Source organism: Lactobacillus iners, from assembly GCF_011058775.1.
GTDB lineage: Bacteria > Bacillota > Bacilli > Lactobacillales > Lactobacillaceae > Lactobacillus > Lactobacillus iners.
In genome coordinates this window covers 634,386-1,095,758 of record NZ_CP049230.1, presented here as the reverse complement: position 1 = coordinate 1,095,758, position 461,373 = coordinate 634,386, and the positions used below count along the sequence as shown (strand labels likewise).

Sequence of the window (461,373 nt, the reverse complement as noted above, 5' to 3'; positions counted from 1 at the left end):
CCATTAGCTGAAAAATATTTCCTTAAACCAGGTGAAAATATTCACGATAAGTTAGATTCATTACCTTTAGGCAAGGCATTTAAGAAGGGATTCTTAGCTGATTCTATTGCCCAAATTTATAAATTATATCGTGTTCAAAGAACATCCGATTATTTGGACGATTTGAAAGAATTAGGTTATACCGTATGTACTACTTCAGGGTTAACTATTGGTGTTGAAGATATTCCTACTTTGAAAGATAAAGATGATATTGTACGTGAAAATCGTCAAAAAGTTGACGTCATTTCTAAACAATACCGTCGTGGTTTAATTACTGATGAAGAACGTCATGATCGTGTAATCAGTATTTGGAATAATTGTAAAGACACCATTCAAAATGAACTTGCTGGATTGTTTGATCCACGCAATCCTATTTCTGTCATGTCAGACTCTGGAGCTCGTGGTAATATTTCTAACTTTACTCAGTTAGCTGGTATGCGTGGTTTGATGGCCGCACCTAACGGTGGTATGATGGAAATTCCTGTTACTTCTAACTTCCGTGAAGGATTGACAGTGTTGGAAATGTTCATGTCAACTCACGGAGCTCGTAAAGGAATGACTGATACTGCTCTTAAGACTGCCAACTCTGGTTATTTAACTCGTCGTTTGGTTGATGTAGCCCAAGATGTTATCATCAGAGAAGAAGATTGTAATACTGATCGTGGCATTACTGTTTCTGCAATTACTGAGGGTGACGAAATGATCGAACCATTGTTTGATCGTTTGGTAGGTAGATATACTTCTAAGAGTGTAATTGATCCTACAACTGGTGAAACAATTTGCCCAGCTAATGTAATGATGGACGAAGATATGGCCCAAAAGATAGTTGATGCTGGTGTAACTTCAGTTACTATTCGTTCTGTATTTACGTGCAACACACAACATGGTGTTTGTCAAAAATGTTATGGTATGAACTTAGCTACAGGTGAAGATGTTGAAGTAGGTGAAGCCGTAGGTACTGTTGCTGCTCAATCTATTGGTGAGCCAGGAACTCAGTTGACTATGCGTAACTTCCACAACGGTGGTGTTGCCGGTGCTAACGATATTACTCAAGGTTTACCTCGTGTACAAGAGCTATTTGAAGCACGTAATCCTAAGGGACGTGCGACAATCTCAGAAGTAACTGGTGAAGTTACAAGTATTGAAGAAGATCCTGCTGAACATACACGTGAGATTACTGTTAAGGGTCAAACTGATACTAGAACTTACTCTGTACCATATACTGCATCAGTAGCGGTAGCTGAAGGAGATCAAGTAGAACGTGGACAAAAATTAACTTTAGGTTCTATTGATCCAAAGGAATTAATCCGTGTTCGTGATGCTTTAACTACAGAGAAATATATCTTGAGTGAAATTCAAAAAGCTTATAGAATGCAGGGTGTTGAGATTGCAGATAAGCACGTGGAAGTAATGGCTCGTCAAATGTTGCAAAAGGTTCGCATTTTGGATCCAGGTGAAACTGATATTTTACCTGGTGAATTGATGGATATCGGTGAATTTAAGGCACGTAATAAAGATGTTATTATTTCTGGTGGTATTCCTGCTACAGCTCAAAGTGTAATGCTTGGAATTACTAAGGCCGCTTTGGAAACTAATAGTTTCTTGTCTGCAGCTTCATTCCAGGAAACGACACGTGTGCTTACAGATGCTTCAATTAGAGGTAAATCTGATCCACTTCTTGGACTTAAAGAAAATGTTATTATTGGTAAGATTGTACCAGCAGGTACTGGTATGCCAATTTATCGTAAAATGGAACCTAAGGCAGATATTCCTGCAGAAAATCTGCCTGAAAAAGAAAATGAATCTGATTCCAAAGAAAAATCAGTTTATGCTCAAGCACAATCTACAGGTAGTGAAAATTAATAATTACTAATCAAAACAACATAAGTCTAATTAATTGACTTATGTTGTTTTTTGATATTGTATTTAATATTGGTTAAGCTAAAATTTAATTAGTATATTGAGTAAATGGATAGGTAAATTAAATGTCAAAAATAGCAATTTATATTAGTGGTGGTATTGCAGCATATAAATCGATTTTAGTTTTAAGAGAGCTGCAGAAACAAGGCCATGAAGTTAGAGTAGGGATGACAGCTAATGCCCAAAAATTCGTAGGTGTTCAAACTTTTGCTGCTTTAACGCATACTACTGTTTTAACAGATTTATGGGATAATGATCATCAAACTGAGATTGGACATTTAGAATTAGCTCAATGGTGCGATTTGGCGTTGGTTGTTCCTGCTACGGCTAATATAATTGCTAAATTAGCCAATGGCATAGCAGATGATGCAGTGACAACTGCTTTGATAGCAACAGATAAACCAATTATAGTAGTTCCAGCTATGAATAATAAAATGTGGCATAATGCTGCATTGCAACGTAATATTAAGCAATTAATTGACGATGGAATGCAGGTTATGACGCCAGAAACTGGATATTTGGCTGAGGGATACCAAGCTCAAGGTCGCTTGCCAGAACCAGACAAAATAGTACAATTTGTTAATGCTAATTTGCACTGCGATAGTTCTTTAGTCGGAAAAAAGGTAGTTATTACTGCTGGAGCAACCCTTGAAAAAATTGATCCAGTTCGCTATATTTCTAATTTTTCTAGTGGGAAAATGGGTTGGGCAATGGTTCAAGCCTTTTTGCAAAGAGGAGCTGATGTTACATTGATTTATGGCAAAGTTAGTGTGAATATTGTGCCATTTGTCAGATTAACAACTATTCATGTAGCAAGTGCTCAAGAAATGTTAACAGTGGCGGAGCATGAGTTTAGTGATGCTGATATTTTAGTAATGACTGCAGCCGTTGCTGATTTTAGACCTAAAAATTATTGCCCACAAAAAATCAAAAAAGTTACTGGCAATGATTCTTATCAATTAGAGTTGGTAAAAAATCCAGATATTTTATATACACTGGCTCAAAGCAAAAATGAAAAGCAAGTCGTGGTAGGCTTTGCAGCAGAAACTAACAATTTATTAGCCAATGCTCACACTAAATTAAGTAAAAAAGGAGCAGATATGATAATTGCTAATGATGTTAGTCAGGATGTGTTTGGATCAGATCTGAATGAAGTAACAATTATTACTAAAGATGCTCCAGATGTAAAATTACCACGGATGAATAAACAAAAGATTGCAGAAGCTATTGTCAACCATATTATTAAATTAATTCTTAAATAGGGCTATAAAAGACAAGAGCGTGTAAGAAAAGACACGTTCTTTTTTAGTTCATCTATGTTATAGTAAAAGGAGATATTTTGGGATATTTGGCACAACTCTTGAGCGATTTGATCCTCATTGAAAGAAAGAAGGATAGTTTATATGATTAAATTGATAGCAACTGATATGGATGGAACATGGTTAAGAGAAGATAAAACATATGATGAAGCAATGTTTGTTCGAATCTTTGATTTGATGCAGGAGCAAAATATTAAATTTGTCGTCGCAAGTGGAAATCAACATGCTAATTTGTTAACTAGGTTTCCTAATCATGTGGATAAGATTTATTTTGTCGCAGAAAATGGAGCAATGATTGCACAAGGAAAGCAAATTTTGCGTATTGTTGATATCCCAGATGATATTTATCATTTAATGCTTAATATTGTAGATGAAATGTCTTATCCTAGCATTGTTTCGGGAGTTACTGGAGCTTATATTTTGAAAAAATCCGGTCAGGAATTTTATTTGGAAAATTATAAGTACTACAAAAATCTTAAGCAAATTGATGATTATGAAGAAGTTGACGATCGTATTTTCAAGGTAAGTATTGTTGTACCACCAGAGTTAATGCCTACAATTATCAAAGATTTACGTTATCGCTATCCTGAAATTGGTTTTGTTGCAGGGTCGGCCAATACAATTGATATGTCAACACCTGGTATGAATAAGGCTGTGGGCTTGAAATATTTATCATATAAGCTAGGTATCAAATCTTCAGAAATGGTTGCGTTTGGTGATAGTGGTAATGATGTAGGGATGTTAGAGTATGTAGGACATAGCTTTGCTATGGGAACAGCTTTACCAGAAGCAAAAAAAGCTGCTAAGCATATTATTGGTTCATGTGATGAATCAGCAGTTCAATATAAAATACTTGATTTGTTAACCAGATAGATGGATGAGGAAATAGAGGTAAATGTGTACAATTTTACAAGTCAATAATTTGATGATGAAATTTGAGGATCGACTTATTTTTGATCGAGTTAGTTTTACATTGCAAAAAGGCTCAACAACTGCCTTACTAGGTTCAAATGGTACTGGTAAAACTACTTTAATTAAAATTTTGATGGGGATGTTACATGCAACTAGTGGTGATTTTCAATATAGTTCCAAAATTAAGGTTGCTTATGTACCTCAATTTCGTAATTTGGATGCTGATTATCCCTTATCAATTAAGGCTTTTGTGGAATTAAATATGCCACTTTTTAAATCAAAAAAAGATAAAGCAGAAATCAATCGCATACTGGCAGAAACACATTTATCTCAGATTCAGCATCTACGCATGGGAGCTGCATCTGGTGGTCAACGTCAGCGAGCATATTTAGCTCAAGCATTATTAGATCGACCAGATTTAATTATTCTAGATGAAGCTACCGCTAGTTTGGATCCAACTGCTAAAGAAGAATTGATGTTGTTGATCAAGCATTTGAATGAAAAACATCAAATGACAGTATTATTTACCACCCATGATATTATGTTAGCTAAAAAATATATGCATGAATATTTGATTTTTCATAATAAAACCCTAATTCATGGGCAAATGAAAGATTTTGCCGAAGAGGAGATATAAATAATGTTAAGTTACGATTTTATGCAATATGCTTATTTAGCTAGTAGCTTTATTGCGATAACTTGTGCTGTTGTCGGTGTTTATGTTGTTGCACGTGGCTTTAGTTTTTTAGCACATACATTATCAGAAATTGGCTTTGCCGGAGCAGCTTTTGCAGTTTTTTTAGGAATTAATCCTTTATGGGGAATGTTACTTTTTACTTTGTTAGGTTCGCTTTGTGTCGGTGAATTATCACTGCGTAGTGAACAAAAAGAGTCAGCAATATCAGCAATATCAGCATTATTTATTGGCCTAGGCGTTTTATTTTTAGCTATTTCACACGCTAATAGTCGTTATGCTACTGACATTTTGTTTGGCTCAATTATTGGAGTAGATTTATCTGGTGTAATTCAGTTAGTGCTCCTTTCATTGGTTGTGATTTTAGTTATTTTATGTATTATGTCGCCACTAAATTATGATTCATTTGATCATATTGGAGCTATTAGTCATCATTTAAATACAGCCCTAGTAGGTGCTATTTTTTTGATGGCTTTGGGGATGTCTGTTGCTATTGGTTCACAAGTTGTAGGCTCATTGTTGGTGTTTATTTTATTAACACTGCCAGCATCGACAGCTAGATATTTGGGTAAAACTATTTTTAGCATGCTAGCTTGGGCGGTAGCTATTGCTCTTATTGGCGTTTGGTTAGGGTTAGCTTTAGGCTATTATACTAACTGGCCTGTTACTTTCTTTATTTCGATGATTGAAGTTTTGATCTATCTGTTAGTTTATATTGGTAAGTTAATCAAAAAATAAAAGATCATTTATTAGGCTATAATGCTTAATGATGATCTTTTATTTTGCAAAAATATGTTTATTTAAATAAGGTGTGTAGAGTAATGATAGCTGCAGCTTTGGCAGCAATTAGTAATGAGTTTTCATTAACATAAAAGTCAGGACTGTGATGTGGGTGATTCGTTTGATCTGCTGCCATACAACCAACATAGAAAAATAGTCCTGGGATGTTTTGAGAAAAGTATGAGAAGTCTTCAGAAGGATCTTGTGGACCAGGATCCATTACAGTAGATACTTCAGGTAGCTTGGCTTTAGTTAAAGCAGTTATTGCTTCATTAGCCAATTGCTCATTATTGATTAAAACAGGATAGTTATCATCATAGTTGATACTTGCTTTAATATTAAAACTGGTTTGTAAGCCATTAACTAATTGAAAAATTTGACTTTTAACTAATTTTCTCGTGCTTTCCTTCATAATGCGGACATCACCTTTTAAGGTAACATTTTCTTTAATAGCATTAAATGAACCTACACCTTCAAAAGAGCCAATGGTAACACTAGCTGTATCAAAAGGATTAATTCTTCTGGAAACTATTGTTTGTAACATAGTAACTAAATAAGCACCAGCAACGATTGCATCGTTAGACAGATGTGGCATAGAAGCATGTCCACCTTTTCCTATTAATTTGATTTCAAAACTAGCTCGTCCAGTTTGAGTTTCTCCCTTGTGGATACCAATCATGCTGGTCGGCATTGATGACATTAAATGTAAGCCGATTATTTGATCAATACCATCTAAAACACCATCCTTGAGCATCGAAATTGCTCCACCCGGTGATATTTCTTCAGCTGGTTGATGAATAATTCTGATTTTACCACGCAATTTATCTTTTATTTGCCATAAGTTCTTAGCTAAAACCATCAAGTATGCAGTATGACCGTCATGACCACAAGCATGCATCACTCCGGGGTGTTTAGATTTAAAAGAAAGATTGTTGTTTTCTTGTACAGCTAAGGCATCGAAGTCAGCTCTCAACGCTAAATGAGGTCCCGCAGTATTACTATCTATATCGATGTAAAAACCATATCCATCACCGCAATCGTGAATTGGACATCCTAATTGCTGATAGTATTTTTTAATATATGTTGCGGTTTCTTTTTCGTGGAAAGATATCTCGGGGTATTCATGTAAATGTCGTCGGATGCGAATTATTTCTGTTTCATCTTCTTTAAGTTTATTTAGTAATTCCTCTTGTAAATTCATTAGATTCCTACTTTCATAAATTAACTATCATTTAAAATCATAGCACTAATTAAACAAATGATGTTTGCCAGTGACTTGGAATTATGGAAATAAAAAAGCATCGTTAACGATGCTTAAAAATTATGTAGTTTTTTACGATATTCAGCTAGCATATGCTTTTTTTCTTCTTTTTCTTTTTCAATAATACTATATTTGCTGGCTGGTACACGATTGATATAGAACTTATGGCGTGTTCCTAAAATCAAAGGTACACGTTCAATCACTGTATCTGAATAATCTAAGCCAAACCATGATGCTGGATTGGATGATAAATTTTGTAACCAAACACGAGCTTTTATAATATTCTTTTCGTAATTAGTTAATTGAGTTTGCGGACTAACTACATCTTGCACAATAACAAATGAAAAATCACCGACATCTCGACCAGGGGTTGTAGTGTATTCTTGTGGCTGAGCTTCAATTGTCTGGTCGGCAATTAGATCATGAACAATTTGTCGCAAATAGATGTTAACACGCTGTTGTTGCTTAAATCCTAAATATAATTGCACATTGATGACATTTTTTGTACCAAAGGTATTAACTGAGTATTCATTGGTAAAAGGCTCATCTGTAACATTTACAGTAACGAACCAATAAGCTTTAGCACGCTTAGGTCTTTTGTCTAAGATGGAATAGATTACTTCACGTTTAATGAATTTATTGTATTTTACTTTTGCCATGTAAACTAAGTTAGTAGCATATGTAGGATAATCTTCGTCATGACTTAAACGTGTCAACATATCAATATATTGATCTAATCGGACATAAGAATTACGATTTTCTCTAAGATCCCTTACCTTATTACCGTAGTACCAAATATACATTACACCTAAAATTAAGCCAGCAATTAAAACGGTGACATAACCACCATGAACAAATTTGACTAAACTTGAAATTAAAAAGGCCGTTTCAATGAGTGTAAAGATGACTACAAATAGTAAACGAGTAAAAATTGAATGGTTAGATTGCCCCAAATATTCAAACAATAATAGTGTAGTCATTAACATAGTTGCTGTAATAGCTAGACCATAAGCAGCCTCCATATGTTCAGATGTCTTAAAAAAGAAGACAATTGATAAGGTAGCAATTGCGAGCATTTTATTAACAGATGGGATATAGATTTGACCTTGTTGTTTAGAAGGAAAAATAATATTCATGCGTGGAATGAATTTTAATTGGATGGCTTCAGAAACTAAGGTAAATGAACCAGTAATTAATGCTTGGGATGCAATAATAGCTGCTAAAGTAGCTAAGATGATAGCATAAATTCTCAATTGCTCTGGAACGATTGCAAAAAAGGGATTTAAATCGCCAATAGCATGATAATTAGGATTATGCAAAATCCAGACACCTTGACCTAAATAGTTAAGAGATAAGCAAACAAAAACATAAGGCCAAGAACCAATGATATTTGCTTTACCAACGTGACCTACATCTGAATATAGGGCTTCAGCACCAGTTGTAGCAAGAAAAATACTTCCTAAAATAAAGAAACCAACTTTATTTGCAGGACTGAACATAATTTTAATAGCATAAATTGGATTAAGTGCTTCTAAAATCGACATATCACCAATCATGTTACAAAAACCTACAACACCTAAAAAGGTAAACCAGATGAGCATTACGGGACCGAAGGCTTTACCAATAACATCAGTTCCCATTCTTTGAATCAAAAAAAGCAATAAAAGGATAATAATGGTAATAAAAATTACTGATTTTTGATCAGGAACAAAGATATGTTGTCCTAGTTTCATACCTTTGAGACCTTCAATAGATGTGGTAACAGTCACTGCTGGAGTTAAAGCTCCATCAGCCAATAAAGCAGCACCACCAATTAAAGCAGGCATAACCAACCATTTAGCCCTTTTGCGTACTAAAGCATATAAAGCAAAAATTCCACCTTCGCCGTGGTTTGTCGCTTGTAAGGCTATTAATACATATTTAATAGTAGTTAATAATGTAACCGTCCATAGAATTAATGAAATACTTCCGATAATCAATTCACGATTAATATTAACTAAGCCACCATTAGCATTAATGATTGATTTCATAACATATAGCGGACTAGTACCGATATCGCCATAAACTATACCAATAGTTATCAATAATCCTGCAATTGAGAGGCGATTTTTTAACTTGTCATTCATGAAAAATAACTCCTAATTGATCCTTATATAGGAAAATTAATACGAAAAAAAGAATGCTATAGCATTCTTTTTATTACTACATTCTCATATATTTTGCAAAAACATGCAAGCCTTAAGAAAGAGTTTGTGAGATGTTATTGCGACGTTCACTGTACCAATCATTCCACTCGTCAAATGTACGAACACTTTCTACAGCTAGACCAGTTTTTGCTTTAATATTTGCTAGAATATTTTCAAAATTTTGTGCATGAATATTCAAAACATGTTTAATCAAATTACGACGACCAAATGCTTCATTGGCAAGAATATATGTATTGATTTCAATAATATCATGATTACCATCAAAAGCTGCCATGATTTCTAAATCAGCTTGTTCAAATTTGGCAATATAAAAGTTTGCGAAAACATTTAAATAATCAGGATATTCCTTATATTCAGTTGCTGGCATTTCTACACGATTGGGTTCTGGTACAACTACTTCAAATTGATCTTCAGTAGTTTCTTCAGTAGTTTCTTCAGTAGTTTCTTCGGTTTCGGTATTCTTTAAGTCTTCAGTCAAAGTTAAGAGCTCCTTCTTATTTGTTATATCTGTACAAAAATTCAATACTATATTACATGTAAAATAGTATAAAATCAATCTTTTTATGAATTATCTGAATTTTTGCGACAAATTATCATTCTCAAACGTTAGTAATAGTGTAAGTCAAAAAAACACCGGTGAAAAACTTACATTATATTTAATAAGGATGGTATGAAGATGAAAACAAAAACAGTGTCACAAAAAGTAGAATATATATTTATTAATCCTAAGTATGATGAGGGAGAAAAAGTATTTACTTTTAAAAATTTAAAGCCCGATGCAGATTATGCAAGTGTGGTAAATGTAGGTAAAGCAATAGCTAAATTACATAAAGGCGATAGCTTTAAAAATGCTACATTAATTCAAAGCAATGAGATTATTGCTGAATAAAATCAGAATTAGTACACAATAAGGAGAGATAAACAATGACAAAAACAAGCAAAACATTAAAATTAATTTTTAAAAATGATCATCATAAGGTATCTACTTTGAGTTTGCCATATGCTAGTGCTAACTTGACAGAAGCTGAAGTTAAAGAGGTGATGGATACTATTGCAAAAGAAAATATTTTTGCTAAAGAAGGGGTTGGGCTATATACTGAACCGCAAGCAGCTCAATATGTTGAGCGAACGATTAATCCAATTTTCACTACTGCTAAATCAAAGCATCCAATTGCTCCAGCAATTAATTAAAATTTTAAACAACTAATGATCAATAGTTAAAATAATCTAACAAAACACAGTCTATTAACAGGGATAATTTCTGGATAATAGGCTGTGTTTTAAGTTAATGTTACAATTATGTTATTGAACAGATGTTCGGTTGAAATGGAAAAATTTAGTACTTAAAATAAAAATTGGTACGTAATATTAAAGGAGAAGGATATGAATAGATCAACTATAACGAGTGCTGTCACGGCAATTCTAATTGCTGGTGCTGGGATATCTGTAGATAATATCTTAAATACAAATAGCCAGACTCATCAAGTAGTCGATGCTACCACTCAACAGGAATTTTTAAATAAAGCTATACCTGCTGCTACTAAAGCTTCGTCTAAGTACGGAACATATACTTCAGTGATGCTTGCACAAGCTATTCTTGAATCTAATTGGGGTAATTCTCAGTTGGCACAAGAACCAAATAATAATTTGTTTGGCATCAAGGGTTCATATCAAGGAAATTCTGTATCTTTTTCGACTTCTGAGTTTAGTGATGATAATGGTTACTATACAGTTGATGCTAATTTTAGAAAGTATCCGACTTATCATGAGTCGTTTGATGACAATGGTAATTTACTTCGCAATGGCTTAAATGGATATTATTCAGATACTTGGATTGAAAATGCACAATCTAGTTCAGATGCTACAAATGGTTTGCAAGGCAAGTATGCTACTGCTCCTAATTATGCTCAGAGTTTGGATAAAATTATTAGTCAATATAATTTGACAAAATATGATCCGAAAATTACAGACGTTAACGAAAGAAAAGTCATACAAAAAACTTGTTCTGTGTCTTCAGCACCTGTTGAATCTAGTGTAGGTAAATTAGTTAAGACTTTGCATAGAGGCGACGTAGTAGATGTCACTAAGTATATTGCTTATGGCAATGGTGTTAAATATGCTTTGACTAATTATGGTTGGATTGATGCAATTGCGATAGTTCCTATTGTGAGTCAAGCCCCAGTTGCTAGGATGAGTGACGCTAGCGTCGTTAATAAAATTGTCAAAATCAATTATATTCCTAAATATGGGATTGCTGTTTGGCAAAAACCAGCTCATCACGTAGTTGGTAAGTATTTAGCACATGGTACTAGTTGGCGTGTTGATCGCCAGATTAGTATTAATAATCATTTATGGTATCGTGTAGGAACTAATCAATGGATAGATAGCCAATATACTATTGTAACTTATGATAGTAAAAAAGTAGCTGAACCTAAAACTCAAGCACCAGCTAGTCCAGTTAGCTCAACTGGTCGAAATGAAGTAGCTGCACATGGGATAGTTACAGTTAGTTGTGGTAATTATCAAAAATTAGCAGTTGTTAATGCTCCAGCCGGTAAGTTAACTGGTAAAAAATTAGCTAATAACACTCGCTGGCGTTTCTTTAAGATTGCTAAAGCTGATGGACATTTTTGGTATAATTTAGGCGGTAACCAGTGGGTTATAGCCGATTACGTTTATGAAAAATAAGGAGGAATTTGATGCATATTTCTAAGTCAGAATGGTTGGGAGTTGCAGTTTGTTTTGGAGCATTAGCTTCTATGCCTAATACGGTTGTCAAAAATTCACCTGTAGCTATGACTACAGTAAAAGCTGATACTAGTTATGTTGAAAATAAAAGCTATGGAGTCGATGTTTCTAGTTTCCAAAGCACTGATATGTCTAACTATGCTCAAAATGGTGCTAAATATGCTTTTGTTAAAACAACTGAGGGTACATGGTATACTAATCCAAAGGCTAGTGGTCAGGTATCTAGTGCTTTAGCTAATAATATGATGACTATGTCATATCATTTTGCAGTATTTGGAAATGATGCACAAAAAGCTAGTGCTGAAGCAAATTATGCTGTTAAGGCTAGTCGCAATGTTGGTGTTCCTGCTGGTTCATATGTCGTTTGTGATTGGGAAGCTGGAGACGGTAATAATATTAATGGACCAGTTGAAGCAAATACTGATGCAATTTTATCTTTCATGGATACAGTAAATGCTAATGGTTATAAGCCAATGCTTTATTCTGGTGCATATTTAATGAGAAATAAGATTGATACTGCTCGTGTAGTAGCTAAATATCCTAATTCATTGTGGGTCGCATCATATGCAACAATGGGTAGGATTGATGAACCTGATTTTGATTATTTTCCTTCCATGGATGGAGTAGCAATTTGGCAATTTACACACAATTGGCGTGGTCTTCATGTTGATGGAAATATTAATGTCTTACCATTATCAAAAGGTGGCGTTTCACAAGCACCAAGTAGTGTACCAGCTACACCTTCAGTTGACATTAATCAAGTGATAGCTAGTGCTAGTCAAAATGTTGCACAAAAAGAGCAAGCAGCTATTACATCAACTACAACTGATACAAATCAAGATGTACCATTTACTGCTGTAGGACGTGTTAACTATGTTCCTGGTTATGGCATCATGCTTTGGGGTCAGCCAGGTTATAAAAATGCTTTGAATCGCTATTTACCACATGGATCAAGATGGAAGATTTTCAAAAAACGTTATATAAATGGTAGCGTATATTACAATCTTGGTGGCAGCCAGTGGGTTGACGGTAAGTATATTATCATTGAATAATTCATCTAAAATAAAAAGCAGTTTTGAAGAACTGCTTTTTTTGCACAAAAAAAACATCGAATAAATTCGATGTTTAAGGCTTAGAAAAAAGATAATATTAGATATCAGAAAAGTTACATAAGTATATTTTTAAAGCGTTTTTAAAATAGCGTACCTTAAGTCTCTTTAAATCACCTTATAGGATAATAATATATCCATTTAACCTCTAATGTCAATTAAAAATCACAATTAAAATTAATGCTTTAGAAATGCTTATAAAATCTAACGATAGAGATGCTTAAAACAATTAGAGAACAGAAAATAGCAAAATAAGCTAAACAGTCAACGCTAAAAATCTGATTAGCCTGCCACAGACTAAGGTGCTTATTGATGGCGAATTGATTAGCCCAGTGATGTATTAATAAAGGAGTTAATATTAAAAATATGCTTGCGGCAATCGCTCCAGCTAACGAATACCGATAGACGTAAGGTTCCTTAAAAAAATGAGTCAAGATACAAAAGGCAGAGATCAATATTAGCAAAAACGACCAAATCATAATCTTAAGTCCAACAGGGTCTTGCATAAATTGAGAACTATTAATGGCATAACGATATGTACTCCACAAGTTACCACCCATTAAACGATTCAAAAAACTAAATAAATTGGATCCTTGATTAAAATAATAATTGTTTGACTGATTAGCAATTCCTTGAAACATAGTCAAAGCATCATTAGCTCCAGCAGATTGAAAATTAATGACAACGACATGTTGCAAGTAAGTTAAAAGAAAAATAATTATAGTAGCTATCATTTGAACAACTCTTAATGCATAGTGAGTGCGAGGATCATCAATATCTAACAGAAAATGCCAATTATCTCTAAAATGTAGATTCTCTCTAATTATACTCTCTCTATTTTGCTTCATAATTATAATTACCTCCATATCTAGTGTAACGACTATAATGAACTATTGGACAAACAAGCAACAATGATACAGATTATGTAGACACAAATGGATATTTGTCAAGTTACAATATTACAAAAAGATTACAACTTTAATCACAAAAAAGCAGTTAATAGCTTACTACTGTAAGTGTTTATATCAAAATATATTATTTAAAAAAATAAAAAAAACATTGAAATCAAATAAGTATGATATATAATATAAATATGTAGTACGTACGAATAGCGTACTTAAGAAAAATGATTTAATTCATGGAGGATTAGATATGAAAAAGGAAAAGTTAAACAAATTTTCTATTAGAAAATTATCAGTTGGTGCTGCATCCGTATTAGTTGGTGTTGCACTTGCTGGTGGTGCAACTACAGCATTTGCTGATGGTACATCCGCTAACACACAAGCAGCTGCAGTTAAGACTGAAAAGTCAGCTGTTGTTGTATTTAAAACAGCTGATAACAAGCTTGTGGGCTACACTGTAGTAAAAGGTTTACCTACTGAAGCAAATGTTAAATCTGATGTACCTGATGGTTACAATTTGGTAACTCCAGTTAAGTATAATTCAGTAGGTACAGCTGACAAACCTGAATACGAAGTAGCTGTTGTTGAAAAGTCATTAGTTGAAAAAGTTGCAGCAGAAAGAACTAAGAGAGCTGGACTTTCATACGAAGACATTACTAAGAAACATGATGCTAAGGTAAAATTTGATGCAGCACATGCAGCAGTACAACATGCTAAAGATGCATTGGATGCAGCTAATGATGCAATGGCAGAAAAAGATACTGCTGTTGAAGTTTCAAAAGCACAATTAGCATTATACAAGGAACTTCTTGCTAAGAACCCTAAGGCTAATGTTGGTGATAAGGTTGCTACAGCACAAGCTGAATACGTAAAAGCTGTATCAGCTCAACTTGCACAATCATTTGCAACTGCTAAAGCTAAGGCAGAATTTGTTGCAGCTGTAAGAAAAGAAGCTGAAGCAAAAGTTGCTTATGAAAAACTTGGTGGTCAATTAGCTGATCTTTCTGCTTACAACACTTTGGAAGTAATTGCTGGTAAGATGGACGTAGTTAAAGCACAAGCTGCTACAGCAAAGAAAGCAGTTGAAGATGCAAAAACAGCTTTATTTAAAGCTAAGCTTGAAGCAGCTGAAAAGACAGATCCTGTAGAACTTATTGTTGCTAAGTTTGCTCTTGAAGATGCTACTAGTGCATTAAACAATGCATTAGCAACTTACAACGCATATGTTGCAAGATTAAACACTTTAAAGACTTACTTTGATGAAGTACATAAGACAGCTCTTGTATCAACCAAAGCTGTAACACCTAGTGCTGCAGAAACTCCTGTAGCAGAAGCTGCAGAAGTAGCATTCTCAGGTGTTGCTAAGACATTTGTTAAAGGTCATCCAAACTACGCTGTAGCTATGATGGACGCAAATGGTGTATACACTGGCAAATTCTTAAAGCAAGGTTCTAGCTTCAAGGTATTTGGCAAGAAGACTATTAAAGGTCGTGTATGCTACAGATTAGGTACTCAATCACAATGGGTTCCTGCAGAATTCTTAGTATTTTAATGAATAAGATTAAAAAAGCAGATAAGTTATCTGCTTTTTTTCATTATCATTTTTTTTTTTAATATTTTGCCGGATAATATTCGATTTTTTGTTGTAATCGTTAACAGATGATACTATAATAATTTTAGTTAAAACAAAATAAATTTTTACATATGTAAATTTATGGAGGATTATAATTATGAAAAGAGAAAGATTAGATAAGTTTTCAATCAGAAAGTTAACTTGTGGGAGCAGCTTCAGTATTGATTGGTGTAGCATTTGGTGCTACAACTGTTAGTGCAGCACCAACTGTACCACAAGCTCCTGCAACAGGTCAACAAGCTGCAGAAGTTACTGAACTTAAGGACGTTAAGTTCACTTTCAAGATGGGTGATAAGTCAGCTACTACTGAGCCAGTAACAGTTTATGTTACTAAAGATGGTCACTACGGTTTTGAAAATGACGCTGCTAAGTGTAAATCTACTGCAGCTCAGATTGTTTCAGCTTTCTTGGATAAAGTAACTGACAATGATATTAAAAATGCCGAAGGTATAGCTTATCCAGAAAAGATTAACGCTGGTGAGAACACTGTTGAGGTAGCTGCTAAACCTGCTTCTAACAAAGTAGAACATAGTGATGCTGATTTGCAAAAAGAAGCAGAAAAAAAGGCTGATGAACTTACGAACAGTCCTGCTTTTTTCAAGGCTGAGTTAAAAGATGCAGAACATGACTTGCAAGTAGCTAAAGATACAGTTGCACAAGCAGAGCAAGAAGGCAGCTTGTCACAAGAAGAAATGGCTAAACTTCAAGATGACGTTGCAAAGGCAGAAGCAAAGGTCAACGAACTTAAGAACAGTTCTGCTTTTGTTGAAGTTCAGTTAAAAGATGCAGAGCATGAATTGGAAGTAGCTAAAGATGCAGTTGCACAAGCAGAGCAAGAAGGTGGCTTGTCACAAGAAGAAATGGGTAAGCTTCAAGATGAAGTTGCAAAGGCAGAAGCTAAGGTTAATGAATTGAAAGCAAAGGTAACACCAGAACCAAAACCAGAGCCAAAACCGGAAGAAACAACTTACCACTTCCAATACGATGACAAGAAGGGTACCAGCATTAGACAGGATTACGCAGCAGCAAGTCAGGATGCAGCAGAAATGCACTTCACAGAATATGCTATTGCTAATGGACTCGACCTTGATTATCAATACCTTAGCTACGATGCAGCTAGCCATACATTTGTATACAAGGACTTCGAATCAAAGAAGGGTGAACCAGAAGTACAACCAGAGTTGCCAGTAGCACCAATGCCAAAGACTGTTTACCACTTCCAATACGATGATAAGAAGGGTACAAGCATTAGACAAGATTTCGCAGCAGTAAATAAAGAAATCGCAGAAATGCACTTCAAAGAATATGCTACTGAAAGTGGACTTGTATTAGATGATGCACACTTTGCATACAATGAAGCTAACCAGACATTTGTATACAAGGACTTCGAGTCTGAGAAGGGTGAACCAGAAGTATTGCCAGTACCAGCAGCTGATGTACTTGCAGAAGCTAAGAATGTAGCACATGCAGAATTTACTAAGGCTGGAATTACAGGTAAGATCTTCCACGATGCAATTGATGCAGCTAAGACCGTAGAAGGACTTCAAGCATATGTTGCAGAAACATTGAAAGCACACAAGACTGTAGAACCAGTAACTCCAACTCCAGCTCCAGTAGTTTCAGGCGAAACAGGAATTGGCTACCTCAATTTAGATATGCTTTCTGATGGCTTTACAGGCACTTTATACGTTCCTGTAGTTGGTAAGGACGTTAACTGCAAAGTAAGATTACTTGATGATGCAGGTAAGTACACTAATGACTATGTAGTTACAGATACAACTGTTAAAGCATTAGCAAGCAAGGTTGTTAATGGTGTAACATTCTACAAAGTTGCTGAAAACAGATGGATTCCTGCTAAGTTTGCAGAAGTACTTTCTGATAAGGAAGTAGCATTTAAGGGTGTTGCTAAGACATTCGTTAAGGGTCATGCAAACTACGCTGTAGCTATGTTGGACGCAAATGGTAAATACACTGGTAAATTCTTGAAGCAAGGTTCTAGCTTTAAGGTATTTGCTAAGAAAGTTATCAACGGTCATTTATGCTACAGATTAGGTACTCAAGCACAATGGGTTCCTGCACGTTTCTTAGTATTCTAATCTAAGTGTTTAGTTTAAAAGAACAGGTATTGTTACCTGTTCTTTTTTTGTGCATATTATTTGCTTTTTTTCGTGAACCATGTTAAATTTTTAATTGGCTAAAATTTTTAAAACTTGAGAGGAGAATATTTTTGAAGAAACGACAGCTCAAAACAAAACTGCCGTATAAGGAAAAGACTTATCAATGGTCTAAGGAGATTATTAGGGAGAAGTTGCACTTTGCATCTGGTTCAGAATTGTTACAGTATGTGGTTCATATGGATAATTATGCTGTTAGTGCAATGATGATGGCAATGTATGATTTTGATAAGGATCCGCTGGAAGGTAAGTATAAGGCGGTAATCTTTGATCAAAATCATGGTATTGTCTTGTCTACTAGAAATACTCGTCAGATTATTGGTGATTTTTTGAATAATGAAATATTTGAGTATCAGCTTGGTCTAGCGGTACAAAAGAAAATTGCTAGATCGATGAATTTGAATAGGTATCATGCGTTGTCATTTAATAAGTTCGCATTTTTTTCGTTAAAGGGTTTTACTAATGGGAAAACTAGTTGGTTGAATCTGAGTGCGTTGACTGAATTTTCGTTGCATAGACGTGATGCTCGCTTTACTTCTGTTGAGGTTAATGGTAGTCGACATATCTTTTGTTTTGATAAGGTGGTTGCTAATCTCGATAAGGTGTTGTCTGAAGCAATTACACATAATTTAGTAGTTAAACGTGGTCTTTTAGCCTATGAATCTAAGTTGATGGGAAGACCCGTGGTCAACGGACGTGAGAAAAAATCGCTGTTGAATGATTCGCAATATTTTGCTTATGAAATTATGCCAAAGTGTGATGCTAATTACCTTGTTTCAATGTCTAAGGGTATTTGGCATGATATATTCTTGTTATTTGGTAAACGTCTATTCAAACTTTTAGAAATTAATTGGAATTACGAAGATTATAAGGAAGCTTATAAACATAATAATCGTATTAACTATCTTCGCTAAATAAAAAGCAGTGCCTATGATGTGCACTGCTTTTGCTTAATTATGGTATTCACGAATTAGTAAATGCTTGTTTTTGGCTTTTTTGATTAGATCGTTTACTCGGTCTGGAGTATGGTCAAGTTCGATGTCTATAGCTGTGCCAAAGTTGAAGTTAATTAATAATTCTACTAAATTTAGATAGGCATCCTCACTGCATAGTTCAGTTTTTCCGCCTAATTTTTGACTGCGAAAAGTCGTTAAAATCTGTAGCTGGGGAGCTTGTTGATGGATTTGCTGGTTGAGAGCTAATAAGCGGTCAATTTCAGTGGCGTGTTCATAGTAGTCGATTCGCCATTCCATCATTTGTGATAGGTTATTACATTTTAGAGCTTGTGCGATAATTTCTGGCTCAGTTGTTTTTTGATTAATGATGACTTTTCTTTTTTCTAGATTATTAAAGATGATCTCTTCGTAATTTTGCATAATGATTCCTCTTTATTCTAAGTACTAATTTGATTATAGCTAAAATTTCGCTTAATTAAAATTAGTCTTGTAGTTTTTCTCGGAGACGAAGTCGTAAGGCGGCTTTGTTTCGGTGTAATGTGCTACGTGAGATGTTGTATTGTTTGCTAATTTCAGAGATTGTTTTATTGTTGATCCAGTGTTGGATGAAAATTAAACGTTCTGTGGGTGACATGCTTTTGATTTCATCTTCTAATAATAAAAAGTTATCATGCTGGGGTATGATAAAGTTGATTTGTGGATGATCTGCAATATTTTGCTGCTCATTGTATTTCTTGTGTTTTCTTAATTGGTCAATAATTCGCCATTTAATTTTGGTAAAGGCTATTTTATCTTTATCTTTTTCTGCTAGTTGAACTGTATCTAATGCTTCTAAACATTCTGCATATAAGATAATACCTTCATTGAGTAAATCTTCATAATTGTGATATTGACGCTGAACGCCGATAGTTTTTAAAACGCCAGCAACTAATTTTTTATTGTTCCATGCTTTGATAAAATTTTGTGACTTGATCATTTGAATGACTTCTTTCTTTTGATATGGTCACAAGCGCTTGTGTAAGAAAAGCTTAACATGGAGCATCATCTGATGACGAAACATACTAAGTTTTGACACTATAAATCTTATGATTTTCTTTAACTATTTCTTTATAGTATCACAAAAACTTCACATTTTAATGATATAATAGATATATGTTGTTGAGTAATGATTTTATGTCTGAGGAGTGATTGAATGATAAAATTATATATTTCCCCAAGTTGTACTTCATGTCGTAAAGCTAAGGCGTGGTTAACAAAACATAATCTTGCTTTTGATGAACGGAATATTTTAATACAACCACTAACCAAAAAAGAAATTTTAAATATTTTACGTTTAACGGAAGATGGTACTGAAGAAATTATCTCAACTAGATCAAAAATATTTAAAAAGTTAAATGTTAATTTAGATCAGTTGTCGATTGATCAGTTGCTTGATCTAGTTGTTAAGCATCCAAGTTTATTAAAGCGGCCAATTATTATGGATAATCGAAGACTGCAAGTTGGGTATAATGTAGAAGATATCAGAAGATTTTTGCCCCGTAGTGTTCGAAAAATGGAATTAATTCGTGCTAATGCAATTATTAGCTTATGAAATTTGTAAAATACACTTAATTTTTGAGATTTAATTACTAACTTTGTTTTATAATATAAAAAGTAACTACAAAAAATAGAGGTGAAAAATTTGAAAATTAATCGAATCAATGAGAATGTAATTCGGGTCGAAATTAGTAATGATGAAATTGCTGAACATGGATTAAGTGTGTTGGACTTTATTAAGAGAACGGATAAGGTTCGTGATTTTTTGATGGGTATTGCTAAAGAAGTATATGGCAAAAATGATGATAATGATGAAGAAAAGCATGAGGAAGACTTAGTTAGCTTTGAAGTGATGCCTAGTTCTGCAGGATTGGCTATTAGGATTGTGCGCTCGCCTTTGAGTCGTGATCTGGATGAAGATAATTCTGCAGATGACGAATCATCATTTGTAGAAGATGATGACGAAGAAGAAAGTGAAGAGGATAGTCATTCTGGTTGCTATTATCGCAAATATCATCCTGAAGAATTCGAAGATGAAAATGATGAAGACGAAGAAGAAGATGAAGATGATTCTACTGGTATGTTAGAAGATTTTCATCGAATTTATAGTTTTGCGGATTTTGATGATTTAGTTGCTTTTATGGATGTTGTGCATGTTGCTGATCTGGCATCATCATTGTATTTCTTTGAAGGTAAATACTATTTACAGATGGAATTTATTGATGATCTAACATTATCCGAACCTCAACAAATCTGGGCTCTGGCTAATGAGTTTGGAACTCGTCTTGAAGCCAAGGGTTTTAGAGCTCGTCTTGTTAATGAAAAATTTGCTATGGTTAAGCATTATGGTATTTGTATTTACCGCCGAGATGCTATTAGTCAATTTAAAGAAAACTTTTTTGCTAAATAAAAAGTCTGTTGATAAATTTTTAAAACAAAATTTATTAGCAGGCTTTTTTTGCGTATATAACAAATGGAGGTTTGTTTATGTACGCTGCATTAGTCAATGAAAAATTAGTTACTGCTTATGAAGAATATAGCTTGTTGCCAAATTATCAGCAATTGAATACCAAAATTTATAGGTGTCCTCGTTGTAAAAAAAGAGTCATTTTAATTGTCTCACAAAGCAAAGCCCCATTTTTTAAACATTATAATGTCTCTCAAGGTAAAGGCGAGAAAGAAGAGCATGCACTAAGTAAGCAAATGCTATGTACCGCCTTGGTGGGTGCTGGATATCATGCTAAAATGGAGGTTAATTTGGCGTATCGTCAATTGCGAGCCGATATTTTGATGCAAAATAGCATTAGTTTTGAAATTCAATGTTCACCGATTAGTGATATAGAATTCGATCATCGTCATAATTTATACGAAAAAATAGGTATTAAAGATGTTTGGGTGGTTGGACGTCGTCATTTTTTACATCAGCAATTGCGAGAATCACAGAAGAAATTTTTACGTTTTAATCAACAATGGGGTTGGTATTATTTAGAAATTAATCCCTACGAAGCGGATATATCTTTAAAGTATAATATCTTACTTAGCCCCATTTCACGTAAACTCAAATATCAAATAAAGAAATTTTCGCTTGATGACCTTGGAATAAAGCAATTTTTTAATTTTGTGCCTTATTTAAAACGATATTCCTTACCTGATGTGCAGTTTCAAAGGCAATATTTACATAAAAAAATTCAACAAAAAACAGGATATGGTCTGCAGGTAGCTCAATTATTATATGAAAATAGAAAAAGCGTAGAAGATATACCAGTTGAGATCTTAACGCAATATTATTTACCTAAGCAAAGTTGTCCATTAGTGCAATACCTACAAAAAATATCTGAAGATATAGAAACTAAGTAATATTTTTTAAAACATGTAAACTAAGTGCTATTTTTTTATTTTGTTGCGGTTGCGGCTTTTGAAACATTTTTTTGAGACAATTAATTTCCAATTTGCCTTCAAATAAATAACCAGCTTCATCTTTAGCATAATTGTAAATAATTATAGTTGGTGTTACTTTAATATTGAATGTATTAATTAATTTTAAATCTTCATCAATAGACATATTGACATATTCAGATTGTCGCATCTCCTTGAAAGTTTTAGCTGAAAGATCAAAATTATTAATTAATTGTAAGACTAGTTCTTCAGAATATTTGCATTTTTGGATATTAACCATTTCTTGCAAATTAAGCACAAATTGTTTGGCAAGCTTATTGCCTTTGAGTAATTTGATCGAATGAAAATCTTTAATGGCATTAAAAGTATCGCCTGAAAATTGATTAAAAAGGTTAAGATCATAATTTCCCTTATTATTTTTAAGGGCATCGATAATACTTGGCATACTTGCCATGGGAATGAGATGATAATTAAATTTTTTGTTATATTGTTGCATAGTATGAAAAGCAATTTTTTCGCATTCGTGGCAGGTACCACCAATCGGGTTAACAAAAAAGAAGAGTTCAAACATTTTAGTTCCTCCAACATGCTAATCTTACTTTATCAAAAAAGTTGGCAAATGCAAAATTATTAAACTATTTTTTGTGCAAATATGCTCTTTTGATTTTACTTTGGTTTATTTGATCGTCGTCATAAGTTAAATTGAATTGCTCTTTTAGTTGGTCCAAAACTTTTTGGATGGTAGCAGGATCAGGATTTTCAATTTCCATTTCATAGTCAGAATAACCATCTGGATAGCAAGTTTTGTCTAAAGTTAGTTCACAATGATAAGGACCATCTAATAAAGTTCTATTAGTTTGGCTCCAAGTTTGTGGCTTTAATGTTGAGATCAATGTAGCATTATAATTTTGTTGAAAATAGTTAGCAATTTGTCCTGTAGTCATAATTTGTTGTGCTTGATTAACTAAATATTTAGCCTCAGCAAGGGTGAGGTCATCGTTGATTTCGATTACTTCTTGAAAATTATTTTGCTTTTTATGACTAGGATTAACTTTTAAAGTTTGTTCTGCATGATCATGGTAAAGGCGGATGCGTAGACTGATAGCATCTTTTTTTAGTGTTTGTTGTTGATTATCAAAATAATAATTACTTTGCTCAAATTGGGCTTTTTTGGTAAAAGATGTAATTATTTGTTGATAAAGCTTTTGGCTCAGTAATATTTTTGATTCTATTTCAATATTTTTTGACATTATTTTATTCCTCCTGATTTAAACCTTGTACCTCTCTATGGTAGAATAATTTTGTTTGAAACGGAAAGGAAATTTTGATGCAAGATTGGGATTTGTTTTTATGGCCATATCGTGAAGCTGTTTCAGAATTAAAAATCAAGTTGCGAGCTTTGCGTGAAAGCTATTTAATTAAAGTAGAACATTCGCCGATTGAATTTGTGGTAGGTAGGGTAAAGACGGTTGATTCTATTAAGGAAAAAATGGAACGCCGAGTAATTCCTTCTGATGTAATTGAAACAGACATGCAAGATATTGCAGGCATACGGATTATGTGTCAATTTGTTGATGACATTTATCAAGTAGTAGAGCTGCTTCACAACAGACATGATATGCATGTCATTGAGGAAAGAGATTATATTCAGAATGCTAAGCCGTCAGGATATCGTTCTTATCATATGGTGATTGAGTATACTCTATTTTTACCAGATGGACCTAAGAATGTAATAGCTGAAATTCAGATTAGAACTTTAGCTATGAATTTTTGGGCGACTGTTGAACATACTTTGAACTATAAATATCAAGGTAAATATCCAGACGACGTGTCTAAACGGCTGAAGTCAGCAGCCGAGGCGGCATATCAGTTGGATGAAGAAATGTCATCAATTAAAGATGAAGTTAGAGAAGCACAAAGAATTTTTACACAGACAAAAGGGAAAGAACAATGATGAAAGTAGCAATTGTTGGTAATGAACAAGTTAAAACGCAGGCAGTAGTTAAGAGTTTAAAGCGACTTTTATCTCAAAAACAAATAGATATAGATGTTGAAAATCCAGATGTTGTTTTGACAGTTGGTGGGGATGGTACCTTAATTTCTGCTTTTCATAAGTATGAGAATTTGTTGGATCAAGTGAGATTTATTGGAATACATACAGGTCACTTAGGTTTTTATACCGATTGGCGTAATTTTGAAATCGATAAATTAGTAGAAAATTTGGCAGATAAGCAACCATCTACAGCTTCATATCCCTTACTTGAATTATTGATTACAGATAAGGATCATCATAAAGAAAAATTATTGGCAATTAATGAAGCTACGATAAAGCGATTGTCTAAGACCTTGAAAGCTGATGTTTATATTCGAGATCAATTCTTTGAAAGTTTTAAAGGTGATGGCTTATGTGTTTCTACTCCTACTGGATCGACTGCTTATAGTAAATCATTGGGTGGTGCTGTCATTCATCCTCGTTTAAAAGCTTTACAAATGACGGAGATTGCTTCAATTAATAATCGGGTATTTAGAACATTATCTTCACCGATTGTGATTTCACCTGATGAATGGATTACTATTAAACCCGAAATTAATGATGATGATCCATGCGTTATCACTGTAGATGGCAATAAGTATAATCATTCGCACATTGAAAAGATAGAATATCGTATTTCTCAGCATGTAATTCGTTTTGATAAATTTCAGCATACACATTTTTGGAATAGGGTTGAAGATGCCTTCATTGGACATGAGCATGACTAAAAATGCGGATTTTTACAAACTCGTTTATCGTGAAAAGCGGCCACAAAAAGTAGCCGATTTTTTGTTGACTAAAGGATTTTCTAAACGATCTTTAATTAATTGTCGGCATCGTGGCGGTAATGTATTGGTCAATCATCGCAGAAGATATAATAATTATTTATTACATGATGGAGATGAAGTGATTTTTATTTTGGGAAAGGAAAAACCCAATGCGACACTGAAATTCTCTAATTTGCCGATTGCGATTGTTCAAGAAACAGCGAATTATTTGATAGTTAATAAAGAAGCTGATTTGTTAACTATTCCTTCCAAAAATGAGGATAATGATTCAGTGGTTGGGCGTTTATTACATTATCTAAATCCAGATGCTCTGCTTAAAATTAAGCCGCATATTATTACTCGCTTGGATCGAGATACTTCTGGCTTAGTTTTAGTAGGTAAAAATGCAGTTGCACATGCACGTTTTAATGTTAGTGATAAGCAACGAACAATCAAAAAATATCATGCTATTGTTCATGGCAATTTTTCGCCGAGTCAATTACAAGGAGTTATTGATGCTCCAATTGGCAAAAAAGATGATCCAATTAAAAGATACATCATGGAGGGCGGCAAAGATTCAGTTACTAAATATCGGGTAATTAAACAAGTTGCAGGTGCTAGTTTAGTCGAATTGCAATTATTTACGGGGAGGACACATCAAATAAGGGTTCATATGCAATATTTAGGGCATCCATTATTTGGTGATCACTTGTATGGTGTGGAGGATGATTTCCCTAGACAGGCTTTGCATTGCTTTTTATTAGCCTTTGATGATCCTTTGGAACATAAACGAATTGAAGTTCAGATTGCTGATCCAGCTGATATGTTGCAGTTGTGGCAAAAATTAAGCAAATAAAAATACTATTTCTTTAAAGTAGAAATAGTATTTTTTTACTTAAATTAAGTGGCTAAGACCAGCTAAAATAACAATAATTCCTAAAGCAATGCGGTACCAACCAAAAGATTTAAAATTGTGATTCTTAATAAATTTCAATAATAACTTGATTGATGCATAAGCAACTAAAAATGATACTAACATACCAACTAACAAAATGATTAGTTGATCACCGTGAAAGCTATGACCTTTGGCAAAGAATTTAACTAATTTTAGTAAAGATGCTCCGAACATAGTTGGAATTGCTAAGAAAAAGGAAAATTCAGTCGAAACATACCGAGATGCTCCTAACAATAAAGCACCTAAAATTGTTGCTCCAGAACGAGATGTCCCTGGAATTAGTGATAAAACTTGAAAACAACCAATTAATATAGCCATTTGATAGCTTAAACTGCCTAATTTGGTGATATTTGCTTGATTATGCTGACAGTAATATTCTAATAAAATGAATAAAATACCATATACAATTAATGTGCTAGCAATTACTGGCCAAGTAGACATATGTGCTTCTAACCAATCATTTAGTGGTAAACCAATTACAGCCGCAGGGATGACTGCCACGACTACTTTAAACCATAGATTCCAAGTTTCTTTTCGTTTTTGTTTATTTTTATTTTTGGAAAAAGGATTTAGTTTATCAAAATAAATTAAGATAACACTTAAGATGGCTCCTAATTGAATTACCACCATAAACATATTTATAAAAGAAGAGGGTTGGTTGAGTTTTACTAAATAATCTGCCAAATAAAGGTGACCTGTAGAAGAAATAGGTAAAAATTCTGTAATTCCTTCAATTATTCCTAAAATAATAGCTTTAACAATATCGATTAACATAATATCTCCTAGTCCAAAATTATAACTCGTGTAGGTTCAGGCACATAAAAATCTTTTTGAATGGGAACTAGTGTGCCTAATTTTTGGTTACGCTTGTATAGTGTAGCATTATTTGAGTTTTGGTTGGCAACAATTAGTAAATTTTGTTGACTATTAAAATTGAAATCACGTGGAAAAGCTCCATAGACGGGAATTCGCTGGATTAAATCTAAGTGATGATTTGCTAGAATTCGATAAACCGCAATTGAATCATGCCCACGATTAGTAACATAAAGGAATTTATCGTCATTACTAATTCGGATCGCCGCTGCCCCATTATGCTCGCTGTATGATTCTGGAATAGTTTTGACACTGTCAATTTCAGCAAAATTCCAATTAGTTTCATCAATTTGAATTACATTAACTTTACTTGATAATTCGCCCACTACATACATATAGTGCCCATCAACTGAAAATCGCACATGACGTGTGCCAAAGCCAGCTTCCATTTGATAATTGGCTACATGCTTTAATTGATTTCCATCAAAGGTGTAAAAGTCTAAGCGATCCAAACCTAAATCGCAAGAAACAAGATTTCCCTGAGGAGTTTGATTAAAAAAGTGAGGATGAGCAGCATCTTGCTCTTTTAATTTGCCATGACCAGTATGTTGACAGGAGCTAATAAATTGTAGATGTCCTTGTTCGTCATATTGGAAGATAGACAAGGTACCTAGATGATAATTAGCAGTGTAGATGAGTTTTTTATTTTTGCTTAAAGCAAGATAGCACGGTGCAGCACCTGGATGATAAAATGCATCTATTTGGACATAATTTTGACCAATTAAGCGATAACTAGCAATACCAGCTTGGTTATCATTTTGCGAAATAGTAAATAATAAAGATCCGTCCGTTTGAAAATAAGTTGGTCTTTGCAACTGAATAATATTTTTTAAATTAGTGATAGATGGATTAGGGTTTTGCTGATCTAAAAATGCTTCATACAAACCCTGTGAAGCATGATCGGTATAACCACCAAATAAAACTTTCATAATATGCCCCTTACTTATAAAATTATAATTTCAATTATATCACAAAAATTTTTATCTATTTTTTACGCTTTAACGTTAATAATTAACTATTTTCGCTAGTATCATGTTAAAATTTAGTGTTAAGGGGTGATATATATGAAATGGATGGCAACAATTCAAAAAATAGGTGTCGAAGCAATTTCTAAAAATGAAAATATGGTTATTCTATTTAATGAAACTGCCAATGAAAAATTGAGTAGAGTAGCTGTAATTCAAAAATTTGATAAAGAAACTCCAGTAAGTAGTTTTATTTGTAAAAAAGATGATACTGTGACGATTGATGGCGAAACATATTTAGTTTTGCACGTAGGTCGCATGGTAGCTGATAATATGCACGCAATTGGTCATTGTGTATTATTTTTTGTAGATAAATTACCAGAAAAAACATTGCATAATGCAATTTATTTGCAAAAAGATGATGAAGAACCAATGCCACAATTTAAACAAGGTGATTGGATATCATATGAGCATCGTTAGGGAGTACTTATGGAGTTGAAGAATAAAAAAGATAATGCAAAAAGTATTTTTAATAGCTGGATTGTGAATAATCGATTTAGCATTTTTTTGCTGAATACCTTATTGCTTTTTTTGACTATTTTTATCTTTAATAAGATTGCTTTTTTATTGACTCCTGTGTTGACTTTTGTAAATGCTATTATGCCTGCAGTTATTTTAGCAGGAGTGCAATATTATTTGATGAATCCGATTGTTGATTGTTTGGAACAAAAATATCGTATTCCACGCATAGTGACAATTTTAGCCTTATTTATAGTTGTTTTAATAATTTTAATTTTGATTATCAATACTTTATTGCCAGTTATTGAAGCTCAGACAAAATCATTAATCGATCATTGGCCTTCATATTGGGATAGCGGGCAAGAGGCTTTGCGTCATCTGTTACATGATCCACGTTTAGATGGGATTCGTAGTGATTTAAATGATGCAGTATCAAATGCCCAAAGTATTTTATTTAATACAGGAAAGGCGAGCTTTAATCTATTTTTAGAGAATCTATTTGGAGCTGTCAATGTCATTTCAATGTTAATTGTAACTTTATTAACAGCACCATTTATTTTGTTTTTTATGTTGAAGGATGGCAAAAAAATCAATCCATATTTAACTAGTTTTATGCCACCACGCTTGCAAAATGTTTTTTCTAAGTTATTGCATGATATGAATATAGCTGTTTCATCATATGTGCGAGGGCAATTGATTGTTGCTTTTTGGGTTGGAGTAATGTTTGCTGTCGGCTATACTACAATTGGCTTAAAATATGGTTTAACTTTAGCTATTTTAGCAGCATGCCTTAATTTGATTCCTTACTTTGGTACACTAATTTCATTGATTCCAGCAATCATTATTGGAATATTAGACTCTCCTGTCATGTTATTAAAAATTTTTGTAGTATTCTTTATTGAGCAATTGATCGAAGGTAGATTTATTTCTCCACTTGTAATGGGCAGTAAAATGAAAATGAACCCTGTAACCACTATTTTGCTATTGATAGGTGCTAATTCTGTAGCTGGCTTATTAGGCGTCATTTTTGCCATTCCAATTTATGCTGGAATCAAAATTATTGTTGTGCAGGTGTTTGATTATTATCGTAAAAATTCAAGCTTATATAAATAAATACATCAAATAATATCAGTGCAATGGTTAATATTAAAGAGTAAAATATAGATTGAATATAACGTGGTACTGTGTACTGCGTTTTTTAAGGGAGAAGAAAATGACAAATCATGTAGTCTTATACGAGCCGTTGATGCCGGCTAACACTGGTAATATAGCTAGAACGTGTGCTGGTACGGATACGGTTTTAGATTTAATTGAGCCATTAGGATTTAGCTTAGATGATAAGCATATGAAACGAGCAGGTTTGGATTATTGGGATAAGGTTAAAATTAATAAACATGATAGTTTAGAAGATTTTTTAGCTACATTACAATCTAATGATGAGATGTATTTGATATCTAAATTTTCAAGTAAATCTTATACCGATGTTGAATATACAGATCCAACCAAAAATTATTATTTTGTTTTTGGTAAAGAAACTACGGGCTTACCTAAGACATTTATGCGTGAATATTATGAAAGAAATTTACGCATACCAATGTCTGATCATATTCGTGCTTTTAATTTAGCCAATTCTGTAGCTATTGTATTATTTGAAGCATTGAGACAACAAGGATTTCCTCATTTAGAAAAGTCACATCATTATCCAAAAGATAAATTGAAAGATTAGGGTATATATTATGAAATTTAAAAAGATGACACCAGTAACTACAGAGCATTTTCACTTTGATGTTAATGAAGAAGAAAAAGTAAAAAATGAAGTTAATGTTTCTTTGCGTCAGGTTTATCATCAACCTGAGGGACAAGAAGCTGATGAAGGAAAAGATGGCAAGTATTTTCAACTTGCAGTTATTTTTGATGTAGCACCTGCTCCAGGTGAGTTTAGTGTTTCAGGTTTGATTACGCAAATTGTTCAATTTGTAGACTATTTTGGTGATGGTACCGATTTGAATCCAGCTGATTACCAATTAGTAAGTCGACCTTTAGTTGAAGAAATCGAAACCTTAATTTATCAATTAACGCAAGTTATTTTTGATGAGCCACTTAATATTACTTTTAAATCTAATTTTGATCAGTTAAAACGTTAATAGGAAGGTTTTTTAATGCCTAGAAAAAATACATCTATTTCTAAAGTTAAAAAGGAGAAGCTCGAGTGGGTGATTACAGGCTTAATTTTGGCAGTACTTGTGCTTTTTTCTTGTGCTGATTTTGGTTTATTAGGTAATCAAGCCACCAATTTAGTGCGTCTTTTTTTTGGTGACGCTCATTATTTAGCTAGTGCTATTATTGGCGTTTGTGCATTGGTGATGATTATTTATAACCAACCACCGCACTTAGGTCAGAAAAGAACTTGGGGATTAATTATTTTCACGATCGCTTTAACGGCTTGGTGTAGTTCTCTCTTATTTCAGAAATTAATGCTGCAGCATGATTATATGAGCATTTTTTTAACACGGATTGGACAAGAATTTCTACATGGTAGGGATTCCATTAGTGTTGGTGGCGGCTTAATTGGTACTTTATTTTGTCAAATCTTTAATTATCTATTTGGCAGTTATGGTAGTAAATTTATTGAAGGTCTATTAATTGTTACTGGACTGTTGATGTTTTTTGATGTTAAATTTCGAACAATTGTCCAAAAATTTCAAACCTTGTCTAAGTTCTTTATTGCCAAAAATAAAGATGCAGGTATCTTATTAAAAGATAAATATACCGATTTAATTGAAAATTATCATGACCAACATAAAGAGAAACAAGATTTTCCGAATATAGGCGATTTAGATGCTCCTAAAAATGAGCAGTTACCTGAGTCAGCCCCTGTAGATGTAGTTGTCGATAAGGCAAATGATTTGAGCAATGATAATGAAATATCGGAGTTAGCTCACGATTTAGTTAAAAAAGATGATAAAAATTCGCTAGGAAGATTAGATTATGTCTATCCATCATTAGATTTGCTGGATGCAGTGCCAAATACTGATCAATCGTCAGATAGTAAATTAATCAAGCAAAATACTCTGACTTTAGAAAATACATTTAGTAGTTTTGGCGTTAGTGTCATTGTAAAAAAGGCTGTGTTAGGACCTACAGTTACTCGTTATGAAGTTCAACCAGCTGTAGGAGTTAAAGTTAGTCGGATTGTTAATTTAACTGATGATTTGGCTTTGGCTTTGGCAGCAAAAGATATTAGAATTGAAGCTCCAATTCCTGGTAAGCCTTTTATTGGTATTGAAGTGCCAAATAAAATTGCTTCGACAGTTTCTTTTCGGGAAGTTATGCAAAAGCAAGAAAATAAAGCTAAACAGGAAGTTTTGTCAGTTCCTTTGGGCAAGAATGTTACAGGTCAGATAGTGTCTGCGGATTTGCGTAAGATGCCACATTTATTAATAGCTGGAGCTACTGGATCAGGTAAATCTGTTGCTATCAATACTATTATCACAGGTATTTTGATGAAAGCTCATCCAGATGATGTCAAATTGATTTTAATTGACCCTAAAATGGTGGAACTGTCAGTTTATAGTGGTATACCACATTTATTGATCCCAGTTGTGACTGATGCCAAATTAGCAACTAGTGCTTTACGCAAGGCAGTTAGGGAGATGGAACGTCGTTATCAATTATTTGCTGCTGGTGGAGTGCGAAATATTGGTGAATATAATGAGAAAGTAACATTAAACAATCAAAATAAAGCTAATTCAGTAATGGAATTATTGCCTTATATTGTTGTTATTGTTGATGAGTTGAGCGACCTTATGATGGTTGCTGGTCGAGAAGTAGAAGATTCTATAGTTCGTTTAGCTCAAATGGCTAGGGCAGCAGGAATACATATGATTTTGGCAACACAAAGACCGAGTGTTGATGTTATTACAGGATTAATCAAAGCTAATGTTCCTTCCCGTATTTCATTTGCAGTTTCCAGTGGGATAGATTCGCGCACTATTTTGGATCAAGTCGGTGCAGAAAAATTATTAGGGCGTGGAGATATGCTTTATTTGCCAATAGGTGCTTCAAAACCTGAACGAATTCAGGGAGCTTACATTAATGTAGATGAAGTTGAACGAGTGGTTGATTGGGTTAAAAAGCAACAAGCTACTGAATATGATCAAAAAATGATACCATCTGATAGCGAAGATGCCGAAAATGATAATTCTGAGCAAGATGATACTGATGACGAGTTTTATCAACAGGCTGTAGATCTAGTAAGGCAACAACAAACAGCTAGTGTTTCGTTATTGCAACGACGCTTTAGGATTGGATATAATCGTGCAGCTAGAATAGTAGACGCAATGGAAAAAAATGGCATAGTAGGTCCATCTACTGGTGCAAAACCCCGAGAGGTTTTATTACCACCATTAAAAGATGAGGAGTAAAGACTTGGGTAATGTAGTAATTGAGCAGAATAATAAATTTAAAACGGGATGTATTGGATGCTTTTTTAGATTGGATTTAACACCCAAAAATATTACAATTTCTACCTTGTTAGCAGAAGTACAAAGTTTATTATCTGAAAAATATAATACCATTAATCGCCAATCTAAAAGGCTATCTTCATTATATGATGCATCTTTGCAAATCTTTCCGGAGATTAATGGCAATAGCATCGTAATGAGCTATATGTTGAATTTCATTGAACCACGTGAAATTTTAGACCCTGAGTATGATTATGCTAAGATCATGGAAACATTTTTTTCTATTGTTCATCGACCTTTGATTGATGAAAAAGTAGTCAATTTGGCTAAAAGTACTTTGCATAGTAACATACGTGATTTTTTTGAGTTGCCAGAAAATCGTGCTTTGCATCAATTTATGAAATTATGGTTCAAAAATCAGCCAAATTATCAATATGTTAATGTAGTTAATCGAGATATTTTAGATCAATTGTCTTTAGAAGATATACAAGATTTTGTCAAAATTTTGTTTAAGAGTCCGCTGATGATTTATGGACAAGTTGCAGACACGAATTTATTCAATAAAATCGGACATAGCTATTTTAATATTTTTAAGTCTAAGGCTGATTTTGTTAATCCGCAGCTGGTTGTTGATCGAGATATTGATACTTTCGATGAAAGTAGTGATGCTCAGTATGAACAAGCACAAGTTTTAATGGGTTATTTTTATAATCATATTCAATCAATGCCCCGTCCATGGATTGGTCCCTTAATTATGAGTTATTATTTGGCTAATACTGAGAGTTCGATTTTATTTAAAAAAGTACGTGAGCAGTTAGGTGCTACATATGGTGTAGATGCATTTAATGATGAAAATCATTCATTACTTTTAATTAGAACGGGTGTTAACAAAAATCAGGTAAAGCAAGTTAAGGAAATCATCCAAGGATGTTTATCTGATTTAGTGTGCGGGTTAGTAGATCAAGAAGCTTTTGACCATAGTAAGCAATTGTTGATTAATAATTTTAATAGTTATGGTGATATTCAAGAAAGTATGATGATTAAAGCTGTAACTGAGAATCTGATTGGTTCTTTTTCAACTATTCCTAATATGATCAAGTTAATTAAAGATTATACAGTTAACGATCTGATAAATTTAGCTAAAACGATGCAATTGAATGGAAGTTATTGTTTGTTATGATGGAAGAAAACTTAATTAGTAAAACTTATGATAGTGGCTTTGTTGCAAATATTATTTTAAAGCCTGGTTTTGCCAGTAAGTTTATGGGAATTGTTGTTGATTTTGGTGGCAGTGATCCACAAGAAATTAGTGGTGGTGCTCACTTTTTGGAGCATAAGCTTTTTGCTAAAAAATACGGTGATATAGCGTTGAAGTTTGAACGTTTAGGAGCAGATTCTAATGCTTATACTGGCTTTAACGAGACCATGTATTATGCAGAATTTGCCAATCATTGGCCCCAAATTTTGCCACTTCTTTTTGAACTAGTAGGTGAGCCATATTTTACAGTGGATAATATTGATCAAGAAAGAAAGATTATTTGTCAAGAATTGGCTACAGCTAAAGATGATCCTGAATGGTATTTGATTCATAATCTAATGTCAAACATGTTTCCGCAAACTATGTTTACTCATGATATAGTCGGTTCTGAAGAGGATTTAGCTAAAATTGATATTTCCTTTTTAAATAAAATTTATAAAAAATATTATTGCTCAAATAATATGAGATTTGTTGCTTGCGGTGATTTTTCGCCATCGCAAGTGCAAAAAATATTCACTTTAGTTAATAAAATGCAAAAACAATATATTAATTGTGCACCGAAACCTAAAATAGCTGTGCAAACAATTGATTCAATGGCAACCGATGAACAGATTACAAATACCAAGTCAAAAAATATTCATGTAGGCGTGGCTATTAAGTTGCCTGATTTGAATAAATTTACTAGTAATGCTTTATTAGCAACAGATGTTTTAGAAATGTTAATTGATGCACATTTTAATAGTAATAATATCTGGTTGAGTAATATGCAATTACAAAATATTATTAATGATCAACCGGATGTTGATATTTATAATACTCGTGAAGGCAGCTTTGTAATTATAACGGCTATTAGTCGATATCCACAAAAATTAGTATCAGCAATCAAACATGAGTTGTTTAGAGGACATATGTCCGCAGAATTAATTGAATTAAATAAAAAGGAATTTTTAGCAAATTATTTAAGACTAACTGATGATCTTAATTCATATGCACAGCAGATGGCAGGGACACTTTTGCATGGTAGGTCACTAGCACAAATAATTGAAGAAGTTGTGCAAATGAATAATAGTGATATGGTAAGTCTTTATCAAGATATTTTAGCGAAAAGTAGTATATATAGTTGTATTATGTCAAATAGATAATAGAATGTATATTAGATAGGTAATACGGATATATTTGTAGTAAATCTTGTTTGTTTACTATACGTTTTGGTATACTTTTCAGTGAATGATAATGGAATGAGGGTTAATATGTCAGACATAGGTGATAAATTAAAAAATGCTAGAAAAGCAAATGGAATGACAATAGAAGACATTGAAAAAATTACAAAGATTCAGCGACGATATCTGTATGCTATTGAAGAAAATCAATTTGATCAGTTGCCTGGTGATTTTTATGTAAGAGCCTTTATTAAACAATATGCTCAGGTAGTAGGTCTTAATGGCAAAGAATTGCTTGATGAGTATCATAAAGAAGTTCCTGAAGCCACTCCTGAAAAATATGTGGAAAATTCTATTGATAATAAGAGTCAAGAAGTAAGAAAAACCACTAACAATAAAAAAGGTCTTTGGAAGCAATATATTCCGATTGCGGCTGCTATAATAGCCTTTTTTGTTACTGTTTGTCTTATTTATTTAATTTATGCACATTTCATCAGTAATACTAACCAAAAATCAATAAACCAAGTAGATAATGTGACTGTTAAGTCATCAAACGAAGAATCTCAAAAAAAGAAGAAACAGCGTGTAAAACACAAGAAAAAAGCTACTTCTGATATTAAATTAGAAAAGCTTAGTGATACTCTCTATAAAGTTAAAAAAATGGGTAATAAGAGAACTTTAGTTGTTAAAACTGGTTCAACGGCTGTTTTTGCTAGAATCTTTATTGATGGCCGATCTGTATGGCACGGTGTTTTGAATGCTGATGATGCACATCAAGTTAAAATTCCACATAATGTTGGTAATGTTACTGTATTTTTCGCAAATACCAGTTCAGCTGAATTAATTATTGGTGGTAAAAAGCTTAATATTACGAATAAAACCATGCCTAATGCTGCTCGAACAATTACATTTTTATTTGCACATAAAAATGCAGTAAAAACTAATGAAAAGAATCTTGTCAACAATAAAGAGAATGAGACTAAACAAGCAGAACAAAATAAAACTAATAATCAAACGGATACAAAGAATGAAAATATAAATAAGCAGGAGAACAAAAACACAACTCCTCAAAATAAACAACCTGTACAACATAGTCAACAAAATGAAACAAATAAACAAAATCAACAAAGAGATCAAGGGCAAGCTGCCGGAGGAAATAGTAGATAAAAATGAATTTACCAAATAAATTAACAACTTTACGAATTTTTATGATACCAGTTTTTATTTTGTTATTAATTTTTCAATGGCCAGCAGGATTCTTGTTATTAGGTTCAACTAAGATCTTTTGGTGTAATCTTGTAGCTGCTATAGTTTTTGCTTTAGCTTCATTTACAGATTATCTTGATGGACATATTGCTAGAAAGCGTGGTTTGGTAACTAATTTTGGCAAATTTGCTGATCCTTTAGCAGACAAAATGTTAACCATGACTGCTTTTGTATTTTTAATAACTTTGAATAATAGTCAACATACTTATGCACCTGCGTGGGTAGTTGCCATTATCGTTTGTCGTGAATTGGCAGTGACCGGATTACGCTTACTTTTAGCTGAAAATAAAGGTCAGGTTTTAGCCGCTAAAATGCCTGGCAAAATAAAAACTACAACGCAAATGTTAGCTATTATTTTCCTTTTGTTAAGTGATATTTACTATATTGGAACTATTTTCCTATATATCTGTTTAGTCTTTACTATTTATTCAGGATATGATTATTTCAAAAATAGTTGGCATATTTTTAAAGGATCAATGTAAATTTTGCATTTTTTTGCGTAATATAATTTAGAAAACAAGATTAAGCAACTAATAGTGCTTAGTCTTGCTTTTTTTAAAATAAAAAAAGTATAATTAATTTGTTAAGTTCAAGGAGGATAAAATTGGCTAAAGATGAAAAAAAAGCTGCTCTTGAATTAGCCTTGAAAAAAATTGAAAAAAATTTTGGTAAAGGTGCAGTAATGCGAATGGGTGAAAAGGTCGATACTAAAATATCAACTATTTCTACTGGTTCGATTGCTCTTGATACTGCACTGGGAGTAGGAGGCTATCCTCGAGGCAGAATTATTGAAGTTTATGGACCGGAAAGTTCCGGAAAAACTACAGTTGCTTTACATGCAGTAGCTGAAGTTCAAAAAAATGGAGGAACTGCAGCATATATTGATGCAGAAAATGCTATGGATCCTGCCTATGCAGAAGCATTAGGCGTTGATATTGATTCATTGATTTTATCACAGCCTAATACTGGTGAAGAAGGATTACAGATTGCTGATACTTTAATTTCTAGTGGAGCGATCGACATTCTGGTGGTAGATTCTGTTGCTGCATTAGTTCCACGAGCAGAAATTGAAGGTGAGATGGGCGATGCACACGTTGGATTACAAGCCCGCTTAATGAGTCAAGCCTTAAGAAAATTATCTGGCAATATTTCTAAGACTAAAACGATTGCTATTTTCATTAATCAAATACGTGAAAAAGTCGGTGTTATGTTTGGTAACCCTGAAACTACACCAGGTGGTCGTGCTCTTAAGTTTTACTCTACTATTAGGTTGGAAGTAAGAAAATCAGAACAAATTAAACAAGGTAGCGATCCTATAGGAAGTCGTGTAAAAATTAAAGTTGTCAAAAATAAGGTTGCACCTCCATTTAAGGTTGCTACAGTAGATATTATGTATGGTATTGGTATTTCTAAGAGTGGAGAGCTTTTAGATATGGCGGTTGATAAAGATATCGTCAATAAATCTGGGGCATGGTATTCTTATGGCGATGATCGTATCGGTCAAGGTCGAGAAAACGCTAAACAATATTTGGAGGAACATCCTGATATTTTCCGGGAAATAAATGATAAAGTACGACAGGCCTATGGTATTGACAATAAAGAATCTGATGAAGATTCGAGTGAAGATACCGAGCAAGAATAGTTACTATGTTTATTGACAATAATCTGCCTTACTCTTATTATTAATATGTGTGAATAATTTATATAGAAAAAGGGCGATAGTGTATGCAAAATAATTATTTGAGTTTTGTCGCTATCGTTATTTTTTCAATCCTGATTAGTGGAGTGGCAGGCTATTGTTATCGTAAGCATAAATGGGAACAGGCTGCTGAAAATGCAAAAAATGATGCTAAGCATATCATAGAAAACGCAAGATTGGACATTCAGTCAGCTAGAGAAAAACTACTAACTGAAAAACAAACATTGCAGGAAATGAAAAAGCATGTTGCAGATCTAAAAAAAGAGAAAATTCTTGAAGCACAGGAAGAAATTCATAGATATCGTGAAAAAGTTGAAAATGAACTTAACCAACGACGTAAAGAAGTTTCCAGACAAGAGAATAGATTGCTGCAACGAGAAGATGCAATTGACCGTAAAGATGGTATGCTTGATCAAAAAGATTGTCAGCTCACACAAAGGGAAAATCAAGTTAAAGAGTTACAAGCTGAACTTTCTGAAAAACACCAATTAGCTGATGCGTTGATACATCAACGTGAAGAAAAATTATATGAAGTATCTAGATTGTCAGTTGAAGATGCTAAGAAGATTATTTTGTCAGAGTTGTCGGATAAATTAGTTGCCGAGCGTGCTGCATTAGTAAAAGAGAGTAATGAGCAGGCTCAAGCAAAAGCGGAACATTACGCAACTAAGTTGATTGTAGAAGCTATTCAGAGTAGTGCAGCAGATACTGTTTCGGAAAATACTGTTTCAGTTGTTAATTTACCAAATGATGATATGAAAGGCCGCATAATTGGTCGTGAGGGTAGGAATATTCGGTCATTTGAAGCTATGACTGGTATTGATTTGATTATTGATGATACACCTGATGTTGTAGTTTTAAGTGGTTTTGATCCTATTCGCCGTGAAATTGCTAAGAGAGCCCTAGAAAATTTAATAAAAGATGGTCGTATACATCCGGCGAGAATTGAAGAAACCGTAGATCGTGCTCGTAAGGAAGTTAACGATGATATTTATGAAGCTGGTGAAGGTGCCTTAATGGAATTAGGTATTCATAAGATGCATCCTGAGTTAGTTAAAATTTTGGGTCGCCTAAAATATCGTACATCATATGGACAAAATGTGTTGTCGCATTCAATTGAAGTAGGCAAATTGACAGGTGTAATGGCATCAGAACTTGGTTTAGATGAAAAAATAGCGGTACGTGCAGGATTATTACATGATATAGGAAAATCAATCGATCATGAAATTGAGGGGTCACACGTTGAAATCGGTGTAGAACTAGCACGTAAATATCATGAATCTGAAATAGTAGTTAATGCTATTGCAGCACACCATGGTGATGTGCCAAAAATGTCATTTATTGCAGAGTTAGTCGTAGCTGCAGATACAATATCTTCAGCTAGACCAGGTGCTAGAAGTGAATCGCTAGAAAATTATATTCGCCGATTGGAGCAGTTAGAAAAAATATCTAAGGGTTATCCTGGCGTAAAACAAGCGTATGCTATTCAAGCGGGTCGTGAGATTAGAATTATGGTTGAACCAGATAAAGTTTCTGATGATCAAATTGTGTTGTTAGCACGAGATATTAAAAATCAAATTGAAAATGAAATGGAATATCCAGGTAATATTAGAGTTACTGTTATTCGTGAAAAGCGAGCTGTGGATATAGCAAGATAAAGGTGAACCAATGTTGGCTCACTTTTTTGTTACTATTGTCTTTATTTAATCCTATTTGTATAATTGATTCAGATGTTTAAGAAAGTAGCGAATTATGTTTCAAATTATTATAAAAATTTTTTCTTTGGTGATTATATCAGTTTTAATTACACCTTTTATTCGAAAGCTAGCTTTTGTATTAGGTGCGGTAGATAATCCGAATGCAAGAAGAGTTAATAAAAAACCAATGCCCACTATCGGTGGATTAGGAATTTTTGTTTCTTTTAATATAGGTGAATTTGTTTTATTGCGTAGTCAATTTCCAACGCATGAATTATTTTCAATTCTTTTAGCATCGTCAGTTATTCTTTTAACTGGATTAATTGATGATATCTTGGAATTAAAGCCGAAACAAAAAATGCTGGGAATTTTTATCGCAGCATTGATCATATACTTTTTGGCAGGAATTAGAGTTAATGAAATATCGTTGCCTTTTATGTCACCAATTAATTTAAGTTGGTGGAGTTTACCAATTACGGTATTTTGGATTTTAGCCTTGACTAATGCTGTGAATTTGATTGATGGCTTAGATGGCTTAGCTACCGGTGTATCAATGATTTCATTAAGTACAATGGGTATTGTAGGTTTCTTTTTCTTACATGGTTGGCAAAATTATGTACCTTTAATGTGTATTATGTTAGCTACATGCTTATTGGGCTTTTTACCTTATAATTTTCATCCTGCTAAAATCTTTTTAGGAGATACTGGAGCTTTATATATCGGCTTTATGATTTCTATATTGTCATTAAAAGGACTGAAAAATGTTACTTTTATTTCGCTATTAGTACCAATTATTATTCTGGGCGTCCCATTAACTGATACCATTTTTGCGATGATTAGAAGAAAATTGAATAAAAAGCCGATTACCGTTGCTGATAAACATCATTTACATCATCAATTGATGAGAATGGGGTTAAGTCACCGTCAAACAGTATTAGCTATTTATGGTATATCATTGTTATTTTCATTCATATCTCTTGTTTTTATATCATCACCGGCATGGGGTATTTGGCCACTGATGATAGGCTTATTATTTGCTTTAGAACTATTTGTAGAGACTATTGGCCTACTAGGAGATAAATTTAAGCCGTTATTACATTTTATTCAAAATTATATCAATAAAATGCATCGATCAGATCCGCAAGTTGGTATCTCGCATTTTTCTACTAAGAAAGATGAACATAAGAATTAATTTTTAAAAAAACGCATCTTTGATTTTTTAGATCAGGGATGCGTTTTTATTGATTATGGTAGTCAAAATCTGTTAATAAAATTTCATTATACAGGTCTTGTCCGATTGAAAATGCAACATGTTTAGCCAAGATATTATTAATATCTTGCTCAAACTTATCGATGTCTGATGAATCTAATAATACAGTTAGATTAATATCTGTTGTATATTCTTGTTTAAAAATTGAAATATGATTTTGCTTTAAAAAATATAGTATCTTATCTAAATGCTTATATTGGATTGAAAAAGATATTTTTTTTTGCAAAATACATTTAATAACACCAATATTTTCAGCTGCTTGTGTTACAGAGTTAGAATATGCTCTTATTAATCCTCCAGCTCCTAATTTGATGCCACCAAAATATCTTGTAACAACTGCAGTTATATTGTTTAAATTCATCAATTGCAACGCCTTTAATTCAGGAATGCCTGCAGTACCAGATGGTTCGCCATTGTCACATGCTTTAACACATGTATTGTCAAAACCAATAGTGTATGCATATGTGTTGTGAGTAGCATCTTTGTAGAGATTAGTTATTTTTTTAACAAAAATTTCTGCTTCTTCAACCGTATTAGTGCGTGCCATGGAGCAAATAAAGCGGCTTTTTTTAATTACTAGTTCGTGTGTACCATTTTCTTTTATTGTTAAATATTTTTCAGGTTTTTCAGTCAAAATAGACTCCTTTCTGCGTATTAAAAGTAGAGGTGTTAATATTGTTGAATAAACTTGCAGGTCGTCAATGGATCAATAATCAAGATAACGATATCATAAATTCAAAAGTAAAAAAAGTTCCAGCCATTATTGACAATATTTGCCAGCGTTGTGGTCAAGTAGTCATTTATCGACTGCCAACTGGACATAAATATTGTCATAGTTGCATTGGTTTAGGTAGAGTGAGTGAAAATGATTTTTTATGTAGAATGTCTCGTGTTGGGGATGCAGTCAAAAACGAAAATCATTTATTAACTTGGAAAGGTGATTTAACTGATCGGCAAGCAAAGGTATCCGCTGATTTATTGCATGCTTTGCAAAATAATCAGGATCATTTGGTGCATGCAGTTACTGGTGCAGGAAAAACTGAGATGCTTTTTAAAGCTGTAGAATATTTTTTGCAGCAGGGAAAATATGTAGCACTGGCGACACCTAGACTTGATGTCGTTAATGAATTATATCCTCGTATGTGTCGAGCATTTGCCAATACTAAAATTGGAAAATATCATGGAAAAATGGCACAAGATCCCGATAACGAACCATTTATTATTTGTACTACTCACCAACTTTTAAAATATTATCAGGCTTTTGATTTGATAATTATTGATGAAGTTGATGCTTTTCCATATGTCAATAATCCTATGTTATATTATGGTGCGAAAAATGCTATTAAGCCAACAGGGCAAACTTTTTATTTGACTGCTACACCTTCTAAAGATATGTTAACTAAAGTTAAAAATGGAGAGATGGGATATTCATTATTGCAACAAAGATTTCATGGTGGCTTGTTAGCTGTACCTGAAGAATATTTGTTTTGGCGTAAATATATTAGTGGCGAATCTCTACATCCTTTTTTAATAAAAGTACTGAATGAAATTATTAATAGTGGTAAGCCTTTATTAGTATTTGTACCTAGAATTGCTGAATTGGGACTTTATCAGACAATCTTGCAAAAAAAATACTCGCAATTAGTGATTGCTAGCGTACATTCAAGTGACAAAAATCGACAACAAAAAGTTGAACAATTTAGAAACAGAGAAATATCTATTTTATTAACTACGACTATTTTAGAACGAGGAGTTACGTTTCCAGGAGTACAAGTTATAGTCATAGCAGCAGATGATGCTATATACACGACAGCAGGATTAGTCCAAATTGCTGGAAGGGTGGGACGTGCAGCAACTGATCAGGTGGGTCGGGTTATTTTTTGTTATCACCATTATACTAAGGCTTTAAAAGAGGCAAAGAAACAGATTGTGGAGATGAATCATGCAACTATGTCTTTTATGTAATCAACCTTTCACAGATGAGGTAGACTTAAAAACAATTTTTTTACCTGTAAGTTATGTGGCTAAAATTATTTGCGTGAACTGTTATAAAAAATTTAAAAAAATCACTCATCCAGCATGCATAAATTGTAATTCTTACAAAAACAAACTTAATCAAGAGCAATTGTGTAATGATTGCTTAGCTTGGAAAGTTAGATATAATGGTGACTTAGTTTTTAACCGCTCGATTTATCAATATAATGACGCTTTTCATGATTTAATGGTAGCTTATAAAAGATATGGACATTATGTTTTATTTAATGTTTTAGCTGAATTAATTAAAAATCAGTTGCCACTTGCGGATAGATATATCCCAATCCCTAGTTCACCAGAACATTTACAACAGCGAGGATATGATACGATTATTTCTATCTATGAACCATTATGCAATTTGAGTCCCGTTTTAATCAAAAAAGCGGGTGGTGAAGCACAGGGTGAAAAAAATAAAAATGAAAGATTAGCAACTGATAATTTATTTAGCTTAAAAGCAAATGTTAAATTATCTGGTCAGATAGTATTGCTTGATGATATATATACTACGGGAAGAACGATTTATCATGCATGGGAGATTATCAAAAAAGCCTTCCCTGATTGCAACGTAAGTAGTTTTACAATCGCTCGTTAATTATATATAAAACCGCTTCCAAATATGCTATAATTATAGTATAAAGAAAACGTCAAAGACGTCGAAGGGAGAGAATCTTTATGTTAAAATACAACGTTCGTGGTGAAAATATTGAAGTAACAGATGCTTTGAAGTCTTATGTTGAAAAGCGACTTGAAAAGTTAGAGAAATACTTTGAAATAGAATCTGACGTAATTGCACACGTTAATTTAAAGGTATATTCAGAAAAGTCTTCCAAGGTTGAAGTAACAATTCCTTTGCCATATTTAGTATTACGTGCTGAAGATACGACTGATGATATGTATAAGAGTATTGACTTTGTGTCAGAAAAGTTGGAACGTCAAATCAGAAAATACAAGACGAGAATTAATCGCAAGAGTCGTGAACGTGGAATGAGAGACTTTTTCTATGACACAGATGTTGTTTCAGGTGCTACTGAGGAAAAGGCAGTTAGCGGATTTGATATTGTGCGTAACAAGCATTTGAATTTGAAACCCATGGATGCTGAAGAAGCAATTTTGCAAATGAATATGTTAGGTCATAATTTCTTTATTTTTGAAGATGCTGATACTAATGGTACAAGTATTGTATATAGAAGAAATGACGGACGTTACGGCTTGATTGAAACTAATGAATAATCTAATTGAGGTTAGAAGTTATATATAAATCCCTTTTTAAAGTGTTTAACTTTTTAGAGGGATTTTTGCTGTTATTTATATTTTTAATTTTATAAAAATAATGTTAAAATAGGTTAGTATATTTAAAATTGTGCACAAATTTTAACGTTAAGGATCGATTTAATGACTAATATTCTTAAAAAACTTTATGATAATGACAAAAGAGATTTGAAAAAATTTGAAAAGATAGCCAATAAGGTTGAAAAATTAGCAGATCATTTTGCTAATATGACTGACGAGCAGTTACAACATATGACTGTTGAGTTCCGTGACCGTTTGGCAAAAGGTGAGTCTTTGGATGATATATTGCCCGAAGCTTTTGCTACTGCTAGAGAAGGTGCAAAACGTGTTTTAGGTTTGTATCCTTTTCATGTGCAAGTAATAGGTGGTATCTCATTACACTATGGTAACATTTCAGAAATGATGACTGGTGAAGGTAAAACTTTAACAGCTACGATGCCAGTTTATTTGAATGCATTAACAGGGCAAGGTGTTCATGTTGTTACTGTTAACGAATACCTTTCTGCTCGTGATGAAAGTGAAATGGGTCAATTGTATAAATGGTTAGGCTTAACAGTTGGATTGAACCTTAATTCGATGTCATCTGATGAAAAACGTGAAGCATACAGTTGTGACGTAACATATTCAACTAATTCGGAATTAGGCTTTGACTATTTACGTGATAACATGGTTGTTTACAAAGAACAGATGGTTCAGCGTCCTTTAAATTACGCTATCATTGATGAGGTCGATTCAATTTTAATTGATGAAGCTAGAACACCTTTAATCATTTCTGGACAAGCTGAGCAAGCTAATAACGAGTATATCCGTGCCGATCGCTTTGTTAAAACTTTAGTTGAAGACAAAAGTGATGACAATATGGACGACAATGAGGATCATGGTGATTATAAAATTGACTGGCCAACTAAAACAATTAGCTTAACTAATCAAGGTATTAGCAAAGCGTGTGAACATTTCGGCTTGAATAATTTGTATGATATTGATAATCAAGTGTTAGTGCACCATCTTGATCAAGCATTACGTGCAAATTATATTATGTTGAATAACATTGATTATGTCGTTCAAAATGGCGAAGTTTTGATTGTTGATTCCTTTACAGGTCGTGTTATGGAAGGTCGTCGTTACTCTGACGGCTTGCATCAAGCTATTGAAGCTAAAGAAGGTGTGAAGATTCAAGAAGAATCTAAAACTCAGGCAACAATCACTTATCAGAATTTCTTTAGAATGTATAAGAAATTGTCAGGTATGACAGGTACAGCCAAAACAGAAGAAGAAGAGTTTCGTGAAATATATAATATGCAAGTTATTACGATTCCAACTAATCGTCCTAAGGCACGTAAAGATTTACCCGATATTTTATACCCAACCTTGGATTCGAAATTTGAAGCTGTAGTAGAAGATATTCAAACACGTCACGCTAAAGGTCAACCTGTATTAGTGGGTACGGTAGCTATTGAAAGTTCAGAACGTTTAAGTAAGATGCTAGACCAAGCTGGAATAGCTCATGCTGTTTTGAATGCTAAGAATCACGCTAAGGAAGCAGAAATTATTATGAATGCTGGTCAGCGTGGTGCAGTTACTATTGCAACTAACATGGCAGGTCGTGGTACTGATATTAAATTAGGGCCTGGTGTTAAAGAATTAGGTGGATTAGCTGTTATCGGAACTGAACGTCACGAATCAAGACGTATTGATAATCAGTTACGTGGACGATCAGGACGTCAAGGTGATCCAGGTACAACAAGATTCTACTTGTCATTGGAAGATGATTTGATGAAACGTTTTGGCTCAGAACGTGTTAAGGCCTTTTTGGATCGCATTGCTGGTAGTGATGATGAAAAGGTAATCGAAAGTAGAATGATTACACGACAAGTGGAGTCTGCTCAAAAACGTGTTGAGGGTAATAACTATGATACTCGTAAGCAAACTTTGCAGTATGATGATGTTATGAGAACGCAACGTGAGATCATTTACGGTGAAAGAATGCAAGTTATTACTGAAGAACATTCCTTAAAAGAAGTGTTAATTCCTATGATGCAAAGAACGATTGCACATCAAATTGATTTGTACACTCAAGGATCTAAGAATCAGTGGCGAACAGATCAAATTCGTGACTTTATTGCTTCCAGTTTGGCTAGTGAAGAAGATGCAAAGAAGATCAATTTAAAGAATATAACTGTTGACGAATTAAAAGAACAATTATATGAAATGGTTGATGACAATTATGCAGAAAAAGAAAGACAACTAGTTGATCCAGAACAAATGTTGGAATTTGAAAAAGTTGTCATTTTGCGTGTTGTTGATGATCGTTGGACGGATCATATTGATGCGATGGATCAATTACGTCAATCTATCAGTTTAAGAGGATATGGTCAATTAAATCCTTTAGTTGAGTATCAAGAAGCTGGGTATCGTATGTTTGAAGAAATGATTAGTAATATCGAATATGATGCTACTAGATTATTTATGAAAGCACGTATAGTACCAAATATGAGTCGATAAAAAAGGGAGGGTTGACCTCCTTTTTTTGAAAGGAGTTTAATATGGAAATAAGTGAGATCCAAGCATTACTAGCAAATTTTGAAAAACAATTGTCACATTTTAGGAGGTCTCTTTGACTTCGATAATTTAAAAGAAAGTATCGCAATCAATGAGCAAAAAATGGCGGATGATACCTTTTGGAATGATCAGACGAATGCCCAAAAAATAATTGAAGCGACCAATTATATGCGTGAAAAAGTTGATAAATATCAAACCTTAAGTTCTGCTTTAGCTGATGCGAAGACGGCTGTTGAACTATATAATATGGAGCCGGAAAATGATATGCTAATGGAGATAACAGCAGAAGTTGAAAAATTGAAGAATGAATTTAATAACTATGAGCTGCATCTATTATTGTCGGGAAAATATGATGATCATAATGCCTTGCTAGAAATTCATTCTGGTGCTGGTGGTACAGAAGCTATGGATTGGGCTAATATGTTATTTAGGATGTATCAACGTTGGTGTGATAGTCATAATTTAACCTTTGAAGTAGATGATTTCCAGGTAGGTGACGAAGCAGGCTTAAAAAGTGTTAGTGTTAGAGTACAAGGTAATAATGCATTTGGCTTGTTAAAATCAGAAAATGGCGTGCATCGTTTGGTTAGAATCTCTCCATTTGATTCTGCTAAGAGAAGACATACGTCGTTTGCTTCAGTTGAAGTTATTCCTGAAATTGATAAGAGTATAAATATTGAAATAAATCCGGATGACTTACGAATCGATGTTTATCGATCTAGTGGTGCAGGTGGACAGCATATTAATAAAACATCTAGTGCTGTTCGAATTACGCACTTACCTACTGGTATTGTTACTTCTTCACAAGCTCAGCGTTCGCAATTCCAAAATCGTGAGACAGCAATGGATATGTTACGAGCAAAATTATTTAAACTTGAGGAAGACAAAAAGCGTAAGCAAACTGAGGCTTTAAAGGGTAATCAAAAGGAAATAAATTTTGGCTCTCAAATTAGATCATATGTATTTCATCCATATAATATGGTTAAAGACCATAGAACTGATTATGAAACTAGTGATACTATAGGAGTGATGAATGGTAATCTTGATCCATTTATTTATGCTTATTTGCAGTGGATGCTAAGTCAAGAAAATCCAGAGTAGAATTTGTGGTGATAATATGAAATTTAAATATTTTGTCATAGCAATATTAGCTTTTATAATTTTGAATTTGATATTGCTTTTAAATATAATTTATAAATTATTAACATTTCTTTTTCCAATTTTCTTTATAATCGATATACTTATTATTGTTTTTGGTGCTCTTTCGATTTATATTGCAATTCATAAGGCTAAAAAAAAGTATAGTAGTTATATCAAAAAATTTTATTATAATGATAATTGCAAGCAAGCATCAACATCTCATCGTAAAGAGGCTAGAAATGTTACTATTGATGATGTAGATAAAGAGGACTAATTTATGAGTGATATGGTTAAAATTAGTGAATTGTTGCATGATAATCCCACTTTGACAGTTAAACAGGGTGAAGATTATTTGGAACATAGGGTTGTGTCTGTATCTGATATTTCAAGACCTGGCTTGGAATTAACAGGTTATTTTGATTTCTATCCTAAAGAAAGAATTCAATTATTAGGTAAAACAGAAATTTCGTATAGTACACATTTAGATCATGATTTGAGAACCAATGTTTTTAGACGAATGGCCACTGATATTACGCCTTGTTTTGTGATTTCACGTGGATTACCTATTCCATCAGAATTGTTGGAAGCTGCAGAGCAGGCAAAAGTTCCAGTTTTAACTAGTAATATGCCTACAACTCAGTTGACTAGTGTCTTAATGCAGTACTTGGATGAACATTTAGCACCTAGAAAAAGTATACATGGTGTTTTAGTGGAAATTTATGGTATGGGTGTGTTGATTATGGGCAATTCAGGTGTAGGTAAGTCAGAAACTGCACTTGATTTAATCAAGCGAGGTCATCGTTTGATTGCTGATGATCGAGTTGATGTTTATCAAAAAGACGATAAAACGGTTGTAGGTGAGGCTCCAGCGATTTTGAAGCATTTGATGGAAATAAGAGGGATTGGTATTATTGATATCATGAGTCTCTTTGGTGCTGGAGCTGTTAAAGAAAAGTCTGAAATTCAATTAGTAATTAATTTACAAAATTGGGATCCTAAAGAAAATTATGATCGTTTGGGTATTGCAGAAAAGTATATCAACATCTTTGATGTTGCAGTTCCTCAATTAACTGTTCCAGTTAAAGTTGGACGTAATTTAGCAATTATTATTGAAGTAGCTGCCATGAACTTTAGAGCAAAAAAGATGGGATATGATGCTAGTGAAAAATTTGAAAGAAATTTGTCAGCTTTAATTGCTGATAATTCTCAGAAATAGAAAAAGGATTAAAGATGAACTTGATAATAAATCCAGTAGCTTTTAGATTAGGATCGATGTCAATTAAATGGTATGGAATATTAATGGCATCAGGAATTGTAATAGCATTATTGATGGCAATAGTTGAAGGAAAGAAGAGGCAGATAATGCCCGAAGATTTTTCCGATTTTCTATTGTGGGGAGTACCAATAGGCTTTGTAGGTGCAAGGCTTTACTATGTTATTTTTAAATGGGACTATTTTGCTCAAAATCCAGGGCAAATATTTGCTATTTGGAATGGTGGAATTGCTATTTATGGCGGGTTATTAACGGGCTTAGTTGTGTTAATTTTATTTTGTAATTCTAGATTTTTACCTCCCTTGTTGATGCTAGATATTATTATTCCAGGCGTTATGGCTGCTCAAATAATTGCTCGTTGGGGTAATTTTATTAATCAAGAAGCACATGGTGCGTGTGTTAGTTTATCCTTTTTACAAAGCTTGCATTTACCAGATTTTATAATTAAGCAAATGTATATAGCAGGTCATTATTATCAGCCAACATACTTATATGAATCGTTTTTCAATTTAATTGGACTAATTATTATTTTGGTCTTACGACATAAAAAGGGTTTGTATAAACGAGGAGAAGTATTTTTTAGTTATTTGATATGGTATTCTGTAGTTCGTTTCTTTGTGGAAGGGATGCGAACAGATAGTTTATATTTAATGAATACCATTAGAATTTCGCAATTAGTAAGTGTTATTTTGTTTATTGTAGCAATTGTGTTATTAATTTATCGTCGCAAATATAAGCATGTCAAGTGGTATTTAGATGGTAGTGGATTAAAATATCCGTATGAGCGTTAATATTATTTTGGATTAATAGATAGAAAGTTGATAGAAATGACAAAAATTAGTGTATTAGGAAATGGTTCGTGGGGCTCTGTATTGGGCTCAATGTTAGCAGATAATGGAAATGATGTTATTTTATTTGGTAATATTGCTGCAGTTAATCAAGAAATCAATGAAAAGCATACTAATGAGCATTATATGAAAAATTGGTCTTTAAATGAGAGTGTTAAAGCAACGGATGATTTAGAGCTAGCTTTAAAAGATGCTGAAATTGTGTTATTTGTGTTACCAACCAAAGCAGTCAGGATAGTTGCTAAAAATGTTCGCAAAGTTTTAGATAAATTAGGCACTAAACCTTTGTTAGTTACTGCTACCAAAGGAATAGAACCAGGTAGCAAAAAATTGATTTCTGAAATTCTAACTGAAGAAATTTATCCTAATGATTTAGATAAAATTGTGGCTATCAGTGGACCTAGCCATGCCGAAAATGTTGCTCAAAAAGATTTAACAGCTATTGCTTGTGCATCAACTGATATTAAAAATGCCGAATTAGTTCAAAAATTATTTTCCAATAATTACGTCAGATTTTATACAAATCCAGATTTAATTGGTGTAGAAGTTGCAGGAGCAGTAAAAAATGTTATTGCGATTGCTGCAGGTATATTAGTTGGTAAAAAATTTGGTGATGATGCTAAGGCTGCCTTAATGACACGTGGATTAGCCGAAATTACTCGTTTAGGTGTTAAATGTTTCGGTGCCGATCGACTTACTTTTAGTGGCTTAGCTGGTATTGGTGATTTAATTGTTACTTGTACTTCTTCCAATTCAAGAAATTGGCGTTGTGGTAAGCAATTAGGTGAAGGTAAACCATTACAAGAAATTTTAGATAATATGGGACAAGTTGTTGAAGGTGCGACTACTGTAAAAGCCGTTCATGAATTATGTGAAGCTAATGATGTTGATATGCCAATTAGCGAGGCTATTTATCGTGTTCTTTATGAAAATTCAGATGTTGATCTAGAAATCAAAAAAATGATGGGACGTAGTCCAAAACCTGAAATCAGATTGTAAAATTTTAGGAGTATGAAAATTGATAAAAAAATATGATGTTATCATAATTGGAGCTGGACCTGGTGGCTTGACAGCCGCATTATATGCTTCCCGAGCTAATTTGTCAGTAGCTATAGTTGATAAAGGATTGTATGGCGGTCAAATGAATAATACAGGTGCCATTGATAATTATCCTGGCTTTGCTGATATTACTGGACCGCAATTAAGTGAAAAAATGTATCAAAGTGCAATGAAATTTGGTGCGGAGTATTTCTATGCTGATGTGCAACAAATAATCGTTGAGCAACAGATGAAAAAGGTTATTACAGAAAAAGATGAGTTTCATGCTCCAGCAGTTTTAATTGCTACAGGTGCTGTACATAAACATCTCAACATTCCTGGTGAAGACACATATCAAGGAAGAGGTGTGTCATATTGTGCTGTATGTGATGCTGCTTTTTTCCGAAATGAAGAAATTGCTGTTATTGGTGGCGGAGATTCTGCTATTGAAGAGGGGCTATATTTAGCTCAAACTGCTAAAAAAGTTACAATTATACATCGTCGTAATGAACTGCGTGCTCAACCAGTTCTACAAAAGATGGCATTTGCTAATGATAAGATTGATTTTATCTGGAATGCAAATACGGAAGAAATTTTGGGTGATGGTAGTAGAGTTACGGCAGTGAAGTACTATGATAAAAATGCTGAAGAACAGAAGATTTTAAATGTTTCAGGCGTATTTATTTATGTTGGTGTACAAGCTAATAGTATGGCTTTTAGTAATTTAGGGATTTGTGATGAACACGGTTGGATAATTACTGATGATCATATGCAAACTAAAGTAGAAGGTATATTTGCTTTAGGTGATGTACGTCAAAAGGATTTAAGGCAAATTGCTACAGCAGTTGGTGAAGGCAGTATTGCAGGACAAGCTGCTTATCATTATTTACAAACTTTAAAAAATTAAATCGGAGGATAAACATATGGGGGCAAAGGACAGACTAGCTCAATGGTTAGGAAATGAACGCTTAAATTCAGATATGCGTTCAGAACTAATGGAATTAAAAAAAAATTCAGCTTGGGTTGAAGATGCCTTTGGTCAAGATATTAATTTTGGTACGGCAGGGATGCGTGGATTGCTAGAGCCTGGTACTAATCGCATTAACCTTTATACTGTAGGTCGTGTGACGGAAGGCTTAGCTAAACTAATAGAGGAGAATGGTTCTACTGCTATCAAACGTGGGGTTGTTATAGCATATGATTCACGTTATTATTCACGTGAATTTGCAACACATGCTGCACAGATTTTAGGTAATCATGGTATTACAGTCTATTTATTTGACAATTTGCGTCCTACACCGGAATTGTCTTTTGCAGTACGCTATCTTAAGACTTTTGCAGGTATTAATATTACAGCATCACATAATGCTAAACAATATAATGGTTATAAAGTTTATGGCGAAGATGGTGCACAGATGTCACCTGATAATGCAGATCGATTATTTGCTTTTGCTCAAAAAGTTACCGATATTTTTTCTGTTACTTGTGCATCTGTTAGCACATTAAGACAAAAAAATATCTTACATATGATAGGTGAAGATGTTGATCAAGCATACCTTAAAGAACTTGCAACCGTAAATCTTAATTCTTGTTTAATTAATAAAAATGCTGATCAAATCAAAATCATATATACACCAATTCATGGTGCTGGTAAGGTTTTGTACGATCGGGCATTTAGACAAGCTGGATTTAAAAATATAATCCCTGTAGTTTCACAATCAATCATTGATCCTGAGTTCCCTACAACAATTAAGCCAAATCCTGAATTTAAGCAATGCTTTGATGAAGGTATTAAGTTAGCTAATGATCTGAAAGCAGATTTGATTATAGCTACAGATCCTGATGCTGATAGAATGGGAGCTTGTGTCCGTACTTCAGATGGAAGTTTTCAAGTCTTAACTGGTAATCAAATTGCAACTTTATTTATTAATTATTTGCTAGTTAATCTTAAAGCAGCTGGTAAATTATCATCTGATTACGAATTAATTACGTCAATTGTTTCTAGTGCCTTACCTTTTAAGATTGCTCAGGATTATGGTATTAAAACTAAGCATGTTTTAACTGGATTTAAGTTCATTGGTGAAGAAATAGATCGAATGAGTACACAGAATGACGGTCATTTCTTGATGGGATTTGAAGAAAGTTATGGTTACTTATTTAAACCCTTTACTCGTGATAAAGATGCGATGCAAGGTGCTTTGATGTTGGCTGAAGTTGCTTGTTATTATGCTTCACATAACAAAACTATTTTTGATGGATTACAAGAAATTTGGAACAAATATGGCTTTGCTTATGAAGTAACTAGTGCACTAGAAATGCCAGGTCTTGGTGGTCAAGAAAAAATGAAGTTGTTGATGGATAAATTGCGAAAAGATCCGATTAAAGAAATAATGGGACAACATGTTACACAGACACAAGATTTCTTATTACAGACAGAGTCTATTAATGGTCAAATGAGTAAATTGGAAGGCTTTACTCAGTCTAATGTTTTGAAATATTTCTTAGAAGATAATACTTGGCTGGCCTTAAGACCATCAGGTACTGAACCCGTAGTAAAAGTTTATGTCGGAGTTAACAAGGATAATTTTTCTAATGCTAAACAGGCAGCAGAAGATTATACAGCAGCTATTGAACATATTTTATTCAAATAATAGAATATATACTTTAAAGTTGGACTTAGGTCCGACTTTTTTTACAGAGGTATTTTAATGATTCGGAAACAAAAAAATAAAAGATTTGAATTAGTATCTAAATTTCAACCAGCGGGAGATCAGAAACAAGCTATTGATCAATTATGTGATAATTTCAAAAAAGGAGTTAAGGAACAAATATTGCATGGAGCCACTGGTACTGGTAAGACTTTTACTATGGCTAATCTTATTGCTAAATTAAATAAACCAACATTAGTTATTTCACATAATAAGACTTTAGTTGGTCAATTATATGGTGAATTTAAACAATTTTTTCCTAATAATGCTGTTGAATATTTTGTTTCTTATTATGATTATTATCAACCAGAAGCGTATGTTCCCAGTTCAGATACATATATTGAAAAAGATTCCGCAATTAATGATGAAATTGATCAATTAAGGCATGCTACGACTTCTGCATTAATGCAAAGAAAAGATGTGATTGTTGTTGCTTCAGTTTCGTGTATTTTTGGGTTAGGTGATCCTAGAGAATATGCTAAAAGTGTCATTTCTTTGTCGGTAGGTGAAGAGTATGAACGAGATCTGCTATTACGAGATTTAGTGAATATTCAGTATGATCGAAATGATTTAGATTTACAACGTGGACATTTTAGAGTACATGGAGATATTGTAGAAATTTTTCCAGCTGGCAATTCAAATAAAGTGTATCGTGTTGAATACTTTGGAGATGAGATTGATCAGATCGTGGAAGCAAATTCTCTGACTGGTGAAATATTAGGAAAATGTGAGCAGATCTCTCTATTTCCAGCTACGCATTTTATGACAGATAGTGAACAAATGAAGCGAGCTATTAATGACATCAAAAAAGAATTATCATTGCAGGTTAAAGCTTTTGACGATAAAGGAAAGTTGTTAGAAGCACAAAGAATAAAGCAACGCACTAATTATGATATTGAAATGATGCAAGAAGTTGGTTATACCAATGGCATTGAAAATTATTCTCGCCATATGGATAATCGCAAAGCAGGTGAACCACCTTATACTTTATTAGATTTCTTTCCAGATGATTTTTTAATTTTAATTGATGAATCACATGCTACAATGCCTGAATTACAAGCTATGTATAATGGTGATCGTAGGCGAAAACAGACTTTAATTGATTATGGCTTTCGCTTGCCTTCCGCTTTGGATAATCGCCCATTAAAATTATTAGAGTTTGAAAAACATGTGCATCAAATTGTTTATGTTTCTGCTACTCCAGGTGATTATGAATTATCCCGTACTGATAAAGTAGTAGAACAAATCATTAGGCCAACTGGATTATTAGATCCTATAGTTGAAGTTCGACCTATTAATGGTCAAATTGATGATTTGATTGCTGAAATCAACATCCGGATCAGACGAAAAGAACGGGTTTTTGTGACTACATTGACCAAAAAAATGTCGGAAGATTTAACTGATTATTTAAAAGAATTGGGTATCAAAGTCCAATATTTGCATTCAGAAATTAAAACTTTGGAACGGATGAAAATAATTCGTGACTTACGTTTAGGCAAGTTTGATGTTTTAGTGGGCATTAATTTGCTAAGAGAAGGCATAGATGTACCGGAAGTATCATTAGTTGCGATTTTAGATGCTGATAAGGAAGGCTTTTTACGTTCTACTAGACCTCTTATTCAGATGATGGGTAGAGCTGCTCGCAATGAAAATGGTAAAGTGATTATGTATGCCGATCATATAACAGATTCGATGCAAGCTGCTATTGATGTAACAGAGCGTCGTCGTCATATTCAAATGCTCTTTAATCAGAAACACCATATTATTCCTAAAACAATTGTTAAGCCAATACGTGATATTATTTCATATACAAAGGATGTCAATCAAAAAGATAAGCATATAAATGATTTTTCTGATTTGAATTTTGATGAATTAAGTGCAAAACAAAAAGAACAAATGATTATTAATTTGACTGAACAGATGAAAATAGCTGCTCAAAAGTTGGATTTTGAGACTGCGGCAACATTAAGGGATGCGATTATTGATTTGAAAAAGTGATCGATTTAAGAAAGAGAAGACTAGTTGATGAAAAATGATGTAATTGTTATGCATGGGGTACGTGAGCATAATTTAAAGAATATTGATTTAACTATCCCTAAAAACAAACTCGTAGTAGTTACAGGATTATCAGGTTCTGGTAAGAGTTCTCTAGCATTTGATACTCTATATACAGAAGGACGTAGACGTTATGTTGAATCTTTATCAAGTTATGCACGTCAATTTTTAGGTCAAATGGATAAAGCAGACGTTGATAGTATAGAAGGATTAACGCCAGCTATTTCGATTGATCAAAAGACTAGGTCTCATAATCCTCGTTCTACTGTAGGTACAGTTACTGAGATCAATGATTATTTGCGTTTGCTGTGGGCTCGTGTTGGTAAACCAATTTGCCCACATGATGGCACCTTGATAGAGAGTCAAAGCGTTGATCAGATTATTAAACAGATTGTGGCTTTAGCTCCTAAAACTAGGATTCAGATTTTAGCTCCAATTATTCGACAGAAAAAAGGTGAGCATAAAGAGGTTTTCAAACGGATTCAAAGATTGGGATATGTTCGCATTATAGTTGATGGTGTCTTACACGACATTAATGATGAGCTACTTTTGGATAAAAACAAACAGCATTCAATATCTGTAGTTGTGGATCGTTTAATAATTAAAGAACAAATCAAGTCCAGATTGACAGATTCTGTGGAAACCGCTCTGCGTCTTACAGATGGCTATTTGAATGTAGATATTGTAGGCGACAAGTTGATGAAGTTTTCAGAATATTATGCCTGCCCATCTTGTGGATTTACAGTTGGTGAGCTTGAACCTAGATTATTTTCATTTAATGCACCATTTGGTGCTTGCAGTGAATGTGACGGATTAGGGATGAAACTAGCTGTCGATCCAGATTTGGTAATACCTGATCCAGAAAAGTCCTTAAATCAGGGAGCAATTGTTCCTTGGTGTAATTCTAAATATTATACAGATATGTTATTACAGGTAGCGGCGACTTTTAAAATTCCTATGGATCGACCATTTAAAAAATTAACTGAGCGACAAAAAAGAATTATTTTATATGGTGATGATAAAGTAATTAAATTTCATTTGGCGGGAGATTTTGGCGTTAATGATGTTGAACAAGCCTTTGAAGGTGTATTGAATAATGTTGATAGACGTTATCATCATCCTATTTCTAAATTTATGCAGGATGTAATGTCTAAATATATGACTGAATTAAAATGTACTAAATGTCAAGGACGACGTCTGAATGAGATTGCTTTATCAGTTAAAATTAATGGCTATGATTTGGCTACAGTTTCTGATTTGGCAATTACGGATGAATTAGCTTTTTTTGAAAGTATAGCGTTATCTGAGCATGATATGATGATTGCTAAGCCGATTCTTAAAGAAGTAAAAGCTCGACTTACATTTTTAATTGATGTTGGTTTAGGATATTTAACTCTTTCTCGTTCTGCTGGCACTTTATCAGGTGGTGAATCACAGCGAATAAGATTAGCTACACAAATAGGTTCTAACTTATCTGGAGTTATGTATATATTGGATGAACCTTCAATTGGTTTACATCAACGTGATAATGCCCGTTTGATTAAGACTATGAAAAAAATGCGTGATTTAGGTAATTCTTTAATCGTGGTTGAACATGATTCTGAAACCATGCAACAAGCTGATTATTTAATTGATATTGGACCTGGTGCAGGTATATATGGTGGAAAAGTAGTTGCAGCAGGTACACCTCAAGAAGTCATGGCTAATCCTGATTCATTAACTGGTCAATATTTATCTGGCAAGAAAAAAATCGCTATACCTGATCATAGGAGAATCCTAAATCATGGTGTTATTAAATTAATTGATGTGAGTGAAAATAACTTAAAACATATTGATGTGCAAATTCCTTTAGGTGGCTTAGTTTTGGTTACTGGTGTATCAGGTTCTGGTAAATCGACGCTAGTTAATTTGGTATTAAAGCGGGCTATCTTACAAAAATTAGGGTTGATGACTAAAAAACCAGGTAAGTATAAAAAAATGTTGGGTTGGGATCAAATTGAAAAAGTAATTGATGTTGATCAAAGTCCCATCGGTCGTACACCTCGTAGTAACCCAGCTACTTATACTGGTGTTTTTGATGATATTAGAGCTTTATTTGCCCAAACAAATGCAGCTAAAATGCGTGGATACACGAAAGCACGTTTTTCATTCAATATCAAAGGCGGTCGTTGTGAGGCTTGTCATGGTGACGGAATTATTAAGATAGAAATGAACTTTTTGCCTGATGTGTATGTCCCATGTGAAATTTGCCATGGAACCCGTTACAATTCTGAAACTTTGGAAGTTAAATATCATGAAAAAAATATAGCCGATGTGTTAAAGATGACCATATCTGAAGCTAATGAATTTTTTGCGAATATTCCTAAAATCCAAAGAAAGTTACAAACTATTATGGATGTAGGTTTAGGCTATATTCAATTAGGTCAACCTGCGACTACGCTTTCAGGAGGGGAAGCTCAAAGAATGAAGTTAGCTTCAGAATTACAAAAGACCTCTACTGGTAAAAATCTTTATATATTAGATGAGCCAACGACCGGATTACATGTAGATGATATTAAGCATTTAGTTCTTGTATTACAAAGATTAGTTGATGAAGGCAATAGCGTATTAATCATTGAACATAATTTAGATGTGATTAAATGTGCAGATTGGATTATTGATCTAGGACCTGAAGGCGGAGCAGCTGGTGGTGAAATTGTTGCTCAAGGAACACCTGAAGATGTTGCAAAGGTTGAAAAAAGTTATACGGGACAATATCTTAAACCAATATTGAATCAAAATTTATGATAAATGTTCTATGATATAATTTATATCATCAGGAGGAAGGAATGTTAGGGTATGAATGTGCGAAAGAAACAATTATTAATTGTTACAGGAATGAGCGGTGCAGGTAAAACTGTCACTGTTAAATCTTTAGAAGATTTGGGCTATTTCGTAGTAGATAACTTACCGCCAGAATTATTGAGTAGCTTTTGGGAGTTAATTAATTCTTCAAATGATTTTGATAAAGTAGCGGTAGTAATCGATTTGCGTGTTAAGAGTTTTTACAAAGATTTAGTGGTTGAAATTAATTCGTTAGAAGATAATAGTAAAGCACATGCAACCATTCTATTTTTGGATGCATCTGATGATGTTTTAGTTTCTAGATATAAGGAAACTCGTAGATTGCCACCTTTAGCTCAATCTGGTCGCTTATTAGATGGCATAAAAAAAGAACGTGAGGCTTTAGAGAGTATCAAAAATCTGTCTAATTATATTATTGATACCTCTAAATTAACAGCTAAGGACTTGAAAGAACAATTAGTCAAAAAATTTAGTGATGATCAAACACACGTTTTTTCGATTGAAGTGATGAGCTTTGGCTTTAAATATGGTATTCCCATCGATGCTGATATTGTTATTGATGTAAGATTTCTTCCTAATCCATTCTATATCCCGCAATTAAAACCTTTTACTGGTCTTGATCGGAAGGTTTTTGATTATGTAATGGAGAAAGAACAAACACAGATTTTTTATCATAAATTCTTAGATATGTTATTTACTGCTATTCCAGGATATATTGAAGAGGGAAAGGAAAAATTAACGATTGCTGTAGGCTGTACAGGTGGTCAACACCGTAGCGTTTCAATCGCTATTCAACTAGCTAAGGATTTATCCAAAAAGTATCCAGTTGATATATCACATCGTGAAATTAGTCGTTATATTAGAAAATAGTTAGGTATAAAAATGTCTTTTGGCGAAAATAAAATAGTTAAGGTTATTAAAGCTCGACGTCCTAAAATTGTTGTGATTGGTGGCGGAACGGGATTACCTGTAATTTTAAGTGCGTTAAAGCAACAAAATGCTGAAATCACCGCTATTGTTACTGTAGCGGATGATGGTGGCTCTTCTGGCGTAATTAGAGATTATATCAATGTTGTTCCACCAGGTGATATTAGAAATGTTTTAGTTGCTTTATCTGATATATCTCAGGAAGAAAAGGAAATTTTTCAATATCGTTTCAGTAGTGATGATTCTTTTTTTGCTGGTCATGCAATTGGTAATTTGATTATTGCAGCATTAAGTGAGATGCAAGGAAATATATTTGATGCAGTGCAATCACTATCTAGAATGATGCATGTTGACGGTAGAATTTTTCCTGCTTCCAACGAACCCTTAACTTTAAATGCTGAATTTATGGACGGAACGACTGAAAAGGGTGAAACTGAAATCACTTCACAGCACAAAAAGATTAAACGTGTCTGGGTTACGGGAGCTAAAAATAATGCTCGACCTGAGGCAGTTTTACCAGTGTTAGCAGCCATTATGCAAGCTGATGCGGTTGTTTTAGGGCCGGGAAGTTTGTTTACATCAATTTTGCCAAATTTGATGATTGATGATTTAGGTGAGGCTATTAGACAAACCAAGGCTGAGGTAATTTATATCTGCAACATTATGACGCAACGAGGCGAAACTGATAATATGACCTCGGCTGAGCATGTAGCTATTATTAATCGTCACTTAGGTGGTAATTATATAGATACTGCTTTAGTTAATAGTGCTGCAATTGATATGACAAAGTTCAATCCCGCAGATTATGATGAATATTTACGACCAGTTGAAAATGACTTCAAAGGCTTAAGAAAGCAGAATTGTCGAGTAATTACAGCTGATTTTATTAATCAACATAGTGGATTAGTTTTTCATGATGGTAAAAAAATTGCCACGGAAATATTAAATTTAGCCCTAGAAGCTTATGCAAGAAGAAAACAGGAGAAATGATGGGATCTTATGCTAGTGAAGTAAAGAAAGAATTAACGGGGTTGTCTGTGCATCCAGAGCATGCAAAGGCAGAATTGTCTGCTTTTTTGCGAATGAATGGTGTCTTAAATTTAAATCAACATCATTTAAGTTTAAATATTGTAACTGAAAACCCGGCTATTGCTAGAAGAATTTTCTCATTAATTAAAATAGCTTATGGGATTGAACCAGCATTGATAGTTTCTAAAAAAATGAAATTGAAGAAAAATTATCAATATTTAGTAAGATTGCAAAATAATGTTAAATTTGTGTTGCACGATTTAGATATTATTGATGAATCATTTGGTGTTTTAACAGGTATTCCTTCCAAAATTCAAAAATCTGAACAACTAGCTATGTCATATTTGCGTGGTGCATTTTTAGCAGCTGGTAGCATTAATAATCCGGAAACAAGTCGCTATCATCTGGAAATTTATTCACTATATCAACTTCATAATGATGATTTAATGAATTTGATGAATAAATATTTTTACCTTAATGCCAAGCAAACTAAACGCCGCAGTGGTTATATTGTATATTTAAAAGAAGCTGAAAAGATAGGAGATTTTTTGCATATTATAGGTGCAGTTAATGCAATGTTAGCTTTTGAAGATTTACGTATTATGCGTGATATGCGAAATTCTGTTAATCGTTTGGTTAATTGTGATACTGCTAATATGAAAAAAACAGCTTCTGCTGCAGCTAAGCAGGTTGAAGAAATTAAATTGATTGATAAGAAGATTGGCTTAGATAAACTACCAGAGAAATTGGCTATTTTAGCGAAGTTTAGATTGCAAAATCCAGAACTAACCTTAAAAGAGGTAGCAGATAAAGTTCCTGATGGTCCGATATCCAAATCAGGTATTAATCATCGATTTCAAAAAATCAAAAAAATAGCACAAAATTTAGGGGAAAAACATGAATGATGAATTTCATAACGTATTATCTGCCGACATACAACTGAATAAAGAGGACTATTTAAAATATGATTTGGAAAAAATCAACGATCGGGCATTAGCTGTTCGTGATATTTTAAAATCTGGCGGTATTTCAAAAAATAATCAGAAGATGCAACAGAATCTAATTTTAGCCTATTGTGTTCTAGCAAAATTGGGAATTACGTCGTATTCTATTAGAAAATTGTCGGCAGAAGAAATGAGCGTTTTTCAAATGGCTACTTATAAAGCTGTCACTGCTGCTAGTGCTTTAACCGGATATATTTCACTATTGCATCCGATGGTTTCCGTTAATTATGCAACTCTAGCTACCGATGCTAATTTACGACTAGGAATCGGTTGGTGGTTTTTTGATCCGATCTTAGACAATGTTGAGCGTGGGACCTTATTATTACATGAGGTTATGCATACGGTTTTAGGTCATTATGAGTTGAAAAATTTAGATATGCAACTAGTTAATACAGCTGGGGATGCAATTATTAATCAGGAAATTGAATTTGGTGATCATGAAGTTATGCACTTACCGCAAAATGAAGATAAATCTGATTTTATAGTTTTTCCTCGAACAATTATTACTCAAAAGTATCCCAAAGGTATGCCAAATAACCAATCTTTTGAAACTTATTATCATGCATTAGAAGAAGAAAGAAAAAAAACGCCAGTTCCAGATCAAAGTAGTGATATTTGTAATTCTATGTCTAGTCAAGAAGAATCTGAATTTGATAAACAAAATGTTGAAAAAGCTGGCGAGATAGAAAAAGAATTAGCACGAAACGAAGCATTGCATAAGGCACTTGATCAGGAAAATAAAACGGTTGGTCGTAATGGTTCTGCTTTTAATTCATTTATTTTAAAAGCTTTGCGACCAGCCAAAATTTCTTGGCAAAAATGTTTAAAGAATATTATAGCTAAACATTGCAATACTGTGATCGAAGGTAATATGGATTATTCATATCGCCGTCCATCTAGAAGAAATTTTAGTAATATTTTTATTAGACCCGGCACTATATCTTATTTACCGAAGATTTTAATTGGTTGTGATTCTTCAGGATCAATGGATGAGGTTGATTATCGTCGATTGATGTCGGAAATCAAAGAAATATGTAAGACTGTTCAACATGAAAAAATTAGTTTTGTTACTATTGATACTAAAATAACGACTAAACAAGTTGTCCATAAAGTACAAGATATAGTATTAGGAGCTGGCGGAGGTACATGTATGGAAAAATTTTATGAGTATATTCATCAGCTAAAAGCCAGTGAAAAACCAGATTTATCAATTTTATGTACAGATGGATACCTTGGTGGCGTTAAAGAATGGACATTATTGTTAAATAGTATTGACAAAAATATTATTAATATAATTTTGATTACTGATAGGCAAGGTTATGATTCATTTATCAACTTATATGGTTGTAATACGCCTGTTAAAAATACTACTATTATATCAATATATTAATCGGAGGAATATGAGATGCTTAACAAGAAATTTTATCCTTATATTGCCCAAGGTGCTAATGCTAAGCAAATGTTTAATATTATGCAAGCTTGTATCAGAGCTGGTGTACCTTTTGGTCTTGTTGGAAATCCAGGTGTAGGTAAAACTGCTACCATAGAGGCAATGGCCAAAACGTTAGGTCGTGACTTAATAAACTTGTCTTTGTCTACGATGCTACCTGAAGACATCGCAGGATTACCATTTCCTACCAAAATCAATATTGGAAGTGATAAAAATGAACAGATGGTAGATGCTGCTTGTTATGCAATGCCAGTGTGGCAGCAGAGATTATTGCATAATTCGAATGCTATTTTATTTTTAGATGAGTTTTCTACAGCTATTCCGACTACTCAACATGCTTTTTTGCAATTAGTTCAAAATAGACGACTTCCAGGATCAGATTTACCATTTTCTAAAAATGTAGCGATTATTATTGCAATGAATCCAGCAGACCAAGCAGGGGGCTCATCGTTAGATCTGCCAATTGCTAATCGTTTTGCGTGGTTTACTTTTAATCCAGATTTTAATGATTGGGCTACTGGATTTAAACAAAGATGGCAGTCTGAAGAGTTAATGTCAGTTCCAAGTTTTTGCACTGATGAAAAAATCTTAATGGCACGCAATAAAAAAATTCGTTCTACGATTATCGACTATTTAGATTCTGAAAAAGGTGCACACCAGGTAACGATTGTACCGTCCGGTATGGAAAATCCCATAAGCAGTGTCGTTAGAAGAGATGATCCAGCTGAAATGGAAGTTTTTCGCTTAGCCTTTCCGTCAGCACGTTCGTGGGATAATTTAGCTGAGATTATGACTTATATTGATGAAAAAGATTTTGGAACCATTCAAGTAGTGATTAATGGAACAATAGGTTCTAATCAAGGTATAGCTTTTTATAAATATTATGTTGATAATTTGAAGAGATTAAATATTGATGCGATTTTAAAGGATCCAGAAAGTGTTGATTGGAAACATATTAGTATTGATGAATCGGCTGGTATTTTTCGGGCATTGATAGAAGAGGCAGCTAATGGTAGGTTAGATCAGGTATTAGAAGTATTCATTAGTATTAAAATTGTTGGAGCTGAGAATTTATTATCTGGTAATCGTCTGCAAGATATTTATAAGGCTGAATATTTGAATAAATTACCACTAGCTACTAGAAAAAAAGTCAAGCAGCGATATCTTGAATATTTTGGTGATTTTTTAACTAAAATTGCTAATAATAATAGCGGTAACTAGCAAAATCTTCATGATTGACATTTCATTTAGATGTGTCAGATATTTATATCGAAAAAAGCATATTTCGTTTAATGCGAAATATGCTTTTTATCTTGCTTTTAATTATTCTTATTAACTAAAATTTCGTCAATCAAGCCATAGTCTTTGGCTTCTTGAGCTGTTAAGTACTTATCACGTTCAGTATCAGCTTGAATCTTTTCAAGTGGTTGACCAGTAGTTTCGTGCAAAATACTATTGATCTTTTCACGACTCTTAAGAATTTCATTAGCGGCAATTTGAATATCGGTTTGTTGACCTTGGGCACCACCTAAAGGCTGGTGAATCAAAACAGTAGAGTTTGGTAAAGCAAAACGTTTACCTTTAGTGCCTGCTGTCAATAAGATTGAAGCCATGGATGCAGCCATACCAATAGCAATAGTTGATACATCTGATTTAATGAAATTCATTGTATCCATAATAGCTAGACCTGATGTAATTACGCCACCAGGTGAATTTATATATAATGAAATATCTTTAGTATTGTCTTGAGCGTCCAAAAATAGCAATTGGGCAATGATTGAATTGGCCATCGTGTCATTTATTTCACCACTCAACATAATAACTCTGTCTTTTAATAGTCTTGAATAAATATCGTAAGCACGTTCGCCACGTGCGGTTTGTTCAATAACTGTAGGTACGAGCATAATCTACCTCCTTTATAAAATTAGCAGTCATATATATACGCTGCTAATTAAAACACAATTATGCCTGTAGGTCAAATTTTTGTCTCTATTTTACCTTAAATTATCAGATAAAATAAGTCATACAATATTTTTTTACTTACAAACTAATAGATTAAGAGAGTTAATTAATTTTAAGATAAAAAAAGCACTAGCTTCGTCACTAATGCAATTAATATGCACTCCCCGGGAGTCGAACCCGGATTTTAAGAACCGGAATCTTAAGTGATATCCATTACACTAAGAGTGCCTCAACAAACCTATTCTAACAAACAATTTTTAAAGTATAAATAAAAAAATAAAAAATATGTAGTTTACTTGAATAAAAAAATACTAATTGGTATACTATAGGTGTCGAAAAGAGAAATGTCGGGGTATTATTGTGAATAATTGATGTTTCTCTAATATTTTTAATGTTATTGGGTCGCTAAACGTCACTGAATGGGACAAACTGTGACCCACACAAAGGGAGCAAGCATGGACTCGGATTTAACCTTGTTACAAAGCTTAGTTCCTGATGTTTTTAAAATAATTCGACAGCGTTTTCTTGTCTTAGAACAGATATCGTTGTTAGCCCCAGTGGGACGAAGAGTTGTTGCAAAAAAATTGGGATTGAGTGAGAGAAATATTCGAACAGAAACTGATTATTTGAAACAACTACACTTAATTGAGATTAACAGTTCTGGTATGGTTCTGACAGAAAAAGGCGAGATAACTTTAAAAGAGTTGGCACCGCTGATTGATAGGATATTTAATGCTAGTAAGACTGAATTACAGCTTGCTAGCAAGCTGGGAATTGATCGGGTGATTATTGTTCCTGGTAATGCAGATTTGCAAGATCGCGTTTGGGCTTTGATGGGTGAACAACTTAGTGCAGCTTTAGACTTGCTTTTACCTTTAGGTAAGGATATTATAACAGTGTCTGGTGGTAAAACAGTTGCTAATGTTACTAAACATCTAAGCAAGCGGTTAAGTAGATATCGTGATATTTTATTTGTACCAGGAAGGGGAGCTTTGGGCGATGATGTGGAACTACAAAGTAACACAATTGCTCAGGCTGTAGCTTCAAAAGTTGGTGGTCGATTTTCAGGTTTGTATTTACCAGAAAATCTTCCTAGTGAAGCTATCAATGCTTTGATGCAAGACCCCATGATTTCTAATACTTTCACTAGTATTTACAATAGTGATGCGGTGATTCATGGTATAGGATTAGCGGATAATATGGCACGTAAGCGTGGTTTTGATGCGTTTACCCGTTCCAAATTAATGGATAAAGGTGCCGTGGCCGAATGTTTCGGGTATTTCTTCGACCATAATGGTCATTTAGTTGATCGTGTGCCACGAGTTGGTTTTCAACTTGAAGTTTTAGATAAAATACCCCATGTTTTTGCTTTAGCAGCTGGTGAATTGAAAGCTCCAGCAATTATTGCATACATGCATCATGCTCCCAAGCAAACGTGGTTAATAACCGATGAGGGAGCCTCAAATAAGGTTTTAAGGGAGAATTGAGTTCTCGTTTAAAATAAATTGTTACTACATAGTTTCCTAAGGAGGAATAACCAATTATGACAGTTAAAATTGGTATTAACGGTTTCGGCCGTATTGGTCGTTTAGCATTTCGTCGTATTATGGAATTAGGCGAAAAGTCAAAGGATATTGAAGTTGTTGCAATCAACGACTTAACTACTCCAGCACTTTTAGCTCACTTACTTAAGTATGACTCAACTCATGGTACTTTTAACCACGAAGTTTCAGCAACTGAAGACAGCATTGTTGTTGATGGTAAGAAATACCGTGTTTATGCAGAACCACAAGCACAAAACATTCCATGGGTTAAAAACGATGGTGTTGACTTTGTTCTTGAATGTACTGGTTTCTACACAAGCAAGGCTAAATCAGAAGCTCACCTTAAGGCTGGTGCAAAGAGAGTTTTAATTTCTGCACCTGCAGGTAGCGATCTTAAGACTGTTGTTTACGGTGTAAACGAAGGTACTTTAACTGCTGATGACAAGATTGTTTCAGCAGGTTCATGTACTACTAACTCATTAGCACCAATGGTTAATGCTTTGAACAAAGAATTCGGCATTGAAGTTGGTACTATGACTACTATCCACGCATTTACTTCAACTCAAATGATCTTAGACGGACCAGTTCGTGGCGGTAACTTCCGTGCTGCACGTACTGCTTCCGCTAACATCATTCCACATTCAACAGGTGCTGCAAAGGCTATTGGTCTTGTAATTCCTGACTTGAACGGTAAGTTGAATGGTCATGCACAACGTGTACCAGTTGTAGATGGTTCCGTAACTGAATTAGTTTCAATCTTGAGCAAAGAAGTTACTGCAGATGAAATTAACGAAGCTATGAAGAAATATGAAACTCCTTCATTTGCTTACAACGATGACGAAATCGTTTCAAGCGATGTTTTAGGTATGACTGCTGGTTCAATTTTTGACCCAACTCAAACTATGGTAACCACTGCAGGTGACAAGCAATTAGTTAAGACTGTTGCTTGGTACGACAATGAATACAGTTTCACTTGCCAAATGGTTCGTACTTTGTTGAAATTTGCTACTCTTTAATCAATAGTTAATACTGATTTTTGTAGTGAAGAAGGCGGAGGGAGATTCTCCTTCCGCCTTTTTTCAGGGAAGTAAGTATCTTACTTTGTTATGGAGGTTTAATATTAAATGGCTAAATTAATTGTTTCAGATCTTAAAGATCTTGAAGGTAAAAAAGTTTTAGTTCGTGTTGACTTCAACGTACCAATTAAAAATGGTGTTATTAGCGATGATAATCGTATTGTTGCTGCATTACCAACTATCAAGTACATTATCGAACACGGTGGAAAAGCTATCTTATTAAGTCACTTGGGTCGTGTAAAGAGTGATGCTGATAAAAAAGAATTAACTTTAAAACCTGTTGCAGAGCGTTTGAGTGAATTATTAGAAAAGCCTGTAACTTTTGTACCTGAAAATGAGGGTAAAGAAGTTGAAGATGCTGTAGCAGCTATGAAGAATGGCGAAGTTATAGTTCTTGAAAACACAAGATTCCAAGATATTGATAATGATTTTGGTAAACGTGAATCTAAAAATGATCCAACTCTTGGTGAGTACTGGGCAAGCTTAGGTGATGTTTATGTTAATGATGCATTTGGTACAGCACATAGAAGCCATGCATCTAATACTGGTATTGCTACTGCAATGAAAGCTGCTGGTAAATTAGCAGCAGCTGGTTACTTGATGGAAAAAGAAATTAAATTCTTAGGTAACGCAGTTTCTAACCCTGTACATCCATTTGTAACTATCTTAGGTGGTGCAAAAGTTTCTGATAAGATTGGTGTTATTACTAACTTAATTCCTAAGTCTGATCACATCTTAATTGGTGGTGGTATGGCTTACACCTTCTTAGCAGCACAAGGACACAAGATTGGTAAATCATTGTTTGAAGAAGATAAAGTTGAATTAGCAAAAGAGCTTTTGGCTAAAGCAGGTGACAAGATTGTATTGCCTGTAGACCATGTTGCTGCAACTGAATTTTCAAATGATGCAACTCATGAAGTTGTTGATATTGATATTCCTGATAATGAAATGGGTCTTGATATCGGTCCTAAGACTGTTGAAAAATTCAAAGAAATCTTAAAAGATGCTAAGACTGTAGTTTGGAACGGACCTATGGGCTGTTTTGAAATGCCAAACTACGCAGAAGGTACTTTAGAAGTTGGTCGTGCTTTAGCAAACTTAACTGACGCTATTACTATTATCGGTGGTGGTGACTCTACTGCTGCTGCTAAGCAATTAGGCATTGCACCTAAGATTACCCACATTTCTACTGGTGGTGGTGCATCACTTAATTACTTAGAAGGTAAAGAATTACCTGGTATTGCATGTATTTCAGATAAGTAAGAAAGGATCTAATTTTTATGCGTACACCAATTATTGCGGGTAACTGGAAATTACATATGAATCCAGAACAAACAACTGAATTTGTTAATGCTGTAAAGAATCATTTACCTGAATCATCAAAAGTAGAAGCAGTTATTGCAGCACCAGCATTGGATGTTGATGCTTTAAGAAAAGCAGCTGCAGGTAGCAATTTACATACTAGTGCAGAAAATTGTTACTTTGAAGCAGAAGGTGCTTTTACTGGTGAGAATTCTCCATTAGTATTAAAGGAAATGGGTATCAATTATTGTATTATTGGTCACTCTGAAAGAAGAGGCTATTTCCACGAAACTGATGAAGATATCAATAAAAAAGCTAAGGCTTTATTAGAGCACGGTGTTACACCAATTATTTGTTGTGGTGAATCATTAGAGACTCGTGAAGCTAACAAGCAAGAAGAATGGGTTGTTTCCCAAATTAAAGCTGCCTTGGAAGGCTTAACTGCTGAACAAGTAAGTTCATTAGTTATTGCATATGAGCCTATTTGGGCAATTGGTACTGGTAAGACAGCTTCATCCGATCAAGCAGAAGAAATGTGTAAGACAATTCGCGAAACTGTTAAAGATTTGTATGATGAAGCAACTAGTGACAACATCCGTATTCAATATGGTGGATCTGTAAAGCCTGCTAATGTTAAAGAATTAATGGCTAAACCTAATATTGATGGTGGTTTAGTAGGTGGTGCCTCATTAGATCCTGAATCATTTTTAGCTTTGGTAAATTACCAAGATTAATTTCAAGATAACAATTTATTTTAAAAACATATATATAAAGGAGAAATTCCATGTCTGTAATTACTGATATTCACGCACGCGAAGTTTTAGATTCCCGTGGTAACCCAACTATTGAAGCTGAAGTTTATACTGAAGTCGGTGGCTTCGGTCGTGCAATTGTTCCATCAGGTGCATCAACTGGTGAACATGAGGCTGTTGAATTACGTGATGGTGATAAATCACGTTTTAATGGTACTGGTGTTTTAACTGCTGTTGAAAATGTAAATGGTGAAATTGCAAAGGCAATTATTGGCTTAGATGTAACTGATCAACGTTTAATTGATCAAACTATGATTGATTTAGATGGTACTCCTAACAAAGGACGCTTAGGTGCTAATGCAATCTTGGCCGTATCATTAGCAAGTGCACGTGCTGCAGCTGATGAATTAGGCTTGCCATTATATGAATACTTAGGTGGTCCTAATGCACATGTTTTACCAACACCAATGATGAATGTTATTAATGGTGGTAAGCATGCTGATAATAATGTTGATATTCAAGAATTTATGATTATGCCAGTTGGTGCAAAATCATTGCATGAAGCTGTACGTATGGGTGCAGAAACTTTCCATACTTTGAAGAAAATCTTAAAAGAGCGTGGTGAGTTTACAGGTGTTGGTGATGAAGGTGGTTTTGCACCAAACCTTAAGAATAATGAGGAACCATTTGAAATTTTAGTTGAAGCTATTCAACGTGCAGGCTATAAGCCAGGCGAAGATATTGCTATCGCATTTGATGCAGCAGCTTCTGAATTTTATAATAAAGAAACTAAGAAATATGTTACTGTAGCAGATGGTCGTGAATACACAGCTGAAGAATGGACTTCATTAATTGAAGATTTAGTTGACAAATATCCTGTTATTTCCCTTGAAGACCCACTAGATGAAAATGATTGGGAAGGTTGGAAGACATTTACTGATCGTTTGAGTGGTAAAGTTCAAATCGTTGGTGATGATTTATTCGTAACTAATACTAACTACTTGAAGAAGGGTATTCAAAAGGGAGTAGCTAATTCTATTTTAATTAAAGTTAACCAAATTGGTACTTTAACTGAAACTTTTGAAGCTATCGAAATGGCTAAAGAAGCTGGATATACTGCTATCGTTTCCCACCGTTCAGGTGAAACCGAAGATACTACAATTGCAGACTTGGTTGTAGCAACTAATGCAGGTCAAATTAAGACAGGTTCTATGTCTAGAACTGACCGTATTGCTAAGTACAACCAATTAATGAGAATTGAAGAAGCTTTAGGTTCTACAGCTGAATATAAAGGTATCCACAGTTTTTACAACTTACATAAACAATTCTAATTGATGTTAATTGTTATTAAAAAGACTTCTAATTGAAGTCTTTTTCTTTAGCATTTGTTTATTTTTTATGGTAAAATTAGTTCAGTGATTAATTTTTTTAGGCAATGGAGGCAACGCTTTGTATAACTTAGTCATGACGTTAATCATCATCGTTAGTTTTTTAATTATTATAGCAACGTTGATGCAGCCACAAAAGCAACAAGATGCCTTAAATGCACTATCTGGTGGTGCCGTATTTAGTGGACAAACTAAGAAACGTGGCTTTGAGGCATTAATGGAAAAGATAACAGGCGTATTGCTTGTGATATTCTTTGTTTTAGCCATAATTTTGGTTAAATTATCTTCAAAGTAATTTAAGGCTTCCGATTAATCGGAGCTTTTTTATTTATCCCATAATATAGAAAAAATGAGGTGTATTAATAGTGCCACAAGATGAACGTGTATTAGCAAGTATTTATGAAGTATTTAGACACAATTCACAAAAATCTTATACGATAGATAAATTGGATCGAGAATTGCATAATAAATTACATTATAAATTTACAGAATTGGTTAGAGGAGTAACCTTCTTAGAACATGAAAAGAAAATTATTACTGATGGTTTAGGAAAATATCAACTTAATCGATTAGATACCATTGTTGAAGGAACATTTAGAGCTAATGATAAGGGCTTTGGATTCATTAGATACGATGAAGTGGCTGATGATATCTTTGTAGATAAAACTAATACTTCATTTGCAATTGATGGTGATACTGTTAAAGCTAAAATTATTGCAGATGCTAACCCATGGAATGGTAAAGGACCTGAAGGACAAGTTGTTGAAATTATTGAGCGTGGTTTTGAAAATTTAGTTGGTGAATTTATTCCTTTTTCTGATCAACAGGTAGCGACAACGAATTATCTGGGATATGTAATAAGTGAAAATAAAAAACTAAAAAAATATAAAATATATATTTTGAAGGATGGGTTAACGCCCCAATTAGGTGATATTGTCCAAGTATCATTAAAAACTTATCCATCTGAAGAGTCTCCAGAGGATATGACAGCTGTAGTAATTAAGGTTATTGGAAATAAAAATGATCCAGGCGTTGATATAATGGCTATTGTTGCAGATCATGATGTTAAAACGGAATGGTCTGATGAAGCCTTAGAACAAGCCAACCAGATACCTGATCATGTAACAGCTGCAGATAAGGCAGGAAGAGATGATATTACTCAACAAGCTGCAGTAACTATTGATGGCGATGATTCAAAAGACTTTGATGATGCAGTAGTTTTATGGAAGCTTGACAATGGTAATTATCATTTAGGTGTCCACATTGCTGATGTGGCACATTATGTTACTGAAGGTTCACCATTAGATATTGAGGCATTTACTAGAGGAAATAGTACATATTTAGTTGATCGTGTCATTCCTATGTTACCTTTTAGATTATCTAATGGTATATGTTCGTTAAATGAAGGTGTTGAACGTTTAGTTTTATCATGTGATATGGAAATTACTCCTACTGGTGAACGAGTAAATTACAGTATTCATCCATCAGTGATGAAATCACATGGGCGATTAACATATAGTAAAGTAAATCGTGCTTTAGCTGGTGATCATTTAGATGAACTTGAAGAAAAATATCGTACTTTGCGTCCAATGCTGGTCGAAATGGCTAAGTTGCATGATATTTTATATCAAAAGAGACACAAACGTGGAGCTATTGATTTTGAAGAACCTGAAGCAAAAATTATTGTTGATAAAATGGGCAAGCCGATTGATATCGTTTTACACGAACGAGGCACTGCTGAAAAGATGGTAGAGTCCTTTATGTTATTGGCGAATGAAACTGTTGCAGAGGAATATTTTAGACGTCATGTTCCATTTTTATATCGAGTTCATGAAACACCAGACGAAGAAAAAATGAAAACATTTTTTGAGTTTGTGAGTGCATTTGGCTTAAATGTAAAAGCTGATCCGCATGACGTCAAACCTAGCGATTTGCAACAGATTGTAACCAAAACTGCAGGTACTACCGAAGAAGCGGTTGTTCAAATGATGATGTTACGTAGTTTAAGACAAGCTCATTATTCTGCAGAGCCTTTAGGTCACTTTGGCTTAGCTGCACAATATTATACTCATTTTACTTCACCAATTAGACGTTATTCAGATTTGATAGTGCATCGGATGATTCATGAATATGGAGTTGGCAAACCTGCTACAGAATTACAAAAGCATTTTCAAGGTAAGTTGGATGAAATTGCAGAGCAAACATCAGTGCAAGAACGTCGCTCCATAGATACGGAACGTAGTGTCAATGATTTGAAGATGACAGAATATATGGCTAACCAAGTAGGTGAACATTTTGATGCTATCATTTCTTCTGTAACTAGTTTTGGTATGTTTATTCAATTACCTAATACAGTGGAAGGCTTGATTCATATTTCCAATTTAACGGATGATTTCTATCGCTTTGATGAAAAATCGCTAACTTTAACTGGTCGTGGTAAGCATCATCAATTTAAAGTGGGGATGCCAATTAAAGTAAAATTGATTAATGCAGATGTTGCCCAGCATCAGATTGATTTTGAAATTTATGATCCTAATACACCTAAAATTAAAAATAACGACCATAATCAAACCAAAACACCTTATCGCCAGCGTACATCGCAAAATAATCGACCATATCGTAAACGTAATAGGCAGAGATAACTATGAAGAAAAAGGAAAATGATGCATTAGCTACTAATAAAAAAGCTAGTTATGATTATTTTATTAAGGAAACTTTTGAAGCAGGAATTGCTTTGACAGGAACAGAAATCAAATCGGTTCGTGCCAGAAGGATTAATCTTAAAGATGGATATGTGCAGACTTATCGTGGTTCTGCTTTTTTAGAAAATGTGCATATTAGTGAATATAAACAAGGGAATATTTATAATCATGATCCCTTAAGAAGTAGAAGATTGTTGTTACACAAAAAAGAGATAAATCATTTGCAAATTATTCAAGCACAACAAGGTATGACTATTATTCCTTTAAAAGTTTATCTGAAACATGGTTATGCTAAGGTCTTAATAGGTGTTGGTCAGGGTAAAAAGCAATATGATAAAAGAGAGACAATTAAACGTCGTGATCAAGATCGTGAGTTAAAAAGCAAATATAAGATTAGATAAAAGATTAGTACACACTAATCTTTTTTTGTGAGCAAATTGTTTAACAAACATATAGGGGTACTGTATAATAAAAAATGTTGTTATTAACAATTAGATGGGGGACTTTTAATTGAATAAGAAAAATTTGAAGATTCAAAAAATGGTTGTATTAGCCATGTTAATTGCGTTATATATTATCTTTAGTAGATTATTATCACTTAATATTGGTGGTAGTCATAAAATATCATTTACATTTATATGTATTGCCCTTATGGGATGCTTATATTCACCTTATGTTACTGCTATCAGTTGTGCTGGAGCTGATTTTATTGGATGTATGTTATTTCCTAAGTTAACTTATTTCCCCGGTTTTACTTTAACGGCATTTTTAGTTGGATTAGTATTCGGAATAGTATTTTCAAATAAAGTTAACTTCGTGCGGATATTAATAGCTACAGGTTTAACGTGTTTGATTCAATTTTTTGTTAATAGTTTTTGGTTAAAAATTATTTGTCATGTACCTTATTCAGTTATGCTGATTAGTCGAATTCCGCAAGAGTGTATTATGGCAGTAGTTATGGTTATTTTGTTATCTGCTCTATTTAAATTGGATATTATCCAAAGAAAGATTAAAATGTGGCACGAACAGTAGATCAATAAGTTATCGATTATCAAGATTAGTTGAAAAACAATCTTGATAATTTTTTTTTGCAAAAAAATATTGACTAACAAAAAGTAAGTTGCTAATATATTTTTAGTTACAAAAAGTTATTACGAATAGTAATTACTAAAAACAAGTTATTACAGGAGAGTTATATGAAAAAACATTTATTCTTATTTTTTACTTTTTTAGCAATCTTTTGTGGATGTTTGACAGGTTGTAGTAAGCAACAAAGTTCTAACAATAAAAAAGTTATTTATACTACTTTCTTTCCAGTTACAGATTTAACTAAGCGAATTGTTGGTAACAAAATGGAAGTTAAGACAATTATCAAAGGTAATGAAGAACCACATTCTTTTGAATTAAAAACTAACGATATGAAAGATATTGCTAAGGCAGATTTAATCATCTATAACGGTGCAGGTATGGAAAACTTTATTCCAGCATTAAAGGATACAGTCAAAAAGAAAAATAAATTTTTGGATTTGTCACAAGGACTAAAATTACTAGAAGCTGGTAAGGGGATAGTAAAAGCTCATGATCGAGTTAATCCGCATACTTGGCTCAGTGTTAAAAATGCTTACGAACAATTAGATACAATTTATCGTAAAGTTGCTTCGATGGATCCAAATAATGAAGCATATTACAAGAAAAATTTGAAAAAAGCACAGTCTGAATTTAAATCTTTGGATAATCAATTTGAAAAAACTGTGGCCAAATTTAAAGGAAAAGATAAATATTTTGTTACATCACATGCTGCTTTTAATTATTTAGCACGTGATTATGGCTTTAAACAAGTTGCTGTTACAGGTATTTCACCTGATGAAGAGCCATCTGCTAAACAATTGAAAAAAATTGCAGATTTCGTTAAAAAACATCATATCAAAACCATCTTTTTTGAAGGTAAAGCTACACCTAAAGTCGCTAAAACCTTAGCTAAAAACACTCATACTAAGACGGACACGATATATACTATGGAAAATCTTACAGATGATGAAGCTGCAATGGGATATTTGAAATTGATGGAATTAAACATGAAAGCGTTGATGAGATCATTTAATGAATAAAGTACTTGATATCGAAAATTTAACTTTCGCTTATGAAGAAAAAAAGATATTAGAAAATTTTTCATGTAGTATTGAACAGGGAAATTTTGTTGCAATTGTTGGTGAAAATGGTGCTGGCAAAAGTACACTTTTAAATTTGATTTTACATAATTTAAAGCCTCTTTCAGGAAAAATCAAAATTTTTGGTGATGATATTGATCAGAAAAATCACTATCAGGATATAGCTTATGTATCGCAAAGTTCAGTTCAAAATTATCGTAATTTTCCAACTACGGTCATAGAAGTTATCTATAATCATCTAAAATTCTTAAAAGTAAAAGAGCCACCTGAAAAATATTTGGACTTAGTTGGCTTAACAGAGCATCAAAACAAGGTATTGTCAGAATTATCAGGGGGACAATTACAAAGAGTTGCATTAGCTGCAGCTATGATAAAAAATGCTTCGCTGATTTTATTGGATGAACCTACTACAGGTATTGACAAGAAATTTTCTAGAGAGTTTTTTGGCTTTTTACAAGAAATTGCTTCTAGCGGTAAGACTATCGTGATAGTAACTCATGCATTAGATGATGCAATTGATTTTATTGATTATGCAATTGAAATTAGAAACGCTAGTGGGCATATTTTGTCACGTAGTGATTTGCAACAATTAGTGGTGAAATGATGTTAGAAATATTTGATTATGAATTTATGCGTCGTGCTTGTATTGTAGGAATGTTTTTGGCAATTATTTTGCCAACAATGGGGTTACCAATTCTATTAAAACGGCTTTCGATGATTGGTGATACATTGGCACATTCATCCTTAGCTGGTGTAGCTATTGGCTTATGTTTTGGATTTGATCCATTACTAGCTTCGATTGCAGCTTGTATTGTTGCTGGATTAGGTATTGAACTGATTCGTAATAAGTTGAAGGCATATCAAGAGATTTCAACAGTTATTATTTTAGCTGCCTCAATTGGATTAGCTGGTGTTTTTATGAGTTTTATTAATAATGCTAATTCAATTAGTGCCTATTTGTTTGGATCAATTGTAACAATCAGTGATTCTGAATTTTATTTAGTCATTGCAGTATCACTTTTTGTAATAGTATGTTCATATCTTTTATACAATACTTTATATTTGTGTGTATTTGATCCTAAAGCTGCCCCTATTTTAGGTATTAATGTTAAATTTATTAATTTTATGGTGACATTTTTAAGTGCAGTAGCAATATCAATTTCTGCTAAAACAATTGGATCATTAATTGTTTCGTCACTGCTTGTTATTCCAGTAGTCAGTGCTATGCAAATTGCTAGAACCTATAAAAAAACATTGCTTTTATCCATTTTATTGTCGGTGGCTTTCGTTTATACAGGATTATTTATATCGTATTTCTTTAATTTAAAGCCCGGTTCAGTAATTGTTTTGATATCGGTTATCTGGTTGATTTTAACAATGATAATAAAGAAAAATTAGGAGTTTGTAATGAATAAAAAAAATAAAAAAAGTCTTGCCAAATTAGGTGTAATTTTAATTTCAGCAACAATATTATCAGCTTGTGGTAATAATCAGGGTGCTAACAAGGCTACGAAAAATATTAATCATTCGTTTGTAACTAAAAAGACTACATATCAAAAAGATAAGACTACTAAAGTTTTAGTAGATTCAGACTCATTTAAAAAGAGTGATATTGTCAAAATTATTAAACATGGTGATCATTGGCATGTCTTTACAGCTGATGGCAAGGAACATATCACATATACAGATCCAAATAAGATGAGTGACTCGACTAGTTTGGAATTGGTTAATGTTGTTACTTTGGCACAACTTAAGAATAAAAAAGTTGTTGCTATTAAGATTCATGGTAATCACTGGCATGTTTTCACAGCTGATGGCAATGAGTATTTAACTTACCAGAATCCAAGCTCGATGTTTCCTCATATTAAGGTTACTAAATATACAGGGCATCATGGATCACGTGGTACAGCGTCAATCACTAAGGCCTTAGCTAAAGATCGTGTTGTTAAAATTTTGCAACACGGTGATCATTTCCATATTTATACTGCAAGTGGTAAGGAATTTATCAGTTATTCAGATCCACGTGGTATGTATCCACATGCAGTCTTTGGTCAATATGTTGGTACACATGGTCAGCATGCAACTCAAAAAGTCACATCTAAACAGCAATTACATCTAGTATCAGTTTTAGGTAAAAAAGTAGCAGATAAGAATCGCATAGTTAAGATTTTACAACACGGTGATCATTATCATATTTATGATGCAGAAGGTAATGAGTCAATTACATATTCAGATCCACGTGCTTTATATCCAAACGCAGTTTTTGGTCAATATGTTGGAACACATGCTGATCATCAACAAGCACAAAATATTGAACAATTACAATTTGTAAATGTTTTAGGGCAAAAAACAGTAGATAAGAATCGCATAGTTAAGATTTTACAACATGGTGATCATTATCATGTTTATGATGCAGAAGGTAATGAGTCAATCACATATTCAGACCCACGTGCTCTATATCCAGATGCAGTTTTTGGTCAATATGTTGGCACACATGCTGATCATCATTTTGAAAATAATGAACATTCAACACACATTGAAAATAATGAACCTTCAACGCACATTGAAGATAAGCATGATGATAATAAAGATGCCATTGCTAACTTAAAAATCGTTCCTGTTTTAGGTCAAAAAGGGAAGATTGATAGATATGATATTATTAAAATTTTACAACATGAAGATCATTATCATATCTACGATTCGCAGGGTAATGAAGGAATTACTTATACCAATCCACGTGCTTTATATCCAAATGCTAAATTTGGTCAATATGTTGGCACTCACAGTCAGCATAATACTAATGTTGAAATTGATTGGCCAGAAGGTATTGATAAGATAGTTGATCATGGTGATCATTGGCATTTGTATAAAAATGGTCAAGAAATTACTGTAGTGCATGAAAATCCAAAATCGCACTATCCAAATGCTGAATATATTGATGAACGTCCTAAAGATTATTCAAATATTACTGTTGAAAATAATGAGATTTTTACATATGATGAGGTAAAACCTGAAGTTAAAGATGGGTTGCGTGAATTTTTAAAGAAAAAAGATATGCGTGGTATCGTGGATATGGAAGGATTTGGTGATTTAACCAATGAAACACGACCAGTTTATGGCTCTGAAACAGATGAAAATGGCCAACCGATTAAAAAAGACATTTTCTACTTCTGCCATAATGGTGATCATTATCATGCTTTAACCATCAAACAAATTATACAGGCTGCTAAAGCTGGTGAATATGGATCATTTACTGCTCGAGATATTGTAGCTGCAATGAAATGGTCTATTGAAAATAAAGAGAAATTAGTTACCTTTACTGTAAGTAAAAATATTGATGCAGTTAAAAATTATTTGAAACAATATTATCACATTGATGATGAAAACGATATTTCAAGTTTTGGTAATCAGATTGGTATATATGGTATTAAGGCTGACGGTAATCCTGTTTACTTTAATGTAGATGATGATTTTACAGTTGAAAATGGTCAAATAAAATCAATTAAACCTTTACCAGCTAGAGAAGAAAAGACTGATCAAAAATCAGAAGCTGATCCTCAAAAAGAACTTTCAGTTGAAAATGTTAATCCAACTGCTTTAACGAAAGTAACTTTAGATTCTGTCAAAGCATTTTTAATTGAGAAGTATCCAAACAGTGAGGTTTCAGCTATATCTGGTGTATTGTATGTATCAAAAGGTGAAGATGAGGCTCCAATTAAGTTCAAATTGACTGATTTTGCAATCAAAGATAATAAAATTGTCGAGAAAAAATAAAATACTTTCAAAAAAGGTTGACCCAAATTTATTTTATGAGTATAATCAATATCAACTTATTAATTTTATGAAACATACCGAAAAGCAGAGTAAGTTAGTGGATAATTTTAGAGAGCTTCCGTTGTGGTGAAAGGAAGTATTTGAAGCTGACCGAATATGTGCTTGGAATGGTGATAGCGATAGTTAGCTGTCAACGGGTTTGCACACGTTATTAGTGCAAGGTATTTCCGAAAATAATATTTTTGGAGAAACTTGTAGAGATCAAATCTGTGAAGATTTGATGAACCAAAAGGTGGTATCGCGATAAGTCGTCCTTTATCTTTCGATAAAGGACGACTTTTTTGTTTATAAAAATAATTAAGTTGAAAAAATTAGAAGAGGAAGGTAATCCTTATGAAAAACCAAAGAAATATAATTGTAACTGTTGTAGCTGTATTGTTGATAATTGTGGGGTTCTTTACACTAAATCGTAAAGGAAACTCAAGTGAAAAGAATGTCACAATCGGTGTAGTAAGTCAATCCAAACAAGATGAAGCCATTTGGAAAATTATTAGAAAAGATATTAAAGATAAGTATGGTATTAATGTTAAAATCAAAAACTTTACTGACTATACTCAACCAAATAAAGCTCTACAAAATGGAGATATTGATTTAAATGCCTTCCAACACCAGGCATTCCTTGATGCTTGGAATAAGGCAAATAAGGGAACAATTGTTTCTATAGGTAAAACTTTTATAGCTCCAATTAGATTATATTCAAATAAATATAAGAGTATAAAGAAGTTACCTAAGGGTGCAACAATTTCTTTACCTAATGATGCTACTAATGAATCACGTGCATTATTTGTATTGAAAAATGCTGGTTTGATCACTTTTAAAAAGAATTGTTCAAAATTAGCAACTATCAAAGATATTGCAACTAATAAAAAGCAATTTAAGTTAAAAGAAATAGGTGCAGAGCAAACTGCTAGAACATTAAGTGATGTGGATGCAGCTTTTGTTAATAATAATTATGCAATTGCTTCAGGTTTAAAGACAAATTCAGCAATATATACAGAACCTGTTAATAAAGATTCTAAACAATGGATAAATATTATTTGCTCAACTAGAAAGAACAAGAACAATCCACTATTTAAGAAAATTATTAAAGTTTACCAAACTAATAAAGTTAAGCAGCTTTACAAAAAATATTATGGTAATACACAAATTCCTGCATGGGATATTAAGTTATAATTGTTATTAGCTAGAAAACTGTTAAATCATAATCAGCTAATCTAATGTTAAAAGCACAAGATAACGGATTACGTGAAAGTATTCCGTTTTTTATTGGAGGAGTGACAGTTATGGATGAAAAAGGCAAATTACAAGTTTTATGTGATTTAATTAAGATTAACTCTGCTAATGGCAATGAAATTGAGGTGGCAGAATATTTATCAAAATTGTTATCACAACATGGGTTAACAGCCAAAATCGATGCTTTTGGTAATAAACGTGCCAATTTACTAGTAGAAGTAGGACAAGGTGAAAAAATTTTAGGACTAACAGGTCATATGGATACAGTGTCATTGGGTGATCTTACTAAATGGAATACTAACCCGCTAGAGCCTACTATTATCGGTAATAAATTATATGGTCGTGGTGCTAGTGATATGAAAAGTGGGTTAGCTGCACAAGCGATTGCATTAATTGAATTATCTAATTCAGGGGAATTGCCACAAGGTCGTATTCGCTGGATTGTTACTGCTGGTGAAGAAAATGGAACTCCTGGTGCTAATAGATTTGAAGAACAAGGGATAGCTGATGATTTAGCTGCGTTAATTGTTGGTGAATCTACAGATGGAGATATTATTTTTGCACATTCTGGTAGCTTAAGTTATCGTATCAGCAGTGTTGGATTGTCTGTCCATTCGTCAATGCCCGAAAAAGGTAAGAATGCGTTTGATGCTTTAGTAGAATTTTATCGCAGAGAAAAGAATTTATTCGATGATGCACCTTTTGATGAATATTTAGGTTCAGTTAAACATAGTATTACTGTGATGCATGGGGGAGATCAGGTTAATACAATTCCAGATCATGCTGAATTATTAGGTAATGTTAGACCAACTACTGCATTTGGTAATGATAATGTTATTAAAAAACTAAAACAATTAGTGGACAAAGTTAATATCGATTTGGATGCTAAATTACAATTTGAATTAATTTATTCATATTTGCCAATAGAAACTGATCCTCAAAGTAATTTTATTAAGGATGCAATCGAAATATCACAACAATCTTACCAGCAATTTTATCCACAACATCGAAAGGTTAATAAAGATGTTTTTAATGGAGCAACTGATGCTAGTGTTTTCATCAAAAAACATCACAATTTACCAGTATTTATTTATGGACCAGATACATGGCAAGTAGCTCATAAAATTAACGAATATACAACGATACCAAGTTTTTATGCAACAATAGATGCATATAAAAAAATTATTAAACATTTTTTTGCATAAATTGATAAAAAATATATAAAAAGTGCTTGACAAATAATTAGGCTGAAATTAGAATTAAAATCATAAATTAATAAATCAAATGCAATGATAAAGAAGAGTAGATTATATTTGTGCTTAAGCGAGTCTCGATTTGGTGTGAGGAGATAGTGCAAATATTGTTGAAAATCACTTTTGAGCACATGTTGACTGAAGACATGCTGGGTACACCCATTATAGTGGAAGCGTATCGCAATATTATTTGCTGTACGTGATAAAAGGTTTTACATAGATGTGTGTAGACAAATCTAGGGTGGTACCGTGCTTTAATTTGCGCCCCTTAATCGATATTGATTGATCGATTGAGGGGCGTTTTTCATTGGTTTGATATTTTTATTTTTTTGGAGGAATAATATGAAACCTTATAATTCTAGAAAGTTATCATTAAAGGAATATCTGGTTGTTAGCTCGCTACTATTTGGATTATTTTTTGGAGCTGGCAACTTAATTTTCCCATTACATTTGGGTCAATTAGCTGGTGGAAAATGGATTGTGGCTACGATTGGTTTTTTGATTACTGGTGTTTTATTGCCTTTATTATCAGTTTTGGCTATTTCAGTGACAAAATCTGAAGGTGTTTTTGATGTAGGTAAGCCTTTAGGAGTAGGTTTTGCTTTGGTATTTATGGTTTTGATTCATGCTACGATCGGTCCATTGTTTGGTACTCCCCGTACAGCTACTGTATCTTTTACAGTAGGTGTAGAACCTTTTGTAGGCTCAAATAATCATACATTAGCATTATTTATCTTTTCAGTCGTCTTCTTTTTATTGGCTTTTGGTTTCTCATATCATGAAAACCATATCTTAGATAATGTAGGTAAAGTTTTAAATCCCTTATTTTTGTCATTACTATTTATTATGTTTTTAGTTGCCTTTTTATGTCCTTTAGGCAATCCAATGACAGCAGCTGTAACTAAAGATTATGTTAATGCATCATTGATCAATGGTTTTTTGCAAGGCTATAACACTATGGATGCATTAGCTGGTTTAGCTTTTGGTGTTACTGTAGTGACAGCTGTTCGTCAAATGGGTCAAAGAAAAGAAAGTGATGTTTCAAAAGTAGTTGCTAAATCAGGTTTTGTAGGTATGGCTGCTGTTGCATTTATTTACTTACTATTGATTGTAGCTGGTGCCATGTCATTAGGTCATTTTAAACTATCAGGTGATGGTGGTGTAGCTTTTACACAAATTGTTAATTACTATGGTGGTGCTTTTGGACAAGCAGTTTTGGCAGTATTAATTACTGTAACATGTTTAACAACAGCAGTTGGGTTAGTAGCTGCTTTTGCTCAAGATTTTCACAAGCATTTCCCAGCAGTTAGTTATCATACTTGGTTAGCATTAACTACTTTTGCATCTTTTGTGGTTGCTAATTTTGGATTAGAGCAAATTATAGCATGGTCAACACCAATGTTGATGTTCTTATACCCATTATCGATGGTTTTGATTTTATTATCAGTTTGTTCACCTTTATTTAAACGTAATAGTTATGTATATTTCTTTGTAGTTTTATTTACTGTTGTTCCTGCTTTAGGTGATATGGTGGTAGCCTTTCCAGCAGTAGTTAGCCATAGTGCATTTGGTCTTGCTGTAGCTAAATATCGAGAAATGTTGCCATTAGCAGAATTTGGATTATCATGGGTAGTTCCAGCATTAGTTGGACTAGTGATAGGTCTTGCAATGTATGTATATAAAGACAAGAAGATGTCTACGCAAACTGTAGAATAAAGATTGAAAATGCTTTCAAAAAAAGTGTTGACAATGTTAGTTGAAAACGTTATCATATATTATGAAAGTTAAATTTCATAGCATTGAAACGATAGATATTGCAAAAAATCCGTTGAGCTTAGTTGCTTGACGGATTTTTTGTTTTAAATAATAAATAAAATATTCAAACTCATCTTTTTTTAAAAAACATTAATATTATATAATATAATTGTGATAGCATAGCTTATATTATTACTATCGGTTAGAATTTGATAATTATTTATAAAATAGAGGTATTAAAATGAATGGAAATGGTATTGTAATCATTTTATTATGTTTAGCAGCAATCATTGTACTATTAACAGAAATACTGAATATTTTGATTAAGCAATTTCCAGATAATTCAGTATGTAAGAAAATATGGTGTACTAGTTCTTATGGTGAAATTTTATTTGCCATTATTGCGATGATTTATGTTTTTGTATCTTATGATACTAATATAAAATTTTCGATAATATTTTTTGTATTATCACTGTTACTTTTGAAAGGATTACATGGACTTAAACAATACTACAGTAAAAAGTAAAATTTAATAATTAAGCTAAAAAAATAACACTTCCTAACTAGAATTAGGAGGTGTTTTTTATCGCATATTTTTTTAATACCAGCCATGGTTAATCCAAAATTGTTTGGCGTTAACCCATGAACCATATCTACCATAAACATAATTATTAGCTACAAGTTCTTGATTTCTTGGAGAAAAGTCGCCATGAAGATAAGCTGCTAAAAGCTGATATTTACCAATACATTGACCATTTCTTGCAGTATAGCTACCACGTGATTCTCGCCATGCGATCCAATTTTTTGCTTCAGTTTCAGCATCATTAGCTGCTTGAGATACACTGCTTTCATCAACTGTATATTTAGCCATAATCCATTGGTTATTACCTAAGTCATACCAAGTATTACCTTCAGCATCTTTAGCAGTTTTAATAACAACCCATCTTGAATTGTTTGCTAAGTACTGACCAGTAACATGTCCATTATCATAATTATCCCAAACAGCAATGCCATAATTAGGAACGTAGTTGATTCTAATTATTTGTTTTGTTGCTGCTTGAGCTGAATTGTCTTTATTGAATGAATTAAAAGTAAAGATTGATATTAAAATCAAGCATGAAATCATAAATGTTTTTAAAAAATGTTTTTTACTTAACATGAAACCATCCTTTTTAATAAACTTATTGTTACTGTATATGTTACCCTACGTATGTTTCAATAAAGTTACAAATATAAGTCGATATTGTTATATTTGGATAATCTTTACTAAAAATTAAAAAAATTGCTAAAAGCTATATTGATGCTATTTAACAACTGATTATTAAGAATTAGTAAATACAAATCTTGATATACATGTTTATAATTACTTACAGATAAAGACGAAGAGGTAATGTGAATGAAAGAAATCTATATTATAGATGCTAAAAGGACACCTTTTGGTAAATTTCGTGGATTTTTTAGTGATCAAAATCCAATTGATATGGCAAGTCAATTGTTATCAAAAATGCTGAGTAAAAATAAACTGCCTAAAAAACAAATTGAGGCCGTTTATATTGGCAATGTATGTTCTACTGGATTAGGACAGAATCCTGCTAGACAGGTTGCACTACATTGTGGTCTCAGTCAAGAAACAATTTCTACTACAATCAATGATGTTTGTGGTTCTAGTCTTAAGGCAATGCGATTAGCTCAGGCTCAAATGCAAATAGGTGATTTTGATATGGTAGCTGTTGGTGGTGTTGAAAATATGACGCAAGCACCTTTTTTTGTAGAATCGCAATTCAAGGATCATTCGCAAGATCATTTGCAATGGACCTTGATGCATGATTGTTTAAATGACGCATTTTCGCATCAAGCAATGGGCATAACTGCTGAAATGGTAGCTCAAGCTCATAAGATTAGTCGGGATGCAATGGATCAATATGCTTATGAGTCACACCAAAAAGCGATCAAAGCAATTAAAAATGATTGGTTCGCTCAAGAAATTATTCCTTTTAAAAAAGAAAATGAGACTTTAGTTAATGATGAAAACGTCCGTTTTGATACATCATTAGAAAAATTAGCTAAATTGCGGCCAGTTTTTATGGAAAATGGTACGGTTACTGCTGGAAATTCCTCTCCTTTGAGTGACGGAGCTAGCTTTTTGATTTTAGCTACTGGTGACAAGGTTAAAGAATTAAAATTAAAGCCTATCGCTAAATTAGGTCAGTTTATTGAAATTGGTTGTGATCCTAACTATATGGGATATGGACCATATTATGCTATTAGAAAATTGCTAAACAAAACTAATACTACTATAGATGATTATGATGTTATTGAAATAAATGAAGCTTTCGCTGCTCAAATTGTGGCAGTAGCTAGAGATTTAAAAATACCTAATAATAAATTAAATATTGCAGGTGGGGCCATTAGTTTAGGGCATCCATTAGGAGCAACAGGTACGCGATTAGTTGCTACAGCAATTAACAATTTACATCAAGTGTCGGGGCATAATGCTTTAGTTTCATTATGTATTGGTGGCGGTCAAGCGATCGCATGTAATATTGAATGTGTGACAAAATGAAATTTTATGAATTAAGTGCGATGCAACGTCGTCAATATTATCTTAAGAAGGGAATCAATTTTGTTGATATAGATGCTACTGAATTAGATAGATTAGATCAATTAAGTGAAAATGTAGTTTCTAAAATTACCTTACCATTAGGACTTGTTCAAGAATTGATAGTTAATGAGCAAACCTATTGTGTTCCCATGTGTACCGAAGAACCATCAGTGGTTGCTGCTGCTAATCATGGTGCCAAATTTTTCAATTTGGCTGGTGGAACTAAGTGCATATGTCAACGCCAGGGAATTTATGGACAGATTATTTGCGAAATTAATTCTCAATTTAATTTAGTGATGTTGCAAAATAAATTGCCAAATATAATTGAAGCGGTTAATCAAAAGTTTGATAGCTTAATTAAACATGGTGGAGGCTTACGCAAGATAGAGACTTTTGTTAAAGAAGATATGCTCTATTTACGCACTTTGGTTGATCCAGCAGATGCTATGGGAGCTAATAAAACTAACCTTATTTTGGAAGATATCAGTCAAAGATTGCAGAAAATGACTGGTGTATCTGAATTGATTTGTGCTATTTTATCTAATTATCCTAGTCAATTTGTTCAAGCAAAAGTAGAAATTCCCCTACAATTAGTGGGTACGCATTTAGCAACTAAAATAGCTAAGCTGAGCCGAATTGGTCAAGTTGATCCTTATCGGGCAGTAACCAACAATAAGGGAATTATGAATGGTGTGGATGCTGTTTTATTAGCTAGTGGTAATGATTATCGAGCTGTAGAAGCAGCTTGTGGGGTGCAAGCTAGCATTGATGGACATTATACAAGTTTAAGTAAATGGCAAATAGAAGAAAATAAGTTGATTGGTTGTTTGACATTGCCATTAGCTATTGGTGTTGTTGGTGGTTCAATATCTGCTAGAAAAGATGTACAACAATCATTTTCTTTATTAGGTAAAGTTAACGCACAACAATTAGCAAATATAATTGCCAGCATCGGATTAGCAAATAATTTTGCAGCACTATATGCAATTACTAGTCGAGGAATTAATGCTGGACATATGAAATTGCAGGCTAGAAATATAGTTGCTCAATTAGAAGCAGACCATAATCAAAAAAAGCAGGTTTTAAATCACATGATTGCTAATCAAAAGTTTACATTAACAGATGCCAAACAAATTTTGGAGTTAATTAGAAAGCAGGATAATTGATGAAAATTGGTATAGATAAGATCGGATTTTATACGCCTAATAAATATGTAGATATGGTAGATTTAGCTATGGCTCGTAATGTTGATCCTAATAAATATCTGAAAGGTATTGGTCAAGAAAAGATGTCGGTAGCAGATATTAGTCAAGATGCTGTATCTATGGCTATAAACGCAACTAAGCAATATTTGCCGAAAATTGATATTGATAAGGTAGGGTTACTAATAGTAGGTACAGAAAGTAGTGTTGATGAATCTAAATCGGCATCTTTATTTGTTAAATCGGCCTTAAAATTAAAGGCATCAGTGAGAACCTTTGAAATTAAAGAGGCATGTTTTGGCTTAACTGCAGCTATTTTCACCGCTTATGATTATATTAGTACCCATGCTGATAAAACAGCTATAGTAATAGGTAGTGATATTGCAAGATATGGCTTAAATACAGCTGGTGAAGTGACACAAGGTGCAGGTAGTATCAGTTTGTTAATCAAAAAAGATCCAGCTATGTTATCTATTAATCCGCAAACGAGTGCATATAGTAAAGATATTAATGATTTTTGGCGACCAACAGGAAGTGCAACGGCTTTAGTTGATGGTAAATATTCAACTCAAGTTTATTTGGATTTTTTTGAATATACCTTAAAAAATTATCAAAAACAAAATCATGTCGATATTAGCAATTTTAAGGCATTATTATACCATCTACCTTTTACTAAAATGGGTTTAAAAGCCAATAATTTAGCTATTGCTAATCTTGCTGAGAGGGATGCAAAGAAGTTAACCAATGAATTTAAAAATAGTATCGAACTAAGTAAGCAAGTCGGTAATATTTATACAGGTTCACTATATCTTGGGTTATTAAGTTTATTAGTCCATGCTGAATTGAAATTGAATGACTTGATTGGTTTATTTTCCTACGGCTCGGGTGCTATGGCAGAATTTTTCACTTTCAATATTGAAGCTGGCTATCGTAATGAAATAATAGATCCTTACTTGATACTTAATAGAAGGAAAAGGTTGACAGTAGCTGAATATGAAAAAATTTTTACTGAATCCCTTCAAGCACCAATAGATGGTCAATCATTAGTGAGTGATGAGCAAGCAGGGATGTGGTATTTTGCTGGTACTAAAAATCATATTAGGCAATATTGTGAGAAAAATCGTTGACATTTTTTGAAAGTTATATATAATAGTCTATGTCAGTTGTAATTGACGTAGATTATTGGGTTATAGCCAAGTGGTAAGGCAACGGTTTTTGGTGCCGTCATGCGCTGGTTCGAATCCAGCTAACCCAACCTGTTAAAGAGTAGGTATTAATCCTACTCTTTTTTGTTTTTCTTATATATATCTGCTGCACTGATTTGTTATAATTATTTTTATATTTATATTTTAGTAAGAAGGTTTGTTTATGAGAAAAGTAGGAATTATCGGGTTAGGTCACGTAGGTGCTACAGTAGCTTATACTTTATTTACGCATGGTGTCGTAGATACAATGGTTTTGATTGATGCAAATGAAGGAAAAGCAGTTGCAGAATATAATGATTTAAGAGATACATTAGCTCGTAATGATTATCATGTTAATGTCTATATGCAAGATTGGAGTCAATTAGCTGATGCTGATATAATCATCACATCATTTGGTAAAATTTCTGCAGTTATCGAAAATGGTGACCGTTTTGGCGAGTTTGGAATAAATAGCAAGAATGCCAAAGAAATAGGTGAAAAAATTAAAGCGACAGGTTTTAAGGGAATCATTATTAATATTTCTAATCCGTGTGATGCTATTACTACTTTATTACAAGAAACAATAGGATTACCCCACAACAAAATATTTGGAACTGGTACTTTTTTAGATACAGCTAGAATGCAACGAATTGTTGCTGAGGAATTAGGACAAGATCCGAGAAATGTACAAGGCTTTGTTTTAGGGGAACATGGCTCATCACAATTTTCTGCTTGGTCAACTGTTAGTGTTAATGGCAAATCTGTATTAGAGATATTCGATGATCAAAAATTAGCTCAAATGAGTGCTCAATCAAATAAAAATTCATTTATTGTTGCTCGTGGTAAAGGATATACTAGCTATGCAATTGCTACTTGTGCTGTAAAATTAGTTTTAGCAATCTTTAGTGATGCACATCTTTTTGCACCTGTATCTGTTTATTTAGAAGAGTTTGGAACATATATTGGATATCCAGCAATAGTTGGCAAAAATGGAATTGAGCGTGTTATTAAATTGGAATTACCAGACAAAGAATATGCTCAGTTGGCAAAATCTGCAGATATTATTAAGGAACACATAGATCAAATCAAATAATTTTTAAGACGATAGATATTTCTATCGTTTTTTATATAAAAAATTAGCTAAAATATCCAAAAATGCTTGCAATTTAGTATATTTTTGATTATCATAATTAAGTAACGTTTTGGAGGAGTAGCGAAGTGGCTAAACGCGCCGGTCTGTAAAACCGTTCTCTCTGAGTTCAGTGGTTCGAATCCACTCTCCTCCATTGTTATTGGGTTATAGCCAAGTGGTAAGGCAACGGTTTTTGGTGCCGTCATGCGCTGGTTCGAATCCAGCTAACCCAATTGTTCGTTAGAACACCCAACCCTTAATGGAGAGAGGTCATCCTTGGATGACCTCTCTTTATTCTATATAATCAATAATATGGTGCTACTATGGGCTTTAGGTTAAAATTACATTTAAGAGGTACTATATAATGCAAGAACCTGTTTATATTAAAATACATAATCAACTAAAGAAAGACATCGAAAATAAAAAATATGCAGTTGGTGCAAGGATTCCAGCTGAGCGAAAATTAGCTTTAGAATTTAATGTTTCACGTATGACTTTGAGACAGGCTATTAAAACATTAGAAGATGAGGGCATTTTAGAGCGTCGTTTAGGCAGTGGGACATATGTTGCTAGTCAAAAGGTAAAAGAAAAGATGATGGGCATAATGTCATTCACAGATATTACCAAATTGAATCATCAGACGGCTTCTACTCGGTTGATTTCCTATCGTGTCACTCAACCATCATTGACTGAAAGAGAAAAGTTAAATTTAAATTCTATGGATGAAGTTTTACGAATGGAACGTGTAAGATCTGCTGATAATATTCCAATTTGCTATGAAGTAGCGACAATTCCATATACTTTAGTCAAAAATTTTTCTAAAGCAGAGTTATCTGCCGGATTGTATCAGACTTTAATTGAAAAAGGTGGCTATCAAATAGGTAAGGTAGTAGAACATATTGGTGCTACTATTGCTACTGAGATGGATGCTCGACTTTTATCAGTCAATAAGGGTGAGGCATTGGTTACTCGGCGTCAAGTTACTTTTTTACAAAATAAAATGCCTTTTGAATACGTTCGAGCTTTCTATGTGGCAGATAGATTTGAATTTACTTTTGAAAAATGATATGAACAGAAAATTTAGAATATATGATTAATTTCATAATTATTTTGACCATAATAAAAGCCCCAAAATTTTGGAGCTTTTATCTTATAGTTGAATAGCTTAGCTAATTTCTACATTATTCATTTTATCTTTTGCATTTAGTTTGATTGATACAATGAAACTAATACATTCAATTACTAAAAGTACAAATAGTGAATATTTAACGTTAGTTAAACCAGAAATAGTTGTCAAGAACATAGTCATTGCTGGGGCAGTAGCCATGATGATTGTATTGAGTAAGCCCATACTTGAAGCTAAGATTGTTTGGTCGATAGTAGTGACTAACCATTGTTGCATTTTAAGTGAAGCAGTACTTGCGATTGCAGCTAATAATAAGTAAAATGGCAAGATTGCATAAATATTAGTTAAAAATGCTGCAATAGTAGTAGCAATGCTTAAAACAATAGCGATCATAACCATAATAAAAACTGATTGCTTTTTGAATAATTGTGGTCCAAAAGCACTTCCCAAGATTGATCCCACACTTATTACTACTCCGATTACCGCAAGAGTAAAACTATAATTAGAGATTAACATAGTGGAACGATGTCCAGCCATAATTATAGGTAATAGTGACCCCATTGCAGATAATGCACCATTAAGTAGTGCAATGACTAAAACGGTCGATAATAAACCAGACGCCTTTTTTATTTGTATATATGAAGATTTCATTGTTGCAAAAAAATTCTGATCATTTACTTCGGTTGGTGCAAGCGGTGTATTTTCCTTGGTATGACGAAGTCCAACACTCAAATATAAAAGTCCAGCAGCTAAAAATGTAAATGCATTAATAAAAGCTAAATTTGAATAAGATAAGAAGAGCAGTAATCCTGATCCTACAAATTGGGCAGTAGTACTAAAAACCTCATCCAGACCATTTGTAAATCCTTCAGCTTCGGCAAATTTTTCTTTATCAACTAGTTCTACAATTATTGGAGCACACAATCCTGCTGAATAAGTACCAACTATATCAGAAATAAAGTTAATAACGATTATAATCAGTACTAGATTCCATTGTGAAATATGAGTAATAAATAAAAATCCTACTAAGCCGTAAAGGAAAAATCTAATGATAGCCATCCAAAAAATATTTTTTAATTTATTGCGTGTTTTATCAGCTAAATATCCACCAAATATATCTAATAATCTTGGTATTGATTCTGAGATAGCAATTAACGATAAAGCTAAAGAATAGTTTTTCAATTTACTTGCATAGGTCAAAAATGCTAAATAAAAAAGAATATCACCAGCAGTAGATAAAAAACTAGCAATAGAAAATCTTCTATAATATTTATTTTTTAAAAACACGTCCATAATTTTTAAACCTCTTTTTATAAATTTAATGTTGACTTTATTTTAGCAAAAAATTAGAATGAGTTTTAAAAATAGTCGTATTTGAATTTTAGTAGAGGCTATATTTATGACAATTGGTGAATTATTAAAAAAATATCGTGTTAGTCAAGGAAAAAAACAGGCCGAATTTACGAAGCGTGGTTTAATTGTTAGTCAATCTTACTATTCAAAGGTCGAAAAAAATATTAATCGAATTACAGCAGATAGTTTAATTGAATTGCTTAATTATAATAATATTCCATTATGGAAATTTTTTAGTCAACTAAATTCGACTGATGAGCTTAAATATCAGCAGATAAAGGATTTTAATAATACAATGGTTGAAGCTTATTATGAAAATAATATTGAGGAGGTTAAGCATTTAAAACCTTTATTAGAAGCTAGTAATTTGTCAATAAAAGATAAAGAAGAAGAGCAGCTTATTATAGATGCATGGAATAGAAGCTATGAAACCTTCTAGTGAAGCTCCAAACTTAAAATTAAGAAACAAGATCAAAGAAAAAATATTTAATATATACGATTTCGATGATACAAATGTGGCATTATTTTGTGATTTTATGCAATTCTATGAACTTGATAGCAATATACTGATTTCTAAGAAAATTATAGAGAGGTATATTAATACAAAAAATACTAAAATGCAAGTAGTTTTGTTGGCCATAATAACAAATATATTAAATTTTGCACTTAATGACAATAAATACCAAAGTATAGATTATTTTATGGAAAATGGAGAAAAAATAAAAAATAAACCAGAATTATTATTTTATAAGTCAGCCTTCTGTTTCTTTGAAAATATAATTTTTTATCTCCGTACAAATGATATTAAGTATTACGAAAAATGTATAAAAATTAAAGATTTTTTAGTAGGTGTTGGTATAACAGAATATGGTAAATTGCTCAATAAATTTCTTGTTAAATATAAATAGTTTGTATAAAAAAATGTTTTCTTTGAATTATCTTAGTACTTTTAACGAATATATTTAATTGATTCTATTAGCATTATAAATAAGCATGATAATTTTTATTTTTTATAATATTAATGTCATATGATTAAACCGTTAAGATGTTAAACACAGAGGCTTTAAGATTGAAAATGGATGACGATAGTGGAATTAAGGTACCAGTTTAGATAAATTACAAGTTTAATATTGATTTTTGTCCATAACAAAAGCCCCAAAATTTTGGAGCTTTTATCTTATAGTTTATTTTTTTAATTATGTAGGTCATGTTTAATTTTAGTTGTAGAAATCCCTGGTGTGCGAGGTAAATAAACTACATTACAATATTCCTTGAGAAAATCGAATTTACCTTTCCAATCATCACCCATTACAAAGGTATCAATGTTATATTTTTGAACATCAGTAATCTTTTGGTTCCAGTCATTTTCTGGGATTACTTCATCAACATATTTGATAGCTTCAAGAATATATTTTCTTTCATTATAGCTGTTATATGCTTCTTTATGTTTTTTAAATTCATTAAATTCATCTGTAGATAAGGCGACGATTAAATAATCGCCCAATTCTTTCGCTCTTTTTAGTAAGCGAACATGACCATAATGTAAGAGGTCAAATGTACCATATGTGATTACTTTTTTCATAAAATATCTCCTTATATGTTATATTTTAGCAAAAAAAGCAGGTTATACATTAAATTTTTACTTTTTTTAACAACTTAAGATAGTTAGTTTTGTTAAAATAGATAGCAGTTGATAAGTATAACTGGCTGGAGGTATTCATGAAAGCATATTTATTTAGGATATATTTTAAATTGATGATGTTCTTATTGAAATTTGTTGGCACTGATAATAATTTATATGTTATTTTGAATGAAGCAGGTCGTTCTGGCTCCAATGGATTTATATTTTATAGATATTTAAGGAAATATCATCCAGAAGTAGATGTTGTTTTAGTAGAACCTTGGCCTTCAGCTCATCTTGCTTTCAAAACATGGTTAAAAATTGGTCGAGCTAAGCATATTTTTACAACACATCAACCATTTAAAATTAAATCTAAGCAAGTTCTATCTTGTTTTTGGCATGGTATACCTTTGAAAAAGATGGCTTTGATGTCTAATAATACATCATATAAAAGTGATTGTCGGAACATTAAAAGTTGGCAAAAGGCTGATTATATTAGTTCAAGTTCTTCTTTATATGAAACCTTGATGACTTCTTGTATATCAGTTAAAGCTTCGAAATATGTTAGAACTGGCTTTCCTAGAATTGATGCTTTATATAATCCTGAGGTTACAAAAGCTGACGTATTAAAGCAATATTTTAATGTGACGGATGTTACTGCCAAGATCGGTGTTTATATGCCTACTTTTCGATATGAATTGGAAGATGATTCAATTATGGATAAAATTAGTCGAGGTAATTTTTTTGCCTTTGATTATTTTGACTTGTCTAAATTAGAACAGGTATTGCAAAAGAAAAATAAGTACTTAATTGTAAAATTGCATCCATATGAGATGAAAAAAATAGATGAAAAATGTAAGAATTATGATCATATTTATTTTTTGAAAGATATCGATTTATTTAAATTCAATTATGATATGTATGATTTACTAGGAAATACTGATTTTTTGATTACCGATTTCTCTTCAGTTTATTTTGACTATTTGCATTTGGATAAGCCAATCTATTTTGTAACTAATTTTTTGAAAGAGTATGAGAAAACTAGGGGGTTGTTGATGGGACCTTATGCCGATATTGTTCCTGGTGCCAAAATTAATACTTTTGTAGAATTGTTAGATATTTTAGAAAATGATACTGATACTTTTGCTGCTGCAAGACATCAATGGTTAAATATGACTTATGAGATAGACTTTCAACAAAATTGTAAGAGATGCTTTGATGCATTGAAGTAAAAAGGTGGATATTTGTGAAAAAAACTTTACTTAATATTTTATATAATGCAATTTATCAAATATTTTTAGTGTTAATCCCTTTAATTACAGTACCTTATCTTTCTAGAACTCTTGGCCCAGGTAGTTATGGAATTTATAGTAATGTTAATAATGTTATCCAATTTCTGATGGTCTTTTGTTCATTATCAATTTCATACATTGGAATGCGTACGATTTCAAAAATTAGAGCTCATAGTAATAAAGAAGAACTGACTGAGGCTTTTTGGGGCTTATGGTATTTTCAGGCTTTGGCCAGTTCAGTGATGATAATACTATTTATTATTTTCTTGCTTTTTATTCATATCAAATATTGGAATTATTTCTTTATTATGTTGCCTTTCTTAATTTCCGCTCAATTGGATATATCCTGGTTTTTTCAAGGATTAGCAGAATTTGGTAAAGTTGTTTTAAGAAATACGTGTGTTAAGCTATTATCAATTGCTTTGATATTGTTATTAGTTAAAAATCCTCAAGATTTAGATAAATATATGCTGATTATGTCAGTTTCTACTTTGTTGGGATCGTGTGTATTTTGGCTTAATATTAAGCAATATGTTGCTAAGCCAGTTAAGCATTTTTATAAATTTCAGCAGACTATTAAAGCAATTATCATTTTATTGATTCCGCAGATAGCTACTCAAATTTATACAGCATTGGATAAACCTTTATTAGGGATGTTTCAAAGTTCAACACAAGTTTCTTTCTATGATAATTCTCAAAAAATTTCTAAGATTATTTTAGGCATTATTACCAGTATTACTATTGTCATGATGCCGAAAATGGCAGCTGAAATAAAAGAAAAGCAAAGAGTGATGTTAAGAAAATCATTAGAGGCTACTGTTATGTTAGGACTTATTTTTGCAGTAGTAGTGATGATTAACACCAAAGAATTTGTTCCTTTCTTTTTCGGCGATAAGTATTTGGCAATGACTGATTTAATGTTTTGGTTTACATTGACTGTAGTGATTATCCCTTTAGGTGGTGTTTTTGCCAATCAATTTGCTTTAGCTAATGGCAAAGACAAAGAGTATGCAATTCCAGTAATTATTGGAGCTGTTATTGAGTGTATTGCGGCCTCAATTTTAGACATAGCATATGGAGCTTGTGGAGCACTGATTGCGATTTTATTTACCGAAACTATTGTGTGTGTGTTACGTATTTGGATTGTTAGAAAGGATTATGAATTTAAATATGTCTTTCAAGATATTCCTAAATACTTTTTGGCAGCAATAATTACTTTTGCTTGTGGCATGTTAATGCCCAGTTTGACTCACTCCGCATTTATTAATATGGCATATAAATCTATTCTAGTAATGCTGATATATGGGGTGATTTTGGCATTGTTACATTTAGAATTGAATCAAGATATTGTCACTGTTATCAAAAAAATAATTAAGAGGTAAAAAATGAAAAAAGTTAATGTCTTAGGCGTTGAATTTGATAATTTAACTTTGCTAGAATTCAAAAAAGTTTTTTTGCAACGTATTAAGGATCAAAAGTCTACTTTAATTGTGACTGCTAATCCTGAGATTGTGATGCAGGCTAATAATGATGCTGCTTTTATGAATTTAATCAAAAATGATGCTGATTTTATTACTGCAGATGGTATAGGTATTGTTTTAGCAGGAAAAATTCAACATACACCCGTAAAAGAACGAGTTACTGGCTATGATATGTTTGTTTGGTTTTTGAAGATTGCTAATGAGCAGAAAAAACGGGTATATTTAATTGGTGCTAAAGCGGAAATTGCTAGCTTAGTTGATGCAAAATTAAGAAAAGAATATCCTGATTTGCAAATAGCTAAGGTTGAAGATGGCTATTTTAAAGAAGATTTAGAAACAGTTGCTAAGCGAATTAAGGCAGCAAAACCTGATATGGTTTTTGCTGCTTTAGGTTGTCCGCGTCAAGAACAGTTATTAGCGATTTTGAAAAAACAAGGTGTTCCTGCTATTATGATGGGAGTTGGCGGTAGCTTTGATGTATTTAGTGGTAAGGTTCGTCGTGCTCCTAAATTTTTCCAAAAAATACATCTGGAATGGTTTTATAGGCTGGCAACTAATCCAGCGAGGATTGGTAGAATGCAGGCTTTGCCAAAGTTTATTGTAAATGTATATCGACATCGAAAAAATTAAAAGATTAGATGAGATACAAAGAAAGCTGATATTTAATGAAAGTTTTACATATTAATGCTGGTCTAGAAAATGGCGGTGGATTATACCATATTATTAATTTGTTATCTGCTGCTCAAATGAGGAATAAAGATTATGAACTATTAACTCTAGCAGAAGGTCCAGTTAAAGCAGCAGCCGAAGAAGCAAAAATTAAAGTGACAAGTCTAGAGTCCAATAGTCGTTATGATATTAAAGTATTTCGCCGTTTAATCGATTATATTAATCAGAATAATTTTGATATTGTTCATACGCATGGCCCCAGAGCTAATTTGTTTTTATATTTAATCCATAAAAAAATTAAAGCCAAATGGGTAGTTACTGTTCATTCTGATCCTTTACTTGATTTTGCTAACAATGGTTTAATTGGAAAAATTTTTACTAAGTTGAATATTTGGGCCTTGCGTCATGCTGACCGCATCTTTGCTATTACGCAAAGATTTGCTGATTTATTAACTGATCAAGTGAAAATCGATCCTAAAAAAATAATAGTTATTTACAATGGCATTTTCTTTAAAAATCAGATTCCAGTTAAGTTAACGCATGATAAATTTAATATTATTAATGTTGCTCGCTGCGAAAAAATTAAGGGACAAGATTTATTATTAAAGGCTTTGCATGCTGCTGATGACCAGCGATTAATGTTGCATATTGCTGGTGATGGCAGTCAATTGCCGCGTTTAAAAGAATTAGCTAAAGAATTAAAGTTAGAAGATCAAGTTATTTTTCATGGCTTTTTAAGTCATACTGAACTAACAAAACTTTATCAAAAAATGGATTTAGCTGTTTTAAGTTCATATTCTGAAAGTTTTCCATTGGTATTATTAGAAGCTGGGGATAATGAATTACCACTTTTAAGTACAACGGTTGGTGATATCAAAAAATTGATTCCTGATGATGAATATGGTTTCATTGTCAATATAGGAGATGAAGTAGCTTTGTCTGATCAATTAGTCAATATTTCTAAATTATCTAAGAAACAATTGCAAATGATTGCTAAAAAGGAAAAGAAATATTTAGCAAATACTTTTTCAATCTATAATCAGCTAGCTGAGATTGACCAGGGATATCAATTGTTAATGAAATAAATTAGTAATTGTTTTATTATAAATTAGGCAATTAAAGATTACGCTAAAGTTGAGGTAAAATAATGATTCCAAAAATAATTCATTATGTATGGGTCGGAGGAAATCCAAAACCCAAAAATATTCAAAAATGTATGAAAACTTGGTCAAAACATTTAAAAGATTATCAAATTATTGAATGGAACGAATCTAATTTTGATATTCATGAAAATAAATATGTTGAGCAAGCATATAAGGCAAAAAAATGGGCCTTTGTGTCTGACTATATTAGGGCCAAAGCAATTTATGAAATGGGTGGCATTTATTTAGACACTGATGTCTTAGTATTAGATGATTTACATGAATTATTAGATAATCGTGCCTTTGTTGGATTTGAAAATATAGATAATCCATTTACAGCTGTTTTTGGTGCAGAACCTAAACATCCTTTAATTAAAGATATGCTTGATTATTATGATGATCGTAATTTCGAATTTGATGCTAGTGATCAATTAAAGGGCGTAAATACAGTATCTGTTTCTGATATTTTGAAAAAAGTATATGGTGCTAAGCCTAATAATCTTGAACAAACTATCAAAGATGGTGTTCATGTTTATTCAGATGGAATTTTATGTAATCCTTCCGGTCAATCAAAAACAATCCATGTATTTACTGGTACATGGATGGAGGGGAAAAAATCACTTAAGCGAAAAATTATTACAATGTTAAAAGTTAATATCAAAACTAAGTTTCAAGCTAAAGTTTATGCTAAGTTGTTTCGTTAATTTGAATATAATTGTTAAATATTGCACTACTAGTGTATGGGGGAAAGTAAATGTTTAATCCAGAATTAGATCGAGATGATTCACTAATATTACATACAGATTTATATGAAATTAATATGATGTATACATATTTTAAAAAGGGTATTAGTGAACGCAAAGCCGTTTTTGAAGTATATTTTAGAAAAGAGCCTTTTGGTAATGGTTATGCTTTATTTGCTGGATTAAGTCATATGATTGATTATATTAAAAAAATACATTTTGCCGAGAGTGATTTGCAATATTTGAAAGAAAATGAAAATTATGATGACGATTTTATTTCATATTTGCGTAATTTGAAAATTAATTTAACAGTTAGGTCTGCCCAAGAGGGTGAATTAGTTTTTGCTAATGAGCCGATTGTACAAGTAGAAGGTCCTTTAGCTCAATGTCAATTAGTGGAAACTGCAATTTTGAATATTATTAACTTTCAAACTTTGATTGCTACGAAGGCAGCTAGAGTAAAGATTGCAGTTGGCGATCAAGCTATAATGGAATTTGGCTCTAGGCGTGCTCAAGAAACAGATGCTGCAATTTGGGGAACACGAGCTGCATATATTGGTGGTTTTGATGCAACGAGTAATGTTAGAGCGGGAAAATTATTTGGTATTCCTATTTCTGGCACACATGCTCATTCATTAGTTCAAGCATTTGGTAATGAATATGACGCCTTTATGGCATATGCTCAAACGCATAAAGATTGCGTCTTTTTGGTCGATACTTATGATACATTGCGTAGTGGCGTGCCAACTGCTATTAAAGTAGCAGATGAAATGGGTGATAAGATTAATTTCTTAGGTGTGCGGATTGATTCTGGTGATATGGCCTATATTTCTAAAAAGATCCGTAAACAACTTGATGATGCTGGATATCCTAACGCTAAAATTTTTGCTTCTAATGATTTGGATGAAAAGACCATTTTGAACTTAAAAATGCAAGGTGCAAAAATAGATGTTTGGGGTGTGGGTACCAAATTAATTACAGCTTATGATCAGCCTGCTTTAGGTGGTGTATATAAGTTAGTTTCGATTGAACATAGTGATGGCAAAATGTATGATACATTGAAGATATCTTCTAATGCAGAAAAAGTTTCAACTCCAGGTAAGAAACAGGTCTGGCGTATATCAGCTAATTCTGAAAAGAAAAATGAAGGTGATTGGATTTCATGTTGGAATGAGGATCCTCGTAAGTTAGACGCTCTTTATATGTTTCATCCACAATATACTTATATTAATAAGGTAGTGACAAATTATACTGCCTATCCAATTTTGAAAGATATTTTTGTTGATGGTAAACAAGTTTATGTAGAGCCTTCATTGCAGGAAATTAAAAAGTTTGCAATGACTAATTTGGATGGATTATGGGACGAATACAAACGTAGCTTGAATCCACAAGAGTATCCAGTTGATTTATCGCAAGCTTTATATGATCATAAGATGCATTTGATTAGCAAAATTAGAACTCAGATAATAAAAAGGGAATGTGAAGACTAATAATGAGAGATTTACAAAAAAAGATTATTGCGTATGAACAAGTTGCTCCAAAAATCGATGCTAAAAAAGAAATTAGACGTTCAATTAATTTCTTAAAAGAATATTTACTCAAAAATACAGGATTGAAAACTTATGTTTTAGGTATATCAGGCGGTCAAGATTCAACTTTAACAGGTAAGTTAGCTCAAATGGCTATCAGTGAATTAAGAGCAGAAACTGGTGATAATGAGTATCAATTTATTGCTGTAAGATTACCTTATGGTGTCCAAAAAGATGCAAGTGATGCTGCTGATGCCGTTGCATTTCAACATGCTGATCAGGATTTGATAGTTAATATTAAATCTGCGGTAGATGCAACAGTTAAAAGTCTAGAAGAATCTGGCATTGAAATTAGTGATTTTAATAAAGGCAATATCAAAGCTCGTCAAAGAATGATTGTACAATATGCTATTGCTGGTGCCAATAAAGGTGCCGTTATCGGAACAGATCATGCTGCTGAGAATATTTCTGGATTTTTCACTAAATATGGTGATGGAGCGTCTGATATTTTACCTATTTTTAGATTAAATAAACGTCAAGGAAAAGCTCTGTTACAAGAATTGAATTGCCCAAAGCATTTATATCAAAAAGCACCTACTGCCGACTTAGAAGAGAAACGACCAGCTTTGCCTGATGAGCAGGCATTAGGAGTCAGCTATGATAAGATAGATGATTATCTTGAAGGTAAAGAGTTAGCTAAAGTTGATGCTGAGCGGATTGAGTATTTGTGGACAAGAAGCGAACATAAGCGACATTTGCCGATTACGATTTTTGATGATTTTTATAAAAAAAATAATTAAAATGAGCCGTCTTACTTGCCAACATTAAGATTTATTTAATATAATATAATCTAGTAAGGGAGTAACGGCAAGCAATTGCGGTAAGTTCAACACCCGAGAATGATAATTCTCTGGACTTATCTTAATAAGTGAGACTTATGTTTTATTTGACATAAGTCTTTTTTTTATCAATTGGAGGAAAAATTGTGCAACAAGAAATTTATCAACAAAAATCTGAAGATGTCATTAAACAACTTAAAACATCTATAAATACGGGATTAAGTTTACAACAGGTATCAGATAGACTTAAGACGGATGGCTTGAATGAGCTTGTAGGTAAGCAAAAACGTGGATTATTCTTGCGATTTATTGACCAATTTAAAGATTTTATGATTATAGTCCTGATTGTAGCTGCCATTTTATCAGGAGTAGTTGCAAATGAATGGACAGATGCGGCTATTATTATGTTTGTCGTTTTACTTAATGCGGTTTTGGGAATTATTCAAGAAGCTAGAAGTGAGGCAGCTATAGAAGCATTGAAGCAAATGTCGACGCCAAATGCTCATGTTCGTCGTGATGGTCAAGTTGTTGAGATTCCTAGTACACAACTGGTTAAGGGTGATATTGTATTACTTGAAGCTGGGGATGTTGTACCAGCAGATTTGCGGTTAGTTTTAGCTAAAAATCTTAAGATTGAAGAAGCTGCTCTCACTGGTGAATCTGTTCCAGTAGAAAAGAAGAGTAAAGTGATTGAAGCCACTGATGTTGCTTTAGGAGATCGAATCAATATGGCATACTCTAACACCAATGTTACTTATGGTCGCGGTGAAGGGGTAGTTGTTGCTACAGCGATGGATACTGAAGTAGGTAAGATTGCAACAATGTTAAATAATGCTGATGAAACTGATACTCCATTAAAAGCCAACTTGAATCAATTAGGTAAAACTTTAACTTTAATGATTTTAGGAATATGTGCATTTGTATGTGTGGTTGGTATTTTTACTAAACAAGGAACGATGCCTTTTGACAAGCTGGCTATAGAAATGTTTTTAGTAGCTGTTTCTTTAGCAGTAGCTGCTATTCCAGAAGGGTTGCCAGCAATTGTTACTATCATTTTAGCTTTAGGTACTCAAAATATGGCTAAACATAAGGCGATTGTGCGAAAATTACCTGCTGTCGAAACTTTAGGAGCAACAGATATTATTGCTTCTGATAAAACAGGTACTTTGACTCAGAATAAAATGACTGTTGAAAAAGTATTTTATAATGATACATATCATTGTGACAAATTAGAAGATAAAGATAATCTTGCCATTAAAATAATGACCCTAGCTAATGATACTAAAATAATCGATAATAATTCATTGCTAGGTGATCCTACTGAAACAGCTCTTATTCAATATGCTTTGGATTCTAAATGGAATGTTGTTGACTATTTAGCAAATAATAAGCGTGTTCAAGAAGTACCATTTGATTCGGATAGAAAATTGATGTCAACTGTTCATCAACAAGCAGATGGTAAATATTTTGTAGCAGTGAAGGGTGCTCCAGATGAGTTATTAAAGCGAGCAGTTTCACTATGGCATGATGATAAAATAGTTGATCTTGATGCATCAGCAAAAGCTAAAATTTTAGCTGCTAATAATGACATGGCCAAAAATGCGTTGCGTGTTTTAGGTTTAGCTTATAAAGTTGTTGATGATAAGTTCACTGAAGTTAATTCAGCGACAGTTGAACAGAACTTAATTTTTGTTGGTTTAGTCGGTATGATTGATCCAGAACGACCAGAAGCTAAAGCTGCAGTTGCTAAAGCAAAATCTGCTGGCATTAGGACTATAATGATTACTGGGGATCATCAAGTAACTGCTGCTGCAATTGCTAAACGTTTGGGAATTATTGGCGAAGATGATACTAATTGTGTCATTACTGGTGCAGAACTAGACAAGATATCAGATACAGATTTTGTTAAATGTGTAGCTAATTATAAAGTTTATGCACGTGTATCACCTGAACATAAAGTAAGAATTGTAAAAGCTTGGCAGAAAAATGGTAAAATTGTTGCCATGACAGGTGATGGAGTAAATGATGCACCGAGTTTGAAACAAGCTGATATTGGTATTGGTATGGGTATTACTGGTACAGAAGTATCTAAGGGAGCTAGCGATATGGTGCTTGCTGATGATAATTTTGCTACCATTGTTGAAGCAGTGCGACAAGGGCGGAAAATTTTTTCTAATATCCAAAAAGCAATTTTATATCTGATGAGTTGTAATGTTGGTGAAGTTTTAACTGTCTTTATGATGACGATGTTAGGTTGGGAAATTTTAGCTCCCGTTCAATTATTGTGGATTAATTTAGTCACAGATACATTGCCAGCGGTAGCTTTAGGTGTAGATCCAGTTGAAAGAGACATTATGAAACGGAAACCACGTGGTAAAAAATCTAACTTTTTATCGGCAGTGGGAATATCAATTGTTTATCAAGGTATTTTAGAAGGAATATTGGTTTTAGGTGTTTATCAAATTGGCTTACATATTGGACCACATATTGATAACTATAAGTTGTTACATGGTGATGCTCTAACTATGGCATTTTTAACTTTGGGATTAATTCAGTTATTCCATGCTTTTAATTCTAAATTTATTACAAAGTCGATTTTCTGCAAAGATACTTTAAAGAATAAATGGTTTAATTTGGCGATTATAGTTTCCGCAATTATTATGTCTGCAGTAGAAATTCCAGGTTTAACATCTTTATTTAAGGTTACAGAATTGAATATAGCACAATGGCTCGTTGTGTTAACTGCAGGTATTTTAATGATTGCGATTGTAGAAATTGTTAAATTATTTCAACGGAATGCTGAAAAATAAATATTGATTATAAAAACATATTTCATAACAAAGTTATTGAAGTATGTTTTTTTGTTATAATTTTTTGAATTGTAGATCGCTTGTTTTTTTTATGAAAAACGTGTAATCTATGAACAAATAATATTTTGAAAAGGAGAAATAAAAGGATGTCAAGCTGGGAAACTAAATTTGCAAAAAAAGGATTAACTTTTGATGATGTATTATTAATACCTGCTGAAAGTCATGTTTTGCCAAACGAAGTGGATTTAAGTGTTAAGTTGGCTGATAATATTAAGTTGAATTTACCATTTATTTCTGCTGGTATGGATACAGTGACTGAAAGCTCAATGGCAATTGCTATGGCCCTTCAAGGTGGTATGGGTGTTATTCATAAAAATATGTCTATTGTAGCACAAGCAGGTGAAGTAGCAACTGTAAAAGGTGTTATGCTTTCAGGTAATTTTACTAGAGCAGCAGTTGATGAGGAAAATAAATTACTAGTTGCAGCAGCAGTAGGAGTGACGTCCGATACTTTTCAAAGAGCACAGGCATTGCTGGAAGCAGGAGCTAATGCTATTGTTATTGATACTGCTCATGGTCATTCAGCTGGTGTTTTACGCAAAATAAAGGAAATACGTGAGCATTTTCCTAAGGCAACATTAATTGCTGGTAATGTTGCTACAGCAGAAGGCACCAAGGCTTTATTTGATAGTGGCGTTGATATTGTTAAAGTGGGTATTGGACCTGGTTCAATTTGTACTACTAGAATTATTGCCGGGGTTGGTGTACCACAAATTACTGCTATCTATGATGCAGCTAGTGTAGCACGTGAATATGGTAAGACGATAATTGCCGATGGTGGTATCAAATATTCAGGTGATATTGTTAAAGCAATTGCAGCTGGCGGTAATGCAGTTATGTTAGGTAGTATGTTTGCTGGAACTACTGAAACACCTGGTCAAATTATTACAGATGGTGATAAAAAATACAAAGTATATCGTGGCATGGGATCGATTGGAGCAATGGCTCAATCACATGGTTCATCAGATCGTTATTTCCAAGGCGGTGTGAATGAAGCTAACAAATTAGTTCCTGAAGGAATTGAAGCACGTGTTGAGTACAAAGGTGATGTTAGTGATACCATTTTCCAGTTAATCGGTGGCTTAAGATCAGGTATGGGTTATGTAGGAGCACGTAATATTGACGAATTAATTAATAAGGCACAGTTTGTGCAAATGACTAATTCTGGGTTAAGAGAATCACATCCACATGATGTGCAAATAACTAAGGCTGCTCCTAATTATAAATAATTCGATATTTTTAAATACTTAAATAATATACCTTGTAAAACTGAATAAAATTAGGTATACTATTTAGGTACGCGGGCGTGGCGGAATGGCAGACGCGCAAGACTAAGGATCTTGTGATCGCTTTTAGATCGTGGAAGTTCGAGTCTTCTCGCCCGCATATGATTAAGAAAGCAATTCATGACTTTCTTTTTTTTTACTCGGAGATAGATGTATAATGGCTAACAAAAAAATAAATACAATAGCTATATTTAGTGTATTTGTAGCTATTGTAATGTTACAAACTTTTATTCCATGTTTAGGATATATTAGATTTTTTCCTGCTTTGCCAGCAATTACGACATTACCTTTAACAGTAACTGTTTTTGGAATATTAATGGGACCAAAAATGGGTGGCTTTTTGGGGTTCTTTTGGGGAGCCTTGAGCTTGTTTAGAGCTTATACTCAGCCTGCAGATTTAGTTTCAATTATGTTATTTCAAAATGCAGTGATTGCCATTATCCCTAGATTTTTAGCAGGTGTGGTTCCTGGACTTATCGGAAAATTGTGGCAACAACGTCATTCGACTAGAAATTATTTGATCAGTGTCGTCGCTGGAGTGGCGTCAACTTTAACAAATACTTTAATGGTTATTTTATTTACGAGTATTTTTTATAATCATTCTTCTAAGTTAATGTCGTGCTTAGGTTATGCAGATACATCCAAATCTTTGATTATCGTTTTATTGATTGCTTTGAGTTTTAATAGTGCATGTGAGGCAATTTTTACCGGTATTTTGACACCGCTAATTGTAGTTCCTTTAAAAAAAGTATTATCTAAGAGGCTATAATTATGAAAAAGAAATACTGCAAAAATCAATTGGATTTTATGTTGATAAAAGTTTTGCTCATATTATTGACATTTATTTTGTGTTTACTAATCTCTAGACATATACATCATCAGGTGCAACCACCAATTAATAATGATATTGATTTGATTCAAAAAAAAGCTTTTATTAAAAAAATGGTTCCCCTTGCTCAGGCAGAGTATCAAAAATATCCTATTTTTCCTAGTGTTACAATCGCTCAAGCTTGCTTAGAGAGTGATTATGGGCGTAGCAGTTTATCTAAGAAGTACAATAATTTATTTGGAATGAAGGGTACAGATCCTAATAGGACAAAGTTGATGGAAACAAAGGAGTTTGTAAATAACAAGTGGATTGTTATCAAAGCTCGCTTTTGTGTTTTCAATTCAATGGAAGAATGTGTAAAAAAGCATACACTTTTGTTAGTTAATGGGACGACGTGGAATCCTAGACAATATCAACATGTGTTAAATAGCACGACTTATATACAACAAGCTGAGTCATTACAAAAAGATGGATATGCGACAGATCCTTCGTATAGTAAATCGCTATTAAAAATTATTGACGAATTTAAATTGTATCAATATGATTATCGATAAATTCGAACCCGCTTTTAGATACTTGTAATTAATCTTAAAGCGAGTTTTTTGTTATAATAAATAAAGCTTATTATTAATATTATTTAGTTTGGAGTATGTTCATGAACGAAGAATCTATGTTAGCTGGGCTAAATCCTGAGCAACAACAAGCAGTAAAATGCACTCAAGGACCACTCTTAGTAGTGGCAGGTGCTGGCAGTGGCAAAACCTCTGTTTTAACCAGAAGAATCGCTTACCTGATTAGAGAAAAAGGTGTTGCTCCATGGAATATTTTGGCTATTACTTTTACCAATAAAGCTGCTAGCGAGATGAGAGAAAGAGTAAAACAATTACTAGATAGTGATGCAGATAGTATCTGGATGTCGACTTTCCATGCATTATGTGTCCGCATTTTGCGTAGATATGCCGAAAAAATCGGTTATGCTAATAATTTCTCTATTGCTGATACGGCAGAACAACTAACTTTAATTAAGCGAATTTTGAAGGAACTTAATATTGACAGTAAGAAATTTGATCCTAAGAGTCTTGTAAATGCAATTTCTAATGCCAAAAATGATTTGCTAGATCCTGAGGAATATGCCAAACAGGTTTCAAATGAATATGAAAAGAAAATTGCAATAGTTTATCGAGAGTATCAAAAGAATTTACAACATGATTGCATCATGGATTTTGATGATTTGATTATGCAAACATTGGTGTTATTTAAATCAGAACCAGAAGTTTTACATTATTATCAAAATAAATTTTGGTATATTTTAGTTGATGAATATCAAGATACAAATCAAGCTCAATATGAATTATGTCATTTGCTAGCACAGCAACATAAAAATATTTGTGTAGTAGGGGATGCAGATCAGTCCATTTATGGCTGGCGTGGAGCTAATATGCAAAATATTTTGAATTTTGAACAAGATTACCGCAATGATAATTGTAATACTATTAAGTTAGAGCAAAATTATCGTTCTACTGGACATATTTTAAATGCTGCGAATGCTGTTATCAAAAATAATAAAAATCGTAAACCTAAAAAATTATGGACCAATAGTGGTGAAGGTTCCAAGGTAAATTATTATCGGGCAAGTACAGGTAATGATGAAGCAATTTTTATTATTGGAAAAATTAATAAAGAGATTAAAGAAAATGGCTATAAATATAGTGATTTTGCAATTTTATATAGAACTAATGCACAATCTCGTAATATAGAAGAAGCTTTTGTTAAATCGAATATTCCTTATAAAATTGTAGGTGGACATAAGTTCTATGATCGTAAAGAAATCAAGGATATTATGGCTTATTTGCGATTGGTTGCTAATCCAGCAGACTACATGAGTTTACATAGAATCATTAATGCACCTAGACGTGGCATAGGTCCGACAACAATTAGTAAGTTTGAAGAATTTATGTTTAGTAATAACTATACTGCCTTAGAAGCTTTACAGAGCTTAGAGTTAGCCCCGATTAGTGGTAAATTATTCAATATTATGAAAGATTTTGGCAGAAAATTAGAAGAAATGATTATTTTTGCTAAAAATAATACTGTTACAGAATTGACTAATAAAATTTTGAATGATTTTTGTTATATTGATGCGTTAAAAGCAGAACACACTATTGAAGCTGATACCAGGTTAGAAAACTTAGATGAATTTTTAACTGTAACTAAGCAATTTGATGATAATTATGAGGCAAACGAAGACGGTGCTAAAGCAGTTGATGACTTTTTAGCTGAAGTTTCGCTTTTAAGTGATCAAGATGATTTACAAGAAAATATCGATCAAGTAGCTTTAATGACTTTGCATGCGGCTAAAGGACTAGAATTTCCTGTTGTTTTTTTGGTAGGAATGGAAGAAGGAATTTTTCCACTTGCACGTGCTCAATCTGATAATAGTGAATTGGAAGAAGAAAGAAGACTAGCGTATGTAGGCATTACACGTGCTAAAAAGCAATTGTATTTGACAAATGCTATTCATAGAATGTTATATGGTCATTATCAAAATAATAATGCGTCACGTTTTATTTCTGAAATAAATGATATCGATTTAGCGGATATTAGTCCTATTGCAGATAATAGTTTTAGTTCTTTTGCTAATAAAAATACTAACTCACATAGTGTTCAACATGAGAAACCAGTAATAGCCAAAAAGGCAGCTGGAGCTATTGGTGCAGATAAAAAGACTTGGTCAGTGGGAGATCAAGTGGAACATAAGGCGTGGGGCATAGGTGTTGTCACTAAAGTTAATGGTAGCGGTGAAGATATGGAGTTGGATATAGCCTTTGCTAACTTAGGTGTTAAGCGTCTTTTGGCAGCTTTTGCACCTATTAAGAAGGTATGATTAAAGGAGCAAAATGAGTGAATTATCGTTAGCACAAGCTAAATTAGAAGTACTTAAATTACGCAAACAATTAGATAGTTGGGCATATGCATATTATGTCCAAGATGCACCAGTAGTAGAAGATAATATTTATGATCAGGTTTATCAACAGTTATTAGAGTTGGAACAAAAGTATCCTGTTTTGATAGATCCTGATTCTATTACACAGCGAGTTGGTGGAAATACTAAATCAGATTTAGCTAAAGTCGTTCATGAGCAACCAATGCTTTCTATGGGGGATGTTTTTTCTAAAGATGAGTTACTCGAATTCGATCAAAGGATCCAAAAAATGGTTGGTCATGTAGTTGACTATAATGTAGAATTGAAAATTGATGGACTATCTTTAAGTTTAGAATATAAAGCAGGCAAGCTTGTGCGGGCTTCTACTCGAGGAAATGGGCATATCGGTGAGGATGTTACTGCTAATGCTATGCATATTGAAGATATTCCTAAGTTTTTGCCACAGAAAATAGATATTGAGGTTCGTGGCGAATGCTATATGGATAAAGCTACTTTTGCCAAATTAAATTTTGAGCGAGATGATCAAGGTTTAGCTATTTTTGCTAATCCACGTAATGCTGCTGCTGGATCGTTGCGCCAATTGGATGCTAATGTAACTAAGAAGCGACAACTAAGTACTTTTATATATACATGGGTTAATCCACCAGAGACGATTACTAGTCAGCACCAAGCAATTTTGACCATGGCTGAATTGGGTTTTCATACTAATACCACTGGATGTAAGCTATCTTCAATTAATGAGGTTTTTGATTTTATCGATAAATATACTAATCAGCGAAGTGAATTGACTTATGGTATTGATGGTATCGTTTTAAAGGTAGATGATTTAGCATTACAAGCCAAATTAGGAAATACAGTAAAAATACCAAGATGGGAGATTGCCTATAAATTTCCACCAGAAGAGCAAGAAACTGTTGTACAAAATATTGTATGGACAGTAGGTCGTACAGGAGTAGTAACGCCCACCGCTGTGATGGATCCAGTTAATTTAGCTGGTACGGTCGTAAGTCGAGCTGTATTACATAATCCTGATTTACTAAGGCAAAAGGATATACGATTAGGTGATACTGTTTTATTACATAAAGCTGGTGATATTATTCCTGAGATTTCACAAGTTGTTTTAAATAAAAGACCGCAAGCTAGTCTACCATATGAGATACCGAAAATATGTCCATCTTGCAACCAGAATTTAGTTCATTTAAAAGATGAAGTTGCTTTACGTTGTATCAATCCTATGTGTCCTGCTCAAGTTGAAGAAGGGATTACACATTTTGCATCAAGACAGGCAATGAATATTGTGGGTTTAGGTCCTAAAATTGTACGTCAATTAATAGCATTGCATTTAGTTAATGATATTGCAGATTTATATTTTCTTTCTGCCGCTCAATTGGCTAAGTTAGATCATTTTAAAGATAAATCTATTCAAAATTTATTAAATGCGATTGAAAATAGTAAACAAAATTCGGTAGAATTATTACTTTTTGGCTTAGGTATCGATCATGTTGGAGCTAAAGCTGCACGATTAATAGCTCAAAAATTTCATGATTTGAATACAATCAGAGAGTGTTCTATTGCAGACTTGATGCAAATTGATACTATTGGGCAGACTATTGCTGAATCGATGGTTAAATATTTTGAACAGCAATCGGTTAAGGCACTGATGGATCAACTGCAAATTGCTGGAGTTAATTTTAAATATTTAGGAGCAAGTGACACCCAATCGATTGAAGATAACTTCTTCAAGGGAAAAAATGTGGTATTAACTGGTAAACTAGCTCATTATTCAAGAGCTGATTTAACTAAAAAACTAACAATGTTAGGTGCTAAAGTTATGAGTTCAGTTTCTAAGAATACTGATTATTTAATATATGGGGATGCTGCAGGTTCTAAGAAAACTAGGGCACAGCAGTTAGAGATTCCAATGTTAACAGAAGATGAAGTTATAGCTAAATTAAATAGTCAAAAGGAGTAGTCAAATTGAAGAAACTTTTAATGGGGTTATTAATCTTTGCTTTTGCTATAAACTTAACAGCTTGTGGCAATTTGAAAAATTCTAACCTGGCAAATAATGCTGCTAATACCAATGGTAAGCAGAAGACTTATCAAACTACTGTCACCGATAAAAATGGTTACAATGTTTTGTTAAAAGATGGGCAATACTTGATTAGTCCAACCAATGGTATTACTGCAAGTAATAATGATAATAATGTTGATAATCGTAGTCTTGAAGTAGGCTTGTTAAATATTTCTCATGATTTATTTTCAACTGATAAATATGTCTTTCAAGAAGGACAAGTTTTAACACCAAGGCAAGTTAATATTTGGTTGTCTAGATATAGCAAGCACAATAAGCAAGGACTTAATTATAAGAAAAGTAAGAAATACAGTCCGATTATTTTAAATCAAATTTTTGAGCAAGATTTTTTGGTTAAGTCTGGTTCATCGTATAAGTTAGGTGGGATCAGCTTAGGATTAGCTTTAAATTCAGTGGATTATTATACTAAAGTTAAAGATGGTCCTGAATATCATGTTAATATTAAGAAAAATCAACAACTAGCTTATGGTAAAAAAGTAGCATATACGTTAATAAAACGTTTGCGTAAAATATCTGCTCTTAAACATATTCCAATTTTGATTGGACTTTTTCAAAAAACTGGACGTGATTCTTTAATCGGTGGAAATTATTTGGCATATAGCATTGTTGATACAAATAGTAGTAAAATAAATGAATGGAAGTCAGTTGATTATAGTAGCCAAGTGTTGCCGACTATTGGTGATACCAAACCAATTAATTCAACTGATGCTGCTTCATTTAGTGATTTTAAAGCTGCTATTCAGGGATATTTTCCTAATATTAGTGGTGTAATTGCCAAGGTTCATTACCAAAATAAGCACTTAAAACAGATGAATATTTCTATTACGACACAATTTTATGGTTATGCTCAAATTGAAAGTTTTTCAAGATTAACTTTATCTGTTGCTAAGAAATATTTACCTAATAATGTGCCAATTGAGATACGTATTGAATCCGTTAATAATTTACAGGCGACTATCACTAAAAATGATGCTGATGATAGTTATTATGTTCATGTTTTTAGTGGTGAATAGGAGGTAAAAGGTGAAGATTACAAAAGATGAAATAATTCATGTTGCTAAATTGTCTAGATTAGAATTTAATGCTAAAGAAATTGATAAATTCACAGAGCAAATGGGTGAAATAATCAATATGGCTAACCAGTTAGGCGAAGTAAATACTGATGGTGTAGAAGAAACAGTTCAGGTTGTTGACCGTGATACTGTATTTAGAGCAGATGAGCCTGAACATTGGCAAAGCAAAGCTGAATTGATGAAGAATGTGCCTGATAAAGTTGATGGCTTTATTAAAGTACCGGTTATTATTGATAAGGATGATAATGCCTAATGAATTATTTAAATGAAACAATCGAATCATTAAACAAAAAGTTAAAGAATAAAGAAATAACTGCTGAGCAGTTAACACAAGATACTCTAGCAAAGATTAAAGAGCTTGAACCTAAACTTAATGCTATGATTACTGTGATCGATGATGCTAAACCTGCTGAAAATTTAGATTTTAGTAATGAATTAGCTGGGATTCCAATTGCAGTGAAAGATAATATTATCACTAATAATGTCAAAACCACTGCTGCTAGTCATATTTTGTATAATTATATGCCAGTTTATGATGCTACTGTAGTATCTAAATTAAAAGCAGCTAAAATGACAATTATAGGAAAAACTAATATGGATGAATTTGCTATGGGATCATCTAGTGAAAATTCATATTTTGGAGCACCAAAGAATCCATGGGATTTGACTAAAGTTACAGGTGGATCATCAGGTGGTTCAGCTGCAGCTGTAGCTGGTGGTGAAGTAATTGCTGCTTTAGGTACTGATACAGGTGGATCTATTAGACAACCAGCCGCATTTAATGGCATATTTGGTATCAAACCTACCTATGGACGTGTATCTCGCTGGGGATTAATTGCTTTTGGTTCATCTTTAGATCAAATTGGTGTTATGACGAAGCGAGTACAAGATTCTGCTAAGATTTTGAATGTATTATCTGGTGCAGATGATCATGATGCAACTGTTTCTGAACGTGAAGTACCCGATTTTACTAAGGCATTAAATCAAGATGTTAAAGGATTAAGAGTTGCTGTACCTGAAGAATATTTTGGTGAAGGAATTAGCGAAAAAGTTAAAGCATTAATTAAAGAACAAATTAAAGTTCTGGAAGATCATGGTGCTATTATTAACAAAGTTAGCTTGCCACATACTAAATATGTAATTCCAGATTATTATATTATTGCATCTAGTGAAGCTTCATCGAACTTACAACGATTTGATGGTATTAGATATGGTTATCGTTCTAAAGATGCTAAGAACTTATTAGACGTATATGTTAAATCTCGAAGTGAAGGATTTGGTGATGAAGTAAAACGCCGTATTATGTTAGGATCATTTGCTTTATCAGCTGGTTCATATGACCGTTTCTTCAGACAAGCTGCTAAAGTTAGAACATTAATTTGTCGTGACTTCGAAAAAATATTTGAAGAAAATGATGTTATTGTAGGTCCTACAACACCAACGCCAGCATTTGGACTTAATAGTAAAACTAAGTATCCATTAGAAATGTATGCTAATGATATTTTGACTATTGCAGCTAATTTAGCTGGTGTACCTGCAGCTAGTGTACCTGCCGGTTTAGTTGATGGGATGCCAGTAGGATTGCAGATTATGGCTAAACGTTTTGATGAGGAAAGTATTTTCAGAGTAGCTGATTTTATTGAGCGTAGTAATAAGTTTTATGAAAAGAAACCGACGGGATTGGAGGACTAATTAATGAATTTTAAATCGACTATCGGATTGGAAGTCCACTTCGAATTAAAGACTAAAAGTAAAATCTTTTCTCCATCACCGGTTACTTATGGTGCAGAAGTTAATACTGCTACTAATGTAATTGATTGGGGAATGCCTGGTGTTTTGCCAATGGTTAACAAGGAAGTATATCGCTTAGGATTGATGGTTGCATTGGCAACAAATTCACAAATTTCACCAGTTACCCATTTTGATCGTAAAAACTATTATTATCCTGATAATCCTAAGGCTTACCAAATTACTCAATTTTTCCAACCCTTAGCTCGCAATGGTTATATTGAGGTTGAAGTTAATGGAAAAAAGAAACGAATTGGTATTCATGAAATGCATATCGAAGAAGATGCAGGTAAAAACACGCACGGAACCAATGGTTATTCATATGTTGACTTGAACCGTCAGGGTGTTGCTTTGCTTGAAGTTGTGTCTGAACCTGATATGGAAACACCAGAAGAAGCTTATGCTTATCTTGAAAAATTACGTCAAATTGTTCAGTTTACTGGTGCATCTGATGTTAAGATGGAAGAAGGCTCCATGCGTGTTGATACCAATATTTCTATTCGACCTGCTGGTCAAAAGGAATTAGGTACGAAAGTGGAAATGAAAAATTTAAATTCTTTCCAACATGTTCGTCAGTCTTTAGCTTATGAAGAAAAACGCCAAGCTGCTGTATTACTTTCTGGCGGTCAAGTTCAACTTTCAACGCGTCGTTTTGATGAATCTACAGGTAAGACCGTATTAGAGCGTGTTAAGGAAGGGGATGCAGATTATCGCTACTTCCCAGAACCTGATATTGCACCATATCATATTAAACAAAGTTGGATTGATGAAATTAAAGCCTCATTGCCTGAGTCACCATTTGATCGTCGTAAACGTTATGTTAATGAATATGGCATTAAAGAATATGACGCAGATGTTATTTTACAGACTAAAGAGTCTAGTGATTTTTATGATGCAACTGTTAAAGCTGGTGCCGATGCAACATTGGCAGCTAATTGGCTGAATACACAAGTTAATGGATATCTGAATGAAAAGCAAGTTGATCTTGATGAAGTTAAATTAACGCCAGAGCATTTAGCTCAAATCATTAAGATGATTCAAGATGGTACTATTTCATCTAAGATTGCTAAGAAGGTATTTCAAGAAAGTATTGAACATGGTACTGAACCAAAGAAATATGTTGCTGACAAAGGAATGATTCAATTATCAGATTTATCTGTTTTAGCTCCATTAGTTGCTAAAATTGTAGATAATAATCCTCAATCAGTAGAAGATTTTAAAAATGGTAAAGATCGTGCAATTGGTTTCTTAGTTGGTCAAATTATGAAAGAAACTCATGGTAAGGCTAACCCTAAAGTTGTTAATGAATTAATTAATAAAGAATTACAAAGTCGCTAATTGAGAAAGGACAAGGAAAATGACAAAGAGAGCACGTTTGATTTACAATCCTGTATCTGGTCATGAACAAAATATTAGAAATGTTGCTAGTATTTTAGATATTTTAGAACAAGCTGGATATGAAGCTAGTGCTTTTAGAACCACAGCTGAACCTTTTTCTGCTCAAAAAGAAGCTAATCGAGTTGGTAAAGATGGTTTTGAGTTGATTGTTGGTGCTGGTGGTGATGGTACTATTAATGAAATTGTAAATGGGATTGCTCCTTTAGATCATCGACCTCAGATGGCTGTTATTCCGTCAGGTACTACGAATGACTTTGCCCGTGCATTAAAAATACCACGTGATGATTTGGTAGCTGCTGCTAGGTTAGTTTTGCAAGGAAAGACCAGAAAAATGGATATTGGCAAAGCTGGCGACAAATATTTTATGAATATAGCTGCCAGTGGATCGTTAACTGAATTGACGTATGGTGTTCCTTCTGAATGGAAATCTATTCTAGGTTATACTGCATATTTATTAAAGGGAGCAGAGATGTTTCCAAAAATCAGTAATAATAAGATGAGATTAACTTATGATAAGGGAGTATACGAAGGCGATTTGTCAATGTTCTTTTTAGGGATGACTAATTCGATTGGTGGCTGGGAACAAGTAATGCCTGATGCTCAATTATCGGATGGGTTGTTTCAATTAATTGTTGTGAAAACATCTAACCCGATTGATATTCTACGATTAATGGCGATGGCAATTAATGGTAACCATGTAAAGGATCCTAACATTATTTATACGAAGACTAGATCTTTGAAAGTAGAGTTATTAGATAATTCGCACTCCAAGAAAAAGATAGCTGTTAATTTAGATGGTGATATTGGTGGATATTTACCGATGAGTTTTACCAATTTACAGCAACATATTGAGTTTTTTGTTGGTTAATATTAATACAAAAGAAAAATAGATAGTTTAATCTATCTATTTTTTATATATAATAATAGTATGGTATATCAAAAAAAGTAGGGGGGTGTTGATAATATTCAATAAAAATAATTTAAACATAAAAATTAAGCATTTTAAATTTGGTTATATTGCAGTTGGCATTGTAGTTGTCTTTGCGATGGCAATGGCTAGTTGTGTTTTTGCTAGGAAAAATAGCAAGCATAGTTCTACATTACGTACATCGAAAGTATCCTTGCAAAAGAAAATATCTAGACCCTATCCAGATCCGACTGATTTAGTTAAGGAAGGAGAATGGAAAAAATCTAGTGAGAAAAAAGCATATCCTAATCTAAAAAAAGTTAAGAAATTAGTTATACGTGTTTCCATTAAGGGAAATAGAGTTTATTTACTTGATAATAATAAAGTTATCTATACTATGTTAGCTAGTTGTGGTAAGTATAAAAATGGCAAATCATTAACACCTCTTGGCAAATATCAGATTATTGGTGGTAGGGGAGATAAATTTTTTAATTCTAAGCTTAATGAAGGTGCTCTAAATTGGGTTAGTTGGACGGAAAATTGTGTATATTTATTTCATTCTGTTCCAATATGTAAGAATCAGAAAATAAATAAATCTGAAGCTGCAAAATTAGGCAAGCAGCCAGCTTCTAATGGTTGTATACGTCTTAGTTTGCCAGATTCTAAATGGCTTATGGATAATGTACCTACGGGTACACCTGTTGTTATTAAAATGCATTAAAAAAGAACTACATGTCGTGAACATGTAGTTCTTTTTTTCGCTATTAACGGCGATTGTCGCTAAAACCAAAAATCTGTAAAAATTGGATAAATAAATTAATAAAATCTAGATACAAAGTCAATGCACCGATTATAGCTAAGCTTGTAGTAGCAATTTCGTCATGATTTTGAATGAAGATATTCTTCATTTTTTGAGCATCCCATGCAGTCAAAATTGTAAAGATAACAACTGCAATATAAGAAAAGATGTAGGTTACCATAGGATTACGCAAAAACATATTGATAATAGTAGCTACGATTAAACCGATTAAGGCAGCTGATGCGTAAGATCCTAAATTACTTAAATCTTTCTTTGTTGTCGTGCCGATGAAAGCCATCGTGATAAATACAGCACTACTTGATAAAAAAGCGGCAGTGATGCTTGTTTGAGTGAATGCTAAACAGATAATAGAGAAAGTTAATCCATAAACCATCGCTGTAAGCATTAATAACACAAATGATAAAATAGGATTTTTACTAAAACTAGTTCCAATGATCAAGGCAAATGGTAATATCAATAGTACAAAAGATAGTGCATGATTTTGGCTTAAAGCGTTGAAAAATTGGTTAGCGAAAAAGTGTAAAACTGTATATGCAGTCGCAGCTGAAACTAAAATTGCTAGGGCTACGATACTATACATTTTAGTTAGAAAACGATTCAAAGCAACATTATCAACAATGCTACGACGTGTTTGAAAAATATTTTCAAAATTATTCATTATTTCCTCCCATATAATAATTAAATACTATAGATTTAACTAATATTATAACTTATATTTTATACTAAACCAAAATTATTGCATTATACCATGTATTCTTTTTAATCCAATACCGCTAATTCCAGAAATGATGGAAAAAATAGGTGAAAATAGACTGAAAAATGTAAATGGTAAAAAGGTTAAAACTGGTACGCCTAAGGTTGAAGCTGCAAAAGCACCAGCTACTCCCCAAGGAATTAAATAGTTGATAACACTCCCGCCGTCTTCTAGAACACGACTGAGTGCTAATGATGATAAGCATAATTTAGTGTATGCGGACTTATATGCCCTTCCTGGTAAAATAACAGACAAATATTGTTCGCCAACTAATAAATTAATGCCAATGCCTGATAAGATTGTAGCAATGATTAAGCTACCAGGCGTTTTTAATTTAGCAACTAGAGGACTCATTGCACTTTGTACAATGTTAAATTTCATTAATAATCCACCTAGTGATAAGGTTGAAATAATTAAAGCGACTGTTTCCATCATGCTAGCAATTCCTCCACGACTTAAAAGGGCATTGAATGCTGCATCGTTGGTTTTAGCCACATAACCATTAACAATAATTTTATTCAGTGAAGCTATTGATTGGTGTGGATTTTGGATAAAAATTATAATAATAGAGATGGTAATATTTAAAAATAAAGTTGGAATAGCTGGTATTTTTTTCCATGCACAAAGTACCATAAAAATAATTGGAATGATGGTCCACCATGAAATCATAAAATGACTTTTTAAAATATGTGATAAAGTTTCAATTCTAGTTGCATTCATTGCACCACCATGACCTAAAATGGTAAATAATAATAATGAGCAGAAGAAAGCTGGTAAGGTAGACCATAACATATTTTTAATATGTGCAAATAACTCACTTTCTGCGACAGCCGATGCTAAATTAGTCGAATCAGATAGTGGCGACATTTTATCGCCAAAAACCGCTCCCGAAATGATAGCTCCAGCTACTAATCCAGGATTAGCTTTCATCGAAATGCCGATACCAAATAAGGCAATACCTATAGTTGAAATGGTTGTAAAACCTGATCCGATAGCTACGCCGATAATTGTACAGACTAGAAAGACGGATGGTATAAAATAGTTACCATTTAGTAAGTGAAAACCTAAATACATAATGGATGGAATAATGCCACTTTTAATCCATAGGCTGATTAGAGCTCCAATTAGGATAAAAATAAAGATAGGGATAATTGCGACACCAATACCTTCTTTGATACCATCTTGAATTGACTGCCAACTGCAACCATGAAAAAATTTGATCCAAAAAATAAATAGGCAAATAGTAAACAATACTGGAACTTCTGGTGCTATTCCCAATTTAATTACTGAGGTTCCTAGAATGAATAATAAAGCAAGTAAAATACAGATTGCTTCATTGAATGTAACTTTGTGTTTCATAAAATGCTCCAAATAAAAAAACCGTTGATATATAAATCAACGGGACGATATGATAACCGTGGTACCACCCATATTAATGCTACGCAATACTCATATCAGGTGATAACGGCACTGAATATGGCCGAATAAATCATGTTTTACATGTCCGCTGTAATTCGAAAATTTTGCCTGACCGATTTGCACCTACCATCGGCTCTCTTGCTCTTAACAAAATTTCTACTAAAACGAATTTTCTGAAAACATGATAGCAATATTAAAATGCAATGTCAATAAAAATTGAATAAGTTTCAAATATACACAAATTGCGGCTTTTTTTGTATCATATAGTAATGAATAACTGGTGTGAGGTTTAAAAATGGAAAAGAATCAAATTGTTGAATTAGAAATAACAGACTTATCTTATGAAGCAATGGGCGTAGCTCACTATGAAGGATTAACAATTTTTGTGAATAATGCTTTACCTGGTGAAATTGTGCAGGCAAAAATATTGAAAATTAAGAAAAATTTTGCTTTTGCCAAAGTTGAAAAGTTCTTACAAAAAAGTTCCGATCGGATGGACGTGCCTCTGCGTCAATGGGTGCAAACTGGTTTAGCTGCTTTAGCTCATATGAAATATGAAAGACAATTAGAATTTAAAAAACAGCAGGTAGTGAATTTGTTAGAAAAAGTCCATCTTAATAAAAAAGTTAATGACTGTTTAGCTAGTCCAGAATCAATAGCATACCGAAATAAGGCCCAAGTTCCCGTTAGAATGGTTAATGGTCAATTAGAAGTTGGTTTCTTTAGAAAACATTCGCATGACTTAGTACCAATGACTGATTTTTTAACAACTGACAAAAAAATAGATGCAGCCGTGGTAGCTGTTAGAGATATTTTGCGAAGATTTAATGTTCCCGCATATGATGAAATTAAACACAATGGTGAGGTTAGGTATTTAGAAATCAGAAGAAGCAAAGCTAATGGGCAATTAATGATTGTTTTAGTTTGCTTGCATAAATCTTTTAAAAATCTTGATGCCGTAGTCCAAGCTATCAAATCATTAGACGATGTTGCCTGTGTTATTTTAAATCATAATCCACATAAGACGAATGTGATTTTAGGTGAAAAAGAATATATTTTAGCAGGTAATGGAGAAATAGTTGATAAAATTGGTGATTTATCATTTAAGATTTCATCACAAAGTTTTTTCCAAATAAATTCGTTGCAGACACCACGTTTATATAATTTGGCTATTCAAAAAGCCCAACTGACAGCTGATGATGTAGTAATCGATGCTTATTCTGGTATTGGTACAATTGGTTTATCAGTTGCTAAGCATGTAAAAAAAGTGTTAGGTGTTGAAATTGTAAGGGATGCAGTGAAAGATGCCAAAAAAAATGCCATTTTAAATGGCATCAATAATGCAGAATATTTTGAGGGAAAAGCAGAAGAATTAATGCCACAGTGGGCTAATGAAGGCTTAAAAACTGATGTAATTTTTGTTGATCCACCACGCAAGGGACTTACAGATACTTTTATTAAGGCAGCAGTAGCAACTAGTCCTAAAAAAATTGTCTATATTTCGTGTAATCCAGCTACTATGATTAGAGATTTGCAGATTTTTCAAACAGCAGGTTATGATTTTGATTGCATTGATCCAGTTGATATGTTTCCGCAAACGCCACATGTGGAGAGTGTTGTGTTGATGTCAAGAAAATAACTAGTAAAGGGAAGGAGGGACTGTATGATTACCGAACGATTAAAGATAAGAAAATTTACCAACAATGATCTGAGGGACCTATACAGTCTACTTTCAGATGAAGATGTCATGGAATTTATAGAAGCTCCGTTTTAATGGGAAAAAACAGCGAATTTTCTAAATAGTGTCGCATTGATTGATTCTCCTTTAATCTATGCGGTAGAAGATTTTAATCAGAAGTTTATCGGATATGTAATATTTCATGAGTATGACAAAGACTCCTTCGAACTTGGTTGGATACTAAATAAGGGAGACTGGGGGAAAGGATATGCCAATGAATTAACAAAAGCCTTTATAAAGATTAGTTCAAAGATAGGGAAAAACTTGATTATTGAGTGTGACCCAACCCAAGAAATCTCCAAACGAATTGCGATGAAATATGATTTTGAATTTCTTGGAGAAAGTGATGGTTGCAGTGTATTCAAAAGAAAGCTGATTAATAAGATTTGAAAAGGTGACAAAGTGAGAAATTGAAAGAATACACGACTTTAGGTTACTGAATAAATTCTAGTTAAATACCGAAAACATACCACTCAATTAGCTGCTTAAATAAAATTCCAACTTTTTGGGTTCACATTAATAGTGAAAAATAAGAAAATAGCTTAACATTATGCATGAACTATACGGCTTGAAATAGAAAAGTAAATTTCCAGTTTGAAATGGGTATAATTAAATATATTTTTATGTATAAAAACAAACGGAAAACAAACAAATTGCGTTTAGTAGTACATTTGTTTCCTCATATATAATTTAAGCAATGAATATTAGTAAAAAAATATCTTTATATGGAGACTATATATGAAGGAAGTAATCAATTAGAATATAAAGAAATAAATTGTGGTATAGAAAAAATTTACGAATAAAATGAGAAATACGTAGTAATAGCAGGTGTAGGAAGGAATGGTTTTATTGTATCAGTGTATACAGGAGGTTCAATATAGTGAAAAGATTAAAAATAATGATAGATTTTATATCAGCTCCATTATGGAAAGATACTTTTGAAACACAAAAAAAGAATTAGTAACAGTAATCGAAGTAATAGATAATGATGAATACCTACAAAAATTAAACGAAGAAATTCAAGATTTATATTCGTCTATTACAAAAAATTATAATAATGAACCAGTTTATTTTGTTGAAAAAAAAGACTTGATAAAGAAAAAATGTTAGATTTACTTGAAAGACTTATAAATAGACAAAATGAAATTAATGATGGTAGTTTTGTGATTGATTACAGATAAACATAAAGAATAATGAATCCATAAAAAATATATGGGATTAGAGTTGGCACATTGGATAGTGGAGGCGGAGTGATGGTTTCACTCTATTTTTTGGATATAGCAAATATAGAAGAGATTATAGAAACGTTATATTAGAAACTGGCAGAAACATATTATAAGGAGGAAGTATTGGGCATGAAGTATAGTGAAGTAGGTTTTAGAGCTTTTTATCATAATTTTGTTGCTGTTCCAATTAAGGATAATCTGAAGGAGGTAGTAGAAGATTTTCCTGGAGCAGATAAAGCAAATTACATTTTAACATATGGATATATTGATCATACAGAAGGATTAACACTTGAAGTGTTGGCTACTTCGGTTAAGCATGATGAAAGTTTTATTTTTGGAGTTGGAAATACAGAAAAATCATCAAAGATTAGAATTGGATCTTTTATGAATGATGAATGTTTTTATTTTGATGATAAAGACGAAAAAATGTATAAAAGTTATGCAGACAAGATAGAAATGTTAGAGATCTATAATGCGGGAGATGAAGTAGAAGAATCTCGCAATATGCATTTCTTAGATGAATCAAGAAACCCGGAATATCCTGATGATGTATTGGTATATCTATTGAAAGATGGAAATAATCCGGAAGGATGCTGGGTACGGATTGAAGGTTTAGCAGAAGATCATATTTTCGGAACTTTGCTTAATGAACCTGAGCAGGATTTTGGTTGTCACGAAGGTGATAAGATTCCATTTTACGTGAAACATAATGATTATAAAGACATATCACTATGGTCTAATATGAATCAAAGTTCAATAATCACTGCTGAAGACTTAGAAGATGGAACGATGCTGGAAGCTGCCATCCACACTTTTAACGAAGAGCGTACTACGGAGCACTTGATGGATATCATGGCGATCTTACGAGATAGCTATGTGTGGGTTCCATGCAATGCTGTAATGAGCGATGAAGATCAATCAAGATTGACTGCTAAGGATTTAAAGATTGGTGAAGAATTTACTACTCATGATCAAATAAGGATGGTTCCTGATATATTACAAAGTGGCGATGAATTTTTCTTTCCTGTATTTTCTAATATAGAAGCAATGGGTGAGTATGGAAATGGGTTCTCCAAAGTGCAGAAACATTTCTTAGAAGCACTTGTGCTTGCAAAGAATAATGAAAAAGATCTGGCAGGTATAGTTATAAATGCTTTTTCGGAGCCGTATATACTAGATAAAGAATTATGGAATTTATTCGATAAGATTTAATCTCGAATTCAAATATAATGTTATGAAGATAATTATAGAATTATATTAAGTTATTGGTACTCATGGATGTATTAAACGAAAAGCAGATCAACACTATTTTAATCAAGGATTATAAGAACTTATTAAACGATTAAAACATAACAAAGTCTTAGTTCATGGTACAAATGGGTTTTTAGTTTCAGCTTATCCAATATGGACTAAGTACTATGACGAAATAAAAAACAAACTGATGACAGGAATAGAAACAGTTGATAATGATGAAGAATTATGGACACTTAATGATGGAATACAAGACTTGTATTCTTCATTTTTTAAATAGACTACAAAGAGGAGCCTGTGTATTTTGATAAAGAAGAAAAATTAAATAAAGTTAAAATGTTAGGCTTAATTAAAAAATTAATTGTCAGAATAGAACGAATCAATATTTTGAGTTTAAAATCTCCATAGAGGGTATATAAATTTATTAAATAGTTACGATATCCCTCTATTAGGGACATAATCTATTAATACTATATATTGCCAAAAGACAAATAGAAGGCTACGAAATAGACTTTATTTGTAAAAAAATGAGGAGATAATTTATATTCGGGTAAGTTTGAGCTTGATGGATGAAAAGACTAGAGAGAGTGAATTTAGACCTCCTAAAATGAAAAAAGATAACTATCCTAAGATTATATTAAGTTTAGATACTCTTGATTTTTCAAAATCAGGTTTTAAGCATATTAATGCAGAACAATTTTTAAATGGTAAAGTAGATTTATAAGGTACCGATACTAAGAGTCACATACTATTATTATTAAAAGTTTCAATGGATTTTTTCCATTATGTCTACTATAGGTACGTTTGAAGCCCTAACCCTGATTTCACGAGATTAACATAGTTAATTGATGTGAAATAGTGGTAGGTGATGAAAAGCTTTCATAAGAGATATGGCCTGTGAAGCATCGACTGGCAAGAAAGTGACTGCTGAGACTGTAGTATTGATGTCAAGAAAATAAGTATCTACAAGGAGGAAAAATGATAAAGAAAATAGGAATTGTTAGTTTATCTAGTGGTGTTTTGGGGGAAAGTTTTGTTGAGCATGAAATAAAAATAGGATTAGACAGATTAAATAAGCTAGGAGTAGAGATAGAGTTTTTACCTAATTCTCTGAAAGGCATTGATTTTTTAAAAAATCATCCAGAAGCTAGGGCAGATGATTTGCTACTTGCTTTTGAAGATGACACTATTGATATGATTTTATGTGCTATTGGTGGAGAAGATACTTATAGATCAGCACCTTATTTGTTCGAAGGCGATAGATTAAAAAATATTGTCAAACAAAAACTTTTTTTAGGCTTTTCTGACTCAACAATAAATCACTTTATGCTAAATAAACTTGGCATAAAAACATTTTATGGTCAGGCTTTCTTGACAGATGTATGCGAACTATCTGATAACATGTTAGCTTATACAGAAAAATACTTTTTAGAACTTGTAAAAACAGGGAAAATAAAAGAGATACACCCTAGTGAAGTTTGGTATGAGGAAAGGGAAGATTATAGCGAGAAAGCTGTAGGAATAGAAATGAAAAGTCATACTAATACCGGTTTTGAGCTTTTAAGAGGAAATCCTATATTTAGTGGGAAAATTTTAGGCGGATGCATAGAATCAATATATGATATGTTCGATAATTCTTTATTTGAAGATACAGTAGAAATTTGTAGTAAATATGATTTATTTCCAAACCTTGAGGAATGGGAGAATAAAATTTTACTTATAGAAACAAGCCAAGAAAAAATAAAACCAGATTTATATAGGAAAATGATACTTGCTCTAAAAGACTACGGAATATTTGATAAATTATCAGGAATACTAGTAGGGAAACCTCAAAATGAAATCTATTATGAGGAGTATAAATCTATTTTATTAGAAGAAATTACCAATAAAGATTTACCTATTGTTTATAATATAAATATTGGACACTCAACTCCAAGATGTATAATTCCTTTTGGGGCAGAAGCAGAAGTAAATGTAAGTAGACAAACTATATCCTTTAATTATTAAACAAAATTGAGCTAAGACATGAGCTGTTTTTTCCTACTTTAGAATTATTTAGTAAATTATAAGATGCTTATTGATTAACCTATTCCCACATACGAGGATTTTGAGAAATATTAAAATTTATCCATACTGAACTACTCAAGCCACGTTGAGAGTGTCGTATTGATGTCAAGGGCTTAATAGGTGGGTGCAAATTTGCCTTTGTGTAGCAGTGGTTTGCGAGGGCTATCGTTAAAAGATTTAGTATACGGCGGCTGTAAGATAGCTCGGCGTGTTTTTTGAGCACAGTTTGGCTGTATTGGGAAGATATCAACGCTCTATGGTTGAGTGCACAGGATGTTAACGTTAAAAGGTGCACACTTTGCCCCCCCACCCTGTGAAGTGGGAAAATATAGCTCAAAAGGTAAAATGAAACCCGATTATTAGGATGTGCACGAGGAGGTGCTTAAGGAATGGATAATAAGAAGTTTGTCGCAGATACGAAAAAGGATTAATTAGAGTCTAATAGAACTTTAGATATGTATGCAGAGGGTATAAAAGAAATTTTGAGCTCTTTTTATTATAATATTTATTAGTAATACTACATTGGAAAGTAAATATCCGGACTGAAATCCGATTATATATTTGTATCCACTGGAGAAAGATAAAATTCATATTTAATGAAATTGACAATCAGGCCTTATGGAGGGTTTTATGGCTGAGATTTGGGATGCGTATGATAAAGAATTTAATAAATTAAAGAATATTACATTAGTGAGAGGAGAACCAATTCCTGACGGCATGTATCATTTGGTGGGCGAAGTAATTGTTAAACATATAGATGGGACTTACCTTATTATGCAAAGAGATTTTGAAAAGAAATTCGGTGGAATGTGGGAGTTGACAGCAGGTGGTTCTGCATTGCAATATGAAACACCATTAGAATGTGCAGTAAGAGAATTAAAAGAAGAAACAGGTATTGAAGCTTCAAAAATTATGGAGATCGGAAGATTTGTGCAGGATGTTTATCACTCTCTTTATGTTGAATATCTATGCGTAACCGATTGTAAGAAAAATGCAATTGCTCTTCAAAAAGGAGAAACGGTTAATTATAAGTGGGTAGATAAAAAGAGCCTTTTGGAAATGAGCCAAGACGAGTTAGTATCATCAAGGGCAATCAAACTTATTAAAACAGTAGATATATAAATTCAAGTTTGGCTGTTTGAGGGAAGATATCAACGCTCTAGGGTCGAGTGCACAGGATGTTAACGTTAAAAAGTGCACCCACTTTGCCCCCCACCCTGTGAAGTGGGAAAATAAGGTTTAGGCTAATTATCATGGAGAAGAAATCTAAGTTTCGTTAGTCTAATAATAAGGAGAGATGGCTCTGGATAAGATAGATGAGCTAAATAAAGATGTTATAGTCATCCATCCTCAGCGTGTGATTAAGGATTATGCGGTTGGGGTTTATGCTCGTGTGAGCACAAATCGTAAAGAGCAGTTGGATAGTCTTGCTGTTCAGGTGTCTGGTCTTACTCGTCTTGCTGCTGCTCACATGACTTGGTTTGTTGCTGATGTTTTTCTTGATGTTGCTTCCGCTAAGGTTGGATCTTCAAGAAACGAGTTTAATTGGATGATTGATGAGTGTGAGAAAGGTAATCTTGATATTATTCTTACGAAAAGTGTGAGCCGTTTTGGTCGTGATACGAAAGAAGGATTAGAGGTTATTAGAAAGATTCGATCATGTGGTACAAGGATTATCTTTATAAGGCATTAAGACTAACTAGTTATTTTTTTATTAAATAAAACAAAAAAATCTTGATTGAAGAATTCTATATTAATATTATTGAATTTATTCTTGAAAAAATCTAATAAATTTATATGTCAAAACAAAAGTTTTTGATGTTTTTATGTTAAAAAGTAGAATAAGTTTGGAAAATGGAATATAAATAAATATGCCAACAGTTAAATTTAAGTGGAACTAGTTTGCGGAATCATATCAATTATTTAAAGATGCGTATGCTAATATGTTGCTAAATGAATCAATAGAACTAATGAAATAAAATATATAAATGATATATAAAATGTTATATAGAGAACTATTTAAATCTCATATGATAAAATGGTTATGTGAAACAGCCAAAACAACTTTTTGGCAAAGTTTATATACTTATTGATTTAAATTAGAGAATTAAACTCGAGGAATGTATAACTATAATAAGGAAAGGATGGGGTGTTATATAATATGAACACTGTGTTTTCAGAATTAAAAAAGATGAATTTTGAAATATGGCTTCCTATATTGATATCTTTGGTAACTCTTATATATACAATTTTAAACAATAATAAACTCAATAAGAGAACAAAAAAATGAAGAATTGAATAAATTAAATGAAAAGTGGAAAAAAGATTTTGAAATTTATAAAGAAGAAAAAAGACAAGAAGATATGCTAAATAATAAATTATTAACAGAAATAAGTACTAGAGCTTCAATTGTTCCATATTTTAATATAGTTTTAGATGATAATAGAATAAAAAAGAGAAGAAGAATTTTTGATTTTAGAGGTTGGTCTTATTAATATAGGTAAAGAAAGTGCAACGAATATACAATTGGATCCAGTATTTCCTGATAAAAAATTAGAAGGTTATTTTATAAGTTGTGCATATTCCGAGAAAAAATATCATATCTATGAATATTTAAGTCAATATTATGCTATAGCAAGAGAAGAAGTTACTTTTAGGATTAGATTAGATTTACCTAAGGGCGAAAGAATAAATGATTTTTTAAAGTTTAGAATTAAATATTATGATTTAATAGGAAATACTTATAAGCAAGAATTCAGATTTGGATTTTATATGTTGAACGATTCTTGGGGATATAACTTAGATAATAGCTCATATAGGCCTATTACAAATTAAAATAAATAGAAGAGAATTTTAGAAATCAAATTTAGGCGATAGAAAGTGAAAAGTGATGTGACCCCAAAAAGTTAGACTTTTTGGGGTCACATCAAAATGAAGAAGATTTTAAAACTTGTGTCAATTTTGTTGTTGGTAATGGATATCATTATTGTCTGTGGATAAAATATTTAGGTGTACATTTGTTAAAGAATATTATAATTAATAGAATTTTAATTAGTTAAATTTTTTAGAATTATATAACTACTATATTTGAAATATTGGATAAATTTACTTATCTTTTTCTATCATTTATACTATAAACAAAATGTAGTTTAATTTTTGTAAAAAATTCAAATTATTGAGAAGGAATGATTTATGCGAGCAAGTATGTTTGTTATTGATAAAACTGGAGATTATGTTGTTATAATTAAAAGATATAAAGACGGAAGAGAATATTATGTTGTTCCTGGCGGGAAGGTAGTAGTTGGAGAGAGTGTTCAACATGCTGCAATTAGAGAAATTTCTGAGGAATTAGATTTAAATATTAATGAATCAGACATAATTGGGTCACTAAATGGTGATGATAATGTGTTTTTCTTGGCAAAAACTGGTTATAAGCAAGGTGGGCTTAGTATTCATGGTGAAGAGAAGTCAAGAAGTAATCTAGATAATGTATATCAACCTATATGGATTAGAATTAGTGAAATTTCTAGATTGGAAATTTTTCCAAAGTTTGATAAGAATAGATTCTCAAAGATAGTTGGAGATAAGTGTAATGAATAGTGTGATCTTTTGCTTTGAAGGTGCTAACGATGTCGGGAAGAGTACACTATTAAAGAAATTATCAAATAATTCTTTGTGCCAAAATTTTGAATTAGGTACGACAGAAAAACTACAGGATTATGAGTGGTGGTTTCACAATAGTAGTCCATATGAGCTTATTGATGAAATAATAGGATTAGTAACTAAGAGAGAAAGAAATTTGCAGTTTTTGTGAGAGTACGGTTTGTTTGGTAGATAAAGGCTATATGACATTGTTTTCTAGATTAAAAGCGACCTTTCTTTTGAGCGGCATTGTCCCGAACGAATTATCAAAATATATGGTTATGAAACTAAAAACTTTAATAGACAGGTAAAAAACAATATTGAAAAGTTTGAAGGCGAAGATTTTATGTTTCAACTGACCGCGAATGAGTTTGAAAACTTGAGGTGCAAAAATTTCACCTCAAGTTGGGGTGGCTCAAGGTACCTACCAAATGCCTTTACAGAACAAGGTATTTACATGATTATGACGGTATTAAGAGGTGAACTTGCGATTAGGCAAAGCAGAGCCTTAATTAGAACATTTAAGCAGATGAAAGACTTTATTATTGAGAATCAAGATTTTATCGGTTCAAAAGAATTAGTGCAAATTGCTATTAAAACCAACAAAAACACAACTGATATAGCAAAAATAAATGATAAAATCAGCACATTAGCAACAAAAGAAGATTTGAAAAAGGCGATTTGATTCATATCTTTGGCTATTTTAAGAAGCGTGACAAAGAGGGAAATACTTACAAAAGATAAAAAATAAAGGAGTAAACTATGGAACATAATTGCGGATTTATTAACGATAAAAAAGCATTTAGATATAGAGCAGCAGCTATCATAGTCGAAGAGGGTTGTGTGCTATTTGCAAGAAATGATAAGGACGACTATTACTACTCAGTTGGCGGAGCGGTTCACATGGGCGAGACATCAGAAGAAGCCGTAAAGAGAGAAGTATTTGAAGAGACAGGTATTAATTACGAGGTCGATCACCTTGCTGTCATACACGAGCACTTCTTCATCGGCAGCTCTGGCTTAAAAGGAGTAGACTTCCATGAGCTTACATTCTACTACATGATGAAGCCCATGGGCAAAAGAGATTTTACGAGCCAAAGCACTACAGAGTCAGGTGCTAAAGAGACAATGCATTGGTTACCTATAGATGAGCTTGATAAGTGCAAGGCTTACCCGACATTTATGAAAGAATATCTTAAATCGGAGCATAGAGGTGTAGAGCATATAGTTACAGATGAAAGAGATTAAGTAAGCCTACCATTATGGCAAGGGATCGTTACATAAACATATTTCATTAAAATTGACAAATAACCACCAATAGTATACTATAGCAACTAACAGTACCCGACACGCCTCTTAACAATGCGGACCAAGTCGGGTCTTTTGTTTATAAGAATCTTAATAACTATGCGATAAATTCAGGTATTTTAGGAGAAAAGGAATATATGGATATTTGGGATACAATGTATGAAAAGGCGAAGCCGCAATTTCATCCGGAGGAAGCTTCTCCATTCGTTTACGCACATCATGTTGTATGTGCAATAGAAGCTGAAAACGGAGAAATTTTCACTGGGTTCTGCATTGAGAGCTGCAGTGGGGTTCTTAATTTGTGTGCAGAACGCGTGGCCGCTCTTAATATGTATGTTAATAGCGGACAGACGAAGGTGAAGCACTTTATCGCATTCCGCGACAAGGCACCTTATGGCATGGGAAGCGGTATGCCTTGTGGAGCGTGTAGAGAGTTCTTTTATCAATTGAATGAAGAAAATGAAAAAATGGAGATTATGGAGGACTTTGAACAGCGGAAGACTGTCACGTTGAAGGAGCTCATGCCAAATTGGTGGGGCAAAGATAGATATGCTGAAACGAAAGCAAAATGACCGTCCTGCTTGTATAGACAGATCAAGTCTCCCACACTGCCATCCTGGTTTCATATTTAGTCCCTATGGGCTTGAGATGATAGGAGCGACTGTGATAGCGTTTATTGAATTAATAAATTATAAGATTAAGGCAGTGTAGGCAAATTTAAATTTCTGGAGGAGAAAATGGTGGATGAATTAAGAAAAGAAATTGCAATTCAGCAGAAAAAAGGGTTACCATTTATCATGGCATCGGTGATTATATGGCTTCTGATAGTACTTGTGTCAATTTTAGATATCAATATTAATATGAAAAATTTATTGGTATTTTGCTGTTCATGCCCATTATTACCGCTGGCTTGGCTCATTGGTAAACTTATAAAGGTGGATATCTTTTCAAAACAAAATCCACTTGGACAATTAGGCTTCATTTTCACCTTAAATCAAATGATTTATTTATTAATCGTTATGTGGGTGTTTAGTGCGGTTCCGGAAAAGATGATTATGGTATACGCTATGGTGTTTGGAGCACATTTATTTCCCTATTCATGGTTGTATCAATCAAAGGGATATACAGTTGCAGCAATTTCCATTCCAATGATTTCCTTGATTTTAGGATGTGCATTAAACGGCACAACGGTTGCTGTTGCGGCATGTATTATTGAGATAGTATTTGCTTGTGTATTACATATGGAATTAAAGAAAATGGGAGATGACTACAACAAATCCCAGTTTGTAGAGCTTAGCAAGGATCAAGTTTCTATGAAATAGAAATCTAAATATAAATACGTTATGTGTAAATAATTAAGGCGGTAGTAATACCGTCTTTTTTGATGCCTAAAAAGGTTTCAGAATTCAAGGCTAAAGTTTCATTGTATTCAACACGTAATGAAACTATATACGAAAACTGCCAACGAGATTGATGAGCTTAAAGGTAAGAAACAGCAGCTTCTTATAGAAAAAGCAGGTCAAGAAGATGATAAAATACGAATCAGATAAATGGAAGATTTTCTTAAAAAGTGAGCGTCACGATATTAGTGAATATTACGAGAAGCTGGTAAGAAAGTACATCAAGAAAATAAAAGTTTACGAGGACAGATTCAGCATAACTTTTAAAGCAGAGATTAGTGTGAATATTGAAAGGGCATCGTAAAAGCCAAAAGAATGTGAGAATTTTAAATATTACAAAATACAGACTAGGGGGAATCCTCTCTAGGCTGTTTTTATGCTAAAAAATTAAGCTATTAAGCCAATCTTAAACTATTTAACGATAGCTTTTTCTATCGTTAAAAAGTGCACCCACTATCCATTCTGTACACTCAAAATTTAGACAGACTTCCCAATAGATTACTTATCAGTAAATTCAAATAAATCTTCCACTTTTACTTTGAAAATTTTTGCGATATCCATGACCAGTTTCAAAGACGGGTTATATCTACCATTTTCTAGATGAACAATAGTTTCTCTTCTGACATTAACCATTTCAGCCAGCTCTAACGTTGGTATAAATTCATTTTGTAAATCCAACTTCAAAATATGTCCGTTATGGAAATAATTCTAAATAGGGAGAGACGTAAGTTTATGGAAATAAAGCGTGATTACTATCTAGACAAATTAATAAAAAAATAGTATATTTATTAAAATTATTACAGTAATCAGAGCGAATGGGAGATCTTGTCTGCTTAATAATTTGTTTTATGATCATTTGATGTAGAGTCGTGTTAACGAAAAGGAGGTTAGTAGTGTTATGAGGAATAAAACTATTTTTTGTAAAACCATTTTTCAAAGTTGTCTTGTTATGCTTCTGCTGTTAGGTTCTCTCTTTTCTCTTGCTGGGTGCACTGACGATGAGGAAAAAGCAAAGCTTGCGTCGTATCATTGGGAAACGGTAGCAGTGTCTCGTGAAGAGTTTCGTATACCAGAAAACTATATGAATAAGGATGAATTGTATCTCTTCGTTTCACGAGATATTCTTGATTCTCATCAAGATTTGTCTAAAGTCACTCTTGGAGATAAGCATATCAAATTAGTTAACTCATCGTTCAATTTATCTGGTCCAGGGCTTAAAGCTTTATTTTTAGTTGGAAAATTTGATTTAAAAGACAAGCCAGGCTCTGCTGTTCTAAAAGTACCAGGGTTTAAGAAAAAAGGTAATGTTGCTATAGGATATAAGAAATAGCAATATTTTGCACTTGATGTTAGTGCAAAAGTTGAAAGTGTATATATCAGTCGAAAAATCCCATTTGTGCAATTGTGTTACAATATGCGACACAATAATTTATTATATGGGTATTGAGGTTGATTGATATGGCAGTTACTAAAAATGCGAATGCGGATGTGAATGTGAGAATACAATAAAATATTAAGCAGCAAGCGGAGCAGATTTTGGAAACTATTGGAATTCCTAGGGCTACTGCTATTGACATTTTTTATCGTCAAATCATTCTTAAAAAGGGTATTCCGTTTTAGCTTACTATTCCGAAGTAGCTTCCAGTGCAAGATGATATGGATGAGAAAAAGTTTAATGCGTTGATGGTTAAAGGTTATGATCAGGCGGCTCAAAGTGATGTTTATCCGATAGATGATGTTTTTAAAGAGCTTGACCGCTGATGAGCAGTCGTGGTGGTGAGCTTGTTTTAGAAGAATACGCGTAAAAAATTATTACATTTACTTTTGTGTTGATGAGAATAAAAGAGAAGTTCAAATACTTGCTGTTATTTACGCGATAAGAGATCAGGCTATGCAACTGGAACAATTGTAATGTAACGCACTGTCAAGCGAGTCCTACACCTTTTAACGATAGCCCCTCCTATCGTTAAAAGTTTTTTCGCTATCCATAGTGTGCACTCGAAAAAGGACTGACGTATTAGGAGTTCTCTCAATCCATTTAGAATCAATTTGTTTGTTGTCAAGAAAATAAAATAATAGACTATAAGACTTTTGAAAACAATGGCTTTATTTAGATGAATAATGTTGGTCTATCTAATTTTATATATTTTCAATCTTCACAGTTTGCGTGGATATCTATCAGCATATTTGACAAAATCATATAATTTAAGTAAATTTTACAAGTAATATTTCAAGGAAAGGTGGGAAAATTGTGAAGTTATTTCTTAAAATGTCTCCATTGGCAACTGCCGAGGCACAATGTGTGTGCAGTCAATTTTGATTGGCTATAAACATTAAACATTTTGAAAGGAGAAATAATGGAAACAATAGTATCCGCTTTATTAGTTTTTTTTTCTACATCCATTGACTACTTTGTTGTTTTGACTATTTTATTCGCTAGTCAAGGAAAGAAAGGTTTGAAATCAATTTATGTAGGGCAGTATTTAGGTACAGGACTGCTTGTACTGGCTAGTCTTATTGCCGCTTACTTTTTAAATTTTATTCCACAAGATTGGATTATCGGACTCCTTGGTCTAATTCCGCTAGGTCTTGGTATAAGAGCAATTTTTGTGGATGAAGATATTGATGAAGAAGATATCGAGGGGAAAATTACCGGAGATGGATCAAAAATCTTAGCATTTACAAGTTTAACAGTAGCAATGGGTGGAGATAATTTAGGAATTTATATCCCCTATTTTACAGGAAAGAGTTTGATTGAGATTAGTATAAGTTTAGTAATATTTGCCTTAGGGATTTTGATTCTATGCAAATTATCTCAAAATCTCTCCTCAATTTCTGCTATCGGAGAGACTGTGGAAAAGTACGAAAAAGTAATTGTACCTGTCGTGTTTATTGGACTAGGTCTCTATATATTGATTGAAAATGGAACTATTAATTATTTCATAGGTCAAGTCCTAAAAGTGGTGTAAATTCATTTTCTTCCCTTTATCCGATATTTTTACGTTCAGGCTCAAACGAGAAAATAAGCAGAGCTTCTCCACCATTATGGTGCTTGATCGTGCTATCTGATGCAGTAATGCGAACATAAAAATCGTATATGACAGTCGAGAAATCTCATCCGTACAGATGTATTACAATATGCAACATGCGTATGGAGGTTGATGGATATGGCAGTTACTAAAACAGCGAATGTGAATGTAAGAATACAAGAAAATATTAAGCAGCAAGCGGAGCAGATTTTGGAAACTATTGGAATTCCTAGGGCTACTGCTATTGACATGTTTTATCGTCAAATCATTCTTAATAAGGGTATTCCGTTTTCGCTTACTATTCCAAAGTCGCTTTTAGCACAAGATGATATGAATGAGAAAACGTTTAATGCGTTGATGGCTAAAGGCTATGATCAGGCGGCTCAAAGTGATGTTTATCCGATAGATGATGTTTTTAAAGAGCTTGACTGCTGATGGGCAGCCATGGGGTGAGCTTGGTTTTAGAAGAATACGCGTAAAAAAATTATTACGTTTACTTTTGTGTTGATGAGAATAAAAGAGAAGTCCAAATACTTGCGGTTATTTACGCGATAAGAGATCAGGCTACGCAACTGGAACAATTGTAATGTAACGCACTATCAAGCGAGTCCTAAACCTTTTAACGATAGCCCCTCCTATCGTTAAAAGGTTTTTCGTTATCCATAGTGTGCACTCAAAAAAGTGTAGATATACTTGGAGTTCTCTCAATCTACGTTGAGACGATAGTATTGATGTCAAAAGTGGATTAGCAGCTTTTGTTGCACGCTTGTATTTTGTACGCTCTCTGTTAGTTTTGTATACATTTCTTTTGAAACAGCTATTTTCACATAATTATGTGCACATGTGCGAAGAAAATGCCATGTTACGATTCGTAACGCTTGTATTCTCGTTCGTTTCTTTTCTATTCATATGTTGTTCGTTAGCATGTAATTATGCAGTGCAATTATTAATTGCATTACGAGCAAAAAAATAATCGTTAAGAACGAAAACTCATAGACAATGAAGGGAGTTATACGATGTTGTTAGGAGAAAAGATCAGAAATGCACGTGTGGAAGCGGGTTTAACTCAGGAAGAACTTGCTGAAATGATTATGGTTTCGCGTGCTGCGGTAGCGAAGTGGGAAGGTGGTCGCGGTCTGCCGGATGTTGCAAATTTGAAGGTGATTGCGGATGCACTAGGTGTTACTGTCGACTATTTGTTGGATAAAGACAATGCTATTGATTTGTCAATCATTAAGAAGCCTATTGATGTAGCGAAGTATGGTCTTAATGCAAAATTGGGTGTTCGTAAGAAAATCAAGATAAAGGAACAAATTATTCGCGATGAATATGCAGACGCTGAAATTATTATGCTCACAGTGACGAAGTTTATTCCAAATTCGTCTGAAAAGTTTATGGATAATTTTATCGGGTGGATTACTACTTTGTTCAGTGATATTCCTTTGTTTGATACCTTTGCATTCGGTAAAGCTGTAGAGAGTATTGGCAGTGCACAGTATTACTTGGTGAATAAAAAAGAAAAGCAATTTTTTGTGTTGATAACGGATGAGTATATTATTAGCAGAATGATGCGAGTAAAGTTCACTGATAAGAAGATGTGTGTTGGGGATAAGGAATCTACTCAAGTTGGTAAGTTGCGTGATAAGTAAGAACCAGTAGTTGGTTCGGAATTGGTCAGAAGAATGTGTTTTTCAGTTTTGATTTTCGCATTCTCCTGATTTTTATTTTCCGCGTTTTGTACATGCTTTTAGTGTTTTGGCATGACAGTTGATCATAAGAAATGAAATTCGATTTTTGCACACATATAAAAGCATATTCTTTGCATCTAGCTAGTTTACTGAAATTATTTGACCTATGCGTCAAAAAAGTTCATTGGCACCAAGTCATGATTTTGACCATATTGTCGAATTTTCATTATTTGTTGTTGATAATATTTTTGATGTTTCTGCCTGCATAAAAGATACGAACAACCGTCACGCTACATTTATCTTCATCTACGAGGTAAAAAGCTGTGTAGTTATCTATGGGAACCCTGCGTATTCCCATAGAATGCCACGGCTCCCACTCTACAAGCGGATGGTGCATAGGCATAGTGTTAAGAGAGCGGATAGTTTTTCTAATGCGACTCACCTGTTTTTCGGCTGTTTTAGGAACTTGCAAAGTAAAACGGATATACTCGTATAATTCGCTGAGATCAAGGAACGCTTGCGGAGAATAGATGATGTTATAAGTTGTACTCATGCACCATATTCCTTTGCAAAGAACAGATCTACTTCATCTGCACTATAAGATTTGCCAGATCTTAGAGAGTCTAAGCCTTTCTGCAATTCCTTATCCAACTCATCACGAGTGATACTGCCTAAAGCAATAGGTTTATTTACTGGCAGGCGAAGTTCAAAGGGCATGCCTTTTTGTAAAACGATTTGACTATAAAGCATTTGAATCGCAGAAGACGGTGTTATGCCAAGCTGGTTCAAAATGCTTTCAGCATTTTCTTTAAGTGTGGTGTCGATTCGTGCATATACAACATTGGTATTTGCCATGATATTCACACTCCTTTCTGTCTGTATTTTACAAATTATAGCAAGCAATTGCAAGCTAGCGAAAGCAATATATTCATTTCAGTGAGATAATCTACGTCGAGACTGTAGTATTGATGTCAAGGGCTGATTAGCCGGGTGCAGATGTGTCCTTGTGCAGCAGGGATAGGGCTATTATAAAAGTGTTGATAGCGATGAGTGAGCTTTTACTTATAACTCTCTTTTTTGAAACAATCAATTTTACAGCATAATACTAAATCAATCGGCAAGAGAGTCTAATTTATTCAATCATATGAATTAAAGATTATTAAATGGCTTTAGTTGACCAAAATTGTATGTATTGTAATGACAACGTGTTGAATATAAACTAATATTTGAGTATGATAAAATAAAAGGGAGGTACCGTATATGGCTACTACGAATTTAAATATCAGAACAGATAAGTAAATTAAAGAACAAGCTGATAAGATTTTTTCAGAACTAGGGCTTAATATGACGACAGCAATTAACATTTTTTTGCGAACAACTATTCGTGAGAACGGGATTCCTTTTTCTCTTAAATTAGAGGCTCCGAATGATACAACGATTGCTGCTATTGAGGAAGGAAGACGGATTGCGTCTGATCCTAGTGTAAAGGGTTATCGAAATATGGAAGATCTTAAGGCGGCTCTTGATTTAGGAAATTAAGAATGAAGTTCTTGTTTTGATGTTATATAGGCTGGGTTCTCGCGGTTTTTGAGCGTGTTTTGGCTGTTTGAGGGAACATGTCAACGCTCTAGGGTCGAGTTCACAGGATGTTAACGTTAAAAAGTGTACCCACTTTGCACCCAGGGTGGTAAATGATAATTTAGGGAGGCGTTTTATGTCAGCAATTAAAATTCAAAACCTCACTTTCTCATATTATGGATATGTAAAACCGATATTTGAAAATGTATCGTTTTCCTTTGATACAAACTGGAAAACGGGATTGATAGGAAGAAATGGAATTGGTAAATCAACTCTATTTAAGTTACTGTTAAATCAAGAGACTTATCAAGGTAAAATAAGCAAGGATGTTGAATTTATTAAATTTCCACCAAATATAAGCGATACTTCAAAATTAGGGATTGATTTATATAAAGAACTAATATCAGATGATGAAGAATGGAAGTTATTTAGAGAACTTAATTTGCTAAATGTAGATGAGAACCTTGTTTATAGGGAATTTAAAACTCTTTCTAAAGGGGAACAAACAAAAATCCTTTTAGCTATTTTGTTTACAAAAGAAGATGGTTTTTTACTTATTGATGAACCAACAAACCATTTAGATATGAACGGAAGAAAAATTTTAAGTGAATATCTGAAAAGTAAAAAAGGTTTTTTGCTCATTTCTCATGATAGAAATTTTTTAGATGGATGTATCAATCATGTTATTTCTATTAACAGGAATTCTATTGATGTCCAATCGGGAAATTTTACATCATGGTATGAAAATAAATTGATGAAAGACAAATTTGAAATCAGTAAAAATGAGAAATTAAGAAAAGATATTAAACGCTTAAAAGAAGCTGCAAGACAAAGTAAAATTTGGTCTGATAAGATTGAGAATACTAAAAATGGTGTAAAAGTATCAGGGATAAAACCAGACAAAGGGCGTATAGGTCATCAGTCAGCCAAGATGATGAAGAAGTCCAAGAATTTAGAACATAGACAAAATAAGGCAATAGAAGAAAAGCAGAGTTTACTGAAAGATATCGAAATAAAGGAAAGTCTATTACTGCATCCGCTACATCATCACAAAAATCCCCTAATATCGGTTAGCGAGTTATCAGCACACTATGGAGAAAGACAGATCCTAAGTAATTTGAGCTTTGAGATAGAGCAAGGCGATATAGTGGCTATTAGTGGAAGAAATGGTAGTGGAAAATCAACCTTGATTAAAATTCTATTAGGTATAAATCACGAGTATACAGGTGAGATAAAATTAGCAAGTAATTTAAAAATATCGTATATTCCTCAGGATACATCTAATTTATCAGGTAGCCTAAATGAATATATTCACAGTCAAGATGTTGATGAAACATTATGTAAAACAATTCTAAGAAAATTAGATTTTGCAAGAGAATTATTTGAAATGGATATGATAGATTATAGTGATGGACAAAAAAAGAAAGTTTTAATTGCCCTAAGTTTGTCGAAACCAGCCCATTTATTTATTTGGGATGAGCCGTTGAATTATATAGATGTAATATCAAGAATACAGATTGAGGAAATTATAAAAGAAGCAAAGCCTACACTCATATTTGTGGAACACGATAAACGATTTGTAGAAGATATAGCTAATAAAACAATACAATTATAATTAAAATACAAAAAAAGCGTATATGACAGTCGAGGAATCCTATTCATGTAAATTGTGTTGCAATATGCGATATAGTATTTTATGATATGGGCATGGAGGTTAATTGATATGGCAGTTACTAAAAGTGCGAATGTGAATGTGAGAATACAAGAAAATATTAAGCAGCAGGCGGAGCAGATTTTGGAAACAATTGGAATTTCTAGGGCTACGGCTATTGACATGTTTTATCGTCAAATCATTCTTAATAACGGCATTCCGTTTTCGCTTACTATTCCCAAGTCGCTTCCAGTGCAAGATGATATGGATGAGAAAACGTTTAACGCGTTGATGGCTAAAGGCTATGATCAGGCGGTTTGCGGTGATAGTTATCCGATAGATGATGTTTTTGAAGAGCTTGAACGAGGTCTTTAATGGATGAGTATAAGATAAAAGTCACTCGTCAGGCGAAAGAGCATCTTGCGATTGTTCGAGAATATATTGCCACTGAGTTAAAAGAGCCGATAGTGGCTAAAAGAATGCTCGAGCTGTTGAAGGAGGGAATGACGTCTTTACAGACGATGCCTTATCGTGTGAAAGCAATTGATGAGCAACCGTGGAGAAATCTTGGTTTTAGAAAAATACGCGTAAAAAATTATTATATTTACTTTTTGGTTGATGAGAGTAGAAAAGAAGTTCAAATACTCGCGGTTATTTATGCGAGAAGAGACCAGGTTAAGCAACTGGAACAATTGTAATGTAACTTGCTGTCAAGCGAGTCTTAAACCTTTTAACGATAGCTTTTCCTATTGTTAAAAAGTGTAGATATACTATACTCAATCCACGTCGAGACTGTAGTGTTGGTACAAAAGATATAAATTTAGAAATCCTGCATTTTAAGTAGTTTTATAAATATTGTGTCTTTGAAAAAGATGAAGAAGGATACACCAAAAAGATTCCAAAAAAATACATGGATGTAAGAGTAGTTCTGCAACTGGTATGAGGAACTACAAAATTGGTATAACTAATACTCTAAAGATTATATAATAACGACAAACAGATTTTTTATATACTATTCGACTCTGCATACTATTTTAAAGGAAATGAAGAAAATGAATAAAATCAAGAAAATTTTTTTTAGCATCTTTTCAATTGTTATTATTTTAGTAATTTTAGTTTTTAGTCTTAGGATATATAATGACTATAAGTATAAAGATATCAATGTTTTAAATTTTCCTAAATATTATAAGGATGTTACTAATATAAGTCTATATCCTACAGATATTGATGGAGTTGATGTAACTTATGTAGATGAGGGTAGAATGCAAGGCTTTAGATTTGTACCCAAGAAAAAATCACATAAGGGACTTGTTATTTGTTATGGAGGTTCTGAAGGAAGTCCAAATTTTGAAAGTGCTAAAAGATTAGCTGAAGAAGGCTATGAAACCTTTGCTCTATTTATGTTTGGTATGAAAAATCAAGAACCGACTTTGACAAAAATTCCCTTAGAACAATTTGAAGACGTTATCAATTATATAAATAAAAATATAAAAGACAATAAACCGATAAGTGTTTTGGGAGCGTCAAAAGGGGCAGAATATGCACTTAATTTGGCTTGCAAATATCCTGAAATAGATAATCTGATTTTAATATCGCCTTCGTCTTATAATTTTGCTGGTCTAGATTTTAAAGATTATGGTTCATCATGGACATATAAAGGAAAGCAACTTCCATATATAGATACAAAAAAATCATCATTTAGCTCATTTCTAAAAAATATTATTGTTCCAACTATAATTAAAAGTCCTATTAGTTATAAAGAAACTTATAAAAGTGCAATAGAACAAGACCCTTCAAGCCAAGAAAAACTAATACCGGTCAAAAATGTTAAGGCAAATATATTAATGATAGTAGGCGAAGATGATTTGATGTGGGATAGCTTTGCCATGGCACAAAAAATAAAAGAGAAAAACCCTAATGCAAAGATTTATTCTTATAAAGGAGCAGGGCATATATTTGCAGGCAATGGTGTTTTAAATCTAGGAAGAATTAGAATTGCAACAGGTGGAACAATTGAAGGCAATGAAAAAGCAAGAAGTGAATCAAGAAAAACTATTGCTACTTTCTTAAAAGAAAATCATAAATAGATAATTACTTGTGTGTTCAAAAATGATAAAAATATAGTATTAAAGAAGTGGAATTAATCTACTTCTTTTTTATTTAAAAATATGCTGTACAATATCATTTTTCGTCTTTTCATAAATTGAATACGGACAGTAGATGGATGACATTTGAATGAAGATACCAAAATCTTTCATAAATTCTTTTTTACTTAGTTATAATCCATTGCCAAATTTAGAGTCTATATTGAAATTTAGAGTCTATATTGTAGGATGTATTTTTATAATTACTATATTAATCACCAGAACTTTCTTTTTTTGATAAAGATTTTAGAGAATTGAGATATTATAAAAGCGTTTAACAGGCCAGCATTTGCAATTATTGCTGATAATGTAGTGGTTGCTAGAATTGATAAGGATAGATCAGCCCATCTATATAACTTAACAATCTATGTCAGAACAGGAATTAAAGATAGTCAAGATTCTAAAAACTATTCTATACAAAGCTTAAAATGCCCCCAGCTAATCAGCCCTTGAATCATCTCACGTGCTACGAAGCATCATCAGAAAATGATTGGACGAACGAGTAGGTATGGAAGAAAGGCAACCAAGTTTGGCTTTGTCTCGTCGTTGCCATCATTGCGTTGAACCGCACCATCAGATGCGGCAACTAACCAACCTAGCAAAGCGTCTGGAGCATCAGTGGTCTACTTATACTGTGACATTTTGACATTCAAAGAAGTTTGTGTATAATATATACTGTATTATTGTAAGCAATTCGAGGTAGTAATATCATGAAACACAAATCTACAGTAAAACGAAATGGCGGAGGTAGGATTCAAATGGCAGAGGAACACACTATCGTGTCCGCCGCTAAAGGGAATAGGCTACAGCTAATACCCCTAATAGCTGTGCTAGCAGGCCTAGGAATACTAGTTTATCGCTTCTGGTTGAACACCTCTGCTCTATATGCTCCATTCTACGCTCTCATGGCGTGCGGGGTTGTTGGTGCGTTGATTCAGTTATTGGTTGCAATAACAACTACTTGTTTGCACCGCAGAAAAGTTATAGCTATCGTGGATGCGACAGTGATTATAATTACATTGTTGACTATTCTCTTTGGCGAGTATATAGCATGCAATGTGCTGAAATTGTCTGTTATTAGCTATGCTTGGAGCCCTGGAACACAGATTAACACCGTCGCTACAATCTTGTCCGGTGCTGTGGTGACACTCCTAGTATTCTGTGAACAACGCAAAATAAAGTGACAGTAAAATCCTATGAAAAATGCACACAATTTGCCCCCGCTTTTTATGTGGAAAGAAAGAGAGTTTATTATGGTTAACAATAATTTAAAAGAAAAAATAAAAAATGCTAGAAAGAGTGGAGGAAAAGGTAAATTCAAAAATTTATATTGGTGGGTAATAGATCTAGAAAATGAAGTGGATATTTACAAGACTAAATATAACAAAATTTTTTTAATGCCATATACTTTTGGACTTACAGAAGATGATTTAAATCCAAATACAAGTACGGATATAATAGGTTTGAAAAATTATGAAGAAAATGATGAAGAAGGTAATAATTTATTTAATCGCATAAGTAAACAAAAAAATTATAAAAAAGCTAAAATACATTCTAACAATTATAACGTAGATATAACTACAGGTAATTTTCACCCACATGATGCTTTGAAGGGAGTAATAAAAGGGGAAAAAATTAAACAAATCATGCTAGTAAGAAATACCTTAAGTAAAAATCAATCTCACTACGGAGTTTTATACCCCAAGAATTGCCCTAAAGGCGAAGAAAAAAATTTCATAATTTTAAGAGATGAAGCCAATAAATTACGCTACATTCCTAAAAAATGCATAAAACTAGTAAAAGAAAACGAAGAACTTGAAAAAACACTTAATGATTTTTTAAATTCCATAGGAGTTGAATAAATAATATTACTTAGAACTAAGAAATAGTTATCAGATGTAAATGTGATGTGCCCCCCAAAAAAAGTTAGACTTTTGTCTTTAAAAAATAAGGGGGTTATTTTTCATATTCGTGTATAACACGTTTTATAAGAGCGTCTTTACCTGGTCCTGGTTCAATCATTGATAAGAAATGACGGGATGAAATTGTGGTCAGCAGATCAATTAGATATCGCACGCTTTCATCAGGCCCAAGAATAGTATCTTCTTTGTTAATATGTTTAAGGATGTAATGCTTGTAGTATTTAGCCACACGATCAGGTTTCCAACCATTTTCTTTTAGTTCGTTGTATAATTTGTCAAGATCTAAAGTAATAGTGACCTTCGTAGGTAAATTAATATTTTCATTTTTATCCATAAGTTTGTACCTCCTATTGTTGATAATATACTTCAATGTAGAAACAAAGGCAACAAAATTAAAAAAAAGTAAGTCAAAATCTCTAAAGATTTATTATTCACCACGCAAAAAGAATGATATAATACCTGGCAGATGGACAGACAGCGTAGTTCTGTCTATTTTTACGTAGAATTGTTTGATTGGCAGAAATAAATACCTGATGGATTGCTTTTCTGGTAAGCGACAAAAAAGACAATGGATCTATTGATCTTTCTAAGATTGTTATTAACAATTATTATCTATTATCGTTAAGGAGGTTTGTTTCTATGTTTTTTACTACAAAAACGTTTCATTCACAAAAAAGGGGGTGCCACGCAATGCATTATGGGGTTAGTGAAAATAATATGCACACACTACCTACCTCATTACAGAGAAACATATTTGTATATTACTCCGTTGCAGCAATTTACATGCTTTCAATTTCTCTTCCTCATGCGATTCTTACACCGTTACTCATTCAAAAAGGCTTATCCTTCGCTGACATTGCTACCATACAAATTGCATTCAGTATTGCTGTAGCGTTGTGCGAGATTCCTAGTGGCATTCTATCTGACGCATTTTCGAGAAGAACAGTCTATTTGTGGTCAAAGTTTCTAATCATTGCTTTTTTCTTAATTATTTACTTCGCACATGGTCTTCAAGCTATGACCATTGCATGGTTCATTTATGGAATATCCGCAGCTTTGGATTCTGGAACTATTGGCAATGAAATTATTTTACGTGTACGAGATCACTGTGATCATTCAGGTGAATCTTCTGCAAAAATGGTTGACACCTTAGTAAGACTAGATACAAGGATCGCTACGATATGCATGATTATTTCTGGCTTTCTCGGATCTTTCATATATCAGCAAATAGGTTTTTCTTTATACTGGTTTTAACTTCTCGGGGCAACAATTTGCATAGTTATCATTTTTATATGTTTCCCAGCTAAAAACATCGGCACAATACCACAAGGCAACAGTGCATCTATTACTAAAATCAAACACGTTTTTACGGAAGGTGTTCGTGAACTTATTGATAACAAAAATGTGCGTATTTATTTTTGTACACTTGCCACAACACAAATATTTTTCCAATCACACTTTCAATTTTGGCAATCATTCTTCTTGGAAATTGGCATGAAACAACACTATTTAGGTCTTCTCTACGTACTATTTCAGTCAGTGTCATTGGTCGTTTCATTCGTTTCCATGCGTGGAATACTGGCTCGTTACAAATTGGCATCAATATTGCCTTACGTATTATGTGCAACAGTATTTTGTATCATATTGTTACTAACACCAGTAAATATATATATAAAAATATTTGCATATAGTATATTTGTTGCTATATTTTGGATTATTTCTAATGATATCAATGCACAACTACGCCAAAATCTTACGGAAAAAGCCCTCAGTACCTTAACATCACTTGCATCTATGATGACGAGAATCGCGTCAATCATAGTGCTGAGTATCCTATCTGTCTTGTTACATTTGCTTCCAGTACATGTAGTAATACCTCTGATGTTCGCTATAGCAATGATTACTACTCTTGCATCATATTTGTATGCCAGTTATAAAAATGCTAATTGTTAAACTCTGCGTATCTTCAACTCTTCAACGAATAAACGTAAAAGTCAAAAGAGCATGAGCATTTGAAATGTTGAAAATCCAGCCTAGGGATAATACTTTCTAGGCTATTTTTATGCAAAAAAATAAGGCTATTAAGCCAATTTTAACAGATTAAAAAGTAGAGGTGTTAAGTCTCACAAAGAGAAAGATATTTGTAGTAAACGAGCTTTTGGATCCGAATTGATAATTGCCAAAATGCAATATATAATTGCAAATATAAAAGGAGGAATTAGTATGAGCTGGCAAGAAAAGGTAAAAAACTTAATGAACGATAGAGGTATTAACCAAAAACAGTTATCGCAATTAAGCGGCATTACAGAAAGTTCGGTTTCTAGGTATCTTCGAAGTGATCGTAGACCACGACTAGATGTTGTGGTTAATTTTGCTAAAGCGTTTGGCGTTGCAACTGACTATCTACTTGATGATGGGGAAGAGAGTGAAGCAAGTGCATATAAAACAATTTCCACGGCTATTGCCAGGAAAGGTGGGGAGCTAACACCTGAAGAAAAAAATGAGCTAATTGCACTACTTCTCGGGAGTAAAGCGGATGTATAGAAGCGGAATTGAGTATGATAAATTGGATAAGTTGATTTATTCAATATATGTTGATTACAATATCCAATCATTTCCCATTGATGAAAAAGATCTTTGCCGAAAGATGAAAATAGCTCTTGTTCCCTATTCTGCTTTTTCCGATGAAGCTAAAAAGCTGTTGCAAAAGAAATCAAATCACGCATTCTTTGTTAAAGAGTCCAAAGAAAATCCACCAACAATTTATTACAACGATACGTTTGAATCAGAAGGTTCAATTCGTCTTTCTGTTTTTCATGAAATTGGGCATTATATTTGCGAAGATGAAGATGATTCTAAAGATGATTTAGCTGATTATTTTGCAAGGCATTTCATGTGCCCAACCGCTTACCTCATGTTGAAGGGGATAGAATCACCCAATGAGATTGTGGCATTTTGCGGTGTAAGTTTTCAAGCTGCGTGCAATGCAAGTGCAAATATTGCAAATCGTAAGAAAAAACTTGGGAATAAGCTCTTGAGCTACGAAAAAGAATTTATTAAAAATATTGATCCGATAACATTTTGGTTTTATGAGTTGACAGACAGGGGGGAGAAAGTTATGAATGTGTAGATAAATTAAAACGCTTCTAAATTGTTGGAGCAATTCAAAAGCGTTTTATGTAGGCGTTATAAAACACCCATATAAGCAATGATTATTTTATCACGCCTACTAAGTAACTACAAGAAAAATTAGGAAATAACACCCGTTTTAATAACAGGTAGAAAGGCGTGATATATATGGTGAAATTAAATGTAAATAAAGCTCTTCACCGTACACATACAGTGAAGGGTGAAGTAAATGGGCACAACTAAAAGCGGACGAGTTTTAAATACGCGAGGTGCCGCTGGTTCAGCGAGTCAGTTTGCTGTCGTTCATTCTAATGAAGGAGCATATACTAAGCCACAGAAGGATAACCATATCCGATTAAAATCTGGCGGTCATGGGCAGACGGGACTTAAAGAACTAGATAAATACGGTATTGAGTATCATATTGTGAAAACATATCCCAATGGCGTAAGAGTTGGATATGTGCCTAGACACAAAAAGCATATAAAGCAATATGGCATTAATCAAGCATGGTTTCCGGCTAGCTGGACAACCAAAGACATTAAACATGCAGGTGAACATGTTGCTAATTTAAAAGGAAATAAGCATGTAAGAGATGGGGTTATCGTATTTGGTAATTGGAAAGGCGTGCGTGTGGGAGTTATACGAACACACGGTCAAATCGGCACAATCTTTCCTGATTCAAATCAACAGTTCAAGAAAAGAGGTAAGAAATAATGGATGTACAAAAGTTTAGAGAAGTGCTTAAAAGACGTGATGAGACACACAGTGAATATACTTACGGACTAGAAATGTGTTGGAAGGAAGAAGTTGAAATATTGGCTGAAGATATACCATCAACTATCGAGTACTTAAAAAATGATTGTACGGCAGATGAATTTGTATGGATTAGCGAAATTATTGATGATATAGCTGAAAAAACGAAAAGCAGAGAACTTGTAGAGTGTTATAAAAATTTGATGAATAAATACTCAGAAGAAACTAAAGAATATTACATTGGCTTTTGCATAGAGTGTGCTGAGGATTTTCTTCAGGATACCGTTGAAGATTTCGATTCAAATCAACCGCTCAATAAAAGAGGTAAGAAATAATGGATGTACAAAAGTTTAGAGAAGTGCTTAAGGAACTCAATGAAACTGAAATCGAATATGACTATGGTATAGAAATGTGTTGGAAGGAAGAAGTCGAAATATTGTCTGAAGATATACCATCAACTGTCGAGTACTTAAAAAATGAGTGCACGGCAGATGAATTTGTATGGATTAGCGAAATTATCGATGATCTGGCTGAAAAGACGCGAAGCAGAGAGCTTGTAGAGTGTTATAAAAGCTTGATGGGAAAGTTTCCTGAAGAGTCTAAGAGATACCATGTGGATTTTTGCATAGAGTGTGCTGAGGATTTTCTTGAGGATACCGTTAAAGATTTCGATTCAAATCAACCGCTCAATAAAAGAGGTAAGAAATAATGGATGTACAAAAGTTTAGAGAAGTAATTAGAAGACGCAATGAAACTCATGACGAATACGATTATGGCGTAGAAATGTGTGGCAAAGAAGAAATTCAAATATTAGCTGAAGATATACCATCAACTATCGAGTACTTAAAAAATGATTGTACGGCAGATGAATTTGTATGGATTAGCGAAATTATTGATGATCTCGCTGAAAAAACACGAAACAGAGAGCTTATGGAGTGTTATAAAAGCTTGATGGGAAAATTTCCTGAAGAGTCTAAGAGATACCACGTAGATTTTTGCATAGAGTGTGCTGAGGATTTTCTTGAGGATACTGTTGAAGATTCCGATTCAAATCAACAGTTCAAGAAAAAAGGTAAGAAATAATGGATGTACAAAAAATTAGAGAAGTAATTAGAAGACGCAATGAAACGCATGATGAATATGATTATGGCGTAGAAATGTGTGACAAAGAAGAAATTCAAATACTGTCTGAAGATATACCATCAACTATAAATTACTTGCAAAATCAATGCACGGCAGATGAGTTCTTTTGGATTAGTGAGATTATTGATGACCTAGCTGCTGAAACACAGAGCAGAGAGATTGTGGAATGCTATAAGAATCTAGGGAAAAAATATCCTGACATGGCTAAGACATTTAACTTTTCCGGCTGTGTGAAGTATGCCGAAGCGGCGTTAGTAGATGATGCTAATGTCTAAAATAGAAACTCTCGTAGATGAAGGTTTCAGAGTTTCCTTAATTGAAACAGCATTCTTTGATGGAAAATTTGAAATACCGCATATTGATGCTCCAAAGGATATTGTTGTGCCTAATGGTCTTGTACCATTTTCACGAAGGCAGCGTAGTCGTGATAAGCAAGACTTTGTTTGTTTTTACGAACACGACGTTAAGTTCAGAGAAATTTTGACGCATACGGAGGATTATGTTGAAGAGCTAAAACAATATCCCGGAGTAATTTCTCCTGATTGTTCTCTCTATATTGATGCACCTCTTTGTGTGCAAATCGCCAGCATCTATTTGAATCGAGCAGTTGGTTACTATTTAAGTAAAAAGGGGATTTACGTTATACCTAATATCCGTTGGGGTGATGAGCGAACTTATACTGATGAATTATTGGGAGAAAAAGTGGCTTTTCAGGGCGTAGACAAACATAGCATCGTGTCAATTGGGACTTATGGGCAAATTAGAACAGCAGAATCTAAAAGGTATTTTAGAGAAGGTCTTATCGCAATGCTAGATGAGCTTGAGCCTAAAGTTGTTCTTGTGTATGGTGCAATGCCAGATACTATATTTCATGGCTTGGAAACTATAACTGAGTTTGTGCAATATCCCGATTGGACAACACGTATGAAACAAAAATAATTTTATTTCATTTATGTTGTTAATTGCAACTTTGAACTTTTTTGAGAAAAATATGAGTATGAATGGTTGTATGTGTAGTTTAGTTTATTACAATGAAAGCTAAACAGACTAGTAATCTAATTTTAAAGAATTGTATATTAAGAATAAGGAGCACTTATGAGATTAATTAGACCAAATAATCAATATATCCAAGGTTATATAGAAGCAAATGAAGAAGATGAAATGTTTAGGCCGAATGCAGAAAGACGTTTTAATCACCCTGAAACAATTGTAGAGAGTTCTTATAATTTGGAACATGGTATAAATTTACCTACAAATTATGTTAAATCTACTACATTTTGGCTGATAGATAATGAAAAATTTATTGGCGAAATTAGTATTAGGCATGAATTAAATTCTTTTTTAATTAACTATGGTGGTCACATAGGGTACGAAATTAGACAATCTGAATGTATGAAGGGCTATGGAACAAAAATGCTTTCTATGGCACTTGCATATTGTAAAGAGACTTTGAATCTACATAAGGTTTTGATTACGTGTGATGATGACAATATCGGATCAATAAAAGTTATAGAGAATAATGGTGGAATTTTGGAAAACAAAGTGAAAAACAGCCTGTCAAGAGGAAATGTTATAACAAGAAGGTATTGGATTAATCTATAGGAAAAAAGAGCAATTTTGTTCAATCATCTGAATGAATAACAAGCAAGGACATTAAAAAAATATGTTGACAACGTAAAAGAAGCCAAGAATGTAAAAGATGGAGTTAGATATTTTAAAATGATTTATTTAATGAGACATGGTGCAGATCCAGTTGATCGTTATGGTGGATGGAGTGAATATGGGTTAACTGAAGTTGGTAGGTCACAGGTTAATAGTGCAAAGCATAAATTATTAGGAAAAGGTATCACTGGTATCTATTCAAGTGATTTAAACCGAGCAAAAGAAACCGCTGAAATTGTGGCAGATGTACTTTCTTTGAAAATCACATATTTGCCACAATTTCGTGAAGTTAATAATGGATTATTAGCTGGTATGAAAAAAGTAGAAGCTGTAGAAAAATATCCTGGTAAATATTTTAGAACACTTGATTGGGCAGAAACATGGCCTGAGGGTGAAAGCCCTGAACAATTTTTTCGCCGTATTAAAAGTGCATGGTATAGTTTTAAAAAAAAGGTTGGAAGCAGAAATGTGTTATTGGTCACTCATGGCGGAGTAATTAATATAATATTGTGTTTAGAAAATGGCATATTTTATACTAATAAAGAATTACATTTTAAAATAAATGATGCAGAAATCATACAAATGGATGTATAAATCTTATATTGATGAGAAATGATTATTGGAATTTTCTCTAGGCTTTTTATATTCAAAAATCAAGCTATTAAGCCAATAGTATACCTTTTGCGATATTTTCCTATTGGTAAAAAGTGTAGATATACTGACCACTCAATCCATTTGGAGTGCATAGTATTGACACAAAAAATATAATTAATTCATTTTGTACTTTCTATAAGAGTAGCTTAAAAGGGTGCTCTTTTTTTATTGAAGGAAGTAAGGATTCGTTACATCCTTTTTAAAAAGGAAAACTCATAAGTCGCTTTTACATATTCGCTTTTATAATATATAATAAAAGCGTAAATGAGAGAAGGCGGACTATGAATACACTTAAAGAATATATAAAAGAAAATATAGTAATCACAAACAAAGAAGCAGAGAAATTTGGATATACTAGGTATAATCTATCAGAATTAACAAAGAGCGGGCAACTAGAAAGATTAAGACCAGGACTATATCAGTTAAAGGGAAAAGTAATAGATGATTTTGTTTTAATATCATCCAATAGTAATCGAATTATATTTTCCCATCAAACAGCCCTATACCTCCACGACCTATCAGATAGGACCCCTAGTGTATTCCATATATCTGTACCCCAAGGTTACAATGCAAGTCATATCAAAAAAAGATATGAAGACCTACAAGTTCACTATGTAAAAAAAGACTTATACGAAATAGGAAAGACAGAAATAAAATCACCACAAGGCAATCTTATTCCAATTTACGATATTGAAAGAACAATTTGCGATATCATAATTGACAGAAAAAAAATAGATAAGCAGATTTTTACAGATGCCATAAAAAGATACTTTAATTCAAACAATAAAAATCTAAGACGACTAATAAAATACAGTAGATTATTTAAAATAGAAGATGAAATTAGAAGATATATGGAGGTATTATCGTGATCAATATCGAGAGTATAAAGGGCAAGATAAGAAATCTGGCAGAGAAGAAAAATCTGAAGTCGCAAGAAGTTCTGCAAATATACTTTTTCGAGAGATTGTTAGAAAGATTATCTAAATCACAATACAAAAACAATTTTGTAATAAAAGGAGGATTCTTAATATCATCCTTAATTGGCATTGAAAATAGAACGACTATGGACATGGATACAACAATTAAAGGTATAGCTCTAAAAGAAGACAGAATAAAAGAAATCGTAGAAGAAATTTTAGATATTAATGTAGACGATGGAATAAGATTTTAAATAAAAGATATTAGTTATATTAGAGAAGAGGACAAATACGAGAACTTTAGAATTTCACTAATAGCAAATGTTGGAAAAACCCAAAACCCTATGAAAATTGACATAACAACAGGAGATGCAATAACACCACGGGAAATAGAATACGCATATCCATGTATTTTTAGCAAAAAAGATATAAAAATAATGGCATATCCATTAGAAACAATTTTAGCAGAAAAATATGAAACCATAATCAGAAGAAATATAACAACAACGCGAATGAGAGACTTTTATGACCTATACACTCTCTACAAACTTAAAAAAGATAAAATAAACTATGAAATTTTAAAAGAAGCAATAGAGAAGACCTCAAAGAAAAGAGGAGCCAAGATATAATGCAAGACTATGAGAAAATAATCGAGGATATAAAAGAAGATTCATACCTAAGATCCTTGTGGGACGTGTATCTCAAAGAAAATAAGTATATTGGAGATTTGAGCTTTGATAAAATTGTTGATGTGGTAACAATTTTATCAAATGATACAAAGTTGTGCTAACGAAAATGAGAATAGTAATGTTATGAGGAATAAAACTATTTTTTGTAAAGCCATTTTTCAAAGTCGTCTTGTTATGCTTTTGCTGTCAGGTTTGGAAAATTTGATTTAAAAGACAAGCCAGGCTCTGCTGTTCTAAAAGTACCAGGGTTTAAGAAAAAAGGTAATTTTGCTATAGGATATAAGAATAAATAGTAGTATTTTTCACTTGATGTTTAGTGCGAATGTTGAAATGGTGTAAATAATCGCAATGTTACAAATCCAGCCTAGGGGAATTTCCTCTAGGCTGTTTTTACATAAAATTGCAAATATGTTATCAATCGAGATACTAGTAAATTTATACTCACATTGATTTTTGATGAAGGACTATTCCTAGATATACATCATGCAGATAAAAGTGCATTCTTAAGGCATTTTATAGAAGAATACGATGTTGCGGAAGATGTTCACTGAACTGGAAATATTAATAATGAAAAGATTTCGTTGATTATCTAGACAAATAGTATATTTATCAAATAATATATTTATTAAGATTATTACAGAAATTAGAAAGAATGAGAAATCTTATTTGCTTAATGATCTATTTTATAATTATTTGATACAAAGTTGTGTTAATAAAAAGGAGACACTCAAATGGCTAATAGTAGGAAGTTTGTAGCAAAAACAAAAGATGTTAGCTTAACTGTGAAAAGGGCTGAATCTTTTAGCATTAGTTATGTTGACTGTGAAAAAGATATGTTTCAGATTGAAGAAAATCAAGACGGTATAAAATTCTTCCAAAGAGAAAAGGCGTCGGCTTGCTACTGGTTTGGTTGGTTAGCTAAAGGCAATCCTGAAGTCGTTATTATGTTGCCAGAAGATGTTGATGTTTGTGAGATTGAAGCTGAGGTAAATCAAGTCTTGGTAACAGATATTAAAGCTGACAAGATTTATGTAAAGGTTAAAAATGGCAAAGCGGCAGTAAGAAATGTTCAGGCAAATGATGATGTTTTTATAAAGTGCGTTAATGGAAAAGCTGTAGCACATAATGTTGAATCTACTACTTCTTGCACAGTGGATACGCTAAATGGCATGAGCGTTTTAGAAGGAACAATTACCAGGGATGCAAGTCTTGAAGTAACTTGTAAAAATGGCATTACCGAGGTGTCTGACAAGAATAAAGTTAATCTTGGGTGCAGAACAGACGGATGTGCTCACTATGTTGTGCATTGCCTTAATGGAAAAGCTGCTGTGAAGTAATTGGCAAGGATTATTTAATTATCAACAATAAATTTGGTTGAGGATATATTTTCTTGTACCTTAAAAATTTATGTATGAGAATACGCTAACTTAGAGGGATGCTACACGGAGTGCTTTTCAAAGAAATTGGACTTTTTAAGGTTTTAAATGTTACCATCATAAATGGGTTTATGTAAAAAAGATTACAAAGGACACATTTGTAGATGGAGGATATATGAAGAGAAAAATATATTGTGATTATCTTCGGCTAATAGCTACATTCGCAGTAGTTGTACTTCATGTGTCAGCTTCAAATTGGTACGGGGCTGATGTTCACGGATTGGCTTGGCAGTCGTTTAATTTCTATGATAGTGCAACACGATGGTCAGTACCTATTTTCGTCATGATAAGTGGTGCCTTATTTTTAGGCAGAGAAATACCAATAAAGAAAATATATAGTAAGTATATTTTACGGTTGGTAGTAGCATTTTTTACTTGGAATTTATTTTATGCGATAGTGACGCAAGAAACGAGTAGGCACTGTATAATTTATGGACTAAAAACCCATAAGGAAGCCATAGTTTCAGGACATTATCATATGTGGTTTGTAATAATGATTATAGCTCTATATATGTGCATACATACCATTTTGCAAAAGATTGTGTCTGATACTTTAACCACAAAATATTTTTTAATATTGTCATTTGTATTTTCAATGATGATTCCGTGGATAGTTCAACTGTTAAAAGATTATGTAGTTGGTAGTAATGAACAATTAGTAAAATTTGTTGGCATAGTCAATTCAAAATTATCTATTATGAGTATGAATATGATGTTGGGATACTCTTTTTATTTTGTACTAGGATATTATATGGATAAGATTGAACTCAATAAAAAGCAGCGAATAATCATTTATATCTTAGGGATTATTGGCTTGACATTTACTATTTTGGTAGATTTGAATTTAGCACTCAAAACGCATCAACCATGTGGTAATTATTATGGTAATTTCCGTGTTAATGTTTTCTTAGAAGTAGTGGCTGTGTACACATTCTTTAAATATCTCAAATATAAAAATTGGCGACTGAATAAGTTCGTTTACCTAATTTCACAATATACTTTAGGAATATATTTGATCCATGCATTCTTTATTGAAAAGTATGCATCGATTTTTAAATTTAACACGTTATCATTTAATGCAATAGTATCAGTGCCAGTAGTTTCAGTTGTTGTGTTTGTCAGTGCAATAATAGTATCAGCGTTATTGAAGTATATTCCAATTATAAAAAAATATTGTGTATAGATTGAAAAGACAGTAGATTATTTCGCTGTCTTTTTTTTTATTTTGCATAGTTATTTGGACGTTTGTAAAGCAGATGAGTATAAAAATGATGAGCATATATTTTGCTAAAAGCAAGGCAATTATTATATAAATTATTATATAATTATAGTGATTAAGTTCTAATGAATCTATTGATTTAATCGCTTAAGCAATGTGTTAGAAGTAGTAACTAAAAGGAGAATTAATATGAAAAATAATAAAAATCATAATTTGATAGAACGTTCAAATTATGAAAAAATTACGCACTATTCGATTCGAAAAGTTAGTTTTGGTGCTGCAAGTGTTGCGATAGCAGTAGCATTTATGTTTTTGGGTGGCAGATCTGTATCTGCAGCTGAAACCAATAACGCACCAACTACTAATCAAAGTGCTGCTGCAAATACTAAAGATGAGGCAGCTAATCAAGTTTTTAATGCTCCAAGCAAGGACGCTAATGTAACTGAGCTTAATACTAAGCTGCAAGATTTACCGGATAAAATTAAAAATAATACCAAAATCAATGATATGGATCAATTAGGAGCAACTACTGGAGTAGAAGCTGGTAAGGTAAAAGATATCACAGAATTTGGTGGCTGGACTGCTATTAAGGATAAGGATGGACAAGGTCATTTCATTATTGCAAGAAAATCTGACAAGGGTGTATTTCCAATTGAAACTGTTAATTCAGTAAGACAGGGTGATAATAAACTTGTAACGTGGTTAAATGAAAGTACTTTTGATCGTAAAGGTCAATATATGCTTTTCTTAGGTAATGTTAGAACAGAAATTAATAAGGACAAACCTGTAACTGCTGGTACACAATACAATAGTCATGAAGACCAAACAAATTTCGGAAAGGGTCTGGTTGGCTACAATGGTATCGAGAAGACTTTTAAAGCTTATTCACCAGAAACTGGATCTAAAGTCAATATTGCGTTTAAGACTGGTTTTACTGGAGATATGAATGGTCGTAAAGCCAAGTATAAAGTAGAAGTAATTGCTAAGACGGCTGATGGTAAAACTGAAAAAATTTATGAGCAAACGTTTGATCCATCACAAGGTATTGATAATAAGGATATGAAAGTAACACCTGCAACTATTGGTGGCAATGCTTACTTTACAATGGATAAGAGTTCTTCAAAGGATAAATTTAATGAGAAGATTAGTGAACTTTCTGATAAATTAGGTAAAAATTCTGGAACATTCACTAGTAAAAATATTACCCTAAAACCAGGAGTAGTATCATATATTACTCGTATAAGTGCTGCAGATAATAATCAATTAGGTATGGGCTTCAATACTAATTGGGAGCATGTTGCCCTTCCAGTTTCAGGTACAGATTTCGATATTGATCAGGATACAAATACTTTAGCTAAAGATCTTTTGAAGAAAATTTATAACAAATTAATTGCTACTAAAGATAAAGATGAACGGGGAATGACCGAAGAATCTAAAAAAGCTTATGATGATCAACTAGAAGCTGTCAAGAAGATATTAGATGCTACAACTTTATCTGAAACAAAAGATTACAAGACAGAAATAAGACTACATTAGAAAAGCATAAGGGCTTGACTGTCGATAAATCTGGCTTAGAGCAAAATAAAAAAGCATTAGACGACTTTATAGCAAGCATCTCAACAGATGGTAAGACTAAAGATAGTAAAGATGCATACGATGTTAAGAAAACAGAAGCAGATACGGCTGTGGCTGACGCTAAGAAAGTATTAGATAATCAAGCAGCAACTGTTGATGAAGTAGCTGATGCATTAGCTAATGTTAAAATTAAAAAAGCAGAATTGGCAGAAGCCAAAGCTAAGTTAGTCGATGTGATGACTGGTGATCAAAAAGCTGACTTAGCAAAAGCGGAAGAGACATTAAAATTACCTGATACAAAGGAAAAGACTCCTGCTAGTGTCGCTGCTTATCAAGCTGCTATGGATAAGATCCAGGCTGATTTAACAGCAGCTAAAACGACTGCCGATGAAGTCATCAATAAAAAAGAAAATGCTACTAAAGCAGAAGCCACTGACGCTCAAGTTAAGATTGCTTTAGTTAAAGTAAAGCTAGTAGAAGCTGCTGCTTTATTAAAAGATAAAGCTGATAAAACAACTTTAAAGGCAGCTAAAGATGAGCTAGCAAAATTAACTAGCGAAGCAGATCCAACCACGGGCAAAACTCAGACAAGTAAAGATGCATATGATAAAGCCAAAAGATCCGCAACACAAGCAGAAGCTGATGCTCAGAAAGTCATTGATGATGATAATGCTACACTTGAAGCAGTTACTGCTGCATTAACCGAAGTTCATACTAAAAATGCAGAATTGGAAAAGGCAAAACTAGCTTTAGTTGATTCTATTACTGATGAGCAAAAGAATGCATTAGCTAAAGTTGACGATCTTTTAAAATTAGCAGATACTCAAGGTAAAACTCCGGACAGCGTAACAAAATACAATGACGAAATTGCTAAGATAAAAGATGATTTGGAAAAAGCTAAGAATGCAGCTAAGGAAATAGTAAATAAAGCAAATGAAAAAGAAGCTTCAAAAGCAGAAGCAGAGACAGTGTTAGCTAAAGTTGCTACCTTGAATTCTAAGTTGGTAGATGCAGTTGCTATTTTAAAGGATCAGGCTGATAAGAATGAATTAATTGCAGCTCAAATGGCATTGGAAGGCTTAACTAGCGAAGCAGATCCAACAACAGGCAAGACAAAAGCAAGTAAAGATGCATATAATCAAGCCAAAACAGCCGCAAAACAAGCAGAAACTGAAGCTCAGACAGTAATTAATGATGCCAATGCTACTCCTAAATAAGTTGCAGAAGCATTAGCTAAAGTTAATGACAAAAAAGCAGCCTTAGAAGAAGCTAAGACTAAGTTAGTTGATGCTATGACTAATGAACAAAAGCTAGACTTAGCTAAAGTAGAAGACGATTTAAAATTACCTGACACAGATACAAAGACGCCTGATAGTGTTAAAGCATATAATGACGCTATTAAACAATTCCAAGCAGAATTAGAAACTGCCAAGCAAGAAGCTAAAACATTTCATGACAAAGGCGATAACGCAACTAAGGCAGAAGCAACCGCTGCTCAGGAAAAGGTAGCTGCAGTTAAAGAAAAATTAACCAAAGCAGTTGATTTATTAAAAGATAAAGCTGATAAAACGGCTTTAAAGGCAGCAAAAGAAGATTTAGCAAAATTAACTAAGGAAGCAGATCCAACTCCAGGCAAAACGCCAGCAAGTAAAGCTGTATATGATAAAGCAAAAGCAGATGCAACCAAAGCAGAAACTGCCGCTCAGACAATTATTGATGATGAAAATGCTACACCTGAAGCAGTAGCCGATGAATTAGCTAAAGTTAATAAAAAGAAAGCAGATTTAGAAGAAGCTAAGACTAAGTTAGTTGATGCCATAACTGCTGATCAAAAAGCAGCATTAGCTAAAGTAGCAGATGATTTAAAATTAGCAGATACTAAGGGCAAAACATCTAACAGTGTAAATGCATATAATACTGAAATTGCTAAGATACAGGATGAATTGGCCCAAGCTAAGCAGACAGCTAAGGAAATTATAGACAAAAAAGACGAAGCATCAAAAGCAGAGGCACATGAACTGCTAGCTAAAGTTGCTACTTTAAATTCCAAACTTGTAACAGCTGCTGGTGCTCTAAAAGATCAAGCAGTAAAGACTGAATTAGTTGCAGCTAAAAAGAAATTGGAAAGTTTAATCAAAGAAGATCCAACCAAAGACAAGACTACAACAACCAAAACTGCTTATGATAATGTTAAGAAGACTGCAGAACAATTGTTAACAAAGGCTCAGAACCTTATTGCAGATGATAATGCTACTCAAGATGATGTTGATGCTATATTAGAAAACCTTTTATTTAAGCCTGATGATTTAGCAGATGCTAAAACCAAATTAGTTGACGCTATAACAGCTGAACAAAAAGCAGCATTAGCTAAAGTAGCAGATGACTTGAAATTAGCAGAAACTACAGGCAAGACTCCTGATAGTGTTAAAGCCTACAATGATGCTGTTGAACAAATCAAAGCCGAATTAGAAGCTGTTAAGCAAGCAGCTAAAGCAGTACAAGATAAAGGCGATGACGCAACTAAGGCAGAAGCCACTGCTGTTCAAGACAAGGTAGCTGCAGTTAAAGCAAAATTAACTAAAGCTGCAGAATTGTTGAAAGATAAAGCTGATAAAGATGCTTTAAAGACAGCTAAAGCCGAGCTGGCAAAATTAACTAGCGAAGCAGATCCAACCAATGGCAAGACTTCGGCAAGTAAATCGGTATATGATCAAGCAAAAGCGGACGCAACCCAAGCAGAAGCTGATGCTCAGAAAGTTATTGATGATGACAATGCCACTGCTGAAACAGTCGCTGCAGCATTAACTAAAGTGAACGAAAAGAAAGCAGCTTTAGCAGATGCTAAAGATAAATTAGTTGATGCTATAACAGCTGACCAAAAAGTCGCATTAGCTAAAGTAGCAGACGACTTGAAATTAGCAGAAACCACAGGAAAAACTCCTGACAGTGTTAAAGCCTACAATGATGCTGTTGAACAAATCAAAGCCGAATTAGAAACTGTTAAGCAAGCAGCTAAAACAGTACAAGATAAAGGCGATGACGCAACCAAGGCAGAAGCAACTGCTGTTCAAGACAAGATAGCTGCAGTTAAAGCAAAATTAACTAAAGCTGCAGAATTGTTGAAAGATAAAGCTGATAAAGAGACTTTAAAGGCAGCAAAAGACGAGCTGGCAAAATTAACTAGCGAAGCAGATCCAACAAATGGCAAAACTCAGACAAGTAAAGCTGTATATGATCAAGCAAAAGCGGACGCAACCCAAGCAGAAGCTGATGCTCAGAAAGTTATTGATGATGACAATGCCACTGCTGAAACAGTCGCTGCAGCATTAACTAAAGTGAACGAAAAGAAAGCAGCTTTAGCAGATGCTAAAGATAAATTAGTTGATGCTATAACAGCTGACCAAAAAGTCGCATTAGCTAAAGTAGCAGACGACTTGAAATTAGCAGAAACCACAGGAAAAACTCCTGACAGTGTTAAAGCCTACAATGATGCTGTTGAACAAATCAAAGCCGAATTAGAAACTGTTAAGCAAGCAGCTAAAACAGTACAAGATAAAGGCGATGACGCAACCAAGGCAGAAGCAACTGCTGTTCAAGACAAGATAGCTGCAGTTAAAGCAAAATTAACTAAAGCTGCAGAATTGTTGAAAGATAAAGCTGATAAAGAGACTTTAAAGGCAGCAAAAGACGAGCTGGCAAAATTAACTAGCGAAGCAGATCCAACAAATGGCAAAACTCAGACAAGTAAAGCTGTATATGATCAAGCAAAAGCGGACGCAACCCAAGCAGAAGCTGATGCTCAGAAAGTTATTGATGATGACAATGCCACTGCTGAAACAGTCGCTGCAGCATTAACTAAAGTGAACGAAAAGAAAGCAGCTTTAGCAGATGCTAAAGATAAATTAGTTGATGCTATAACAGCTGACCAAAAAGTCGCATTAGCTAAAGTAGCAGACGACTTGAAATTAGCAGAAACCACAGGAAAAACTCCTGACAGTGTTAAAGCCTACAATGATGCTGTTGAACAAATCAAAGCCGAATTAGAAGCTGTTAAGCAAGCAGCTAAAACAGTACAAGATAAAGGCGATGACGCAACCAAGGCAGAAGCAACTGCTGTTCAAGACAAGATAGCTGCAGTTAAAGCAAAATTAACTAAAGCTGCAGAATTGTTGCAAGATCAAGTGAGTGAATCGCACACAGATCCTGTAGAAATCGATACACCAACTGATTTAGACAATCCAACTAATTTGGATATCACGACTAATTTGGATAATCAAAATAATGTATCTAATAATCAAGATTCAAATGCAGATAAAATAGTTCAAATAGTAACTAAACCAACCGAAACAAAAGTTACTACAACAGAAAACAACCAAGGCAACGGTACCACCACAACTGTAGAATCAAAAGCTAATAAACAAAATCAAGCAAAATTACCTAATACAGGTGAAAAATATTCTACAGCAACGATTATGGTAGCTATTGCTGGAATTTTATTAGGATTTGGATTAGCAGCTGGTCGTCGTAAAGAAAAAGAATAATCATAAAATTTTTAAACACTATAATACCTTCAAAAAGACAACTTTTTGAGGGTATTTTTTGTGCAATATGATACATAAATTTATCTAGCAAAATATTGATTAAAGATTACCAAAATGGTACTATAAATGTAACCAAAATTGAATAAAAACATAAGGAAGCAAGGTACATGCCTGAATTAGAAGTGGATAATAAAATATGCGAGTATAGAAAAGCATTGGGACTATCGCAACATAAGTTGGCTAAAGCAGTTGGGCTAAAAAGGCGGTCAATTATGGCTTATGAAAATAAAACAATTAGTCCCACGGTAGAGACTGCATATAAAATATGTAAGGTCTTAGGCAAAGACATTAAAGAAGTTTTTATATTTAAAGATATCAAGGAGGACTAGTAAGATGGGCATTTTTTTAACGAGAAACGCAGATATTCACCATATGGTACAAAAAAATTTTGGTAAAACCGATAATTATCTTGTAGCAAATAAACATAATGACTGTTTAAAAGGCTTGTTCAAATTACTATTAAGTAGGCTTTACTACATATTTGATGGTGGCAGAATGTTCGTGTTGTATTTTGACAATCAGGGCATACATGAGAAGGAAATAAGTTTTACAGACAATGCACCTTTTTTGCTGATTCCTTGGCATGAGGTACGCAATTTTAAAGTAAAAGATAAGAGAAATAAGGTATATATAGATGTTGATCACTTGGGGAAAATTTATTCATATGAAATAGATTTTAATGGTAAGTTACCGCAAGGTAATCGCGAACGCTTTATGCAATTGAGTGAGCATAATTTCTATCGTGGCAGTTTATAGTTTTGATTTTGGGATAATTTGTATCGTCAGCTTAGTAGGAACAGCCTTACCAAAGAATAAGCATATCGATGAATAATGAAACATAAAATGTTTTGTAGTTTCTGCTTTATTTATTAGGTGCTATAATGATTGTATGGATTAATGGTGCATGGTAACCTCCACTTCGGAATATATTATTTACGTGATGCATAGGGACAGATAATATTTATTAATTAGTTATTCTCTAACTGCTGTTAGTGAGTTTTCAGTTAGAGTTTTATGTATTTTTTGATATTTTTGTACATAAGTAAAATTGAGCATGCTACCATTAATCTGGTTTGATTATGAAAGGGATACATTAATTTGTATCCCTTTTTTGTTTGAATATAAAATGTATACTGCTTGTAGCATTTTTTTACAAAAGCTTTAATATTTTTTATTAAATATCATAACTATGATATAATTTAATTGGGAGGATTTAATTTTTAGTATTGTGTTAATTTCTTCCAAAAATTTTGGGTCGAGTTATAGGGAAAATTACTATAGACTGACTGACTGATTGATGTTGTTACATTGATTGATAGGCAAACTATTTGTTTTTTATATAAGGAGGTAACTATATGAATGATAAAATGCAAATGCACCGCCTGATTGAACAGAAACGTATCGAAGGAGCTGATAAAAAGCCAAGATATGGTATGAGAAAACTGACAATAGGTACAGTTTCCTGCTTACTTGGTTTTGCATCTTTATTAGCGTTTACTACACCTAATTTTTCACAAGCTGCTGAAAGCGGTAACACGGGGGGAAAATAATTCTCTAATAACGGGTACAGTTCCAAAAGAAAATAAAAGTTCATCTGAAGAGGGTGAAAAACTAATAGCTCCTAGAGATGTTAGTGGTGAACTTGAAAATTTAAAAATGGTGATTTCAGGTAATACTAACGAAAATGCAACTACCATTCACCCGCTTCGCTCTAGTGCACCTGATGATAACACTACCGATCAAGAGATGAGATACAAAATCGCTTTTGATATAGATAAAAATACCGTAAAAGAAGGAGACTACTTTGATGTCGACCTTTCTAAAAATGTAAATCTATACGGATCAACTACTAAATATTCTGATATTTCTACAAAACTTTATATAGGTAATGATGTAGTAGCAAAAGGTGTATATGATGTTGAAAAACATAAAATGAGATATACATTTACTAAAAATGCAGAAAAATATGGTCGTTTCCATCAAGAAATAAGCGAACCTCTTTTTATCGATCCAACAGAAGTACCATTTGACACAAAGGATCTACCTGTTCAAGCAACTATAGGAAAACACAAAGCTGAAAAAAAAGTAGCTATTGACTATAGAGTGCCAGTAGCAGAAGGTGAGGCTGATATAGATAGTAATAGTGTTGCTACACTTTATGATATTAATGAACAAGCCGGAACATATAAAGAAACTATTTATGTTAATAACCAAGGAAAACCGCAAAATGGCACAAAAATGATAATAGAAAATGGAGATCAAAACTCTTCCACAACATTTGACGGTCAAGTTCTAAATAGCGTTAAAGTTTATAAAGTAAAAGATCCTTACAAACTTAAAGGAAGTATGGATTATGACGCAGAAAATCTAGAAGAGCTAAAACCTTCACAATTTGAAAAAAAATTAAAAGACGATCACAGTGGTATCGAAATTAATTTAAAAAACAAAGGGTCAAATGACGTCTATGTTATTAGCTATAGTGGTAAATACGATGCCTCTAAAGCTGCTAATGTTAAAACAACAGCTATAGCAGACCCAGAAAATAAACCTACAAAAACAGCATCACACATTGCTTCAGTTTCACTAAAAGACCCAGAAGATGCAAACGAAACTGCAAAAGGATCTTTTTATGATATGCATATCTATCAAACAGTAGATAAAAATGGAAATCTTATCAAAACAGACAGTATCAAAGAATTTCAGCACTACAGCAAAGGAACAGAAAACGAATCTTATGAAACTGAAAAAATAGACGAACCCGGGTATACTTTAAACAAAGTTGTAGCTCAAAATAAAGCTATATGTAATCAAGACGGTTCAAAAGCAACTGGTAATTTTACAGATAGAATTACAAAATCAGTAACTTACTACTATACAAGACAAAATAATAAAGGATTCTTCAAAGAACACCATGTTTATCAAACAGTAGACGATCAAGGAAATGTACTATCAACAGACTACGTCGAATCTGGAAACTTACAAGACGGCGATGAAAATCAAAAATACACAGCTAAAAAACAAGATTTAGAAGGTTACACTTTTACCCATGTTGAAGATGTAGATGGAACTCGTAAAACTGATGATTCAGTAACAGGAAACTTTGAAACTGATAAAACTAAAAAAGCTACATTCTTCTATCAAAAAGTAGTTAAAAAAGGACGTTTCAAGGAAACACACATTTATATAACTAAAGATAAAACAACAGGTAAAATAGTAGGTAAAGAAGTAGTTGAAGGTGACTTGAAATCTGGAAGTAACGGAGATAAATACACTACAGAGAAAAAAGACAAAGACGGATACAAACTTACAGAAGTAAAAGCCACAGAAAATAATCCTTCATTTGATAAAAATGGTAAAAAAACAGAAGGAACTTATGTAGAAGGACAAACACAAAAAGTTCAATATACTTATGAAAAAGAAGTTTCTACTGGAACATTCACCGAAACTCATGTCTATATAACTAAAGATGATGAAGGAAATATAGTAAGTAAAGAAATAGTTACAAAAGAACCACAAAGAGGAGAAAGCTCTGAAGAATATACTACTGGAAAAATAGATAAAGACGGATTTACATTTAAAGAAGCAAAAGATCCTAAAGAAGACCCTACTTATTCTAAAAAAGACGGAGCAACAACTAAAGGTAAGTTCAAAGAAGGCAAAGACCAAGCTATTACTTACGTCTATGAAAAAGTAGTTCAAAAAGAAAAACCTGCTCCTACACCAGTTTTGAAAAAAGGTAATTTCAAAGAAACTCACGTCTATGTCACTAAAGATGAAGATGGCAAAGTTGTAAGCACTGATAGAGTTGAAAAAGAAGTTTCTGGTAATGAGGGCGATGAATACACTACTGGTAAAGTAGATAAAGAAGGATTTAAATTTGTTAAAACTCAAGACCCTAAAGAAAATCCTAGCTATTCAGACAAAGGTGATTCTACTAAAGGAAAATTTGTAGGAGATAAAACTCAAGAAATTACTTACGTTTATGAAAGAACAGTTCAAAAAGAAACACCAGCTCCAGCCCCAGAACCGAAGAAGGGATCTTTCAAGGAAACGCATATCTATAGAGTTGTAGATGAAGACGGTAAGGTTATCAGCGAGAGTAGCACTGAAAGAGTAGTCAGTGGAACTGAAAAAGAAGAGTACACGACAGGTAAGGTAGACAAAGAAGGTTATACATTTAAGAATACGCAGGATGCTAAAGAGAATCCAAAATATTCAGAAAAAGGAGAACCAACCAAGGGTAAATTTGTCGGCGATAAGACGCAAGCATTACCTATGTATACGAAAAGAAGGTAGCTAAACCTGCTCCAGCCCCAGAACCAAAGAAGGGCTCCTTCAAAGAAACTCATATTTATAGAGTTGTAGACGAAGACGGTAAGGTCATCAGCGAGAGTAGCACTGAAAGAGTAGTCAGTGGTACAGAAAAAGAAGAATACACGACAGGCAAGGTAGACAAAGAAGGTTATACATTTAAGAATACGCAGGATGCTAAAGAGAATCCAAAATATTCAGAAAAAGGAGAACCAACCAAGGGTAAATTTGTCGGCGATAAGACGCAAGCAATTACCTATGTCTACGAAAAGAAGGTAGCTAAACCAGCTCCAGCCCCAGAACCGAAGAAGGGATCCTTCAAAGAAACTCATATTTATAGAGTTGTAGATGAAGATGGTAAGGTCATCAGCGAGAGTAGCACTGAAAGAGTAGTCAGTGGTACAGAAAAAGAAGAATACACGACAGGCAAGGTAGACAAAGAAGGTTATACATTTAAGAATACGCAGGATGCTAAAGAGAATCCAAAATATTCAGAAAAAGGAGAACCAACCAAGGGTAAATTTGTCGGCGATAAGACGCAAGCAATTACCTATGTCTACGAAAAGAAGGTAGCTAAACCTGCTCCAGCCCCAGAACCGAAGAAGGGATCTTTCAAGGAAATTCACATTTATGTTACTAAGGATGAAGACGGTAAGGTCGTTAAGACAGAACAAAATGAAAATAAAGTTGATGGACGAGACGGCGATGAGTACACAACCGAAAAGAATGAAAAAGACGGATTCAAATTTGTGAAAACACAAGATCCAAAAGATAATCCAACTTATTCAACAGAAGGTAAGAGTACGACAGGCAAGATAGTTGGTAACAAGGACCAATCCATAACCTATGTTTATGAAAAAATAGTTAAGAAGGAAAAACCAACACCATGTCCAGTATGTCCAACACCTAAGCCAGAGCCAAAGAGTGGATCCTTCAAGGAAATTCACATTTATGTTACTAAGGATGAAGACGGTAAGGTCGTTAAGACAGAACAAAATGAAAATAAAGTTGATGGACGAGACGGCGATGAGTACACAACCGAAAAGAATGAAAAAGACGGATTCAAATTTGTGAAAACACAAGATCCAAAAGATAATCCAACTTATTCAACAGAAGGTAAGAGTACGACAGGCAAGATAGTTGGCAACAAGGACCAATCCATAACCTATGTTTATGAAAAGGTAGTTAAGAAGGAAAAACCAACTCCATGTCCAGTATGTCCAACGCCTAAGCCAGAGCCAAAGCCACAGCCGCAGCCAGAGCCAAAGCCAGAACCGCAGCCACAGCCGCAGCCAAAGCCAGAACCGCAGCCACAGCCAGAGCCAAAGCCAGAGCCAGAGCCACAACCTAAACCTAAACCAGAGCCAAAACCTGAACCAAAGAAATTACCACAGTCAGGTTCTTCAGAAGAAGGTTACGCATTAGGAATGGCTATGTTAGGATTGAGTGGATTAATGACTATAGTAGATATAAAACGAAAAAATGAAAAATAGTCGTTAAACTCAAAAAAGACAATAGTAGTATTACTAATATGAACCCCGAAATTCGAACCAGAATTTCGAGGTTTTTATTATGTTTACCTTATCTAAACAAGAAAAAATTGATATGTATAATTATTGACAAAATGAGATGAATGTTTATTATTAAACTTATATTTTTCACAAAACGAGGTATTAACCATGGCTAAAGTGTTAAAAACTAATATAAATAAGACAACTATTGGGTTAGATAACGGTTCCATTGAAGAAGTAGATACTGCTTCTTTAGATTTTATTCCTCAGGTAAATGATGAATTGGAAGTTTATAAAACTGGCGATGAAATTATTGTTAGAAAATGTAATAAAGAGCAATTTTATCATAATGGTAGAAGAGTAAATAAATTAGTTTATGCTTTGCTAGCAATTTTTTTAGGTAGTTTTGGTATTCATAAATTTTATGCAGGTCGGATGGTAGGTATTGTTTATATCCTTTTCTTTTGGACTTGTATACCTGGGCTTATTGGCTTTATTGAGGGTATTGCAGCATTGGTCAAGGAAGCTGACAGTGATGGTAATATCTATCTATAGAAATGGCGATTGAAAAAATAAAGATTAATTTCTAAATTTATCTCTAATTAATCTAACTTAATTAAATGAGTGAAAAGACTTCGAGATTATAAAATCTCGGGGTCTTTTTTTAAACAAAAAATTAGATTGTACCCATGAGCAGGAAACTTGAAAGTCGGGGGGGGTATACTAAAATTAAAGTGTATAGACGTCAAAAGACGTGTTTTTATTATTAATTAATATAGATAATTATTAGGAGTAAGTTATATGTTTGGTAAAAATAATAAATATATGCGTGATCTTAAACAAAGAGAAAAGGTTACGTATTATGGTATTCGTAAGTTTAGTGTTGGTGTTGTTTCAGTAGCTTTATCTTCACTTTTCTTATTAGGGTACGCCAACTCAGCTGCTGCAAGTACAACTGCAGCAACTGATGTCCAACATTCCGAAAAAGCAAAAATTAAAGTTGATGCGGATATTAATAAGGACAAGGCTGAAAAAGTTGATAAAAATTCATTAGCTGATTCTGCACCTAAGAAGGAAGAGGCAGAAACTAAAGCTAAAGCTAAATCTAAAGTTAAAGCTAAAATCAATGAAATCATACATGATAAAAAACAAGTTGATAAAGTCTTAGCAAGCGTTAAGTCTGCTAAAAATGGGCAAGCTGTTGTATACCAAGATCGTAGTGGTGACACAGTAAGTAATCCTGAATGGCTTACAAAACCAAATATTTTGGAATTGCAACGTTATCGTGGAGTTAATGATCAAGGAGAAAAGAAACCAGTTGGAAGTGATAATGTCGGAGAGTGGAACGACGTTACCCTAAAAACTGATATGTATGCACATGTTGAAGAAAGAAATGGCAGTAAGTATTTAGTTTTTGATGTCTTTTTCAATAATGATGGTCGATCGATGCTTAAGCATTCCAATCAGCAACAATATGTTTGGCAAATACCTTACCAAATCGCAGATTTGAATAATGGTGGTTATAAAGGCGATACTTTGTCTAACTTATCTATTGATTTTTATGACAAAAATGCGTCCTCTGCGTATAATGCTGTGTTGTCTCGTGATTTTTCAAATTTCTATAAAAATAATGCTAACTCAGCTAAATTAAATCCTTTACAGACAGATCACTCTTTTGGTCAATCTATTTATCTTTATACGTTGGGAGTACGTGCAGGCAGAAGTCGTAATCAAGATTTAAGCGATACCTTCCATTCTAATAAAGATGATCAAACTATTAAAAATGCGACTAAGTTGAGTGCACCTTACAGTAGTTACAGTTATGGTATTGGTGTTAGAACGACCGCTGTTAACGAAGCAGCTCACTTGCACTGTGATGTTAAATTGAGACCTGGTGTAACGACTGAAGATATTCAAAATGCTTATACTTGGGCTAACACATCATCTTATGGTAGAACTACTAATTCTGCTTATACTTTCATTTCTGGTCGTGAACCATATGGAGAAGAAAATTTACCACGTAAAAAGAGTGATAGTGAAGCACCTAAGTTGTATTTAAATGGGCAACCAATGACTGATGGTAATGAATTTACAACTTATCAAGGAGAAAGTACGCCACTTAAATTTGAAGCTTCAGATAACGAAGGTAAGTTAAAGAACTTTAAGGTTACAGGCATGCCAAGTGGTGACTTTAGTGTGGATAATCAATCTGCTACTGAAGCTGCAAAATATAGTAAGGACTATAGTCAGGAAAAATTTGAAAATAAGGTAAATGGCCAACCTAAAGAGAAAATATATGATATTGCTGTTACAGCTACTGATGAAGCAGGCAATACTACTTCTCATAGTGTTAAGGTTCAATTAAAGAACCAAAGTAGTAAATATGCTGCTCCAACGGCAGATGTGATTACTGTTAAACGTGGTGAAAAGCCAAGCAATGATGGTATTTTGGCCAAATTAAAATATAATAAAGAAGATGATAAAAAAGGCACACCATCTGTTGTTTCAATTCCAGATACTAATTTAGCACCAGATGCGTTCAAAACTGGGGATACAGCTGATGCAGGTTCTGCGGTTGTGAAAGTTACTTATTCAGATGGCTCCTATCATACAGTGGATGTTCCCGTTAAAGTTAAGAAACCAGATAATTTAGCTAATACATTAACTGGAAAGACTGTTGAAGTAAAGGTCGGTGATTCATTAAAACAGACAGCTGATAAAAAAGTGGATGCTAAACAATATGTGACTACTACGGGCAATGTACAGCCACAAAAAGTTGAATTTGAAAATGAGCCGAGAACTGATTTAGCTGGGACATTCAAACGAAAAGCGATTGCTACTTATCCCGACGGCTCTAAAAATGAAACTGATGTTACTTTCAAAGTCAAACCTCTGAAACCAGTCATCCAGACTAACTTGATTGGGCATGCTAACCAAGAAAATCAGAAAGTAACGGTATCTGTTGGGGACGGAGTACCTGATGGAGCAATTGTTCGTTTAACTGATGATAAAAATAAAGTTCTAGGAGAAGGACAAGTAAATAATGGTAGTGCAGAAGTTGTTATCAAAGATAAAATGCCCGATAATACGAAAGTAAAGGCCACTACCATTGTTAAAAATGGTGGAGAAATCACTTCCGATCCAAGTGATCCAAGCAATGTGTCCCAAGATGATGTCGCACCTACATTAACAGTTTCCGCTCCATCAGAAATTACCGCAGGTGACGATTTGACTTTTACTTTTGATGCTAAGGATAATGTCAAGGTTAACTTTGAGATTGCAACTGGCATTGCGTCAGGTATGTTTGATATGGGAAACTTAATGAATATATTGTCAACTCAGCAGAAGACAACGTATTCTTCTTATCAAGATGACCATATGAAAGGAACGACCACTTTATTGTCGGTACCTGATAGTGAAGTGGGTAAACATGAATTTACCTTTAAAGTAACAGACGATGCAAATCATACAGTTACTAAGAAGGTGTCAGTAACTGTTTATCCTAAATTAAAATTGAATGTTGAACCGATTACGGTGCCTTTAGGTGGAACATTGCCTGATGCTAAAGTAGCACTAGGTAACACAGAAGGAATTGCAGAAGTTAAGAATAAAACAACAGGAAAAGTGGATATTCCAGCACCAACTATTCAATGGGTAGAACAGCCAAAAACTGATAAAGTTGGTAATGCATTACCAGGTAAAGTAAGAATTACATTTAATGATAATCGTAATGGTGGTAAGCCAGTAGATGTATCAGTACCCGTTAATGTACAAGACCAAAACGCTCCTGAAATTAAAGTTTACAAGAAAGAAAATGGCAATTATGTTGAAATAACTGCTAAAGATAAAGATGGTTATATTAAACTTGATAGTTATGCACGTGAAGATGTGGACTTTAAGATCACATCAACCGATAATAGCGGTCAGATTAATGATTTAAGTATGATGCCTATTCCTGGAGTAAAGAGTTCGACACCAGCTGGTGCAGGATCAACAGCTAGTCCTAAGTCATTTACTTTAACAGGCCAAGCTCCGTTAGGAGATAAGTATTCTAGAGTTGTAAAAGCAGTCGATCCTTCAGGAAACACGACGACTTTGAAAGTTAGATTGTATCCTCATAACCAGAGTGAAAAGTATGGTAATAAGGTCCAAGGAAAATTATTAACTTATAAGATGTCAGACGGTAATAATTATCCTGATCCAAAAGATGGTATTTCTCAAGAGGGGAATGATTTTCCAGTAGGATCAACTTATTCATGGGCAACAGAGCCAAAATGGACTGATCCAACAAGTGGTAAAGATGGTAAAGGTACTCCAAAAGAAGTATCAATTTGCGTTACTTTACCAGATGGTTCTACTAAGAATGTCAAATCAACGCTTACTATCATTGATGATGTTCCTCCTGTGATTGAAGAACCAGAAGATGCTGAAACAGTTACAAAAGATAATCATACTGTCTATCGTGTAAAGGTCGTACGTGGTGGTGAAACTAAGATTTCTCTTAAATTGCACGATACATCAGGTCAATTACAAAGTGTGACATCAACAGGAAATAATTTTGTGACAGCAGGTACACTTTCTAAGACTACTGATGCAACAATTGACAATCCTGCAACCGTTGATTTAACGGTTAAGGCACCAAATCAAGCAGCAGAAGAAGGTAAGTCTTGGCAAGAAACAGTGACCTTAACAGATGCAAAGGGTAACACTACCACAGCAACGCTTGAATTATATGCTGATAAGGATGCTGATTTGTATGATCCTACAGTAACTCCTGTAGTTAAGACTAATACTACTGATACAGTAACCATAGATGATATTAAACAAGCTGTTACTAAGGATTCTAAATATCCAAAGAGCGGTTATGCAGATCCAACAGTTGCAGTTGATGGCCAATTAGAAGATTACAATAAGGGTAATCAAAAAGACTACTTTGTTCCTGTTACAGTGACATATCCAGATAAGTCTACTGATCATGTTCAAGTCCATGTGACAATTGGTAATGATACGCTAGCTGCTAAATATGAAGCCACTGAAGGACATATAAGTGTTGCTTATGGTACTTCAAAAGATATTATTAAGAGCAAAGTTGAAAACACCAGTGAAAATAAAGTTAAAGTAAAGGAAGGTAAGAAAAAAGCAAAGGTTGGCTATACTGTTAAGGTTCTTGAAGAATCAAGCCTTCCAGATGGAAAAATAGCTGGTAAGTTTGAAGTTCCTGTTAAAGTTGTTTATAAAGATGGATCTGCTGATACAACAACGGTCAAAGTTACAGTAGAACAGCCCCAAAGTAAGTCTGATGTGAGTCATATAGGGCAAGTTGAAAAAGAATATGGCCGAAAAACCTATGCAGAAGACGTGTTGGGAGCAATTAAGCAAGATGATGGTCCTAAAGTTTCTTCACATATTAAGGACAAACAAATTGTTCCAGGGCAAACGCTACCTGATGGTAAACATCCAGGCACGCAAAAAGTACGTGTAAAATTAACATTTGATGATGGTTCCCATAAGGTGGTAGAAGTTACTGTTATTACTAAAGATCCACTTAATAAACAATATGAGCCAGTAGCTACTGAACTTAAAAGACATTATGGCCAACCGGCAACTAATGAAGAAATTATTAAGCAAGTTACAGTTAAAAAAGGTCAGCAAGTTTCTGAAGTAGGACCTGATAAAGATGTAATCAAGATAGAAGTTGTTCCAGGGCAAACTGCTATAGACGGAAAACAACCTGGTACAGTGAAGGTACAGGTTAAGGTAACTTATAAGGATGTTACAAGTGACATCGTTAATGTTCCTGTGACAGTAGCTGATCCTGCGAGTGTTACTTATCCACCAAAGGCTGATGCATTAACAGTGCCATGGGGGACAAAACAAGACGATATTAAGAAGCAGATTGTAAGTAAGGTTACAATTGATTCTAAATATCCTACTGATAAGACTAAACCAAAGATTGAAGTAGCTAAAAATGCTAATGTGCCAGATGGACAAACATCTACTAAAGTAAATGTTCCTGTTGAAGTCACTTATCCAGATGGGTCAGTTGCTATTGTTCAAGTTCCTGTAACAGTAGGCAATAAGCAAGCCGATAATTATGATCCAACAGTGACGCCAATTAAGAAAACTTATGCTGAACGTAAAATTACAGCAGACGATATTAAGAAAGCAGTTACCATTAATGGCTTGGATCCTAATAAAGGTGACTATACTATTTCTGTAGATGATACTATTCCCGCAGATGGCTTTGCTGAAGGACATACTGATGTTGCTGTGACTATCAAATATAAAGATGGTTCTACAGAGAAAACAAAAGTTCCAGTAATTATTGGACAATCTGAAGCAGGTTACACTGAAAATAATTTGCCACAAGCTAAAACTATTTATAAGAATTACGGTGAAGAGATTAAAGATAGTGAAATTACGGGAGCAGTATCTGTTCCAAATTATACTAAGAGTGATAAGCAGACTCCGGGGGATGCAAACAAACTTCAATTTACCATTGCTGAGGGCAGTGCTAAGCCAGATTCACATAAATCAGGCAAAACTTTAGTTAAAGTGGTAGTTACATATGAAGATGGATCAAAAGCTACTGTTGATGTGCCAGTAATCGTGAAGGCTCCAGATACTGAGCAATACACACCAGCAGCTACTCCAGTTGAAAAAGAATTTGGCAAGCAAACTTCAGAAGATGACATTAAAAAGGCTATTACTATCTCTGGTTATCCTGAAGATAAGAAGAATAAGATTCAATATAAGGTTTCGACCGATAAAATTCCAAATGGTCAAACAGCTGGAGACTTTACTGTTCCAGTTGAGATTACTTATGCTGATGGATCTAAAGGAAATATAGATGTACCTGTTAAAGTGAAGTCGCCTAAACCTCAAACCACCGATAATACAGTCTTTGTTGGAACTATTCCTGATGCTTCAGATAGTATTAGTAATAAGGACAAGTATCCAAAGAATACGACATTTGAATGGGAGAAAACACCTGATACTTCCAAAGCAGGTGAGCCAACAGGCAATATTTTAATTCATATGCCAGGTCAAAAAGATCCACTTAAGGTTGAAAATGTTAAGGTTAAGGTTGTTGCAGTTCCCGAGACTCAATCTATTAATGTCTTTGAAGGAGAAACACCTGAGGCAAGTAAAGGAATCAAATCTAAAGAGGGACAAACCACAACTGCAGAATGGCAAAAAGACCCTGCTGGGGTTGCTCAGATTCCTGATACGAGTACAGCTGGAACGGTTAAAGGCAAGGTAGTGGTAAAAGTTCCTAGTGTTCAAACGCCTGCGACAGTAGAAGTTACAGTAAATGTATTACCTGCACCTAAAGGTGGCACTATCAACACCAATGTTAATGGCTCCGTGGATCCTAAATCTGGCGTAAAAGGCAATGACAAGTATCCTAATAACACTAAATTTGTTTGGAAGGATGGCAATCCTGATTTAACTCAACCTGGTATTGTGACTAAGAAGGTCACTGTAACTGTTCCAGGTATGACACCTAAAGAGGTTGAGGTAACTATTAATGTGTTGCCAAATCCAGCTGGTCAGGATCAAGTCACACTCCAAGGTCAAACACCTGACCCAAAGAAGAGTGTTGCTGATCATGAGAAGTATCCAAAAGGAACAACCTTTAAATGGGCAAAAGAACCGTCTACTGATAATCCAGGAGAAACTGCTGGAAAAGTCGAAATTACAGTTCCTGGTTCAGATAAGCCAATACCTGTTGATGCTAAGTTGAAAGTCATTCCTTATCCAACTAAGCAACATCGTGTAGTTCTTCAAGATCCTGAAGGAAAGACACCTCTGAATGCTAAGGATAGTATTAAAAACGCTGATCAGCTACCATCTGATCCAAATAATGCTACTACTTTCACTTGGAAGGATGGTAAGGCACCTGATAACAAAGTACCAGGCAACAAGAATGGTGTTGTTTTAGTCAAAATTCACGGTGTGGATAAAGAAATTGAAGTACCAACTACAATTGAGGTAGTTCCAAATCCAAATGCCAATGATGGTATTAAGGTTGCTAAAGGTGGCGATCCAAAACCAGAAGATAGCATTGCTAATATTGGCGATCTTCCTTCAGGGACAACCTTTAAGTGGCAGAAGGATCATAAGCCAAATACAGAAAATCCAGCTGAGAAGGTACCAGGTGTCGTTGAAGTGACAATTCCAGGAATTGATCATCCAATTGAAGTACCCGTTAATGTTGTTGTAACAGACAAACCATTTATCAATAATGGGGCTGCTACCAATGATTCAGGTGATAAAAATAAGACAGAAATTACAGGAAAATCGCTTCCAGGAACCAAAATTGAAGTTCAAGATGAAAATGGAAAGAAGATTGGTGAAGGTGTCACCGATCAGGAAGGTAAGTTCAAGATTGCTGTTACACCAAAACAAGCTGCAGGCAAGCAATTAAAACTTATTCCTACAAACAATAATCAAACAGGCGATGCAACTACAGTTACGGTTACTGAAAAGCCAGCTAAGCCAACAATTGATACGCCTGAAAACGGTAGTGTAACCATTAAACCAGCAGATAATGCTAATAATGTTTCTATTGATGTAGATATGGTACCTAACACGGTTAATGAGGTTATCGATGAAAATGAACCGCAGCCAAAACAAACTATTGTTGCTCATAAAGACAAAGATGGTAAATGGAAAATAGATGGAGATGTACCAACTGGCGTAACCATTGATCCAGAAACGGGTGCTATTACTATTCCTGCTGAAGCAGTTAAGGATGGAAGTCCAATTTCCGCAATAGCAAAGAATAAGGACGGGCAATCTTCTGATCCTGCTAAGGGAACAGTCGGATTTATCAAACCACAAATCATTAACCAATCGGCTAACAATGATGATACTAAGAATAAGACAATCGTAACTGGTAAAACATTACCTGGTGCTGTTGTTAAAATTGTAGGTCCTAATGGTCATGAATTTACTGATTCCAAGACTCCTGTCAAAGCGGATAAAGATGGTAACTTTACTGTTGAAATTCCAAAACAGGAGCAAGGTACATTGTTGACAATTACGCCAATTAATGGACCTAAGGCAGGTACACCAGTAAATGTAGCAGTAGGTATCTCTATTACTGATCAAAAGGCTAAGAATACTAGCGATAAGCCAGATAAGACAGTAGTAAGTGGGGAGACCGCACCAAATGCTAAGGTTACAATTACAGATACTGATGGTAATCCAATTAAAGATAAATCTGGACAACCAGTTTCTGTTACTGCGGATGATAAGGGACACTTTACAGTGGATATTCCAAAACAAGCTGATGGAACTGATATAGTGTTAACCCCAAGTCTGAAAAACGGAGATAAACCTAATTTAGTAGGTGAACCAGTTAATGCAACAGTGAAAGATACACCAGTAGTTAAAGATGGCAATGCTATCAATGATCCAAAGACGCCAGATAAAACAGTAGTAAGTGGCAAGACTACGCCAAAGGCAAAGGTTGAAGTCAAGGATAAAGATGGCAAGACCATTGGCACAGGTACAGCAGACGATCAAGGTCATTTCACAATTCAAGTACCAAAACAAAATCCAGATACTAAGTTGACATTAGTGCCAACAGCTAATGGAGTTACAGGAGAACCAACTGAAGTTACAGTGAAAGATGTGCCAGTAGTAAATGAAGGTACTGCCCACAATGATCCAAAGACACCAGATAAAACGGTAGTAAGTGGCAAGACTACGCCAAAGGCAAAGGTTGAAGTTAAGGATAAAGATGGCAAGACCATCGGCACAGGTACAGCAGACGATCAAGGTCATTTCACAATTCAAGTACCAAAACAAAATCCAGATACTAAGTTGACATTAGTGCCAACAGCTAATGGAGTTACAGGAGAACCAGCTGAAGTAACGGTAAAAGATGTGCCAGTAGTAAGTGAAGGCACTGCCAACAATGATCCAAAGACGCCAGATAAGACAGTAGTAAGTGGCAAGACAACGCCAAAGGCACAAGTTGAAGTCAAGGATAAAGATGGCAAGACCATTGGCACAGGTACAGCAGACGACCAAGGAAACTTTACAGTTGCAGTACCAAAACAAGATCCAGATACTAAGTTGACACTTATCCCAACAGCTAATGGAGTTACAGGCGAACCAACTGAAGTTACGGTAAAAGATGTGCCAGTAGTGAGTGGAAATTCAACAATTGAGTCAATAAATGAAATACCAGTTATTATTGATGGTAAGGCAATTAATCCTGAAAATGGTTCTGCTAAGACAGTAGTAAGTGGAAAGACGACGCCAAAGGCACAAGTTGAAGTTAAGGATAAAGATGGCAAGACCATCGGCACAGGTACAGCAGATGACCAAGGAAACTTTACAGTTGCAGTACCAAAACAAGATCCAGATACTAAGTTGACACTAGTGCCAACAGCTAATGGAGTTACAGGAGAATCGTCTGAAGTCACAGTAAAAGATGATATTGTTAATAACGTTAAAATAAAATCATCTAAATCTGTAGATAACACTAAGGCAAGTGATACTCATATCAGAAGTGATAAAGCTACTGCTCATGAATTACCACAAACAGGTAATAATAGTTTTGCTTTGACAGGATTATTATTAGCAGGAATTGCGGCAATGCTAGGAATTTCTGGGTATCGTAGAAAAAATAAAGATTAATTTCAAAATTTATCGCTAATTAATCTATTTTGATTAAATGAGTGAAAAGACTTCGAGATTATATAATCTCGGGGTCTTTTTTTACACAAAAAATTAGATTGGACAGTTAACAAATAATATTTTTTTAATCGTCAAAGAAGAACGTTCATCAAATGAAAACGCATTCAAGTTTTATATTTAACAAAGCCCTTTTACTATATTTTTTAGCTATAATTTAAAAGAAAATTAAAAAAGCCTGCATTTCATTCAATTAAAAACTATATCTATATTGATATAGCATATCATCAGTTAGGTATATTGAATTCTTCATATTTATCTTAAAAATAATAAAAAGCTTGAAAGTCGGGGGGGGTGTACTAGAATTTAAATGTATTGACGTCAAAATACGTATTTTTATTTTTTATTATTAATATGGGTTGGACAATGTTTAGGAGAAATTAACATGGGTATTTCTAAGAATAATTTACAAAATAAATTACAACAAGAAGCACGGCAAGTGCCACATTTTGGTATCCGAAAATTGGCTATTGGAACCGCTTCGGTTTTACTATCTACTTCATTGTACTTTGGTGCTATGGGAAGATTGGTGCAAGCTAATGCAAATGTTGCTACTGGAAATAATGTAGAAAATGAAAAGATTAATTCTGGTAAAAAAGATACGGATCGTGCAACAAATGATCACGTCGAACAGCCTAAGAAGAATATCGATGGTGGTCAGTGTTTGTTAGTTAAAGATGGCAAATATGATCAACAACAATGGCAAAATCAATATAATGAAGAAGCCAGAAATCGTATAGAATCTAAGCAAGCGGTTTATGATTTAGAGGATGAATTGTCACAAGTTTCAGAAGCTAAACGTGCTGAATTAATTAAAGAGTTGCAGCAACCGCTTTCTACTGAGCAGAGAAAACAAAAAGTTCAAGAAATCAAAAAAACTATTAATAAGATCGTTCAGGATACATTGCCTAGTGCCAAAAAAGAGGCACATGATAAAGTTCAAAAGATGGAAAATCTAATTGATCCTGATAAAACGCCATATTATAACAAAATTAAACAAGCTAAAAATAAAAAAGAGCTTCGAGAGATTGAACAACAAGCTGAATTAGAAGCCTTAAAAAAGGAAACAAGCGATTATATTACCTTACAATATAATAATTATCATAGTAATGCTGAATTAGATGATAGGCAAAATCAAGAATATAAAAACTGGGCAAACAAAAGGTTGGATCTTTATGCAAAGATTGCATTACACCCAGAAACAGAACTTTCAAGCGAAGCTGATAAGCATGATTTCAATAAATTAAAAGCAGTTTTAGCCTATGCGAGACGTGCAGCAGATTCCGTTATTACAGGATGGGATACTGATCAGGATCTTGATCATAACCAAACGATTGATTATTACTCTCATATTTTTGCAGATGGTCATATGACTGACCGTAAGCAGTATATTGCAAATGATTGGAGTAAAGGAAAGCCGTATAGTGGTCAATTAATTGATCCAAGCAATATTTCTGAACAGATTACTAGACAAGCTGATGGTACTTATGAGTGGCAGGTTTCCTTTAATAATAATAATTTAAAAACCGGTAAAGCTCGATTTTATTTCACAGTGCCGAGAGATCAGGAAATTATTGAGGATCAAAACCATGCTATGGAGGTTTATCGTGATGGTGATAAGAACCACATGTCTATCACTGCAGCTAATATGCAAGGCTTATCCAGAATAGATGATAAAGCCCAGCAATTAACTAACATGGTGAATCAGATAGCAGCTCAGCCTGATTGGGGTTCATTGAAACAAAAATTTGCAATGCGTCATGGTGATACAACTGGAGCTGTGGATCCTGATTGGGATGTGTCTGCTTATAGTGGCGGTAACAGGGTTCCAGATAGAAGAGGTTTTTGGATTAATTCCTTCATTGATGGCTACACTTATAATCCCGGATGGCCGAGATCTGGCCAATGTAAAACATTACAAGGTATTATTTTCGGTTTAAATGATGGTGGGCGTGATCCTAATAAACCTGTTACTCGTCTGATGTTAAATGAAGGCTATGATGTTTCTAAACAACCTGAATTTAATGCTAAGGCCCCTAGACAAGTTGGTAAATCGGTTCGTTTGGTAGGAGATGCTTCTGACCGATTATTAGAGCGGATTAATACCATTCAAAAGCGTCGTGATCTTGTGTTCATGCAAACTATGATAGACAGTGATGCGATGATCTTTAGATTCTATACTAGAAATGTAGATCCAGCTAAGCGAGGTCGTGAACATAAAATTGAATCGGTTATGGGCACACGTTCTTTTGAAAGTAATACTAACCATTCTTTAGTAAAATTAGTTGATACTTATGTAAGTGCACAACGACCAGAACCCGTATTAACTCAGCCAATTACTGTTCCACTAGGGGTAGAACCTGATGTTAAAGATGGTATTGAAAATCTTCCTGAACAGCAAAAATCTAATCGTTTTTCATGGTTAAGCAATAATAAACCTGTTGTTTATGAACTTACTCAAAGTGGAAAACCTGTATTGGGTGAGGCTATTAGTCAAGATGCACATCGTTCTATTGCTAATATTGATTTGCAAATTCCTGTAAATGTTGTAGGAGTTTTCAAAGAAGGTCAAGATTTCAACACTGTAAAGCAAGGTGTAACACCTGGTCATATGATTAGGGTATCCAAGGCGGGAGTGACTGGTGATTTTAAGGCACAAACATTAAATTATGGCTTGTCTATTGATAAAGATGGTAATTTAACAGGTAAGCCTAAGATAACAGATTGGAAACCTGGTGAATGTCAACGTAAGGTTGTATTAGACCTGACTTTTAATGGTAAAGCAACTCAAGTTCCTATTACTATAGTTCGTAGCGAACAGGCACCAGCCGTTACTATTTACGAAGGAAATAAGACTGATTTTGCACAAAATCCAGATGGTAACCGTGTAACGAATACTTATAATAACAGGATTTCTCTTGTGTTTTATAAGGGAGAAAATAAAACATATACAGTAGCTGCAACCGATGATCAGACCATTAAGCAAGCTACATATCAATTAAGTAATAATCAACCACTTAGCAAAGATATCAAAGGATTAAAGATTAGTGATCAAGATCAAGTTATTAAGGCTCAAAGCAATAAAAAAGGGGCTAAAACAGATCCTTATCGCTTTACTATTAGTGGACCTGTAAGTACGGGTAAACATGGAGCAAGTGATTATGTAACACCTGGTCATTATACGCGTCAAATTGTTGCAGTAGATAATGAAGGTCTCAAGACTACTTACACTTTTGATATTGAAGTGCGTGAAAAAGCTCAAGATGCTCGCTTAGCTGGTAATGAACTTCATCGCACCGTTGGAGATACTTTCTCTGAGGTTTATCAAAATAAAGCAGATGCCAACCAATTAACAACAGGTACTAAGCCTGCTGGAATAACATGGGGATTTGAAGGAAAAACGCCATTAGACATTGTTACAAAAGAGGGTAATCAATACAAACATAGTCGTGCTGGTTATTTCGAATATGTAGCAACAGCCACTTTTAGCGATAACTCAGTAGTAAAAACAACTGGTGAGAAAGATCATGAGCACGTTCGTATTACTGTAAAACCACAAACGCCATCCTTTACTGCTTCGGAATTAAATGAAGCTGGTAATGTGAAGAACAAGCAATTGACGATTAATGTCAAAAAAGGTTTACCTAAAGGAGCTGTAGTTACAGTTTACTCAGATCAAGCTGGACAACATGCTATTGGTCATGCCACTGTAGGTAAGGATGATCAGACAAGTGTTCAAGTGACAGTTTCTAAAGTGCCTGTTGGAAAACTCTATGTACAAACGGCAGTTACTGGACCAGATCAATGTTATTTAACTAAACAGCCAGTCACTGTAAAGTCTGATATGGGAGAAGGCACAGCAACTAAACTTGCTGCACAAGCAACATTGACTCTCACGAATAATGGAAATGAAACTATTAAGCCATACACTACTGTAGATAATAAGACTAAGACCATTACGATTATAGCTGGTAAGCAATTTGATATTAATGGTGACGTAACAGATAGAATAGATGTTATCAAAGATACTGTGGTTCAACCTTCTCATGAAAATGAAGGTAAGAGTGCTGAAAGTTGGATGAATCCTGTTGAAAAAGGATCTGATGGAACCCAAGCTAAGCGTGACCGCAATTACCAAAAACAATATTCTCAACGTGATAGTAAGCGTGAATCATTAGGTAGTAAAGCAAATCCATATAAAGTTTCTTTAAGTGGAACAGCACCAGAAAAGATTGGCAAATATTATATTAAATTCCAAACATGGAATGGTGATGATAGAGCTGAAACTACTGAATGGAAAGTTAAAGTTGTTACTCCTGCTCCTAAATTAGAGGGTGGCTTATTTGGTGGTCGAGAAGAAAGTGCTAAGCATCCATGGTATAATCCAAACGGATATTCCATTAATACTATGGTAAGTAAAGGTATTGATCGTTTAACTTACACTGTTACAGATAAAAATGGAAAAATAATTGAGCGTAGTGACAAATTAGATGATAATTTTGTCATACACGAAGACTTATACAAAAATGCTGACGGTAGTTATCGTGAAAATGAAGATTTTACCTTAACTATTGCGGCTAACAAATATGATAATGGTGATGAAGCAGAATGCTGCCTACCGACTGTTAAGACTGTTAAGTTTCAGTGGAAAGATTTCGATATACCAACTTTTACACGTGATGAAAAGCGTAAAGGAACTATTATCTATATCAATGGTAAAGAAAAAGGCTTTATTCCTGATGGAAAACAGGGTGAACAAGGTAAACAGGGTCAAGCAGGAAAAAATGGAACCTCAGTTACTATTAAGAGCATAACTTCAGATAAGTCCGGAAATCATGTAATTACTTTCTCTGATGGCAAGAGTGTAACGGTAGAAAATGGTAAGAACGGTATTAATGGTAAAAATGGTGAATCATTTATAGATCCACATGTCGATAAAAACGGTGATTTGTATGTCACAGTAGTAGATGCCAATGGTAATAAATCGCAAAAGAAGATTGGCCACGTTAAAGGTGACAAGGGTGATCCAGGAAAAGACGGGATCACGTACGCCCCAGTAGTCGAGAAAGGCAAAGATGGCGTAACGACGATTAAATTCTATCCAGTAGATCCAAAGACAGGCGAACCAGACAAGACGAAGCAGCCACTGAAGAGTGAAGTAACAGTCAAAGACGGCAAAGATGGACGCGACGGCAAGAGCATAACGAAAGCCGAAATCGATAAGAACGGCCACTTAATAGTGACAATAGGCGAGGGAGCAGATGCGAAAACAGTAGATGCGGGCCCAGCCAAAGGAGCCGATGGAAAGACGCCAGCGATCGAGGTAGCAGACCTGAAAGACGGCGATAAAGTGATCGGTAAGAAGATCACGGTGAAAGTCGACGGACAAGCAGACCAAGTGTTTGAGATCAAGAACGGCCGCGACGGTAAGGATGGAAAAGACGGGATCACGTACGCCCCAGTAGTCGAGAAAGGCAAAGATGGCGTAACGACGATTAAATTCTATCCAGTAGATCCAAAGACAGGCGAACCAGACAAGACGAAGCAGCCACTGAAGAGTGAAGTAACAGTCAAAGACGGCAAAGATGGACGCGACGGCAAGAGCATAACGAAAGCCGAAATCGATAAGAACGGCCACTTAATAGTGACAATAGGCGAGGGAGCAGATGCGAAAACAGTAGATGCGGGCCCAGCCAAAGGAGCCGATGGAAAGACGCCAGCGATCGAGGTAGCAGACCTGAAAGACGGCGATAAAGTGATCGGTAAGAAGATCACGGTGAAAGTCGACGGACAAGCAGACCAAGTGTTTGAGATCAAGAACGGCCGCGACGGTAAGGATGGAAAAGACGGGATCACGTACGCCCCAGTAGTCGAGAAAGGCAAAGATGGCGTAACGACGATTAAATTCTATCCAGTAGATCCAAAGACAGGCGAACCAGACAAGACGAAGCAGCCACTGAAGAGTGAAGTAACAGTCAAAGACGGCAAAGATGGACGCGACGGCAAGAGCATAACGAAAGCCGAAATCGATAAGAACGGCCACTTAATAGTGACAATAGGCGAGGGAGCAGATGCGAAAACAGTAGATGCGGGTCAAGCTAAAGGAGCCGATGGTAAGACGCCTCACATTAAGGTAAGTGACAAAGTTAATGGTGAAACAACAATCACGATTGACGGTTACAACGATGACGGCACTGCTTATCACAAAGAAGTTAAAGTAAGTGACGGAATCACCTATGCTCCAGTAGCTACAAAAGGTGAAGATGGCGTAACCACGATTAAATTCTATCCAGTGGATCCAAAGACGGGCAAACCAGACAAGACGAAGCAGCCAGTTGGTAGTGATGTTCAAGTTAAGGATGGTGTGAACGGTAAAGACGGCAAGTCTGTTACTAATGCATACGTCGATGCCAATGGACATTTAATGATTACTATAGAAGGTCAAGCAAATCCAATTGATGCAGGTCTTGTTAAGGGTCTTTCTGCTAAAGTAGATATTAAGCGAAATGAAGAAAATACCGGTGTTGATATTACTGTTACTCAAGAAAAATGGGATAACAATGGTAATTTAACCAAAGAGACTACTACTAATAACGTTTATGATGGAGTTGGACCTAAGATTGAAGTAGCAGAACAAGGTAATAGTCACATCATTACGATTACAGATCAAATTCGTGATCGTGAAGGGATCAAGGATAAACCAAATGCTAAACCACAAGTAATTGAGGTTAAGGATGGTAAAGATGGTGAGACTCCAACTATTACTAAAGGTGAAGGCAAGGATGAAAATGGTCATGTGTTTACTACAGTGACATTTACAACCAGCAAGGGCTCAACTACTGTTGTAATTCCAAATGGTAAAGATGGTAGAGACGGTAAAGATTGTCAAGGAACTTGCGGTATTTGTGATAATCGTGACTTTAAACCAGTTAAATTTGATGCAAGGTATGAGGATGGAGCAGATCTTGGTAGAATTCAACTTAGATTTATACCAGTTGAATTAGGTGACCAACCATCCAATGTGACAGCTGCAGTTAAGCATACAAGAAGTCGTCGTTCTTTAGGTGATCAAGAAGTAGCTAATTCAGGATTGTTAAATTTGATGGCAACTTCAGTTTTAGTAGGAAGTGATCGAGAAGCAGTTGATTCTCCTGCAGAAGATAAGACTGTTCAAGGTCCTATAGCTAATACTTATAAGGTAGAAGGATTATTAGATGGTATGGTCTTTAATCCAGAAGATGCTACAATTACTGGTAAAGCTAAGATTACTGATTGGAAAGATGGCGAAACTAAACGTCGTGTACCAATTCGTGTTACAGTTTATAACTCTGATGGCTCAACAAAAGTAGCTGAAAGTGATATAGTTGTGACTCGTACCATAACGTCCAAACCTAGTGTTCAAGGTACATCAACTCCAGATACTTCAATACCTAATCCAGGTAAATCAATGTCATATGTGGGTGTTGTACCAGGAACTAGACCATACTACACACTTAAGATGATTGGTCGTCCTTTGCCTAAAGGGATCAAATTTGATTCAACGACAGGGACATTCACAGGTACTGCTAAGGTTGATGATTGGCAAGATGGTGAAGTTTCACGTATTTATCCATTTGTAGTGACTGTAGTAAATTGTGATGGTAAGCAATATAAGGCAGAAGATTCGATTACTATTTATCGTAAGATTAATCCAGAACCAACGCCAGTTCCAGAGCCAGCACCAGTTCCAGAACCAATGCCAGTTCCAGAGCCAGCACCAGTTCCAGAACCAACGCCAGTTCCAGAACCAACACAAGTTCCAGAAAAACCAGTTTCAACTGACAAGACACCTACAAGTGGTAAGGAAAAATTACCACAAACAGGGGAAACATCCGATATTGCTAGCTTAGTTGCAGCACTTTGCTTAGCAGCCGGATTAGTAGTTTTGCCAAAGAAAAAAGAACAGGATTAAGGACTGTGTTCTATTAAACTGATGATTTATAGATAATCAATTATTAGGAAGTGTATGGATTTTTAAATCCATGCACTTTTTTGTAGCAAGACAATGGGTTAAATAATTTTAATTGACTGCAAAGGTAGATATGCTTTAATCTTAAATATGTGTGCCTTTAAGATAAAAAATACAAATAATAAGGAGATGGAGGAATGGTCTTTAATAGAAGACGAAGTAATCTATGTTATGGAATTAGAAAATTAGCTATTGGTGTAGTTTCTATGGTGATTAGTGTGGCTTTTTTGACAGAAATATCTGTAGCTCAAGCTAAGGAAAATACATCTAATTATCAAGAACACCTAGTAGATAAAAAAGCATCCGTAGCTGATTTAACGAAAACTAGGGAAAAATCAAAAAATCAGGTTGAGTCTTTCAGACCTTTGAATCAGCAGGATATGATTAAGCTTGCAAAAGGACAATTAACGCTGCCAGGAGGTCAGGTTGATCCAAGTTTTTATCATGAGCCAGTTCTGGATGTGGCTGGAGATGATGACCATGATGGCTTAAAGAATGGTCAAGAATTGTATGTTGAAAAGGTTAACAACCGTGAATTTTTGGGCTATCATACTCATCCGCTATTAAGTGATAGTGATGGTGATGGATTATTAGATGCTGATGAGATTAAGAATCATACTGATCCGTTGGTTTGGAATATTTGTGATCGAGATTTAGCTATGATGATGGAGTTGAGTTATCGAGATGATAATTATATTCAACAAGTACTTGATTCGCATCATCCTTTGAAAGAAAAATATAATGGTCGACAAGAATATGAATTAATGCATACGGAATTAGCACCTTTTTGGAAAGCAGAAAAATCTTTCCACGAATCAGATGGATTGGATGCAACTTTTTTTGTTACGCATTCTGATTTACCATATTTGAAGGATAATCAAGTACAGGTTTTGGCAATTAGAGGTACGAAGGGTGGAGCAGATCTTGATGATGATTTGAATTTGACTTTAGGAATGACCCCAGGTCAAGTTGATAGCTTGAACAAAATTTTAAAGCAATTACAAAATGAAGGTGCTTTAACGAATACATATTTGACGGGACATTCATTAGGTGGATATTTGGCAATGACTGCTTTGGTTGAAGCACGTGATAAAGGTTATACTGGAATTAAAAAAGCTGTAACCTTTAATGCCCCTAAAATTAGGGGAAATTTATTCAATAAGAAGATGCAACGTGTTGCTAAAGAAGCAAATTTGTTAACTCAACGAGGAGAAGCGATCCATTATGCTGTTTCAAATGATAATGTGATTTCAGCGGTTGGAAATTTTATCGGTGCGAAATCGGTTGGAAAATCAGCTAATGGACATAGTTCACGTACTTATTTTGAAGATCGCATCATGCAATTCGGCTTTAAGCAGGGTAGGAGAAAATCTTCTATGGCAGGCACTGGAGACCAAGAAGCTAATTTGAAAAAGGTATTAGCTGGCTTTAGTAATCCTGTAGTAGCAACGCAAGCAGATGCATATCCTGCAAAGATTAAAAATCATATTGTCACAGAAGTTGGGGTAATTCCTGATTTAACACAATGTATTTTGAATCGTAATGAACTTCCCTTAGCTAAGGTTGAAGATAAAACAAGCTCCATGCATTTATATCAACCTTATCAAATAGGCAAAGGTCAATGTGGTAGCTTAAGCTTAACTTATCAAGATGGATCAAAGAAAACATATTTTGTAACCATTGATGTGCAAAAAGCCAAGCTCGCAGGTGTAGTAACTAGCAAGGGTGAACCTTTAATGCAAGAAACAAAACCCGCAGGTGTAGTAACTAGCAAAGTCGATCCCTTAGTGCAAAAAGTCAAGCCCGCAGGTGTAGTAACTAGCAAGGGCGATCCCTTAGTGCAAAAAGCTAAACCAGAAGGTGTAGTAACTAGCAAAGTCGATCCTCTGGTGCAAGAAGCCAAGCCCGCAGCTGTAGTAACTAGCAAAGTCGATTCCTTAGTGCAAAAAGCCAAGCCTGCAGGTGTAATAACTAGCAAAGTCGATCCTCTAGTGCAAAAAGTCAACCCAGCAGGTGTAGTAACTAGCAAAGTCGATCCTATAGTGCAAAAAGCTAAACCAGAAGGTGTAGTAACTAGCAAAGGTGAACCTCTGGTGCAAAAAGCCAAGCCCGCAGGTGTAGTAACTAGCAAAGGTGAACCTTTAGTGCAAAAAGCTAAACCAGAAGGTGTAGTAACTAGTAAAGGTGAACCTTTAGTGCAAGAAGTCAAGCCCACAGGTGTAGTAACTAGCAAGGGTGATCCTTTAGTGCAAAAAGCCAAGCCTGCAGGTATAATAACTAGCAAAGTCGATCCTCTGGTGCAAGAAGCCAAGCCCGCAGCTGTAGTAACTAGCAAAGTCGATTCCTTAGTGCAAAAAGCCAAGCCTGCAGGTGTAATAACTAGCAAAGTCGATCCTCTAGTGCAAAAAGTCAACCCAGCAGGTGTAGTAACTAGCAAAGTCGATCCTATAGTGCAAAAAGCTAAACCAGAAGGTGTAGTAACTAGCAAGGTCGATCCCTTAGTGCAAAAAGCCAAGCCCGCAGGTGTAGTAACTAGCAAAGGTGAACCTTTAGTGCAAAAAGCTAAACCAGAAGGTGTAGTAACTAGTAAAGGTGAACCTTTAGTGCAAGAAGTCAAGCCCGCAGCTGTAGTAACTAGCAAGGGTGATCCTTTAGTGCAAAAAGCCAAGCCTGCAGGTATAATAACTAGCAAAGTCGATCCCTTAGTGCAAGAAGCCAAGCCCGCAGGTGTAGTAACTAGCAAAGACGATCCCTTAGTGCAAAAAGCCAAGCCCGCAGCTGTAATAACTAGCAAAGTCGATCCCTTAGTGCAAGAAGCCAAGCCCGCAGGTGTAGTAACTAGCAAGGGTGATCCTTTAGTAGAACTAACAAAAGCAGATCATGCTACAGAATTAAGTCATTTGACAGAATTGCTAGAAAAAAAAGTACCATCTATCAAGCAGAAACAACTTAGTCAACAGATATCATCAGATGTACATATTAATGCTAAAAAACTGCCTCAATTGGGAGCAGATTGTAGAATTTTAGTTTATTTAGTTTCCTTTATGTCAATATTTATAATTGGTTCATCCAAATATGTGATAAATAAAGATAAAAAATAAGTTGATGATTCATTCAAGACGTATCAATTTAACTATTATGGTTAATTTGATGCGTTTTTTGTTTATCAGGACAATGTTATCTTAAATTAGCTAAATGTTGCTTAAAAATGGTATTTTTGCTATAATAATCTATATGTTGCTGATTTAGCTCAGTCGGTAGAGCATCTCCCTCGTAAAGAGAAGGTCGGAGGTTCGATTCCTCTAATCAGCATTAGTTGAATAATCATTTAAGTGATATAGTTTTTGAAGCTATATCATTTTTTATATTTATGATAAGGCTTACATTGCAAAAAATGGATATTAACTTTTAAATTTATGGTAAAATTGAGGCGTCTGAGTTGAAAAATCAGGCAGTTGAAATTTATTATTTATGTTTTATAACAGTGCGTTATTATGGGGAGGATCCATATGAATTTTAAAAAGAAACTGTTACTATTAGCTACATCAGCTCTTGCTATGTTAACCTTATCAGCATGTTCTAAAAATAGTAGTTCAACAGATGGTAAGGTTGCCACAAATATTACTAAAAAGACTACTGTCGTCTTTTGGCACTCTATGACAGGAGCATCTGAGAAATGTATGAAGCAATATGCTGCGGAGTTTGAAAAAAAACATCCTAACATACATATTAAATTGGAAAACCAAGGTAATTATGCAGATCTCCAGTCTAAGATCAATGCAACTTTGCAATCACCTAAGAATCTGCCAACTATTACTCAGGCTTACCCAGGTTGGTTGTATGATGCTGCTAAATTAAATAAGCTGGTTAATTTAAAACCATATATTGAAAATAGCCAAATAGGATGGGGTTCTGTGGCCAAGAGTGATATTAAGGATAAATTATTGCTTGGTGCTCAAATTGGCGGTAAGCAATATGGTATACCATTTAATAAATCTTCAGAAGTATTATTCTATAATAAAGACGTTTTTGATAAATATAATTTAAAAGTACCACGTAATATGTCTGAATTAGCTCAATGTGCTAAAACTATCTATAAAAAGAGTAATCATGCCTTAGTTGGTGCAGGTGTTGATGAATTGGCAAATTACTACATTTTATCTATGAAGGAACAAGGTATTGATTTTGATAAGAATATTGATATGACTTGCCCTGAATCTAAAAAAGCTTTGAATTGGTACATCAAAGGATTAAAAGAAGGTTATTTGCAAATAGCTTCTGCCAATGGTTATCTTTCAACTGATTTTGGTCACCAAAAAGTTGCAATGTTCATCAGTACATGTGCTAGTGAAGCATATGTTAAAATGGGTATGGGCAAAAACAAGTTTAATTATGGAGTAGCACCACGTCCATCTAAATATAATGTGCAACAAGGAACAGATATTTATATGTTTAATAAGGGAACTGCTGAGCAAAAATCTGCTGCCTTTATGTTTATTAAATTCATGTTGTCTAAGCGTAATCAATTGAAATTAGCACATGCAACTGGTTATATGCCGGTTTTAAAGTCTATTTTAAAATCTGATGATTATAAATGTTCTAAAGATTCAAAGGTTGCTGGTATATTAGATAAAACGACTGCTAATATCTATAATTTGAAGATTAGTAAGAATGAAAATGCAGCTTACTTCCAATTAAAATCTTCAATGCAAGCAATTTTATTGGCTGCTAAGAAAGGTGACAGTGTTGTTCCTGTCATCAAAGCCAATCAATTGAAACTAGCTCATTGCTGGAAACAATAGTTTAATGATAATTTAAAAATACTATTTATATCTCCTATGATTAGATACAATAATCATAGGAGATTTTTTTACACAAAATAATTGATAAGTGTGGGATATATGAAAATACTAATAGTTGAAGATGAAGCAACACTAGCCAGTTTATTGGAAGAAGAATTAGTTCAGTGGGGTTATTTGAGCAAAAAAGCAAGCAATTTTAATGACATTTTAGCGGAAGTTACAGATTTTAAGCCGGATTTGGTCTTAATGGACGTATCGTTACCTTTTTATAATGGATTTTATTGGACAGAAAAAATTAGGCAGATATCACATGTACCGATTATTTTTATTACTTCGCATACTGAATCAGGTGATATTGTAAGAGCGATGCAAATGGGAGCAGATGAGTATATTACTAAGCCGATTGATATAACTGTAACTATAGCTAAAATTCAGGCTGTTTTACGTCGAACTTATGACTATAAAGTAGGCAGTGATAGTATTATGTATGGTGATTTAAAATTAAATTTGTCGGTGGCTAATCTAGAGGGTAAAAATTTTGTTTTAGAATTGACGCGTACAGAACTTTTGATATTGGAGATTTTGTTTAATTTTAAAAATAAAATTGCTAAAAGAGAAGCCATTATTAATTATTGTTGGCAAGGGGATGCATTTATTGATGATAATACTTTGGCAGTTAATATTGCTAGATTGAGGAAAAAGCTTAAAACAGTGGGTTATGATGAATTAATTCAAACGAAAAAAGGAATAGGATATTATTTGAAGTGATTGTATGGAAAAGATCAAAAAATTTGTTAAAACTGAAGTCAAAATTTGCGTAGCAGTGTTTATTGTATTATTAATTTTCTTTTTTGTTTTTTTATTTGCCAATTTGGATTTTTCTTTATTTTATTTATCACTGGAGATAGTGACTTTTTGCCTGTTAATTTACTTATTTATTTGCTGGGTGACTTTTAAAAAGAAGGAAAATTTACAAGAGCAAGTTAATCAGCTATTGATAGAAAATCGACAACTTAAGAATACAATCGACATTGAAAGAAAAGATTTAGAGGAATATTTTTTGCTATGGGTTCATCAAATAAAAACGCCAATTACGGTTTCGGATTTGATTTTACAAAAAGAAAAAAATCCTTATACGTGTCAACTAAAGGAACAAATGTTTTACATTCGTGAATATACTAATATGGCGATCAATTATATGAAATTGAAGGATCGTCAAGCAGATATGGACATTGCAGAAGTTGAAATCGATAAGTTGCTTAAGAGTTTACTAAGAAAGTATTCTGGTTTATTTATTGATAAAAATATTTCGCTAGATTATCAGCCAATTGATACCAAAATAATTACAGATGCAAGGTGGGCAACGATTTTGATTGAACAAATATTAGCTAATGCCTTAAAATATACTAATTCTGGTAAAATTACGCTTAGTTTTGATCGAGATAAAAATGCTTTAAAAGTTAAAGATACTGGAATTGGAATAAAGTCAGAAGATATAAATAAAATTTTTGATAGAGGCTATTCGGGTTTTAATGGACGTATCAATGAAAAGTCAAGTGGCATCGGGCTATATTTGGTGAAAAAGATTGCTATTTTGTTAAATATTAAAATAGAAGTTTGTTCAACAGTGAATGTTGGCAGCGAATTTATTATTTGCTTTCCTAAACAAAGTTACAATTTTGTAAGATAAGCCTTGTCATTGTAAGGTTAAATAAATGCTGGAGAATTTTATATTTCATATAATTAAATCATCAATAATTAAATCATCAAAATATTAGGAGTGATTAAAATGGCGATTTTGGAATTAAAGAATATAAAACGAACCTATAAAACTAAATGTGTTGTAACTGAAGTCTTAAAGGGAATAGATTTTAGTGTGGAAGCTGGTGAGTTTGTTGCCATTATGGGCGAGTCTGGTGCTGGTAAAACTACTTTATTGAATGTTATTGCAACATTTGATAAGCCAACATCGGGTTCTGTTATTTTGAATGGCAAAGAGATTAGTACACTAAAAAATAGTGAAATTTCAACTTTTAGAAGAAATAAGTTGGGCTTTGTCTTTCAAGATTTTAATTTGTTAGATCAATTTAACAATCGGGATAATATTTATTTGCCGTTAGTTTTATCTAATCAAAAACCACAGCTAATGCAAGAACGGTTAGACCAAATTAAAGATCAATTGGGAATTAGTGAACTTTTAAATAAATACCCTTATGAAATTTCAGGTGGACAAAAGCAAAGAGTAGCGATTGCTCGTGCAATCATTACTAAGCCCGATTTAGTTTTGGCTGATGAACCTACAGGTTCGTTGGATTCAACGTCTTCTGAGATTATTTTAAATATGTTTGCCAAAATCAATCAGGCTGGACAAACTATTATGATGGTAACGCATTCTTTAAGAGCAGCTTCGTTTGCTAAAAGAATTTTATTTATCAAAGATGGAATTGTTTATCATGAAATTTATCGTAGCCAAGCTGAAAGTCAGTCTGAATTTATGGAGCGAATTAGCCAAGCTCAATTTATGTTGAAGCGAGGTGAGCAATAATGTCATTTTTAATGGCTAAGAAGTTTGCTCTTAAAAACTTAAAGGCCAACAAAGTATTAGAAATTCCTTTTGTTTTATCATCAGGAATTATGTTCATTTTATTTAATATTATGGTCAGTTTAGCCAGCAATTCCTATGTTATACATCGACATAAATTTTTAATAAGTATTATTAATATGGGTATTGTCATTGTAGGAATTTTGGCTGTGATCTTTGTTTTATATAGTGTATCTGTTTTATTAAAAAGAAAAAATAAAACTTTGGCACTGTATAGTATTTTAGGCTTAGAAAAAAAGCATATTAGAAAAATTATTAGTATTGAATTTATGTATCTCTTTACAATGATTTTAGCTATTGCTACAGTAGGAGGATACATATTTGGTCAGCTAGCTTTTTTAGGATTAAATTATTTAATGCGAGATATGGGAGTAAATGTAATGCATTACCCACTAAGTATCTTGGCAATAGTCTTGACCATGGTCGTTGTAATCATTTTATATCTTATTACGGTTATTAGATTAAGCTTTACAGTTTATATTTCAACACCAACGGAATTATTAAATAAACAACATAGTGGTGAAGGTGAACCCAAGTCACGCTATTTGGTTTTATTATTTGGATTAATAACCTTAAGTGCAGGATATTGGATTGCCTTGACAACTAAGGGTACTTTAGAATCTATTACTAACTTCTTTATTGCGGTACTATTAGTGATATTTGCAACTTATGCTTTATATGTTGCATTAACGGTTGTTGCTCTTAAATTACAAAAGAAACATTCCAGTTATTTCAAGCCAGTTAAATTTTTGAGTGTGAGCGGTTTATTATATCGTATTAAAAGTAATGCCTTATCATTAGCAAGTATAGCAATTTTGGGTTCAGGGGTTATAGTTACTCTATCTGCGGTGACTATGATTTATTATTCAGCTAATATGAATTTTAAAAATGCAATTCCACGGTCATATGAATTAATTAGTGGTGAAAATATTGACTTGCACAATTATAAAAAGGTATCTAATACTTTAAAAAAGCAAGTTGAAAAAACAGTCGATAATAAATCACAAGTTGTTCATTCATACGTTGGTTATAATTGTGAAAGCTGGTGTGAAAAAAAAGGTGATCAGTTAAAAATACTAAATAATGAATCTTTATCTTCTCGAACATCTAAGATGTTATATGTTGGTGATTTAGTTGGATATAATGCCAACTTGCATAAAAAGATTAAATTGCAAGATGATGAGATTTTACTTTGTAATAATAGAATCGAGAAACTTAATGTTCATAAGCTAAGGATTGGAGGGCGAACTTTTAAAGTAAGGACAGTTGATAACTTTGTTCCTGCAAACGTTGCCATAGAATCATATGGTATTATTGTCAAAGATCTCAAGACTATGTTATTTTTTAGCAAACTTTTTGTAAAAGCAACTGGTGGAATGGCTACTAATGCTAAGATTAGTTGTAGTTACAACTGGGATGTTAAGGGTATAAGTTATAAAAAATATTCGAAACGGGTGCATGTACTTTCTGCTAATAAGGTAGAGTTTGTTGATGCCAAAGAATTTTTAACGAGATTTTATGAAATTAATGGTGGATTTCTCTTTATTGGAATTATTATCGGTATTATTTTCTTAGTTGGTACGATATTAATTATTTACTATAAACAAGTTTCAGCCGGATATGAAGATCGTCATAAATTTAGAATTATGAAAGAAATTGGGTTGGAAGATGCTTTGATTAAGAAATCTAATACATCACAACTGATGTTATTGTTATATTCTCCCCTATGTGTGTCGATTATTCATTGTATAGTTGCTTCGAAGATTGTTTTTAATTTGGTGCAAATGTTCGGTGGAATTAAGTGGCAAAATTATAATATTTGTTTAGCTGCAGTGATTTCAATTTTCTTTATTATATATTTATTAGTGTTTAAGATAACATCTAGGATTTACTATAATATAGTTAGATAAAGTATTAGTTAAATTTTCTCTGATTAAGTATGATTATTTAAAATGGCTCTTTCTTTGAAATAAGGAGTCATTTTATTTTTTATATGCTATTATCTTAATAAAGACCTAAAAAATGGGGGCGTTGTTTAGTTATGGTATTATCAATAGCTGATTGTAAATATTTTGCTAATAGAGTTAATGACTTTCTGACTTTTCCTGAATTAGAACAGCTGAATAGTGAACAATTGTGGAGATTGAAGAATCTAGTTAGAAATATCAAAAATATTTCGTATGATTGTTTTAGTACTAGTGTAAAAGCGTATGCCCTGACTGGGGATGCTATCTATTTTGAAGCATTTGATAAATTATTAAGAAAAGATCAATTGCTTAGTCCTATTTTAAATTGGTCTATAACTAATCAAACAATGCCTTCTTTTTTGCTAGATCGTGATGGCCAAATCATCATTAATGAAGGTATAAAGCATGATAGTTGGTATGTTTATGATTTTAAGTATGATTATCATTTAAAGATTCCTGAATTAAAGTCTGTGTGTAATAAATTAGGCTTAACTTCTGCTGAGTTATTAAGTTTAGTTCAAAATTATTCATGGCAAATTGTTGTCAAACTGTTATTTTTAATCCAGCGGTTGATTGTTTCTAAGCATTATTACATGAATTATCTAAATATGGCGTCTATCATAAAAAAAGCAATAGTTGATGATAAAATTGCTTGGTTAGTAAATATTTTAGAATTTGTTTATCAACGAAAGCTAACCTTAATTTGTAAATTTGATGAACAATGGTATATTGATAATTCAGTATATCCACTTGAATTTTGTAAGGAAAATATGCTATCGGGTGATTTGTTGACTGAAGATGACTATAATATGTTGGTACAAGAAAAGATAGCTATAATGTTTCGTAATTATGAACATATGGAAGTACTGAGTGCATTTATTCACGATTATTTAGAAAAATATTTAACTTCTCAATTGACCTATGAAGACGCACGTCTTGATGTTAATAAAGTTATCAATGGTGTTAATTTAAAGAAAAATATAACGGCACTTTCTAAAATAGTAGTTAAATCCATTCCATTGTCACTAAACAAAATTTTAGAAGATGTCATGAATGATACCCAAAGTTGTGATCAGGATCTTTTAGGATTTAATATTTTTGCAGATAGTGATGCCAATCCATATTATTGCAATTACAGCAATGGGTTGAGATATTTTAAATTAGCGACCAAGCATCAATTAGTGCTTAAATATATGCAAAAAGTATTTTCTGATGATAATACTATATATCGTTGGTTATTGTGGTGGCGTTTGCAACAGTGGTTACGTCAAAATAAGGTAGTAGCAAAAGGATATATCACTACTTTTAGTTATATTAGTAAATTACCTGTTGAATTGACAGAATGGATAGAACAAGGTGTTGTACCACAAAAAATAACATTAACTGACAATGTCTATGTAATTATTCCTAAAAGAATTCAAAAACGCTTGCAAAAGTATCCTTTAAATTTGCAGGATTATGAATAAAATTTTAATAAGGTGAGGTATTAAAGATTGGAACCAATTTTTTTAAAACCCTATTTTCGTTCTAAGATATGGGGCTCTCGTAAGTTTGAAAAAATTTTTAATGATTTACCAGAAGGTAAGATTGGAGAAGCCTGGATTATTTCTGGGTATCCAAATTGTTCCTCAACAGTTATAAAAGGTTCATATCAAGGTCTTAATTTGCGAGAACTATATCAGCAAAAACCTGATTTATTTGGTCAACCGCATGCTGCTGAGTTTCCCCTTTTAGTTAAATTATTAGATGCTAATGATAATTTATCAGTACAGGTGCATCCAGATGATGAATATGCCAAAATTCATGAAAATGATTCAGGTAAAACTGAATGTTGGTATATTTTACAAGCTGAGCCAGGTGCGAAGTTAATCTACGGTCATCATGCTGAAACAAAGGAGCAATTAGCAGCATGGATAAAAAATGGTCAATGGAACAAATTGTTACGATATGTGCCAATCAAAACTGGTGATTTTTTATATGTTCCTGCGGGTTGTGTTCACGCTTTAACCAAAGGAATCATGGTTATTGAAACGCAACAATCAAGTGATGTTACTTATCGATTATATGATTGGGATCGGATTGATAATAAAACAGGACAAAAAAGAGAGTTACATATTCAGCAGTCGCTAGATACGATTCAAGTGCCACATGTCGATCCTTATTTAGAAAGAGCAGTTAGCAAGTTTCCTGCTGCTACCTTGGTTCGTTTGGCTAATCCTCCATATTCACCTCATTTTTATCTATGGCAATTGGATGTTTTCGGGGAATTTGAATGGAATATGTTAAATTACCAATATTTGTTGGTTTCAGTGATTAGTGGGCAGGGTAAGTTGATTTTTGATGGCAATGACTATAATTTATCATTAGGTGATAGTTTTATTGTTCCTAACAAATATAATAATTTTAAATTTGTTGGCGAAAGTTTAAAAATTATTATTTCTGTACCTACTAATGAAGAATAGGATGAATAAAAATGTTATATATTGCATGTGGAATTATTTTATTTATGATTGGCTTAATTTGGTTAATATCACCAGCTAAAAAGCCGAATAATCTTTATGGTTATGTGTCATATTTGGCAATGGTGAGCGAAGAAGGCTTTAAATTTGCTCAAAAAAGTGCTGCTAAATATTTTATGCTTTATGGTAGTATTCAATTTGGATTAGGCTTAATCATCCACTTGTTAAAGTGGGATGGTTGTATCGTTTTATGGCTGCTGACTTTTTATTTATTTATAATTTTTCCTTTTATCAGTACAGAAAAAGCATTACAGCGTTTCTTAAAAGCACGTGATTTATTGCCTTATGACTATATTGAGCCGGATAAAGTTAAGCATAAACTAACCAAGGGATTTAAAGATTAAGATGAATATACTATTAATCGAAAAAGAAGAAGCTATTATCCAAATTCTAGAAGCTTTTTTTATGAAGGAAAAGTGGAATTACGATATTGCTACTGATGGGGTTATTGGTACCCAAATGTATAGTTTGAACAAAAATAAATATAATTTAGTCTTAGTAGATGTAGAGCTACCTTCACTTGATGGAGTTGAAGTAGTAAAGTATATTCGCAATATATCATTAGAAACACCGATTCTGGTTTTAGCTGAAAAGAAATTTGAAGAAGAATTGATCTCTTCATTGCAACAAGGGGCAGATGGTTATTTAGCACGCCCATTTAGTCCACTTTTGATGGTTGCGAGAATCAAAGCTTTATATCGCCGAATTAATTTGGAACGTGGCAAAAGAGTTAATCTCAATATTGAGCAAGTTATTTGTACAAAGTATTTAAAGATTTATCCGGAAAAACATAAAGTTATTTTTAATAAGCAGGAGATTAATAGCCTTTCGCCGAAAGAATTCGCTATTTTAACAATATTAGCTAGTAGTCCGACGCAGGTTTTTTCACGTAAAAAATTATTGGAATTGGTATGGGGCAATGAATATTTTGGTGATGCTCGGACGATTGATACACATGTAAAAACCTTACGCCAAAAATTAGAGAAAGTAGGACCGCATGTTATTATTACAGTTTGGGGTGTTGGTTATAAATATGATGAACTAAATTTTGATATTTAGCTATAAAAATGACTATGATAAATTTGTAGTGTTTCCATAAAGCTGGATTAAGCATCTAACTATTTGAGAGCACTATATTTTGATCATAGTCTTTTTTTATATGCAATTTTTTGCACTATTTATTTAGTGGTGCATCTTCTTTTAATAAGTTTTTTGCTTCTTTTCGTGTCTTAATAACATTTGCAGGAAGGTCGAATAATTTATCTTTATTAATTTGGAATGCATCTGTTTTGTACATATCAATAGTTGAACCTCTATTTTCAGAATAAAGGGAAGTTGAATTATTGCCTACCATTTTTCTAATTCTAATCATATTAAGATAATTCAATTGATAATTGAAAGTTAAAGGGTCGACTGGAATGAAACCCTTTGGGGTATAGAAACGTAAAAGATTACGATTATTCAATAAATCGGAGTAACGTAAAGACTTAGCCGCTTGCTTAATTAAATGCTCAATATGGGCTTTTTGTTTATCTGTCAGATTATTGATTTTTTCACCAGTGTTAAAATCGTATATTCGATTAAGATTATTTCTACCGCCCATAATAATATAATGTGGTGTAATGATTGTGCCATTTCTGAAAATAACAAATTTTTGCCGCTTATTAGATAATAGGTCATTACCAAATTGAATGTAGTTTTTAGTATCAATACCTAGTAAGTGAAGTAAAGTTGGTAAAACATCAATTTCGCCAGCAATATTGGATTTGATACCACCTTTTAGTCCGTTCATATGGATCATAAATGGAACTCGTTGCAAGTTAATAGTGTCATATTCACTCCATGGTTTATCAGCTTTGTTGAGAATAGGAGCTAGGGCATTAGTTTCATTGTCTGAGCTACCTACACCATAATGATCTCCATATAAAATTACTATTGATTTTTTGTCTAGGCCCGATTTTTTCAAATATTCAAAAAACTCTCTGATTGATTGATCTAAATAATGAGCAGTTTGAAAATAGTTATTAATGGTGGTGTTGTTAGTATTGGTAGTTTTAAAATCTTTATCTAAATCTTCAGTGTCCATATTATAGGGATAGTGGTTAGTTACTGTTAAAAATTTGACATAAAAAGGTTGTTGCAGTTGTTCTAGATATTTGATACTCTCGGCAAAAAGCAATTTATCTTTAAGTCCGTAGCCAACTTTATCTTTCTTCTCGTTGAAATAATATGATGAGTCGAAGAAATAATTATAGCCTAAATTTTTATAGACTTCATTACGATTCCAAAATGTACCGATGTTTCCATGAAAAACAGCGGATGTGTAGCCTCGTTGTCTTAAAATTTGAGGAGCTGCTTGGAAGGTGTTTTCATTACCTAATGACGAGAATAAAGGTCCATCGGCAATACCAAAAGTGCCAGTTTCTAGCATCGTCTCAGCATCACTAGTTCTCCCTAAACCTACTTGGTGGAAAAAGTTTTTGTAGGAAATAGTATTTTTGCTATGATAAATACTATTTAAAAAAGGTGTTACTTCTTTATTGTTAATCTTTAAATCAATTAAAAATTGTTGGAAACTTTCTAGATGTAATATAATGACATTTTTACCTTTAGCTTTGCCAAAATATTTAGGATTAATGCCAGCATATTTTTTCCTAGTATAAGCTAAAATTTTATTGATTTGGCTAGCATTAATATTTCTTTTGCTACTGCCAGATTGTGCACTGCGTGTTAAATCATATAGCGTATAATTGCTTAAGCCAATGTATTTGACAACGTAAGAACGATCAAAAGTATTACGTAATAATTTTGGTCGAGCTGTTTCCGCTAATGCTAAGTTTAGCAAGGCAATGAAAAGTCCAAATGATGTAATGGCAAAAGAAAAATTAATATTATAATGTCGCTGATCAAGCTTAATTATTTTTAACACCAATAAACAAACAATAACGATGATGTCTAACCAGATTAAAATATCTAATGGTTGCATCAATGCAACAGTACTTTTACCTAAACCTTGCGTCACTTTACTAGTATTTTGAATCGTCTTAAAGGTTAAAAAGTCGTTGAATTGCCTAAAGTAAATAATATTTGAAAATAATAATGTAGTATTGGCGATATCCAACAAAATCATGAAAATATATGACAAAAGTGGTTTAGTAATATAAAAGGCAATACTAAATAAAATTATTGTTGAGCCTAGAGAAGAGATCAATGCAATAATTTGTTGGTAATAATCATTTAGTTGTAATTTAAAATAAAAGTAAAAGGCAAACATGTATTTTAACCAGAATAATATGGTTAGTATCGTTAAAAAACATACTTTACTTTGCCTAAAATTATATTTGTTATTTATCATCAATTTACTCCTTATACTGATATTTTACTGATATTTTTAAAAAACGCCAAATTTTAATTATAAATACTTTTCAACTAGGTTGATTAGTTAGTATTTTAAGTGTTTTCATCATCTAAATGATAATTGTTTGCGGTAACATACGATTGTAGTATTTTTTCGGATTTTTTCTGCTAAAATGAAAGTGTATACAGTTTTAATTCTTATAGAAAGAAGTTTGAAAGATGACAAAAGTTTTAAGTTTTGACGATAGTAAATTGACACCTTTTGTTCATGATAATGAATTAAAGGAAATGCAGGCTATGGTGAACGCTGCAGATCAAGAATTACGTGAAGGAACTGGAGCAGGAGCAGACTTCCGTGGCTGGATTGATTTACCTGTAAATTATGATAAAGATGAATTTGCCCGAATTAAAAAAGCTGCTGCTAAAATCCAAAAAGATTCTGAAGTTTTAATCGGAATTGGAATCGGTGGATCTTATTTAGGAGCTCAAGCTGCGATTGAATTTTTAAATAGTGCTTTTTATGGCAAAGGCAAAGAAAAGTATCCAACTGTTGTTTTCTGTGGTAATTCAATTTCTGGTTCATATTTATATGATTTAATTGAATGGTTAGGTGATAAAGACTTCAGCTTAAATATTATTTCTAAGTCAGGTACTACTACAGAACCATCCATTGCCTTTCGTGTGTTGAAAGAAAAATTAGTTGCTAAGTATGGTAAAGAAGAAGCAGCTAAGAGAATTTATGCTACAACTGATCGTCAAAAAGGTGCTTTAAAGACTGAAGCAGATGCTGAGGGATATGAAGAATTTGTTGTTCCTGATGATTTAGGAGGACGTTTCTCAGTATTATCAGCAGTAGGTCTTTTACCAATAGCAGTTGCTGGTGGTGATATTGATGCTTTGATGAAAGGTGCAGCTGATGCACGCAGTGACTATCAAACTACTGATGTTTTAGGTGATAATCCATATAAGTATGCTGCTTTAAGAAATATTTTGTACCGCAAAGGATTTACTACAGAATTGCTAGAGAATTATGAACCAACATTGAGAATGTTTGGAGAATGGTGGAAACAATTGTTCGGTGAATCTGAAGGTAAAGACCAAAAGGGTATTTATCCATCTAGTGCAAACTTTACTACTGATTTACATTCATTGGGTCAATATATTCAAGAAGGGCGTCGCAATTTGATGGAAACTGTTGTGCGAGTAGAAAATCCAAGTCATGACATTACTATTCCAGATGATGCTGAAAATCTAGACCAGTTAAACTTCTTATCTGGTAAGACGATGAATTATGTCAACGATCGTGCATATGAAGGCGTAGTTTTAGCACATACAGATGGTGGAGTTCCAGTGATGACTGTCAATATTGCAGATCAAAGTGAACATACATTAGGTTATATGATTTACTTCTTCGAATTGGCAGTAGGTATATCTGGATACTTGAATGGAATTAATCCATTCAACCAACCAGGTGTTGAAAGCTATAAGCGTAATATGTTTGGTCTTTTAAACAAGCCTGGTTATGAAGATTTACATGATGATTTAACTAAGAGACTTTAATAACTTATAATTTGCTAAAAAAGATATATGTACATATATCTTTTTTTATTTTCATATGATATCTTTTACTATATGTGAGGAGGCGAATCTTATGTTAACAATTAAGCAGTTAAATAAGAGTTTTGGAAATAAACAAGTCTTATATGACGTTAACTTTACTGCTCAAGATGGACATATTTTGGGATTGATCGGAAAAAATGGATCTGGTAAAACTACTATTTTTCATAGTATTTTAAAATTTGTGGAATATAGTGGTGATATTTTAATTGACGGTCATCCATTCGGAGCAGGTGATTACAATAGTGTGGGTTATTTACCCGAAGAACGTAGTTTGTTACCTAAATTCAAGATTAAGCAACAGATTAAATTCTTAGCTAGGTTAAAAGGAATGGATGATAAAGAAATCGATAAATTATTAGCTGACTGGATGTCGCGACTTGAAGTTAAAGGAAAGGTTGATGACAAAATAAAAAGTCTTTCTAAAGGAAATCAACAAAAAGTGCAAATGATTGCGACTCTTATTCATAATCCACAATTAATTATTTTAGATGAACCTTTTAGTGGATTAGATCCTTTGAATGTTGAAATAATGAAGCGTGAGATTCTTAATCAAAAAAGTAAAGGAGCAACAGTTATCTTCTCAGATCATAATATGTCTAATGTAGAGGAGCTATGTGATGACGTGGTAATGATAGACAATGGTAAAGTTGTGCTTAACGGAAATACTTATGATGTGCGTAATAAATTTGGCCTAACGCGGATATATGTTAGAACCTCTATGGCTATTGAGGACTTAGCCAAAATTGATGGTGTTGAAAAAGCAGAATTACTTAATGATGGTCGAATCAAATTATACTTAACTTCGGCTGAATATGGTTATACGATTTTTGATATCTTATCACAAGGAAAATATATCCAAACATTTGATCAGGAGCCTCCTACTTTGAATGAGATATTTAAGCAAAAGGCGGGTGAAGGTTTATGAAAAAGATATTAATTGTTGCCAAGGAAACATTTTTTCGCCAAATAAAATCTTGGGGCTTTATATTTATGGTATTAGGTCCATTCATTATTGTTGGCATTAATATCATCATTGGTCTTGCTACAGCTAAGAGTGCTCACCAAAAGAATGACACTGATAATAGGATTGCTGTAGTTTGTAAAGATAATTTACTAAAAACCAATTTAAAAGCTAATCCAGATGTTAAACTTTATGACAATCAAGCTACAGCTAGTAAATTATTTGAAAAAGGGAAAATTAAAGGTTATCTTTACTTGACTATAAAAAAGAATCAGCAATTGGATGCAACGGTTTATCTGCAACCAACTGATTCTAGCAATATTCATAAAAGAAGTAGTGTAATTATATCTGGACTACAAAATAATATTAATTTTGCTACAGCTAAGCTATCTAATGAACAAAAAAAGAAAATTATGACAGTACCTGAGGTACATATAAAACAAGCAGAAAAGTCTAAAGAAATCAAGAATGATACAGGTATTAAAATAATCTGTTTCTATGCTGTCTGTTTTATCTTATATTTCATTTTGTTGATATATAATGGTGTTACTACACAGGAAATTGCTACAGAAAAAGGAACTAAGATTATGGAAGTTGTTTTTTCAAGTATGCCTGGTGGTGATTACTTTATTGGTAAAATAATGGGATTAATTGGAGAAGTATTATTGCACATAGGCATTTATCTTGTAGGTGGATATAGCATTTGGCGATTATTACCTTATTTTAAAGAAGGTAAAACATTAGTACATCAATTTGATCCTTTTGTTGGTGCAATTTTAGGTAATATAGGTATTTATAGTCTGATATATGTTGTTGCTGCATTAATCATTTGTCTTATTTTGGCTGCATTATGTGGAGCTTTGGCTTCTAAGCCAGAAAATGCAGGTAAAACTGCCCAATTTATGACAATTTTGATTATTTTGTGTTTTATTTTAGCTACACAATTTAATAATAATGTACATAGTAACTTGTTATTTGTTTTATCATATGTTCCCTTTATTTCTTCATTTATGATGCCAATTAGAATTATTTATGAAGTAGCATCTACGTGGGAAATATTAATTTCAATTTCAATAACAGTAGGCTTTTTAATAGGGATATTGATTTTAATTAGAAGAATATATCCACGTCTAATTTTACAGACTGATGATAGTGTGTTTAAGGCACTTAAAAAGGCTATGATGAAATAATAGTCAATAAAAAAAGCTCTTTAAATAAAGAGCTTTTTTTATGTGAGTAAGAAATCGTAAGATTGGGTTGACCGGGCTCGAACCGATACATTAGGGATTCAGAGTCCCCCGCCTTACCAATTTGGCTACAACCCAGTAATCACCCGTACGAGAATTGAACTCGTAACTCCACCTTGAGAGGGTGGCGTCTTAACCATTTGACCAACGGGCAAAACTAACAATAACTAATATAATTTAATATTTTAAAGATGTCAAGGCTTATAATTAAAATTTTGTATAATCGATGGTAATTTGATATGTATAGCAGGTATGATATATATTAAGTGGGTGATAAATTATGGAGTTTTTAAAGACTAAAAAATTGATTGAAATGATGGTAGCATCCAAAATAGTACCTGGTGTTAATTATCTAATTTTTAAAAATAATGATGTATGGCAAAATACAGTCGGGTTGTCACAAATAATACCGCAACCTGTTCCATTAAAAGCAGATGCAATTTATGATTTAGCTAGTTTGACTAAGGTTATTGGCACAACTAATGTTCTGTTGAAATTAGCAGATGAAGGTAAAATTGCTTTCAATGATACTTTAAAGATGTATTTGCCTGAATTTTTAGATAAGAGAGTAAAATTAAGTGATTTATTAACACATACTAGTGGTATTAAAGGTTGGATTGCTAATCGGGATCAATTAAATGCACGTGAATTATTGCAGGCAATTATTAATCTACCTGTAACAGAAGAGTTTGAACATAAAGTGCGTTATGCTGATACTAATTTTATTTTATTAGGCTTAGTACTTGAAAAAATATATCAGCAAGATTTGCAAGATATCATTATGCACGAAGTAATCAAGCCTGCAGGACTTAAAGCAACTAGTTTTGCTCCTGATGCTAATAAAACAGTCCCTACAGCAATGAATCAGCAGGGAATTATGTTGTGCGGTGTAGTGCATGATCCTAAAGCACGAGTGTTAGGTAAAAGTTGTGGGTCAGCAGGATTATTTTCTAATATTGCTGATTTATATCGATTAGCACAAGGCTATGTTGGATTAAGGGATGATATTTTACCTTTTGGCTCAGCAACATTATCTGAGTTATACAAAATAAAAACCCCCGCTAAGCTGCATGCTCGTAGCTGGGGGTGGGATTTGTGCTTTGATCCATCTGATCATCATACATTGATTTATCATACAGGATTTACTGGAACATTCATGTTACTTGATAAGGTCAAAAAAACAGGGCTAATTGTCTTAACAAATCGTATATATCCTTCTGGACACAATTTGATTTTCCTAAAAATGCGTCAAAAAATTATCGAGTCTTTTTTATTAGAAAACTCGATAATTTAAATTTACATATTTACATTGATTATTTTTCTTTCTGCCATTTTTTTACGCAAGCTAAGCATAGCAGTATAAGTTGATAGAATATATATTTTTTTGCAAGGCAAATTAGGAATTGCATCGATTAACTCGTCATCAGTAGGAGTAGTTTCCATGATTTTAGGATCAAAACCAGCGACTTTTAGTCGTAAATGCATATCTTGGTGGCGTAAACCACCAACTAAGATGTGTTTAATATTTTCTTTGTGTAAGGATTCATAATTGGAATCCCAGATCCATGAAGTGTCAATACCATCTGCATGATTGGCATTCAATAAAGTTATTAAAGAATAGTCGTCATTTTCAGTATTGAGCATATTTAGAACAGAATCTAAGCCAACTGGATTTTTGACTAAAATTAGAATGATTTCCTTATCAGAGTAGTTAATTAATTCTTGTCTCCCAAAAATTCGCTTATTTTTGCTAAATGATCTGGCAATCTCATCATCTGACAAGCCAAATTCTTTAGCTACAGAATAGGCAGCTAAGGCATTATATATGTTATAGGTGCCACCAATAGCCATTTGATATACTTTAGTACCCATTTTAAATGTTAATGATTTAGGCGTTTGTTTGACGATTTCATTGACAGTATATTTTAATTTAGGTCGATGAAAATTACATTTAGGGCAGAAATAGTTACCTAAATTAGCATAGACTATTTCGTGGTAATGTAGAATATTATGACATTTTGCACATAATACACCATCAGTATTAACTGGAGCTAGTAAATCAGTTTTTTGGTCTGAATTATTTAAATCAAAGCCATAGAATATTTTCTGGTTAGTTAGATCGTCTGATGAAAAAATGCTTGCATCACCATTTGCCACAATGGTAGCATCAGGACAATTTTTAATTCCAGTGATAATCTTTTCATAAGTCGTATAAATTTCACCATATCGATCCATTTGATCTCTGAAAATATTGGTTAATACCACTACCTTTGGCTTTAAATAAGTAGTAATAATTTTTAAATAAGCCTCGTCTACTTCTAAGACAGCGATTTTACGTTGACTATGTTTTTTGCGATGAGCTAAAAAGGCAGTTATTATTCCTTGTAACATGTTTGAGCCCGAAGGGTTAGTTAACACATCACCATATTTTTCTTTTAGTGCTTCTGTTATGATAGAAGTAGTCATTGTTTTGCCATTGGTTCCTGTTACAAGTATGACTTCATAATCGCTAGCAAGTTCTTCCAAAATATTGTGGTCAATTTTAACAGCCAATTTTCCAGGAAAACTTGTTCCACCGTTGAAAATATTGTGCAAGACTAAGTAAGAAACTTTACCTAAGAATTTGGCTAAATTAGTTTTAATAAACATATTGATCCTCCATTTCAAACTAGAACATACTATAGCATATGATTAACATTAAAACGATATTTATCTGCAATATTTATTAATTTAATCTATACTTATTTTATGTAAAGAAAATAAAGGGGAGAAATTAACATGCCACAATTATTTTTTCGTTACGGAGCAATGAGTTCAGGTAAAACAATAGAAATTTTAAAAGTTGCTCATAATTATGAGGTGCAAGGAAGAAAAATAGTTTTAATGACGAGTGGATTGGATGATCGAAGCGGTGTCGGTGTAGTTTCTTCACGAATTGGATTACATCGAACTGCTGTTGCGATTGATCATGATATGAATATTTTTTCTTACGTTAAGGAAGAAAATAAAAAATCTTTGAATATTGAGCATGAACCATTAGCTTGTGTTTTAATAGATGAGGCACAGTTTTTAACAAGACAACATGTTTTACAATGTACTCATATTGTTGACGACCTTAAAATACCTGTCATGGCCTTTGGTTTAAAAAATGATTTTCAGAATCACTTATTTGAAGGTAGTGAGAATTTATTGATTTTTGCTGATAAAATAGAAGAGATGAAAACTATTTGTCATTATTGCGGTCATAAGGCAACAATGAATTTAAGAATAAATAATGGAGTACCAGTTTATGAGGGAGAACAAGTACAAATTGGTGGGGACGAGAGTTATTATCCAGTTTGTCGACATCATTATTTTAATCCCGAAAAGTAAATTATTTTTATGATGAAAGAGGAATTTTGCCAATGGATAAAGTTATGGCACAGTTAGAGAGCTTATTAGCTCATTATGAAGAATTGCAGGAAATGATGTCAGATCCTGAAGTTATCAATGATACTAAAAAGTATATGGAAATTTCAAAAGAAGAGGCCGATTTGCGTGAAGTAGTTGAAAAATACAAACTTTTTTGCAATGATCAGTCAGAAATTGCTAACAATAAAGAAATTATATCTCATGAATCAGATTCAGATTTAATTGATATGGCTAAAGAAGAAAACATAGCCCTTGAAGAAGAAGTAAATAAGCTAGAAGAAGAAATAAAAATTTTGATGTTACCTAAAGATCCTAATGACGATAAGGATATCATTATGGAAATAAGAGGGGCTGCTGGTGGTGATGAGGCGTCTTTATTTGCAGGTGATTTGTTGCGGATGTACCAAAAATATGCTGAAAATCAAGGCTGGCAGATGTCGATTATTGACGCTGAAGAAACTGAAGTTGGTGGTTTTAAGCGTGTTGCTGTGATGATTAGTGGTGATAAAGTTTATTCAAAATTGAAATATGAAAATGGTGCACATCGTGTCCAAAGAATTCCTGTAACTGAATCACAAGGACGTGTACATACATCTACTGCAACAGTTGCTGTTATGCCAGAATATGAACAAGTAGATTTAGATTTAGATCCTAAAGATATTAGGGTTGACGTTTATCGTTCATCTGGTGCGGGCGGACAGCATATTAATAAAACTTCTAGTGCGGTTAGAATGACACACTTACCAACTGGTATTGTAGTGGCTATGCAGGATCAAAGATCACAACAACAGAATCGTGAAAAAGCTATGCAGATTTTGAAATCAAGGGTTTATGATTTTTATGAGAGTCAAAATCAGGCTAGTTATGATGCTAAACGAAAAGAGTCCGTTGGTACTGGTGATAGATCAGAAAGAATTAGAACATATAATTATCCACAAAATCGTGTTACAGATCACCGCATCGGTTTAACTTTAAATAAATTAGATCGAATTATGAATGGTGAGTTAGAAGATATTATTAGTGCACTAGTTTTATATTACCAAACAAAACAATTAGAAAAGATGGCTGATGATAATGCCTAGCTTTAGAACATTAAGGACGAAGTTTATTGCTGAAAATCCACAAATTCTAGCAGAAGATGTTGATTTTGTTTTAGCAGAAAGGCAAAATTTGACTCCTAGTCAATATCGTTTGCAATTGGATCAGGATTTGCCTAAAGAACAATTAACTCAAATAAAAAAAGATTTAAATAAATTGCATAAGGGGATGTCACCTCAATATATCGTAGGTCATGCATGGTTTTTAGGTTATAGTATTGATGTTCATCCTGGCGTATTGATTCCTAGATTTGAGACTGAAGAGCTAGTTACATGGGCTTTAGATTATCTCAAGGATAATAGTAAAGTATTAGACTTAGGTACTGGTTCTGGGGCGATCACTGTTGCATTAGCTAAAAAAGCTGAGTGCAAGAATATAAACAATATTGTGTATTATGCTAGTGATATTACTGATTCGGCATTACGGCAAAGTGAGGAAAATTTCCTAAAATTTAACTTGAATGATATCATCACTAGAAAAGCAGATGTCCTGATAGGATTAGAAAAATTTGATTTAATTATTTCCAATCCACCATATATTAAAAATAGTGAAAAAGATTTGATGGATCAAAATGTTATAAAAAATGAACCAGAAGAGGCACTTTTTGCTGGAGCAGATGGCTTAGATTTTTATCGTCGTTTTGTTAAACAAGTTCCAAAACATTTAAACAAAGATGGACATTTCTTTTTGGAGTTTGGTTTTTCACAAAAGGATTTATTGGCTGAATTATTTGCCAAGGAGCTTCCTGAATTTACAATTGAATTTAAAAATGATTTAGCTGGTAAACCGCGAATGGTTCATGGAAGGTGGAAATAATAAATTGGATACACAAATTTTTAATAAAGATAATATTAAACAAGCTGCTCAATTGTTAGCACAAGGCGAGTTAGTAGCTTTTCCTACTGAAACTGTTTATGGCTTAGGAGCTGATGCTACTAATGAAGAAGCAGTCAAAAATGTATATAGAGCTAAAGGCAGGCCAAGTGATAATCCTTTGATTGTAACTGTTGCAGATGAAGCGATGATGAAAAAATATGTTACTGAAATACCTGCTGATGCTCAAAAGTTAATTGACTATTTTTGGCCAGGTCCGTTGACTTTAATTTTATTTATTAAAGAAGGTGCATTGCCTGATGCTGTGACTGGAGGATTGCCAACAGCTGCTTTTAGGTGTCCACAGGATCCTTTAACTAATGAGTTAATTCAGACTTTAGCTAGACCAATTGTAGGTCCATCAGCTAATACTTCTACTAAGCCTTCGCCAACGACAGCAGAACATGTATATCATGATTTAAAAGGCAAGATTGCTGGTATTATTGATAATGGTCCTACAAAAATAGGATTAGAATCTACAATTATCGATTTATCTGTAGATCAACCAGTAGTTTTAAGACCAGGTGAAATTACTCCAGATGAGTTATCAGAAGTATTACATAAAAAAGTTTTACTCAATAAAGGTACAGTTCAAACTAAAGATGTGCCTAAAGCACCAGGGATGAAATATCGTCACTATGCTCCTAGCTCACCAGTGTATATTGTGGATGATCCAGCAGATTTTGCATATATACCGCATGATTCATCAGTAGGTGTAGCTGCATTAGCTGATAATTTGCATGATTTGGGAGATGCAGATAGCTTTTCATTAGGTGTTTCTATTGATGAAGCAGCACATAATTTGTTTGGTGCATTAAGATATTTTGATAGTAATGAGCAAATAAAAACAATATATGTTCAAGGTTTTGCTAAAGGAAATATTAGTGCAGCATATATGAATAGATTAAATAAGGCTGCTTCAGGAAATCATTTTAAAAAATAGGCGAGATTAATTCTCGCTTTTTTTTTTGATGTTTTGAGTTCATTGTATCTAATGTCTGCTAAAATAATAGTCGGATATATTTTTTTACAGGAGGAAATTATGGGAAAGTTTACAGTTCTTAATCATCCGTTAATTCAACACAAATTAACTATTATTCGGAAAAAGACAACAGGTACTAACGAGTTTCGTCAAATAGTTGGTGAGATTGGTGGATTAATGGTGTATGAGATGACACGTGATTTACCATTGAAGAACGTTGAAATTGAAACTCCAATTGGTAAGACCGTTCAAAAAGAATTGGCAGGTAAGAAATTAGTAGTTGTACCAATTTTACGTGCAGGTTTGGGAATGGTTGAAGGTGTTTTGCAGATGATACCATCAGCTAAAGTTGGACATATTGGTATGTATCGTGACGAAGAGACTTTAAAGCCACATGAGTATTTCTTCAAAATGCCCCCTGAAGTTGAACAAAGACAATGCATTATTGTTGATCCTATGTTAGCTACGGGTGGTTCAGCTAATTTGGCTATCGGTGCCTTGAAAAAACGTGGCGTAACTGATATCAAGCTAGCCGTTTTGGTTGCTGCACCTGATGGTGTGAAGGCAGTCCAAAAGGAAAATCCTGATGTTGATATATATGCAGCAGCAGAAGATGAAAAATTAATGTCTAATGGATATATTTTCCCAGGGTTGGGAGATGCCGGTGACCGTTTATTTGGAACAAAATAAACAATAACTGAATATTTATTTGAAAATTTAATAAAAACGGGCGTATAATTTTATATGTGTGCATGGTAATAAGCACTGGAAGGGAGGTCACGAAGTGGGTGAGAAATCTATAGTTGTTAATTTTTTAGGATTGAACTTTAATATTACCAATTGCTTTTCAGGAACTTTGGTAGCAATTGCAATATTCGGATTAGTTTATTGGTTATCAGGTAAAGTTTGTTTAAAGCCAGGAAAAAAGCAGAATTTTCTGGAAGCTATTATCGACTTTACAAATGGTATAGTTAAGAATAATGTTTCCGATAGTGAAGTGCAATCAAAATTATCATTGTATGCATTTACATTATTTTTGTTTATTTTCTTTATGAACCAATTGGGTTTATTCCTAGAAGTAAAGATTAATGATCAAATTCTTGTCAAATCACCAACAGCAAGTCCATTAATTACAATGACGATGGCGATGATGACATTGCTTTTATCGTATCACTTTGGTATTAAAAAGTTTGGAGCAAAGGGCTTTATAGCTAATTATGCCAAACCAGTTGGATTTTTGCTGCCGATTAATGTTATTGAAGAGTTTACGAATTTTTTGACATTGTCATTACGTTTGTACGGTAATATATATGCCGGTGAAGTATTATTGAATTTGATTGGCGAGCATCTTGCTAAAAGTGCAGGATGGGCAACAATCTTCGCTTCGGTACCATTAACTATGATATGGCAAGGCTTCTCTATTTTTATAGGCTCGATCCAGGCATATGTATTTGTAACACTTTCGATGGTTTATATTAATAAGAAAGTCATGGAAGAATAATTTTTTGGAGGTTTTTTTATGAAACAATTAGCTGCCGCACTTGTTGCAGGTCTGACTGCGTTAGCTGCATGTTGGGGTAATGGACGTGTTATCTCAAAGACTATTGAGGGTATGACAAGACAACCCGAAATTTTTAATGAATTAAGAACTAACATGTTTATTAGTGTTGGTTTGATTGAAGCTGTTCCTATTTTGGCAATTGTTATCAGTTTCTTAATTCTTTTCTTGTAATTATTTAGCTATGTGTATTTAATTACAGGAAAGGAGGGTTTCATATGCAAATAATGTTAGCTGCTATCAAGCTCGAATTAGGTGATACTTTATATTATCTTTTAATTTTTGCTGCATTGTTGTGGTTAGTCAATCATTTTGCTTTTGGACCTGTATCATCAATGATGGAAAAAAGGCGCAAAAAAGTCATTTCTGATTTAGATGATGCAGAAAATAAGCAAAAGAAAGCAGAATTATTAGCTAATCAACGTGAAGCAGAATTAAAGAATTCGAAGCAGGAAGCAACACAAATCCTTTCTATAGCTAAGAGCAATGCGGAAAAGACCAAAGATGGAATTATCAGTGCTGCTAATAGTGAAGCTGCTTCTATTAGAGAAAAAGCTACACAAGATGCTGCACAAGCAAAAGCTGATGCATTAAATCAAGCTCATGATGCAGTAGCTGATATTTCTGTCACCATTGCTGAAAAGTTGATTGGTAAGAACCTTTCGATGGCAGATCAGAAAGATTTGGTAGATAAATTTATCAAGGGGCTGAATGAGTAATGTCTCTTAGTAGGGAAGAAATAGCTTCCAGATATGGAATGGCGTTATTTGAATATGCTAAAGAAAACGCTAAACTTGCACTTGTTCATGATGAGGTGGATGAGCTGATTAAAGTTTTGCAGGAAAATCCTAAATTTGAATTGTTGATGGCTTCTCCTTTGTTGTCTAGTAACGACAAGAAGCAAATATTAAAGGCAGTAGCTGCTGAAATGACAGTAGAGATGGCTAATTTCTTAAATTTAGTTTTAGAATATGGTCGTTTTGCGGATTTAGGTTGTATTTTGCAAGCTTTTGATAAGTTTTATGATCGAGAGATGAATGAGGCAAGTGGCGTAGCAATCAGTGCTATTGCTCTTGATGATGAACAGTTAGCTGCCATTAGTAAGTCATATGCTAATAAATTCAACTTGAGTAATATTCATTTAACTAATCAAGTAGATGCCAATATTCTGGGAGGTGTGGTTCTTAAAGTAGGGGATCACATAATTGATGGATCAATCAAAAATAAATTGCAGCAGATTCGCAAGCAATTAAGTATAAGTAAAAGAGGTGAGACCATTGAGCATTAAAGCGGAAGAATTAAGTGCTTTAATTAAACAACAACTTGAAAATTACAGTGAAAAGCTCAACGTCGACGAAGTTGGTACAGTTACTTACGTCGGTGACGGTATCGCCAGAGCTCACGGCTTAGATAATGTTTTATCAAGTGAGTTATTAGAGTTTTCTAATGGTTCATATGGTATTGCACAGAACCTTGAAGCAAATGATGTTGGTATTATCATTTTAGGTAAATTCGATGACATTCGTGAAGGTGATCAAGTTAAGCGTACAGGAAAAATCATGGAAGTTCCTGTTGGTGAGGCATTGATCGGTCGTGTTGTTAATCCATTGGGACAACCTGTAGATGGCCTAGGCGAGATAAAGACTACAAAAACTAGACCAATAGAAAGCAAGGCTCCCGGTGTTATGGAGCGTCAGTCCGTTAACCAACCTTTACAAACAGGTATTAAGGCAATCGATGCCTTGGTTCCAATTGGTCGTGGTCAGCGTGAGTTGATTATTGGTGACCGTAAAACAGGAAAGACTGCACTGGCTATTGATACTATCATTAACCAAAAGGGTCAAAATGTAATTTGTATTTATGTTGCTATTGGTCAAAAGGAATCAACAGTTAAAAATTCCGTTCAAACTTTGAAGCGATTTGGAGCAATGGATTATACGATTGTTGTTCAAGCTGGACCTAGTGAGCCAGCTCCAATGCTTTACATCGCTCCATATGCAGGTACTGCAATGGGTGAGGAATTTATGTACAATGGTAAGGATGTGCTTATTGTTTTTGATGACTTAAGCAAGCAAGCAGTTTCTTATCGTGAAATATCATTATTACTTCGTCGTCCACCTGGTCGTGAAGCATATCCTGGTGATGTTTTCTATCTACATTCACGTTTGTTGGAACGTAGTGCTAAATTGAGCAAAAAATTAGGTGGTGGTTCAATGACTGCCTTACCATTTATTCAGACACAAGCCGGTGATATTTCAGCATATATTCCAACTAATGTTATTTCAATTACTGATGGACAAATTTTCTTAGAGTCAGATTTGTTCTTTGCAGGTACTAGACCAGCTGTTAATGCTGGTGAATCAGTTTCACGTGTTGGTGGTAGTGCACAGATTAAGGCTATGAAGAAAGTTGCCGGAACTTTGCGTGTTGACCTTGCTTCATATCGTGAATTGGAAAGTTTCGCACAATTTGGTAGTGATCTAGATCAAGCTACACAAGCTAAGCTTAATCGTGGACGTAGAACTGTAGAAGTTCTTAAGCAACCATTGCATAAGACATTACCTGTTGAAGATGAAGTGTTGGTATTATATGCACTGACACATGGCTTTCTTGATGAGATACCAGTTCCTGATATTCTTCGTTATGAAAATGAATTGTATGATTTCTTTGCAAGTAATCATAATGATTTACTCGATGTTATTAGGACAACTGGTAATTTACCAGATGAAGATAAATTAAAGGCTGCTTTAAAAGACTTTAACGAAGGTTTTTCAATAGGTAAAAATTAGGAGGGAAGGTTATTTAAATGACAGAGTCTCTCCTTGAATTGAAGAAAAAAATCTCTTCTATTCAAAAAACAGGTCAAATTACTGAAGCCATGAGAATGGTTTCAGGTGTAAAACTTAATCGTACTGAAAAGCTAAATCAGGCGTATACAGTATATAACGATCATATTCGTCAAACTATTTCTCACCTTGTTAGTGCCAAAATTTTTGATGAGTTTAACAAGAAAAATGTGGAAATGTGTGACGATGAAATAAATTCCCTTGATTATAGTGATATATTCGAATTGGGTAAGATTGTGGACTTAATTCAACCACGCAAGGAAATTAAAAGTACTGGTTACTTAGTAATTAGTGGTGACCGTGGTTTGGTAGGTTCCTATAATAACCAAGTCATTAAAAATATGATGGATATTTTTAAAGATGCTGAAATTGAAAAAAGAGATGCCAAAATACTAGCCGTAGGTAGTATTGCTGCACAATTTTTCAAAAAGCAGAATTTGAATGTCGTATACGAATATAAAGGAGTAGATGATGTGCCTAATTATAAACAAGTTAGAGACATTATCCAATCTGCGATTAAGATGTATCAAAATGGTGTATATGATGAATTATATGTTTGTTATACGCACCATGTGAATACTTTATCTTCAGCATTTCGTGTTCAGAAGATGTTACCAATTTCTGATTTAGATATTTCTGATGAGGAAGTGGTCCCTAAAGATTATATTGTTGCCCCGAGCGTTGATTCGGTTTTGAGATCGGTTTTACCGCAATTTGCCCGTTCAATGATTTTTGGTGCAATTTTGGATGCTAAAACTGCAGAACATGCAAGTTCTATGACTGCAATGCAAAGTGCGTCTAAAAATGCTGAGGATGTTGTTTCTAGATTGACAACCAAGTTAAATAGGGCTAGACAAGCACAAATTACCACACAGATTACTGAAATTGTTGGTGGTGCTAATGCCCTTGAATGATAAGAGGAATAGAGGTAGATATTTTGAGCAAAGGTAAAATTTTACAGGTTATCGGACCTGTTGTTGATGTTCAATTTCCTGTTGATAAAAAATTACCTGATATTAATAATGCCTTGCATGTAAAAAACACTAATGGTGATATCTTAGTGCTTGAAGTAACACTTGAACTTGGTGATGGTGTTTTAAGAACTATTTCAATGGAATCTACCGACGGATTGAGACGTGGGATGGAAGTTGAGGACACAGGTGGCCCAATTTCTGTTCCTGTTGGTAAAGCAACATTAGGTCGTGTATTTAATGTTTTAGGTGACCCAATTGATGGTGGTCCTGAAATTGCTGATGACGTTCAACGTGATGGAATTCATAAGGATGCACCTAAGTACAATGATTTGAGTACCAGTGAAGAAATTCTAGAAACAGGTATTAAAGTTATTGACTTGTTGGAACCATATGTCCGTGGTGGTAAAGTTGGATTGTTCGGTGGTGCAGGTGTTGGAAAAACAACTATTATTCAGGAATTGATTCATAATATTGCTCAAGAACATGGTGGTATTTCTGTATTTACTGGAGTTGGCGAACGAACACGTGAAGGAAATGACCTTTATTTTGAAATGAAGGCATCTGGTGTTTTAGCTAAGACAGCCATGGTCTTTGGGCAGATGAATGAACCACCTGGTGCACGTATGAGAGTTGCGTTAACTGGGTTAACTATTGCGGAATATTTCCGTGATGTAGAAGGCTTAGACGTATTATTGTTTATTGATAATATTTTCCGATTTACTCAAGCAGGATCAGAAGTTTCAGCTTTGTTAGGACGTATGCCTAGTGCTGTAGGATACCAACCAACTTTGGCTACAGAAATGGGTCAATTGCAAGAAAGAATTACGTCTACTAAAAAGGGTTCTATTACATCTATTCAGGCAGTTTATGTTCCAGCTGATGACTATACAGACCCTGCACCTGCAACAACATTTGCTCACCTAGATGCTACTACTAATTTGGAGCGTCGCTTAGTTGAGCAAGGTATATATCCTGCTGTTGATCCTTTGGAATCAACATCTAGTGCTTTGGATCCTGAAGTTGTTGGTAAGGATCATTATGAAGTTGCTGTTCAAGTGCAGCATATCTTACAAAGATATCAAGAATTACAGGATATTATTTCTGTTTTGGGAATGGATGAATTATCAGATGAAGAGAAATTAATTGTTGCTAGAGCAAGAAAAATACAATTCTTCTTGTCACAGAATTTCTTCGTAGCTGAACAATTTACTGGCTTGCCAGGTTCATATGTTCCAATCAAAGAAACCATTAAAGGGTTCAAGATGATTATTGATGGTAAGTTAGACGATTTGCCTGAAGATGCATTTAGAAATGTTGGTCCAATCGAAGATGTAATTAACAAAGCTAATACTATGGGAGTAGTACCTAGTGACCCTGATGCTAAAGCTATGTTGAAAGCAAAGTAGGTTGATATATCATGGTAGAAGCAGAGAAGCTTTTAACTGTAACTGTTGTTACACCTGACGGAGTTATTTATTCACATCGCTCAAGTAAGATTTCATTTAGAGCGATTGATGGTGAGAGAACAATTTTGTATAATCACTTACCTTTAATTACTCCATTAGCTATTGCAGAAGTTAAAGTTAAGCGAGAATCCAAACATGGAGTTGATCATATAGCAGTTAATGGTGGTTATATGGAATTTTCAGATAACAAGGCTACTATTATTGCTGATAGTGCGGAACGTGCACGAAATATTAATGTTGAACGTGCACAAGTTGCTAAAGAGCGTGCAGAAAAGCATATCCAAGAAGCTAAATCTCATCATAATGATCGTGAGATGTATAAGGCTAAGATTGCTTTAGAGCGAGCACTTAATCGTTTACATGTTCGTGAAAATTTAGGTAAATAATCGTAAAGGATGGGTTTTTGCCCATCTTTTTTTGCTTAAGGAGAAAAAGATGAAAGATTTAGGTATAGGTGCTTTAATAAGGATTATTACATATCTCGTGACAATTGCTTATTCCTTTAAGGTTGTTAAATGTCTTGCATTAGAAAAATTTATCCGTAAAGGGAAGACTAATGAAGTTAAAATCTTATTGATTTTTATTGCCATTTCATTAGGTTATTTAGTGGGACAATTTTTAATTAATTTAATGTATTATTCAATGTTACTGAAATGGTTATTTATTTAATAGCTATTAAATAAAATATATTTTTGTGATACAATTTTTAGTGATTAATTACTGGAGGTATTGTAGTGGCAAAAGACATAGGAATTGATTTAGGTACAGCTAATGTTTTAATAAATATTGCAGGTAAAGGCATCGTTTTAAATGAACCATCTGTAGTTGCTGTTGATACTAATTCAAATAAAGTAGTTGCTGTAGGCACAGAAGCTTATAAAATGGTAGGTCGTACTCCTGGTAATATCAGAGTAATTCGTCCTTTAAAAAATGGTGTGATTGCGGACTTTGATATTACTGAAGCAATGTTAAGTTATTTTATCAATAAGTTAAATGTAAAAGGTTTTATGTCTAAACCTAATATATTAATTTGTGCTCCGACAGGTGTTACATCGATAGAACAAAAGGCTATTATTCAAGCTGCAGAAAAATCAGGTGGAGGAAGAGTTTACTTAGACTTTGAACCGAAAGTAGCTGCAGTTGGTGCTGGTTTGGATATTTTTAAACCGCAGGGAAATATGGTAATTGATATTGGTGGTGGAACTACTGACATTGCCGTTTTGTCAATGGGTGAAGTTGTAACTTCTCGCTCACTTCGCTGGGCTGGTGATAAAATGAACCAAGCTGTTATTAATTATATTAAAAATAATAAGAATTTGTTGATAGGACAGTGTACTGCTGAACAAATAAAAATTCAAATTGGTACGGCTTTTGATGCTGATCCAGAGAAAGTTATTTCAGTAAGAGGTAGAGATATTATAGATGGCTTGCCAAAGCAGACAGTAGTTTCAGCAACGGAAATTCAATCATCATTAGAAGATGGATTGATGTCCATTGTGGCAGCAACCAAAGAAGTATTAGAAAAAACTCCGCCAGAGTTATCGGCTGATATTATTGACCGAGGTATTATGCTAACTGGTGGTGGTGCCTTGTTGACTAATATTGATAAGTTGATCACTTATTATTTACAAGTTCCAGTGTTAGTAGCAGATAATCCTTTGGAAGCTGTTGCTAATGGAACAGGTATTTTGCTAAAAAATATTCAGGAACATTCCAAAAAATAGGATGAAACCTTATTTTTGATTCAAATTGTTGTGTCCTTACTTTTTTCATGGATACATTTATTTCAATTTTTAAATTAATGAAAAAATTACTTATTAATATGGTGATTATTTATCAAAAGTGTATATCACCATTATTTCCACCTACATGTAGATATTATCCGACATGTTCTAAATATATGATTACTGCTATATCTAAACATGGGTGTATTTTAGGAATTATTATGGGCGTTGCACGTATCATTAGATGTAATCCGTTCGTCCGTGGTGGTGTAGATCCTGTGCCAGATTTTTTTACTATCCGCAGAAATCCGCATCCTGAGAAATATATGGATCCAATAATTGCCAAAAAATTTTATAAATAAATTAGGAGATAGTATGTCAAAAAAGCTAGAAAATATTGAAATAGAAGTTAACGAACAGAAAAATGCTTCTGTTCCAACTTGGGAGGTTATTATTCCAGGTAAAAAGAGTGTAGGTATAATTGAAAAAGATAATGATCGATATCATGCTATTACTGCTAAGTCTGGATATAGTATATATTCTAAGACTTTAGAAAGTGCGATTAATGAATTGTTATCATATTTTACACTTCACGAAAAGTAAAAAGTGGTGATAGGTAATGGCAAAAGTAGAAAACAAATCCGACTGGTTTGATAGAGTAGCTTGGGGTATTGTGCTATCTGTTTTTACATTAGCTTTAATCAGTTTGTATGCTATCTGGGTGGCAGCTAGTAATGATCCTAATTTGGGTAGACCAAAGTATATTGTAGCTGTGCAAGGCTTGTGGTATGTAGTATCCATTGCTATTGTTATTTTTATTATGCGATTTGATTCTGAGCAATTATTTAAATTAGCCCCCTATGCATATGCTACAGGAATTATTTTATTAATTGCGGTCTTATTTTTATATAATCGCAGTACCTTTAATGAAACTGGTGCCAAGAGTTGGTTTAAACTAGGGCCTTTAACATTTCAACCTTCAGAAGTTATGAAGCCGGCATTCATTCTAATGCTAGCTCGTGTAGTTAATCAGCATAATTTACGATTTGAGCATCAAATTAAATCTGATTGGCAACTGATAGGTAAAATTATGGCATATCTTTTGCCAGTTGCGATATTGTTAAAATTACAAAATGACTTTGGTACCATGCTAGTTTTTATAGCTATTGTGGGTGGAGTTATTTTAGTATCTGGTATAACCTGGAAAATTATATTTCCTGTGTATGGTGTAGCGTTTTTATTAGGAGCTGTTGCTATATTATTGGTTACTACGCCAGGAGGTCAGGTAATATTAGGTCATTTTAATTTTAGAGCGTATCAATTTGAAAGAATAAATTCATGGCTTAATCCCTTTGGCGATACGTCTAAAGGTGCATATCAATTATGGTTGAGTATGAAGGCAATTGGCTCAGGGCAAATTTTTGGCCAAGGTTTTGGTAAAATAAATGTGTATGTGCCTGTTAGAACATCAGATATGATTTTTTCGGTAATTGGTGAAACCTTTGGATTCGTTGGTTCGTGTGCATTAATAGTTTTATATGGTTATTTAATCTTTAAGATGGTTAGGATTACCTTTGAAACAAAAAATACATTTTATTCATATATTTCAACAGGGATTATTATGATGATACTTTTTCATGTTTTTGAAAATATTGGCATGGGAATTGATTTATTGCCACTTACTGGTATTCCATTGCCTTTTGTATCACAAGGTGGGTCTGCTCTGATTGGAAATATGATTGGAGTAGGTTTGATTTTATCAATGAAATGGCACCATAAAGATTATATTTTTAGTAGAGTAAAAGATTTTTAAAAGTTACATAAGAATAGCGAAAAAAATACACTTAACCTTGCAACGATTAAGTGTATTTTTATTAGAAAAATTATTTATTATTTTTGATATCTTGTTTTTGAGCTAATTGTTGGCGAATAACTAAAACGTCACAGGCTGCAGTACGAGTCACATATTCAGTTACACTACCGATAAGTAATCGCTCAATAACATTTAAACCAGTCGCACCAATGACAATCAAATCAATATTATGCTCATTTGGAAATTCATGTGCAATAATATTTTTTGGAGAACCATATTCAATAGAATAATGAACATGTTTTAAACCAGCGTCAAGTGCTCGTTGATAATAATCTTCGATTTTTGTTTTAGCATCATTGGAAACTTGTTCTACCATTTCAGAATCAAAGCTCGATACATCCTGAAATGCTCTTGTATCAACTACATGCAATATTTCTAAATTAGCATCGTTCAAAATTGCAATTTCAACAGCACTTTTGAATGCAACATCTGCTTCTTTAGATCCATCAATTGCAATTTGAATATTTTTGTATTGTTTTGACATTAGCAATCACCTCAATAATATTTTACTCCAAAACATATAACCTTTATATATAAATATTTATTTTAAAATATTTAGCATCAGTGAAAATAGTACTAAGACAACACTGGCTAAAAATAATGTTATCAAGTTATAGTATTTATCAAAACTGAATAAAATAATTAAACCTAAAATTGCTACTAAGACTAAAATTAGGCTTGTACATTTGAATAAATTTCTTAAATTATTGTTATCTTTAATATTATAAATAAGAAATGTATTCTGTAATTGACACTTATATAAAAAATAAGCGACTAATAATATCAGCATAATAAATAGTAAGATTATCAATTGTAAAATAGACATTAAATTATCCTTTTAAAAATTATTATATATAACTATAAAAAAATCTAAGCATCAAGCATAAATAACGTCGTTGAACCCGAAAGTGTTCAAAAATTGATCCTACGTCGCCGTAAATATGGATTCCTAAAAATTAGGTATTCCGATTTAGTAGTTATTCGTAGAATCTAACGTCAATTGGTTGATCGGTCAACTCTTAATTAATACTTGATTACTTAGATCAATTATATTTTATCAAAAATTAACAATAAGTCAATTTAGTTACTTTTATTTAAATTTTTAGTTTGTAAATCCTTTAATTTTAAATATTGAGCTTTAATTGCTTCTTCAAATTTAGAATTACCTTTAGGTTTAAAAAGAATAGTATTAATTAGTTGATCAGGTAAATATTGTTGTGCTATCCAATCTTTATTAAAATCATGCGGATATTTATAACCTTGGCCATGCTTTAGTTTAGCGGCTCCTTTAAAATGTGCATCTTTTAGGGATAATGGAATATCAATATCCTTTGTATTAGCAACTAAATCAATTGCTTGATTAATGGCTAAGTAAGCACTGTTACTTTTAGGTGAAGTACATAATTCGATAATACTATTTGCTAAAATAATTTTTGCTTCTGGTAAACCTACAGCTTCAGCTGCTTGTACAGCCAAGGTAGTACGACTACATGCAGCAGGATTTGCTAGACCAATATCTTCGTATGCAGTTACTAATAATCTTCGACAAATTGACTTTAAATCTCCAGCTAGACATAGTTCAGCTAAATAGAAAAGTGCAGCATCAGTATCTGATCCGCGGATTGATTTCTGAAATGCAGAAAGGAGATTGTAGTGACTATCACCATTACTGTCAAAATTGTATGATTTGAATTGTACAGAATTCAGCATCTCACTTTCAGAAATAGTCAATTTATTGTGATATTGATTTGTCTGCATTAATTCTTGTTTGGTTGATAATACAGCTAGTTCTAAGGCATTAAGGGTTGATCGCAAGTCGCCATTTCCTTTTTGAATTAAAATATTTCTAGCTTCTGGCGTTAAAGTAACATTTTCTTTGCCTAATCCATTAATTGGATCAAGTAAAGCATGATCAATAGCCTTAGAAATATCTTCTGATTGAAGTGGTTTTAGTTCAAAAATCTGACAACGTGATCTAATAGCAGGTGAGATAGCAATATATGGATTTTCAGTAGTAGCACCGATTAAAATAATCTGCCCGGATTCCAACAGGGGTAATAAAAAATCTTGTTTACTTTTATCCAATCGCTGTATCTCATCTAATAATAGAATAACAGTACCACTCATTTTGCCTTCTTCGGCAACAATTTGTAAATCTTTTTTTGAATCTGTAGCTGCATTTAATTTTCTAAATGCATACTTAGTTGCACCAGCAATAGCTGTAGCAATGCTAGTTTTGCCAATTCCTGGTTGACCATAAAGAATCATAGAAGATAATAATTTGGCTTCTACCATTCTAGTGATGATTTTTCCTGGACCAATTAGATGTTGCTGGCCAACAACATCAGTTAAACTATGTGGTCGCATTCTATATGCTAATGGTTGCATTTTTTGTACATCCTCAATGATATATTTCATAATAAAAAAATCTTTCCATAAAGGAAAGATTCTTAACTGAATATTAAAGTTTCTTATTGTACCATTCAACGACAAGTGATTCATCAATTTCAGGTTCCATTTCGTCACGTTCAGGAAGACGAACTAATGAACCAGTCATTTTGCTTTCATCAAATGTTACAAAGGCAGGACGTGAAACTGTAGCTTCAAGTGCATCTTTAACTTGTTGTAAGTTCTTTGACTTTTCTTTTAAGCTAATTTCTTGACCAACTTTAACTTGGAAAGAAGGAATATCAACACGTTTACCATCAACTAATATGTGACCATGGTTTACCAATTGTCTTGCTTGTTCTCTAGTAGTTGCTAAACCTAAACGGTAAACTACATTGTCAAGACGCTTTTCAAGCATAATCATGAAGTTAACACCGTGCTTACCCTCGCGAATTTTACCTGCAAGGACAAACAAATTACGGAATTGACGTTCATTCAAACCAAACATCCAACGTAATTTTTGCTTTTCCTTTAATTGTTCACCATATTCGGAAACTTTAGTACGATTACCAGGACCGTGATCGCCAGGTGCGTAGTTACGACGACTAATTTCTTTACCAGTTCCTGAAAGTGAAATTCCCAAACGTCTTGAACGTTTCCAACTTGGGCCAGTATATCTTGACATAAAAATATCCTCCATAAAAACATAAAATAATTTCTGGAGTAAAATATAAGAATAAGCTCAACATTCGTGCATCTTAAGTTGAATTTTCACCCAGTGCAGCACGGGTTACCGATTCACTAAACGCCCTAAGATGTTGACGTTCTTGTCGCTTATTGCTGCAATATTTTACACAAAGCACATTATACGGATAATTTTTTAAAAAATCAAGTATTATAGGGCTCTTTTTGCTGTTTATTTGCATTTGTTTTGCTATAATTGATGACAGAAGACGGGGGAAATCATATGTCAGCCAAGCAAACTATTTTGATTGTTTTTTTAGTTGTTTTATTAATGGCAGTTTTATTAGGTGCTATTATAATTAATAAGTATCTTAAGAATGTTATATCTTCTTTGCATGATGATTTAGCTAAGTTAGATGATCCTTTAATTGCTGAAGATATTGATCGATTAGATAAGATGGATTTAGCCGGAGCAAGTCTGGAGAGATTTAGCAAAGATAGAAAGAATTATAATCGCATATTTTCTGAAGATGTTACCAAAAGCTTGGAGTTATTAAATAATGCTGCAGCTGCTAATGAAAGCTATAAATTATATACGGCTTATGAAATTGTTAAGCAAGTAAAACCAAAAGTACAGGAAATTGGTACACAAGTTTTAGCTTTGCAAAAAGGGTTTATGGAATTGTTAAAATTTACCCGAGATAATAAATTACAATTAGATGCTTTAAAAAAGCAATATGATGATAAACGAAAATATATTTTATCAACTTCATATGATTATAGCTTGGCTTTGGAAGCTTTAGAAGATGAGTTGCATGCTATAGGATGCCAATTTGAATCAGTTAAGAATTTAACAATTCAAGGTGATCACGTTGAAGCAAAACGTGTTTTACAAAAAATTAGAAGTGCAATAACTAAACTAGAGGATGAATTACCATTAGTAAAGAAAACAAGTTCTGAATTGTTAGATATTTTTCCAGAACAATTGACTGAAATTAGTACTACATACAAAAGTATGCTTAAAAATAAATTTAGTATTGTTGAAATTGATATTTGCTCAACTGTCAAACAATTAAGAAATTCGATTGAAGAAAGCAAAAAGTTAGTATCACAGTTAAAATTAAAGGATGCAGATAGTAAGAATCATAGCATTAAAGAAACCATTGATAAATGCTATGATATTTTAACAAAAGAGTATAAAGCCAAAGCTTTTGTGGATCAGCATCAAGCTAAGATTGTAAAGGCACTAACACATACTATTACTAATTCCGTGAAATTAATTAAAAATTTGGAACATATTGATAAGAGTTATGAATTAACGCATGGAGAATTAGATGAAGTTAGGGGATTATCAAGTCGTATTCAGCATTTGAATTCTGAATTTGATGTAGATTGTCAAAAAGTTAGTGATGGAGGAGTAGTATATTCCTCCATAGAACAAAAGTGGCACAAATTAATAGATGAAATTATTAAGACAGATGAACGAGAAAATAAAATTTTTAAAGATGTAGATGGTTTATATGATGGTGAAAAGATAGCTAATGCTTCTATTGAAAAATTTAAGCAGAATGTCTCGCTTATTTATAGAAAAATGGAGCGACGAAATCTACCTGGTAAACCAGACAGCTTTTTACAACTATATACTTTAGTTGTGAATGAAATTGCCAAAACTGCTGATAAATTAGATCAAGTTAGGATAAATCTTGAAGAAATATCACATGAATTGATTCAAATTCAAAATGATATTGATCGCTTGGAGCAAGACACAAAGGAAATTTTAGATTCAGCTGACTTAGTAGAGCTGACAATGCAATATTCTAACAAATATGCTAATCGTAATGATATTATTCATGCTAATAAGGTTGCATATGATTTATATAATAATAAGTATGAATATAAAGAAGCGTTGGATATTCTAGCTGCTGCCATTGAAAAAGTTGAACCAGGTTCGTATAAGCGAATTGAGAGTGATTATTATAAAAAGTAATTTTTAGCTGTTGCAGGATTTAATTAATTAAGTTAATATTCATTGTATAGTTAATTTGACGATCACCATGTGGTCGTTTTTTTAGAGAGGTATATAATATTTGATTTATTTTGATAATAGTGCGACTACTCAGGTCAATCCAGAGGCATTGGATACCTATATAAAGGTTACTAAAGATATATGGGGCAATCCTTCTAGTTTACATAAATTTGGGGATCGTTCACATCAATTACTTGAGGCATCTAGAAACCAAATTGCCAAATTGTTGGGAGTAAATTCAACTGAAATATATTTTACTGCTAGTGGTAGTGAATCTGATAATTGGGCTATCAAAGGAACTGCTCTTGCCAAAAAAGCATTTGGTAAGCATATTATTACTAGTAGCGTTGAACATGCTGCAGTATCTCATTCTATTCGCATGTTGGAGAACGAAGGATTTGATGTCACTGTATTACCAGTTGACAGTAACGGTTTGGTTGATCCTAAAGATTTGGCAAATAGTATTAGATCAGATACTATTTTAGTTTCGATTATGGGTGTTAATAATGAAATCGGTGCTATTCAACCAATAGTAGAAATCAGTAAAATTCTGGAAAAATATCCTAATATCACATTTCATGTAGATAATGTGCAAGCTTTAGGAAAAGCAATTTGGTCGCGTGTTTTTACCTCTAGAGTAGATTTGATGAGTTTATCGGCTCATAAATTTCATGCTCCTCGGGGCGTAGGAATACTATATAAAAAACAGGGAAAAATGTTGGTTCCTTTAATTGATGGTGGTGGCCAAGAAGGTGGCTTGAGATCTGGTACAGAAAATTTACCTGCCATTGCAGCTACTGCTAAAGCAATGCGATTATATTTAGCTAATGAGAAAGATTACGTGGCAAGAGAGAACCAAATAAAAGAAAAAATCATTAATTATTTGAGTCATAAGCCTGGTATTCATATCTTTTCGCCAATTAATGATAACTTTGTTTCCAGTATTTTATGTTTTGCTTTAGAAGGAATTAGAGGTGAAACATTGGTTCATACTCTAGAAAAGTATGATATTTATATTTCTACTACTAGTGCTTGTTCTTCAAGAAGTAGTTTAGAAAGTTCAACATTACAAGCAATGCGAATAGATAATAATATTGCAGAATCAGCGGTAAGACTAAGTTTTGATGATACGAATACATTGGAAGAAGCAAAGCAGTTTATTGAGATTTTTGATGGAATCTATCAACATTTTGCTAAAATAAATCATTTGAATTGAGGTGATTAGATTGGAATATACAGAAGTTATGGTTAGGTATGGTGAATTGTCTACTAAAGGAAAAAATAGAAGAGACTTTATAGCCAAACTAGCTGATAATATTCAAAAAGCTTTAAGTACTTTTCCGGCTATTAAAATTTATCCCAAACATGATAGGTTGCACATTATTCTAAATGGTGCACCATTTGATGAAATTGATCAAAAATTAAAAAAAGTCTTTGGTATTCAAACTTATTCTCCAGTCATTAAGACAGATAGAACATTGTCAGCTATTGAAGAAACTGCTCTTAATTTGATGCAAGCAACTTTTAAAGACGGTATGACTTTTAAAATTAATACTAGACGTAGTGATCATGAATTTGAATATGATACTAATCAGCTTAATGCGTTAGTTGGAGATTATTTGTTTGACCATATGTCAGATTTAAAAGTTAAAATGAAGAATCCTGATTTGGTTTTGCGAATCGAAGTAAGGAAAGATGCTATTTATATCTCTAATCAATTGTTACATGGAGCAGGTGGTATGCCTGTAGGCACTGCTGGTAGAGCTGTTATGATGCTATCTGGTGGTATAGATTCTCCAGTTGCATCGTACTTAGCAATGAAGCGTGGTGTGAAAATAGATATGGTTCATTTCTTTAGTCCACCTTATACAACAGACAAGGCATTAGCTAAAGCCGAAGAATTAACTGGTATTTTAGCTAATTATTGTGGAAAAATCAATTTTATCGCTGTTCCATTTACCGAGATTCAAGAGCAGATTAAAGAAAAGTTGCCAGAAGGCTATTTAATGACTGTTCAAAGAAGATTTATGTTGCAATTGGCAGATAAAATTCGAGAGATGCGTGGTGGATTAGCTATTTTTAATGGTGAATCTGTTGGGCAAGTAGCTTCGCAAACATTAGAATCAATGGTTGCTATCAATGATGTCACTAACACACCTGTTTTGCGACCTGTAGCTACTATGGATAAAACTGAAATTATTGCACTGGCTGATAAAATTGGTACTTTTGAGTTGTCAATACAGCCATTTGAAGATTGTTGTACTATTTTTGCACCGCCTAGACCTAAGACCAAGCCTAAACTTGATGAAGCAAGAAAGTTGCAAGATAGATTAGACAGTGAAAGCTTAATTCAGCGAGCTTTGGATAATATCAAAATTATACCTATTTATCCAAATCAAAAATTTATTAATGATCATTTTGAAGATAGTGATAATTTACTTTAATTAATGGTAATTTATAGTTATTATTTATAAAAGATGTTATACTTTATTTAATAAGCAATAGGCGTTGATCAAGAGGTAATTTTTCGTTTACAGAGAAAAGCCAACTAGCTGAGAGGCCAGAAAAATTTAGTAGCTTGAGATGCTGATAGACTGAAATTTAAGTAGGTTTATTTCGGATTGTACCGTTATCACAAAGAAGCGAAGTATATTTTATATACTTAAATCAGGTGGTACCGCGGAGTTTTCGTCCTGGACAATATGTCCGGGACTTTTTTTATGGAGGAATAAGCAATGACAGAGTTAGCACCTAAGTATGATCCTCGAGCTGTAGAAGAGGGCAGATATCAGACTTGGTTAGATGAAGATTTATTTAAACCGTCAGGAGATAAGAAAGCACATCCATATTCGATAGTTATTCCACCACCAAATGTTACTGGTAAATTGCATTTGGGTCATGCATGGGATACTTCTATTCAGGATACTTTAATTCGTTTTAAGAGAATGCAAGGATATGATACTTTATATCTTCCAGGTATGGATCACGCTGGAATAGCAACTCAAGCGAAAGTTGAAGAAAAATTACGTAAACAAGGTCAAGACCGTCACCAATTAGGTCGTGAAAAATTTATTAAGCAAGTTTGGGATTGGAAGGACGAATATGCCTCGATCATTAAAAGCCAATGGGGCAAAATGGGACTTTCTTTAGACTATTCTCGTGAAAGATTTACCTTGGATGATGGCTTATCTAAAGCTGTTCGTAAAGTATTTGTCAAATTATATGAAGAAGGTTTGATATATCGAGGACAATATATTATTAATTGGGATCCTAAATTGGAGACTGCTTTAAGTGATATAGAAGTTATTCATAAGGATGATAATGGTGCCTTTTATCACATTAATTATCCACTAGCTGATGGAACTGGTAGTGTTGAGATAGCTACTACACGTCCAGAAACAATGTTTGGGGATACTGCTGTTGCAGTGGCACCAGGTGATGAACGGTATAAGGATTTAGTGGGTAAAGAATTAATTTTGCCACTTGTAGGGCGTCATATACCAGTGATTGAAGATCAACATGTAGATCCTGATTTTGGAACTGGATTAGTTAAAATCACACCTGCACATGATCCTAACGACTTTTTAGTTGGTAATCGTCATAATTTGCAACGTATTAATGTTATGAATGATGATGGTACTATGAATGAACAAGCCGGCAAATATGCAGGTATGGATCGTTTTGACTGTCGTAAAGCCTTAGTTGAAGACCTTAAAAATGAGGGATATTTGCTAAAGATTGAACCGATTGTTCACTCAGTAGGGCATTCGGAAAGAAGTGGTGTACAAATTGAGCCTAGATTGTCTACTCAATGGTTTGTAAAAATGAAACCACTTGCTGATAAAGTTTTGTCTAATCAAAAAGAAGACGACAAAGTTAACTTTGTTCCAGAACGTTTTGAGGGAACTTTAGAACATTGGATGGAAAATGTGCATGATTGGGTGATTTCACGTCAATTATGGTGGGGACATCGTATTCCTGCATGGTACAATAAAAAAACTGGTGAGATGGTTGTTCAAGAAGAAGCTCCTAAAGATATTGAAAATTGGGACCAGGACAATGATGTATTAGATACTTGGTTTTCAAGTGCATTGTGGCCATTTTCAACTTTGGGTTGGCCTGATGAAGAAGCTGCTGACTTTAAGAGATATTTCCCTACTAATGCTCTAGTTACGGGATATGATATTATTTTCTTCTGGGTATCTAGGATGATTTTCCAAAGTTTACATTTTACTAAGCGTCGCCCATTTGAAAATGTTGTATTACATGGATTAATTCGTGATGAACAGGGTCGTAAGATGTCAAAATCTCTTGGCAATGGTATTGATCCAATGGATGTTGTAGAAAAATATGGTGCGGATTCTTTGCGATGGTTCTTACTAAATGGAACTGCACCAGGTCAAGATACAAGGTTCAGTTATACTAAAATGGATTCAGCTTGGAATTTTATTAACAAAATTTGGAATGCTTCGAGATTTGTTATTATGAATTTGCCAGAAGATGCAGCAGCCGCTCATATGCCAGATGTTGATACATTTGATTTATCGGACAAATGGATTTTTGATAAATTAAATCGAGTTGTTAAAAAAGTAACGCGGTTGTTTGATGAATTCCAATTTGGTGAAGCGGGTAGAGAAATGTATAACTTCATTTGGAATGACTTTTGTGATTGGTATATTGAAATATCAAAAGTAGCTTTAAATGGCACAGATGAAATATTAAAAAAGCACAAACAAGATAATTTAGTCTGGATATTGGATCAGATATTACGTTTAATACATCCAATTATGCCTTTTGTTACTGAAAAATTATGGTTATCAATGCCACATAATGGTAAGAGCATTATGGTAGCATCTTATCCAGTAGCACATCCTGAATTTGAAAATTACGTTGCTGAGCAAGATATGGAATTCCTAATTGAAATTATTAAAGCTGTGCGAAATATTCGAATGGAAGTTAATGCTCCAATGTCATCTGCTATTGATATTATGATTCAATTAGATAATTCAAAAGATAAACATATTTTATTAGATAATCGTGATTATGTAGAGAATTTCTTACATCCTAAGAGTTTAGTTGTTGATACTAATGTGGTTGCACCAAAATTAGCTAAATCTGCTGTCATAGCAGGTGCTCAGATTTTTGTTCCATTAGCTGAATTAGTTGATTTATCAGAAGAAATTGCTAAAATGGATAAGGAAATAGACCACTTGCAAGAAGAAGTTAAGCGTTGTAAAGCTAAATTAGCTAATAAAGGCTTTGTTGCTCATGCTCCAGAAGCTGTAATTGAAAAAGAGAAGGCAAAACAAGCTGATTATGAGAGTCAATTAGCAGGTGCTGTACAAAGGTTGAAAGAATTGAAAGAAAGTAATTAATGAATGAATGTTAAAGCAATAATAGATTTTATTGAACATTTGCCACGAATTCATCAAAAAAATGATTTGACTTATATTCGCCGAATTTTACGAGAATTAAATGAACCTCAAGATAAAGTAAAAACTTTTCATATTACTGGTACAAATGGTAAGGGCTCAACGGCATATTATTTAAGTCGCCTTTTACAAAAGACCGGTCAGTCGATCGGCCTTTTTGTATCTCCATATGTTGAAATGTTCAATGAGAGAATTCAAATTAATGGTCAACCAATTAGTGATGAATTGCTAATTAGTGCATATCAGGCAGTTAAAAATGCGATAAGGAATATTCAAAAAAAATATCCAGAATTTAACTTAGTAACATTTGAATTTGAAACTGCAATGGCTTTTTGGATATTTGCTAAGCAAAATTGTGATTATGCTGTGATAGAAGTCGGCATTGGTGGAGAACATGATAAAACGAATGTAATTGTGCCACAAGCAAGTATTATTACTACAATTGGCTTAGATCATGAAAAGATTATTGGACCTACTATGTTTGACATAGCTCATGAGAAAAGTGGAGTAATTAAAAAAAATAGACCAGTCGTATTAGGAAATGTCCCAGCAAAGGTTTTACCTCTTTTAATGGAGAAAGCCCGCAAAAAAAATGCCCCAGTTTTGCTTTTAGGCAGAGATTTTCAAGTGGAATGCAATGATGATATTGTAGTGACAATTAATAAGCGTCTTTTTCATTTTAAGTTGCGGCCACAAGCTGAAGCTTATGATATTGCATTAGCTTTAATCACTTTTGCTACATTAAAATTTGATATTTCTGTTAGCGATATTGAGGAGACAATTAACAACACTATTATTCCAGCAAGGTACCAAATTGTTCAGAAAAAGCCCTTGATTATGGTAGATGGAGCACATAATATCCAAGCCGTTCATGAATTGATATCATATGTGCGAAAAATTTCTCAGGGTAGAATTTATATTTTATTAGGTATGATGAAAGATAAGGATATTGCTAAAGTTGTTAAATTGTTTGATCCTAAAGAAAAAATAACATTTACTAGAATTTCATATCCTCGTGCTGCAACCAAGAGTGATATTGAAGAGGATTTAAATTGTCATATTAATTTTATTGATGATTATCGCCTAGCTTATGATATTTTAAAAAATAAATTGACTCAAGATGACATTTTAGTTGTTACCGGTTCTTTTTATCTGGCTGGAGCTATTTTGAATTATATACACGGAGATCGCCATGAAGACGAATTTAAATAAAACGTTTAAAGCAGTTATTTTTGATCTTGACGGGTTACTAGTTGATTCTGAGCGACTATATTGGAGAGCAAATATCCAAGCAGCTCAAGAATTAAAAACTCCTATTCCTAGGGATGCATATTTAGAAATCGTTGGTGCGTCACCTGAAAAAGTAGCAGAATTTTATCATGATTTTTTTGCAGATGCATCATTAAAAGATAAATTTATCTCTCGAACTAATGAATTGTTTAGTTTATGGTTGGCAGAAGGTCAATTGCATTTAAAAAAAGGTGTTCTTCAATTTTTACAAAAACTGAAAAAAGATCAGAAAAAATGTGTTATTGCTTCAAGTAATACTAAAGAAGTGATTGAGCAAATTTTACAAAAATTTCATATTGAGAATTATTTTGACTTTTTTATTTGCTATGATGATGTTAAACAAGCTAGGTTACAAGCTAAGCCAGCTCCCGATATTTATTTAGATGCAGTTAAACGATTAGACATGCAATGCGATGAATTAATTGTCTTTGAAGATACTGGGATCGGTGTTGAAGCTGCTCAAAAAGCTGGACTGAGGTGTGTGATGATACCTGATTTAAAGCCAGCTACAATTCAAGATAAAAAACTAGCATATTTAATATGTAATAATTTTTTGGAATTTTCAAAAAATAATTATTGATTTTTTCGTAATAAGTATTGAGAGGGGTTTTTATGGAAAATACTAATCAATACTTATTATCTAACGATGAAGAAATTATCAATACATTTATTAAAGGATTACAAGAAATAAATATTACAACATTTGAGCAGTTACGTTTAGAATGTAAGGCACGAAATATAACAACATTCACTGATTTTTTTGAGTATACCAGAAGTCATGAAGCTCCAGAAACGTTGTCTTTAGGTGCTGAATTATTGCTCAATCGGGTTAAAGCCATTAAAAGAGAAAAAATGGAGTCATTTTGCTCTAGTTCACAAATTGGATATTATTTGAGTAATGTATTATCGGGATGTTATCAAGAACATTTAATGGCAGTCTATGTTGATGTTAAAAATAAAATAATTGCAGAAAAAGTAATTTTTAAAGGTACATTGAATCAAGCAATTATTCATCCGAGAGATATTTTTAGATGGGCAATCATTTATAATGCAGCTGGATTTTTTTTAGCACATAATCATCCTAGTGAAGATTTAACACCGTCAGAACAAGATATCCAAGTTACTAAAAAAATATCTAGTGTTAGTGAATGTATGGGAATACGATTTTTAGATCATTTTATTGTAAATACAGGCAATTATTTAAGTTTTAAAGAAATGGAATTATTATAACTTGAAATCTTAGCGTGTTTCATTTTCTTATGCTATAATAGCATAGACTAATGTTGAATAGTTTAAATATAAGACGTATTAAGGAGAGATTCAACGTGTTTGGATTAGGATCTAAAAATATTGGCATTGATTTAGGAACTGCCAATACTTTAGTATATATTGAAGGCAAGGGTATTGTCTTAAGAGAACCGTCTGTAGTAGCTAAGAACACGCAGACAGGTGAGATTATTTCTGTTGGTTCAGACGCTAAAGAAATGATTGGTAGAACACCTGGTAGCATTAAGGCAATTAGACCTATGAAAGATGGTGTAATTGCTGATTATGATACAACTGCAGCAATGCTTAAGTATTTTATTGAAAAGACTGTAGGTAATTCAAAACCTTCTGCAATGATTTGTGTACCTTCAGGTGTTACAGAAGTTGAAAAACGTGCGGTTATTGATGCTGCCCGTGTTGCAGGTGCAAGAGAAGCTTATGTAATCGAGGAGCCTTTTGCAGCAGCTATTGGTGCAGGTCTTCCAGTGATGGATCCTACGGGTTCAATGGTAGTTGATATTGGTGGTGGTACTACTGATGTTGCAACTATTTCTTTAGGTGGTATTGTTTCATCACGTTCTACAAGAATGGCTGGAGATAAGTTTAATGCAGCTATTGCAGCATATATCCATCAGAACTTTAATTTATTGATTGGTGAGAGAACGGCTGAAGCAATTAAAATTCAAATCGGCTCAGCTTCCGTTGAAAAAGCTAAAGATATAGAATCTATGAGTATTCGTGGACGTGATTTGATAACTGGGTTACCTAAATCTATGGATATTGATGCAGTAGATGTAGCTAAATCTATCCAAGAGGTTGTGCAAAGTATTATCGCAGCTATTAAAGAGACATTGGAAGAAACATCACCAGAGATTGCAGCAGATGTAATTGATCATGGAATTGTTTTAACAGGTGGTGGTGCGTTGCTGAAGAACCTTCAAGAGGTTATTTCAGAAGCAACCAAAGTTCCCGTATTCATTGCACAAGATCCATTAGATTGTGTTGCAATAGGTACAGGTGAATCACTGAAAAATATTGAAGTTATGCGTAGACACTAGAGATAAGCCGGTAGTTCCGGCTTGTTCTGTTTTTTAGGTGAATAATTAGATGAAAAAATTTTTCAAAAATAAAAAGAATGTCTTTATTTTTCTGATTGTGGTACTAATCTTATCTGTCTTAACTTTTTCAACTAAAATGAGAAATTCACGTGAACAGCCTCCTTTTCTACAGCGTATTAGCAATGATGCGATGTCAATTGTTACTAAAGTAGTAACATATCCATTTAATGTAATATGTGATTGCTCAAATTCGGTCGTTGATCTTTTTAATACTCAACAAGAAAATGATCATTTAAAACGTAAAATTGACGAATTAGGTCAAGTTAAAGCTCGTAATACTTCGCTCGAGAATGAAAATCTGGCTTTAAAAAGAACATTAAAGCTTAAGGACACATTGACGGATTATGATTTGGTAATTTGTAATGTTATTTCTCGTTCACCTGATTCATGGACCAATTTGTTAATTATAGACCATGGAGCCAGATCGGGCATTAAGAAAAATATGGCAGTTATGTCAGATTCAGGATTAATAGGTCGGGTAGTAGAAGTAAATTCTACTAGCTCCAAAGTTGAATTAATTACATCTACAGATAAGGCAGCTAACCGATTTGCAGTAGCTGCTAAAAGCAAGAAACATAAAGAAATTCATGGTATTATTACTTTAATAAATGATAAATTAGCTTTTACTCCAATAGAAAGTAAAGTAAAAGTGAAACCGGGTACACAAGTTTATACTAGTGGTATGGGAGGAAAATCTCCTAAAGGACTATTAGTTGGAACTATTTATAAAATATCACGTGATTCATATGGTCTTTCTAATATATTAGAAATCAAACCAGCAGGTAATTTGAATAATCCATCTATTGTTACAGTGGTTAAGAGAAAGGTAGCAGATTAATGGTTCAATTAAAGCGGTGGTATATTGCAATTGCTTTATTCTTTACTATGGTGTTAGATGGTGTGCTGTCTCAAACTTTTACTCGCTTTTTGGGCAATATGAATGTGGCATGTTGGTTATCTATTATATTGATAACATTAATAGCACTAAGTGATACACATAATGTAGCTAATGTTTGGCTGTGTTTAGTAGTCGGGCTTGTGTATGATATCTATTATGTAGGCGTTATCGGCATATATATTGTTGCCTTTCCATTGTTGTGTTATTGTGTTCAGAAAATAGCAAAATATATTCCTGAGTTATTTATTACAAGACTGTTAGTCTGTTTATTAGGATATATTGGAGTTTATTTGTATTTGCTATTAGTCTTAAATATTATTGGTATCATTGATATATCACTATTTGCAATAATGAGACAATTAGTTGAATCATTGGTTATGTGCATCATTTTATATATTTTAAGCTACAATCTTTTGTTAAAATTAATTGTTAAGTACCCATTTTTAAATAAGCAAATATTTTATTAAATAAAAGACTCGTTACTAAGTTTATGTGTAACGAGTCTTTTGTTATGTTGATAGTATTTTTTTATTTGGATAGTAGTGGTAAGACACCTACTACAATACTTGCTAAAGTGATTATTGCCATTAGTAATGCCATAAAAATAGTTAGCAATTGAAATTTTGTTTTTTTCTTTTTACGCATGTTACGACCTCCTATATTAGGAATATTTTATCTTAAAAAGATTATTATTGCAATTTTAACTAACTATGTAATATAGTAAACGGTGTATATTTATCCTTAATAAGGAGCTTAATAATGTTTGTATTGATTTTTTTATTACCATTTATCGGATTATTGTGTGGCATCTTAGTTAAGAATATGTTACCGCATAAAAAAATTAGTTATGTGGAATTGATGCCACCTTTTTTAATAGCTGCGTGCCAATTGATTACATCTTTCCACAAGCTGCCATCTTTTTTACCATATGCTTTTTTATTTTATCTTATTCTGGTGATTACGGTTGCCATTAATTTTGTTAAAAAAAATAAAAATATAGCATTAGGTAGAATTTTATTTTCCTTATGGCGATATCTTATATTGTGTAGTTTTATTTGGTATATCTGTTTATTATTAATCACTATTTTTTTATAAATTATTACTTACTTGATAAATATCTATGATAAAAGATCCTAATTTTAGGATCTTTTTTTGGTGTGGTTATATAGCTTTTTAAATATTTTTTGCCTTTTTGTGGTAAATTGTGGTTACTAGTGGTGAATTGTGGTAAATTATAAGTTGAAAGGGGGGAATGGCCATGTTCATGGGTGAATATCATCACAATTTGGATAGTAAAGGTAGATTGATTATACCGGCGAAGTTTCGTGATCAAATTGGTGATGAGATTATTTTCACTCGTGGTATGGAAGGCTGTATTTTTGGCTATCCGCAGGCGGAATGGCAAAAAATAGAAGCTAAATTAGCCAAACTTCCCCTGACACAGCGAAGTGCACGTAAGTTTACGAGACTTTTCTATTCAGGGGCGATGGAGACAGAATTTGATAAGCAAGGACGTGTTAATTTAACTGCTACGTTGAAGGAACATGCAGATCTTATTAAAGAATGTGTCATAGTTGGTGTTTCAAATAGAATTGAAATTTGGTCTGAGGATCGTTGGCAAAAATTTGCTGACGAAGCTGATGATAACTATGATGACATCGCAGAAGACTTGGATGATATAGAATTGTGATTATGGAATTTAAACATTATAGTGTGCTTTTACACGAAACAATTGATAATTTAAATTTGAAAAATGATGGTGTCTATGTTGATGCTACCTTTGGTGGTGGTGGACATGCATCATATTTACTAAAGCAATTGTCTAATGGGCATTTGATTGGTTTTGATCAAGATGAATATGCTATTGAACTTGCTAAGAAAAGCTTTTCGGAAGTATTAAAAGCCAATAGCAAGCCAAAATTGAGCTTAGTACATGATAATTTTGGTAATTTACAGCAAAATTTAGCAAAATTGGGTTTTATAGATGGCATAGATGGTATATATTACGATTTAGGTGTATCTTCACCACAGTTTGATCAGCCTGAACGTGGATTTTCGTACCGATTTAATGCAAGACTTGATATGAGAATGGACCAAACTAAGGATTTGGATGCGTATAAAATTGTCAATACTTGGTCGCAAAAGGAATTAAGTAATATTTTATTTAAATATGGTGATGAAAAATATGCTAGGCAAATTGCTAAGAATATTGTAGCGAGAAGAGCGATAAAACCCATTACTACAACATTTGAATTAGTAGATATTATCAAAGAAGCGATACCGGCTTTTGCAAGACGAACAGGTGGTCATCCTGCTAAAAAGTCATTTCAAGCTATCAGAATTGCTGTTAATGATGAGTTAGAAGTACTGGAAAAATCATTGTTAGAGGCAATTGAAATTTTAAAGCCTGGCGGTAGGATTTGTGTGATTACTTTTCAATCGTTGGAAGATAAAATAGTAAAAAAAATATTCAAAAAATATTCAGATGTCGATATTCCAAGAGGGATGCCGCAAATACCAGATTCATTAAGGCCAACATTAAAAATAATTAGTAGAAAACCTATTGTTGCAACAGATAAGGAATTAGAAGAAAATAATCGTTCACATAGTGCAAAACTAAGAGTGGCAGAAAAGTTATAATTATTAATTTTTAAGAGGAGAATTGGTATGGTAGATAGTTCAGCAAGAAATTTTAGATATTCAGAGTTAGATGCTGACAACCAACGTAATAAACAAGTGATAGTTAGATTGACTTCTCAAAATGAACCTCTAAGTCTAACAGAAGTGCTTTTTATTGCTTTTGGTGTGGTTATGACTTTAATTATGATGTGTTTTATGATTTCTTCTAATATTTCTGCTACTAATGCACAGCGTAATTTATCTGAAATACAGAAAGATATTGCTACTGTACAAAATAAAAATACTAATTTAAGACAGGAAATTGGCGAATTAACTTCAGCTAATAGAATGAATAAATTAGCAAAACAGTATGGATTACAATTAATTGAGAGTAATATCAGGAATATTCGATGATGAATAATAAAAAGATTGTCCGAAAAGTGTCCAAATCTCATTTTAATCGAAATGTAGTTGGTAGATTGTTGCAAATATCAATTGCATTTGTTTTTTTGCTCTTTGTAGGAAGATTTTTGTATTTAAGTATATCTAAAACCATAGCGGGTGAAAACATCTCTGAAAGGGTTAGCAATTTATATAAACGGGATGAAATTTTAAAATCTGTAAGAGGAGCTATTTATGATAATAGTGGTAATGTAATTGCAGAGGATTCGCATAGTTTTACTTTATATGCAATTTTGGATAAGTCTTCGCTAGATTATAAAGGCAAACCAATGTATGTAGTCGATAAGAAAAAAACTGCTGAAAAATTATCGACTGTTATTCCCTTAAGTGAGAAAAAAATTTTAAAATATCTGCATCCAAAACACAAAGCATATCAAGTAGAGTTTGGTACTGCAGGTTCTGGTATTAGTTTAGCGACTAAAAAGAAGATCATGGCAATGCATTTACCTGGTATTCATTTTGATGAAACTCCTTCAAGATTATATCCAAATGGTAGATTTGCTTCTCATATCATAGGTATAGCACAACCATTTAATGATAAAAAAAATCATTCAATCAATTTAATCGGAACGATGGGGATTGAAAAGTATTTTAATAAAGTATTATCTGGTAAAGATGGTCGTAGAATAGCTTTGGTTGATGCTGGTGAATATCAGCTTCCTGGAGGTCAGCATTCATATAAAGCACCAATTAATGGCAATAATATTTATTTAACAATTGATTCGCAATTACAGATTTACTTAGAAAATTTATTGGATGCTGTTCAAAATAAATACAAACCTAAAGCATTAACGGCAATTGTAGAAGATGTCAAAACAGGAAAGATCAGGGCTGCATCACAAAGACCTACATTTGATCCAGCAACTAGGAAGGGACTTAATGATAATTGGCGTAATATTTTAGTTCAAGATTCATATGAACCTGGATCTGTATTTAAGATACTTTCAATTACTGCAGCTATTCAGGAGGGAAAATATAATCCTAAGGAATATTATCGTTCGGGTTCTATTACATTTAATGGTTCTACAATTCATGATTGGAATTATACAGGATGGGGTGCTATTCCATTTGAGCAGGCATTTCCTCGTTCCAGTAATGTAGGTATGTCTATTTTGGTTAACAGACTAGGTAAGCACACTTGGAGAAGGTATCTAGATAATTATCATATTGGTAAGAAAACTAATATAACATTACCCGATGAAAATTCAGGGTTAATTAATATTCATAGTCAAATTGATCAAGCAGTTACTTCATTTGGTCAAGGTATTAATGTTAATGCACTGCAGATGATGCAGGTATATAGTGCATTGGCAAATTCAGGGCAAATGTTAAAACCACAATTGGTTGAAAAAATTGTGTCTTCTTCTGGTAAGGTCATTAAAAGGTATAAAAAGATAAAAGTTGGTAAACCTGTATATTCTCAAGAAACTGCACAAACTACATTAAAATTGATGCGAGATGTTGTTGAAAAAGAATATGGTACAGGTATGACTTATAAGATTCCAGGAAAAAGTATAGCAGTAAAAACAGGTACTGCTCAGATAGCGGGTATACATGGAGGATACCTTAAGGGCGATAGAAACTACCTATTTTCCGTTGTTGGCCTTACACCAGCTGATAACCCTAGATATTGTATATATATCACTATGAAGCAACCTCAAATTATGAGTGATCCTCCCGAAACAATAATGTCTTTAATTTTTAAACCCCTAATTAACCGTGTTAGCGTATCATCAAAAGTAGATATGATGGATGAACAGATTACTATTCCTAGTGTTAAGGGACAGTCTCGTGAACAAGCGGTTCGATTATTAGAAAAAATGGGACTTTATGTTGAAACAATCGGTTCAGGTCATAAGGTTGAAGCACAAAGCATCTTAGCAAATACCAAAGTAAATCCGAATAGTAAAATAATTATATTTACTGGTGGTATTATTCGATGTCCAAATATGAAGGGCTGGACGATAAAGCAAGTTACTCAATTTGCAAATATCAGTAAAGTTAAAGTGGAAGTGCTAGGTAAAGGAAAAGTTTATAAGCAGAGTAGAATCCCAAGATCTATTTTAAATCGAAATAGTAAAGTAAAAGTTGAATTAAGATGAGGTTAGATATGCAATATGGTTTATATCCCGGTGTGATTAGTTTAGTTATTACAGCACTGGTTTTGCCATTCTTTATTTGTTTTATGAAAATGAAAAAAGAAGGGCAACAAATTCGAGAAGAAGGTCCTAAATGGCATGCAAAAAAAGCAGGTACACCTACTATGGGTGGAATTGTTTTTTTGTTATCAAGTATAATTGCAACTGTCGCAATTTTATTATCTAATGGTAAGTTAAATAAAATAGCTATAATTTTGATTATTGCTTATTTAGGTTATGGAATAATAGGTTTTTTAGACGATGGTTTGAAATTATTATTTCATAGAAATTTAGGACTTAGAGCATGGCAAAAATTATTAGGGCAAATTATAATTGCGTTAGTAATTTTGTTAATCGCTTATAGTGATAATTTTACTTTTAAGATATATATCCCATTATTTGGGACTATTAATAGCTATTTACTATTTGTATTTTTCATTATAATTTGGCTGGTAGGTTATTCAAATGCTGTTAATTTATCAGATGGATTAGATGGTTTAGCAACGGGTTTATCTATTATATCCTATGGTACGTATGCTTATTTAGCATATTTAGCACATAATGCAACTGTGCTTGCTTTTTGTTGTAGTGTTATTGGTGGATTGGTAGCATTTCTTATTTTTAATCATAAACCAGCTAAAATTTTTATGGGTGATGTAGGTTCACTAGCATTAGGTGGTGGGCTTGCCGCAGTTTCGATTTTCTTAAATAGACCATGGTCTTTATTAATCATTGGTATAGTTTATGTTTTGGAAACATTGAGTGTCATATTACAAGTTATTTCATTTCAAACTACTGGTAAGAGAATTTTCAAGATGACTCCAATACATCATCATTTTGAAATGTTAGGCTGGAGTGAATGGAAAGTTGATATAGTCTTTTGGCTTGTGGGACTTTTAGGTAGTATTATATATTTATTACTTGCATTGTGAGGTAGTTACTTTGATGAAGATAATAGATAAATATCAAGATAAAAACATTTTAATATTAGGACTGGGCAAGAGTGGTTATTCAGTAGCTAAGTTATTATTAAAATTAGGTGCAAAATTAACCTTAAATGATAAGAAAAAATTAGATGATAATGCTCAAGCTATAGAATTAGCGTCATTAGGTGTCAAAATTATATCTGGGTATCATCCAACTGATATTTTTGCAAAAGAGCATTTTGATTATTTAGTTAAAAATCCCGGTATACCTTATGAAAATCCTCTAGTCCAAGCAGCTAAAGATGCTAATGTATCAATTATAACCGAGCCAGAAGTAGCTTTAGCAGTAAGTTCTGCACCATATGTGTGTGTTACTGGTTCTAATGGAAAAACTACAACAGTAATGTTGACACAACGAATTATGGAAAATCATTTACATAAATTGGGTGGACATGCTTATGCAGTGGGTAATATTGGTGTTCCAATTTCTGAAGTAGTACTTAAGGCTAATGCTAATGATTTGTTAGTGGTTGAAATTTCAAGTTTTCAACTGATGGGTGTAAATACTATGAAACCTAAGGTTGCTGCGATTGTTGATATTTACAATAATGTACATATTGATTATCACAAGACATTTGAAAATTATGTAGCTGCTAAGTTACGCATTACACAAAATCAAGATAAGTCTGATTATTTTATAGCTAATTTTGATCAAAAAAATATCTTAGAACAAGAACTTTCCCTAACCAAAGCTCACGTGGTCACTTTTTCCGAAGAATCTACTCAAGCAGATTATTATATTGGTGAACAATATTTAGAAAGCCAAGCTGACCATGAAATTATGAAAATATCAGATATTAAGATACCTGGTCGTCATAATCAGCAAAATAGTTTGGTGGCTATTGCTATTTCTAAGATTATGGGTGCGTCTGATGAGGATATTAGAAGTGTGCTGTCAACATTTACGGGTGCAAAACATCGTTTACAATATGTGATGACTTATAACAATCGGCGTATATATAATGATTCAAAATCAACTAATATCGAAGCTGCTAGTGTAGCTATTCCATCTTTTAGTCAACCTGAAGTTTTAATTGCTGGCGGATTAGATCGTGGATTTACATTTGATGAATTAGTACCATTATTGAAAAAACATGTTAAGGCAATCGTATTGTATGGTGAGACAAAATATTTATTAGCCGATGCTGCTAGAAAAGCTGGTATCCGAGATATTGTTATTGTTAATACCTTGCAAGAAGCTGTGCCTAGGGCGTATGATTTAACAAATGATGGTGATGTATTGTTGTTTTCACCTGCATGTGCATCGTGGGATCAGTTTAATACATTTGAAGATCGTGGAGACTTTTTCGTGAAATTTGTTAAGGAGTTAAAAACTAAGTAATTATGAGAATTATTTTTTCCGGTGGTGGCACTGGCGGTCATATTTATCCAATTTTAGCATTGATAGAAAGGCTAAAAGAAAGAAAGTTAACAACAGATGATGATATTTTGTTTATTGGTACTAATAAGGGATTAGAATCTAAAATTGTACCAGCTGCTAAAATTCCATTTAAGACTTTAGCTGTGCAAGGCTTTAATAGAAAACATTTATTGCGTAACTTTAAAACAATCAAGCTATTTTTAAATGCTACTAAAGATGCACGTAAAATTTTAGAGGAATTTAAGCCCGATGTTGTTGTTGGTACAGGTGGTTACGTTTGTGGAGCTATAGTTTATGCAGCTGCTAAGATGAAAATACCAACTTTGATTCATGAGTCAAATTCTGTTGTTGGCTTAGCTAATAAATTTTTAGCACATTATGTTGATAAAGTGTGTTATACCTTTGATGATGTTGTTCGTCAATTTCCAGAGAAGAAAAAGCTAGTTAAAACAGGTAATCCGAGGTCGCAGCAAGTATTAAGCTTAAATGAAACAAAGATAGATTTGAAGAAGAAGTGGAATCTTAATCCTGATGTTTTCACTGTTCTAATTTTTGGTGGCTCACGTGGTGCACTTGCGATTAATAATATCATGGAACGGTCAATTGATGAATTGGGGGATAAGCCATATCAAATTATTTGGGCTACCGGACAAGTTTATTATGGCCAGATTAAAGAGCGGTTAGCTAAGCACAAGATAGCTAAGAATATTGTTATTGTACCCTATATTGATAATATGCCAGGATTGTTGCCACAGATGACATGTGTAGTTTCACGCTCAGGTGCTACAAGTTTGGCGGAATTTACAGCGTTAGGTGTTCCCGCTGTTTTAATACCTAGTCCAAATGTTACACATAATCATCAAGAAAAAAATGCAATGGATTTAGAAAAAGCAGGTGCTGCATTAGTAATTAATGAAAATGATTTAAATCCTAACAATTTTGTTTCCTCAATTGATCATATTTTACTTGATCCTAATTGTGCACAAAAAATGTCAGCAGAGTCTAAAAAATTATGTTGCTGTGATGCATCAGATAAATTGATTTACGAAATGCAAAATCTCATTAATAAAAAATAATTTTTGAGCATAAAGTAGGTGTTACTAGATGTCAAATAGTAAATTAACTAAAAAAGATCCTAAAGAGCAAATAGCTAAATGGACTGAATATAAGAAAACAAAAATAAAAGAAAATATTGATTTACCGAGACTAGGTGCACTTAGAAGGCATGCTTTATGGACTAAATTAGGCAGTATTATTATTTTGTCTGTAGTTGGAATAATTATATGTTTGTACTTTATTTCTTTTAAGTCTAGTGTGAGAAGCGTTAAATTAGTAGGTGCAGACGAGATAGATGGTGCTAAAGTTGCTAAAATTATTGATGTTAGTCCCAAGACCAAGGTGGTTTTTTCATTATTTAAAGGCAAAGAATATAGCAAAAAGATATCTCGTGTTTTTCCTGAAGTTGATACAGTTAAGATTACAGTTACAAATTGGAATAATCTTATATTACATATCAAAGAAAAACGTGTTATAGGCTACGTTAAGGAAAATAATCATTATCGAAAGATATTGTTTAATGGCAAGGTATCTAGGCAAGATATATCGGAAAAGTTAGTTGATATTAGCAAACCTTTGTTTTTGGGTTATAGCAGACAAAAGTCTATTATTAATGATTTAAAAGTTTATAAAGCTTTACCTCCTTACTTTAGGGATAAAATTAAAATGATCAGTGGAAAAATTAGGCGACCAAATCAGATTATTTTGTTGCTTAATGATCACAATATTATTATTGGAGATGTAAATACTTTTGCTGAAAAAATAAAATACTACGATAGCATAAAAAAACAGCTTACGCAACCTTCCATTATAGATATGGAGGTAGGGGTATTCTCTAGACCCTTAACAGTTAAAGATAAAGAACAATATGAAATTAATTTTTAAAACTATACTTGGTATTATTTAATATGGTAAAATTTATGTAATTAATATATTTGGGGGCAACATCTTGGAAACGAAAGATTTATTGGTAGGTTTAGATATCGGTACAACTAGCGTAAAAGCTGTTTTAGCATCCTCAGAAACAGGAAAATTACGTGTTATTGGTACTTGCTGCGAAGCAACTAAAGGTATGCGACATGGTAAAATAGTTGATATTGAACAAACTGCTAACAGTATTAAAAAAGTATTAAATGGGCTTTCTCAGAAAACAAATACAACATGTGATTACCTAATTACAGCAGTTCCTGCGAATATGTTGCAACTAGAGTCTGCACACGGATTGATTAATGTTGGTGAACAAGGCAAGGAAGTAGACGAAAATGATGTGAGAAGGGTTGTTTCTGTCGCAATTAAGTCTTCCATTAAAGATACTAGACAAGCGTTAACTTTTTTGCCTAGCAAATTTTTGATTGATGGACGTACAGATGTTGATGATCCTAGAAAGATGATTGCACACTCATTAGAAGTTCATGGTGTTTTAGTAACAGCTCCTATTTCAGATCTACACAATATAAGTAGAGCTATTGAAAGAGCTGGATATAATAATAAATTTTTTGTACCTACGCCATTAGGAATTGCCAATGTTGCACTAGATGAAGGTGAGCGAACATTTGGATCCATTATCTTGGATATGGGTGGTGGTATTACTACTGCTACTGTGATTCATGAAAATAAAATAAAATATGCAACTATTGACCTTGAAGGTGGTAGTGATGTTACTAAAGATATATCAGTTGTATTGAATACGTCTTTAGATGAAGCAGAAAAAATAAAACGTGACTTCGGTTATGCAGACCCTGAACTAACTTCTAAAGAAGACAAGTTTCCTGTTAATGTTGTTGGAGCTAATGCCCCTAAAATGATTGATGAAGAATATTTGAGTGAAATAATCAGTGCCAGGTTACATCAGATATTAGATCGAGTAGGTAAAGGGTTAAAGGAACATGCAGCTTTTAATTTACCAGGTGGTATTGTTATAACTGGTGGAAATAGTGAGATTCAAGGTACTGATGATCTTGTTAAGAATAGTTATAATATAAAAGTTAAGATGTATCAGTCAGGACAACCTGGATTAAAAAATGCTATTTACGCTGTAGCATTGGGTGTTATAACTTATGCGTATAATTTAAGTGATATTAATTATTTAGCAAATAGTGTTATATATGGTTCTCAACATACTGATGATGTAAAAGACATTATTAGCAAAAGTAAGTCAGTATTTTTCAAAAAGCAACGTTCTGAGGATGAAAATAATAGAGAATTAGAATATAATGATAACATACAGCAGGGTAGTCATGAAGATGATGCTAATAATGGTAAAGTTAAAAAAGAAAGAAAGTCATTCATTGATTTTATAAAAAAATTTTTTGACTGATGAGGATGGGTTAGGCTAATGGATTTTAATTTTGATTCTGATAATAAAAGTGCAGTTATAAAGGTTATCGGTGTTGGTGGAGCAGGTGGTAATGCAGTTAATCGTATGATTGATGAAGGAGTACAAGGAGTATCATTTATTGCTGCTAATACTGATGTTCAAGCTTTAAATAGTAATAAGGCTGAGAATAAGATACAGTTAGGGCCGAAGTTAACCAGAGGTTTAGGTGCAGGATCACATCCTGAAGTAGGGCAAAAAGCTGCTGAAGAAAGTCAACAGACTATAGAAGAAGCTCTTAAGGGAGCAGATATGATTTTCATTACTGCTGGTATGGGTGGAGGTACTGGTACAGGTGCCGCACCAGTCATAGCCAAAATTGCCCGTGAAACAGGTGCATTGACGGTAGGTGTTGTTACAAGACCATTTACTTTTGAAGGTCCTAAGCGTTCAAAGGATGCTGCGGAAGGTATTAGTCAATTGAAGCAATATGTCGATACTTTGGTAATTATTGCCAATAATCGCTTACTCGAGATGGTTGATAAAAAGACACCTATGATGGATGCATTTAAAGAGGCTGATAATGTTCTTCGTCAAGGTGTGCAAGGAATATCAGATTTGATTACTTCAACTGATTATGTTAACTTAGACTTTGCTGATGTTAAAACAGTTATGGAAAACCAAGGTTCTGCTTTGATGGGAATAGGTCGTGCTAGTGGTGAGAATAGAACTGTAGAAGCAACTAAAATGGCCATTTCTTCGCCATTATTGGAAGTTTCAATTGATGGTGCTAAACAAGTATTGTTAAATATTACTGGTGGGCCTGATTTAACATTATTTGAAGCACAAGATGCTTCAGATATTGTTTCTAAGACAGCTGGTGATGATGTCAATATCATCTTTGGTACATCGATTAATGCTAACATGGGTGACGAAGTTGTTGTTACAGTTATTGCAACTGGTATTGATAATAAACAAGATAATCATCAAAATGTTACTAAAGCAAAATTAAACAAAGAAAGTGTAGAATCATCTACAGCTAATAAGGCTGTTACACCAGCTGATACACAAAAAGATGGTAATGTTGCTAAACCAGATATGCTATTTGATCCAACAAGTATTTGGAAACAAGATAAAACAAGTAGTAATCGAGTACAAGAAAAAGTTAAAGGAGATTCTTGGACTCCATTTAGTAAATCGGAGCAACAAGATGTTTTGGATGTTGAGACTAATCTTGATGATGAAAATGACATTCCATTTTTTAAACATCGCCAGAATAATTAATTTCTAAGAGGGGAGACTATTTATGGCTTTTGAAAAATTGACAAAGATGTTAGGTATTTCAGATGAAGATGAGTATGAGGATGATTCATTTGAAGAATCTGAAGTTAGCTACCAGGAAGATAAACGTAACGACAAGAAATCAAATATAGTTTCTATTAATTCTGTGAATGCAGGTAAGAGTAGAATAGTTTTATTTGAGCCTCGTGTTTATTCTGACGCTAAAGAAGTTTCTCAAAATTTGCTTAATAACCGTGCAGTTATTATTAATTTCTCGCGTATGGACGAAGGTCAATCAAAACGTATAGTTGATTTTGTTATGGGTACAGTTTATGCACTGAATGGAGATATTCAGCGTGTTGGTGAAAAAATATTCTTAGCTACACCACCTAAGTTTGTTACTGATGGAAAAATAGCTGATGCTACAAGCGAAAAAGATAATTTATAATTATGTTGAGATATTTATTTTTTTATTTTTTACTGATTGTTCATTATATCGCATATATTTATGGATTGTTAATTGTTGTTGATGCGTTATTTAGTTGGGTTGATTTTCTATATAGATCTGTAGTTGGTAAATTGATAAATAGAATTGTTAATCCATATATAGCACTATTTAGAATTAAACCCATTATGAAGATAAGTTATAGCTTTGGTATAGATTTATCTCCACTTATTGGAATATTATTGTTATGGATTATTCAGAACATAACATTTAGATTAATGGTTCAGATTTTATAATGATTAGATATCAGTTCAATATATAAAATTGCAAGCTCTTTTTAGTGCTTGTTTTTTTATTTACATAAAATATAAGCTTGAAAAAAGTTCAATTTTAATGCACAATAAAAGTGTTACGTTATTATTGAATGGGTGTGAATATGTCTAATAAAGGTTTATTAATTGTTTTATCTGGTCCTTCAGGAGTTGGCAAAGGTACAGTAAAAACTGAAATGGTGAGGCAACAGGCCTTTCCTTTTGAATATTCGGTTTCCATGACTACTAGGAAGCCACGTCAGGGTGAAGTTGATGGTAAAGACTATTTCTTTGTCGATGAAGAAAGATTTAAGAATGCTGTCGCAAATAAAGAATTATTGGAATATAACCAATATGTCGGTAATTATTATGGTACGCCCTTAGCACCAGTAAAAGAAATGCTTAACATGGGAAAAGATGTTTTGCTGGAAATTGATGTTAATGGTGCAAAGCAAGTGCGAAGCTTGATGCCTGATGGTGTATTTATTTTCTTAACACCACCTGATTTGCATGAATTAAAACATAGAATAGTAAATAGGGGTACAGACTCTGATAAAGCTATTGATTTGCGAATGCAACAAGCTCGCCAAGAGATATTAATGATGCAAGATTATGATTATGCAGTAGTCAATGATACTGTTGCTAATGCAGTTGATCATATCAAGGCAATTGTTGAATCAGAACATGTTCGCATTGCTCGTGTCATTGACGATTATCGAAATATGGTTAAGGAGGATTAAGATGAAAATTACATATCCATCGATTGATAAGTTATTAGATAAAGTTAATTCGCGTTACTCGTTGTCAGTATTGGCAGCTAAACGCTCTCATGAGTTACAATCTGGAGAGCCAGGAGCTCTTTTGTCATATAAATCTTCTAAAGCCTTAGGACAAGCATTAGAAGAAATAGCTGCTGGTAAAGTTACTATTGATCCTGAACACCAAACTAAGATTGATTAATGGTAAAGAAGTGCCTTCATTGTTTCTAGCGATGAAGGCTTTTTTGTAGGTGAAATAATGTTTGCAGAAGTAATTGTAGATGTAGCAGCTAAACAAACTGATAAAACGTTTGAGTATAAGATTCCATCTGAATTAAAAAATGTTGCAGTAGGATCACGCGTTGTCGTACCATTTGGTAGGCGAAAAGTGCAAGGATTTGTTGTTGATATTCATGCAGAAGCTAATTATCAAGGTGAATTAAAAGAATTATCGTTAGTCTTAGATGATCAAATTCCTTTAATACCAGAGTTAGTTAAACTTTCTGAAGTTTTAGCACGTAAATTATTTACGTATAGAATTTCTATTTTGCAGGCTATGTTACCGAGCATGTTAAAAGCAGGATATAAAAAAAATATTGTGCCTTTGACTGATTCAGCTAGAGCATTACCAATTTTTAATGGTAAAGCGATCGATGCTGCAACTGTAAGATCTAATGCGGATATATTATTAATCAATAAATTATTAGCAACTAAGGCTGCCAAAATAGATTATGTTGTCAAAAACAAAGCTAGTCATAAAAAGGATGTAATATATTCAATCAGTAATTCCAAAAAAGACTATTTGGAAATTTTGGCTAATTTAAGAACTAATGCTTTTAAGCAAAAAATATTATTGAATGACGTTATAGAAAATTATGAATCATATCCTAAAAGACAACAAGAGTTGGCTAATTTGGGTATTAAATCAGATGTTTTAAGAAATGCAGTTAATAATAATTGGTTGCAAAAGCAAGAAGTTGATGTATATCGTGATCCAACTGCAGCTGATATGATTCATGCATCAAAAGTTGTGCAATTAAATGCTGAGCAACAAGCTGCTCTAGATCAAATTAATCAACAAATTGTCCGAAAAAATGCTAAAACTTTTTTATTAGAGGGTATAACTGGAAGTGGAAAAACGGAGGTATATTTACACGCCATTGCTGAATGTTTAAAAAATAACAAGAGTGCATTAATGTTAGTTCCCGAAATAGCACTAACGCCGCAAATGGTCAATCAAGTTAAAAGCAGATTTGGAAAAGATGTAGCTGTATTACATAGTGCACTATCTGAGGGTGAAAAATATGATGAGTGGTGTCGAATTCGCAACCAAGAAACACATGTAGTCGTGGGAGCGAGAAGTGCTATTTTTGCACCGTTAACTAACATTGGTTTAATTATTATTGATGAAGAGCATGAAGCAAGTTATAAACAAGATAATACTCCTAGGTATCATGCACGTGATGTAGCTATTTTAAGAAGTGAATACAATCATTGTCCGTTAGTATTAGGGAGTGCAACTCCATCATTGTATAGTAGAGCTCGTGCTCAAAAAGGTGTTTATCAATTACTGCGACTTAATAATCGAGCTAATAATAAGGAACTACCCAAAGTGCAAATTATCGACTTAAAAAAAGCGATGTTTGCAGGGACGCAATTTGATATTTCTGTTGATATGTTGAACGTAATAAAAAAGACCATAGCCAAGAAAGAACAAGTTATCTTATTGTTAAATCGACGGGGATTTTCCAATTTTATGTTATGTCGTGAGTGTGGTTATGTGTTACAATGTCCTAATTGTGATATTTCGCTGAATTATCATAAAGACATTAATCAAATGAAATGTCATTATTGTGGCTATGAAATTAATAAACCATATGTGTGTCCTAAGTGTCATAGCAAGCATATTATTTTTTTGGGTAGTGGTACTCAAAAGATTCAAGAAGAACTTATTAATATGATTCCTAACGTTCGTATTTTACGTATGGATATAGATACGACACGAAAAAAAGGTAGCTATCAAAAAATATTATCTGCCTTTGGACAAGGTCAAGCAGATATATTGTTAGGTACACAGATGATTGCTAAGGGGCTTGATTTTCCTAATGTTACACTGGTTTGTGTTGTTAATGCTGATATTGGCTTGGCTGTTTCTAATTATAATGCTAGTGAAAAAACATTTGATTTATTAACGCAAGTAGCTGGTAGAGCTGGTAGGGCAGATAAAGAAGGATTGGTTTTGATACAAACTTATAATCCAGACCATTATGCGATTAAATTAGCTAGTGTACAAGATTATGAGCAATTTTATCAAAGTGAAATGCGATACCGATATATTGGTAATTATCCACCATTTTATTTTACAACTTTGGTTTCGATTGTCTCGCATAATGAACCTCTGGCTGCTAAGCAGGCTTTTCTTATCAAAAGACTATTGACTAAAAAATTAAGTCAAGCAACGATCGTTTTGGGGCCAACTCCTAGTGCAATTGGTAAAATAAATAATCAATATTTTTATCAAATACTGGTAAAATATAAAAAAGAACCTCATTTGGCTGAAACTTTGAGTTATATTCAAAACTATGCTCAAGATATTGCCAAAAATGATATTAATGTTTATATAGATCAAGAACCAGAAAATATTATGTAGATTTATAGAAAGAAGTGTTTTAATGACATCAGTTATTTTTTTAGGAACTCCAAAATTTGGTGCAGTTGTACTTCAAGGATTAATTGATCAGGGATATAAAATCGAGGCAGTAGTTACGCAACCCGATAAAAAGTTTGGAAGAAAGCAAGAATTACATCAATCGGAAGTTAAAAAAGTTGCCTTAGCTAATAATTTGAAAATATATCAACCGCTACATTTATCAAAATCAGAAGAAATGAATGAATTATTAAGTATTAGACCTGATTTTATTGTTACTGCGGCATATGGACAGTTCTTACCAACTAAATTCTTGCAAACTGCTAAAATTAAGGCTATCAATGTTCATGGCTCATTGCTGCCTAAATATCGTGGTGGTGCACCTATTCAATATTCATTAATTAATGGTGATAAACAAACTGGTGTAACTATTATTGAAATGGTTAAAAAAATGGACGCAGGTGAGATGTATGGTAGTAGGGTAATTGATATTTCTGATGACGATACTTCTGGCAGTTTATTTGAAAAATTAAGTATCATTGGACGGGATTTGTTACTTGAAGTAATTCCAAAGATTATAGCTAATCAAATAGTACCTACTTGTCAAGATGAGGATAAAGTCGTTTTCTCGCCTAATATTTCAAAAGACCAAGAACAAATAAAGACTAGTATGACTGCTACCCAAGCTCATAATTTAGTGCGTGCATTGAATCCACAACCTGGTGCATATATTTTGATGCATAATAAACGCTATAAAATCTGGCAAAGTGAAGTTAGTGCTGAAAAGTGTAGTTTAGAAAGTGGTTATTTAGTTTCTAAAAATAAAGAATTCGCAATTAGTTTTAGTAATGGTACTATTTTGAAGATATTAAATATTCAACCAACGGGCAAAAAGCCTATTGCAATTAAAGATTTTATCAATGGACAAGGTAATCAATTTAAAGTTGGAGAAAAAATAGTTGAAGATTAATGCACGTAGTGTCGCTTTAGATACGTTATTGAAAATTTTTAAACAAAAATCATATTCCAATATTGCATTAAATAATGCTTTGGAAAAAAGCCAATTAAGTCCTATCGATAAAGCCTTAACTACACAAATTGTTTATGGAACTGTTCAATATAAACTTTATTTAGAATATCAATTAAAGTCACTTGTTAAGACTAAATTAAAAGAAGATTATTTGTGGCCTTTGCTATTGATGTCTGCATACCAATATTTTTTTCTAGATAAAATACCTACTGCATCAATTGTTGATGAAGCAAATAAATTAGCTAAGTCATATAGCCCTAAGGGTTCGCAATCTTATCGCTTAGTTAATGGTATTTTGCGTTCATTAGTTAGAAGAGGTGAAATTTTACCAGAAGAAAAAGATGCAGTTAAATATATGAGTATTAAATATTCATATCCTCAATGGTTGGTTAAATATTGCCTGGATCATTTTGGAAAAACTAAGACTATAAGCATTTTACAAGCAGGTAATATGCCGAGCGTTAATAGCATTAGAATTGCTGATATGAGTAAAAAAGATGAAATTTTGCACAAATTAGCTACAGAATATAAAATAAGTATATCTAATTTAACTAATCATAATGTTAATTTGGACCATGGATCTATTACAAATAGTCAATTATTTAAGGATGGATTGATTACGATTCAAGATAGTGCAGCTTCATTAGTAGTCGATGCTTTTAATTTTAAAGGTGATGAAAAGGTGCTAGATGCTTGTAGTGCTCCAGGTGGTAAAACTGCACAGATAGCTGAATATTTAACAACAGGTAAAGTTTTTGCACTAGATATTCATCAAAAAAAATTAAATTTAGTTAAACAAACATTGACTAGATTACACCAAGATCAAAAATTGATCATGAAAGCACTTGACGCTAGAAAAGTTAATGAGTATTTTTTCGGCCAACAATTTGATAAAATACTTGTAGATGCACCTTGTTCAGGATTAGGACTAATAAGAAGAAAACCTGAAGTAAGATATGAAAAACAGATGGAAGATTTAAAGCATCTAAGCGAAATCCAGTATAATATTTTAGATCATGTAGCTGGGTTATTAGCTGAAAATGGTGAGCTCGTATATTCAACTTGTACGATTTCAATAGAAGAAAATGAAGATGTAGTGAAGCGTTTTTTGACTAATCATCCTGATTTTTCCTTGGCTCCATTTGAAGTTGGTAATTTATCTAAGTGTAAAATGATCAAAATTTTTCCGGATGATTATAATAGTGATGGCTTTTTTATTGCCAAATTCGTTAAAAGAGGTTAATTATTTTGGTAGAAGCAACTTATTTTACAAGTGTTGGTAAAGTTCGCAAGACAAATCAAGATTTTGTAAAAACATTTAAAAATCGCAATGGAATTATTATGGGAGTTGTGTGTGATGGCATTGGTGGACATCAAGGTGGAGATGTTGCTTCCAATATGGCTGTTAACCATTTAGGCCACAATTTTATGATGACAGATTTTTGTGAGGCACAAGTTGCACAAAGTTGGTTATCTGTGCAATTAAAAGCAGAGAATGACAATATTTTGCGTACAGCCACAAAATTTGCAGATCTAAATGGGATGGGTACGACAATAGTTTTAGCCATTATTTTTGCTGATCAAGCTTTAATTGCACATTTAGGTGATTCTAGAGCCTATTTATATCGAGATAGGCAACTTACGCAATTAACTGAGGATCATTCTTTGGTTAATGAATTATTAAAAATGGGTCAAATTACAGAACAAGAAGCTAAAAATCACCCTCAAAAAAATATAATTACTCAAACATTAGGTGTCTCTAGTACAGTAGATCCAGAATTTTCTATTTTAGAAGTACATACATCGGATATTTTTTTACTATGTACTGACGGATTAACTAATTCATTGACAGATGAGCAAATTCAAACAATTTTAGTTCCTGATGGTCATAGTTTAAAAGAAAAATGCAAAAAATTAATTGATGAGGCAAATAGATTGGGTGGTGGAGATAATATAACAGTCTGTTTGTTGGATTGTTCAGAAAAGGAGGGTCAATAAAATTGGTTGAGAAGGGCTACTTATTAGGTGGTCGTTATAAAATTCTCCGTCTTTTAGGAGAAGGAGGAATGGCCAATGTTTATCTTGCTGAAGATATAATTTTATGTAAAAAAGTTGCAGTAAAATTATTAAGATTAGATTTACAAAAAGATCCACAAACTATCCATAGATTTAAGCTAGAGGCACAATCTACTAGCGAGTTAAGTCATCCAAATATTGTTTCTATTTTAGATGTAGGTAGTGATGATCAACGTCATTATTTGGTTATGGAATATGTCGAAGGAATCGATTTAGAAGAATATATTCAACGAAATAAGCCACTATCTTTGAATGAAGCTATTCGTATTATGGATCAAGTTTTATCTGCTATAATATGTGCACACCAACATGGTGTTATTCATAGAGATTTGAAACCACAAAATATCTTGATGGATAAAATGGGTAACATAAAGATTGTAGATTTTGGTATTGCTGTTGCTTTAAATAAAAGTACTATGACGCAAACCAACACTGCTATAGGATCTGTACATTATATGTCGCCTGAGCAAGCAAGAGGTAGCATTACTACCAAGCAATCAGATATTTACTCATTAGGTATTATTTTGTATGAGTTAATTATGGGACAGGTACCATTTGGTGGTGAAAATGCGGTTGCAGTTGCTTTAAAACACTTTCAAGAACCGACCCCGTCGATGCGTCAGCAAAATATTGAAATACCGCAACCATTAGAGAATGTAGTGATGCGAGCTACTGCCAAAGATGCACGTGACCGATACAAATCTGTCGTTGAAATGAAAAAAGATTTAGATACTAGTTTGGAACCTTCTAGGCGTTTTGAACCACCATTTGTAGCTGAGCATAATCCTAATAAAGATGCAACTATCGTTTTACCTGTAGTTGATGGATCGGTTAAAAATACAGCCGAGATCAAGCAAAATTTAAAAGATAGTAATAAAAATTCTGCATGGTTATCTAATTTTAAAAAGCATAAGTGGTGGTGGATCACTACTGCTTTTGCATTTATGATGATAATTTTAATTTTCATTTTTGCATTAGGTAGAAAAGATTATGTTAAAGTACCAGAATTAAATAATTTGGATGAAATGCAAGCCAAGAGAGTTTTGATTAGTCGTGGCTTGCGTGTAGGTAAAATTTATCATAAATTTTCTAGCAAAATAAAAAATAATCATGTGATTAATGTAACACCTAATAGTGGAACCTCAATCAAAAAATATCAAAAAGTTAATTTGATCATTTCTAAAGGCGATGGATTAACTGCAGTTCCAAATGTTATTTATGAGTATTTTGAAGACGCACAGGAAGAGCTTCAAGATTTAGGCTTTAAGGTAATAAAAAAGGAGATTCATTCTTCGACGGTTGAAAAAGGTGTTGTGGTAGAGCAGAATCTTTTCCCAGGTAAAAAAGTGGTAGCAGATAAGACTAAAATTGTGTTAACTGTTTCCAAAGGTGGCAAGACACATAAAAAGATAAAATTACGTGATTTAACAGGTTATTCATTAAAGAGCTTGAAGGATTATATCAAAGATAAAGGGTTGATATTAAAAGTCATTGAAGAAGATTCTAGTGCTCCGCAAGGTACTGTAATCAGACAAGATCCTGAAGCTGGTACTAAACTTAGTCGAGGAGATTGCGTAACGGTGGTTGTTTCTAGAGACAATGGTAATATTCTTATTAAGAAGTACGATATCAGATATGATAGTAGTAGTGATCGCGGAAATGGTAATCATATTCAAGTATTTATTTCAGATGATAGTCATAAATTCAGTAATACTTATGTAGATACGTATATTACTACAGATAAAACTATATCAGTGCCTTTAGATTTTAGTTCATCTGATGAAGCTAGAGTTAGAATTGTTCAAGACGGTAAAATAATAGTAGATGAGGATATAAGAAAATAATGCTAGAAAAAATTGCAGGCATTGTTGTAAGTGTTATTTCTGGTTATTATGATATTAAAACTGATAAAGGGATTATTAGATCAAGAGCTCGTGGCATATTTCGTAATTTAAAGCAAAAGCCATTAGTTGGTGATAGAGTGGTCGTGCAACCAGATGATAAAGGGATAAATTATTTAGTTGCTGTAGCTGATCGCACTTGTGAATTGCAACGTCCTGCTTTGGCAAATGCTGAGTATGTTTTGTTGGTAATGTCTGCTACACAACCAGACTTTTCAGTTGATTTGTTGGATAGATATTTAGTTTTTTTTGCATGGAAGAAAGTTAAAGTAGTAATTTTCTTATCAAAAACAGATTTGATATCATCTGATGAGTTGTTGAAGATAAAAAGTAAATTGAATGAGTATCAAAAAATAGGGTATCAATATTTTGTCGATTATCAAGATCTAGAGCAGTATTTACAAAATAATATAGATTCCGATGAGATATGGGTTTTAGCAGGTCAGTCTGGTGTAGGAAAATCTACTTTATTAAATAGATTAAAAAAAGATATCAGTCAGAAAACTGCCGAGATATCTTTTGCTCTCAATAGAGGAAAACATACGACTAGACAGATATCATTATTTGAATATGGTAAAGGTTATATTGCTGATACGCCAGGTTTTTCCTCAATTGACTTGTCCAATATAAAGCTAGATGAATTAAAAGATCTCTTTTATGAAATTAAACATTTTAGCAAAGAATGTAAATTTAGGCAATGTCAACATATCAATGAACCTAAATGTGCTGTTAAAGTAGCATTGAATAATCATGATATTTTAGATAGTAGATATAATTCATATATAAAAATTAGGGAAGAAATTGCTTTGGGAAGAATTCCTGAATATAGAAAGTAGTCAAAAAATGATAGCACCATCAATTTTAAATGCAGATAATTTAAGTTTAAAAGAACAGATTTTGGAAGTTAAATTAGCGGGAATAAAAAGACTACATATTGATATTATGGATGGACATTTTGTTCCGAATCTTTCATATGGCCCAGAACTGATTAAATGTATTACTCGAGATTTTCCTGATATGGAAATTGAGATTCATCTAATGAGTAATAACTTGCCAGTGATGTTACCCTTGTTTGCCAATTTATCATGTGCAGTCTTAGAATTTCATCTAGAAGCTACAGATCAAATTGACAAATGGATAGAATATGTTAGAAATAAAGGTATAAAAGTAGCATTGGCTATTAATCCAGATACGCCTGTTGAAAAAATAGTTCCTTTTTTAGATAAAATTGATCAAGTCTTGTTAATGTCTGTACAACCTGGTTTTGGAGGACAAAAATTTCGTAATGAAGTTATAGATAAGATAGTGTTTCTTAAAAAGATGATGGCAAATCACGGGTATGTGATACCGCTAGAAATTGATGGTGGTATTAATGATGTGACTGCTAACAAAGTTAAGGTAGCTGGAGCGGATATTGTAGTAGCTGGCTCATATATCTTTAAGCATGGCATGATTAAAGATCAGATAGATAAATTAAAGTGTGTGATGAAATGAAAAAAGCTGTGGCACTTTTGGGAGGTCCAGTTCAGCTGTGGCCCACGGATTTAAAAGATCGCATATTAGTAGCTAAAAAAAATAATGACTTAATTTTTGCCAGCGATCGTGGTAGTCAATTTTTATTAGATATGGGAATTGTTCCTGAAGTTGCTATAGGTGATTTTGATTCCTTAAAAAAGGGTGAATTAGCACAGCTAGAAGAATATGAGATCGATTTTAGATATTCACATCCAGAAAAAGATTATACGGATTCAGAACAATTATTTAAAGTTGCTTTTGAAGAATATAATGTGGATCAACTTGATATTTATGGAGCTACTGGTGGAAGATTAGATCACTTTTTATTGAATATTTTTACTTTTAGCAAATCTGAATTAAAAAAGTATTGTGAAAAAATCCGTTACATTGATTGTCAAAATATTATTATGTATATTTTGCCAGGTGTCAAAAAATTTCAAGCAGTCGCAGGCTATAATTATTTTGCAGTTGGTAATTTGACAGCTGTTGATGATTTGAATATTAGTGGTGCTAAATATGAGTTGAAAAATTATTTTTCAGCAAATCCATTCGTCTTTTCTTCCAATGAGTTTGTAGGCTTGCAACCTATTGTAGTAAGTTTACAATCAGGCGAAGGCATAATTATATATAGCAAAGATATTAATAGATTTTATACAGCAAAAAAGCCAAGAAATTAAAACATTCTTGGCTTTTTTATTATGATAACACTGCATTGATTTTGGTTGTTAACATATCAATGGCAACGTTGTTTTCTCCACCTTCAGGTATGATAATATCAGCATAACGCTTGGTTGGCTCAATAAATTGGTGGTACATTGGCTTAACGGTAGCTAAATATTGACTGATGACTGAGTCGACAGAACGACCACGCTCTTGTGTATCCCTTTTTAATCGCCGGATAAAACGAATATCATCATCTGTGTCAACATATATTTTAATGTCCATTAAATTGCGAAGCTGTTTATCAAATAAAGTTAAAATTCCTTCTAGCAGGATAATATCAGCAGGTTCTACGTGAGTAGTTTCTTTGCTTCTTGTATGTTGCGTAAAGTCATATATCGGCATCTCTATAGCATGATGATTAATTAATGAATTAAGTTGATGTGCTAAAAGTTTCATATCAAAAGCATCAGGATGATCATAATTAATCTTGCTTCTTTCAGTCATTGATAAGTTATCATTGCATTTATAATAAGAATCTTGAGTTATTTTTAAAATGCGATCATTATGTTTTCTTTTGAATCGATTATATATTTCCATTGCAATGGTAGTTTTGCCACTACCTGATCCTCCGGCAATACCGATTATAATTGGCTTTTTTTGTGTTTCCATTTTATATCTCCTTATTCAGTTAATTACATGATACATTAAAGTGAAAAAAATAGTAATAATCTTTTTTAAAATATCCTCTAAAAAACTGTTATTGAAATTATAATTTTGTTAAAATGAACAACATATAGTTATTTTGATTATATCATGGAGAAAGTAGTTTATATGAAAAAGTGTAACTTGTTTAAAATTATTGCTAATCTCGCTTGTTTAATGACTTTTTTATGTTTGTTTTCAGCAAATGCTGTAGCAGCTGATCATTCATCCAAGTCGATTTTAACGTGTATAAAAAATAAAAAAGAGTTAGTTGTAGGTACATCAGCAGATTATCCACCATTAGAATTTATTGATAATCAAAATGGTACCAATAAATATGTGGGTGTAGATATTGAGTTAGCTAAAGAAATAGCTAAAGATTTAGGCGTCAAACTTGTAGTTAAAAATATGAGTTTTGATTCTTTATTGGTAGCTTTAGAGACGAGAAAAGTTGACATGGTTATTTCAGGATTAACTCCTACTCCTGAAAGAAAAAAGAGTGTCGATTTTTCTAAAATATATTATCGACCTAGTGGGGAATATTTTTTAATTAATAAAAATGATCGGGCAAAATATCATAGCTTAATTAGTTTTAAGGGACAAAAAATTGGAGCACAAAATGGTAGCTTGCAATATCAATTAGTTAAAAAACAAATGCCAAAATCACATGTTAAAGGATTAGGTAAAATTAACACATTGGTTTTAGCATTACAATCTGGCAAAGTATCCGCAGTGGTTATGGAAGAATTAATTGCTAAAGCATATGCTCACAATAATCCTAGTCTATATTGCTTTAAATCCGATTTAAAGGAACCACAAGCAGGTAATGCAATAGCGGTAGCAAAAAATCAACCAGATTTATTGAAGGAAGTTAATAAAACAGTTGATAAAGTTATTGCTAAAAAATTAGTTTTAACAAAATTCTTACCACAAGCTGCTAAGTCAATGAAAAAATCAACTGCCAAAAAAGATCCATTTAAATATGCACCATATTTCATTAAGGGAATAGAGCTTACTTTAGTTATTACTATATTTTCTGTCTTGATAGGTGTAATTTTAGGTACAATTTTGGCTTTAATGAGATTAAGTAGTCATTTGGCACTTAAGATTCCTGCAATTTGCTATATTGAATTAATTCGTGGTACACCGCAGATGGTTCAAATTTTATTTGTTTATTTTGGAATAGGTGCAATTATTCAAAATATGTCAGCATTGTTAGCTGGTATTATAGCAATTGGTCTTAATTCTGGAGCATATGTGGCAGAAGATATTCGTTCAGGAATCAATTCACTTCCCGTAGGACAAGCTGAAGCTGCTCGTAGTTTAGGATTAAGTAAAGCAGCAACATATCGATATGTAGTTATCCCGCAAGCAATCAAAAATATATGGCCTGCATTAGGTAATGAATTTATAACTTTGCTGAAAGATAGCTCTCTAGTTTCTATAATTGGTGTAGCTGAAACTATGTATCAAACACAATTGGTGCAAACTTCTACATATCAAGGAGTATTTCCGCTTGTCGTTGCAATGGCTATTTACTTTATAATGACATTTACCTTGACAAGAATCCTATCGTATATGGAAAGGAGGATGAATTATCATGACTGATTTAATAAAAATAAATGATCTAAAGAAACATTATGGTAAGCAAAGCATTTTAAAAGGCATTTCAGCAACAGTCGAGCAAGGAAAAGTTATATCAATTATAGGACCATCTGGTGCAGGTAAAAGTACATTCTTACGTTGCTTAAATGGCTTAGAAAAACCTGATGATGGTAGCATTTGCTTTGAAGAAAAGAATATCACTTCAATTAATGAACGCGAGCTAGATAAATTGCGTCAGAAAATGGGAATGGTATTTCAAAATTTCAATCTATTTTCTAATATGAACGTTTTAGAGAATATTAAATTGGCACCGATGAAAGTCAACAAAATATCAAACGAAGCTGCAAATCAGAAGGCCTTATCATTACTTGAGCGAGTAGGATTAGAAGATTGTGCTAATAAAATGCCCTCAGCTTTATCTGGTGGTCAAAAACAGCGTGTTGCAATTGCTCGAGCATTGGCTATGGATCCAGATGTAATGTTGTTTGATGAACCAACTTCCGCACTTGATCCCGAAATGGTAGGCGAAGTCTTAAATGTTATGAAAGAATTAGCAGATTCAGGGATGACTATGTTAATTGTTACTCATGAAATGGGCTTTGCTCAGCATGTGTCTGATGAAATTTGGTTTATGGCAGATGGCTTTTTGCAGGAAAAAGCTACGCCAGAAGAATTTTTTGCACAACCTAAAACGAAAAGGGCACAAGAGTTCTTATCAAAGGTACTTTCTGTTTAGATATATAGCATCATTTTTGCACAAAAAATGTTATATTAATAAAATCAATAAAAATATAAAAAAGATAGATACAATTATGTATAATTAATATTGTGATTTTTATTTTAAAAGGAAAACAATATGACAATATCTTTTAGTAATTTTTTAGGACAGGTAATCACTAATCCGGGATTGGCGATTACCGTATTTTTAACATTAGGTGTTATTTTTGTTAATGGTTGGACAGATGCACCTAATGCGATTGCTACTACAGTTACAACGAGGACTATGCGTCCCAAAACTGCTATTGTTATGAGTGCTATATTTAATTTCTTTGGCGTTTTAATTATGACTCAAATAAATAGCTCGGTAGCTTCAACTATTTCCAATATGGTTGATTTTGGTAGTGATTCTCGTCATGCCATGATAGCTCTATCTGCAGCATTATTTTCAATAGTTGTTTATAGTGTGGGTGCTTCTTATTTTGGTATTCCAACGTCAGAATCACATTCTTTAATTGCTGGTTTAACAGGAGCAGCAATTGCTATGCAAAATGGCTTAAAGGGTGTGAATGGGGCAGAATGGATCAAAGTTATCTATGGTTTATTTCTGAGTCTATTTCTTGGTTTTGTTTTAGGTTGGCTAGTTTGTAAGTTAGTAATTTTAATTTGTCGTAATTTTGAACGGAAACGGACCAATAAGTATATTAGTTACGCTCAAATTTTAGGATCTGCAGCTATGAGTTTTATGCATGGTGCACAGGATGGTCAAAAATTTATAGGTGTTTTATTGCTTGGTATAGCATTTGCTAATGGTCATTCAGATTTGGTAAATACTTTTATTCCAATTTGGTTAATGATGATATGTTCAACTGTGATGGGAGTGGGAACTTCTGTCGGTGGTGAAAAAATCATAAAAGCCGTCGGTATGGACATGGTTAAACTAGAAAAATATCAGGGCTTTGCATCTGATTTAGCAGGTGCTTTGTGCATTTTAATTTCAACTTTAACAGGTGTTCCAATTTCTACAACACATACCAAGACCAGTGCAATTATGGGAGTAGGTGCAGTTAGAAGATTATCTTCTATTAACTTAAGTGTAGTTAAAGATATGATGCTTACTTGGGTATTTACATTTCCAGGTTGCGGAATTATCAGTTATATTATGGCCAAAATTTTTATGGCATTTTTCTAGGAGTAAATTATGGCAAGAGTTAAAGATTCATATTATTTTGAAACATTTGTTGAATGTGCAGATTATAGTTTGCAGGCAGCTAAATTATTAAAAGAAATTATGACAGACTATGATAGTACCATGATTGGTGAAAATACCAAAAAAATTCATTTTATTGAACATCAAGGTGATCAAGTTAAACATAATCTTACTAAAGTATTAGCACGTGCATTTATTACTCCATTTGATAGGGAAGATATTGCAGAGTTAAGTCAAAAAATAGATACAATGACGGATAGTATCGAAAGTGTAGGGATGCGCTTATATACTAATAATATTAAAAAAATTAGACCAGATGCATTGCCAGTGATTAGTTTGTTGATTAATGCTGTAGAAGATGTTAAAACATTACTAAAGGAGATGCCAAATTTCAAACGTAATACAGCTTTCAAAGATTTAATTATACGTGTTAATTCTGTAGAAGAAGAAGCAGATAAATTATTTATTGAAAATATGCATAGGCTTTCTGTTGAAGAGAGCGATCCTATGAAGGTTTTGATGTGGCGTGATATTTACAATGCCTTGGAACGTTCTGTTGATGCTTGTGAATACGTAGCTGATACGGTTGAAATGGTAGTTTTAAAAAACTCATAATAGTATTAATGGTCATCTTCGGATGGCTATTTTTTATCGTAATGGAGAAATAGTAAGAAAATGGCAACATTAGAAATTAAAGATTTACATGTCGAAGTACAAGATAAAGAAAAAAATTTCAAGAAAATACTAAAAGGTGTCAATATGGTCATGCATACTGGTGAAATCCATGCAATTATGGGTCCTAATGGAACTGGTAAATCCACTTTGTCTGAAACAATCATGGGTAATCCTAAATATCATATAACTCAGGGTGATATTTTATTAAATGGCGAAAGTATTTTGAATATGACGGTCGATGAGCGAGCTAGAAAAGGTTTATTCTTAGCAATGCAATATCCTGCTGAAGTACCTGGTGTAACTAATTCTGAGTTTTTGCGGGCTGCTATTAATGCTAGACGTCCTGAAAATGATCCTATTCCCATTAGTGATTTTTTAAGTGAATTGGATAAAAATTTGGCTTTGCTAGATATGAAAGAAAATATGATTGATCGATATTTAAATGAAGGATTTTCTGGCGGTGAAAAAAAGCGAAATGAAATTTTGCAACTGTTGATGATTAAGCCTAGTTTTGCCATTTTAGATGAAATCGATTCTGGATTAGACATTGATGCTTTACGTGTTGTATCACGTGGTGTTAATGCTATGAGAGGTAATCAATTTGGAGCTTTGATGATTACCCATTATCAAAGACTGCTAGATTATATTGTCCCTGATATTATTCATGTGATGATGGATGGTCGCGTTGTCAAAGATGGTGGCCCTGAAATGGCTAAAAAATTGGAAAAAGAAGGTTATGCTGGGTTGCGTGATGAATTAGGTTTGGATATCAAGTTAGTAGATGAAGATTAAGAGGTGTAAATCATGGATGATCAGCAAGCTTCTAGGTTGAGACAAGTAGCATATAATCATCAAGAACCAGCTTGGTTTATTGAAAAAAGATTGGCGGCTCAAAAATTATTGCTTAATAATATAGATTTACCCAAAATGCAAAGATTCAAATTTGATAATTGGCCTTTTTTTAGTAAGCATGATATAGATTTGCAAATAGCAGAATCCATAGAAAAAAATGCAGTAACTACAAATGAGTTTAATGTTTTGCAGATTGGACAGACTACCTGTTCTTTAAATTTGCCCCCAAAATATCAAAAGCAAGGTGTTATATTTACTGATATTTTTACTGCTTTAAAAAAATATCCAGAAATGATTAAAAAGTATTTTATGACAGAAGTCATTAAAATGGATGAGGATAGAATTACTGCTTATCATCAAGCTTTTGTTAATGCTGGATTATTTTTATATGTACCTAAAAATGTTGAGATTAATATTCCGATTAAAGCTGATTTAGTACAAGATAGTAGATCTGAAACATCTTTTAATCCACATCTTTTAATCGTAGCTGGTCAAAATAGTAAGCTTAAATTTGTGCAACATTTAAAAACTATTGGTAGCTGTCATAATACTATGAATATGGCAGTAGAAATTTGGGCAGAAGATGGTAGCCATGTGGAATTTTCTTCTTTAGAAGAAATAGGAAAAAATACTACCTTATATTTTAATAAGCGAGCTAATATAATGCGTGATGCTTATGTTGAATGGGCAGTAGGGTTGATGAATGATTGTAATACAGTAGGTAATATTGATTCTGAGCTAATCGGTGATGGTAGTTATGCTTATTCAAAAGCGATAGCAGTTACCACAGATAAACAACATGTTGGGATTAATAATCGAGTTATCAATCGTGGACCCCATTCTACCGGTCTGATTAATCAACGTGGTGTTTTATTAGATAATTCTAGGTTAATTTTTAATGGTATCGGTCAAATAAAGCATGGTGCTCATGGCTCGAAGGCTGATCAGCAAAATCGTGTTTTGATGATGTCAGATAATGCCCATGGTGATGCTAATCCTTTATTATTAATTGATGAAAATGACGTAATAGCAGCTCATGCAGCTAGTGTTGGACCAGTAGATCCTATTCAGATGAACTATTTAATGAGTAGAGGTATCCCATTTGATCAAGCAGAGCGGTTAGTAATTCGAGGCTTTTTGGGTGCAGTTTTAGATGCTATACCAGCAGTTGATGTTAGACATGAAATGATTAATATTTTGGAAAGAAAATTGATTAATGGACAAAATAGATATCGAAAAGATCAGAAATGATTTTCCAATTTTAAAAAAGAAGATTAACGATGAAAAGTTAATTTATTTGGATAATGCAGCCACTGTACAAATGCCAAAAGAAGTTTTGACAGCTTGTGACAATTTTTATCACGATGCATATAGTAATGTTCATCGAAGCAGTCATACTTTAGCCATAAAAGCTACCCAAATATATGAAACTGTTCGTAAAAAGGTGCAAAAGTTTATCAATGCTGCGGACACTAGTGAGATTATTTTTACTTCAGGTTGTACTGCCAGTTTAAATCTGGTGGCTTTAAGTTGGGGTGAATCATTTATTAGTGCTGGTGATGAAATAGTTATTACAGCTATGGAACATCATAGTAATTTAATTCCATGGCAACAATTAGCACTACGAAAAAAGGCCAAACTTAAATTTATCGAATTAACGCCTGAGGGCAGATTAGATATGAATGATGCTGTTCAAAAAATAACTAGTAAAACTAAGTTGGTAGCTGCAGTGCATGTTAGTAATGTACTTGGTGTGATTAATCCAATTAAGAAATTAGCAAGTTTAGCACACAAGGTTGGTGCCATTATGGTGGTTGATGGTGCACAAGCTGCTGGGCATATTCCAATCAATGTGCAACAATTAGAGGCTGATTTTTATGCTTTTTCAGGGCATAAAATGCTAGCCCCAACTGGTGTAGGTGTTTTGTATGGACGCAAATATTTATTGGAAAAGATGACACCAGTTATGTATGGTGGTGAGATGATTGAACATGTTAGTCGTTTTACTAGTAGTTGGGCAGAGATACCCTTTAAATTTGAAGCTGGAACTCCCAATATAGCAGGTGTGAGAGGATTAGGTGCAGCTATTGACTATTTAAATAAAATAAGCTTTAAAATAATTACTGAATATGAGCAAGAATTGACAGATTATGCACTAAATGCTCTTAAAAAAAATACTGCTTTGACAATCTATGGTCCATTAACTAGTAAAAAACGCTTGCCTATTTTTTCCTTTAATCTGGATAAAATTCATGCTCATGATTTGGCTACGATTTTAGATGCTGAAGGTGTTGAAGTTAGAGCTGGTCATCATTGTGCAGAACCATTAATGACGGATTTGGGAGTTATAGCTACAGTTAGAGCTAGTCTTTATATTTATAATACTGAAAAAGATATTGACATATTAGTTGAAGCAATTGAAAAAGCAAGGAATTTTTTTAATCATGGGAATTGAAAGATTGAATCAATTATATCGTGAAGTTATTTTAGATTATGGGCAACATCCACGCAATAAGCGAAAAATAGAGCATCCCACGTTGACGACTGATGTTTATAATCCTAACTGTGGAGATAAATTGAAACTATTTGTATGTCTAGAAAATGATAAGATTGTTGATGCATCATTTACTGGAGAGGGATGCACTTTAAGTCAAGCATCAGCCGATATGATGACTAAAGTAATTAAAGGAAAATCAGTTGAACAGGCAATTTCTTTATCTAAAACAATATCTGCTATTGCTTTAGGCAAAAAACAGTCTGAATCACAGATGAAAGCATTAGGGGATGCTAAAGTTTTAGAGTCAGTTATGCAATTTCCGGCCAGAATTAAGTGCGTTACTATTGCTTGGTGGGGATTGGATAGAATATTATTAGGATTGAGAAAGGAAGCATAAAATGGCAACAGCCGAGGATTTGGTAAATGATGATGCTTATCAATTTGGCTTTCATGATAATATAAAGCCAAAATTTTCTACTGGTCGTGGTTTAACAGAAGAAATTGTACGAAAAATTTCTGCTGAAAAAAATGAGCCTAAATGGATGTTAGATTATCGATTGCAGGCTTATCAAATTTATCAAAAAATGCCTTTCCCAAGTATTGGACCCGATCTTAGTGGGTTAGATTTAGAAAATATGCTTTATTATCAAAAGGTAACAGATAAAAAGTATCGTGATTGGAACGATGTTCCAGAGGATATTAAGTTAACCTTTGAAAAATTGGGTGTACCTCAAGCAGAGCGTAAATATTTAGCTGGTTCTGCTGCACAATATGAATCAGAAATGGTTTATCATAATATGAAAAAGCAATTTGATAAATTAGGTATTATTTTTATGGATACGGATAGTGCTTTAAAAGAATATCCTGATATCTTTAAAAAATATTTTGGAAAAATTGCTCATCCAACTGACAATAAATTTGCCGCTTTAAATTGTGCCGTTTGGTCGGGAGGGTCATTTATTTATGTCCCTAAGGGTGTAAAAGTTAATACGCCTATTCAAGCATATTTTCGTTTAAATGCTGAAAATTCGGGTCAATTTGAGCGAACATTAATTATCGTTGATCAAGATGCTCATCTTGATTATGTTGAAGGATGTACAGCACCGCAATATTCTTCTGATAGCTTGCATGCTGCAGTCGTGGAAGTTAATGTTTTAGAAGGTGCATATTGTCGCTATACTACTATTCAGAATTGGTCTGATAATGTTTATAGTTTAGAAACTAAAAAGGCACAAGCTCAAAAGAATGCAACTATGGAATGGGTTGATGGTAATTTGGGTGCCAAAGTTACTATGAAATATCCCAGTGTTTACTTAAATGGTGAGGGTGCCAAGGGTACGATGTTATCTATTGCAGTAGCTCATCATGGTGTGCATCAAGATTCTGGTGCACGTATGTTACATAATGCTCCTAATACTTCGAGTTCCATTGTTTCAAAGTCAATTGCTCGTGGTGGCGGTTCTACTGATTATAGAGGAACTGTTGATTTTAGTAAAAATTCAAGTGGCTCAAAGTCGCATGTTGAATGTGACACGATTATTATGGACGACATGTCATCTTCTGATACGATTCCAACCAATGCTATTGAAAATTCTAATGTAGCGATGGAGCATGAAGCAACTGTATCTAAAATTTCAGAAGAACAATTGTATTATTTGATGAGTCGAGGTATTTCTGAACGTAAGGCTACCGAGATGATAATTATGGGATTTGTTGAACCTTTTACGCAACAATTGCCTATGGAATATGCTGTTGAACTCAATCGCTTAATTAGTTTTCAAATGGAAGGTGCTATTGGATAAAAAAGTGCATATCATTATGTGATTGTTACGCCTCACGTTATAATTAATATATATTATGAAATACGGAGGTAATATTAATGAAATATCCAAAGACAAAAGAAATATTGAATGAAGCAGTTGCCGATTTAATTAAATTGCACTTAGTTGTACATCAACATCATTGGTATATGAGAGGTGAACGTTTTCTAAAATTGCATCCGTATCTGGATGAGGTAATGGATGAATTATCTGAACAATTAGATTTAGCTGCAGAAAGAATTGTTATCTTAGATGGAAATCCATGTTCTAGTTTAAAAGAAGTCTTAGAAAAGAGCAAAATTAAAGAGAGTGAAGGTAATTATAATTTAACAATTAATGAGAGATTCAGTATTATTGTTGATGATTTAAGACAACTTCGTGATCTATATCAAAAAGGAATTAGAATCAGTGCTGAAGAAGGTGATGATTCTACCAATGATATGTTGATTTTGTTCAATACTTCAGTTGAGAAGAGAATTTGGATGATGTCTGCTGAATTGGATCAAGCACCTAAGAATGACGATTAATCAATAATTTTTTAGCGTAGCAATTATTTAAAGTTGCTACGCTTTTTAATTTTATTTACTAATTTATTTAATAGTATTATATTTTTTTGTTGACCAACAAAGAAAAATATGTAAAAATATGGTTGCCTGGGTGTGTGTAAATATTTTTTAGTTGGGATATGGAAGTGAAGGTGTACTGATATGTCTAAAGTTATTGTTAAAAGTGCACTAATAGTAGTTATAGTTTTAGTGGCATACTTTATCTCCTTTAATAGTGGATTTAGATTTTTGGATCAATACCCGTATATAAAAGCTATATTGATTTTCTTAGCGTTTGTTCTAACATTACATAATGTTATACGAGACGTAAGAAATAATAAAAAATAGTAATTTTATTAAAATCATATTTTGATGTGTGATAGGAACCCCGAAATTGGACAATAATTTCGGGGTTTTTATTATGTCTAAAATTTGAGGTTTATATTACTTTAAAAAAATATAATATTAGTATTGTATCTTCTAAAAAAAGAAATTATAATCTTAGGCAAAAGATTGATTATTATAGTGAGGTTATTAGGTATGAAGTATACTAAAATATCAATATTTTCGATGTTATGTGCTGGTGCATTACTTTCTTTAGCAGATATTGCTATTGGGAATAAGAATATTAGTAAAGTATCTGCTGCTACAGAAATTGCTAATGCCAAAAATATTGAGTCAACAAAAAGTAATATGGTTATTAGTCTTAATGGCACAGGTCGGACAGTTGATAGTGATAAGCAAGTAGCTGTATATGATCAACCAAATGGTAATGTAGTAAGATATCTTAAATCGGGCACTAATTGGAAAATTTTCAAAAAATATTATGATGTGGACAATAATTGGTACAATCTTGGTGGTAATCAATGGGTTCGTGAAAAAGATCTTACAATCAAGTTAGCTTCTTATGTTATTTTTGGTATGAAAGGTATTGCTAATGTCATTAATGGTGATACTAAAGTAGCTGTATGTGATAAGCCTAATGGTAATGTGATTCGCTATCTTGCACCTGGTACTAATTGGAAGGTGTTTAAATGTTGTGATAGTGTAAAAAAATATGGTGATGTACATGCACCTAAATGGTACAATCTTGGTGGTAATCAATGGGTTAGTGAAGATTATGTTGGAATAACGACTAATATTAGAGGTGTTGGTTCTATTTATTCACCGAAAGCTAATCCAACTTCTGTATTAGATAAACCATTTGGCAAAGTTATTAAAGACATTGATCCTAATGTACGGTCTTGGAAAATTTTTAAAATCTATCGATGCCCTTCAAGTATGCCTGGTGTTCAGTTGCGATGGTATAATCTTGGTGGTAATCAATGGGTTGATGGATCATATATGGTAGCTAATATCACAAGTATGGAAGAGGGAATATATGATTTATGTGACTATAGAGAATATGAGGATTGCCCTATTATTAAAGTAAGATGTAATTCGAATGCTGGTATTAGAGTGTGGGCAGCACCAGGTATTAAACCGACAGGTAAGTGTTTGCCTAATGGTTCATCGTGGAAAGTTTTGAAAATATACTACCATAATTCCGATGTATGGTACAATCTTGGTGGTAATCAATGGGTTTCTAAAAAAGGTACAGTATATTTAGAAAATAAGTTTTATAAGTAATCAAAAAATTCTAAAAGCGTGGTAGTGTTCTGACTACTACGCTTTTTGCTGTATTTTAGTTAATTATAATTAAAAATATCGACTTTCAATGCTAGATTTTAATTTTAACTTTGAAAGTCGATATATGATAAAGATATTTTTATGATTTTAGTTTTTAAAGCTATGGATAGGAGCTGGAATCGTACCACCACGAGCAATCATATCTTGGCTTGAGGCTTCATTTACTTGCATAATCGGAGCGTGTCCTAAAAGCCCACCAAATTCAACAAAGTCGCCCACTTTTTTGCCTGGTACAGGGATTACCCGCACAGCTGTTGTTTTGGCATTGATCATTCCGATAGCTGCTTCATCAGCAATCATAGCACTAATTGTACTTGCTGGTGTATTGCCAGGAATAGCTATCATATCTAGTCCGACGGAGCAGACAGCAGTCATTGCTTCAAGCTTTTCGATATTTAGACAATGGTTATTAACAGCACTAATCATCCCAGCATCTTCAGATACGGGAATGAATGCACCTGATAATCCACCAACATGACTACATGCCATAATACCACCTTTTTTAACAGCATCGTTGAGCATTGCTAAACATGCAGTGGTCCCATGTGTACCCACTTGCTCTAAGCCTATTTCTTCTAAAACTTCAGCCACTGAGTCACCTACAGCAGGAGTAGGTGCTAATGATAAATCGACAATACCAAATGGCACATTTAATTTATCTGCAGCAATGGTTCCTACTAATTGCCCCATACGAGTTATTTTAAAAGCAGTTTTCTTGATAGTTTCGGCTACAATATCCATTGATTGACCCTTAATTTTTTCTAATGCTGCTTTTACAACACCGGGACCTGAGACACCTGTGTTAATTACTACATCTGGTTCGCTGATGCCGTGAAATCCTCCAGCCATGAAAGGATTATCTTCTACTGCGTTACAAAAGACAACTAATTTAGCATTAGTCATGAAATTGAGTTTAGAGCCAGCTACGATAATATCTCCCATTTCTTTAACTGCATCCATGTTTATGCCACTTTTTGTAGATCCAACATTCACAGAAGCACAAACATATTTAGTTTCAGCTAATGCTTGAGGTAATGACTTAATTAGGATATGATCACCTTTTTGGTATCCTTTTTGTACAAGGGCACTAAAGCCACCGATAAAATCAATTCCTAATTCTTGAGCAGCTCTATCTAGTGTTTTGGCATATTTAACATAATCTTGATCTTTGCAAGCAGCAGCGATTAGCGAAATAGGTGTTACAGAAACACGCTTATTAGTGATAGGTATACCATATTCTGCTTCGATTTCTCGACCTACCTTCACTAAATTTTGAGCATTCTTCATGATCTTATTGTATATTTTTTGACAAGCAACATCACTATCGCTATCAATACAATCAAGAAGTGAGATTCCCATTGTAATTGTTCTGATATCTAAATTTTCTTGTGAAATCATATTACTTGTTTCAAAAATTTTATTTATTTCCATTTCGATTATTCCTTAAATTAAATTTGATGCATCGCATCGTACAATTCATTATTTCTTAGATTTATTTCGACAGATAAATTTTTAGCTATTTGAGCTAATCCTTGGTTAATAACCATAAAATCAGCTCCCTTTGGTAATTGTACACTCATCATCATGACAAAATTATTTCCCATAATTGTTTGTGACACATCTAATATATTGATTTTTTGCTCCGCAAGATAAGTACTTGTCTGGGCAATAATTCCTACTTTATCTTGACCATAAACTGTTAAAATTGCATTCATATTAATTTTTACCTCTTTTTTTAAAAAATATTAGATATCATTACTTAACTTATGGTATCAAAATTAGTGATAATTTTCGACTATACATATTAATGTTATAATAATCTATATTGATATTTTATAAGAAATTAGTCTTAAATTGGAGTAGATATAATGAAGAAAGTAACAATTATCGGATCAATTAATGTCGATAATATTATGCATATAAAGGCTTTACCTAAACCTGGGGAAACTGTAGCAATGAGTGCATTTTCTCAAGCTGCAGGAGGTAAAGGTGCCAATCAGGCCATAGCTTCTGCTAGAGCAGGAAATAAGACTGTGTTTGTCGGTCGCGTTGGTGATGATAGTAATGGTGAATATATGTTGCGAGAATTTTCTGAAAATGAGATTGATACTGCATATATTAATGTTACTAAAAAACAACAAACTGGTCAGGCATATATTTTATTACAAGAAACTGGACAAAATTCAATAATTATTCAACATGGAGCAAATTATGATTTGACTGAAGCGGATATTATGCAAGCCAAAGATGAAATCCAAACAAGTGATTTTGTGATAGCCCAATTTGAAACGCCGCTTGCTCCTACAATATTAGCTTTCAAATTAGCACATCAGGCAGGCAAAAAAACTATTTTGAACCCTGCACCAGCTAAAGCTAATATACCTGAAGAATTGTTAAAGGTAACAGATTTGATTACCCCAAATGAAACCGAAAGTGAAATTATTACGGGTATTAGAGTTACCGATTTAGAGTCGATGAAAAGGAGTGCTGAGTTTTATCATCAGTTGGGCATTGGTGGCGTTATTATAACTTTAGGTGAAAAGGGATGCTTTGTTTCGACCAGAAAAGTTAGCAAATTGATTCCAGCATTTAAAGTTAAAGCTGTCGATACAACTGCAGCTGGTGATACGTTTATTGGAGCATTATCGAGTGAATTGCAAGCAGATTTTGCAAATATTGAAGCTAGTGCAATTTATGCTTCATTATCGTCATCTTTTGCTGTGCAAAAGTTAGGAGCATTTCCTTCTATTCCTAAGCGAGATATTGTTGAAGCAGCTTTAAAGGAGATTAATTATGCAAAAAACTAAGCAAGATGAATTAAAGCAAGAAGCAGCTAAAAAAGCAGCCTTGATGGTTGAGCCTAATTCTGTGTTAGGTGTTGGCACAGGTTCCACGGTAGCATTTTTTATTGATGAGTTGGCTAAAATAAATAGGGAAAAAGCTTTAAACTTAAAAGCTATTGTTACCACTTCTAATCGCTCTCGTGCTCAATTAGAAAAGCAAGGCTTTAAAGTTAATGAGTTATCTGAAGTTGATCAAATTGATTTAACTGTTGATGGTGCCGATCGGGTTGATCTTAACCTTAATGGTATTAAAGGTGGAGGAGGTGCCTTAACTTTAGAAAAGAATGTAGCTGTTAATTCTAAAAAAAATATATGGATTGTTGATGAAACTAAATTTGTTGATCGCTTAAAAGGCTTTGCATTACCTGTTGAGGTGTTGCCTATTTCATGTGAGCAGAATTTTAGAACCTTTAGTCAAGAAGGATTATTGCCAAAATATCGTTTGGATGACAATGGAAAAAGATATATTACACATTATGGAAATTTCATAATTGATCTACATGTTGATCCTATTCCATTTCCTAATGTGTTAGCACATTATTTGGATAGCGTAGTTGGTGTTGTTGAACATGGCTTATTTTTAAATATATGCAATGAAGTTATTATTGCTCATAGTGATGGAAAAATAGAAATCAGAAAACGTTAGAATTAAAGATGATTATTATAAAGACTGATTGTTATCAAGTCTTTTTTTTTTAATGTTATTAGTGCATAATTAATCTATACAAAGTTTGGGAAGGGATGTATACATGAAGAGAATACCTTTAATTATCAGTACTGATCCTGGTATTGACGATGCGGCTGCTCTTACTATAAGCTTATTTGCACAGGAACTTGATGTGCGTATGATTGTAGCTACATGGGGAAATGTGTCTTTAAAGCATACGCTAGATAATGCCTTGAGATTAGAAACATTTTTAAAAACTACAGTTCCAGTTGTCAAAGGCTCAGCTGCTCCGCTTATTCGTGATGCTATTTCAGCAGCAGATGTTCATGGAGTAAGTGGGATGGTAGGTTATCAATTTCCTGAAGCTGATTTATCATTGCTCAAGAGTGGCAATGCTATTGAGTTAATGCATCAAGAAATTAATAAGCAGAAGGAAAAAGTTACTTTGGTAGCATTGGGTCCTCTGACTGATTTTGCATTATTATTTAAGCAATATCCTGAAGATATTAGTAAAATAGATAAATTATTTATTATGGGATGCAATATAGGTCGTGGAAATTATACGCCGCTTGCAGAATATAATATTGCATGTGATCCAGAAGCAGCTGCAATCGTTTTCAATAGTGGATTAAAGATTGTAGTGGCACCGCTTGAAATAGGCCGTCAAGCTGCTATATTGCCTGATGATATGAGTAGCATTAAAGCACATGGTAGAGTAGGTGAGATGCTATATGGTATTTTAACAGGTATCAACGAAGAAAGCGTGAGTGGTGGTACTGAAATTTATGATGCTACTGCTATTGGTATGTTATTGGATCCTCAAATGTATACATTTAGTCGTGCACATGTTGAGATAGAATTAACTGGTAAATATACTTATGGTGCTAGTGTTATTGATTTTAGTGATAAAGCTTGCACTAAGTACAATGCAGAAATTGCTGTAGCAGTTGATCACAAAATATTTACTGATTGGTTTTTAAAAGTTACACAATCCGCTGAGATGGAGAAAAAATAATGGCTGATTTAGTTTATCGTACAATTATGCACGATATTAAGGAAAAAATTGTTAATAAAGAGTATGATGGAATGCGACTGCCAGATGAGCGTAGTTTAAGTGAGCACTATCAAGTTAGTCGTTCCTCAATGAAGCGTGCTTTGGAATTGCTAGCTCAAGAGGGGATAGTATTTAAAAAAAGAGGTAGTGGGACATTTATTAATCCGCTTTATCTAAAAAATAGAGGATTATTTAAATATGAAGGTTCCAATTTAGGTATAACAGATTCATTTAGTGTACCAGGTAAGTCACAAAATATCGAGTTGTTAGATTATCAAGTAATTAAGACGGATGATGATCTGAAACAAGATTTGTTCTTAACTAGTTCAGATTTTGTTTATAAAATAAGACGTTTACGTTTGCTTGACGATCAGCCATTTTTAATTGAAACTGGTTTTATACCTATCAAAATTGCTCCAGATTTAAATCCTGATATTTTAAAAAAATCTTTATTTAATTATTTAGAGCATCAAAAAAATAAGCGAGTAACCAAGTCGTTTTTAACTATTACTGTAGAACCATCTACTTTAGAAGATCAAGTGAAATTAATGTTAGAACCTAATGAGCCGGTAGGTATTATTGAGGGTATTTTCTTTTTAGATGATGGTACACCTTTTGAAGTATCTAACATGCGTGTTCATTATAAATATATGAAGTACAATAGTTTTGTCAATTTAAATAAGTAATGACAAGGAAAAGTGATATAGAATTAGTATCGCTTTTTTATTATGCAATTCTTTAATTGGTAGGTATCAATTTGCACAATGGTTGATTTGAAATATATGATGTACTATCATGAAAATGTACATAGAGTATAGTGGGGTGTTGTAAGGATGAATTACGATAGTGAAGAATATTTAAAATCTGTTGATGCATATTGGCGTGCTGCCAATTATTTGTCCGTTGGACAACTTTTTTTGATGAATAATCCTTTGTTGAAGCAAGATTTAGTTGCTACTGATGTTAAGCCTAAACCGATAGGTCATTGGGGAACGATTGCTCCGCAAAATTTTATTTATGCACATTTAAATCGAGTTATCAAAAAATATAATTTGAATATGTTCTATATTGAAGGATCTGGTCATGGTGGTCAAGTGATGGTGTCTAATTCTTATTTAGATGGTTCATATACTGAAACATATCCTGAGATTACGCAAGATGAAAAAGGAATGGCTAAGTTATTTAAGCAATTCAGTTTTCCAGGTGGGATAGCATCACATGCTGCACCAGAAACACCAGGTTCTATTCATGAAGGTGGAGAATTAGGGTATTGCTTATCACATGGTGTAGGTGCTATTTTAGATAATCCAGATGTTATTGCGGCAGTTGAAATAGGTGATGGTGAATCAGAAACTGGTCCTTTAGCTACTAGTTGGTTTTCTGATAAATTCATTAATCCAATTCATGATGGGGCAGTGATTCCTATTTTGCAAATTAATGGTTTTAAGATATCAAATCCAACGATTGTGTCGCGGATGTCGGATGCGGAATTAACACAATATTTTGAAGGGATGGGTTGGAAACCATATTTTATTTCTGCATATAATGATGGACAATTTAATGGTTATAAACCGCATATGCAAGTTCATCATGAAATGGCTCATGTACTTGATCAAGTAATAGAAGAAATTAAAGCAATTCAAACGCATGCACGAGAAACTGGCGATAGTTCCTTACCAACATGGCCGATGATTATCTTTAGAGTACCTAAAGGTTGGACAGGTCCTAAGTTTGATTTAGATGGCAATCCAATTGAAAATAGTTTCAGAGCACATCAAATACCAATTCCAGTTAGTCAAAAGCAAATGGAACACAAAGATTTATTGACCGATTGGTTAAAGAGCTATCATCCTGAAGAATTGTTTGAAGATACTGGTTATCCAAAACCGATAGTATTGCAAAATACACTTACAGGTGTACATAGAATGGCTAAAAATCCAATTACTAATGGCGGGTTAAGTCCAAAATCTTTAAATTTACCTGATTTTAGAAAATTTGCTGTGAAATTTGATCAACCGGGTTCTGTTGAAAAACAAGATATGGTTGAGTGGGCTAAATATTTGGATGCAATAGCTAAATTGAATCCCGATAATTTTAGAGGTTTTGGCCCTGATGAGTGCAAATCTAATCGTTTATTCGATTTGCTAGATAATCAAAAAAGACAATGGATGGAAAAAATCCATCAACCTAATGACGAAAATTTGAATAATTCTGGTAGAATTATTGATTCTCAATTATCAGAACATCAAGCAGAAGGATGGCTTGAGGGATATGTATTAACAGGTCGTCATGGCTTTTTTGCAACATATGAGGCATTTGGACGTGTAGTTGATTCGATGTTAACGCAACATTTTAAATGGTTACGTAAAGCTAAAGAACAAGCTTGGCGTAGATATTATCCAGCTTTGAACTTTGTTGATACTTCAACAGTATTTCAGCAAGATCATAATGGATATACCCACCAAGATCCCGGTTTATTGACGCATTTATTTGAAAAGGGACATGCAGATTTGGTTCATGAATATTTACCTGCAGATGCTAATTCGCTTTTAGCAGTATCAGATAAGGCTTTTAAAGATCGTGAATGTATTAATATTTTGGTTACATCGAAACAACCACGTCCGCAATGGTTTAGTATTGATGAAGCTAAACGCTTAGTTGATCATGGCTTGGGATATATTGATTGGGCATCTACAGACCATAATGCTAAACCTGATGTTGTGTTTGCTTCTACTGGAACAGAGCCCACCATTGAAACGTTGGCTGCAATTGATATTTTGCATAAAGAATTTCCTTCATTGAAGATTCGCTATATTAACGTGATTGATGTAATGAAATTAATGCCTACATCTAAAAATAATGCAGCAATTTCCGATCAAGAATTTGAACGACTATTTCCGATAGGCGTGCCTGTTATTTTTGCTTGGCATGGATTTAAACCAATGATGTCATCAATTTGGTTTGAACGTGGTCGTGGTAAAGATGATATTCATATTCATTGTTATGAAGAAAATGGTGATATTACGACACCTTTTGATATGCGTGTTTTAAATGAACTTGATCGTTTCCATTTAGTTAAAGATGCAGTGATGATGACTAAATTAGCAGATACTAATGCTGAATTCATAGAACAAATAGACAGACTTTTAGATAAACACCATGTATATATTAGAGATTATGGTGAAGATATGCCTGAAGTAGTTTCATGGAAATGGCAAGGCTTAAAATAGATCTAACTAAGGTCTAAAAGTCCTGTCAAGCTTTTTATACCTGCTAGTGCTATACTTATTCTTAATAAGAAGTATTCTTATTTATGTAAATACAAGGAGGATATCACAGTGAAATTTGTGATTGTAGGTACTAATCATGCAGGTATAGCTGCTGCAAATACATTATTAGATAATTATGGTAAAAATAATGAGGTCATCATGATTGACCGAAATAATAATCTTTCTTATTTAGGATGTGGTACTGCTTTATGGGTTGGACGTCAAATTTCTAGTTATAAAAAATTATTTTATACTAAACCCGCAGATTTTGAAGCAAAAGGTGCACGTATTTCCTTAGAAACTACCGTTAATAAAATTGATTTTGAAAATAAGATAGTTTATGCAACTACTAAAAATCATACAGAAATCACAGAAACATATGACAAGTTGATTTTAGCTGAGGGTTCAGCTCCAATTGCACCTGATTTGCCAGGTAAAGATTTGGAAGGTATTCATTTCTTGAAATTATTCCAAGAAGGGATGGCAGTTGATCAAGAATTAGATAAAAGTGATGTGAAGACTGTTGCTGTAGTTGGTGCAGGATATATAGGTGTTGAAATTGCCGAAGCTGCTCGTCGTCGTGGAAAGCAAGTATTATTATTTGATGCTGCGAAGACGTGTTTGTCTAGTTATTATGACCCTGAATTTTCTACTTTAATGGATCAAAATTTAAGAGATCATGATATTGAAACACATTATGGAGAATTAGCACAGGAATATCTTGGTAAAGATGGACATGTTTGTGCTTTAAAGACAAATAAAGGTAAGTATCAAGCAGATATAGTAATTAATTGCATTGGTTTTAGACCTAATGCCATTTTAGGCGGAGACCACTTGAAACGGTTTTCAAATGGGGCATATCTTGTTAATCGTAATTTTCAAACATCGGATCCTGATGTGTTTGCGGTAGGCGATTGTGCAACTAATTATTCTAATGCATTGCAAGACACGACTTATATTGCTTTAGCATCCAATGCTGTTAGAAGTGGAATTGTAGGAGCACATAATGCTGCAGGTACCGTGATAGAAGGTGCTGGAGTTCAAGGCTCAAATGGTATTGAAATTTATGATTTGAAGTTGGTTTCAACTGGATTGAGCGTCAAAGCAGCTGATAAATTTGGCTTGTCAGTTAAATATGTTGATTATGAAGATAAGCAATTGCCAGATTTTATGCCAGCATCTGAAAATGCCAAAGTTAAAATTAGAATCGTTTATGAAAAGAAAACTAATCGTATCGTAGGAGCACAGTTAGCTTCATTGTATGATATGCATGAACTTATTCATATGTTCTCGCTAGCTATTCAGGAAGGATTGACTATGGATAAGTTACAATTGCTAGATATCTTCTTCTTGCCTCATTATAATCAACCATATAATTATGTTACAATGGCTGCCTTGAAAGCAGATAAGAATTAATATTATTTTATATATAGAGAAATTACATTAATAATTTACTGATCTGTAGTAGTTTAGCTACTCTCTGTAGATTTTAATGTTTTTTTTTTTATTAGTAAAAAATCATTAAAAATACGCATGATAGCAACAAAAAAAGGTATGCATAAGGTTGATTTGTCAACGATTTCAATGAGACTTGCTCTTTTGCTATTTCTTTACATAGAATTTGGAGTATACTAAGGAGTAGCAACAAAAAATAATTATGGGAGAAGTATTAAAAATGAAGCTATCAAAAAATAATATTCAAAGCAAACTGCAGAAAGAGGCACATCAAATACCTCACTTCAGTATACGAAAGCTTACTATAGGAGCAGCTTCTGTTTTACTGTCGACTTCACTGTATTTAAACTGGAATAATTTAAATGCTTTGGCTGCTGAAAATAGCAGCACCAAGCATGGAACATATGATGTAAATAAAAAGCAGGAAAATCCGCCTGCAGCCAATGAAAGCTTGAAGACCACTAATAAAATGGTAGATAAAAAATTGGTTAATCAGAAGGTAAATCAGACAGATGCTGAACTTAAAGCCCACATAGCAACTGCTGAGAATTTAAATTCTGATAAGATTACCCCAAAAACCAATCAACAACTTGATTTGGCGATAGCTACAGCTAAAACAGCTATTCAGAGTTATTCTGAAGATGCTAAAAAAGATACTGCTCATCGACTAAAGACTGTTGTTTTACAGGCCAAAAAAGAAGCAGCAGAAAAGACAAAAAAGGAATCTGCCAAGTCAGTTTCTGTTGATAATTTAAAAGCTTTATCGGATCAGCTGTTTGATAAAACAATGCACCTTGATCAAACTAAGGCTGATAAGGGTGAGTTACAAAAAATTATTGATTTTGGAATTGAATTAGATAGCTTTTTGAAAAATAAAAATCTTAAGGCTGAACAGCTCAATAATTATGAAACTAATGCAAAGAGAATGTTAGCATTAGTAGATAAATTACCTAAGATCCAAATTAATGCTCATGGCAAGTCCATGCCACAATCTCGCAGTTACGCAGATCGTGATGGTGAAGATCGTGATTTTGATCTTAAGAATTTATCCTTGCATAAGCCATTAAGTGCTAAAGAATTTAATTCAGACCAATTTAAACTGCAACAAGAAAAGAATTCAGCTATTGCTTTCTTACAATATGCTTTGAGCTGGAATAATAATCCACAAAATACAGTTGTAGATGAAACAGCTGGTGGCAATAAGGTTAAAGATGAAGAAATCAAGGAAAATGCCATATTAGGTATTAATGTTGCAAATAATAGAGAGCAAATAAGACAATGGTTGGACTATGTATTTTGGCATAAGCGTGGCATGTTTATCGTGCCACAAAGTCCAGATGGAAATACAACTGGTAATGATGTATTTGCCTTGTATAAACCTGGTACCTTTTTATATGGTACGCATAATAATGCTAAAGAAATACCAACTGTTAAAGAGATTCATAATACTGTTTATGTTAAGAATTCACTAATTAAGGATCAAACTGGTAAGTTAGTAGGTTATCATTGGACAGTTGAATTTAATCATCAGCATGCCGATCGTAAAAGTGGTCACTATTATTTCACGACGCCAAAAGGTCAGAGTATTGTCAGCTCTAACGATTCAAAAAATGGAGTTAAATTTGCAGATGCAGCTATTGTTTCTACAGATGCATCGGGTCATAGTAAAACTTTGACTGGTAAAGGATATACTGTTGATAGCATTTGGCAAAATGCAACTCAAAATGATTTTTTGCCAGCAGATAGAGTGTCAGGTACTGCTCAAGGACCAGAAACATATTATGGTAAGCAAAGTTGGAAAACATATACTAGAAACGGTGTCAATCTGTGGTGGGGCGGTGGCAGTTTTAGCAGATGGAACTATATCGGATCAGCTCATACTTTAAAAGACATTATTTATAAGCATTACTGGCAAGGATCTAATTACCCACAATCTGGTTGTACCAAACTTAATAAAGATGAATGGGGCGATGAAGCAAAATTTACTAACAGCCGTGATGGCATTAAGATGGGTCCATTTATTGATAACTTATATAAATATAAGTATGACTTTAATAAAGGTGAATCTAGTGATTACCAACGTATTGATTATGCACAATTGATTCAAGAAAACACTGACCGTGTTTATATGTTTGAATCTAAACAAGACGATACTAATACATATAAAATCACTTTTGATACTAGAATTGATGACCCTAAATCAACTAATGTTCATAATCCATATTATGCTGCTGGTTACCACTCTTATGAAAATAAAACTACGGTTAATTATATGCAGTGGGGCGGACTACGTTTTAAACCAGAACTAAGTATTACCATTAATGGTAAGAAAAATAATATTTTAGTTGATCCTCAAACGCATAATGATTATGTAGAAGTTCATGAAGGTGAAAAGACTAAGATATCATTGAATAGTAAAAATGATAAACAGGGTCTTGCCATGTGGTCTACTGACTATAAGAGTACGTCTGCATTGTCTTGGCAATTAGGAAAAGCTGATGAAAATCTTTTTAACGCTGATTATAAAGAAACACCTGTTGACGCAGATAATAATGCTGCTAATCCATATGTTCACCAAAATGCAAGAATGGAATTATCTGGTGTAGTTATTGCTAAACCTGGTTCTGAAATGAATATTGCCTGGGCTGGTTCTGGTATGCCTAATTTCACTGATGATGATATTACTAGTATTTATGGTGATAAAACCAAAATGGATGATGGCTTAAATGCCTTTTTACCTAACCGTGAAATCAGATCTGTTAACGTACGTGTAATACCTGCAGCAGCTTATGCTCAGAAAACTAAAATTGCAATTAGATTTAAGGGACAACAGATTGTTCTAAGTGAGCAAGAAAAACAAGATATCAAAAAGACTATCTATGATGCTAATAAAGATCATTATGATATTAAAAATGGTGAAAATGGTATTACAGTTGATAATTCCGGAAATGTAAGCTTTACTATTCAATTTAATGCCGCTAAACATAAAGGCGATCGAGCAAATATGCAGTATCGCACTTTAAAGCTAAAACCTGCAGATACTTTGAGTTATACAACTATTGATATTAAACCAGTAGATGGATCTGCTTCATTTAGTTTGAATAGTAAAAATGGTGTAATTGATCCTACGTTGACTATATATAACCATGAACCATATCAAGTTAAAGTCAATGCAACCGATACGACAAGTAAGATGAACGATTTCTTGACGAATGGTGGTACAAATGTTACAGGTTTATCAACAGATCATAATGAATATCAGAAAAATCATCGCGGGATGCAGGTTGACGATAAAACACCATATGTTTTGACGATGAATGGTCAAGGATTATCTAAAGATGGTAAAACTTACAAGATTAAATTTGAATCTTGGGATGGTAATGATACCAAGACTGTGTCACAAGAGGTTAAGGTAGTAGTCGCAGATCAAGCAGGACGTTATCAGAATAAGGTTAAAGGCAGAACCTGGACTGTAGAAGTTAATGATAAAACTGCTGATCATTTAAAACCTGATAATTTTGTAGACGATAGTACTAAAGCTATGTTAGGTAAGGCACCATCAGGTGTAGCAGGTAAAACAGGAGTTACTTATACCTTTAAAAATGGTGTTCCTGCCCATGATCATGTAACTAAAGGAAATACTCCGAAAGATGTTACGGTTGTAGCTAAATTTACGGATAATTCAACTTTAGAGATTAAGGGTAAGTTAATTGTTAACGATACGCAAAACCCTATTGTTGAGTTTGATACTACAGATCATAAAATTGTCAATGAAGGCAATAATAATTATCGACTAAATGTATATTCAAATGAAAAATTTGATGTAGCAATTAAAGCTCATGATAATAGTAATATTGTGCAAGATTTGCGTGTAAAATATGGAAATACTTTACCAAATTGGATAAGTTCAGATGAAGATCAAGTCCAAACTAAATATAAGTCTGATACAAAAGGTAAGCGTGATAGTAAAGGTACAAGTAATAATCCATATATTATTCACCTTACTGGTACGGTGCCGAATAATATGGTCAATCAAACATATAAGGTATCTGCTACAGCATGGGATGATGTTGATCATACAGGAACAGCCAATTTAGAAATCCATGTTTTACCACAGTGTGACAAATATAAGAATTTATTACAAGGTAATACACAAACAATCGAAGTAAAAGAAGCTATTCCAGATATTAAGACCTTTGTCACAGCTAAGGGAGTCAAATTACCAAATAATGTTAAGTATACTTATAAAGGAACTGGTTTCGATAATACCAATATTAAAGAGCAGAATGCTGTTATTAAGTTGACTTTTGCTGATAACTCATATATAGAAGTTAATGCTAAACTTAATGTTCAAGATACACACTTAGCAACCGTTCAATTTGCATCAACAGACGCTCATGTGAAAATATCAGACAAGAAATACATCCAGTCAACAAAACCAAGTGATACTAAACAAAGTTCAGTAACAATTACTGCTTATGTGAATGAACAATTCGGTGTCAATGTTAATGCTAATGATAATTCAGGTCATATTCAGGACGTACTATTATCAAAGGATAATGGCTCTTTAGCTTGGATGACTTCTAATGAGCGTGATTATCAACAACATAATAGATATAAAGCAGTAAGTGAGAGTAATCCATATCAAATACAATTAACGGGTACGCCAACTACTAAAGGAACAAGTACTGCGGTGATCAAAACATGGGATGGTGCTAATCATGAAGGTGATATTAAATTTACTATTAATGTTTTAGATCAAGCAGCTCAATTTGATGGCGATAAGTTAAATGGTGCTACCAAAACAGTAGAAGTTAATGATAATGTAGTTTTGTCACCGACTGATTTTGTGGATGCTAAAACACAAGCTTTACTTAAAAAAGCTGCAAATGACGTAAAGTATACGTGGACTACTAGTGATGGTAAGCAACCAGCCAATAATACCGTATCAACCAAAACAAATGGCAAGTATCAACCTTCAGATGTTAAGATCATTGCGAAGTTCAGTGATGGTTCAACTAAGACAATTACTGGTCACTTGATAGTGCAGGATACTAAAGCTCCTACTGTAAAATTTGAAGAGACTCCAAATGTTACAGGCAATAAAATTACAATTGGCACTGAAACTAGCAACAATCAAAAGTCAGTGACAATTACAACATATCGTAATGAAAAATTTAGCTTTGATGTTAAAGCCAATGACAATTCTAAGTTGGTAAGTGATGTTAAATTGACTGGTACAACTTTGGAAGGAACATCGACCGACCATGATAGTAAAAAAGATCATGGCACTGATCCATATAAACTCACTATTTCTGGCTCATTTACTCCTACTACACAAACTGGACAATATACACGTACAATTCAAGCTACCGATAAAGCAGGCAATAGTAGTAATACGTCATTCAAATTCTATGTTAAGGAACAAGCAGCTCAATTTGATGGGCAAACATTGACAGGGCAGACACAGACAGTTACTCTTCATACCAAGATAAATCAAAATGAAGTAGAGCGTTATGTTTCTGATGCTACCAAGTCTCTATTAAAAAAGGCAAATGGCAACGTAACGTATAGTTTTAAAGATATGAAGGAATTAAGTACCGATGCAGTGTCTGCTGATGGTAAACAAGTTCATGTAATAGCTACTTTCAGTGACAAATCTACTAAGGAAATTATTGGTACTTTAATAGTTAATGATAAGAATGCTCCAACTGTTAACTTTGTCAAAGGAACTAATTCAGGACCAGTTCAAATTGATAATCAAAGTAAAACTATCACAGTATATCGTAATGAAAACTTCAATATTAATGCTAATGTGAAAGATGACTCTAAAGTTGTTAATGATGCTAAGTTAACTTCTAAAGATACAGCTACACATAACGAATTTACAATTACTACTGATCATGATAGTAATCATAATCACGGTCATGATCCGTATGTTTTGAATATTAGTGGTAGCTTTACTGATAAAGCAACATTAGGTAATTATTCAAGAACAATCCATGCTGTAGATGGTAACAATAATTCTGGTGATACTAATTTCAAATTTGTTGTTAAAGAGCAGGCCGCTCAATTTGATGGTGATCAATTAAATGGAGCAACTAAGACAGTTGAAGTTAACTCAGGTTATACACCTAAGGCAGAAGACTTTATTGATAAAGCAACTAAGCAAAAGTTAGATGCAGCTAATGGCACTGAAAATTATGCTTTTGCAAAACAGCCAACTATTGATAAAGTGAAGACTGAAACTGTTCCAATTACTGTTACATTTAGTGATGGTTCCCACAAGGTAATTAACGGTACATTAAAAGTTCAAGATACTACTGTTCCTTCATTAAAATTAATAAAAACTAATTCTAATAAGAAAAATAGAGTAGGGGAAATAACATGCACTCCATCAGATAGTAAACATAAAAACTCTACTGCAACTGTTGTTGTATATCGTAATGAACAATTTAGTATTCAAGCCTTAGCCACTGATAATTCAAATATAATTAATGATGCACGTTTCCACGGTTCTGCTGCTGATATTACTGATAATCATGATGTATATCAAGCACAGTATCGTGGCAAAAAAGGAAAAGTCAATGATCCATATGTGGTTACTATTGAAGGTGGTTTTTCAAAAGATTTAAAATTTGATCCAAATACTCATACCAAGACAATAGACGGATCTTATGTTCGTGCATGGGATGGTGTTGATAATACCAATGATTTGAAGATCAAATTTATTGTTAAGGACCAGTCTGCTCAATTTGATAATGATAAATTGAATGGAACAACCAAAGTTGTTGAAATTAATTCTGCAAACATACCTCAGGCTCAAGACTTCATTGATCCTGCAACGCTTAAAAAATTAAATTCTGCAAAAGATGGTATAACTTGTACATTTGTAGGTGATAAAGCACCAAAAATTGATACCGTTAAGATAAATGAACCAGTAAATGTCGTTGTAACCTTTAGTGATAAATCTACTAAGACAATACAGGGTCACTTGACAGTTAAAGATACTACTGCACCAGTGATTACAGTATCTAAAGCCGAAAAGGGTAAGTGTGTTGTTAATGGTGATCAGATAACTGTTTATAATAATGAACCATTTAATTTAAATGTAAGTGCTGTTGATAATTCCAATCATGTTTCTAATATAACTATTGAGGGTACACATGAAGGAGTATCGCTGACATCTGATCATAAGGGTGAAGGGTCTAAAGCTAAACCTTATACTGCTGTAATTAGTGGTACTTTTAATGATAAAGGTACACACACTATTACATTAGATGCAACAGATGCAAGTCATAATAAAGGTACGAAGAAATTAACTGTTGTTGTTAAAGATCAAGCAGATCAATTTGATAATCAAACTCTTACAGGTATTACAAAAACAGTTGAAGTAAATGATGATAGTGTATCATTAAAGCCTGAAGATTTTGTATCTCAAGATACTAAGGACTTATTAGGTAAAGCTACAAAAGGTGTTAAGTGGACATTTGTTGATAATAAAGAATTAGATAAATCTAAGGTAACAAGTGCAAATACTGGTAAAGAAGTTCATATTAAGGCTGAGTTTGCAGATAAAACATCTAAAACTATTGTAGGTCATTTAATTGTTCAAGATACTAAGGCACCAACGCTAGAACTTGTGTCAAGTGATCCAAAGAGTAAGGATATTGTGGTTACTAAAGGATCTGATAATAGTTACAATATAACAGTATATCGTGGTAGAGAATTTAAATTACTTGCTAAAGCAACAGATAATTCACATGTTGTTACTGATGTAAATATTGCTGGCGGTGACATTAACGGATTTAGTAATGATCATGATACATATATTAAGAATCTGGCCAAAAATCCTAAAGGAACGAGTAAGGATCCATATGTTCTTACAATGAAAGGAACTTTTGCAAACGACTTTTCTACAGGATTGTATACAAGAACAGTTACTGCTAAAGATGCTTCAGGACATAGTACTACAATTACCATGAAAATCACTTTGAAATCACAAAATGAACGGTTCAAAGATGAATTTCATGGATATAAAGTTTTAGTTCCAGAGCAATTAGATTGGCCACAAATATTTAAGGCTGAAAATCAACCAGTACCGCCTAAAGATTTTGTTGCAATACCTGCTGACGCACCAGATAATTTATCTTATAGATTTGAATGTGACGATAGCGGAAATCCATGTATATATGTAGATTTTGCAGATAAATCATCATTAAAGTTATCATTGGAGACAATCACAGCTGATGCCCAAAATAAAAATAGAGTTGCAGAAACTATTCAACGTAACATCATTATTAGAAAAGACGGGCAATCAACAACTTCGGTACAAAAAGTTGAATTTATTAGATACATTATTTTAAAATCAGAAGGTATTTCTAAGATATCTTCTATAGCATTAGACAAAGATCTTCGTTCTGCATCTATAAGTGATGAGTATGGTCAATGGTTAACGAAGTCTAAGAGTAATGATAATGTAGTTACATATAGTGATAATGCTGAGTTATCTAAATATGATGCTAAAAATATAGTAGGTTATCAAAAGGTTGAAACTGCCAATGATACGTTAGAAGTTAAACCAAATTCTAATGATAGTATTAATAAGTATCTAATTGAAAAGACTGATGAAAATGATTTCTCACCTGCTAAAAAGATACCAGATATAGTTATTGAATATAAGCGGTTAGATGATGTAATCCCAGTCGGACCAAATGTCCAGAAGCCAGCCGGGTATGTGACGGTAACATTCTCCGCCGGCGATCATGGTAAGCTATCCGAGACGGGTCATAAGAGCTACTATGTAAATCCAAAGACCGAGACGGATCTGAGAAGTGAAGCCCCAATGGTCGAAGCCGAGATCGGGTATAAGTTCACGCAATGGGATAAAGAGCTGAAAGGTAAGTTCACGAGTGATACGACGATCACGGCCCAATACACGAAGTACGATGATGTAATCCCAGTCGGACCAAATGTCCAGAAGCCAGCCGGGTATGTGACGGTAACATTCTCCGCCGGCGATCATGGTAAGCTATCCGAGACGGGTCATAAGAGCTACTATGTAAATCCAAAGACCGAGACGGATCTGAGAAGTGAAGCCCCAATGGTCGAAGCCGAGATCGGGTATAAGTTCACGCAATGGGATAAAGAGCTGAAAGGTAAGTTCACGAGTGATACGACGATCACGGCCCAATACACGAAGTACGATGATGTAATCCCAGTCGGACCAAATGTCCAGAAGCCAGCCGGGTATGTGACGGTAACATTCTCCGCCGGCGATCATGGTAAGCTATCCGAGACGGGTCATAAGAGCTACTATGTAAATCCAAAGACCGAGACGGATCTGAGAAGTGAAGCCCCAATGGTCGAAGCCGAGATCGGGTATAAGTTCACGCAATGGGATAAAGAGCTGAAAGGTAAGTTCACGAGTGATACGACGATCACGGCCCAATACACGAAGTACGATGATGTAATCCCAGTCGGACCAAATGTCCAGAAGCCAGCCGGGTATGTGACGGTAACATTCTCCGCCGGCGATCATGGTAAGCTATCCGAGACGGGTCATAAGAGCTACTATGTAAATCCAAAGACCGAGACGGATCTGAGAAGTGAAGCCCCAATGGTCGAAGCCGAGATCGGGTATAAGTTCACGCAATGGGATAAAGAGCTGAAAGGTAAGTTCACGAGTGATACGACGATCACGGCCCAATACACGAAGTACGATGATGTAATCCCAGTCGGACCAAATGTCCAGAAGCCAGCCGGGTATGTGACGGTAACATTCTCCGCCGGCGATCATGGTAAGCTATCCGAGACGGGTCATAAGAGCTACTATGTAAATCCAAAGACCGAGACGGATCTGAGAAGTGAAGCCCCAATGGTCGAAGCCGAGATCGGGTATAAGTTCACGCAATGGGATAAAGAGCTGAAAGGTAAGTTCACGAGTGATACGACGATCACGGCCCAATACACGAAGTACGATGATGTAATCCCAGTCGGACCAAATGTCCAGAAGCCAGCCGGGTATGTGACGGTAACATTCTCCGCCGGCGATCATGGTAAGCTATCCGAGACGGGTCATAAGAGCTACTATGTAAATCCAAAGACCGAGACGGATCTGAGAAGTGAAGCCCCAATGGTCGAAGCCGAGATCGGGTATAAGTTCACGCAATGGGATAAAGAGCTGAAAGGTAAGTTCACGAGTGATACGACGATCACGGCCCAATACACGAAGTACGATGATGTAATCCCAGTCGGACCAAATGTCCAGAAGCCAGCCGGGTATGTGACGGTAACATTCTCCGCCGGCGATCATGGTAAGCTATCCGAGACGGGTCATAAGAGCTACTATGTAAATCCAAAGACCGAGACGGATCTGAGAAGTGAAGCCCCAATGGTCGAAGCCGAGATCGGGTATAAGTTCACGCAATGGGATAAAGAGCTGAAAGGTAAGTTCACGAGTGATACGACGATCACGGCCCAATACACGAAGTACGATGATGTAATCCCAGTCGGACCAAATGTCCAGAAGCCAGCCGGGTATGTGACGGTAACATTCTCCGCCGGCGATCATGGTAAGCTATCCGAGACGGGTCATAAGAGCTACTATGTAAATCCAAAGACCGAGACGGATCTGAGAAGTGAAGCCCCAATGGTCGAAGCCGAGATCGGGTATAAGTTCACGCAATGGGATAAAGAGCTGAAAGGTAAGTTCACGAGTGATACGACGATCACGGCCCAATACACGAAGTACGATGATGTAATCCCAGTCGGACCAAATGTCCAGAAGCCAGCCGGGTATGTGACGGTAACATTCTCCGCCGGCGATCATGGTAAGCTATCCGAGACGGGTCATAAGAGCTACTATGTAAATCCAAAGACCGAGACGGATCTGAGAAGTGAAGCCCCAATGGTCGAAGCCGAGATCGGGTATAAGTTCACGCAATGGGATAAAGAGCTGAAAGGTAAGTTCACGAGTGATACGACGATCACGGCCCAATACACGAAGTACGATGATGTAATCCCAGTCGGACCAAATGTCCAGAAGCCAGCCGGGTATGTGACGGTAACATTCTCCGCCGGCGATCATGGTAAGCTATCCGAGACGGGTCATAAGAGCTACTATGTAAATCCAAAGACCGAGACGGATCTGAGAAGTGAAGCCCCAATGGTCGAAGCCGAGATCGGGTATAAGTTCACGCAATGGGATAAAGAGCTGAAAGGTAAGTTCACGAGTGATACGACGATCACGGCCCAATACACGAAGTACGATGATGTAATCCCAGTCGGACCAAATGTCCAGAAGCCAGCCGGGTATGTGACGGTAACATTCTCCGCCGGCGATCATGGTAAGCTATCCGAGACGGGTCATAAGAGCTACTATGTAAATCCAAAGACCGAGACGGATCTGAGAAGTGAAGCCCCAATGGTCGAAGCCGAGATCGGGTATAAGTTCACGCAATGGGATAAAGAGCTGAAAGGTAAGTTCACGAGTGATACGACGATCACGGCCCAATACACGAAGTACGATGATGTAATCCCAGTCGGACCAAATGTCCAGAAGCCAGCCGGGTATGTGACGGTAACATTCTCCGCCGGCGATCATGGTAAGCTATCCGAGACGGGTCATAAGAGCTACTATGTAAATCCAAAGACCGAGACGGATCTGAGAAGTGAAGCCCCAATGGTCGAAGCCGAGATCGGGTATAAGTTCACGCAATGGGATAAAGAGCTGAAAGGTAAGTTCACGAGTGATACGACGATCACGGCCCAATACACGAAGTACGATGATGTAATCCCAGTCGGACCAAATGTCCAGAAGCCAGCCGGGTATGTGACGGTAACATTCTCCGCCGGCGATCATGGTAAGCTATCCGAGACGGGTCATAAGAGCTACTATGTAAATCCAAAGACCGAGACGGATCTGAGAAGTGAAGCCCCAATGGTCGAAGCCGAGATCGGGTATAAGTTCACGCAATGGGATAAAGAGCTGAAAGGTAAGTTCACGAGTGATACGACGATCACGGCCCAATACACGAAGTACGATGATGTAATCCCAGTCGGACCAAATGTCCAGAAGCCAGCCGGGTATGTGACGGTAACATTCTCCGCCGGCGATCATGGTAAGCTATCCGAGACGGGTCATAAGAGCTACTATGTAAATCCAAAGACCGAGACGGATCTGAGAAGTGAAGCCCCAATGGTCGAAGCCGAGATCGGGTATAAGTTCACGCAATGGGATAAAGAGCTGAAAGGTAAGTTCACGAGTGATACGACGATCACGGCCCAATACACGAAGTACGATGATGTAATCCCAGTCGGACCAAATGTCCAGAAGCCAGCCGGGTATGTGACGGTAACATTCTCCGCCGGCGATCATGGTAAGCTATCCGAGACGGGTCATAAGAGCTACTATGTAAATCCAAAGACCGAGACGGATCTGAGAAGTGAAGCCCCAATGGTCGAAGCCGAGATCGGGTATAAGTTCACGCAATGGGATAAAGAGCTGAAAGGTAAGTTCACGAGTGATACGACGATCACGGCCCAATACACGAAGTACGATGATGTAATCCCAGTCGGACCAAATGTCCAGAAGCCAGCCGGGTATGTGACGGTAACATTCTCCGCCGGCGATCATGGTAAGCTATCCGAGACGGGTCATAAGAGCTACTATGTAAATCCAAAGACCGAGACGGATCTGAGAAGTGAAGCCCCAATGGTCGAAGCCGAGATCGGGTATAAGTTCACGCAATGGGATAAAGAGCTGAAAGGTAAGTTCACGAGTGATACGACGATCACGGCCCAATACACGAAGTACGATGATGTAATCCCAGTCGGACCAAATGTCCAGAAGCCAGCCGGGTATGTGACGGTAACATTCTCCGCCGGCGATCATGGTAAGCTATCCGAGACGGGTCATAAGAGCTACTATGTAAATCCAAAGACCGAGACGGATCTGAGAAGTGAAGCCCCAATGGTCGAAGCCGAGATCGGGTATAAGTTCACGCAATGGGATAAAGAGCTGAAAGGTAAGTTCACGAGTGATACGACGATCACGGCCCAATACACGAAGTACGATGATGTAATCCCAGTCGGACCAAATGTCCAGAAGCCAGCCGGGTATGTGACGGTAACATTCTCCGCCGGCGATCATGGTAAGCTATCCGAGACGGGTCATAAGAGCTACTATGTAAATCCAAAGACCGAGACGGATCTGAGAAGTGAAGCCCCAATGGTCGAAGCCGAGATCGGGTATAAGTTCACGCAATGGGATAAAGAGCTGAAAGGTAAGTTCACGAGTGATACGACGATCACGGCCCAATACACGAAGTACGATGATGTAATCCCAGTCGGACCAAATGTCCAGAAGCCAGCCGGGTATGTGACGGTAACATTCTCCGCCGGCGATCATGGTAAGCTATCCGAGACGGGTCATAAGAGCTACTATGTAAATCCAAAGACCGAGACGGATCTGAGAAGTGAAGCCCCAATGGTCGAAGCCGAGATCGGGTATAAGTTCACGCAATGGGATAAAGAGCTGAAAGGTAAGTTCACGAGTGATACGACGATCACGGCCCAATACACGAAGTACGATGATGTAATCCCAGTCGGACCAAATGTCCAGAAGCCAGCCGGGTATGTGACGGTAACATTCTCCGCCGGCGATCATGGTAAGCTATCCGAGACGGGTCATAAGAGCTACTATGTAAATCCAAAGACCGAGACGGATCTGAGAAGTGAAGCCCCAATGGTCGAAGCCGAGATCGGGTATAAGTTCACGCAATGGGATAAAGAGCTGAAAGGTAAGTTCACGAGTGATACGACGATCACGGCCCAATACACGAAGTACGATGATGTAATCCCAGTCGGACCAAATGTCCAGAAGCCAGCCGGGTATGTGACGGTAACATTCTCCGCCGGCGATCATGGTAAGCTATCCGAGACGGGTCATAAGAGCTACTATGTAAATCCAAAGACCGAGACGGATCTGAGAAGTGAAGCCCCAATGGTCGAAGCCGAGATCGGGTATAAGTTCACGCAATGGGATAAAGAGCTGAAAGGTAAGTTCACGAGTGATACGACGATCACGGCCCAATACACGAAGTACGATGATGTAATCCCAGTCGGACCAAATGTCCAGAAGCCAGCCGGGTATGTGACGGTAACATTCTCCGCCGGCGATCATGGTAAGCTATCCGAGACGGGTCATAAGAGCTACTATGTAAATCCAAAGACCGAGACGGATCTGAGAAGTGAAGCCCCAATGGTCGAAGCCGAGATCGGGTATAAGTTCACGCAATGGGATAAAGAGCTGAAAGGTAAGTTCACGAGTGATACGACGATCACGGCCCAATACACGAAGTACGATGATGTAATCCCAGTCGGACCAAATGTCCAGAAGCCAGCCGGGTATGTGACGGTAACATTCTCCGCCGGCGATCATGGTAAGCTATCCGAGACGGGTCATAAGAGCTACTATGTAAATCCAAAGACCGAGACGGATCTGAGAAGTGAAGCCCCAATGGTCGAAGCCGAGATCGGGTATAAGTTCACGCAATGGGATAAAGAGCTGAAAGGTAAGTTCACGAGTGATACGACGATCACGGCCCAATACACGAAGTACGATGATGTAATCCCAGTCGGACCAAATGTCCAGAAGCCAGCCGGGTATGTGACGGTAACATTCTCCGCCGGCGATCATGGTAAGCTATCCGAGACGGGTCATAAGAGCTACTATGTAAATCCAAAGACCGAGACGGATCTGAGAAGTGAAGCCCCAATGGTCGAAGCCGAGATCGGGTATAAGTTCACGCAATGGGATAAAGAGCTGAAAGGTAAGTTCACGAGTGATACGACGATCACGGCCCAATACACGAAGTACGATGATGTAATCCCAGTCGGACCAAATGTCCAGAAGCCAGCCGGGTATGTGACGGTAACATTCTCCGCCGGCGATCATGGTAAGCTATCCGAGACGGGTCATAAGAGCTACTATGTAAATCCAAAGACCGAGACGGATCTGAGAAGTGAAGCCCCAATGGTCGAAGCCGAGATCGGGTATAAGTTCACGCAATGGGATAAAGAGCTGAAAGGTAAGTTCACGAGTGATACGACGATCACGGCCCAATACACGAAGTACGATGATGTAATCCCAGTCGGACCAAATGTCCAGAAGCCAGCCGGGTATGTGACGGTAACATTCTCCGCCGGCGATCATGGTAAGCTATCCGAGACGGGTCATAAGAGCTACTATGTAAATCCAAAGACCGAGACGGATCTGAGAAGTGAAGCCCCAATGGTCGAAGCCGAGATCGGGTATAAGTTCACGCAATGGGATAAAGAGCTGAAAGGTAAGTTCACGAGTGATACGACGATCACGGCCCAATACACGAAGTACGATGATGTAATCCCAGTCGGACCAAATGTCCAGAAGCCAGCCGGGTATGTGACGGTAACATTCTCCGCCGGCGATCATGGTAAGCTATCCGAGACGGGTCATAAGAGCTACTATGTAAATCCAAAGACCGAGACGGATCTGAGAAGTGAAGCCCCAATGGTCGAAGCCGAGATCGGGTATAAGTTCACGCAATGGGATAAAGAGCTGAAAGGTAAGTTCACGAGTGATACGACGATCACGGCCCAATACACGAAGTACGATGATGTAATCCCAGTCGGACCAAATGTCCAGAAGCCAGCCGGGTATGTGACGGTAACATTCTCCGCCGGCGATCATGGTAAGCTATCCGAGACGGGTCATAAGAGCTACTATGTAAATCCAAAGACCGAGACGGATCTGAGAAGTGAAGCCCCAATGGTCGAAGCCGAGATCGGGTATAAGTTCACGCAATGGGATAAAGAGCTGAAAGGTAAGTTCACGAGTGATACGACGATCACGGCCCAATACACGAAGTACGATGATGTAATCCCAGTCGGACCAAATGTCCAGAAGCCAGCCGGGTATGTGACGGTAACATTCTCCGCCGGCGATCATGGTAAGCTATCCGAGACGGGTCATAAGAGCTACTATGTAAATCCAAAGACCGAGACGGATCTGAGAAGTGAAGCCCCAATGGTCGAAGCCGAGATCGGGTATAAGTTCACGCAATGGGATAAAGAGCTGAAAGGTAAGTTCACGAGTGATACGACGATCACGGCCCAATACACGAAGTACGATGATGTAATCCCAGTCGGACCAAATGTCCAGAAGCCAGCCGGGTATGTGACGGTAACATTCTCCGCCGGCGATCATGGTAAGCTATCCGAGACGGGTCATAAGAGCTACTATGTAAATCCAAAGACCGAGACGGATCTGAGAAGTGAAGCCCCAATGGTCGAAGCCGAGATCGGGTATAAGTTCACGCAATGGGATAAAGAGCTGAAAGGTAAGTTCACGAGTGATACGACGATCACGGCCCAATACACGAAGTACGATGATGTAATCCCAGTCGGACCAAATGTCCAGAAGCCAGCCGGGTATGTGACGGTAACATTCTCCGCCGGCGATCATGGTAAGCTATCCGAGACGGGTCATAAGAGCTACTATGTAAATCCAAAGACCGAGACGGATCTGAGAAGTGAAGCCCCAATGGTCGAAGCCGAGATCGGGTATAAGTTCACGCAATGGGATAAAGAGCTGAAAGGTAAGTTCACGAGTGATACGACGATCACGGCCCAATACACGAAGTACGATGATGTAATCCCAGTCGGACCAAATGTCCAGAAGCCAGCCGGGTATGTGACGGTAACATTCTCCGCCGGCGATCATGGTAAGCTATCCGAGACGGGTCATAAGAGCTACTATGTAAATCCAAAGACCGAGACGGATCTGAGAAGTGAAGCCCCAATGGTCGAAGCCGAGATCGGGTATAAGTTCACGCAATGGGATAAAGAGCTGAAAGGTAAGTTCACGAGTGATACGACGATCACGGCCCAATACACGAAGTACGATGATGTAATCCCAGTCGGACCAAATGTCCAGAAGCCAGCCGGGTATGTGACGGTAACATTCTCCGCCGGCGATCATGGTAAGCTATCCGAGACGGGTCATAAGAGCTACTATGTAAATCCAAAGACCGAGACGGATCTGAGAAGTGAAGCCCCAATGGTCGAAGCCGAGATCGGGTATAAGTTCACGCAATGGGATAAAGAGCTGAAAGGTAAGTTCACGAGTGATACGACGATCACGGCCCAATACACGAAGTACGATGATGTAATCCCAGTCGGACCAAATGTCCAGAAGCCAGCCGGGTATGTGACGGTAACATTCTCCGCCGGCGATCATGGTAAGCTATCCGAGACGGGTCATAAGAGCTACTATGTAAATCCAAAGACCGAGACGGATCTGAGAAGTGAAGCCCCAATGGTCGAAGCCGAGATCGGGTATAAGTTCACGCAATGGGATAAAGAGCTGAAAGGTAAGTTCACGAGTGATACGACGATCACGGCCCAATACACGAAGTACGATGATGTAATCCCAGTCGGACCAAATGTCCAGAAGCCAGCCGGGTATGTGACGGTAACATTCTCCGCCGGCGATCATGGTAAGCTATCCGAGACGGGTCATAAGAGCTACTATGTAAATCCAAAGACCGAGACGGATCTGAGAAGTGAAGCCCCAATGGTCGAAGCCGAGATCGGGTATAAGTTCACGCAATGGGATAAAGAGCTGAAAGGTAAGTTCACGAGTGATACGACGATCACGGCCCAATACACGAAGTACGATGATGTAATCCCAGTCGGACCAAATGTCCAGAAGCCAATAGATAATATTTCTAATAACGATACTATTGGTAACGATTTAATGAATAATACTTCTGATCTAAACAATGAAGCAAATAAATCATTAACTGCAAATAAGCCAAAAGATTTATCCACAACTGAAAAGAAAACTAATTCCAAAATTACTAAACGCTTACCTCAAACAGGTGAAAAAGAAAATTCTGTTTTAGGATTATTGATTATAGGGCTTAGTGGATTATTAGGAATTGTTGATCGTAAGAAGAGAAAGGATAAATAATATAGACTTATTAAACGAAAAGTCGGTAAATTAAAATTACCGGCTTTTTTGTTTGGTATTATCAATGAATATAATTGTTTTTTTGTATAAACAGAAATATCATATAATTTATATGTTATTGTTAAGGTGGTAATGTTGTATGAAACAAAAGGGAATGTTACTAGGACTAGTTCTGATGATTATAGGCATAGTATGTTGGTTAATGGTAAAATATGTTCTATATGATATTAAGGTATTGTATCCTGTAGGATGTATAATTTTATGTGTTGGTGGCTTGATAGTTACGATTAACTTATTTATTAATACCGTTAAGGACGATAAAATATTACGTAGTAAGATTGATCAAAAAAAGGAAAAAGAATAGAAAATGTTAGATTTGTTAGTATCGCCTGCTCAGTGGGCTTATTTTGATAATTGGTATAATTTTATATCACCAACTATATTTTTGGCTTTTGGAGCATGTTTTATTTTTGTAGGTTTATTACCAATTAGTTGCATAAAAAATAAGATTACTATTACATTGTTTATAATCAATGTTTGTTTAGGACTTATCTTGGCAGCGGTTGTTTATGTGCATAATCAAAGTGCAAAAGAGTATTTTAAGGAATCACATTATGTCAGTGCAATGACTAGAACGTATAGTTTTCAATTATTTTCTAAACGATATTATGCTTATGATGACGTTGATACACTTAGATACATTTCTGATCCTAGTACACCATTAGCCATAAAATCAGTATATAAGGCTACTCAAGTAAAAGAACCAATTACATACTTGGGTAAAGACGATGGCTATGTTTATATAAAAATGCACAATCAAAAACTGAAGTTTGGCAAAGATATTTGTCGAAAAGTAAATGGTAATGTTGCATATATGACTGGTTATCGATTTGATATGCGATCAGCTGGATTTAGTAAAATTGGATTTTTAAAATTGCCAAATTATTTTAGAGATAAGTTAGAAATACCAGCCAAATTATGGAATACTAAAGCACCGCAAAAAGTAATTAATAATTATGATCGACCAGGATTGGTTGGACATTGGATAACAGATTCATGTAAATGATAATAGATTACTATTTTATGTATTTGATTAAAAAGGTGAGAATTTGTGTCAATAACTAGTATAACTGCTAATTTAATAGTCATTGGTATAGCTTTTTTGATAGCTATTTTTTTCGTAGTGTCAGAGTTTGCGTTGGTGCAAACACGTTCTAGTCAATTAGAGGATCTTATTGCTAATAAGCAAGGAAATATTAAGAAATTACACCGTGCTTTGCATATGGTAAAAAATCTTAATGAATATTTATCTACTACTCAGGTGGGTACTACTTTGGTAGGAGTCATTCTTGGTTGGGTTGGACAAAGCACTATTGAAAAAGGATTGACTAAGTTATTTGGTATGGCTAACTTGTTTGGCGGAAAAACTAATGCTATTTTAGGAGCAACCGTTGGTGTAATTTTGCTGACTTATTTGGAAGTTGTTATTACTGAGATAGTACCAAAAAATGTTGCTATAGATATGCCAGTTAAATGCTTAATGGCTATTGTCAATCCATTAGTTATGTTTCATATAATCGTGTATCCATTCGTTTGGCTTTTAAATCATTCTGCTGATTTATTTTTAAAATTAATGGGATTACATACTGCTGGTGAAGAGAAAGAGGTTTATTCGCAATCTGAAATTTTGCGTTTATCTCAAAAGGCTGTAACTGGTGGATCACTTGATCAAGATGACTTACTTTACATGGAGCGAGCATTTGAACTTAATGATAAAGATGCTAAAGATATCATGACCGATAGAACTAGAGTTGAAGTTTTAGATGTTAAAGATAACGTTAAGCAGGCATTACATATGTATTTGGAAGAAGGTTATAGCCGTTTTCCTGTTGTACGTGATAATGACAAAGATGATGTTGTTGGTTATGTATACTCTTATGATTTAGTTAAGCAAAGTATAGATGATAGTGATGTTCCAATTAGTCGTTTAATTAGAGCAATTATTACTGTACCTGAATCTATGAAAATTCAAGATATTTTAAAATTGTTAATCAAAAAGCATACACCAATTGTTTTAGTGGTTGATGAATATGGAGGAACGTCAGGTATCGTTACAGACAAGGATATCTATGAAGAACTTTTTGGTAGTATTAAGGATGAAATTGATGATGTTGCTGATGAATACATTGTCAAAGATGAAACAGGTATTATTCGTGTTTCGGGAAAAACTACTCTTTATGATTTTGAACGTTACTTCCATACTAAATTAAAAGCATTTCAGGATAATGATATTATTACCGTGGGTGGTTATTTTATGGAGCAATATCCGGATTTGAATGCAGGTGAATTTGTTGAATTAGAAGGCTTTAAATTCAAATTGGTGGCAATAGAACAAGGTTTTATGCGATGGTTTGAAGTTGAAAAAATAGTTAAAGATACGCCAATTAACGAATAATATTGCCCTTTTTGTCAAATTTATGTGATATTAATACTGATAAAATGTTATAATCACATTATGTCAAAGGATTAAATGAATGGGGATAAGAAATGGCTAATTGCGACAATATTTCTAGTATTATTGATAGAAGATTGTTTACTGAAGAAGATATTAAATTGATGTGTAAACGATTGGGCAAGGAATTGACTAAAGAATATGCTGGCAAGGATTTGTTAGTTATCGGTGCACTAAAAGGTGCGGTATTTTTCTTAACTGATTTGGTTAGAGAAATGGATGTACCTTTGCAAATGGATTTTATGGATGTTTCTAGTTATGGTGATTCTATGGAATCTAGTGGCAAAGTTAGATTGGATGTTGACGTGCAGACAGATGTCAAGGGCAGAGATGTCTTGATTGTTGAAGACATTGTCGATACTGGTCATACAATGAAGTATATGAAAGATTTATTGGCAAGTCGAGGTGCTAATAGTGTTAAGTGTTGTGCTTTATTGAATAAAACCGAGCGACGTGTAGATGATGTTGATGTAGAATATTATGGATCTATTGTTGAAAATGAATTCGTAGTAGGCTATGGTCTTGATTTAGCTGGACGGTATCGTAATTTGCCATTTGTTGGTGTATTAAAGCCAGAAATTATAGCAAAATATACCAAGTAATATAAAGATTGATAGTAATTTGACAGTACTTAGTAAATGCTAAGTGCTGTTTTTGATGTTTAAGTGGAATGTAATGTATTTAAAAGAGATAAGAGAAGTTTTAAACGACGAAAAAAAAGCTAGACCGACATTAATTCAAGAGCGAACATATGATGCTTTGAAAAACGGTGAAAGTATTGTAGGATTGGCTAAAACGGGAACAGGTAAGACCTTAGCTTATGGATTGCCTATTTTAGAACGTGCTAGAGAAATTGGCGGTCTTGCTGTTATTTTAGAGCCGACAAGTGAGTTGGCAGTGCAGACTAAAAATGTTTTGTTACCGTATGTTAAAGCCTTGGGCTTAAAATCTATAGCTCTTGTTGGAGCAGGTAATCGAAATCGGCAAATGGAACAGTTAAAAAAGGAAAAACCAAGTATTTTAATTGCTACACCAGGAAGATTATTTGATTTCATCTCTGCCAAAAAAATTAATTATCAGGACATTAAGGCATTAGTAATTGATGAAGCTGATGATATTTTAGAATTTGCTAAGTTAGATTTGCTATCAGCTTTGGGACAAAATTTGTCCTCGGATGCACAAATTGTATTATTTGGTGCTTCAGAGTCATCGATTACTAAAAATTGTGAAACAATTTTTGAACGGTCATTTTTTCTAATTGATGTACGTTCTGAACAAAAATTGGCAGTTAAACATTATTTCTTACAAGTATCTAATGAATATAAGATTCAATTTTTGCAAAGATTGACTAAACTAGATAAATTTAAAGGCTTAATTTTTTTCAGTTCTAATGAAAGCCAAATGCGTTTTGCTAGAATAGTTGCACATACTAAAATGCGATTTGCTATTTTGAATAATGAAATGGATAAGACAGTACAAAAAAATATACTGACTTCTTTTCAAAAAGGCAAAGTGAATTTGCTTTTTGTAACTGATTTAATTGCAAGAGGGTTAGATTTATCTGAAGTAACTTATGTTGTTAATTTTGAGATACCAGACGATGCAAATACTTATTTACATCGTAGTGGTAGAACCGGGCGGATGAATAATGCGGGTTATGTTGTTAACTTAGGTGATGATCACGATTTTCGTAAATTAAAGAAAATGATCGCACCAGTAGAAGTTAAGCAAGTATACTTTAAGGGTTATCAGCTAGTGACAGAAAAACCGCTGCCCAAAGCCAAGGATAAAAAAGTAGTTTCGACGTCAGAAACTAAGAAAAAGGGCAAAAAGAAAAATAGATGGAAAAAGCAGAAAAATAAAGGATATCACGCAAAAAAGCAGGATAAATAAATCCTGCTTTTTATATAATGATTCGGGTGAGACTCGAACTCACATCTACAGTTTAGGAGACTATCGTTCTATCCAGCTGAACTACCGAACCGAAACCATAGTCTATTATATAAAAAAATCTATGAGTAGTACAAGAGAAAGTTTATTTAAAAGCTGTGTTGAGCATAATGAAAATAAACGTAAAAATAAGTAATTGGCAAATGATGGCAACAAATAACATTTTTTTACGCAAATTTGCATTTTTCTTTTTATCCATGCTAATAACTAGACACACACTAACTATAACAATCAAAATACCTGTCAGATAAATTAAATAAATCATATCATTTCTCCTTAGCAATGTTGTTAATATAATTAAAACACAATCTTTACAATATTTCTTGTTCAAAATTAAATAAAATTAAGGTATAGTAGTATTGATTGTGGAGGTAATTATGAAACAGATTAAAGTAATGACTGTTTTTGGTACAAGACCAGAAGCTATAAAGATGGCACCATTAGTATTAAAATTAAAAGCTGATGAAAGGTTTGATGAAGTTACTGTTGTTACGGCTCAGCATCGTGAGATGTTGGATCAAGTATTAGAAATTTTTGATATTAAGCCTGATTATGATTTTAATATTATGCATAAAAATCAAACTTTAGGTGAAATTACCTCAAAAGTTATGTTGGATTTATCTAAAGTTATACAAGATGAACAACCTGATATAGTTTTAGTTCATGGTGATACGACTACTAGTTTTGCTGCTGGGTTAGCTACTTTTTATGAACAAAAGAAATTAGGGCATGTTGAGGCTGGTTTAAGAACTTGGAATAAATATTCACCATATCCTGAAGAAATGAATCGTCAGATGACAGATGATTTAACCGATTTATATTTTGCACCAACGTCTTTGAGCAAGCAGAATTTGTTAAAGGAGAATCATAATTCTGATAATATTTATATTACAGGTAATACAGCAATAGATGCCCTTAAACAGACAGTTCAAAAAGATTATCATCATGAAGTGTTAGATAAAATCAAAGCTGGTAATAAAATAATTTTGGTTACTATGCATCGTCGTGAAAATCAAGGTGAACCGATGCGACGTGTATTTAAAGTGATGAAGCAGGTGGTTGATTCACATAATGATGTTGAAATTATTTATCCAGTGCATTTATCTCCACGTGTTCAAGCGGTTGCTAATGAAGTTTTAGCAGGAGATCCTAGGATTCATTTAATAGCTCCATTGGACGTAGTTGATTTCCATAATTTAGCTAAAAGATCTTATTTCATCATGACAGATTCTGGAGGCGTACAAGAAGAAGCTCCATCTTTAGGTAAACCAGTGTTAGTGTTAAGAGATACTACTGAACGACCTGAAGGAGTAGCTGCAGGTACATTAAAATTAGTGGGAACTGATGTAGATGTGGTTCGTAAAGAAATGATTACTTTATTGGAAAATAAGCAAGCATATGAGAAAATGGCTAATGCTAATAATCCATATGGTGATGGTTGTGCATCAGATAGAATTATTGAAGCAATAGCATCATATTTTGAACCTAATCTATATTGCAAGCCTTCTGATTTTAAGTAGTCGCCTTCTTGATTTTATAGATAAAAAAATTGACATATTCGGATTGTACCGATTATGCCAATTTTTTTATTTTTTAAAAGCAGCGAGCATTTCTTTGGCTGCGTTTTCAATTAAAATTACATCATGATCGTCAACAGCATTTTCAATTTTAACGGGGTTAGCAGCCTGTGTTGCCCCACATTTTTCAAATGCTTTTTTAAAGTCGTCTACATTTTCGCAGTAATGTTCTTTATAGATTTTATCACCAGATCCCATGACGGCAAATTTTTTACCAGATAAATCGAGTTGGATAAGTTGCTCATAGAAATCATCTAATTCATCTGTAAAAATTCCTTCACCATATGTATAGGTGACCATAATACATAAATCTGCATCTAGGTAAGAAGTAGCATCTGCAAAACTGACGTCAGTATTTGTAACATCAAATCCCAATGTTGTTAACTCTTCGGATAAAATTTCTGCCATATCTTCGTTATTGCCTGTCATACTTGCAAAAACAATTTGTGCTTTCATTGAAAAGTATCTCCTTTAAGATTATCATCTTTATTAATTATACTAGATTAAATAATTAATATATAGAGAAAAACTTTGTAAAAAGCTTTATAATTAAAATGATTATAACATTCAATATAAGGAGAATAAATTTTGATTACAATCAAGTCTAAAAGAGAATTAAAAGGAATGCAAAAATCAGGTCGTTTGTTAGCCTCATTATTTGAGGAATTACGTGAGGTAATTAAACCAGGTATTTCCACATGGGAGATTGAAAAATTTGCTCAAAAATATGTTAAAAGTCATGGTGGCAGATTATCTGAACAAGGCTTTGAAGGATATAAATATGGAACTTGTATTAGTGTAAATGATGAGATAGCTCACGCAACTCCGCGAAAAGATAAGATTTTAAATGAGGGTGATCTAGTTAGTGTAGATGTAACTTGTAATGTTGATGGATATGAAACAGATTCATGTACTACATATCCAGTAGGTAAGATCTCGGCAGAGGATCAACGCTTATTAGATGTGACTAAAAAGGCTATGTATTTAGGTATTGATCAAGCTATAGTTGGTAATAGAATTGGTGATATAGGTTCTGTTATTCAAAAGTATGTTGAAGATGATAACCATTTTGGTGATGTTAGAGAGCTAGTTGGTCATGGCATTCAACCGACTATCCATGAAGATCCAGAAGTACCTCATTTTGGTAAAGCTGGGCATGGATTGCGTTTGAGAGAAGGAATGACCATTACTGTCGAGCCGATGGTTGAAGCTGGCGGAGATTGGCGTATCTTACAAAAGACAGTTGAAGATCCTAATGACGATTGGGTTTATTATGCTACTCCTGATGGTTCTAAGGCTGCACAATTTGAACATACTTTTGCGATTACTGCTGATGGCCCTAAAATTTTAACATTACAAAAACCATATGATGGATTTGAAAAGTATTTACCCCATTTTGATGAAGAGTAATAGATGAAAAAAGGTAGTATAAAACATAGTTGTAGTCATTTTATGTTGATTTTGACACAGATTATGACGCGTGGTGAAATTGGACAAACATCTATTATTATTGCATATTATATTTTATTTAGTATTTTTCCTGTAATAATGATTGTAGGTAATATGTTGCCATTATTACAAATCAATACTTCATCGATTGCAACTTATTTGAACGTTATTTTTCCTGAACAAATAGCACAATTTATTTTGCCAATAGTTAAAAGTCTTTTGCATCAACAATCTAATGGATTTATTTCTTTAGGTATTATTTTTGCTCTATGGTCATTTTCAGGACTAGTTAATTCAATTAGAATAGCTATGAATAAGATTTATGGTGTTTATGAACAGGAAAAAACATGCCCTTGGTGGTATTATTTCGTAACACGTACATTGATGTTGTTGTTATCAATTTTTATGATATATATTTTTTTATTGGCGATTTTTGTGGTAGCCTTTGGTAATCAAATTATGAATTTTTTAGGTGTTACGCTAAATTTTTCAGTTGAATGGCTTAATCAGTTATTACATTATCGCTGGCCATTAATTATTTTAATGACTATTTTGTTTAACACATATATTAATTACACAATACCTAATATTAGTATGAAGTCTAGAATTACATTTCCAGGAACAATTTTTACTACCATATGTTGGTGTGGGCTATCATACTTTTTCGGATTGTATTTGCATGAGTTCGGCATCAGATGGGAAAATTATGGAATAATTGGCACTTTCATCATTTTTTTAATGTGGTTGAATTTAGCTGCTATCTTGTTTTTAATTGGCGTATGCTTAAATGCGACAATTAGTTATATTAAGTATGGTAATGCTCAATATAAGCTTAGACCCATTACAGATTATCTGAAGAGTTGCACATCCAAAGCAAATCGATAATAATATTCTGGAGGTCTTATTGTTTAGGAGGATTTATTAATGAAAGTAAGAAAAGCTGTTATACCAGCAGCAGGATTGGGAACTAGGTTTTTGCCTGCAACCAAAGCTATGCCTAAAGAAATGTTGCCAATTGTTGATAAACCTACAATTCAATTTATTGTTGAAGAGGCAAAAAAATCAGGTATTGAAGATATTTTGATAGTTACAGGTAAATCTAAGAGACCTATTGAGGATCATTTTGATTCTAACCCTGAATTAGAAGCAGAACTGAAAGCTAAGCACAAAGATTCTTTACTAGAACTTACCCAATCTATTACTAGATTAGGAGTAAATATTTATTTCACCAGACAACCGCATCCAGCTGGGTTAGGTGATGCTATATATAGAGCTCGTAGCTTTGTTGGTAATGAGCCTTTTGTAGTTATGCTGGGAGATGACTTAATGTCTGATACAGTTCCTTTAACTCAACAATTAATTAATTGTTATAATAGGACGCACGCTTCAACTATTGCTGTAATGAAGGTACCTCATGAAGAGGTTTCTAAATATGGTGTAATTGCACCTGATGATGAAATTGAACCAAATCTATATAATGTTAAGACATTTGTTGAAAAACCGAGTCTAGATGAAGCACCAAGTGACTTAGCAATTATTGGTAGATATCTACTTACTCCCGAAATATTTGAGATTTTAGCTAGTCAAAAGCCTGGACGAGGTGGAGAAATTCAGCTAACTGATGCTATTGATACTATGAATAAGACACAACGTGTATTTGCTCATGTGTTTACTGGTGAGCGTCATGACGTCGGCAATAAAGAAGGATATTTGGAAACTTCGATTGAATATGGCTTAACACATCCAGAAACCAGCGAAGAATTAAAACAATATATTATCAAGTTGGCCGCTAAATTATCTAAATAAAATTAAAAAAACATAGAAGCATGGATGATCAAACTTCTATGTTTTTATTTTAAAATTATTTGTTTCTTATCAGGTTGAATTTGCATCCCGAAGATGGAATATTCATGATTATTGATAGCAAAGTATACATTAACATTTTTATGTTTTATTTGGCAGCAGATAGTTAGTAGTTGATAGATAGTACGCGGATTAATTGATAGGGATGTTAATATACACTTGTTCTGTGAGAAGATAATTTTACTGATAGGATAATTGTTTGGATGGGTATCTTCATGAAAATAAATTTGATAATTTGAATCAACATCTTGCATTAATTGCAGCAAATTGACTAATTTCATAGAAAAAAACCTCCGTATAGCATATGAATAGTATTTAATGATAGATATAATATTTAATGATAACTAACAAGTATTAGGAGAAAGTTTATGCAAAAAAAACATCGAAAAAAATGTTATATTTGGTTAATTACTATTATAACAATATTCTTTACATTATATTTAGGAGCTGGATATTATTTTTATCAAGTAGCTTTTGTACCAGGGCATAAGAGCTTTTTAAAAAAGCATAAAGCTTTAAGCAAGAGCGACCCTTTATATAAAGAAAAATTGTGGTATTTAAATTCAAAAAAGCAACAATATTCAATAAAATCTGCTGATAATAAATTCCGATTAGTTGCAAATTATTTGCCTGCTTCTTCAAAAAGCTTCAAGACAGTTGTGATTTTACATGGTTATATGGGTAATAAAGATAAAATGGGGCAATATGCAGCTTTATTTCATCAATTAGGTTATAATGTCCTTTTGCCAGATGCTCGTAGTCATGGAGCTAGTCAAGGCAATTTTATTGGATATGGTTGGCCTGAGCGTAATGATGTCAAAAAATGGTCGCAATATATTATTAAAAGGCAAGGTAGCAATAGTAAAATTGTTATTTTTGGATTAAGTATGGGAGCAGCAACTGCAATGATGACTAGTGGCGAAAAGTTACCAACGCAAGTTAAAGCTATTATTGAAGATTGTGGATATACAAGTATTGAGGATGAATTAAATTACGAAGCTAATAAATTGTATAAATTGCCTTCGATGGTTGAGGTGCCAATCGTTAAGTTGCTTAGTCTTAGTGTCAAGATTAAGTATGGTTATTTTTTAAGCGAAGGAAGTTGTATCAAACAGCTTGAAAAAAATCATAGGCCATTTTTATTTATTCATGGTGAAAAAGACAAATTCGTTCCAATGTATATGGTATATAAAAATTATCGAGCATGTAGAGGACCTAAAGAATTGTGGGTAACTAAAAATGCGGCTCATGCTGAATCATTCCCCAAGCATCCCAAAATATATAAAAATAAAATAGCTCAATTTTTAAATAAATATGTTTAAGTTAGGCGTTGAAAACGCTTTAATAACTGACTATAATTTAATTGGAAGGAATGTTACCCATAGTTTTAATCTTCGAATTATAGTGTTTTTTGACAGATTCTCTTATTAAATGAATGACATAATATTATTTAGAAGGTATTTTCCTTCCATGCCTTTTTTTAGCAAGTTGTGTATAACAACTTGTTTTTTTTATATATAAAAAACTCTTTATCATATTGACAAAGAGTTTTAATTATATCAAATTTCTACTTACGTAAAACTAATTTTGCAATTCCTTCCCAGCGAGGGGTTTGGGGCATCATATCTACTGGCTGTATTAAACGAACATCATATGCTTGGCTTAATAGGACTAAATCACGTGCTAAAGTCGATGGATTACATGAAATATAAACAAAGTCTTTAGGCTTGCAAGTTAAAAGCGTCTTAACTAATTGCTTGTTTAGTCCAGTACGCGGTGGGTCTACAATTAAAGCATCTATAGCGATACCATCTTTTTGCATTTGTGGTAAGATTTTCTCTACGCTACCATTGATGTATTCAGCATTTTTTACATTGTTTAAACGACAATTAAATTGTGCATCTGCTATTGCTTCAGGAATGGATTCAATACCAATTACTTGTTTGACTTTTTCACTAGCTAAAATACCTAATGTTCCTACACCAGCGTACGCATCAACAAGAATAGAATTAGCATTTAGTTCGAGATAGTTTAATGCTGTTGAGTAGAGTACTTCAGTTTGCTCAGGATTTAGCTGGAAAAATGCTCGAGGTGAGAGAATAAATTTCTTATTTAATATCTGTTCGGTAATATAATTTTTCCCTATCAGCTTAGTTGTTTTATTACCCCAAACTAATGGGTTATTCCATTGGCTTTCATTTTGAAATACAGATACTACATTTTCTAGTTCAATGATTTTTTCTGCCAACTTATCTAAATTTTTTATATTCTTACCAATAGTAACTAATGTTACTTGAATTTCATCTGTAGCATGAGATTGACGAACAACTACAGTCTTAATACCATCTTTTTTATATCGACTATCAGCGATTGCAATGTGCATTTTTTCAATCAATTTTTTGATAGCAAACTCTACCTTTTGTGTATTTTTTGACTGGGTAGGCATGATTGGTAAGTCAATTATTTTTTGACTCTTTGGAGCATACATTCCTAATGAAATTTTATTTTTAATATTTTCAATTTGGTATTGAGCTTTGTTACGATAATACCATTGCTTGGGTGCAGGAATGGTATTTTTGATTTTTATTTTCTGATAATTACGTGGATGAAATTTTAATAAGCTGTCTTTAATCAATTCTTTTTTAAATAACAATTGACTGTCATAATCAAGGTGGGCTAATTCTAATCCACCAGTTTCTGGATTGACATTTTTAGGAAATGCAACTCGATGAGGTGATTTTTCTTTGATTCTGATTAATTCACCCTCTAAATATTTTGGAAAAGTTTCGGTGATTTTAGCTACAACTACTTCTCCTGGTAATGCATTCGGAATAAAGATTATTTTTTTCTTATAGTATCCGATACCTTCACCGTTGATTCCTAGCCGTTTTATAGTGATAATTACATCTTTTTCAGATGTGATTGGATTATTTTTTTTCAAAATATGCCTCATTTCGTATATATTATATAAGGTAACTATATTAATGATAAGCTCTAATTAAATCTTGAACAAGAGCTTGAAGTAAAACTTTTTAGAAAGAAGAAAAAATGGCAATTATAACTAATGTTAGTACTCAGAAACAAAAAAAACGTTATAATATTTTTTTGGATGGTCAATATGCTTTTAGTGTTAGTGAAAACATATTAATAAAAAAACGACTGTTTAAGGGCACAAATTTAACCGATGAACAAATTGCAGAAATTAAACAAGCTGAATTAGATCAAAGGACTTTAAATTTAGCACAAGACTTTCTTAGCTATCAAATGAGGACGGTCAATGAAGTATGCATTTATTTGCGTCAAAAAGGGGTCAGTGAGACCGCTATTAAAGTTGCTATAGCTGATTTAAAAAAACTAAAGTTATTAGATGATCAAAATTATGTAAAATTATACGTTAATAATAATTTGCAAATCGGCAAGGAGGGTCCTAATAGTATTAGGCATAAGTTACTTAATAAGGGCGTAGACAATAAGTTGATTGAAAATGTATTAAGTAGTTATGATAATATAGATTGGGTTGATCCAGGAATTAGATTGGTTAAATCTATGTCAAATAAGTTAGGAAAATTATCTACTAAAGCTATTATTCAAAAAACTAAGTTAAAATTGATGCAACATGGATTTAGCTCGGATCAATTAGATTTGGTAATTGAACAACTCGATTTATCTAATAATAGTGATGAACAACTTGAAGCTTTAATTAAGGAGGGAATTAAAGCTTACAAGAAATATGCACAGGAGCCTGATTTTAAACGTAATCAAAAAATAAGGCGATATTTATTTACACATGGGTTTGATAGTACAGAAATAGATCAGTTTTTGGATGGGCAAATAATTGATTTTAATAGTCTTGAAGATTATTAAGTGAAAGGAATGTAAAAAAATGGAAATTATACAGAAACAAGCTTGTACGATGATTGGTAAAGTATTTTTACCTACTGATATTGATGAGCAACGATCATATTCTGCAGCCATTCAGCAAGTAGAAAATGATATTAATTTTGTTAACTTTTTAAAAGAAAATAATTTGGAACATCAACGGGCTGCGTTATATGTATTTGCTCCAGATAGTTTTATGTATTGGTATGGTGTAGTTGTGCACCAGCTTCCGAATGAGTTGAAGGGATTAAGACAATTTGGTCTACCATCTTGTAAGGTGGCAAATTATATAACTGAATCACAAAATTTAACTCACTTTTTGTCTCCAGTAAATCAAACGATACCAATGTTTTTAGACAAGTTAAATAAGGAAAATGTAACTTATCATGAAAATTTAGGTGAAAGTGATGTTCCATATATTTTAGAAGAATTAGATTTGGATACAAAAAAACTGACACAGTCGCTATATCTGGATGCCAGTGATTTAAGTAAATAAATTTTATATTGATAAGTTATCATACTCGATATACGCACCAATGCAGGTTGATATGAGCATGATTAACAAGATGATGCCAGTAACTTTATCGATTATAATTGATAAAGGTAAAATATGGCGAATAATAATAGTTGCTAATAAGCATAAAATGAAGTCTAAGGCGATATTACCTATCAAAAATATTTTGCGGCGTCTAATACTAAAAAAACGAAATATTTGTTTGAGTAGTTGGCTGGAAATATTTTCTGATACTAAATCTAGAGGTCGCTGAATAGTTGCTTTGATAGCAAACATAATCAAGGCACCAATAAATGCTCCTACAGCACTACGCCATGCATTTGCAGAATGATAAACTAGGGCATTATAGCAGGAACCGATAAGAGCTAGACTACAAAGATATGGTATTAGTAATAAAAAAACAAATACGAGATAAATTCTTACTTTTTTCATAAATATAAAACCTCATTTCTTGACATCATTCTAACATATAACCTCTTTATGATATAATATTTTTAAACATTGAATATTTATTTTTGTACAGAAAAGAGAGAAAAAACAATGAGTACAGACCCCGGTGCGGGAGATTTTTTTAGTAAATTACGAGCAAAGTTTCAAGCAGATGAAGATATTGATGCAGATCAAGAATTAACGTTGAAATTGGATGAGTTTTATAAGGCTCATGCAATTGATGAGCTTGAATATTCGATGATTCAGGGTGTTATTAATTTTAAAGAAAAAATAGCACGTGAAGTCATGGTTCCTAGAACTGATGCTTTTATGGTTGATAAGCATGATGATTTTAAAAAAAATTTAGTCGAGATTTTGCGTGAACCATATTCGCGAGTTCCCGTTTATGATGGTGATAAAGATAAGATAGTGGGGGTTATTCATATTCGCACTGTTTTAAGAAAAGCATTTGAATTAGGCTTTGATCATCTTAGTTATGAAGATGTGATGTTTGATCCGCTTTATGCACCTGAAACCGTTGAATTAAAGGATTTATTGATTGAAATGCAACAAACCCAACGTCAATTAGCTATTTTGACTGACGAATATGGTGGGGTTGTCGGACTTGTTACAATTGAAGATTTGATTGAAGAAATAGTCGGTAATATTGATGATGAAACTGACGTTGCACAGGTACTATTTCACAAAATATCAGAAAATAAATATGTTATTAGTGGCAAGATGACGTTAGATGATTTTAATGAGGAATTTGATACTGATCTTGAAATGGAAGATGTTGATACTATTGCTGGATATGTGATTACTAAATTAGGATTGATTCCTGGCAAGGGCGAAAAATTGAGTGTTAAGTTAGATGACGGTATAATTTTAACTACTAGAAGGATGAGGGGTTCACGATTACAAACATTGTTATTAACTTTGCCTAAGACAGATACAAAAAATACAAAGGAAGATATTGAGGATTAATGAATAAGTTAACAGAAAAAGTAAATTCACGTCGTACATTTGCGATTATTTCTCACCCAGATGCTGGTAAAACTACAATTACTGAACAGATGTTATTATTTGGTGGTATTATTAGGAACGCTGGAACTGTTAAGGCTCGCAAGAGTGGACATTATGCGACTAGTGATTGGATGGAAATTGAAAAAAAGCGTGGTATTTCCGTAACCAGTTCAGTAATGCAATTTGAATATGACAATAAAAGAATTAATATTTTGGATACACCAGGTCACCAGGACTTCTCTGAGGATACATATAGAACATTGATGGCAGTTGATGCTGCGGTGATGGTTATCGATAGTGCCAAAGGTGTTGAACCACAAACTAAGAAGCTTTTTAAAGTTGTCAAAAAACGTGGTATACCTATTTTTACTTTTATGAATAAGTTAGATCGTGATGGACGTGATCCATTAGATTTGACAGCAGAACTGGAAGATTTGTTGGATATCGAATGTGTTGCTATGAATTGGCCTATAGGAATGGGTAAGCAACTCAAGGGCTTATATGATCTTGCCAATAAACGTGTTGAACTATATCGTCATGAAGATGATTCAGATCGCTTTTTGCCACTTAATGAAGATGGCACTTTGGATAATAATATAGCATTAAGTCATGACAGTCTCTTTGAATCTACTTTAGCGGACATTGAATTGTTGAAAGAAGCTGGAAATAATTTTGATCTGGATAAAATATTAAGAGGTGATCAAACTCCTGTATTTTTTGGATCGGCTTTGGCTAATTTTGGTGTAGAAACATTTTTGAAAAGTTTCGTTGAGTTAGCTCCTGCTCCTAAAGAACATGAATTAATTGATAATACTACAATTGCTGCTGATGATGATGAATTTTCGGGCTTTGTTTTTAAGATTCAAGCTAATATGAATCCCAATCATCGTGATCGAATTGCATTTATCAGAATTGGTAGTGGTGAGTTTCAAAAAGGCATGGATGTTACATTAGCTAGAACTAATAAAGTTATTCGATTGAATAATGCTACAGAATTCATGTCAAGTAGTAGAGTGCAAGTTTCAGAAGCTGTCGCTGGGGATATTATTGGTTTATATGATACTGGTAATTTCCAGATTGGTGATAGTATTTATGCTGGTAAGAAAAAAATTGAATATCCAGAATTACCACAATTTACACCAGAAATATTTATGAGAGTTACAGCTAAAAATGTGATGAAACAAAAGTCATTTCACAAAGGAATGACGCAATTAGTTCAAGAAGGTGCCGTTCAGTTGTATCGTGGATATGCGACAGATGATTATATATTAGGTGCTGTTGGACAATTACAATTTGAAGTTTTTGCATTTAGAATGAAGAATGAATATAACTCGGAAGTAGAATTAACATCACTTGGCGGACGTGTAGCACGTTGGATTAATCCGGACCAATTAGATCCAAAAATGTCATCATCTCGAAACTTGTTGGTGAAAGATAGAGAAGGAGAACCTTTATTTTTATTTGAAAATGCTTTTGCTGAACGTTGGTTTAAGGACAAATATCCTGATGTGGAATTGACTTCCAAACTATAAGATTTATACGCAGTTAGAAATATAGAATGCCTTGATGTGTTTTATGTTTCTTTTTTTGCTCTAAATTGTAGGAAAATAGGTGAAAGAAATATAATATAATAAGATATGACAGCATTGTTTGTTAGAAAGTCAGATATTATGAATAAGTGTAATTTTAATTCTAAGCAATTTTATAATCAATTAGTTGATGAATTGATTGTTTCACAAAAAAATAATTCCCTGTTTTTTTTGATAGGTGCGGGTGTTTCAAATCAGCAAGGTTATGGTGATTGGAACGATTATGTGCGTAAGTTAGCTGAATATTGGGGACTTAGGAATAAGAGATATGCTGATACATTAAAATATATTTCTTCTTTAGCAGGCTTGAGTAATAAGCGTAAGATTGATTTTATCAATCAAATTATCAAAAAAATTTGCAATAGTGATGAGCAATTTAAGATTCGCTGTTTAGATTTTGAGAAAAAACATTTTGGCAATCATCAGTTACAAATAAACAATGACATATTGAGTACCTTAATTAAATTTAGTGCGATTTTTTTTACTACAAATTACGATTATGAAGTTGAAAATGCTATTGGCTCTAATTCCATTATTAAGGATTATATGGAATTGAGTGAAACAGATGAGCTTTTGCCAAACTTTGTCGTGCATTTACATGGTGAACCTAATGGAAATGTATCAAACTTTATTAATACATCTGATAAATATTTGAAATTGTATGCTAATTTAGATAATTTACAGCATAAACTTACGATGTTTTATAAGAAAAAGAAAAATCCGGTATTAATTATCATTGGATCTGGATTACAGGAAGATGAATTATTATATTCGATGTGTCCTGATAATGAAATTTCAGTTTATGCTTTATGTAAATATGATAATTGTGGTAATAATGATACTATTTCAGCTGATTTAGCAAGCATTAAAGAAAAATTTTATCTAGAAAAAAATATCAAAATTATTTGGTATGGTAAGGAATTTTCTGATTTAAGTGTATTTTGTAATCAATTATATGATGATGTACAACATAAGATAATGAAACGATGTGGATTTATTACGCCTGATGAATTAATTTCTGAAGCTATAGCAAGTAAAGATTTTAGTGAATGTTATTGCCTGCATAAGGTTATTGAGCAAAAAAATATGGATTTACTTGATGCATTTTTCACTAATATTAGTAATGATTATTTTAAAAAATTACTTAATGATAAGGTATTTATTGAGCAATATATAGCTAAAAATTATTTATCTTCTGTGTTTTTAGAAAGAAGTTTAGCTTTATTTAATCAAATTAATTATCATACACGAAAAGTAATTGAAAATTCGATTAAGTTAGGCAATACATGGGCTAATAAAAGTGCTTCTATCAATATAATTGTTGCCGAATCCAATAATTATGTTGGTACAGATAAAATTGCATTCATGGAAGAATATTTATGTAATATATTGACACAAATAACACGTCCAGATGAAATTAAAAATAGTGATGTTAAATGTTTATATTTATTACAAATGCTACAAAATGACAAGATATTTTTAAATACTGAAGATTATGATTTATCAGAAGCGTTTTATAGTAGATTTTATCGTGTACTAATAAATATTGATTATTGTTTAAATGTAGATCAATATAGTTTCAACGAATTGCGTGAACATTGTATTGTCAAAAAATTGTATACACTTCTTTTTAATAATAAGTTGAGATTTTGTCATAGTAAGGCTTTTCCAGAATTTTTGTTTAAAAGCAAACTTATTAGACGATTATTAATTAACATAGATTTGATTCATGATTTATCAAATACAAATTTATCAAATTTGATTAAATATTTTGATTATAATAAACAAATTCAAGGTTCAGAAGTAAATATATTTGTGACAAAGCATATTAAGCAAATCAAGACTGATGCTAAATATATTAATTTATCTGTTGCTATCAGGCAAAAAATACAAAATGGTAATTATTATTTAGATGGTAATATGTATTTTAATAATAATAAAGATCTGATGAGATGGACAAATATAGATACATGTGCTCGATATATTGCAAAAGCAATTAATAATAATAGTTTTGATATCAATTGCTATCAAATTTTTCATAGTATAATTAACCAGCAAATAAAAGATGATTCTTTATTAAATCAATTATTATCGTTTGATATCTGGAAACTTAAATGTGATTGCTCGAATATAATTAATATTTTGAACTTTTTTGAGACTGATTTAGGTAGATATATCAATATATTAAATGAGTTGGAAAATACTAGACCGCAATTGCTAGCACAATGTCGAAGTAAAATTATTAATAATTTGTCCAGATTTAATAATAAAAATATTTGTGATTATTTACGAGGTAAGTATTTACCATTAACTGGAGCAAATATTAGATGTTCAGTTAATTACTTGGTGGGCTATGCACATAGTCATACCACTGCTGTTGATTATAAAGATGAAACAGTCTTTAAAGAGCCTGCAATTGTATTGGCTAATTGCACTTTCAATGATGACTATGCTTTATTAGAAATGATAGTTAAGATATTAATTGCGACTGCTAATCCTAATTGTATTGATTCGCAAAAAAATAATTCTTTATTTAATCGTAATTTAGATCGAATTGTATTGATTGTTTTGTTAAATTTCCATAAATTTTATATATCATATAAAAATCAATTGTTGGCTTGGATCGATTTTTTATGTTTGCAAATTGGCCTTGATAAATTTATTGAAAAAATATTCTTAAATATCAAATATTTGAAAAATAATGATTTAAATATACTTTTTGGTAATTTGAAATCGATTATTAATAATCTTGATTCTAATTTGATTAGTTTACAATGTCTAAACAATTTGACATCTTTGGATGATAAAGAACAGGTCAATATCATTATCCAGTTTTTAATTTATGCCAAAGCAAGTAATATAATTCCTTTCTCGGTAGATAATTCGTACATTTTGGCACATATGTTAGATTTGTTAAATAGATACGATTATGTGGCTGAAATGAAGAATCTATATGAATGTTTTGAAAATATTGTGCCCAACCATGATTATGCTTTTTTAGGCAATAAATATCATATTAGGACAAAATGTTAAAAGATTGCTAAAATAGCAATAGATTATATATGTTAAGGGAGACAAATTCTTTGAAAAAATTACTGCTTATTGATGGTAACTCTGTAGCATTCAGGGCTTTTTATGCACTATATAAACAATTAGATAAGTTTAAAAGCCCTGAGGGATTGCATACAAATGCAATATTTACATTTAAAAATATGCTGGATGTCTTATTGAAAAATATACAGCCAACGCACATGTTAGTAGCATTTGATGCAGGTAAAATTACTTTTAGAAATAAAATGTATGCTGATTATAAAGGCGGGAGAGATAAGACACCAAATGAATTATCTGAACAGTTGCCAATTATTAAAGAATTGCTTGCTTATTTAGGCATTAAATCATATGAATTAAGTAATTATGAAGCGGATGATATTTTAGGTACAATGGCTAAAATGGGCACCGATTTAGGCTTTGAAGTTACGATTGTAACTGGAGATCGGGATTTAACACAATTAGCTGGGGAACATGTTACGGTCATGGTAACAAAAAAAGGTGTCAATGACTTAGAAATCTATACACCAAAACATATGCAGGAAGTATATGGAGTAACACCCAAGCAATTTATTGATGTGAAAGCTTTAATGGGGGATGCATCTGATAATTATCCTGGCGTAGAAAAAGTAGGAGCTAAAACAGCTAGTAAGTTAATTAATCAATATGGTTCCGTTGAAAATCTTTATGAAAAAATTGACCAAATAAAAGCCTCAAAAATCAAAGAATATTTAATCAGGGATAAAAATAATGCTATTTTAGGTAAAAAATTGGCCACAATTGATTGTACATCACCAGTAGATTTAAAAATTGATGATTTAGAATTACAAGCACAACAATTAACGCAATTACGTAGTTTCTATGAAAGATTAGGATTTAAAAAGTTTTTGTCAGAATTGCCTGATGTTGAAGAAATAGATAATAAAGTTCAAGATGAATGTCATTATGAAATTTTGGATAAAGATAATTTATCTGAAATTTTTGCTACTGATTTTGATCATATTTCTTTTAATTTGGAAATGATAGGTGATAATTATCATTTGGCTCAATATGCTGGTTTTTCTGTGAAGATCAAGCAAAAAATATATGTTTGTGATGATGTTACGCTATTGCAAGAAGCACCACTAAAGAAAATATTAGAAGATAAGAATATTGCTAAGCAAGTTTTTGATTTGAAACGCAATTATGTAGGTCTACAAAGATTAGATATTACTTTGTCTAATGTTACAGATGATATTATGCTTGCATCTTATATTGCTGATAGTGAAAATAATGCAGGAGATTTAGGTGTATTAGCTAATTCTTATCAAGAATTTTATGTTCAATCTGATGAAATAATTTATGGTAAGGGAAAAAAGCAACATAGTGTGGATGTAGACACGTTGTATGCTCATATGGCAACTAAAGTTGATGTTTTAGATAAATTAAAAGCAAAAATTATGCCAGAATTGCAACAGCATGAACAACTGCATTTGTATAAGAATATAGAAATTCCTATAGCCGTAATTTTGGCAAAAATGGAAATAGCTGGAATTAAGGTTCAAGCAACCACTTTAGTTAAAATGAAAAATGATTTGGATGTGCGAATAACTGATCTAAAAAACAAAATCTATCAACTAGCTGGTGAAAAATTTAACATCAATTCACCCAAGCAATTAGGTGTTATCTTATTTGAGAAGTTAAAACTAACACCAGCTAAGAAAACCAAAACAGGTTATTCGACTTCTGTAGATGTTTTAGAAAAATTAGAATATCAAAGTCCGATAGTTGCTGATATTTTGGATTATCGCCAAATTTCCAAAATCCAATCAACATATATTAATGGCCTGTTGGATTATATTCAAGCGGATGGAAAAATACATACACGCTTTTTACAAACTTTAACTACTACAGGACGATTATCATCTGTAGAACCAAATTTACAAAATATACCTGTCAAACTTGAGGAAGGCAAGCAAATTAGAAAAGCGTTTGTTCCTTGTAAACAGGATAGCTATCTTTTTTCGTGTGATTATTCTCAGGTTGAACTTAGAGTTTTAGCACATGTATCACACGAAAAAAATATGTTGGAAGCATTTAAAGAGGGATATGATATTCATGCTCATACAGCTATGAAAATTTTTGGCTTATCAAATTTAGATGAAGTTACACCATTAATGCGTCGACATGCTAAAGCTGTTAATTTTGGTATTGTTTATGGGATATCCGATTATGGTTTAGCTAAGAATTTAGGAATTAGTCGTCAGGAGGCTCAAAATTTTATTAATAATTATTTTGAACAATATCCTCAGATAAAAGATTATATGAAAGCAGCTGTTAAATTGGCACGTGAAAAGGGATATGCTGAAACTATCATGCATCGTCGCCGTTTATTACCTGATATTCACAATAAGAATTTTAATATTCGTTCATTTGCAGAACGAACTGCAATTAATTCTCCAATTCAAGGTTCTGCAGCAGATATTATTAAAATAGCAATGATTAAAATGCAATCTGAGTTGGAACGGAGAAAATTGAAAACAAAAATGATTCTACAGATTCATGATGAATTGCTTTTCGATGTTCCTAGCGAAGAGCTAGATTTAATAAAGACTCTTGTCCCTAAGATTATGCAACAAGCTGCACAATTAGATGTTCCATTAATTGCTGATGCTAATTGGGGCCATAATTGGTATGAAGTTAAATAGAGGTGATCTTAAATGCCAGAAATGCCAGAGGTAGAAACAGTTCGTCGTACGTTGGAGCCACTGATTAAGGGAAAAATTATAAGTAATGTAACAATTTGGTATGATAAAATCATTGTGAATGATGCCGATTTTTTTCAAAGAAAAGTAGTAGGTCAAAAAATTTGGGCTATAGACCGATATGGTAAATATCTTTTAATAAGATTAACTAATAATCTGACTATAGTTTCACATTTGCGGATGGAAGGCAAATATCATTTTTTAGATAGTGATGCACCTAAGCAGAAACATGAACATGTACAATTTACTTTTTCTGATAATACATATCTTAGATATGATGATGTTCGCAAATTTGGTAGGATGCAATTGATTGAAACTGGTACTGAACGAAGAAATACTGGTATTAAGAACTTAGGATTTGAACCAAATAGTGAAGATTTTACCCTAGATTTTTTTCTAAACAAGGTAAAAGCTAGAAAAAGAGCGATAAAAAATGTATTATTAGATCAAAGTATTGTTTGTGGATTAGGGAATATTTATACAGATGAAGTTTTATGGCAGAGCAAAATACATCCCTTAAGTATTGCAAATAAAATTGCTCAAGATAGTTTGGTAGAATTATTTTATGATATAAACAATACAATAAAAATAGCTATTCAATACCATGGTACGACTTTTCATAGTTTCTTAGATGCTGATGGTCATACTGGTAAGTATCAATCAATGCTAAAAGTTTATGGCAAAAGTGGTGAACCTTGCAGCCGTTGCAATACTACTTTAGAAAAAATTAAAGTTAATGGTCGAGGAACAACATTCTGCCCATTGTGTCAGGTGGTTTATAAATGACATACTTTTTGGGATTAACTGGTGGTATAGCTACTGGTAAGAGTACTGCATCGAATTTCTTTAAAAAGCAAGGTATACCAGTTATTGACTCCGATTTGATAGCTCACCAGCAATTAAGTAAGAGAAATGTTATTGAAAAATTATCTCAATTGTTTGGAAATATGATTTTAACATCTAGTGGACAGATTGATCGCAAAAAATTGGGAGCGATTGTTTTTAATGATAAAAATTCATTAGCTAAGTTAAATGCTGAATTACATCCATTGATTTGTCAGCAGATAAAGCTCAAGATAGCTGAATATGAACGGATTGGTTGTCCTTTTGTTGTTTTAGATGCTCCTTTGCTTTATGAACTTAAATTAGATAAAGTTTGTAATGCAGTTTTGGTGATTAGTTTAAATTTTGAATTACAAAAGAAAAGATTAAAAGAACGTAACAATTTAAGCGACCTGGAAGCAGAAAAGCGGATATATAGTCAGTTGCCACTAGAAATTAAAAAAAATTATGCCAATTATGTGATTGAAAATGATCAGTCAGTAGAGATATTAGAAAATAAATTAGCAACTTTATTGAAAAATATAAGGAGATAAATTATGGAGTGTCCTAATTGTCATGAAAATGCCTCAAAAGTAATTGATTCTCGTCCTAGTGATGAAAATCGCTCAATTAGAAGACGGCGTGAATGTGAAAATTGCGGTTACCGTTTTACTACATTTGAAAGAGTTGAACAGACGCCATTATTAGTAATAAAAAATGATGGTACTAGGGAACCATTTAATCGTGAAAAAATATTACGTGGGGTGATGATGGCTGCTCAAAAAAGGCCGATTTCTAGTCAGCAATTAGATACATTGGTTGATCATGTAGATAATGCTGTACGTAAACAAGGTGTATCAGAGATTTCTTCTAAGGAAATTGGCGAGATTGTGATGGATGAATTGGCTAATTTAGATGATGTTGCATATATAAGATTTGCAAGCATTTACCGTCAATTTACTGATGTTTCTGGGTTTATGGAAGCAATGACAGATATGCTTAAAAAACAACATGGGGAGGACTAATACATGTATTCATGTACTAATCCTAAACAGCCGTTTTATGTAGCTAATAATGTTACGATTACTGCTGATGGTCAGAAAATATTATCTAGATTGTATCAACCATTAATTGGACATTTAGGTATGAGTATATATATCACATTGGCTAATGAATTTAATTCTTTACCTTTATCGATTGATTATAAAGTGTTATATCAACTCCAAGAGCAATTAGATTGTGGCTTGAAAGATATTTTTGATAGTATTCATAAGCTAGAAGCTGTCGGTTTAGTTAAAACATATTTAGGCGATAATCCTAGGTTAGGTTCAATAATTATTTTTAAATTGAGTGAAATTACTAATGCTCAGGAATTTTTTTCAACTTTTTTGTTGTCTAGTCTATTACAAGAAAAGGTAGGTATAGTCGCTTTTGATAATTTGGTAAAAGATTTTACGCCATCTATTTTTCAAGGATTAAATGATGCCCAGGATGTTTCCAGTGGATTTTTTGACGTGTTTAAGCTAACAGGTGATCATGCAATTGAACCTACTAAAGAAGTTATGGATGCTAAGAAGGTTATTGCTGCTGATAGTAATTCTAAGGTTGATATTAAGATGGGTAAAATGATTCAAAAAATTGATTGGCAATTTTTGGAAGATCTTTTACTTAAATACCATATTCCGGCAAATGAGGTAGATAGTCATAGAACTGAAATCGCTCAATTGATGACTTTTTATCAATTAGGTGAGCAAGATTTTACTAAGCTAGCTACAATGTGTTTGCATGCTGGAGATAAAAAATTGGATATGAAACTAATTCAGCGGATGGCTCATAATCAATTAGGACAACAAAAATTAGTGCATACTGTTGAACAACAACTATCTGAAACTAAGTCTGAAGATAGTTTAATACCAGATTTTGATAACGATGAAAAAAAGTTGCTAGAGGATGTTAATAGTAATCAACCACTAGATTATTTATATAAAATTAAGGAAAAAAAAGGTGGATATGTAACCGCCAATGAGAAAAGGGTTGTATATCGTTTGGAAAATGAATATCGTCTACCTAGTGAGTTGATAAATGTTTTGATCAAAACATGTCTTGATTATACATCTGTATTAACATTAAATTTAGCAGATAGAATTGCTAATAATTGGCTGCAAAATAAAATACATACAGCTCAAGAGGCTATTGCTTATACTAAAAAATGGCAAAAAAATAGGCAAGTACGTAGATTTAATAATAATTCAACAAGAAAACAAGCTAAAACCGATTGGAAGAATTATGATGTTGATAATGGTAAAAATACCGATGTATCATTGTCAAATGAAGAGTTGAATAATATTTTCAATAATTTTGGACGAAAAGAATAGAAAGAAAATAAGGCCAATGGAGAATATTTCTAGTATGTTAAAAAAAATAATCGCTAATCATAAATGTCAAATTAATCAAGATCAAATTATCGATTTAGTCTTAAATAATGCAAGTGTCCAAGAATTTTTACAAGTACATAAACTTAAAATTACTGATGATATATTTAAAAGATCACTAAACAATTTGTATATCTATATTCAAGAATGTGAGCATCCTTCTAAGGTAAATCAGGGATATGAACCATACTTATTCGTTAATGGCAACATGATAGATTTTGCTTATCGAGCAACACTTCAAAAAAGGATCGATGATCGTAAAAAGTATGTACAGAATTTAATTCATTTAGTAGATTTACCATTGTCATTAAAAAATGTGGAATTGTCAGCTGTTGATAAAACTCCTGAACGAATTAAAGCCTTGCAGGAAATTGGTTTATTCATTCAACAATATCATGTAGATAAACATGCAAAAGGTTTATATTTAGAAGGCGATTTTGGTGTAGGCAAAACATATATGATGGCTGGATTAGCTAATGGATTAGCTCAAGAAGGAAATGAAGTGGTATTTTTGCATGTACCATCTTTTATTGCGGGATTGAGTGATCATTTTAAAGATAATAGTCTTACCGATAAAATTATGAAAATTGCTACGGCTACTATTGTTATTTTTGATGATATTGGTGCTGAATCTTTAACCGAATGGTCTCGTGATGAAGTTCTAGGAGTTATTTTGCAAAGAAGAATGGATAATCAGTTACCAACCTTTTTTACATCAAATATGAACTTTGATGCATTAACGATTCATTTCGCACAAGTTAAAAATTCATATGATGATGTGAAAGCAAAAAGATTAATGGAAAGAATACGTTGCTTGAGCAAAGAAGTATTTGTAGGTGGAGAAAATAGAAGGCGTTAATTCTTTTATTTAATACTTGCATCAAACGTTTATGCTAGTATAATGTAGATAATAAGAGACATGACATCTGCACCTCAGAGATAAAGGCCAAGTTCTGGAAGCCTTTTAATTGTAAGATGTCCCAACTTTTATTTTGTTAGATTAATATGGAGGCTGGATACCTTTATCAATCTGAATGAGGAGTTTTTATACTCGAATTTGGGTGGAACCACGCTTTTAACGTCCCGGCATTTTATTTAGTGCCGGGATTTTTTATTTGGAGGTAAAAATGAGTTTAGTTATTACATTGCCTGATGGCTCAAAGAAAGAATTTAATCATGCATTAACTATTAAAGAAATAGCAAGTTCAATTGCAACGTCTTTAGCTAAGTCTGCTGTAGCTGGTAAAGTTAATGATGAAATAAGACCGCTTGATTTTGTAGTTGATACAGATGCTAGAGTTGCTATTATAACTGATAAAGACGAGGAAGGATTACAAGTATTAAGAAATACTGCTGCCTTTGTGTTTGAAATGGTAGCAAGCAAACAATATCCATCAGTTAGATTAGGAACATCTGAATTAGAAGAAGATGGTTTCTTTGTTGATACTGATAAAGAAGATCAGATAAAAGCATCTGAATTACCTGATTTAGAAAAAGAAATGCAAAAAATAGTTAAAAATGGTGAAAAAATAGAATACAAAATAGTATCAAAATCTGAATTATTAGATTTATTCAAAGATGATCCATATAAACTAGAGTTATTGAAAGAAGAAGCAGACGAAGTTGCAGTTTACAAATTAGAAGATTTCGTAGATTTTGGCTTTAATGCTCTTTTGATGAATACTGGTAAATTAAAGCATTTTAAATTATTATCTGTAGCTGGGGCTTATTGGCAAGGTAAATCTTCTAATCCAATGCTTCAAAGAATTTTTGGTACAGCTTTCTTCAAAGAGGCAGATTTAAAGGCTGATTTACAAAGAAGAGAAGATATAAAGGAAAGAGATCACCGTACAATTGGCCGTGACTTAGATTTATTCTTTGTTGATCCCAAAGTTGGAGCTGGATTACCATATTGGATGCCTAAAGGTGCTACTATTAGACGTGTTATCGAGCGTTACATTATAGATAAAGAAGTTGCTGATGGTTACCAACACGTTTATACACCCGTATTAATGAACTTGGATGCTTATAAGACTTCAGGACACTGGGCACATTATCGTGAAGATATGTTCCCACCAATGGATATGGGAGATGGTGAAATGCTAGAATTACGACCAATGAACTGCCCATCTCATATTCAGATTTATAATCATCATATTCGTTCTTATCGTGAGTTGCCAATTCGTATAGCAGAATTAGGTATGATGCACAGATACGAAAAATCAGGTGCTTTGTCAGGTTTACAACGTGTTCGTGAAATGACTTTAAACGACGGACATACATTTGTTGAATTAGACCAAGTGCAATCTGAATTTGCTAAAATTTTGAAGTTGATCATGGAAGTATATCGTGATTTTGATATTACAGATTACTACTTCAGATTATCATATCGTGATCCTAAAAACACTGATAAATATTTTGCAAATGATGAAATGTGGGAAAGATCACAAAAGATGCTTAAAGGTGCAATGGATGATCTAGGATTAGAGTATGTCGAAGCTGAGGGAGAAGCTGCTTTTTATGGCCCTAAGCTTGACATTCAGACTAAGACTGCATTAGGAAATGATGAAACCATGTCAACTATTCAATTAGACTTTATGTTACCAGAAAGATTTAATTTGTCATATGTTGGTAAGGATGGAGAAGAGCATAGACCTGTTATGGTTCACCGTGGTATTGTTGGTACCATGGAGAGATTTATTGCATATCTTACTGAAATATACAAAGGTGCCTTTCCAACTTGGCTAGCTCCATTGCAAGTAAAAATTATTCCTGTAAATAATGATGCACATGGTGAATATGCACAAAATGTTAAAGATCAGTTAATGAAATTAGGCTTTAGAGCAGAAGTTGATTTCAGAAATGAAAAATTGGGTTACAAGATTCGTGAAGCCCAAACTCAAAAGGTACCATATACGTTGGTATTGGGAGATGACGAGTTGCAACATAATAGTGTAAATGTTCGTAAGTATGGTAGTGAAGATCAAGAATCTAAGGCATTATCTGAATTTGTTTCTGAATTATCTGCTGATGTTGCATCTTATTCAAGAAATAAATAAAAAAGTTTGACATAATTAAATTAGTCGCTTATAATAATTAAAGTTGAGAACAAGAAGAAGCACCCGCTTCTCGCCTAAGTTTTAAACCTCTAGGCTGATATGATCATTTAAAAAGCGGGCTCTTTTGCCCGCTTTTATCTTGTCCTCGAAAATTCAATGCGGAGGTGAATACCCATATCAAAGAATATAATCTTAAACGAAGAAATTCGTGCTCGTGAGGTTCGTTTAATTGGTGAAGATGGAGAACAAATCGGTGTTGTAACTAAGAGTGAAGCATTACAACGTGCTACAGAAGCTGATTTGGACTTAGTTCTTATTTCTCCTAATGCTAAGCCACCAGTTGCCAGAATTATGAATTATGGAAAATACAGATTCGAGCAACAAAAGAAAGAAAAAGAAAATCGTAAGAACCAAAAAGTTACTGCAGTTAAAGAAATACGCTTAAGCCCAACTATAGAGGGCAATGATTTTGATACTAAATTAAAGCATGTTCGTAATTTCTTAGCCAAAGGTGCAAAAGTTCGAGTTTCTATTCGTTTTAGAGGTCGTGCTATTACTCATAACGAATTGGGCAAAGAAGTATTGGAGAAAATGGCCGAGCAAGCTAAAGATTTATCATCTGTCACTGCAAGCCCAACCATGGAAGGTCGTTCCATGTTTTTAATATTATCTCCTTTGAGCGATAAGGACAAAAAGAAAAAGTAGTTAATTGGAGGATTTGTACATATGCCAAAGCAAAAAACACACCGCGCTTCAGCTAAGCGTTTCAAGAAAACTGCTAGTGGTGAATTAAAACGTCACCAAGCGTATACAGGACACCGTTTTCACGGTAAGACAAAGAAACAACGTCGTCATTTGAGAAAAGCTGCTATGGTTTCAGCAAGTGACTTAAGACGCATCAGACAGATGCTTTCCCAAATGCGTTAATTATAAATTGAAAAGACTTTTGAGGAGGAATTTTAGATGCCAAGAACTAAAGGTGGAACCGTAACACGTAAACGTCGTAAGAAGATTTTAAAGTTAGCTAAAGGTTATCGTGGTGCAAAGCACTTACAATTTAAAGCTGCAAGTACACAACTTTTTGTATCACGTAAATATGCTTTCCGTGATAGAAAGAAAGTTAAGAGTGAATTCAGAAGATTATGGATTGCTCGTATCAATGCTGCTGCAAGACAAAATGGTCTTTCATATAGCAAGTTAATGCATGGTTTGAAAGTTGCAGGTGTTGATATTAACCGTAAGATGTTGGCTGATATCGCTTATAATGACGAAAAGACATTTGCTGAGTTAGCAGCAACTGCTAAAAACGCTCTAAATTAGAATTATTAACACTCACGTAAATCACGTGAGTGTTTTTTTATCTTCTTTTGATTAAAAGTGATTAAAAATAATCATTATATTCAAAAATATGATTGAAATTGATTGCGTAAACGGTTACAATATTAATTGAAAGTGTGGTAGAAATGTTAACTCAAGAAAGACATCAAATAATTGTTTCGCATTTGAAGAGTAGAGGTATATGTAGTGTTAAAGAATTATGTTCTGTTACTAATAGCTCGCAAGCAACCATTAGGCGTGATTTATATGAATTACAACAAAAAGGAAAGTTAATAAGGGTTCGTGGAGGAGCACGGAGTCTGGATGAATTTTCCAGCGATGTAGAGCAGACAATTCGTTTTAATTTGCATGTAGAAGAAAAAAAGCAGATTGCCCAAGCAGCTGCAATGCATGTAAGAGATGGTGACAATATATTTATTGATGCAGGAACTACAACATATGAAATGATTCAATTTTTACGAGATAAAAAGGATCTCACAGTAGTGACTAATGGAATTGATGCTGCTATTGCATGCATTGAATTGGGCATTCGCACCAAAATTTTAGGTGGCACCATTAAGAAAAAAACACATGCTACTATTGGTACACAAACTTGTCAGCAGTTAATGCAATTCAATTTCAATGCGTCATTTTTAGGCTCAAATGGTTTAGGAAGTAATGGATGTTATACTACGCCAGATTGTGCGGAGGCAGATATAAAAAAGCAAGCAGTGGATTGTAGCAAAGTAACATTTATTTTAATGGATAAATCTAAAATTGGAATTGAGAGTTTTGTTAATTTTGCCAAAGTAGAATCGGTTACTCTAATAACAGATCAATTAACTGAGATGGATAAAAAGAAAATACCCAAAAAAACAAATATAGAGGAGATTAATTAATGATTTATACAGTTACTGTAAATCCAGCACTAGACTATGTTATTCAGTTGGAGCAATTTAACAACGGTGACATCAGTCGTTCTAATAATTGTAATTTCTTTGCTGGTGGCAAAGGAATTAATGTATCACAAATTCTTAATCAAATTAATGTTGAAAATACAGCTTGGGGATTTGTAGGTGGCTTTACTGGCAAGGAACTTGTTCGCCAATTAAATACTAAAAGAATTGTAAGTGATTTTGTAAAAATAAGTGACTTAACTCGAGTTAATGTCAAAATTCATGCCAAATCTGAATCCGAAATTAATGCTAGTGGTCCTAAAATTTTTCCAAAGGAAATTGAAGCATTTAAAATGCGTTTGGAAGATCTAACTAGCGAAGATATTGTTGTATTGAGTGGTAGTTTGGCTCCTAGTTTACCTGCAGATTTTTATAAGCAATTGCTACCAACTATAGTTGAAAAAGGTGCAAGTTTTGCTGTTGATACTACTGGTAAAGCCTTGTTAGAAACAATACCATATAAACCTTTAGTTATTAAACCAAATCATCATGAATTAGCAGATTTATTTGATATTAAAATTGAAAGCAAAGAACAATTATTTGAGTGTGCTAAAAAATTATTGGATATGGGTGCACAAAATGTGATTGTTTCTATGGCTAGTGAAGGAGGGTATTTGATAACTTCTGATCATATTTATCATGGTATACCTGCTGTTGGTAAGGTAGTTAATTCAGTTGGTGCAGGAGATTCTATGCTGGCTGGATTTGTAGGTACATATACTATGACAAAAGATGTAATCGAATCCTTTAAAGTTGGTATGGCTTGTGGTGCTGCAACAGCATTCACAGAAGATATTGCAATTAAAGAGCAGATTGATGCAATATATCCTCAAATTGGTGTTGAAACAATAATATAGTTAGTAATTTAGAAAGAAGGAATGAATATGAAAATAGAAGAGCTATTAAATCCTAAGTTAGCAATTTTAAATTTACAAGCTAATGATAAAGATTCAGCAATTCGAGAAATGGCTGATATGATGGCTGATCAAGGAATTGTTAATAATGAGGAAGAGTTTATCAAATCAATATGGGATCGTGAAAATCAAACTACGACTGGTATTGGTGATGGTATTGCGATGCCTCATGCCCGTAATAAAAATATCAATAAAGCTGCTGTCTTATTTGCCAAGAGTGAAAATGGAATTGATTTTAAATCACTTGATGGTAAGCCTGTGCATCTGTTTTTCATGATAGCAGCTCCAGAAGGTGCAGATAATGCTCACTTACAAGCTTTAGCAAAATTATCAAGCTTGTTAATCGATCCTGAATTTGTTGATGAATTAAAGAAAGCTACGAGTGGTGAAAAAGTAATTTCTTTGTTTAAACAAAAAGATGCAGCAATCACTAATGAAAAAAATAAAAAGCCTAAAATATCTTCTGAAAGACCATTAATTGTTGGTGTAACTGCATGTATTAATGGAATTGCACATACATATATGGCACAAGAAGCTTTGATTAAAGCAGGTGAAGCTTTAGGCTATAATGTACATATTGAAACTAATGGTTCTGAAGGAGTTAAGAATAAGCTGACTGCAGAAGATATCAGCAAAAGTGAAGGCGTTATTATTGCTTCAGATAAGAAAGTTGAAATGGCTCGGTTTGATGGTAAACCGCTAGTTTCTGCACCTGTTGTAGCTGGGATTAATAAACCGCAAGATTTGATTAAGCAAATAGCTGATCATCAAGCAAGCATCTATAATGCTGGAGGTCAAACTACTAAGCAAGCAGATAAAGCTGAGATTAGTGTTGGCAGTACCATATATAGAAATTTAATGAATGGTATTTCTCATATGTTGCCATTTGTTATTGGTGGTGGTATATTAATTGCTTTATCATTTATTGTTGAACAATATGCAGGTGGTGCTAAGAGTCCGCTATTTGTATTTTTAAATACAATTGGTGGTATGGCATTTACATTCATGGTACCTGTTCTGTCAGCATATATAGCAGAATCAATAGGTGATTTGCCTGCATTGATGCCTGGTTTTGTTGGTGGATATATGGCATCTAATGTTATTAATAACGCTAAGTCTCCCGCTGGATTTTTAGGCGGATTAGCAGCCGGTTTTATGGCAGGTTATATTACATTAGCATTAAGAAAAGTATTTAGTAAAATTCCTAAGTCGCTTGAAGGTATGAAACCAATGTTGCTTTACCCTGTTTTGGGATTACTATTAATTGCTGCTATTATGTACTATATAGTTAGTCCGATCTTTTCTGGCTTGAATTTTGCAATTACTAATTTCTTAAACCACATGGGTACAGGTAATTTAATTATATTAACCAGTATTTTAGGTGGTATGATGGCAATTGATATGGGTGGTCCTTTTAATAAAGCTGCATATGTATTTGCATCCGGAGCGTTTGCTAATAATCCACATGATCCAGTTAACGCAATTTTAATGGCTGCCGTTATGGTAGGTGGTATGGTTCCTCCATTTGCTACTGCAATTGGTACAGTTTTGTTTAAAAATAAGTATACAGAATCAGAGCGTAGAGCTGGTATTTCTAATTGGATTTTAGGTTGGTCATTTATAACTGAAGGTGCTATTCCATTTGCAGCAGCAGATCCTGGTCGTGTAATTCCTTCATGTGTCTTAGGATCAACTATAGCTGGATTTATTGTTGGACTTACTAAAGTAGGTATACCTGCACCTCACGGTGGATTCTGGGTTGCACCATTAGCTACAAACATTGTATGGTACTTTATCGCAGTGATAGTAGGATCTTTAGTTTCTGGTGTAGTGTTGAGTTTATGGAAAAAGGCAGTTAAATAAAGTGAAAATACACATAACGGAAGTTATGTGTATTTTTTAAGGAAATATATATACATGATTTTCTTATTTTTCCTTATAAATTCTGTTAATATATAAATAGACGATTAGGGAGATAATTATGATATTTAGACCAACATATACAATTGATTCAATTTATAATTTAGATATAAATGCTCTTAAGAATATGGGAATTAAAGCTATTTTTAGCGATTTAGATAATACACTTTTGGCATGGAATAATTTTGAAACTGATGATTCTTTACAAAAGCTTGAACGTCGGCTAGCCGATGCAGATATAAAATTAATTGTAATTTCCAATAATAGTAGTGAACGCATTAGTAAAGTATTAGATGTTTATCGTATTGAATTTACAGCTAGAGCCAGAAAACCATTACCTATTGGCATCAACAAGGCAATTGCAAAATACAATTTGAATAAATCAGATGTTTTAATGGTTGGTGATCAGCTTTTAACTGATATAGTAGCTGGAAATTTAGCAGGTGTTAGAACTGTTTTAGTTAAACCTTTAGTTAAAACTGATAAATGGAATACACGAATTAATCGTTGTGTAGAAAAGTTTATTTTTTTTGTTTTTAGATTTACTAATCCAATTAAGTTTGAGGAGCATTTAAAGTAATGTGTGATGAAGAAATAAGATGTATAGGCTGTGGTAGTATATTACAAGATAAAGATAGTAAGTTGTCGGGTTATATGCCACATTCAGCTTTTAATAAAATGATTCAAGAACCTGATACAAGTGTATATTGTCAAAGATGTTTTCGCCTAAGACATTATAATGAAATTACACCAGTTAATGAAAATAATGATGATTTTTTAAGATTATTGAATTCATTGGGAAATAAAAAAGCACTAATTGTTAATGTGGTTGATTTATTTGATTTTAATAATTCATTAATTGCATCCCTTGATAGATTTATTGGTGATAATGAGTTTGTTCTGGTTGGAAATAAAGTTGACCTTTTTCCAAAAAATTCTAAAGAATCAAAAATAAAAGACTGGATGAGACAAGAAGCTAATAGAAATGGGCTGTTTCCTAAGAAAATATTTTTATTGTCTGCCATAAAAAAAAGAAATATCGATGAACTAATTAATTATTTAGCTACCAAAGGAAAAAATGAGGACATTTATTTTGTAGGGACAACAAATGTTGGCAAATCAACTTTAATTAATGCAATTATTGAGACACGCAGTGAATATAAAAATTTGATTACCACCTCTAAATTCCCTGGAACAACATTAGATTCGATCAAGATACCATTAAATGAGGGACATTATTTAGTAGATACGCCTGGAATTTTAAGTAAAAAACAAATGGCATCTAGGTTAACTGGCAGTGAGTTGGAATTAGTAGCTCCTAAAAAACAACTAAAGCCAGCTACCTATCAATTGTTGCCTGGGCAAACGATATTTTTAGCTGGATTAGGTAGAATTGATTTTATCAAAGGCCCAGCTAGTGGTTTTACCATATATGTTGCTCGTGATTTATATTTACATCGAACAAAAACTATAAATGCAGATGAATTTTATTTAAAACATAAGTCAGATTTATTGAATCCACCTTGTGATAGTGATGATTTAGGAGCATTAAAAGGTCAACTTTATTCGACAAGTGAAAAAAGTGATATCTTATTTGGTGGTGTAGGATTTATTACTGTTCCTTCAGGAGTAGTTATTAAAGCTTACACGCCAGAAGGGATAGGATTAGGTATTAGGAGAGCGTTAATTTAATGTCAGAAGTATTTCTAAAAACAAAACCTAAGGTACTTTTAGTTCGGAAAAATCTAGAAGCTAAACAAATTGGAATTATGGGAGGAACATTTAATCCCATTCATAATGCACATTTGTTAATTGCTGATCAGGTAGCTAAAAAACTTAATTTAGATGAAGTTTGGTTCGTACCTGATAATATCCCTCCACTAAAAAAAGTTGCAGATAAGATAGATGCAAATGATAGACGTACAATGATAGAATTAGCAATAGCTGGTAATCCAAAATTCAGTGTTAAATCATTTGAACTGAAAAGAGGAGGTATTTCATATACTGTAGATAGCTTGAAATATCTTAAGAAAGCATATCCTCAATATAGATTTTATTTAATTATGGGATCTGATCAGGTAGCTCAATTTAGCAAGTGGAAGGAGCCTAATACAATAGCTACTTTAGCAACGTTAGTAGGTGTTAATCGGGCTAATTATTCTGCTAATACTAATTACCCTATGATATGGGTTGATTGTCCAAGTTTCGCAATAAGTTCGACACTGATTAGACAAAATATTAAAACAAACAATTCAATTAGATATTTAGTACCAGAAGCAGTACGTGAATATATTAAAAAAAAGGGGTTGTATCATGAATAATTTTAAATTTGAAAAAACATTTTCTATTTTTACAACTGAACAGTTGGTAGAAAAAGTAAAATCAAATATGGATGAAAAGCGTTTTCAGCATTGTATTAGAGTAAGTGAAGAATGTAAAAAGTTAGCTAGGTTGAATGGATATCATGATATATATAAGGCACAAGTAGCTGGTTTTATTCATGATTATGCCAAGCAGATCAGTGTGGATCGCTTTATAAAAATTATTAAAGAGCAAGATTTTGATCTGGATTTATTAAATTATAATCGTGTAATTTGGCATGGTATAGTTGGAGCGTATTTTATACAACATGAGTTAAAAATTAATGATGATGAAATTCTGACAGCTGTTAGAAGACATACTACTGCAGATGTTGAAATGTCATTATTAGATAAAATTGTTTTTGTAGCTGATTATATTGAACCAGGAAGAGATTTTGAGGGAGTAGAAGAAGCTCGAAAAGTAGCATATGATAATCTGGATGAAGGAGTAGGATATGAATTAGCTCATACTTTAGCATATTTAGTAAAGCAACGAAGTAAAATTTATCCCAAAACAGTTTTAGCATATAACAAGTGGTCAGTTATCAATAGTAAAGAATAAGAGGTTTTAGTGTGGAAAATACAGAATTATTAGATTTAACATTAGAGGCAATTTCTGAGCGTCATGGTGAAGAAACAAAAGCGTATGATATGCGAGGAATCAGTATATTAGCAGATTATTATGTAATTACTACGGCAGGTTCTAATCGTCAATTACATGCTATTGCTAATTCTATTATTGAAAAAGTTCATGAAAAAGGTAAAAATGATTATCGTATAGAAGGATCCAGAGATTCTAATTGGCTATTAATCGATTTGGGAGATGTAGTAGTTAATATCTTTACTTTCGAAGCTAGAGGATTTTATGGCTTAGAAAAATTGTGGTCCAATGGTAAGCAACTGGATATTGAGGAATGATAATTATTGATGGATGCTGTAGGAATTATTGCAGAATATAATCCGTTTCATAGTGGTCATGAATTTCTTTTAAATCAGGCCAGATTAATATCACAAAATAAACCGATTGTAGTCTTAATGTCAGGAAATTATGTTCAACGTGGTCAGATATCAATATGTGACAAATGGAGTAGAGCTAAATCTGCATTGCTATCAGGTGCAGATTTAGTTTTTGAATTACCTTTTTCTTATGCTGTACAGCCTGCTGATATATTTGCCTATGGTAGTATGAAAATCTTGGAGCAGTTAGGTGTTAGTGATCTTGTTTTTGGTGTAGAAGACGATCAGATTGATTATATGAACTTAGGTGTGAAAATTTCTAAATTAGCACAATCGAGTCATATTTTTAAAGATTATACGCAAACGTATTCTACGCAATATAATCAAATGTTGATTGAGCAAATCGGTTATGATTTAACACAACCTAATATTACTTTGGCAGTTGCGTATGCAGTGGCTAATTGTAGCTTAAGTAGACCATTACGTCTGCATGCAATTAAAAGATTTGGTAGTGGTGGACATAATGATAAATATATTCAGGACATTGTAGCTTCTGCTACTGCTATTAGGCGACAAATTTTGTATGAACTAAATGGAGATTTTTCTAAATTAGAAAATTATTTGCCTAAAGAAGAATTATTATGGTTAAGTAAGCAAGCAGTTTTTCCTAATTGGGAGATGATGTTTCCATTTTTAAAATATCGATTAGAAAGTACAAACATTAATCATTTGCAATCTATTTATCAAATGAGTGAAGGATTAGAATATAAAATGAAGGCCGAAATCCATCAATCACATAATTTTGAGGACTTTTTACATAAAATCAAATCTAAAAGGTATACGTATGCCCGTTTAAGACGCTTATGTTTATATACTTTGTTAGATATAACATGTGATGATATTGAGGAAGCCAATCAAATTATTACTCCAATGTTATTAGGGTATAGTTTGCGTGGCAGAAAATATTTAAAAAAGATACGCAAATCGACAAATTTACCAATTATTTCCAAAGTTGATAAGAAAAATTCAGAAATTGGTAGTTTGCGATTCCAGATTAAAGTAGATAGATTTTTTGAACAGTTAATAGGTTATGATCAGAATTTTGGTCGTAAGCCATTTGAGGTAAGATAGATGTTAACATATTCGTTTCTAAATATTGAAAATAGTAAAGAACCATTAGTTTATGTAGATCAAGATGTTAAATTTGAAGCAGATTTTTTTGATAGGGCTAAAGATTTTATTTTAGATATTAAAAATGTACATATTAAAGGGCAATTTTTTTATCAAGATCCATTTGTAACTGGAAATTTTGAAGTTGAATATGATGTTATTGTACCTTCAACTCGTAGTTTGAAGCCAGTATCTATAAAAAATAGCTTCACATTTACTGAGAATTACGCTGAGGTGCTTCCTAGTGAAGATGAAGATGCTGGTACTGTGATTTTGATAGAAAATGATATTATTGATTTGCAAAAAGCAGTTGAAGATAATTTATTATTAAATTTGCCTACTATTAATTTAACAGATGCAGAAAAAGAAAATGGCGAGTTTCCTGAAGGTGAAGGTTGGACAGTTATATCAGAGGAAAATTATAAAAATAGACCTAGGAATACTATTAACCCTCAATTTGATAAGTTAAAAAATTTATTTAATAAATAAAATTATTAAAAATGCATTGAAAAAATAGTATTAAAAATTTATCATTAATAATGAGATCGTTTAGATATGTTACTTTTAATGTGTACTGATTTAATGAATAGATGGAGAAATAAAAATGAGTAAAATTTTAATTATTGAAGATGAAAAAAATTTGGCACGTTTTGTAGAATTAGAATTACAACACGAAAAGTATGATACTACAGTAGAGTCAAATGGTAGAAAAGGACTAGATTTAGCATTAAGAGATAATTATGATGCTATTTTGTTGGATTTAATGTTGCCTGATTTGAATGGTCTAGAAATTGCACGACGTGTTAGACAAGAGAAGACAACTCCTATTATTATGATGACTGCAAGAGATTCAGTTATTGACCGTGTTTCTGGATTAGATCATGGAGCAGATGACTACATTGTTAAACCTTTTGCAATTGAAGAGTTATTAGCTCGTTTACGTGCAGTGCTACGTCGTGTTCAAATTGAAAAAAGAGCTAGTGGTGAAGCTGCAGGTGTTCAGCGTGTTATTCGTTTTAATGACTTAACTATTGAGACGGCTAATAGAATTGTACATCGTGGTGATAAGACTGTTGATTTAACTAAGCGTGAATATAATTTATTAATGACTTTAATTGAACACAAAAATAATGTTGTAACACGCGAACAATTATTAAAGAAGATATGGGGATCTGATTCTAAGATCGAAACTAATGTAGTTGAAGTATATGTTAGATATTTGAGAAATAAGATTGATGTTCCTGGTAGATCTTCTTACATTAAAACAGTTCGTGGTACAGGTTATATGGTAAGAACAGATGAACTTGATGAATTTGATACATCATTATAACAAAAAAGAGACCAGGAGATCTTCATTAACACTTAAGTGGGTTGCGATTGTTGCTACTACAATCATGGTCTCTTTTGTTATATTTTCGCTAACGATATATTCATTAATTAAGAGTCAATCATTAGAACAAGAAAGTGATGTAACTAAAAATGTTGTACGTACTTTTGAACAGCGATTAGTAAATATTAATGAACCCTTTCAAGTTTCTAATGTTGTAACTACTTTATCGCCTAATACTTTACGATTAATTTCAGGAAATTCACCTAATTATAATAGAAAAGAAAATGGCGTTTTTGATGATGATATTTTGGCTACTTTAACTAATAAAGACATAAATATTTACATCTTTGATCCGCAAAAGAATCTCGTATTTTCAAATTCAAATTGGGTAAGTAATGAGGATTTAAAGTCTGTTAATCAAAAAAAAGCGTCCGAATTAATTTATAAGACCAGAGGCGGAATGCATTTTAGAAATGCAGAACGTATTTATTCTAATGATAATCGAAAATTATTAGGTACGTTAGTAGTAGATAATCGGATGGTACAAACTAATAAATTGTTGAAACAATTACAGCAATCTATGGTGTTTTTATCAATTTTAGCAATTATTTTCTTTTTAGTAGCATCCTACTTTATTGTAGATGGTATTGTTAAGCCGATTAAGCGAATGACTAAGATTTCGCGTGAGATTGACCAAGATCCTAATGCTAGAGAACGAATGCCTAATATTAGACGTAATGATGAATTAGGTGAATTGGTTGTTAATTTTAATAAAATGCTGGATAGGATTCAGAATTATATCTTGCAACAAAAGCAATTTGTAGGTGATGTGTCACATGAATTGAGGACGCCAGTGGCAGTTATTCAAGGGCATTTGAATTTGTTAGAAAGATGGGGTAAGGATGATCCCCAGATATTGGAAGAATCTATTCATGCTTCTTTGCAAGAGACTGATCGTATGAAGCATTTAATACAGGAAATGTTAGATTTAACTCGGGCAGAACAAGTTGATATGCAATTTCCTGATAAAGTGTCAGATGTAAATGAAGTTTTAATCCGAACTGTTAATGATATGAAAATGATTCATAAAGACTTTACAATCAATTTGGATATAACTGACTTGAAACCTGATACAATTATTAAAATGTATAGAAATCATTTAGAGCAATTATTAATTATTCTGATTGATAATGCAATTAAATATTCGACGGATCGAAAAGAAGTAAATGTTAGTGCTTCAACTGAAAACAAGTCGGTAATTATAGCTGTTCAAGATTTCGGTGAAGGTATAGATAGCGTCGAACAAGAAAAAATATTTAATAGATTTTATCGGGTAGATAAAGCCAGAACACGTGAAAAAGGTGGTAATGGGTTAGGGCTATCTATTGCTAAAAAATTAACTGAAAGTTATCATGGTACGATTGGTGTAACTTCTATTTTAGGAACGGGTAGTACCTTTAGATTGAAATTCCCTTTGCTTAAGAAAAAATCTTTAACAGGTTCACAAGCAACTAAATAAAAATAAAAGATTCTATTGCTATATAGAATCTTTTATTTTTTTATTTATTTCGATTTTGTTTGCCTGAATTACGTTTGCGTAATTGCTCATGTAAATTTGTTATCTCGTCAGATTTATTTTGGCTCATTTGATCAGTTGATTCATTAAGTATTTGATCAATCATTTCCTGATTAATAACTTCTTTAATAGGATTTTTTGTCAATTCTTTATCAACATCAGCTCTTACTTTTGGCATTAAAATAAATGTAGCAATCAATTGTTGAATCACAATGACGATACCACCTACTAAAAAGTATAATCCCAAAGCACCAGAATACATGATTGAAAATACTAAAGTCATTAGTGGACTAGCAATAACTGTTATCAACATGGTTTGTTTTTGCTGCTCACTAATACCTATTAATGATAAATATCCTTGTATTAAGTATAAGATAGCAGCCACAACGGCAAAAACAATAGAGGGTTTACTTAAAGATATTCCCATAAAACTTGCTGATGCTAAAGTTTTTGAATATGCTACAGCTTGATAGATCCCAATCATAATTGGTAATTGGATAAGTAATGGTAAGCATCCCATTCCACCAATCATTGACATATTGTTATCTTTGTAGATCTTCATTTGCAATTGGCTTAGTTGCATTTGCTTGTTACTATTTTTTTTCATAGCAGCTTGAATTAAGCTTAATTGCGGTTGTAGCCTTTTAGTTTTTTCCTGTTGTTTAATCATCTTACTTTGTGAGGAAAGTCGTAATGGTAATACTATTAATTGAATTACGAAAGTAATAATGATAATTGCCCAACCAGCACCATTTGTACCACCTAAAAGGTTGCTAACATGTAACATTATATTTTGGAGTGGATGACCAAACAAATTGTAAATCCATGCATATGGTCCTACTAATGGGGGAGTCCAATTACCAGTATTGGTTGCACAGGCAGTAGTAATTATGGCAATGATAGCTATCAGAGCTGATGTGATTGTATATTTTATTTTTTTCATTAAATTTAATATCTCCTTCTTTAACTGGTATCAGTTTACTATATTATATGTAATACAAGCAACTATGTATTATCACTATTAATATTGTTTTTAGACCTTACTTTATAAATTGTTAATTTAGTATAATAAATACGAGGTAGGTATGGATATGAAAGAAATTAATTCAGTAAATAATAGTATTATTAAGCAAATTCGCAAATTAAAGCAAAAAAAATATCGCAAAGATCAAATGTCTTATTTAATCGAAGGCTTTCATTTAGTCAAAGAAGCTTTGGATATGGAGCAAAAGTATGAATATGTTATCGGTACTCAAGAGACGATTAATAAATTGAAATTGACAAATAAAATTTTTGATAAGTCAATAATTTTGGTTAATCAAGCAATTTGTGATCAGTTGTCTGATACGGAAAATAGTCAAGATATTTTTATGGTGTTACCGATTAATCAACCTCATAGTTTTTCTTTTAAGTTTGGAAAATGGGTCATATTAGATAATTTAACAGATCCAGGCAATGTAGGGACAATTATTAGAACAGCTGATGCTGCAGGTTTTGATGGTGTGATTTTGTCCAATCAAAGTGTAGATTTATATAATTCAAAAGTGCAACGAAGTATGCAAGGTAGTCAATTTCACTTACAAATTGTACAGACAGATATTGAGCAAGTTTTATTAGATTTTAAAAATAATGGCTTACCATTGTATGCAAGTGTATTAGATAAAGATGCAGAAATACTTTACAATTGCAAGGCAGTATCACAATTAGGGTTGATTATTGGCAATGAAGCACATGGCGTTAGTCGTCAAGTCCAATTAGAATGTGACCATAAAATATATATACCAATTAAAGGGAAAGCTGAATCATTAAATGCGGCAGTTGCAGCTGGCATTATGATTTATTATTTTTCTTAGTTTGTATAAACATAAAATAGATATATAATATTAGCATATGTATTATTAGCACACGATTTTAAGGAGGATCATATGACTGACAAAAGTATGGAAATAACGGAAAATGCACAGCCGGATCCTAAAGATTATTCTTTATGTGGCCATTTAATTAATGCGTTCAGCATAATAGGTAAAAAATGGAACGGATTGATTATTAATGCATTATGTGATACTGAAGCAATGCGGTTTAGGGATTTAGCTCGTTGCATTAGTAGATGCAGTGATCGAGTACTAGTTGAGCGATTAAAAGAATTGGAACAAGAAAATATTGTTCAGCGGCAAGTTGATCACGGCATTATTTCGTATAGTTTAACTACCAAAGGCAAAGAGTTAAAGCCTGTATGCGAACATGTACATAATTGGGCTGATAAGTGGGCATAATTTAGTTGCAAGTTGATATGAAATGCATTAAAATTCTAAATGTATTATAAATGCTAAGATTGAGACTAGTAGTATTTTTTATTTTCAAGAGAGGACTTTTTTTGCTGTGATAAGTTTAAATAAAAAATATGAAATTCACCTCAGGAGCAGAATCCAATCAATTCCGGTATTTTCCCGTTAAAGAAATAGAGTGTAAATTTTTATTAATTTGAAAATTTAAACTAGGGTGGTACCGCGGAGCTTCGTCCCTTTTATGGGGCGAGGCTTTTTTTGTTAAGAAAGGAAAAATTATGAATTTATTTGAACAGCTTAAGTCTTTACAAGAGATAGGACTTGAAAAGATAAGAAACTCAAAAGATATTCAAGAATTAGAAAAAGTCAGAGTAAACATAGTAGGAAAAAAGGGACAACTTACTGAAATTCTTCATTCAATGAAAGATGTTTCTAAAGAAGAACGTCCTAAAATAGGTCAACAAGTTAATAAATTACGTGATATTTTTCAAAAAGAACTGGAAGAAACTAAGCAAAGTTTATTACAAGTAGCCTTGAATAAGCGATTAGAAGGTGAAAAAATCGATGTTACTTTGCCTGGTCGCAGAATCATGGCTGGTGCTAAGCATCCTATAAATATTATATTAGATGATTTAGAAGCATTTTTTATCGGTATGGGATATCAAGTAGTGCAAGGACCAGAAATTGAGACAGATCATTATTGTTTTGAAATGATGAATTTACCTAAAAATCATCCTGCTCGTGATATGCAAGAAACTTTTTATATTGATGAAGAAAATTTGCTACGTACGCAGACTTCTGGTGATCAAGCTCGTGTACTTGAGGTTCATGATTTTAGTAAAGGTCCACTAAAAATGGTAGGGCCTGGTAAAGTTTATCGTCGTGATGACGATGATGCTACACATTCACATCAATTCCAGCAAATGGAAGGATTAGTAGTTGATAAAAATGTGACTATGTCTGATTTAAAAGGTACATTAGAATTAATTGCTAAGCATGAATTTGGTGCTGATAGAAAAACTAGATTAAGACCATCATATTTCCCATTTACAGAACCATCTGTTGAAATGGATGTATCATGTTTTAATTGTAATGGTACGGGATGTGGCATTTGCAAAAATACTGGTTGGATAGAAGTATTGGGAGCTGGTATGGTTCATCCTAACGTTTTAAAAAATGCTGGTATTGATCCAGAAGTGTATGGTGGATTTGCATTTGGTGTAGGATTGGATAGATTTGCTATTTTGAAATATGGCGTTTCAGATATTCGTGATTTTTATACTAATGATATTCGTTTCTTAAGTCAATTTCGTAAGGAGGAAGATTAATGTTAGTTTCATACAATTGGTTAAAGGATTTCTTAGATTTAGATATTGAACCTAACGAGTTAGCTGAAAAAATAACACGCACAGGTGTTGAAATAGCTGATGTAATACATCCTCAATCAGGGTTAAAAAAGATTGTAGTAGGACATGTTCTAACTTGTGATATTGTTGAGGGAACACATTTACATGTAACAAAAGTTAATGTAGGTGAAGCTGAACCCTTACAGATTGTTTGTGGAGCACCTAATATTGCCGCAGGGCAAAAAGTTATTGTGGCTTTACATGGGGCCCGAATTGCTGGAAATGAAAAAATAAAGCGTGGAAAAATTAGGGGCATTCAATCTGAAGGCATGATTTGTGGATTACAGGAAATAGGTTTTGATGACAAAGTAGTTCCTGCCAAATATGCAAATGGGATTTTTGTATTTGATGAAGATACTGATGTTCAACCTGGTGATGATATTTATGAAGCATTAGGTATGGATGATTATATTTTAGATTTCGATATTACGCCTAATAGGGCAGATACTTTATCAATGGAGGGAGCAGCATACGAGGTTGGTGCAATCATTGATCAAACTCCAAAGATAGAAGAAATATCGTTGAAAAGTGATGGTCAGGATTGGACAAATTCTTTAAAGGTTAGTGTAGATCCAGAGCTTGCAACTAAGTTTTATTTACGCAAAATAACTGGAATCAAGATATGTTCTAGTCCACTTTGGATGCAACGCCGTTTATGGAATGCAGGGATACGTCCCATAAATAATGTGGTTGATGTTACAAACTACGTTATGCTTCTTACAGGTCAGCCTTTACACGTTTATGATGCAACTACATTTAGTAATGGCTTATTAGAGGTGAGAAGAGCTCATGCTAGCGAGACTTTGCAACTTTTAAATGATAAATCTGTTGAGCTAGATGAAAATGATATAGTGATTACTGATGGAAACAAGCCTGTAATGTTAGCTGGTGTTATGGGTGGCAAAGCATCTGAAGTAACCGATCAAACGACTGACATTATTCTAGAATCTGCGATTTTTAATGGCTCATTGGTAAGAAAATCTGCATTAAGACACGCCAATAGAACAGAAGCCTCTAGCAGATTTGAAAAAGGTGTTAATTCAGATAACACAATGAAAGCCTTAGATATTGCTGCTTTATTATTGAGAAATAATACTGATGGAACTATTTTGAATGGTATCATTAAAGGTATAGATAAAATAGCAGAACCAGTAAATATTCGTACAACTATTTCATATATAAATAAAACTTTAGGCACGAATCTCAAAGATCATGATATTATTAAAATTTTTGATCGCTTGAATTTTCCAATTAAAGTTAATGGCGATGAATTAGTAGTAAATGTACCACATAGACGCTGGGATATATCTATTGCTGCAGATTTAGTAGAAGAAGTGGGGCGTATTTATGGCTATGATAATTTGATTTCCACACAACCACTTTTAGCCGAAACACATGGGGGATATAGTCCAACTGAATCAATTATTCGTCGCATAAAAAAGATAATTCAAGGACAAGGGATGCTGGAAGCTATATCTTATTCATTGACTACTTTAGAAAAAGCTACTAGCTATGCATTAAATCCCAAACCAACTGTCAAAATTGCAATGCCATTAAATACTAGTCGTTCTGTAATGAGGCAAAATTTAATTTGTGGTTTGCTAGATGCTGCAGCTTATAATATGGCTAGAAATCAAAGTAATATAGGAATTTATGAGCAAGGTCGTGTCTATTATAAAGATGACGGTAATTATATCGAACATGAGCATATAGCTGCTTTATATTCAGGCAATATTTATGCTGATAATTGGCAACATCTAGATCAAAATATTGATTTTTATTATGTAAAAGGTCAATTAACAAATATTTTTATAGCACTTGGTCTTGATTTGCATGATATTGTTTATAAAGCGGAAAATATCAAAGGGATGCACCCTACACGTACAGCAGCTATTTATTTGAAAAATAAGTATTTAGGTATGATTGGGATGTTATCTCATGAAGAATTGTATAGTGAAAAGGCACTTCGTGGTAATGAAATTTATGTCTATGAATTAGATCTTGATGTACTCATTCCTGAAATTTCTAAGGGTGTAACAGCAAAATCAGCACCTAAGTTCCCTGCAATTAATAGAGATTTATCATTGTTGATTGATGCACATATTACTAATGATGCTATCATTTCTAATATTAAGGCTAATGCTGGAAAATATTTAACAGACATAAAAGTTATAGATGTTTATGAGGGTAGTCAGATTGAAGCAGGTAAGAAATCAATAGCATACTCTTTGACATTTAGAAATGAGAAAGAAACATTAACCGATGAAGTTGTTAGTTTAGCAATTGCGGAGATTACACATAATTTAGAGTCAGAACTTGGAGCAGTTGTTCGTTAATATTTATTTAAGAGGTACAACAATTGTTTGATCAGGATACAAAAAAACAAAATAAGCTAAAAAAAGAGGCCAGTAACAAATTATTACGATGGATTTTTACCTTTTTAGGTGTTTTTGTCGTCTTGTTTATGTTGGTTGCAACAGTGTTTACAATTTATGCATTGCAACCTGTAGATTCGCAAAATCGTAGTCACGTAGTAGTACATATTCCAGTTGGTGCAGATAATAAAGAGATATCTAAGATATTGGAAAAAAAGCATTTGATTAGAAGCTCGATAGTTTTTAATGCTTGGATGAAGATTAAGTCTGTTAAAGGTTTTCAAGCTGGTGATTTCTATATTTCTCCTTCTATGAATAATAATCAAATTGTCAACCAACTACAGGGTGCTGGCGGACGCATTGTTAAAAATCATCTCCTTGTTAGGGAAGGAGAGCAAATTGATGAAATTACGACAGCTGTAGCTAGTCATACTAAGTATAGTAAGAGCAGTTTTATTAATCTGATGAATAATCAAGAGTTTTTGCAAGAATTAGCTCATAAATATCCTAAGTTATTAAAGAGTTCAATGAAGTCTAAGAATGTTAGATATCATTTGGAAGGATATTTATTTCCAGCAAAATATGATGTTTATCAGTCTATGAGCTTAAGGGAACTTGTAGACAAAATGGTAGCGAAAACTAATGAGACACTTAAACCATATTATACTGATATTAAAAAGCTAAAAATGACTGTTCATCAAGTATTGACTTTAGCTTCTCTGATTGAAAGAGAAGGCGTCAATAAAAAAGATCGGCGTATGATTGCTGGAGTATTTTTGAATAGATTAGATGCACATATGCCCTTGCAATCGGATATTGCTGTTATGTATGCCTTAAAGAAACATAAACATCGTTTGAGCTTGAAAGACATCAAGGTTGATTCACCATATAATTTATATGTTCATAAAGGCTTTGGACCAGGTCCATTCAATAATCCAAGTTTGGATTCAATTAGTGCTGTGTTGAATCCGTTAGAGCGAAACCGACATTATCTGTATTTTGTTGCAGATTTAAAAACAGGCAAAGTTTACTTTAATCGTAAATATATTCAGCATTTAAATAAAAATAATAGTTTAGGTCAATAAGACTTGACAATTGTTTGATAAAAACATAAGATTTTGTTTGCATATGAAAGAGAGATAGGAGTAATTATAGATATGGCAGAGAAAGTCTATCCTATGACGGCTGAAGGTAAAGATAAGCTTCAGAATGAATTGAAAAATTTAAAATTAGTTAAACGCCCTGAGGTAATTGAAAGAATAAAAGTAGCTAGATCGTTTGGTGATTTATCTGAAAATTCCGAATATGATGCTGCTAAAGATGAACAAAGTGCTGTAGAACATCGTATTGCACAAATTGAGGAAATGTTGAAATATGCTCAAGTAATCGATGCAGGTAGTGTGGATCCTAATGAAGTATCTATTGGTAAGACAGTTACTTTTACAGAAGTTGGTACTGATGATTCTGAAATGTACACAATTGTTGGATCTGATGAATCTGATCCACTTAGTGGAAAAATTTCTAATGATTCACCAATTGCTAAAGCATTATTAGGCAAGAAAAAAGGCGATGTAGTTTCAATTAATACACCTGGTGGTTTATTTGAAGTTACTATTGATGAAGTAACTACGTCTGGTAAGTAGTAAGAGGGCTGATTCACTGAGGAATCAGCCTTCTTAGTTAGTGAGGGAAATTCTTTGAAAACATATAAGAGAAAAAATAGTTTAAAGAGTAAAATTGCAAGTACCTCCCTAAGATTAAATATTATTTTAGGAATTATTTGTGTTCTATTTTTATTATTAATAGGTCAATTGGCATATCTGCAATTGATTTATGGTGGACGTTTTCAAACAGAGGTACAAAAGACTGACAAAAAAATTGTTTGCAATAATGTCCCTAGAGGTGTTATGTATGATTCTAAAGGAAGAATCCTAGTAGGTAATAAAGCAAATAATGCTATTACTTATACGAAAAATTCTAATCTTACTACAGCTAAGATTTATGATATTTCGGAAAAATTAAGTAAATATATTAGACTTAACGATGAAACTCCCACAAAAAATCAGCTATTTGATTATTATTTGGCGAATAGTAAAAACGCACTGAAAATTAATCGCCAACTACCTAGAAATCAAAGATATGATGAACATGGTGATGCTTTAGATGATCATATAGTATATCAAAATACTTTGAAGTATTTGAGAAGCAAAAAACTTGTGTTTAGTAAAAGACAAAAAACAGCTGCTTTAATTTTTAATAAGATTTCAGGAGCATATACTTTGTCGACTATTTATATTAAAAATAAGCATATCACTGGTAAAGAATTAACGTTGGTTGGTGAAAATTTATCAGAATTGCCTGGTGTAGGAATCGGTACAGATTGGTCTAGAGATTATCCAAATGGAGAATTCATTAAAAGTATTATTGGATCTGTTTCTTCTGAGAAAGCAGGATTACCTAACACTAATTTGCAATATTATTTATCTCAAGGTTACTCTCGTAATGATCGTGTAGGAACTTCATATTTGGAAGAAAAATATGAACCATTATTAAAAGGAACAAAATCAAAATCACAGGTTATTTCTAAACATAAATCAGATAGTATTGATCAAACTAAAACTATATATAAAGGTGAAAGTGGAGCAAGTTTAATCCTAACAATTAATTCTAAATATCAAAAGAAAGTTGATAAGGCATTAAAGACAGTTTATAACGAAGCTCAAAGAGCGGGTGCTACACGATATTCTAGTGGTGCGTATGCTGTTGCCATGAATCCAAAAACAGGTGCATTATTGGCGATCACAGGTCTTATGCATAATACTAAGAATAATAAGATTGTTGATAACGCATTGGGTGTAATAAATCAAGCATATGTAATGGGTTCAGTCGTCAAAGGAGCTATGGTATCTGGTGGGTTACTGAATAATGTTATCACTCCAGCGAATAATACATTACCAGATGTACCAATTTATTTGCCAGCGACACCAGTTAAGAAATCTATTTATCCAATTGGTACATTTGGTGCCTTAAACGCTCCTACAGCGTTAGAGGTATCTAGTAACATATATATGATGCAATTAGCTTTACGTTGGCTACATGCTAAATATGTACCAAAGTCGTATATTTCTGTACCTAAGAATGCTTTTACCATTTTACGAAGAAATTTTGCTATGTTTGGATTAGGACAAAAGACAGGTATTGATTTACCAGGTGAAAGTCATGGTATTACAGGAAGATCATTTGATAAAAATGGTAACATTTTGTCTGGTTCTGTTCTTGACCTTTCATATGGAAATTATGATGCCTATACTCCCATTCAACTTGTTCAATATATTTCAACTATTGCTAATGGCGGATATCGTATGAAACCTTATTTAGTACAGTCAATTGGTAAAACCGATCCTCACAACAATAAAATTTCTATTCTGTATAATACTAAGCCTAAAGTGCAGATGTGCGTCCCATATAAAAAGGACCAATTAGATGTTATTAAAAAAGGGTTATATCAAGTGGTTCATGGAACTAATGGTTGGGGAACAGGACGTTTCTTGAAAAAAGAAAAACCAGCTATTGCCGGAAAAACTGGAACTGCTGAAACATTCTTCTTTGATCCAGAACATCCTGGTAATATTCATGCACCTGAAGTAATTAATTCTACATTTGTGGGCTATGCTCCTGCAGATAATCCTAAGATTGCAGTAGCAGTTGTCTTTCCAGGATTAAATCCAAATTTGGAAGGTACATTTACTTTACAGGTTGCTAAAGCAATGTTTAATAATTATTTTAAAATGTATAAATAAAATTATATGAGTAAAAATGGTGTATATATGGATGATGCAAAAGATAAAGTTTTAACTTATTTAAATAACGTTTCAAAAAGTATGACGACTGTAGAAATAGCAAATAGTTTAAATTTATCCAGATCTGTTATAAGCAATTATTTGAATACACTATTTAAAGAAAATAGAATAAAGAAAATAAGCGGAAGGCCAATTAGATGGAGCAAAAACTGTGCTGATGTAAGTGAACGTACAAGTTCTTTTTGCAATTTTATAGGATATGATGGATCTATGAAACATGTGATTGAACAAGTTAGTGCAGCTGTTGCTTATCCTCCTAATGGATTAAATATTTTAATTACAGGTAATTCTGGTGTTGGTAAAAGTTTTCTAGCTAAAAAAATTTATGAATATGCTAAACAAATAAAAATTATTAGATCAAATTCGCCATACTTTGTTTTAAATTGTGCTGATTATGCTAATAATCCAGAATTAGTATCCAGTATGCTATTTGGTTATGTTAAAGGTGCATATACAGGTGCTGATTCTTCTCATAATGGATTACTTTTGCAAGCAAATGGTGGATACTTATTTTTAGATGAAGTTCATAGATTGAGCAGTGAAAATCAAGAAAAATTATTTAGTTTTATAGATAATGGGCTTTTTTATCAAATAGGTGATAATAGTCATCCAATTAAGTCAAATGTAAGATTAATTATGGCTACTACAGAAAGGCCAACAGATACTTTGTTGACTACCTTTTTAAGAAGAATACCTATTCATGTTACTATTCCTGATTTTTTAAAAAGATCTATCGATGAAAGATTAACATTGCTTAGATATATAATTTACCAGGAAGCAGTTAAGTTAAATAAAAAAATATATGTGAATAATCAAGTGGTTTCTGCGTTGGTTCAAACTAATAATCGAGGAAATATAGGTTATTTAAAAAACTTGATTCAAATTGCTTGTTCGATAGCTTATAAAAAGCAACATGGATTGGACCAAATTGATTTAAGTATGGATTCTTTATTAATAGATAAGTTGCCTAATTTTGAAGATTATGGTGATTTATTAATAGATGGTCAGGCCGCATTTATTTTTAATGAAAAAAATAGTTTAAAAAATGCTAAATTTGCTCAACTGATGACTGAATTTCATAAATTAACTGTTGATTTTTCGTCAGATAACGTCCAAAAGGTTAAAAGTAGTATTAGGAAAATAAATCAGTTGCTGGAAAATAGTTGTCCTAAGACAGGCTTATACTATAGGCATCAAGAATTATTTAAAAAAATTATTGAACAACAATTTGGATTAAATAAAACCTCATACTTAGAACCATTAATGTTTTTGTTTTATGAAGCAAAGTTTTGCATTGATAATCATGATCTTGAGCCTCTTTATCATCACATAAATATTTCGTTTAGTCGCTCATTACATGTAGCAGTCTGCTTTTATAAAAATCTGGATATTGAAGATAAGGTTAAGCAAAGTTTGATTATTGTGTTGGCCATGCTTTTAAGTGATCACGTTGATGAAAATATTACTATTAGAGGATTAATGATTGCACATGGTAAAAATACTGCTACTAGCATACAAACGGTAGTAAATTCTTTGTGTGGCAATTATTTATTTGATGCTATAGATATGCCAATTAATGTAGGTGTATCTTCAATTATCCAAGAAGCTAATGCATTAATAGATACTTTTAATACCACTAAAGGCTTTATTTTGATGGTTGATATGGGATCCTTGAGTCAACTTTATTCTGAGATTAGCTCCCATATTAATGGTGATTTATTAGTTGTTAATAATTTAACAACAATAACTGCTTTAGATTTAGCATTAAAAATGCAACAAAAAATGACATTTCAGGAAATAACTAATCGAGTAGATCAAGGATATAATATTGATACCCAATATTTTGAAGGTGTGTCGCAAAATATTAACATTTTGGTTTCTTGTGTTTCAGGGTTAGGTATAGCAGAAAAGATCAGCGAATTATTTCAAACGCTAATGCCAGATAATATTCAAATAGTACCAGTAGATTATAGTACGTTGAAATATAAAATTATGAATTGTGACTGGAATTATTTTAAACAGACTATCCTAGTTTTGACAACAGTTGATATTGATGATAAAATCCCATTTGATCAAATGAATATATATGATTTATTGGATGCAACAGGTGAACGAAAGTTAAACAAATGTTTATCTCAGTATTTAAGCCAAGATAAATTGAAAAAATTGAACAAAAAATTATTACGATTTTTCTCCAAAGAGGGAATATCAGAAAAACTTAGCTTTTTAAATCCAGACGTTATCTTAAAAGAAGTAGAGGATGTTAATAGCAAATATGAAGATTTTTATCATTTGAAATTAGATGGAAAAATAAAATTGAATTTATATTTGCATATAGCATTGATGATTGAAAGGTTAATTGTCCATAATACAAAAGATATTTCTATTCAGGCAATTAGTAATGAGGAGAAGGATTTCTTTAAAATAACTAAAAGTATATTCCAGCCACTAGAAATGAAATATAATATACATATTCCTAATTATGAACTTTCACTATTATATGAATTATTTAGGCAATTTATTAAGTAGTGTTTAAACGTCCAAAACAGAAGTGTTTAATTATTAAACACTTCTGTTTTTTTGTTGATATAGCAACTGTAATAATACTTGGTACACTTTTTGCTAATAAATAAGTGAAGGAGTTAATCGGAGGTGAAAAATATGACAGATATTTTAATTGCAAGTCATGGACATTTTGCGAGTGGGTTAAAAAATTCTATCAAAATATTAACTGGTTTAGATAGCCACATTCAAACTATTGATGCTTATGTTGATGAAAGAGATTATGTTGCTGATATTAAAAAATTTGTTAAAAATGCAAAAAAACCTGCTGTAATCTTTACAGATTTGAAAGGTGGCAGTGTTAATCAAAAAGTTATGCTAGAAGTTGCTTCGCATGATGATATTTATGTTGTTACCCAAATGAATCTAGCAATAATTATTTCCATATTGCTAGATAGTGAACCTTTAAATAAAGATAGGTTAAAAGAATTAATATCTCAAAGTCAAGTTGAGCTAGTTGAAATTAATAGCTCTGATAATGATCAAAGTGATGATTTTTTTAGTTAATTTTAAGGAGGAAAAAAATGATTGCACAATTAAGAGTTGATGATCGATTAATACACGGCCAAGTAGCCTTAGTTTGGACTAAAGAGTTAGATACCCCAGGTATAGTTGTTGCAAATGATAATGCTGCCAAAGATGCAATGGTGCAAATGACATTGAAGATGGCAACACCTACAGGCAAAAAATTATTAATTAGATCTGTACAAGATGCAATTGCAGTCTTTAATAATCCTAAGGCAGCGAATATGAGAATTTTTGCATTAACTAATTGCGTTGAAGATGCATTGGAGATTGCTAAGCATGTTTCAAATATTGAAGGTATTAATGTTGCAAATGTCGGTCGATTTGCTAATGGTCAAGGAAAAGTTACGCAATTAACTTCTACTTTGATGTTAAGCGATGAAGAAATGGTAGCATTAAAGCAATTATCTGAACTTGATATTCCTGTATTTACTCAAGTAGTGCCAAGTAATGCTAGAACATCAATTGCATCATTATTAGCAGAAAAATAAAAAGGAGGAAATATATATGTTACAAATAGCATTATTGGCCTCATTATGTGTTTTCATCTGTTTTGGTGGAAATTGGTTATGGGGTCAAACTATGATTGAGCGACCATTGGTTGTCGGAGCTGTGGCTGGCTTAGTATTTGGAGATTTACAAACAGGTATTTTAATTGGAGCTTCTTTGGAAGCAATCTTTATGGGTGCAGTAGATATTGGTGGTGCGTTATCTGCAGAACCAGTTACTGCCACTGTTTTAGCTACAACTTTTGCTATTACATTAAATGTTAATATGAAAGCTGCCTTAGCTTTAGCTGTACCAATTGGTGTATTTGCTGCATTTATTTCAATGTTTTTAAAGAATGTTGTTATGAATATCTTTGCTCCATTAGTTGATAAAGTAGCTGCCAACGATGACTCTAAGGGATTAACTAAGTTACATTTTGGGATGTGGTTTATTAATTATTTTGTTTTCTCATTAGTAACATTTTTCTCCGTTTTAGCTGGAGCACAACCAGTTCAACATTTGGTTAAACAAATTCCTGCAAATCTGATGGCTGGTTTGGCAGCAACAGGTGGATTATTACCTGCAGTTGGTTTTGCCATTTTATTAAGAATGCTGTGGAGCAAGAATTTATCACCATTCTATTTCTTAGGATTTATTTTAGCTGCATATGTTAACTTACCATCTGTTGCTATTGCAGCTATAGGTATTATTATCGTAATTTTACAGTGGAACCGTGATAAACAAATCATGGATTTGGAAAATAAACAAAAGAATATTAATACTACTCATGTTGCAGAGACATTAGACAACAAAGATCAAGAAGAGGAGGAATTTTTCTCATGAGATTTACAAAGAATGTAACGCCTGAAGACAGGAAAATGCTTAACAGAATATTTTTACGTTCCTTTACAGTGTTTGCCAGCAGAGCTGGTGCTACTAAAACACATGCTCCTGGTTTCATGTATTCGATTATGCCTGCTTTAGACAGATATTTTAAAGATAATAAAGCTGAACATAGAGCAGCTATGATGCGTCATACCACTTGGTATAATATTACCCAAAATGTGGGTACCTTTGTTATGGGACTTGTTGCTTCCATGGAAAAGAAAAAGGCAGAAAATAGTAAGTTTGATGCTGAGTCTACAGTTGCTATTAAAACTTCACTGATGGGTCCATTATCTGGTATTGGTGATTCAATCTTCTGGGGTGTTTTAAGAGTTATTGCTGCTGGAATTGGTATTAGTTTAGCTAGCCAAGGCTCAATTTTTGGACCAATTTTGTTTTTGCTAATTTATAATATACCATCTATTTTAACGAGATATTATCTTACATATGCTGGTTTTACATTAGGTGATACTTTTATCCAAGATATGTATGAAAGCGGTAGTATGAAGTTGCTTAATAAAGCTGCATCTACTTTAGGTTTGATGATGATCGGTTGTATGACTGCAACTATGGTTAAGTTCCAAACTAAATTATCTATTCCTATTAAGGGTGGAAAAGCGATTTTAATGCAAAGTTATTTGGATCAGCTTTGGAAAGGTTTAGTTCCATTAGCATTAACATTATTATGTTATTGGTTATTATCTAAGAAAGTAAATGTAAACTGGATTTTATTAGGTATTTTAGTTTTGTCATTAGTTTTAGGTTTAGTAGGGGTGGTATAATTGGAAAATTCGATAACACTTGTAGAAATTATTTTAAGATTATTTTTATCGGTAATGATTGCTGGTGTTATCGGTTTTGATCGTGAACATAAAAATCGACCGGCAGGAATTAAGACACATGCCTTAGTTTGTGCTGGAGCCTGCTTAATTGCCTTATTGCAAAAACAGATTGGTTTTGATGCATTACAATTAGCAATTTTAAGACCAGAATTATCTGGAATATTAAGAGCTGATGAAGCAAGATTAATTGCACAAGTTGTATCAGGTATTGGTTTTCTAGGAGCAGGCACTATTTTAGTCAATCATCGTGTTGTTCTAGGATTAACTACAGCAGCGAGTTTATGGGCTGTTGCAGGAATAGGTCTGTCATTCGGTATGGGATACTATAATATTGGTCTTGTTGGAGCTTTATTTGTTATTTTAGTACTGGTTTTTTCTAAAAAGATTATTCGTGTTAATACAATAAAAAAACTAGAAATAAAGTATAGACACAAATTTGAAACCAAAGAATTTATTCAAAAGTATTTTGAAAATAAGGGAATTATTGTATCAGACGTTAATTTTAAAGTAACTCAAGATGCTGATAAAATTATATATGTTAATGTTTATGAAATTGAAATACCGCGTGATTTGAACTATGCCAGCATTATAGAGGATATCTCTATGAATAAGAATATTATGTGTATTCAAATGATAAGTATATGATAGGAAATGTTTGATGAAATATAAAAATGGATTATCCTTGCGATTGAAAGAATCGCTAATTACCAGATTGTTTTTATCCCCCAAGTTAAAGCAGGATCTGGATATATTATCTTATAATACTGAAGATTTATTAAAAGTGTTACATGATATAGCAGAAACCAATCCATTTATCGATTTAAAATATACTAATGCAAATACAACTACTTTAGATTGGGTGCAAGATCCGTCTCAAGATAGTTTAGTAGAATATTTAATTAAGCAAATTCAGCTTTCAGCTTGGTCGAATAATGATAAAAAATTAGTTACCTTTTTGATTTATAAGCTGGATAATAATGGTTATTTACGTTTTACATGTAAGCAATTAGCAAATGAGATAGAGTATAGTGAAGCCGATATTCAAAATGCTAAGAATTTATTACATGAACTGAGTCCATTAGGCGTAGGAGCTTATGATTTAAATGAATGCTTATTGATTCAGGCCAAAAAATTAATGCATTTTAATCCAATTGCATTAGCTATTTTAGAAAAACATCTATTAGAACGTCTTGCAGATACCAGTAGCTGGAATTCATTGCCTTGGAAAAAAGAAAAAATTTTAGAAGCATTAAAAGAGCTACGAAAATTAGAGCCCACGCCTGGTGCTAAATTTGATAATTCCACTAATATTCAATACCTTATTCCAGATTTGATTTTTGAAATAGATAATGGTCATGTTTTAGTTAAAGATTCTAAGTTTAATTTACCAGAGGTTGTTTTTAATGAAGTAGAATATACCAACTTAAAAGGATCTTGTGCTACAAATGAGGTAGAGTATTTTAATGCACAGAAAAAGCAATTTATGGATTTACAATTATCTTTAGAGAGACGACAAAAAACTTTAATTAGATTAGGTGAATATTTAGCTAAATATCAACTTGCATATTTAAAAACTATGGATAAGAAACAATTGAAAGCTTTAAATATGAACAATGTTGCTCAATCTTTAGGACTTTCAGTTAGCACGATTAGTCGAGCGGTTAAAGATAAATATTTTGAATGTAACAATAGGATTATCAGTCTCAAAATTATGTTTATGAAGTCGTTTAAAAATAATATTACTGCCATGAAGGTGACAGATACCATTGAACGATTAATAAATGAAGAAGATAAATCACATCCATTAAGTGATCAAGATATTTGCGATCAACTATTATTACAAGGAATCAATATTAGTAGAAGAGCAGTTACTAAATATCGAACGAAAATGAATATTCAAAATAGTTATTGGCGTAAGCTAAATGATTGTAATAAATAGTATGTTATATAAAAATGGCTTAATTTGATTTTTGATCAAATTAAACCATTTTTTGTTTGCCTAATATATAGATTTATTTTTGTTGAAATGAAATTGAACACTTAGTTAAATCAATTTTGTATTCTTCGCTTTCCAATGGTCGTTTAGTCATAGCTTGATCAGTTGAATAGATAATTAATGCTAGTTGACTGCCAGCTGGTATACGATAATAAGTTGGTTGCAGTTGAAATTCAAAATCATACATTGTATTTTCTTTTATTTGAGAAGCTTTTTTCAAGTCTGCATAATTTTGCATATTTATGTGAGCTTTAGTGATTAACTTAGCTGGTGTAGCTTTTGTTAAGGTAAACTCTTGTAAAATTTGTGAGCCAAAACGATAACCAAATTCTTGATTTTGATCTCTAAAGAAGGATGGCGTATCAGTTAAACGTTTTCTAGTTCCTATTTCTACCAAGGCAACGGAAAGTTGGCCAGTGGTCTTGGAACATGAAGCACTAAGTTTAATTGTTGGTCGACCTGTGATAGTCGTTGTATGAATAAATTCATCAGTTGTGAACCTTAGTTGCTGATCTAGCCAGCGTTCGTTACCAGCAATGAATTCATTTTGCCATTGTTGTTCTGAAATTTTTGCTTGTTTAAAAATTTTTCCGCCTTGGTCGGTGAATTTTTGCTCTTTTGCTTGAGTATCAGGTGCTTTTTGTAATTCTCCATCTTGATGTAAGAAATATGTGCTTGTTTGACCATCTACATTATTCCAGTCTTTTGCCTGATGCCATAAATCAGCTTGTAAATTATCTTGAATCATTACTGTTGGCCATTGATTGTATGCATTGTTTTGCAAATTCAATAATTCATGACAGAACCATAAATTCATTAAATCTGTAAAGTCAATAGAAATTAAATTGTTCATATTGTAATGTGGTCCTTGGTGTAAGAAGAGGTGATGTTGGATTGGTAAATTTTTAACTTTTTGCCAAATCTTATATACATTCTTGGGCTTAACATTCCAGTCATTTAAACCATGTACGCTGATCCATGAACATTTAATATTATCTGCACGATGTCTGTAGTTACGAGCATCCCAAAAATCAGAATATTGACCAGTATTACGTTCAGATTTTTTCAGAAGATCTTGTTGCATTGCTTCATATTTATCTTTTATTTTTAAATAATTGCCAGCATCCCATAGGTTAGATTGACACGTCTCAGCCAATAAGTCTAAATCTTCACCTTGGCAGGCTTCAGGTGCTACAACAAGACCATGTTCGCGATAATAATCATACCAAGAAGAAATTGCCGCTTCGCTGACTACAGTCTTTAAACCAGCAACACCTGTGGTGGCAATTGCAATTTGTAAAGTTCCTAAATATGAACGTCCTGTCATACCAATTTTATGGTTACACCAATCAGCTTTTACTTCTGAAGTTCGATTGCGATCAGTGTAGGCAATTCGATCACCATGTAGCCATTCGATAATTGCTTTGGCACTTTCTGTTTCTTCAGGAGCACCAGTAATTCGTAATCCATCACTTCCACGAGTACCAATTGCACCAGCAAAGACACTAGCAAAGCCTCTTGCTAATAAATATTCATTTAATGCATAAGAAGATTTATGGATTGCTTCTTCAGTGGCTTGATTATTATCTGAACTTGGCTTGTTGGCAAAAACATGTGGTTTTGCAACATATTTTGGATAGTTGGATAATGTTGCATCTTCTAAGTTTTCATCGACATTATGATTTTTGGCTTCGTTGGCAATAATTCCACCAAAATAGGGGCTGGCTGTATATAAGGCTGGAACTGGGATTATATTACTTTCGTCTGGTCGAAAGATTGTTGTCTGTAATAAATCAGGTTGACCATCTTCATCAGTATCCAGATCACTTTCAACATAGACAACCTCACGGATAACTTTTGAAGTATCAAAAACTGGTAGTGATTTGCCATTAAAGAATAAAAATTCATTTTTACCCCAAAATTGTGTAAAGTAACCCTTTGCGGCCATCACATCGATTAAGATTTGACCATTTGCTGAGCGAGTATTCAATAAACGATAGAATACCTCAGGTAATTCATTAAGAGTGAATTCTTTTTTATCAATATAAGGCAAAGCATGCTTATTCAAACAATCAATCGGGTTATTTAAATCGTAATCGTAAATAACATGATAACCTAATAATTGTAACGCTACGTTATAAAATTCATTTTTAGTTATTGCTTGCGGATTTTGGGATAAGAAAGTAGTTAGCGTTTCATTTTCGTTAATAGCATATTCTGAAAGTTTGGCTGTTTTTGCTTCCGGTGTTTTGGCTTCTGCTAATAAATTTTTAAATAAAGTACCTAATAAATCAGAAAAATCATATTTTTCAAAGTTTACTGGTAAAAAATTGATATTTTTTAATTCTTCTATTTGTTTTTTGGGATCGATTTCAACATAAGCGTATTGATTGAACTTCATCTTATTTCTCCTTAGGTTTATTTAATATTGATTTTACTAGTTTTAGACGTTAATTAGCAATAATATCAAAAATAAGATTACAATACAGTAGCAAAATTCTGTATGAATACTTATAATTTATAACTATAACAGATAAAATACGGAGGATAAATGTATATGGGGAAAAATAAGCGACTTTTTGATGTTTTTGTTCCAGAACATTATGATATTTTTTTGGATGTAAATAGAGAACATAAAACAATATCAGGTGTATCTACTATTACAGGAGAAGCTAAAGCTAATCAAATTCAGTTAAATCAAAAATATTTAACTGTTGAAGATGTAACTGTTGACGGTAAAAAAGTAGAGTTTAATTATAATGATAAAGATGAATTAATAACAATTTCATCTGATAAAATCGGTAAAATTAAGTTAGTAGTTACTTACAATGCCAAATTAACAGATACGATGATGGGGATATATCCGTCATATTATGAAGTTGATGGTGTAAAGAAACAATTAGTAGGTACTCAATTTGAAACTACTTTTGCTAGACAAGCATTCCCATGTGTAGATGAACCAGAAGCTAAAGCAACTTTTAATTTGGCTGTTAAATATGATGAAAAAGATGGCGAAACTATAATTTCTAATGAGCCAGAATTTAAATGTGAAAATGGTATACATTATTTTAAAGAAACTGTTCGCATGTCTACTTATTTAGTTGCATTTGTATTTGGTGATATGCAGAAAAAATTAACTAAGACTAAATCAGGTGTTGAAATAGGTGTTTTTGCCACCAAAGCACATAAAGCTAACGAATTAGATTTTGCTTTAGATATTGCTAAACGTTCAATCGAATTTTATGAAGATTTCTATGGAACACCATATCCTTTAGAACATTCATATCAAGTGGCTTTACCTGATTTTTCAGCGGGAGCAATGGAAAATTGGGGATGTGTAACTTATCGTGAAGCTTATTTATTAGTTGATCCTGATAATACATCGTTAGATATTAAACAATTGGTTGCTACTGTGATAGCACATGAGTTAGCCCATCAATGGTTTGGTGATTTGGTTACTATGAAGTGGTGGGATAACTTATGGCTTAACGAAAGTTTTGCCAATATGATGGAATATGTCGCTGTTGATGCATTAGAGCCTAGTTGGAAAATATGGGAAACATTTCAGACTATGGAAACAGCTGCTGCATTGAGAAGGGATGCAACTGACGGTGTACAATCTGTACATATTATGGTTAATGATCCAGCAGAAATCGATTCTATTTTCGATAGTGCAATTGTTTATGCAAAAGGTGCCCGCTTGTTGGTAATGGTGAGAGCCTTGTTAGGTGATGATGCATTAAGACAAGGTTTAAAGAATTATTTTGCAGAATATAAGTATGGTAATGCTCAAGGCCAAGATCTATGGGAATATTTAGGTCAAGCAAGTGGATTAAATATTGGCGATATTATGGATTCATGGTTAGAACAACCTGGATATCCTGTTGTTAGAGCTGGTATTGAAGATGGTAATTTAGTTTTAAGTCAAAAACAATTCTTTATTGGTACAGGTGAAGATCAAGGCAGATTATGGCAAATACCATTAAATAGTAATTATCTGCAAGTTCCAAAAATAATGAAAGACGAAAAGATGATTATTGGCAATTATGAAGAATTGCGTGCTAAAAATGGTGTTGCATTTAGGCTTAATGTTGGAAATAATTCTCACTTTATCGTTAAGTATGATCAACAATTATTGGATGATATTTTGTCTGAAATGGATCATTTGAACAATATTGATAAATTACAATTGCTCCAAGACTTAGGATTATTGGCTGAAAGTCAAGAGATTTCATACGCTGATGTTTTACCACTATTAGTCAAAGAGGCAGAGTCTACTTCAAATATTGTAAATAGCAAATTATATGGAACATTAGCCAAGATTAAAATTTTTGCAACACCTGATAGTGCAGAAGAAACTTCAATCAAACAATTTAGTAAGCAGTTGTCTGAAAGCAATTCTGAACGCTTAGGCGTAGAGCCACATGCAGAAGAGAGTATAGATGATAATTTAACTAGACCTTTAATTTTAAGTGCATCCCTTTATGGAGATAATCCGGTAATTATAGCTAAATTACATGAATTATATCTTGCCAATAAAGATAAATTAGCAGACTTAAATTCTGATATTCGCTATTTTGTCCTCTTAAATGAAATTAAAAATTTGGAAAATGAGGATCTATTTAAGATGCTATTTGACAAATATGCTAAAGAGGTTGATCAAAATTATAAGAGAGACATATGTTTAGCATTAACTTCAGTGAAAAATCCTGATTTATTGCAATTATTGATTGATAAATTTAAGGATGCATCTGTAATTAAACCTCAGGATTTATTGAGGTGGGTTGCAGGCATTTTGCGTAATAATCATGGACAGCAAAAAGCATGGGATTGGATGCGTCAAGAATGGCAATGGCTTGATAAAACAGTTGGTGGTGATATGTCATTTACAGCGTACATTTCAGTAGTTGCATCGACATTTGATACGCCAGAGAGGTTAGCGGAATTTAAAGAATTTTTTGATCCAAAAATCAATGTATCTGGATTAACTCGTGAAATTAAGATGGATACTTTAGTAATTGAAAATAAAGTAGCATTAATTGCTAAAGATAAAGTAGCAGTAAATAAGGCTATTAAGGCTTTGTTAGGCTAATTTATTAAAAAAACCAAATTATTTATAAAAAAGCTTTGACAAAATCATCTAGTTTTTTATATAATATTATTTGGTTCGGTTCGGTAGCTCAGCTGGATAGAGCAACGGTCTTCTAAACCGTGGGTCGTGAGTTCGAATCTCACCCGAATCATTGTTAGGACACTTATCGTAGGGTGTCCTTTTTTGTTGCTTTAAATAAAAATATCATGATTATATTGATTAGATAAAAAACATAATTGCACTTTTTTGAATATTTGATTTGTAAAATTAGCTAATAAATGGTATAGTAAAACAGTTAAATAAATATTATAGGTGGTGGAACAAATGGCAGAGCATATTATCCTTGAATGCACCGAATGTGGCGATAGAAGTTACTTGTCAGAAAAGAATAAGCGTAAGCATCCTGAACGTTTATCTTTGAAGAAGTATTGCCCGGTTGAAAGAAAAACAACACTTCATCGTGAGACTAAGTAATTCGTAACAACAGGTTCGCCTGTTGTTTTTTTATGTAAATTTTTATTATTTATAAAATGTTAATAAATAAAAATGAATTTCGCAAACAACAGTTAGCAAAATTGCGTGATTTTTCGCAATCTTATCAAAAATTGCAGGAGGATCAATTTTTACAAGAAAAATTGATAGCAACGTCAGATTTTAAAAATTCTGTATCTATAGGTATTACTATTTCAACAATGGATGAAATTGATACCAAGTTAATTATTAATACTGCTTGGCAATTTAATAAGCAGGTTTTTATACCTCGTTGTCTGCCTGGACGTAGGATGGAATTTACGCAAATAACTGATTATAACCGGCTTACTAAAAATAAATTCGGTATATTAGAAAATTGGCAATCACAGTCTACCATTAATAATGAACCAGATATAATAATTGTTCCAGGGTTGGCATTTAAGTCAGATGGATATCGATTAGGCTTTGGAGGTGGTTATTATGATCGTTTCTTAGCTGAACACGATTTAATGTCTATCAGTATGGTAGGATCTTTAAGATTAATTGAACAATCATGTTGGTCAATAAATGATTATGATATACCAGTAAAAAAATTAATTACTATCGAATAGGAGTTTGGCATAATTGATACATATTGGTATAAAACGAAAATATAGAAAATATACTAGTAGAATATTTACCTGGTCTATTATTGCAATTTTAATTATTGTATATGCAATAGAACTTTTTTTTGATGTCAATAATGATATCAATAAATTATTAGATTTTGGGTGTATGAATAATATTGCTGTAGTTACAAAGTTGCAATTCTGGCGTTTATTTACGGCACAGTTTATTCATGCAGGATTCTTTCACATCATATGTAATATAGTTATGATCTACTTTTTTGGAATGTTTCTAGAACAATTTTTAGGTCATATTCGTTATTTGACAATATATTTACTTTCAGGAGTCGGTGGAAATTTACTTTCTTTTGCTCTTGGTCAAGATAATGTGATTTCCTGCGGTGCTTCTACTGCAGTATTCGGACTAATGGGTTCCGTTCTTGCACTATATTTTTTAAATAATGATAATATCATAGCGGTTATAATAGGCAGACAGGCATTTTTATTGCTAATTTGTAATATCGTTGTAGACTTTTTCATGCCTAGTGTTGATATAATAGGTCATATAGGTGGTACTATTACAGGATTTTTGTTGACGATTATTCTGGGTAGCATTTTTTTCAAAGATGCCCCTTCTAAAATTAGGGTACTTTTCTGTGTAATTTTTATTATTTATTTAGTATATTGTTTACGTCAGGGAATGGTGATCAACCTTTAATGAAGAATTTGTACGATGTGCAACAACTATTGAAAAAATTCAATATTCTGGTTTATGTTGGTAAAAGAAAATGGGATATTGAATTGATGGCTCTAGAATTAGATAATTTACATAAAGCAGGTGTCATTAGTAATAAAAATTATATGACTGCTAAGCTGATATTAAATCATGAACATGAAATTGAAGTTGCTAAAGAGTCTGGTCAGTGTAAAGATTGATTTGGTTAAATAAGTAAATGGAGGGATATTAAAGATGGACAAAGTTTTGATAATTCTCAATGTGTTATTGACTGTTATTATTCTAGCTCTAGCTGTTAATTGGTTATGGTTAAGGTGGCAAGCAAAAAGACTTGGTGGTAAATTAACACAAAAACAATTTGAAGAAGGAAAAAGAAAAGCACAAATTATTGATTTGCGAACTAAGGATGCCTTTAAAAATAAACATATTTTAGGTGCTCGTAGTTTACCTTTTTCGATGATTAAATATCAATATAGTGAAATTAGATCTGATTTGCCCGTTTATTTATATTCAGATTCATTAATGATCAATATTAGGGTTGCTAAATTTCTCAATAAGAAAGGTTATCATAAAGTATATTGGTTGGAAGATGCGTTTGCAAAATGGGAAGGTCAAACTAAAACTTCTAAATATTAAAAAATAGAGGATTAAGATAATCCTCTATTTTTTGTAAAATAAGCAATTAACCAATTATGACTGATGTGCAGAAAAACTTTTTCTATTAGCTTTGCGGCGGTTATCAGCAATTCTTGAATCTTCTTTATCTTCAGGATCTAATACTTTCTTTTTATAAGTAAATAGACCGACAGCTAATGCACCTAAAGTTGTTAAAATACCAGTTGCTACACCAGTCCCAAATTTTTTGGACATCTTAAATTCCTCCTTAATTGTTTCTTATACTTAAATTTTATCAAGTTTATTCTTTTTTTAAAAGGAGAATGATTATGCAAAAAATAATAGTTATTGTTGGCCCCACAGGTATTGGTAAAACTGAATTAGCAATCAAGTTGGCTCAAAAGCTAAATGCGGAAATTATATCTGGTGATTCGATGCAAATATATCAGGAAGTTAATATTGGCACAGCTAAGCCGACTTCGGCAGAGCGTGCAGCAGTTAAACACTATCTTGTTGACCAACAATCAATTTTTACGGAATATTCTGTTAAAGAGTTTGTATCCCAAGCAAGTAAAGCGATAGATGAGATTACGGCTAAGGGCAAAATTCCTTTAGTTGTCGGTGGAACAGGTTTTTATATTAATGCATTAATAAATAAATTACAATTAGGCGAACGGGAAAGCTATAACGATAGTGTAGATTCAAGATGGCTTGAATTACTTAAATCTGAGGGTGAACATGCATTATGGCAAAAATTAAATGAAAAAGATCCTATCACTGCTGCTAAAATACCGTATCAAAATCATAGACGTGTGCTTAGAGCGTTGAGTGTTATTAGTAGAACTGGCAAACTTTTTTCTGATCAGCAAGTAGATATTGAACCTAGATACGATGCTTTAATCATCGGATTAAATAGTGATCGTCAGCAAGTATATGAGCGTATCAATAATCGGATTGATAAGATGATAACTAGTGGATTGTTGACAGAAGCTGAAATGATATATCACAATCTTGATAAATGTCATCAAGTTGTACAAGCAATAGGTTATAAAGAATTTTTTCCTTACTTTAAGCATGAGGCAGATTTAAGTTATTGTGTAGATAAGTTAAAGCAGGCTTCTCGTAAATATGCCAAGAGACAAATAACGTATTTTAGACATCAATTATGCGTTAAATGGTTGGATCCTCTAAAAGATGATCATATTCTTGATGATATGTTGATATTATCAAATAATTTTATTCATAAAAAATCAAAAAAATATTGACGATACCAATTAACACTGTTATTATTTTCGTTGAGTAAACAAACGGGTTTATATGCATTTCAAGGACTATACCAATTTTTGCTTTACTCTAGATTGGATGGATTATGAAGAGAATATTGACGGCTGATGATATTAAAATGAGTGTGAAGGATAACGATGTTTGTTTTTTGCGGTTAGCATTTACGGATATTAATGGAACAATGAAGAATGTTGAAGTTCCGACAAGTCAATTGGATAAAGTGTTGGCTAATGAAATTCGTTTTGATGGTTCTTCAATTGATGGATTTGTGCGTATCGAAGAAAGTGACATGGTGTTATATCCTGATTTATCTACATGGATGGTTTTGCCATGGCAAGATGGCACTTCAGGTCGGATCGGTCGCTTGACATGTAGTGTACATAAAGTAGATGGAACACCATTTGAAGGAGATCCTCGAAACAATTTAAAACGCATTTTGAATGAAATGAAGTCAATGGGATATACTGACTTTGAAATTGGATTTGAAGCTGAATTCCATTTGTTCAAATTAGATGAGAATGGTGGCTGGACTACTAATGTTTGTGATCATGCATCATATTTTGATATGACTGACAGTGATGAAGGTGCTAAATGCCGTCGTGAAATTGTTGAAACTTTAGAAGGCATGGATTTTGAAGTTGAAGCTGCTCACCACGAAGTTGGTAATGGACAACAAGAGATTGATTTTAAATTTGATGATGCATTAACAACTGCTGATCGTGTTCAAACTTTTAAAATGGTAGTTAGGACAGTTGCTAAAAAGCATGGACTTTGTGCTACTTTCATGGCTAAACCATTAGAAGGTGAAGCAGGTAATGGTATGCATACTAACATGTCTATATTTAAAGATAAGCGTAATATCTTTTATGATGCTAATGGTAAATATGGCTTGTCCAATGAAGCTTTATATTTCTTAAATGGTATTTTAGAACATGCTCGTGCAATTACAGCAATTGGTAATCCAACAGTTAACTCATACAAGCGACTAATTCCAGGATATGAAGCACCTGTTTATATTGCTTGGGCTAACAAAAATAGATCACCACTGGTTAGAATACCTGCAGCTGAAGAAGTTACTACTCGTTTGGAATTGCGTTCTGCAGATCCAACAGCTAATCCATATCTTTTATTAGCAGCAACATTGAAGGCAGGTTTAAATGGTATTAAAGAAGCTAAAATGCCTATGGAACCTGTAACAAGTAATGTATTTGAAATGTCTGAAGAAAAGAGAAAAGAACTCGGTATTAAGCCTTTGCCGTCTACACTTCATAATGCTATTAAGGCATTTAAGGCTGATAAATTAATTCAAGAAGCATTAGGAGAACATTTGACCAAGAGTTTCATTGATTCCAAGGAATTGGAATGGGCACGATATACTCAAAGTGTTTCTGAATGGGAGCGTCAAAGGTACATTAATTACTAAATTATTATTATCTTTACTAAGGTTTGCATATAAGCGTGTGCAAGCCTTATTTTATTGATATAATTAAATTGCATTCATTGTATCAATAGTAGGAGTAGTTAATTGAAAAAAACAAAGTCAATTTATACCGTGGATGTTATCTTAGTAATGGCAGCATCCTTTTTATTTATGTTTTCTGTTATGTTTGTTACGCCTTTAATTAATGGTTATGCATTAAGCTTAGGTGCAGATTCGATTTTGGCAGGCATCATAACGGGTTCTATGAGCATTGTTTCAATATTTTTGCGTCCAATTGCTGGCAATTTAGTCGACCTTTATTCAAAATATTGTCTTTCATTAATTGGTGGAATATTAATATTGATTGGCGTATCTGGTTACTGGTTAGTTAATACTAGTGGACTATTAATTTTATTTCGTTTAATAAATGGTACAGGATTTGTCTTAGCAACGATATGTATGACAACGTGGCTAGCATTTTTAGTACCACGAAGGTTTGTAGGGGAAGCAATGGGTTTTTATGGATTAATGAATGCCTTAGCTATGGCTGTTGCACCACTGATTGCCATTAATTCATATAAGGTAATCGGATATCGCTATTCGATGATGATTGCTAGTTTAGCAGCAGTAATTATGTTAATTATGATTAAGTTTGTTAAAAATCATGCTATACCACAAAATAAGTTAAGCCTTAAAAATATTAAGCACATTAGGATAATACAAAAAGATACAATCCCCGTAGCCTTATTAATGCTTTTCTTTTCGATACCATATTTTGCAACACAAGCTGATTTAGTTGAATATGTTGCTATGAGAAAGCTATCTGTTAGTGTAGGATATTTTTTCTTGATATATGCACTGTCGTTGTTAATTATTAGAATATGGCTTAAACGTTTCTTTGATACAATTGCATTTGGTTTTTGGTTTTGGCTAAGTTTAATTGCTATGATTATTTTTCTAATTTCAATGGCATTCATGAAAAATAATTTCATCATGTTAATTGCAGCAGTGGCACTATCCATTGGCTATGGTGTAATCTATTCAATTAATCAGACTACCGCATTATTGCTTTCTCCTTTAGATCAGCAAGGCTTAGCAAGTTCAACAGTTTATTTAGGATTAGATTTAGGAATGGCTAGTGCACCGATTTTAGGTGGTATTATTGCTTCTACAATACCTCATTTTTACTTTTACCCTATTATGTTGATAATGGTTCCTTTTGTTTTAGTTATATATTTTATTTATCGTAAAAAACTAAATGGTGCTATTCAAAATCATTAATATGTTTTATTTAATATAAAATTTTGTGTGGAGAATTATATGATAGAATATCAAAATGTTTCAAAAAAAATTAATAGAAAAACATCTTTGAAAAATGGATCTTTAAATATCAATAATGGAGATTTGCTGGTTATTGTCGGTTCTAATGATAGTTGTAAAAAAATAATTATTAGACTTTTGAATCGCTTAATCGAAGCTGATGAGGGTGATATATGGTTTAATCATAAAAAAATTACTGATTATACTATTAAGGATCTTAGATCAAAAATTAGTTATGTTAGTACACAAGCTAATTTGTTTAATAATTTAAATATTTACCAAAATTTGACTATTAGTTTAGATAAAAATATTTCTGGTCAAGATAAGCAAACCATAGCCAATACATTGTTAGAATTGATTGATATGGATAACCAATGTTTGAATATGAAACCGCACGAATTGACATATTTTGAACAAAAAAAGATTAGTTTAGCACGTGCTTTTGCAATTAATCCGCAAGTAGTTTTATTAGATGATAGTTTTGATGAAATGGATAAAATCAGTCAAATCAAACTTCACGAATTGTTGGTTAGGTTAAAGAAACATTTTCATACTACTATTTTGATGACAACTGACGATATTGCTGATGCATTAAAATTGGCTAGTTCAATTGTTATTGTTAATGGTTCAAAAATTGAACAAGTAGGTACTGCACGAGATATCTCACAACATCCAGCAAATCTATTTGTTAAGCAATTATTAGAGAACAATCATATTGGCGTCTCATTTGATTTGGAAACATTGTTAAAGAGTGAATTAGGTGTTAATCCACGTTATTATCCTAAAACTGATATGCTAGTTAGGTATCATGTATATAATTTTAAAGATCTAGTTAAAGATTGTTCAAATCATCCAGATTCTTTATTTATTGCTGAGACAGATTTTGGTGAATTTTTAATTGAACCAAAGCGTGTTTGGAATTTTCTATTAAAGAGGTTGTCTACCAATGATTGATAATATATTTAATATATTAAATTTAAAACAAACATCTATAGTTTTGAACTTTTTGATGGATGAGATGACTATATTGTTTGTTTCTTTTGTTGTTTCTAGTTTATTGGCATTATTACTGCATAAATGTGCTCGCTTAACTAAGGTTATTAATTGGTTATTTAAGTTAATTTTAGTTGTACCAATCTTTTTGCTTATAGCTTGGATCTTTATTAAACATAATATAGTTTTAACTATATATCTATATTGGATTATAGGATCAGTATTTGCTACCTGTGTGTTATTTCCAGTTATAAACAATGCTTTTACAAAAATAAATCCCGAATTAAAAACCACGGCGGTTGCTTTGGGGCTTAGCAAAAAGAAAATTTTATTTAAAATAGAGTTGCCATTAGTTATTGCTGATATTATTGGCGGTTTAAAAAAAATAGTGTTTTATTCATCCATTTGGTTGATGATAATCAACTTGATTAGTATTAGAAATTGTAATCAAATTAGTTTAATTCATTTTTCCAAAATTCAGTGTAATATTGCTATAGTTTTGACATTATCGGTTTTATTACTAAATTTCATTTTTTGCTTAGTTAAGCTTTTTAATGCAAAATTTCAGTGGATGTTTTTAATCATAGTTCTTCTTTTCGGTATAGTAAGTTTAGGAGCATATTCATTAAATAATATTAAAACTGTTGCAAATAGTGCAAAAAGTGAGCAAATAATCATTGCTAGTAAAGATGATAGTCAATTTGATATTATTGCTAATATGTACAAGATATTGCTGGAAAAAAATAAAAAGTATCATGTTACTTTTAGTAGAAGAAAAGATGATCGTCAGATTTTAAAAGAATTAAGAAATGGAAACATTGATATTTATCCTGAAGAAACTAGAAAGGTTTTTTCATTAATTGATAATAGCGACAAAAAATTTGCTAACATTGATGAATTATATCGTTATACAAGAGATATTTTGTATAAGCAAGATTTGATATATATGACACCGATGGCTTACCATAACAATTATGTTTTAATTGCAGATAAAGAATTTGCCAAGCAAAATAAGATTACAAAAATTAGTGATTTACAGAAATATAAATCTAAATTGGTAGTAGGGATGTTTAAAGATTTTGCTTATGCTTCTAATGGATATGAGGGATTGAAAGATGTTTATAAATTGGATTTTCCAAAAATGAGTGTGACAACAGCTGATCAATGTTATGAGAAACTAAGAAAGCGTCAAGTCAATTTAATTGCGGCAACGTCTAATGATCCAGAGATTAAGAAAAATAACTTATTGATTTTAAATGATGATAAATATTATTTTGTACCTTATCAAGTAGCACCGATTATTACTAAAAGATTTGCAAAAAAACATCATCAAGTCGTTAAAATAATTGAAAAATTAGCAGGAAAAATTACAGATGATGAGATGATACAATTAGAAACCCAAGTTAAACTTGAGCATAAAAATGCTGCTAAAGTAGCTAAAGCATTTTTGCAAAGAAATAAATTAATCTAGAGTGGTGACTATTTATTAAAGAGCTGAGGCTCTTTTTTTATTATAATTAATATATTGCATGGTGTATGCATGTGTATATAATTAAAGTAAGCGTTTTAAAAACTGAAGAAGGGTTTTTGGAAAAGGTTATGGAAAAGCATGTATTGAAAAAATTTTACGGATTAACTTCTCCTGAATTTGATAGAGAAAATTACTACGGTGGGTCTGATTTAGGACTTAGTTTTGAAAAAGACAAAGTTATCTTTAAAATATGGTCGCCAATAGCTGATACAGTTACTGTTAGACTTTATCATGATTTAAATAATAATAGTATAAGTGATCATGAAATTACCCTGGATAAGGAAAAAGCTGGAGTTTGGACTTGTATGATAAGCTCAAAATACATTGGTTGGGCATATGATTATAAATTCACATTTTGTGATGGCACTGTAACCTATGCGAATGATCCATATGCAGTCGCAGCTACAATCAATGGAGTTAGAAGTGTAATTATAGATATTGCTAAGATTGAAGTAAATGATCTAGTTAAGTTGCCGTCATTTACTAATCCTACTGATGCCATAATTTATGAAACCAGTGTACGTGATATTACTGCAGATGAAAATGGTGGTTTTAAATATCCTGGATTATTTTTAGGCCTTAGTGAAAAAAATACACATACGGCACAAGGATATGCTACAGGCTTGTCATATTTAAAATCATTAGGTATAACTCATGTTCAATTACTACCTATGTTTGATTTTGGTAGTTTAGATGAAACTGATCCCAATCATGGTTATAATTGGGGCTATGATCCAATTAATTACAATGTACCTGAAGGAACTTATTCGACTGATCCAGCTGATCCTGTATGTAGGATTAAAGAAATGAAATATATGGTTAATGAATTGCATCGGGCAGGAATAAGAGTTGTCATGGATGTAGTTTATAACCATGTTTTTGATATACATAAACAAGCCTTTGAACAGGTTGTACCAGGATATTATTTTAAGCATGATGAAAAAGGAAATATGATTGATGATATCGGAATGGGTAATGCTATTGCTAGCCAGCGATTAATGGTGAGAAAGTATATTGTCGATTCAATTATATTTTGGATAAAAAATTATCATATAGATGGTTTTAGATTTGATACAATGGGAGTTTTAGATGTCGACACTATGAATTTAGTAGTAGAAGAGGCACATAAAATTGATCCTGGTATTTTAATTTATGGCGAAGGATGGAATATTAAGCCAATTGAACGTCCATTAGAATCAGGACATGATCATGCAAGTTTGATGCCTAACGTCGGTTTTTTTGGCGAAAATCTTCGAAATGCTGTGATTGGTGAAAGTGGGGAATATGCTGACTATCGTCCTGGTTTAGTGCAAGGTAATTTAGCTGAAGTTGGTGCAAGTGGTAAAAAATATTATGAGCAAGATGTATGCGAATTTGTTAAAGGCTTTATGGGTAGTAATGGTTTTCATACTTATATAGCACCTCACCAACTCATTAATTATTCAACATGTCATGATAATTTTACATTATACGATGCTTTAATTGCTCATTTGCCTAATGCCAGTCGTTCAGAGATTATTAAGCGAGCCGAAATGTCTTTGGCTATGATTCTGCTGGCAGAAGGTGTCCCATTAATACATTCTGGTCAAGAATGTTTACGTACTAAAAATGGCAACGTAAATTCATATAATGCACCAATCGAGGAAAATAAAATAGATTGGTTAAGAGTTGAACAAAATCAAGATCTAATCGAGTTTTTTAAGAAATTAGTTAATATACGTAAAAAATATTCGATTTTCAGAATTGATGATTACCAAGAAATAAGTCGCATTGTACGACCATATGTTCTAAAACAAAATGGAATTTTTGCGTTTGAATATACTATGCCTACATGCAAATTGTACGTTTTGTTTAATATTAAAAATGAAACGCAGCTATTTAATCAAATTGATTTGACTGGTGCAAAAGTCATATTGAGTAATGATAATGATTTGCTCTTATCTCAACATTCATCTCTTGGTGCATTAACTACTTCCATTGTCATTGTGAAATGATAGTTTTAGTTTTTAACAGTTATTTTTTTGTAAATTACGTCAATAATTATTGCAGCTAATAAGCTAAAAAGAATGGCTAATCCAATTTCTGATAATGCTAATTGCTGAATGCCTAGACCTATTGTTGTTATTATTAATGTAATGACTATATTGATTAATTGTGTAATATATACATATTTTGAAGGCAAGCTTTGCCAGAAATATGTTTTGGATCTAGTAATTAAAACTAGTAGCATAGCACTAAAAACTAAATAAATATATATAATAGCTCCTATTTTTGCAGGGGCTATTTGTTTTTGAGTGCAAAAGTACAATAAAGCTAGACCTGACAACATAAAACCACTAGCTAGAGAGAATGCTCGTTTAGCTAATTTTAATATATCCCAATTTTCTGGATGATAACTTACATAGGTATTATCAGTTCCAATCATCATTGTGACCATATTATTCATGATTGTATATATTACCATTGCATTTAGTGCCATCGGAATATAATTTAAGCAAATAAACCCTATGGTTAAAAGCATTGTTAATTCTGCTGTTCTTGATAATTTGGTAAGTGACCAAGTAGTCATGCGATGATAAACTCGATGACCAGCATCTAAAATTTTAATAATCGGTGATAAACCGTCTTGCAATAAAACCATTTTGCTACTTTTCTTGGCAATATCGGTTGCATTATGCATAGCAATGCCAACTTCGGCTTGTTTTAATGCAGGAGCATCATTAACGCCATCACCAGTCATCCCAACTATAAAGCCTTTTTGTTGTAACAATTTTACTATAAATAGTTTATCTTCTGGTAATACATCAGCAATTCCGGCTAGTTCATGAATATTTAGATTTTCGGTGAAATTATTAATTGAGATTACTTCACCTTGTAATCCAACTTGAGCAGCTATACTTTGTGCAGTTTTTTGATTATCGCCAGTTAGCATAATGGCTTTGATGCCACGATTTTTAATTTCTTGTAATGTTGTGATAGCATCAGGGCGAATTGTATCTTTTAGGATGAAAATCCCAGCTAATTTATTATTGATTAAGAAAGCTACGCTACGTCCGTTTTCAAAATTTATTTGACCAATTTTTTCAATTGACGTTGTATCCAATTGGGAAAGTTGTTTAAAAGAACCTAATTTTAAGTCTAAATTACCAACTTGAGCCTGTGAATAGCCTTTATCAGATGTAAATGAAATATACTTATCTGCTTTAATTAGTTTAATATTTTTCTGCTTGAGAAAAGTAAATATAGCATCGTCAATAATCCCACTATTTTTTTCGTCTAAGGTAGCACTAACATATGATAGAACTTCTTTGTCAGCTTTTTGGCATAAGTTGTACCATTTAAAAACAGATGTTTTATTTTCAGTAATTGTACCTGTCTTATCCAATAAAAGTAAATTTAGATTAGCTGCATCTTGAATGCCAGTTAAGTCAGCTGTTAAAACACCTTCTTGACTTAATTTAGTAGCTTCAAAAGAGTTAGAGAGTGCAAATGTTGATGGCATAGCGACAGGAATAGAAGCTATAAACATCATCGCTAAGAAGGGAAGCATATCTAAAATATTTTTACCATGAATAATTGCAAAAAAGATTAAAATTAAAGTTAAAATCCCATCTAATAGGCAAAGATAATATATTATTTCGGTTAAAAGTTTTTGTAAATGACCAGGAGCTGCGGAAGTATTGATTAAGTTGATAGTTTTACCGTTGCGTGAATTTTTTCCTGTAGCAATAATAGTTGCTAAAGCTTCGCCTTTGATAACTATACTTCCACCAAAAATGGTTTCTGTTTCTTTTTTGTCAATTAGGTTGCTTTCACCACTTATGGCACTTTGGTCTACTTGAAGATTTCCTTGTACAAGTTTGGCATCTGCACCTAATATATCACCCTTTTTTAAACTAATTAAATCGCCCACAACTAAAAATTTTGCATCAATTTGCTTCCAAATATTATCTCTTTTAACGATAACTAGGGGATTTAATTTGTGGGCAATCATATTAAGTACTTTACGTGATTTCTTTTTCTGTGTAGCTCCGTTAAATGCTGCAAATAATAGCATTAAGAGTACAAAAAATGATTGGATCCATTTACCTAAAAAACATTCTAGTATTAAAGCAGCTTCCAATATCCAAGCAGATATATTCCATAATTTAGAAGCAAATGCTTGCCAAAAATTGTATTTTGGATCTGGTACATCATTTAGACCATCAATGTTCAAACGCTTATCTGCTTCTTTTTGTGTTAAACCTTTAATTTCCATAAAAACCTCAAACTTTTTCAAATGCATGACTATTAGATAAGTTTAACGCATATTTTAATTTTTAACAAAAATCTTTTATTGCCATTTAAATGAAAATTGATATAATTGGTAGTGTCACACATGGTGAGTTGGCAGAGTGGTAATGCACCGGACTCGAAATCCGGCGAACCGATTTTATCGGCGCGCAGGTTCAAATCCTGTACTCACCTTAAGATTTGAGGAGGTTATCATTTGGATGTTAACCTCTTTTAGTTTTTTACTAGCTTTACATAAAAAAGATTATGTGTAGATGGAATTTTATCATGGAATTATTTATATTGATTTTAGTATTTTGGCATCTTGTAATGATTAATAAGATGCAAAATATGGATGATGTAACCAAAATGTCAAAAGAGGTAACTGTAAAATTTAAGTTGCTATGGAAAATTATAACCTATGTATTTTCGCCTATTGATATTATGTTAGCTTGTATATTTGTCAGTACGATTTTATGGATAAATGGAAATACGAAGTTAGCATGTTGGTTTTTATTATCGCTGATTTTGACTGATGTAGTAGGGATAGCATTAAAAATTGCAATCAAGCAAAAAAGACCGACCAATAGCATATGTCATAGGAAAGGTTATAGTTTTCCTAGTGGTCATGTTTTATCAGCTATGACTTTAATATATTTGCTGATTTTTACTTTTAATCTCGAAAAAAATATAATTTTGGTTTGCATATTTATTACAATTTTGCTGGGTATTATTTCGTCGCGAATTTTTTTAAGGCAACATCATTTACTAGACGTTATAGCTTCTTTAGTTTTAAGCAGAATTTGTTTTTTGATAGCTATTTTTATATGGCGAATTTTGTAATTAATTATTTTAGCATTTACATATTGACAATCTAGGACTAAAATATTGACTGTAAGTTAAGTGGGTGTTAATCCCAAGTGACGATAGAATAGGTTATATTTTAATCTTTTCTTCGCCTCGATTATAAGGAGGACTTTTTAAATAATGTTAAAATCAGTAATTGAAAATGTTCATGGTAGAGAAATTTTTGATTCACGTGGTAACCCAACTGTGGAAGCACAAGTTACACTTTCAAATGGTGTTGTAGCTATTGCTGAAGTTCCATCAGGTGCTTCAACTGGTGAAAATGAAGCTGTTGAATTACGTGATGGTGATTCACGTCTTGGTGGTAAAGGTGTTATGAAGGCTGTTAACAACATTAACACTGAAATTAATGCTGCATTAAAAGGTATGGATCCATATAACCAAGCATTAATTGATCAAACTATGATTGACTTGGATGGTACTCCAAACAAGGGTCGCTTAGGTGCTAATGCTATTTTGGGCGTTTCTATGGCTGTTGCACGTGCTGCTGCTTTAGATTGTCACCAACCATTATATAGATATCTTGGTGGAACTGATCTTGAAATGCCACAAACTTTCCACAATGTTATTAATGGTGGTGAGCATGCTGATAATGGTATCGATATTCAAGAGTTTATGATTACTCCTGTTAAGAAGACATCATTCCGCGATGGTTTTGAAAAGATTGTTAATACATACCACACTTTGAAGAAAGTGCTTGAAGAAATGGGTTATGAAACTGGTTTAGGTGATGAAGGTGGTTTTGCACCTAACATGAAGAACTCTGAAGAAGCATTAAAAGCATTGCACGAAGCTATTATTAGAGCAGGTTACAAGCCTGGTGAAGATATTGCAATTGCATGTGACTGTGCTGCATCATACTTCTACAACAAAGAAGACGGTAAGTATCACTTGGAAGGTAAAGTATTAGATGATGAGGAATTAGCAGAATACTACGATAAGTTGTTAGCAGAATTCCCAGAATTAATCTCTATGGAAGATCCTTATGATGAAAATGATGTTGAAGGTATGGTTAAATTTACTCAAACTCATAAAGATCGTTTACAAATTGTTTTGGATGACTTCATTTGTACTAACCCTAAACTTTTAAACAAAGCTATTCATGAAGGTGCTGGTAATGCATCATTAATTAAATTGAATCAAATTGGTTCTGTTACTGAAACATTGGAAACTGTTCGTCTTTCACGTAAGAATGGTTACAACACTATGATTTCTCACCGTTCAGGTGAAACTGGTGATACATTCATTGCTGACTTTGCTGTTGCAGTTAATGGTGGTCAATTAAAGACTGGTGCTCCAGCTCGTTCAGAACGTGTTGAGAAGTACAACCAATTATTAAGAATTGAAGAAGAACTTGGTGCTGGCGAAAGATTAGCATTCTTCCCTGATAATGTTGATTTGGATTAGTTTATAGCTTAATTAGTAAAAAAACTTCCTACTTTTAGTGGGAAGTTTTTTTGCAATATTATTTTTATACCAGTATAATGTTAATACGTATATTGATGTTAATTACCATTTTTAGCAAAAAGGAGCTTTAATTATATGTTATCTATAGATGAAATACAATCTCCTGAGTTTGATATGAAATATTTTTATGATGTGGATGATTTGGGAGCAACATTTTACGATGATAAAATAAAATTACGCTTATGGGCCCCAACAGCTGAGAAAGTTTGTGTTAATTTATTTGCTAATTATCAAAGTGATGCACCTAAATTAGCTTCATTGGAAATGGCAAAGTCAGAAAAGGGCACGTGGCTTATTTTTTTAGATAAAAAATATTATGGAAAAGCTTATACATATTGTTTGACATTTGACAATTTTACCACTGAAACAGTGGATCCATATATTCAAATGGTCACAATTAATGGCAAATATGGTGTCTTATCTGATGCCAATAAGATAAAACCTGAAAACTTCGATAGGATGTCACCTTTTTCTAAGGCTACAGACGCTATTATTTACGAAACTAGTGTGCGAGATTTTACAATCGATGTTAATTCGGGTGTTAAAAATAAGGGTAAATTTTTGGGGATGATAGAGTCTGACACTGAAACACCATTAGGTTTATCAAGTGGGTTGGATTATTTAAAAAAATTAGGTATCACTCATGTCCAATTTATGCCGATATATGACTTTGGAAGTATTGATGAGTCTATTCCTGATGCATATAATTGGGGCTACGACCCTGCAAATTATAATGTTCCTGAAGGTAGTTTTGCTTCAGATCCAGCAGATCCAGCTAGTCGTATTATGGAAATGAAACAGATGATTAAGGGATTGCACGATGCTGGCTTACGAGTAAGTGTGGATGTCGTATATAATCATGTTTACATTCGGAGAATGCATGCCTTAGAAAAAACTGTTCCAGGTTATTTCTTTCAATATCGTGACGGAAAACCCACTAATGGTTCAGCATGTAGAAATGATGTTGCCAGTGAGCGGTTAATGTGTAGAAAATACATATATGATTCTGTTATGTATTGGGCTAAGGAATATAAATTAGACGGCTTTCGTTTTGATTTGATGGGTATATTAGATGTAGATACTATGAATCAAATTAAGCGTGGGCTTAATGAGATAGATCCAAGCATTCTTGTTTATGGTGAAGGATGGGATATGCGTCAGACTAATCATGAAATTGGTGCAGGACAATATAATGCAAATAAATTGCCAGGAATTAGTTTCTTTAGTGATGATTTCAGAGATAGTATACGTGGTTCTGAATTTGCTGGTGTAGAGCCTGGTTTAGTATTTGATATGGATCATTATGGATATTATCGAGCTTCTAGAATGTTTATTGCTGGTTTCTTAGGTGGAAAATTTTATAGTTCTTTATCAAATCATCCTTATCAGTCACCTATGCAGACCATTAATTATGTAGAATGTCATGATAATTATACATTATTTGATAAATTGAAATTATTGATGCCTAATATTAATGAAAAGGAAATTCATCGTCGAGCAAAGTTAGCTTTAGCTATGGCGATTTTGGCTGAAGGTATTCCTTTTATTAATAGTGGTCAAGAAGCTTTTAGAACTAAACAAGGAGATCCTAATAGTTATAGTAGTGGCGATCAGATTAATAAAATTGACTGGAATAGGATGTCAAAAAATAAAGATGATGTTTTATATCTCAGTGAATTATTAAAAATACGCAAGAAATATGATGTTTTTAGGTTAGATGATTATAGTGAAATTGAAAAGCGAATCAAGTTATTAATTGCTGGGCAAAATGGCCTATTTGCATTTAGCTATGATCAGAATATTATCGTTATTTTTAATGTGTTTAATGATCAGAAAACAAATTTAGGTCTTGATATGACAGGATTTAAGAAGATATTTTCAAGTGATGCAGATCAAGATTGTCACACAGTTGCACCGTTGTCTGTAAATGTATTTGTTCGTAAGTAGTAGAAGGAGAATAATATTTGATTACAGTTAATAATTTAAGCCTTAATATGGCAGGTCATACACTATATGAAGACGTTAATTTGAAATTCACTCCTGGTAATTGTTATGGAATTATCGGAGCTAATGGTGCAGGTAAATCAACTTTTTTGAAATTACTTGAAGGAAAAATTGAGCCAACTACAGGTAGTATAACAATTGGAGCAAATGAACGTATTTCTAGTTTAAATCAGGATCACTTTGCATTTGAAGCATTTACTGTTATGGAAACAGTTATTCAAGGTCATAAGCAATTGTACGATGTTATGAAGCAAAAAGATGCCTTATATGCAAAAGCTGATTTTAGTGATGCTGATGGGGTTTTGGCTGCTGAATTGGAGACTAAATTTGCAGAACTCGATGGATGGAATGCTGAAGCAGATAGTGCTAAATTGTTGCAATCATTAGGCGTTGCTGAAGAGTTGCATCAAACTATGATGTCAGAGTTACCAGAATCTGTTAAAGTTAAAGTTTTATTAGCACAGGCATTATTTGGTAATCCTGATATATTATTGCTAGATGAGCCTACTAATGGTTTGGATGTTCACACTATTGAATGGCTGGAGAATTTTTTAGCTAACTATGAAAATATTGTTATGGTAGTATCACATGATAGACACTTTCTTAATCAAGTGTGTACACAAATGTGTGATGTTGATCGAGGAAAAATCCAATTATATGTTGGAAACTATGATTTTTGGTATGAATCAAGTAAATTAGCTACTGAATTAGCAAATAATCAGAATGCTAAAAAAGAAGAGAAAATCAAAGAATTACAAACTTTTATAGCAAGATTTTCTGCCAATGCATCTAAATCAAAGCAGGCAACATCACGCAAAAAGCAATTAGAAAAGATCACTCTTGATGATATTAAACCCTCTTCACGTAAATATCCATATATCAAATTTGATATGCATAGAGAATTGGGCAATGATTTGGTTAAAGTTGAAAATGTATCGTATAGTGTAGATGGTCGTAAGATTTTGGATAATGTTACATTTTCTGTACGTCCAGGTGATAAAGTCGCATTTATATCACGTAATACAGTTGCTATTTCGATATTATTGCAGATTATTGCTGGTAAATTAGAGCCAGATACAGGTAGTGTTACTTGGGGTCAAACTACAGCTTTTAATTATTTATCTCGAGATTTAAATGCTAATTTTAATGATAGTGAATTGACTATTTTAGATTGGTTACGTCAATATGCAAGTAAGGAACAAGAAGATAATACATTTTTACGTGGATTTTTAGGTAGAATGTTATTTTCTGGTGATGAAATAGATAAAAAGATCAAAGTTTTATCTGGTGGTGAAAAAGTTAGGTGTCAATTATCTAGGTTGATGTTGCAACCATCTAATGTCCTAATTTTAGATGATCCTACCAATCATTTAGATTTGGAATCTATTACTGCTTTGAACGAGGCCTTAAAGGCTTATTCTGGTTCGATTTTATTTACATCACATGACCATGAGTTTATTCAGACGATAGCTAACCATATTGTGGAAGTTGGATCTAAAGGCATTGTATCTAGACAAGATATTACTTACGATGAATTTATAGACCATGAAATTGTTCAACAACAGATCAAAGACATTTATTAATTTATATGCTTGACAGTATATTTTAAAACATGTAAAATAAATACAATAATTATTTTTAAACATTATGTTAGCAGAGTAGAAGTGATATTTGTTCTCAGAGAGCTTACGACTGGTGAAAGTAAGTAACGATTAGCTTCGAACATGGGCTAATAGAAAGTGGCAATAACGAATTTTTAGTTATTGACGGGGTTGTTTTCGTTAATCAAACAAGGTAATTCTCATATTATTGGGAGCTACTTGCTGAGATTGATTATGTGAGTAATCAGTAAATAAAGGTGGTAACGCGAGCATTCGTCCTTTTGGATGAGTGCTCTTTTTGTTTACTCAAATAAATACGAAATAATGGATAAAAATAAGGATTGATATTAAGGGGGATTATTATGGCAAAGCAAATTTCGTTAAAAGATATATCTGTAATTTTTGATGGAAATGTTGCAGTAGATAAAGTTAGTTTACAAGTTGAAAAAGGTGATATTTATGGTGTTATCGGATTTTCTGGTGCAGGTAAATCAACTTTAGTCCGTACTATTAATTTATTGCAAAAACCTACTAGTGGTTCGATTACTGTAACAAATGACATTTTGTTTGAAGATGGAAAACAGAAGATTGATGCTAAACAATTACAGGAGAAACGTAGAAAAATTGGTATGATCTTCCAGCACTTTAATTTGCTTAATGAAGCTAAAGTAATTGATAATGTAGCCTTTGCATTAAAGCATTCGCAATTATCTGAAAAAGAAATTCATACTAAGTGTTTACATTTATTAGAATTAGTTGGATTGCAGGATAAGGCAAATTTTTATCCTGCTCAACTATCTGGCGGTCAACAACAGCGTGTTGCAATTGCAAGAGCATTAGCTAATGATCCAGATATATTGATATCTGATGAAGCAACTAGTGCTTTAGATCCTAAGACAACCAATCAGATTTTAGATTTGCTATATGAATTGAATCAAAAATTACAATTAACGATAGTTTTAATTACACATGAGATGGATGCTGTAAAAAGAATAGCTAATAAAGTTGCTGTAATGGAAGATGGTAAATTAATAGAAAATGGTAACCTGCTTGATGTATTTTTACATCCTAAACGGAAATTAACCAAACAATTTGTAGGTGGTGCGTTAGAAGTTCAACATATTTTGAATACCTATAGCTTAAATGAAATTGCACCAAATGATCAATTATACCAATTAGTTTATGGTATCGATGATGTTACAAAGTCTGTAGTAGCTGATTTAGATGAAAAAGTAGGTACTAAAGCAAGCATCTTGTACGGAAATGTTGAAGTATTAGGCGGAAAATTAATTGGTACTTTGGCAATTTTGCTCAAATTAGATGCTAATAAAGAGCAAGAAGCTTTGCAATTTTTGAGAGATAGAAATGTGATTGTAACTAAATTGGATAAGGATGTGTTAAGAAATGTTTAATATACTTGAAAAATATTTACCTAATGTTGTAGCTCAAGGATGGAGCGGCGATGCCGGTTGGCAAACAGCCATTTTACAAACCTTATATATGACTTTCTGGTCAGCATTATTTGGCGGATTACTTGGTTTAGTCTTTGGTCTTGGTTTGGTGTTAACCAGACAAAAAGGTATCTTGGAAAATAAATTGCTTTTTAGCATTATTGATAAAACTGTTTCAGTATTTAGAGCAGTACCATTTATTATTTTATTGGCCTTTGTTGCTCCATTTACTAAGGCGTTGGTTCATACTCAAATCGGCGAAACAGCTGCATTAGTACCATTAACTTTGGGTGTTTTTCCATTTTTTGCACGTCAAGTGCAAGTTGCATTAGAAAGTGTTGATCTTGGTAAAATTGAAGCTGCTCAAGCATTAGGTGCTACGACGCTCGATTTGATATTTGATGTATATTTAAAAGAAAGTCGCAGTGAACTAATTAGAGTATCAACGGTTACTTTGATTAGTCTAGTTGGATTAACTGCTATGGCAGGTGCAGTAGGAGCTGGCGGTTTGGGAAATACTGCAATTTCCTACGGTTATAATAGATTTAATAATGATGTAACTTTTGTAGCAACTATATTGGTATTACTATTAGTATTAATTATTCAATTAGTTGGAGATTATTTAGCTGTTAAATTTAATCATCAAGAACGGTAACGAGGTCAAGCTATTTTACATAAAATAGCTTGGCTTTTTTATGTTTTATATAATAAAGTGTTAAGTCATTTTATTAATTTTATGTTAAAATTTTAAATGTAATAATTTATGTGAGGTGGCTAATGAGTAAGAAAAATAGTAATATGAAACACGAAAATTGCTCCAGTAATAAATGTCATACCTTATCACATCATCATCATATGCGTATTAGATGGCATGAGTTTTTTAACAGTAAAAGTTCAACTTTAGCTAAAGAAGCAACATTATCTGAAAGGTCTGTTATTGTTGGTCATGTAGGTATGATGTTGCTATCGTTTGGAACTGGTGCATGGAGAGTAAGATCTGCTATGAATACCATGGCTCGTAACTTAAATATGACTTGTAGTGCTGATATAGGGCTAGTATCATTAGAGTACACTTGTGTTGATGAATTTGGTCACAGTTATACGCAAGCCTTGAGTTTACCATCTACGGGCGTTAATACTGCTAAACTTAATAAAATGGAAGCATTTGTCAGTCAATTTGAAAAAGATCATGGTAATTGGACAATAGAAAAAATTCATAATACATTAGAAGAAATTACTAAACAAAAAGCTTCATATCAACCATGGCAAGTAGCACTTGCTTCTGGAATTGCTTGTGGTGGATTTACATTCTTGCTGGGTGGTGGAATTTTTGAAGTTATTTATGCTTTTTTCGGTGCTATGGCGGGAAATTATGCTCGGCGTAAGATGATTGATAAGCGTATGACTGTTTTAGCAAATGTAATAGTTGGAGTTTTAGTAGCATGTTGTGTCTATGCTTTAGCTTTTTATATAAGTAATCTTTTCATGCATGTCAGTGCTAGACATTTAGATGGCTATATCGGTGCTATGTTGTTTGTGATACCAGGTTTTCCTTTCATTACTTCTGGATTAGATATCTCTAAAGTTGATATGCGTTCTGGTTTGGAAAGAATGGCATTTGCATCTATGATTATTGTAGTTGCTACAGCAGTAGGATGTATAATTGCTCTTGTCTTACATTTGCATCCACAAGATTTCTTACCTTTAAACTTAGAACCAGTTATTTTAACTATCTTACGTTTATTTGCTAGTTTTTGTGGTGTGTTTGGTTTCTCGATCATGTTTAATACTGAAGTTAAGATGGCTATGCTAGCTGCTGTATTTGGTGCTATTGCGAATACTATGCGACTTAGTTTGGTTGATTTTGTAAATTGGCCACCTGCTTTGGCAGCCTTTTTAGGAGCATTTTTAGCAGGTATCTTGGCATCGATAGTTCGAAAGAAAATTGGTTATCCTAGAATAGCGTTGACAGTTCCAGCGATTGTTATTATGGTTCCAGGATTATATATGTATCGAGCAATGTTTAATTTGACTTTAGCATCGTTTGTGCAGGGTGAAATTTGGTCTATTAAGGCATTGTTGATTGTGATCAGTTTACCTTTAGGATTAATTACTGCACGTATTTTAACAGATCCTAAGTGGCGTCATGCAGGATAAATAAATCATACTTACTAAAAAAGCCTTTTTGTGCCTTAACACAAAATAGGCTTTTTATTTATCTAATAAATCACAAAAAGTTGCATTCGTGAGTGTTGCCAAATCGGTAGGGTTTAATTTAACGCTTCTACCAACTTCACCGCTTGAAACAGCAACTAATGGTTCATTTTTCATACTATTGTCCAAAAAAATCGGATAATGAAATTTTTCATAAATTCCTATAGGAGTATTGGCACCGTGAACGTATCCTGTAGTTGATAAAAGTTTCTTTAGAGGTAATAGTTCACATTTTTTATTATTTGAGATAGTTGCCAATTTTTTCATACTTAAATGTTCAGTAACGGGAACTACTGCTATAATAGGTGAATTTTGGTTACCTTCACAAACAAGAGTTTTGTAGACCAAATGTTCATCTTCAGCTAAAATAGTAGTATCAATCTGCTTAACATCACCATGTTGAGTAACGTTGAATTGAAGTTGGCTATAAGGTATTTTATGTTGATCTAAGATTTTTTCGACCAAAGTTTTCTTTAAATTTTGTTTTTTATTTTTTTTCGACATTTTTATCACCACTAGCTATAATAAAACATAAATTTAAAAAAAGTCAAAAGGAAGTATAAAATTGCAATTAAATGGTGTTCAAATTATGTGTTCTAGTGAGTTGGAAGAGCCACTCACTTATTTTTTGCAAAGCGATTTAGCAGCAAAAGGAATTGAAGTGCGTCGTAGAAGTGATTTTGATGACGTATTAACTGCTAATATCTTAGCTCAAGATGCTAATGAAATTCCTGATGATATGGAATTGACAGCTTATTTTGCAATTGGAATTGAAATAAGTGACATAATTTCTCAAATAAAAGCAAAGTTATTAGAGCTAAAAAACTATGGGTTCAAAACTGATAACGTTGAATTTAAAGTCATTCAAGTTTGTGATAAAATGTGGCAAAATCAGTGGGAAAAATTTTATCATAGAGTTGATTTCTCACGTAGTTTAGCCATAGTACCTGAATGGGAATGTCCTAAACCATTAAATCCTCATCAAATTGTTATTAAAATGAATCCTAAGCAAGCTTTTGGTACAGGTACACATATTACTACCCAATTGATGTTGATGGTTATGGAACGTGTATTACTTAGTGAGATGTCTGTGTTAGATGTAGGAACTGGATCGGGTATTTTATCTATAGTTGCGTCCAAATTTGGTGCATCTAATGTTTGTGCTACAGATATCTCTGATGATGCAATAGCTTCAGCTAAAAAAAATCTGGCTTTGAATGATATTGACAATGTTGAATTAAAACAAGCCAATTTATTAACGGGCGTAAAGGGGAAATATGATTTAATTTTGGCTAATATGTTAGCAGAGATTTTGTATCAGCTAATTCCTCATTTATCTGATCACTTGGCTCGCAATGGTAGTGTAATTATGTCTGGGATTGATTGTGAGCAGCTATCTAGAATAGAAAAGTTACTATCTGAAAATGGATTTACTGTTAATTTGAAAATACAAGAAAAAAGATGGTTTTGTATCTTAGTAAGTCAAAAATCAAATTAAGTGATAAAATTATAAAAAAGAAAAAAGGTTGAGTGTATGAAAAAAGTTTTACATAAAATATCAGAAATTATATCTGTTGAATTTTGGCACAAATTAAATCAGAAAAGTTATATGTCTATTGTATTTTTGGCAATGTTTTGTATCATTTTAAGTCTTTTGTGTTCATTGGCACATTTAAGAAAAGTATGGTTAGTAGCACTTATTTTTCTTATTTTTAATAGTTATATATCATTTCAAATAGGGTGCTTGATTGACTTTCATAAACTTAGCAAAAAATGGTTATTATTTTTTCCAATTATTTTTGCCTTAATGGTTACTATTCATTTTGCAAAATATAATTATTTCTTTTGTTTAATTTATTTATGTTTTGAACTTTTTGGTTTATGGCATAACGATCTGTATCAGGTTAGAAAATAGGGTGATAAAATGTCTAAATATGTGGAAATGACACACGATGAGGTTATGGCAGCGTGTAAAAAATATATGAATGAAGAACATGTAGCATTTGTCGAAAAAGCATATGCTTTTGCCAAAGATGCACATGAGGGTCAATTTAGAGAATCAGGGCAACCATATATAATTCATCCAACTCAAGTTGCTGGTACTTTAGCTAGTTTGGGTTTAGATCCGGATACAGTTGCTGCGGGGTATTTGCATGATACTGTGGAAGATACACCCGTAACTAATGAAGATATCAAAAAAGAATTTGGTAAAGATGTTGCTTTTATTGTCGAAGGCGTTACTAAATTAAAAAAAATAAAATATAAATCGAAAACTCATGAAGAGTATTTAGCAGACAATCATCGAAAAATGTTAATTGCAATGGCTAAAGACTTACGTGTAATTATGGTTAAATTAGCAGATCGTTTGCACAACATGCATACTTTGGATCATTTGCGACCTGATAAACAACGACGCATTGCTGATGAAACATTGGATATTTATGCCCCACTAGCTGATAGATTAGGTATTGGAACAATTAAGTGGGAATTAGAAGATATGAGCTTGCACTATTTAAATCCCCAACAATATTATCGGATTGTTAATCTCATGCAGTCTAAACGTAGTGAACGTGAAAGATATATTTCCAGTGCTATTTCTACCTTAAAGGCTAATTTAGATGATTTAGGTATAAAGTATGAAATTTTTGGTCGACCTAAACATATATATTCAATTTATAAAAAGATGGTCAACAAACATAAAGAATTTAGTGAGATCTATGATTTGTTGGCAGTTAGAGTTATTGTAAAAACCGTTCGTGATTGTTATGCGGTTTTGGGAGCTGTGCATACCAAATGGACACCAATGCCAGGAAGATTTAAGGATTATATTGCGGTGCCTAAAGCTAATGGATATCAATCCTTGCATACTACGATTATTGGACCTGGTGGTAAACCGCTGGAAATACAAATTAGAACGGAAAAAATGCATCAGATTGCAGAATATGGTGTTGCTGCACATTGGGCATATAAAGAAGGTGTACAAACTGCAGTAACTGAAACTCCATCAAGTAAGAAAATTGATATGTTCCGTGAGATTCTTGAATTGCAAGATGAAACTAAGGATTCTCATGAATTTATGAATAGTGTTAAGACTGATATTTTTTCTGATAGAGTTTATGTTTTTACTCCTAAAGGTGATGTTTATGAACTTCCTAAGGGATCTGTACCATTAGACTTTGGTTATATGATTCATTCGGAAGTAGGTGCCCATTCTGTAGGAGCTAAAGTTAATGACAAAATAGTTCCTTTGGATTACCAATTAAAAAATGGTGATGTAGTAGAAATGCTGACGCAAAGTAGTGCCACACCATCTAGAGATTGGATAAAATTAGTAAAAACTTCTAGTGCTCGTAATAAGATAAAACGATTTTTCAAGTCTGAAGATCGTGAGAAAAATATCGAAAAAGGTATTGAATTGGTTGAACAAGAGTTACAAACACGTGGTTTATCATCCAAAACTTATATGGATAAGTCGCACGTCAATACTGTAATTGAGCATTTTAATTATCATAATGAAGAAGAATTATTTGCAGCAGCTGGATTTGGTGAGATATCACCTGCAAGTATCGTTAATCGGTTGACACAAGATTTACGTAAACGTGAAGAAAATGAGCGTAAACGTCAATTAGAAGCAGAAATTATGAATGCCGGACAGCAGAAAATTAATCCGGTTTCTGAAAAGCACGAATCTTCTAATGGAGTTATGTATATTAAGCATAATAATGGTGTAATGATTCAAGGCGTTTCAGATTTAATGTTGCGGTTAGCAAAATGCTGCAATCCTGTTCCAGGCGATGAAATCGTCGGTTATGTTACTAAGGGGCGTGGTGTTACTGTCCATCGAGCTGATTGTCGCAATATTAATGGAGCTGCTAAATCACAAGGTCGATTAATTGAAGTTGCTTGGGAGAATATCGGTGAAAATAATACAGCAGAAAACTTTAATGCTGATATTGAAATCTACGGCTTTTCTAGATCTAAATTTTTAAGCGATGTGATTAATGCTCTAAACTCTAAGACCAAAAATATTATCAATATTTCAGGTAAAACAGATAATAATAATATGGCACATATTTATGCGACTGTTTCAGTGAGGGATACCGCACATTTAGAGGAAATCATGGGACGATTACGTGATATCGCAAATGTATACGAAGTAAAAAGGTCTGTTAATTAATGAGAGTAGTAGTTCAAAGAGTTTTACAAGCAAAAGTAGAAATTGATAAAGAAGAAATAAGTTCAATTGATAAGGGGATGTTACTTCTCGTAGTCATTGGCATGGATGATACGAGAGATATTGTTAAAAAAATGGCAGCTAAGATCTCAAAAATTCGTATTTTTGAAGATAATTGTGGTAAAACTAATTTAAACATCCACGAAGTTAATGGGAAAATCTTAAGTGTTAGCCAGTTTACTTTGTTAGCAGATACCAAGAAGGGCAATAGACCCAGCTTTGTTAATGCTATGAAGCCCCCAATGTCCTTAGATTTGTTTAATTATTTCAATGAATGTTTAGTTAATGACGGTAATGTTGTTGAAAGAGGGCAATTTGGTGCGGATATGCAAGTAAGTCTAATTAATGATGGTCCTATGACGATAGTTTTAGATTTATAAAAAATGTCTTGATGTTTGACATTAGTACATAAAAAAAGTAAGATAATTAATAATTATTAATGACGAAGAATGAGACTAGCGGTATTGCAGAGAGTACTTGTTTGGTGAAAAAGTACATAGCATGAGTCGTGACCCTTCAGCAGATAATGTCGTATGGCGAGCGTTAATCGTAGCATTTTTAGAGGTGGTACCGTGCATGAAAGCACCCTTGTCTTGTAAGGGGTGCTTTTTAGTTTGGAGGTAATAATGCGAGTTCAAAAACCAAAAGGAACAGTTGATATTCTACCTGATACATCATATCAATGGGATAAAGTAGAAAATATAGCTAAAAATTTTTTTAGAAAAGCTAATTATCAAGAAATAAGAACACCAATGTTTGAAAATTATGAGATATTTTCACGTTCCAGTGGGGAATCATCTGATGTAGTAGAAAAAGAAATGTATGATTTTATGGATAAAGGTGATAGACATATTGCTTTACGACCTGAAGGTACAGCAGGTGTAGTAAGAGCGTATGTGGAAAATAAACTTTACGGACCTGAATATCCTAAACCGTATAATGTTTTTTATATTGCTTCAATGTTTAGATATGAACGACCACAGGCAGGTAGACAGCGTGAATTTCATCAGATTGGTGTAGAAAGTTTTGGCTCTGATAATGCCTTGGCAGATGTTGAAACGATAGTTTTAGCACATGATTTGCTTTCTACTTTAGGTATAAAAAAGTATGAGTTACATATTAATTCTTTAGGTAATGAAGCTGTCAGAACGGCTTATCGTCAAGCCTTAGTAGATTATTTTACTCCTATTAAAGATAAGTTATCTGATGATTCACAACGTAGATTGAAAACTAATCCATTGAGAATATTAGATTCTAAAGATGAAGAAGATATAGAATTTGTAAGTAATGCACCGCGAATTAGAGATTACTTGGATGATGAATCTAAGAAAAATTTTGAATTTATCATTAGGACATTATCTGAACTAAAAATTGATTATGTGTTGGATGATGATTTGGTGCGTGGATTAGATTATTATACAGGTGTCATTTTTGAGTTTATGGTTGAAGACACTTCATTATGGCAGTCTAAGACTACCATTTTGGGTGGTGGTAGATATAACCATTTAGTTGAGGAATTTGATGGACCTAAAACACCAGCAGTTGGTTTTGGTATTGGTGAAGAAAGGTTAATGCTTGTATTAAAGGCTCAAAATCCTGAGCTATTAACTGATAGCAATATTGATTTTTATATTACCAATATTGGTGAAGAAACAATTACTAAAACTGTTGAAATAGCTAGAGAATTGAGAAAGCAAGGTCTCAAGGTTCAATATGATGTTGAACAAAAGAAGTTAAAAGCTCAATTTAAAAAAGCAGACAAAGCTAAAGCTAAGTATGTTATTACCTTAGGTGTTCAAGAAATTGAGGAGAATACATTAAATATTAAACGTCTTAGTGATGGTAAGAGTTATGCATTTAACATGGATGAGATTGCAAATGTGAATGATCTTTTGCAAAAATTGGAGAGATAATTATGGAAATGAGAACGGATTATTGTGGTAATATTACCAGCAAGTATGAAAATCAAAATGTGACTATCTATGGATGGGTACAACGTGTTAGAAAATTAGGTAAATTAATTTTTATTGATTTGCGTGATCGAGAAGGTATTGTTCAGGTTGTTGTTAATCAAGATTCTGGTGATGCTTTAATGGATGTTGCTCAAAAGTTGGGCAATGAATATGTAGTCGAAGTACAAGGTAAAGTAGTTAAAAGATCGAATGTTAATAAGGAAATCAAAACTGGTGAAGTAGAAATTAATGCTACTAACATAGTTGTTTTGAATGAATCTAAGAATCCACCATTTGAAATTAAAGATGATGTAACAGCTGCTGAACAAACTCGTTTGAAGTATCGTTATTTAGATTTGCGTCGTCCATCTTTACAACATTCAATTATATTACGTTCAAAAATTTTGCACGCAATTCATGATTACTTTGATCAAGAGGGATTTGTTTATATTGAAACTCCTACATTAGGTAAATCAACACCTGAAGGTGCTAGGGACTATTTAGTGCCCTCTCGTGTTTATCCTGGCAGTTTCTATGCTTTACCACAGTCACCACAATTATTTAAGCAGTTATTAATGGGTGCAGGCTTTGATAAATATTATCAAATTGCTCGTTGCTATCGTGATGAAGATTTACGTGGTGATCGACAACCAGAATTTACGCAAGTAGACTTAGAAACATCATTTTTGGATGAAAAAGGTGTTCAAACATATACTGAGGGATTACTTAAAAAAGTAATGAAAGATGTAATGGGGATTGATATAGTCACTCCAATTAAACGTATTACTTGGGATGAAGCCATGAATAAATATGGTTCTGATAAGCCAGATATTCGTTACGATATGCATTTACATGATTTAAGTGACATATTTAAAGATAGTGAATTTAAAGTATTTGCTGATACATTATCAAATGGCGGTGTCATAAAAGGAATTGCTGTAAAAGGTGGAGCTGAGGCATATTCACGCAAGAAAATAGAAGAAAAGCAAGAATATATTAAACGATACCACGCTAAAGGTATAGCATGGGTTAAATATGAAAATGGAGAATTCACTGGACCTATCGTAAGATTTTTAACTGAAAATCAAAAACGTGATTTGATATCTGAATTTGAACTGACTGGTGGAGAATTGATCACTATCATAGCAGACATTTGGAAAGTAGTTACAGATTCTCTAGATTATTTACGTAGAACATTTGCAAAAGAAACAGGCATCATACCTCAACATGAGTTTAAATTTGCTTGGGTTGTAGATTGGCCACTTTTTGAATATGATGAGGGTGATCAAAGATGGATTGCTGCACACCATCCATTTACTATGCCTGATGATAAAGGAATTGAATTGTTAGAGACCGAACCACATAAGGCACATGCTCGTTCATATGATATTGTATTAAATGGTTACGAATTAGGTGGAGGTTCGATTCGTATACATAAACGAGAAATTCAAGAAAAGATGTTTAAGGCTCTAGGATTTACTAAAGAACGTGCATATGAACAATTTGGATTTTTACTAGAAGCATTAGATATGGGATTTCCACCACATGCTGGTCTTGCTATAGGTTTGGATCGGTTTGCCATGTTATTAGCAGAAAAAGATAATATTCGTGATGTTATTGCCTTTCCAAAGAATGCTTCTGCCTCTGAACCAATGATGCATTCGCCTGCACCAGTTGCTGATAAGCAATTAGCTGATTTAGGAATCAATGTTATGTCAGAGCATGTTGAAGCTAATGCTGAAATTGAAGCAAGATTGAAGAAAGAAGCTAATGATTTAGCCGACAAAAATCGTACTTGGTAAATTATCAAGCAAATCATTTGCATTTTTTAATTAAATCATTCAAAGTAAAAGTATTAGAAGAGAAGGATGGTTAATATTTAATGAAAAAAGATGTTGTTGTGTTAGTTGGTAGTTTGCGTGAACAATCTTATGCTCGAAAAATTGCTAAAAATGCTATTGATATGTTTAGCGATGAATTTTATGCAGAAATTGTTGAAATTCGTGACTTACCTTTGTATGATGCAGATTATGATGATATAAATAATACAAATAAGCCATTACCTGAGTCATATGTACAATTTAGAAAAAAGATTAAAGATGCTGCTGGAGTATTATTTGTTACTTCTGAAAATAATAGAACTATACCAGCCTGCTTAAAGAATGCAGTAGATGTTGCATCAAAACCTAAAGGCGATGTTGCGTGGACCAATACACCTGTAGCTGTAATTAGTCATTCTGTAGGTGCTATGGGAGGTTATAGTGCAAATAAAAATTTACGTTTAGCTCTTTCATATTTTACGATGCCTACAGTACAACAGCCAGAAGTATTTTTAGGACGTTCTCCTGAGCTTTTAGATGAATCAGGCAAATTTAACAATGAAGCTACATTCAATTTTGTTAAAAAATATATTGAACAATTTGAAAAATTAATCAAGGATAATCCTAAGGATTAGAAAAATAAGTACTCATGTTGAGTACTTATTTTTTATGTCATCAAATTCTTTTTTAGTTAAAACTTGTTATTATAGCGTAATATCTTTAAACTAGTATTAAAAACAAAAAAGGGGTTATTTTGATATGGATCATTTCGAGCGCTTATCGAGAAGACACAATTTTATTTCCAAACTATCTGCAGCATTTTTTTATGCATTGGCTGTAGCAGTAGCCTTAAATTTCTTTTGGCATCCCGGTAAAATATACGCATCAGGAGTTACTGGATTTTCGCAAGTATTGGAATCTCTGTCTAGTCGGTATCTGCCATTTACACTAACTACATCGTCTATGTATTTTGTATTAAATATTCCACTATTTATTTTAGGTTGGTTGAAAATAGGGAAAAAATTTACTTTATTTACTATCATTGCAGTTATTTTGGCATCAATTATGATGAAATTAATTGCACCAATAAAGCTTAGTTATGATCCTATCATTTGTGCTATTTTTGGTGGTGTAGTTAATGGTGTTGGTACAGGTATTGCATTAAAATCTGGCATATCTACAGGTGGTATTGATGTTTTAGGCATAATTTTGAGAAGAAAGACTGGAAAAAGTTTTGGCCAAATAAATATCTTTTTCAATTTAATTATTGTAATATGTGCTGGATTTGTTTTTGGTTGGACACGTGCTTTATACACTGCTTTAAATATTTTTATCAATGGTAGTGTCATTGATGCAGTCTATACACAACATCAAAAAATGCAGGTAATTATTGTAACTGAGCATCCAACAGAGATTGTTGAACAGATTCAGGAAAAAATGCATAGGGGAATTACAATTCTACATGATGCAGAAGGTGCATATAGTCATAATGAAAAAACAGTGTTAATAACAATCATTGATAGGTATGATATGTATGATATTTACAATATTGTTTCCAAAAACGATCCATATGCATTTATGAGCATGAGTGAAGTATCTAAGATTTATGGTAGATTTATTGAGCAAAAACCAGTGTAAATAAAAACGGTGTATTCATTGAATATACCGTTTTTGTTATATAGATATTAACTATTTTGAAAAATTGTCAATTCCCAAATGTGACATGATTAATGCAGCTGTTTCTTCTATAGATCTATGTGCAACATTAATAACATAACATCCCAACTTATCATATAATTGTTTAGCTGAATTAAGTTCTGCATTAATAGAATCCATATTAGAATAAGTAGTATCTGGATTTAAACCATATGAAATCATTCTTTGACGTCTGATTTCATTTAAAACTTCTGGATCGTTAGTTAAACCAATAATTTTTTTAGGATCAACTTTATAAATTTCATCTGGAATATGTGTTTGTGGTACAAGTGGCAAGTTAGCAACTTTGATATTTCTATTTGCCAAGAATAGGGAAAGTGGTGTTTTAGAAGTTCTTGAAACACCAAGCAAAACAACATCAGCTTCCAAGAAACCTTTAGGATCTTTACCATCATCATACATTACAGCAAATTCCATTGCAGAAATACGATCGAAATAACGTTGCCCCATATGGTGTACAGCTCCAATAACATGTTTAGGGTCTTCCTTAGTTATTTCATGTATCTTATCAATAATGCCTGATAATAAGTCAACATGTTTCATATTATGTTCACGAGCAAATTTAATTATCATTAATTGCATTTCTTCATTCAGAAGAGTGAACGCAATCAGAACATTTTTATATTGCACTATTTCATTGAGAACATTTTCTAATTTTTTAGTATCAGTTATAAAAGGATAGCGACGATAATTAAAAGTTGCATTAGGATATTGAACAGCCCCCGCTTGTACCATATTAAACGCTGTATCTCCAACTGCATCAGAAATGATAATTAAATTGACTTCGACTTTATCTTTATTGCACATAATTTTCACCTCAAGTTAATTTTAGCATAGAAAAACCATAAGAAAAAATCTTTATTTACAATAATGTTAAGGCTTACATAAAAAGCCCAAAAAATGATAAAAAATAATTATTTCTATTGACCACCATAAGTGTCTTAGATATAATATATACTATATTGTTAGGCACAGTGTGTGCTAAGAAATGGAAGGAGGGATCTCACTATGGCAAAGACTATCGTTCATGAAAACGAGTCTATTGATGATGCTCTTCGTCGTTTCAAACGTTCCGTTTCTAGAAGTGGTACTTTACAAGAATACCGTAAACGTGAATTTTACGAGAAACCTAGTGTTCGTAGAAAATTGAAGTCCGAAGCTGCTCGTAAGCGTAGACATTATTAATATGATTGCTCTGGTAGGAATTTTTTCTATTCAGAGCTTTTTTTATCTAAAAAGTTTACAATGTGATTAGAATATATAAAGTTAGGAGATATAAAAATGACTTTAATTGAAAGTTTAATGAAAGATATGAAAGCTGCTATGAAAGCACAAGATAAGGAGACACTTACTACTATTAGATCTTTAAAAGCAGCTGTTATGTATTACAAAATTAAGCAAGGACATGAATTAACTCCAGAAGATGAATTAACGGTTTTGGCTAGTGCTATTAAAATGCGCAAAGAATCTTTAGAAGAATTCAAAAAAGGAGGTAGAGAAGATTTAGTTGAACAAACTGAACACGAATTAGCTATTATTGCAAAATATATGCCAAAACAATTAAGTGAAACTGAATTAGAACAGGTAATTATAGAAACTATTTCAGAAGTTGGTGCGTCTGGTAAACAAGACTTTGGTAAAGTAATGAAAGTATTGATGCCTAAAATAAAGGGTAAAGCCGATGGTAAATTAGCTTCTGAAATTTTAAAGAAGAAATTAAGTTAGAATATGAGGGAATTTTGTGGTGATATCTAACAATGTAGTTACCTTTACTCCTAGCGATCCAAAAAATATTGTTAATTTGGTAGGAATTAATGATGCAAATCTTAAATTGCTTGAAGAAACTTATGATATTAGTATCGTTGAAAATGGCAATACAATTCAATTATCAGGTGATGAATCTACAGTTGCTAGTGCAGTAGCAGTATTAAATGCTCTAGATAAAGTTATTACAGATGGTATTATGATTTCAGCTACTGATGTAATTAGTGCTAGTAAAATGGCTGAAAAAGGTACTTTAGAATACTTTGGAGAGCTATATAATCAGGTATTAATAAGAGATTCTAAAAAACGACCAATCAGAGTAAAAAATATGGGACAAAAACGCTACATTGATGCTATTAGACAATATGATGTAGTTTTTGGAATGGGACCTGCAGGAACAGGCAAGACGTTTTTAGCGGTTGTCATGGCTATATCTGCTTTTAAAAAAGGTGAAGTATCTCGTATCATTGTTACTCGTCCTGCTGTAGAGGCAGGTGAATCATTAGGATTTTTGCCAGGAGATTTAAAAGAAAAGGTTGATCCATATTTACGCCCTATTTATGATTCGCTTTTTACGATTCTAGGTGTTGAAACAACTAGTCGCTTAATGGATCGTGGATTAATTGAAGTTGCTCCATTAGCATATATGCGAGGTAGAACATTAGATGATGCTTTTGTAATTTTGGATGAAGCACAGAATACAACACATGCACAAATGAAGATGTTTTTAACTAGATTAGGATTTAATTCTAAGATGGTTGTTAACGGTGATCAGACGCAAATTGATCTACCTGGTCGTGCTAGGAGTGGACTTTTAGAATCTGAAAAGATCTTAGCTAATGTTGAGCAAGTTAAATTTATTAAATTTAGTTTTAACGATGTGGTAAGACACCCTGTTGTTGCTAAAATTGTAAAAGCATATGAAGAAGAGGAAAATCGATGACCGAGATAGATATATCTTTTAATGATGAAGTTGATTTCTTAAGTGATACTCGAAAAAATTGGAAAACTTGGATCGAGGAATTGATTTTAAGTGCCAAAAAGAATATCAAAAAAACTAATCGGCAAGAAATGAGTATAAATTTTGTTGATATTAACAAAATTCATGAGATAAATAAAAATTATCGTGGTAAAGATAGACCAACTGATGTAATTTCATTTGCTATTGAAGATGGAACAGATAATGACTTGTTTGCACAATTTATAGAAACACCAGACTTCGTTGAGGATATTGGTGATTTATTTATTTGCCCAGAAGTTGTTGAGAAGCATGCTACAGAATATGAGACGGGATTTTATAGAGAATTTGGTTATACTTTAGTTCATGGCTATTTACATTTAAATGGTTATGATCATATTAAAGATGATGAAGCTGAAGTGATGTTTGGGATTCAAAGTAAAGTGCTTGAAGAATATGGTCTGCCATTACATCCTGATCAGGAAACACATGGTAAACAAATACACTAATTAAGGGAAAATGATATGCAAAATAAAGAATATAAGTCAGGTTTCGTAGCCTTAGTTGGACGTCCAAATGTAGGAAAATCTACATTGTTGAATTATTTGGTTGGTGAGAAAGTTGCCATTATGTCTAACCAACCACAAACAACTCGTAATAAGATCTCAGGAATTTATACTAATGATAATGAGCAAATAATCTTTATAGATACTCCTGGCATCCATAAGCCGAAGAATAATTTGGATGATTTTATGGATAAATCATCTTATTCTGCATTAAATGATGTCGAAGCTGTATTATTTATGGTTGATCCTGAACCAGCAGGTAAGGGAGATATGTTTATTATTGATTTGTTAAAGAATGTAGCTTGCCCTGTATTCTTAATAATTAATAAAATAGATACTGTTCACCCTGATAAATTATTACCTATAATCGATTCTTATAATAAATTAGTTAAGTTTGCGGAAATAATTCCAATATCAGCTCGCCAAGGTAATAATATCGATGATTTAATTAAAACATTAGTTAAATATTTACCAGAGGGTCCTCACTATTATGATAGTGAGCAATTAACAGATAAGCCAGAATATTTTATAGTAGCTGAACTAATTAGGGAGCAGATTTTACAACTAACTCATGCAGAGGTACCTCATTCTGCGGCAGTATTAGTCGATAAGATGTCTGATTTTGATAAGGGAAAGCTACAAATATTTGCTACCATTTTTGTTGAAAAAGAAGGGCAAAAGGGCATTATTATTGGTAAAAATGGACAAATGCTCAAAAATATTGGTATGCATAGTAGAGTAGAGATTGAAAAATTATTAGGTGATAAAGTTAATTTACATCTTTGGATTAAAGTGCATAAAAATTGGCGATCTGATCCAGTATTTTTAAAGAAAATTGGTTATAATGTAAAGGATCTATAATTTGTGAGTAAAGAACTGATTGAAGTTTCAGGTTTAGTTTTTAAACAAAAAAAATATAAAGACTTTGATGTTTTATCCAAAATTATGACAGCGGAGAATGGCATTTTTACTTTATTGATAAAAGGCGGATTAAAACCAAAGTCACGTCTTTTACCTGCCACAATTAATTTTTCTTACGGAAATTATTTAATTAATACAAATTATTGCGGCTTAAGTGTTTTGAGAAATTACAAAGTTGTCCATCAATTAGAACATATCTATTTCGATTTTAAAGGAAATGCTTATGCAAATTATTTGTTGGATTTAGTGGATCATGCCTATGCGGATTATCAACCATTAGGAAAAAATTATTATTTAGTTTTTAATGCACTAGTGAAGATAAATGAAGGTATAGATAATGAAATTATATGTCAAATGGTAGAATTGAAATTGCTATCTGCCTTTGGTACAATGCCAGAGTTTAGGCATTGTGTTTTTTGTGATGCTAGCCAAGGTATATTCGATTTTTCTTTACAGTTGGGTGGCATTGTTTGTAAGAATCATTTTGGGAGTGCAAACACGAGGATGTGTTTAGATGCTAAAACCATGGGTCTTATTAGGACATTAGCCTTGATTGATATTCAGCAGCTTGGTCAAATAAATATTAGTGATAACTTGAAGCAGCAGAGTAGAAAATTTATAGATATTCTTTATGGACAATATTTAGATTTACACTTAAAGACCAAAAAGTATTTAAAAGAAGTTCTTTGAGTGGATTATATCTATTTTTTTAATGATATTAGTGTTAAAATATAGCATGTATTGGCAAGTGAAGGAATAGAAAAGTACTAATTAAGCGAATGTGGTTTGGTGTGAGCACATTTAGGAAAAGGCCCTTCAAAGCCATTAATTAAGTGCAGGAATTTTTTTGTCCTGAATTAGGGTGGAACCGCGAGATCTATCGTCCCTATGCAATTTTTTTTGCATAGGCTTTTTTTATAGCCTATGTTTGAGGAGATAATGTTATGGAAGAAAAATTGAATGTTCAAAATATGATTTTTAAGCTGGAACAGTTCTGGGCTTCTAAGGGCTGTATGATAATGCCTTCTTATGATGAGCAAAAAGGTGCTGGAACTATGAGCCCTTATACATTTTTAAGAGCCGTTGGCCCTGAGCCATGGGCAGCTTGTTATGTAGAACCTTCAAGAAGGCCTGCTGATGGAAGATATGGTAATAATCCTAATCGTTTATATCAACACCATCAATTTCAGGTTGTTATTAAGCCATCTCCTAAAGAAATTCAGCAATATTATTTAGATAGTTTGCGTATTTTAGGTATTGAACCTTTAGAGCATGATATTCGATTTGTTGAAGATAACTGGGCTAATCCTTCTATGGGATGTGCTGGTGTTGGTTGGGAAGTTTGGTTAGATGGCATGGAAGTATCGCAATTTACATATTTCCAAGTTGTAGGTGAATTAGACGTAAAACCTACCATGAGTGAAATAACATATGGTGTTGAAAGATTAGCATCATATATTCAAGATGTAAATTCTGTTTTTGATTTGGAATGGGCTGATGGTGTTATATATCGTGATATTTTTAAGCAGCCTGAATATGAACATTCTAAATATGCTTTTGAAGCCAGCAATCAGGCTGAGTTATTAAAATTCTTTGACACATTTGAAGCTACAGCTAAGGAGTTATTAAACCAACATTTGATACATCCAGCTTATGATTATATTCTCAAATGTAGTCATACATTCAACTTATTGGATGCTAGGGGAGCTGTTTCAGTAACAGAGCGTGCAGGGTACTTAGCAAGAATTAGAACTTTAGCACATATGGCAGCTAAAGGTTTTGTGGAAGAAAGAGAAAAGCGTGGTTTTCCTCTTTTAAAACATCAAGAAGAAAGTAAGAAGGAAGATTAATATGACTAAAGATTACTTATTCGAAATTGGTACCGAAGAAATGCCTGCACATGTTGTTGCTAAAAGTGTTAAGCAATTAGCAGATCGTACAGGAAAGTTTTTGAAGGACAATGGCTTATCCTTTAAAAATATCAAAACATTTTCTACTCCTAGAAGATTAACAATTTTAGTTCAAGAATTAGCAGAAAAACAAGCTGATATTGATGAAATCAAAAAAGGCCCTTCTAAAAAAATTGCATTAGATAAAGATGGTAATTGGTCCAAAGCAGCTGAAGGCTTTGTTAGAGGCCAAAATATGTCTGTAGATGATATCTATTTTCAAAAAATAAAAGATGTCGAGTATGCATATATTCATGTTAAAAAAGAGGGCAAAAAAGCTACCGAAATTTTACTAGGTATGGATCAAATAGTAAAAGAATTAGCTTTTCCTACAAAAATGCGTTGGGGGAACTATGATTTAGAATTTGTTCGTCCAATTCACTGGATAGTATCATTATTTGGTAGTGAAATAATTCCAGTAAAAATTCTTGATATAGTAGCAGGTCGTAAAACATATGGCCATCGCTTTTTGGGTGAAAGTCTTGTTTTAGCAACTAGTGATGATTATGAATCGGCTCTGAAAAGTCAATTTGTGATTGCGGATGCTAATCAACGTAAAAATATGATTTTATCGCAAATCAATTCTTTATGCGAAAAGAATAATTGGCAAGTTAAAATTGACAGTGGCTTATTAGAAGAAGTTACCAATTTAGTTGAATATCCAACTATTTTTTCGGGTTCATTTAATGAAAAATATTTAAATATTCCCAAAGAAGTATTAATTACATCTATGAAGGATAATCAAAGATATTTTGAAGTTTATGACCATGAGGGAACTTTAATTAATCATTTTATTGCCATCAGAAATGGAAATAGTGATTATTTAGATAATGTTATCGCAGGTAATGAAAAGGTTTTAGTAGCTAGATTAGATGATGCTCAATTTTTCTATGACGAAGATAAGAAATATCCGTTGTCACACTTTGTAGAAAAATTATCAAGCGTTTCATTCCATGATAAAATAGGTTCAATGGCTGAAAAAATGCTTCGTGTTAAGTTGATTGGTGAATATATAGGTAAAAAAATAAACCTATCATCCAGTGAGCTAGCTGATTTTGATCGTGCAGCAGATATCTATAAATTTGACTTAGTTACTAATATGGTTGGTGAATTTGCTGAGTTGCAAGGTATTATGGGAACTCATTATGCAGAGTTAGCAGGAGAAAGAAAAGCTGTCTCACAAGCTATTAAAGAAAGCTACTTACCTTCAAGTGCTGATGGTGATTTACCAATTACCAAGATTGGTTCATTACTTTCTATAGCTGATAAGTTAGATACTATTATTGCCTTTTTCGGTGCGGGCATGATACCAAATTCTTCTAACGATCCATATGCCTTAAGAAGAAGTGCGTATGGTATTGTTCGAATTTTAATTAATCAATCATGGAATATTTCTATTGAAGATGCTTTGAAGGATATCATTGCTTTATTAAAGGGAAAGACAGTTGCAAAATTGCCTAATGATGAAGCTACACAAGCTGAAATCTCAGACTTTATCATTAATCGTGTTAAACAATTATTACAAGTTAAAAAATATTCATATGATGTTATCGATACAGTTTTAGCATCTAATCAACAAAATGTTGCCAATATTTTGTCGATTGCTGATATTTTGCAGGAAAACCACGATGATAGTAAATTTAAGAAAGTAGTAGAAAGTTTAACAAGAATTGCAAATATCTTGAAGAAAGCTGATTTTTCAGAAGCTGGTCAAATTAATCCAGATTTATTTGAAAACAATAGCGAAAAAGCATTGTACGATAAAATTAATTTGTTGATAGATAAATCATTAGATGTAAAAACTCTATATAGCGAATTTGTGCAGCTACAACCTGTGATTGATGAGTATTTTGACAGCAATATGATATTAGACAAGAATGAAGCTGTCAAAATAAATCGTTTATCGCAATTAAAACTTATTGATAAGCTAGCTTTGGAATTTGGTGATTTATCTAAATTAGTTATTAAATAGTTATAAAGAAGGTTAATTATGATAGGGCATATACCTAGTAATTTAATTGATGAAGTACGTAGTGCTGTCAATATCGTTGATATCATTAGTCAATATGTTTCTTTAACCAAAAAAGGCAAGGATTACGTTGGATTGTGCCCTTTTCATCAAGAAAAAACACCTTCATTCACCGTCAGTGAATCTAAGCAATTCTTTAAGTGCTTTGGTTGTGGCAAGGGCGGTAACGTATTTAAATTTTTGATGGATAAAGAGAATATATCTTTTCCCGAAAGTGTAATATCTGTTGCTAAGATTGCACATATTACAATTCCTGGTGAATATAATAATGATGCGATCTATAAAAAAAATCCGATCAAACAAATTTATTCTGATGCAACAGAATTCTACCAGCATATTTTGTTAACAACTAAATTAGGTGAAGTTGCATTAAAATATGTTCAAGAGAGGGAATTAACTAGTGAGATAATCTCTCATTTTAAGATAGGGTATGCACCAAAAGCAGATAACATTTTGTATATTTTTTTGAAACAAAAAAATTATTCTCAGGATCTATTGGAACAAAGCGGATTATTTATAAAGAATGAAAAAGGAAAATTATTGGATCGCTTTCGTGACAGATTGATGTTTCCATTGTGTGATGAATTAGGTGATCCGATTGCTTTTTCAGGTAGAAGAATTTCAAATGATAGTCAAATTGCCAAGTATGTGAATAGTCCAGAAACTCCATTATTTACCAAGTCTAAATTGCTTTATCACTTTTCAGAAGCCAAGCATGCGGTAAATGTTGAAAATCATTTGATTTTATATGAAGGATATATGGATGTAATAGCAGCTTATAAGTGTGGAATTAAAACTGGTGTCGCCTCAATGGGAACTAGTTTAACTTCACAACAAGTTTATATGCTGCGACGAGTAACACCGAATATAATAATTAATTATGATGGTGATGATCCCGGGCAACATGCTATGGAACGTGCGATTAAATTATTTAACTACCCTAATATAAATCTTGGTATCGTATCTTTACCAGAAAATTTAGATCCAGATGAATATGTAAAAAAACACGGTCCTGAAAAATATGTTAATGAAGTTAAAGCAGCAATTACTTCAACGGAATTTTTGTTACAAAGGATGGCCAAAAAGTATAATTTGTTTAATGATAGGGATAAACTTGATTTTATTAATGAAAGCATCGCTTTAATCGCTAAAAATGATGACCCTATAGAAATTGATATTTATATCCAAAAATTGGCACAAAAGTTACAAGTATCTGTAGAGTCATTGAAAGCTCGCCTATTACGTGAACAAAGAAAAATCCGAACTGCAATCAATCATCAAAAACAAATACAAGCCCTTTATCCAGCTGATGAAGTTACACCAAAACAATTAGATAATGTTCATGATTCTTCAGCTAGTTTTACTGAGCAAAAGCGATTATTGTTTTTATTTATACATAATGATAATGCTAGGCTTTATTTGTTGACAAAAAAATTTATTTTTCCTAATGAAAGTTATCAGCAATTAGCTAATTTATGGTTAAGTTATTTAGAAAAAAATCCGAATCCTAATATTTCCGGTTTTGCAGATTTTATTCCTAAAGACTTACAGAGTATAATTGTTAATATGGAATTAACTGATATGCCTTATACTTTTTCAGAAGGAGAAATTGATGACCAAATTGCGTCATTAATTAAACAAAAAACTATCTTGGAAATGCAACGACTATATGATCAAATCAAGGTCGCACAGCAGAAGAATGATAGTCAATTAATAATTCAATTGACACAAAAGATTATAGAATTGAAAAGAAAGATTATTTGAGGAGGCTTATCATGGCAGAAAACAATACTACCAATAATGGAAATCAGAATTTACAAGCTTCAAAGGCTTCCACCACTACCCTTAGCCAGGTAGTTAAGAATATTATAAAAGAAGTTAAAACTAGCAAAGAAATAAAAGAGGATGATTTCGTAGCAAGAATGGTTAAGCCATATCAACTGGAAGGAAAAGCCATTGATCAATTAGTTCAAGAATTTGAAGATAATGGTATCTCGATTGTTGATAATGATGGTAACCCTTCTAATTTATCTTTGAAAAAGCAAAAAGATGTTGAAAAAGCCGAATTAAACGACATGACTGCACCTTCTAGTGTCCGCATGAATGATCCTGTGAGGATGTATCTAAAAGAAATTGGTCGTGTTCCATTACTTAATGCTGATCAAGAAATCGATTTAGCTAAAAGAATCGAGAACAATGATGACGAGGCTAAGCAGGAATTAGCTGAAGCAAATCTTAGATTAGTTGTTTCTATTGCAAAACGCTATGTAGGACGTGGCATGTCATTTCTAGATTTAATCCAAGAAGGTAATATGGGTTTAATGAAGGCGGTAGATAAATTCGATTATCGTTTAGGATTTAAATTTTCAACATATGCTACATGGTGGATAAGACAGGCAATAACTCGTGCAATTGCTGATCAAGCTAGAACCATTAGAATTCCAGTCCATATGGTCGAAACTATTAATAAATTGATCAGAATTCAAAGGCAGTTATTACAAGACTTAGGTAGAGAACCTACACCAGAAGAAATTGGTGCGGAAATGGATATGTCTACAGATAAGGTTAGGGAAATACTAAAAATAGCCCAAGAACCAGTATCTTTGGAAACTCCAATTGGTGAAGAAGATGATTCTCACTTAGGTGATTTCATTGAAGATAAAGATGCAACTTCACCAGAACAACATGCTTCTTATGAATTATTAAAGGAACAACTAGAGGAAGTTCTGGACACTTTGACTGATCGGGAAGAAAATGTTTTAAGATTGCGCTTTGGATTAAATGATGGTCGTACACGGACGTTAGAAGAAGTGGGACGTGTATTTGGTGTTACTCGGGAACGTATTCGTCAAATTGAGGCTAAAGCATTACGAAAATTGCGTCATCCAAGTAGATCTAATCAGTTAAAAGACTTTTTAGATTAAACAAAAAGAACTTACTTTTATGTAAGCTCTTTTTTGGTATTTTACATTCAGGAGTTAGTAATGGAAGAACGATTAAAACAGATAGCTTCATTAGTTGATGATCAGGCAAGAATAGCCGATATCGGTACCGATCATGCATATTTACCAATAGAATTAGTAAAAGATGCCAAAATATCTTTTGCTATAGCAAGTGATATTGCACAAGGTCCGTTAAATAATGCCAAAAAAGATATCTTAGCTGCAGGCTTAGTTAATCAAATCGAGACTAGATTAGGTTCTGGTTTATTGACGATACATTCTGAAGATAAGATTGATACAATTGTAATGGCAGGGATGGGTGGCACCTTAATGGTTAACCTACTAAATGCTTCGCCAACGCAATATCCGACATTGATTTTAGAACCCAATGTAGGGGAAGCAAATGTCCGTTTATGGTTGATGAATAATAATTATCGAATTTTAGCAGAAAAAATAATTGAAACGGCTGGCCATATTTATGAAATTATAAAAGCTGTAAAGAGTACTACAGCAATTCCATTGACAGAAATGGAGATTAATTTTGGCCCAGTTTTGATGCAAAATAAAAACAAAGTTTTTTATAAAAAATGGTCAAATCAATTATTATTCCAACAAAAATTATTACATAATTTGAAAAAAGCTAAAATTATTGATGATTTAAAAGTTAAGCAAGTTACAAAGTTAATTATGATGATTGAGGAAATGATTAAAGATGATGAAAGTTAAAGATATTATTACTATATTAAATAAAGCTTTTCCTGAAGATATTGCTAGTAAAAATGATCCTGTAGGACTACAATTAGGTTCAATTAATAATACTGTTAGTAAGATAATGACTACTCTTGATGTTAGACCAGAAGTAGTAGATGAAGCTGTCAAAAACAAAGTGGATTTAATAATCAGTCATCATCCATTAATGTTTTTTCCTGCAAAAAATTTAGATTTTGCTAATCCTCAAAATGCGATGTACGCTAAGCTAATTGCAAATGGCATAACTGTATATTCGATTCATACAAATTCAGACAAAGCATTGCATGGCTCTAGCGAGTGGCAAGCAGATCAATTAGAATTACACGACATTCAGCCTTTTTGCTTAGATGACGATTCGATTGCTATCGGGAGAAAAGGTCAATTGCCTGAGCCGATGACTGCCTACAAATTTGCCTATTATGTAAAGCAAAAAATGAATATCAAAATGGTGAGATTAATTACAGCTAATAATGAAAAGCTAATTAATAGTGTGGCTTTCATTTGTGGAGATGGTGGTAAATATTGGAGACAAGCCTTAATTGAAGGTGTAGATGCCTTTATTACAAGCGATATTTATTATCATGTTGGTCATGACATTATTTCATCAGGATTAACCGTAGTAGATCCAGGTCATTATACTGAAGAACTATTTAAATATAAAATAGCTGAGCAATTAAAAACTTGGTTAGCAAATGCAGATAGTTCTATTTCTATTATGGTTTCAAAAACTAATACTAATCCTTTTCAGGACTTATTTTAAAAAAGTGGGGGTTTATATTATGGAATATCCAACATTATTACCAAGATTCTTAAAATATGTGAAAATTAATTCACGTTCAGATGAAAATAGTCAACGTTTTCCATCTACTGAAATTGAAGAAAAGTTTCAAAAGATTATTTTAAATGATTTGAAAGAATTGGGGCTACAATGTTATTACAATCAAAAGAGTGGTTGTGTAATCACAACAATTGATAGCAATGTAGATTATGATGTACCTACCTTTGGATTACTGGCACACTGTGACACTGCCGATTTTGAATCAAATAATATTAATCCGCAAATAACTCATAACTATGATGGTGTATCTAAAATTAAATTAGGTGATACTGATTTTTATTTAGATCCTGCAATTTTTCCTCATTTAAAAAAATATAAAGGGCAGACAATTATTTCAACGTCAGGTGATACACTTTTAGGCGGTGATGATAAATGTGGCGTCTCAGAATTATTAACTTTTGCAGAGTATTTAGTAAATCATCCTGAAGAAAAACATGGTGAAATAAAACTTGCATTCACTCCTGATGAAGAGATTGGAACAGGAGCTAGTCATTTTGATGTAGAAGATTTTGGTGCTAAATTTGCTTATACGGTAGATGGTGAGGGACCTGGCAAATTAGATTGGGGTACTTTCTCAGCTGCTCAATTTTCACTTGATATCCAAGGAATTGATGTTCATCCTGCTCAAGCAAAAGATAAGATGATCAATGCTATTAAACTAGCAATTGATTTTCAAAATCAGTTGCCACAAAATGAAGTGCCAGAAAAAACAGCAGGTGAAGAAGGATTTTATCACTTATTAAAGTTTGATGGAACAGTTGATCATGCACATTTAGAGTATATCATTCGTGATTTTAAGCGTGATAATTTGGAAAAACGTAAGGAATTGGTACAAAATATTGTCAACAAAATTAATGACCAATTTGATCAAAAACGTGTAGTCCTTAAGATGGCAGACCAATATTATAATATGGCTGATGAATTAAAGAAGAATATGGAAGTCGTAGATTTAGCAAGAAATGCCTATAAAGCATTGGGATTAACTATCAATGAAGATCCTGTTAGAGGTGGTACAGATGGTTCGCAATTAACATATATGGGATTACCTTGCCCTAACTTATTTGCAGGAGAAGAAAATATGCATGGTAGATATGAATATACTGTTCTGGAATCAATGTGGTTGGCTGTGGATGTCTTAAGAAAAATAAATGAATTACATTTAAAAAAATACCAAAAATTAATTTAGTGAAACTTTTTTACCGATTTTAGGCAAACAAAAAATATTAAATTTAAATTTTGAATGAATAGAAGTACTGATATAACAATACTTCTATTTTTTTAAAATTAAAAATATTATAAATATAGTTTTGCACTAAGGTAATCAAATTGCATATGATGCGTGCTTTTTACTTTTATATCAACGATTGTACATTTTTTTCTGATAGACGTAACAAATATATTTATATGTGAAACAAAAAATGATATTGACAATAGATAGTATTGTACTATACTATCAATATAGTACAAGGTAATAATAGGAGCGTGGTATATTTAATATGAAATTTGAAGATAATCTACCAATTTATTATCAAATAGAGCAGCAGCTTTATTATGATATAGTTTTAGGAAAGCTACAGCCAGGTGAAAAGATGCCATCGGTGAGACAACTTGCACTAGATTTTACAGTTAATATCAATACTGCACAACATGTATTATCTAATATGCAAGATAAGGGAATTATTTATTCTAAACGTGGCTTAGGTTCATTTGTAACTGATGACGTTAATTTGATTTTAGTTTTAAAAGACGAAATTATCTCAAAAATGTTCTCTGATTTTTTGTCAAAAACTAAGAAAATAGGTTTATCAAATCAAGATACGATAGATAAATTACAGACTTTTGTTTTGAAAGAAGGTCCAAAAAATGAGTGAGATACTGAAAATCAGTAATTTGAATTATAAAAAAAACAACAAGATTCTAATCAAAAATATCAACCTTACAGTAAATAAACCCGAAATAATTGGTTTATTGGGAGAAAATGGTGCAGGTAAGACAACGCTTTTCCGACTGATTGCAGGTCTAGGAAAAGGGTACACTGGCAGCATAGCAGTAGCCGGAGAAACTTCAATTGATAAAATCAAGGAAAATATATCTTTTAATGATAAATTAGATGCTTTTAATTTATACACCAAATTAAAAGAAATCAAAGATTTTTATGCTAAGTTTTATAAAGATTTCGAACTCGAAAAGTTTGACAACATAATTTCGCTCTTGGACATAGATATGTCTAAAAGGTTAGGAGAATTATCTAAAGGTAAAAAAGAAGGCTTTATAGTAGCGTTATCCATTGCACGAACAGTCAAAATATACTTATTAGATGAACCTTTTTCTGGCATTGATCTCATGTCTCGAAAAAAAATACTACAATCTATTATCAAATGGTTGCCACAAGATGCAACAGTTTTCCTTTCTGATCATAATATAGAAGAAGTACATCAAATTATAGACAGAATTGTCCTAATTAAGGATAAAACGATTGTCGCTGATGAAACTGCAGAAAAAATCAGATCAAATGGTGAATCCATTGAAGAATTTTATCTAAAATTTTATTAATATAGGAGCTGATTATTATGTTTAACAAATTATTCTTTTACCTATTTAAGCAGAAAGCTAAAACCGTTTTATATTGCCTTTTATTGAATATCATATGTACAGTTGTTATTGCATTAACTGCAACTCATAAGATTGACTATTTAATTATTGTTTTTATCTCAACATCTTTCTTTATGAACTTAGGATTTTTAGTAAATTGTTCAGTGACTGCAAGTAAATTCCTTAAAAAACAAACTTACAGGTTGTTGCCTATGAAAGATGGTTATTTATATCTAGCTAATACAGCATCTGACTTTCTAAATGGACTATTATTAATAGCAATAGAATCCATAATTGGTATATTAATAGTACATTTTATTAGTTTTAACTTCTCAAAAGTGTTAATTGGCTCATTTAAATTATCAGTAAATACAATGTCTATTGTACTTACTACTATCTCTATTTTGTTATTAAGCTCATTTATGTTATATTGCATGCTTATCACTTGTTTATTACTAACCAAAATATGTATGGACTTTTTACCTATCGTTTTGCAAAATATCCGCAAATTTATTAGTGTAATCATTTATATAATTATGTTATTAGTGTTTAGCCGCATCATAGAGTACTTTAAATCGTTATTATATAATGAGAGTAATCAATCTACGTTAGTATTTTTTTACATCATAGGCATAATTATTATTATTGGTATTAACTACTTCATCTTTAACAAATATCATGAAGCTGATGTAAATAATTAAACAAGACCCCGAAATTCGAACAAGGATTTCGAGGTTTTTATTATGTTCAGAAATAATTTACAGCTGGTATAATGTGATTAACTATTTAATTTTTGGGGTGTAACTATGAAAAATAGTAAAAATTTCAACCTTTTTTTAATGGATGGAGAAGTTACAGGCAGAATAAAATGTACCTTATCGAATTGGACAGGTTTAGCATATAAAGTTCCAAGATCATATCTTGAAAAATGTAAGGATAGGCAAGATTTAAAGCAAAGTGGAGTATATTTTTTATTTGGCACGAATGATGACGGAGATAATGAAGTATATATTGGCCAAGCAGGGATACGAAAAAATGGTGAGGGAGTTTTATTTAGAGTAACAGAACACCTCAAAGATGAAATTTATTTTTCAGATGCAGTTATGTTAACTACTCAAAACAATTCATTTGGCCCTACAGAAATTTCATATTTAGAGAATAAATTTACCAATATGGCAATTGAAATAGATAGGTATCAAGTAAGAAATGAAAATGATCCAAACCCTGGAAATGTAACAGAAGAAAAAGAATCGGAGTTAGAAGATTTTATAGAGTATTCTAAAATGGTTCTTGGAGTTTTAGGATACAAGATTTTCGTTCCTATAGTAAACAAAGAATGGAAAAAAGAAGATAAAACAGATGATAACGAAATACTATATCTAAGTACTAAAACAAAAAAATCAGAAAAAAAGATAAATGCCAAATGCCAAAGAACAAGTGAAGGATTTGTTGTATTAAAAGATAGTATGATAGAGCTCATAGACTCAAAAAGCTTACCAAAGAGTATAAAAGAAATGCGAGATAAGTGTAAGGCTAACAATGAAATAATCGATGGAAAAATAACAAAAAACTATTTATTCAATAGTCCATCATATGCCGCAATGTTTGTACTTGGGATGAGTAGAAATGGAAAAACTGATTGGAAAACTAAAGGTGGAACTACATTAAAAGCACTAGAAGAAAATAAAAGTCAATAAAACTTCAGCCTTAAGATGATAATCTTAAATATTATTAATTCTTATCTAAAATCAGCAAATATTATAAATACGAAGCCTTGAAATAGTAATCTTATTTGTTTGTAAACTCTGTCATTCAACGATGCACGCTAAGCGTGGCTTCCCGCACAGAGTTTGTCAAGACCTAGCTTTTTGATGCGTTTGTAGTCCTTATGAAACTTGGATGTCGTTTTAAGTTGAAACATATAACCTAATCCTCTGCATTGAGTGCTTGAATAAACTCATCTGTAGTTTTATAGGATTTTGCTTGAATCTTACCGGACATGATGTCACGTGCTTCTTGCATTGCTAATGTTTCAGCATTAAATCTTGGTTTCCTGATCGTGAAAGGGAAACCACCTTCCATAATAGATGTACGCAAGAAAATATTGATGGCATCTGTTACAGAGATACCAAAGCTACCAAAAAGATCTTCAGCTTGTTGTTTAACTTCAGGTTCAATACGAACATTAATGTTTGCAGTTTTAGCCATAATTTTGCACCTCCTACTACTTATATTGTAGTTCAAAAGTGAAACAAATGAAGCCAAAATGATGTATTGCACCCTGAAAAAAGCAATTATCCTGACGAAATACGAAAAAGTGAAACATGCTATATACGACAATCTATTGCAATATGGGTATGACAAAGATAAGATTTATAAAGAAGTAGACGACATCTTTAGCATTATGGAAAGGCAAAAGGAATATGATCAGTAGAACGGCGTTGATTGGTGGTATTGAGGTGCAGATAACTAAAAAATCAACTCTAAAAAATCTCTATATTAGAATAAATCCGCCAAAAGGCAATGTTACGATAAGTGCACCGCTACTTTATCCTGATGATGACATCAGCTTATTTGTGCTAAAAAAACTACCTGAAATCAATGCAGTCCGAGCAAGAATGCGTTCACAGTCAAGACAAACCAAACGAGAATTTATTTCAGGCGAGGGTCATTATTTATGGGGCAAGCCATACCGCCTTGATGTGGCAGTTGGCACTAAAAAATACAGTATTGAAAAAATGCCGCATAAGATATTATTTTCAGTTCCTAAAGGAGCAAGTACTGAGAATAAAGAAAAAGTATTTAATGAATGGTATCGTAGCGAGTTAAAAAGAGTCATGCAAAGTTTGATTCCAATTGTCGAAAAACGCATGAATCTTAGTGCCAATGAGTATCGCGTCAAGAACATGAGAACAAGGTGGGGTACGTGCAACATTGATAAAAAACGCATATGGATCAATCTTCAGCTTGCCAAAAAGCCAATTGAATGTATTGAATATGTCTTGGTGCATGAAATGGTTCATTTGCTGGAAGCAAATCATACGCATAAGTTTCACGCTCTTGTTGGCAAATATTATCCTACATGGAAAGAAGCCAAGAAGACATTAGAAAAGATGCCTCTGGATTACTTAAAATAATAACAACCGCATACAAAAAATCCTACCTTGTGCATGTGCATCTGTAGGATTTTTAATTATTGATATATGCACTAAATAATGATAATATACACTAGAAAAATTGTTATGAAATTACGCATAGATCAATATTTGCTAGAAAAGGTGGAAGGTTCTGTAAGGCTTTACACTGCACGCTCAATGATATTATGGACTTTATAGCGGAGGATGATAAGTATGGTGAATCTATCACAAGAAAAGCGTAAGCGAATGATAGCGTTTTTAAAGAAAATAAAAGAAGAGCATAAGGACGATGATGAAACTCTTATTGCTCTGGATGAGATTGAGAATGAACTCAACTCAAAGAAATACGGTCTTGTTTGGTAAAAACACGAAGAAAAAGTTGACCGTATGATGCAAGACAATATACCTGTGTTCACTGAAGTAAAAGAACGTGAAATTAAAGCAAAGGATGAAAACTCTTATAACTTTCTACTGGAAGGTGACAACCTGCATAGTTTGAAGTTACTTGAGAAAACACATGCGGGAAAGATTGATGTAATCTATATTGATCCACCTTATAACACGGGCAATAAGGACTTTATTTATGATGATTCATTTGTAGATAAAACAGATGGTTATTCACACTCTAAGTGGCTCTCTTTTATGAGTGAACGATTAGAGATAGCAAAGCTATTGCTTTCTGAGGAGGGTGTTATCTTCATTTCTATTGACGATCATGAGCAAGCACAGTTAAAATTGTTATGTGACAGTGTTTTTGGAGCAGACAATTTCATTGCAGAAAGCATAGATGCATCTAACTCATCAAAAAACAATTCTAACTATATAGCAGTAAACCATGAGTATTTACTATGCTATGCCAAAAATATTTCAGGAGTTAAAAAAGGATGGCTTGTTAAGAAAAATCAAATCGACGAATTTGAAAGACGAGCAAAAACATTACTTAACATGAACCTTTCTCCTGAGAAAATACATAATGAATTATTGCAGTTGGTAAAGTATCCATGTTTTTATGATTTTGACCATTACACATATGTAGACCAGCATGGAGTGTATGGCACTTTTGAACCTGGTGGTGTTAAAAATGGTAACTTTGATACAGAAATCCTCCACCCAATTACGGGAAAACCGTGTGTGAAACCAAGTGGTGGCTGGCGTTATAGTGAAGCCACTCTGCAAGAGCTCGTTAAAAAGGATGGAATTAATTTTGGAAAGGATGAAACGGTAATACCTCGCATAAAACGATATTTACATGACTATCCTATGCAGGTTCCGAAATCAACACTCTTTTTTGATTCGCAAGCCACCACTAAATGGCTTAAAAGAGAAAACATAGCAATTGATTTTCCTAAATCAATTGACTATATCAAGCATATTTTATCTTATACGCAAGATAATTCTGCCACCGTCTTCGACTTTTTCGTCGGATTTCGTGTCATAATAATGACACAGGCAAATAGTCAAGTAAATATAAGGGTTTTAGAGCTTCTACCAAAGTTTAAAATCAAAAAAATGAATCGTTGGTGTGCTGTTTAGAGCAGTTATTACGAAAATAAATGTTGTAAACAGTACATCAGCATAAAGGAGGAACTCACATGTCTAAGGCAAAAAAAGACACGATTGAAGCAAAAGGTGTTGCTATTCAAATTTATACTGAAGACTTTAAAAACGACTATATAAGTCTAACAGATATAGCTAAGTATAAAAATACTGATGATCCGAGGTTTGTTATTCAGAACTGGATGAGAAACAGAAATACGTTGGAATTTATCGGACTATGGGAAGTTCTGAACAATGAAAATTTTAACCGTGTGCAATTCGACACGTTTAGAAATGAGGCAGGACTTAATAGATTTACAATGACACCACAAAAATGGATTGATTCTACAAATGCTATTGGCATAATTTCAAAGTCTGGAAGATATGGTGGGACATATGCACATTATGATATAGCAATGGAATTCGCTTCATGGATTTCACCAGAATTTAAGTTATATATTATTCAAGACTATAAGAGACTTAAGTCAGATGAAAATTCAAGGATGTCACTGGGATGGAATCTGAATAGGGAGATTTCAAAGCTTAATTATAAAATTCATACGGATGCAATCAAAGAATATCTCTTAAAGGATCTTACCAAAGAACAGTTATCTTATAAGTATGCAAGTGAAGCCGATATGCTCAATGTTGCTTTATTTAACAAAAGAGCAAAACAGTGGCGTGAAGAAAATCCTGACTTAAAGGGTAATATGAGAGACTATGCAAGTCTTAATGAGTTACTTGTACTTGCAAATATGGAAAGCTATAATGCGGTTCTTATTGGTAAAGGTATGGAACAAAAAGAAAGAATGATAGAACTAAGAAAGCTTGCCAGAACTCAACTTATGTCAATTGAAAAGTTGAACAATACAGGTATTAAGAGCTTAGAAGATAAGTCAAAGAAATAGAGAGCTATGTTATGAGATGAGCATTGAAAATTATCTTATTTCCAATAATATTGCTCTTGTCGATACTAATTGCTTTTCTAAAATTTATTATAAAAGTTAGTGGAATGATTTTATGTATAATATCTTTTCTAGTGTTTATCGGAGCAGTAGCATGCTTTATACAAAATGATATGGTAACTGGAATGGTAGCATTACTACTAGCTTTCTTAATCAGTCCTTATGGACTACCTAAAATTGCACTGTGGATTACAGCATACCTTGAAGTAGGGAAAGATACATTAAGGGAAATATAAGAGATATAAGACGATGGAATATAAATCTATCGTCTTTTTCTATGCCTAAATTTAAGAGAAAGGAGGCGATAGTATGAGTATGTATTTGTTTGATGAACAGCCTATACTAGCAAATAAGGCGTTAGCCAGAGAATTAGGCTTAAATGAAGCTCTTGTGCTTCAACAAATAAATTACTGGATTGAAATAAACAAGAAGTCTGGCAACAATTATCATGATGGCAAGTATTGGACATATAACTCAATAAGAGCATGGCAAGAAAAAGATTTCGATTATTTAAGTGTTGATACAGTTAAACGAACTTTTTCTAAGATTGAAAAAGCGGGCTATCTTTTAGTTGAAACTATAATAAAGATCCTAGAGATAAAACGAAGTGGTACACAATAAATGAAAATAAATTAGAAGAACTTTATCTTGAACTAAATCAAAGAAAACAAGAGAAAGAAAAGTATTAGAAGAGGACAAAATCAACCAATGCAATGAGGTATTTAGCACTGATGCATTTGATGAAAATCAACCAGTGCATTATGGTAACTTGCATGAACCACCATTACCAGAGATTACTACAAATAATTCATCAAAGATTACTTCATATATTTCTACAGAGAATTCCTCCCACCTACCCATCTGTGAAAGAGATCTGTTTTATTTAAGGGACGGAATGGAGGAAGGATGCAAAAAAATAAAATCATATAAATCTTGTCTATAAGAATTAAGAGAAAGTACAGGGTATAACGAACACATGAAGCTAGGTAATAAGATTATTGCTAAAACCTTTGATGAAATAATTAAAGTTTTAGCTGATGTTATGCTATTAAATGTAGAAGATACTGTAACAATAAATCAAACAAAATTACCAGCAAATGTTGTTCAAGAGCGATTTAGAGAACTATATTCTTCGCATATGGAGTATCTTGTAAATGCTTTATCAGAGAATGAATCAAAAATAAGAAATGTAAGAGCATTTATTTTAACGGCAGCATATAATGCACCAAGCAATATGGATACCTATTATACAGCACTTGTTAGTTATGATATGAGGGAAGGAGGTTACTGATGATAAATGAAGAAATTTCTAATAGAGTAGTTAATATTGAAGTTAATGTCTTAAAAGCAACATATCAAGAAATATTGAGTCAAGTAAAGAAGTTGCAACAGAGATCAAAACAACATGGTGGCTTAGATAAACTTATCAAGGCTGAGGGAATGAGGTCAAACTCAAAGATAGGGTTAAGAAAGGTCAGCTTGAAGAAATCAATGTTAAAGATAGTGAATTAAAAGAACTAAAAAAAGAATTGAATAAACATGGTGTTAAATTCTCAGTGATGAAAGATAAGGAAAGAGGGACACATTCAGTATTCTTCCAAGCAAAAGATATAAAGGTTATGAATAAAGCTTTTCAAAATGTGCTTTCAAATATTGATAAGAAAGAGAAAAATAAGGAGTCAATTCACAAGAACATAGAAAAATTTAAAGAGTTGGCAAAGAATACTATTTCTAAAGACAAAGTCAAGAATAAACAAAAGGAGCAGAGCCTATGATAGATAAGATACTAAAGGACATCAAAGGCTTATTTAAGGTGCAAGATAAGGCAAAGTTTTTCAAGCGGAACATTCCCTATCTTGCATTTTTCTATGTTGGTAATATTTTTGCTCACCATGTAAGAGCATATACTGGTGGCGATGTGATAGACAAAATCTTTCAGGGAATATTAGAGCTTAATACCATGAGCTTACTGCCAAGTATTCATCCAACTGATATTTTAATGGGCGTGGGAGTAGTAGCTTTAATTAAGTTTGTTGTTTATACCAAAAGTAAAAATGCTAAAAAGTTTAGACATGGGAAAGAGTATGGCTCAGCACGGTGGGGAACTGCAAAGATATTCAGCCTTATGTAGATGAGAAATTCCCAAATAATATCTTGCTTACTCAAACTGAGCGATTAACAATGAATGGAAGATCGGCAAATCCAAAGTATGCAAGAAACAAAAATGTACTTGTTATAGGTGGTTCTGGTTCAGGAAAAACGAGATTTTATGTAAAGCCGAACCTAATGCAAATGCACTCTTCATATTGTGTTACAGATCCTAAAGGAACAATAGTCATTGAGTGTGGGAAGATGCTTGAGGATAATGGATATGAGATAAAAATCTTAAATGCCATCAACTTCAAAAAGATCATGAAATACAATCCATTTGCCTATCTCAGAAGTGAAAAAGATATACTAAAATTAGTGCAAACAATCATTGCTAACACCAAGGGAGAGGGTGAAAAAGCAGGCGAAGATTTTTGGGTCAAAGCCGAAAAACTTTACTATACAGCTCTTATTGGATATATCTTCTATGAAGCTCCAAGAGAAGAAAAGAACTTTGCAGTCAAGCAATATAAGAAGTACAAACTTGCTGCTGGAAAAACAGCAAAGTCTATTCTTGTATCATGTGGTGCAAGGCTTGCACCTTTTGATATTCAAGAGCTTAGGGACTTGATGAAAGAAGATGAACTTGAACTTGATACACTTAGAGATAGAAAGACAGCACTGTTTGTTATTATATCTGATACAGATGACACCTTTAACTTTGTTATATCTATTATGTACTCACAGCTATTTAATCTACTTTGCGATAAGGAAGATGTTGAATATGGAGGAAGATTACCTGTTCATGTAAGGTGCTTACTTGACGAGTTTGCGAATATCGGTTTAATTCCAAAGTTTGAGAAGCTAATTGCAACAATCCGTTCAAGAGAAATATCAGCAAGCATAATACTGCAAGCACAATCTCAATTAAAAGCAATTTATAAAGACCATGCAAATACAATAGTCGGTAACTGCGACTCTACACTCTTTCTAGGAGGAAAAGAAAAAACAACAGTAAAAGAGTTATCAGAAACCTTAGGCAAAGAAACCATAGACCTATATAACACATCAGAAACAAGATCCAACCAGAAATCTTTTGGATTAAATTATCAAAAAACTGGTAAGGAACTTATGAGCCAAGATGAAATAACGGTTATGGATGGTAGTAAGTGTATTTTTCAGTTAAGAGGTGTAAGACCGTTCTTATCAGATAAGTTTGATATTACAAAGCACAAGAATTACAAGCTACTTGAAGATTATGATAAAAAGAATGTGTTTGATATTGAAGACTATATCAAGAGAAAAGGCAAGGTTAAGCTTAATAGAAATACAGTAATTACAAGATTGTAATATTTTTTGTTATAGCTTTACTTGGTATGGGGATATTTGATTTAATAGAGTAAATTAGAATCTAGAGAGGTTTTTAGCGAATGTTAGGATATGAAAAAAATGAAAAGTTAGAATTTAATTATAAAAAATCTTGTGGGTTATGGTTAATTGCGGTTGCCATTGTTATCGTAGTTGCTACCATAATAGGCGGACAACAAATAATAAATATGCAAGTGTTTAGCATAGGTTATATAGTTTCCTTTTTTTCAATTAATATGAATAAAAACTTACTGAAAAAACTATCTACTGGATCATCGACTAAATTTCAAAATAAGGTTTCTCAATACTCAATAATATTACTTTTTATATTAATGATATTTTTAGGTGGTCCATTTTTTGCTACTGAGAATTGGAGATTGATATGGTTGGGAGCATTATTAGCCACAGCATTGCATTTTTTCCCATTCTATTTTGTACATGGAAAATCAATGATTTTATTAGGAATTATGTGTACCATTAATATTATCATGGGATATATTTTTTCTGATGTTTCTTTGGTATTATTTGTCTATATTGATGCAATAATTAAATTTATATTTGGAGTTTATTTATTATTTTTTTCAAAAGTGACAAAGCAATAAATTTAAATTTGTCTAATTAAATACAAAACACAAAGACGATAGAAAAATCAAAAATCTATCGTCTTTTTTCATGCCTATTTTCAATTTATATTGCGATCAATAAATAGGAAAAACTCGTAGAGAAGCTAACTAGTATTTCAAATGCCTCTCACTAATATATACACGACAAAATGATAGTTCCCTTAAATATGTTACAGAAAGTAAAGGAGAAAAGATGATAAGGATAAGAAGCCCTACCTAAAAGACAACTAAATATACAAATACTTGGCGATTGGAGTTAACTTTTCAGTCGCTTTTTTAATGGGTGTAAAAAATGAAGTAGAATATCTAACCAATGCTTATCGTGAGTATACATCAGGATATGCGACAAGTATTATTCGTTCAACATCTGAGATGCTCTTTGAGAAATATTGCGAAGCAAAGGATGATATTGAATGGATTTATAAAAATGGAGATACAGGTAAACAATATTTCTCTATTGTCTATATTGATGGATTGCAACATCAATGGCTCTTTTATGCTGACTATATTGTCAAAAAGAAAGATGGCAGCATCTGGGTTATTGAAACTAAGGGTGGGGAAGCTCATGGACAAGATAAAAATATAGATATACAGATTGAAAACAAATTCAATGCCTTTAAGAAGTACGCACAAGCTAAAAATCTTAACTGGGGCTTTGTACGAGATAAAGATGATGAGCTTTATATTAACAATACTGTATTTGCTGAAGATATGGCAGATGATAGTTGGAAACCGCTATCTGAGAAATTTTAATATGTAGAAGTGCACTACACATACATTTTTACATATTAAATAATAACAACCGCATACAAAAAATCCTACCTATGCATGTGCATCTGGTAGGATTTTTATTTTTTAATTCTTTTCGATATATTGTAAAATACGATTCATATCATCGTCTGATATGTTATTATTGCCAGTAGTTTTCAATTGATGGATTTTTTCAACTGATATGTGACTTTTAAAGGCTAAAGTATTATCTGTTAAATTATGCTGCAACTCATAATTGATAATAAGATCTGCTATATTTTGGTTAAGCATTAATATCCACCTCACTTATTTGAATATTTGTATTTTGTTGATAGGGAAATAACGTAATTTAACTTCCCCAACGATATCCTTTTTCTTAATAAATCCGATAATTCTAGAATCTTTAGATATATTTCTATGATCTCCCATAACAAAATATGAATTTTTAGGTACTCGTGAGACATTAAACAGCTTCTTAAGGCTAAAATTGTTAGTATACAATTGACCTTTAGGTAATGAATTTTTATATTCATCTAAATATTTTTCACGTAATGGTTTACCATTGATATAAGTGATATCATTTTTGGATGAGACAGTATCACCAGGCATCCCAATAATTCTTTTAATATAAAATGCTCCAGGATTATCTGGTGCTTTCAAAATAACTACATCACCACGTTGTAAATTCGTATGTCTTACAGCGATTAATCTATCATTATTTTCAAAAGTTGGTTGCATAGAGAGACCAGATACTGATTCATTTGCTAATACAAATGTAAATAACAGGTAATAACATCCTAAAAAAATGACTGATAAAAAGATAACTTGTAAACAACTTTTGTAAAAAGGAACTGCCTTTGGCTCTTCTTTTTGATTGTTTGAGGCGTGCTTTGCTTGATAATTATTCATTAAATGACTCCTAACTAAGTTAATATATATATTATAACTTTTTTTTAGGCAATTGAATGTTAAAATCTAACTATGGAGAAAATAAAAATGACTAGCTATTTAAATAAAATGATATCTTTAGTTGAAGAACTGCATTTACCGTTTGTTGATGAACAGGTGCTAGAAATAAAATTTATTATTAAGTGTCTTGATGCTAAAATACCTCTACCTAGTGCACCTAATATGTTGGGAATTGAACCTGATGTGATGGATTTTTATAAAGAAAAACTTAGTGCAATAGATTATCAAAAATTAGAACTAGTTAATCAATTATTAAATAACTTTCGGAGCTATATTTCCAGAAAATATGGCGTCTGGTCATTAGCAAATTTAAATACAGCCAAAGAAATTGTTGATAAATATAATGTTCATAGTATTTTAGAGATTATGGCTGGTAATGCTTATTGGTCGGCTACATTTAGTAAATTGGGAGTAAAAGCAATTGCTACGGATAATTTGGAGTGGGCTAAGGGATCATGTACTGGTGATTTATTATTCTTTCCAGTCAAAAAATTATCTGCTGTTGATGCTATACATAAATATAGGGATGTTGATATAATAATTTGTTGCTGGGCTCCTAATTTTGGCTCGGCTGATATGGATATTATAGAAGCTTATAATACAATTCAGGGTAAAAAACCTAAGTTGCTATTTTTAGGGGAAAAGAATTGTGCTACCAATACAGCTAGATTTTGGAAATCTGCTAAATTTAAGAAAAGCTGCGAATTAAATAGTATCAATCATACTATTTCGTCATTTGACTTTATTGATGAGAGGTTTTTTGAAATTAAATAACATGAAAAAATTTTTATTAATCGTAACAATATTTTTAGCATTTGTAGGACTTGCATTTACTATATCGATCAAGCAATCACAAAATGCCGATATAATTTTAACTAATAATGGTCTTAGTTCATCTTATTGTGTCTATCGGCCAAAATTAAAATTAAAAATCCGCAAGCTTTTACAATATTTAGACAAGAATTGTAAGTCGAGCAAACTCCAAGTACAATTCAAATCAAAATATGATGTCGATGAAATCTTGGTTTGGGCAAACTATAATATCAAAGGACAACCTGTAATAGGTGATAATGCTAGATATTTTAATAAAGCAGAATTTAAAGGTAATGTAACATTTGCAGTTATTTCGGCACATACACCAGTGGCAAATATTGTGACGTCGCAGAATAATCGTTACTTAAAATATGAAGGGCAATACATTTCAATTATTGGACAATTAAAAGCCAATGATCAAAGTGAGATACAACAATCTGCATATTATTTAACTACTGGTATCCAGCAACAAACCGGTAATAATAACTTAAATAATTACAAAATTATTATTGATGGCTTGAATAAAAAGCAGGCCAAAAAAGTAGGACACTTTTTAAAAGCAAAAGCCATATGGGTAAATTTTGCTCAAACATATAACTTAAAACATAGAATAAATCCTACAAAAAAATTAGTGTTTGGAATTATTTGTATACTCTTTATCTGGGGAATAAGTGCTATGATTGCCTATAATTGTAATGTTAATAGACGAGATCTAGCAATGAAAAAAGGTAAGCATTCAATGATAGTGAATATCTTACAATTTAATATAATCAATTTTATCATGATATGTATAATCTACTTCATCGTTCCTATGGTTTGGTTTTATAGTAATTCAAGTGCAGTATTAAAATTATTTATATTCATATTTATTATTCAATCTGCTATATACGACGGTATAATATTTTTTCGCCCAAAAAGGAGACAATAATGTATAAAATTCCAACAGAATTTATTGATAAATTTACCCACCTTGTAGGTGAAAAACATGCTTCAGAATTAATGTTGGCTTATCAAGAAAATCCTAAAAAAGGGTTCAGACTAAATCCGATAAAGTATGATTATACTAATGTTAAATACAATTTAGATCATAAAATTCCCTATATAGATAATGGCTATTATGGCGAAATAAGCGGAAATGATAGTGAATGGATTGGTGGTTATGTGTATTCACAAGATCCATCTGCGATGTATCCTGCTACCATAGCTGATATTAAGCCCGGAGAATATGTTTTAGATTTATGTGCAGCACCTGGAGGCAAGTCTACAATTATTGCTAGCAAGCTAAAAAATGAAGGTGTACTCGTAGCAAATGAAATATCAAGCAAGCGGGCAAAAGAATTGAGAGAAAATTTGGAAAAGTGGGGAACAAGTAATGTTATTATTACTAATGAATCACCAGAAAGACTAGTGAAAAAGTTCAAAAATTTATTTGATACTATCATTGTCGATGCCCCATGTTCAGGTGAGGGGATGTTTAGAAAAAGTGATGATGCTATTAAATATTGGTCACAAGAATATGTCTTAACTTGTCAAGCTCGCCAACAAAATATTCTTAATTGTGCAGTAGATATGCTTAAAAATAATGGTAAATTGGTATATTCAACTTGTACATATTCACCTGAAGAAGATGAACAAATTGTATCCTGGCTGATGAAGGAAAAAAAGCTAAAAATACAAACTATACCTAAGAGCCAAGGGATTTCTGATGGTCATCCAGAATGGACAATTGAAAAATTTAATGACATAAAAAAAGCGGCTCGGTTTTGGTTACAGGATAAAATCGGTGAAGGTCAATTTGCTGCTCTTTTGAAAAAAGATGTCCCTCAATGTACTGATTCCAATTTAGATATGATAACACTACCAAGCAAAAAGATACGATCTAATATCAAAGATCGGATCCAAGTAATTAGTAAAGATGAGTTTAAATTGATTAATGATATTTTGCATCAATTTAATTTGCCACTTTATTTAAGTAAACAGTTAGGTAGAGCAATCAACAAGAATAATCATATAGTGATACCAGCACTTTCTGATGAGAAATTAAAGTCACTTCACGTTATCAGCAATGGGATTGAATTGGGTATATTGAAGAAAAATAGATTTGAGCCGTCTCATCAATTAGTTTATATTTTAGCTCAAGTTAAGCAAAATAACGTATATAATATCACGAATGAATCTGATTTTAAAAAGTATTTGCATGGTGAAACTTTGCAAGTTGAGCATCCCATTACGTATGGTTACGTATTAGTTGCATTTGAACACCATATTTTTAGTTTTGGCAAAATTGGAAAAGATAGTATTTTAAAGAATTATTACCCGAAAGGGCTACGCAGATAAAAAAAGTTTGTACTTTTATATAAGTACAAACTTTTTATATTTGATTTAAAAAATTAGTTAGTTCCAGTGATAAATAATATTTAACTTTTTTTACATCGTCTAATTTATTTATCCCAAATAATGCCATTAAGATAATTAATTGGTATTTTAACTTTTGGATTTCGCTAATAAGTGCGGTACCATTTTTATCTTGCATAGATAAATGTAGAAAATGGTTAGCAATTCCAACATACTTGGCACCTAAAACCAAACTCTTGAAAATATTAATGCTACTATTGATACCACCCGAAGCAATAAAATTTACATGAGATATTTCCTGAAGGTTACTCAACAGGGATTTTACTGTCGATAAGCCTAGATCATCTAAAAACAAATTATCTTTATTAGCAGTCCGTTGATTTTCTATATGTACAAAATTTGTACCACCCATACCACCAACATCAAAATAATTGATTCCTAGTTTGGCTAATTTTTTGACACTAAAGGGATCTAAACCCATGCCAACTTCCTTAATGATTAACGGCACATTAACAAGCTGCTGGATTTCTAGAATATTATCTAGCCAGTGAAAATCACGATCTCCTTCTGTCATAGCCGCTTCTTGCACTGCATTCAAATGAATTTGCAATGCATCAGCTTGTAATTCTTTAACTATCTGGTCGGCTACTTTTGGTTTAGTTAAAGGATTAATATTCGCTAAAAGAATCCCAGTTGGATTTATCTCTCTAGCTATCACAAAACTTTTTAATTGCTCAGGTTCTTTTTCTAAAATGCTAGCAGAACCTAAAGCCATCGCAATATTTTCCTTTTTAGCACAGAATGCTAGCCGACGATTGATTTCATAACTTTCATCACTGCCGCCAGTCATGGCTTCAATAAAGAATGGTGCACTAGCAATCTTATGGAAAAAATTAGTTTGAATCGAATCAGAAGATATTTTGCTTTCTGGCAGGGCAGGGCGTATAAGATTAATACCAGAAAAATCGGCATCAGGATGGGGTAGATAATATTTATTTGCTAAATCAATATGATCTTTCTTTCTTTGTGAACGCTGTGACATATAGTTATTACCTCACTTGATAGAATGAATTACAAAATCTAAGGGCTTAATATCATTAAGAATCCACATTTCTTTTAATTTGCTGATATTCGTAGAGCTATCTGCAATAACAATACCGCAGTCGCCATTACCAGCTCCTGACGTTTTAGCTGCTCCATTATATTTTTCTGCAATTTCAATTAAAGTGGTAAGTTTAGGGATTTCAATTGAAATATTATTCATCCTAGCAAAGTTAGCTAAAATCTTACGATTTTCTCTGATATGTTCTTGAATAGTTTTAATATCGCCTGCATTAAAGGCAGCAATCATCTCAGAAACACAAATCCTTGAATCATTAAGAAATTGGTTATATTTTTCCTTAATAAATTTTTTCTTGGCATTAGTTTGATCAACTAATTGAGCTGTAGAAGCTGGCTGTTTACTCCAACCGATTAAAAGCTTCAATTCTTTAGGTGGAGTTAAGAGCTTGATATCCAAACCAGGCCATTGTTCTTTAACTATCTTGCTAAGCTTATTATTTTTTAGTTCGTCTTTAAGCCACTGCTTATCAAATGTTTGATATGCTAACCAACCACCATAAACACTGGCAGCAATATCTCCAGCAGATCCATTTCCTTGAACAGTATAATGTGCAATAGCAGAAAGTTTAAATATCAGAGATTTATCTAACTCTATCCCATAAAAGTGCAAAATTGCCTTTACAGTTGCTACGGTTACTGCTGCAGAAGAACCCAATCCAAATTTTTTTCCGTCAGGAGAATCTAATTCAGAATTGATGTGCAAATCATAAATGGCTAATGTAATACCTTTTTCTAAACAATACATTTCAGTAAATTTAATAGCAGATAAAATGTATTCGAAAGGATTATCTCGATTATTGATAATCATCTTATTACCACGACGAGACCAATAAATGCAATTTTGAGAATACTGTTTTGAGTGGATCACTCCCGTCGAACCCTGGCTTTTATTAATAGAAACTGTTACAAATTCATTTAATGCAACTAAAATAGCGGGACAATGTTGCTCTAATACTGCATATTCACCTGCAATATACAATTTTCCAGGAGCTTTTTCTGTAATCAATAATAATTCCTCTAATCATCACAATTAATTATTTGAACACCTGGTCCAAATTTTGACTTTATTATTTTAACACTATCTAAGGTATTATGAATAGCTTTACAAATATCTTCTACACTTTTATCTTGACATAATATTTTTACATTAGGTCCAGCATCTATAGTGTAGTAGCATTCTATGCCATTCTTTCTTAAATTGCGAACTAAATTCATGATGGTAATAGTTGTAGGTTGAAAATATGAAAAACTTGGCATAGCGGTTAAATTTAAGCTATGCATTTCGTTGGCAGATAACTCACTAAGTTCACCTAAACGTGTAAAATTATTATTTTTGATAGCTGATTCCATTTCAGAAATTTCTTGTTTATTGCGATTTAGCCAAGTCTGATAAAAAGGGGAGGTCTGGGCTATTTTCATCCCACAAGTAGAAGAAATTTCTTTTGGACTTACGTCTAATTCGATTGCTAACATCGTAAGATCCATTTGAGGATGTTCATTTATTGGAAAAGCAAATGAAGTTTGATCATCATAACCTTTTTGCCATTCAACAAAACCACCAAAAATAGATCTAGTAGCAGAACCGGACCCAAGTCTTGCAATACGTGATAATTCCTGCCGATTCAGATTCAAGTTATAGCTAGCAGCAAAACTAGTTGCTAATGCAGCAAAACCAGATGCTGAAGATGCTAATCCAGCGGCAGTAGGAACATGATTTTCAGTTTTTATACAAAAATGATCGTTGAAACCATATATATCCTGTAATTTTTTAACATAATTAATAATTCTGTAACTGGCTTGGTCATTAACTGCTTTTCCATTCATAATGACCATATCGTTTGCTAAATCAACATTATGTGTAAATTCAGTTTCTGTATAAAAAGCATCTAGTGTCATAGATATACTTGACATCAAAGGGATCTTTAATGAACTATCAGCTTTGCCCCAGTACTTAATTAAGGCAATATTAGTATGAGCACGTGCAATTATTTTCATATAAAATATCCTAACTAAATTTCTTCAATCCAATAATTTTCATAATTATTTATAGCAAGTTGAGCAATACTAGATGCAACTTCTTTATTCGGACATAAAGCTATCACAATACCTCCTAAACCGCCACCTGATAATTTACAACCATATGCACCATTTTGGTTAGCGATGTTACATAAATTATTGATACGAGTCGTAGATAGGCCAAAGTTTGCAAGAATATGTTGAGCTTCATTAAAGATAGTTCCTACCATTGGTGCATCTTTTTTAAACCAATAATCTTTTGTTTGATCTGCTAAATAACCTAATTTATCAATAGCTTCTTTTTTAGCAATATCGTGTTCTATTTGATATTTAACAGATGATACAGCTTCTTTAGTATTACCTAATTCACCAGTATCCATAATTAAAAGGGTAGCACCTAATTTTTCAGATAAAACTTTTGGTCCCATATTTTTGTTGAAAAACACTAAATAATCAGACTGTACTGTAGCTGCATCCAGACCCGAAGCCTTACCATGATTAATAGTTTCAGCTTCATTAGTGATATCAGTAATTTCTTTAGATGTCATCTTTAGTGCAAAATATTCATTTAAAGCTCTAGCAGTACCCAATGCTACAACAGCACTTGATCCCAATCCTCTCTCCATCGGTATTTCTCCAGTATATGTAATTTTGATCGAGCAGGGCGTAGGTATTTTGGATAGTATTTTTTTGACGACATGTTTTAAGCCATTATACTCTGCAGGTGCAGTTAAATATGGTCCTTGATATCTTAATGTATCCATCCAAATTCCATCATGATAAGCTTCTACGCTAGTAGCAATATTTAACGCATGAATAGGCAAAGCCATCGCATCTTTTCCATAAACTACAGAATGTTCACCAATTAAAATTACTTTTCCATGAGTTTTTACTATTACTTTTCTTTTATTCATAATTTTTCTATATTCACCTTTCTATAATCAAAGTATATGCTAAAATACCGAATGAGGAGATTAAATATATGATAAATATAATAACTAGTACACAGGCATATGATTTACAAAATGAAATTTTAAATATGGCCGTAAAGACATATCTAAATAATAAAACCAAAAAGACATTTGTTATTGTACCAAATCATGTTAAGTTTACAACAGAAATAGCTACTTTGAAAAAAATAGCTAACATCAATAAGCAAGATAGCGTATCAGTAACAAATTTACAAGTATTATCCTTTTCACGACTTGCTTGGTATTTTTTGCGTAATCAAAAAATAGCTTTACCAGAAATCATTGATGATGCTACTAGCTTAATGATTTTAGAAAAGATAGTCAAAAATAAAAAAGATGAATTACTACTCTTCAATAATTCTAATAATGGTAGTTTGAAGCAAATTTATGAGTCAATTATTTTAATTCATCAAGGAAATGTAGATTTGAATTCTATTAGTCATGAAGCAATCACTGAAGAGACGAGTAGGAAATTACATGACTTACAAATAATATATGACGAATTTATCCAGATGCTTGGTGATCATTTTACTACCAAAGATGGTATTCAATTAATATTAAAGACAGTATTGGACAAAAAGTTGTCAATTGATAATATGAATTTCTTTTTCTGCGGTTTTTCATATTTTTCATTATCAGAATTAAATATTGTCAAAATAATAGCTAAAAAAGCCCACTTGAGTGTATTTGCTTTCAAAACAAAGGATGCTCAAATTAATGATAAAGTGATGGAAGGCGATTATGATTACATCGTTCAAAGTACTATTGCTAAGTTAATTAATTTTTTTAACGTAAACTCATTAAAATTTTCTACTAAAGAATATGGTTATAATATCAATTTAAATAATAAGGAAAAACTCAATGCTATTTGGACTGGAAATATTCCGCAACAAGGATTAGATTTAACAAACTATGTGCATTTAATTAAAGCTGATTCACGTTATGCAGAAATTAATTTTGTAGCTCAGACTATTTATCAGCAAGTTGTCTTTAATCATTACCGATATAAAGATTTTTTGGTTTTAGCTCCTAATTTAAGTGAATATGAAACATATTTAACGCCAATTTTTAGCCAAAACAATATTTCAATGTTTAATGACTTACAAAAGCAAATGAAATTTCATCCCTTAGTGGTTTTGATTGAAAATATTGCTGATATTAATGATATGGGATTTAAAACACAAGATATAATAACCATATTGAAGACAAGACTATTAATTCCAGAATGGTATACAGATGATATAAAATTTATAGCTGATGTTGATTTATTAGAAAATTTTGTTTTAGCTCATAATATCAACCATCAATTATGGAAAAAGAGTTTTTATGACTTTGTTGACAATAATATCAGTCATTTAGACCAAATCAATGAAAAAGTTGAAAAGTTAGATAAATTAAGACAATTCATCATTGAAAATATAGATGATTTGATTACTCAATTACATAAACTGACCAATGTACAAGAAGCTGTGACATTATTTTGGGATTTTTTATTAAAGAACCAAATAAATAAAAAACTCGAAAAATGGCGTGATACTGCTATTAACAACGGAGATTTGCAACTTGCTCAACAGCCTGAACAAATCTGGGCACTTTTGAACAAACTATTGAAAGACTACGTTTTGATTGCAGAAGAATTTAATACTGAGAATTTTTTTGATATTCTTATTTCAGGATTTAGTGAAGCTAACTTTTCTCAAATACCATCAGTTTTGGATGCAGTAACAGTTTCAGAAATTGGAATGGTGCAAAATAATTCATTCAAGCAAGTCTTTATTATTGGAGCTGTAAATAATTCATTACCTAAAATTCAAAATAAACCTGGATTTTTAAATATAGAAAATATTAATGAACTTAATAATTCCATAGATGATGAGCAACAGTATATTGAGAATAATCAAGAAGTAAACAATTTAGATCAAACTTATCAATTTGGTGATGTATTAAGTTTAGCTAGTGATGGTGTATATATATCGTACCCAATTATCAATGTATCCAATGAAAAAATGGAAGCTTCGATTTTTTACCAAGATATTAAAAATACACTTAATCTGACAGAATATGTACAACATGATTTACCTGAAAATCAACAACAGTTATTATCATTCATTACTACGCCTCAAGCTAGTTTAGGGTATATAGTTTATTTAAAAAATAAAACTAATGATGATATTAGTAACTTGCTAGCTTTGACACCATCTAATCAAGCTCTTTTATTTGACAATGTCATTCAAGCAAGTTCATTTAAAAATAAGCCTGTTAACTTAACTCCAGCGTTAGCACAAGAACTATATGGCAATAATATCAATATTTCCATTTCTCAATTAGAGACATTTTATGCTAATTCATATGAATATTTTTTAACTTACGGTCTACATTTACATAAACGTTTTGAAAATGAATTAACAAATATCCAATCAGGTAACTATTACCATGAAACCATGGATAGATTAGTTAAATATCTAAAGCAGCATAAGTTGGATTTTGCAGAGCTCACTAAAGAAAAAATATCTGTCATTTTAGCTAATATTCAGGATAAATTAAAAACAAAAGGATCTTATAGAGAATTATTAGGTGATCCCTTTAATGAATTTTTATTTAAGTGCTTAGATAGGACAACAAAAAAAGTTGTCAATTATTGGCATCAAAATATGTTTCAAACTAAATTTTCCCCATTATATTCTGAATTAAGTTTTGGAAATAAGGAGTATATTGCAGGATTATCATACCAATTTATAGACAAACAACAGAAAACACATCATATAAGCCTTAGAGGAAAAATAGATCGAGTAGATCTTTTAAAAGATTGTGATAATGAAATCTTACAATTGATTGACTATAAATCATCTGCTAAGAAATTCGATTTTAATTTATTTAAGAACGGAATTTCGATGCAAATGTTGTCATATTTATCAGTTTTGCAGGATAATAGTCATATTTTCTCAACTAATCCAGTTAATATATTTGGTGCATTTTATCAAACGATGACCCAAAAAGTTGAACATCTAAATAATAAAGCAAATATTTCCAGCTCATTTGTTACCAAACGGACACCTGATGAATCAGTTAATAAGCTCAAATATAATGGTTTATTTATTTTGGATGATGATCTTAATATTAGTCAAATTGATGCTAATTTAAATACACCATCCACATATTCCAAATTATATTCGAATTTAAGAATCAACAAAGACAATAATCTAATTTCTGCGAATGGTATCAGTCGAAATGATTTCAGTTTACTAGAACAATACAATAAATTATTAATTATTAATGCGGCCAAATCTATTTTAAATGGTGATATCAAATTAAATCCGTACAAATATGCGGATACGACTCCTCTAACTTTTTCTGACTATAATGATATTTACTTTTTTGATGATATGTTACCAGAAAATAATTACCATCATATTTTAAAGGCGGATAAAAAAACAATTATCAGTGAGATCGTTGATGAGATAGAAAGGAATAAAACTAATGACTAGTTTTACAAAAGAACAAGAAAAAGCCATTTATGACAGTAATATCGATATTTTGGTATCAGCATCAGCAGGATCAGGTAAGACTACAGTTCTAGTTGAACGAGTAATTGAAAAAATATTACACCATCAATCTATAGAAAACTTATTAATCATTACATTTACTAAAGCTGCGGCTAGTGAAATGAAATTGAGAATAAAAAATGCTATCAAAAATAAAATTAAAGAACAACCAGATAATTTGTTCTTAAAACAACAATTAGCCAAAGTAGATATTGCAAATATTTCGACTATAGATTCTTTTTGCCTAGAAGTAATACGTAAATTTTATTATGTAATTAATTTAGATCCTAATTTTTCAATAATGACCGATGATACGCAATTATCCTTACTAAAAGAAAAGGCTTTATTGAATACAGAAAAATATTTTTTTGAAAATAAGGATCAAGAATTCATAGATTTTTATAATAACTTTGCAGGAGATAGAGAAGTTGAGGCGGCAAGATCAATGCTCTTAGAACTATATTATGTCACCTTAGCTCAACCAAACTATGAAGCATTTTTAAAGAGATTAGATTTTTTCTATCAAATAGATATCAATAAAAATGACATTATTTCTTCCAACTTGTGGCAAGAAAAAATTAAGCCATTGCTTTTGACAAATTTGCAAAATATTATCAATAAAATTAGCCAGTACATAACTAAGGCGGAACATAATTTTAGTGATTTGAATAAGTTAATCGAGCAATTAAATCTGTTCATGAAATCACTTAACTATTTGCTTGCAGGTATTGAGCAAAATTTAAATTATGATGAAATTAGATCAAGGTTTAGTAATTGTAATTTCGTAGGTCGTTTAAGACGAAGCTCTAACTGGGATGAATCATCTACAAATTTATATCAAGAAATTTCTGAATTCAAAGCTAAGTGTCAAGATCAATTAAAAAAACTCTTTGCTAGTTTTTTTATAACGGATGAAAAAGAACAACTAGAACTTTTAGCAAAAGCTCAAAAATTAGTTAAGACCATTTCTAAAGTAGAACTTACATTTATTAATGAATTTGGCAAATTAAAGCGAAACAATAATATCATTGATTTCAATGATATGGAACAATTCGCGTATAAAATTTTAACTTCTAATTCAAATAATTCAGATTTAGCACGAAGTTATTACCAAAATAAATTTTCAGAAATTCTCGTTGATGAATACCAGGATGTTAACGAATTACAAGAGCAAATTATTCAAGTTATCAAAGAAAAAGGTAAAAACAATTTATTTATGGTAGGGGATGTAAAGCAATCTATTTATGGATTTAGACAAGCTCAACCTCATTTGTTTTTGCAAAAATATCATCAATTTAGCAATGAAGTACAAAGTGAACGTATCATTTTGTCTGACAATTTTCGCTCAAGTAAAAATGTTACACAAATAGTTAATAATATTTTTGATGCATTACTGACTGAGAACTTTGGTGGAATCAATTACCAAAAAGAAGGTCGCCTACAATATGGTGCTACATATTATCCTGATGATTTGGGAACATCTACAGAATTTATTTTTTCAACTTCAAATGATGATAAACCATCAATTGCTGATGAGGAGGAAGAAGTTAATGATCTTGATGAAATAAATTTAGTAATTACTAGAATCAAAAAATTATTTAAAGATGATTATCAAGTATATGATGTCCATTCCAAATTAAAGCGATCAATCAAATTTTCTGATATAGCTATATTAACAAGGACTAAGAGTGAAAATTTGAAGCTCTTTCAAGCTTTTGCCAATGCTAAATTACCACTGTTTGTTAGTGATATTCAGAATTATTTTAAAGCGTTTGAATTGGTTATAATTACTAACTATCTAAAAATAATTGATAACCCTCAGCAAGATATACCATTAGTTTCTGTGATGCGATCACCACTATATGGTTTTACAGAGCCTGAATTTGCAAAAATCAGAATTGCCTCACGATCAACTTCTTTTTATGATGCTATTATTAATTATATTCAAACCTCTGATGATGAATTAAGCATTAAGTGCAACAATTTTATCAATGAACTATCACACTTTAGAAATTTTTCGATTGATCATAGAATTTCTGAATTAATATGCGATATTTTTCAAAATACACATATTATCGAACTAGTTTCTGGGATGGTAAATGGGCCACAACGTCGGGTTAATTTGGAATCACTTTATGAAAGGGCACAAGCCTTTGAAACATCAGGCTTTAAAGGTTTATACCAATTTATTAATTTCATTAAAAGAATGCAAAAAAATAAATACGATTTTTCGCAACCTTTATCAAGCAAAGATGCTCAAGATGCCATTAAATTGATGACGATACATGGATCAAAAGGTTTGGAATTTCCAATTGTATTTTTAATAGGTCTCAATCATAAATATCAACAAGCAGATACCACTAATAATTACGTAATTACAACTAAAAGTGGCTTAGGATTAACTATAACTACAGCAGATTATAGAATTGATTCCTTAGTTAAGAGCTACTGTAATTTTGAAAAGAAATTGCAGAATTTAGAAGAAGAAATTCGAATTTTATACGTCGGATTGACCCGTGCTAAACAAAAGTTAATTATGGTATCTACAATGGCTAATGAAAATATAATACCTGATTTTCAAAATAAATTAGATGCTCATAACCAGCTACCTTTTATTGATAAAAGTAATGCTATATCACCTATGTCATTTTTAGGACCTGAATTATTTGCTAATCAAGTTAATACTTTATGTTTAAGCGATATTGATAGGGAACTTGATAAAGAAGATAAAGTACACTATATCCAAGTTATGCAATTAAAGTCACAAGCAAGTGTTCAGATATCAAATCAGTCTCGTTCTGATCTTAGTGATAAATTATTGGCTACTGTAAAAACACTTTATAATTTTAATTATCCTTTTCAAGCTGCTACTACAACTACATCATATCAAGCAGTTTCTGAAATCAAAAAAGCCTTTGAATATCCTAATGATAAAGAATCGGATAATTCCAAATTGATTAATTCTGCAAATAAATATTTAATGCCAATAAGTGATCAGCCTGCATTTTTAAAGAAAGCCAATTTTACAGGAGCTGAAATTGGAACAGCTATGCATTTGTTATTACAGTATTATGATTATACAATAGAGTATAGCCCCACAAATGTAGATGACTTAATTGAAAATTTAGTCTTACAAAATAAATTAAATCCTGATATCATCCCTCATCTTTCTAAACATGATATTAATTGGTTCGTAACTTCAAATTTTGCTAAAGCATTTTGGGAAAAAAGCGATAATTTATATCGAGAAATAGAATTTTCTAGTTTGATATCTGCTAATAATTTATTTCATAATTTTAATGACGTTAATGATAAAATACTGGTTCATGGTACGATTGATGGATATTTTATAGATGATGATGGTATTATTTTATTCGACTATAAAACAGATTTTGTAGATAGATCCAATTTGGAACTAGCTATTAATAATCTTAAGAAAAAATATGCTGGTCAATTAAGTTTATATGCCTCAGCATTAAACAATTTATCAGATAAAAAAGTTAAAGCGAAATATTTGATTTTATTAAGTATAAACAAAATAGTGAAAGTTGATTAAGTCTTTAGGGAGGAATGGATATAATGGTGAGTAGAGCATTCGAACATGATGTTTTTGCTGTAGTGGATCTTGAAACTACTGGCACTCAAATTAAACAACACGATCGAATTATTCAATTTGGGTGTGCGATTATTAAAGATAGAAAAATAACAAAAACATATTCTTTTTTAATAAATCCTGAAAAGACCATTCCCCGAGCTGTAGAAAATTTAACTGGTATTAGTAACCAAGAAGCATCTAAAGCACAGACATTTTCTTTTTATGCAAAAAAAATTCAAGAAATATTGGAAAATACAATCTTTGTAGCTCACAATATTAACTTTGACTTACCTTTTCTAAATTATGAACTAATAAACGCAGGCTTATCACCATTTGCTGGAAAAGCTATTGATACAGTTGAATTAGCACAAATTGCTTTTCCAACAATACCATCCTATAAGTTGCAAGATATAACTAATACTTTACATATTAAACATGCTAATCCACATAGAGCTGATTCTGATGCACTAGTAACAGCCAAAATGCTATTAAAGATAATTGATAAAATAGAAATGTTGCCCACTGCAACTTTGAATTCATTGACTTCTATGTCAAGAGGATTATTGAGAAACACATATTATATATTTTCACAAGTTAGTACTTATGCTCGTCAAGAAAAGCGACCATTAAATAATGACCTTATCCAAATAAAAAATATCGTAATTAAAAAACAAGATAAGATTTTAGGAAAAGAAAAAGTTAAAAATATAGCATTTCCTAAAAGTGATCTTGAAAAAAGAAAACTATTTAAACATTTCATCAAATTTAGGAGAGGTCAAGTTTCTCTAATTAATCGAATACATGAATTCGTTATCAATGATAGTGAAAATAACTTGATAGTAGAAGCTCCTAGTGGTAGTGGAAAAACTTTTGCGTATTTAATGGCCTTTGCATATAATCTATATTCAAGTCGAAAGTTAGTAATTGCTGTTCCAACTAAAATCTTACAAAGACAACTGATTTCGCAAGAAATTAAGCAACTACTAAAGATCACAAATTTAGATTTGAACGCTGAAGAAGTGAAGTCTAGTAGACACTATTTAGATTTAGATGGTTTTTTCAATTCTATTTATCAAACAAGTAGTGATAGACAGACATTAATATTACAAATGTCAATATTAGTTTGGCTAACTAGCACTGAAACTGGTGATTTAGATGAATTACAATTAACTAATTATGATGCTCAAATATTTAAGCAAATTACACACCCTGGGGATGCAAGAGTAGGTACCACTTTTTCTGATTACGATTTTTGGAATCTGGTACGTTCTAAACAAGAACAAGCTGATATTTTAGTGACTAATCATGCATATTTGGCCAATAATTACAGTGATTCAATCTGGGGACAAAATCCTTTTTTGGTAATTGATGAAGCACACAGATTTATTGATAATTTTAACAATTCTCGTAGCAATAGCCTCCAATTCGAATCTTTTTGGGGTGCATGTACCCATCTGCAAAATATTTTATTTTATGATAAAAATTGTATTGATAATCGTTTTAGCAATGATTCACGATATAACATTTATTTAGAAAATCTTAAATATGCAATTGTTGATTTAATCCATCAAATCAATCAAATACAGACCGAATTATTTGCTAGGATAGCTTACAGCCAATCTAGAGTAGATAAAGGTAATAATCGGGTAGATGTGATATTTAATGGTAGTGAGTTATTTTCAGATGTAGCAACATTTAAACAGTTATTTAATTTATTGCAAAACAAAATAGAAGTGGTTAGAAAAAATACTAATGAAATATTATTTTTGTTATATGAACAAGAAAATAATATTGTAAATACTGATGAAGCAAATATTTTAGAATTACAAGAATCAATTGACCGCTTTGACTATTATTCTGAACAAATATATATATTACTTGATCAATTAAATACGAAACTATCTTTGGAAGAAGAAGGCTATGTTTTACAAATTAGCAATATAAATGATCCATTAACTACTAATATCAACTGGTTAATGGTTAATTCAGTATCTGAAATCAGCTTATTGTATTCTTATTTTACAAAGAAGCTATTTATATCTGCTACGATGTCTCAAAATAATAATTTTGATTACATTAAACAAGACCTATTTTTAGCAAATGATACTAATTCTTATTTAGCAAAGAATACTTTTGATTTTAGCAAGAGGTTAAATATTATCGGATTAAAAGATTCGCAAGTAGCTAGTGATCCAAATTCAGCGGAATTTACTGATTTTATCGCTAAATTTATTACGCACTCAGTTCAAAAAATGGATCATATCCTTGTATTATTTACTAATTTAGATACAATCAAAGAAGTATTTTTGCAAATCCAAACAGCCAATGAACTTAAAGATTTTGAAATTTTAGCACAAGGATTAACAGGATCTAATGAAAGACTAGCCAAACGATTTTCTATTGCCAAACGTTCCATTCTTTTGGGTGCTAATAGTTTTTGGGAAGGGATAGATTTCAAAAATTGTAATATCAATCTAGTGGTTGTTACTAAATTGCCTTTCGAATCTCCTGATCAGGCCGATATAAAATTACGTGAGCAAAAATTAAGAAATATCATGACACCTTCTCAGATTTTCGAAAATAGTACTTTACCACGAGCTATTATCAGATTTAAACAGGGGTGTGGCAGATTAATCAGAAATGAGTATGACAAAGGCACTTTAGTTATATTGGATCAACGTTTATGGTTAAAAAATTATGGAATAAAATTTGTAGAAAACGTACCAGTTACTGTAGAATACAAGACATTTAAAGATTTACAGAAGGCTTTGAGCAAAGATAAATGATAAATAAAATCGATATTAAATTTAAAATTAAAAAAGCAATTATTATATGCATCAGTACATTGTTATTAATTAGTTTAATAACATGCTTATTCTTTTTTATTAGTGGACATTCTAAGCGAAAAGCTGCCCAAAATGCTATTAAAATAGCATTAAATAAAACACCGATTACTAAAATAGATGAAGTTTATCATTTAAGTAGAGATATTACTAGCGATAGCGTATCGGGTAGAGATAAACATAATCATCGCTATTATTTTGTATATATTCCATCGAAAAAGAAAGCATATTATTATTCAGCAAAAGAGGGGATGAATAAAGCAAAAATATCTTCATTATTTGAGTATTTACATCCTAATCAAAATACATATAAAATAAACTTTGGCTGGTATAAGGACTTACCAGTTTGGGAAATATCATATAAAAAAAATAATGGTAATTATGGCTATGCAATATATAGCTTTAAGACTGGTAAGGAAATTTTTTTCGTTGATAATATATAAACGATATTTTTCTTAACTTTAATTAATATTTTAAGTATAATAGTTATAGTATATTCAAAAAGGTTGGTTAATGATGACAAAATTAATTTCGATTAAAGATGCGCCAAAATATGTAGATCAAGAGGTCAAGATGCATGTTTGGCTTACAGATAAAAGATCAAGTGGTAAGATAATGTTCTTACAATTTAGAGATGGTACAGCATTTTTTCAAGCAGTATTGTTAAAGAAAAATGTTTCAGAAGAATTATTTGAACAAGCTAAAAACTTACGTCAAGAAGCAAGTTTATATGTAACAGGGACAATCAATAAAGATGAGCGATCACATTTTGGTTATGAATTGCAAATTTCAGATTTTCAAGTTGTAACCAATAATGATGGTTATCCAATAGGCAATAAGGAACACGGTATTGATTTCTTATTAGACCATAGACATCTATGGTTAAGATCTAAGAGACCTTTTGCTATTATGAAAATTAGAAATGTTGCATTCAAGGCAATTGTAGATTACTTTGAAGATAATGGTTTCATTAAGTTTGATGCACCTATTTTAATGCATTCAGCTCCTGAAGGAACTACCGAATTATTCCACATCGAATATTTCAATTCAGATGCTTATTTATCACAATCTGGTCAATTATATGGCGAAGTTGGTGCACATGCATTTGGTAAAATTTTTACATTTGGTCCTACATTCAGAGCAGAAGAATCTAAAACACGTAGACATTTAACAGAATTTTGGATGATGGAACCAGAAATGGCTTGGATGCATCAGGATGAATCTTTGGAAATTCAAGAAGGTTTGTTAAAATTTGTTACTAAGAGAATTTTAGATAATTGTGAATATGAATTAAGTATTTTAGGTAGAGATCCTGAGAAATTACGTCCAACTACTGAAGGTAATTTTGCAAGATTGTCATATGATGAAGCTGTAAAAATGTTACAAGATGCTGGTCGTGACTTTAAATGGGGCGATGATTTCGGAGCACCTGATGAAGCATTTATTTCCGAACAATATGATCGTCCTGTCTTTATCTTAAATTATCCTACAGCTATTAAGCCATTTTATATGAAGAAAAATCCTGAAAATCCTTTAGAATACTTATGTGCTGATGTTTTAGCACCAGAAGGATATGGAGAAATTATTGGTGGTAGTGAACGTGAAGAAGATTACGATACTTTAAAAGCTCAGATTGAAGAAGCTGGCTTAGATCTTAAGGATTATGAATGGTACTTAGATTTACGTAAATATGGATCTGTGCCACATTCTGGATTTGGTATTGGTTTTGAAAGATTCTTAGGTTGGATTTGTAAGTTAGATCACATTCGTGAAGCTATACCATTCCCTCGTTTGATTAATCGATTAGAACCTTAATAGTAATATTAATTAAAAGTTGAACTCACATGAGTTCAACTTTTTTAAGGAGAAAATAAATTGGTCTCATTTGCAAAATATCAAAAATTAGGCTTTACTACGGTATCAAATGCCTTACTACTTTATTATCATAAGCTTAATATTAATGAAGTAGAATTAGCTTTATTATTACACTTGGAATCTTTTAATCAAAAAAATAATCGCTTTCCCAGTGATGAAATGATAGCTAATAGAATGAATTTTAATGCTATTCAAGTATCACAATTAATTCAGCAATTAATAGATAAAAAATTAATAGAGTTAAAGCAACAAAGAGATGAAAATAAACGTATTACTAATTATTACGATTTATCTATGTTGTATGAAAAATTAGATACAATAGTTGATAAAGCAACATATGATCAAACTATAGATTCTGTACAATTAGATTACCAAACAACTGATAGTCCACTACAAAATATTATCAGACAGTTTGAAATTGAATTTGGAAGGTTACTTAGTCCAATAGAAAAACAGCAAATATCATCTTGGCTAGTTATTGATCATTATAAGCCTGAAATTATCAATTTAGCTTTAAGAGAATCAGTTTTATCACAGGTTTATAATTTTAAATACATTGATCGTATTTTATTAAATTGGCAACGCCATAATTTAACGGATATTAAGCAGGTAAAGGCTTTTTTAACTAGATATTAAGATAGAAAAGAGCTAACTTAAAAAAATGACTTCAAATAATCTAGTAAGCATTACAGAAGCTAGGCAAATTTTATATAAAATTATTAGTTTGTTCCCTGATGCCAAAGGAGAACTAAAATGGAGTACACCTTTTCAATTACTTTGTGCAGTTTTAATGAGTGCTCAAACGACAGATAAAATGGTTAATAAAGTTACACCGATTTTATTTAAAAAATTTCCAAATTCTAAGTCATTAGCAGCTGCTAATATTTCTGATATCGAGGCTTGTATCAAAAATATAGGTCTATATCGCACAAAAGCAAAGCATCTTAAAGCTACAGCTACCTTAATTGAAAATAAATATCAGGGGATAGTTCCAAAAAATAAAAAAGCACTATTAACTCTGCCAGGTGTAGGTATTAAAACTGCTAATGTAGTACTAGCAGAAGCTTTTGGTGTACCATCTATCGCTGTCGATACACATGTTATGCGAATAGCTAAACAGTTTAAGATTGTTCCGAAGAGTGCAGAGCCATCTCAAATAGAAACAATACTTGAAAATATAATGCCACAAAAAGATTGGATAAAACTACACCATGCTATGATTGCTTTTGGAAGATATAAAATGCCTGCTAAATATCGAAATGAAAATCCATATGACTTTTTAAAGTAAAAAAGATCCTACTTGTTTTATATACAAGTAGGATTTTTACATGCAATTATTTTAATGATTTACTGATGAACTAGTAGAAGTAGAGTCGGAATGATTATCAGTAGTAGTACTGCTACTATCTGTTGCATTAGAATTATTATTGTCACTATTACTGCTACTATTTTTACCTTTATCACCATCACCTTGATTGTTATCTGTCTGATTATCATCATCTTTAACGTCATTATCTTTATCTGCATCTTCATCAGCAGTATTAACTTTGTCATCAGAATCATCTATATTATCAACATCATCATCATCATCATTATCATCTGGTGCTGGAGCATGACCCTTCACAAATAATTGCCAAGTATAATTTTTGCTATGCTTAGGTGCAACTTTGCGTTCTGTTCCATTAACAATCCGACATCTAACCACAGTAGATGGTTTTTTCCAATTGCTATTAGCTTTATTTTTCATAAGGTAGGTCATCATTTTTTTATAAAATAGTTGAGCTGAATTTTCACCAATGCCTGAAATAGTTCCATCTTTCAAATTATCATAACCTGTCCAAATTCCTATAGAATAAGCCTTAGTATATCCAATAAACCATGAGTCCTTAGGAGTATGTGCATAAGATGGGAATTTAACTAAATCTTCATCGGAATATTTAACAGTTCCCGTTTTACCAGCTTCATAAATATTATCACACTTAGCCATTGTACCTGAGCCCCGAGTCAATACACCTTTTAACATATCAGTAATCATATAGGCAGTTGATTCTTTCATGACTTTTGTACTTGAGCTATCATAATTTCTCGTGATACCATCAGGAGTTTCTATTTTTGATACAAACTGAGGCTTGTAATAACGACCATTATTAGCAAAAGCTGCATACGCACTAGCCATCTGTAAGGTTGATGCGTTAGCACCAATACCTACAGAAAGACCAGAATCGGAAGGAATATTGATGCCCATTTTTCTAACAAAAAGTGATGCACGGGCTAAACCAACTTTTTTGAGTGTTTTAACAGCCGGAACATTACGTGATTGCTCTAATGCACGACGAATACTCATTTTTCCTTGATATACATTATCCCAATCATATAACTGTATTTTTGTACCTGGATATATATATTTACTATCATTAATAATATGTGATGTTGACCATTTCAAATATTCAATAGCTGGAGCATAGTCCAAGACTGGCTTTATAGTTGATCCTGTTGATCTAGCAGTTTGTACAGCTCGATTTAGTCCTAATTGAACTGCAGGTAATTTTCTACCACCCAAAATAGCAACTACATGACCATTATTTGGATCGATTATTGTAGCACCAATTTGCATTTTATCATTGGTAAAAGGTACCTCTCCATTATTAGCAAGATCATACAATTTCTGTTGAATATGTTGATTGATATTAATAGTAATTTTTAAATTATCATTGTAAGGATTAAATCCTTTTTCCTTAACCTCATTGATTACTTCTTTGATGTATGGATCATCAACTTTACGCAAATTAGAGTTAACTTTATCTTTTTTCGAAAGCAAGCCATCAGTAATTGGTACTTTTACTGCAGCATTATATTGAGCAGAACTAATCTTTTTATTTTTTAGCATGGAATATAAGACAATATCACGACGATATTTTGCTTTTTTCGGATAAACATATGGATCATAGCTAATAGGAGCATTAGGCATACCAGCAATTAATGCCGTTTGAGCTAAATTCAAGTCTTTTAATGGTTTGCCATAATAAAAGTCTGCAGCCGTACCCATGCCATAATTTCCATAGTTCATATAGACTTTGTTAATATAAAATTCTAATATTTGCTTTTTTGAAAATTCTCGCTCAACTTTCATAGAGAGCCAAGCTTCTTGTGCTTTACGCTTCAAAGTTCTTTGCGACATTGCAGTAGAAAAAACACTTAACTTAACTAATTGTTGAGTAATAGTAGAACCACCAGCTGCAACACCTTTAGCTCTAGCATTAACTAAGACTGAACCAACTATTCTAACTGGGTCAAGACCAAAACCTTCACTATAAAATCTTTTATCTTCTACAGAAATAACAGCATCTTTAAGTTTTTGGGGTATATGTTTATCATCCACATATATTCTTTTTTCTGATCCGAGAGATAATAGAAATTTACCATCAGTCGTATATAAACTGGAAGTACCACCACTTTGCAGCTGTGCTTTAGAGATACTTGGAGCATCCTTTGCATAATAAGCAAAAAGTCCAACTCCTGATACAATGATTACTACTACAAATAATAAAATTAGTTTTAAAACTAACCAACCAAGATGTTTCTCCTTTTTATTTTTATGATATTTACTTGATCTAGTATTGCGTTCTGACGAATTTTTATTTTCAGACATAAAATCAAATCCTATCTATAATAAATTTATCTACACCATCCAAATAAGAAAGGGTAGGATTATATCCACTTTTTATTTCATATGAATTATTTATAATATCTATCAAACTAAGTGACTTCTTACTATTACTGTACCACATTCTAATAAGGTAGCTAGCAGGAGTAATAAAATATCGATTTAAAGTGACAAAACGGATGATCGCAAAACAGATACCTTTTTGTTCTAAACACTTTTGTAAATGAATTATTTGATGTTCATGAAAATTTTTTAACGGAAAAGATTTTCTATTTTTTGTTTCCTTAGCTTCAAAATCTAAATAATAACCACGATATACACCATTATAATCTGTCGTAGATGCTTGTCTAAAATACGCTTCCTTGATAACTGCACGAGATCTTCTGGGATAATCAACCTTAACAATTTGGATAGGGGTTGGTTTTTTATGAATCACAGCAATATTATGATTTAAATAATATTCATTTGATTCATTAATTTGCTGTTCCAAAGTCATTCCACGATCAGAAAAAATAATCTTATTTTGATGTGATATACTATGTTCAATTGATGAAAAAATACCTCGAGGATAATTTACCATATTTATTTAACCTCCTTGTGCACATTATACCAATAATTGTCAAAAAAATATATTATAGAAAGAAAGCTAAAAATGCACTGTATATGGATTTCTGGATATCGAAGTTATGAATTAAATGTTTTTAATAATAATGATCCCAAAATAAAAGTAATCAAAATTGCAATTAAAAACTATTTACAACAGAAATTGGAAGATTGCTGTTTAGATTGGGTAATAGCTGGACCTAATCTGGGTGTAGAACAGTGGTCGCTGGAGGTTGCTAATGATTTGCGTAATTTTTATTCTGATCTACACACTGCTTTAATTTTTCCATATACTAATTTTGGAAATAATTGGACTCCATCTAAGCAAGAACATTTATCAAATTTGCGTTCGAATGTAGACTTCTATACAGAACTATCATCGCAAAATTACCAAAATCCTAAACAATTTATCCAGTTTCAAGAATTTATGTTAAAACATACTGAAGGTGCATTATTAATTTATGATTTAGAACATAAAGGTAAAACTTCCTATGATTATCAAGCAATTCAATTTTATCAGACACAAAAAAATTATTTTTTAGATATCATTGATTTTTATGATTTACAAGATATTGCATCTGAATCTTAGTAAGATTTTAAATACTTTATATTTATTTGTAGCAATTATTTTGATAGTATATACAAGTAAAGAGAGGAAATTTTTATGACTAGCAAGCAAAATATACAATTATCAGCAGAAGACATTTTAAAAAAAGAATTTAGTACAAAATTAAAAGGGTATGATCAAGAAGAAGTTAATTCATACTTAGATATTATTATTTCCGATTATGAGCATTTTAACCAAATAATTGACGATCAACAAAAACAAATATCAGAATTACAAGAAGAAATTAAGAATTCTGAATTAAGAGACCGCCAAAATCCTTACGAAAACTTAATCAAGACTGAAACGACTAATGTATCGATGATTCAGCGAATTTCAACTTTAGAGAGAAAAGTCTATGCCCTCGAACAACGTCTTAATATGAATAATCAAACATATTAGCTTTAAAATTTTTTATAAAGTATGTTATAATAGGACACGCAAGTTTTGAGCAATCGCGATTAACTGATGTTAGTTGAGGAAAGTCCACGCCCGCACAAACTGAGATGTTTGTAGTGATTGTACTCAGCCCAATAAGCTGGGGGATTTGTTTAAATTACGGCGGAAAAAATGCTAAATTCTCTATGAACATGCATTAGTATCCTGAAAGTGCCACAGTGACGAAGCATTAGAGGAAACTCAAATGGTGGAACGAGGTAAACCCTGCAAGCGGGCAACCCAAATTTGGTAGGGGCGTTTCGTCTAAGAAAATGAACTAAAGACGAAATCATTAATATGAAGATAGATGATTGCTAATTGTTAAAAATACCATTTTAACATGAACAGAACGTGGCTTATAGAAACTTGTTGGTAGAGTTGAGCACAATTGGGCTCAACTTTTTTATTTGATGATTAGTGAGTAAAATTTAAGTTATGAAAAATTATGATTTATATGCAACAATGGGCACTGGTTTTGAAGCCGTAGTTGCCAAAGAATTACAAAATTTAGGTTATAATACTACTACCGAAAATGGACGGGTGTTTTTTAAAGGCAATATAGGGGATATTATCAAGACCAATATTAATTTAAGAACAGCAGATAGAATTAAAATTTTGCTAAAAGAATTCAAGGCCTTGGATTTTGAAACCTTATATGACCAAATATTCAATTACGATTGGGCTCAATTGCTTCCTGTAGATGCCAAATTTCCTGTTTCTGGACGCAGTGTCAAAAGTAAACTACATTCAGAACCCGACATTCAGTCTATTGTCAAAAAAGCTATAGTTGACAAGATGACACAACAGTATCATCGACGTGGTTTTTTGCCAGAGACTGGTAATTTATATCATTTGGATATTTATATAAATAAAGATATAGCTAGAATAAGTTTGGATACAACAGGAGAAAGTTTGTTCAAAAGAGGCTATCGCGTAGAACATGGTGGTGCTCCTTTAAAAGAAAATTTTGCAGCAGGGTTACTAAAATTGACCCCTTACAATGGAACGCATCCACTAATTGATCCATTTACTGGTTCTGGTACATTGGCTATTGAAGCTGCATTGATTGCACGCAACATTGCTCCTGGATTATGGCGTAATTTTGCCTTTAATAATTTCGATTGGGTAGACAATAATTTATACAAACAAGAAATAGAAAATGCGAAATCAAAGATAAGCAAAAATCACGCACCAATTATTGCTAGTGACATAGATCAATCTATTTTAGAAATTGCTAAAGTTAATGCAAATAATGCTGGAGTATTAGACGATATTCGCTTCAAACAAGTTGCAATTAAAGATTTTGCTACAGATTTAACTAATGGAATAATAATTGCTAATCCTCCTTATGGTCAAAGACTAAAAGATAAAACTTCTGCTAGAAAAATATATCAAGAGATGGGCAATGTATTAGGTAATTTATCAAGTTTCAATCAGTACTACTTGACTTCTGATGTTGAATTTGAAAAATATTTTGGTAAAGTAGCTAACAAAAAAAGAAAACTATTCAACGGAAATATTAGAACTGACTTTTATCAATATTGGCACACTAAAAAATGATAAGCAAAAATGATCTAAGCTTATAAATAGCTTTTATCATTTTTTTTGTTATAATCTAATATAGTTATTTTAATTGATAAGGATAATGATCTATGAAAAAACATTTTATTTTTTTGGGAACTAATGGATTAATATACTATTCATGGTTATTTATTATCTTGTTTATGTCGATCATATTTCAACAAGAAACCAGTAAAAATATTAGTTTAGCTTGTATTGTTTTAGGGTCAATTTTTATAATTTCTCTAATCTATACATTGCTTTTTTCATACATTGAATGTAAGAATCAGACTTATTTTTTGAAATTACCATATCTTAAAAAAAAGCGGGTGTTTAAACCAGAATTTATAAATCGGTATTTAGGTTTATCATTCTATAAAGTAAATGTTGCAAATAGTAATTATTTTATAGTGATTGTTGAAAAAAGGAGTAATGCTTAATGTATTCAGATATTGAAATTTCACAAAAAAACAAACCAATTAAAATTACAGATATTGCACATAAGTTAGGATTATCTGGTAATGATTTAGATTTATATGGAAATTATAAAGCTAAAATTCATTGGGATGCTATAAAAAAAGCTAAGCATAATTCCAAATTAGGTAAACTTATCCTCGTAACATCTATTTCTCCTACACCAGCAGGAGAAGGGAAGACAACGATTTCGATCGGATTAGGTGATGCGATAAATAATCAATTACATAAAAAGACTATCATTGCTCTTAGGGAACCATCATTAGGCCCAGTTTTTGGATTAAAAGGTGGAGCTACTGGTGGAGGATATGCACAAGTGGTTCCAATGGAAGATATTAATCTTCATTTTACTGGTGACATGCATGCACTAACATGTGCAATAGATACTCTAGCTGCATTAGTTGATAATTATATATATCAAAATAATGAATGTAATCTTGATCCTAATAGCATCCTACTAAAACGGGGAATAGATGTTAATGATAGAACTTTGCGTAAAATTATAATCGGCCAAGGTTCCAAGTTTAATGGTATCGAACGACCTGCAAGTTTTGCTATCACTGTAGCTAATGAGTTAATGGCTATTTTATGTTTATCAAAAGATATTAACGATTTGAAATACAGAATTGGTAACATCTTAGTCGGCTTTTCAACAACAAATAAACCAATATATGTACATGATCTAGGATTTGAAGGATCAATTGCGGCTTTATTAGGTGATGCTTTAAAACCTAATTTGGTACAAACTCTTGAAAAAACTCCTACCCTTATACATGGTGGACCATTTGCTAATATTGCACATGGAGCAAATTCTATAATTGCAACTAATTTGGCACTACACTTAAGTGATTACGTTTTAACTGAAGCAGGGTTTGGAGCTGATTTAGGTGGACAAAAATTTATGGATTTTGTTTCGGATCATCTAGAAAAAACTCCAGATGCAGTAGTCATTGTAGCAACTGTGCGTGCTTTAAAATATCAGCATGAAAAATCTACAACCAACTTGGCTAATGAAAATATAGAAAGTTTGACAGCAGGATTTGTTAATTTAAAGCGTCACATGCATAATATGAAGCGATATAATATTCCTGTCATTGTTTTAATAAATAAATTTGATACTGACACTGATGCCGAATTAAGAACTTTACAAGAATTAATTAGAGCAGAAGGATTTGAAAGTGAAATTGTTAATTACCATGATTTAGGCTCAAAAGGTGGAATAGTAGCTGCACAAAAAGTAATTGATCTAGCAGATAATAATACCAAAGAAATTATTAAAACTTATGATCCAACAGACAATATTAAAGCAAAAATTGAAAAAATAGCTAAAAATATTTATCATGCAACAAATGTTGTCTATTCAGAAAAAGCTGAAAAGCATCTAGAAAATATCAAAAAATTAGGAAAAGATGATCTCCCACCTATAATGGCTAAAACACAAATATCATTTACAGATGATAAAAAGCAATTGGGAGCACCCGATAATTTTACACTACATGTCAAAAATCTTTCATTAAAAAATGGAGCAGGATTTATTGTAGTATATACTGGAAATATTGTTGATATGCCAGGTTTACCTAAGAAACCAGCAGCCTTAAATATCGACATCGACAATGATGGAAAGATCTCAGGATTATTTTAAATGAAAAAATACCATATTATTGATAATTGTAAATATCTTATTATTAGCATATTAATAATTGTTTGCGATCAAATTTTAAAAAGATATATAATTGATAATTTCAAATTAGGACAAAGTCGAGAAATCATTCCTGGTTTATTATCATTTACTTATTTAAGAAATACTGGTGCAGCATGGAATTTGTTAGCAGGTAAAATGAATTTATTTTACCTAATCAGTATTTTGGCGTTAATAGTAGTAATATATTATTTATTCAGTTTGAAATACTCGCACCGAATTTTTAAATTTGGTCTCGCCATGGTATTAGGTGGCATAGTGGGTAATTTTATTGATAGATTAATATTCAAATATGTTATTGATATGTTTGACTTAGATTTTATCAATTTCAATATTTTTAATTTGGCAGATTGTGCTATTACTTTTGGAGTTATTTTTATTTTTTATTATTTTGTCTTTTTAGTAGAAAAGGAAAATTAATTAGTAGATGAATGATAATATATCATACAATTTAGTTGTCAAGTCTGAAGAAAGTGGGGTTAGACTTGATAAATATATTGCAACACATATTTCCACTATCAGTCGAACACGTGTGCAAGAATTAATTAAGCAAAAACTTATTACGACAAATGGTTTACAGACCAAATTGTCTTATAAAGTTAACACTAACGATAAAATAAATATTGAAATTCCTTCTCCGCAACCTTTATCATTAGATCCAGAAAATTTAAATTTGGATATTATCTATGAAGATGACGATGTTATTGTAGTAAATAAACCGCAAGGAATGGTAGTTCATCCATCTGCAGGTCATCCAGACCACACATTAGTTAATGGCTTGATATATCACACGAAAAATTTAGCTGAGTGTGACGAAATATTCAGACCGGGTATTGTACATAGAATTGATAAAGATACATCAGGTTTGCTGATGATTGCAAAAAATGCAACTGCTAGGATATCATTAGAAAAACAATTAGCTAATAAAATAAATAAAAGGGAATACATAGCCATAGTACATGCTAATTTTAAACATAGTAGTGGGGTAATTGATGCCCCGATTGGTAGGAATCCATATCAAAGACAACAAATGGCAGTAGTAGCATCTGGAAAGAAGGCTATTACGCATTTTACTGTATTGGAGCAATTTCCTGGTTATAGTTTAGTTAAATGCATTTTGGAAACGGGCAGAACTCATCAAATTCGCGTTCATATGTCATATATTGGTCATCCCATTGCAGGTGATCCTCTTTATGGTCCAAAGAAAACATTAAATGGAAATGGTCAATTTTTACATGCAAAAACTCTAGGTTTCTATCATCCAAAAACCAATCAATGGTTGGAATTTTCTATCTCAGAACCTCAAATTTTTGCAAAACAGTTATATTTATTGAGAAAAAAGTTAACAAATAACTTGGTATAAAAAAATGGCAAGATATTTAATTTTAGAAGATGGTACAGCATATAAAGGAACAGGTTTTGGATCATTAACAATATCTACAGGTGAGTTAGCTATCCAAACTGCTAATTTCGGTTATCAAGAGGCAATATCTGATCCTGCAAATTTTGGAAAAATACTAGCTTTCACTACTCCTATGATCGGTGGCAGTGGAATTAATGCGATTGATTACGAATCTATTGTTCCAAGTATTAAAGGCATCGTTGTTAATGACCTAGCTCCTCAAAGTTATTTTGAAGGAATTGATACTTATCAATCATTAGATAATTTCCTAAGTGAGAAAAAAATACCTGGTATTTATGGCATCGATGTAAGATCATTAGTCCATAAAATAAAAGAGCATAAAACGATTAAAGCATCTATTATGGATACTGATGATAACCATGCATTTGATCAAATTAAAGCTTTAGTATTACCTAAAAATAAAACTGCTCAAATTTCAACCAGCAATGCTTATGCAGCACCAAATGTTGGAAAAACTGTAGCAGTTATTGATTTAGGTATCAAGCATTCTTTGTTGCGTGCTTTGTCACTGAGAAAAATAAATTGTGTTGTATTACCATATAATGCATCTATTAATGATATTAATAATATCAGACCTGACGGAATTATTATTTCTAATGGCCCTGGTAAAGTTGAAGAATTAATTAACTACATTAATCCTATTTTCGATTACTTTTATAAGAAATTACCAATTCTAACAATAGGATTGGGCTATTTGCTGTTGAGTAATTATTTGGGCTTGGAATTATTTTATATCTTTCCACCTTATAATGGATCTAATTTCCCAGTTATTGATCAAAATACTCATAAAATCTGGCAAACATCCATTAATTTAAATAGTTTAGTTATGCCAGTTGATACCAAACTTTCTTTTTCCAATATATATTATGATTTAAACTCCGATTTAATCGCAGGATATTCTTTATTACAAGATAAAGCTATCGGTGTAGCATTTAATCCTGAAGGATCTCCTGGAACCTTTGACGCAAAAAAAATTTTTGATGATTTTACAATGATGATGGAGTAGAATGACATGCCTTTATCTAGAGAAATAAATAAGATTTTAATTTTAGGTGCAGGAGCAAATATAGTCAACAAAGTTTCCGATTTTGATATTTTGTGTCATCAAGCAATTCAAGCATTATGTGAAGATAATGTACAAATTATTTTGATTAATCCTAACCCCGCCACAATTCAAACGGATACTTGCAAAAATATACATGTGTTCTTAGAACCGCTTACTACAGATTTCGTTAAAAGAATTATCCGCATGGAAAAGCCGGATGCAATTTTAACAGCATTCGGCGGAACACCAGCTATCGAATTAGTAAAAAAACTACAAAAAGATGGCATCATTCAAGATATGAATATTAAGCTTTTAACTATTAATGATCTCTGCTTAAAGATAAAAGATGCTCAATTTCTGTATGATTTTTTATCAGAAAACCAAATTCCAGTTGCAGATCAATGGCTATTACATAGCGTTTCTGATTTAAGTAATGTTTTAAAAAATGCTCAGTATCCACTTCTAATAACGAAATCAGTAAAGTATCGAACAGATAAAGTTTGTTCTGTTAATAATTTTGGAATGGTTAAAGACTACTTTCAGCAAGAAGCTGAATCAACTAGGTTTAACCTAAAAAATTATAGAATTAATGAAGACCTATCTTCATGGGAAGAATTGATTTTTGATGTAATAAGAGATAACACTGGAAATTGTTGCTTTATTAATTCTATGAGTAGTCTTGAGCCAGTAAGCGTGAACTCTCATGATTCTATTTTAATTGCACCAATTTTAACTCACAATAATAATCAGATACAGGAGCTAAGACATTGTTGCAATAAAATAGCTAATCTCTTAAATATCAATGGCATATTAACTATTCATTTTGCAGTCAAAAAAGAGGGAGATAGCTTTGTTTATAAAGTGCTAAGTGTCAAACCTCGATTAACACACACTAGCTTAATTTCATATAGAATTAATATTTATAGTGTAGGCTATGTAATTGCAAAAATTGCTATTGGATATAACTTAAATGAAATAATTGATCCACAATCCGGATTAAATAGTGCTATTGAACCTATTAATGATGCATTCGCAATTAAAATGCCTTATTGGTCATTCACTGAGTTGAGTAGCAATTATTATGAACTAGGAAACAAATCTACATCAAGTGGATTAGCACTAGGCATCGGTAGAAATTTTGAAACTGCACTCATGAAGGCTATTCAATCTACTACCAACATAATGCAAAATAAGAGAATTTATTTTAATACTTTAAATAATGCCTCCGATGATGAGATTATTAATAAATTACAACATGTTGATAACCATCATTTATTAATGTTGATTGTAGCTATTTCTAAAGGAATATCCTTATCAGATATTCAATTACACACCGGTATTAATTGTATTTTTCTACAAAAAATTGCACATATAGTTAATGTTGGTAAAAAGTTCAAACAAAATCCTGAACAAGTCAATAATTTAATAGCAGCTAAAAAATGCGGATTCTCAAATAAATTACTATCGATGATAGCTAATATAGATGAAAATCTTATCGATGAACTGTTAGATAAGCATAATATTAAACCATCTTATATTGGAATAGATGGTACAGCTGGATTACATGCACCTAAAATTAACGCTTATTATTCTGGATATGATGTAGAAAATGAGATTATACCTTTATCCAAACAAGACAAATGTCTGATTATCGGCTTAAAATCATTTCAAATATCACAAACAGGTGAATTTGATTATATGATTTATCATGTCGCCCAAACATTGAAGAAACATAAGATGCAAACAGTGATTATTTCCAATAATCCAGAAAGCATAAGTAATTCTTATGATCTATGCGACAGGGTATATTTTGAACCAATTACCTTAGAAAATATTTTATATATTTGCAAAAAAGAAAATATTAAATATTTAATTACTCAATTTTCTGGCAAACAAATTAATCAGTATAGACAGCGATTATTAGCACACGGCCTAAAACTGCTAGGACAAGACAATTTAAGTGACGTTTTACAACAAGATAGGAAACAACAAATAGTTAATGCTAACGTTAACCCAGTACCAGCACTGATTACAACTAATCGTAATGAAGTTTTATCATTTATCGAAACATACAAATTTCCGGTATTAATAGGTGGCTTTAAAAATGATAAAAAGCAAAAATCCGCTGTAGTATTTGATAAACCAGCATTAAATCGTTATATAGACGAAAATGATTTAGATAAAATTTCAATCTCGCAATTTATTGAGGGGAACAAATACGAAATTACTACCATATCTGACGGAAAAAATGTCACTATCCCAGGTATTATTGAGCACTTTGAACAAACTGGCTCTCATGCATCTGATTCAATAGCTGTATTCAGACCTCAAAATTTGACCAGTAATAAGCAACGATTGATTCGTGACGCTGTAGTTAATATTGCTCAACAAATACATCTAAGAGGTCCTATTAATTTACACATTCTACTAGCTAATGAACAAATATATGTTTTACAAATTAAAACGTATGCTGGTCATAACGTCGCATTCCTTAGCAAATCATTACAACAAGATATTTCTGCAATTTCTACTGAAGTCTTGCTAGGTAAAAATTTAGATGAACTAGGATTAGCTAATGATGTTTGGCCTTCCAACAATTTAATTTATATCAAAATGCCTGTATTTTCTTATCTGAGTTATAATAGCGTTAATACATTTGATTCAAAAATGAAAACATCAGGATCTGTAATGGGGCGTGCTAATCGCTTACCATTTGCACTATATAAAGGATATGAAGCAAGTAATTTAACGATTCCAAGTTATGGCACTGTGTTCATATCTGTTAAGGATTCCGATAAGAAATCTGCTATTTCTGTAGCTGCACGCTTTCATAAATTAGGTTTTCAATTATTAGCGACTGAAGGTACTGCAAATATACTAGCAGAAGAAGGTATAACCACTAGTATTGTTGAAAAGCTGCAAACTGGTAATAATAGTTTATTAGAAAAAATTGCTCAACATAAAATTAATTTGGTTATTAATGTCACAAATTTATCGGACTCTGCAAGTCATGATGCCATAATGATCAAAGATCAAGCATTAAATACCCATATCCCAGTATTTTCAAGTATACAATCAGCTGAAAATATTTTAAATGTTTTAGAAACAATGGCAATGTGTACACAACCATTATAAAAGGCACATAACCATAGAAACGAAAAGTATTTCTATAGTTAAATGCCTTTTTTCTTTATTAAAATTTTTAATTATCTCGTTTACAAAGTATATCCTCTTTAATAGGAGTAACCGATATAGATTTTTGGCCAGTATAAATAACAAATCCTGGTTTAGCTCCCTTAGGTTTTTTTATTTTTTTAACGGTAATATAATCAACTACAACATTAGCAGAATACCTTGCCTTAGAAAAATATGCAGCAATTTCAGCGGCCTCTTTAATGTCTGCCATCGTAGGTTCAATATCTTGTAAAATTACATGCGATCCTGGTATGTTTTTAACATGTAACCATAAAAATCTTTTATCTGCCTTTTTGAGAGTTAACCAATCATTTTGATAATTATTTTTGCCGACCCATACTTTCTTGCCACTAGTTAATGTGAAACAAGCAATATTATCTGCTGTAATTTTCTTCTTTCTTAAGTTATTATTTTTATTATGCTGTCTAATATATCCTTGATTAATTAATTCTTCGCGAATCAAAGCAATATCCTGTGGCTCTGCATTATTAATGGCTGTTTGTATGGTATCAAAATAAGCTAAATTATCTTGCGTTAATTTAATCTGTTCTTTAATAAACTTTATGGAATTACGTAATTTTTGATATTTTACAAAATATTTTTGAGCATTTTTAGCAGGGGACAAAGCTGGATCTAATTTAATATTAATTGGTTTATTTTCATCATAATAATTTGGTAATGAGATGGTTGTTATTCCAGGCTTAACGCTAGATAAATACACATTTAAAATTTCACCTTTAATTCTAAATTCAGTTGAATTTTCGGCAGAATCTAGCTGCTTCTGCAATTTAATCAATTTTCTAGATAATTTCTTATTCTCATTATTAACGACATTTTCAACTGCTTTGGCTTTTTGGCGAACCCATTCTTTATTTGCCATATCTTGATAAAAATCATCTAGTGCCTTATTGATATCTTCGCTTTGCAATACAACATATAAATTCAAATAACGGGGACGATAGCAAAAAAATTTATTTTGATGATTTACTGTTTGTAATACATAACCTTGTGGCTTATCAAAATTACTCATAAATAGTTTTAAAGCATCGAAAGAAAAATCATTATTGAAATAACCTAATAACTCTTTCTTATCATCACTGTCTAAACCGTTAAATTTATTAACCATATCTAAAGGGGTAGTATATTTTGCCAATAATCTGCCAAATTCACTTTGTGTAATTGTTGATCCATCAATACCAGTAATAAGGGGAGGTAATTGATAATCTGCATGTGGCAAAAGTAGTCTAACACGGTTATCTTCAGGATTAATTCTTTTTAATAAATCAATTATTTTATTTGTCGCTTTGTTATACAAAATAACGTTACTATGTCTTCCCATTAATTCCACTGATAACACAAAATTAGTTTCATCACCAAATTCATTACGATTGGAAAAATATAAATTAATAATTCGTTCCATTCCAACTTGTTTTATTTCATTTAAAATAGCACCTTCAAGATATTTTCTTAATACCATAACAAAAGTTGAAGCAGTATCTGGATTAATAATATTTTTAGTGGTGATATGCATTCTAGGATGTTGGGCATTAATGGAAATTAAGAGTTTATAATTGATACCTTGATTTCTAAAAATAAGAATCAAATCATTGTCAAAGGGCTGATAAATTTTGCTTAATCTTGCCTTTTTTAAATTTGTAGTTAATGTTTTTAATAAGCTATGAATAAATAATCCGTCAAAAGGCATAAGTTATATCTCCTTTAAATTAAAAAAGCTTTTATACAAATTAGGAACATAAATAAGCATATCACATTAATTTTTATTAGTATAATATAAAATGATATTTAAGCTCTTGCAAATTAGTTTTTGTGGTATAATTTTTACATATATAAAAATCTATGCACATAGAAAAATAAGATCAATAAAGGAGTTCCTTGTAGTGAAAATTGCAATAGTTACTGATAGTACTAGTGATATAACGGTGCAAGAAGCAAGTGATAACAACATATCAATTCTACCTATTCCAGTTATAATCGATAATCATACATATTTAGATAATATAGATATATCTACCAAGCAATTATTTGATATGCAAAGAAATGGCTCGGGATTTCCTCAAACATCTCAACCTGTTTTAGGAGATACTATGGCATTGTTTGATAAATTACATAATAGTGGATATGATGCGATAATTGTAATTACTTTAGCTTCTACTATTTCTGGTTTTTTTCAAACAGTTAACACTATTTCAAGTGAGCATCCAGAATATAATATTATCCCATATGATTCAGGTATAACTGTCAGATTAATGGGATACTTAGCTCTAACTGCTGCACGGTTAGCAAAAAAGGGAAGCACTCCAAAAGAAATTATAGATCATCTAGATGCTCTTTCATCAACTATTGATGAAATATTTGTAGTAGATGACCTCAAAAATTTAGTGCGTGGTGGTAGATTAAGCAATGCCAGTGCATTTGTAGGATCTATGCTACAAATTAAGCCCTTACTAACATTTGATGATCAATCACATAAAATAGTAAGTTTCGATAAAGTTAGATCCATGAAACGAGCTCTAAAGAAAACTATCTCGCTAGCAGAAGATAAAATTAATCTGGTAAACGAGAATCAAGATTTAAGAATAATGATTTATCATTCTAATGATATCCAAGGTGCTGAGTCTTTGTTTGAATACTTTAAAGAAGCTTATCCTCAAAATAATATTGAAATCCAAGAATTTGATCCAGTTATTGCTACTCATTTAGGTGAAAAAGCTCTAGGAGTTACTTGGATAAAAGATATTGATAAAATGTAATGTAAATAAAAAAATGCAATATTTTCCAATGTTGCATTTTTTATTTTAATATAACTTTACATAATATATATTATACGAAGTAATACTTTTAATTCTATTCTTCTACTATGTTGATGATTTTTATATCTTCAAGAGGCTTATCATTAGCACGATCTCGCGGAGCCTTAGCAATTTGATCAACAACATCCATCCCTTTGATTACTTGACCAAAAACTGTATGACGATGATCTAGCCACGGAGTTCCGCCATTTTTATATGCATTAATAATTTCATTAGGATATCCAGCGGATTCCATATCCTTTAAATAACGTTTA

At 32.9% G+C, this 461,373-nt stretch carries 398 protein-coding genes, 11 tRNA genes, 1 other RNA gene, 9 pseudogenes and 4 other annotated features (2 of these 423 running past the window's edge); of the genes and pseudogenes, 363 read left to right on the top strand and 56 right to left on the bottom strand.

Annotation, left to right across the window (positions count from 1 at the left end):
- The 5 genes from rpoC to G6Z82_RS05320 all read left to right on the top strand — a co-directional run.
- Window positions 1–1,902, top strand: partial view of a DNA-directed RNA polymerase subunit beta' gene (gene rpoC / locus G6Z82_RS05340; protein WP_006734230.1) — the 3' portion only. 1,764 nt of this gene lie to the left of the window's left edge; the window shows 1,902 of its 3,666 coding nt (coding positions 1,765–3,666); the start codon falls outside the window, past its left edge; it ends in the stop codon at window positions 1,900–1,902.
- A gap of 122 nt (window positions 1,903–2,024) precedes the next feature.
- The gene (gene coaBC / locus G6Z82_RS05335) at window positions 2,025–3,221 is read left to right on the top strand and encodes a bifunctional phosphopantothenoylcysteine decarboxylase/phosphopantothenate--cysteine ligase CoaBC (RefSeq protein WP_164785898.1); all 1,197 of its coding nucleotides are present in this window, start codon (window positions 2,025–2,027) and stop codon (window positions 3,219–3,221) included.
- 141 nt (window positions 3,222–3,362) lie between these two features.
- Window positions 3,363–4,151, top strand: a complete 789-nt coding sequence (locus G6Z82_RS05330; RefSeq protein ID WP_164785896.1) for a Cof-type HAD-IIB family hydrolase — start codon at window positions 3,363–3,365, stop codon at window positions 4,149–4,151.
- Between the two features lie 22 nt (window positions 4,152–4,173).
- Complete coding sequence (locus G6Z82_RS05325) at window positions 4,174–4,827, top strand: metal ABC transporter ATP-binding protein (RefSeq protein ID WP_164785895.1); 654 nt, start codon at window positions 4,174–4,176, stop codon at window positions 4,825–4,827.
- Between the two features lie 3 nt (window positions 4,828–4,830).
- The gene (locus G6Z82_RS05320; protein WP_006730531.1) at window positions 4,831–5,622 is read left to right on the top strand and encodes a metal ABC transporter permease; all 792 of its coding nucleotides are present in this window, start codon (window positions 4,831–4,833) and stop codon (window positions 5,620–5,622) included.
- 58 nt (window positions 5,623–5,680) lie between these two features.
- Here G6Z82_RS05320 and G6Z82_RS05315 read toward each other — a convergent pair whose 3' ends face one another.
- The 3 genes from G6Z82_RS05315 to G6Z82_RS05305 all read right to left on the bottom strand — a co-directional run bounded on the left by G6Z82_RS05315 (window position 5,681) and on the right by G6Z82_RS05305 (window position 9,610).
- Window positions 5,681–6,865 carry an amidohydrolase gene (locus G6Z82_RS05315; protein WP_006734749.1) on the bottom strand — a complete coding sequence of 395 codons (1,185 nt, stop codon included), beginning with the start codon at window positions 6,863–6,865 and terminating at the stop codon, window positions 5,681–5,683.
- Window positions 6,866–6,978: 113 nt separating this feature from the next.
- Window positions 6,979–9,051 (bottom strand): KUP/HAK/KT family potassium transporter, encoded by a 2,073-nt coding sequence (locus tag G6Z82_RS05310; protein ID WP_006729531.1) that lies wholly within the window; start codon window positions 9,049–9,051, stop codon window positions 6,979–6,981.
- A 112-nt stretch (window positions 9,052–9,163) separates the two neighbouring features.
- Window positions 9,164–9,610 carry a hypothetical protein gene (locus G6Z82_RS05305; RefSeq protein ID WP_006735753.1) on the bottom strand — a complete coding sequence of 149 codons (447 nt, stop codon included), beginning with the start codon at window positions 9,608–9,610 and terminating at the stop codon, window positions 9,164–9,166.
- Between the two features lie 198 nt (window positions 9,611–9,808).
- Here G6Z82_RS05305 and G6Z82_RS05300 point away from each other — a divergent pair, with 198 nt between their 5' ends.
- The 4 genes from G6Z82_RS05300 (at window position 9,809) to G6Z82_RS05285 (ending at window position 12,932) form a co-directional block, all read left to right on the top strand.
- Window positions 9,809–10,021 (top strand): DUF1659 domain-containing protein, encoded by a 213-nt coding sequence (locus G6Z82_RS05300; protein WP_006732740.1) that lies wholly within the window; start codon window positions 9,809–9,811, stop codon window positions 10,019–10,021.
- Between the two features lie 35 nt (window positions 10,022–10,056).
- On the top strand, window positions 10,057–10,323 hold the full coding sequence (locus G6Z82_RS05295) for a DUF2922 domain-containing protein (protein ID WP_006730555.1): 267 nt from the start codon (window positions 10,057–10,059) through the stop codon (window positions 10,321–10,323).
- A 192-nt stretch (window positions 10,324–10,515) separates the two neighbouring features.
- On the top strand, window positions 10,516–11,820 hold the full coding sequence (locus G6Z82_RS05290; RefSeq protein WP_164785893.1) for a glycoside hydrolase family 73 protein: 1,305 nt from the start codon (window positions 10,516–10,518) through the stop codon (window positions 11,818–11,820).
- 11 nt (window positions 11,821–11,831) lie between these two features.
- A complete protein-coding gene (locus G6Z82_RS05285; protein ID WP_164785891.1) occupies window positions 11,832–12,932 on the top strand; it encodes a GH25 family lysozyme in 1,101 nt (366 codons plus the stop codon).
- 242 nt (window positions 12,933–13,174) lie between these two features.
- Here the strand turns inward: G6Z82_RS05285 and G6Z82_RS05280 are convergent, their stop codons facing one another.
- Window positions 13,175–13,837: a hypothetical protein gene (locus tag G6Z82_RS05280; RefSeq protein ID WP_164785889.1), complete on the bottom strand. Its 663-nt coding sequence runs from the start codon at window positions 13,835–13,837 to the stop codon at window positions 13,175–13,177.
- A gap of 304 nt (window positions 13,838–14,141) precedes the next feature.
- On the opposite strand from G6Z82_RS05280, the gene G6Z82_RS05275 reads away from it, so the two are divergent.
- From G6Z82_RS05275 to G6Z82_RS05265, 3 genes are all read left to right on the top strand, one after another.
- On the top strand, window positions 14,142–15,443 hold the full coding sequence (locus G6Z82_RS05275; RefSeq protein ID WP_164785888.1) for a YSIRK-type signal peptide-containing protein: 1,302 nt from the start codon (window positions 14,142–14,144) through the stop codon (window positions 15,441–15,443).
- A 224-nt stretch (window positions 15,444–15,667) separates the two neighbouring features.
- Window positions 15,668–17,620: an albumin-binding GA domain-containing protein gene (locus G6Z82_RS05270; protein ID WP_241243736.1), complete on the top strand. Its 1,953-nt coding sequence runs from the start codon at window positions 15,668–15,670 to the stop codon at window positions 17,618–17,620.
- 131 nt (window positions 17,621–17,751) lie between these two features.
- Complete coding sequence (locus tag G6Z82_RS05265; RefSeq protein ID WP_006730057.1) at window positions 17,752–18,612, top strand: hypothetical protein; 861 nt, start codon at window positions 17,752–17,754, stop codon at window positions 18,610–18,612.
- Between the two features lie 36 nt (window positions 18,613–18,648).
- Here the strand turns inward: G6Z82_RS05265 and G6Z82_RS05260 are convergent, their stop codons facing one another.
- Both G6Z82_RS05260 and G6Z82_RS05255 read right to left on the bottom strand, forming a co-directional pair.
- Window positions 18,649–19,074 (bottom strand): type I 3-dehydroquinate dehydratase, encoded by a 426-nt coding sequence (locus G6Z82_RS05260; RefSeq protein WP_006729541.1) that lies wholly within the window; start codon window positions 19,072–19,074, stop codon window positions 18,649–18,651.
- A gap of 61 nt (window positions 19,075–19,135) precedes the next feature.
- Window positions 19,136–19,630: a sigma-70 family RNA polymerase sigma factor gene (locus G6Z82_RS05255; protein WP_006729542.1), complete on the bottom strand. Its 495-nt coding sequence runs from the start codon at window positions 19,628–19,630 to the stop codon at window positions 19,136–19,138.
- A gap of 216 nt (window positions 19,631–19,846) precedes the next feature.
- Here G6Z82_RS05255 and spx point away from each other — a divergent pair, with 216 nt between their 5' ends.
- From spx to G6Z82_RS05240, 3 genes are all read left to right on the top strand, one after another.
- A complete protein-coding gene (gene spx / locus G6Z82_RS05250) occupies window positions 19,847–20,245 on the top strand; it encodes a transcriptional regulator Spx (protein ID WP_006729543.1) in 399 nt (132 codons plus the stop codon).
- Window positions 20,246–20,335: 90 nt separating this feature from the next.
- Window positions 20,336–21,100: an adaptor protein MecA gene (locus tag G6Z82_RS05245; protein ID WP_102215327.1), complete on the top strand. Its 765-nt coding sequence runs from the start codon at window positions 20,336–20,338 to the stop codon at window positions 21,098–21,100.
- 77 nt (window positions 21,101–21,177) lie between these two features.
- Window positions 21,178–22,047, top strand: a complete 870-nt coding sequence (locus G6Z82_RS05240; protein ID WP_164785887.1) for a competence protein CoiA family protein — start codon at window positions 21,178–21,180, stop codon at window positions 22,045–22,047.
- On the opposite strand, the gene G6Z82_RS05235 is transcribed toward G6Z82_RS05240, so the two are convergent.
- Together G6Z82_RS05235 and G6Z82_RS05230 are read right to left on the bottom strand one after the other, a co-directional pair.
- Complete coding sequence (locus G6Z82_RS05235) at window positions 22,040–22,657, bottom strand: DsbA family protein (RefSeq protein WP_164785886.1); 618 nt, start codon at window positions 22,655–22,657, stop codon at window positions 22,040–22,042. The two genes, G6Z82_RS05240 and G6Z82_RS05235, sit on opposite strands and share 8 nt — an antisense overlap.
- Window positions 22,658–22,721: 64 nt before the next feature.
- Window positions 22,722–23,336, bottom strand: coding sequence for a CYTH domain-containing protein (locus tag G6Z82_RS05230; protein WP_163623560.1), 615 nt, complete (start codon window positions 23,334–23,336; stop codon window positions 22,722–22,724).
- Between the two features lie 77 nt (window positions 23,337–23,413).
- Here G6Z82_RS05230 and yjbM point away from each other — a divergent pair, with 77 nt between their 5' ends.
- Genes yjbM through G6Z82_RS05215 form a run of 3 tightly spaced genes read left to right on the top strand, consistent with a single transcriptional unit; the run spans window position 23,414 to window position 25,741 of the window.
- Complete coding sequence (yjbM, locus tag G6Z82_RS05225) at window positions 23,414–24,040, top strand: GTP diphosphokinase (RefSeq protein WP_164786010.1); 627 nt, start codon at window positions 23,414–23,416, stop codon at window positions 24,038–24,040.
- Window positions 24,040–24,846, top strand: a complete 807-nt coding sequence (locus G6Z82_RS05220) for an NAD kinase (protein ID WP_006731189.1) — start codon at window positions 24,040–24,042, stop codon at window positions 24,844–24,846. The genes yjbM and G6Z82_RS05220 overlap by 1 nt, the downstream gene beginning before the upstream one ends.
- Window positions 24,818–25,741: an RluA family pseudouridine synthase gene (locus tag G6Z82_RS05215; RefSeq protein WP_164785885.1), complete on the top strand. Its 924-nt coding sequence runs from the start codon at window positions 24,818–24,820 to the stop codon at window positions 25,739–25,741. Before G6Z82_RS05220 ends, G6Z82_RS05215 begins: the two co-directional genes overlap by 29 nt.
- Before the next feature lie 39 nt (window positions 25,742–25,780).
- Here the strand turns inward: G6Z82_RS05215 and G6Z82_RS05210 are convergent, their stop codons facing one another.
- Both G6Z82_RS05210 and G6Z82_RS05205 read right to left on the bottom strand, forming a co-directional pair.
- Window positions 25,781–26,614, bottom strand: a complete 834-nt coding sequence (locus tag G6Z82_RS05210; RefSeq protein WP_164785884.1) for an undecaprenyl-diphosphate phosphatase — start codon at window positions 26,612–26,614, stop codon at window positions 25,781–25,783.
- Between the two features lie 8 nt (window positions 26,615–26,622).
- Window positions 26,623–27,642: a lactonase family protein gene (locus G6Z82_RS05205; RefSeq protein ID WP_164785883.1), complete on the bottom strand. Its 1,020-nt coding sequence runs from the start codon at window positions 27,640–27,642 to the stop codon at window positions 26,623–26,625.
- A 135-nt stretch (window positions 27,643–27,777) separates the two neighbouring features.
- On the opposite strand from G6Z82_RS05205, the gene G6Z82_RS05200 reads away from it, so the two are divergent.
- From G6Z82_RS05200 to G6Z82_RS05145, 12 genes are all read left to right on the top strand, one after another.
- Window positions 27,778–28,158 carry a PTS glucitol/sorbitol transporter subunit IIA gene (locus G6Z82_RS05200; RefSeq protein WP_006730051.1) on the top strand — a complete coding sequence of 127 codons (381 nt, stop codon included), beginning with the start codon at window positions 27,778–27,780 and terminating at the stop codon, window positions 28,156–28,158.
- Between the two features lie 9 nt (window positions 28,159–28,167).
- Window positions 28,168–29,310, top strand: coding sequence for an AI-2E family transporter (locus tag G6Z82_RS05195; protein ID WP_006730059.1), 1,143 nt, complete (start codon window positions 28,168–28,170; stop codon window positions 29,308–29,310).
- Between the two features lie 100 nt (window positions 29,311–29,410).
- Window positions 29,411–29,923: a tRNA (uridine(34)/cytosine(34)/5-carboxymethylaminomethyluridine(34)-2'-O)-methyltransferase TrmL gene (gene trmL, locus G6Z82_RS05190; RefSeq protein ID WP_006730065.1), complete on the top strand. Its 513-nt coding sequence runs from the start codon at window positions 29,411–29,413 to the stop codon at window positions 29,921–29,923.
- 10 nt (window positions 29,924–29,933) lie between these two features.
- Window positions 29,934–30,341, top strand: coding sequence for a DUF1149 family protein (locus G6Z82_RS05185; protein WP_006729556.1), 408 nt, complete (start codon window positions 29,934–29,936; stop codon window positions 30,339–30,341).
- Between the two features lie 15 nt (window positions 30,342–30,356).
- Window positions 30,357–32,621 carry an FtsK/SpoIIIE family DNA translocase gene (locus G6Z82_RS05180; RefSeq protein ID WP_164785882.1) on the top strand — a complete coding sequence of 755 codons (2,265 nt, stop codon included), beginning with the start codon at window positions 30,357–30,359 and terminating at the stop codon, window positions 32,619–32,621.
- A gap of 4 nt (window positions 32,622–32,625) precedes the next feature.
- Window positions 32,626–33,840 (top strand): insulinase family protein, encoded by a 1,215-nt coding sequence (locus G6Z82_RS05175; protein WP_163623563.1) that lies wholly within the window; start codon window positions 32,626–32,628, stop codon window positions 33,838–33,840.
- The gene (locus G6Z82_RS05170; protein WP_164785881.1) at window positions 33,837–35,060 is read left to right on the top strand and encodes a M16 family metallopeptidase; all 1,224 of its coding nucleotides are present in this window, start codon (window positions 33,837–33,839) and stop codon (window positions 35,058–35,060) included. Before G6Z82_RS05175 ends, G6Z82_RS05170 begins: the two co-directional genes overlap by 4 nt.
- Before the next feature lie 108 nt (window positions 35,061–35,168).
- The gene (locus G6Z82_RS05165; RefSeq protein WP_102877957.1) at window positions 35,169–36,245 is read left to right on the top strand and encodes a helix-turn-helix domain-containing protein; all 1,077 of its coding nucleotides are present in this window, start codon (window positions 35,169–35,171) and stop codon (window positions 36,243–36,245) included.
- Window positions 36,246–36,247: 2 nt separating this feature from the next.
- The gene (gene pgsA / locus G6Z82_RS05160) at window positions 36,248–36,826 is read left to right on the top strand and encodes a CDP-diacylglycerol--glycerol-3-phosphate 3-phosphatidyltransferase (protein ID WP_164785880.1); all 579 of its coding nucleotides are present in this window, start codon (window positions 36,248–36,250) and stop codon (window positions 36,824–36,826) included.
- A 122-nt stretch (window positions 36,827–36,948) separates the two neighbouring features.
- Window positions 36,949–37,986, top strand: a complete 1,038-nt coding sequence (recA, locus tag G6Z82_RS05155) for a recombinase RecA (protein WP_006729562.1) — start codon at window positions 36,949–36,951, stop codon at window positions 37,984–37,986.
- 83 nt (window positions 37,987–38,069) lie between these two features.
- Window positions 38,070–39,701 (top strand): ribonuclease Y, encoded by a 1,632-nt coding sequence (gene rny, locus G6Z82_RS05150; protein ID WP_164785879.1) that lies wholly within the window; start codon window positions 38,070–38,072, stop codon window positions 39,699–39,701.
- Window positions 39,702–39,795: 94 nt separating this feature from the next.
- Entirely contained in the window at window positions 39,796–40,932 is a 1,137-nt protein-coding gene (locus G6Z82_RS05145; RefSeq protein ID WP_006732695.1) for a glycosyltransferase family 4 protein, read from the top strand.
- Between the two features lie 46 nt (window positions 40,933–40,978).
- On the opposite strand, the gene G6Z82_RS05140 is transcribed toward G6Z82_RS05145, so the two are convergent.
- Window positions 40,979–41,644, bottom strand: coding sequence for a YigZ family protein (locus G6Z82_RS05140; RefSeq protein ID WP_006735780.1), 666 nt, complete (start codon window positions 41,642–41,644; stop codon window positions 40,979–40,981).
- Between the two features lie 41 nt (window positions 41,645–41,685).
- Between G6Z82_RS05140 and G6Z82_RS05135 the strand changes: the two genes are divergently transcribed.
- The 18 genes from G6Z82_RS05135 (at window position 41,686) to G6Z82_RS05050 (ending at window position 64,430) form a co-directional block, all read left to right on the top strand.
- Complete coding sequence (locus G6Z82_RS05135) at window positions 41,686–42,975, top strand: ATP-dependent helicase ComFA (protein ID WP_006732697.1); 1,290 nt, start codon at window positions 41,686–41,688, stop codon at window positions 42,973–42,975.
- A complete protein-coding gene (locus tag G6Z82_RS05130) occupies window positions 42,953–43,636 on the top strand; it encodes a ComF family protein (RefSeq protein WP_006732709.1) in 684 nt (227 codons plus the stop codon). Before G6Z82_RS05135 ends, G6Z82_RS05130 begins: the two co-directional genes overlap by 23 nt.
- Before the next feature lie 80 nt (window positions 43,637–43,716).
- Entirely contained in the window at window positions 43,717–44,274 is a 558-nt protein-coding gene (gene hpf / locus G6Z82_RS05125; protein ID WP_006729568.1) for a ribosome hibernation-promoting factor, HPF/YfiA family, read from the top strand.
- Window positions 44,275–44,436: 162 nt separating this feature from the next.
- Window positions 44,437–46,836 carry a preprotein translocase subunit SecA gene (gene secA, locus G6Z82_RS05120; protein ID WP_006729569.1) on the top strand — a complete coding sequence of 800 codons (2,400 nt, stop codon included), beginning with the start codon at window positions 44,437–44,439 and terminating at the stop codon, window positions 46,834–46,836.
- Window positions 46,837–46,877: 41 nt separating this feature from the next.
- Window positions 46,878–47,994, top strand: a protein-coding gene (gene prfB, locus G6Z82_RS05115; RefSeq protein WP_100067563.1) for a peptide chain release factor 2 whose coding sequence is annotated in 2 segments (ribosomal slippage) — window positions 46,878–46,949 and window positions 46,951–47,994 — 1,116 coding nt in all. Because the reading frame shifts where the segments join, the coding sequence is not laid out codon by codon here.
- Window positions 47,995–48,010: 16 nt separating this feature from the next.
- Entirely contained in the window at window positions 48,011–48,307 is a 297-nt protein-coding gene (locus tag G6Z82_RS05110; RefSeq protein ID WP_006729571.1) for a hypothetical protein, read from the top strand.
- 3 nt (window positions 48,308–48,310) lie between these two features.
- Window positions 48,311–49,249 (top strand): HPr(Ser) kinase/phosphatase, encoded by a 939-nt coding sequence (hprK, locus tag G6Z82_RS05105; RefSeq protein WP_006729572.1) that lies wholly within the window; start codon window positions 48,311–48,313, stop codon window positions 49,247–49,249.
- A gap of 14 nt (window positions 49,250–49,263) precedes the next feature.
- Window positions 49,264–50,097 carry a prolipoprotein diacylglyceryl transferase gene (gene lgt / locus G6Z82_RS05100; RefSeq protein ID WP_006732899.1) on the top strand — a complete coding sequence of 278 codons (834 nt, stop codon included), beginning with the start codon at window positions 49,264–49,266 and terminating at the stop codon, window positions 50,095–50,097.
- A gap of 36 nt (window positions 50,098–50,133) precedes the next feature.
- Window positions 50,134–51,153, top strand: a complete 1,020-nt coding sequence (locus G6Z82_RS05095) for an NAD(P)H-dependent glycerol-3-phosphate dehydrogenase (RefSeq protein WP_006732904.1) — start codon at window positions 50,134–50,136, stop codon at window positions 51,151–51,153.
- A gap of 19 nt (window positions 51,154–51,172) precedes the next feature.
- Window positions 51,173–52,099, top strand: a complete 927-nt coding sequence (trxB, locus tag G6Z82_RS05090; RefSeq protein ID WP_006729575.1) for a thioredoxin-disulfide reductase — start codon at window positions 51,173–51,175, stop codon at window positions 52,097–52,099.
- A 16-nt stretch (window positions 52,100–52,115) separates the two neighbouring features.
- On the top strand, window positions 52,116–53,843 hold the full coding sequence (locus G6Z82_RS05085; RefSeq protein ID WP_164785878.1) for a phospho-sugar mutase: 1,728 nt from the start codon (window positions 52,116–52,118) through the stop codon (window positions 53,841–53,843).
- Between the two features lie 57 nt (window positions 53,844–53,900).
- Entirely contained in the window at window positions 53,901–55,898 is a 1,998-nt protein-coding gene (gene uvrB / locus G6Z82_RS05080) for an excinuclease ABC subunit UvrB (protein ID WP_164785877.1), read from the top strand.
- 27 nt (window positions 55,899–55,925) lie between these two features.
- The gene (gene uvrA, locus G6Z82_RS05075) at window positions 55,926–58,742 is read left to right on the top strand and encodes an excinuclease ABC subunit UvrA (protein ID WP_164785876.1); all 2,817 of its coding nucleotides are present in this window, start codon (window positions 55,926–55,928) and stop codon (window positions 58,740–58,742) included.
- Between the two features lie 51 nt (window positions 58,743–58,793).
- A complete protein-coding gene (rapZ, locus tag G6Z82_RS05070) occupies window positions 58,794–59,669 on the top strand; it encodes an RNase adapter RapZ (RefSeq protein ID WP_006729579.1) in 876 nt (291 codons plus the stop codon).
- A gap of 12 nt (window positions 59,670–59,681) precedes the next feature.
- Window positions 59,682–60,716: a gluconeogenesis factor YvcK family protein gene (locus G6Z82_RS05065; protein WP_006729580.1), complete on the top strand. Its 1,035-nt coding sequence runs from the start codon at window positions 59,682–59,684 to the stop codon at window positions 60,714–60,716.
- Window positions 60,716–61,660 (top strand): DNA-binding protein WhiA, encoded by a 945-nt coding sequence (gene whiA / locus G6Z82_RS05060; protein ID WP_006736366.1) that lies wholly within the window; start codon window positions 60,716–60,718, stop codon window positions 61,658–61,660. The genes G6Z82_RS05065 and whiA overlap by 1 nt, the downstream gene beginning before the upstream one ends.
- Window positions 61,653–63,149, top strand: a complete 1,497-nt coding sequence (locus G6Z82_RS05055; RefSeq protein WP_006737814.1) for a DUF2201 family putative metallopeptidase — start codon at window positions 61,653–61,655, stop codon at window positions 63,147–63,149. The genes whiA and G6Z82_RS05055 overlap by 8 nt, the downstream gene beginning before the upstream one ends.
- 15 nt (window positions 63,150–63,164) lie before the next feature.
- Complete coding sequence (locus G6Z82_RS05050; RefSeq protein WP_164785875.1) at window positions 63,165–64,430, top strand: AAA family ATPase; 1,266 nt, start codon at window positions 63,165–63,167, stop codon at window positions 64,428–64,430.
- Window positions 64,431–64,528: 98 nt separating this feature from the next.
- On the opposite strand, the gene clpP is transcribed toward G6Z82_RS05050, so the two are convergent.
- On the bottom strand, window positions 64,529–65,113 hold the full coding sequence (gene clpP, locus G6Z82_RS05045; protein WP_006729584.1) for an ATP-dependent Clp endopeptidase proteolytic subunit ClpP: 585 nt from the start codon (window positions 65,111–65,113) through the stop codon (window positions 64,529–64,531).
- Between the two features lie 214 nt (window positions 65,114–65,327).
- Window positions 65,328–65,399 (bottom strand) — tRNA-Arg (locus G6Z82_RS05040).
- 227 nt (window positions 65,400–65,626) lie between these two features.
- On the opposite strand from G6Z82_RS05040, the gene G6Z82_RS05035 reads away from it, so the two are divergent.
- From G6Z82_RS05035 to G6Z82_RS04955, 17 genes are all read left to right on the top strand, one after another.
- Entirely contained in the window at window positions 65,627–66,658 is a 1,032-nt protein-coding gene (locus G6Z82_RS05035; protein ID WP_006730600.1) for a sugar-binding transcriptional regulator, read from the top strand.
- A gap of 56 nt (window positions 66,659–66,714) precedes the next feature.
- Window positions 66,715–67,731 (top strand): type I glyceraldehyde-3-phosphate dehydrogenase, encoded by a 1,017-nt coding sequence (gene gap / locus G6Z82_RS05030; protein WP_006729586.1) that lies wholly within the window; start codon window positions 66,715–66,717, stop codon window positions 67,729–67,731.
- A 108-nt stretch (window positions 67,732–67,839) separates the two neighbouring features.
- A complete protein-coding gene (locus G6Z82_RS05025) occupies window positions 67,840–69,054 on the top strand; it encodes a phosphoglycerate kinase (protein ID WP_006729587.1) in 1,215 nt (404 codons plus the stop codon).
- Window positions 69,055–69,071: 17 nt separating this feature from the next.
- Window positions 69,072–69,827: a triose-phosphate isomerase gene (gene tpiA / locus G6Z82_RS05020; protein WP_006729588.1), complete on the top strand. Its 756-nt coding sequence runs from the start codon at window positions 69,072–69,074 to the stop codon at window positions 69,825–69,827.
- A gap of 50 nt (window positions 69,828–69,877) precedes the next feature.
- On the top strand, window positions 69,878–71,176 hold the full coding sequence (gene eno, locus G6Z82_RS05015; RefSeq protein WP_006729589.1) for a phosphopyruvate hydratase: 1,299 nt from the start codon (window positions 69,878–69,880) through the stop codon (window positions 71,174–71,176).
- Window positions 71,177–71,294: 118 nt separating this feature from the next.
- Complete coding sequence (gene secG, locus G6Z82_RS05010; RefSeq protein ID WP_006730623.1) at window positions 71,295–71,528, top strand: preprotein translocase subunit SecG; 234 nt, start codon at window positions 71,295–71,297, stop codon at window positions 71,526–71,528.
- Between the two features lie 70 nt (window positions 71,529–71,598).
- On the top strand, window positions 71,599–73,875 hold the full coding sequence (gene rnr / locus G6Z82_RS05005; protein ID WP_006731179.1) for a ribonuclease R: 2,277 nt from the start codon (window positions 71,599–71,601) through the stop codon (window positions 73,873–73,875).
- 2 nt (window positions 73,876–73,877) lie between these two features.
- On the top strand, window positions 73,878–74,336 hold the full coding sequence (gene smpB, locus G6Z82_RS05000; protein ID WP_006729592.1) for an SsrA-binding protein SmpB: 459 nt from the start codon (window positions 73,878–73,880) through the stop codon (window positions 74,334–74,336).
- A gap of 109 nt (window positions 74,337–74,445) precedes the next feature.
- Window positions 74,446–74,967: a folate family ECF transporter S component gene (locus tag G6Z82_RS04995; protein ID WP_006731314.1), complete on the top strand. Its 522-nt coding sequence runs from the start codon at window positions 74,446–74,448 to the stop codon at window positions 74,965–74,967.
- A gap of 164 nt (window positions 74,968–75,131) precedes the next feature.
- Window positions 75,132–76,043, top strand: a complete 912-nt coding sequence (locus tag G6Z82_RS04990; RefSeq protein ID WP_006729594.1) for a metal ABC transporter substrate-binding protein — start codon at window positions 75,132–75,134, stop codon at window positions 76,041–76,043.
- Entirely contained in the window at window positions 76,036–76,707 is a 672-nt protein-coding gene (locus tag G6Z82_RS04985; RefSeq protein WP_006729595.1) for a metal ABC transporter ATP-binding protein, read from the top strand. The genes G6Z82_RS04990 and G6Z82_RS04985 overlap by 8 nt, the downstream gene beginning before the upstream one ends.
- Window positions 76,707–77,501, top strand: coding sequence for a metal ABC transporter permease (locus G6Z82_RS04980; protein WP_164786009.1), 795 nt, complete (start codon window positions 76,707–76,709; stop codon window positions 77,499–77,501). Before G6Z82_RS04985 ends, G6Z82_RS04980 begins: the two co-directional genes overlap by 1 nt.
- Before the next feature lie 9 nt (window positions 77,502–77,510).
- The gene (locus tag G6Z82_RS04975; protein ID WP_009310451.1) at window positions 77,511–79,877 is read left to right on the top strand and encodes a hypothetical protein; all 2,367 of its coding nucleotides are present in this window, start codon (window positions 77,511–77,513) and stop codon (window positions 79,875–79,877) included.
- 68 nt (window positions 79,878–79,945) lie between these two features.
- Window positions 79,946–80,196: a binding site (T-box leader), on the top strand.
- A 74-nt stretch (window positions 80,197–80,270) separates the two neighbouring features.
- Window positions 80,271–81,110, top strand: a complete 840-nt coding sequence (locus G6Z82_RS04970; RefSeq protein WP_006729599.1) for a MetQ/NlpA family ABC transporter substrate-binding protein — start codon at window positions 80,271–80,273, stop codon at window positions 81,108–81,110.
- 110 nt (window positions 81,111–81,220) lie between these two features.
- Entirely contained in the window at window positions 81,221–82,375 is a 1,155-nt protein-coding gene (locus G6Z82_RS04965) for an ArgE/DapE family deacylase (RefSeq protein ID WP_164786008.1), read from the top strand.
- Window positions 82,376–82,450: 75 nt separating this feature from the next.
- Window positions 82,451–82,695, top strand: a binding site (T-box leader).
- Between the two features lie 70 nt (window positions 82,696–82,765).
- Window positions 82,766–84,139: a branched-chain amino acid transport system II carrier protein gene (brnQ, locus tag G6Z82_RS04960; RefSeq protein ID WP_164785874.1), complete on the top strand. Its 1,374-nt coding sequence runs from the start codon at window positions 82,766–82,768 to the stop codon at window positions 84,137–84,139.
- A gap of 280 nt (window positions 84,140–84,419) precedes the next feature.
- Window positions 84,420–84,704, top strand: coding sequence for a hypothetical protein (locus G6Z82_RS04955; protein WP_006730614.1), 285 nt, complete (start codon window positions 84,420–84,422; stop codon window positions 84,702–84,704).
- Window positions 84,705–84,776: 72 nt separating this feature from the next.
- Here G6Z82_RS04955 and G6Z82_RS04950 read toward each other — a convergent pair whose 3' ends face one another.
- Entirely contained in the window at window positions 84,777–85,337 is a 561-nt protein-coding gene (locus G6Z82_RS04950; RefSeq protein WP_006735318.1) for an aggregation-promoting factor C-terminal-like domain-containing protein, read from the bottom strand.
- A 237-nt stretch (window positions 85,338–85,574) separates the two neighbouring features.
- Between G6Z82_RS04950 and G6Z82_RS04945 the strand changes: the two genes are divergently transcribed.
- The 8 genes from G6Z82_RS04945 (at window position 85,575) to G6Z82_RS04910 (ending at window position 91,364) form a co-directional block, all read left to right on the top strand.
- On the top strand, window positions 85,575–86,741 hold the full coding sequence (locus G6Z82_RS04945; protein WP_006737047.1) for a thiolase family protein: 1,167 nt from the start codon (window positions 85,575–85,577) through the stop codon (window positions 86,739–86,741).
- Window positions 86,738–87,946 (top strand): hydroxymethylglutaryl-CoA reductase, encoded by a 1,209-nt coding sequence (locus tag G6Z82_RS04940; protein WP_006736275.1) that lies wholly within the window; start codon window positions 86,738–86,740, stop codon window positions 87,944–87,946. Before G6Z82_RS04945 ends, G6Z82_RS04940 begins: the two co-directional genes overlap by 4 nt.
- Window positions 87,946–89,109, top strand: coding sequence for a hydroxymethylglutaryl-CoA synthase (locus G6Z82_RS04935; protein WP_164785873.1), 1,164 nt, complete (start codon window positions 87,946–87,948; stop codon window positions 89,107–89,109). Before G6Z82_RS04940 ends, G6Z82_RS04935 begins: the two co-directional genes overlap by 1 nt.
- A 56-nt stretch (window positions 89,110–89,165) precedes the next feature.
- Window positions 89,166–89,237, top strand: a tRNA-Gln gene (locus G6Z82_RS04930).
- A 113-nt stretch (window positions 89,238–89,350) separates the two neighbouring features.
- Window positions 89,351–90,259 carry an L-lactate dehydrogenase gene (locus tag G6Z82_RS04925; RefSeq protein WP_006733930.1) on the top strand — a complete coding sequence of 303 codons (909 nt, stop codon included), beginning with the start codon at window positions 89,351–89,353 and terminating at the stop codon, window positions 90,257–90,259.
- Window positions 90,260–90,370: 111 nt separating this feature from the next.
- A tRNA-Tyr gene (locus G6Z82_RS04920) sits at window positions 90,371–90,452 on the top strand.
- A 7-nt stretch (window positions 90,453–90,459) separates the two neighbouring features.
- A tRNA-Gln gene (locus G6Z82_RS04915) sits at window positions 90,460–90,531 on the top strand.
- Between the two features lie 131 nt (window positions 90,532–90,662).
- Window positions 90,663–91,364 (top strand): GntR family transcriptional regulator, encoded by a 702-nt coding sequence (locus G6Z82_RS04910; RefSeq protein WP_164785872.1) that lies wholly within the window; start codon window positions 90,663–90,665, stop codon window positions 91,362–91,364.
- Window positions 91,365–91,463: 99 nt separating this feature from the next.
- Here G6Z82_RS04910 and G6Z82_RS04905 read toward each other — a convergent pair whose 3' ends face one another.
- On the bottom strand, window positions 91,464–92,717 hold the full coding sequence (locus G6Z82_RS04905) for an MFS transporter (RefSeq protein WP_164785871.1): 1,254 nt from the start codon (window positions 92,715–92,717) through the stop codon (window positions 91,464–91,466).
- A 106-nt stretch (window positions 92,718–92,823) separates the two neighbouring features.
- On the opposite strand from G6Z82_RS04905, the gene G6Z82_RS06625 reads away from it, so the two are divergent.
- Entirely contained in the window at window positions 92,824–93,216 is a 393-nt protein-coding gene (locus G6Z82_RS06625; protein WP_241243734.1) for a helix-turn-helix domain-containing protein, read from the top strand.
- Window positions 93,185–93,685, top strand: coding sequence for an Rgg family transcriptional regulator (locus G6Z82_RS06620; RefSeq protein ID WP_241243733.1), 501 nt, complete (start codon window positions 93,185–93,187; stop codon window positions 93,683–93,685). The genes G6Z82_RS06625 and G6Z82_RS06620 overlap by 32 nt, the downstream gene beginning before the upstream one ends.
- A gap of 284 nt (window positions 93,686–93,969) precedes the next feature.
- On the opposite strand, the gene tagD is transcribed toward G6Z82_RS06620, so the two are convergent.
- Window positions 93,970–94,359, bottom strand: a complete 390-nt coding sequence (tagD, locus tag G6Z82_RS04895; protein ID WP_006730627.1) for a glycerol-3-phosphate cytidylyltransferase — start codon at window positions 94,357–94,359, stop codon at window positions 93,970–93,972.
- A gap of 137 nt (window positions 94,360–94,496) precedes the next feature.
- On the opposite strand from tagD, the gene G6Z82_RS04890 reads away from it, so the two are divergent.
- The 20 genes from G6Z82_RS04890 to G6Z82_RS04795 all read left to right on the top strand — a co-directional run bounded on the left by G6Z82_RS04890 (window position 94,497) and on the right by G6Z82_RS04795 (window position 118,004).
- Window positions 94,497–95,630, top strand: coding sequence for a CDP-glycerol glycerophosphotransferase family protein (locus tag G6Z82_RS04890; protein WP_164785870.1), 1,134 nt, complete (start codon window positions 94,497–94,499; stop codon window positions 95,628–95,630).
- A gap of 14 nt (window positions 95,631–95,644) precedes the next feature.
- A complete protein-coding gene (locus G6Z82_RS04885) occupies window positions 95,645–97,072 on the top strand; it encodes a lipopolysaccharide biosynthesis protein (protein WP_160808074.1) in 1,428 nt (475 codons plus the stop codon).
- Window positions 97,073–97,075: 3 nt separating this feature from the next.
- Window positions 97,076–97,801 carry a WecB/TagA/CpsF family glycosyltransferase gene (locus G6Z82_RS04880; RefSeq protein ID WP_006729614.1) on the top strand — a complete coding sequence of 242 codons (726 nt, stop codon included), beginning with the start codon at window positions 97,076–97,078 and terminating at the stop codon, window positions 97,799–97,801.
- Between the two features lie 35 nt (window positions 97,802–97,836).
- Window positions 97,837–98,925: a glycosyltransferase gene (locus tag G6Z82_RS04875; RefSeq protein WP_164785869.1), complete on the top strand. Its 1,089-nt coding sequence runs from the start codon at window positions 97,837–97,839 to the stop codon at window positions 98,923–98,925.
- A gap of 62 nt (window positions 98,926–98,987) precedes the next feature.
- Window positions 98,988–99,686 carry a glycosyltransferase family 32 protein gene (locus tag G6Z82_RS04870; RefSeq protein ID WP_164785868.1) on the top strand — a complete coding sequence of 233 codons (699 nt, stop codon included), beginning with the start codon at window positions 98,988–98,990 and terminating at the stop codon, window positions 99,684–99,686.
- A 50-nt stretch (window positions 99,687–99,736) separates the two neighbouring features.
- On the top strand, window positions 99,737–101,215 hold the full coding sequence (locus tag G6Z82_RS04865) for a nicotinate phosphoribosyltransferase (RefSeq protein ID WP_006731299.1): 1,479 nt from the start codon (window positions 99,737–99,739) through the stop codon (window positions 101,213–101,215).
- Between the two features lie 2 nt (window positions 101,216–101,217).
- Window positions 101,218–102,054: an ammonia-dependent NAD(+) synthetase gene (gene nadE / locus G6Z82_RS04860; RefSeq protein WP_006729618.1), complete on the top strand. Its 837-nt coding sequence runs from the start codon at window positions 101,218–101,220 to the stop codon at window positions 102,052–102,054.
- Window positions 102,055–102,239: 185 nt separating this feature from the next.
- Window positions 102,240–104,903: a cation-translocating P-type ATPase gene (locus G6Z82_RS04855; RefSeq protein ID WP_164785867.1), complete on the top strand. Its 2,664-nt coding sequence runs from the start codon at window positions 102,240–102,242 to the stop codon at window positions 104,901–104,903.
- A gap of 146 nt (window positions 104,904–105,049) precedes the next feature.
- Window positions 105,050–106,192: an IMP dehydrogenase gene (gene guaB, locus G6Z82_RS04850; RefSeq protein WP_006729620.1), complete on the top strand. Its 1,143-nt coding sequence runs from the start codon at window positions 105,050–105,052 to the stop codon at window positions 106,190–106,192.
- Window positions 106,193–106,263: 71 nt separating this feature from the next.
- Window positions 106,264–106,349, top strand: a tRNA-Leu gene (locus G6Z82_RS04845).
- A gap of 57 nt (window positions 106,350–106,406) precedes the next feature.
- Window positions 106,407–107,018: an ECF transporter S component gene (locus G6Z82_RS04840; RefSeq protein ID WP_102215307.1), complete on the top strand. Its 612-nt coding sequence runs from the start codon at window positions 106,407–106,409 to the stop codon at window positions 107,016–107,018.
- A gap of 2 nt (window positions 107,019–107,020) precedes the next feature.
- A complete protein-coding gene (locus G6Z82_RS04835; protein WP_006731294.1) occupies window positions 107,021–107,632 on the top strand; it encodes a glycoside hydrolase family 73 protein in 612 nt (203 codons plus the stop codon).
- 101 nt (window positions 107,633–107,733) lie between these two features.
- Entirely contained in the window at window positions 107,734–109,962 is a 2,229-nt protein-coding gene (gene pcrA / locus G6Z82_RS04830) for a DNA helicase PcrA (RefSeq protein WP_164785866.1), read from the top strand.
- 13 nt (window positions 109,963–109,975) lie between these two features.
- On the top strand, window positions 109,976–111,994 hold the full coding sequence (gene ligA, locus G6Z82_RS04825) for an NAD-dependent DNA ligase LigA (protein ID WP_164785865.1): 2,019 nt from the start codon (window positions 109,976–109,978) through the stop codon (window positions 111,992–111,994).
- A gap of 5 nt (window positions 111,995–111,999) precedes the next feature.
- Window positions 112,000–113,130, top strand: a complete 1,131-nt coding sequence (locus G6Z82_RS04820; RefSeq protein WP_164785864.1) for a CamS family sex pheromone protein — start codon at window positions 112,000–112,002, stop codon at window positions 113,128–113,130.
- Between the two features lie 10 nt (window positions 113,131–113,140).
- Complete coding sequence (gene gatC, locus G6Z82_RS04815; RefSeq protein WP_006729626.1) at window positions 113,141–113,443, top strand: Asp-tRNA(Asn)/Glu-tRNA(Gln) amidotransferase subunit GatC; 303 nt, start codon at window positions 113,141–113,143, stop codon at window positions 113,441–113,443.
- On the top strand, window positions 113,443–114,882 hold the full coding sequence (gene gatA / locus G6Z82_RS04810) for an Asp-tRNA(Asn)/Glu-tRNA(Gln) amidotransferase subunit GatA (RefSeq protein WP_164785863.1): 1,440 nt from the start codon (window positions 113,443–113,445) through the stop codon (window positions 114,880–114,882). Before gatC ends, gatA begins: the two co-directional genes overlap by 1 nt.
- A gap of 3 nt (window positions 114,883–114,885) precedes the next feature.
- Entirely contained in the window at window positions 114,886–116,316 is a 1,431-nt protein-coding gene (gatB, locus tag G6Z82_RS04805; RefSeq protein WP_006729628.1) for an Asp-tRNA(Asn)/Glu-tRNA(Gln) amidotransferase subunit GatB, read from the top strand.
- A gap of 19 nt (window positions 116,317–116,335) precedes the next feature.
- Window positions 116,336–117,244, top strand: coding sequence for a diacylglycerol kinase family lipid kinase (locus G6Z82_RS04800; protein WP_006731235.1), 909 nt, complete (start codon window positions 116,336–116,338; stop codon window positions 117,242–117,244).
- A gap of 88 nt (window positions 117,245–117,332) precedes the next feature.
- Window positions 117,333–118,004, top strand: a complete 672-nt coding sequence (locus G6Z82_RS04795) for a L,D-transpeptidase (protein WP_164785862.1) — start codon at window positions 117,333–117,335, stop codon at window positions 118,002–118,004.
- Window positions 118,005–118,047: 43 nt separating this feature from the next.
- On the opposite strand, the gene G6Z82_RS04790 is transcribed toward G6Z82_RS04795, so the two are convergent.
- Together G6Z82_RS04790 and nhaC are read right to left on the bottom strand one after the other, a co-directional pair.
- Entirely contained in the window at window positions 118,048–118,761 is a 714-nt protein-coding gene (locus G6Z82_RS04790; RefSeq protein ID WP_006729631.1) for a Bax inhibitor-1/YccA family protein, read from the bottom strand.
- Between the two features lie 75 nt (window positions 118,762–118,836).
- Complete coding sequence (gene nhaC, locus G6Z82_RS04785; protein WP_164785861.1) at window positions 118,837–120,216, bottom strand: Na+/H+ antiporter NhaC; 1,380 nt, start codon at window positions 120,214–120,216, stop codon at window positions 118,837–118,839.
- 355 nt (window positions 120,217–120,571) lie between these two features.
- On the opposite strand from nhaC, the gene rlmD (G6Z82_RS04780) reads away from it, so the two are divergent.
- From rlmD (G6Z82_RS04780) to G6Z82_RS04700, 18 genes and pseudogenes are all read left to right on the top strand, one after another.
- Window positions 120,572–121,915 carry a 23S rRNA (uracil(1939)-C(5))-methyltransferase RlmD gene (gene rlmD / locus G6Z82_RS04780; protein WP_164785860.1) on the top strand — a complete coding sequence of 448 codons (1,344 nt, stop codon included), beginning with the start codon at window positions 120,572–120,574 and terminating at the stop codon, window positions 121,913–121,915.
- A gap of 171 nt (window positions 121,916–122,086) precedes the next feature.
- Complete coding sequence (locus G6Z82_RS04775; RefSeq protein WP_006737034.1) at window positions 122,087–122,404, top strand: GNAT family N-acetyltransferase; 318 nt, start codon at window positions 122,087–122,089, stop codon at window positions 122,402–122,404.
- 965 nt (window positions 122,405–123,369) lie between these two features.
- On the top strand, window positions 123,370–124,452 hold the full coding sequence (locus G6Z82_RS04770; RefSeq protein WP_241243732.1) for an SseB family protein: 1,083 nt from the start codon (window positions 123,370–123,372) through the stop codon (window positions 124,450–124,452).
- Window positions 124,453–125,056: 604 nt separating this feature from the next.
- Window positions 125,057–125,215 (top strand): hypothetical protein, encoded by a 159-nt coding sequence (locus tag G6Z82_RS04765; RefSeq protein ID WP_006737032.1) that lies wholly within the window; start codon window positions 125,057–125,059, stop codon window positions 125,213–125,215.
- 254 nt (window positions 125,216–125,469) lie between these two features.
- Window positions 125,470–126,498, top strand: coding sequence for a S66 family peptidase (locus tag G6Z82_RS04760; protein WP_164785858.1), 1,029 nt, complete (start codon window positions 125,470–125,472; stop codon window positions 126,496–126,498).
- A 690-nt stretch (window positions 126,499–127,188) separates the two neighbouring features.
- The gene (locus tag G6Z82_RS04755) at window positions 127,189–127,680 is read left to right on the top strand and encodes an NUDIX hydrolase (RefSeq protein ID WP_004136327.1); all 492 of its coding nucleotides are present in this window, start codon (window positions 127,189–127,191) and stop codon (window positions 127,678–127,680) included.
- A 175-nt stretch (window positions 127,681–127,855) separates the two neighbouring features.
- Window positions 127,856–128,251 (top strand): recombinase family protein, encoded by a 396-nt coding sequence (locus G6Z82_RS04750; RefSeq protein ID WP_206528190.1) that lies wholly within the window; start codon window positions 127,856–127,858, stop codon window positions 128,249–128,251.
- Between the two features lie 601 nt (window positions 128,252–128,852).
- A complete protein-coding gene (locus tag G6Z82_RS04745; RefSeq protein ID WP_164785857.1) occupies window positions 128,853–129,053 on the top strand; it encodes a hypothetical protein in 201 nt (66 codons plus the stop codon).
- Window positions 129,028–129,393, top strand: coding sequence for a hypothetical protein (locus G6Z82_RS04740; RefSeq protein WP_102878248.1), 366 nt, complete (start codon window positions 129,028–129,030; stop codon window positions 129,391–129,393). The genes G6Z82_RS04745 and G6Z82_RS04740 overlap by 26 nt, the downstream gene beginning before the upstream one ends.
- 80 nt (window positions 129,394–129,473) lie before the next feature.
- The gene (locus tag G6Z82_RS04735; protein WP_164785856.1) at window positions 129,474–129,617 is read left to right on the top strand and encodes a hypothetical protein; all 144 of its coding nucleotides are present in this window, start codon (window positions 129,474–129,476) and stop codon (window positions 129,615–129,617) included.
- A 133-nt stretch (window positions 129,618–129,750) separates the two neighbouring features.
- Window positions 129,751–130,158 carry an NUDIX domain-containing protein gene (locus G6Z82_RS04730; protein WP_164785855.1) on the top strand — a complete coding sequence of 136 codons (408 nt, stop codon included), beginning with the start codon at window positions 129,751–129,753 and terminating at the stop codon, window positions 130,156–130,158.
- Window positions 130,151–130,372, top strand: a complete 222-nt coding sequence (locus G6Z82_RS04725; protein ID WP_102720336.1) for a GTPase — start codon at window positions 130,151–130,153, stop codon at window positions 130,370–130,372. The genes G6Z82_RS04730 and G6Z82_RS04725 overlap by 8 nt, the downstream gene beginning before the upstream one ends.
- Before the next feature lie 90 nt (window positions 130,373–130,462).
- Window positions 130,463–130,882 (top strand): annotated as a pseudogene (locus G6Z82_RS04720) (ORF6N domain-containing protein); the annotation flags it as partial.
- A pseudogene (locus G6Z82_RS04715) lies at window positions 130,867–130,944 on the top strand (single-stranded DNA-binding protein); the annotation flags it as partial. The pseudogenes G6Z82_RS04720 and G6Z82_RS04715, both read left to right, overlap by 16 nt.
- 18 nt (window positions 130,945–130,962) lie before the next feature.
- The gene (locus G6Z82_RS04710) at window positions 130,963–131,448 is read left to right on the top strand and encodes an NUDIX hydrolase (protein WP_006738226.1); all 486 of its coding nucleotides are present in this window, start codon (window positions 130,963–130,965) and stop codon (window positions 131,446–131,448) included.
- 197 nt (window positions 131,449–131,645) lie between these two features.
- The gene (locus G6Z82_RS04705) at window positions 131,646–132,080 is read left to right on the top strand and encodes a cytidine deaminase family protein (RefSeq protein WP_164785854.1); all 435 of its coding nucleotides are present in this window, start codon (window positions 131,646–131,648) and stop codon (window positions 132,078–132,080) included.
- Window positions 132,058–132,219: a CD1845 family protein gene (locus G6Z82_RS06735; RefSeq protein WP_420898748.1), complete on the top strand. Its 162-nt coding sequence runs from the start codon at window positions 132,058–132,060 to the stop codon at window positions 132,217–132,219. Before G6Z82_RS04705 ends, G6Z82_RS06735 begins: the two co-directional genes overlap by 23 nt.
- 26 nt (window positions 132,220–132,245) lie before the next feature.
- Window positions 132,246–132,830, top strand: coding sequence for a DUF7010 family protein (locus G6Z82_RS04700; protein WP_035506590.1), 585 nt, complete (start codon window positions 132,246–132,248; stop codon window positions 132,828–132,830).
- 576 nt (window positions 132,831–133,406) lie between these two features.
- On the opposite strand, the gene G6Z82_RS04690 is transcribed toward G6Z82_RS04700, so the two are convergent.
- Window positions 133,407–133,541: a helix-turn-helix transcriptional regulator gene (locus G6Z82_RS04690; protein WP_228487860.1), complete on the bottom strand. Its 135-nt coding sequence runs from the start codon at window positions 133,539–133,541 to the stop codon at window positions 133,407–133,409.
- Between the two features lie 265 nt (window positions 133,542–133,806).
- Between G6Z82_RS04690 and G6Z82_RS04680 the strand changes: the two genes are divergently transcribed.
- The 5 genes and pseudogenes from G6Z82_RS04680 to G6Z82_RS04655 all read left to right on the top strand — a co-directional run bounded on the left by G6Z82_RS04680 (window position 133,807) and on the right by G6Z82_RS04655 (window position 137,586).
- Window positions 133,807–134,238: a hypothetical protein gene (locus G6Z82_RS04680; protein WP_163623579.1), complete on the top strand. Its 432-nt coding sequence runs from the start codon at window positions 133,807–133,809 to the stop codon at window positions 134,236–134,238.
- A gap of 182 nt (window positions 134,239–134,420) precedes the next feature.
- A pseudogene (locus G6Z82_RS04675) lies at window positions 134,421–134,669 on the top strand (type II toxin-antitoxin system RelB/DinJ family antitoxin).
- A 596-nt stretch (window positions 134,670–135,265) separates the two neighbouring features.
- Window positions 135,266–135,877, top strand: a complete 612-nt coding sequence (locus tag G6Z82_RS04670; protein ID WP_164785853.1) for a cadmium resistance transporter — start codon at window positions 135,266–135,268, stop codon at window positions 135,875–135,877.
- Between the two features lie 198 nt (window positions 135,878–136,075).
- Entirely contained in the window at window positions 136,076–136,372 is a 297-nt protein-coding gene (locus G6Z82_RS04665; protein WP_164785852.1) for a type II toxin-antitoxin system RelB/DinJ family antitoxin, read from the top strand.
- A 581-nt stretch (window positions 136,373–136,953) separates the two neighbouring features.
- The gene (locus G6Z82_RS04655; RefSeq protein ID WP_164785851.1) at window positions 136,954–137,586 is read left to right on the top strand and encodes a helix-turn-helix domain-containing protein; all 633 of its coding nucleotides are present in this window, start codon (window positions 136,954–136,956) and stop codon (window positions 137,584–137,586) included.
- Window positions 137,587–137,851: 265 nt separating this feature from the next.
- Here G6Z82_RS04655 and G6Z82_RS04650 read toward each other — a convergent pair whose 3' ends face one another.
- Window positions 137,852–138,178, bottom strand: a complete 327-nt coding sequence (locus tag G6Z82_RS04650) for a type II toxin-antitoxin system RelE/ParE family toxin (RefSeq protein ID WP_035507815.1) — start codon at window positions 138,176–138,178, stop codon at window positions 137,852–137,854.
- Window positions 138,175–138,480, bottom strand: coding sequence for a type II toxin-antitoxin system RelB/DinJ family antitoxin (locus G6Z82_RS04645; protein ID WP_006729666.1), 306 nt, complete (start codon window positions 138,478–138,480; stop codon window positions 138,175–138,177). The genes G6Z82_RS04650 and G6Z82_RS04645 overlap by 4 nt, the downstream gene beginning before the upstream one ends.
- A 489-nt stretch (window positions 138,481–138,969) precedes the next feature.
- Between G6Z82_RS04645 and G6Z82_RS04640 the strand changes: the two genes are divergently transcribed.
- The 7 genes from G6Z82_RS04640 to G6Z82_RS04610 all read left to right on the top strand — a co-directional run bounded on the left by G6Z82_RS04640 (window position 138,970) and on the right by G6Z82_RS04610 (window position 144,860).
- Window positions 138,970–139,164, top strand: coding sequence for a type II toxin-antitoxin system RelB/DinJ family antitoxin (locus G6Z82_RS04640; RefSeq protein ID WP_006731020.1), 195 nt, complete (start codon window positions 138,970–138,972; stop codon window positions 139,162–139,164).
- Between the two features lie 175 nt (window positions 139,165–139,339).
- A complete protein-coding gene (locus G6Z82_RS04635) occupies window positions 139,340–140,818 on the top strand; it encodes an Lsa family ABC-F type ribosomal protection protein (protein WP_006735293.1) in 1,479 nt (492 codons plus the stop codon).
- 108 nt (window positions 140,819–140,926) lie between these two features.
- Complete coding sequence (locus G6Z82_RS04630; RefSeq protein ID WP_006735256.1) at window positions 140,927–141,229, top strand: type II toxin-antitoxin system RelB/DinJ family antitoxin; 303 nt, start codon at window positions 140,927–140,929, stop codon at window positions 141,227–141,229.
- Window positions 141,229–141,552 carry a type II toxin-antitoxin system RelE/ParE family toxin gene (locus G6Z82_RS04625; RefSeq protein WP_006733038.1) on the top strand — a complete coding sequence of 108 codons (324 nt, stop codon included), beginning with the start codon at window positions 141,229–141,231 and terminating at the stop codon, window positions 141,550–141,552. Before G6Z82_RS04630 ends, G6Z82_RS04625 begins: the two co-directional genes overlap by 1 nt.
- A gap of 354 nt (window positions 141,553–141,906) precedes the next feature.
- Entirely contained in the window at window positions 141,907–142,941 is a 1,035-nt protein-coding gene (locus G6Z82_RS04620; RefSeq protein WP_206528189.1) for an alpha/beta fold hydrolase, read from the top strand.
- An 815-nt stretch (window positions 142,942–143,756) separates the two neighbouring features.
- Window positions 143,757–144,182 carry a hypothetical protein gene (locus tag G6Z82_RS06715; protein WP_164785850.1) on the top strand — a complete coding sequence of 142 codons (426 nt, stop codon included), beginning with the start codon at window positions 143,757–143,759 and terminating at the stop codon, window positions 144,180–144,182.
- 69 nt (window positions 144,183–144,251) lie between these two features.
- On the top strand, window positions 144,252–144,860 hold the full coding sequence (locus G6Z82_RS04610) for a hypothetical protein (RefSeq protein ID WP_029327234.1): 609 nt from the start codon (window positions 144,252–144,254) through the stop codon (window positions 144,858–144,860).
- Between the two features lie 94 nt (window positions 144,861–144,954).
- Here the strand turns inward: G6Z82_RS04610 and G6Z82_RS04605 are convergent, their stop codons facing one another.
- Window positions 144,955–145,254 (bottom strand): hypothetical protein, encoded by a 300-nt coding sequence (locus tag G6Z82_RS04605; RefSeq protein ID WP_006729674.1) that lies wholly within the window; start codon window positions 145,252–145,254, stop codon window positions 144,955–144,957.
- 305 nt (window positions 145,255–145,559) lie between these two features.
- On the opposite strand from G6Z82_RS04605, the pseudogene G6Z82_RS06710 reads away from it, so the two are divergent.
- From G6Z82_RS06710 to G6Z82_RS04410, 37 genes and pseudogenes are all read left to right on the top strand, one after another.
- Window positions 145,560–146,873, top strand: a pseudogene (locus G6Z82_RS06710) (MFS transporter).
- 270 nt (window positions 146,874–147,143) lie between these two features.
- Window positions 147,144–147,464: a helix-turn-helix domain-containing protein gene (locus G6Z82_RS04595; protein WP_006734332.1), complete on the top strand. Its 321-nt coding sequence runs from the start codon at window positions 147,144–147,146 to the stop codon at window positions 147,462–147,464.
- Entirely contained in the window at window positions 147,457–148,050 is a 594-nt protein-coding gene (locus G6Z82_RS04590) for an ImmA/IrrE family metallo-endopeptidase (RefSeq protein ID WP_006734996.1), read from the top strand. The genes G6Z82_RS04595 and G6Z82_RS04590 overlap by 8 nt, the downstream gene beginning before the upstream one ends.
- 228 nt (window positions 148,051–148,278) lie before the next feature.
- Window positions 148,279–148,764, top strand: coding sequence for an EndoU domain-containing protein (locus G6Z82_RS04585; protein WP_006731003.1), 486 nt, complete (start codon window positions 148,279–148,281; stop codon window positions 148,762–148,764).
- Window positions 148,764–149,138, top strand: a complete 375-nt coding sequence (locus G6Z82_RS04580) for a hypothetical protein (protein ID WP_006737009.1) — start codon at window positions 148,764–148,766, stop codon at window positions 149,136–149,138. The genes G6Z82_RS04585 and G6Z82_RS04580 overlap by 1 nt, the downstream gene beginning before the upstream one ends.
- Entirely contained in the window at window positions 149,138–149,512 is a 375-nt protein-coding gene (locus tag G6Z82_RS04575; RefSeq protein ID WP_006729682.1) for a hypothetical protein, read from the top strand. Before G6Z82_RS04580 ends, G6Z82_RS04575 begins: the two co-directional genes overlap by 1 nt.
- Window positions 149,512–149,886, top strand: coding sequence for a hypothetical protein (locus tag G6Z82_RS04570; protein ID WP_006729683.1), 375 nt, complete (start codon window positions 149,512–149,514; stop codon window positions 149,884–149,886). The genes G6Z82_RS04575 and G6Z82_RS04570 overlap by 1 nt, the downstream gene beginning before the upstream one ends.
- A complete protein-coding gene (locus G6Z82_RS04565) occupies window positions 149,886–150,221 on the top strand; it encodes a hypothetical protein (RefSeq protein ID WP_006737008.1) in 336 nt (111 codons plus the stop codon). The genes G6Z82_RS04570 and G6Z82_RS04565 overlap by 1 nt, the downstream gene beginning before the upstream one ends.
- Window positions 150,214–150,885: a DUF4417 domain-containing protein gene (locus G6Z82_RS04560; protein ID WP_164785849.1), complete on the top strand. Its 672-nt coding sequence runs from the start codon at window positions 150,214–150,216 to the stop codon at window positions 150,883–150,885. The genes G6Z82_RS04565 and G6Z82_RS04560 overlap by 8 nt, the downstream gene beginning before the upstream one ends.
- Window positions 150,886–151,041: 156 nt before the next feature.
- A complete protein-coding gene (locus G6Z82_RS04555; protein ID WP_006735265.1) occupies window positions 151,042–151,548 on the top strand; it encodes a GNAT family N-acetyltransferase in 507 nt (168 codons plus the stop codon).
- A 117-nt stretch (window positions 151,549–151,665) separates the two neighbouring features.
- The gene (locus G6Z82_RS04550) at window positions 151,666–152,202 is read left to right on the top strand and encodes a histidine phosphatase family protein (RefSeq protein ID WP_006729689.1); all 537 of its coding nucleotides are present in this window, start codon (window positions 151,666–151,668) and stop codon (window positions 152,200–152,202) included.
- A gap of 341 nt (window positions 152,203–152,543) precedes the next feature.
- The gene (locus tag G6Z82_RS04545; protein WP_006729690.1) at window positions 152,544–153,131 is read left to right on the top strand and encodes a type IV toxin-antitoxin system AbiEi family antitoxin domain-containing protein; all 588 of its coding nucleotides are present in this window, start codon (window positions 152,544–152,546) and stop codon (window positions 153,129–153,131) included.
- A pseudogene (locus G6Z82_RS04540) lies at window positions 153,128–153,969 on the top strand (nucleotidyl transferase AbiEii/AbiGii toxin family protein). The gene G6Z82_RS04545 and the pseudogene G6Z82_RS04540 overlap by 4 nt, the downstream one beginning before the upstream one ends.
- 630 nt (window positions 153,970–154,599) lie before the next feature.
- Window positions 154,600–155,205 carry a DUF4097 family beta strand repeat-containing protein gene (locus tag G6Z82_RS04535; RefSeq protein WP_164785848.1) on the top strand — a complete coding sequence of 202 codons (606 nt, stop codon included), beginning with the start codon at window positions 154,600–154,602 and terminating at the stop codon, window positions 155,203–155,205.
- Window positions 155,206–155,419: 214 nt separating this feature from the next.
- On the top strand, window positions 155,420–156,487 hold the full coding sequence (locus tag G6Z82_RS04530) for an acyltransferase (RefSeq protein ID WP_164785847.1): 1,068 nt from the start codon (window positions 155,420–155,422) through the stop codon (window positions 156,485–156,487).
- A 225-nt stretch (window positions 156,488–156,712) separates the two neighbouring features.
- Window positions 156,713–158,059 (top strand): YSIRK-type signal peptide-containing protein, encoded by a 1,347-nt coding sequence (locus G6Z82_RS06760; protein ID WP_164785846.1) that lies wholly within the window; start codon window positions 156,713–156,715, stop codon window positions 158,057–158,059.
- Between the two features lie 14 nt (window positions 158,060–158,073).
- Complete coding sequence (locus G6Z82_RS06755) at window positions 158,074–159,315, top strand: hypothetical protein (RefSeq protein ID WP_241243729.1); 1,242 nt, start codon at window positions 158,074–158,076, stop codon at window positions 159,313–159,315.
- 75 nt (window positions 159,316–159,390) lie between these two features.
- Entirely contained in the window at window positions 159,391–162,639 is a 3,249-nt protein-coding gene (locus tag G6Z82_RS06750; RefSeq protein ID WP_241243728.1) for an LPXTG cell wall anchor domain-containing protein, read from the top strand.
- Window positions 162,640–162,806: 167 nt separating this feature from the next.
- On the top strand, window positions 162,807–163,028 hold the full coding sequence (locus G6Z82_RS04505; RefSeq protein WP_006729695.1) for a helix-turn-helix transcriptional regulator: 222 nt from the start codon (window positions 162,807–162,809) through the stop codon (window positions 163,026–163,028).
- 4 nt (window positions 163,029–163,032) lie between these two features.
- Entirely contained in the window at window positions 163,033–163,455 is a 423-nt protein-coding gene (locus tag G6Z82_RS04500) for a hypothetical protein (RefSeq protein WP_006737000.1), read from the top strand.
- 599 nt (window positions 163,456–164,054) lie between these two features.
- The gene (locus G6Z82_RS04495; RefSeq protein ID WP_006731140.1) at window positions 164,055–164,249 is read left to right on the top strand and encodes a YSIRK-type signal peptide-containing protein; all 195 of its coding nucleotides are present in this window, start codon (window positions 164,055–164,057) and stop codon (window positions 164,247–164,249) included.
- 106 nt (window positions 164,250–164,355) lie between these two features.
- The gene (locus G6Z82_RS06590) at window positions 164,356–166,995 is read left to right on the top strand and encodes a MucBP domain-containing protein (protein WP_164785845.1); all 2,640 of its coding nucleotides are present in this window, start codon (window positions 164,356–164,358) and stop codon (window positions 166,993–166,995) included.
- Complete coding sequence (locus G6Z82_RS04480) at window positions 166,968–168,503, top strand: MucBP domain-containing protein (RefSeq protein ID WP_338142646.1); 1,536 nt, start codon at window positions 166,968–166,970, stop codon at window positions 168,501–168,503. Before G6Z82_RS06590 ends, G6Z82_RS04480 begins: the two co-directional genes overlap by 28 nt.
- A 186-nt stretch (window positions 168,504–168,689) precedes the next feature.
- On the top strand, window positions 168,690–169,076 hold the full coding sequence (locus tag G6Z82_RS04475; RefSeq protein WP_164785844.1) for a TM2 domain-containing protein: 387 nt from the start codon (window positions 168,690–168,692) through the stop codon (window positions 169,074–169,076).
- A 246-nt stretch (window positions 169,077–169,322) separates the two neighbouring features.
- Entirely contained in the window at window positions 169,323–179,177 is a 9,855-nt protein-coding gene (locus G6Z82_RS04470) for a Rib/alpha-like domain-containing protein (RefSeq protein ID WP_164785843.1), read from the top strand.
- Between the two features lie 442 nt (window positions 179,178–179,619).
- Window positions 179,620–187,185: a sialoglycan-binding domain-containing protein gene (locus tag G6Z82_RS04465; RefSeq protein ID WP_164785842.1), complete on the top strand. Its 7,566-nt coding sequence runs from the start codon at window positions 179,620–179,622 to the stop codon at window positions 187,183–187,185.
- Between the two features lie 194 nt (window positions 187,186–187,379).
- Window positions 187,380–190,343, top strand: coding sequence for a Tle-like phospholipase domain-containing protein (locus G6Z82_RS04460; RefSeq protein WP_164785841.1), 2,964 nt, complete (start codon window positions 187,380–187,382; stop codon window positions 190,341–190,343).
- 138 nt (window positions 190,344–190,481) lie between these two features.
- Window positions 190,482–190,554: transfer RNA gene (locus G6Z82_RS04455), tRNA-Thr, on the top strand.
- Between the two features lie 197 nt (window positions 190,555–190,751).
- Window positions 190,752–192,044, top strand: a complete 1,293-nt coding sequence (locus tag G6Z82_RS04450; protein ID WP_010222371.1) for an extracellular solute-binding protein — start codon at window positions 190,752–190,754, stop codon at window positions 192,042–192,044.
- Between the two features lie 99 nt (window positions 192,045–192,143).
- Window positions 192,144–192,812: a response regulator transcription factor gene (locus G6Z82_RS04445; RefSeq protein ID WP_006729235.1), complete on the top strand. Its 669-nt coding sequence runs from the start codon at window positions 192,144–192,146 to the stop codon at window positions 192,810–192,812.
- A gap of 4 nt (window positions 192,813–192,816) precedes the next feature.
- Complete coding sequence (locus G6Z82_RS04440; protein WP_006729234.1) at window positions 192,817–193,734, top strand: sensor histidine kinase; 918 nt, start codon at window positions 192,817–192,819, stop codon at window positions 193,732–193,734.
- Window positions 193,735–193,833: 99 nt separating this feature from the next.
- Complete coding sequence (locus G6Z82_RS04435) at window positions 193,834–194,589, top strand: ABC transporter ATP-binding protein (protein WP_006729233.1); 756 nt, start codon at window positions 193,834–193,836, stop codon at window positions 194,587–194,589.
- Entirely contained in the window at window positions 194,589–196,556 is a 1,968-nt protein-coding gene (locus tag G6Z82_RS04430) for an FtsX-like permease family protein (protein WP_006729232.1), read from the top strand. Before G6Z82_RS04435 ends, G6Z82_RS04430 begins: the two co-directional genes overlap by 1 nt.
- A gap of 131 nt (window positions 196,557–196,687) precedes the next feature.
- Window positions 196,688–198,079, top strand: a complete 1,392-nt coding sequence (locus G6Z82_RS04425; protein WP_006729231.1) for a hypothetical protein — start codon at window positions 196,688–196,690, stop codon at window positions 198,077–198,079.
- Between the two features lie 27 nt (window positions 198,080–198,106).
- Window positions 198,107–199,075, top strand: coding sequence for a type I phosphomannose isomerase catalytic subunit (locus tag G6Z82_RS04420; protein ID WP_006729230.1), 969 nt, complete (start codon window positions 198,107–198,109; stop codon window positions 199,073–199,075).
- A gap of 11 nt (window positions 199,076–199,086) precedes the next feature.
- Window positions 199,087–199,476: an SdpI family protein gene (locus G6Z82_RS04415; protein WP_006729229.1), complete on the top strand. Its 390-nt coding sequence runs from the start codon at window positions 199,087–199,089 to the stop codon at window positions 199,474–199,476.
- 1 nt (window position 199,477) lies between these two features.
- On the top strand, window positions 199,478–200,191 hold the full coding sequence (locus tag G6Z82_RS04410) for a response regulator transcription factor (RefSeq protein WP_006731907.1): 714 nt from the start codon (window positions 199,478–199,480) through the stop codon (window positions 200,189–200,191).
- 115 nt (window positions 200,192–200,306) lie between these two features.
- Here the strand turns inward: G6Z82_RS04410 and G6Z82_RS04405 are convergent, their stop codons facing one another.
- A complete protein-coding gene (locus G6Z82_RS04405) occupies window positions 200,307–202,487 on the bottom strand; it encodes an LTA synthase family protein (RefSeq protein ID WP_164785840.1) in 2,181 nt (726 codons plus the stop codon).
- A 221-nt stretch (window positions 202,488–202,708) separates the two neighbouring features.
- On the opposite strand from G6Z82_RS04405, the gene G6Z82_RS04400 reads away from it, so the two are divergent.
- The 3 genes from G6Z82_RS04400 to G6Z82_RS04390 all read left to right on the top strand — a co-directional run bounded on the left by G6Z82_RS04400 (window position 202,709) and on the right by G6Z82_RS04390 (window position 206,260).
- Window positions 202,709–204,049, top strand: coding sequence for a glucose-6-phosphate isomerase (locus tag G6Z82_RS04400; RefSeq protein ID WP_006731908.1), 1,341 nt, complete (start codon window positions 202,709–202,711; stop codon window positions 204,047–204,049).
- 91 nt (window positions 204,050–204,140) lie between these two features.
- Window positions 204,141–205,034: an ABC transporter ATP-binding protein gene (locus G6Z82_RS04395; RefSeq protein WP_035511940.1), complete on the top strand. Its 894-nt coding sequence runs from the start codon at window positions 204,141–204,143 to the stop codon at window positions 205,032–205,034.
- Entirely contained in the window at window positions 205,031–206,260 is a 1,230-nt protein-coding gene (locus G6Z82_RS04390) for an ABC transporter permease (protein ID WP_006738334.1), read from the top strand. The genes G6Z82_RS04395 and G6Z82_RS04390 overlap by 4 nt, the downstream gene beginning before the upstream one ends.
- A gap of 62 nt (window positions 206,261–206,322) precedes the next feature.
- Here G6Z82_RS04390 and G6Z82_RS04385 read toward each other — a convergent pair.
- Window positions 206,323–206,395 (bottom strand) — tRNA-Gln (locus G6Z82_RS04385).
- Between the two features lie 4 nt (window positions 206,396–206,399).
- Window positions 206,400–206,471 (bottom strand) — tRNA-Glu (locus G6Z82_RS04380).
- 126 nt (window positions 206,472–206,597) lie between these two features.
- Here G6Z82_RS04380 and G6Z82_RS04375 point away from each other — a divergent pair.
- Window positions 206,598–207,611, top strand: coding sequence for a serine hydrolase domain-containing protein (locus G6Z82_RS04375; RefSeq protein ID WP_006730178.1), 1,014 nt, complete (start codon window positions 206,598–206,600; stop codon window positions 207,609–207,611).
- A gap of 2 nt (window positions 207,612–207,613) precedes the next feature.
- On the opposite strand, the gene G6Z82_RS04370 is transcribed toward G6Z82_RS04375, so the two are convergent.
- The gene (locus G6Z82_RS04370) at window positions 207,614–208,966 is read right to left on the bottom strand and encodes a Mur ligase family protein (RefSeq protein ID WP_006730159.1); all 1,353 of its coding nucleotides are present in this window, start codon (window positions 208,964–208,966) and stop codon (window positions 207,614–207,616) included.
- Window positions 208,967–209,095: 129 nt separating this feature from the next.
- Here G6Z82_RS04370 and G6Z82_RS04365 point away from each other — a divergent pair, with 129 nt between their 5' ends.
- The 18 genes from G6Z82_RS04365 (at window position 209,096) to G6Z82_RS04280 (ending at window position 223,062) form a co-directional block, all read left to right on the top strand.
- Window positions 209,096–209,689, top strand: coding sequence for a thymidine kinase (locus G6Z82_RS04365; RefSeq protein ID WP_006729221.1), 594 nt, complete (start codon window positions 209,096–209,098; stop codon window positions 209,687–209,689).
- Between the two features lie 32 nt (window positions 209,690–209,721).
- Window positions 209,722–210,810, top strand: a complete 1,089-nt coding sequence (gene prfA / locus G6Z82_RS04360; RefSeq protein ID WP_006730205.1) for a peptide chain release factor 1 — start codon at window positions 209,722–209,724, stop codon at window positions 210,808–210,810.
- Window positions 210,803–211,642: a peptide chain release factor N(5)-glutamine methyltransferase gene (gene prmC, locus G6Z82_RS04355; protein WP_006738341.1), complete on the top strand. Its 840-nt coding sequence runs from the start codon at window positions 210,803–210,805 to the stop codon at window positions 211,640–211,642. Before prfA ends, prmC begins: the two co-directional genes overlap by 8 nt.
- A gap of 4 nt (window positions 211,643–211,646) precedes the next feature.
- Window positions 211,647–212,642: an L-threonylcarbamoyladenylate synthase gene (locus G6Z82_RS04350; protein ID WP_006733437.1), complete on the top strand. Its 996-nt coding sequence runs from the start codon at window positions 211,647–211,649 to the stop codon at window positions 212,640–212,642.
- A 99-nt stretch (window positions 212,643–212,741) separates the two neighbouring features.
- Complete coding sequence (upp, locus tag G6Z82_RS04345) at window positions 212,742–213,371, top strand: uracil phosphoribosyltransferase (protein WP_006730115.1); 630 nt, start codon at window positions 212,742–212,744, stop codon at window positions 213,369–213,371.
- A 94-nt stretch (window positions 213,372–213,465) separates the two neighbouring features.
- Window positions 213,466–214,182 carry a F0F1 ATP synthase subunit A gene (gene atpB, locus G6Z82_RS04340; RefSeq protein ID WP_006733439.1) on the top strand — a complete coding sequence of 239 codons (717 nt, stop codon included), beginning with the start codon at window positions 213,466–213,468 and terminating at the stop codon, window positions 214,180–214,182.
- 18 nt (window positions 214,183–214,200) lie between these two features.
- Window positions 214,201–214,413, top strand: coding sequence for a F0F1 ATP synthase subunit C (gene atpE, locus G6Z82_RS04335; RefSeq protein WP_006729215.1), 213 nt, complete (start codon window positions 214,201–214,203; stop codon window positions 214,411–214,413).
- A 44-nt stretch (window positions 214,414–214,457) separates the two neighbouring features.
- Entirely contained in the window at window positions 214,458–214,958 is a 501-nt protein-coding gene (atpF, locus tag G6Z82_RS04330; protein ID WP_006729214.1) for a F0F1 ATP synthase subunit B, read from the top strand.
- Window positions 214,958–215,527: an ATP synthase F1 subunit delta gene (gene atpH, locus G6Z82_RS04325; RefSeq protein ID WP_006733453.1), complete on the top strand. Its 570-nt coding sequence runs from the start codon at window positions 214,958–214,960 to the stop codon at window positions 215,525–215,527. Before atpF ends, atpH begins: the two co-directional genes overlap by 1 nt.
- Window positions 215,517–217,028, top strand: a complete 1,512-nt coding sequence (gene atpA, locus G6Z82_RS04320; protein WP_006730105.1) for a F0F1 ATP synthase subunit alpha — start codon at window positions 215,517–215,519, stop codon at window positions 217,026–217,028. The genes atpH and atpA overlap by 11 nt, the downstream gene beginning before the upstream one ends.
- A gap of 17 nt (window positions 217,029–217,045) precedes the next feature.
- Window positions 217,046–217,999, top strand: a complete 954-nt coding sequence (locus tag G6Z82_RS04315) for a F0F1 ATP synthase subunit gamma (RefSeq protein WP_164785839.1) — start codon at window positions 217,046–217,048, stop codon at window positions 217,997–217,999.
- A 23-nt stretch (window positions 218,000–218,022) separates the two neighbouring features.
- Window positions 218,023–219,465 carry a F0F1 ATP synthase subunit beta gene (atpD, locus tag G6Z82_RS04310; protein WP_006730163.1) on the top strand — a complete coding sequence of 481 codons (1,443 nt, stop codon included), beginning with the start codon at window positions 218,023–218,025 and terminating at the stop codon, window positions 219,463–219,465.
- A gap of 11 nt (window positions 219,466–219,476) precedes the next feature.
- Window positions 219,477–219,911, top strand: coding sequence for a F0F1 ATP synthase subunit epsilon (locus G6Z82_RS04305; RefSeq protein WP_006729209.1), 435 nt, complete (start codon window positions 219,477–219,479; stop codon window positions 219,909–219,911).
- Window positions 219,912–219,960: 49 nt separating this feature from the next.
- The gene (locus tag G6Z82_RS04300; RefSeq protein WP_006729208.1) at window positions 219,961–220,194 is read left to right on the top strand and encodes a DUF1146 family protein; all 234 of its coding nucleotides are present in this window, start codon (window positions 219,961–219,963) and stop codon (window positions 220,192–220,194) included.
- Between the two features lie 65 nt (window positions 220,195–220,259).
- Window positions 220,260–221,249, top strand: a complete 990-nt coding sequence (gene mreB / locus G6Z82_RS04295) for a rod shape-determining protein (RefSeq protein ID WP_006729207.1) — start codon at window positions 220,260–220,262, stop codon at window positions 221,247–221,249.
- Between the two features lie 77 nt (window positions 221,250–221,326).
- Window positions 221,327–221,611, top strand: coding sequence for a membrane protein insertion efficiency factor YidD (gene yidD, locus G6Z82_RS04290; protein ID WP_010222395.1), 285 nt, complete (start codon window positions 221,327–221,329; stop codon window positions 221,609–221,611).
- Window positions 221,612–221,624: 13 nt separating this feature from the next.
- Entirely contained in the window at window positions 221,625–221,852 is a 228-nt protein-coding gene (locus G6Z82_RS04285) for a DUF2969 domain-containing protein (protein WP_006730189.1), read from the top strand.
- Window positions 221,853–221,868: 16 nt separating this feature from the next.
- Window positions 221,869–223,062, top strand: a complete 1,194-nt coding sequence (locus G6Z82_RS04280) for an FtsW/RodA/SpoVE family cell cycle protein (RefSeq protein WP_006729204.1) — start codon at window positions 221,869–221,871, stop codon at window positions 223,060–223,062.
- Between the two features lie 70 nt (window positions 223,063–223,132).
- On the opposite strand, the gene G6Z82_RS04275 is transcribed toward G6Z82_RS04280, so the two are convergent.
- From G6Z82_RS04275 to rpsD, 3 genes are all read right to left on the bottom strand, one after another.
- Window positions 223,133–223,606, bottom strand: coding sequence for a universal stress protein (locus G6Z82_RS04275; RefSeq protein WP_006730099.1), 474 nt, complete (start codon window positions 223,604–223,606; stop codon window positions 223,133–223,135).
- A 596-nt stretch (window positions 223,607–224,202) separates the two neighbouring features.
- Window positions 224,203–225,510, bottom strand: a complete 1,308-nt coding sequence (locus G6Z82_RS04270; RefSeq protein ID WP_006730188.1) for a replication-associated recombination protein A — start codon at window positions 225,508–225,510, stop codon at window positions 224,203–224,205.
- Between the two features lie 73 nt (window positions 225,511–225,583).
- Window positions 225,584–226,195 carry a 30S ribosomal protein S4 gene (rpsD, locus tag G6Z82_RS04265; protein WP_006730196.1) on the bottom strand — a complete coding sequence of 204 codons (612 nt, stop codon included), beginning with the start codon at window positions 226,193–226,195 and terminating at the stop codon, window positions 225,584–225,586.
- Window positions 226,196–226,477: 282 nt separating this feature from the next.
- Here rpsD and G6Z82_RS04260 point away from each other — a divergent pair, with 282 nt between their 5' ends.
- The 10 genes from G6Z82_RS04260 to mreD all read left to right on the top strand — a co-directional run bounded on the left by G6Z82_RS04260 (window position 226,478) and on the right by mreD (window position 238,691).
- Window positions 226,478–228,181 carry a septation ring formation regulator EzrA gene (locus G6Z82_RS04260; RefSeq protein WP_006730119.1) on the top strand — a complete coding sequence of 568 codons (1,704 nt, stop codon included), beginning with the start codon at window positions 226,478–226,480 and terminating at the stop codon, window positions 228,179–228,181.
- Window positions 228,182–228,281: 100 nt separating this feature from the next.
- Window positions 228,282–229,436: a cysteine desulfurase family protein gene (locus G6Z82_RS04255; RefSeq protein ID WP_006729199.1), complete on the top strand. Its 1,155-nt coding sequence runs from the start codon at window positions 228,282–228,284 to the stop codon at window positions 229,434–229,436.
- A 10-nt stretch (window positions 229,437–229,446) separates the two neighbouring features.
- Complete coding sequence (gene thiI / locus G6Z82_RS04250; RefSeq protein WP_006730158.1) at window positions 229,447–230,664, top strand: tRNA uracil 4-sulfurtransferase ThiI; 1,218 nt, start codon at window positions 229,447–229,449, stop codon at window positions 230,662–230,664.
- 291 nt (window positions 230,665–230,955) lie between these two features.
- Window positions 230,956–233,595 carry a valine--tRNA ligase gene (locus tag G6Z82_RS04245; protein ID WP_006730154.1) on the top strand — a complete coding sequence of 880 codons (2,640 nt, stop codon included), beginning with the start codon at window positions 230,956–230,958 and terminating at the stop codon, window positions 233,593–233,595.
- A 3-nt stretch (window positions 233,596–233,598) separates the two neighbouring features.
- On the top strand, window positions 233,599–234,864 hold the full coding sequence (locus tag G6Z82_RS04240; protein ID WP_164785838.1) for a bifunctional folylpolyglutamate synthase/dihydrofolate synthase: 1,266 nt from the start codon (window positions 233,599–233,601) through the stop codon (window positions 234,862–234,864).
- Entirely contained in the window at window positions 234,845–235,522 is a 678-nt protein-coding gene (locus tag G6Z82_RS04235; protein ID WP_006734614.1) for an HAD family hydrolase, read from the top strand. Before G6Z82_RS04240 ends, G6Z82_RS04235 begins: the two co-directional genes overlap by 20 nt.
- A 32-nt stretch (window positions 235,523–235,554) precedes the next feature.
- Entirely contained in the window at window positions 235,555–236,172 is a 618-nt protein-coding gene (locus tag G6Z82_RS04230; RefSeq protein ID WP_006729194.1) for a JAB domain-containing protein, read from the top strand.
- A gap of 95 nt (window positions 236,173–236,267) precedes the next feature.
- Complete coding sequence (locus tag G6Z82_RS04225) at window positions 236,268–237,266, top strand: rod shape-determining protein (RefSeq protein WP_164785837.1); 999 nt, start codon at window positions 236,268–236,270, stop codon at window positions 237,264–237,266.
- Between the two features lie 49 nt (window positions 237,267–237,315).
- Window positions 237,316–238,164, top strand: coding sequence for a rod shape-determining protein MreC (gene mreC / locus G6Z82_RS04220; protein ID WP_164785836.1), 849 nt, complete (start codon window positions 237,316–237,318; stop codon window positions 238,162–238,164).
- Entirely contained in the window at window positions 238,164–238,691 is a 528-nt protein-coding gene (gene mreD / locus G6Z82_RS04215) for a rod shape-determining protein MreD (RefSeq protein ID WP_009310376.1), read from the top strand. The genes mreC and mreD overlap by 1 nt, the downstream gene beginning before the upstream one ends.
- Window positions 238,692–238,752: 61 nt before the next feature.
- On the opposite strand, the gene G6Z82_RS04210 is transcribed toward mreD, so the two are convergent.
- Entirely contained in the window at window positions 238,753–238,869 is a 117-nt protein-coding gene (locus G6Z82_RS04210; protein WP_006731319.1) for a DUF4044 domain-containing protein, read from the bottom strand.
- Between the two features lie 114 nt (window positions 238,870–238,983).
- Between G6Z82_RS04210 and G6Z82_RS04205 the strand changes: the two genes are divergently transcribed.
- From G6Z82_RS04205 to G6Z82_RS04095, 23 genes are all read left to right on the top strand, one after another.
- The gene (locus G6Z82_RS04205; protein WP_006729190.1) at window positions 238,984–239,319 is read left to right on the top strand and encodes a DUF3397 family protein; all 336 of its coding nucleotides are present in this window, start codon (window positions 238,984–238,986) and stop codon (window positions 239,317–239,319) included.
- Between the two features lie 163 nt (window positions 239,320–239,482).
- On the top strand, window positions 239,483–239,914 hold the full coding sequence (gene mraZ, locus G6Z82_RS04200; RefSeq protein ID WP_006730074.1) for a division/cell wall cluster transcriptional repressor MraZ: 432 nt from the start codon (window positions 239,483–239,485) through the stop codon (window positions 239,912–239,914).
- A 2-nt stretch (window positions 239,915–239,916) separates the two neighbouring features.
- Window positions 239,917–240,864 carry a 16S rRNA (cytosine(1402)-N(4))-methyltransferase RsmH gene (gene rsmH, locus G6Z82_RS04195; RefSeq protein WP_164785835.1) on the top strand — a complete coding sequence of 316 codons (948 nt, stop codon included), beginning with the start codon at window positions 239,917–239,919 and terminating at the stop codon, window positions 240,862–240,864.
- 27 nt (window positions 240,865–240,891) lie between these two features.
- Window positions 240,892–241,257: a cell division protein FtsL gene (ftsL, locus tag G6Z82_RS04190; RefSeq protein WP_006729187.1), complete on the top strand. Its 366-nt coding sequence runs from the start codon at window positions 240,892–240,894 to the stop codon at window positions 241,255–241,257.
- Window positions 241,254–243,407: a penicillin-binding transpeptidase domain-containing protein gene (locus G6Z82_RS04185; protein ID WP_164785834.1), complete on the top strand. Its 2,154-nt coding sequence runs from the start codon at window positions 241,254–241,256 to the stop codon at window positions 243,405–243,407. The genes ftsL and G6Z82_RS04185 overlap by 4 nt, the downstream gene beginning before the upstream one ends.
- Before the next feature lie 8 nt (window positions 243,408–243,415).
- Window positions 243,416–244,375 (top strand): phospho-N-acetylmuramoyl-pentapeptide-transferase, encoded by a 960-nt coding sequence (gene mraY / locus G6Z82_RS04180; RefSeq protein WP_006732328.1) that lies wholly within the window; start codon window positions 243,416–243,418, stop codon window positions 244,373–244,375.
- A 13-nt stretch (window positions 244,376–244,388) separates the two neighbouring features.
- The gene (gene murD / locus G6Z82_RS04175; protein ID WP_164786003.1) at window positions 244,389–245,771 is read left to right on the top strand and encodes a UDP-N-acetylmuramoyl-L-alanine--D-glutamate ligase; all 1,383 of its coding nucleotides are present in this window, start codon (window positions 244,389–244,391) and stop codon (window positions 245,769–245,771) included.
- A 2-nt stretch (window positions 245,772–245,773) separates the two neighbouring features.
- Entirely contained in the window at window positions 245,774–246,886 is a 1,113-nt protein-coding gene (murG, locus tag G6Z82_RS04170) for an undecaprenyldiphospho-muramoylpentapeptide beta-N-acetylglucosaminyltransferase (protein ID WP_006730078.1), read from the top strand.
- Between the two features lie 28 nt (window positions 246,887–246,914).
- A complete protein-coding gene (locus G6Z82_RS04165; protein ID WP_006730195.1) occupies window positions 246,915–247,751 on the top strand; it encodes a cell division protein FtsQ/DivIB in 837 nt (278 codons plus the stop codon).
- A gap of 64 nt (window positions 247,752–247,815) precedes the next feature.
- Window positions 247,816–249,183, top strand: a complete 1,368-nt coding sequence (gene ftsA / locus G6Z82_RS04160) for a cell division protein FtsA (protein ID WP_006734369.1) — start codon at window positions 247,816–247,818, stop codon at window positions 249,181–249,183.
- 18 nt (window positions 249,184–249,201) lie between these two features.
- Window positions 249,202–250,464 (top strand): cell division protein FtsZ, encoded by a 1,263-nt coding sequence (gene ftsZ, locus G6Z82_RS04155; RefSeq protein ID WP_006729180.1) that lies wholly within the window; start codon window positions 249,202–249,204, stop codon window positions 250,462–250,464.
- A 22-nt stretch (window positions 250,465–250,486) separates the two neighbouring features.
- Window positions 250,487–250,909, top strand: a complete 423-nt coding sequence (locus G6Z82_RS04150) for a cell division protein SepF (protein WP_006729179.1) — start codon at window positions 250,487–250,489, stop codon at window positions 250,907–250,909.
- A gap of 2 nt (window positions 250,910–250,911) precedes the next feature.
- Window positions 250,912–251,202, top strand: coding sequence for a YggT family protein (locus G6Z82_RS04145; protein WP_006729178.1), 291 nt, complete (start codon window positions 250,912–250,914; stop codon window positions 251,200–251,202).
- A gap of 140 nt (window positions 251,203–251,342) precedes the next feature.
- Window positions 251,343–251,957 (top strand): guanylate kinase, encoded by a 615-nt coding sequence (gmk, locus tag G6Z82_RS04140; protein WP_006730101.1) that lies wholly within the window; start codon window positions 251,343–251,345, stop codon window positions 251,955–251,957.
- Between the two features lies 1 nt (window position 251,958).
- On the top strand, window positions 251,959–252,177 hold the full coding sequence (rpoZ, locus tag G6Z82_RS04135) for a DNA-directed RNA polymerase subunit omega (protein WP_006729176.1): 219 nt from the start codon (window positions 251,959–251,961) through the stop codon (window positions 252,175–252,177).
- Between the two features lie 57 nt (window positions 252,178–252,234).
- Window positions 252,235–254,625: a primosomal protein N' gene (gene priA, locus G6Z82_RS04130; protein WP_164785833.1), complete on the top strand. Its 2,391-nt coding sequence runs from the start codon at window positions 252,235–252,237 to the stop codon at window positions 254,623–254,625.
- A 22-nt stretch (window positions 254,626–254,647) separates the two neighbouring features.
- On the top strand, window positions 254,648–255,592 hold the full coding sequence (gene fmt, locus G6Z82_RS04125; protein ID WP_006731321.1) for a methionyl-tRNA formyltransferase: 945 nt from the start codon (window positions 254,648–254,650) through the stop codon (window positions 255,590–255,592).
- Window positions 255,582–256,895, top strand: coding sequence for a 16S rRNA (cytosine(967)-C(5))-methyltransferase RsmB (gene rsmB / locus G6Z82_RS04120; protein WP_006736579.1), 1,314 nt, complete (start codon window positions 255,582–255,584; stop codon window positions 256,893–256,895). The genes fmt and rsmB overlap by 11 nt, the downstream gene beginning before the upstream one ends.
- A gap of 5 nt (window positions 256,896–256,900) precedes the next feature.
- Entirely contained in the window at window positions 256,901–257,650 is a 750-nt protein-coding gene (locus G6Z82_RS04115; RefSeq protein ID WP_006729172.1) for a Stp1/IreP family PP2C-type Ser/Thr phosphatase, read from the top strand.
- Window positions 257,651–257,652: 2 nt separating this feature from the next.
- On the top strand, window positions 257,653–259,572 hold the full coding sequence (gene pknB / locus G6Z82_RS04110) for a Stk1 family PASTA domain-containing Ser/Thr kinase (RefSeq protein WP_164785832.1): 1,920 nt from the start codon (window positions 257,653–257,655) through the stop codon (window positions 259,570–259,572).
- Window positions 259,572–260,465: a ribosome small subunit-dependent GTPase A gene (gene rsgA, locus G6Z82_RS04105; RefSeq protein WP_006729170.1), complete on the top strand. Its 894-nt coding sequence runs from the start codon at window positions 259,572–259,574 to the stop codon at window positions 260,463–260,465. Before pknB ends, rsgA begins: the two co-directional genes overlap by 1 nt.
- Window positions 260,466–260,472: 7 nt before the next feature.
- Window positions 260,473–261,123: a ribulose-phosphate 3-epimerase gene (gene rpe / locus G6Z82_RS04100; protein ID WP_006732291.1), complete on the top strand. Its 651-nt coding sequence runs from the start codon at window positions 260,473–260,475 to the stop codon at window positions 261,121–261,123.
- Window positions 261,120–261,821: a thiamine diphosphokinase gene (locus G6Z82_RS04095; RefSeq protein ID WP_006735819.1), complete on the top strand. Its 702-nt coding sequence runs from the start codon at window positions 261,120–261,122 to the stop codon at window positions 261,819–261,821. The genes rpe and G6Z82_RS04095 overlap by 4 nt, the downstream gene beginning before the upstream one ends.
- A gap of 19 nt (window positions 261,822–261,840) precedes the next feature.
- On the opposite strand, the gene udk is transcribed toward G6Z82_RS04095, so the two are convergent.
- A complete protein-coding gene (udk, locus tag G6Z82_RS04090; RefSeq protein WP_006729167.1) occupies window positions 261,841–262,476 on the bottom strand; it encodes a uridine kinase in 636 nt (211 codons plus the stop codon).
- Window positions 262,477–262,638: 162 nt separating this feature from the next.
- Here udk and G6Z82_RS04085 point away from each other — a divergent pair, with 162 nt between their 5' ends.
- From G6Z82_RS04085 to G6Z82_RS04030, 11 genes are all read left to right on the top strand, one after another.
- The gene (locus G6Z82_RS04085) at window positions 262,639–264,117 is read left to right on the top strand and encodes an ABC transporter substrate-binding protein/permease (protein WP_006731328.1); all 1,479 of its coding nucleotides are present in this window, start codon (window positions 262,639–262,641) and stop codon (window positions 264,115–264,117) included.
- A complete protein-coding gene (locus tag G6Z82_RS04080; RefSeq protein ID WP_006730243.1) occupies window positions 264,110–264,850 on the top strand; it encodes an amino acid ABC transporter ATP-binding protein in 741 nt (246 codons plus the stop codon). The genes G6Z82_RS04085 and G6Z82_RS04080 overlap by 8 nt, the downstream gene beginning before the upstream one ends.
- Before the next feature lie 120 nt (window positions 264,851–264,970).
- Complete coding sequence (locus tag G6Z82_RS04075) at window positions 264,971–266,023, top strand: inorganic phosphate transporter (RefSeq protein ID WP_006732309.1); 1,053 nt, start codon at window positions 264,971–264,973, stop codon at window positions 266,021–266,023.
- Window positions 266,024–266,032: 9 nt separating this feature from the next.
- Window positions 266,033–266,656, top strand: a complete 624-nt coding sequence (locus G6Z82_RS04070) for a DUF47 domain-containing protein (RefSeq protein WP_006732283.1) — start codon at window positions 266,033–266,035, stop codon at window positions 266,654–266,656.
- Window positions 266,657–266,716: 60 nt separating this feature from the next.
- Entirely contained in the window at window positions 266,717–267,508 is a 792-nt protein-coding gene (sufC, locus tag G6Z82_RS04065) for a Fe-S cluster assembly ATPase SufC (RefSeq protein ID WP_006731338.1), read from the top strand.
- A 12-nt stretch (window positions 267,509–267,520) separates the two neighbouring features.
- Window positions 267,521–268,819 carry a Fe-S cluster assembly protein SufD gene (gene sufD, locus G6Z82_RS04060; protein WP_164785831.1) on the top strand — a complete coding sequence of 433 codons (1,299 nt, stop codon included), beginning with the start codon at window positions 267,521–267,523 and terminating at the stop codon, window positions 268,817–268,819.
- Window positions 268,785–270,023: a cysteine desulfurase gene (locus G6Z82_RS04055; protein ID WP_006736605.1), complete on the top strand. Its 1,239-nt coding sequence runs from the start codon at window positions 268,785–268,787 to the stop codon at window positions 270,021–270,023. The genes sufD and G6Z82_RS04055 overlap by 35 nt, the downstream gene beginning before the upstream one ends.
- Window positions 270,013–270,462 carry a Fe-S cluster assembly sulfur transfer protein SufU gene (gene sufU / locus G6Z82_RS04050; protein ID WP_006733330.1) on the top strand — a complete coding sequence of 150 codons (450 nt, stop codon included), beginning with the start codon at window positions 270,013–270,015 and terminating at the stop codon, window positions 270,460–270,462. The genes G6Z82_RS04055 and sufU overlap by 11 nt, the downstream gene beginning before the upstream one ends.
- Before the next feature lies 1 nt (window position 270,463).
- Window positions 270,464–271,867, top strand: coding sequence for a Fe-S cluster assembly protein SufB (sufB, locus tag G6Z82_RS04045; RefSeq protein WP_006729158.1), 1,404 nt, complete (start codon window positions 270,464–270,466; stop codon window positions 271,865–271,867).
- Between the two features lie 77 nt (window positions 271,868–271,944).
- Window positions 271,945–272,412, top strand: coding sequence for a Dps family protein (locus tag G6Z82_RS04040; RefSeq protein WP_006730124.1), 468 nt, complete (start codon window positions 271,945–271,947; stop codon window positions 272,410–272,412).
- A gap of 558 nt (window positions 272,413–272,970) precedes the next feature.
- A complete protein-coding gene (locus tag G6Z82_RS04030) occupies window positions 272,971–274,059 on the top strand; it encodes a hypothetical protein (protein WP_164785830.1) in 1,089 nt (362 codons plus the stop codon).
- 147 nt (window positions 274,060–274,206) lie between these two features.
- On the opposite strand, the gene G6Z82_RS04025 is transcribed toward G6Z82_RS04030, so the two are convergent.
- Both G6Z82_RS04025 and G6Z82_RS04020 read right to left on the bottom strand, forming a co-directional pair.
- Window positions 274,207–275,550, bottom strand: a complete 1,344-nt coding sequence (locus tag G6Z82_RS04025; RefSeq protein WP_006733336.1) for a PFL family protein — start codon at window positions 275,548–275,550, stop codon at window positions 274,207–274,209.
- A gap of 17 nt (window positions 275,551–275,567) precedes the next feature.
- A complete protein-coding gene (locus tag G6Z82_RS04020) occupies window positions 275,568–275,834 on the bottom strand; it encodes an ACT domain-containing protein (RefSeq protein ID WP_006729153.1) in 267 nt (88 codons plus the stop codon).
- A gap of 153 nt (window positions 275,835–275,987) precedes the next feature.
- Here G6Z82_RS04020 and rbsK point away from each other — a divergent pair, with 153 nt between their 5' ends.
- The 12 genes from rbsK to G6Z82_RS03960 all read left to right on the top strand — a co-directional run bounded on the left by rbsK (window position 275,988) and on the right by G6Z82_RS03960 (window position 305,828).
- Complete coding sequence (gene rbsK, locus G6Z82_RS04015) at window positions 275,988–276,926, top strand: ribokinase (protein WP_102878014.1); 939 nt, start codon at window positions 275,988–275,990, stop codon at window positions 276,924–276,926.
- Window positions 276,913–277,608 (top strand): ribose-5-phosphate isomerase RpiA, encoded by a 696-nt coding sequence (gene rpiA, locus G6Z82_RS04010; protein WP_006729151.1) that lies wholly within the window; start codon window positions 276,913–276,915, stop codon window positions 277,606–277,608. The genes rbsK and rpiA overlap by 14 nt, the downstream gene beginning before the upstream one ends.
- A 103-nt stretch (window positions 277,609–277,711) precedes the next feature.
- Window positions 277,712–278,644: a nucleoside hydrolase gene (locus G6Z82_RS04005; RefSeq protein WP_006729150.1), complete on the top strand. Its 933-nt coding sequence runs from the start codon at window positions 277,712–277,714 to the stop codon at window positions 278,642–278,644.
- The gene (locus tag G6Z82_RS04000; protein ID WP_006729149.1) at window positions 278,644–279,369 is read left to right on the top strand and encodes a GntR family transcriptional regulator; all 726 of its coding nucleotides are present in this window, start codon (window positions 278,644–278,646) and stop codon (window positions 279,367–279,369) included. Before G6Z82_RS04005 ends, G6Z82_RS04000 begins: the two co-directional genes overlap by 1 nt.
- A 147-nt stretch (window positions 279,370–279,516) precedes the next feature.
- Entirely contained in the window at window positions 279,517–281,913 is a 2,397-nt protein-coding gene (locus G6Z82_RS03995; RefSeq protein ID WP_006731347.1) for a phosphoketolase family protein, read from the top strand.
- A gap of 108 nt (window positions 281,914–282,021) precedes the next feature.
- Complete coding sequence (gene nox / locus G6Z82_RS03990) at window positions 282,022–283,368, top strand: H2O-forming NADH oxidase (RefSeq protein ID WP_006733326.1); 1,347 nt, start codon at window positions 282,022–282,024, stop codon at window positions 283,366–283,368.
- 259 nt (window positions 283,369–283,627) lie between these two features.
- Window positions 283,628–301,423: a sialoglycan-binding domain-containing protein gene (locus G6Z82_RS03985; RefSeq protein WP_164785666.1), complete on the top strand. Its 17,796-nt coding sequence runs from the start codon at window positions 283,628–283,630 to the stop codon at window positions 301,421–301,423.
- A gap of 139 nt (window positions 301,424–301,562) precedes the next feature.
- Window positions 301,563–301,787, top strand: a complete 225-nt coding sequence (locus tag G6Z82_RS03980; RefSeq protein WP_006729820.1) for a hypothetical protein — start codon at window positions 301,563–301,565, stop codon at window positions 301,785–301,787.
- A gap of 3 nt (window positions 301,788–301,790) precedes the next feature.
- A complete protein-coding gene (locus G6Z82_RS03975; RefSeq protein ID WP_006729821.1) occupies window positions 301,791–302,489 on the top strand; it encodes a hypothetical protein in 699 nt (232 codons plus the stop codon).
- 45 nt (window positions 302,490–302,534) lie between these two features.
- Complete coding sequence (locus G6Z82_RS03970) at window positions 302,535–303,878, top strand: hemolysin family protein (RefSeq protein WP_006729822.1); 1,344 nt, start codon at window positions 302,535–302,537, stop codon at window positions 303,876–303,878.
- 92 nt (window positions 303,879–303,970) lie between these two features.
- Window positions 303,971–304,537: a hypoxanthine phosphoribosyltransferase gene (hpt, locus tag G6Z82_RS03965; protein ID WP_006729823.1), complete on the top strand. Its 567-nt coding sequence runs from the start codon at window positions 303,971–303,973 to the stop codon at window positions 304,535–304,537.
- Between the two features lie 73 nt (window positions 304,538–304,610).
- Window positions 304,611–305,828, top strand: a complete 1,218-nt coding sequence (locus G6Z82_RS03960; protein WP_164785829.1) for a DEAD/DEAH box helicase — start codon at window positions 304,611–304,613, stop codon at window positions 305,826–305,828.
- An 18-nt stretch (window positions 305,829–305,846) separates the two neighbouring features.
- Here the strand turns inward: G6Z82_RS03960 and G6Z82_RS03955 are convergent.
- Window positions 305,847–305,919: transfer RNA gene (locus G6Z82_RS03955), tRNA-Arg, on the bottom strand.
- A gap of 51 nt (window positions 305,920–305,970) precedes the next feature.
- Window positions 305,971–306,150, bottom strand: coding sequence for a hypothetical protein (locus tag G6Z82_RS03950; RefSeq protein ID WP_164785828.1), 180 nt, complete (start codon window positions 306,148–306,150; stop codon window positions 305,971–305,973).
- 112 nt (window positions 306,151–306,262) lie between these two features.
- On the opposite strand from G6Z82_RS03950, the gene wecB reads away from it, so the two are divergent.
- Window positions 306,263–307,405: a non-hydrolyzing UDP-N-acetylglucosamine 2-epimerase gene (gene wecB / locus G6Z82_RS03945; RefSeq protein WP_006731650.1), complete on the top strand. Its 1,143-nt coding sequence runs from the start codon at window positions 306,263–306,265 to the stop codon at window positions 307,403–307,405.
- Between the two features lie 66 nt (window positions 307,406–307,471).
- Here wecB and G6Z82_RS03940 read toward each other — a convergent pair whose 3' ends face one another.
- Entirely contained in the window at window positions 307,472–307,918 is a 447-nt protein-coding gene (locus G6Z82_RS03940; protein ID WP_006729827.1) for a flavodoxin, read from the bottom strand.
- A 132-nt stretch (window positions 307,919–308,050) separates the two neighbouring features.
- Here G6Z82_RS03940 and map point away from each other — a divergent pair, with 132 nt between their 5' ends.
- The 3 genes from map to galU are packed head-to-tail and all read left to right on the top strand — an operon-like array spanning window position 308,051 to window position 310,717.
- Entirely contained in the window at window positions 308,051–308,872 is an 822-nt protein-coding gene (map, locus tag G6Z82_RS03935) for a type I methionyl aminopeptidase (protein ID WP_006730166.1), read from the top strand.
- Window positions 308,873–308,875: 3 nt separating this feature from the next.
- On the top strand, window positions 308,876–309,796 hold the full coding sequence (locus G6Z82_RS03930; RefSeq protein ID WP_006733810.1) for a YihY/virulence factor BrkB family protein: 921 nt from the start codon (window positions 308,876–308,878) through the stop codon (window positions 309,794–309,796).
- Between the two features lie 39 nt (window positions 309,797–309,835).
- Window positions 309,836–310,717 carry a UTP--glucose-1-phosphate uridylyltransferase GalU gene (gene galU, locus G6Z82_RS03925; protein ID WP_006730203.1) on the top strand — a complete coding sequence of 294 codons (882 nt, stop codon included), beginning with the start codon at window positions 309,836–309,838 and terminating at the stop codon, window positions 310,715–310,717.
- Between the two features lie 44 nt (window positions 310,718–310,761).
- On the opposite strand, the gene G6Z82_RS03920 is transcribed toward galU, so the two are convergent.
- Window positions 310,762–311,055: a hypothetical protein gene (locus G6Z82_RS03920; RefSeq protein ID WP_006736954.1), complete on the bottom strand. Its 294-nt coding sequence runs from the start codon at window positions 311,053–311,055 to the stop codon at window positions 310,762–310,764.
- Window positions 311,056–311,142: 87 nt separating this feature from the next.
- Between G6Z82_RS03920 and G6Z82_RS03915 the strand changes: the two genes are divergently transcribed.
- Window positions 311,143–312,096: an alpha/beta hydrolase gene (locus G6Z82_RS03915; RefSeq protein WP_164785827.1), complete on the top strand. Its 954-nt coding sequence runs from the start codon at window positions 311,143–311,145 to the stop codon at window positions 312,094–312,096.
- Between the two features lie 245 nt (window positions 312,097–312,341).
- On the opposite strand, the gene rlmD (G6Z82_RS03910) is transcribed toward G6Z82_RS03915, so the two are convergent.
- The gene (gene rlmD, locus G6Z82_RS03910) at window positions 312,342–313,727 is read right to left on the bottom strand and encodes a 23S rRNA (uracil(1939)-C(5))-methyltransferase RlmD (RefSeq protein WP_050773199.1); all 1,386 of its coding nucleotides are present in this window, start codon (window positions 313,725–313,727) and stop codon (window positions 312,342–312,344) included.
- Window positions 313,728–313,822: 95 nt separating this feature from the next.
- Between rlmD (G6Z82_RS03910) and recX the strand changes: the two genes are divergently transcribed.
- Both recX and G6Z82_RS03900 read left to right on the top strand, forming a co-directional pair.
- On the top strand, window positions 313,823–314,638 hold the full coding sequence (gene recX, locus G6Z82_RS03905) for a recombination regulator RecX (RefSeq protein ID WP_006729833.1): 816 nt from the start codon (window positions 313,823–313,825) through the stop codon (window positions 314,636–314,638).
- A gap of 19 nt (window positions 314,639–314,657) precedes the next feature.
- Window positions 314,658–315,149 carry a hypothetical protein gene (locus G6Z82_RS03900; protein ID WP_006731660.1) on the top strand — a complete coding sequence of 164 codons (492 nt, stop codon included), beginning with the start codon at window positions 314,658–314,660 and terminating at the stop codon, window positions 315,147–315,149.
- Window positions 315,150–315,152: 3 nt separating this feature from the next.
- On the opposite strand, the gene G6Z82_RS03895 is transcribed toward G6Z82_RS03900, so the two are convergent.
- Window positions 315,153–315,599: a hypothetical protein gene (locus G6Z82_RS03895; protein WP_006729835.1), complete on the bottom strand. Its 447-nt coding sequence runs from the start codon at window positions 315,597–315,599 to the stop codon at window positions 315,153–315,155.
- A gap of 108 nt (window positions 315,600–315,707) precedes the next feature.
- On the opposite strand from G6Z82_RS03895, the gene G6Z82_RS03890 reads away from it, so the two are divergent.
- The 25 genes from G6Z82_RS03890 (at window position 315,708) to G6Z82_RS03770 (ending at window position 342,759) form a co-directional block, all read left to right on the top strand.
- Window positions 315,708–316,583: a hemolysin family protein gene (locus tag G6Z82_RS03890; RefSeq protein WP_006735111.1), complete on the top strand. Its 876-nt coding sequence runs from the start codon at window positions 315,708–315,710 to the stop codon at window positions 316,581–316,583.
- Complete coding sequence (locus tag G6Z82_RS03885) at window positions 316,583–318,154, top strand: peptide chain release factor 3 (RefSeq protein WP_164785826.1); 1,572 nt, start codon at window positions 316,583–316,585, stop codon at window positions 318,152–318,154. The genes G6Z82_RS03890 and G6Z82_RS03885 overlap by 1 nt, the downstream gene beginning before the upstream one ends.
- A gap of 105 nt (window positions 318,155–318,259) precedes the next feature.
- Entirely contained in the window at window positions 318,260–321,244 is a 2,985-nt protein-coding gene (locus G6Z82_RS03880) for an SIR2 family protein (RefSeq protein WP_164785825.1), read from the top strand.
- Window positions 321,245–321,273: 29 nt separating this feature from the next.
- The gene (polA, locus tag G6Z82_RS03875; protein WP_164785824.1) at window positions 321,274–323,946 is read left to right on the top strand and encodes a DNA polymerase I; all 2,673 of its coding nucleotides are present in this window, start codon (window positions 321,274–321,276) and stop codon (window positions 323,944–323,946) included.
- 12 nt (window positions 323,947–323,958) lie between these two features.
- The gene (mutM, locus tag G6Z82_RS03870; protein ID WP_164785823.1) at window positions 323,959–324,789 is read left to right on the top strand and encodes a DNA-formamidopyrimidine glycosylase; all 831 of its coding nucleotides are present in this window, start codon (window positions 323,959–323,961) and stop codon (window positions 324,787–324,789) included.
- Window positions 324,786–325,379, top strand: a complete 594-nt coding sequence (gene coaE, locus G6Z82_RS03865; RefSeq protein ID WP_006735079.1) for a dephospho-CoA kinase — start codon at window positions 324,786–324,788, stop codon at window positions 325,377–325,379. The genes mutM and coaE overlap by 4 nt, the downstream gene beginning before the upstream one ends.
- A gap of 3 nt (window positions 325,380–325,382) precedes the next feature.
- Window positions 325,383–325,850: a transcriptional regulator NrdR gene (nrdR, locus tag G6Z82_RS03860; RefSeq protein ID WP_006729842.1), complete on the top strand. Its 468-nt coding sequence runs from the start codon at window positions 325,383–325,385 to the stop codon at window positions 325,848–325,850.
- 3 nt (window positions 325,851–325,853) lie between these two features.
- A complete protein-coding gene (locus G6Z82_RS03855) occupies window positions 325,854–327,200 on the top strand; it encodes a DnaD domain protein (protein WP_006729843.1) in 1,347 nt (448 codons plus the stop codon).
- Between the two features lie 16 nt (window positions 327,201–327,216).
- The gene (gene dnaI, locus G6Z82_RS03850) at window positions 327,217–328,116 is read left to right on the top strand and encodes a primosomal protein DnaI (RefSeq protein ID WP_164785822.1); all 900 of its coding nucleotides are present in this window, start codon (window positions 327,217–327,219) and stop codon (window positions 328,114–328,116) included.
- 268 nt (window positions 328,117–328,384) lie between these two features.
- The gene (thrS, locus tag G6Z82_RS03845; protein WP_164785821.1) at window positions 328,385–330,316 is read left to right on the top strand and encodes a threonine--tRNA ligase; all 1,932 of its coding nucleotides are present in this window, start codon (window positions 328,385–328,387) and stop codon (window positions 330,314–330,316) included.
- A 45-nt stretch (window positions 330,317–330,361) separates the two neighbouring features.
- Window positions 330,362–330,462 (top strand) — a sequence feature (ribosomal protein L20 leader region).
- Window positions 330,463–330,502: 40 nt separating this feature from the next.
- Window positions 330,503–331,021: a translation initiation factor IF-3 gene (gene infC, locus G6Z82_RS03840; protein ID WP_029327255.1), complete on the top strand. Its 519-nt coding sequence runs from the start codon at window positions 330,503–330,505 to the stop codon at window positions 331,019–331,021.
- A 21-nt stretch (window positions 331,022–331,042) separates the two neighbouring features.
- Window positions 331,043–331,243: a 50S ribosomal protein L35 gene (rpmI, locus tag G6Z82_RS03835; protein WP_006729847.1), complete on the top strand. Its 201-nt coding sequence runs from the start codon at window positions 331,043–331,045 to the stop codon at window positions 331,241–331,243.
- Between the two features lie 36 nt (window positions 331,244–331,279).
- Window positions 331,280–331,636 (top strand): 50S ribosomal protein L20, encoded by a 357-nt coding sequence (rplT, locus tag G6Z82_RS03830; RefSeq protein WP_006729848.1) that lies wholly within the window; start codon window positions 331,280–331,282, stop codon window positions 331,634–331,636.
- Between the two features lie 143 nt (window positions 331,637–331,779).
- The gene (locus G6Z82_RS03825) at window positions 331,780–332,532 is read left to right on the top strand and encodes a DeoR/GlpR family DNA-binding transcription regulator (RefSeq protein ID WP_006735687.1); all 753 of its coding nucleotides are present in this window, start codon (window positions 331,780–331,782) and stop codon (window positions 332,530–332,532) included.
- The gene (pfkB, locus tag G6Z82_RS03820) at window positions 332,532–333,446 is read left to right on the top strand and encodes a 1-phosphofructokinase (RefSeq protein WP_006733411.1); all 915 of its coding nucleotides are present in this window, start codon (window positions 332,532–332,534) and stop codon (window positions 333,444–333,446) included. The genes G6Z82_RS03825 and pfkB overlap by 1 nt, the downstream gene beginning before the upstream one ends.
- A gap of 27 nt (window positions 333,447–333,473) precedes the next feature.
- A complete protein-coding gene (locus tag G6Z82_RS03815; protein WP_006733429.1) occupies window positions 333,474–335,366 on the top strand; it encodes a PTS fructose transporter subunit IIABC in 1,893 nt (630 codons plus the stop codon).
- A 118-nt stretch (window positions 335,367–335,484) separates the two neighbouring features.
- Window positions 335,485–336,003, top strand: a complete 519-nt coding sequence (locus tag G6Z82_RS03810) for a YqeG family HAD IIIA-type phosphatase (RefSeq protein WP_006736651.1) — start codon at window positions 335,485–335,487, stop codon at window positions 336,001–336,003.
- Window positions 336,003–337,115: a ribosome biogenesis GTPase YqeH gene (yqeH, locus tag G6Z82_RS03805; RefSeq protein WP_006736638.1), complete on the top strand. Its 1,113-nt coding sequence runs from the start codon at window positions 336,003–336,005 to the stop codon at window positions 337,113–337,115. The genes G6Z82_RS03810 and yqeH overlap by 1 nt, the downstream gene beginning before the upstream one ends.
- Window positions 337,115–337,744 carry a nicotinate-nucleotide adenylyltransferase gene (locus tag G6Z82_RS03800; RefSeq protein WP_009310348.1) on the top strand — a complete coding sequence of 210 codons (630 nt, stop codon included), beginning with the start codon at window positions 337,115–337,117 and terminating at the stop codon, window positions 337,742–337,744. The genes yqeH and G6Z82_RS03800 overlap by 1 nt, the downstream gene beginning before the upstream one ends.
- Entirely contained in the window at window positions 337,737–338,345 is a 609-nt protein-coding gene (gene yqeK, locus G6Z82_RS03795) for a bis(5'-nucleosyl)-tetraphosphatase (symmetrical) YqeK (protein ID WP_160807806.1), read from the top strand. The genes G6Z82_RS03800 and yqeK overlap by 8 nt, the downstream gene beginning before the upstream one ends.
- Window positions 338,346–338,356: 11 nt before the next feature.
- Window positions 338,357–338,701 (top strand): ribosome silencing factor, encoded by a 345-nt coding sequence (gene rsfS, locus G6Z82_RS03790; protein WP_006732809.1) that lies wholly within the window; start codon window positions 338,357–338,359, stop codon window positions 338,699–338,701.
- Window positions 338,702–338,710: 9 nt separating this feature from the next.
- Entirely contained in the window at window positions 338,711–339,871 is a 1,161-nt protein-coding gene (locus G6Z82_RS03785; RefSeq protein WP_164785820.1) for a nucleotidyltransferase, read from the top strand.
- The gene (locus tag G6Z82_RS03780) at window positions 339,872–340,399 is read left to right on the top strand and encodes a DUF177 domain-containing protein (protein WP_006729858.1); all 528 of its coding nucleotides are present in this window, start codon (window positions 339,872–339,874) and stop codon (window positions 340,397–340,399) included.
- Between the two features lie 115 nt (window positions 340,400–340,514).
- On the top strand, window positions 340,515–341,240 hold the full coding sequence (locus G6Z82_RS03775; RefSeq protein WP_006729859.1) for a response regulator transcription factor: 726 nt from the start codon (window positions 340,515–340,517) through the stop codon (window positions 341,238–341,240).
- Window positions 341,218–342,759 carry a sensor histidine kinase gene (locus G6Z82_RS03770; RefSeq protein WP_006736249.1) on the top strand — a complete coding sequence of 514 codons (1,542 nt, stop codon included), beginning with the start codon at window positions 341,218–341,220 and terminating at the stop codon, window positions 342,757–342,759. Before G6Z82_RS03775 ends, G6Z82_RS03770 begins: the two co-directional genes overlap by 23 nt.
- Window positions 342,760–342,799: 40 nt before the next feature.
- Here the strand turns inward: G6Z82_RS03770 and yidC are convergent, their stop codons facing one another.
- Complete coding sequence (yidC, locus tag G6Z82_RS03765) at window positions 342,800–343,759, bottom strand: membrane protein insertase YidC (protein WP_006736942.1); 960 nt, start codon at window positions 343,757–343,759, stop codon at window positions 342,800–342,802.
- Window positions 343,760–343,907: 148 nt separating this feature from the next.
- On the opposite strand from yidC, the gene G6Z82_RS03760 reads away from it, so the two are divergent.
- The 14 genes from G6Z82_RS03760 to rpoN all read left to right on the top strand — a co-directional run bounded on the left by G6Z82_RS03760 (window position 343,908) and on the right by rpoN (window position 359,984).
- A complete protein-coding gene (locus G6Z82_RS03760) occupies window positions 343,908–344,669 on the top strand; it encodes a TrmH family RNA methyltransferase (RefSeq protein ID WP_006735056.1) in 762 nt (253 codons plus the stop codon).
- Between the two features lie 72 nt (window positions 344,670–344,741).
- Window positions 344,742–345,089 carry a winged helix-turn-helix transcriptional regulator gene (locus G6Z82_RS03755; RefSeq protein WP_006729863.1) on the top strand — a complete coding sequence of 116 codons (348 nt, stop codon included), beginning with the start codon at window positions 344,742–344,744 and terminating at the stop codon, window positions 345,087–345,089.
- 46 nt (window positions 345,090–345,135) lie between these two features.
- Window positions 345,136–345,342 (top strand) — a binding site (T-box leader).
- A gap of 37 nt (window positions 345,343–345,379) precedes the next feature.
- Window positions 345,380–346,429: a phenylalanine--tRNA ligase subunit alpha gene (pheS, locus tag G6Z82_RS03750; protein ID WP_006729864.1), complete on the top strand. Its 1,050-nt coding sequence runs from the start codon at window positions 345,380–345,382 to the stop codon at window positions 346,427–346,429.
- The gene (gene pheT / locus G6Z82_RS03745) at window positions 346,429–348,843 is read left to right on the top strand and encodes a phenylalanine--tRNA ligase subunit beta (protein ID WP_006729865.1); all 2,415 of its coding nucleotides are present in this window, start codon (window positions 346,429–346,431) and stop codon (window positions 348,841–348,843) included. The genes pheS and pheT overlap by 1 nt, the downstream gene beginning before the upstream one ends.
- Window positions 348,844–348,866: 23 nt before the next feature.
- Window positions 348,867–349,967 carry an endolytic transglycosylase MltG gene (mltG, locus tag G6Z82_RS03740; RefSeq protein ID WP_009310335.1) on the top strand — a complete coding sequence of 367 codons (1,101 nt, stop codon included), beginning with the start codon at window positions 348,867–348,869 and terminating at the stop codon, window positions 349,965–349,967.
- Window positions 349,968–350,039: 72 nt separating this feature from the next.
- On the top strand, window positions 350,040–350,525 hold the full coding sequence (gene greA, locus G6Z82_RS03735; RefSeq protein ID WP_006732208.1) for a transcription elongation factor GreA: 486 nt from the start codon (window positions 350,040–350,042) through the stop codon (window positions 350,523–350,525).
- Window positions 350,526–350,579: 54 nt separating this feature from the next.
- Window positions 350,580–352,682, top strand: coding sequence for a peptidoglycan D,D-transpeptidase FtsI family protein (locus G6Z82_RS03730; protein WP_164785819.1), 2,103 nt, complete (start codon window positions 350,580–350,582; stop codon window positions 352,680–352,682).
- 27 nt (window positions 352,683–352,709) lie between these two features.
- Window positions 352,710–355,271, top strand: a complete 2,562-nt coding sequence (locus tag G6Z82_RS03725) for a sigma 54-interacting transcriptional regulator (protein ID WP_039919337.1) — start codon at window positions 352,710–352,712, stop codon at window positions 355,269–355,271.
- 132 nt (window positions 355,272–355,403) lie between these two features.
- A complete protein-coding gene (locus G6Z82_RS03720) occupies window positions 355,404–355,811 on the top strand; it encodes a PTS sugar transporter subunit IIA (protein WP_006735071.1) in 408 nt (135 codons plus the stop codon).
- Between the two features lie 17 nt (window positions 355,812–355,828).
- Entirely contained in the window at window positions 355,829–356,320 is a 492-nt protein-coding gene (locus tag G6Z82_RS03715; protein WP_006734523.1) for a PTS sugar transporter subunit IIB, read from the top strand.
- Between the two features lie 16 nt (window positions 356,321–356,336).
- Window positions 356,337–357,161, top strand: coding sequence for a PTS mannose/fructose/sorbose/N-acetylgalactosamine transporter subunit IIC (locus tag G6Z82_RS03710; RefSeq protein WP_006730120.1), 825 nt, complete (start codon window positions 356,337–356,339; stop codon window positions 357,159–357,161).
- A complete protein-coding gene (locus G6Z82_RS03705; RefSeq protein WP_006729873.1) occupies window positions 357,158–357,985 on the top strand; it encodes a PTS system mannose/fructose/sorbose family transporter subunit IID in 828 nt (275 codons plus the stop codon). The genes G6Z82_RS03710 and G6Z82_RS03705 overlap by 4 nt, the downstream gene beginning before the upstream one ends.
- Entirely contained in the window at window positions 357,986–358,690 is a 705-nt protein-coding gene (locus tag G6Z82_RS03700; protein ID WP_006729874.1) for an MgtC/SapB family protein, read from the top strand. It abuts the gene before it with no gap.
- Window positions 358,691–358,703: 13 nt separating this feature from the next.
- Window positions 358,704–359,984: an RNA polymerase factor sigma-54 gene (gene rpoN / locus G6Z82_RS03695; protein ID WP_006736257.1), complete on the top strand. Its 1,281-nt coding sequence runs from the start codon at window positions 358,704–358,706 to the stop codon at window positions 359,982–359,984.
- Between the two features lie 73 nt (window positions 359,985–360,057).
- Here rpoN and G6Z82_RS03690 read toward each other — a convergent pair whose 3' ends face one another.
- On the bottom strand, window positions 360,058–362,442 hold the full coding sequence (locus G6Z82_RS03690) for a Xaa-Pro dipeptidyl-peptidase (protein WP_006735089.1): 2,385 nt from the start codon (window positions 362,440–362,442) through the stop codon (window positions 360,058–360,060).
- A gap of 156 nt (window positions 362,443–362,598) precedes the next feature.
- Here G6Z82_RS03690 and G6Z82_RS03685 point away from each other — a divergent pair, with 156 nt between their 5' ends.
- The 7 genes from G6Z82_RS03685 (at window position 362,599) to G6Z82_RS03655 (ending at window position 367,581) form a co-directional block, all read left to right on the top strand.
- A complete protein-coding gene (locus tag G6Z82_RS03685) occupies window positions 362,599–365,133 on the top strand; it encodes a M1 family metallopeptidase (protein ID WP_009310321.1) in 2,535 nt (844 codons plus the stop codon).
- 77 nt (window positions 365,134–365,210) lie between these two features.
- Window positions 365,211–365,284, top strand: a tRNA-Arg gene (locus G6Z82_RS03680).
- 173 nt (window positions 365,285–365,457) lie between these two features.
- Window positions 365,458–365,607, top strand: a complete 150-nt coding sequence (rpmG, locus tag G6Z82_RS03675; protein WP_006729878.1) for a 50S ribosomal protein L33 — start codon at window positions 365,458–365,460, stop codon at window positions 365,605–365,607.
- 56 nt (window positions 365,608–365,663) lie between these two features.
- The gene (locus tag G6Z82_RS03670; RefSeq protein WP_006730175.1) at window positions 365,664–366,215 is read left to right on the top strand and encodes a 5-formyltetrahydrofolate cyclo-ligase; all 552 of its coding nucleotides are present in this window, start codon (window positions 365,664–365,666) and stop codon (window positions 366,213–366,215) included.
- Between the two features lie 13 nt (window positions 366,216–366,228).
- The gene (locus G6Z82_RS03665) at window positions 366,229–366,927 is read left to right on the top strand and encodes a rhomboid family intramembrane serine protease (protein ID WP_006730080.1); all 699 of its coding nucleotides are present in this window, start codon (window positions 366,229–366,231) and stop codon (window positions 366,925–366,927) included.
- Window positions 366,927–367,145, top strand: coding sequence for a YqgQ family protein (locus G6Z82_RS03660; RefSeq protein WP_006729881.1), 219 nt, complete (start codon window positions 366,927–366,929; stop codon window positions 367,143–367,145). The genes G6Z82_RS03665 and G6Z82_RS03660 overlap by 1 nt, the downstream gene beginning before the upstream one ends.
- A 34-nt stretch (window positions 367,146–367,179) precedes the next feature.
- Window positions 367,180–367,581, top strand: coding sequence for a rhodanese-like domain-containing protein (locus G6Z82_RS03655; protein ID WP_006729882.1), 402 nt, complete (start codon window positions 367,180–367,182; stop codon window positions 367,579–367,581).
- Between the two features lie 54 nt (window positions 367,582–367,635).
- On the opposite strand, the gene G6Z82_RS03650 is transcribed toward G6Z82_RS03655, so the two are convergent.
- Window positions 367,636–367,815, bottom strand: coding sequence for a DUF3042 family protein (locus G6Z82_RS03650; RefSeq protein ID WP_006729883.1), 180 nt, complete (start codon window positions 367,813–367,815; stop codon window positions 367,636–367,638).
- A gap of 74 nt (window positions 367,816–367,889) precedes the next feature.
- On the opposite strand from G6Z82_RS03650, the gene miaA reads away from it, so the two are divergent.
- The 6 genes from miaA (at window position 367,890) to pulA (G6Z82_RS03620) (ending at window position 376,102) form a co-directional block, all read left to right on the top strand.
- Complete coding sequence (gene miaA, locus G6Z82_RS03645) at window positions 367,890–368,825, top strand: tRNA (adenosine(37)-N6)-dimethylallyltransferase MiaA (RefSeq protein ID WP_164785818.1); 936 nt, start codon at window positions 367,890–367,892, stop codon at window positions 368,823–368,825.
- A 104-nt stretch (window positions 368,826–368,929) separates the two neighbouring features.
- The gene (gene glnA / locus G6Z82_RS03640; RefSeq protein ID WP_006729885.1) at window positions 368,930–370,267 is read left to right on the top strand and encodes a type I glutamate--ammonia ligase; all 1,338 of its coding nucleotides are present in this window, start codon (window positions 368,930–368,932) and stop codon (window positions 370,265–370,267) included.
- Window positions 370,268–370,369: 102 nt separating this feature from the next.
- Complete coding sequence (locus G6Z82_RS03635) at window positions 370,370–371,545, top strand: MFS transporter (RefSeq protein WP_006730202.1); 1,176 nt, start codon at window positions 370,370–370,372, stop codon at window positions 371,543–371,545.
- 39 nt (window positions 371,546–371,584) lie between these two features.
- Window positions 371,585–372,538, top strand: coding sequence for an ATP-binding cassette domain-containing protein (locus tag G6Z82_RS03630; protein WP_006730081.1), 954 nt, complete (start codon window positions 371,585–371,587; stop codon window positions 372,536–372,538).
- A complete protein-coding gene (locus G6Z82_RS03625; protein WP_164785817.1) occupies window positions 372,531–374,048 on the top strand; it encodes a glycine betaine ABC transporter substrate-binding protein in 1,518 nt (505 codons plus the stop codon). Before G6Z82_RS03630 ends, G6Z82_RS03625 begins: the two co-directional genes overlap by 8 nt.
- A gap of 65 nt (window positions 374,049–374,113) precedes the next feature.
- A complete protein-coding gene (gene pulA, locus G6Z82_RS03620) occupies window positions 374,114–376,102 on the top strand; it encodes a type I pullulanase (RefSeq protein ID WP_009310315.1) in 1,989 nt (662 codons plus the stop codon).
- A 5-nt stretch (window positions 376,103–376,107) separates the two neighbouring features.
- Here the strand turns inward: pulA (G6Z82_RS03620) and G6Z82_RS03615 are convergent, their stop codons facing one another.
- On the bottom strand, window positions 376,108–378,366 hold the full coding sequence (locus G6Z82_RS03615; RefSeq protein ID WP_006730215.1) for an HAD-IC family P-type ATPase: 2,259 nt from the start codon (window positions 378,364–378,366) through the stop codon (window positions 376,108–376,110).
- Between the two features lie 122 nt (window positions 378,367–378,488).
- On the opposite strand from G6Z82_RS03615, the gene G6Z82_RS03610 reads away from it, so the two are divergent.
- From G6Z82_RS03610 to G6Z82_RS03575, 8 genes are all read left to right on the top strand, one after another.
- Window positions 378,489–378,575: transfer RNA gene (locus tag G6Z82_RS03610), tRNA-Ser, on the top strand.
- A 93-nt stretch (window positions 378,576–378,668) separates the two neighbouring features.
- Window positions 378,669–379,223, top strand: a complete 555-nt coding sequence (locus G6Z82_RS03605) for a phosphatase PAP2 family protein (RefSeq protein ID WP_164785816.1) — start codon at window positions 378,669–378,671, stop codon at window positions 379,221–379,223.
- A gap of 144 nt (window positions 379,224–379,367) precedes the next feature.
- The gene (gene eno, locus G6Z82_RS03600) at window positions 379,368–380,654 is read left to right on the top strand and encodes a phosphopyruvate hydratase (protein ID WP_006729892.1); all 1,287 of its coding nucleotides are present in this window, start codon (window positions 379,368–379,370) and stop codon (window positions 380,652–380,654) included.
- A gap of 135 nt (window positions 380,655–380,789) precedes the next feature.
- Window positions 380,790–382,661, top strand: a complete 1,872-nt coding sequence (gene pulA / locus G6Z82_RS03595) for a type I pullulanase (protein WP_164785815.1) — start codon at window positions 380,790–380,792, stop codon at window positions 382,659–382,661.
- Window positions 382,662–382,678: 17 nt separating this feature from the next.
- Window positions 382,679–384,301, top strand: coding sequence for an ABC-F family ATP-binding cassette domain-containing protein (locus G6Z82_RS03590; RefSeq protein ID WP_006735676.1), 1,623 nt, complete (start codon window positions 382,679–382,681; stop codon window positions 384,299–384,301).
- A gap of 380 nt (window positions 384,302–384,681) precedes the next feature.
- The gene (locus G6Z82_RS03585; protein WP_006730142.1) at window positions 384,682–385,731 is read left to right on the top strand and encodes a methionine ABC transporter ATP-binding protein; all 1,050 of its coding nucleotides are present in this window, start codon (window positions 384,682–384,684) and stop codon (window positions 385,729–385,731) included.
- Complete coding sequence (locus G6Z82_RS03580) at window positions 385,724–386,425, top strand: methionine ABC transporter permease (RefSeq protein WP_006729896.1); 702 nt, start codon at window positions 385,724–385,726, stop codon at window positions 386,423–386,425. Before G6Z82_RS03585 ends, G6Z82_RS03580 begins: the two co-directional genes overlap by 8 nt.
- A 122-nt stretch (window positions 386,426–386,547) precedes the next feature.
- Window positions 386,548–387,927: a threonine/serine exporter family protein gene (locus tag G6Z82_RS03575; protein WP_164785814.1), complete on the top strand. Its 1,380-nt coding sequence runs from the start codon at window positions 386,548–386,550 to the stop codon at window positions 387,925–387,927.
- A gap of 54 nt (window positions 387,928–387,981) precedes the next feature.
- On the opposite strand, the gene G6Z82_RS03570 is transcribed toward G6Z82_RS03575, so the two are convergent.
- Window positions 387,982–388,488, bottom strand: a complete 507-nt coding sequence (locus G6Z82_RS03570) for an aminoacyl-tRNA deacylase (protein ID WP_006729898.1) — start codon at window positions 388,486–388,488, stop codon at window positions 387,982–387,984.
- A 61-nt stretch (window positions 388,489–388,549) separates the two neighbouring features.
- On the opposite strand from G6Z82_RS03570, the gene G6Z82_RS03565 reads away from it, so the two are divergent.
- The 8 genes from G6Z82_RS03565 to G6Z82_RS03530 all read left to right on the top strand — a co-directional run bounded on the left by G6Z82_RS03565 (window position 388,550) and on the right by G6Z82_RS03530 (window position 397,628).
- Window positions 388,550–389,482: a 50S ribosomal protein L11 methyltransferase gene (locus G6Z82_RS03565; RefSeq protein ID WP_006730184.1), complete on the top strand. Its 933-nt coding sequence runs from the start codon at window positions 388,550–388,552 to the stop codon at window positions 389,480–389,482.
- 36 nt (window positions 389,483–389,518) lie between these two features.
- Window positions 389,519–389,899, top strand: coding sequence for a hypothetical protein (locus tag G6Z82_RS03560; RefSeq protein WP_006729900.1), 381 nt, complete (start codon window positions 389,519–389,521; stop codon window positions 389,897–389,899).
- Window positions 389,900–389,908: 9 nt separating this feature from the next.
- On the top strand, window positions 389,909–392,161 hold the full coding sequence (locus G6Z82_RS03555) for a RelA/SpoT family protein (RefSeq protein WP_164785813.1): 2,253 nt from the start codon (window positions 389,909–389,911) through the stop codon (window positions 392,159–392,161).
- A complete protein-coding gene (gene dtd, locus G6Z82_RS03550) occupies window positions 392,161–392,598 on the top strand; it encodes a D-aminoacyl-tRNA deacylase (protein WP_164785812.1) in 438 nt (145 codons plus the stop codon). Before G6Z82_RS03555 ends, dtd begins: the two co-directional genes overlap by 1 nt.
- A gap of 246 nt (window positions 392,599–392,844) precedes the next feature.
- The gene (gene hisS, locus G6Z82_RS03545) at window positions 392,845–394,131 is read left to right on the top strand and encodes a histidine--tRNA ligase (protein ID WP_006729903.1); all 1,287 of its coding nucleotides are present in this window, start codon (window positions 392,845–392,847) and stop codon (window positions 394,129–394,131) included.
- Window positions 394,132–394,133: 2 nt separating this feature from the next.
- A complete protein-coding gene (gene aspS / locus G6Z82_RS03540; RefSeq protein ID WP_006729904.1) occupies window positions 394,134–395,972 on the top strand; it encodes an aspartate--tRNA ligase in 1,839 nt (612 codons plus the stop codon).
- Window positions 395,973–396,052: 80 nt separating this feature from the next.
- A complete protein-coding gene (locus G6Z82_RS03535; protein WP_164785811.1) occupies window positions 396,053–396,625 on the top strand; it encodes an NADPH-dependent FMN reductase in 573 nt (190 codons plus the stop codon).
- 124 nt (window positions 396,626–396,749) lie between these two features.
- Window positions 396,750–397,628 carry a YitT family protein gene (locus G6Z82_RS03530; protein WP_164785810.1) on the top strand — a complete coding sequence of 293 codons (879 nt, stop codon included), beginning with the start codon at window positions 396,750–396,752 and terminating at the stop codon, window positions 397,626–397,628.
- A gap of 51 nt (window positions 397,629–397,679) precedes the next feature.
- Here the strand turns inward: G6Z82_RS03530 and G6Z82_RS03525 are convergent, their stop codons facing one another.
- Window positions 397,680–398,513, bottom strand: a complete 834-nt coding sequence (locus G6Z82_RS03525) for a pyruvate, water dikinase regulatory protein (RefSeq protein WP_006729907.1) — start codon at window positions 398,511–398,513, stop codon at window positions 397,680–397,682.
- Window positions 398,514–398,714: 201 nt separating this feature from the next.
- Here G6Z82_RS03525 and rpsU point away from each other — a divergent pair, with 201 nt between their 5' ends.
- From rpsU to G6Z82_RS03440, 17 genes and pseudogenes are all read left to right on the top strand, one after another.
- Window positions 398,715–398,891, top strand: coding sequence for a 30S ribosomal protein S21 (gene rpsU / locus G6Z82_RS03520; RefSeq protein WP_002880182.1), 177 nt, complete (start codon window positions 398,715–398,717; stop codon window positions 398,889–398,891).
- A gap of 96 nt (window positions 398,892–398,987) precedes the next feature.
- A complete protein-coding gene (locus tag G6Z82_RS03515; protein ID WP_006729908.1) occupies window positions 398,988–399,431 on the top strand; it encodes a GatB/YqeY domain-containing protein in 444 nt (147 codons plus the stop codon).
- 19 nt (window positions 399,432–399,450) lie between these two features.
- Window positions 399,451–400,413, top strand: a complete 963-nt coding sequence (locus tag G6Z82_RS03510; protein WP_006730216.1) for a PhoH family protein — start codon at window positions 399,451–399,453, stop codon at window positions 400,411–400,413.
- Complete coding sequence (gene ybeY, locus G6Z82_RS03505) at window positions 400,410–400,937, top strand: rRNA maturation RNase YbeY (RefSeq protein ID WP_006729910.1); 528 nt, start codon at window positions 400,410–400,412, stop codon at window positions 400,935–400,937. Before G6Z82_RS03510 ends, ybeY begins: the two co-directional genes overlap by 4 nt.
- A 15-nt stretch (window positions 400,938–400,952) precedes the next feature.
- Complete coding sequence (era, locus tag G6Z82_RS03500) at window positions 400,953–401,855, top strand: GTPase Era (protein WP_006730198.1); 903 nt, start codon at window positions 400,953–400,955, stop codon at window positions 401,853–401,855.
- Between the two features lie 3 nt (window positions 401,856–401,858).
- Complete coding sequence (recO, locus tag G6Z82_RS03495; protein ID WP_006736236.1) at window positions 401,859–402,605, top strand: DNA repair protein RecO; 747 nt, start codon at window positions 401,859–401,861, stop codon at window positions 402,603–402,605.
- A gap of 254 nt (window positions 402,606–402,859) precedes the next feature.
- A complete protein-coding gene (gene glyQ, locus G6Z82_RS03490) occupies window positions 402,860–403,765 on the top strand; it encodes a glycine--tRNA ligase subunit alpha (RefSeq protein ID WP_006729913.1) in 906 nt (301 codons plus the stop codon).
- 1 nt (window position 403,766) lies between these two features.
- The gene (glyS, locus tag G6Z82_RS03485; RefSeq protein WP_164785809.1) at window positions 403,767–405,836 is read left to right on the top strand and encodes a glycine--tRNA ligase subunit beta; all 2,070 of its coding nucleotides are present in this window, start codon (window positions 403,767–403,769) and stop codon (window positions 405,834–405,836) included.
- Window positions 405,837–405,854: 18 nt separating this feature from the next.
- On the top strand, window positions 405,855–407,657 hold the full coding sequence (gene dnaG / locus G6Z82_RS03480) for a DNA primase (protein ID WP_164785808.1): 1,803 nt from the start codon (window positions 405,855–405,857) through the stop codon (window positions 407,655–407,657).
- A gap of 11 nt (window positions 407,658–407,668) precedes the next feature.
- Complete coding sequence (rpoD, locus tag G6Z82_RS03475; RefSeq protein ID WP_006729916.1) at window positions 407,669–408,817, top strand: RNA polymerase sigma factor RpoD; 1,149 nt, start codon at window positions 407,669–407,671, stop codon at window positions 408,815–408,817.
- A gap of 60 nt (window positions 408,818–408,877) precedes the next feature.
- Window positions 408,878–409,561 (top strand): tRNA (adenine(22)-N(1))-methyltransferase, encoded by a 684-nt coding sequence (locus G6Z82_RS03470; protein ID WP_164785807.1) that lies wholly within the window; start codon window positions 408,878–408,880, stop codon window positions 409,559–409,561.
- On the top strand, window positions 409,548–410,345 hold the full coding sequence (locus G6Z82_RS03465) for a Nif3-like dinuclear metal center hexameric protein (RefSeq protein ID WP_035508398.1): 798 nt from the start codon (window positions 409,548–409,550) through the stop codon (window positions 410,343–410,345). The genes G6Z82_RS03470 and G6Z82_RS03465 overlap by 14 nt, the downstream gene beginning before the upstream one ends.
- A 19-nt stretch (window positions 410,346–410,364) precedes the next feature.
- Window positions 410,365–411,609 (top strand): peptidase T, encoded by a 1,245-nt coding sequence (gene pepT, locus G6Z82_RS03460; RefSeq protein ID WP_164785806.1) that lies wholly within the window; start codon window positions 410,365–410,367, stop codon window positions 411,607–411,609.
- A 310-nt stretch (window positions 411,610–411,919) separates the two neighbouring features.
- Entirely contained in the window at window positions 411,920–412,294 is a 375-nt protein-coding gene (locus G6Z82_RS03455; RefSeq protein ID WP_006731653.1) for a GntR family transcriptional regulator, read from the top strand.
- Window positions 412,295–412,388: 94 nt separating this feature from the next.
- A pseudogene (locus tag G6Z82_RS03450) lies at window positions 412,389–412,976 on the top strand (ATP-binding cassette domain-containing protein); the annotation flags it as partial.
- A 17-nt stretch (window positions 412,977–412,993) separates the two neighbouring features.
- Window positions 412,994–413,716, top strand: coding sequence for a hypothetical protein (locus G6Z82_RS06585; RefSeq protein WP_006731646.1), 723 nt, complete (start codon window positions 412,994–412,996; stop codon window positions 413,714–413,716).
- Window positions 413,717–413,821: 105 nt separating this feature from the next.
- Window positions 413,822–414,712, top strand: a complete 891-nt coding sequence (locus G6Z82_RS03440; protein WP_006734509.1) for a GIY-YIG nuclease family protein — start codon at window positions 413,822–413,824, stop codon at window positions 414,710–414,712.
- Between the two features lie 229 nt (window positions 414,713–414,941).
- Here G6Z82_RS03440 and G6Z82_RS03435 read toward each other — a convergent pair whose 3' ends face one another.
- Window positions 414,942–415,223 (bottom strand): type II toxin-antitoxin system RelB/DinJ family antitoxin, encoded by a 282-nt coding sequence (locus G6Z82_RS03435; RefSeq protein ID WP_164785805.1) that lies wholly within the window; start codon window positions 415,221–415,223, stop codon window positions 414,942–414,944.
- A 215-nt stretch (window positions 415,224–415,438) separates the two neighbouring features.
- On the opposite strand from G6Z82_RS03435, the gene G6Z82_RS03430 reads away from it, so the two are divergent.
- The 10 genes and pseudogenes from G6Z82_RS03430 to G6Z82_RS03380 all read left to right on the top strand — a co-directional run bounded on the left by G6Z82_RS03430 (window position 415,439) and on the right by G6Z82_RS03380 (window position 423,485).
- Entirely contained in the window at window positions 415,439–416,152 is a 714-nt protein-coding gene (locus tag G6Z82_RS03430; RefSeq protein WP_164785804.1) for a M48 family metallopeptidase, read from the top strand.
- Window positions 416,153–416,365: 213 nt separating this feature from the next.
- The gene (locus G6Z82_RS03425; protein ID WP_006732575.1) at window positions 416,366–416,515 is read left to right on the top strand and encodes a hypothetical protein; all 150 of its coding nucleotides are present in this window, start codon (window positions 416,366–416,368) and stop codon (window positions 416,513–416,515) included.
- A gap of 24 nt (window positions 416,516–416,539) precedes the next feature.
- Window positions 416,540–417,685, top strand: coding sequence for a site-specific DNA-methyltransferase (locus G6Z82_RS03420; protein ID WP_164785803.1), 1,146 nt, complete (start codon window positions 416,540–416,542; stop codon window positions 417,683–417,685).
- Window positions 417,686–417,744: 59 nt separating this feature from the next.
- Window positions 417,745–418,596 carry a KilA-N domain-containing protein gene (locus G6Z82_RS03415; RefSeq protein ID WP_164785802.1) on the top strand — a complete coding sequence of 284 codons (852 nt, stop codon included), beginning with the start codon at window positions 417,745–417,747 and terminating at the stop codon, window positions 418,594–418,596.
- A 23-nt stretch (window positions 418,597–418,619) separates the two neighbouring features.
- Window positions 418,620–418,889: a CD1845 family protein gene (locus tag G6Z82_RS03410; protein ID WP_035512125.1), complete on the top strand. Its 270-nt coding sequence runs from the start codon at window positions 418,620–418,622 to the stop codon at window positions 418,887–418,889.
- Window positions 418,890–418,962: 73 nt separating this feature from the next.
- Window positions 418,963–419,944: pseudogene (locus G6Z82_RS06580) on the top strand (DUF6017 domain-containing protein).
- A pseudogene (locus G6Z82_RS03395) lies at window positions 419,944–420,428 on the top strand (PcfB family protein). The pseudogenes G6Z82_RS06580 and G6Z82_RS03395 overlap by 1 nt, the downstream one beginning before the upstream one ends.
- A pseudogene (locus tag G6Z82_RS03390) lies at window positions 420,425–422,091 on the top strand (VirD4-like conjugal transfer protein, CD1115 family). Before G6Z82_RS03395 ends, G6Z82_RS03390 begins: the two co-directional pseudogenes overlap by 4 nt.
- 80 nt (window positions 422,092–422,171) lie before the next feature.
- Complete coding sequence (locus G6Z82_RS03385) at window positions 422,172–422,711, top strand: DUF6609 family protein (protein ID WP_164785801.1); 540 nt, start codon at window positions 422,172–422,174, stop codon at window positions 422,709–422,711.
- Between the two features lie 300 nt (window positions 422,712–423,011).
- Complete coding sequence (locus tag G6Z82_RS03380) at window positions 423,012–423,485, top strand: hypothetical protein (protein ID WP_164785800.1); 474 nt, start codon at window positions 423,012–423,014, stop codon at window positions 423,483–423,485.
- 102 nt (window positions 423,486–423,587) lie between these two features.
- On the opposite strand, the gene G6Z82_RS03375 is transcribed toward G6Z82_RS03380, so the two are convergent.
- Both G6Z82_RS03375 and lepB read right to left on the bottom strand, forming a co-directional pair.
- A complete protein-coding gene (locus tag G6Z82_RS03375) occupies window positions 423,588–423,773 on the bottom strand; it encodes an LBP_cg2779 family protein (protein ID WP_006732263.1) in 186 nt (61 codons plus the stop codon).
- Between the two features lie 15 nt (window positions 423,774–423,788).
- Complete coding sequence (gene lepB / locus G6Z82_RS03370) at window positions 423,789–424,391, bottom strand: signal peptidase I (protein ID WP_006730758.1); 603 nt, start codon at window positions 424,389–424,391, stop codon at window positions 423,789–423,791.
- 87 nt (window positions 424,392–424,478) lie between these two features.
- Here lepB and G6Z82_RS03365 point away from each other — a divergent pair, with 87 nt between their 5' ends.
- From G6Z82_RS03365 to G6Z82_RS03355, 3 genes are read left to right on the top strand one after another with little or no spacing between them, the layout of a single operon-like run.
- Complete coding sequence (locus G6Z82_RS03365) at window positions 424,479–425,225, top strand: SAM-dependent methyltransferase (protein ID WP_164785799.1); 747 nt, start codon at window positions 424,479–424,481, stop codon at window positions 425,223–425,225.
- A complete protein-coding gene (locus tag G6Z82_RS03360) occupies window positions 425,212–426,192 on the top strand; it encodes a hypothetical protein (protein WP_164785798.1) in 981 nt (326 codons plus the stop codon). The genes G6Z82_RS03365 and G6Z82_RS03360 overlap by 14 nt, the downstream gene beginning before the upstream one ends.
- The gene (locus G6Z82_RS03355; RefSeq protein WP_164785797.1) at window positions 426,192–427,601 is read left to right on the top strand and encodes an RsmB/NOP family class I SAM-dependent RNA methyltransferase; all 1,410 of its coding nucleotides are present in this window, start codon (window positions 426,192–426,194) and stop codon (window positions 427,599–427,601) included. Before G6Z82_RS03360 ends, G6Z82_RS03355 begins: the two co-directional genes overlap by 1 nt.
- A 34-nt stretch (window positions 427,602–427,635) precedes the next feature.
- Here G6Z82_RS03355 and fni read toward each other — a convergent pair whose 3' ends face one another.
- From fni to mvk, 4 genes are read right to left on the bottom strand one after another with little or no spacing between them, the layout of a single operon-like run.
- Window positions 427,636–428,661: a type 2 isopentenyl-diphosphate Delta-isomerase gene (gene fni, locus G6Z82_RS03350; RefSeq protein ID WP_006735704.1), complete on the bottom strand. Its 1,026-nt coding sequence runs from the start codon at window positions 428,659–428,661 to the stop codon at window positions 427,636–427,638.
- A gap of 12 nt (window positions 428,662–428,673) precedes the next feature.
- The gene (locus G6Z82_RS03345) at window positions 428,674–429,747 is read right to left on the bottom strand and encodes a phosphomevalonate kinase (protein WP_006729935.1); all 1,074 of its coding nucleotides are present in this window, start codon (window positions 429,745–429,747) and stop codon (window positions 428,674–428,676) included.
- Window positions 429,748–429,758: 11 nt separating this feature from the next.
- Window positions 429,759–430,736: a diphosphomevalonate decarboxylase gene (mvaD, locus tag G6Z82_RS03340; protein ID WP_006736622.1), complete on the bottom strand. Its 978-nt coding sequence runs from the start codon at window positions 430,734–430,736 to the stop codon at window positions 429,759–429,761.
- Window positions 430,737–430,750: 14 nt separating this feature from the next.
- Complete coding sequence (gene mvk, locus G6Z82_RS03335) at window positions 430,751–431,671, bottom strand: mevalonate kinase (RefSeq protein WP_164785796.1); 921 nt, start codon at window positions 431,669–431,671, stop codon at window positions 430,751–430,753.
- A 68-nt stretch (window positions 431,672–431,739) separates the two neighbouring features.
- On the opposite strand from mvk, the gene G6Z82_RS03330 reads away from it, so the two are divergent.
- From G6Z82_RS03330 to nth, 7 genes are all read left to right on the top strand, one after another.
- On the top strand, window positions 431,740–435,213 hold the full coding sequence (locus G6Z82_RS03330; protein WP_164785795.1) for a PD-(D/E)XK nuclease family protein: 3,474 nt from the start codon (window positions 431,740–431,742) through the stop codon (window positions 435,211–435,213).
- Window positions 435,206–438,826, top strand: a complete 3,621-nt coding sequence (gene addA / locus G6Z82_RS03325) for a helicase-exonuclease AddAB subunit AddA (RefSeq protein WP_164785794.1) — start codon at window positions 435,206–435,208, stop codon at window positions 438,824–438,826. Before G6Z82_RS03330 ends, addA begins: the two co-directional genes overlap by 8 nt.
- Before the next feature lie 23 nt (window positions 438,827–438,849).
- The gene (locus G6Z82_RS03320; protein WP_164785793.1) at window positions 438,850–441,651 is read left to right on the top strand and encodes a helicase C-terminal domain-containing protein; all 2,802 of its coding nucleotides are present in this window, start codon (window positions 438,850–438,852) and stop codon (window positions 441,649–441,651) included.
- Window positions 441,648–442,151: a DUF5590 domain-containing protein gene (locus tag G6Z82_RS03315; protein ID WP_006729941.1), complete on the top strand. Its 504-nt coding sequence runs from the start codon at window positions 441,648–441,650 to the stop codon at window positions 442,149–442,151. The genes G6Z82_RS03320 and G6Z82_RS03315 overlap by 4 nt, the downstream gene beginning before the upstream one ends.
- Before the next feature lie 73 nt (window positions 442,152–442,224).
- A complete protein-coding gene (gene asnS / locus G6Z82_RS03310; protein ID WP_009310280.1) occupies window positions 442,225–443,523 on the top strand; it encodes an asparagine--tRNA ligase in 1,299 nt (432 codons plus the stop codon).
- Window positions 443,524–443,583: 60 nt separating this feature from the next.
- Window positions 443,584–444,219 (top strand): DnaD domain protein, encoded by a 636-nt coding sequence (locus G6Z82_RS03305; protein WP_006729943.1) that lies wholly within the window; start codon window positions 443,584–443,586, stop codon window positions 444,217–444,219.
- 25 nt (window positions 444,220–444,244) lie between these two features.
- Window positions 444,245–444,871 carry an endonuclease III gene (nth, locus tag G6Z82_RS03300; protein WP_006735097.1) on the top strand — a complete coding sequence of 209 codons (627 nt, stop codon included), beginning with the start codon at window positions 444,245–444,247 and terminating at the stop codon, window positions 444,869–444,871.
- Between the two features lie 51 nt (window positions 444,872–444,922).
- On the opposite strand, the gene G6Z82_RS03295 is transcribed toward nth, so the two are convergent.
- Both G6Z82_RS03295 and recU read right to left on the bottom strand, forming a co-directional pair.
- The gene (locus tag G6Z82_RS03295; RefSeq protein ID WP_006737585.1) at window positions 444,923–447,232 is read right to left on the bottom strand and encodes a PBP1A family penicillin-binding protein; all 2,310 of its coding nucleotides are present in this window, start codon (window positions 447,230–447,232) and stop codon (window positions 444,923–444,925) included.
- Between the two features lie 4 nt (window positions 447,233–447,236).
- Complete coding sequence (recU, locus tag G6Z82_RS03290) at window positions 447,237–447,827, bottom strand: Holliday junction resolvase RecU (protein WP_006729946.1); 591 nt, start codon at window positions 447,825–447,827, stop codon at window positions 447,237–447,239.
- Window positions 447,828–447,899: 72 nt separating this feature from the next.
- Between recU and G6Z82_RS03285 the strand changes: the two genes are divergently transcribed.
- The 10 genes from G6Z82_RS03285 (at window position 447,900) to G6Z82_RS03240 (ending at window position 458,228) form a co-directional block, all read left to right on the top strand.
- Window positions 447,900–448,439, top strand: a complete 540-nt coding sequence (locus tag G6Z82_RS03285; protein ID WP_164785792.1) for an SLOG family protein — start codon at window positions 447,900–447,902, stop codon at window positions 448,437–448,439.
- Between the two features lie 75 nt (window positions 448,440–448,514).
- Window positions 448,515–448,856, top strand: a complete 342-nt coding sequence (locus G6Z82_RS03280; RefSeq protein WP_006729948.1) for a DivIVA domain-containing protein — start codon at window positions 448,515–448,517, stop codon at window positions 448,854–448,856.
- Between the two features lie 41 nt (window positions 448,857–448,897).
- An RNA gene (rnpB, locus tag G6Z82_RS03275) (RNase P RNA component class B) lies at window positions 448,898–449,256 on the top strand.
- Window positions 449,257–449,327: 71 nt separating this feature from the next.
- Complete coding sequence (locus tag G6Z82_RS03270; protein WP_006729949.1) at window positions 449,328–450,452, top strand: THUMP domain-containing class I SAM-dependent RNA methyltransferase; 1,125 nt, start codon at window positions 449,328–449,330, stop codon at window positions 450,450–450,452.
- A 92-nt stretch (window positions 450,453–450,544) separates the two neighbouring features.
- Window positions 450,545–450,892, top strand: coding sequence for a hypothetical protein (locus G6Z82_RS03265; protein WP_006729950.1), 348 nt, complete (start codon window positions 450,545–450,547; stop codon window positions 450,890–450,892).
- Entirely contained in the window at window positions 450,892–452,568 is a 1,677-nt protein-coding gene (locus G6Z82_RS03260) for a formate--tetrahydrofolate ligase (RefSeq protein WP_006729951.1), read from the top strand. Before G6Z82_RS03265 ends, G6Z82_RS03260 begins: the two co-directional genes overlap by 1 nt.
- Window positions 452,569–453,045, top strand: coding sequence for a signal peptidase II (lspA, locus tag G6Z82_RS03255; RefSeq protein WP_006729952.1), 477 nt, complete (start codon window positions 452,569–452,571; stop codon window positions 453,043–453,045).
- A gap of 7 nt (window positions 453,046–453,052) precedes the next feature.
- Window positions 453,053–453,988, top strand: a complete 936-nt coding sequence (locus tag G6Z82_RS03250) for an RluA family pseudouridine synthase (RefSeq protein ID WP_006729953.1) — start codon at window positions 453,053–453,055, stop codon at window positions 453,986–453,988.
- 4 nt (window positions 453,989–453,992) lie between these two features.
- Window positions 453,993–455,054, top strand: coding sequence for a carbamoyl phosphate synthase small subunit (locus G6Z82_RS03245; RefSeq protein WP_164785791.1), 1,062 nt, complete (start codon window positions 453,993–453,995; stop codon window positions 455,052–455,054).
- 6 nt (window positions 455,055–455,060) lie between these two features.
- Entirely contained in the window at window positions 455,061–458,228 is a 3,168-nt protein-coding gene (locus G6Z82_RS03240; protein WP_164785790.1) for a carbamoyl phosphate synthase large subunit, read from the top strand.
- Between the two features lie 67 nt (window positions 458,229–458,295).
- Here G6Z82_RS03240 and G6Z82_RS03235 read toward each other — a convergent pair whose 3' ends face one another.
- Window positions 458,296–459,993: an Rqc2 family fibronectin-binding protein gene (locus G6Z82_RS03235; RefSeq protein ID WP_164785789.1), complete on the bottom strand. Its 1,698-nt coding sequence runs from the start codon at window positions 459,991–459,993 to the stop codon at window positions 458,296–458,298.
- Between the two features lie 193 nt (window positions 459,994–460,186).
- Between G6Z82_RS03235 and G6Z82_RS03230 the strand changes: the two genes are divergently transcribed.
- Complete coding sequence (locus G6Z82_RS03230; protein ID WP_102878110.1) at window positions 460,187–461,059, top strand: DegV family protein; 873 nt, start codon at window positions 460,187–460,189, stop codon at window positions 461,057–461,059.
- Between the two features lie 94 nt (window positions 461,060–461,153).
- Here the strand turns inward: G6Z82_RS03230 and G6Z82_RS03225 are convergent, their stop codons facing one another.
- Window positions 461,154–461,373, bottom strand: partial view of a peptidylprolyl isomerase gene (locus G6Z82_RS03225; RefSeq protein ID WP_006730740.1) — the end only. 377 nt of this gene lie beyond the right edge of the window; 220 of the gene's 597 nt are visible here — the last part of the coding sequence; its start codon lies off the right edge, out of view — the gene reads right to left on this strand; the stop codon is at window positions 461,154–461,156.

Coding starts and splice junctions, on each gene's coding strand:
- miaA (WP_164785818.1), top strand. CDS start 367,890: ATGCAAAAAATAATAGTTATTGTTGGCCCCACAGGTATTGGTAAAACT.
- coaBC (WP_164785898.1), top strand. CDS start 2,025: ATGTCAAAAATAGCAATTTATATTAGTGGTGGTATTGCAGCATATAAA.
- G6Z82_RS03585 (WP_006730142.1), top strand. CDS start 384,682: ATGGCAAAGCAAATTTCGTTAAAAGATATATCTGTAATTTTTGATGGA.
- G6Z82_RS04280 (WP_006729204.1), top strand. CDS start 221,869: ATGGCAAAAGTAGAAAACAAATCCGACTGGTTTGATAGAGTAGCTTGG.
- sufB (WP_006729158.1), top strand. CDS start 270,464: ATGGCAACAGCCGAGGATTTGGTAAATGATGATGCTTATCAATTTGGC.
- G6Z82_RS04495 (WP_006731140.1), top strand. CDS start 164,055: ATGAATGATAAAATGCAAATGCACCGCCTGATTGAACAGAAACGTATC.
- sufC (WP_006731338.1), top strand. CDS start 266,717: ATGGCAACATTAGAAATTAAAGATTTACATGTCGAAGTACAAGATAAA.
- G6Z82_RS03995 (WP_006731347.1), top strand. CDS start 279,517: ATGAATTACGATAGTGAAGAATATTTAAAATCTGTTGATGCATATTGG.
- G6Z82_RS03915 (WP_164785827.1), top strand. CDS start 311,143: ATGCAAAAAAAACATCGAAAAAAATGTTATATTTGGTTAATTACTATT.
- G6Z82_RS04635 (WP_006735293.1), top strand. CDS start 139,340: ATGTCAGCAATTAAAATTCAAAACCTCACTTTCTCATATTATGGATAT.
- mutM (WP_164785823.1), top strand. CDS start 323,959: ATGCCAGAAATGCCAGAGGTAGAAACAGTTCGTCGTACGTTGGAGCCA.
- atpH (WP_006733453.1), top strand. CDS start 214,958: ATGTCTCTTAGTAGGGAAGAAATAGCTTCCAGATATGGAATGGCGTTA.
- clpP (WP_006729584.1), bottom strand. CDS start 65,113: ATGCTCGTACCTACAGTTATTGAACAAACCGCACGTGGCGAACGTGCT.
- pgsA (WP_164785880.1), top strand. CDS start 36,248: ATGAATTTACCAAATAAATTAACAACTTTACGAATTTTTATGATACCA.
- mvk (WP_164785796.1), bottom strand. CDS start 431,671: ATGAATAAAAGAAAAGTAATAGTAAAAACTCATGGAAAAGTAATTTTA.
- pheS (WP_006729864.1), top strand. CDS start 345,380: ATGAATTTATTTGAACAGCTTAAGTCTTTACAAGAGATAGGACTTGAA.
- wecB (WP_006731650.1), top strand. CDS start 306,263: ATGAAACAGATTAAAGTAATGACTGTTTTTGGTACAAGACCAGAAGCT.
- lgt (WP_006732899.1), top strand. CDS start 49,264: ATGAACTTGATAATAAATCCAGTAGCTTTTAGATTAGGATCGATGTCA.
- glyS (WP_164785809.1), top strand. CDS start 403,767: ATGACTAAAGATTACTTATTCGAAATTGGTACCGAAGAAATGCCTGCA.
- G6Z82_RS04030 (WP_164785830.1), top strand. CDS start 272,971: ATGAAGTATACTAAAATATCAATATTTTCGATGTTATGTGCTGGTGCA.
- G6Z82_RS05320 (WP_006730531.1), top strand. CDS start 4,831: ATGTTAAGTTACGATTTTATGCAATATGCTTATTTAGCTAGTAGCTTT.
- fmt (WP_006731321.1), top strand. CDS start 254,648: ATGACATCAGTTATTTTTTTAGGAACTCCAAAATTTGGTGCAGTTGTA.
- G6Z82_RS04750 (WP_206528190.1), top strand. CDS start 127,856: ATGGCTCTGGATAAGATAGATGAGCTAAATAAAGATGTTATAGTCATC.
- G6Z82_RS04445 (WP_006729235.1), top strand. CDS start 192,144: ATGAAAATACTAATAGTTGAAGATGAAGCAACACTAGCCAGTTTATTG.
- hisS (WP_006729903.1), top strand. CDS start 392,845: ATGCGAGTTCAAAAACCAAAAGGAACAGTTGATATTCTACCTGATACA.
- G6Z82_RS03615 (WP_006730215.1), bottom strand. CDS start 378,366: ATGGAAATTAAAGGTTTAACACAAAAAGAAGCAGATAAGCGTTTGAAC.
- G6Z82_RS05200 (WP_006730051.1), top strand. CDS start 27,778: ATGAAATGGATGGCAACAATTCAAAAAATAGGTGTCGAAGCAATTTCT.
- rbsK (WP_102878014.1), top strand. CDS start 275,988: ATGAAGAAAGTAACAATTATCGGATCAATTAATGTCGATAATATTATG.
- rpoD (WP_006729916.1), top strand. CDS start 407,669: ATGGCAGAAAACAATACTACCAATAATGGAAATCAGAATTTACAAGCT.
- G6Z82_RS03855 (WP_006729843.1), top strand. CDS start 325,854: ATGTATTCATGTACTAATCCTAAACAGCCGTTTTATGTAGCTAATAAT.
- G6Z82_RS04630 (WP_006735256.1), top strand. CDS start 140,927: ATGGCAGTTACTAAAAGTGCGAATGTGAATGTGAGAATACAAGAAAAT.
- G6Z82_RS05260 (WP_006729541.1), bottom strand. CDS start 19,074: ATGCAAAATTACGAAGAGATCATCTTTAATAATCTAGAAAAAAGAAAA.
- G6Z82_RS03250 (WP_006729953.1), top strand. CDS start 453,053: ATGAATGATAATATATCATACAATTTAGTTGTCAAGTCTGAAGAAAGT.
- yjbM (WP_164786010.1), top strand. CDS start 23,414: ATGCAAGATTGGGATTTGTTTTTATGGCCATATCGTGAAGCTGTTTCA.
- G6Z82_RS04625 (WP_006733038.1), top strand. CDS start 141,229: ATGGATGAGTATAAGATAAAAGTCACTCGTCAGGCGAAAGAGCATCTT.
- G6Z82_RS05275 (WP_164785888.1), top strand. CDS start 14,142: ATGAAAAAGGAAAAGTTAAACAAATTTTCTATTAGAAAATTATCAGTT.
- G6Z82_RS04405 (WP_164785840.1), bottom strand. CDS start 202,487: ATGATAAATAACAAATATAATTTTAGGCAAAGTAAAGTATGTTTTTTA.
- G6Z82_RS04590 (WP_006734996.1), top strand. CDS start 147,457: ATGTATAGAAGCGGAATTGAGTATGATAAATTGGATAAGTTGATTTAT.
- hprK (WP_006729572.1), top strand. CDS start 48,311: ATGAGTGATATGGTTAAAATTAGTGAATTGTTGCATGATAATCCCACT.
- G6Z82_RS05170 (WP_164785881.1), top strand. CDS start 33,837: ATGATGGAAGAAAACTTAATTAGTAAAACTTATGATAGTGGCTTTGTT.
- G6Z82_RS03760 (WP_006735056.1), top strand. CDS start 343,908: ATGAAAGAAATTAATTCAGTAAATAATAGTATTATTAAGCAAATTCGC.
- G6Z82_RS04460 (WP_164785841.1), top strand. CDS start 187,380: ATGGTCTTTAATAGAAGACGAAGTAATCTATGTTATGGAATTAGAAAA.
- G6Z82_RS04450 (WP_010222371.1), top strand. CDS start 190,752: ATGAATTTTAAAAAGAAACTGTTACTATTAGCTACATCAGCTCTTGCT.
- G6Z82_RS06750 (WP_241243728.1), top strand. CDS start 159,391: ATGACTAATGAACAAAAGCTAGACTTAGCTAAAGTAGAAGACGATTTA.
- G6Z82_RS04710 (WP_006738226.1), top strand. CDS start 130,963: ATGGAACATAATTGCGGATTTATTAACGATAAAAAAGCATTTAGATAT.
- rplT (WP_006729848.1), top strand. CDS start 331,280: ATGCCAAGAACTAAAGGTGGAACCGTAACACGTAAACGTCGTAAGAAG.
- G6Z82_RS04505 (WP_006729695.1), top strand. CDS start 162,807: ATGCCTGAATTAGAAGTGGATAATAAAATATGCGAGTATAGAAAAGCA.
- mreD (WP_009310376.1), top strand. CDS start 238,164: ATGGTTCAATTAAAGCGGTGGTATATTGCAATTGCTTTATTCTTTACT.
- G6Z82_RS04300 (WP_006729208.1), top strand. CDS start 219,961: ATGAAAGATTTAGGTATAGGTGCTTTAATAAGGATTATTACATATCTC.
- G6Z82_RS04875 (WP_164785869.1), top strand. CDS start 97,837: ATGAAAGTTTTACATATTAATGCTGGTCTAGAAAATGGCGGTGGATTA.
- G6Z82_RS04085 (WP_006731328.1), top strand. CDS start 262,639: ATGAAAAAGTGTAACTTGTTTAAAATTATTGCTAATCTCGCTTGTTTA.
- G6Z82_RS03770 (WP_006736249.1), top strand. CDS start 341,218: ATGAATTTGATACATCATTATAACAAAAAAGAGACCAGGAGATCTTCA.
- G6Z82_RS05145 (WP_006732695.1), top strand. CDS start 39,796: ATGTTTCAAATTATTATAAAAATTTTTTCTTTGGTGATTATATCAGTT.
- rpoZ (WP_006729176.1), top strand. CDS start 251,959: ATGAAAATTACATATCCATCGATTGATAAGTTATTAGATAAAGTTAAT.
- murG (WP_006730078.1), top strand. CDS start 245,774: ATGAGAATTATTTTTTCCGGTGGTGGCACTGGCGGTCATATTTATCCA.
- G6Z82_RS03880 (WP_164785825.1), top strand. CDS start 318,260: ATGACAGCATTGTTTGTTAGAAAGTCAGATATTATGAATAAGTGTAAT.
- recU (WP_006729946.1), bottom strand. CDS start 447,827: ATGGTAAATTATCCTCGAGGTATTTTTTCATCAATTGAACATAGTATA.
- G6Z82_RS04275 (WP_006730099.1), bottom strand. CDS start 223,606: ATGTCAAAACAATACAAAAATATTCAAATTGCAATTGATGGATCTAAA.
- G6Z82_RS03420 (WP_164785803.1), top strand. CDS start 416,540: ATGATGCAAGACAATATACCTGTGTTCACTGAAGTAAAAGAACGTGAA.
- G6Z82_RS04755 (WP_004136327.1), top strand. CDS start 127,189: ATGGCTGAGATTTGGGATGCGTATGATAAAGAATTTAATAAATTAAAG.
- G6Z82_RS04680 (WP_163623579.1), top strand. CDS start 133,807: ATGAGGAATAAAACTATTTTTTGTAAAACCATTTTTCAAAGTTGTCTT.
- G6Z82_RS05310 (WP_006729531.1), bottom strand. CDS start 9,051: ATGAATGACAAGTTAAAAAATCGCCTCTCAATTGCAGGATTATTGATA.
- G6Z82_RS03650 (WP_006729883.1), bottom strand. CDS start 367,815: ATGTCCAAAAAATTTGGGACTGGTGTAGCAACTGGTATTTTAACAACT.
- smpB (WP_006729592.1), top strand. CDS start 73,878: ATGAAGAAAAAGGAAAATGATGCATTAGCTACTAATAAAAAAGCTAGT.
- G6Z82_RS05255 (WP_006729542.1), bottom strand. CDS start 19,630: ATGATCAAGTCACAAAATTTTATCAAAGCATGGAACAATAAAAAATTA.
- G6Z82_RS04230 (WP_006729194.1), top strand. CDS start 235,555: ATGGAAAATACTAATCAATACTTATTATCTAACGATGAAGAAATTATC.
- G6Z82_RS05110 (WP_006729571.1), top strand. CDS start 48,011: ATGAAATTTAAATATTTTGTCATAGCAATATTAGCTTTTATAATTTTG.
- G6Z82_RS05315 (WP_006734749.1), bottom strand. CDS start 6,865: ATGAATTTACAAGAGGAATTACTAAATAAACTTAAAGAAGATGAAACA.
- G6Z82_RS03555 (WP_164785813.1), top strand. CDS start 389,909: ATGTCTAAATATGTGGAAATGACACACGATGAGGTTATGGCAGCGTGT.
- G6Z82_RS03265 (WP_006729950.1), top strand. CDS start 450,545: ATGAAAAAACATTTTATTTTTTTGGGAACTAATGGATTAATATACTAT.
- G6Z82_RS04245 (WP_006730154.1), top strand. CDS start 230,956: ATGACAGAGTTAGCACCTAAGTATGATCCTCGAGCTGTAGAAGAGGGC.
- G6Z82_RS04000 (WP_006729149.1), top strand. CDS start 278,644: ATGGCTGATTTAGTTTATCGTACAATTATGCACGATATTAAGGAAAAA.
- rlmD (WP_050773199.1), bottom strand. CDS start 313,727: ATGAGGCATATTTTGAAAAAAAATAATCCAATCACATCTGAAAAAGAT.
- G6Z82_RS03235 (WP_164785789.1), bottom strand. CDS start 459,993: ATGCCTTTTGACGGATTATTTATTCATAGCTTATTAAAAACATTAACT.
- nhaC (WP_164785861.1), bottom strand. CDS start 120,216: ATGAAACACAAAGTTACATTCAATGAAGCAATCTGTATTTTACTTGCT.
- G6Z82_RS04940 (WP_006736275.1), top strand. CDS start 86,738: ATGAAATTTTATGAATTAAGTGCGATGCAACGTCGTCAATATTATCTT.
- G6Z82_RS04690 (WP_228487860.1), bottom strand. CDS start 133,541: ATGGTTAATGTCAGAAGAGAAACTATTGTTCATCTAGAAAATGGTAGA.
- G6Z82_RS03535 (WP_164785811.1), top strand. CDS start 396,053: ATGAAAAAAGATGTTGTTGTGTTAGTTGGTAGTTTGCGTGAACAATCT.
- G6Z82_RS04725 (WP_102720336.1), top strand. CDS start 130,151: ATGAATAGTGTGATCTTTTGCTTTGAAGGTGCTAACGATGTCGGGAAG.
- G6Z82_RS04760 (WP_164785858.1), top strand. CDS start 125,470: ATGATAAAGAAAATAGGAATTGTTAGTTTATCTAGTGGTGTTTTGGGG.
- G6Z82_RS04610 (WP_029327234.1), top strand. CDS start 144,252: ATGGTTAACAATAATTTAAAAGAAAAAATAAAAAATGCTAGAAAGAGT.
- G6Z82_RS04465 (WP_164785842.1), top strand. CDS start 179,620: ATGGGTATTTCTAAGAATAATTTACAAAATAAATTACAACAAGAAGCA.
- prfA (WP_006730205.1), top strand. CDS start 209,722: ATGGATAAAGTTATGGCACAGTTAGAGAGCTTATTAGCTCATTATGAA.
- rpe (WP_006732291.1), top strand. CDS start 260,473: ATGATAGCACCATCAATTTTAAATGCAGATAATTTAAGTTTAAAAGAA.
- G6Z82_RS04565 (WP_006737008.1), top strand. CDS start 149,886: ATGGATGTACAAAAAATTAGAGAAGTAATTAGAAGACGCAATGAAACG.
- ligA (WP_164785865.1), top strand. CDS start 109,976: ATGAGTGAATTATCGTTAGCACAAGCTAAATTAGAAGTACTTAAATTA.
- G6Z82_RS03810 (WP_006736651.1), top strand. CDS start 335,485: ATGATATTTAGACCAACATATACAATTGATTCAATTTATAATTTAGAT.
- G6Z82_RS04365 (WP_006729221.1), top strand. CDS start 209,096: ATGCCACAATTATTTTTTCGTTACGGAGCAATGAGTTCAGGTAAAACA.
- G6Z82_RS04665 (WP_164785852.1), top strand. CDS start 136,076: ATGGCAGTTACTAAAACAGCGAATGTGAATGTAAGAATACAAGAAAAT.
- G6Z82_RS05065 (WP_006729580.1), top strand. CDS start 59,682: ATGTCTTTTGGCGAAAATAAAATAGTTAAGGTTATTAAAGCTCGACGT.
- eno (WP_006729589.1), top strand. CDS start 69,878: ATGTCTGTAATTACTGATATTCACGCACGCGAAGTTTTAGATTCCCGT.
- G6Z82_RS03710 (WP_006730120.1), top strand. CDS start 356,337: ATGTTACAAATAGCATTATTGGCCTCATTATGTGTTTTCATCTGTTTT.
- rapZ (WP_006729579.1), top strand. CDS start 58,794: ATGAATGTGCGAAAGAAACAATTATTAATTGTTACAGGAATGAGCGGT.
- G6Z82_RS04535 (WP_164785848.1), top strand. CDS start 154,600: ATGGCTAATAGTAGGAAGTTTGTAGCAAAAACAAAAGATGTTAGCTTA.
- G6Z82_RS03800 (WP_009310348.1), top strand. CDS start 337,115: ATGTCAGAAGTATTTCTAAAAACAAAACCTAAGGTACTTTTAGTTCGG.
- G6Z82_RS04145 (WP_006729178.1), top strand. CDS start 250,912: ATGTTGAGATATTTATTTTTTTATTTTTTACTGATTGTTCATTATATC.
- coaE (WP_006735079.1), top strand. CDS start 324,786: ATGACATACTTTTTGGGATTAACTGGTGGTATAGCTACTGGTAAGAGT.
- yidD (WP_010222395.1), top strand. CDS start 221,327: ATGAAAAAATTACTTATTAATATGGTGATTATTTATCAAAAGTGTATA.
- trmL (WP_006730065.1), top strand. CDS start 29,411: ATGACAAATCATGTAGTCTTATACGAGCCGTTGATGCCGGCTAACACT.
- G6Z82_RS03705 (WP_006729873.1), top strand. CDS start 357,158: ATGAGATTTACAAAGAATGTAACGCCTGAAGACAGGAAAATGCTTAAC.
- pulA (WP_164785815.1), top strand. CDS start 380,790: ATGTTATCTATAGATGAAATACAATCTCCTGAGTTTGATATGAAATAT.
- G6Z82_RS03380 (WP_164785800.1), top strand. CDS start 423,012: ATGGGTGTAAAAAATGAAGTAGAATATCTAACCAATGCTTATCGTGAG.
- yqeH (WP_006736638.1), top strand. CDS start 336,003: ATGTGTGATGAAGAAATAAGATGTATAGGCTGTGGTAGTATATTACAA.
- G6Z82_RS03355 (WP_164785797.1), top strand. CDS start 426,192: ATGTATAAAATTCCAACAGAATTTATTGATAAATTTACCCACCTTGTA.
- thrS (WP_164785821.1), top strand. CDS start 328,385: ATGAGTTTAGTTATTACATTGCCTGATGGCTCAAAGAAAGAATTTAAT.
- G6Z82_RS04655 (WP_164785851.1), top strand. CDS start 136,954: ATGTTGTTAGGAGAAAAGATCAGAAATGCACGTGTGGAAGCGGGTTTA.
- G6Z82_RS03775 (WP_006729859.1), top strand. CDS start 340,515: ATGAGTAAAATTTTAATTATTGAAGATGAAAAAAATTTGGCACGTTTT.
- G6Z82_RS06735 (WP_420898748.1), top strand. CDS start 132,058: ATGCTGAAACGAAAGCAAAATGACCGTCCTGCTTGTATAGACAGATCA.
- G6Z82_RS04970 (WP_006729599.1), top strand. CDS start 80,271: ATGAAAAACCAAAGAAATATAATTGTAACTGTTGTAGCTGTATTGTTG.
- G6Z82_RS04475 (WP_164785844.1), top strand. CDS start 168,690: ATGGCTAAAGTGTTAAAAACTAATATAAATAAGACAACTATTGGGTTA.
- G6Z82_RS04390 (WP_006738334.1), top strand. CDS start 205,031: ATGAAAAAGATATTAATTGTTGCCAAGGAAACATTTTTTCGCCAAATA.
- G6Z82_RS03435 (WP_164785805.1), bottom strand. CDS start 415,223: ATGGCTAAAACTGCAAACATTAATGTTCGTATTGAACCTGAAGTTAAA.
- rsmH (WP_164785835.1), top strand. CDS start 239,917: ATGGAATTTAAACATTATAGTGTGCTTTTACACGAAACAATTGATAAT.
- G6Z82_RS03815 (WP_006733429.1), top strand. CDS start 333,474: ATGAAAATAGAAGAGCTATTAAATCCTAAGTTAGCAATTTTAAATTTA.
- addA (WP_164785794.1), top strand. CDS start 435,206: ATGACTAGTTTTACAAAAGAACAAGAAAAAGCCATTTATGACAGTAAT.
- G6Z82_RS03245 (WP_164785791.1), top strand. CDS start 453,993: ATGGCAAGATATTTAATTTTAGAAGATGGTACAGCATATAAAGGAACA.
- G6Z82_RS05330 (WP_164785896.1), top strand. CDS start 3,363: ATGATTAAATTGATAGCAACTGATATGGATGGAACATGGTTAAGAGAA.
- asnS (WP_009310280.1), top strand. CDS start 442,225: ATGACAAAATTAATTTCGATTAAAGATGCGCCAAAATATGTAGATCAA.
- G6Z82_RS04580 (WP_006737009.1), top strand. CDS start 148,764: ATGGATGTACAAAAGTTTAGAGAAGTGCTTAAAAGACGTGATGAGACA.
- G6Z82_RS03440 (WP_006734509.1), top strand. CDS start 413,822: ATGAAAAATAGTAAAAATTTCAACCTTTTTTTAATGGATGGAGAAGTT.
- G6Z82_RS03685 (WP_009310321.1), top strand. CDS start 362,599: ATGGGGAAAAATAAGCGACTTTTTGATGTTTTTGTTCCAGAACATTAT.
- G6Z82_RS03825 (WP_006735687.1), top strand. CDS start 331,780: ATGTTAACTCAAGAAAGACATCAAATAATTGTTTCGCATTTGAAGAGT.
- G6Z82_RS03330 (WP_164785795.1), top strand. CDS start 431,740: ATGATAAATATAATAACTAGTACACAGGCATATGATTTACAAAATGAA.
- G6Z82_RS04585 (WP_006731003.1), top strand. CDS start 148,279: ATGGGCACAACTAAAAGCGGACGAGTTTTAAATACGCGAGGTGCCGCT.
- G6Z82_RS04705 (WP_164785854.1), top strand. CDS start 131,646: ATGGATATTTGGGATACAATGTATGAAAAGGCGAAGCCGCAATTTCAT.
- G6Z82_RS03975 (WP_006729821.1), top strand. CDS start 301,791: ATGTTAGATTTGTTAGTATCGCCTGCTCAGTGGGCTTATTTTGATAAT.
- mraZ (WP_006730074.1), top strand. CDS start 239,483: ATGTTCATGGGTGAATATCATCACAATTTGGATAGTAAAGGTAGATTG.
- G6Z82_RS03260 (WP_006729951.1), top strand. CDS start 450,892: ATGTATTCAGATATTGAAATTTCACAAAAAAACAAACCAATTAAAATT.
- G6Z82_RS04840 (WP_102215307.1), top strand. CDS start 106,407: ATGGCTAACAAAAAAATAAATACAATAGCTATATTTAGTGTATTTGTA.
- nadE (WP_006729618.1), top strand. CDS start 101,218: ATGAGAGATTTACAAAAAAAGATTATTGCGTATGAACAAGTTGCTCCA.
- G6Z82_RS03755 (WP_006729863.1), top strand. CDS start 344,742: ATGACTGACAAAAGTATGGAAATAACGGAAAATGCACAGCCGGATCCT.
- G6Z82_RS04370 (WP_006730159.1), bottom strand. CDS start 208,966: ATGTTTATTAAAACTAATTTAGCCAAATTCTTAGGTAAAGTTTCTTAC.
- G6Z82_RS04410 (WP_006731907.1), top strand. CDS start 199,478: ATGAATATACTATTAATCGAAAAAGAAGAAGCTATTATCCAAATTCTA.
- G6Z82_RS04800 (WP_006731235.1), top strand. CDS start 116,336: ATGACAAAGAGAGCACGTTTGATTTACAATCCTGTATCTGGTCATGAA.
- G6Z82_RS06590 (WP_164785845.1), top strand. CDS start 164,356: ATGGTGATTTCAGGTAATACTAACGAAAATGCAACTACCATTCACCCG.
- G6Z82_RS04650 (WP_035507815.1), bottom strand. CDS start 138,178: ATGAGTACAACTTATAACATCATCTATTCTCCGCAAGCGTTCCTTGAT.
- polA (WP_164785824.1), top strand. CDS start 321,274: ATGTTAAGGGAGACAAATTCTTTGAAAAAATTACTGCTTATTGATGGT.
- uvrB (WP_164785877.1), top strand. CDS start 53,901: ATGATTCGGAAACAAAAAAATAAAAGATTTGAATTAGTATCTAAATTT.
- G6Z82_RS04730 (WP_164785855.1), top strand. CDS start 129,751: ATGCGAGCAAGTATGTTTGTTATTGATAAAACTGGAGATTATGTTGTT.
- mreC (WP_164785836.1), top strand. CDS start 237,316: ATGAAAAAATTTTTCAAAAATAAAAAGAATGTCTTTATTTTTCTGATT.
- G6Z82_RS04040 (WP_006730124.1), top strand. CDS start 271,945: ATGAAATATCCAAAGACAAAAGAAATATTGAATGAAGCAGTTGCCGAT.
- G6Z82_RS03470 (WP_164785807.1), top strand. CDS start 408,878: ATGGAAGAACGATTAAAACAGATAGCTTCATTAGTTGATGATCAGGCA.
- G6Z82_RS05055 (WP_006737814.1), top strand. CDS start 61,653: ATGAATGATGAATTTCATAACGTATTATCTGCCGACATACAACTGAAT.
- pfkB (WP_006733411.1), top strand. CDS start 332,532: ATGATTTATACAGTTACTGTAAATCCAGCACTAGACTATGTTATTCAG.
- G6Z82_RS04430 (WP_006729232.1), top strand. CDS start 194,589: ATGTCATTTTTAATGGCTAAGAAGTTTGCTCTTAAAAACTTAAAGGCC.
- G6Z82_RS03725 (WP_039919337.1), top strand. CDS start 352,710: ATGGATGATGCAAAAGATAAAGTTTTAACTTATTTAAATAACGTTTCA.
- G6Z82_RS03425 (WP_006732575.1), top strand. CDS start 416,366: ATGGTGAATCTATCACAAGAAAAGCGTAAGCGAATGATAGCGTTTTTA.
- fni (WP_006735704.1), bottom strand. CDS start 428,661: ATGTCACAGCGTTCACAAAGAAAGAAAGATCATATTGATTTAGCAAAT.
- G6Z82_RS04640 (WP_006731020.1), top strand. CDS start 138,970: ATGACGACAGCAATTAACATTTTTTTGCGAACAACTATTCGTGAGAAC.
- atpF (WP_006729214.1), top strand. CDS start 214,458: ATGCAAATAATGTTAGCTGCTATCAAGCTCGAATTAGGTGATACTTTA.
- gap (WP_006729586.1), top strand. CDS start 66,715: ATGACAGTTAAAATTGGTATTAACGGTTTCGGCCGTATTGGTCGTTTA.
- G6Z82_RS04670 (WP_164785853.1), top strand. CDS start 135,266: ATGGAAACAATAGTATCCGCTTTATTAGTTTTTTTTTCTACATCCATT.
- yqeK (WP_160807806.1), top strand. CDS start 337,737: ATGAATAATTTTAAATTTGAAAAAACATTTTCTATTTTTACAACTGAA.
- rpsU (WP_002880182.1), top strand. CDS start 398,715: ATGGCAAAGACTATCGTTCATGAAAACGAGTCTATTGATGATGCTCTT.
- G6Z82_RS04210 (WP_006731319.1), bottom strand. CDS start 238,869: ATGCGTAAAAAGAAAAAAACAAAATTTCAATTGCTAACTATTTTTATG.
- pepT (WP_164785806.1), top strand. CDS start 410,365: ATGGAATATCCAACATTATTACCAAGATTCTTAAAATATGTGAAAATT.
- G6Z82_RS03515 (WP_006729908.1), top strand. CDS start 398,988: ATGACTTTAATTGAAAGTTTAATGAAAGATATGAAAGCTGCTATGAAA.
- G6Z82_RS03785 (WP_164785820.1), top strand. CDS start 338,711: ATGGATGCTGTAGGAATTATTGCAGAATATAATCCGTTTCATAGTGGT.
- G6Z82_RS03285 (WP_164785792.1), top strand. CDS start 447,900: ATGCACTGTATATGGATTTCTGGATATCGAAGTTATGAATTAAATGTT.
- G6Z82_RS03940 (WP_006729827.1), bottom strand. CDS start 307,918: ATGAAAGCACAAATTGTTTTTGCAAGTATGACAGGCAATAACGAAGAT.
- G6Z82_RS03690 (WP_006735089.1), bottom strand. CDS start 362,442: ATGAAGTTCAATCAATACGCTTATGTTGAAATCGATCCCAAAAAACAA.
- tpiA (WP_006729588.1), top strand. CDS start 69,072: ATGCGTACACCAATTATTGCGGGTAACTGGAAATTACATATGAATCCA.
- hpt (WP_006729823.1), top strand. CDS start 303,971: ATGGCTAATTGCGACAATATTTCTAGTATTATTGATAGAAGATTGTTT.
- G6Z82_RS05130 (WP_006732709.1), top strand. CDS start 42,953: ATGCAACTATGTCTTTTATGTAATCAACCTTTCACAGATGAGGTAGAC.
- ftsL (WP_006729187.1), top strand. CDS start 240,892: ATGGTAGATAGTTCAGCAAGAAATTTTAGATATTCAGAGTTAGATGCT.
- brnQ (WP_164785874.1), top strand. CDS start 82,766: ATGAAACCTTATAATTCTAGAAAGTTATCATTAAAGGAATATCTGGTT.
- nrdR (WP_006729842.1), top strand. CDS start 325,383: ATGGAGTGTCCTAATTGTCATGAAAATGCCTCAAAAGTAATTGATTCT.
- upp (WP_006730115.1), top strand. CDS start 212,742: ATGGGAAAGTTTACAGTTCTTAATCATCCGTTAATTCAACACAAATTA.
- G6Z82_RS05325 (WP_164785895.1), top strand. CDS start 4,174: ATGTGTACAATTTTACAAGTCAATAATTTGATGATGAAATTTGAGGAT.
- G6Z82_RS03365 (WP_164785799.1), top strand. CDS start 424,479: ATGACTAGCTATTTAAATAAAATGATATCTTTAGTTGAAGAACTGCAT.
- G6Z82_RS04925 (WP_006733930.1), top strand. CDS start 89,351: ATGAGAAAAGTAGGAATTATCGGGTTAGGTCACGTAGGTGCTACAGTA.
- G6Z82_RS04605 (WP_006729674.1), bottom strand. CDS start 145,254: ATGGATAAAAATGAAAATATTAATTTACCTACGAAGGTCACTATTACT.
- G6Z82_RS05095 (WP_006732904.1), top strand. CDS start 50,134: ATGACAAAAATTAGTGTATTAGGAAATGGTTCGTGGGGCTCTGTATTG.
- G6Z82_RS05215 (WP_164785885.1), top strand. CDS start 24,818: ATGCCTTCATTGGACATGAGCATGACTAAAAATGCGGATTTTTACAAA.
- G6Z82_RS03580 (WP_006729896.1), top strand. CDS start 385,724: ATGTTTAATATACTTGAAAAATATTTACCTAATGTTGTAGCTCAAGGA.
- murD (WP_164786003.1), top strand. CDS start 244,389: ATGAAGATAATAGATAAATATCAAGATAAAAACATTTTAATATTAGGA.
- G6Z82_RS04435 (WP_006729233.1), top strand. CDS start 193,834: ATGGCGATTTTGGAATTAAAGAATATAAAACGAACCTATAAAACTAAA.
- dnaI (WP_164785822.1), top strand. CDS start 327,217: ATGGAGAATATTTCTAGTATGTTAAAAAAAATAATCGCTAATCATAAA.
- G6Z82_RS05280 (WP_164785889.1), bottom strand. CDS start 13,837: ATGAAGCAAAATAGAGAGAGTATAATTAGAGAGAATCTACATTTTAGA.
- G6Z82_RS03670 (WP_006730175.1), top strand. CDS start 365,664: ATGTTAATAAATAAAAATGAATTTCGCAAACAACAGTTAGCAAAATTG.
- nth (WP_006735097.1), top strand. CDS start 444,245: ATGACTTCAAATAATCTAGTAAGCATTACAGAAGCTAGGCAAATTTTA.
- spx (WP_006729543.1), top strand. CDS start 19,847: ATGATAAAATTATATATTTCCCCAAGTTGTACTTCATGTCGTAAAGCT.
- G6Z82_RS04205 (WP_006729190.1), top strand. CDS start 238,984: ATGTTTGTATTGATTTTTTTATTACCATTTATCGGATTATTGTGTGGC.
- G6Z82_RS03985 (WP_164785666.1), top strand. CDS start 283,628: ATGAAGCTATCAAAAAATAATATTCAAAGCAAACTGCAGAAAGAGGCA.
- sufU (WP_006733330.1), top strand. CDS start 270,013: ATGGGAATTGAAAGATTGAATCAATTATATCGTGAAGTTATTTTAGAT.
- G6Z82_RS03660 (WP_006729881.1), top strand. CDS start 366,927: ATGAAGAATTTGTACGATGTGCAACAACTATTGAAAAAATTCAATATT.
- G6Z82_RS04235 (WP_006734614.1), top strand. CDS start 234,845: ATGAAGACGAATTTAAATAAAACGTTTAAAGCAGTTATTTTTGATCTT.
- hpf (WP_006729568.1), top strand. CDS start 43,717: ATGTTAAAATACAACGTTCGTGGTGAAAATATTGAAGTAACAGATGCT.
- G6Z82_RS03625 (WP_164785817.1), top strand. CDS start 372,531: ATGATTGATAATATATTTAATATATTAAATTTAAAACAAACATCTATA.
- G6Z82_RS04165 (WP_006730195.1), top strand. CDS start 246,915: ATGTCAAATAGTAAATTAACTAAAAAAGATCCTAAAGAGCAAATAGCT.
- G6Z82_RS05025 (WP_006729587.1), top strand. CDS start 67,840: ATGGCTAAATTAATTGTTTCAGATCTTAAAGATCTTGAAGGTAAAAAA.
- rny (WP_164785879.1), top strand. CDS start 38,070: ATGCAAAATAATTATTTGAGTTTTGTCGCTATCGTTATTTTTTCAATC.
- G6Z82_RS03715 (WP_006734523.1), top strand. CDS start 355,829: ATGATTGCACAATTAAGAGTTGATGATCGATTAATACACGGCCAAGTA.
- yidC (WP_006736942.1), bottom strand. CDS start 343,759: ATGAAAAAAATAAAATATACAATCACATCAGCTCTGATAGCTATCATT.
- G6Z82_RS04025 (WP_006733336.1), bottom strand. CDS start 275,550: ATGGAAATAAATAAAATTTTTGAAACAAGTAATATGATTTCACAAGAA.
- dnaG (WP_164785808.1), top strand. CDS start 405,855: ATGATAGGGCATATACCTAGTAATTTAATTGATGAAGTACGTAGTGCT.
- G6Z82_RS03900 (WP_006731660.1), top strand. CDS start 314,658: ATGGAAATTATACAGAAACAAGCTTGTACGATGATTGGTAAAGTATTT.
- prmC (WP_006738341.1), top strand. CDS start 210,803: ATGCCTAGCTTTAGAACATTAAGGACGAAGTTTATTGCTGAAAATCCA.
- G6Z82_RS04530 (WP_164785847.1), top strand. CDS start 155,420: ATGAAGAGAAAAATATATTGTGATTATCTTCGGCTAATAGCTACATTC.
- G6Z82_RS03950 (WP_164785828.1), bottom strand. CDS start 306,150: ATGATTTATTTAATTTATCTGACAGGTATTTTGATTGTTATAGTTAGT.
- G6Z82_RS03315 (WP_006729941.1), top strand. CDS start 441,648: ATGATAAATAAAATCGATATTAAATTTAAAATTAAAAAAGCAATTATT.
- whiA (WP_006736366.1), top strand. CDS start 60,716: ATGGGATCTTATGCTAGTGAAGTAAAGAAAGAATTAACGGGGTTGTCT.
- G6Z82_RS04070 (WP_006732283.1), top strand. CDS start 266,033: ATGGCAAGAGTTAAAGATTCATATTATTTTGAAACATTTGTTGAATGT.
- pulA (WP_009310315.1), top strand. CDS start 374,114: ATGCATGTGTATATAATTAAAGTAAGCGTTTTAAAAACTGAAGAAGGG.
- gatA (WP_164785863.1), top strand. CDS start 113,443: ATGAATTATTTAAATGAAACAATCGAATCATTAAACAAAAAGTTAAAG.
- G6Z82_RS04555 (WP_006735265.1), top strand. CDS start 151,042: ATGAGATTAATTAGACCAAATAATCAATATATCCAAGGTTATATAGAA.
- lspA (WP_006729952.1), top strand. CDS start 452,569: ATGAAAAAATACCATATTATTGATAATTGTAAATATCTTATTATTAGC.
- G6Z82_RS03920 (WP_006736954.1), bottom strand. CDS start 311,055: ATGAAATTAGTCAATTTGCTGCAATTAATGCAAGATGTTGATTCAAAT.
- G6Z82_RS04440 (WP_006729234.1), top strand. CDS start 192,817: ATGGAAAAGATCAAAAAATTTGTTAAAACTGAAGTCAAAATTTGCGTA.
- G6Z82_RS04835 (WP_006731294.1), top strand. CDS start 107,021: ATGAAAAAGAAATACTGCAAAAATCAATTGGATTTTATGTTGATAAAA.
- G6Z82_RS03455 (WP_006731653.1), top strand. CDS start 411,920: ATGAAATTTGAAGATAATCTACCAATTTATTATCAAATAGAGCAGCAG.
- atpE (WP_006729215.1), top strand. CDS start 214,201: ATGAAACAATTAGCTGCCGCACTTGTTGCAGGTCTGACTGCGTTAGCT.
- G6Z82_RS03375 (WP_006732263.1), bottom strand. CDS start 423,773: ATGCTTAACCAAAATATAGCAGATCTTATTATCAATTATGAGTTGCAG.
- recX (WP_006729833.1), top strand. CDS start 313,823: ATGGCAATTATAACTAATGTTAGTACTCAGAAACAAAAAAAACGTTAT.
- G6Z82_RS03890 (WP_006735111.1), top strand. CDS start 315,708: ATGAGTACAGACCCCGGTGCGGGAGATTTTTTTAGTAAATTACGAGCA.
- G6Z82_RS04425 (WP_006729231.1), top strand. CDS start 196,688: ATGGTATTATCAATAGCTGATTGTAAATATTTTGCTAATAGAGTTAAT.
- G6Z82_RS06760 (WP_164785846.1), top strand. CDS start 156,713: ATGAAAAATAATAAAAATCATAATTTGATAGAACGTTCAAATTATGAA.
- uvrA (WP_164785876.1), top strand. CDS start 55,926: ATGAAAAATGATGTAATTGTTATGCATGGGGTACGTGAGCATAATTTA.
- G6Z82_RS06715 (WP_164785850.1), top strand. CDS start 143,757: ATGGCAGAGGAACACACTATCGTGTCCGCCGCTAAAGGGAATAGGCTA.
- rpsD (WP_006730196.1), bottom strand. CDS start 226,195: ATGTCAAGATATACTGGCCCAAGTTGGAAACGTTCAAGACGTTTGGGA.
- G6Z82_RS04945 (WP_006737047.1), top strand. CDS start 85,575: ATGAAAGAAATCTATATTATAGATGCTAAAAGGACACCTTTTGGTAAA.
- G6Z82_RS05230 (WP_163623560.1), bottom strand. CDS start 23,336: ATGTCAAAAAATATTGAAATAGAATCAAAAATATTACTGAGCCAAAAG.
- G6Z82_RS03630 (WP_006730081.1), top strand. CDS start 371,585: ATGATAGAATATCAAAATGTTTCAAAAAAAATTAATAGAAAAACATCT.
- G6Z82_RS04910 (WP_164785872.1), top strand. CDS start 90,663: ATGCAAGAACCTGTTTATATTAAAATACATAATCAACTAAAGAAAGAC.
- ftsZ (WP_006729180.1), top strand. CDS start 249,202: ATGGATTTTAATTTTGATTCTGATAATAAAAGTGCAGTTATAAAGGTT.
- G6Z82_RS05300 (WP_006732740.1), top strand. CDS start 9,809: ATGAAAACAAAAACAGTGTCACAAAAAGTAGAATATATATTTATTAAT.
- G6Z82_RS04285 (WP_006730189.1), top strand. CDS start 221,625: ATGTCAAAAAAGCTAGAAAATATTGAAATAGAAGTTAACGAACAGAAA.
- G6Z82_RS04700 (WP_035506590.1), top strand. CDS start 132,246: ATGGTGGATGAATTAAGAAAAGAAATTGCAATTCAGCAGAAAAAAGGG.
- G6Z82_RS05285 (WP_164785891.1), top strand. CDS start 11,832: ATGCATATTTCTAAGTCAGAATGGTTGGGAGTTGCAGTTTGTTTTGGA.
- G6Z82_RS04955 (WP_006730614.1), top strand. CDS start 84,420: ATGAATGGAAATGGTATTGTAATCATTTTATTATGTTTAGCAGCAATC.
- rpiA (WP_006729151.1), top strand. CDS start 276,913: ATGCAAAAAACTAAGCAAGATGAATTAAAGCAAGAAGCAGCTAAAAAA.
- G6Z82_RS06585 (WP_006731646.1), top strand. CDS start 412,994: ATGTTTAACAAATTATTCTTTTACCTATTTAAGCAGAAAGCTAAAACC.
- era (WP_006730198.1), top strand. CDS start 400,953: ATGCAAAATAAAGAATATAAGTCAGGTTTCGTAGCCTTAGTTGGACGT.
- G6Z82_RS03720 (WP_006735071.1), top strand. CDS start 355,404: ATGACAGATATTTTAATTGCAAGTCATGGACATTTTGCGAGTGGGTTA.
- G6Z82_RS04575 (WP_006729682.1), top strand. CDS start 149,138: ATGGATGTACAAAAGTTTAGAGAAGTGCTTAAGGAACTCAATGAAACT.
- G6Z82_RS04975 (WP_009310451.1), top strand. CDS start 77,511: ATGAATAAAAAAAATAAAAAAAGTCTTGCCAAATTAGGTGTAATTTTA.
- G6Z82_RS04240 (WP_164785838.1), top strand. CDS start 233,599: ATGAATGTTAAAGCAATAATAGATTTTATTGAACATTTGCCACGAATT.
- sufD (WP_164785831.1), top strand. CDS start 267,521: ATGGATGATCAGCAAGCTTCTAGGTTGAGACAAGTAGCATATAATCAT.
- G6Z82_RS05195 (WP_006730059.1), top strand. CDS start 28,168: ATGGAGTTGAAGAATAAAAAAGATAATGCAAAAAGTATTTTTAATAGC.
- G6Z82_RS04095 (WP_006735819.1), top strand. CDS start 261,120: ATGAAAAAAGCTGTGGCACTTTTGGGAGGTCCAGTTCAGCTGTGGCCC.
- G6Z82_RS03780 (WP_006729858.1), top strand. CDS start 339,872: ATGTTAACATATTCGTTTCTAAATATTGAAAATAGTAAAGAACCATTA.
- G6Z82_RS04470 (WP_164785843.1), top strand. CDS start 169,323: ATGTTTGGTAAAAATAATAAATATATGCGTGATCTTAAACAAAGAGAA.
- pcrA (WP_164785866.1), top strand. CDS start 107,734: ATGAACGAAGAATCTATGTTAGCTGGGCTAAATCCTGAGCAACAACAA.
- G6Z82_RS03960 (WP_164785829.1), top strand. CDS start 304,611: ATGTATTTAAAAGAGATAAGAGAAGTTTTAAACGACGAAAAAAAAGCT.
- G6Z82_RS05290 (WP_164785893.1), top strand. CDS start 10,516: ATGAATAGATCAACTATAACGAGTGCTGTCACGGCAATTCTAATTGCT.
- G6Z82_RS04005 (WP_006729150.1), top strand. CDS start 277,712: ATGAAGAGAATACCTTTAATTATCAGTACTGATCCTGGTATTGACGAT.
- G6Z82_RS04185 (WP_164785834.1), top strand. CDS start 241,254: ATGATGAATAATAAAAAGATTGTCCGAAAAGTGTCCAAATCTCATTTT.
- G6Z82_RS04990 (WP_006729594.1), top strand. CDS start 75,132: ATGAAAAAACATTTATTCTTATTTTTTACTTTTTTAGCAATCTTTTGT.
- greA (WP_006732208.1), top strand. CDS start 350,040: ATGGCAGAGAAAGTCTATCCTATGACGGCTGAAGGTAAAGATAAGCTT.
- G6Z82_RS04375 (WP_006730178.1), top strand. CDS start 206,598: ATGGAGTTTTTAAAGACTAAAAAATTGATTGAAATGATGGTAGCATCC.
- G6Z82_RS04890 (WP_164785870.1), top strand. CDS start 94,497: ATGAAAGCATATTTATTTAGGATATATTTTAAATTGATGATGTTCTTA.
- G6Z82_RS04950 (WP_006735318.1), bottom strand. CDS start 85,337: ATGTTAAGTAAAAAACATTTTTTAAAAACATTTATGATTTCATGCTTG.
- G6Z82_RS04545 (WP_006729690.1), top strand. CDS start 152,544: ATGAATACACTTAAAGAATATATAAAAGAAAATATAGTAATCACAAAC.
- G6Z82_RS03295 (WP_006737585.1), bottom strand. CDS start 447,232: ATGTCTGAAAATAAAAATTCGTCAGAACGCAATACTAGATCAAGTAAA.
- G6Z82_RS04500 (WP_006737000.1), top strand. CDS start 163,033: ATGGGCATTTTTTTAACGAGAAACGCAGATATTCACCATATGGTACAA.
- G6Z82_RS04270 (WP_006730188.1), bottom strand. CDS start 225,510: ATGCAACCATTAGCATATAGAATGCGACCACATAGTTTAACTGATGTT.
- G6Z82_RS03885 (WP_164785826.1), top strand. CDS start 316,583: ATGAATAAGTTAACAGAAAAAGTAAATTCACGTCGTACATTTGCGATT.
- dtd (WP_164785812.1), top strand. CDS start 392,161: ATGAGAGTAGTAGTTCAAAGAGTTTTACAAGCAAAAGTAGAAATTGAT.
- G6Z82_RS04790 (WP_006729631.1), bottom strand. CDS start 118,761: ATGAATAATTTTGAAAATATTTTTCAAACACGTCGTAGCATTGTTGAT.
- G6Z82_RS04570 (WP_006729683.1), top strand. CDS start 149,512: ATGGATGTACAAAAGTTTAGAGAAGTAATTAGAAGACGCAATGAAACT.
- G6Z82_RS03270 (WP_006729949.1), top strand. CDS start 449,328: ATGAAAAATTATGATTTATATGCAACAATGGGCACTGGTTTTGAAGCC.
- G6Z82_RS04395 (WP_035511940.1), top strand. CDS start 204,141: ATGTTAACAATTAAGCAGTTAAATAAGAGTTTTGGAAATAAACAAGTC.
- G6Z82_RS03575 (WP_164785814.1), top strand. CDS start 386,548: ATGAGTAAGAAAAATAGTAATATGAAACACGAAAATTGCTCCAGTAAT.
- G6Z82_RS04765 (WP_006737032.1), top strand. CDS start 125,057: ATGGATGAAAAGACTAGAGAGAGTGAATTTAGACCTCCTAAAATGAAA.
- G6Z82_RS03605 (WP_164785816.1), top strand. CDS start 378,669: ATGGAATTATTTATATTGATTTTAGTATTTTGGCATCTTGTAATGATT.
- G6Z82_RS06625 (WP_241243734.1), top strand. CDS start 92,824: ATGACAATTGGTGAATTATTAAAAAAATATCGTGTTAGTCAAGGAAAA.
- G6Z82_RS04315 (WP_164785839.1), top strand. CDS start 217,046: ATGACAGAGTCTCTCCTTGAATTGAAGAAAAAAATCTCTTCTATTCAA.
- G6Z82_RS03895 (WP_006729835.1), bottom strand. CDS start 315,599: ATGAAAAAAGTAAGAATTTATCTCGTATTTGTTTTTTTATTACTAATA.
- G6Z82_RS04150 (WP_006729179.1), top strand. CDS start 250,487: ATGGCTTTTGAAAAATTGACAAAGATGTTAGGTATTTCAGATGAAGAT.
- G6Z82_RS03570 (WP_006729898.1), bottom strand. CDS start 388,488: ATGTCGAAAAAAAATAAAAAACAAAATTTAAAGAAAACTTTGGTCGAA.
- G6Z82_RS03415 (WP_164785802.1), top strand. CDS start 417,745: ATGTCTAAGGCAAAAAAAGACACGATTGAAGCAAAAGGTGTTGCTATT.
- rsgA (WP_006729170.1), top strand. CDS start 259,572: ATGCTAGAAAAAATTGCAGGCATTGTTGTAAGTGTTATTTCTGGTTAT.
- G6Z82_RS04620 (WP_206528189.1), top strand. CDS start 141,907: ATGAATAAAATCAAGAAAATTTTTTTTAGCATCTTTTCAATTGTTATT.
- G6Z82_RS04055 (WP_006736605.1), top strand. CDS start 268,785: ATGGACAAAATAGATATCGAAAAGATCAGAAATGATTTTCCAATTTTA.
- G6Z82_RS04935 (WP_164785873.1), top strand. CDS start 87,946: ATGAAAATTGGTATAGATAAGATCGGATTTTATACGCCTAATAAATAT.
- rpmG (WP_006729878.1), top strand. CDS start 365,458: ATGGCAGAGCATATTATCCTTGAATGCACCGAATGTGGCGATAGAAGT.
- glyQ (WP_006729913.1), top strand. CDS start 402,860: ATGGAAGAAAAATTGAATGTTCAAAATATGATTTTTAAGCTGGAACAG.
- G6Z82_RS04260 (WP_006730119.1), top strand. CDS start 226,478: ATGTCAGCCAAGCAAACTATTTTGATTGTTTTTTTAGTTGTTTTATTA.
- lepB (WP_006730758.1), bottom strand. CDS start 424,391: ATGAATAATTATCAAGCAAAGCACGCCTCAAACAATCAAAAAGAAGAG.
- G6Z82_RS05210 (WP_164785884.1), bottom strand. CDS start 26,614: ATGTTAATCGATATTGTTAAAGCTATTATTTTAGGAATAATTGAAGGA.
- guaB (WP_006729620.1), top strand. CDS start 105,050: ATGTCAAGCTGGGAAACTAAATTTGCAAAAAAAGGATTAACTTTTGAT.
- G6Z82_RS03280 (WP_006729948.1), top strand. CDS start 448,515: ATGACTAGCAAGCAAAATATACAATTATCAGCAGAAGACATTTTAAAA.
- G6Z82_RS05295 (WP_006730555.1), top strand. CDS start 10,057: ATGACAAAAACAAGCAAAACATTAAAATTAATTTTTAAAAATGATCAT.
- ybeY (WP_006729910.1), top strand. CDS start 400,410: ATGACCGAGATAGATATATCTTTTAATGATGAAGTTGATTTCTTAAGT.
- G6Z82_RS04985 (WP_006729595.1), top strand. CDS start 76,036: ATGAATAAAGTACTTGATATCGAAAATTTAACTTTCGCTTATGAAGAA.
- G6Z82_RS05235 (WP_164785886.1), bottom strand. CDS start 22,657: ATGTTTGAACTCTTCTTTTTTGTTAACCCGATTGGTGGTACCTGCCAC.
- G6Z82_RS04880 (WP_006729614.1), top strand. CDS start 97,076: ATGAAAAAAGTTAATGTCTTAGGCGTTGAATTTGATAATTTAACTTTG.
- G6Z82_RS04550 (WP_006729689.1), top strand. CDS start 151,666: ATGATTTATTTAATGAGACATGGTGCAGATCCAGTTGATCGTTATGGT.
- G6Z82_RS05240 (WP_164785887.1), top strand. CDS start 21,178: ATGTACGCTGCATTAGTCAATGAAAAATTAGTTACTGCTTATGAAGAA.
- G6Z82_RS03320 (WP_164785793.1), top strand. CDS start 438,850: ATGGTGAGTAGAGCATTCGAACATGATGTTTTTGCTGTAGTGGATCTT.
- G6Z82_RS03385 (WP_164785801.1), top strand. CDS start 422,172: ATGTTAGGATATGAAAAAAATGAAAAGTTAGAATTTAATTATAAAAAA.
- tagD (WP_006730627.1), bottom strand. CDS start 94,359: ATGAAAAAAGTAATCACATATGGTACATTTGACCTCTTACATTATGGT.
- G6Z82_RS05165 (WP_102877957.1), top strand. CDS start 35,169: ATGTCAGACATAGGTGATAAATTAAAAAATGCTAGAAAAGCAAATGGA.
- G6Z82_RS04595 (WP_006734332.1), top strand. CDS start 147,144: ATGAGCTGGCAAGAAAAGGTAAAAAACTTAATGAACGATAGAGGTATT.
- rlmD (WP_164785860.1), top strand. CDS start 120,572: ATGGAAAAGAATCAAATTGTTGAATTAGAAATAACAGACTTATCTTAT.
- pheT (WP_006729865.1), top strand. CDS start 346,429: ATGTTAGTTTCATACAATTGGTTAAAGGATTTCTTAGATTTAGATATT.
- glnA (WP_006729885.1), top strand. CDS start 368,930: ATGAAGAGAATATTGACGGCTGATGATATTAAAATGAGTGTGAAGGAT.
- G6Z82_RS03240 (WP_164785790.1), top strand. CDS start 455,061: ATGCCTTTATCTAGAGAAATAAATAAGATTTTAATTTTAGGTGCAGGA.
- G6Z82_RS04905 (WP_164785871.1), bottom strand. CDS start 92,717: ATGGACGTGTTTTTAAAAAATAAATATTATAGAAGATTTTCTATTGCT.
- eno (WP_006729892.1), top strand. CDS start 379,368: ATGTTAAAATCAGTAATTGAAAATGTTCATGGTAGAGAAATTTTTGAT.
- G6Z82_RS03465 (WP_035508398.1), top strand. CDS start 409,548: ATGATGAAAGTTAAAGATATTATTACTATATTAAATAAAGCTTTTCCT.
- G6Z82_RS04415 (WP_006729229.1), top strand. CDS start 199,087: ATGTTATATATTGCATGTGGAATTATTTTATTTATGATTGGCTTAATT.
- G6Z82_RS05185 (WP_006729556.1), top strand. CDS start 29,934: ATGAAATTTAAAAAGATGACACCAGTAACTACAGAGCATTTTCACTTT.
- G6Z82_RS03560 (WP_006729900.1), top strand. CDS start 389,519: ATGAAAAAAGTTTTACATAAAATATCAGAAATTATATCTGTTGAATTT.
- G6Z82_RS04870 (WP_164785868.1), top strand. CDS start 98,988: ATGATTCCAAAAATAATTCATTATGTATGGGTCGGAGGAAATCCAAAA.
- G6Z82_RS05035 (WP_006730600.1), top strand. CDS start 65,627: ATGGACTCGGATTTAACCTTGTTACAAAGCTTAGTTCCTGATGTTTTT.
- G6Z82_RS04770 (WP_241243732.1), top strand. CDS start 123,370: ATGAAGTATAGTGAAGTAGGTTTTAGAGCTTTTTATCATAATTTTGTT.
- aspS (WP_006729904.1), top strand. CDS start 394,134: ATGGAAATGAGAACGGATTATTGTGGTAATATTACCAGCAAGTATGAA.
- secA (WP_006729569.1), top strand. CDS start 44,437: ATGACTAATATTCTTAAAAAACTTTATGATAATGACAAAAGAGATTTG.
- G6Z82_RS04305 (WP_006729209.1), top strand. CDS start 219,477: ATGGTAGAAGCAGAGAAGCTTTTAACTGTAACTGTTGTTACACCTGAC.
- galU (WP_006730203.1), top strand. CDS start 309,836: ATGAAAGTAAGAAAAGCTGTTATACCAGCAGCAGGATTGGGAACTAGG.
- G6Z82_RS06620 (WP_241243733.1), top strand. CDS start 93,185: ATGCATGGAATAGAAGCTATGAAACCTTCTAGTGAAGCTCCAAACTTA.
- G6Z82_RS04645 (WP_006729666.1), bottom strand. CDS start 138,480: ATGGCAAATACCAATGTTGTATATGCACGAATCGACACCACACTTAAA.
- G6Z82_RS04865 (WP_006731299.1), top strand. CDS start 99,737: ATGTTTAATCCAGAATTAGATCGAGATGATTCACTAATATTACATACA.
- mvaD (WP_006736622.1), bottom strand. CDS start 430,736: ATGAAAATAATTGCACGTGCTCATACTAATATTGCCTTAATTAAGTAC.
- gatB (WP_006729628.1), top strand. CDS start 114,886: ATGAATTTTAAATCGACTATCGGATTGGAAGTCCACTTCGAATTAAAG.
- udk (WP_006729167.1), bottom strand. CDS start 262,476: ATGGAAACACAAAAAAAGCCAATTATAATCGGTATTGCCGGAGGATCA.
- G6Z82_RS04560 (WP_164785849.1), top strand. CDS start 150,214: ATGTCTAAAATAGAAACTCTCGTAGATGAAGGTTTCAGAGTTTCCTTA.
- G6Z82_RS05220 (WP_006731189.1), top strand. CDS start 24,040: ATGAAAGTAGCAATTGTTGGTAATGAACAAGTTAAAACGCAGGCAGTA.
- G6Z82_RS04080 (WP_006730243.1), top strand. CDS start 264,110: ATGACTGATTTAATAAAAATAAATGATCTAAAGAAACATTATGGTAAG.
- G6Z82_RS03930 (WP_006733810.1), top strand. CDS start 308,876: ATGAAAAAAGGTAGTATAAAACATAGTTGTAGTCATTTTATGTTGATT.
- rpmI (WP_006729847.1), top strand. CDS start 331,043: ATGCCAAAGCAAAAAACACACCGCGCTTCAGCTAAGCGTTTCAAGAAA.
- gmk (WP_006730101.1), top strand. CDS start 251,343: ATGTCTAATAAAGGTTTATTAATTGTTTTATCTGGTCCTTCAGGAGTT.
- G6Z82_RS04020 (WP_006729153.1), bottom strand. CDS start 275,834: ATGAATGCAATTTTAACAGTTTATGGTCAAGATAAAGTAGGAATTATT.
- rpoN (WP_006736257.1), top strand. CDS start 358,704: ATGAAATATAAAAATGGATTATCCTTGCGATTGAAAGAATCGCTAATT.
- G6Z82_RS03525 (WP_006729907.1), bottom strand. CDS start 398,513: ATGTGCAATAAAGATAAAGTCGAAGTCAATTTAATTATCATTTCTGAT.
- G6Z82_RS03980 (WP_006729820.1), top strand. CDS start 301,563: ATGAAACAAAAGGGAATGTTACTAGGACTAGTTCTGATGATTATAGGC.
- G6Z82_RS04965 (WP_164786008.1), top strand. CDS start 81,221: ATGGATGAAAAAGGCAAATTACAAGTTTTATGTGATTTAATTAAGATT.
- G6Z82_RS04400 (WP_006731908.1), top strand. CDS start 202,709: ATGACAAAAGTTTTAAGTTTTGACGATAGTAAATTGACACCTTTTGTT.
- G6Z82_RS03430 (WP_164785804.1), top strand. CDS start 415,439: ATGATCAGTAGAACGGCGTTGATTGGTGGTATTGAGGTGCAGATAACT.
- G6Z82_RS03655 (WP_006729882.1), top strand. CDS start 367,180: ATGGACAAAGTTTTGATAATTCTCAATGTGTTATTGACTGTTATTATT.
- mraY (WP_006732328.1), top strand. CDS start 243,416: ATGCAATATGGTTTATATCCCGGTGTGATTAGTTTAGTTATTACAGCA.
- G6Z82_RS03530 (WP_164785810.1), top strand. CDS start 396,750: ATGGATCATTTCGAGCGCTTATCGAGAAGACACAATTTTATTTCCAAA.
- G6Z82_RS04980 (WP_164786009.1), top strand. CDS start 76,707: ATGTTAGAAATATTTGATTATGAATTTATGCGTCGTGCTTGTATTGTA.
- G6Z82_RS04075 (WP_006732309.1), top strand. CDS start 264,971: ATGACAATATCTTTTAGTAATTTTTTAGGACAGGTAATCACTAATCCG.
- G6Z82_RS05205 (WP_164785883.1), bottom strand. CDS start 27,642: ATGAAAGTTTTATTTGGTGGTTATACCGATCATGCTTCACAGGGTTTG.
- G6Z82_RS05180 (WP_164785882.1), top strand. CDS start 30,357: ATGCCTAGAAAAAATACATCTATTTCTAAAGTTAAAAAGGAGAAGCTC.
- priA (WP_164785833.1), top strand. CDS start 252,235: ATGTTTGCAGAAGTAATTGTAGATGTAGCAGCTAAACAAACTGATAAA.
- G6Z82_RS05085 (WP_164785878.1), top strand. CDS start 52,116: ATGGGGGCAAAGGACAGACTAGCTCAATGGTTAGGAAATGAACGCTTA.
- G6Z82_RS05050 (WP_164785875.1), top strand. CDS start 63,165: ATGCTTAACAAGAAATTTTATCCTTATATTGCCCAAGGTGCTAATGCT.